This is a genomic window from Parasphingopyxis lamellibrachiae (assembly GCF_003385775.1).
Classification (GTDB): Bacteria; Pseudomonadota; Alphaproteobacteria; order Sphingomonadales; family Sphingomonadaceae; genus Parasphingopyxis; species Parasphingopyxis lamellibrachiae.
This window is the reverse complement of the sequence record NZ_QRDP01000004.1, coordinates 111,844-562,387: the sequence shown is the minus strand read 5'-3', so window position 1 is coordinate 562,387 and position 450,544 is coordinate 111,844. Positions and strand designations below refer to the sequence as shown.

442 protein-coding genes, 6 tRNA genes, 3 other RNA genes and 1 riboswitch (2 of these 452 running past the window's edge) are annotated in these 450,544 nt (G+C 60.4%); of the genes, 204 read left to right on the top strand and 247 right to left on the bottom strand.

Annotation, left to right across the window (positions count from 1 at the left end):
- The 5 genes from metG to mazG form a co-directional block, all read left to right on the top strand.
- Nucleotides 1-803, top strand: the 3' portion of a protein-coding gene (gene metG / locus DFR46_RS02875) for a methionine--tRNA ligase (RefSeq protein ID WP_116237113.1). 763 nt of this gene lie to the left of the window's left edge; only the last 803 of its 1,566 coding nucleotides appear in the window; its start codon lies off the left edge, out of view; its stop codon occupies nt 801-803.
- A 24-nt stretch (nt 804-827) separates the two neighbouring features.
- The gene (locus tag DFR46_RS02870) at nt 828-1,604 is read left to right on the top strand and encodes a TatD family hydrolase (protein ID WP_116235086.1); all 777 of its coding nucleotides are present in this window, start codon (nt 828-830) and stop codon (nt 1,602-1,604) included.
- Complete coding sequence (locus tag DFR46_RS02865; RefSeq protein ID WP_116235085.1) at nt 1,601-2,368, top strand: MBL fold metallo-hydrolase; 768 nt, start codon at nt 1,601-1,603, stop codon at nt 2,366-2,368. The genes DFR46_RS02870 and DFR46_RS02865 overlap by 4 nt, the downstream gene beginning before the upstream one ends.
- Nucleotides 2,365-2,958, top strand: coding sequence for a retropepsin-like aspartic protease family protein (locus DFR46_RS02860; protein ID WP_116235084.1), 594 nt, complete (start codon nt 2,365-2,367; stop codon nt 2,956-2,958). Before DFR46_RS02865 ends, DFR46_RS02860 begins: the two co-directional genes overlap by 4 nt.
- 101 nt (nt 2,959-3,059) lie before the next feature.
- Entirely contained in the window at nt 3,060-3,854 is a 795-nt protein-coding gene (gene mazG, locus DFR46_RS02855) for a nucleoside triphosphate pyrophosphohydrolase (RefSeq protein ID WP_116235083.1), read from the top strand.
- Here the strand turns inward: mazG and hflX are convergent.
- From hflX to dusB, 5 genes are all read right to left on the bottom strand, one after another.
- On the bottom strand, nt 3,851-5,161 hold the full coding sequence (hflX, locus tag DFR46_RS02850; protein WP_116235082.1) for a GTPase HflX: 1,311 nt from the start codon (nt 5,159-5,161) through the stop codon (nt 3,851-3,853). The genes mazG and hflX overlap by 4 nt on opposite strands.
- Entirely contained in the window at nt 5,158-5,643 is a 486-nt protein-coding gene (gene hfq / locus DFR46_RS02845) for an RNA chaperone Hfq (RefSeq protein ID WP_116235081.1), read from the bottom strand. Before hfq ends, hflX begins: the two co-directional genes overlap by 4 nt.
- A gap of 119 nt (nt 5,644-5,762) precedes the next feature.
- The gene (gene ntrX / locus DFR46_RS02840; RefSeq protein WP_116235080.1) at nt 5,763-7,145 is read right to left on the bottom strand and encodes a nitrogen assimilation response regulator NtrX; all 1,383 of its coding nucleotides are present in this window, start codon (nt 7,143-7,145) and stop codon (nt 5,763-5,765) included.
- Nucleotides 7,145-9,412, bottom strand: a complete 2,268-nt coding sequence (locus DFR46_RS02835) for a sensor histidine kinase NtrY-like (protein WP_245953633.1) — start codon at nt 9,410-9,412, stop codon at nt 7,145-7,147. The genes ntrX and DFR46_RS02835 overlap by 1 nt, the downstream gene beginning before the upstream one ends.
- 135 nt (nt 9,413-9,547) lie before the next feature.
- A complete protein-coding gene (dusB, locus tag DFR46_RS02830) occupies nt 9,548-10,546 on the bottom strand; it encodes a tRNA dihydrouridine synthase DusB (protein WP_116235079.1) in 999 nt (332 codons plus the stop codon).
- 102 nt (nt 10,547-10,648) lie between these two features.
- Between dusB and DFR46_RS02825 the strand changes: the two genes are divergently transcribed.
- Genes DFR46_RS02825 through DFR46_RS02815 form a run of 3 tightly spaced genes read left to right on the top strand, consistent with a single transcriptional unit; the run spans nt 10,649 to nt 12,865 of the window.
- Nucleotides 10,649-11,791 carry a bifunctional 2-C-methyl-D-erythritol 4-phosphate cytidylyltransferase/2-C-methyl-D-erythritol 2,4-cyclodiphosphate synthase gene (locus tag DFR46_RS02825; protein ID WP_116235078.1) on the top strand — a complete coding sequence of 381 codons (1,143 nt, stop codon included), beginning with the start codon at nt 10,649-10,651 and terminating at the stop codon, nt 11,789-11,791.
- A 1-nt stretch (nt 11,792) separates the two neighbouring features.
- A complete protein-coding gene (locus DFR46_RS02820) occupies nt 11,793-12,323 on the top strand; it encodes a hypothetical protein (protein WP_116235077.1) in 531 nt (176 codons plus the stop codon).
- Nucleotides 12,324-12,340: 17 nt separating this feature from the next.
- Nucleotides 12,341-12,865: a CinA family protein gene (locus tag DFR46_RS02815; protein WP_425453153.1), complete on the top strand. Its 525-nt coding sequence runs from the start codon at nt 12,341-12,343 to the stop codon at nt 12,863-12,865.
- Here DFR46_RS02815 and DFR46_RS02810 read toward each other — a convergent pair.
- Together DFR46_RS02810 and lipA are read right to left on the bottom strand one after the other, a co-directional pair.
- On the bottom strand, nt 12,802-13,287 hold the full coding sequence (locus tag DFR46_RS02810) for a type II toxin-antitoxin system RatA family toxin (RefSeq protein WP_116235075.1): 486 nt from the start codon (nt 13,285-13,287) through the stop codon (nt 12,802-12,804). The two genes, DFR46_RS02815 and DFR46_RS02810, sit on opposite strands and share 64 nt — an antisense overlap.
- An 11-nt stretch (nt 13,288-13,298) precedes the next feature.
- Entirely contained in the window at nt 13,299-14,219 is a 921-nt protein-coding gene (lipA, locus tag DFR46_RS02805) for a lipoyl synthase (protein WP_116235074.1), read from the bottom strand.
- Between the two features lie 65 nt (nt 14,220-14,284).
- Here lipA and DFR46_RS02800 point away from each other — a divergent pair, with 65 nt between their 5' ends.
- The 4 genes from DFR46_RS02800 (at nt 14,285) to DFR46_RS14750 (ending at nt 18,141) form a co-directional block, all read left to right on the top strand.
- Nucleotides 14,285-14,920 (top strand): carbonic anhydrase, encoded by a 636-nt coding sequence (locus DFR46_RS02800; RefSeq protein ID WP_116235073.1) that lies wholly within the window; start codon nt 14,285-14,287, stop codon nt 14,918-14,920.
- A 79-nt stretch (nt 14,921-14,999) separates the two neighbouring features.
- Nucleotides 15,000-16,490, top strand: a complete 1,491-nt coding sequence (putP, locus tag DFR46_RS02795; RefSeq protein ID WP_116235072.1) for a sodium/proline symporter PutP — start codon at nt 15,000-15,002, stop codon at nt 16,488-16,490.
- A gap of 16 nt (nt 16,491-16,506) precedes the next feature.
- Entirely contained in the window at nt 16,507-17,229 is a 723-nt protein-coding gene (locus tag DFR46_RS02790; RefSeq protein WP_116237111.1) for an NYN domain-containing protein, read from the top strand.
- A gap of 180 nt (nt 17,230-17,409) precedes the next feature.
- Nucleotides 17,410-18,141 (top strand): hypothetical protein, encoded by a 732-nt coding sequence (locus DFR46_RS14750; RefSeq protein ID WP_162843380.1) that lies wholly within the window; start codon nt 17,410-17,412, stop codon nt 18,139-18,141.
- A 6-nt stretch (nt 18,142-18,147) separates the two neighbouring features.
- Here the strand turns inward: DFR46_RS14750 and ettA are convergent, their stop codons facing one another.
- On the bottom strand, nt 18,148-19,821 hold the full coding sequence (gene ettA, locus DFR46_RS02780; protein WP_116235070.1) for an energy-dependent translational throttle protein EttA: 1,674 nt from the start codon (nt 19,819-19,821) through the stop codon (nt 18,148-18,150).
- A 100-nt stretch (nt 19,822-19,921) separates the two neighbouring features.
- Between ettA and DFR46_RS02775 the strand changes: the two genes are divergently transcribed.
- A complete protein-coding gene (locus tag DFR46_RS02775) occupies nt 19,922-21,349 on the top strand; it encodes a M20/M25/M40 family metallo-hydrolase (protein ID WP_116235069.1) in 1,428 nt (475 codons plus the stop codon).
- A gap of 155 nt (nt 21,350-21,504) precedes the next feature.
- Nucleotides 21,505-21,759, top strand: coding sequence for a hypothetical protein (locus tag DFR46_RS02770; protein ID WP_116235068.1), 255 nt, complete (start codon nt 21,505-21,507; stop codon nt 21,757-21,759).
- Nucleotides 21,760-22,043: 284 nt separating this feature from the next.
- Here the strand turns inward: DFR46_RS02770 and DFR46_RS02765 are convergent.
- The 4 genes from DFR46_RS02765 to DFR46_RS02750 form a co-directional block, all read right to left on the bottom strand.
- Nucleotides 22,044-22,120, bottom strand: a tRNA-Pro gene (locus DFR46_RS02765).
- A 50-nt stretch (nt 22,121-22,170) separates the two neighbouring features.
- Nucleotides 22,171-22,245: transfer RNA gene (locus DFR46_RS02760), tRNA-Ile, on the bottom strand.
- 75 nt (nt 22,246-22,320) lie between these two features.
- Entirely contained in the window at nt 22,321-23,367 is a 1,047-nt protein-coding gene (locus DFR46_RS02755; protein ID WP_147297601.1) for a polysaccharide deacetylase family protein, read from the bottom strand.
- A 16-nt stretch (nt 23,368-23,383) separates the two neighbouring features.
- Nucleotides 23,384-25,066, bottom strand: a complete 1,683-nt coding sequence (locus DFR46_RS02750) for a sensor histidine kinase (protein WP_116237110.1) — start codon at nt 25,064-25,066, stop codon at nt 23,384-23,386.
- A gap of 166 nt (nt 25,067-25,232) precedes the next feature.
- On the opposite strand from DFR46_RS02750, the gene DFR46_RS02745 reads away from it, so the two are divergent.
- Entirely contained in the window at nt 25,233-25,718 is a 486-nt protein-coding gene (locus tag DFR46_RS02745) for an Lrp/AsnC family transcriptional regulator (protein WP_116235066.1), read from the top strand.
- 34 nt (nt 25,719-25,752) lie between these two features.
- Here DFR46_RS02745 and DFR46_RS02740 read toward each other — a convergent pair whose 3' ends face one another.
- On the bottom strand, nt 25,753-27,021 hold the full coding sequence (locus DFR46_RS02740) for a tetratricopeptide repeat protein (RefSeq protein WP_116235065.1): 1,269 nt from the start codon (nt 27,019-27,021) through the stop codon (nt 25,753-25,755).
- A 105-nt stretch (nt 27,022-27,126) separates the two neighbouring features.
- Nucleotides 27,127-28,449, bottom strand: a complete 1,323-nt coding sequence (locus DFR46_RS02735; RefSeq protein WP_162843379.1) for a tetratricopeptide repeat protein — start codon at nt 28,447-28,449, stop codon at nt 27,127-27,129.
- 200 nt (nt 28,450-28,649) lie between these two features.
- Between DFR46_RS02735 and yaaA the strand changes: the two genes are divergently transcribed.
- From yaaA to DFR46_RS02715, 4 genes are all read left to right on the top strand, one after another.
- Entirely contained in the window at nt 28,650-29,408 is a 759-nt protein-coding gene (gene yaaA / locus DFR46_RS02730) for a peroxide stress protein YaaA (RefSeq protein WP_116235063.1), read from the top strand.
- Nucleotides 29,409-29,556: 148 nt separating this feature from the next.
- Nucleotides 29,557-32,280, top strand: coding sequence for a DNA gyrase subunit A (gene gyrA, locus DFR46_RS02725; protein WP_116235062.1), 2,724 nt, complete (start codon nt 29,557-29,559; stop codon nt 32,278-32,280).
- Nucleotides 32,270-33,124, top strand: coding sequence for a TauD/TfdA dioxygenase family protein (locus tag DFR46_RS02720; RefSeq protein ID WP_116235061.1), 855 nt, complete (start codon nt 32,270-32,272; stop codon nt 33,122-33,124). The genes gyrA and DFR46_RS02720 overlap by 11 nt, the downstream gene beginning before the upstream one ends.
- A 45-nt stretch (nt 33,125-33,169) precedes the next feature.
- Entirely contained in the window at nt 33,170-33,976 is an 807-nt protein-coding gene (locus DFR46_RS02715; protein WP_116235060.1) for a hypothetical protein, read from the top strand.
- On the opposite strand, the gene DFR46_RS02710 is transcribed toward DFR46_RS02715, so the two are convergent.
- On the bottom strand, nt 33,973-34,647 hold the full coding sequence (locus DFR46_RS02710; protein ID WP_116235059.1) for a lysoplasmalogenase family protein: 675 nt from the start codon (nt 34,645-34,647) through the stop codon (nt 33,973-33,975). The two genes, DFR46_RS02715 and DFR46_RS02710, sit on opposite strands and share 4 nt — an antisense overlap.
- Before the next feature lie 98 nt (nt 34,648-34,745).
- Here DFR46_RS02710 and trmFO point away from each other — a divergent pair, with 98 nt between their 5' ends.
- Complete coding sequence (gene trmFO / locus DFR46_RS02705) at nt 34,746-36,104, top strand: methylenetetrahydrofolate--tRNA-(uracil(54)-C(5))-methyltransferase (FADH(2)-oxidizing) TrmFO (RefSeq protein WP_116235058.1); 1,359 nt, start codon at nt 34,746-34,748, stop codon at nt 36,102-36,104.
- Here the strand turns inward: trmFO and DFR46_RS02700 are convergent.
- The 3 genes from DFR46_RS02700 to DFR46_RS02690 are packed head-to-tail and all read right to left on the bottom strand — an operon-like array spanning nt 36,101 to nt 38,622.
- Nucleotides 36,101-37,405 carry a M20/M25/M40 family metallo-hydrolase gene (locus DFR46_RS02700; protein ID WP_116235057.1) on the bottom strand — a complete coding sequence of 435 codons (1,305 nt, stop codon included), beginning with the start codon at nt 37,403-37,405 and terminating at the stop codon, nt 36,101-36,103. The genes trmFO and DFR46_RS02700 overlap by 4 nt on opposite strands.
- 36 nt (nt 37,406-37,441) lie before the next feature.
- Entirely contained in the window at nt 37,442-37,903 is a 462-nt protein-coding gene (locus DFR46_RS02695; protein ID WP_116235056.1) for an EF-hand domain-containing protein, read from the bottom strand.
- A 56-nt stretch (nt 37,904-37,959) separates the two neighbouring features.
- Complete coding sequence (locus tag DFR46_RS02690; protein WP_116235055.1) at nt 37,960-38,622, bottom strand: squalene/phytoene synthase family protein; 663 nt, start codon at nt 38,620-38,622, stop codon at nt 37,960-37,962.
- Between the two features lie 133 nt (nt 38,623-38,755).
- On the opposite strand from DFR46_RS02690, the gene DFR46_RS02685 reads away from it, so the two are divergent.
- The 3 genes from DFR46_RS02685 to DFR46_RS02675 are packed head-to-tail and all read left to right on the top strand — an operon-like array spanning nt 38,756 to nt 41,570.
- A complete protein-coding gene (locus DFR46_RS02685) occupies nt 38,756-40,303 on the top strand; it encodes a pilus assembly protein (protein WP_116235054.1) in 1,548 nt (515 codons plus the stop codon).
- Complete coding sequence (locus tag DFR46_RS02680) at nt 40,300-40,917, top strand: TadE/TadG family type IV pilus assembly protein (RefSeq protein WP_116235053.1); 618 nt, start codon at nt 40,300-40,302, stop codon at nt 40,915-40,917. The genes DFR46_RS02685 and DFR46_RS02680 overlap by 4 nt, the downstream gene beginning before the upstream one ends.
- A complete protein-coding gene (locus DFR46_RS02675; RefSeq protein ID WP_116235052.1) occupies nt 40,917-41,570 on the top strand; it encodes a TadE/TadG family type IV pilus assembly protein in 654 nt (217 codons plus the stop codon). Before DFR46_RS02680 ends, DFR46_RS02675 begins: the two co-directional genes overlap by 1 nt.
- A gap of 36 nt (nt 41,571-41,606) precedes the next feature.
- Here DFR46_RS02675 and DFR46_RS02670 read toward each other — a convergent pair whose 3' ends face one another.
- The 4 genes from DFR46_RS02670 to eno all read right to left on the bottom strand — a co-directional run bounded on the left by DFR46_RS02670 (nt 41,607) and on the right by eno (nt 45,858).
- Entirely contained in the window at nt 41,607-42,986 is a 1,380-nt protein-coding gene (locus tag DFR46_RS02670) for a pyruvate dehydrogenase complex E1 component subunit beta (RefSeq protein WP_116235051.1), read from the bottom strand.
- Nucleotides 42,986-44,092: a pyruvate dehydrogenase (acetyl-transferring) E1 component subunit alpha gene (pdhA, locus tag DFR46_RS02665; RefSeq protein WP_116235050.1), complete on the bottom strand. Its 1,107-nt coding sequence runs from the start codon at nt 44,090-44,092 to the stop codon at nt 42,986-42,988. Before pdhA ends, DFR46_RS02670 begins: the two co-directional genes overlap by 1 nt.
- Nucleotides 44,093-44,174: 82 nt before the next feature.
- Complete coding sequence (locus DFR46_RS02660; protein WP_116235049.1) at nt 44,175-44,486, bottom strand: FtsB family cell division protein; 312 nt, start codon at nt 44,484-44,486, stop codon at nt 44,175-44,177.
- A gap of 94 nt (nt 44,487-44,580) precedes the next feature.
- A complete protein-coding gene (eno, locus tag DFR46_RS02655) occupies nt 44,581-45,858 on the bottom strand; it encodes a phosphopyruvate hydratase (RefSeq protein ID WP_116235048.1) in 1,278 nt (425 codons plus the stop codon).
- Between the two features lie 153 nt (nt 45,859-46,011).
- Between eno and DFR46_RS02650 the strand changes: the two genes are divergently transcribed.
- From DFR46_RS02650 to DFR46_RS02625, 6 genes are all read left to right on the top strand, one after another.
- A complete protein-coding gene (locus tag DFR46_RS02650) occupies nt 46,012-46,473 on the top strand; it encodes a hypothetical protein (protein WP_116235047.1) in 462 nt (153 codons plus the stop codon).
- Nucleotides 46,470-46,895: a phage holin family protein gene (locus DFR46_RS02645; protein WP_116235046.1), complete on the top strand. Its 426-nt coding sequence runs from the start codon at nt 46,470-46,472 to the stop codon at nt 46,893-46,895. Before DFR46_RS02650 ends, DFR46_RS02645 begins: the two co-directional genes overlap by 4 nt.
- Nucleotides 46,892-47,281: a hypothetical protein gene (locus tag DFR46_RS02640; protein ID WP_116235045.1), complete on the top strand. Its 390-nt coding sequence runs from the start codon at nt 46,892-46,894 to the stop codon at nt 47,279-47,281. The genes DFR46_RS02645 and DFR46_RS02640 overlap by 4 nt, the downstream gene beginning before the upstream one ends.
- A 2-nt stretch (nt 47,282-47,283) precedes the next feature.
- Entirely contained in the window at nt 47,284-47,754 is a 471-nt protein-coding gene (locus DFR46_RS02635) for a hypothetical protein (RefSeq protein ID WP_116235044.1), read from the top strand.
- A 93-nt stretch (nt 47,755-47,847) separates the two neighbouring features.
- Nucleotides 47,848-48,450 (top strand): MlaC/ttg2D family ABC transporter substrate-binding protein, encoded by a 603-nt coding sequence (locus tag DFR46_RS02630; protein WP_116235043.1) that lies wholly within the window; start codon nt 47,848-47,850, stop codon nt 48,448-48,450.
- A gap of 75 nt (nt 48,451-48,525) precedes the next feature.
- The gene (locus DFR46_RS02625) at nt 48,526-48,762 is read left to right on the top strand and encodes a DUF4170 domain-containing protein (RefSeq protein WP_116237109.1); all 237 of its coding nucleotides are present in this window, start codon (nt 48,526-48,528) and stop codon (nt 48,760-48,762) included.
- Between the two features lie 58 nt (nt 48,763-48,820).
- Here DFR46_RS02625 and DFR46_RS02620 read toward each other — a convergent pair whose 3' ends face one another.
- The 5 genes from DFR46_RS02620 to carA all read right to left on the bottom strand — a co-directional run bounded on the left by DFR46_RS02620 (nt 48,821) and on the right by carA (nt 55,064).
- Nucleotides 48,821-49,447 carry a rhomboid family intramembrane serine protease gene (locus DFR46_RS02620; protein ID WP_116235042.1) on the bottom strand — a complete coding sequence of 209 codons (627 nt, stop codon included), beginning with the start codon at nt 49,445-49,447 and terminating at the stop codon, nt 48,821-48,823.
- A 37-nt stretch (nt 49,448-49,484) separates the two neighbouring features.
- The gene (gene greA, locus DFR46_RS02615) at nt 49,485-49,964 is read right to left on the bottom strand and encodes a transcription elongation factor GreA (RefSeq protein ID WP_116235041.1); all 480 of its coding nucleotides are present in this window, start codon (nt 49,962-49,964) and stop codon (nt 49,485-49,487) included.
- Between the two features lie 78 nt (nt 49,965-50,042).
- Entirely contained in the window at nt 50,043-53,393 is a 3,351-nt protein-coding gene (gene carB / locus DFR46_RS02610) for a carbamoyl-phosphate synthase large subunit (protein ID WP_116235040.1), read from the bottom strand.
- 84 nt (nt 53,394-53,477) lie between these two features.
- Nucleotides 53,478-53,744: a hypothetical protein gene (locus DFR46_RS02605; protein WP_116235039.1), complete on the bottom strand. Its 267-nt coding sequence runs from the start codon at nt 53,742-53,744 to the stop codon at nt 53,478-53,480.
- Nucleotides 53,745-53,885: 141 nt separating this feature from the next.
- Complete coding sequence (gene carA / locus DFR46_RS02600) at nt 53,886-55,064, bottom strand: glutamine-hydrolyzing carbamoyl-phosphate synthase small subunit (protein ID WP_116237108.1); 1,179 nt, start codon at nt 55,062-55,064, stop codon at nt 53,886-53,888.
- A 139-nt stretch (nt 55,065-55,203) separates the two neighbouring features.
- On the opposite strand from carA, the gene DFR46_RS02595 reads away from it, so the two are divergent.
- The 7 genes from DFR46_RS02595 to DFR46_RS02565 all read left to right on the top strand — a co-directional run bounded on the left by DFR46_RS02595 (nt 55,204) and on the right by DFR46_RS02565 (nt 63,212).
- Complete coding sequence (locus DFR46_RS02595) at nt 55,204-55,662, top strand: GatB/YqeY domain-containing protein (RefSeq protein ID WP_116235038.1); 459 nt, start codon at nt 55,204-55,206, stop codon at nt 55,660-55,662.
- Nucleotides 55,663-55,751: 89 nt separating this feature from the next.
- Nucleotides 55,752-56,450, top strand: a complete 699-nt coding sequence (locus DFR46_RS02590) for a hypothetical protein (protein ID WP_116235037.1) — start codon at nt 55,752-55,754, stop codon at nt 56,448-56,450.
- Between the two features lie 59 nt (nt 56,451-56,509).
- Nucleotides 56,510-58,333: a DNA primase gene (gene dnaG / locus DFR46_RS02585; protein ID WP_116235036.1), complete on the top strand. Its 1,824-nt coding sequence runs from the start codon at nt 56,510-56,512 to the stop codon at nt 58,331-58,333.
- 23 nt (nt 58,334-58,356) lie between these two features.
- Nucleotides 58,357-60,393, top strand: coding sequence for an RNA polymerase sigma factor RpoD (gene rpoD, locus DFR46_RS02580; RefSeq protein ID WP_116235035.1), 2,037 nt, complete (start codon nt 58,357-58,359; stop codon nt 60,391-60,393).
- Between the two features lie 192 nt (nt 60,394-60,585).
- A complete protein-coding gene (locus DFR46_RS02575) occupies nt 60,586-61,257 on the top strand; it encodes a DUF6975 family protein (RefSeq protein WP_116237107.1) in 672 nt (223 codons plus the stop codon).
- Between the two features lie 146 nt (nt 61,258-61,403).
- Nucleotides 61,404-62,249, top strand: a complete 846-nt coding sequence (locus tag DFR46_RS02570; protein WP_116237106.1) for an AAA family ATPase — start codon at nt 61,404-61,406, stop codon at nt 62,247-62,249.
- Between the two features lie 108 nt (nt 62,250-62,357).
- Nucleotides 62,358-63,212 (top strand): DUF817 domain-containing protein, encoded by an 855-nt coding sequence (locus tag DFR46_RS02565; protein WP_245953631.1) that lies wholly within the window; start codon nt 62,358-62,360, stop codon nt 63,210-63,212.
- Here the strand turns inward: DFR46_RS02565 and DFR46_RS02560 are convergent.
- The gene (locus DFR46_RS02560; protein WP_116235033.1) at nt 63,209-63,928 is read right to left on the bottom strand and encodes an SDR family NAD(P)-dependent oxidoreductase; all 720 of its coding nucleotides are present in this window, start codon (nt 63,926-63,928) and stop codon (nt 63,209-63,211) included. The two genes, DFR46_RS02565 and DFR46_RS02560, sit on opposite strands and share 4 nt — an antisense overlap.
- 101 nt (nt 63,929-64,029) lie before the next feature.
- Here DFR46_RS02560 and DFR46_RS02555 point away from each other — a divergent pair, with 101 nt between their 5' ends.
- Nucleotides 64,030-65,208 (top strand): vWA domain-containing protein, encoded by a 1,179-nt coding sequence (locus tag DFR46_RS02555; RefSeq protein WP_116235032.1) that lies wholly within the window; start codon nt 64,030-64,032, stop codon nt 65,206-65,208.
- A 2-nt stretch (nt 65,209-65,210) separates the two neighbouring features.
- Nucleotides 65,211-65,906 (top strand): VIT1/CCC1 transporter family protein, encoded by a 696-nt coding sequence (locus DFR46_RS02550; protein ID WP_116235031.1) that lies wholly within the window; start codon nt 65,211-65,213, stop codon nt 65,904-65,906.
- A gap of 22 nt (nt 65,907-65,928) precedes the next feature.
- On the opposite strand, the gene DFR46_RS02545 is transcribed toward DFR46_RS02550, so the two are convergent.
- From DFR46_RS02545 to DFR46_RS02535, 3 genes are read right to left on the bottom strand one after another with little or no spacing between them, the layout of a single operon-like run.
- Nucleotides 65,929-66,309, bottom strand: a complete 381-nt coding sequence (locus tag DFR46_RS02545) for a hypothetical protein (RefSeq protein ID WP_147297600.1) — start codon at nt 66,307-66,309, stop codon at nt 65,929-65,931.
- Between the two features lie 56 nt (nt 66,310-66,365).
- Nucleotides 66,366-67,571 (bottom strand): exo-beta-N-acetylmuramidase NamZ family protein, encoded by a 1,206-nt coding sequence (locus DFR46_RS02540; protein ID WP_116235029.1) that lies wholly within the window; start codon nt 67,569-67,571, stop codon nt 66,366-66,368.
- A complete protein-coding gene (locus DFR46_RS02535; RefSeq protein ID WP_245953629.1) occupies nt 67,568-68,098 on the bottom strand; it encodes a DOMON-like domain-containing protein in 531 nt (176 codons plus the stop codon). Before DFR46_RS02535 ends, DFR46_RS02540 begins: the two co-directional genes overlap by 4 nt.
- A gap of 47 nt (nt 68,099-68,145) precedes the next feature.
- On the opposite strand from DFR46_RS02535, the gene tyrS reads away from it, so the two are divergent.
- Nucleotides 68,146-69,372 (top strand): tyrosine--tRNA ligase, encoded by a 1,227-nt coding sequence (gene tyrS / locus DFR46_RS02530; protein WP_116235028.1) that lies wholly within the window; start codon nt 68,146-68,148, stop codon nt 69,370-69,372.
- Here tyrS and DFR46_RS02525 read toward each other — a convergent pair.
- Nucleotides 69,369-70,793, bottom strand: a complete 1,425-nt coding sequence (locus DFR46_RS02525) for an MATE family efflux transporter (protein ID WP_116235027.1) — start codon at nt 70,791-70,793, stop codon at nt 69,369-69,371. The genes tyrS and DFR46_RS02525 overlap by 4 nt on opposite strands.
- 105 nt (nt 70,794-70,898) lie before the next feature.
- Between DFR46_RS02525 and DFR46_RS02520 the strand changes: the two genes are divergently transcribed.
- Nucleotides 70,899-71,243, top strand: a complete 345-nt coding sequence (locus DFR46_RS02520) for a PilZ domain-containing protein (RefSeq protein WP_116235026.1) — start codon at nt 70,899-70,901, stop codon at nt 71,241-71,243.
- 32 nt (nt 71,244-71,275) lie between these two features.
- Here the strand turns inward: DFR46_RS02520 and DFR46_RS02515 are convergent, their stop codons facing one another.
- Nucleotides 71,276-71,752 (bottom strand): YqhG/Tai3 family protein, encoded by a 477-nt coding sequence (locus tag DFR46_RS02515; protein WP_116235025.1) that lies wholly within the window; start codon nt 71,750-71,752, stop codon nt 71,276-71,278.
- 33 nt (nt 71,753-71,785) lie between these two features.
- Complete coding sequence (gene recG, locus DFR46_RS02510) at nt 71,786-73,846, bottom strand: ATP-dependent DNA helicase RecG (protein ID WP_116235024.1); 2,061 nt, start codon at nt 73,844-73,846, stop codon at nt 71,786-71,788.
- A 71-nt stretch (nt 73,847-73,917) separates the two neighbouring features.
- Here recG and DFR46_RS02505 point away from each other — a divergent pair, with 71 nt between their 5' ends.
- On the top strand, nt 73,918-74,184 hold the full coding sequence (locus DFR46_RS02505; RefSeq protein WP_116235023.1) for an FAD assembly factor SdhE: 267 nt from the start codon (nt 73,918-73,920) through the stop codon (nt 74,182-74,184).
- The gene (mfd, locus tag DFR46_RS02500; RefSeq protein ID WP_116235022.1) at nt 74,181-77,639 is read left to right on the top strand and encodes a transcription-repair coupling factor; all 3,459 of its coding nucleotides are present in this window, start codon (nt 74,181-74,183) and stop codon (nt 77,637-77,639) included. Before DFR46_RS02505 ends, mfd begins: the two co-directional genes overlap by 4 nt.
- Here mfd and DFR46_RS02495 read toward each other — a convergent pair.
- Nucleotides 77,636-79,720 (bottom strand): putative bifunctional diguanylate cyclase/phosphodiesterase, encoded by a 2,085-nt coding sequence (locus DFR46_RS02495; protein ID WP_245953627.1) that lies wholly within the window; start codon nt 79,718-79,720, stop codon nt 77,636-77,638. The genes mfd and DFR46_RS02495 overlap by 4 nt on opposite strands.
- Nucleotides 79,721-79,806: 86 nt before the next feature.
- Here DFR46_RS02495 and moaA point away from each other — a divergent pair, with 86 nt between their 5' ends.
- The 3 genes from moaA to DFR46_RS02480 all read left to right on the top strand — a co-directional run bounded on the left by moaA (nt 79,807) and on the right by DFR46_RS02480 (nt 81,765).
- Nucleotides 79,807-80,832, top strand: coding sequence for a GTP 3',8-cyclase MoaA (gene moaA, locus DFR46_RS02490; protein ID WP_116235021.1), 1,026 nt, complete (start codon nt 79,807-79,809; stop codon nt 80,830-80,832).
- Nucleotides 80,829-81,605 (top strand): NAD kinase, encoded by a 777-nt coding sequence (locus DFR46_RS02485; protein WP_116235020.1) that lies wholly within the window; start codon nt 80,829-80,831, stop codon nt 81,603-81,605. Before moaA ends, DFR46_RS02485 begins: the two co-directional genes overlap by 4 nt.
- An 85-nt stretch (nt 81,606-81,690) precedes the next feature.
- Nucleotides 81,691-81,765 (top strand) — tRNA-Asn (locus tag DFR46_RS02480).
- 77 nt (nt 81,766-81,842) lie between these two features.
- Here DFR46_RS02480 and DFR46_RS02475 read toward each other — a convergent pair.
- A complete protein-coding gene (locus DFR46_RS02475) occupies nt 81,843-83,633 on the bottom strand; it encodes an adenylate/guanylate cyclase domain-containing protein (RefSeq protein ID WP_211306363.1) in 1,791 nt (596 codons plus the stop codon).
- A gap of 49 nt (nt 83,634-83,682) precedes the next feature.
- Nucleotides 83,683-86,424: a preprotein translocase subunit SecA gene (gene secA, locus DFR46_RS02470; RefSeq protein WP_116235018.1), complete on the bottom strand. Its 2,742-nt coding sequence runs from the start codon at nt 86,422-86,424 to the stop codon at nt 83,683-83,685.
- 150 nt (nt 86,425-86,574) lie between these two features.
- On the opposite strand from secA, the gene argJ reads away from it, so the two are divergent.
- Nucleotides 86,575-87,804 carry a bifunctional glutamate N-acetyltransferase/amino-acid acetyltransferase ArgJ gene (argJ, locus tag DFR46_RS02465; protein WP_116235017.1) on the top strand — a complete coding sequence of 410 codons (1,230 nt, stop codon included), beginning with the start codon at nt 86,575-86,577 and terminating at the stop codon, nt 87,802-87,804.
- Nucleotides 87,801-88,601 carry an inositol monophosphatase family protein gene (locus DFR46_RS02460; protein ID WP_116235016.1) on the top strand — a complete coding sequence of 267 codons (801 nt, stop codon included), beginning with the start codon at nt 87,801-87,803 and terminating at the stop codon, nt 88,599-88,601. The genes argJ and DFR46_RS02460 overlap by 4 nt, the downstream gene beginning before the upstream one ends.
- Nucleotide 88,602: 1 nt before the next feature.
- On the opposite strand, the gene trxA is transcribed toward DFR46_RS02460, so the two are convergent.
- The 14 genes from trxA to DFR46_RS02390 all read right to left on the bottom strand — a co-directional run bounded on the left by trxA (nt 88,603) and on the right by DFR46_RS02390 (nt 108,028).
- Nucleotides 88,603-88,926, bottom strand: coding sequence for a thioredoxin (gene trxA / locus DFR46_RS02455; RefSeq protein ID WP_116235015.1), 324 nt, complete (start codon nt 88,924-88,926; stop codon nt 88,603-88,605).
- Nucleotides 88,927-88,978: 52 nt separating this feature from the next.
- Nucleotides 88,979-92,449 (bottom strand): double-strand break repair helicase AddA, encoded by a 3,471-nt coding sequence (gene addA, locus DFR46_RS02450; RefSeq protein ID WP_245953625.1) that lies wholly within the window; start codon nt 92,447-92,449, stop codon nt 88,979-88,981.
- Nucleotides 92,442-95,420, bottom strand: coding sequence for a double-strand break repair protein AddB (gene addB, locus DFR46_RS02445; protein WP_116235013.1), 2,979 nt, complete (start codon nt 95,418-95,420; stop codon nt 92,442-92,444). Before addB ends, addA begins: the two co-directional genes overlap by 8 nt.
- Nucleotides 95,413-96,174 (bottom strand): nucleotidyltransferase family protein, encoded by a 762-nt coding sequence (locus tag DFR46_RS02440; protein WP_116235012.1) that lies wholly within the window; start codon nt 96,172-96,174, stop codon nt 95,413-95,415. The genes addB and DFR46_RS02440 overlap by 8 nt, the downstream gene beginning before the upstream one ends.
- On the bottom strand, nt 96,171-97,175 hold the full coding sequence (locus tag DFR46_RS02435; RefSeq protein ID WP_116235011.1) for an aminoglycoside phosphotransferase family protein: 1,005 nt from the start codon (nt 97,173-97,175) through the stop codon (nt 96,171-96,173). Before DFR46_RS02435 ends, DFR46_RS02440 begins: the two co-directional genes overlap by 4 nt.
- Nucleotides 97,160-97,642: a tRNA (adenosine(37)-N6)-threonylcarbamoyltransferase complex ATPase subunit type 1 TsaE gene (gene tsaE, locus DFR46_RS02430; RefSeq protein WP_245953623.1), complete on the bottom strand. Its 483-nt coding sequence runs from the start codon at nt 97,640-97,642 to the stop codon at nt 97,160-97,162. Before tsaE ends, DFR46_RS02435 begins: the two co-directional genes overlap by 16 nt.
- 2 nt (nt 97,643-97,644) lie before the next feature.
- Nucleotides 97,645-99,996 carry a sensor histidine kinase gene (locus tag DFR46_RS02425; RefSeq protein ID WP_116235009.1) on the bottom strand — a complete coding sequence of 784 codons (2,352 nt, stop codon included), beginning with the start codon at nt 99,994-99,996 and terminating at the stop codon, nt 97,645-97,647.
- Nucleotides 99,997-100,110: 114 nt separating this feature from the next.
- Nucleotides 100,111-102,267 carry a TonB-dependent receptor gene (locus DFR46_RS02420; protein WP_116235008.1) on the bottom strand — a complete coding sequence of 719 codons (2,157 nt, stop codon included), beginning with the start codon at nt 102,265-102,267 and terminating at the stop codon, nt 100,111-100,113.
- 187 nt (nt 102,268-102,454) lie between these two features.
- Complete coding sequence (gene ahcY / locus DFR46_RS02415) at nt 102,455-103,846, bottom strand: adenosylhomocysteinase (RefSeq protein WP_116235007.1); 1,392 nt, start codon at nt 103,844-103,846, stop codon at nt 102,455-102,457.
- A 137-nt stretch (nt 103,847-103,983) separates the two neighbouring features.
- On the bottom strand, nt 103,984-105,465 hold the full coding sequence (locus tag DFR46_RS02410; protein WP_162843378.1) for an amidohydrolase family protein: 1,482 nt from the start codon (nt 105,463-105,465) through the stop codon (nt 103,984-103,986).
- A gap of 70 nt (nt 105,466-105,535) precedes the next feature.
- On the bottom strand, nt 105,536-106,156 hold the full coding sequence (locus tag DFR46_RS02405; RefSeq protein ID WP_116235005.1) for a GNAT family N-acetyltransferase: 621 nt from the start codon (nt 106,154-106,156) through the stop codon (nt 105,536-105,538).
- A 54-nt stretch (nt 106,157-106,210) separates the two neighbouring features.
- Nucleotides 106,211-106,771 (bottom strand): YqgE/AlgH family protein, encoded by a 561-nt coding sequence (locus tag DFR46_RS02400; RefSeq protein ID WP_116235004.1) that lies wholly within the window; start codon nt 106,769-106,771, stop codon nt 106,211-106,213.
- 108 nt (nt 106,772-106,879) lie between these two features.
- Entirely contained in the window at nt 106,880-107,629 is a 750-nt protein-coding gene (locus DFR46_RS02395) for a hypothetical protein (RefSeq protein ID WP_116235003.1), read from the bottom strand.
- A gap of 120 nt (nt 107,630-107,749) precedes the next feature.
- A complete protein-coding gene (locus DFR46_RS02390; RefSeq protein ID WP_245953621.1) occupies nt 107,750-108,028 on the bottom strand; it encodes a hypothetical protein in 279 nt (92 codons plus the stop codon).
- 181 nt (nt 108,029-108,209) lie between these two features.
- Here DFR46_RS02390 and DFR46_RS02385 point away from each other — a divergent pair, with 181 nt between their 5' ends.
- The 3 genes from DFR46_RS02385 to DFR46_RS02375 all read left to right on the top strand — a co-directional run bounded on the left by DFR46_RS02385 (nt 108,210) and on the right by DFR46_RS02375 (nt 110,568).
- On the top strand, nt 108,210-108,686 hold the full coding sequence (locus tag DFR46_RS02385) for a peroxiredoxin (RefSeq protein WP_116237103.1): 477 nt from the start codon (nt 108,210-108,212) through the stop codon (nt 108,684-108,686).
- A complete protein-coding gene (locus tag DFR46_RS02380) occupies nt 108,670-110,139 on the top strand; it encodes an AMP nucleosidase (RefSeq protein WP_425453079.1) in 1,470 nt (489 codons plus the stop codon). Before DFR46_RS02385 ends, DFR46_RS02380 begins: the two co-directional genes overlap by 17 nt.
- A gap of 135 nt (nt 110,140-110,274) precedes the next feature.
- Nucleotides 110,275-110,568: a hypothetical protein gene (locus DFR46_RS02375; RefSeq protein ID WP_147297598.1), complete on the top strand. Its 294-nt coding sequence runs from the start codon at nt 110,275-110,277 to the stop codon at nt 110,566-110,568.
- A gap of 77 nt (nt 110,569-110,645) precedes the next feature.
- On the opposite strand, the gene DFR46_RS02370 is transcribed toward DFR46_RS02375, so the two are convergent.
- The 4 genes from DFR46_RS02370 to DFR46_RS02355 all read right to left on the bottom strand — a co-directional run bounded on the left by DFR46_RS02370 (nt 110,646) and on the right by DFR46_RS02355 (nt 114,479).
- The gene (locus tag DFR46_RS02370) at nt 110,646-112,490 is read right to left on the bottom strand and encodes a M2 family metallopeptidase (protein ID WP_116235000.1); all 1,845 of its coding nucleotides are present in this window, start codon (nt 112,488-112,490) and stop codon (nt 110,646-110,648) included.
- Between the two features lie 82 nt (nt 112,491-112,572).
- A complete protein-coding gene (locus DFR46_RS02365; RefSeq protein ID WP_116234999.1) occupies nt 112,573-113,343 on the bottom strand; it encodes an alpha/beta fold hydrolase in 771 nt (256 codons plus the stop codon).
- Between the two features lie 36 nt (nt 113,344-113,379).
- Nucleotides 113,380-113,829 carry a GFA family protein gene (locus DFR46_RS02360; RefSeq protein ID WP_116234998.1) on the bottom strand — a complete coding sequence of 150 codons (450 nt, stop codon included), beginning with the start codon at nt 113,827-113,829 and terminating at the stop codon, nt 113,380-113,382.
- Nucleotides 113,830-113,831: 2 nt separating this feature from the next.
- A complete protein-coding gene (locus DFR46_RS02355) occupies nt 113,832-114,479 on the bottom strand; it encodes a 2-hydroxychromene-2-carboxylate isomerase (protein WP_116234997.1) in 648 nt (215 codons plus the stop codon).
- Between the two features lie 182 nt (nt 114,480-114,661).
- On the opposite strand from DFR46_RS02355, the gene DFR46_RS02350 reads away from it, so the two are divergent.
- Both DFR46_RS02350 and DFR46_RS02345 read left to right on the top strand, forming a co-directional pair.
- Nucleotides 114,662-115,744 carry an HlyD family secretion protein gene (locus tag DFR46_RS02350; protein ID WP_245953620.1) on the top strand — a complete coding sequence of 361 codons (1,083 nt, stop codon included), beginning with the start codon at nt 114,662-114,664 and terminating at the stop codon, nt 115,742-115,744.
- Complete coding sequence (locus tag DFR46_RS02345; protein WP_116234996.1) at nt 115,731-117,305, top strand: DHA2 family efflux MFS transporter permease subunit; 1,575 nt, start codon at nt 115,731-115,733, stop codon at nt 117,303-117,305. The genes DFR46_RS02350 and DFR46_RS02345 overlap by 14 nt, the downstream gene beginning before the upstream one ends.
- Here the strand turns inward: DFR46_RS02345 and DFR46_RS02340 are convergent, their stop codons facing one another.
- The 6 genes from DFR46_RS02340 to ffh form a co-directional block, all read right to left on the bottom strand.
- The gene (locus DFR46_RS02340) at nt 117,306-118,334 is read right to left on the bottom strand and encodes an aspartate-semialdehyde dehydrogenase (RefSeq protein ID WP_116234995.1); all 1,029 of its coding nucleotides are present in this window, start codon (nt 118,332-118,334) and stop codon (nt 117,306-117,308) included. It abuts the gene before it with no gap.
- 91 nt (nt 118,335-118,425) lie between these two features.
- Nucleotides 118,426-118,845, bottom strand: a complete 420-nt coding sequence (gene rplS / locus DFR46_RS02335; protein WP_116234994.1) for a 50S ribosomal protein L19 — start codon at nt 118,843-118,845, stop codon at nt 118,426-118,428.
- A gap of 1 nt (nt 118,846) precedes the next feature.
- Complete coding sequence (trmD, locus tag DFR46_RS02330; RefSeq protein WP_116234993.1) at nt 118,847-119,590, bottom strand: tRNA (guanosine(37)-N1)-methyltransferase TrmD; 744 nt, start codon at nt 119,588-119,590, stop codon at nt 118,847-118,849.
- Complete coding sequence (rimM, locus tag DFR46_RS02325; RefSeq protein WP_116234992.1) at nt 119,590-120,066, bottom strand: ribosome maturation factor RimM; 477 nt, start codon at nt 120,064-120,066, stop codon at nt 119,590-119,592. The genes trmD and rimM overlap by 1 nt, the downstream gene beginning before the upstream one ends.
- A 3-nt stretch (nt 120,067-120,069) precedes the next feature.
- Nucleotides 120,070-120,594, bottom strand: a complete 525-nt coding sequence (rpsP, locus tag DFR46_RS02320; protein ID WP_116234991.1) for a 30S ribosomal protein S16 — start codon at nt 120,592-120,594, stop codon at nt 120,070-120,072.
- Nucleotides 120,595-120,639: 45 nt separating this feature from the next.
- Nucleotides 120,640-122,094, bottom strand: a complete 1,455-nt coding sequence (ffh, locus tag DFR46_RS02315) for a signal recognition particle protein (protein ID WP_116234990.1) — start codon at nt 122,092-122,094, stop codon at nt 120,640-120,642.
- A gap of 229 nt (nt 122,095-122,323) precedes the next feature.
- Here ffh and DFR46_RS02310 point away from each other — a divergent pair, with 229 nt between their 5' ends.
- From DFR46_RS02310 to DFR46_RS02290, 5 genes are all read left to right on the top strand, one after another.
- Nucleotides 122,324-123,970, top strand: coding sequence for a putative bifunctional diguanylate cyclase/phosphodiesterase (locus DFR46_RS02310; protein WP_116234989.1), 1,647 nt, complete (start codon nt 122,324-122,326; stop codon nt 123,968-123,970).
- 71 nt (nt 123,971-124,041) lie between these two features.
- Nucleotides 124,042-124,866, top strand: a complete 825-nt coding sequence (dapF, locus tag DFR46_RS02305; protein ID WP_116234988.1) for a diaminopimelate epimerase — start codon at nt 124,042-124,044, stop codon at nt 124,864-124,866.
- Nucleotides 124,863-126,107, top strand: a complete 1,245-nt coding sequence (mtaB, locus tag DFR46_RS02300) for a tRNA (N(6)-L-threonylcarbamoyladenosine(37)-C(2))-methylthiotransferase MtaB (protein WP_116234987.1) — start codon at nt 124,863-124,865, stop codon at nt 126,105-126,107. The genes dapF and mtaB overlap by 4 nt, the downstream gene beginning before the upstream one ends.
- Nucleotides 126,104-127,045, top strand: a complete 942-nt coding sequence (ftsY, locus tag DFR46_RS02295; protein ID WP_116234986.1) for a signal recognition particle-docking protein FtsY — start codon at nt 126,104-126,106, stop codon at nt 127,043-127,045. Before mtaB ends, ftsY begins: the two co-directional genes overlap by 4 nt.
- A gap of 4 nt (nt 127,046-127,049) precedes the next feature.
- Nucleotides 127,050-127,676 (top strand): septation protein A, encoded by a 627-nt coding sequence (locus DFR46_RS02290; protein WP_116234985.1) that lies wholly within the window; start codon nt 127,050-127,052, stop codon nt 127,674-127,676.
- Nucleotides 127,677-127,703: 27 nt separating this feature from the next.
- Here DFR46_RS02290 and DFR46_RS02285 read toward each other — a convergent pair whose 3' ends face one another.
- The 4 genes from DFR46_RS02285 to pspF form a co-directional block, all read right to left on the bottom strand.
- Nucleotides 127,704-128,324, bottom strand: a complete 621-nt coding sequence (locus tag DFR46_RS02285; protein ID WP_116234984.1) for a superoxide dismutase — start codon at nt 128,322-128,324, stop codon at nt 127,704-127,706.
- Nucleotides 128,325-128,506: 182 nt separating this feature from the next.
- Nucleotides 128,507-129,070 carry a tetratricopeptide repeat protein gene (locus DFR46_RS02280; protein WP_116234983.1) on the bottom strand — a complete coding sequence of 188 codons (564 nt, stop codon included), beginning with the start codon at nt 129,068-129,070 and terminating at the stop codon, nt 128,507-128,509.
- 131 nt (nt 129,071-129,201) lie between these two features.
- On the bottom strand, nt 129,202-129,768 hold the full coding sequence (locus DFR46_RS02275) for a tetratricopeptide repeat protein (RefSeq protein ID WP_116234982.1): 567 nt from the start codon (nt 129,766-129,768) through the stop codon (nt 129,202-129,204).
- A gap of 55 nt (nt 129,769-129,823) precedes the next feature.
- Nucleotides 129,824-130,840 (bottom strand): phage shock protein operon transcriptional activator, encoded by a 1,017-nt coding sequence (pspF, locus tag DFR46_RS02270; protein ID WP_116234981.1) that lies wholly within the window; start codon nt 130,838-130,840, stop codon nt 129,824-129,826.
- 197 nt (nt 130,841-131,037) lie between these two features.
- Between pspF and DFR46_RS14745 the strand changes: the two genes are divergently transcribed.
- The 10 genes from DFR46_RS14745 (at nt 131,038) to DFR46_RS02225 (ending at nt 134,779) form a co-directional block, all read left to right on the top strand.
- The gene (locus DFR46_RS14745; protein ID WP_162843377.1) at nt 131,038-131,211 is read left to right on the top strand and encodes a hypothetical protein; all 174 of its coding nucleotides are present in this window, start codon (nt 131,038-131,040) and stop codon (nt 131,209-131,211) included.
- Between the two features lie 80 nt (nt 131,212-131,291).
- On the top strand, nt 131,292-131,975 hold the full coding sequence (gene pspA, locus DFR46_RS02265; protein ID WP_116234980.1) for a phage shock protein PspA: 684 nt from the start codon (nt 131,292-131,294) through the stop codon (nt 131,973-131,975).
- 3 nt (nt 131,976-131,978) lie between these two features.
- Complete coding sequence (gene pspB, locus DFR46_RS02260) at nt 131,979-132,302, top strand: envelope stress response membrane protein PspB (protein WP_116234979.1); 324 nt, start codon at nt 131,979-131,981, stop codon at nt 132,300-132,302.
- 25 nt (nt 132,303-132,327) lie between these two features.
- A complete protein-coding gene (gene pspC / locus DFR46_RS02255; protein WP_116234978.1) occupies nt 132,328-132,705 on the top strand; it encodes an envelope stress response membrane protein PspC in 378 nt (125 codons plus the stop codon).
- 27 nt (nt 132,706-132,732) lie between these two features.
- Nucleotides 132,733-133,035, top strand: a complete 303-nt coding sequence (locus DFR46_RS02250; protein WP_116234977.1) for a DUF4843 domain-containing protein — start codon at nt 132,733-132,735, stop codon at nt 133,033-133,035.
- An 11-nt stretch (nt 133,036-133,046) separates the two neighbouring features.
- Nucleotides 133,047-133,373: a hypothetical protein gene (locus tag DFR46_RS02245; RefSeq protein WP_245953617.1), complete on the top strand. Its 327-nt coding sequence runs from the start codon at nt 133,047-133,049 to the stop codon at nt 133,371-133,373.
- Nucleotides 133,374-133,384: 11 nt separating this feature from the next.
- Nucleotides 133,385-133,654, top strand: a complete 270-nt coding sequence (locus DFR46_RS02240) for a hypothetical protein (RefSeq protein ID WP_116234976.1) — start codon at nt 133,385-133,387, stop codon at nt 133,652-133,654.
- 28 nt (nt 133,655-133,682) lie between these two features.
- Nucleotides 133,683-133,952 carry a hypothetical protein gene (locus DFR46_RS02235; protein ID WP_116234975.1) on the top strand — a complete coding sequence of 90 codons (270 nt, stop codon included), beginning with the start codon at nt 133,683-133,685 and terminating at the stop codon, nt 133,950-133,952.
- Between the two features lie 31 nt (nt 133,953-133,983).
- Nucleotides 133,984-134,226 carry a hypothetical protein gene (locus tag DFR46_RS02230; RefSeq protein WP_116234974.1) on the top strand — a complete coding sequence of 81 codons (243 nt, stop codon included), beginning with the start codon at nt 133,984-133,986 and terminating at the stop codon, nt 134,224-134,226.
- A 139-nt stretch (nt 134,227-134,365) separates the two neighbouring features.
- The gene (locus DFR46_RS02225) at nt 134,366-134,779 is read left to right on the top strand and encodes a SufE family protein (RefSeq protein WP_116234973.1); all 414 of its coding nucleotides are present in this window, start codon (nt 134,366-134,368) and stop codon (nt 134,777-134,779) included.
- Nucleotides 134,780-134,782: 3 nt separating this feature from the next.
- Here the strand turns inward: DFR46_RS02225 and DFR46_RS02220 are convergent, their stop codons facing one another.
- From DFR46_RS02220 to DFR46_RS02170, 11 genes are all read right to left on the bottom strand, one after another.
- The gene (locus DFR46_RS02220) at nt 134,783-135,319 is read right to left on the bottom strand and encodes a J domain-containing protein (protein WP_116234972.1); all 537 of its coding nucleotides are present in this window, start codon (nt 135,317-135,319) and stop codon (nt 134,783-134,785) included.
- Nucleotides 135,320-135,426: 107 nt separating this feature from the next.
- Nucleotides 135,427-136,032, bottom strand: a complete 606-nt coding sequence (locus tag DFR46_RS02215) for a Yip1 family protein (RefSeq protein ID WP_116234971.1) — start codon at nt 136,030-136,032, stop codon at nt 135,427-135,429.
- Nucleotides 136,033-136,122: 90 nt separating this feature from the next.
- Nucleotides 136,123-136,489: RNase P RNA component class A (gene rnpB, locus DFR46_RS02210), an RNA gene on the bottom strand.
- Nucleotides 136,490-136,495: 6 nt separating this feature from the next.
- Nucleotides 136,496-137,188 carry an N-acetylmuramoyl-L-alanine amidase gene (locus tag DFR46_RS02205; RefSeq protein WP_116234970.1) on the bottom strand — a complete coding sequence of 231 codons (693 nt, stop codon included), beginning with the start codon at nt 137,186-137,188 and terminating at the stop codon, nt 136,496-136,498.
- Nucleotides 137,189-137,292: 104 nt separating this feature from the next.
- The gene (locus DFR46_RS02200; RefSeq protein WP_116234969.1) at nt 137,293-138,135 is read right to left on the bottom strand and encodes a CheR family methyltransferase; all 843 of its coding nucleotides are present in this window, start codon (nt 138,133-138,135) and stop codon (nt 137,293-137,295) included.
- Complete coding sequence (gene cheB, locus DFR46_RS02195) at nt 138,126-139,229, bottom strand: chemotaxis-specific protein-glutamate methyltransferase CheB (protein WP_162843376.1); 1,104 nt, start codon at nt 139,227-139,229, stop codon at nt 138,126-138,128. Before cheB ends, DFR46_RS02200 begins: the two co-directional genes overlap by 10 nt.
- Nucleotides 139,213-139,599, bottom strand: coding sequence for a response regulator (locus DFR46_RS02190; protein ID WP_116234967.1), 387 nt, complete (start codon nt 139,597-139,599; stop codon nt 139,213-139,215). The genes cheB and DFR46_RS02190 overlap by 17 nt, the downstream gene beginning before the upstream one ends.
- A gap of 85 nt (nt 139,600-139,684) precedes the next feature.
- Entirely contained in the window at nt 139,685-140,119 is a 435-nt protein-coding gene (locus DFR46_RS02185; protein WP_116234966.1) for a chemotaxis protein CheW, read from the bottom strand.
- Between the two features lie 5 nt (nt 140,120-140,124).
- Complete coding sequence (locus DFR46_RS02180; protein WP_116237100.1) at nt 140,125-142,479, bottom strand: chemotaxis protein CheA; 2,355 nt, start codon at nt 142,477-142,479, stop codon at nt 140,125-140,127.
- Nucleotides 142,480-142,551: 72 nt separating this feature from the next.
- Nucleotides 142,552-143,181, bottom strand: a complete 630-nt coding sequence (locus DFR46_RS02175; RefSeq protein WP_116234965.1) for a histidine phosphotransferase family protein — start codon at nt 143,179-143,181, stop codon at nt 142,552-142,554.
- Nucleotides 143,182-143,218: 37 nt separating this feature from the next.
- Nucleotides 143,219-143,671, bottom strand: a complete 453-nt coding sequence (locus tag DFR46_RS02170; protein ID WP_211306362.1) for a M67 family metallopeptidase — start codon at nt 143,669-143,671, stop codon at nt 143,219-143,221.
- On the opposite strand from DFR46_RS02170, the gene DFR46_RS02165 reads away from it, so the two are divergent.
- From DFR46_RS02165 to mtgA, 3 genes are all read left to right on the top strand, one after another.
- On the top strand, nt 143,650-144,606 hold the full coding sequence (locus DFR46_RS02165) for an RluA family pseudouridine synthase (protein WP_116234963.1): 957 nt from the start codon (nt 143,650-143,652) through the stop codon (nt 144,604-144,606). The genes DFR46_RS02170 and DFR46_RS02165 overlap by 22 nt on opposite strands.
- Nucleotides 144,607-144,658: 52 nt before the next feature.
- Nucleotides 144,659-145,564, top strand: a complete 906-nt coding sequence (rpoH, locus tag DFR46_RS02160) for an RNA polymerase sigma factor RpoH (RefSeq protein WP_116234962.1) — start codon at nt 144,659-144,661, stop codon at nt 145,562-145,564.
- Nucleotides 145,565-145,647: 83 nt separating this feature from the next.
- Complete coding sequence (gene mtgA, locus DFR46_RS02155; RefSeq protein ID WP_245953615.1) at nt 145,648-146,328, top strand: monofunctional biosynthetic peptidoglycan transglycosylase; 681 nt, start codon at nt 145,648-145,650, stop codon at nt 146,326-146,328.
- Between the two features lie 43 nt (nt 146,329-146,371).
- On the opposite strand, the gene DFR46_RS02150 is transcribed toward mtgA, so the two are convergent.
- The 8 genes from DFR46_RS02150 to DFR46_RS02115 form a co-directional block, all read right to left on the bottom strand.
- Nucleotides 146,372-146,662 carry a hypothetical protein gene (locus tag DFR46_RS02150; protein WP_245953613.1) on the bottom strand — a complete coding sequence of 97 codons (291 nt, stop codon included), beginning with the start codon at nt 146,660-146,662 and terminating at the stop codon, nt 146,372-146,374.
- 85 nt (nt 146,663-146,747) lie between these two features.
- Complete coding sequence (locus DFR46_RS02145) at nt 146,748-147,071, bottom strand: YbaB/EbfC family nucleoid-associated protein (protein WP_116234960.1); 324 nt, start codon at nt 147,069-147,071, stop codon at nt 146,748-146,750.
- 20 nt (nt 147,072-147,091) lie between these two features.
- A complete protein-coding gene (locus DFR46_RS02140; RefSeq protein WP_116234959.1) occupies nt 147,092-148,777 on the bottom strand; it encodes a DNA polymerase III subunit gamma/tau in 1,686 nt (561 codons plus the stop codon).
- Nucleotides 148,778-148,827: 50 nt separating this feature from the next.
- Nucleotides 148,828-148,925, bottom strand: an RNA gene (gene ffs / locus DFR46_RS02135) — signal recognition particle sRNA small type.
- A 34-nt stretch (nt 148,926-148,959) separates the two neighbouring features.
- Nucleotides 148,960-149,853, bottom strand: a complete 894-nt coding sequence (gene bla, locus DFR46_RS02130; RefSeq protein ID WP_116234958.1) for a class A beta-lactamase — start codon at nt 149,851-149,853, stop codon at nt 148,960-148,962.
- Between the two features lies 1 nt (nt 149,854).
- Nucleotides 149,855-150,190: a 2Fe-2S iron-sulfur cluster-binding protein gene (locus tag DFR46_RS02125; protein WP_116234957.1), complete on the bottom strand. Its 336-nt coding sequence runs from the start codon at nt 150,188-150,190 to the stop codon at nt 149,855-149,857.
- Nucleotides 150,187-151,377, bottom strand: a complete 1,191-nt coding sequence (locus DFR46_RS02120) for a cysteine desulfurase family protein (RefSeq protein WP_116234956.1) — start codon at nt 151,375-151,377, stop codon at nt 150,187-150,189. The genes DFR46_RS02125 and DFR46_RS02120 overlap by 4 nt, the downstream gene beginning before the upstream one ends.
- On the bottom strand, nt 151,374-152,405 hold the full coding sequence (locus DFR46_RS02115) for a cysteine desulfurase family protein (RefSeq protein WP_116237098.1): 1,032 nt from the start codon (nt 152,403-152,405) through the stop codon (nt 151,374-151,376). Before DFR46_RS02115 ends, DFR46_RS02120 begins: the two co-directional genes overlap by 4 nt.
- Before the next feature lie 158 nt (nt 152,406-152,563).
- On the opposite strand from DFR46_RS02115, the gene DFR46_RS02110 reads away from it, so the two are divergent.
- On the top strand, nt 152,564-153,220 hold the full coding sequence (locus DFR46_RS02110) for an alpha/beta hydrolase (protein ID WP_116234955.1): 657 nt from the start codon (nt 152,564-152,566) through the stop codon (nt 153,218-153,220).
- On the opposite strand, the gene DFR46_RS02105 is transcribed toward DFR46_RS02110, so the two are convergent.
- Nucleotides 153,213-153,392: a hypothetical protein gene (locus DFR46_RS02105; RefSeq protein WP_116234954.1), complete on the bottom strand. Its 180-nt coding sequence runs from the start codon at nt 153,390-153,392 to the stop codon at nt 153,213-153,215. The genes DFR46_RS02110 and DFR46_RS02105 overlap by 8 nt on opposite strands.
- A 9-nt stretch (nt 153,393-153,401) precedes the next feature.
- The gene (locus DFR46_RS02100) at nt 153,402-154,370 is read right to left on the bottom strand and encodes a threonine ammonia-lyase (RefSeq protein ID WP_116234953.1); all 969 of its coding nucleotides are present in this window, start codon (nt 154,368-154,370) and stop codon (nt 153,402-153,404) included.
- 105 nt (nt 154,371-154,475) lie between these two features.
- On the opposite strand from DFR46_RS02100, the gene DFR46_RS02095 reads away from it, so the two are divergent.
- Complete coding sequence (locus tag DFR46_RS02095; RefSeq protein WP_116234952.1) at nt 154,476-154,907, top strand: MAPEG family protein; 432 nt, start codon at nt 154,476-154,478, stop codon at nt 154,905-154,907.
- A 17-nt stretch (nt 154,908-154,924) separates the two neighbouring features.
- Nucleotides 154,925-155,353: an MAPEG family protein gene (locus DFR46_RS02090; RefSeq protein WP_116234951.1), complete on the top strand. Its 429-nt coding sequence runs from the start codon at nt 154,925-154,927 to the stop codon at nt 155,351-155,353.
- Between the two features lie 6 nt (nt 155,354-155,359).
- Here DFR46_RS02090 and DFR46_RS02085 read toward each other — a convergent pair whose 3' ends face one another.
- The 4 genes from DFR46_RS02085 to DFR46_RS02070 are packed head-to-tail and all read right to left on the bottom strand — an operon-like array spanning nt 155,360 to nt 159,612.
- Nucleotides 155,360-156,760, bottom strand: a complete 1,401-nt coding sequence (locus DFR46_RS02085; protein ID WP_116234950.1) for an NAD(P)H-hydrate dehydratase — start codon at nt 156,758-156,760, stop codon at nt 155,360-155,362.
- A complete protein-coding gene (locus DFR46_RS14920; protein ID WP_245953611.1) occupies nt 156,757-157,155 on the bottom strand; it encodes a hypothetical protein in 399 nt (132 codons plus the stop codon). Before DFR46_RS14920 ends, DFR46_RS02085 begins: the two co-directional genes overlap by 4 nt.
- Nucleotides 157,142-158,863, bottom strand: coding sequence for a dihydroxy-acid dehydratase (ilvD, locus tag DFR46_RS02075; protein WP_116234949.1), 1,722 nt, complete (start codon nt 158,861-158,863; stop codon nt 157,142-157,144). Before ilvD ends, DFR46_RS14920 begins: the two co-directional genes overlap by 14 nt.
- Nucleotides 158,864-158,883: 20 nt before the next feature.
- Nucleotides 158,884-159,612 carry an N-formylglutamate amidohydrolase gene (locus tag DFR46_RS02070; protein ID WP_116234948.1) on the bottom strand — a complete coding sequence of 243 codons (729 nt, stop codon included), beginning with the start codon at nt 159,610-159,612 and terminating at the stop codon, nt 158,884-158,886.
- Nucleotides 159,613-159,673: 61 nt separating this feature from the next.
- On the opposite strand from DFR46_RS02070, the gene DFR46_RS02065 reads away from it, so the two are divergent.
- Nucleotides 159,674-161,524, top strand: coding sequence for a DUF885 domain-containing protein (locus DFR46_RS02065; protein WP_116234947.1), 1,851 nt, complete (start codon nt 159,674-159,676; stop codon nt 161,522-161,524).
- Nucleotides 161,525-161,697: 173 nt separating this feature from the next.
- Here DFR46_RS02065 and DFR46_RS02060 read toward each other — a convergent pair whose 3' ends face one another.
- The 3 genes from DFR46_RS02060 to DFR46_RS02050 all read right to left on the bottom strand — a co-directional run bounded on the left by DFR46_RS02060 (nt 161,698) and on the right by DFR46_RS02050 (nt 165,840).
- Nucleotides 161,698-162,552 carry a 4-(cytidine 5'-diphospho)-2-C-methyl-D-erythritol kinase gene (locus DFR46_RS02060; protein ID WP_116234946.1) on the bottom strand — a complete coding sequence of 285 codons (855 nt, stop codon included), beginning with the start codon at nt 162,550-162,552 and terminating at the stop codon, nt 161,698-161,700.
- On the bottom strand, nt 162,552-164,090 hold the full coding sequence (locus DFR46_RS02055) for a tetratricopeptide repeat protein (protein ID WP_162843375.1): 1,539 nt from the start codon (nt 164,088-164,090) through the stop codon (nt 162,552-162,554). Before DFR46_RS02055 ends, DFR46_RS02060 begins: the two co-directional genes overlap by 1 nt.
- 100 nt (nt 164,091-164,190) lie before the next feature.
- Nucleotides 164,191-165,840: an electron transfer flavoprotein-ubiquinone oxidoreductase gene (locus DFR46_RS02050; protein ID WP_116237096.1), complete on the bottom strand. Its 1,650-nt coding sequence runs from the start codon at nt 165,838-165,840 to the stop codon at nt 164,191-164,193.
- Nucleotides 165,841-166,038: 198 nt separating this feature from the next.
- Between DFR46_RS02050 and DFR46_RS02045 the strand changes: the two genes are divergently transcribed.
- Genes DFR46_RS02045 through moaB form a run of 3 tightly spaced genes read left to right on the top strand, consistent with a single transcriptional unit; the run spans nt 166,039 to nt 168,972 of the window.
- Complete coding sequence (locus DFR46_RS02045; protein ID WP_116234944.1) at nt 166,039-166,698, top strand: uracil-DNA glycosylase family protein; 660 nt, start codon at nt 166,039-166,041, stop codon at nt 166,696-166,698.
- Nucleotides 166,695-168,455: a lytic transglycosylase domain-containing protein gene (locus tag DFR46_RS02040; RefSeq protein ID WP_245953610.1), complete on the top strand. Its 1,761-nt coding sequence runs from the start codon at nt 166,695-166,697 to the stop codon at nt 168,453-168,455. Before DFR46_RS02045 ends, DFR46_RS02040 begins: the two co-directional genes overlap by 4 nt.
- Complete coding sequence (moaB, locus tag DFR46_RS02035) at nt 168,445-168,972, top strand: molybdenum cofactor biosynthesis protein B (protein WP_116234943.1); 528 nt, start codon at nt 168,445-168,447, stop codon at nt 168,970-168,972. The genes DFR46_RS02040 and moaB overlap by 11 nt, the downstream gene beginning before the upstream one ends.
- Here the strand turns inward: moaB and DFR46_RS02030 are convergent.
- Entirely contained in the window at nt 168,959-169,723 is a 765-nt protein-coding gene (locus DFR46_RS02030) for a hypothetical protein (RefSeq protein WP_116234942.1), read from the bottom strand. The two genes, moaB and DFR46_RS02030, sit on opposite strands and share 14 nt — an antisense overlap.
- Before the next feature lie 68 nt (nt 169,724-169,791).
- Here DFR46_RS02030 and DFR46_RS02025 point away from each other — a divergent pair, with 68 nt between their 5' ends.
- Complete coding sequence (locus tag DFR46_RS02025) at nt 169,792-170,865, top strand: PA0069 family radical SAM protein (RefSeq protein WP_116234941.1); 1,074 nt, start codon at nt 169,792-169,794, stop codon at nt 170,863-170,865.
- A gap of 28 nt (nt 170,866-170,893) precedes the next feature.
- On the opposite strand, the gene DFR46_RS02020 is transcribed toward DFR46_RS02025, so the two are convergent.
- The 7 genes from DFR46_RS02020 to proS all read right to left on the bottom strand — a co-directional run bounded on the left by DFR46_RS02020 (nt 170,894) and on the right by proS (nt 180,680).
- On the bottom strand, nt 170,894-171,625 hold the full coding sequence (locus DFR46_RS02020) for a class I SAM-dependent methyltransferase (RefSeq protein ID WP_116234940.1): 732 nt from the start codon (nt 171,623-171,625) through the stop codon (nt 170,894-170,896).
- Between the two features lie 39 nt (nt 171,626-171,664).
- On the bottom strand, nt 171,665-173,263 hold the full coding sequence (locus DFR46_RS02015; RefSeq protein WP_116237094.1) for a long-chain fatty acid--CoA ligase: 1,599 nt from the start codon (nt 173,261-173,263) through the stop codon (nt 171,665-171,667).
- Between the two features lie 87 nt (nt 173,264-173,350).
- On the bottom strand, nt 173,351-176,881 hold the full coding sequence (gene dnaE, locus DFR46_RS02010) for a DNA polymerase III subunit alpha (RefSeq protein WP_116234939.1): 3,531 nt from the start codon (nt 176,879-176,881) through the stop codon (nt 173,351-173,353).
- Between the two features lie 80 nt (nt 176,882-176,961).
- Nucleotides 176,962-177,438 carry a glutathione peroxidase gene (locus DFR46_RS02005; protein WP_116234938.1) on the bottom strand — a complete coding sequence of 159 codons (477 nt, stop codon included), beginning with the start codon at nt 177,436-177,438 and terminating at the stop codon, nt 176,962-176,964.
- A complete protein-coding gene (locus DFR46_RS02000) occupies nt 177,435-178,121 on the bottom strand; it encodes an ABC transporter ATP-binding protein (RefSeq protein WP_116234937.1) in 687 nt (228 codons plus the stop codon). Before DFR46_RS02000 ends, DFR46_RS02005 begins: the two co-directional genes overlap by 4 nt.
- Nucleotides 178,114-179,364: a lipoprotein-releasing ABC transporter permease subunit gene (locus tag DFR46_RS01995; protein WP_116234936.1), complete on the bottom strand. Its 1,251-nt coding sequence runs from the start codon at nt 179,362-179,364 to the stop codon at nt 178,114-178,116. Before DFR46_RS01995 ends, DFR46_RS02000 begins: the two co-directional genes overlap by 8 nt.
- Nucleotides 179,361-180,680: a proline--tRNA ligase gene (gene proS, locus DFR46_RS01990; protein WP_116234935.1), complete on the bottom strand. Its 1,320-nt coding sequence runs from the start codon at nt 180,678-180,680 to the stop codon at nt 179,361-179,363. The genes DFR46_RS01995 and proS overlap by 4 nt, the downstream gene beginning before the upstream one ends.
- A 438-nt stretch (nt 180,681-181,118) precedes the next feature.
- Between proS and DFR46_RS01985 the strand changes: the two genes are divergently transcribed.
- On the top strand, nt 181,119-182,579 hold the full coding sequence (locus tag DFR46_RS01985; protein WP_116234934.1) for an MFS transporter: 1,461 nt from the start codon (nt 181,119-181,121) through the stop codon (nt 182,577-182,579).
- A 74-nt stretch (nt 182,580-182,653) separates the two neighbouring features.
- Nucleotides 182,654-183,658: a glutathione S-transferase C-terminal domain-containing protein gene (locus DFR46_RS01980; RefSeq protein WP_116234933.1), complete on the top strand. Its 1,005-nt coding sequence runs from the start codon at nt 182,654-182,656 to the stop codon at nt 183,656-183,658.
- 12 nt (nt 183,659-183,670) lie between these two features.
- On the opposite strand, the gene DFR46_RS01975 is transcribed toward DFR46_RS01980, so the two are convergent.
- The 5 genes from DFR46_RS01975 to tpiA form a co-directional block, all read right to left on the bottom strand.
- Nucleotides 183,671-184,750, bottom strand: a complete 1,080-nt coding sequence (locus DFR46_RS01975; RefSeq protein ID WP_116234932.1) for a DUF2855 family protein — start codon at nt 184,748-184,750, stop codon at nt 183,671-183,673.
- 27 nt (nt 184,751-184,777) lie between these two features.
- The gene (locus tag DFR46_RS01970; RefSeq protein ID WP_245953609.1) at nt 184,778-185,479 is read right to left on the bottom strand and encodes a Crp/Fnr family transcriptional regulator; all 702 of its coding nucleotides are present in this window, start codon (nt 185,477-185,479) and stop codon (nt 184,778-184,780) included.
- A 54-nt stretch (nt 185,480-185,533) separates the two neighbouring features.
- The gene (locus DFR46_RS01965; RefSeq protein ID WP_116234931.1) at nt 185,534-187,171 is read right to left on the bottom strand and encodes a CTP synthase; all 1,638 of its coding nucleotides are present in this window, start codon (nt 187,169-187,171) and stop codon (nt 185,534-185,536) included.
- A 105-nt stretch (nt 187,172-187,276) separates the two neighbouring features.
- Nucleotides 187,277-187,675: a preprotein translocase subunit SecG gene (gene secG / locus DFR46_RS01960; protein ID WP_116234930.1), complete on the bottom strand. Its 399-nt coding sequence runs from the start codon at nt 187,673-187,675 to the stop codon at nt 187,277-187,279.
- Nucleotides 187,676-187,758: 83 nt separating this feature from the next.
- On the bottom strand, nt 187,759-188,508 hold the full coding sequence (gene tpiA / locus DFR46_RS01955; protein ID WP_116234929.1) for a triose-phosphate isomerase: 750 nt from the start codon (nt 188,506-188,508) through the stop codon (nt 187,759-187,761).
- Between the two features lie 149 nt (nt 188,509-188,657).
- Between tpiA and DFR46_RS01950 the strand changes: the two genes are divergently transcribed.
- The 4 genes from DFR46_RS01950 (at nt 188,658) to DFR46_RS01935 (ending at nt 194,732) form a co-directional block, all read left to right on the top strand.
- Nucleotides 188,658-190,601: a peptidyl-prolyl cis-trans isomerase gene (locus tag DFR46_RS01950; RefSeq protein WP_116234928.1), complete on the top strand. Its 1,944-nt coding sequence runs from the start codon at nt 188,658-188,660 to the stop codon at nt 190,599-190,601.
- On the top strand, nt 190,601-192,106 hold the full coding sequence (gene trpE, locus DFR46_RS01945) for an anthranilate synthase component I (RefSeq protein ID WP_116234927.1): 1,506 nt from the start codon (nt 190,601-190,603) through the stop codon (nt 192,104-192,106). Before DFR46_RS01950 ends, trpE begins: the two co-directional genes overlap by 1 nt.
- A gap of 105 nt (nt 192,107-192,211) precedes the next feature.
- Nucleotides 192,212-193,486, top strand: a complete 1,275-nt coding sequence (locus DFR46_RS01940; protein ID WP_116234926.1) for a S41 family peptidase — start codon at nt 192,212-192,214, stop codon at nt 193,484-193,486.
- 136 nt (nt 193,487-193,622) lie between these two features.
- Nucleotides 193,623-194,732, top strand: a complete 1,110-nt coding sequence (locus DFR46_RS01935; protein WP_116234925.1) for an alpha/beta hydrolase family protein — start codon at nt 193,623-193,625, stop codon at nt 194,730-194,732.
- Between the two features lie 63 nt (nt 194,733-194,795).
- Here DFR46_RS01935 and DFR46_RS01930 read toward each other — a convergent pair whose 3' ends face one another.
- The gene (locus tag DFR46_RS01930) at nt 194,796-196,865 is read right to left on the bottom strand and encodes a M13 family metallopeptidase (RefSeq protein WP_116234924.1); all 2,070 of its coding nucleotides are present in this window, start codon (nt 196,863-196,865) and stop codon (nt 194,796-194,798) included.
- A 160-nt stretch (nt 196,866-197,025) separates the two neighbouring features.
- Between DFR46_RS01930 and DFR46_RS01925 the strand changes: the two genes are divergently transcribed.
- The 6 genes from DFR46_RS01925 (at nt 197,026) to lexA (ending at nt 201,829) form a co-directional block, all read left to right on the top strand.
- Nucleotides 197,026-197,616 carry an anthranilate synthase component II gene (locus tag DFR46_RS01925; protein WP_116234923.1) on the top strand — a complete coding sequence of 197 codons (591 nt, stop codon included), beginning with the start codon at nt 197,026-197,028 and terminating at the stop codon, nt 197,614-197,616.
- A gap of 60 nt (nt 197,617-197,676) precedes the next feature.
- Nucleotides 197,677-198,663: an anthranilate phosphoribosyltransferase gene (gene trpD, locus DFR46_RS01920; RefSeq protein WP_116234922.1), complete on the top strand. Its 987-nt coding sequence runs from the start codon at nt 197,677-197,679 to the stop codon at nt 198,661-198,663.
- Entirely contained in the window at nt 198,660-199,454 is a 795-nt protein-coding gene (gene trpC, locus DFR46_RS01915) for an indole-3-glycerol phosphate synthase TrpC (protein WP_116234921.1), read from the top strand. Before trpD ends, trpC begins: the two co-directional genes overlap by 4 nt.
- Entirely contained in the window at nt 199,447-199,917 is a 471-nt protein-coding gene (moaC, locus tag DFR46_RS01910; protein ID WP_116234920.1) for a cyclic pyranopterin monophosphate synthase MoaC, read from the top strand. The genes trpC and moaC overlap by 8 nt, the downstream gene beginning before the upstream one ends.
- A complete protein-coding gene (locus DFR46_RS01905; protein WP_116234919.1) occupies nt 199,914-201,101 on the top strand; it encodes a molybdopterin molybdotransferase MoeA in 1,188 nt (395 codons plus the stop codon). The genes moaC and DFR46_RS01905 overlap by 4 nt, the downstream gene beginning before the upstream one ends.
- A gap of 71 nt (nt 201,102-201,172) precedes the next feature.
- On the top strand, nt 201,173-201,829 hold the full coding sequence (gene lexA / locus DFR46_RS01900; RefSeq protein ID WP_116234918.1) for a transcriptional repressor LexA: 657 nt from the start codon (nt 201,173-201,175) through the stop codon (nt 201,827-201,829).
- Here the strand turns inward: lexA and DFR46_RS01895 are convergent.
- Nucleotides 201,823-203,958 carry a ComEC/Rec2 family competence protein gene (locus DFR46_RS01895; RefSeq protein ID WP_116234917.1) on the bottom strand — a complete coding sequence of 712 codons (2,136 nt, stop codon included), beginning with the start codon at nt 203,956-203,958 and terminating at the stop codon, nt 201,823-201,825. The genes lexA and DFR46_RS01895 overlap by 7 nt on opposite strands.
- Before the next feature lie 27 nt (nt 203,959-203,985).
- Between DFR46_RS01895 and gltX the strand changes: the two genes are divergently transcribed.
- Complete coding sequence (gene gltX / locus DFR46_RS01890) at nt 203,986-205,419, top strand: glutamate--tRNA ligase (RefSeq protein WP_116234916.1); 1,434 nt, start codon at nt 203,986-203,988, stop codon at nt 205,417-205,419.
- Between the two features lie 13 nt (nt 205,420-205,432).
- Entirely contained in the window at nt 205,433-206,719 is a 1,287-nt protein-coding gene (locus DFR46_RS01885) for a citrate synthase (protein WP_116234915.1), read from the top strand.
- A 3-nt stretch (nt 206,720-206,722) separates the two neighbouring features.
- On the opposite strand, the gene DFR46_RS01880 is transcribed toward DFR46_RS01885, so the two are convergent.
- From DFR46_RS01880 to DFR46_RS01865, 4 genes are all read right to left on the bottom strand, one after another.
- On the bottom strand, nt 206,723-208,096 hold the full coding sequence (locus tag DFR46_RS01880; RefSeq protein WP_116234914.1) for a PAS domain-containing sensor histidine kinase: 1,374 nt from the start codon (nt 208,094-208,096) through the stop codon (nt 206,723-206,725).
- Complete coding sequence (locus DFR46_RS01875; RefSeq protein ID WP_211306361.1) at nt 208,093-209,100, bottom strand: DUF2336 domain-containing protein; 1,008 nt, start codon at nt 209,098-209,100, stop codon at nt 208,093-208,095. The genes DFR46_RS01880 and DFR46_RS01875 overlap by 4 nt, the downstream gene beginning before the upstream one ends.
- 177 nt (nt 209,101-209,277) lie before the next feature.
- Entirely contained in the window at nt 209,278-210,516 is a 1,239-nt protein-coding gene (locus tag DFR46_RS01870; RefSeq protein ID WP_116234912.1) for a hypothetical protein, read from the bottom strand.
- Nucleotides 210,517-210,620: 104 nt separating this feature from the next.
- Entirely contained in the window at nt 210,621-210,953 is a 333-nt protein-coding gene (locus DFR46_RS01865; protein WP_116234911.1) for an Hpt domain-containing protein, read from the bottom strand.
- A 98-nt stretch (nt 210,954-211,051) separates the two neighbouring features.
- On the opposite strand from DFR46_RS01865, the gene DFR46_RS01860 reads away from it, so the two are divergent.
- Nucleotides 211,052-213,343, top strand: a complete 2,292-nt coding sequence (locus DFR46_RS01860) for a coiled-coil domain-containing protein (RefSeq protein ID WP_116234910.1) — start codon at nt 211,052-211,054, stop codon at nt 213,341-213,343.
- Nucleotides 213,344-213,364: 21 nt separating this feature from the next.
- On the opposite strand, the gene DFR46_RS01855 is transcribed toward DFR46_RS01860, so the two are convergent.
- From DFR46_RS01855 to efp, 24 genes are all read right to left on the bottom strand, one after another.
- Complete coding sequence (locus DFR46_RS01855; RefSeq protein WP_116234909.1) at nt 213,365-213,649, bottom strand: DUF1467 family protein; 285 nt, start codon at nt 213,647-213,649, stop codon at nt 213,365-213,367.
- Between the two features lie 2 nt (nt 213,650-213,651).
- Nucleotides 213,652-215,289, bottom strand: a complete 1,638-nt coding sequence (locus DFR46_RS01850) for a ribonuclease J (RefSeq protein WP_116234908.1) — start codon at nt 215,287-215,289, stop codon at nt 213,652-213,654.
- A 6-nt stretch (nt 215,290-215,295) separates the two neighbouring features.
- Complete coding sequence (locus DFR46_RS01845; RefSeq protein WP_116234907.1) at nt 215,296-216,072, bottom strand: type III pantothenate kinase; 777 nt, start codon at nt 216,070-216,072, stop codon at nt 215,296-215,298.
- Nucleotides 216,073-216,082: 10 nt separating this feature from the next.
- Nucleotides 216,083-216,790 (bottom strand): biotin--[acetyl-CoA-carboxylase] ligase, encoded by a 708-nt coding sequence (locus DFR46_RS01840; protein ID WP_116234906.1) that lies wholly within the window; start codon nt 216,788-216,790, stop codon nt 216,083-216,085.
- A 23-nt stretch (nt 216,791-216,813) separates the two neighbouring features.
- Nucleotides 216,814-218,256, bottom strand: a complete 1,443-nt coding sequence (gene nuoN, locus DFR46_RS01835) for an NADH-quinone oxidoreductase subunit NuoN (protein ID WP_211306360.1) — start codon at nt 218,254-218,256, stop codon at nt 216,814-216,816.
- Nucleotides 218,256-219,797: an NADH-quinone oxidoreductase subunit M gene (locus DFR46_RS01830; RefSeq protein WP_245953881.1), complete on the bottom strand. Its 1,542-nt coding sequence runs from the start codon at nt 219,795-219,797 to the stop codon at nt 218,256-218,258. The genes nuoN and DFR46_RS01830 overlap by 1 nt, the downstream gene beginning before the upstream one ends.
- Nucleotides 219,798-219,826: 29 nt before the next feature.
- Complete coding sequence (gene nuoL, locus DFR46_RS01825; RefSeq protein ID WP_116234904.1) at nt 219,827-221,815, bottom strand: NADH-quinone oxidoreductase subunit L; 1,989 nt, start codon at nt 221,813-221,815, stop codon at nt 219,827-219,829.
- 5 nt (nt 221,816-221,820) lie between these two features.
- A complete protein-coding gene (nuoK, locus tag DFR46_RS01820) occupies nt 221,821-222,126 on the bottom strand; it encodes an NADH-quinone oxidoreductase subunit NuoK (protein WP_116234903.1) in 306 nt (101 codons plus the stop codon).
- Nucleotides 222,127-222,139: 13 nt separating this feature from the next.
- Nucleotides 222,140-222,751: an NADH-quinone oxidoreductase subunit J gene (locus tag DFR46_RS01815; RefSeq protein WP_116234902.1), complete on the bottom strand. Its 612-nt coding sequence runs from the start codon at nt 222,749-222,751 to the stop codon at nt 222,140-222,142.
- Between the two features lie 35 nt (nt 222,752-222,786).
- On the bottom strand, nt 222,787-223,272 hold the full coding sequence (nuoI, locus tag DFR46_RS01810; protein ID WP_116234901.1) for an NADH-quinone oxidoreductase subunit NuoI: 486 nt from the start codon (nt 223,270-223,272) through the stop codon (nt 222,787-222,789).
- On the bottom strand, nt 223,269-224,321 hold the full coding sequence (nuoH, locus tag DFR46_RS01805) for an NADH-quinone oxidoreductase subunit NuoH (protein ID WP_116234900.1): 1,053 nt from the start codon (nt 224,319-224,321) through the stop codon (nt 223,269-223,271). Before nuoH ends, nuoI begins: the two co-directional genes overlap by 4 nt.
- Entirely contained in the window at nt 224,318-226,333 is a 2,016-nt protein-coding gene (gene nuoG, locus DFR46_RS01800) for an NADH-quinone oxidoreductase subunit NuoG (RefSeq protein WP_116234899.1), read from the bottom strand. The genes nuoH and nuoG overlap by 4 nt, the downstream gene beginning before the upstream one ends.
- Nucleotides 226,326-226,697 carry a hypothetical protein gene (locus tag DFR46_RS01795; protein ID WP_116234898.1) on the bottom strand — a complete coding sequence of 124 codons (372 nt, stop codon included), beginning with the start codon at nt 226,695-226,697 and terminating at the stop codon, nt 226,326-226,328. The genes nuoG and DFR46_RS01795 overlap by 8 nt, the downstream gene beginning before the upstream one ends.
- Entirely contained in the window at nt 226,694-227,992 is a 1,299-nt protein-coding gene (gene nuoF, locus DFR46_RS01790) for an NADH-quinone oxidoreductase subunit NuoF (RefSeq protein WP_116234897.1), read from the bottom strand. The genes DFR46_RS01795 and nuoF overlap by 4 nt, the downstream gene beginning before the upstream one ends.
- Nucleotides 227,985-228,182, bottom strand: coding sequence for a hypothetical protein (locus tag DFR46_RS14665; protein ID WP_147297597.1), 198 nt, complete (start codon nt 228,180-228,182; stop codon nt 227,985-227,987). Before DFR46_RS14665 ends, nuoF begins: the two co-directional genes overlap by 8 nt.
- On the bottom strand, nt 228,182-228,862 hold the full coding sequence (locus DFR46_RS01785) for a complex I 24 kDa subunit family protein (protein ID WP_116234896.1): 681 nt from the start codon (nt 228,860-228,862) through the stop codon (nt 228,182-228,184). Before DFR46_RS01785 ends, DFR46_RS14665 begins: the two co-directional genes overlap by 1 nt.
- Nucleotides 228,862-229,230, bottom strand: a complete 369-nt coding sequence (locus DFR46_RS01780) for a cupin domain-containing protein (RefSeq protein ID WP_116237091.1) — start codon at nt 229,228-229,230, stop codon at nt 228,862-228,864. The genes DFR46_RS01785 and DFR46_RS01780 overlap by 1 nt, the downstream gene beginning before the upstream one ends.
- A 196-nt stretch (nt 229,231-229,426) precedes the next feature.
- Complete coding sequence (locus DFR46_RS01775) at nt 229,427-230,659, bottom strand: NADH-quinone oxidoreductase subunit D (RefSeq protein ID WP_116234895.1); 1,233 nt, start codon at nt 230,657-230,659, stop codon at nt 229,427-229,429.
- A complete protein-coding gene (locus tag DFR46_RS01770; protein ID WP_116234894.1) occupies nt 230,659-231,399 on the bottom strand; it encodes an NADH-quinone oxidoreductase subunit C in 741 nt (246 codons plus the stop codon). Before DFR46_RS01770 ends, DFR46_RS01775 begins: the two co-directional genes overlap by 1 nt.
- A 4-nt stretch (nt 231,400-231,403) precedes the next feature.
- Entirely contained in the window at nt 231,404-231,943 is a 540-nt protein-coding gene (locus DFR46_RS01765) for a NuoB/complex I 20 kDa subunit family protein (protein ID WP_116234893.1), read from the bottom strand.
- On the bottom strand, nt 231,934-232,323 hold the full coding sequence (gene ndhC / locus DFR46_RS01760; RefSeq protein WP_245953605.1) for an NADH-quinone oxidoreductase subunit A: 390 nt from the start codon (nt 232,321-232,323) through the stop codon (nt 231,934-231,936). Before ndhC ends, DFR46_RS01765 begins: the two co-directional genes overlap by 10 nt.
- Nucleotides 232,324-232,393: 70 nt before the next feature.
- Nucleotides 232,394-233,680, bottom strand: a complete 1,287-nt coding sequence (locus tag DFR46_RS01755) for an SMP-30/gluconolactonase/LRE family protein (RefSeq protein ID WP_116234892.1) — start codon at nt 233,678-233,680, stop codon at nt 232,394-232,396.
- Nucleotides 233,677-234,492: an inositol monophosphatase family protein gene (locus DFR46_RS01750; RefSeq protein ID WP_116234891.1), complete on the bottom strand. Its 816-nt coding sequence runs from the start codon at nt 234,490-234,492 to the stop codon at nt 233,677-233,679. The genes DFR46_RS01755 and DFR46_RS01750 overlap by 4 nt, the downstream gene beginning before the upstream one ends.
- Nucleotides 234,493-234,535: 43 nt before the next feature.
- Complete coding sequence (gene efp, locus DFR46_RS01745; RefSeq protein ID WP_116234890.1) at nt 234,536-235,099, bottom strand: elongation factor P; 564 nt, start codon at nt 235,097-235,099, stop codon at nt 234,536-234,538.
- Between the two features lie 145 nt (nt 235,100-235,244).
- Here efp and DFR46_RS01740 point away from each other — a divergent pair, with 145 nt between their 5' ends.
- Nucleotides 235,245-235,439, top strand: a complete 195-nt coding sequence (locus DFR46_RS01740) for a hypothetical protein (protein ID WP_147297596.1) — start codon at nt 235,245-235,247, stop codon at nt 235,437-235,439.
- On the opposite strand, the gene thiE is transcribed toward DFR46_RS01740, so the two are convergent.
- Entirely contained in the window at nt 235,436-236,059 is a 624-nt protein-coding gene (gene thiE / locus DFR46_RS01735; protein ID WP_116234888.1) for a thiamine phosphate synthase, read from the bottom strand. The two genes, DFR46_RS01740 and thiE, sit on opposite strands and share 4 nt — an antisense overlap.
- A gap of 88 nt (nt 236,060-236,147) precedes the next feature.
- Between thiE and DFR46_RS01730 the strand changes: the two genes are divergently transcribed.
- Nucleotides 236,148-236,525: a hypothetical protein gene (locus tag DFR46_RS01730; protein WP_245953603.1), complete on the top strand. Its 378-nt coding sequence runs from the start codon at nt 236,148-236,150 to the stop codon at nt 236,523-236,525.
- Between the two features lie 14 nt (nt 236,526-236,539).
- Here the strand turns inward: DFR46_RS01730 and DFR46_RS01725 are convergent, their stop codons facing one another.
- A complete protein-coding gene (locus DFR46_RS01725; protein WP_116234887.1) occupies nt 236,540-237,433 on the bottom strand; it encodes a fructose bisphosphate aldolase in 894 nt (297 codons plus the stop codon).
- Between the two features lie 129 nt (nt 237,434-237,562).
- On the opposite strand from DFR46_RS01725, the gene DFR46_RS01720 reads away from it, so the two are divergent.
- Complete coding sequence (locus tag DFR46_RS01720) at nt 237,563-238,318, top strand: flavodoxin family protein (RefSeq protein ID WP_116234886.1); 756 nt, start codon at nt 237,563-237,565, stop codon at nt 238,316-238,318.
- 11 nt (nt 238,319-238,329) lie between these two features.
- Here DFR46_RS01720 and DFR46_RS01715 read toward each other — a convergent pair whose 3' ends face one another.
- From DFR46_RS01715 to tkt, 4 genes are all read right to left on the bottom strand, one after another.
- Nucleotides 238,330-238,782: a PaaI family thioesterase gene (locus DFR46_RS01715; RefSeq protein ID WP_116234885.1), complete on the bottom strand. Its 453-nt coding sequence runs from the start codon at nt 238,780-238,782 to the stop codon at nt 238,330-238,332.
- Nucleotides 238,779-239,963, bottom strand: coding sequence for a phosphoglycerate kinase (locus tag DFR46_RS01710; RefSeq protein WP_116234884.1), 1,185 nt, complete (start codon nt 239,961-239,963; stop codon nt 238,779-238,781). Before DFR46_RS01710 ends, DFR46_RS01715 begins: the two co-directional genes overlap by 4 nt.
- A gap of 137 nt (nt 239,964-240,100) precedes the next feature.
- Entirely contained in the window at nt 240,101-241,108 is a 1,008-nt protein-coding gene (gap, locus tag DFR46_RS01705) for a type I glyceraldehyde-3-phosphate dehydrogenase (protein WP_116234883.1), read from the bottom strand.
- A 13-nt stretch (nt 241,109-241,121) separates the two neighbouring features.
- On the bottom strand, nt 241,122-243,095 hold the full coding sequence (tkt, locus tag DFR46_RS01700; RefSeq protein WP_116234882.1) for a transketolase: 1,974 nt from the start codon (nt 243,093-243,095) through the stop codon (nt 241,122-241,124).
- Nucleotides 243,096-243,252: 157 nt separating this feature from the next.
- On the opposite strand from tkt, the gene DFR46_RS01695 reads away from it, so the two are divergent.
- The 5 genes from DFR46_RS01695 (at nt 243,253) to DFR46_RS01680 (ending at nt 244,949) form a co-directional block, all read left to right on the top strand.
- A complete protein-coding gene (locus tag DFR46_RS01695) occupies nt 243,253-243,663 on the top strand; it encodes a hypothetical protein (protein ID WP_116234881.1) in 411 nt (136 codons plus the stop codon).
- Nucleotides 243,656-243,970 carry a cell division protein ZapA gene (locus DFR46_RS01690; protein ID WP_116234880.1) on the top strand — a complete coding sequence of 105 codons (315 nt, stop codon included), beginning with the start codon at nt 243,656-243,658 and terminating at the stop codon, nt 243,968-243,970. Before DFR46_RS01695 ends, DFR46_RS01690 begins: the two co-directional genes overlap by 8 nt.
- Before the next feature lie 11 nt (nt 243,971-243,981).
- Nucleotides 243,982-244,158: non-coding RNA, 6S RNA (gene ssrS / locus DFR46_RS15030), on the top strand.
- 18 nt (nt 244,159-244,176) lie between these two features.
- Entirely contained in the window at nt 244,177-244,743 is a 567-nt protein-coding gene (locus DFR46_RS01685) for a 5-formyltetrahydrofolate cyclo-ligase (RefSeq protein ID WP_116234879.1), read from the top strand.
- Entirely contained in the window at nt 244,740-244,949 is a 210-nt protein-coding gene (locus DFR46_RS01680) for a DUF2842 domain-containing protein (RefSeq protein ID WP_116234878.1), read from the top strand. The genes DFR46_RS01685 and DFR46_RS01680 overlap by 4 nt, the downstream gene beginning before the upstream one ends.
- Here DFR46_RS01680 and DFR46_RS01675 read toward each other — a convergent pair.
- Nucleotides 244,938-245,014: transfer RNA gene (locus DFR46_RS01675), tRNA-Asp, on the bottom strand. The two genes, DFR46_RS01680 and DFR46_RS01675, sit on opposite strands and share 12 nt — an antisense overlap.
- A 287-nt stretch (nt 245,015-245,301) precedes the next feature.
- Here DFR46_RS01675 and DFR46_RS01670 point away from each other — a divergent pair.
- From DFR46_RS01670 to DFR46_RS01655, 4 genes are all read left to right on the top strand, one after another.
- Nucleotides 245,302-246,303, top strand: a complete 1,002-nt coding sequence (locus DFR46_RS01670; protein WP_116234877.1) for a DUF11 domain-containing protein — start codon at nt 245,302-245,304, stop codon at nt 246,301-246,303.
- Between the two features lie 12 nt (nt 246,304-246,315).
- On the top strand, nt 246,316-246,777 hold the full coding sequence (locus tag DFR46_RS01665) for a DUF11 domain-containing protein (protein ID WP_116234876.1): 462 nt from the start codon (nt 246,316-246,318) through the stop codon (nt 246,775-246,777).
- Between the two features lie 77 nt (nt 246,778-246,854).
- Entirely contained in the window at nt 246,855-247,952 is a 1,098-nt protein-coding gene (locus DFR46_RS01660; RefSeq protein ID WP_116234875.1) for a DUF11 domain-containing protein, read from the top strand.
- A 53-nt stretch (nt 247,953-248,005) separates the two neighbouring features.
- Entirely contained in the window at nt 248,006-253,117 is a 5,112-nt protein-coding gene (locus DFR46_RS01655; protein ID WP_147297595.1) for a DUF11 domain-containing protein, read from the top strand.
- 157 nt (nt 253,118-253,274) lie between these two features.
- Here DFR46_RS01655 and DFR46_RS01650 read toward each other — a convergent pair.
- The 3 genes from DFR46_RS01650 to DFR46_RS01640 all read right to left on the bottom strand — a co-directional run bounded on the left by DFR46_RS01650 (nt 253,275) and on the right by DFR46_RS01640 (nt 255,526).
- Nucleotides 253,275-253,359: transfer RNA gene (locus DFR46_RS01650), tRNA-Leu, on the bottom strand.
- Nucleotides 253,360-253,420: 61 nt separating this feature from the next.
- Nucleotides 253,421-253,924 carry a DUF805 domain-containing protein gene (locus DFR46_RS01645; protein WP_116234873.1) on the bottom strand — a complete coding sequence of 168 codons (504 nt, stop codon included), beginning with the start codon at nt 253,922-253,924 and terminating at the stop codon, nt 253,421-253,423.
- A 93-nt stretch (nt 253,925-254,017) separates the two neighbouring features.
- Nucleotides 254,018-255,526 (bottom strand): YifB family Mg chelatase-like AAA ATPase, encoded by a 1,509-nt coding sequence (locus DFR46_RS01640; protein ID WP_116237088.1) that lies wholly within the window; start codon nt 255,524-255,526, stop codon nt 254,018-254,020.
- A 519-nt stretch (nt 255,527-256,045) separates the two neighbouring features.
- On the opposite strand from DFR46_RS01640, the gene rpmH reads away from it, so the two are divergent.
- From rpmH to DFR46_RS01605, 6 genes are read left to right on the top strand one after another with little or no spacing between them, the layout of a single operon-like run.
- Nucleotides 256,046-256,180 carry a 50S ribosomal protein L34 gene (gene rpmH, locus DFR46_RS01630; RefSeq protein WP_116234872.1) on the top strand — a complete coding sequence of 45 codons (135 nt, stop codon included), beginning with the start codon at nt 256,046-256,048 and terminating at the stop codon, nt 256,178-256,180.
- A 20-nt stretch (nt 256,181-256,200) separates the two neighbouring features.
- The gene (rnpA, locus tag DFR46_RS01625; protein ID WP_116234871.1) at nt 256,201-256,527 is read left to right on the top strand and encodes a ribonuclease P protein component; all 327 of its coding nucleotides are present in this window, start codon (nt 256,201-256,203) and stop codon (nt 256,525-256,527) included.
- Nucleotides 256,524-256,736: a membrane protein insertion efficiency factor YidD gene (gene yidD / locus DFR46_RS01620; RefSeq protein ID WP_116234870.1), complete on the top strand. Its 213-nt coding sequence runs from the start codon at nt 256,524-256,526 to the stop codon at nt 256,734-256,736. The genes rnpA and yidD overlap by 4 nt, the downstream gene beginning before the upstream one ends.
- Before the next feature lie 29 nt (nt 256,737-256,765).
- Nucleotides 256,766-258,487 carry a membrane protein insertase YidC gene (yidC, locus tag DFR46_RS01615; RefSeq protein ID WP_116234869.1) on the top strand — a complete coding sequence of 574 codons (1,722 nt, stop codon included), beginning with the start codon at nt 256,766-256,768 and terminating at the stop codon, nt 258,485-258,487.
- Between the two features lie 10 nt (nt 258,488-258,497).
- Nucleotides 258,498-259,133 carry a ribosome biogenesis GTP-binding protein YihA/YsxC gene (gene yihA, locus DFR46_RS01610; RefSeq protein WP_116234868.1) on the top strand — a complete coding sequence of 212 codons (636 nt, stop codon included), beginning with the start codon at nt 258,498-258,500 and terminating at the stop codon, nt 259,131-259,133.
- Nucleotides 259,134-259,160: 27 nt separating this feature from the next.
- Nucleotides 259,161-259,826 (top strand): glutathione S-transferase family protein, encoded by a 666-nt coding sequence (locus DFR46_RS01605; RefSeq protein WP_116234867.1) that lies wholly within the window; start codon nt 259,161-259,163, stop codon nt 259,824-259,826.
- On the opposite strand, the gene DFR46_RS01600 is transcribed toward DFR46_RS01605, so the two are convergent.
- On the bottom strand, nt 259,823-260,269 hold the full coding sequence (locus DFR46_RS01600) for a cupin domain-containing protein (protein WP_116234866.1): 447 nt from the start codon (nt 260,267-260,269) through the stop codon (nt 259,823-259,825). The genes DFR46_RS01605 and DFR46_RS01600 overlap by 4 nt on opposite strands.
- Nucleotides 260,270-260,288: 19 nt before the next feature.
- Between DFR46_RS01600 and dapE the strand changes: the two genes are divergently transcribed.
- Nucleotides 260,289-261,449 (top strand): succinyl-diaminopimelate desuccinylase, encoded by a 1,161-nt coding sequence (gene dapE / locus DFR46_RS01595; RefSeq protein ID WP_425453077.1) that lies wholly within the window; start codon nt 260,289-260,291, stop codon nt 261,447-261,449.
- 6 nt (nt 261,450-261,455) lie between these two features.
- Nucleotides 261,456-262,325 carry an ATP-grasp domain-containing protein gene (locus DFR46_RS01590; protein WP_116234864.1) on the top strand — a complete coding sequence of 290 codons (870 nt, stop codon included), beginning with the start codon at nt 261,456-261,458 and terminating at the stop codon, nt 262,323-262,325.
- On the opposite strand, the gene DFR46_RS01585 is transcribed toward DFR46_RS01590, so the two are convergent.
- The 4 genes from DFR46_RS01585 to DFR46_RS01570 form a co-directional block, all read right to left on the bottom strand.
- Nucleotides 262,322-262,837, bottom strand: coding sequence for a Smr/MutS family protein (locus tag DFR46_RS01585; protein WP_116234863.1), 516 nt, complete (start codon nt 262,835-262,837; stop codon nt 262,322-262,324). The two genes, DFR46_RS01590 and DFR46_RS01585, sit on opposite strands and share 4 nt — an antisense overlap.
- Nucleotides 262,837-264,084 (bottom strand): murein transglycosylase A, encoded by a 1,248-nt coding sequence (mltA, locus tag DFR46_RS01580; RefSeq protein WP_116234862.1) that lies wholly within the window; start codon nt 264,082-264,084, stop codon nt 262,837-262,839. The genes DFR46_RS01585 and mltA overlap by 1 nt, the downstream gene beginning before the upstream one ends.
- A complete protein-coding gene (locus tag DFR46_RS01575; RefSeq protein ID WP_116237086.1) occupies nt 264,081-264,713 on the bottom strand; it encodes a Tim44/TimA family putative adaptor protein in 633 nt (210 codons plus the stop codon). Before DFR46_RS01575 ends, mltA begins: the two co-directional genes overlap by 4 nt.
- Before the next feature lie 120 nt (nt 264,714-264,833).
- On the bottom strand, nt 264,834-266,267 hold the full coding sequence (locus DFR46_RS01570) for a serine hydrolase domain-containing protein (protein WP_245953598.1): 1,434 nt from the start codon (nt 266,265-266,267) through the stop codon (nt 264,834-264,836).
- A gap of 125 nt (nt 266,268-266,392) precedes the next feature.
- Here DFR46_RS01570 and secB point away from each other — a divergent pair, with 125 nt between their 5' ends.
- The 4 genes from secB (at nt 266,393) to DFR46_RS01550 (ending at nt 270,288) form a co-directional block, all read left to right on the top strand.
- Entirely contained in the window at nt 266,393-266,905 is a 513-nt protein-coding gene (gene secB / locus DFR46_RS01565; RefSeq protein WP_116234860.1) for a protein-export chaperone SecB, read from the top strand.
- 42 nt (nt 266,906-266,947) lie between these two features.
- On the top strand, nt 266,948-268,546 hold the full coding sequence (gene murJ, locus DFR46_RS01560; RefSeq protein WP_116234859.1) for a murein biosynthesis integral membrane protein MurJ: 1,599 nt from the start codon (nt 266,948-266,950) through the stop codon (nt 268,544-268,546).
- The gene (gene trpS, locus DFR46_RS01555; protein WP_116234858.1) at nt 268,546-269,544 is read left to right on the top strand and encodes a tryptophan--tRNA ligase; all 999 of its coding nucleotides are present in this window, start codon (nt 268,546-268,548) and stop codon (nt 269,542-269,544) included. Before murJ ends, trpS begins: the two co-directional genes overlap by 1 nt.
- A 99-nt stretch (nt 269,545-269,643) precedes the next feature.
- A complete protein-coding gene (locus DFR46_RS01550; protein ID WP_116234857.1) occupies nt 269,644-270,288 on the top strand; it encodes a DUF4136 domain-containing protein in 645 nt (214 codons plus the stop codon).
- Nucleotides 270,289-270,337: 49 nt separating this feature from the next.
- Here the strand turns inward: DFR46_RS01550 and dnaA are convergent, their stop codons facing one another.
- From dnaA to mutM, 3 genes are all read right to left on the bottom strand, one after another.
- Nucleotides 270,338-271,753, bottom strand: a complete 1,416-nt coding sequence (gene dnaA, locus DFR46_RS01545) for a chromosomal replication initiator protein DnaA (protein ID WP_116234856.1) — start codon at nt 271,751-271,753, stop codon at nt 270,338-270,340.
- 440 nt (nt 271,754-272,193) lie between these two features.
- Nucleotides 272,194-272,457, bottom strand: coding sequence for a 30S ribosomal protein S20 (gene rpsT / locus DFR46_RS01540; RefSeq protein ID WP_116234855.1), 264 nt, complete (start codon nt 272,455-272,457; stop codon nt 272,194-272,196).
- 107 nt (nt 272,458-272,564) lie between these two features.
- Nucleotides 272,565-273,374, bottom strand: a complete 810-nt coding sequence (mutM, locus tag DFR46_RS01535) for a bifunctional DNA-formamidopyrimidine glycosylase/DNA-(apurinic or apyrimidinic site) lyase (protein WP_116234854.1) — start codon at nt 273,372-273,374, stop codon at nt 272,565-272,567.
- Nucleotides 273,375-273,452: 78 nt separating this feature from the next.
- Between mutM and DFR46_RS01530 the strand changes: the two genes are divergently transcribed.
- Genes DFR46_RS01530 through DFR46_RS01495 form a run of 8 tightly spaced genes read left to right on the top strand, consistent with a single transcriptional unit; the run spans nt 273,453 to nt 279,758 of the window.
- Nucleotides 273,453-274,187 (top strand): class I SAM-dependent methyltransferase, encoded by a 735-nt coding sequence (locus DFR46_RS01530; RefSeq protein WP_116234853.1) that lies wholly within the window; start codon nt 273,453-273,455, stop codon nt 274,185-274,187.
- Nucleotides 274,184-275,716, top strand: a complete 1,533-nt coding sequence (gene ubiB / locus DFR46_RS01525; RefSeq protein ID WP_116234852.1) for a 2-polyprenylphenol 6-hydroxylase — start codon at nt 274,184-274,186, stop codon at nt 275,714-275,716. Before DFR46_RS01530 ends, ubiB begins: the two co-directional genes overlap by 4 nt.
- Complete coding sequence (locus DFR46_RS01520; RefSeq protein ID WP_116234851.1) at nt 275,707-276,555, top strand: class I SAM-dependent methyltransferase; 849 nt, start codon at nt 275,707-275,709, stop codon at nt 276,553-276,555. The genes ubiB and DFR46_RS01520 overlap by 10 nt, the downstream gene beginning before the upstream one ends.
- Nucleotides 276,556-276,592: 37 nt before the next feature.
- Complete coding sequence (coaBC, locus tag DFR46_RS01515) at nt 276,593-277,792, top strand: bifunctional phosphopantothenoylcysteine decarboxylase/phosphopantothenate--cysteine ligase CoaBC (protein ID WP_116234850.1); 1,200 nt, start codon at nt 276,593-276,595, stop codon at nt 277,790-277,792.
- Nucleotides 277,779-278,228 (top strand): dUTP diphosphatase, encoded by a 450-nt coding sequence (gene dut / locus DFR46_RS01510; protein WP_116234849.1) that lies wholly within the window; start codon nt 277,779-277,781, stop codon nt 278,226-278,228. Before coaBC ends, dut begins: the two co-directional genes overlap by 14 nt.
- A gap of 10 nt (nt 278,229-278,238) precedes the next feature.
- Nucleotides 278,239-278,991: a HesA/MoeB/ThiF family protein gene (locus DFR46_RS01505; protein ID WP_116237084.1), complete on the top strand. Its 753-nt coding sequence runs from the start codon at nt 278,239-278,241 to the stop codon at nt 278,989-278,991.
- Nucleotides 278,970-279,341, top strand: a complete 372-nt coding sequence (locus DFR46_RS01500; protein ID WP_245953596.1) for a DsrE family protein — start codon at nt 278,970-278,972, stop codon at nt 279,339-279,341. Before DFR46_RS01505 ends, DFR46_RS01500 begins: the two co-directional genes overlap by 22 nt.
- Before the next feature lie 12 nt (nt 279,342-279,353).
- A complete protein-coding gene (locus DFR46_RS01495) occupies nt 279,354-279,758 on the top strand; it encodes an MAPEG family protein (protein WP_116234848.1) in 405 nt (134 codons plus the stop codon).
- Nucleotides 279,759-279,762: 4 nt separating this feature from the next.
- Here DFR46_RS01495 and topA read toward each other — a convergent pair whose 3' ends face one another.
- From topA to plsY, 3 genes are all read right to left on the bottom strand, one after another.
- Nucleotides 279,763-282,321 (bottom strand): type I DNA topoisomerase, encoded by a 2,559-nt coding sequence (gene topA / locus DFR46_RS01490; protein WP_116234847.1) that lies wholly within the window; start codon nt 282,319-282,321, stop codon nt 279,763-279,765.
- Nucleotides 282,322-282,392: 71 nt separating this feature from the next.
- On the bottom strand, nt 282,393-283,487 hold the full coding sequence (gene dprA / locus DFR46_RS01485; RefSeq protein WP_116234846.1) for a DNA-processing protein DprA: 1,095 nt from the start codon (nt 283,485-283,487) through the stop codon (nt 282,393-282,395).
- Nucleotides 283,480-284,076 (bottom strand): glycerol-3-phosphate 1-O-acyltransferase PlsY, encoded by a 597-nt coding sequence (gene plsY / locus DFR46_RS01480; RefSeq protein WP_116234845.1) that lies wholly within the window; start codon nt 284,074-284,076, stop codon nt 283,480-283,482. The genes dprA and plsY overlap by 8 nt, the downstream gene beginning before the upstream one ends.
- Before the next feature lie 148 nt (nt 284,077-284,224).
- Here plsY and murI point away from each other — a divergent pair, with 148 nt between their 5' ends.
- From murI to DFR46_RS01440, 8 genes are all read left to right on the top strand, one after another.
- The gene (murI, locus tag DFR46_RS01475) at nt 284,225-285,028 is read left to right on the top strand and encodes a glutamate racemase (RefSeq protein ID WP_425453075.1); all 804 of its coding nucleotides are present in this window, start codon (nt 284,225-284,227) and stop codon (nt 285,026-285,028) included.
- A 104-nt stretch (nt 285,029-285,132) separates the two neighbouring features.
- Nucleotides 285,133-286,347 (top strand): 5-aminolevulinate synthase, encoded by a 1,215-nt coding sequence (hemA, locus tag DFR46_RS01470; protein WP_116234843.1) that lies wholly within the window; start codon nt 285,133-285,135, stop codon nt 286,345-286,347.
- Nucleotides 286,348-286,351: 4 nt separating this feature from the next.
- Entirely contained in the window at nt 286,352-286,630 is a 279-nt protein-coding gene (locus tag DFR46_RS01465) for a YdeI/OmpD-associated family protein (RefSeq protein WP_116234842.1), read from the top strand.
- A 26-nt stretch (nt 286,631-286,656) separates the two neighbouring features.
- Nucleotides 286,657-287,334 carry a nitroreductase gene (locus tag DFR46_RS01460; RefSeq protein WP_116234841.1) on the top strand — a complete coding sequence of 226 codons (678 nt, stop codon included), beginning with the start codon at nt 286,657-286,659 and terminating at the stop codon, nt 287,332-287,334.
- A gap of 103 nt (nt 287,335-287,437) precedes the next feature.
- Nucleotides 287,438-287,896, top strand: coding sequence for a ribose 5-phosphate isomerase B (gene rpiB / locus DFR46_RS01455; protein WP_116237083.1), 459 nt, complete (start codon nt 287,438-287,440; stop codon nt 287,894-287,896).
- Nucleotides 287,893-289,206: a serine hydroxymethyltransferase gene (glyA, locus tag DFR46_RS01450; protein ID WP_116234840.1), complete on the top strand. Its 1,314-nt coding sequence runs from the start codon at nt 287,893-287,895 to the stop codon at nt 289,204-289,206. Before rpiB ends, glyA begins: the two co-directional genes overlap by 4 nt.
- The gene (gene nrdR / locus DFR46_RS01445; protein WP_116234839.1) at nt 289,207-289,668 is read left to right on the top strand and encodes a transcriptional regulator NrdR; all 462 of its coding nucleotides are present in this window, start codon (nt 289,207-289,209) and stop codon (nt 289,666-289,668) included. It begins immediately after the preceding gene.
- Nucleotides 289,665-290,387 carry an RNA methyltransferase gene (locus DFR46_RS01440; RefSeq protein WP_116234838.1) on the top strand — a complete coding sequence of 241 codons (723 nt, stop codon included), beginning with the start codon at nt 289,665-289,667 and terminating at the stop codon, nt 290,385-290,387. The genes nrdR and DFR46_RS01440 overlap by 4 nt, the downstream gene beginning before the upstream one ends.
- Here the strand turns inward: DFR46_RS01440 and DFR46_RS01435 are convergent.
- Complete coding sequence (locus DFR46_RS01435; protein WP_116237082.1) at nt 290,384-290,992, bottom strand: TetR/AcrR family transcriptional regulator; 609 nt, start codon at nt 290,990-290,992, stop codon at nt 290,384-290,386. The two genes, DFR46_RS01440 and DFR46_RS01435, sit on opposite strands and share 4 nt — an antisense overlap.
- Before the next feature lie 118 nt (nt 290,993-291,110).
- Between DFR46_RS01435 and DFR46_RS01430 the strand changes: the two genes are divergently transcribed.
- On the top strand, nt 291,111-291,428 hold the full coding sequence (locus DFR46_RS01430; protein ID WP_116234837.1) for a YciI family protein: 318 nt from the start codon (nt 291,111-291,113) through the stop codon (nt 291,426-291,428).
- Between the two features lie 30 nt (nt 291,429-291,458).
- Nucleotides 291,459-292,040 carry a dihydrofolate reductase family protein gene (locus DFR46_RS01425; protein WP_116234836.1) on the top strand — a complete coding sequence of 194 codons (582 nt, stop codon included), beginning with the start codon at nt 291,459-291,461 and terminating at the stop codon, nt 292,038-292,040.
- Between the two features lie 22 nt (nt 292,041-292,062).
- Here DFR46_RS01425 and DFR46_RS01420 read toward each other — a convergent pair whose 3' ends face one another.
- The gene (locus DFR46_RS01420; RefSeq protein ID WP_116234835.1) at nt 292,063-292,389 is read right to left on the bottom strand and encodes a chorismate mutase; all 327 of its coding nucleotides are present in this window, start codon (nt 292,387-292,389) and stop codon (nt 292,063-292,065) included.
- A gap of 191 nt (nt 292,390-292,580) precedes the next feature.
- On the opposite strand from DFR46_RS01420, the gene rpsD reads away from it, so the two are divergent.
- Entirely contained in the window at nt 292,581-293,195 is a 615-nt protein-coding gene (gene rpsD, locus DFR46_RS01415) for a 30S ribosomal protein S4 (RefSeq protein ID WP_116237081.1), read from the top strand.
- Between the two features lie 76 nt (nt 293,196-293,271).
- Here rpsD and DFR46_RS01410 read toward each other — a convergent pair whose 3' ends face one another.
- From DFR46_RS01410 to DFR46_RS01400, 3 genes are read right to left on the bottom strand one after another with little or no spacing between them, the layout of a single operon-like run.
- Nucleotides 293,272-294,030 (bottom strand): methyltransferase, encoded by a 759-nt coding sequence (locus DFR46_RS01410; RefSeq protein WP_162843374.1) that lies wholly within the window; start codon nt 294,028-294,030, stop codon nt 293,272-293,274.
- Nucleotides 294,027-295,166 carry a CgnE/CgnB domain-containing protein gene (locus DFR46_RS01405; protein WP_116234833.1) on the bottom strand — a complete coding sequence of 380 codons (1,140 nt, stop codon included), beginning with the start codon at nt 295,164-295,166 and terminating at the stop codon, nt 294,027-294,029. Before DFR46_RS01405 ends, DFR46_RS01410 begins: the two co-directional genes overlap by 4 nt.
- A gap of 11 nt (nt 295,167-295,177) precedes the next feature.
- Nucleotides 295,178-295,456 (bottom strand): hypothetical protein, encoded by a 279-nt coding sequence (locus DFR46_RS01400; RefSeq protein WP_147297593.1) that lies wholly within the window; start codon nt 295,454-295,456, stop codon nt 295,178-295,180.
- A 365-nt stretch (nt 295,457-295,821) separates the two neighbouring features.
- Between DFR46_RS01400 and DFR46_RS01395 the strand changes: the two genes are divergently transcribed.
- The 4 genes from DFR46_RS01395 (at nt 295,822) to DFR46_RS01380 (ending at nt 300,037) form a co-directional block, all read left to right on the top strand.
- The gene (locus tag DFR46_RS01395) at nt 295,822-296,628 is read left to right on the top strand and encodes an acyl-CoA thioesterase (protein ID WP_162843373.1); all 807 of its coding nucleotides are present in this window, start codon (nt 295,822-295,824) and stop codon (nt 296,626-296,628) included.
- An 81-nt stretch (nt 296,629-296,709) separates the two neighbouring features.
- Nucleotides 296,710-296,955, top strand: coding sequence for a hypothetical protein (locus DFR46_RS01390; protein ID WP_245953594.1), 246 nt, complete (start codon nt 296,710-296,712; stop codon nt 296,953-296,955).
- A complete protein-coding gene (locus DFR46_RS01385) occupies nt 296,943-297,827 on the top strand; it encodes a fatty acid desaturase (protein ID WP_211306357.1) in 885 nt (294 codons plus the stop codon). Before DFR46_RS01390 ends, DFR46_RS01385 begins: the two co-directional genes overlap by 13 nt.
- Before the next feature lie 71 nt (nt 297,828-297,898).
- Nucleotides 297,899-300,037 (top strand): acylase, encoded by a 2,139-nt coding sequence (locus DFR46_RS01380; RefSeq protein WP_116234830.1) that lies wholly within the window; start codon nt 297,899-297,901, stop codon nt 300,035-300,037.
- A gap of 66 nt (nt 300,038-300,103) precedes the next feature.
- On the opposite strand, the gene DFR46_RS01375 is transcribed toward DFR46_RS01380, so the two are convergent.
- From DFR46_RS01375 to DFR46_RS01365, 3 genes are all read right to left on the bottom strand, one after another.
- A complete protein-coding gene (locus DFR46_RS01375; RefSeq protein ID WP_116234829.1) occupies nt 300,104-300,733 on the bottom strand; it encodes a peroxiredoxin in 630 nt (209 codons plus the stop codon).
- A 121-nt stretch (nt 300,734-300,854) separates the two neighbouring features.
- On the bottom strand, nt 300,855-301,322 hold the full coding sequence (locus DFR46_RS01370) for a YaiI/YqxD family protein (protein WP_116234828.1): 468 nt from the start codon (nt 301,320-301,322) through the stop codon (nt 300,855-300,857).
- Nucleotides 301,319-303,295, bottom strand: coding sequence for an alpha/beta hydrolase family protein (locus DFR46_RS01365; protein WP_116234827.1), 1,977 nt, complete (start codon nt 303,293-303,295; stop codon nt 301,319-301,321). The genes DFR46_RS01370 and DFR46_RS01365 overlap by 4 nt, the downstream gene beginning before the upstream one ends.
- 115 nt (nt 303,296-303,410) lie before the next feature.
- Between DFR46_RS01365 and DFR46_RS01360 the strand changes: the two genes are divergently transcribed.
- The 3 genes from DFR46_RS01360 (at nt 303,411) to DFR46_RS01350 (ending at nt 306,526) form a co-directional block, all read left to right on the top strand.
- Complete coding sequence (locus tag DFR46_RS01360) at nt 303,411-303,788, top strand: YbaN family protein (protein ID WP_116234826.1); 378 nt, start codon at nt 303,411-303,413, stop codon at nt 303,786-303,788.
- A 166-nt stretch (nt 303,789-303,954) separates the two neighbouring features.
- A complete protein-coding gene (locus DFR46_RS01355; protein ID WP_116237078.1) occupies nt 303,955-305,583 on the top strand; it encodes a M28 family metallopeptidase in 1,629 nt (542 codons plus the stop codon).
- Between the two features lie 22 nt (nt 305,584-305,605).
- A complete protein-coding gene (locus DFR46_RS01350; RefSeq protein WP_116234825.1) occupies nt 305,606-306,526 on the top strand; it encodes a class I SAM-dependent methyltransferase in 921 nt (306 codons plus the stop codon).
- Nucleotides 306,527-306,542: 16 nt separating this feature from the next.
- Here the strand turns inward: DFR46_RS01350 and DFR46_RS01345 are convergent, their stop codons facing one another.
- Complete coding sequence (locus tag DFR46_RS01345; protein ID WP_116234824.1) at nt 306,543-307,202, bottom strand: uracil-DNA glycosylase; 660 nt, start codon at nt 307,200-307,202, stop codon at nt 306,543-306,545.
- Nucleotides 307,203-307,225: 23 nt separating this feature from the next.
- On the opposite strand from DFR46_RS01345, the gene folK reads away from it, so the two are divergent.
- Together folK and DFR46_RS01335 are read left to right on the top strand one after the other, a co-directional pair.
- Complete coding sequence (gene folK / locus DFR46_RS01340) at nt 307,226-307,729, top strand: 2-amino-4-hydroxy-6-hydroxymethyldihydropteridine diphosphokinase (protein ID WP_116237077.1); 504 nt, start codon at nt 307,226-307,228, stop codon at nt 307,727-307,729.
- Between the two features lie 16 nt (nt 307,730-307,745).
- Nucleotides 307,746-307,821, top strand: a tRNA-Lys gene (locus tag DFR46_RS01335).
- 68 nt (nt 307,822-307,889) lie between these two features.
- On the opposite strand, the gene DFR46_RS01330 is transcribed toward DFR46_RS01335, so the two are convergent.
- The 9 genes from DFR46_RS01330 to DFR46_RS01290 form a co-directional block, all read right to left on the bottom strand.
- On the bottom strand, nt 307,890-308,225 hold the full coding sequence (locus tag DFR46_RS01330) for a PilZ domain-containing protein (RefSeq protein ID WP_162843372.1): 336 nt from the start codon (nt 308,223-308,225) through the stop codon (nt 307,890-307,892).
- A gap of 146 nt (nt 308,226-308,371) precedes the next feature.
- A complete protein-coding gene (locus DFR46_RS01325) occupies nt 308,372-309,022 on the bottom strand; it encodes a DUF938 domain-containing protein (RefSeq protein ID WP_116234822.1) in 651 nt (216 codons plus the stop codon).
- Nucleotides 309,009-309,962: a bile acid:sodium symporter family protein gene (locus DFR46_RS01320; protein ID WP_245953592.1), complete on the bottom strand. Its 954-nt coding sequence runs from the start codon at nt 309,960-309,962 to the stop codon at nt 309,009-309,011. The genes DFR46_RS01325 and DFR46_RS01320 overlap by 14 nt, the downstream gene beginning before the upstream one ends.
- A gap of 38 nt (nt 309,963-310,000) precedes the next feature.
- The gene (gcvPB, locus tag DFR46_RS01315; RefSeq protein ID WP_116234820.1) at nt 310,001-311,563 is read right to left on the bottom strand and encodes an aminomethyl-transferring glycine dehydrogenase subunit GcvPB; all 1,563 of its coding nucleotides are present in this window, start codon (nt 311,561-311,563) and stop codon (nt 310,001-310,003) included.
- Entirely contained in the window at nt 311,560-312,927 is a 1,368-nt protein-coding gene (gcvPA, locus tag DFR46_RS01310; RefSeq protein WP_116234819.1) for an aminomethyl-transferring glycine dehydrogenase subunit GcvPA, read from the bottom strand. Before gcvPA ends, gcvPB begins: the two co-directional genes overlap by 4 nt.
- A 43-nt stretch (nt 312,928-312,970) precedes the next feature.
- Entirely contained in the window at nt 312,971-313,342 is a 372-nt protein-coding gene (gene gcvH, locus DFR46_RS01305) for a glycine cleavage system protein GcvH (protein WP_116234818.1), read from the bottom strand.
- Nucleotides 313,343-313,355: 13 nt separating this feature from the next.
- Entirely contained in the window at nt 313,356-314,531 is a 1,176-nt protein-coding gene (gene gcvT / locus DFR46_RS01300; protein WP_116234817.1) for a glycine cleavage system aminomethyltransferase GcvT, read from the bottom strand.
- 144 nt (nt 314,532-314,675) lie between these two features.
- Nucleotides 314,676-314,765: riboswitch (glycine riboswitch) on the bottom strand.
- A 99-nt stretch (nt 314,766-314,864) separates the two neighbouring features.
- Entirely contained in the window at nt 314,865-315,515 is a 651-nt protein-coding gene (locus DFR46_RS01295) for an MOSC domain-containing protein (protein ID WP_116234816.1), read from the bottom strand.
- A gap of 5 nt (nt 315,516-315,520) precedes the next feature.
- The gene (locus tag DFR46_RS01290; protein ID WP_245953590.1) at nt 315,521-316,174 is read right to left on the bottom strand and encodes a hypothetical protein; all 654 of its coding nucleotides are present in this window, start codon (nt 316,172-316,174) and stop codon (nt 315,521-315,523) included.
- A 111-nt stretch (nt 316,175-316,285) separates the two neighbouring features.
- On the opposite strand from DFR46_RS01290, the gene ispH reads away from it, so the two are divergent.
- The 3 genes from ispH to rnhA are packed head-to-tail and all read left to right on the top strand — an operon-like array spanning nt 316,286 to nt 318,644.
- Entirely contained in the window at nt 316,286-317,236 is a 951-nt protein-coding gene (ispH, locus tag DFR46_RS01285) for a 4-hydroxy-3-methylbut-2-enyl diphosphate reductase (protein ID WP_116234815.1), read from the top strand.
- A gap of 5 nt (nt 317,237-317,241) precedes the next feature.
- Nucleotides 317,242-318,201, top strand: coding sequence for a homoserine kinase (gene thrB, locus DFR46_RS01280; RefSeq protein ID WP_116234814.1), 960 nt, complete (start codon nt 317,242-317,244; stop codon nt 318,199-318,201).
- Entirely contained in the window at nt 318,198-318,644 is a 447-nt protein-coding gene (gene rnhA, locus DFR46_RS01275; protein WP_116234813.1) for a ribonuclease HI, read from the top strand. The genes thrB and rnhA overlap by 4 nt, the downstream gene beginning before the upstream one ends.
- A 32-nt stretch (nt 318,645-318,676) precedes the next feature.
- On the opposite strand, the gene DFR46_RS01270 is transcribed toward rnhA, so the two are convergent.
- From DFR46_RS01270 to DFR46_RS01260, 3 genes are all read right to left on the bottom strand, one after another.
- On the bottom strand, nt 318,677-318,853 hold the full coding sequence (locus tag DFR46_RS01270) for a YegP family protein (RefSeq protein WP_116234812.1): 177 nt from the start codon (nt 318,851-318,853) through the stop codon (nt 318,677-318,679).
- Between the two features lie 89 nt (nt 318,854-318,942).
- Nucleotides 318,943-320,055, bottom strand: coding sequence for an NAD(P)/FAD-dependent oxidoreductase (locus DFR46_RS01265; RefSeq protein ID WP_116234811.1), 1,113 nt, complete (start codon nt 320,053-320,055; stop codon nt 318,943-318,945).
- The gene (locus DFR46_RS01260; RefSeq protein ID WP_116234810.1) at nt 320,052-321,008 is read right to left on the bottom strand and encodes an alpha/beta fold hydrolase; all 957 of its coding nucleotides are present in this window, start codon (nt 321,006-321,008) and stop codon (nt 320,052-320,054) included. The genes DFR46_RS01265 and DFR46_RS01260 overlap by 4 nt, the downstream gene beginning before the upstream one ends.
- Before the next feature lie 48 nt (nt 321,009-321,056).
- On the opposite strand from DFR46_RS01260, the gene DFR46_RS01255 reads away from it, so the two are divergent.
- Genes DFR46_RS01255 through DFR46_RS01225 form a run of 7 tightly spaced genes read left to right on the top strand, consistent with a single transcriptional unit; the run spans nt 321,057 to nt 328,168 of the window.
- Nucleotides 321,057-321,536, top strand: a complete 480-nt coding sequence (locus DFR46_RS01255; protein ID WP_116234809.1) for an A24 family peptidase — start codon at nt 321,057-321,059, stop codon at nt 321,534-321,536.
- Between the two features lie 37 nt (nt 321,537-321,573).
- Nucleotides 321,574-322,623 (top strand): Flp pilus assembly protein CpaB, encoded by a 1,050-nt coding sequence (gene cpaB / locus DFR46_RS01250; RefSeq protein WP_116234808.1) that lies wholly within the window; start codon nt 321,574-321,576, stop codon nt 322,621-322,623.
- 1 nt (nt 322,624) lies between these two features.
- Nucleotides 322,625-324,163, top strand: coding sequence for a type II and III secretion system protein family protein (locus DFR46_RS01245; RefSeq protein WP_116234807.1), 1,539 nt, complete (start codon nt 322,625-322,627; stop codon nt 324,161-324,163).
- Nucleotides 324,164-324,190: 27 nt separating this feature from the next.
- Complete coding sequence (locus DFR46_RS01240) at nt 324,191-324,832, top strand: CpaD family pilus assembly protein (protein ID WP_116234806.1); 642 nt, start codon at nt 324,191-324,193, stop codon at nt 324,830-324,832.
- Nucleotides 324,832-326,121, top strand: a complete 1,290-nt coding sequence (locus DFR46_RS01235; protein WP_116234805.1) for a pilus assembly protein CpaE — start codon at nt 324,832-324,834, stop codon at nt 326,119-326,121. Before DFR46_RS01240 ends, DFR46_RS01235 begins: the two co-directional genes overlap by 1 nt.
- A 53-nt stretch (nt 326,122-326,174) precedes the next feature.
- Nucleotides 326,175-327,152, top strand: coding sequence for a type II secretion system F family protein (locus DFR46_RS01230; RefSeq protein ID WP_116234804.1), 978 nt, complete (start codon nt 326,175-326,177; stop codon nt 327,150-327,152).
- A gap of 20 nt (nt 327,153-327,172) precedes the next feature.
- On the top strand, nt 327,173-328,168 hold the full coding sequence (locus tag DFR46_RS01225) for a type II secretion system F family protein (RefSeq protein ID WP_116234803.1): 996 nt from the start codon (nt 327,173-327,175) through the stop codon (nt 328,166-328,168).
- A gap of 48 nt (nt 328,169-328,216) precedes the next feature.
- On the opposite strand, the gene DFR46_RS01220 is transcribed toward DFR46_RS01225, so the two are convergent.
- Genes DFR46_RS01220 through DFR46_RS01200 form a run of 5 tightly spaced genes read right to left on the bottom strand, consistent with a single transcriptional unit; the run spans nt 328,217 to nt 335,016 of the window.
- Complete coding sequence (locus DFR46_RS01220) at nt 328,217-328,741, bottom strand: DUF1254 domain-containing protein (RefSeq protein WP_116234802.1); 525 nt, start codon at nt 328,739-328,741, stop codon at nt 328,217-328,219.
- Complete coding sequence (locus DFR46_RS01215) at nt 328,735-329,277, bottom strand: DUF1214 domain-containing protein (RefSeq protein ID WP_116234801.1); 543 nt, start codon at nt 329,275-329,277, stop codon at nt 328,735-328,737. Before DFR46_RS01215 ends, DFR46_RS01220 begins: the two co-directional genes overlap by 7 nt.
- Nucleotides 329,274-331,940, bottom strand: a complete 2,667-nt coding sequence (gene ppdK / locus DFR46_RS01210) for a pyruvate, phosphate dikinase (protein ID WP_116234800.1) — start codon at nt 331,938-331,940, stop codon at nt 329,274-329,276. Before ppdK ends, DFR46_RS01215 begins: the two co-directional genes overlap by 4 nt.
- A 2-nt stretch (nt 331,941-331,942) precedes the next feature.
- On the bottom strand, nt 331,943-334,144 hold the full coding sequence (glyS, locus tag DFR46_RS01205) for a glycine--tRNA ligase subunit beta (RefSeq protein ID WP_116237075.1): 2,202 nt from the start codon (nt 334,142-334,144) through the stop codon (nt 331,943-331,945).
- Nucleotides 334,144-335,016, bottom strand: a complete 873-nt coding sequence (locus DFR46_RS01200; RefSeq protein ID WP_116234799.1) for a glycine--tRNA ligase subunit alpha — start codon at nt 335,014-335,016, stop codon at nt 334,144-334,146. The genes glyS and DFR46_RS01200 overlap by 1 nt, the downstream gene beginning before the upstream one ends.
- Before the next feature lie 159 nt (nt 335,017-335,175).
- Here DFR46_RS01200 and DFR46_RS01195 point away from each other — a divergent pair, with 159 nt between their 5' ends.
- The 5 genes from DFR46_RS01195 to DFR46_RS01175 all read left to right on the top strand — a co-directional run bounded on the left by DFR46_RS01195 (nt 335,176) and on the right by DFR46_RS01175 (nt 340,945).
- Nucleotides 335,176-337,206: a pyrroloquinoline quinone-dependent dehydrogenase gene (locus DFR46_RS01195; RefSeq protein ID WP_211306356.1), complete on the top strand. Its 2,031-nt coding sequence runs from the start codon at nt 335,176-335,178 to the stop codon at nt 337,204-337,206.
- A 48-nt stretch (nt 337,207-337,254) separates the two neighbouring features.
- A complete protein-coding gene (locus DFR46_RS01190) occupies nt 337,255-338,181 on the top strand; it encodes a TraB/GumN family protein (RefSeq protein WP_116234798.1) in 927 nt (308 codons plus the stop codon).
- Nucleotides 338,182-338,481: 300 nt separating this feature from the next.
- Nucleotides 338,482-339,174, top strand: a complete 693-nt coding sequence (locus DFR46_RS01185; protein WP_116234797.1) for a 50S ribosomal protein L25/general stress protein Ctc — start codon at nt 338,482-338,484, stop codon at nt 339,172-339,174.
- Between the two features lie 123 nt (nt 339,175-339,297).
- The gene (pth, locus tag DFR46_RS01180) at nt 339,298-339,873 is read left to right on the top strand and encodes an aminoacyl-tRNA hydrolase (RefSeq protein ID WP_116234796.1); all 576 of its coding nucleotides are present in this window, start codon (nt 339,298-339,300) and stop codon (nt 339,871-339,873) included.
- 79 nt (nt 339,874-339,952) lie between these two features.
- Nucleotides 339,953-340,945: an SDR family oxidoreductase gene (locus DFR46_RS01175; protein WP_116234795.1), complete on the top strand. Its 993-nt coding sequence runs from the start codon at nt 339,953-339,955 to the stop codon at nt 340,943-340,945.
- Nucleotides 340,946-340,982: 37 nt separating this feature from the next.
- On the opposite strand, the gene DFR46_RS01170 is transcribed toward DFR46_RS01175, so the two are convergent.
- Nucleotides 340,983-341,885, bottom strand: coding sequence for a LysR substrate-binding domain-containing protein (locus DFR46_RS01170; protein WP_116234794.1), 903 nt, complete (start codon nt 341,883-341,885; stop codon nt 340,983-340,985).
- Between the two features lie 89 nt (nt 341,886-341,974).
- On the opposite strand from DFR46_RS01170, the gene DFR46_RS01165 reads away from it, so the two are divergent.
- Nucleotides 341,975-342,685, top strand: a complete 711-nt coding sequence (locus tag DFR46_RS01165; RefSeq protein ID WP_116237073.1) for an FMN-dependent NADH-azoreductase — start codon at nt 341,975-341,977, stop codon at nt 342,683-342,685.
- On the opposite strand, the gene DFR46_RS01160 is transcribed toward DFR46_RS01165, so the two are convergent.
- Nucleotides 342,682-345,096 carry a zinc-dependent metalloprotease gene (locus DFR46_RS01160; RefSeq protein WP_116234793.1) on the bottom strand — a complete coding sequence of 805 codons (2,415 nt, stop codon included), beginning with the start codon at nt 345,094-345,096 and terminating at the stop codon, nt 342,682-342,684. The genes DFR46_RS01165 and DFR46_RS01160 overlap by 4 nt on opposite strands.
- A gap of 144 nt (nt 345,097-345,240) precedes the next feature.
- Between DFR46_RS01160 and ychF the strand changes: the two genes are divergently transcribed.
- The 3 genes from ychF to DFR46_RS01145 are packed head-to-tail and all read left to right on the top strand — an operon-like array spanning nt 345,241 to nt 348,116.
- The gene (gene ychF, locus DFR46_RS01155) at nt 345,241-346,341 is read left to right on the top strand and encodes a redox-regulated ATPase YchF (RefSeq protein WP_116237072.1); all 1,101 of its coding nucleotides are present in this window, start codon (nt 345,241-345,243) and stop codon (nt 346,339-346,341) included.
- Between the two features lie 52 nt (nt 346,342-346,393).
- The gene (locus tag DFR46_RS01150) at nt 346,394-347,605 is read left to right on the top strand and encodes an alkaline phosphatase family protein (RefSeq protein ID WP_245953588.1); all 1,212 of its coding nucleotides are present in this window, start codon (nt 346,394-346,396) and stop codon (nt 347,603-347,605) included.
- Nucleotides 347,606-347,651: 46 nt separating this feature from the next.
- Nucleotides 347,652-348,116, top strand: a complete 465-nt coding sequence (locus DFR46_RS01145; RefSeq protein ID WP_116234792.1) for a MaoC family dehydratase — start codon at nt 347,652-347,654, stop codon at nt 348,114-348,116.
- Here DFR46_RS01145 and DFR46_RS01140 read toward each other — a convergent pair.
- From DFR46_RS01140 to petA, 4 genes are read right to left on the bottom strand one after another with little or no spacing between them, the layout of a single operon-like run.
- Nucleotides 348,113-348,661 (bottom strand): adenine phosphoribosyltransferase, encoded by a 549-nt coding sequence (locus DFR46_RS01140; protein WP_245953586.1) that lies wholly within the window; start codon nt 348,659-348,661, stop codon nt 348,113-348,115. The genes DFR46_RS01145 and DFR46_RS01140 overlap by 4 nt on opposite strands.
- 3 nt (nt 348,662-348,664) lie before the next feature.
- On the bottom strand, nt 348,665-349,495 hold the full coding sequence (locus DFR46_RS01135) for a cytochrome c1 (RefSeq protein ID WP_116234791.1): 831 nt from the start codon (nt 349,493-349,495) through the stop codon (nt 348,665-348,667).
- Nucleotides 349,496-349,506: 11 nt separating this feature from the next.
- Nucleotides 349,507-350,790 carry a cytochrome b gene (locus DFR46_RS01130; RefSeq protein WP_116234790.1) on the bottom strand — a complete coding sequence of 428 codons (1,284 nt, stop codon included), beginning with the start codon at nt 350,788-350,790 and terminating at the stop codon, nt 349,507-349,509.
- Between the two features lie 11 nt (nt 350,791-350,801).
- A complete protein-coding gene (petA, locus tag DFR46_RS01125; RefSeq protein ID WP_116234789.1) occupies nt 350,802-351,374 on the bottom strand; it encodes a ubiquinol-cytochrome c reductase iron-sulfur subunit in 573 nt (190 codons plus the stop codon).
- Between the two features lie 164 nt (nt 351,375-351,538).
- On the opposite strand from petA, the gene DFR46_RS01120 reads away from it, so the two are divergent.
- Genes DFR46_RS01120 through DFR46_RS01110 form a run of 3 tightly spaced genes read left to right on the top strand, consistent with a single transcriptional unit; the run spans nt 351,539 to nt 353,442 of the window.
- The gene (locus tag DFR46_RS01120; protein WP_116234788.1) at nt 351,539-351,988 is read left to right on the top strand and encodes a tRNA (cytidine(34)-2'-O)-methyltransferase; all 450 of its coding nucleotides are present in this window, start codon (nt 351,539-351,541) and stop codon (nt 351,986-351,988) included.
- On the top strand, nt 351,985-352,839 hold the full coding sequence (gene hemF / locus DFR46_RS01115; protein ID WP_116234787.1) for an oxygen-dependent coproporphyrinogen oxidase: 855 nt from the start codon (nt 351,985-351,987) through the stop codon (nt 352,837-352,839). Before DFR46_RS01120 ends, hemF begins: the two co-directional genes overlap by 4 nt.
- A 15-nt stretch (nt 352,840-352,854) precedes the next feature.
- Nucleotides 352,855-353,442 (top strand): GNAT family N-acetyltransferase, encoded by a 588-nt coding sequence (locus DFR46_RS01110; RefSeq protein WP_116234786.1) that lies wholly within the window; start codon nt 352,855-352,857, stop codon nt 353,440-353,442.
- A 15-nt stretch (nt 353,443-353,457) separates the two neighbouring features.
- On the opposite strand, the gene DFR46_RS01105 is transcribed toward DFR46_RS01110, so the two are convergent.
- Nucleotides 353,458-354,210: a hypothetical protein gene (locus DFR46_RS01105; protein WP_147297592.1), complete on the bottom strand. Its 753-nt coding sequence runs from the start codon at nt 354,208-354,210 to the stop codon at nt 353,458-353,460.
- A gap of 77 nt (nt 354,211-354,287) precedes the next feature.
- Between DFR46_RS01105 and lipB the strand changes: the two genes are divergently transcribed.
- The 4 genes from lipB to DFR46_RS01085 all read left to right on the top strand — a co-directional run bounded on the left by lipB (nt 354,288) and on the right by DFR46_RS01085 (nt 358,261).
- On the top strand, nt 354,288-354,947 hold the full coding sequence (gene lipB, locus DFR46_RS01100; RefSeq protein WP_116234784.1) for a lipoyl(octanoyl) transferase LipB: 660 nt from the start codon (nt 354,288-354,290) through the stop codon (nt 354,945-354,947).
- Nucleotides 354,948-355,022: 75 nt separating this feature from the next.
- Entirely contained in the window at nt 355,023-355,388 is a 366-nt protein-coding gene (locus DFR46_RS01095) for a hypothetical protein (RefSeq protein ID WP_147297591.1), read from the top strand.
- 120 nt (nt 355,389-355,508) lie between these two features.
- The gene (locus DFR46_RS01090) at nt 355,509-356,156 is read left to right on the top strand and encodes a hypothetical protein (protein ID WP_116234782.1); all 648 of its coding nucleotides are present in this window, start codon (nt 355,509-355,511) and stop codon (nt 356,154-356,156) included.
- A gap of 38 nt (nt 356,157-356,194) precedes the next feature.
- The gene (locus DFR46_RS01085) at nt 356,195-358,261 is read left to right on the top strand and encodes a capsular polysaccharide biosynthesis protein (RefSeq protein WP_116234781.1); all 2,067 of its coding nucleotides are present in this window, start codon (nt 356,195-356,197) and stop codon (nt 358,259-358,261) included.
- Between the two features lie 3 nt (nt 358,262-358,264).
- Here the strand turns inward: DFR46_RS01085 and queE are convergent, their stop codons facing one another.
- The 7 genes from queE to DFR46_RS01050 all read right to left on the bottom strand — a co-directional run bounded on the left by queE (nt 358,265) and on the right by DFR46_RS01050 (nt 364,350).
- A complete protein-coding gene (gene queE / locus DFR46_RS01080; RefSeq protein WP_116234780.1) occupies nt 358,265-358,897 on the bottom strand; it encodes a 7-carboxy-7-deazaguanine synthase in 633 nt (210 codons plus the stop codon).
- Complete coding sequence (queC, locus tag DFR46_RS01075) at nt 358,894-359,586, bottom strand: 7-cyano-7-deazaguanine synthase QueC (protein WP_116234779.1); 693 nt, start codon at nt 359,584-359,586, stop codon at nt 358,894-358,896. The genes queE and queC overlap by 4 nt, the downstream gene beginning before the upstream one ends.
- Before the next feature lie 186 nt (nt 359,587-359,772).
- On the bottom strand, nt 359,773-360,177 hold the full coding sequence (locus tag DFR46_RS01070) for a hypothetical protein (protein ID WP_147297590.1): 405 nt from the start codon (nt 360,175-360,177) through the stop codon (nt 359,773-359,775).
- A 93-nt stretch (nt 360,178-360,270) separates the two neighbouring features.
- Nucleotides 360,271-361,167, bottom strand: coding sequence for an Hsp33 family molecular chaperone HslO (hslO, locus tag DFR46_RS01065; protein WP_116234777.1), 897 nt, complete (start codon nt 361,165-361,167; stop codon nt 360,271-360,273).
- Nucleotides 361,164-362,093: an ornithine carbamoyltransferase gene (gene argF, locus DFR46_RS01060; protein ID WP_116234776.1), complete on the bottom strand. Its 930-nt coding sequence runs from the start codon at nt 362,091-362,093 to the stop codon at nt 361,164-361,166. The genes hslO and argF overlap by 4 nt, the downstream gene beginning before the upstream one ends.
- The gene (locus DFR46_RS01055; protein ID WP_116234775.1) at nt 362,090-363,274 is read right to left on the bottom strand and encodes an aspartate aminotransferase family protein; all 1,185 of its coding nucleotides are present in this window, start codon (nt 363,272-363,274) and stop codon (nt 362,090-362,092) included. The genes argF and DFR46_RS01055 overlap by 4 nt, the downstream gene beginning before the upstream one ends.
- A gap of 221 nt (nt 363,275-363,495) precedes the next feature.
- The gene (locus DFR46_RS01050) at nt 363,496-364,350 is read right to left on the bottom strand and encodes an ABC transporter permease (RefSeq protein ID WP_116237069.1); all 855 of its coding nucleotides are present in this window, start codon (nt 364,348-364,350) and stop codon (nt 363,496-363,498) included.
- Between the two features lie 71 nt (nt 364,351-364,421).
- Between DFR46_RS01050 and DFR46_RS01045 the strand changes: the two genes are divergently transcribed.
- From DFR46_RS01045 to parE, 3 genes are read left to right on the top strand one after another with little or no spacing between them, the layout of a single operon-like run.
- Nucleotides 364,422-365,078 carry a GcrA family cell cycle regulator gene (locus DFR46_RS01045; RefSeq protein WP_116234774.1) on the top strand — a complete coding sequence of 219 codons (657 nt, stop codon included), beginning with the start codon at nt 364,422-364,424 and terminating at the stop codon, nt 365,076-365,078.
- Between the two features lie 32 nt (nt 365,079-365,110).
- On the top strand, nt 365,111-366,130 hold the full coding sequence (locus tag DFR46_RS01040) for a phytanoyl-CoA dioxygenase family protein (protein ID WP_116234773.1): 1,020 nt from the start codon (nt 365,111-365,113) through the stop codon (nt 366,128-366,130).
- A 32-nt stretch (nt 366,131-366,162) separates the two neighbouring features.
- On the top strand, nt 366,163-368,145 hold the full coding sequence (gene parE / locus DFR46_RS01035) for a DNA topoisomerase IV subunit B (protein WP_116234772.1): 1,983 nt from the start codon (nt 366,163-366,165) through the stop codon (nt 368,143-368,145).
- Nucleotides 368,146-368,187: 42 nt separating this feature from the next.
- On the opposite strand, the gene DFR46_RS01030 is transcribed toward parE, so the two are convergent.
- From DFR46_RS01030 to DFR46_RS01015, 4 genes are read right to left on the bottom strand one after another with little or no spacing between them, the layout of a single operon-like run.
- Nucleotides 368,188-368,718, bottom strand: coding sequence for a GNAT family N-acetyltransferase (locus tag DFR46_RS01030; protein ID WP_116234771.1), 531 nt, complete (start codon nt 368,716-368,718; stop codon nt 368,188-368,190).
- Nucleotides 368,718-369,473 carry a LysR family transcriptional regulator gene (locus tag DFR46_RS01025; RefSeq protein WP_116234770.1) on the bottom strand — a complete coding sequence of 252 codons (756 nt, stop codon included), beginning with the start codon at nt 369,471-369,473 and terminating at the stop codon, nt 368,718-368,720. The genes DFR46_RS01030 and DFR46_RS01025 overlap by 1 nt, the downstream gene beginning before the upstream one ends.
- Nucleotides 369,470-369,868 carry a Co2+/Mg2+ efflux protein ApaG gene (gene apaG, locus DFR46_RS01020; RefSeq protein WP_116234769.1) on the bottom strand — a complete coding sequence of 133 codons (399 nt, stop codon included), beginning with the start codon at nt 369,866-369,868 and terminating at the stop codon, nt 369,470-369,472. Before apaG ends, DFR46_RS01025 begins: the two co-directional genes overlap by 4 nt.
- Entirely contained in the window at nt 369,865-371,073 is a 1,209-nt protein-coding gene (locus DFR46_RS01015) for a trans-sulfuration enzyme family protein (protein WP_116234768.1), read from the bottom strand. The genes apaG and DFR46_RS01015 overlap by 4 nt, the downstream gene beginning before the upstream one ends.
- A gap of 107 nt (nt 371,074-371,180) precedes the next feature.
- Between DFR46_RS01015 and DFR46_RS01010 the strand changes: the two genes are divergently transcribed.
- Complete coding sequence (locus DFR46_RS01010) at nt 371,181-371,552, top strand: VOC family protein (protein ID WP_116234767.1); 372 nt, start codon at nt 371,181-371,183, stop codon at nt 371,550-371,552.
- A 12-nt stretch (nt 371,553-371,564) separates the two neighbouring features.
- On the opposite strand, the gene leuB is transcribed toward DFR46_RS01010, so the two are convergent.
- The 3 genes from leuB to DFR46_RS00995 are packed head-to-tail and all read right to left on the bottom strand — an operon-like array spanning nt 371,565 to nt 374,899.
- Nucleotides 371,565-372,608, bottom strand: coding sequence for a 3-isopropylmalate dehydrogenase (gene leuB, locus DFR46_RS01005; RefSeq protein WP_116234766.1), 1,044 nt, complete (start codon nt 372,606-372,608; stop codon nt 371,565-371,567).
- A gap of 16 nt (nt 372,609-372,624) precedes the next feature.
- Nucleotides 372,625-373,356 (bottom strand): DNA repair protein RecO, encoded by a 732-nt coding sequence (recO, locus tag DFR46_RS01000; protein ID WP_116234765.1) that lies wholly within the window; start codon nt 373,354-373,356, stop codon nt 372,625-372,627.
- A gap of 43 nt (nt 373,357-373,399) precedes the next feature.
- Nucleotides 373,400-374,899: a replicative DNA helicase gene (locus DFR46_RS00995; protein ID WP_116234764.1), complete on the bottom strand. Its 1,500-nt coding sequence runs from the start codon at nt 374,897-374,899 to the stop codon at nt 373,400-373,402.
- A 151-nt stretch (nt 374,900-375,050) separates the two neighbouring features.
- Here DFR46_RS00995 and DFR46_RS00990 point away from each other — a divergent pair, with 151 nt between their 5' ends.
- The 3 genes from DFR46_RS00990 to dcd are packed head-to-tail and all read left to right on the top strand — an operon-like array spanning nt 375,051 to nt 376,795.
- Nucleotides 375,051-375,533, top strand: coding sequence for a UPF0262 family protein (locus tag DFR46_RS00990; RefSeq protein WP_116234763.1), 483 nt, complete (start codon nt 375,051-375,053; stop codon nt 375,531-375,533).
- Between the two features lie 6 nt (nt 375,534-375,539).
- Nucleotides 375,540-376,229 carry a glycoside hydrolase family 25 protein gene (locus DFR46_RS00985; RefSeq protein ID WP_245953582.1) on the top strand — a complete coding sequence of 230 codons (690 nt, stop codon included), beginning with the start codon at nt 375,540-375,542 and terminating at the stop codon, nt 376,227-376,229.
- Nucleotides 376,230-376,240: 11 nt separating this feature from the next.
- Nucleotides 376,241-376,795, top strand: a complete 555-nt coding sequence (gene dcd, locus DFR46_RS00980; RefSeq protein ID WP_116234762.1) for a dCTP deaminase — start codon at nt 376,241-376,243, stop codon at nt 376,793-376,795.
- Nucleotides 376,796-376,832: 37 nt separating this feature from the next.
- On the opposite strand, the gene DFR46_RS00975 is transcribed toward dcd, so the two are convergent.
- A complete protein-coding gene (locus DFR46_RS00975; RefSeq protein ID WP_116234761.1) occupies nt 376,833-377,201 on the bottom strand; it encodes a tetratricopeptide repeat protein in 369 nt (122 codons plus the stop codon).
- A gap of 202 nt (nt 377,202-377,403) precedes the next feature.
- Here DFR46_RS00975 and DFR46_RS00970 point away from each other — a divergent pair, with 202 nt between their 5' ends.
- Entirely contained in the window at nt 377,404-378,390 is a 987-nt protein-coding gene (locus DFR46_RS00970; protein WP_116234760.1) for an MBL fold metallo-hydrolase, read from the top strand.
- On the opposite strand, the gene rnr is transcribed toward DFR46_RS00970, so the two are convergent.
- The gene (rnr, locus tag DFR46_RS00965) at nt 378,387-380,660 is read right to left on the bottom strand and encodes a ribonuclease R (protein WP_116234759.1); all 2,274 of its coding nucleotides are present in this window, start codon (nt 380,658-380,660) and stop codon (nt 378,387-378,389) included. The two genes, DFR46_RS00970 and rnr, sit on opposite strands and share 4 nt — an antisense overlap.
- A 90-nt stretch (nt 380,661-380,750) precedes the next feature.
- Between rnr and glpD the strand changes: the two genes are divergently transcribed.
- The 3 genes from glpD (at nt 380,751) to DFR46_RS00950 (ending at nt 384,306) form a co-directional block, all read left to right on the top strand.
- Nucleotides 380,751-382,229, top strand: coding sequence for a glycerol-3-phosphate dehydrogenase (gene glpD / locus DFR46_RS00960; protein ID WP_116237067.1), 1,479 nt, complete (start codon nt 380,751-380,753; stop codon nt 382,227-382,229).
- The gene (glpK, locus tag DFR46_RS00955) at nt 382,226-383,689 is read left to right on the top strand and encodes a glycerol kinase GlpK (protein WP_116234758.1); all 1,464 of its coding nucleotides are present in this window, start codon (nt 382,226-382,228) and stop codon (nt 383,687-383,689) included. Before glpD ends, glpK begins: the two co-directional genes overlap by 4 nt.
- Before the next feature lie 83 nt (nt 383,690-383,772).
- Nucleotides 383,773-384,306, top strand: a complete 534-nt coding sequence (locus tag DFR46_RS00950; protein ID WP_116234757.1) for a cytochrome b — start codon at nt 383,773-383,775, stop codon at nt 384,304-384,306.
- On the opposite strand, the gene DFR46_RS00945 is transcribed toward DFR46_RS00950, so the two are convergent.
- Complete coding sequence (locus tag DFR46_RS00945) at nt 384,303-385,352, bottom strand: enoyl-CoA hydratase/isomerase family protein (protein WP_116234756.1); 1,050 nt, start codon at nt 385,350-385,352, stop codon at nt 384,303-384,305. The two genes, DFR46_RS00950 and DFR46_RS00945, sit on opposite strands and share 4 nt — an antisense overlap.
- 128 nt (nt 385,353-385,480) lie before the next feature.
- Between DFR46_RS00945 and pip the strand changes: the two genes are divergently transcribed.
- Together pip and DFR46_RS00935 are read left to right on the top strand one after the other, a co-directional pair.
- Complete coding sequence (pip, locus tag DFR46_RS00940; protein WP_116234755.1) at nt 385,481-386,434, top strand: prolyl aminopeptidase; 954 nt, start codon at nt 385,481-385,483, stop codon at nt 386,432-386,434.
- Between the two features lie 90 nt (nt 386,435-386,524).
- Complete coding sequence (locus tag DFR46_RS00935) at nt 386,525-387,973, top strand: coniferyl aldehyde dehydrogenase (RefSeq protein ID WP_116234754.1); 1,449 nt, start codon at nt 386,525-386,527, stop codon at nt 387,971-387,973.
- A gap of 112 nt (nt 387,974-388,085) precedes the next feature.
- Here DFR46_RS00935 and DFR46_RS00930 read toward each other — a convergent pair whose 3' ends face one another.
- The 7 genes from DFR46_RS00930 to DFR46_RS00900 form a co-directional block, all read right to left on the bottom strand.
- Nucleotides 388,086-390,056: an acetyl-CoA carboxylase biotin carboxylase subunit gene (locus tag DFR46_RS00930; RefSeq protein WP_116234753.1), complete on the bottom strand. Its 1,971-nt coding sequence runs from the start codon at nt 390,054-390,056 to the stop codon at nt 388,086-388,088.
- Nucleotides 390,057-390,060: 4 nt separating this feature from the next.
- Complete coding sequence (locus DFR46_RS00925; RefSeq protein WP_162843371.1) at nt 390,061-390,456, bottom strand: lysozyme inhibitor LprI family protein; 396 nt, start codon at nt 390,454-390,456, stop codon at nt 390,061-390,063.
- 4 nt (nt 390,457-390,460) lie between these two features.
- Nucleotides 390,461-391,465 carry a biotin synthase BioB gene (bioB, locus tag DFR46_RS00920; protein WP_116234752.1) on the bottom strand — a complete coding sequence of 335 codons (1,005 nt, stop codon included), beginning with the start codon at nt 391,463-391,465 and terminating at the stop codon, nt 390,461-390,463.
- Nucleotides 391,462-393,597, bottom strand: a complete 2,136-nt coding sequence (gene scpA / locus DFR46_RS00915) for a methylmalonyl-CoA mutase (RefSeq protein WP_116234751.1) — start codon at nt 393,595-393,597, stop codon at nt 391,462-391,464. Before scpA ends, bioB begins: the two co-directional genes overlap by 4 nt.
- A 4-nt stretch (nt 393,598-393,601) precedes the next feature.
- On the bottom strand, nt 393,602-394,387 hold the full coding sequence (locus DFR46_RS00910; RefSeq protein WP_116234750.1) for an enoyl-CoA hydratase-related protein: 786 nt from the start codon (nt 394,385-394,387) through the stop codon (nt 393,602-393,604).
- 77 nt (nt 394,388-394,464) lie between these two features.
- Nucleotides 394,465-394,899, bottom strand: coding sequence for a methylmalonyl-CoA epimerase (gene mce, locus DFR46_RS00905; protein WP_116234749.1), 435 nt, complete (start codon nt 394,897-394,899; stop codon nt 394,465-394,467).
- Between the two features lie 120 nt (nt 394,900-395,019).
- Entirely contained in the window at nt 395,020-396,558 is a 1,539-nt protein-coding gene (locus tag DFR46_RS00900; RefSeq protein ID WP_116234748.1) for an acyl-CoA carboxylase subunit beta, read from the bottom strand.
- A gap of 114 nt (nt 396,559-396,672) precedes the next feature.
- Between DFR46_RS00900 and DFR46_RS00895 the strand changes: the two genes are divergently transcribed.
- A complete protein-coding gene (locus DFR46_RS00895; RefSeq protein WP_116234747.1) occupies nt 396,673-398,097 on the top strand; it encodes a helix-turn-helix domain-containing protein in 1,425 nt (474 codons plus the stop codon).
- 9 nt (nt 398,098-398,106) lie between these two features.
- Here the strand turns inward: DFR46_RS00895 and mmsB are convergent, their stop codons facing one another.
- From mmsB to DFR46_RS00860, 7 genes are all read right to left on the bottom strand, one after another.
- On the bottom strand, nt 398,107-398,997 hold the full coding sequence (mmsB, locus tag DFR46_RS00890) for a 3-hydroxyisobutyrate dehydrogenase (RefSeq protein WP_116234746.1): 891 nt from the start codon (nt 398,995-398,997) through the stop codon (nt 398,107-398,109).
- Nucleotides 398,998-399,111: 114 nt separating this feature from the next.
- Nucleotides 399,112-399,885, bottom strand: a complete 774-nt coding sequence (locus DFR46_RS00885) for an enoyl-CoA hydratase (protein ID WP_116234745.1) — start codon at nt 399,883-399,885, stop codon at nt 399,112-399,114.
- Between the two features lie 52 nt (nt 399,886-399,937).
- On the bottom strand, nt 399,938-401,080 hold the full coding sequence (locus DFR46_RS00880; RefSeq protein ID WP_116234744.1) for an acyl-CoA dehydrogenase family protein: 1,143 nt from the start codon (nt 401,078-401,080) through the stop codon (nt 399,938-399,940).
- Nucleotides 401,081-401,145: 65 nt separating this feature from the next.
- Nucleotides 401,146-401,541 carry a RidA family protein gene (locus DFR46_RS00875; RefSeq protein ID WP_116234743.1) on the bottom strand — a complete coding sequence of 132 codons (396 nt, stop codon included), beginning with the start codon at nt 401,539-401,541 and terminating at the stop codon, nt 401,146-401,148.
- Nucleotides 401,534-401,899: a cupin domain-containing protein gene (locus DFR46_RS00870; RefSeq protein WP_147297589.1), complete on the bottom strand. Its 366-nt coding sequence runs from the start codon at nt 401,897-401,899 to the stop codon at nt 401,534-401,536. Before DFR46_RS00870 ends, DFR46_RS00875 begins: the two co-directional genes overlap by 8 nt.
- Before the next feature lie 42 nt (nt 401,900-401,941).
- On the bottom strand, nt 401,942-402,505 hold the full coding sequence (locus DFR46_RS00865) for a hypothetical protein (RefSeq protein WP_116234741.1): 564 nt from the start codon (nt 402,503-402,505) through the stop codon (nt 401,942-401,944).
- Nucleotides 402,506-402,509: 4 nt separating this feature from the next.
- Entirely contained in the window at nt 402,510-404,006 is a 1,497-nt protein-coding gene (locus DFR46_RS00860; protein ID WP_116234740.1) for a CoA-acylating methylmalonate-semialdehyde dehydrogenase, read from the bottom strand.
- A gap of 125 nt (nt 404,007-404,131) precedes the next feature.
- Between DFR46_RS00860 and DFR46_RS00855 the strand changes: the two genes are divergently transcribed.
- Entirely contained in the window at nt 404,132-405,715 is a 1,584-nt protein-coding gene (locus DFR46_RS00855) for a long-chain-fatty-acid--CoA ligase (RefSeq protein ID WP_116234739.1), read from the top strand.
- 49 nt (nt 405,716-405,764) lie between these two features.
- On the top strand, nt 405,765-406,565 hold the full coding sequence (gene cysQ, locus DFR46_RS00850) for a 3'(2'),5'-bisphosphate nucleotidase CysQ (RefSeq protein WP_116234738.1): 801 nt from the start codon (nt 405,765-405,767) through the stop codon (nt 406,563-406,565).
- 14 nt (nt 406,566-406,579) lie between these two features.
- Here the strand turns inward: cysQ and DFR46_RS00845 are convergent, their stop codons facing one another.
- The 6 genes from DFR46_RS00845 to DFR46_RS00820 form a co-directional block, all read right to left on the bottom strand.
- Nucleotides 406,580-407,560 (bottom strand): quinone oxidoreductase family protein, encoded by a 981-nt coding sequence (locus DFR46_RS00845; protein ID WP_342769818.1) that lies wholly within the window; start codon nt 407,558-407,560, stop codon nt 406,580-406,582.
- Nucleotides 407,557-408,351, bottom strand: a complete 795-nt coding sequence (locus tag DFR46_RS00840; protein WP_116234737.1) for an SDR family oxidoreductase — start codon at nt 408,349-408,351, stop codon at nt 407,557-407,559. Before DFR46_RS00840 ends, DFR46_RS00845 begins: the two co-directional genes overlap by 4 nt.
- A gap of 140 nt (nt 408,352-408,491) precedes the next feature.
- Nucleotides 408,492-409,388 (bottom strand): crotonase/enoyl-CoA hydratase family protein, encoded by an 897-nt coding sequence (locus DFR46_RS00835; protein WP_116234736.1) that lies wholly within the window; start codon nt 409,386-409,388, stop codon nt 408,492-408,494.
- 47 nt (nt 409,389-409,435) lie between these two features.
- Nucleotides 409,436-411,319 carry an acetyl/propionyl/methylcrotonyl-CoA carboxylase subunit alpha gene (locus tag DFR46_RS00830; RefSeq protein ID WP_116234735.1) on the bottom strand — a complete coding sequence of 628 codons (1,884 nt, stop codon included), beginning with the start codon at nt 411,317-411,319 and terminating at the stop codon, nt 409,436-409,438.
- 4 nt (nt 411,320-411,323) lie between these two features.
- Nucleotides 411,324-411,812, bottom strand: coding sequence for a hypothetical protein (locus DFR46_RS00825; RefSeq protein ID WP_116234734.1), 489 nt, complete (start codon nt 411,810-411,812; stop codon nt 411,324-411,326).
- 17 nt (nt 411,813-411,829) lie between these two features.
- Nucleotides 411,830-413,431, bottom strand: a complete 1,602-nt coding sequence (locus DFR46_RS00820; RefSeq protein WP_116234733.1) for a carboxyl transferase domain-containing protein — start codon at nt 413,429-413,431, stop codon at nt 411,830-411,832.
- A gap of 149 nt (nt 413,432-413,580) precedes the next feature.
- Between DFR46_RS00820 and DFR46_RS00815 the strand changes: the two genes are divergently transcribed.
- On the top strand, nt 413,581-415,656 hold the full coding sequence (locus DFR46_RS00815; RefSeq protein WP_116234732.1) for a M13 family metallopeptidase: 2,076 nt from the start codon (nt 413,581-413,583) through the stop codon (nt 415,654-415,656).
- A 4-nt stretch (nt 415,657-415,660) separates the two neighbouring features.
- Here DFR46_RS00815 and DFR46_RS00810 read toward each other — a convergent pair whose 3' ends face one another.
- The 4 genes from DFR46_RS00810 to DFR46_RS00795 all read right to left on the bottom strand — a co-directional run bounded on the left by DFR46_RS00810 (nt 415,661) and on the right by DFR46_RS00795 (nt 418,641).
- Entirely contained in the window at nt 415,661-415,930 is a 270-nt protein-coding gene (locus DFR46_RS00810; protein WP_116234731.1) for a hypothetical protein, read from the bottom strand.
- A gap of 32 nt (nt 415,931-415,962) precedes the next feature.
- Nucleotides 415,963-417,129, bottom strand: a complete 1,167-nt coding sequence (locus tag DFR46_RS00805) for an isovaleryl-CoA dehydrogenase (RefSeq protein ID WP_116234730.1) — start codon at nt 417,127-417,129, stop codon at nt 415,963-415,965.
- 95 nt (nt 417,130-417,224) lie between these two features.
- Nucleotides 417,225-417,878, bottom strand: coding sequence for a fructose-6-phosphate aldolase (gene fsa, locus DFR46_RS00800; protein WP_116234729.1), 654 nt, complete (start codon nt 417,876-417,878; stop codon nt 417,225-417,227).
- 82 nt (nt 417,879-417,960) lie between these two features.
- Entirely contained in the window at nt 417,961-418,641 is a 681-nt protein-coding gene (locus DFR46_RS00795; RefSeq protein WP_162843370.1) for a DUF4197 domain-containing protein, read from the bottom strand.
- A 107-nt stretch (nt 418,642-418,748) separates the two neighbouring features.
- Between DFR46_RS00795 and DFR46_RS00790 the strand changes: the two genes are divergently transcribed.
- Complete coding sequence (locus tag DFR46_RS00790; RefSeq protein ID WP_116234727.1) at nt 418,749-420,914, top strand: primosomal protein N'; 2,166 nt, start codon at nt 418,749-418,751, stop codon at nt 420,912-420,914.
- A gap of 20 nt (nt 420,915-420,934) precedes the next feature.
- Here the strand turns inward: DFR46_RS00790 and ada are convergent, their stop codons facing one another.
- Complete coding sequence (gene ada / locus DFR46_RS00785; protein WP_116234726.1) at nt 420,935-421,981, bottom strand: bifunctional DNA-binding transcriptional regulator/O6-methylguanine-DNA methyltransferase Ada; 1,047 nt, start codon at nt 421,979-421,981, stop codon at nt 420,935-420,937.
- 121 nt (nt 421,982-422,102) lie between these two features.
- Between ada and DFR46_RS00780 the strand changes: the two genes are divergently transcribed.
- The 8 genes from DFR46_RS00780 (at nt 422,103) to DFR46_RS00745 (ending at nt 430,076) form a co-directional block, all read left to right on the top strand.
- Nucleotides 422,103-423,239, top strand: coding sequence for a S1C family serine protease (locus DFR46_RS00780; RefSeq protein ID WP_162843369.1), 1,137 nt, complete (start codon nt 422,103-422,105; stop codon nt 423,237-423,239).
- 135 nt (nt 423,240-423,374) lie between these two features.
- Complete coding sequence (locus DFR46_RS00775; protein ID WP_116234724.1) at nt 423,375-423,929, top strand: F0F1 ATP synthase subunit delta; 555 nt, start codon at nt 423,375-423,377, stop codon at nt 423,927-423,929.
- A gap of 2 nt (nt 423,930-423,931) precedes the next feature.
- Complete coding sequence (atpA, locus tag DFR46_RS00770) at nt 423,932-425,461, top strand: F0F1 ATP synthase subunit alpha (RefSeq protein WP_116234723.1); 1,530 nt, start codon at nt 423,932-423,934, stop codon at nt 425,459-425,461.
- Between the two features lie 14 nt (nt 425,462-425,475).
- The gene (locus DFR46_RS00765; protein ID WP_116234722.1) at nt 425,476-426,351 is read left to right on the top strand and encodes a F0F1 ATP synthase subunit gamma; all 876 of its coding nucleotides are present in this window, start codon (nt 425,476-425,478) and stop codon (nt 426,349-426,351) included.
- A gap of 27 nt (nt 426,352-426,378) precedes the next feature.
- Nucleotides 426,379-427,824: a F0F1 ATP synthase subunit beta gene (gene atpD, locus DFR46_RS00760; RefSeq protein ID WP_116234721.1), complete on the top strand. Its 1,446-nt coding sequence runs from the start codon at nt 426,379-426,381 to the stop codon at nt 427,822-427,824.
- A gap of 2 nt (nt 427,825-427,826) precedes the next feature.
- Entirely contained in the window at nt 427,827-428,003 is a 177-nt protein-coding gene (locus DFR46_RS00755; protein WP_116234720.1) for a glutathione S-transferase, read from the top strand.
- A 5-nt stretch (nt 428,004-428,008) separates the two neighbouring features.
- Entirely contained in the window at nt 428,009-428,272 is a 264-nt protein-coding gene (locus tag DFR46_RS00750; RefSeq protein ID WP_116234719.1) for an ATP synthase F1 subunit epsilon, read from the top strand.
- A 280-nt stretch (nt 428,273-428,552) separates the two neighbouring features.
- Complete coding sequence (locus tag DFR46_RS00745; protein WP_116234718.1) at nt 428,553-430,076, top strand: TadA family conjugal transfer-associated ATPase; 1,524 nt, start codon at nt 428,553-428,555, stop codon at nt 430,074-430,076.
- A 37-nt stretch (nt 430,077-430,113) separates the two neighbouring features.
- Here the strand turns inward: DFR46_RS00745 and DFR46_RS00740 are convergent, their stop codons facing one another.
- Both DFR46_RS00740 and phaR read right to left on the bottom strand, forming a co-directional pair.
- Nucleotides 430,114-430,299: a hypothetical protein gene (locus DFR46_RS00740; protein ID WP_116234717.1), complete on the bottom strand. Its 186-nt coding sequence runs from the start codon at nt 430,297-430,299 to the stop codon at nt 430,114-430,116.
- A 7-nt stretch (nt 430,300-430,306) separates the two neighbouring features.
- Nucleotides 430,307-430,861, bottom strand: coding sequence for a polyhydroxyalkanoate synthesis repressor PhaR (phaR, locus tag DFR46_RS00735; RefSeq protein WP_116234716.1), 555 nt, complete (start codon nt 430,859-430,861; stop codon nt 430,307-430,309).
- Here phaR and DFR46_RS00730 point away from each other — a divergent pair.
- The 5 genes from DFR46_RS00730 to kynU all read left to right on the top strand — a co-directional run bounded on the left by DFR46_RS00730 (nt 430,860) and on the right by kynU (nt 436,439).
- On the top strand, nt 430,860-431,945 hold the full coding sequence (locus tag DFR46_RS00730) for an alpha/beta fold hydrolase (protein ID WP_116234715.1): 1,086 nt from the start codon (nt 430,860-430,862) through the stop codon (nt 431,943-431,945). The genes phaR and DFR46_RS00730 overlap by 2 nt on opposite strands.
- A 45-nt stretch (nt 431,946-431,990) precedes the next feature.
- Entirely contained in the window at nt 431,991-433,163 is a 1,173-nt protein-coding gene (locus DFR46_RS00725; protein WP_116234714.1) for an acetyl-CoA C-acetyltransferase, read from the top strand.
- 196 nt (nt 433,164-433,359) lie between these two features.
- The gene (locus DFR46_RS00720) at nt 433,360-434,178 is read left to right on the top strand and encodes a hypothetical protein (protein WP_116234713.1); all 819 of its coding nucleotides are present in this window, start codon (nt 433,360-433,362) and stop codon (nt 434,176-434,178) included.
- A 114-nt stretch (nt 434,179-434,292) separates the two neighbouring features.
- The gene (locus tag DFR46_RS00715) at nt 434,293-435,210 is read left to right on the top strand and encodes an alpha/beta hydrolase family protein (RefSeq protein WP_245953580.1); all 918 of its coding nucleotides are present in this window, start codon (nt 434,293-434,295) and stop codon (nt 435,208-435,210) included.
- Nucleotides 435,207-436,439 carry a kynureninase gene (gene kynU, locus DFR46_RS00710; protein ID WP_116234712.1) on the top strand — a complete coding sequence of 411 codons (1,233 nt, stop codon included), beginning with the start codon at nt 435,207-435,209 and terminating at the stop codon, nt 436,437-436,439. The genes DFR46_RS00715 and kynU overlap by 4 nt, the downstream gene beginning before the upstream one ends.
- A 174-nt stretch (nt 436,440-436,613) precedes the next feature.
- Here kynU and DFR46_RS00705 read toward each other — a convergent pair whose 3' ends face one another.
- From DFR46_RS00705 to DFR46_RS00680, 6 genes are all read right to left on the bottom strand, one after another.
- The gene (locus DFR46_RS00705) at nt 436,614-437,153 is read right to left on the bottom strand and encodes a GNAT family N-acetyltransferase (protein ID WP_162843368.1); all 540 of its coding nucleotides are present in this window, start codon (nt 437,151-437,153) and stop codon (nt 436,614-436,616) included.
- Between the two features lie 140 nt (nt 437,154-437,293).
- Nucleotides 437,294-437,848 carry a peroxiredoxin gene (locus tag DFR46_RS00700; RefSeq protein ID WP_116237063.1) on the bottom strand — a complete coding sequence of 185 codons (555 nt, stop codon included), beginning with the start codon at nt 437,846-437,848 and terminating at the stop codon, nt 437,294-437,296.
- A 151-nt stretch (nt 437,849-437,999) separates the two neighbouring features.
- Nucleotides 438,000-438,758 (bottom strand): ABC transporter ATP-binding protein, encoded by a 759-nt coding sequence (locus DFR46_RS00695; RefSeq protein WP_116234710.1) that lies wholly within the window; start codon nt 438,756-438,758, stop codon nt 438,000-438,002.
- A gap of 7 nt (nt 438,759-438,765) precedes the next feature.
- Nucleotides 438,766-439,566: an MlaE family ABC transporter permease gene (locus tag DFR46_RS00690; protein ID WP_116234709.1), complete on the bottom strand. Its 801-nt coding sequence runs from the start codon at nt 439,564-439,566 to the stop codon at nt 438,766-438,768.
- Nucleotides 439,559-440,608 (bottom strand): alanine racemase, encoded by a 1,050-nt coding sequence (gene alr / locus DFR46_RS00685; RefSeq protein ID WP_116234708.1) that lies wholly within the window; start codon nt 440,606-440,608, stop codon nt 439,559-439,561. The genes DFR46_RS00690 and alr overlap by 8 nt, the downstream gene beginning before the upstream one ends.
- Nucleotides 440,601-442,235, bottom strand: coding sequence for an MFS transporter (locus tag DFR46_RS00680; protein ID WP_116234707.1), 1,635 nt, complete (start codon nt 442,233-442,235; stop codon nt 440,601-440,603). Before DFR46_RS00680 ends, alr begins: the two co-directional genes overlap by 8 nt.
- 126 nt (nt 442,236-442,361) lie before the next feature.
- Between DFR46_RS00680 and DFR46_RS00675 the strand changes: the two genes are divergently transcribed.
- Nucleotides 442,362-444,284 carry a S9 family peptidase gene (locus DFR46_RS00675; protein WP_116237062.1) on the top strand — a complete coding sequence of 641 codons (1,923 nt, stop codon included), beginning with the start codon at nt 442,362-442,364 and terminating at the stop codon, nt 444,282-444,284.
- Between the two features lie 54 nt (nt 444,285-444,338).
- On the opposite strand, the gene DFR46_RS00670 is transcribed toward DFR46_RS00675, so the two are convergent.
- Nucleotides 444,339-444,917, bottom strand: a complete 579-nt coding sequence (locus DFR46_RS00670) for a redoxin domain-containing protein (RefSeq protein WP_116234706.1) — start codon at nt 444,915-444,917, stop codon at nt 444,339-444,341.
- Nucleotides 444,918-445,016: 99 nt separating this feature from the next.
- Nucleotides 445,017-445,742, bottom strand: coding sequence for a hypothetical protein (locus DFR46_RS00665; protein ID WP_116234705.1), 726 nt, complete (start codon nt 445,740-445,742; stop codon nt 445,017-445,019).
- A 99-nt stretch (nt 445,743-445,841) separates the two neighbouring features.
- Here DFR46_RS00665 and DFR46_RS00660 point away from each other — a divergent pair, with 99 nt between their 5' ends.
- The gene (locus DFR46_RS00660) at nt 445,842-446,414 is read left to right on the top strand and encodes a MarR family winged helix-turn-helix transcriptional regulator (RefSeq protein WP_116234704.1); all 573 of its coding nucleotides are present in this window, start codon (nt 445,842-445,844) and stop codon (nt 446,412-446,414) included.
- Nucleotides 446,415-446,462: 48 nt separating this feature from the next.
- On the opposite strand, the gene DFR46_RS00655 is transcribed toward DFR46_RS00660, so the two are convergent.
- From DFR46_RS00655 to DFR46_RS00635, 5 genes are all read right to left on the bottom strand, one after another.
- Nucleotides 446,463-446,846 carry a GFA family protein gene (locus tag DFR46_RS00655; RefSeq protein WP_116234703.1) on the bottom strand — a complete coding sequence of 128 codons (384 nt, stop codon included), beginning with the start codon at nt 446,844-446,846 and terminating at the stop codon, nt 446,463-446,465.
- A gap of 5 nt (nt 446,847-446,851) precedes the next feature.
- A complete protein-coding gene (gene cysN / locus DFR46_RS00650; RefSeq protein WP_116234702.1) occupies nt 446,852-448,789 on the bottom strand; it encodes a sulfate adenylyltransferase subunit CysN in 1,938 nt (645 codons plus the stop codon).
- Nucleotides 448,789-449,712, bottom strand: a complete 924-nt coding sequence (gene cysD, locus DFR46_RS00645) for a sulfate adenylyltransferase subunit CysD (protein WP_116237061.1) — start codon at nt 449,710-449,712, stop codon at nt 448,789-448,791. The genes cysN and cysD overlap by 1 nt, the downstream gene beginning before the upstream one ends.
- 121 nt (nt 449,713-449,833) lie before the next feature.
- Nucleotides 449,834-450,160, bottom strand: coding sequence for a DUF423 domain-containing protein (locus DFR46_RS00640; protein WP_211306443.1), 327 nt, complete (start codon nt 450,158-450,160; stop codon nt 449,834-449,836).
- A gap of 31 nt (nt 450,161-450,191) precedes the next feature.
- Nucleotides 450,192-450,544 carry the end of a PLP-dependent cysteine synthase family protein gene (locus tag DFR46_RS00635; RefSeq protein WP_281269996.1) on the bottom strand. It continues 769 nt past the right edge of the window, so 353 of the gene's 1,122 nt are visible here — the last part of the coding sequence; its start codon lies beyond the right edge, outside the window; the stop codon is at nt 450,192-450,194.

Sequence of the window (450,544 nt, the reverse complement as noted above, 5' to 3'; positions counted from 1 at the left end):
ATTGGGGTGAGAATGCAGAGAGCGTCCATATAATCGGCAAGGATATTGTCCGCTTTCACACGGTTTACTGGCCGGCTTTTCTCATGAGTGCAGACCTGCCGCTGCCATCGCGCGTTTTCGGCCATGGTTTTCTGCTCAATCGCGGCCAGAAAGAATCGAAATCCCTGGGCAATGTGACCGATCCTGTGGCGCTGGCAGAAACGTTCGGTGTCGATTCCGTCCGCTATTTCCTGCTGCGCGAGATCAGTTTCGGCAGCGATGGCAGCTATTCGGCGGAAGCCATCGTCAATCGCTGCAATGCCGACCTTGCCAACGATCTCGGCAATCTGGCCCAGCGGACGCTGTCTATGATAGCCAAGAATTTCGACGGGAAAGTTCCCGAACCGGGTGAGCCAACAGAAGCCGATGCGGCGCTGATGGCCGTTTTCGAAGCTATTCCAGAGCAGGCCGATGCCGCCATGGCGGATTTCGCAATCCACCAGGCATTGGAGGCAATCTGGCGGGGCGCGGGCGAGGCGAACCTCTACATTTCCGACGAACAGCCATGGACGGTCCGCAAAACCGACCCGGAACGCGCGGGTACGATCCTGTATCGCTGCGCGGAAGCCGTACGCCAGATGGCAATTCTTGCGCGCTGGGCCATTCCGGCATCGGCGGATGCGCTTTTGGACCAACTCGGCCAGGCCGATGAGGCCCGCGATTTTGCGGCGCTTGCAACGCCGCTGGAGCCCGGATTGGCGCTGCCGGCACCCCAGGGTGCATTTCCGCGGCTGGAATTGCCCGAAGAGCAGGGTGACAGCTAGCATCCGAGCCCTTATCTCGGCGCAATGTTTGTCGATAGTCATTGCCACCTGAACTATGAAGGCCTGGTCGAACGCCAGAGCACGGTAATCGAAGCGGCCCGCGCGCGCGGCGTTTCGACCATGCTCAATATCTCGACCCGCAAAAACGAATGGGATGCCATTATCGCGACAGCGGAAAGCGCGCCCGATATATGGGCGTCGGTCGGCATTCATCCGCATGAAGCAGACGCCCATCCCGATATCGATACGGCGAAGCTGATCGCGAAATCCGGCCATCCCAGGGTCGTCGCGATCGGCGAAACCGGTCTCGACTATTATTATGAACATTCCGACCGCGAGCGGCAGAAAAGTAGCTTTCGCACGCATATTGCCGCCTGCCGGGAAACCGGATTGCCGCTGATTGTCCATACGCGCGATGCCGAAGAAGACACTGCCGAAATCCTGGCCGACGAGATGGGGAAGGGGCCGTACAAAGGCGTGATCCACTGCTTCACCGCCAGTCAGGACTTTGCCGATACCGCGCTGGATCTCGGCTTCTACATCTCGATTTCCGGTATCGTGACGTTCAAAAATGCCAGGGACCTGCAGGCGACGGCCGCGGCCCTGCCGAAAGACCGGCTGTTGATCGAAACTGATTCTCCCTTTCTCGCTCCGGTGCCCAATCGCGGAAAGCCCTGCGAACCGGCTTTCGTCGTCGATACAGCAACCTTTCTGGCCGATCTGCGCGGTGAAACGGTTGAAGAGCTCGGTGCCTATACGACACGCAATTTCCATACCCTGTTTGACAAGACCGCCGCGTGAAGCTGCGTATTCTTGGATGCGGCACGTCGTCGGGCGTTCCGCGCATCGGCAATGACTGGGGCGCCTGCGATCCCGGCAACCCGAAAAACCGGCGCATGCGATCCTCGATCATGATCTCGTCCAATGCCGCGAACATCCTTGTCGACACCGGGCCGGACATCCGCCAGCAATTGCTCGATGCGAATGTGAAGAAAATCGATCATGTGATCTGGACGCATGAACATGCCGATCATTGCCACGGCATCGACGACCTTAGGCAGCTCTATTTTGCGCTGGGCGGCCCGATCCCATGCCTTGCCCGGCCAAGGACGCTCCGCGAATTGCAGCAGCGGTTCGATTTTGCCTTCAAGGGTGTCGGTCCGTATCCGTCCTACGCGCAAGGCATGGCGCTGACCGACAGGGTGATGCTGAGCGGTGTGACGGTGAGTGCAGCCGATATGCCGCACGGGACGATCAGCTCTGCGGCTCTGCGCTTCGAACATGGCGGCAAGAGCATCGCCTATACGACCGATTTCACCGCGCTGCCGGCAATGGCCTTCAAATGCGTGGAAAGGGTGGACGTCTGGGTTGTCGACGCCCTGCGGCGCCGCGAGCATCCAACACATCCGCATCTGGCCCAGACGCTCGAATGGATTGCCAAAGCCCGGCCGAAACGGGCTATACTCACCCATATGGATCACAGCATGGACTATCAGACGCTTTGCGACGAGCTGCCGCCCAATGTGGAGCCGGCCTATGATGGCCTGGAAGTCGATCTGGGATGACCGAAGGCCAGGGCATCGATCTGATCTGGGCGGTTGTCATGCTGGTCGTCGTCGTTAGTGCGCTGCTCAGCCGACGGATTCCGATGGGGCAGGCCGCCAAAATGGCGCTGGCCTGGGTCGCGATCTTCGCCATCGGCCTTACAATCTACGCATTTCGTAATGATATCAAAGCTTTCGGCCAGCGAGTCTGGTATGAAATCAGCCCGCCGGAAACCGTGGCCGAGGGCGAGGCGTTGCACATCCGCAAATCGCCAGACGGGCATTTCTGGGTCGATGTCAGCATCAATGGCAATGAGGAACGGTTCCTGATCGACAGCGGCGCGACGGTAACCGCATTGTCGGTCGGCGCTGCGCTGCGATCGGACGTCGAGCCCGGTTACGGCTATCCAATGATCCTGAACACCGCCAATGGAGCGATTTCAGCGGACCGCGCGGAAGCCCGTACACTTATCGTGGGCACGATCCGGCGTGAGAACATGCCGGTTGTCATCGCCGAAGAGTTTGGCGGTACCAATGTGCTGGGCATGAACTTCCTGTCATCGCTGTCGAGCTGGAGCGTGGAAGGCGATTGGCTGGTCCTTGAGCCGTGAGATCGCGAACCACTGAACAGCAGGCCATGGAATTGACGGGGACTCGAGGCCGCGAAGCCCATATAATTTAACATAATGTATATTATCGGGATAAAGCATCCATGGATCTAAAATGCCCCTCTCGACCCGAGGATGGCCTCGGCGACCGGATTTCACGCCTGGCGGCGATCATGCAGCGGTTGCGCGACCCGGAGACGGGCTGTCCATGGGATGTACAGCAGAATTTTGCGTCGATCGCGCCATACACGATCGAGGAAGCCTATGAGGTCGCCGACGCGATCGAACGCGGCGATATGGATGCGCTCAAGGACGAGCTTGGCGATCTGCAACTCCAGGTCGTCTTTCATGCGCGGATGGCCGAGGAACTGGGACATTTCACGCTGGCCGACATTTTCGACGGCATTTCCGACAAAATGGTCCGCCGCCACCCGCATGTTTTCGGTCCGGATGCCGAGAATGGCGAGGCCGGGCCCGGCTGGGAGGCTATCAAGGCGGCGGAAAGGGCGGAAAAGGGCGGCAACAGCGCCCTGGACGGCGTAGCGACGGCCCTTCCCGCCCTGCTCCGCGCGGAAAAACTGCAGAAACGTGCGTCGCGTACGGGGTTCGACTGGCCCGATTCACAAGGCCCGAAAGGGAAAATCGTAGAGGAAATCGGCGAAGTCGATCTTGCGAAGAACGATTCTGAACGTATTGAAGAGATTGGAGATTTACTGTTCGCGGTCGTTAACTGGGCACGGCACTTGAAAATCGACCCGGAAGCCGCGCTTCGGGCAGCCAATACCAAGTTCGAACGGCGTTTTCGCTTCATGGAAGATCGGGCCGGCGCCGAATTTCCCGCGCTTTCGCTCGACGCCATGGAAGATCTGTGGACTGCGGCCAAGCAGGATGAGACCTAACCGATGCTCAGGCGATCCTGGAAACGATCCCAGTCTATTGCGGACAATTTGACAGAAACCTGCATGACATCGCCATCAACCTCCTGATTCAAAACGCTTCCGTTACGATGCAGCCAAGCCAGATTTTCACCATCGGAGAGCTTCAGCTCTACATCGTGAACGCTGCTCCCGCGATCCAGCTGCTCGGCGATCAGCAAACGAAGCTCTTCGAGCCCCTCGCCCGTCAACGCCGAAACGGCAACCACATCGTCCCGCCTCTCTGCCGCATTACATAATTGCTCACGCGCGGCCTCATCGAGAGCATCGATCTTGTTCCAGGCCTCGATCAGCGGGGCACTCCCCTCCCCGTCGCGCGCACCGATTTCCCTGAGCACTATTTCGACATCGGAGCATTGCGCATCGCTGTCGTCATGGGAAATATCGCGGACATGGACGATCAGATCGGCCGCGTTCACCTCTTCCAGAGTCGCCCGGAATGCCGCCACGAGCTGGGTCGGCAAATCGGATACGAAGCCCACTGTGTCGGACAGGATCGCCTTGTCGAGTCCGGGCAGCGTAATTTCCCGCATGGTCGGGTCGAGCGTGGCAAACAGCAAATCTGCCGCCATGACGTCACCACCGGTCATCTTGTTGAAAAGTGTGGATTTTCCGGCATTCGTATAGCCAACAAGCGCGATAACCGGCCATGGCGCCTTTTGCCGCCGTGCACGATGCAAACTGCGGGTTCGCCGCACCTGCTCGAGTTCCTTGCGCAGTCTTGCCATCCGATCCCGGATCATTCGCCTGTCGGCCTCGATCTGGGTTTCGCCGGGACCGCCAAGGAATCCGAAACCGCCCCGCTGTCGCTCGAGATGGGTCCAGCTGCGCACGAGCCGTCCGGCCTGATAGTCGAGATGGGCAAGCTCCACCTGCAACCGCCCTTCCGCGGTCGCCGCGCGTTCGCCGAAAATCTCCAGGATCAGCCCGGTACGATCAATAACCTTGATCTTGAGTTCATCTTCAAGGTTCTTTTGCTGAATCGGCGTCAAAGCAGCATCGACGATAGCCAGATCGGCCTTTGCAAGCCGCGTCTCGGTTGCCAGCTGCCCGACCTGCCCCTTTCCGAACAGTGTCGCCGGGCGCACCTGACGCATTTTCACGGCGCGTTTTTCGACAACCTCGATCCCTATCGCTTCCGCAAGACCGGCCGCCTCTTCGAGCCGGGCATCGCTATCGCGACTCTCGTCCCGTCCAAAGTCGGGAGACACGATGAGCGCGCGATCGCCGCGCGCAAATCCGTCAGTTTCTTCGCGGTCGAAAACGCTCAAGGCTGGGCGTCAGGATTTGCGCTGCCAAGATCAATGGCGTTGGCCGGCTGGATCGTCGAGATCGCATGCTTGTAGACGAGCTGGGACTGCCCATCCCGATTGAGCATCAGGCAGAACAGATCGAACGCCGCAACTTCTCCCTGCAGCATTACGCCATTGACGAGAAACATCGTCACCGGATCGCGTTCGCGCTTCACGGCATTGAGGAAGATTTCCTGCAGCAGTTTCCCGCGCTTGTCTTCGGCAAATGCAGCTTCAATTTCTTCCATGTCCATGGGGCCGCCGGGCATGATCGTCGAAATCGCGTGTTTATATACTAGCTGTGACTGACCATCGCGGCGCAGCAGGACCGAGAAATTATCGAACCAGGTAATCACGCCCTGCAGCTTCACGCCCTTAACGAGGAACATCGTGACGGGCGTTTTGTCTTTGCGCAGTGTATTGAGAAACAAATCCTGAAGTATATTGACCTTTTCAGCCATCTTGCGGCCTCCGGTTCTTGGCGGGTCGTGGCCCGCTGGGCATCGTTGATCGACGTCTGCTCGACAAGGCGGCGACCCGCCTCTCTTGCAAATGTAGGTTGGAAGCCACTCTACTTCAATCAGTTGTTGTTCTTCTTATTTTCGTTGAGGCCCAATGTCTTGAGCTTGCGATGCAATGCCGAGCGTTCCATGCCGATGAAGGTGGCCGTGCGGGAAATATTTCCCGAAAACCGCCGGATCTGCACACGTAAATATTCGCGCTCGAAGGTTTCGCGCGCCTCACGCAGCGGCGTTCCCATGATCGCCCGGGCGCCCTTGTCCGGCGCGATCTGCATCTGGTCCTCCAGGATCTCCGATGGCAGCATATCGACATCGATGCGCTCGATGCGGTCGCCGGGCGCAAGGATGATTGTGCGCTCGACAATGTTGCGCAACTGGCGAACATTGCCCGGCCATTCATAGGCCTGCATCGCCGCAATCGCCTCGTCTGAAATCCCGGGATTGGCAACACGCCGCTCTGCTGCATAACGCGCCGCAAAATGTTCGACCAGAGGCGGGATATCCTCCCGACGTTCCGCAAGCGGCGGAAGGTGAACCGGCACGACATTGAGCCTGTAAAACAGGTCTTCGCGGAACCGACCTTCGGCGATTTCCGTCTCCAGATCGCGCGCCGTCGCCGAAATTACCCGCACATCCACATTTACAAGCCGCTGGCCGCCGATCCGGTTGAAACGCTGGTCGGTCAGAACGCGCAAGATACGACCCTGCGCCGTAAGCGGCATGTCGCCGATCTCATCGAGAAACAGCGTACCGCCATGTGCCTGTTCGAGAAGGCCGGGGCGTGGGCCGTTTTCATCTTCGGTCCCGAATAATTCTTCTTCGACGCGCTCGGTCGTCATGCGGGCTGCGCTGACCACGACGAAAGGCGCTTTGGCGCGCCCACTCCAGCTGTGGAGCAACCGCGCAGCAACTTCTTTTCCTACCCCTGCCGGGCCCGTGATGAGCACCCGGCTCCCGGTGCCGGCAACACGCTTCAATGTGGCCCGTACACTGTTGATTGCGCTTGAATTGCCGTTGAGCTCGTCTTCTTCCCCTATTCTGGCCTTCAGCGATTCATTTTCGCGGCGCAGCCGGTCCGTCTCCGTCGCCCGTGCCACCAGATGCAGCAATCGTTCAGCCTCGAAAGGTTTTTCAATAAAATCGACAGCGCCCCGGCGGATGGCGGCTACGGCAGTATCGATATTGCCATGGCCTGAAATCATCAGCACGGGAATGCTGGGATCCCGTTGCTTGATTTCGTCCAGAAGCTCCAGTCCATCGAGTTTGGAGCCCTGGAGCCAGACATCAAGCAGGACAAGCGACGGACGTCGCTCCTCAAGCGCGGCAAGCGCGGCATCGCTGCTGCGCGCCGTACGCGCTTCATAGCCTTCATCTTCAAGGACTCCGGCGACAAGATCGCAAATATCTGCTTCGTCATCGACCACCAGAATATCGAGTGACATCAGCGTGTCTCCTCATCGTTACGCGTTAGTTGGAACAAGCGGTCCCCTTCATCGGGAGCGCTCGGCGTCGTATCCTTGAGCGGAGCGAGCGCTTCCATATCAAGCGTGACGCGGACGCGGGTTCCGCCCTCTTTCCTGTCGGAAAATGCAATCGTGCCGAAATGCTCCTCGACAATCTTCTTTACAATGGCGAGGCCCAGGCCCGTGCCGCGCTCACGGGTTGTCATATAGGGTTCGGTCAGCCGCTCCCGTTCCGCAGGCAGACCAACGCCATTATCTTCCACATCGACGATAATCCGGCCGCCATTTCGCGCTATCGAAAGCTTCACGATACCGCCTTCTTCGCCCTCCCCGTGTTTTTGTTCGACCGCTTCGACGGCATTTTTAACAACATTGGTCAGCGCCTGGCCCAGTTGGCGACGGTCACAAACGAGCGGAGGCAGATCGGCCTCGGCCGCCTGAGTGAATGCGATCTCGGGATGCGCAACCTCATGCAGGAAAATTGCCTGGCGGCAGATATCGACGATGGATTCATCCCGGAAAATTGGCTTGGGCATCCGGGCGAAAGACGAAAATTCGTCGACCATGCGCCGCAGATCGCCGACCTGCCGGACAATCGTTTCGGTCAGTTTGGAGAACACACCGCTATCGGGGTCGGCCGCCGCGCCGAAACGCCTCTGCAACCGCTCGGCGGCCAGCTGGATCGGGGTCAGCGGGTTTTTGATTTCATGGGCGATCCGCCTTGCAACGTCCGACCATGCGGCCCGGCGCTGATCCAGCAATTGCTGGGTAATATCGTCGAAGGTCAGCACATGGCCGCCTTGGTCTTCCACCAGGGTCACGGCCAGGGTGCGCGGCTCTCCACCGCTGGTCATCTGGATCTCTCTCGTGCTCGGCCCGTCGTCGATCAGCCGGTCGAGCTCGGGCGCAATGTCGCGCAGGCACTGCCCCATCACCGCCTGCTGATCCGCTTCCATCAGTTCCGCCGCTGAGCGGTTTATCAATCGAACGCGGCGATCGCTATCCACGGAAACGACGCCGGCCGTGACGCTGGACAGGACAGCTTCCGTGAAGGCCCGGCGGCTGTCGAGCTGGTCGTTGGCAAGCACCAGGGCTCCCGTCTGCTCCTCAAGCCGGCTGGTCATGCCATTGAAAGCGCTTGCCAGGGTGCCGATCTCGTCGCGGGCTTCCGGTTCGGCAACCCGTGTCGAAAGATCGCCGTCCGCAATTTTGCGTGCGGCGTCGACCAACGCCCCCACCGGGCGGACAAGCCGGTCCGCAACCGTAAGCGCGATCCAGATCGCGGCAGCGACAATCAGCAACGAAATCAGCAGCAGTGCGGCGTTGAAGCGCAATTGCATGGCTTTGCCGCGATCTATCAACTCGTCATAATCGTTGAGAATCGCCTGGGCGCGTTCCGTCTGGCGCTGCATTTGCGGATCGGATGCCCGGGATGCGTATATGAGATAGGGGGACCCTTCGCCAAAGCGGGCCAGTGCCTCGAACCGATCCCCGGCATCGTTGACAGCCGATTGGCGTTCCACGTCCAGCGTCGCCAACAGCGATGCCGTCAGGCGGGTTTCCATCGAACTGTCGTCCGGATTGACAAGGGCGACGGTGCGCACATCGCCATTCTCGCCGACCGTGAAAATCGCCGCATCGGACAGTTCGCGGGCATAAACCTGGAAAGCGAAATTCTCGACGAATTCCGCCGTTTCGAATGCGGAACCCTCGACCAGCGGCGCGAGATCGGCCGCCATCGTGCGGGTTTCGGCTTCAACCTCTTCCAGGCTTTCCAGATAGAAATCCTGCGCAAGACTGCCGGCATTTTCCAGCGTATCGCGCGCCCGTTCGGAGAACCAGAATTCGACACCATATTGGAACAACAGCGAAGCGAAGATCACAACCAGCAGGGTCGGTACCGCCGCAATGCCGGAAAAAAGCGCCACGAGACGGACATGCAGCTTGCCCTTGCCCCCTATGGGAGAAAGCGCGGCCCGGCGCTGGGCTATCCGGCGAGCGACCAGAACCATCAGGAACATCGCCGGCACCAGAAGGGATACGAGCAAAAGCGCGGTCAGAAACGGGGTGAGGAACAGATCGTCAGAGCCCTGCCGCGTCAGGATGAAATAGCTGAGCGCGACCATGGCGAGGAAGGTGCCGAGCGTAACCAGCTCGATCGACGGCATGAACCAGCTCTTACGGCGCAGGCCGTCCAGACCGCCCTCTTCGTCCATCAGATCGTCTGAAACAGCATTGGTCGCCATAGTTGCACGGCTAACACAGTTGCGTTGCATAGAAAACACAGTTTTCCCATACTATGGCCGCCTAATGGCGCTGCCAGCGGGCGGTCTGTCGCAAATTCGATAATTATCGTACCGGGGACCTTTAGCCGGGGATTCTCAGGCTGCGGCTTGCGATATGGCGGGACCGAAGAAATCGGCCAGCATCTGAAGCACCTGCTCGGGGTCGTTTTCCTGATTGGCCCGGTTGCGGAATTCGGCCGACCCGGGAAGGCCTTTCGTATACCAGCCAATATGCTTGCGCGCGACCTTGACGCCGACATCGGCACCATAAAGATCGAGCATATCCCGGTAATGGCCGGCGATCACGCGATACTGCTCATCGAGCGACGGATCGGCGCTGCGTTCCCCGGTTTTGAACCAATGCATCATCTGGCTGAGAAGCCACGGTTTTCCATAGGCACCGCGCCCCACCATCACACCGTCCGCGCCGGACAGGCGTAACGCCTCTTCCGCGTCTTCGATTGAACATATATCGCCATTGACGATCACCGGCAGCGATACGGCCTGCTTCACCTCGGCAACAAAGGCCCAGTCGGCATGGCCCCGATACATCTGGCACCGGGTGCGTCCATGGACCGTGATCAGCTGCGCCCCCAGATCTTCGGCGATATGGGCGAGCTCAGCCGCATTGCGGCTGGAATCGTCCCAACCCGTCCGCATCTTCACCGTCACCGGGACTTTCACGGCCTTCACGGTGGCTTCGATCAGGGAGGCCGCGAGCGGCAAATCGCGCATCAGTGCCGATCCCGCATCGCCATTGACGACCTTCTTCACCGGGCAACCCATATTGATATCGATAATCGCCGCACCGCGATCTTCGTTCAGACGCGCGGCATCCGCCATCACATCCGGCTCGCACCCGGCAAGCTGCATCGATACCGGTTCCTCGATCGGATCCCAGGAGGCCTTTTGCAGCGACTGGCGGGTTTCGCGGATCATCGCATGGCTGGCGATCATCTCGGTAACGTTCAGGCCGGAACCATAACGACGTACAAGCCGCCGAAACGGCCGGTCGGTCACGCCCGTCATCGGCGCCAGGATGACTGGCGTTTCAATGGTCAGCGGACCAACAGAGATCGGGGCAAGTTGCGTCATTCGGCCTTTGCGTTACGTTTTTCGCTACATTTTTGATATCTGGCGCGCATCTAGGGATAAAGGCGTTGGCGGGCAAGTCGGGGCTCGGCTAAGGCGGTTCCGATGCCCGACCAATCTCGCATAGTCACCCTGATCGTCGCCGCCGGAACAGGCCAGCGCGCGGGCGGTGAGCACCCGAAACAATATCGCCCCCTCCGCGGCAAGGCAGTGCTCGCCCACGCCATCGATGCTTTTGCGAACCATGCCGCAATAAGCAGCATTCGTGTCGTTATCGGCGAAGGACAGGAAGCCACCTATCGGGACGCGATTGGAGAACGTGAACTGGATCCACCGGTAACAGGCGGAGCGACCCGGCAAGAATCCGTGCGCAAAGGCCTGGAAGAAATTGCAGCAACGGACGGCGCCGATATCGTGCTGATCCACGACGCCGCCCGGCCCTTTACGCCAATGGCCGTGATCGATCGCCTGATCGATGCACTCGGATCAGCAAGCGGCGCGGTGCCCGCTCTTCCCGTAGTCGACAGCATCGCCCGGACCGACGGGACCACCGTCGACCGATCTGAGTTTGTGGCGATCCAGACACCGCAGGCCTTTCACTTTGACATCATTCTCTCCGCCCATCGCGCATGGGCAGAGACAGAGCCGGCAACAGACGATGCCGCCATCGCCCGCGCAGTCGGCCACAAGGTCGATCTTGTCGAAGGCGATCCCGCGCTCAAGAAAATCACCTTTGCAGAGGATTTCGCGATGCCCGCCCCTATCATCGCCCGCACCGGCCTTGGTTATGATGTTCATGCTTTTACCGAGGGCGATCATGTCTGGCTGTGCGGTGTGCGGATTCCGCATGACCGCGCCCTTGCCGGGCACTCGGATGCCGATGTCGGGCTGCATGCGCTGACCGATGCGATCCTCGGCGCGCTGAGTGAAGGCGATATTGGCGATCATTTCCCGCCAAGCGATGCACAATGGAAAGGCGCTCCCTCTGATCGTTTTCTGATGCATGCGCGCGATCTGGCCTCCGCACAAAAGGCCGTGATCCACCATGTCGATGTCACCCTTATCTGCGAGGCGCCGAAAATCGGTCCGCATCGCGCCGCCATGCGCACCCGGATTGCCGACATCCTTGCGATTCCGGAAAAATCTGTCAGCGTGAAAGCGACCACGACGGAGAAGCTCGGCTTTGCCGGGCGCGGAGAAGGCATCGCCGCGCAGGCCATAGCCACTCTCGGCACAATGGAGGAATAACATGCGGTTTAAGAAATTTGTTGCGAGCGTAGCGCTGCTGGGGCTGTCGACACAGGCCGCCGCCCAGCAAGCCTGCCTGACCAACGCCGAAGCCGAGACGATGGTACAGGCCATATTGCCGAGCCTCATCACCAATGTCAGTGAACAATGCGGCTCTTTCCTGCCTGCCAATGCAGACCTCATTGCGCGCAGCCAGTTGCTCAGCGAGCGATATACTTCGGCCGCCGATGCTGCCCGTCCACAGGCAGCCGGTATAGCCCTGCGTATATTGGACGATGGAGAGTCAGCTGGCGCGCTTGATAGCGATTCAGGTGGTGAACTCGTGCTGGGCATCTTCGAGATGGGCATTGCCGTCGCGATGGCCGAGGCAATGGACGCCTCAAGCTGCCCCATCGCGAACCGGGTCTTCACAGTGTTGGAGCCCCTGCCCCCGCGTAATTTCTCGAGTCTGCTCGTTTTGCTAATCGAGCTGGGCGGCCCGGACGATGACGAGGGCAGCCCACGGCCATTTTCCATCTGCAGCGCAGCTTAGGGACGACAATGACGGACATGGCAACGCTTCTGCCAGTAGAACTGGCCGAAAAAGCGCGTGCGGTAATCGAAGCCAATCGTGCTGCGGGGCGACGTATCGCCATTGCGGAAAGCTGCACCGGCGGAATCGTGGCGGCAGCCCTGACCGAAATTCCCGGCTCGTCCGACGTTTTCGAAGCGAGTTTCGTGACCTATGCGGACGAGGCCAAAATGAGCCTGTTGGGCGTTCATGAAGGCATCATCGACACGTTCGGCGCCGTTTCGCCCGCCGTCGCCTGGGCGATGGCGCTGGGCGCGCTCAAACACAGCAATGCCGATGTCGTTGTCGCAATTACCGGAATTGCGGGGCCAGGCGGCGGGTCGGAGTTAAAGCCGGTCGGCACCGTGGTATTCGCAAGAGCCGAGCGCGGCGTTGACCCCGATGAGCTCGATGCTGACCAGAAACTTTTCGCCAATCGCGGCCGCGCAGGCATTCGCCTTCAGGCTGCGTTGTGGGCGCTCGAACTGCTGCTGCCGGAAACACCCGCCTCCCCCGCACCGTAAAGGGCATCGGCCCGCGCCTCGAAACTGTCGGTCATTTTCCTAAGCGCCCGGTCGAACACCTGGCCGGCAAGGCTTTCGAACACGCGGCTGCGAAAGGAGAAATCGACAGAAAAGTCGATCTCACAACCGCCTTTCCCGTCATTGCGAAAATGCCATTCATTGTGCAGATATTTGAGCGGCCCATCGAGATAGTCGACCGCGATCCGGCCGGGGCGGTTCTTGTTTACCTTGGACGTAAATGTTTCCCGCAAGGATTTGAATCCGACCACAAGATCGGCCACCATTTCCGCCTCGCTATTCGTGCGGATGCGCGTAGCGACAACCCAGGGCAGAAATTCCGAATAACGCCCTACATCGGCCACCAGATCGAACATCTGTTCGGCTGTGTAGGGAACGTGCCGGGTTTCGTTATGGCGCGGCATGAATGCTCGTCTCAGGCCTTTGCCAGTTGCGCTTCGCGGGCGGCGCGCAGTTTCTCGAAATCGTCGCCGGCATGATAGCTTGACCGGGTGAGCGGGCTAGAGGCCACGAGCAGGAAACCCTTGGCCCGCGCTATTGCGGCATAGGAATCAAAAGCCTGCGGGCTGACGAAATCGATAACTTTGGTATGTTTGGGAGTCGGCTGGAGATACTGGCCCATGGTCAGGAAATCGACGCCGGCAGAGCGCATATCGTCCATCACCTGATGCACTTCCATCCGCTCTTCGCCGAGGCCGAGCATCACGCCCGATTTCGTGAAGATCGAGGGATCGTGGCGTTTGACCTGTTCGAGCAGCCTGAGCGACGCATAATAGCGGGCCCCGGGGCGGATCGTCGGATAAAGCCGCGGCACCGTCTCCAGATTATGGTTGTAGACATCGGGCCGGGCGGCAACGATCGCTTCGACCGCAGCTTCGGATTTGTTGCGAAAATCGGGCGTCAAAATCTCGATTGTCGTTTTCGGTGTGGTCCGGCGCAGCGCCTCTATCACCTTCACGAACTGGCTTGCCCCGCCATCCGGCAGATCGTCTCGATCGACCGAGGTCACAACAATGTGTTCCAGACCCAGCGCCGCCGCCGCATCGGCCGTATGCTGCGGTTCCTGGGCGTCGACCATCGCCGGCATTCCGGTTTTCACATTGCAGAAGGCGCATGCCCGTGTGCAGACGTCGCCGAGAATCATCACCGTGGCATGTTTTTTCGACCAGCATTCGCCGATATTCGGGCAGGCGGCCTCTTCGCACACAGTGTTGAGGTTAAGCTCGCGCATCAGCTTGCGCGTCTCGTTGAATGTCTCGCCCATCGGCGCCTTGACGCGGATCCAGTCCGGCTTGCGGCGGCGTTCGGGCTTGGCGATCGGTAGCGGCTCGGTCATGGGCTCCAGATAGCGATGGACAAGCGGGCTTGCTACCCCTTTCCGGCTCTGCCAATCATGCGGCCATGACCCGATTTGCAGATCTCGTCCGCGGCTACCACCGCTTTCGCAAAAATGGCTGGACCGCGCAGCGCGAACGCTGGGCCGAACTGTCGCACGGCCAGAGCCCCAAAGTGATGATCATTGCCTGTTCGGACAGCCGGGTGGACCCGGCGCAGATTTTCGACGTTTCGCCGGGCGAAATCTTCGTGGTGCGCAATGTAGCCGCTCTCGTCCCGCCCTATGAGACAGGCGGCGGGTATCACGGCGTTTCCGCCGCACTCGAATTTGCCGTTACCCAGCTCGAAGTCGAAGAAGTCGTTGTAATGGGCCATGGCCTGTGCGGTGGCTGCCAGGCAGCACTAAGCGCCAGTTTCGCAGGGACGCAACCCGGCCATGGCGGTTTCATTGCCGACTGGATCGGCCTGCTCGACAAGGCCCGCGAAGCAGTGGTGCACAACCATGGTACCGAAGGCGAAGAGGCGCTTCACGCAATGGAGCATGAGGCGGTGAAGACCAGCCTTTCCAACTTGCGCAGTTTCCCCTTCGTCGCCGAAAGGGAAGCCGACAACCGGCTGGCCTTGCGCGGCTCCTGGTTCGCCATCAGCAGCGGAAAGCTGCACCTGCTCGACGAGACGAACGGCGATTTCCAGCCCGCTTGACGCACCGGGCCACAGGCAAATCCGGTTCGTCCACAGACTGGTGGTTAGCAGCGGCGTAATCAGCTGCTAAACGGTCGCGATGCAAACCGGACAACTGATCTCCCTCGCCCTCTATTTCATCCTCATGCTCGGTATCGGGTTTTACGCGTGGCGGACGACCACGGACGATGTTTCCGGTTATATGCTGGGCGGGCGCAAGCTCAGTCCCGCAGTTGCCTCCCTGTCAGCGGGCGCCTCCGATATGTCCGGCTGGATGCTGCTCGGGCTGCCGGGCGCAATGTATGTCTCCGGCCTCAGCGCGAGCTGGATCGCGATCGGCCTGTTTATCGGTGCATTTCTGAACTGGGTGATCGTTGCGCCGCGCCTCCGTGTTCATACCGAGATCGCCGATGACGCCATCACCATTCCCGATTATTTCGAGAAACGCTTCGAGGATAAAACCCGGCTGCTGCGCATCATCTCCTCCATCGTCATCGTCATTTTCTTCACGCTCTACACGTCAAGCGGCGTCGTTGCGGGCGGGAAGCTGTTCGAAAGCGCCTTCGGGGCGGATTATGCGCTGGGCCTCTGGATCACGGCGGGCGTGGTCGTCGTCTATACGCTGTTCGGCGGGTTCCTCGCGGTCAGCATGACCGATTTTGTCCAAGGCTGCATCATGTTCGTCGCGCTTGTGCTGGTGCCTGTCGTTGCCCTGACCGATGTTGGCGGCATGGAAGGACTCGGAACGACCCTCAACGCGATCGATCCCAACCTCACCGACCTGTTCGGCGGCGTAACGCTTGTCGGCATCATCTCCGCCATGGCGTGGGGCCTTGGCTATTTCGGCCAGCCCCATATCATCGTCCGTTTCATGGCGATCCGCAGCGTCCAGGATGTGCCTCGGGCGCGCAATATCGGCATGACCTGGATGGGCGTCACAATCGTCGGCGCACTCGCCACGGGCCTGATCGGCCTGGCCTATGCCACGCAAAACGGGCTGGCCGTGGACGATCCGGAGACGATCTTCATCATTCTCTCGCAGATCCTGTTCCACCCGCTGATCGCTGGCTTCCTGCTCGCCGCCATCCTCGCCGCGATCATGAGCACCATTTCCTCGCAGCTGCTCGTCTCGTCGAGTTCGCTGACCGAGGATTTCTACGGCATCTTCCTGCGCAAGGAGGCGAGCCAGAAGGAACTGGTACTTATCGGCCGGCTCTCCGTGGTCGCGGTGAGCCTGGTCGCCATCGCGCTCGCCTATAACCCCAACAGCAATGTCCTCGGCCTGGTCAGCAACGCCTGGGCCGGATTCGGCGCGGCGTTCGGCCCGATCATCCTGCTCAGCCTTACCTGGAACCGGATGACGCGCAACGGCGCGCTATTCGGCATGATCGCCGGCGCGGCCACCGTGCTGTTCTGGATCTACACGCCCGTGCTCGCCAATGGTGCTACGTTATCGTCGCTGATCTACGAGATCGTCCCCGGCTTCATCGTCTGTGGCCTCGTGGCGATCCTCGTCAGCCTGTTCGGACGCCAGCCCGCCGACACCATCACGCAAACCTTCGAACGCGCTCGTGCTGCGCGAACCGCCTGACCAAGGATCAAAAACCATGCCCGACGAGCACAGCCGCTACAGTTCCAACATCGCGCTGTTGATCGATGCCGACAACGCCTCGCACCAGGGTATCGATCCGGTGCTGACGGTGCTCGCCGAACTCGGCACGGTCAATATCCGGCGTGCTTATGGCAACTGGCGCAAACAGGCGCTGAAGAACTGGGTCGACAAGCTGCACCGCTACGGCATCGAACCGCAGCAGCAGTTCGACCTCACCAAGGGCAAGAACGCCACCGACATGAAGATGACGATCGACGCGATGGATTTGCTGTATTCGGAACGGGTAGACGGGTTCGGGATCATGTCGTCGGATAGCGATTTCATGCCGATGGCGATGCGCATCCGGCAGGACGGCCTCCCCGTCTACGGCTTCGGCAGCGCCAAGACGCCCGACGCCTTCAAACAGGCCTGTACGCGCTTCATCGACGTCGATGCGCTGATCAAAGCGGAAAACCGCAAGAGCGGCGGCGCAAACGGCGAGAAAGGCGCGGTGGACGAAGAAGTCGTCGCCCTGCTCATCGACGCCTATGATGCGGCCAAGCGGGACGAAAACGGCTATGCCTCGCTAAGCGCAGTCGGCCAGCGGGCCGGCAACCGCTCCAGCTTCGATGTCCGCAATTACGGCTATGCGCGGCTCAGCGACCTGATCGAGACGATCCCGAATTTTCAGACCGAAAAACGCGCAAATGGACAGGTCTGGGTCAAGCGGTTGCGGTGAATGTGCCGACTGTCGCCAACCAAACAGAGGATGGCGACTGGTTTGCCATGGGCGAGTGGCGATCCGGGAGATCATCCTGCCTCTTACAATTTGCGACAATTATTCGGGTCAGAATAAATCCGCGGTTCACCTGCCGCCCCGCACTCCCGCCGCCTCAAACAATGTTGAGGGAGCGTTATCATGTTGAAGAAAATGTCGATTATGGCAGGCGGTGCGTCGTTTGCACTGACCGTCGCCGCATGTTCGAGCGGGCATCCGGAGCACGCGCGGCTCGACCCGGAGCGACTGCCGCAAAGAGCAATGCTATTCGTAAGCCCGGCCGGGAAACCTTTCCGGAACACCCAGGCCGCAACAACGCCGATCGCGCAATGGTTCGGACAGGCTGACGCAGACGGTGACGGCGTGCTTCGGGCTGATGAATTTCGGGCCGATTTCGCAGCCGCTTTCGCGGAATTCGACCGCGACGGCGACGGCGATATCCAAGGCCCCGAAGTGACTCATTACGAACAGGAAGTATTTCCCGAGATTGTCAGCCGCTGGTCAGGGCGCGGAAACCGAACACGCGGCCGACAGGGCGGCAGAGGCGAAGGCGCGGGCGGCGCAGGCCGTTCCGGCCAAGGAGGCAGACGAGGAGGACGCGGCGGCGGCCAGAGAGGAAGCGCCGGCGGGCAGAACGAAACCGGCGGCCCCTCCAGGCCTCAAACGCAAGGCCGGATAGGCGGTGCAGCCCGCTTCGGTTTGCTTCCAATCCATCACCCGATAATGCAGGCTGATCGCAATATCGATCGACGGGTGACCGGCGAAGAATTCCAGATTGCAGCCGATATCCGTTATGGCCTGCTGGACGTAGACGGCGACGGATCGGTTGCCCTCGAGCAACTTGTGGAAATGTTGCCGCAAAGACGGAGGTGAGCCGGACTACCGCGTCAGTTTCTTGTAGCTCATCCGGTGCGGCCTATCCGCCTCGTCGCCGAGCCGCTGGCGCTTGTCCTCCTCATAGGCCTCGAAGTTTCCCTCGAACCATTCGACATGGCTGTCGCCCTCGAAGGCCAGGATATGCGTTGCCAGGCGGTCGAGGAAGAAGCGGTCGTGCGAGATCACCACGGCGCAGCCGGGGAAATTCTCGATCGCCTCTTCCAGCGCACCCAGCGTCTCGACGTCGAGATCGTTGGTCGGTTCGTCGAGCAGCAGCACGTTGCCGCCCTCTTTCAGCATCTTGGCCATGTGGACGCGGTTGCGTTCGCCGCCCGATAGCTTGCCGACATTCTTCTGCTGGTCCTGGCCCTTGAAATTGAACGCGCCGACATAGGCGCGCGTCGAAACATCGTGGCCGTTGACCTTCATGTAATCGAGGCCGTCGGAAATCTCTTCCCAGACATTGTGGGAACCGTCGAGATCGGCGCGGCTCTGGTCGACATAGCCGAGGCGCACGGTATCGCCGATCTCCAGCTTGCCGGAATCAGGCTCTTCCTGGCCGGTGATGATCTTGAACAGCGTGGATTTACCGGCGCCGTTCGGGCCGATCACGCCAACGATGCCGCCAGGCGGCAGCATGAAATCGAGATCCTCGAAGAGCAGCTTGTCGCCATAGGCCTTGGTCAGCCCTTTGGCCTCGATCACCTTGCCGCCGAGGCGCTCGGGCACCTGGATCACGATCTGCGCCTTGCCGGGTTTGCGGTCGAGTTGCTCGTCCTGGAGCTGTTCGAATTTGCGGATGCGAGCCTTCGACTTCGTCTGGCGGGCGGCGGGCGTCTGCCGGATCCATTCGAGCTCGCGGGACAGCGCCTTCTGGCGGCCGCTTTCCTCGCGGTCCTCCTGCGCCATGCGCTTCGCCTTCTTCTCCAGATAGGTCGAATAATTGCCTTCGTACGGATAATAGGAGCCGCGATCGAGCTCGAGGATCCAGCCCACGACATTGTCGAGGAAGTAGCGATCGTGCGTGATCATCAGCACGGCGCCCTCATACTCCTTGAGGTGGTTTTCGAGCCAGGCGACGCTTTCGGCGTCCAGATGGTTGGTCGGTTCATCGAGCAGCAGGATCTTGGGCTTCTCGATCAGCAGGCGCGTGAGCGCGATACGCCGCTTTTCGCCGCCCGAGAGATTTTCCACGCCGGCGTCGCCGGGCGGGCAGCGCAGCGCGTCCATCGCGATCTCCAGCTGGTTGTCGAGCGTCCACCCGTCAACCGCGTCGATCTTGTCCTGCAATTCGGCCATTTCGGTGCTCAGCGCGTCGAAATCGGCGTCTTCCTCGGCCATTTCCATGCCGATCTGGTTGAAGCGCTCCACCATGTCGGCGGTTTTGCGAGCGCCATCCTTGACGTTTTCGAGTACAGTCTTGTCCGGATCGAGTTCCGGCTCCTGCGGCAGATAACCCACGGTGATGTTCTCGCCCGGCCAGGCCTCGCCCGAAAAATCGGTGTCGATACCGGCCATGATCTTCATCAGGGTCGACTTGCCAGCGCCGTTGGGGCCGACGATACCGATCTTGGCCCCCTGATAGAATTGCAGGTTGATGTTGCTCAGCACCGGCTTCGGCGCGCCGGTAAAGGTTTTGGTCATGTCCTTCATGACGAAGGCATATTGCGCGGCCATGGGTCGTTTTCGCTCCGATTATGGGTATTGGGAATCTGCCCGCGATGTAGGGACGCCGACACGAATTGGCAAACGCGGAAGCCCGCGTTAAGCGGTAGCCATGAAAAAGCTGATCCTCCCCGCGCTCTGCGCCCTCGCCTCCCTCCCTTCAACCGCCTTCGCACAATCAAATGCGACGAGCGTGTCGTCTCGGACGAATTCACATGCAACCGGCAATGACGCGATTGCGGCAATGCGCGATGCAGCCATGGAGAGCGACACGCTCGCCTATGCAATCACCGAAGGCCTGACGACGGAAATCGGCCCGCGGCTTGCCGGGACCGAAGCCGAGGCTCGGGCCCGTGCCTGGGGCGTCGCGCGACTGACCGCCCTCGGCTTTTCCAACGTGGCGATCGAAACCTATCAGATGCCGACCTGGATACGCGGCGCAGAAACGGCCGAAATCGTATCGCCCTACCCCCAGGCCATGCATGTAACAGCGCTCGGCCGCAGCGCTTCGACAGGTGATTCCGGAATTCGTGCGGAGATCGTTGCTTTCGAGACCGTCGAACAACTGCGCGCTGCCCCGATGAGCAGCCTTGATGGAAAGATCGTCTATGTCGGCCATCATATGATGCGCACGCAGGACGGGTCCGGCTATGGCTTTGCCGGGCCAGCGCGCTGGTTCGCCGCATCGCTGGCGTCGGAGCGCGGCGCGGCGGCTATCGTGATTCGCTCGGTCGGCACGGACAATCATCGCAATCCGCACACTGGCGGCACGAACTGGGCCGAGGGCGTTTCTCCGATCCCCGCAGGGGCCCTCTCCAATCCGGACGCCGACAATCTCGAACGGATGGTTGCACTGGGCCGCCCGGTCACCATGCACCTTACCCTGACGCCGCAATGGCTCGGCGATCGGGAATCCGGCAATGTCATCGCCGATATACCCGGCAGCGATCCCGATGCTCCAATGATCATCGCGGCCTGCCATCTCGACAGCTGGGATCTTGCCACCGGCGCGTTCGACGATGCCGCAGGGTGCGGAATCATTACCGCCGCCGCACATCGCATCCTTGAAAGCGGCGCGCAGCCCCGGCGGACGATCCGGCTGTTATGGGCCGGCGCCGAGGAAGTCGGGCTGTTCGGTGCCCGTGCCTATGCGGAGCGCCATCCCGCGGCGGAACACGCCGTCGCTTCCGAATCCGATTTCGGGGCAGACCGGGTTTGGCGCGTAGAATTCAATTTGCCGGACAGTGCATCAGGCGATGCAGACCGTATCACCAGCCTTCTGGCTCCGCTTGGCATTCCCCGCAGCCCGATACCCGCCACCGGCGGCGCCGATACCAGTCCGCTGGTCGCCGGCGGTGTATGGGCAATCGATTTGCAACAGGATGGCACACGCTATTTCGATCTGCACCACACGCCAGACGATACGCTCGACAAGATCGACCCTGCCCAGATGCGACAGAATGTCGCTGCATGGACAGTGATGTTATCGGTGATGTCGAATAGTCAGGCCGACCTGGGAATCCCGCAAACAACCGAATAATCGGCAGAAATCCGCTCCGCACCGCAATATCGGCATCGGCTCATTTCGGTACGCATGCACAATTACAAGTTGACGTTCCGTGAATGGGCGCTATGTCGACGCGCTGGGATTGGCGCAGAGCCAGGCCCTGGTTAAATGCTATGGGAGCACATATAATGAAGAAACTTAGCTTTGCGCTTGCGTCTGTCAGCCTTTTCGCGCTGGCCGCATGCGGCGAAACCGCAACTGAAACCGCCGATGAAGGCGCTGAAGCCGTTGAAGCAACGGAAGAAGTAGCTGAAGACGCGATGGCCGCTGGCGAAGAAGCCATGGCTGAAGGCGAAGAAGCAATGGCTGAAGGCGAAGAAGCCATGGAAGCCGGCGAAGAAGCCGTTGCTGAAGGCGAAGAAGCCGCTGAAGACGCAATGTAATTTGGCGGTTGGCCTTCGAGCTGACCAACAAATAAGAAAGGGCGCTACCCCATGGGTGGCGCCCTTTTTTTGTACCGCTTCAGATGCGGTGCTTGGTCGCCGTTCGGCGTTTTTCTCTCCTCGACCGGGAATCAGAAGATTCAGGATCCTGCTATCCGCCCGGATTCACGCTGAATGATGTCTGGTCGATTGCCTGAACGGTCAACGGCCGGACGATCGCTAGCCGTACCCGGTTAACTTCTGCGCGCCCTGATTTCAGCGCGTATTCTGATCATGTTTGAAGTTGGTCGGGGAGACAGGATTCGAACCTGCGACCCTCTGTTCCCAAAACAGATGCGCTACCAGGCTGCGCCACTCCCCGACCGGAAGAGCGCCCTTAGGCCGTGTACGGCATAAGAGCAATCAAAGAATTGGTGGGCCCGGAGGGACTCGAACCCCCAACCAAGCCGTTATGAGCGGCCGGCTCTACCATTGAGCTACAGGCCCCACCGTTTCAGCGGCTTCGCACTGCCAAAGGCAATCGCCCAAGGCAAGCCGCTAATCTTGCACAGATCGAATAGATCAGCTCCCGGATCGCGCCCGATCGGCCGCGGCAACAATCTCGGCGGCGCGAACAGCCGTTACGCCATGGCGCGCAAAGAGTTCAAACACACCGTCCCACCAGGCATAAAAGGCCCTAAGGTCTGCGGCATCGCGGACGTAGGGCGTATGGCCCGGCACCACAGAGGGAGAATGATAGGACAGGCCGATGACCGGCATGCCATCGTCGATCAGCCGTCTGATCGCCTCTAGGGCCAGGTTGAGAGGATAATCCTCCGGCGTCAGCGAAACGCGTTGCAGCAGGCGCGTCCGCGCAAGGAATGTCCGCCACAGGGGAATTGTATCCCCCAGCGAAAACAGCCCCATGCCGAATTTTCGAAGCGGGCCGACAAATGTCGATGTCAGGGGCAGTTCAAGCAGGCTCCGGGACGTCCCCGCCCAAAAAGGCTCAGTGAGGAACTTCGAGAAATCGGGACCGCCCTCGCCCGAATAATCAAAGAGAGCGCGCGCCGAACTGTCCATCCGATACCCGGCTGCTTCGAGCAGCCGCGCACTATGTTGGCCGATGCCATATCGACCGGCGCGGTACAGGGTGGGTCGCTGGCCGACCTGCTCCTCGATTCGCGCGGTCAATCGCTCCAGCTTGGCGCGTTGCAGGTCCAGCGGAAGGTTTCCGGTAAAGCTTGTATAGCCGTCGTCCGGACCTTCCTGGAACGGTGGATTGACCCAGGGATGCAACTGCGTGCCGATCTCGCAACCGTCCTGCTCATGCATTTCGCGGATAATGGCCGCGCTGCGATCGTTATCGACGATCGGATAGTCGACCATATAGGCAGGAAGTGCCCCGGCCTCGCGAAAGAAGCGCTGGGCTTCCGGAAGGCCTTCCATCGCCGTAACGGATACATTGTCCCGGCTTAACGGCTGTTCCCAGTCGAATTCTTCCTCGGTATCGACGAAAATGACGAAATGCTGTCCAAAATCTTCGGGAAATCGGGCATGCGCACGGCTGTCTGCCGGCCGGTCTATACGGCCCACGCGCCGTTCGGCGCCTTCATAGGATGCGTTCACATTACCCCGGTCTTGATTATCTGCCCCGTTCACCCGGCAAGGCGCTAGCATCTTTTGCCGGCAATCGCAGAACAAAATTTTCCGGTTCGATATCGAGAGCTCCCTCAACCTCTTGCGCGATATTGCGAACGAGCCTGAGCGCGAAGCCGAGACCGAGGGCCGGCGCATCGGGCCAATCGCCATCGGGAGAATAACCGGGGTCGAGCAGAGCCGCTTCGGACTGACCGCGCAACAATGCCGGCCGCTCGAATGTGACGATGACCGCCCCTCGCCGCCCATCCGTTTTGCAACCGACCGCGATCGTCTCTCCTGCGACAGCTAGTCCTACCGTAGAAGACAATAGACGCTCCACCATGCGCTCGACGGCGATCGAGTCCGCCGACAGTACCGGCAGGTCTTCCTCGATGCGGATGGCCAGCGTTACGCCCCGCGCCTGGGCCTGTGCGGCATAGACATCGTGCAACCTTTGCAAAATCCCGACAATCTCGACCGTTTCGCTGTCAAAGCTCAAACGATCCGTTTCGGCCCGTGCGGCCGTATCGATATCTTCGATCGACTGCAGCAGGCGGGTGGCTTCTCCGGCAATGGCCGTGGCGCGTTCCCGGTACAGCGTGGAGACCGGCCCGAGCAGCTGGCCCTCGATCATCTCGGAGAAGCCGACAATCGCATTGAGCGGCGTCCGCAGCTCATGAATGAGCTGACGCAGGGAGTCCGGCTCCAGGCTCGAACCGAACAATCCCTCTGGCGGCGCGACACCGGTCTTTGCGTCTTCGTCACGGCGAGGACGGCGGGCCATGCCGCGATAGCCGGCAAAACGGCCATCCTCATCGCCGAAAAACGGCACTGCCGAAATCCGCCAGGCCCCGGATGCCGGCCCCTCGCCCGCAACGATCAACCGGGCGTCGCGAAACGGTGCCCGCTGGCGGAAGGCTCCGGCAGCATGGCCATCGACGCCGAAATCGAGCGCGTCCGCGCTGAAGGCAATCGTCTGACCGATCAACGGCCCGCGCGGCGCGCCCTCAACCCATCTGACTACGCCGTCGGGTCCGGCCTCGAACCGGAATTCGGTAACTGGCGGTGCGTCGACAGCCGGAGCCCTGCCGCTGTCCCGCGCAGTACGAAAAGCCTCAATCCGCTCGACAAGCGTCCTGATCTGCTCGAAGTTCCCGCGCTCGTCATTCTGCCCGGGCAAGTCCGGAATCGCGTCCGCCGTGCCAAGTTCGAGGACATCGGCGGTTCCCGCGCCAGGTTCAGCCGCCCGGTCTTCGAGGATCATATCCGCCGCGCCATACTGGTCCAGTGCTTCGCGCACCTTCGGTTCCAGGTCCGAACGGTGCCTGAGCAGCGCTCTGGAGCTTGGCCGCATTTTCGGCAGAAGGTCGATCCAGTCTTCGGAATCCAGAAACGACCCCATCAGAACGGGACGCGCTATCTCTGGCGTGTCTTCGGCGAAATGCGCACACAGCCATCCCGGGATATGCCGTCCGGCAAGGGAGCGCGCCGCTTCCGCCCGTATGGCTGCCGGAACATCGCGTTGCCATTCATCGAGCAAGGCGAAGGCGTGGATGTGATTCGGATCGAGAGCGACATCCTCGCGCTGGGCGAAAACGTCCACCAGTTGGCGCCAGGCCGATATGCGTGCGTCAACCGTGTCGCGCGGCTGCGCCATCACCGTTGTCAACATATCGTCAAATCGCATCGAAATCCCCATTTCGGGTGACAGCTACCCTCGCGAACACCGGCATCTCAGATAGCTTTTGCAAATGGTTAACGAAAGCTGCCTTTTCGACCCGTGCAATACTGGGACAATTGCTTTTGCGAGACACATAATTATAATAGCGGTCAGTTTTCTGAAGGATTAGTCTATGAAATCCGCGTCGGCCTCGCTTGACGATATTGACCGCTTGATACTGGCAACGCTGCAGGATCAGGGCCGTATCACGAATGTTGAACTGGCCCGTCTTGCCGGGCTTACCGCGCCGCCCTGTCTGCGCAGGGTGCGTGCGCTTGAGGATGATGGCGCGATCGAAAGCTATCATGCCAAACTTGATCCCCGGACACTGGGCTACGGAATTACCGTTTTCGCGATGGTCAGCCTCAAGAGTCAGGCCGAAGATGATTTGCGCGCATTCGAAGATCATGTTGCGACCCTGCCGCTGGTGCGAGAATGCCATATGCTGAACGGCGAGATCGATTTCATTCTAAAAATTGTTGCCCGGGATCTTCAGCATTTTCAGGGCTTTCTGACCTCCGGCCTCACCACAATCCCGAATGTGGAAAGCGTGAAAACGTCGCTCACGATCCGCACTTCCAAATCGCTTCCCGGCGTACCTGTCGACATCGATACCTAGAATCTTCTTCCAGCAGAGGGTTCGCGAACAAATATTACTCGCTGGCAGCGGCCTCCTGAGCCACCGGTGCCGAAGTGGCACGCGGCATATCGACATATATTCGCCACAAACGGGCGATTGACGCGCGCGGACCGACGACCTGATCGAGCGCAGCTCGAGCGCCAGCAGCATCGCCTGTACGGGCTAGCGCCATACCCAGTCTGATGTTGGCCAGTTCGGTATCTATCGAACCTTTCTCGATCGCCGCGCGATAGAGCGGGATCGCGGCGGCATAATCGCCCAGCGAGACATAGTCGTCTGCTGCCGACATGGCATTCGCCCCTGTTGCAGCCGCTGCGGCAGCCTGGGCACGCCCCGGCAGGGCACTACTAAGGCGCTGCGCTGCAGCGGTTGTCCCGCGATCAAGCGTCGCAATTTCGGAATTGCCTCCGTCGAGCATATTGTTGGCGCGGCCCGCCTGCACAATGCGTTCTATTTCGGCGGGCAGCCGGCGACCATTCGCCACCCGTGCATAGTCGCGGTAATCAAACTCGCCGGTCAATGCACCGGCGGCATCCTGCAATCGCCATAAATCGATCGCGGCCTCGGGGTCTGCCGCATAGGCCGTCCGGTGCTGGATAAGCACGTCTCGCCAGTTTCGCTGGGCCGGATGTTCGGCAAGCATGGATTGGCCATAGGCGCTGATCCGACCGACATCATTCAAACCCTGGGCCATCGAGATGGCCCGGCGATACCAGTCGACCGGCGTCGCCAATCCGGCTGTACGGTGAATTTCAAACGCCCGGTCGACCAGAGTCAGAGCACCCGCATGGTCGCCGGCTTCATCCACCAGGCTTGCCATCGCGACATATATCCGGGGGTTGCTGGTTCCTGCATTGATCGCGGCCTGCAGATCAGTACGGGCCGCATCGCTGTTTTGCGCGTGATAGGAAATGCGGGCACGATGATAATAGAGGTTCGCGCGCTGCTCCACGCCGATCAACGGACTGGCAAGCAGCGCGTTGATCGCCGTCACCTGCGCGGCGGTGTTGAACGTCCGGTTCGCTACATCAAGCTGCATGGTTGCCAGAACGTAACGGTCGCCATCTGTTTGGGCGGCAGTGGCGGCCTGGTTGAGAAAATTGGTTGCGGCCGGAAAATTGCTCTGCGCAATTGCCGCCTGCGCCTGCTCGGCCGCCTCACGGACGTCGCGGGAAAGAGAATATTGCAGCGTGGCGTCCTGAGCGAAGATCGGTCCAGCGACGGCGATCGCCGCCGTTGCGATCACACCTGCTATTGCCAACCCCTTGAACTTTTTCAGCATCTCCGTCCTCAATCCTTTTCGATCGTCATACTGCGCATAAAGAAATGGGGACGGCGATACTATCGCGCCGCCCCCAATATTCTTCCGCTTGTCCTGCGCCCCGGTCTATTCGGCGCTTGCTGGCTCGGCAGTGGCAGGAGCGGAACTGGCACCGGCCTGTTCGTCCAGCCATTGCAGCCAGAAAGCGGCATGCGGCGCACGATCGCCCGTCACCGCTTCGAATGCGGCCCGAGCCTGGTCGGTCTGGCCCGCGGCATAATATGTCGCACCTCTGCGCAGGTTCACCACGCCAGCGTCAACGCCGCCCTTGTCCAGAGCAAGCTGATATAGCTCAAGTGCTTTGGCCGTTTCGCCATATGACGCATAGGCATCCGCCGTATTCAGGGCCACGCGGCCATTGGCGGAGCTGCGCGCTGCCGTTTCAGATTCTGCAAGGCCCGATCGATCCCCGGCGATATTCTCGGCTATCTCCGATGCGATTTCCTGGTTTGCCGGAATTGCGCCGCCAGCAACGCTGCCCTCGTAAATAACCTGGGCTTCACGCGGAAACCCGCGCAAAGCTGCCAAGCGCACATATTCATTGATGCTGTTCACATCGAGGCCATTGGTTGCACGCATCAGGCGCAGCAGATCCAGATTGGCTTGATCTTCAAGCCGCCCGGCGGTCTGGAACACACGTAACACCTCATTCCAGTTCTGGGCGGTCGGATGCGAACGCAGGAAGGCCACGCCGAATTCTACGACCCGGGGGACATCATTGGTCTGATAGGCCGCCCGGAACGGCACTGCATGCCAGCTCGACGGGATCTCCACGCCAGCCTCTGTCAGCGACTGGAAAGCCCTTGAGGCTGTCGCATATCCGGTAGCATGATCATTGGCGCCGAACTGTGAGTCGGCAAGCCGGATCAGCGCATCGCCGTTGCTCGGGTCGTAGCGCAGCACATTCTGGAAGGCGGTGGCCGCCCTCGCATCGTCGCCGCTACTGGCTGAGGCATTGGCAATTGCCAGCCAGAAGCTGGCGCGGCTCGCAATCGGTACGCGATTACTGGCCAGCGACAGTTCCAGCGCCTGAAGCTGCACGGCCTGAATGCTCTCGGGCGTACCGCCCTGCTGCTGTATCCTGGCTGCATTCTGCAACATCACCTGGCCAATGATAAAACGGTCATCTTCATTCTGGATCAACGGAATCGCGGCCTCGAGCTGCGCCTGAATAGCCGCCGTATCAGCCGGACCGGCCTCGGCTGCATCGGCTTCAAGCGCAGTCTGCGCGGCTACAACAGCGGCGCGGACGCCATCGGACAATTCTCCGGCATTAAACTCTTCAGCTACCTCTGCTTCCTGCAAGGCGGCTACTGGTGCCACCGCAATTACAGTCGAACCGCCAAATATCAGTGCGGCAGCGAGGCTCGTCGTGGAAACCCGTTTCATGTAAAATCTTCTCCCAAAATATCGCATACAACCTGCGTCATGAACTGTTTGCCCCATGCTACTAACGGATGGGACAGAGAACAAGTTGCGATCTGTCCCGATATATGTGGAGGATCGCCACTGAACCCTTCTTGAACCGCTCGTTTCAAACAGACAAATGGGTTTTTGACGCCGCCAGGGGAAGCCGCTAACCGGTCGCCATGCTCATACTGATTTCCCCCGCAAAATCGCTTGATTTCGACAGCGAAATTGGTTCGGTCGCAGCGACAACGGCCCGTTTCCCGGAAGAAACGCAGCGTCTCGTTTCGGCTGCATCGAATCTCTCGAAGAAAAAGCTGCAACAGATAATGCCTGTTTCAGACAAGCTGATCGCACTCAACCACGGCCGGTATCGTGATTTCTGGGATCAACCCGAGCGCGCGGCGATCTATGCCTTTTCAGGCGATGTCTATACGGGTTTCGAAGCGAAAACGCTCGGTAATGAGGCCATCCGCTTTGCACAAAGCCATCTGCGCATCCTGTCGGGCCTTTACGGGCTCCTGCGCCCGCTGGATGCGATTCGCCCCTACCGGCTGGAAATGGGAACAAGATGGGCGCCGCGATACAAGAAGCTGACCGATTTCTGGGGCGACAAGATTGCCGCTGTCGTGGCTGCGGATCTGGAGGCAAACAGTTCGGACACCATTATCAACCTTGCGAGCCAGGAATATTGGGCTGCCGTGAACGGCGCCGACACCCTTGAGGACAAGCGCGTTATCACCATTGATTTCCGTGAAGAGGGTCCCCAGGGCCTGCGTTTCAACAGTTTCGAAGCCAAGCGGGCGCGAGGCATGATGGCCCGGTATATCTGTGAGCACGCACTTGCCGAGCCCGAGGCGATCAAATCCTTCGACAGCGATGGCTATCATTACGTTGAGGATGGCTCCGACGACGATAACTGGCGCTTCGTCCGCAGTTAGCGGAGGTCGGTCACAAAACCGCATTCTCGGCGTATTTCGCAACGGACGCGACACACGAACATCTGTGGATAAATCCGGCTTTCTGCTCGCTAATTTCCTGCAGTTTTGCTAGGGTTTTCTCGACTATTTCATATTGGAAAGTAACGCTTTGAGCGACGACCAGACCGTGTTGGCCAGTCCATCGGACATCAGCCCCATCAACATCGTTGATGAGATGAAGACAAGTTATCTCGACTACGCGATGAGCGTGATCGTGTCGCGCGCCCTGCCGGACGTTCGCGACGGGCTGAAACCCGTTCACAGACGGATACTCTACGCCTGCCAAGAGGGCGGATTCGTTCCCGGCCGGCCCTACCGCAAATCGGCCAAGATCGTCGGCGATGTGATGGGTAATTATCACCCGCATGGCGACAGCGCGATATACGACGCCCTTGCCCGCATGACGCAGGACTGGTCGCTGCGTGTGCCTCTGATCGATGGTCAGGGCAATTTCGGCTCGATGGACCCCGATCCCGCCGCCTCGATGCGCTATACCGAAGCGCGGCTGAACAAGGTCGCGATGACCCTGCTCAACGATCTCGATAAGGACACTGTCGATTTCACACCCAATTACGATGGATCGACAAGCGAACCGCAGGTCCTGCCCGCCCGCTTCCCCAATATTCTCGTCAATGGCGCGGGCGGCATTGCCGTCGGCATGGCCACCAATATCCCGCCCCATAATCTGGGCGAAGTACTCGATGCCTGCAGGGCCTATATCGCCAATCCTGCGATAACCAATGCCGAACTGATCGAAATCGTCCCTGCCCCGGATTTCCCGACCGCACCGCTTATTCTCGGGCGTGGCGGCGCGCGCTCTGCATACGAAACGGGCCGTGGCTCGGTCATCATGCGCGCACGCCATACGATTGAGGAAAAGGCTGGCGACAAACGTTCCATCGTTTTAACGTCCATCCCTTTCCAGGTCGGCAAATCGGGTCTGGTCGAGAAGATCGCGGAAGCCGCCAAGGATGACCGGATCGAGGGCGTTGCCGATATTCGCGACGAATCGAGCCGCGAAGGCGTTCGCGTCGTAATCGAGCTGAAGCGTGCAGCCACACCCGAAGTGACGTTGAACCAGCTCTGGCGGCATACGCCTGCGCAATCGAGCTTCCCGGCCAATATGCTCGCCATCCGCGGCGGCCGACCTGAAACGCTGATGCTGCGTGATTTTATCCAGGCTTTCGTCCAGTTCCGCGAAGAGGTCATCACCCGGCGCGCCAAGTTCGAGCTGTTCAAGGCGCGTGAGCGTGCGCATCTGTTGCTCGGCCTGGTCGTCGCCGTCACCAATCTCGACGAGGTCGTCCGGATCATCCGGGGTTCGTCAAACCCCGCCGAAGCCCGCGCGGCCCTGCTCGCCCGCGAATGGCCGATCGGGGAAATCCGTCCCTATATCCAGCTGATCGAAGCCGTCGAAACTGCGGTCGAAGGCGATGTCTACAAGCTCTCCGAGGAGCAGGTCCGGGCCATTCTCGAACTGCGCCTGCACCGTCTTACCGCCCTCGGCCGGGACGAGATCGGCGCCGAGCTCAAAGAACTGTCAATCAAGATTGCCGAATTGCTCGATATCCTTGGCGATCGGGCGAAACTCTATGCCGTCATGCTCGAAGAATTTGACGAAATTTCCGAGCAGTTCGCTACGCCGCGCGTTTCGGAAATCACCGCCGGCGATTTCGATATCGAAGATGAGGATCTTATCGCCCGGGAAGAGATGGTCGTTACCGTCACACATTCCGGTTATATCAAACGTACCCCGCTCGACACCTTCCGTGCGCAGCGCCGCGGCGGCAAAGGCCGGTCCGGCATGGCAACCAAGGATGAGGATGTCGTGACCCGGCTCTTCGTCACCTCGACGCACACACCGGTGCTCTTCTTCTCGAACAAGGGCCAGGTATATCGGATGAAGGTCTGGAAGCTGCCCGAAGGCGGACCGCAAACCAAGGGCCGGCCGATGCAGAATCTCCTGCCGCTGGCCGAGGACGAATTCATCCGGACCGTGCTGCCGCTTCCCGAAGATGAAGCGGAATGGGAAAAACTGCATGTGATGTTCGCCACGGCGCAGGGCAGTGTCAGGCGCAACTCGATGGATGCGTTCGAAAACATCCCGTCGAACGGCAAGATCGCCATGCGCTTTGCCGAAGACAGCGACGACAAGCTGATCGGCGTCGCCCTGCTCAATGAAAGCGACGATGTTCTCCTCGCCACGCGCAACGGCAAGGCGATCCGCTTTGCCGCAACCGATGTACGCGCCTTTGCCAGTCGGACTGCAACCGGCGTCCGCGGCGTAACCCTGAAGGATGATGACGAGGTGATCTCGCTTTCGGTTACCGGCGCGACCGGAACGGTGATCGAGGAACGCGATGCCTATCTGAAGGCTGCGCCCTGGAAGGATAATGACAACGCGCCTGAGCTATCCGAGGAGCGGATGACGGAAATGACGGAGGCCGAGCAGTTCATCCTCACGGTTTGCGCCAATGGCTATGGCAAGCGCTCCAGCGCCTATGAGTACCGTGTCACGAAACGCGGCGGCCAGGGCGTGGTCAATATCGACAATATCAAACGCAACGGCAAAGTCGTGGCCAGCTTCCCGGCAGGCGACGGCGATCAGGTCATGCTGATCACCGATCAGGGCAAGCTGATCCGCATGCGCGTCGGCGATGTCCGCGTCATGGGGCGCAGCACGGCGGGTGTGACGTTACTCGATGTCGCCAAGGGCGAAACCGTGGTTGGCGTTGCGCTGATCGACGAAGAGGATGAGCCCGAAGACGCAGCGGAAGAAGCCGTAGCGGCGGAGATAGCCGAGGGCGAACAGACGGAAACCAGTGACGATTAAGGTCACCCCTTCGGGCCAGGCCTGCGGCGCTACCGTCACCGGTATCGATCTTTCGCGGCCACTTTCCGACGCGGCGATTGCCGAGATCCGATCCGCCTGGCTCGAACATCATGTCCTGTCTTTTCCGGATCAGACGCTCACCGACGACGATCTCGAGCGCTATACGCTGTATTTCGGTCCGTTCGGCGAGGATCCGTTTATCGCCCCACTGCCGGAGCGTAAACATATTATCGCCGTGCAGCGCGGTGCGAACGAAACTGCGCCGCTCTTTGCCGAAAACTGGCACACCGACTGGAGCTTTCAGGAACACCCTCCGGCCGGAACCTGTCTCTACGGGATCACGATCCCGCCGATGGGCGGCGATACGCTCTATGCGAACCAGCATGCCGCTCTCGACGCAATGCCCGCCGACTTGCGCACCCGGATCGATGGCCTTCAAGCCATCCATTCGGCACAAAATGCCTATGCGCCCGACGGTACTTATGGCGATGCCGACAAGGCCAAGGGCCGCTCCATGGATATCCGCCCTTCGAGCAAAGCCGAAGCGACACAGCTCCACCCGATCATCCGCGATCATCCGGAAACCGGTCGTAAAGGCCTGTTCAGCTGCATCGGCTATATCGCGGGGATCGAGGGCATGGCGCAGGAAGAGGCCCTGCCCCTGCTCATGGAACTCTACCAGTGGCAGACCCGCGACGAATTCGTCTATCGGCACAATTGGGAACCCAACATGCTCGTCATGTGGGACAACCGCTCAGTGCTCCACCGCGCAACCGGCGGCTATGAAGGCCATGACCGAATCCTCCACAGGACCACGATAGGCGCGTATCGCCAAGCGCGGTAATCGCCCGCTATCCTTACCCGACCAATAACTGAATGGGCGGGCTTCATGCGCAATATGCTGGCAATTCGGAAAGTCATTGATGCCAAAAGCCTTCTCGTCAGCGGTCTTGCCATTGCCTCGACATGGGCCTGTTTGCGCTATGGAGTCACGGCGAATTTCCCCCTTACGCTGATAGCCACGGCCATCGTCTTTCCGATCGTGTTCGCCATCGGTCACGCATTCAAACGCCGCGAAAATGCGCTCGACGATTATGGGATCATAAAGGCCCATGGCCGGGCGATATATTTCGCTGCGCGGGACTGGCTGCCTGAACGCGATGACGCACGGTTGCGCAGGATTGAAGTCATTCTGGGCCATCTTCTCACCGGGTGCCGCGACATGTTCAAAAGTCCGCTGAGCGAAATGCCGGTGCATGAGCGCCAGATCTATGTAGCATTTTCAGAGCTGTCCGACTTTGTAAAACGGATGCGCAATGAAGGCCTGGCATCGGGCGAATGTTCGCGGTGCAACCAGTATATCAGCAAGATGATCGTCTCGTTCGAGCAGATCAAACATATCTACCAGTATCGCACGCCACGCACGCTCAACGCCTTTAGCGACTTTTTCATCGTCGTCCTGCCGGTGCTGTACGGCCCCTATTTTGCGCATGAGGCCGAAGAATATTCCATGGCCCTGGTCTATGTGATGCCGATACTCTTCTCGATCATCCTTGTCGGGCTTTCCAATATCCAGGAGCATCTGGAAGATCCGTTCGACCAGATCGGCGAAGACGATGTTGCGATCAACGCCGAAAAATTCGTTGCCCTGCTCGCCTGTGAGACCGGCGACTGCGCTGAGGAACCGGCGACCTAGGCCTGCGTATCAGTGGCCAGCGTCCGCACCACGCCCATCGCGATCATCGCCTGCCCTGAGAAATAGAGCGGCCAGATCAGCAGGCCGGGAAGCATGGAGCTTGCGAGCGGCCCCATGCGCGCAAAAATGAACAGGTCGGAGATCACAAAGAATATGGCGCCAATCCCGACAGTGAAGCGAGAGAAACGGCTGGTCCATGCGAGCGCTGCCATCAGCGCCAGCGGCGCGGCATATAAAGCGATGCCGGCCGCACTGCTGCGATCCGCTGGCAGGGACCAGGAAAGCCAGATCACGATCGGCACCAGCAGTATCGCGAGCAATTTCTGGCTGAAGCTCGTCTGCAACCTGCGGTTCCGGAAATAGAGAGTAATCGCGATCACGTGCCCGGCCATGAAGGCCATTCCACCCTCGACTGTACCTGTAGTTTCCAGCACCACATCGCCGGTCGCGCCAAGCGCCATCACCAGCGCAAGCAGCGCGCCATCGAACGAGCGCGCCTGCATCGCCGCCCAGACAGCCAGCAGGCCGACCCCCGTTCCCTTCCAGACCGTCAGCAGAGCCGATGGCTCCATCATGCGCGATGCCAGATAATAGCTGATACCGGCAAGCAGCGCCGCAATCAGGACGAGCGACACAAGGCCACCGGCTTTTGTTGATGATTCTTCGGTCATGCTGTCCTACAGGCCCCTGTTGCTTGAACGCCTTGTACCAAGCGGACCGGGCAAGGCAACGCATCCAGGTTTACCGGTTAGTTTTGAGATATTGAATCATGAGCGATCATCAGATCCATATTATCGGTGGCGGCCTGGCCGGATCCGAAGCCGCATGGCAACTTGCCGAACAGGGCGTGAAGGTGCGCCTGTCGGAAATGCGGGGCGGCGGCGATATGACACCCGCGCACCAGACGGACGGATTGGCGGAACTCGTCTGTTCGAACAGTTTCCGGTCCGACGATGCAGAGCGCAATGCGGTTGGCCTGCTGCATCAGGAAATGCGGGACCTGAATTCGATCATCATGCGCTGCGCGGACGAACATAAAGTACCGGCCGGATCGGCGCTGGCCATGGACCGCGATCATTTCTCGGACGCCGTAACCCGAACCCTCTCGGAGCACCCGAATATCGAGATTGTCCGCGAGCGGATCGACAGACTGCCTGAAAGCGGCCTCACCATCGTCGCGACCGGCCCGCTTACGGCGCTTTCGCTCGCTGAAAGCATCGGCGCTGCGACAGGGGCAGACGCCCTCGCCTTTTTCGACGCCATCGCGCCCATCGTCCATAGGGACAGCATCGATATGGATATCTGCTGGAAGGCCGCGCGCTGGGGCAAGGGCGGCGACGATTACATCAACTGCCCGATGGACAAGGAACAATATCTCGCATTCCATCAGGGTTTGCTCGACAGCGAGAAAACCGAGTTCAAGGATTGGGAAAAGGACACGCCTTATTTCGAAGGTTGTATGCCGATCGAGGTTATGGCGGCGCGCGGCATCGATACGCTGCGCTACGGCCCGATGAAACCCGTTGGCCTCGACAATCCGCACGGCGCCACGCCTGAATTTCCAGAGGGCCGCTGGGCCCATGCGGTCGTCCAGCTTCGGCAGGACAATGCGCTCGGGACGCTCTGGAACATGGTCGGTTTCCAGACCAAGATGAAGCATGGTGCACAGGTCGAGCTGTTCCGTACAATCCCGGGTCTCGAAAAGGCTGAATTCGCTCGGCTGGGCGGGCTCCATCGCAACACCTTCATCAATTCGCCCAAGCTTCTCGATAGCGAGATGCGCCTGGAAAGCGCGCCGCATATCCGTTTCGCCGGGCAGATCACGGGATGTGAAGGTTATGTCGAAAGCTCAGCGGTTGGCCTGATGGTGGGGCGCTATGCAGCGGCGGAACTGCGCGGAGAACCATTGCCTACGCCGCCGGCGGAAACTGCACTGGGAGCACTGCTCAGTCATATTACGGGCGGTGCCGACGCCCGGGACTATCAGCCGATGAATATCAATTTCGGGCTGTTCCCGCCCTTTGCGGAAAAGGTTCACAAGAAACAGCGCAAGGAAGCCATGACGGCGCGCGCGCGCAGCGCAATGGCCGCATGGCTCGCCGAGATCGACCGAAAAGCCGCTTCCTAATCCCCGGCGAGCTCGGCTTCGGCGATCAGCAGAGCCAGCCCGCGCATCGTACATGCGGGCACAGTGCCATCATCTTCCCAGTATTCATCGAGCGAATGGGCCCGCGCGCTCGTTCCGCAGCGGCTGATGGTGATCGCCGGGATACCGAGCGAAATCGGAATGTTGGAATCGGTCGAAGAAGCCGTAAGCACCGGAGTGATCCCATCGGCCTCGAGCAATGCCCGGGCCCGCTGGACGAGCGGCAACGCCGGATCGCTTTCGCCGGCCGGGCGGCTTCCTATCGGTTCGATGGTCATGGTCAGGGGGTCGCTATCGCCGCGAACGGCGTTTTCGGCCTCCAGGCCTTCGGCCATTGCTTGCTGGAACACCGCTACAAGCGCCTCAAGCCTGGCCGGATCGCCAGACCGCATATCGACCTCGAACCAGCTCTCGAACGGAATCGAGTTAACCGACGTACCGCCACCGGTACGGCCGATATTGTAGCTGGCGCGCGGTCCGTCCTGCGTGATCGGGCGCGCAGCATTGACGAAGCGCGTTATCGCCCGGGCGGACGCATGGTGCGGGTTGGCATCGCCAAAATCGCCCCAGCTATGGCCGCCTGGCCCGTTAAGGGTTACCCGAAAGCGGGTTGACCCCACGGCTCTGGTTACCAGCCTTGCATCATCGCCTCCGTCGATCGCGATGAAACTATCGGGCCGGTTGGCGGCATCCCGGAAAAGATGGCGGACGCCCCGCAGATCGCCAAGGCCTTCTTCGCCGACATTACCGACAAGAATGATGTCGCCCTGCGTCCGGATGTCCGCCGCCGCAATCGCCGAAGCGATCTGGAGCAGCATGACGGCCCCGCGCGTATTGTCCCCGATCCCGGGTGCTGTGTAGCGATTGCCTTCGACCTGAACCGTTACGTCGGTTTCCGCGGGAAACACCGTATCGAGATGCGCCACCATCATCACACTATGGGTTGCGGCAGCGCCGGGACGATGGGCCACGACATTGCCAGCATCATCTATAGTGACTTCGCCGAACCCGGTTGCGCGCATCATATCCGCAAACACGGCGGCACGAGCCCCTTCACCAAAAGGCGGAGCCGGCACCTCTGTCAGCGTTATCAGATTCTGCAGATGCTCATCATGGCCTGCCGCAATATGAACAAAGGCGGCCGCCATCCGGGCATCTTCGCGAAGATTCGCAATCTGGGACTGATAGGTCGCCATTATCGGAGCCGCCTCGTCCTGAAACGCGGAAAGCGGTGTGAGCGGGAGCGCGAGAAGGCCGGCGCAGGCAATAAAGCATGTTTTCATAGCGCAACTGTTTCGCGCCAGAATGCTCCCGTCAACTCAACAATTGCATCGCGAACGGCTCGTCGGCGATCGTCGTTGCCGTGTCGTTGCAAATTCTTCCGGTGTCAGCGCGCCGGACCCATCCCCATCCGCACCGGCAAATCGGTCGCTGGTTCGCACCGCCCATTCCTCGAACGTCAGATAATTATCGCCATTGGTGTCGAGCTGACGAAAACTGTTCGTACGGCTGCTCATCATCTCGGTCCGGGTAATTGCGCCATCTCTGTCTCGGTCATAACGGCCAAAGCGCCTCTGTTCGCGGGTCAGCTCCGTGGCTTCGGGCGGTGGAGGCCCCGTCCCCTCCGGTTCGCCGGCCGTCATGGGATCCGGCCTTTCTGTTTCCGGCGGCGGTGCGGCGGGTGGCGGCGCCTCGTCCTGCCGGGCCACGGTTTCCCAAATGAACAGGCCTGCAGCGATCAACAGCATCGCAGAGAGCACTCCGGCGAAATAACGGCCCATGACCAGACCTCCTTTCTCGCCGATGTTAGCGCGTAAACCGCGCCGGACAAAATTCCCTAACGTCCGGTCAAACCGTGCCATGCCATGCGCGCAACCCTGACCGGCGATCCCTGCCGGCGCGGGCGGCGGCTAACGGCATCCCGGCGCGCGAGCATGGCAAGTGCGCCCAGCGGCCGCAGCGAACGAGGCCAACGAGTTTTTCCGGCGTCGTCGAACATTTTCCTGGCCATGGCTCGCGCCTCGGATCGGGCATCCGCATCGCTGATCCGACTGGAAAGGTCGGCGAGTGCCCAACCCCGCCCTGCGGCGGTAACAAAGGGTTCAGCACTGCCGGAGAGAATTTCGGCCGAAAGCGTAAACAACCGACCGCCCCGCTCATTTGCAAAGCGATCCAGCTCCTGGGCCTCGAGCGGCTCCTGCAACAGTGCGTGCCAGCCCTCGGCCATCGCTCCCCATTCAGCGGCGTCACTTCGCGTTGCTTCGATCGCCCCGGCCACCTGCTCCAGCAACGGCTCGGCTTTCGCGCCCTCATCCGAGATCGCAATTGCCTCTCTCCACCATAATAACCGCATTTCGCCAATCGTCGTCTCGGTCGTTCCGGCGACAATCGCCCCGAATCTCTCATCCAGCCTCCAAAGTGTCCGCAAATGAGGGCGTATCGGCGCTGCTGCGTAGCTTAATGCAAGTTCGCGCTCGGGGTCGGAGAGAGGTTCGGTCATTGGAAACGTCCTACCTAAGCGGGCCAACATGGCAAACATCCCGTTAACCTTCATGCGAGACCTCTGTTTAAGTTTGTCCGTTCATAACGATCTCAAATGTCCGTGAACTGTGCCGCAACGGTAGGGGTGAATAATGCATATCTGGCCGAAGAAGAAAGCATCAGGGCAAGCCGCCAAACCCGGCACTTTCCTGACGCGCCTGCTGCATGACAGCCGTGGCAACACACTTGCCATGGCTGGTGCCGCGCTTGTCCCGATTGCCGGCATGATCGGTTCGGGGCTCGATATGAGCCGGGCCTATATGGCGCAAGCCAAGCTCCAGAATGCGTGCGACGCCGCCGCTCTCGCCGCCCGCCGGGACATGTCAGGGGAAACCTGGACAACCAGCGCCCGTGCGGAAGGCGAACGCTTCTTCGATTTCAACTTCCCGTCCGGAACGATGAATTCGCAGAATGTGACGCGCACGGTTGCCCAAAGCACAACGGACGGTGCGACCGTCAATGTGACGGCCAGCGCCGACGTGCCGACGACGGTGATGTCGCTCTTCGGCCGCGACACAATCGCGATCAGCGTCGAATGCGACGCCAATCAGGATTACGGCAACAACGACATCATGGTCGTGCTCGACGTCACCGGATCGATGAGCCGATCACCAAGCGGCGGCGGCGCATCGAAAATCAGCCGTTTGCGGACAGGCGCCATGGGCCTGTATCGCGCGCTTGAAGGCGCATCGAACACACGTACGCGCTTTGGTTTTGTGCCCTATTCAATGAACGTGAATGTCGGCAACCTTTTGCGGAATCGCGATATTCTGCGGGATACCTACTATCCGAAACGCAACTATGTCTGTACGCGCTACTGGTCCAACGGATCATGTCGCAGCGGCTCATATCAGTACGAGCTCGAAGCCGTAAATATCCTTGATACGGAATGGGCCAACGGCTCCAACCAAAACCGCAGTATTCGCGACTGGCGTAGGAATGGCAGCGCATGCGTTGAGGAGCGCCCGACGATTGGCAACGACTTCAATGACGGCGATTTCGATATCGACCTCACCGTCACCAGGGATGATATCGATCTCATTGCGCGAAACAACAATGACACCGATCGGCAATGGGGCCGCTGGGACCCGGACGAGAATGACTATGACGATGATGGCGTTTGCCCTTCGCCGGCAACTCGTCTGCGTACCTATGGGAATGAAACTGGCTACCAAAACGCAGTCAACAACGCGACGGCGATTGTAAGCGGCAACACTTATCATGATCTGGGCCTAATGTGGGCTGCTCGGCTGCTTTCCTCGACCGGCATGAATGCATCGCGCAACCCGGAAGAGTTTAACGGCGTTCCCGTCGCCAAGCATATCGTGTTTCTGACCGATGGCGATCTGGTTCCTACAAGCAGCAACTATTCAAGCTATGGCAACTATAATTTTGATCGTCGATTGACGGGAAGCGGCAGCCAGGAAAATCGCCATATCGCGCATTTCCTTTCTTCCTGTAACGCTGCGAAATCCATGGGCATGACGATCTGGGTCATCGCGCTGGATATTAGCGACACCGACGAAATCGAGCCATGCGCAACCAGTAGCGGACATTTTTTCGTTAGCGACGGCTCCGATCTCGAAGAGGTATTCGAACGTATCGGTGCCGGTATCGGTCGGTTGAGGCTGACTCAATGAGAAGGCCTGCTTTCACTATTCGCGGGCTTGCCCGCGACGATCGTGGTATCGCAGCCGTCGAGTTCGGTATCATCGTGGTGCCGCTGATGATCGTCCTGCTCGGTGCGCTCGATCTCGGCTATCAGAGCTATGTCCGTGCCCAGCTTCAGGGCGTGTTGAACGATGTTGCCAGGACGGCGACCGTCGAAAACCCCAATTTCAGCGGTTATACCGGAGCTTCGATTGAGGATCGGATCGAGAATGCAATCAAGGAGCGGGTGAACAACATCGCCCGCCGTGCGACCTATACGGTCGAGCAATCCAGTTTCTATGAGTTTTCAGGCGTCGGCAACGCTGAAAAGCTGCTGACCGACTATAACGGCAATGGCGCCTATGACACTGGAGATTGCTTCGAAGACATAAACAATAACGGCGCTTTCGATACCGATGCGGGCGATGCCGGACGGGGCGGCGCCGACGATGTCGTCTATTATGAAGTGACAATCACCATGCCGCGCCTTGTGCCGGTGGCGACGTTGATAGGCGTACCTCAAAACTACACGATCACCGCACGAACCGCGGTCCGTAACCAGCCTTTCGCCGACCAGGCCATTCCTCCAACGGTGTGTGCATAATGACGAGCAGAAAACATCTCAGGCGATTTGCAGCTTTCCGCAGGTTGAAAAAGGACAGCGAGGGCGTTGCCCTGATCGAGTTCGCATTCTCGCTGCCTATCCTGCTTGCCCTGATTTTCGGCGGGCTGGAAACTGCGAACTTTGCACTCGCGCATCTCCGCGTCAGCCAGATCGCCATGACCGTCGCCGATAATGCAGGCCGCGTCGACACGACCATCGACGAAGCCAATATCCGGGAAGTTTTCGCCGGCGCAGACCTTGTCGGCGAGGCCATCGATTTCGAAGCAAATGGCCGTGTCGTGCTATCTTCGCTGCAACCCAACAACCGTTCGGGATCGCAGGAAGGGCAGATGATCAACTGGCAGCGCTGCATGGGTCAGTTGACCAGCGTTGACCCCGCCTATGGCGAGGAAGATGACGGCCGCTACAATGATTCACTGGAAGACGGGATGGGCCCGGCGGGCAACAAGATCGTTTCAGCCGAAGGCACCGCCGTGATGTTTGTCGAGGTAACCTATGACTATCAGCCCTTGATACCAACCATGGGCATCCTAGGCACCCGTCAGATCCGTTACGAAAGCGCCTTCAACGTCCGCGACCGGACGAACCAGGACATCACGAACACGCAGGGTCTCACTGTCGCCAGCTGTTAGCAAAGGCCGGACCAAGACAGCTCTGGCGGACAGAGATCAGCGGTAGGACACGGCCTTCGCGGCAGCGACCACCTTGTCGGCATCGACAAGCGCCAGCGTTTCGAGATTGGCCGCATAAGGCATGGGCACGTCCTCATTGGTTACGCGCATCACGGGCGCGTCGAGATCGTCAAACCCCTCTTCCATGCAAATAGCCGCAATTTCGGAAGCTATCGAACAGGCCGGCCAACCTTCCTCGACCACGACCATCCGGTTGGTCCGCGAGAGGCTTTCCAGCACGGCAGCCTTGTCGAGCGGCCTGAGAGTCCTGAGATCGACGATATCGGCTTCGATGCCTTCCTCAGCGAGTTTCTGAGCCGCTTCGAGCGCAATACCGACGCCAATCGAATAGGAGACGATCGACACGTCGTTGCCAGACCGCACGGTGCGCGCCTTGCCGATGGGAAGCGCATAGTCATCGAGATCGGGCACTTCGAAGCTCTGGCCATAGAGGAGCTCATTTTCAAGGAAGACAACCGGGTCTGTTGTGCGGATCGCCGATTTGAGCAGCCCCTTGGCGTCCGCCGCTGAATAAGGCGCAATCACGATCAGGCCGGGAACCGCGGCATACCAGGGGCCGTAATTCTGACTGTGCTGTGCACCGACACGGCTCGCCGCGCCATTGGGGCCGCGAAACACGATCGGGCAGCGCATCTGGCCGCCGGACATGTAATTGGTCTTGCCCGCGGAATTGATGATGTGATCGATCGCCTGCATCGCGAAGTTGAAGGTCATGAATTCGACGATAGGCCGCAGTCCGCCCATCGCCGCGCCCGTTCCGATACCGGCAAAACCATATTCGGTAATCGGCGTATCAATAACCCGCTTGTCGCCGAATTCGTCGAGCAGGCCCTGGGTGACCTTGTACGCGCCCTGATATTGGGCGACTTCTTCGCCCATCACAAAGACCCGCTCGTCGGCGCGCATTTCTTCCGCCATCGCATCGCGCAATGCTTCGCGCAGAGTCAGCGTGACCATCGCCGTGCCTTCGGGAATATCGGGATCTGCAGCCCGGGCGACCGTTTCGGGTTTCGTCAGTGGCGGGTCATCCGCCTCCGGTTCGGCAGTTTCCGCCGAAGCGGGTTGAGGTGCGGGTTCGCTTGCAGGTGCCGCTTCGACGCTATCGGCATCTTCGCCTTCTTCAGCGAGTATTGCGATTACAGCACCAACAGCCACTTCATCCGTGCCTTCGGGCACGACGATCCTGGCCAGCACACCTTCATCCACGGCTTCGAATTCCATCGTCGCCTTGTCGGTTTCGATCTCGGCCATGATGTCGCCGGCACTGATCTCATCGCCTTCCTTGACCAGCCATTTGGCCAGTGTGCCCTCTTCCATGGTGGGAGACAGGGCTGGCATTTTCAATTCGATAGCCATCAATACTGCTCCACCAGAACGTCCGTGTAGAGCTCGTCCGGATGCGGCTCAGGCGAACTTTCGGCAAAATCCGCGGCCTCGGCCACGATTGCCTTAATCTCCTTGTCGGTCGCTTTCATGTCTTCTGCGCTTACGCCAGCGGCCTCCAGTTCTTTCTTGATCGCTTCGATGGGATCGGATTTTTCGCGCACCGACTGCACCTCTTCGCGCGACCGGTATTTCGCGGGGTCGGACATGGAATGGCCGCGATAGCGATACGTCTTGAGTTCCAGCAGGATCGGCCCCTTGCCGCTCCGTACCCAGTCCAGCGCAACTTCTGCTGCGCCGCGCACTTCCAGAACATCCATGCCGTTGATCTGCAGGCCGGGAATGCGGAAGCTCTCGCCGCGGCGGTACAGCTGATCTTCGGCGGAGGAGCGGTTGACGCTCGTCCCCATTGCATATTGGTTGTTCTCGATCACGAAGATGATCGGTAGCTTCCACAGCTCCGCCATGTTGAAGGCTTCATACACCTGGCCCTGGTTCGCGGCGCCGTCGCCGAAATAGGCCAGGCATACACCGCCATCGCCCCGATATTTATGCGCGAAGGCGAGGCCCGAGCCCAGCGGCACCTGCGCGCCGACAATGCCGTGCCCGCCATAGAAACGTTTCTCGACGGAGAACATGTGCATCGAACCGCCCTTGCCCTGCGCAATGCCGGCGGCACGCCCGGTCAGTTCAGCCATGATGACCTTCGGATCGAGCCCATAGGCCAGCATATGGCCATGATCGCGATAACCGGTAATCACACTGTCCTTGTCATTGTCGAGCGCAGACTGCAGGCCGACAGCGACCGCTTCCTGGCCGATATAAAGATGGCAGAAGCCGCCGATCAGGCCGAGCCCGTAGAGCTGGCCAGCCTTTTCTTCAAAGCGCCGAATAAGCAGCATCTGACGATAATATTCGAGAAGCTCATCTTTCGACGCCGTGTAGCGGTCAGGTTCAGCGGGGCGCTCCCTATTGGGAGCCGCCGGTGCCGCGGATTTGCGTGCCGCCGATTTGGCGGGCGGCTTTTTCGCGGGGGATTTGCGCGGAGCGCGTTTCGGTGACGCCGGTGCCTTGGCCAAGAGTACGGCCTTTCCTGTTGCTGATTGTGATTTTGGATATGGCCGAGCGTTACCGATTCCGCAACGTCACCGGAAGGGAAAGTCAGTCAATAACGACAATATGCTCATCTTCGCGAACCTGCCCCGTATTCCGGCGCACGAGTTCATCGGCAAAATCCGGATCGACGCTGTTCGGGTTGAGCAGCTCTACGCGATTGGCAAGCCGATCACGTTCCTCGTTGAGCTGGGTGAGTTCAACCTCCCGTTGATCGTGCAACCGCGCATAATCGCCCCAGGCAAACAGCCCGTTCGGCCCAAGCAGCGCATAACCGGCAAAATTCGCGATCACGAGAATCCCCAATGCCGGCGCTGCGGCGGAGCGCAGAATGTTAGCGAGGGATCGTGTGCGGGTCATGCCTATCTTGAATCACAAGCGACTCGTGGATTCAAGGGGCATTCGTTCATTGTTGCGTTTTTGCGACGAATGGAATCTGGCGAGCGATGGGTGGTTAGCCGCGCAAAATCTCCCGCCCTGCATAATGAGCGACGCTGCCCAGCTCTTCCTCGATGCGGATCAGCTGGTTGTATTTGGCAAGACGGTCAGATCTCGCAAGGCTGCCGGTTTTGATCTGGCCGCAATTGGTGGCAACGGCGAGGTCGGCGATGGTGGCGTCTTCGGTTTCGCCCGAGCGGTGCGACATTACGGTCGTGTAGTTTGCCCGGTGCGCCATATCGACCGCTTCAAGCGTTTCCGTCAACGTGCCGATCTGGTTGACTTTGACGAGCAGCGAATTGGCCAGGCCTTTCTCGATGCCCATCGCCAACCTTTCGGGATTTGTGACGAACAGATCATCGCCGACCAGCTGGACTTTGTCGCCGACCGCATCCGTCAGCGCTTTCCAGCCCTCGAAATCGTCTTCGGCCATGCCATCTTCGACCGAAAGGATCGGATATTTGCGGCACAGATCGCCAAGATAGGCGGCCATCTCTACCGGCGAGAGGGTAACCCCCTCACCGGACATCACATAATTGCCGTCCCTGAAAAACTCGGTCGCCGCACAATCGAGCGCCAGCATCACATTCTCGCCGGGTTTGTAACCGGCCTTTTCGATTGAGCTCAGGATGAAATCGAGCGCATCGGTTGTCGATCCGATATTGGGCGCGAAACCGCCTTCGTCTCCCACTGCCGTATTGTGCCCGGCATCATGCAGCTCTTTCTTGAGCGTGTGAAAGATCTCTGCGCCCCAGCGCACCGCCTCGGCCAGGGTTTCCGCACCGACTGGCATAACCATGAATTCCTGGAAATCGATCGGATTGTCGGCATGCTCGCCGCCATTGATGATATTCATCATCGGCACCGGCAGTGTGGCTGCCGATGTACCGCCAACATAGCGATAAAGCGGCAGCCCCCGCGCCTCCGCCGCAGCTTTGGAGACGGCGAGACTGACTCCCAGAATCGCATTCGCACCCAGCCGCGCCTTGTTCGGCGTGCCGTCGAGATCGATCATCGCATGGTCGATCGCGAGCTGCTCTTCGGCATCCGCATCGCGCAGCATATCGGCGATTTCGCCATTTACCGCCTCAACCGCTTTCAAAACACCCTTCCCGAGATAGCGATCCTTGTCGCCATCGCGCATTTCATTGGCTTCATAGGCACCGGTTGATGCGCCGGATGGAACGGCGGCGCGACCAAAGCTGCCATCTTCGAGCGCCACATCAACTTCAACGGTAGGGTTTCCGCGACTATCAAGAATTTCACGGGCACGGATGTCGGCAATAGCGGTCATTGGATAAGCCTTTTCAGAAATGTCGGATTCATCTTTGGGGTGTATCTATGCTGCGCCCGCGAAGCAAATAGAGTAGAGTGTAAAAAATCCGGAACCGGATTGCGTTTTATGCGCTTAATACACACATAGAATATTCGCTACGGAGAAAGAAAAATGGCAGCCAAGAAAAAGGACGCTTCTGAAGCCGTCGGAGCGGCGGTCGAAACCCTCGCGGAAGAAGCCGAATTGAGCACAGTCGCCAAGGCCAAGGAACGGATCAGGGACGAAGCGACCAACCTCAGAACACAGGCAACCGAACATGCGCGCGACTATGCGACGCAGGGCAAGGACAAGGCCACGGGCGCGATCAAGGATGTTTCGGCGGCAATGGACGACGCCGCCAAATCGGTAGATGAACGCCTCGGCGAGAATTACGGCGAATATGCGCGAAAGGCCGCCGGTGCGGTCGCAAGCCTGGCCGACAAGATCGAAGGCAAGGAAGTCGACGATATGCTTCGCGACGCGGAAGCCTTTGTCCGGCGCAGCCCGGTGATTGCAATCGGTATCGCGGCGGTGGCGGGATTCGCCATCGCCCGCCTCGTCAAATCTGGACTGGGCGAACGGGACGACGCATGAGCGACCCGCGCGACAATGATGCGTCCTATCGGCAGATAGTTGCCGGACTTCTGGAGGATGGCGAGCAATTCGCGAAATCCCGGATAAAACTGTACCGGGCCATCGTCTTCTATCGCGTCTCGCAGGCGCGAAAGGCCGCTCTGCTTATCGTTACCGCGATTCTGATCACCGCTGCAGCGCTGGTTGCGCTGTTGATGGCGCTGGTCTTTGCGCTGTCGCAAAGTGTCGGCCCATTGTGGGCGGGCATCATCGTTTCCGGTGTCGGGCTCATCATTGCAGGCCTTCTTGCCTATTGGGGCATCAAGACATTCCCCGATCTCGACGAAAAGCTGTTCGAAGACGATGAATTCGACGTCGCGCCGATGCAGGCGGACTACGAAGAACATGCCATGCGCGAGACAGATCAAGGATCCAGCTTGTGAAGAGTGCTGCGGACAGGCTTCATGAGGCAAGGCGCGCCGAACGCGAGGCGCGGGCCCGGTGGCTGGGAACTCTCAGCACCGCGCAGGCGCGGTTTGCGCCGGACGCCATCGCAAAAGATGCCATGGAACAGGTCAGGGAAAGTGCCGGCGAAGCGGCAGACAAACTATCCGGTGCGGTACGCAAACGGCCAGGCACGATCGCAGCGGTTGGTGCAGCCATCGGGCTGTTCCTATTCCGCAAGCCCATCGCCGCAGCAGTTCGGACCCGGATCGACCGGCGGAAAAAGGCGAAGGCCGGTATCCGGTCGCTCACGAAGGAAAGACAATCGGGCCAGGGGCCTATTGCAGATCCGACACCAAAATCAGCACTGACCGAGGAGGTTTGACCATGACGATCAAAGACAGCGCCAGCAAAGCCGGGGATACGGTCCGCGAATCCTATCGCGCCACCCGCGCACGCGCGGGAGACGCATATGAAACAGCAGCTGCGCGAAGTGGCGCACTTTACGCCAGCGCCCGCGAACAGGCGGCGATTGCAGGCCGTCGCACGGCGGATACCGTGCAGGGCAATCCGCTCGCCGCCGTCGTCGGAGGACTCGGAATCGGCATGCTGATCGGCGCCTTGTTACCGCGAACGCGCCGCGAAACCGAACTGCTGGGCTCCTATGGAAGCGAAATCACGGGACGCGCCCGCGATGCCGCCGATGCTGTGCGGGCAGTGGGCCAAGAAAAACTGGACGAGCTCGGTTTCGTCAAGGAGACTGCCCGCGAAACGGCACAAAAGGTCATGGACGGGGCAAAAGCGGCGGCCAGCGAAGCAAGCGCCGCAGCGGCCAGCAAGGTACGCGGCGAGGACTAACTGTCTGCCTCACGACAGATCAGTTCAATTCCGGTTCAGCCGGGATAGAGTAAACCTCGTAATCAGCTGAAATAACAAGGTTTTGGACCGATTATGACACGTTTCACAAAGCTTCTTCTGGCCAGCGCCTTTTCGACGGCGGTTTTTGCGACCCCCGCCGCCATAGCGCCTGCGCAAGCAGCGGTCAGTCAAGCCAGCCCTTCGGCTTTTGTCGAATCCCTGGCGGCAGATGGACTGGGCGTGCTCCGTACCGGCAGTGCCTCTGAACGGCGCTCCCGTTTCCGGTCGCTCCTCGGCCAGCATTTCGCGATCAACCGGATTGGCGACCGGCTGATCCAGCGCTGGCGCAACGATATCAGCGCGAACCAGTACAGCGCCTATCAAAGGGCGCTTCCCGGCTTCATCCTCGGCACCTATGCCGACCGGCTTTCGGCTTATGCCCGGGCTGACGTCGAAGTAACCAACGCAACCCAGCGCGGAAGCACCTATCTTGTCCAGACGCGAATCACCAATCCGGGTTCGCGGCCGGTTACCGCAGTCTGGTATCTGACGCGCTCCGGTGGCAGCTATAAAGTCTATAATATGCGGGTTGCCGGCATTAATCTTACCCTCAACCAGGCACAGGATTTCGACAGCTATGTCCAGCGCAACGGGTTCGACCGGCTGGTCCGGTTCATGGCGAGCCGCGGCGCCTAAACCGTCCCCGGAATTTTTCGGACAATGAAAGGCGGCGGTAGCAATATCGCCGCCTTTCGATTATGGGGCGCGGCCATGAGCGAAAACAAACTCCATCTCGTCTTTGGCGGCAAGGTATCCGATCCGCGCACGCTGGATTTCAACGATTTCGATTCCCTCGATCTGGTGGGCATTTTCCCCAGTTACGAGGAAGCCGAAGAGGCCTGGCGCGCCAATGCCCAGCGCACGGTCGACGATGCGGAAATGAAATATGTTGTCGTCCATCTGCACCGGCTGTTCGAACCGGAAATCATCGTACCCGACAAGAATTAGGGTTCAGACGGCCTTGGTCGGCCCGACCATTTCGGGACGGTGTAAATCCGGCACCTGACTAAGCGTCACGGTAGCGCCAGAGCAACAGCGGCCGGGCCAGCGCCAGTCCCGCTGCAAAACCGAAAATATGCGCCATGATGGCAACCGGGGATGCCGACCCGTAGGTGCTCAGGCCGATCAGCAACTGGATCACGATCCAGGCGCCGGCCAGCGCGGCAACGTGTCGCCACCCGCCGACGCCGTTTCGAGGTTTTGAATACAGCAGCGCATAGGCCCCGATAATTGCCGAAACCGCGCCGCTGGCGCCGATCATCGGGCCCGCGCTCCCGGCATTGAACAGATAGTGGCCGAGCGCGGCGGCATAAGCGCCGATTATATAGAGCGCTATCAGTCCGCGTCCGCCCAGCGCCGCCTCCACACCCCTTCCGCATATGAAGAGAAGGAGCATATTGAAAATGATATGCATCGCATCGGCATGCAGAAACGTCGCCGAAAGCGGTGTCAAAATCGCCGGTACGGCACCGGGAATCGTAAATCCCTCGTCGAAGCGGAGCGGGATGAAGCCGCCAAAGCCATAAGCCCAGCGCTCCAGCCCCAGCGCTGCAACCAGCCCCCAGCAAATGCCGGTGACCATGATGATCCGGGCTGTCAGAGACGAACGGACGAGGCGGGCCTGCCAATCCATGAAACCACTACCTCGCTCTATCGCCGGGTGCCCGGCCTCAAATGAATTCGATCTTCTCGATCAGGTAATATTTGTCGCCGGCCGGGACGGTGAATTCGACCTCATCCCCCTTGTTGCGGCCGATCAGCGCGCGGGCCAAGGGCGAATTGTAGGAAATGCGACCAGAATTTGCATCCGCCTCGATCTCGCCGACGATCTGGTATTTCGACGGCTTGTCGTCCTCGTCGAGCAGATGAACCGTCGCGCCAAAGACGACCTTGTCGCCCGACAGATCCTTGGGGTCGATAACCTGGGCCCGGGTCAACCGGTCCTCATAGTCCCCGATCGTCGCCTCAATCTGGCCCTGTCGTTCTTTTGCAGCATGATATTCGGCATTTTCCGAGAGATCGCCATGTGCACGCGCTTCCTCGATCGCATCGATAACTTCGATACGATCAATCTCTTTCAGACGCTTCACTTCCGCGTTCAGCCGGTCATAGCCTTCAACCAACATCGGCATCTTTTCAATCGTCGCCATTGCCTTACCTTTCGTCAAAACCTTGCCGTTCAGCGGCCCTTCCGGGTCCGCCTGCTTTTTCCGCGCAAATTGTCGGGATCAGCGATCGGCGACCGAATAATAAGACTGTAATGGTCTTACTTCAAGCTCTGTCGTGCGCAGCGCACCGATTGCCCTTACGGCAGCGACGCTTGCAGGCGTGGTCGTAAAATAGGGAATCTGGCTGGAAACCGCCGATTTCCTGATCGATGCGCTGTCTTTGAGCGACTGCCAGCCTTCAGTGGTGTTGAAGATCAGGTCGATGTCGCCATCGACAATGGCATCCACAATATGCGGCCTGCCCTGCGCAACCTTGTTGATCCGCTGCGCTTCCACGCCATTGTCCTGCAGGAATTTCGCCGTCCCGGCCGTCGCGATGATCGCAAATCCGTAATTGCTGATATCCTTTATCGCCTGCAGGATATGCGGCTTGTCGCTCTCTTTGACCGATACGAACACCGTTCCCGCCTGCGGCAGCGTGGTCCCCCCGGCGAGTTGCGATTTGGCGAAGGCTATCGCGAAATCGCTGTCGATCCCCATGACTTCGCCGGTCGATTTCATCTCGGGCGACAGAACGGGATCAGTACCCTGAAAGCGCGCAAAGGGGAAAACAGCTTCTTTCACGGCAATATGCGCGATCGCCCGGTCGATCTTCGGCAGGTCCGCCAGTTTTTCTCCGGCCATCACGCGTGCAGCAATCTTCGCAACCGGATGGCCGATCGCCTTGGCCACGAACGGCACGGTGCGGCTGGCCCGCGGATTGACCTCGATCAGATAGACTTCGCCATTCTTGACCGCGAACTGGATATTCATCAGGCCGCGCACCTTGAGCGCCACGGCCAGAGCCCCGGTCTGCCGCTCAATCTCGGCGATGATATCCCCGGGCAGGCTGTAGGGCGGCAATGTGCAGGCGCTGTCGCCCGAATGGACGCCGGCTTCCTCGATATGCTGAAGTACGCCGGCGACGACCACGTCATCGCCATCGGCAATGGCGTCGACATCCACTTCGATGGCATCGCGCAAATACTGGTCGATCAGGACCGGGCTATCGCCCGACACCTGCACAGCCGTCTGGATATAGTCTTCAAGCTGCGCGTCGCTGTCGACGATTTCCATGGCGCGGCCTCCGAGCACATAGCTCGGCCGCATAAGCACCGGATATCCAATCCGCCGAGCCACCGTAAGCGCCTCTTCGCCGCTGCGCGCGATGCCGTTTTCCGGCTGTTTCAAATCGAGCTGCGAAACGAGGTCGGCAAAGCGTTCGCGATCCTCCGCGAGATCGATTGCGTCGGGCGACGTTCCGAGAATTGGAATACCCGCATCTTCAAGTGCCTTTGCGAGGTTAAGCGGTGTTTGCCCGCCAAACTGCACGATGACACCGGCAAGTTCGCCCTTCTGCTGTTCGACATGCAGGATTTCCAGCACATCTTCGGCAGTCAGCGGTTCAAAATAGAGCCGGTCGGACGTGTCATAATCGGTCGACACCGTTTCCGGGTTGCAGTTGATCATGATGGTTTCGTAGCCCTGCTCCTCAAGGGCGAAACAGGCATGGCAGCAGCAATAGTCGAACTCGATCCCCTGCCCGATCCGGTTCGGTCCGCCGCCCAGGATAACGACCTTTTTGCGGTCGGAAGGCATCGCCTCGCATTCCGGTTCGCCAAAGCTCGGCGCCTCATAGGTCGAATACATATAGGGTGTCTTCGCCTCGAACTCGGCCGCGCAAGTGTCGATCCGCTTGAAGACCGGTCGCACGCCCAGCTTGTGGCGCAGCTCGCGCACTTGGCTCTCGGTTACGGCACCCGCCATCGCCTGTAGCGCCTCGCCGATCAGACCGGGGCTATACGCAGCTTTTTCCATGCCCTCGCGGATATGGACGGAAACCAGTGCCAGCCGGGCCAGCCGATTGTCGGAAAAACCCATCGCTTTCAGCTTGCGCAGTCCTTCGGCATCGTTGGGCAAACCGTTTTCGATTATGCCTTTCTCGGCCTCAACTATCTCGGATAGTCGCTCCAGGAACCATGGATCATATTTGGTGATCGCATGCACATCTTCGACGCTCAGCCCTTCGCGCAGCGCCTGCGCCGTCACCAGCAACCGACCGGGCGAAACATCGGAAAGCGCCGCCTCTATCCGGGCCTTGGGCGCACCGACCAGATCGTCGACCCAGTTCAGCCCGACCAGCCCGGTTTCCAGCCCGCGCAGGGCTTTTTGCAGGCTTTCATGGAAACTGCGGCCGATGGCCATCACTTCGCCGACCGACTTCATCGCCGTACCCAGCACGGATTCCGCACCCTTGAATTTCTCGAAGGCAAAGCGCGGGATCTTGGTCACGATATAGTCGATTGTCGGCTCAAAACTCGCAGGCGTAACGCCGGTAATATCATTGTCGATTTCGTCGAGCGTATAGCCAACCGCCAGTTTCGCGGCGACTTTCGCTATCGGAAAACCGGTGGCTTTCGATGCCAACGCAGAGCTGCGCGATACACGAGGGTTCATCTCGATCACGACCAGCCGGCCGTCCGCCGGGTTTACCGCAAACTGAACGTTCGAGCCGCCCGTCTCCACGCCGATTTCGCGCAGACAGGCGATCGACGCGTTGCGCATGATCTGATATTCTTTGTCCGTCAGCGTCAGCGCAGGTGCAATGGTGATGCTGTCGCCCGTATGCACGCCCATCGGATCGACATTCTCGATGGAACAGATGATGATGCAATTGTCGTTCCTGTCGCGAACGACTTCCATCTCATATTCTTTCCAGCCGAGTACGGATTCCTCGATCAGCACTTCGGTGGTCGGGCTGGCGGAAAGGCCGCCGCGGACGATTTCCTCGAATTCCTCGCGATTATAGGCGATACCGCCGCCCGTTCCGCCCATGGTAAAGCTCGGCCGGATGATTGTCGGCAAGCCCACAAACTCCAGCCCCTTCAGCGCTTCGTCCATATTGTGTGCGATGAGAGAGCGCGGACTTTCAAGACCGATCTTCGACATCGCATCGCGGAAACGGAGGCGGTCCTCGGCCTTGTCGATGGCATCGGCGTCCGCACCGATCATCTCGACGCCATATTTCTCAAGCGTGCCGTCTTCATGCAGCGCCAGCGCCGTATTGAGCGCTGTCTGCCCGCCCATGGTCGGCAGCAGGGCCAGCACATCGTCCGGTCGCTCAGCGCGCTCCTTGGCGATAATCTTGGCTACAATGTCCGGCGTGATCGGCTCGACATAGGTCGCGTCAGCCAGCTCCGGATCGGTCATGATCGTCGCCGGATTCGAGTTGACGAGGATGATCCGATAGCCCTCTTCCCTGAGCGCTTTGACCGCCTGTGTCCCCGAATAATCGAACTCGCAGGCCTGGCCGATGATGATCGGACCAGCGCCAATAATCAGGATGGAAGATATGTCGGTGCGTTTAGGCACGAGGCCGTGTTCCTTGCCAATCAGAGTTGTTCGTCAAAAACAGGCCGGCGCGTGCCCAATTGCACGCGCCGGCCCGGTAGAGGTTTAGCTGGCCGTTGCGCTCTGCAGAGCTTCGGCAACGCATTGCTGCGTGCGGCCGGTGATCGCGTCATTGGCGTCGGCGACCGAGCTGCTGTCGTCGATATCCGCCAGAATGCAGGTGCAGAATTCGGCCGGATCGACGCCCGCTGCTGTCAGCTGCGCACCCATGGCCTCGGTCTGCTGCGCGCACTGCGCCTCGGCCTGCTCGCGAACCGAACCGCCACAACCGGCCAGCGCGACCGTAGCCGCCAGAACAACAAGATATTTCATAAAACTACCCCTTCAAATTGAGTGACGCGGACTATTCCCCGTCGATTTAGCGCACCCGTAATCACGTTCGCATGATTCTTGCCCAATCGCCAGATTTGCGCGGAAAAATCATGCACACAGCGAAAGCGTACAGTTCGCCGATCATTTGCCAGCGCTCAACTGGCCGACGAACTTCGCGAACAGATAGGCGCTGTCCTGCGGACCCGGGCTGGCTTCCGGATGATACTGCACGCTGAACGCGGGCCTGTCCGACAGTTCGAGCCCGCACAGGCTGCCGTCGAACAGGCTCACATGGGTCGCAGCCACCCCTTCGGGCAGGCTGTCGATATCGACCGCAAAACCATGGTTCATGCTGGTGATCTCGACCCGGCCATCGCCCAGCCGCTTGACGGGATGGTTGGCGCCGCGATGGCCCTGATGCATCTTGATCGTCTTTGCACCGGCCGCGATGCCGAGCATCTGATGGCCGAGACAGATGCCGAATATGGGCTTTCCGGTTTCGAGCAGTTGCCGAATCACGGGCACCGCATATTCGCCTGTAGCCGCCGGGTCGCCGGGGCCGTTGGCGAGGAACACGCCATCGGGTTCATGGCGCATCACGTCTTCGAAGCTTGCCTCGCCCGGCACCACCGTCACCCGCGCACCGGCGTTGACGAGATGGCGCAGGATATTGCGTTTCGCGCCATAATCGATGGCGATAACATGAGGCCGGTCGACTCCCTCGCCTTCGGGTGATTTCCCGAAGCCTTGGCCGAGCTTCCACACGCCTTCGTCCCAATTATATTGCTGGGTCGTGCTGACTGTCCTGGCGAGGTCCATGCCTTTCAGTCCCGGCCACTCCGCCGCCTTGGCTTTCAGCGCGTCGATATCGAAATTGCCGTCTGCACTGTGCGCGATCACCCCATTGGGCGCGCCCTGCATGCGGATAAGCCGAGTCAACGCGCGGGTATCGATGCCAGACAGGCCGATCCGTCCATTGACCTTCAGCCACTGATCGTAATGCTGGCTCGACCGGAAATTGCTGGGGTCGGTTACATCCTCGCGAACAATACAGCCCAGCGCATGCGGGTTGATGCTTTCCATATCCTCTGCATTCGCGCCGACATTGCCGATATGGGGGAATGTGAAGGTGATGATCTGCCCGGCATAGCTTGGGTCGGTCATACTTTCCTGATAGCCGGTCATTGCCGTGTTAAAGCAGACTTCGCCGACCGCATCGCCTTCCGCCCCGAAGCCGCGGCCCCAGACGCAGGCGCCATCCGCCAGAACCAATACGCCCGTTGCTGTTGCGGGCGTGCTGGATGTTTTGGCGTCAGCCATGATGATCAGTCCCAATGTATAAAGTTTGCCGGGCGCGCAAACGGCTGTCAGCTAGGGGGCAGCGCCCCCTGGGTCAATGCCTGTTCAATCGCTTTATCCCCAGCTAGACCGATGCGCAAATTTGCAAAGGAAAAGCCCCATGATCCGCGACGATATCAAGGCCGCCCAGGTCACCGCCATGAAGGCCGGAGACAAGCCTCGCACAGCTGCCGTCCGCCTAATTCTCTCCAAGATCAAAGATCGCGATATCGAGCTGCGCACGGATGGCGGCGCGAAGGACGATGATGCGATGGTGGTCGAGGTGCTGCAAAAAATGGTCAAGCAGCGCCGCGAATCGATTACCATGTATGAGAATGGCGGTCGGCAGGAACTGGCTGACGCGGAAAAGGCCGAAGTTGCTGTTATCGAGGAATTTCTGCCCGCCATGATGAGCGACGAGGAAACTGGCGCGATTATCGATGCCCTGATCACCGAAACCGGAGCGCAAGGCCCTCAGGACATGGGCAAAGTCATGGGGCAGCTCAAGGCGCGTCATGCCGGCGAGATCGACATGGGCAAGGCCAGCGGACTGGTTAAGGCGCGCTTGATCGGCCGTTAGGATTACGTTTGCGGGTTGACGTCAGGGAATCGGGTGCCGACATATTGCACTCGTTTCCCGACATGACATGCCCAAATTCAGGATATTTGATGCGCCCCGCTTCTTTTCTGCTTTTTCCCCTCATGCTCGCGGCCTGTTCGGGCGGCCCGGTCGAAGAGGCTGTCGATCCTGTGGAAGATGCGACCCTTGCCGAGCCAAGTCACATCATAACGCCGACCGATTTCGCGTCGCTGACGTTCGGCGGAACAGTTCAGGGTCCGCTGGGCCCGGAAGTGGAAGCTTCGCTGATTGTCGATGAAACGGCGCTTGGCGATATCGCAAGCCGCGTCCAATGCCCCGATGGCGTCGATCCATGCGACCCGGAAACCGCCGAAGAAGGCACGATCTACACCTATATCCACGAAGTGCGGCCCGGCTTTGACGGGCCCAACGATCCGCCCTTCCCGATGCCCGAACAGGTGCAGCCTGTGGAAAGCGCATCAAGCTTCGGCCTCTCCTTCCCTGCACATGGATTTACCGGGGTTGCTGGCTATTCGGTTTATGATGCCGAGGATGTGCTTGCCGACGGTTTCAACGCGTCGATTAGCTGCGCGGATGGACGGATCACATGGAGCTTCCCTGAGGAATCCGGCTGGAGCACGGGCGAAACCATCACGTTTTTCTGGCAATCCACACAGCCGCCAACCGGTCCCGAAGGTGAATATCGCTTCGTCGCAGACGGGCTGGAAGCAACCGGCCCCGGCCCCATGCCCAGCGAAGGCGGAGAGATCGCGGCTGTGTGTGAATAATCGCCGGCACGGCGATTGAGTTTTCGGCGCATATAGGTTAGGCCGATTATAATAGGGTCATGTCTCTATCGCCTGCCTTTCTTGATGAGCTACGCATGCGTACGACGCTGTCCAGCGTCATCGGTAAACACACCAAACTCCAGAAGGCCGGCCGGGAATGGAAAGCCTGTTGCCCCTTCCACAAGGAAAAGACCCCCTCCTTCACTGTTAACGACGAAAAGGGTTTCTACCACTGTTTCGGCTGCGGCGCGCATGGCGATGCCATTCGCTTTCTCACCGAAACCCGTGGCCTGCCCTTTATCGATGCGGTAAAAGAACTGGCCGATGGCGCAGGCATGCAGGTTCCCGCGCCCGACCCCCGGATGCGCGAACGGCAGGAAAAGTCGGCTTCGCTGCGCGACGTGATGGAAGCGGCGGCCACCTGGTATATCGATCAGCTGAAAAGCCCGGCCGGAGCGGAAACGCGTGCCTATCTTGAACAGCGTGGTATCAGCGCAGAAACCCAACAAGCTTTTGGCCTGGGTTATGCACCGGATGCCCGTGGGAAACTCGAAGATGCGCTTAAGGAATTCGGCCGCGACAAGCTGGTCGAGGCTGGGCTTATTGCTGTGCCGGAAGAAACCGGACGCTCCCCCTATGACCGGTTTCGCAGCCGGCTGATGTTTCCGATCCGCGATCAGCGCGGGCGTGTGATTGCCTTTAGCGGGCGGATCATCGGTGACGGCAAACCCAAATATCTGAACTCGCCCGATACGCCGTTGTTCGACAAGGGCCGGACGATCTACAATTTCGATCGCGCTTCACCCGCCGCCCGTGATACCAAGCGGATCATCGTTGTCGAAGGCCAGATGGATGTCATCGCGCTCGATCAGGCTGGCTTCAAGGAAGCCGTCGCGCCCCTCGGTACGGCGCTGACCGAGCATCAGCTCGCGATGCTCTGGCGGATCGACGAAGCGCCGATCCTGTGTTTCGACGGAGATTCCGCCGGGCAGAAAGCGGCGATGCGGGCGGTCGAAAGGGCAATGCCTGCTGTTCAGCCCGAACGCTCTCTCGCTTTCGTCCACTTGCCCCCCGGGCAGGATCCGGACGATATCATCCGTTCCGGCGGCACAGGGGATTTACGCAAGCAGTTCGCCGACCCGCTCAGCCTCGACACCTTTATGTGGCACTACGAATCCGGCCAGATCGATGCCAGAAGCCCGACGGCCCGTGCCAAGCTCAAGCGACGCCTGAACGAACTTGCCGGCGCAATCGGTGATCCCGCGATGCGTGAAGAATTTGGCCGTGAATTCCGCGACCGTTTCTGGGATACGTTTGGCTGGAAGAAAAAAGAGGTCGATTTTGTCCGCGATGCGCTGGCCGCGACCGGCGCGCGCAATGCGCTTCAAGGTCTCGATCTCTATATCCGCGCCATTCTACTCGGCCTGTCGCGCTATCCGGCAGTGGTGCAATCGCGCGCCGATCAGATCCAGTCCCTCCATATCGGCGAAGGCTTGCTCTCTCGCTGGCGCGATCTGTTGGTCACCGCGGCTTTTGAGCGCCCAGACCTTGATGAAGACATGATCGAGACCATATTGGCGGATGCGGAGTTGGAATCGGCGGAAAAGAGACATTCTTGGCGCGATCTTGGCTTTTCATTCTTCTATCGCAAGACCGACCCGGATATCGCGGTACGAGATTTGGAAGCCGCCATCGATACTATCGCCCGCAGTCAGGAACTTGACGAAAATCTGGAACATGTCCGAGCCAATCTGGAACAGGCAGCGGACTCCGAAGATTTCGAAGGAGTCTGGAACAGGGAATCCGAACGGCGCAAGCGGCTGATGGAAGAAAAGCAACGCTTGCACGATGAGTTGGAATTGTTAGGGGAAGCCGCTGCATAGCGGCAAAGAACGCAAGGGTTTACATGGCTAAAGCAAAAACGGTGACCAAGGACGATAGCGACGCACCGGTTATCGATCTCAACCAGGCTTCGATCAAAAAGCTGATCACCAAAGCGAAGAAGCGCGGATATCTGACCTATGACGAGCTGAATGAGGCTCTTCCGCAGGACAAGATGGCCTCCGAGCAGATCGAAGACGTGATGTCCGCACTGTCCGAAATGGGCGTCAATATCGTCGAAAATGAAGATGTCGGCGAAGAAGAGGCGGCGGAAGCCAAAGCCGCGCCCAAAGCCGTTGACGGCGACGAGAAGAAAACGCTCGAAACGCCTGTCAAAGCCAAGACCACCGGCGATCGTACCGACGATCCCGTGCGCATGTATCTGCGCGAGATGGGCGCCGTGGAACTGCTCAGCCGCGAAGGCGAAATCGCCATCGCCAAGCGGATCGAAGCTGGACGCGACATGATGATCATGGGCCTGTGCGAAAGCCCGATCACTTTCAACGCGATCATCGAATGGTCGGACGCATTGAATAACGAAGAAATGCAGCTGCGCGAGATCCTCGACCTTGAGGCGATGCTGACCAAAGGTCCGTCGCTCGAAGACGTCGAAAATGACGACGACTCCGGCGAAATTTCGGAAAAGACGGCCGGCGTTTCGATCAAGGAAGATGACGACGAAGATTTCGACGACGACGATAGCGGCGACGGCGATGAAGACGATGCCGCAACCGACGGCACCGAAGATGCCGCTGCCAAGCGCCGCCGCGAGGCCGAGGAAGAAGAAGACGACAACCAGCTTTCGCTCGCCCAGATGGAAGAAGCGCTCAAGCCTGACGCGCTCGAACGCTTTGCCAAGATCACGAAACTCTATCGCACCTTTTCGAAGCTGCAGGAACGCCGGCTCGACGCATTGGGCGGCGGCGAAGAGTTCGCCAAGGCGCAGGAGACCCGGTACCAGAATTTGCGCGAGGAGCTGACGGCGGAAGTTGAAAGCGTACAGTTCCACGCTACGAAGATCGAATATCTGGTCGACCAGCTTTACAGCTATAATCGCCGTCTCACCGCTCTTGGTGGGCAAATGCTGCGTCTCGCCGAACGGCACAAAGTGCCGCGCCGGTCGTTCCTCGAAGAATATATCGGCCGCGAGCTTGAAGATGGCTGGCTCAAAAAAGTCTCCAAGATCGACGCGAAATGGAAGAAGTTCGCGGACAATGAAGCCGAAGCCGTCGATCGTATCCGCACCGAAATTTCCGATATCAGCCAGGCAACAGGCACCTCGCTCACCGAGTTCCGGCGCATCGTCAACATGGTGCAGAAGGCTGAGCGCGAAGCGCGGATCGCCAAGAAGGAAATGGTAGAAGCGAATCTGCGCCTCGTCATCTCCATCGCCAAGAAATATACGAACCGCGGGCTGCAATTCCTGGACCTCATCCAGGAGGGCAATATCGGCCTGATGAAGGCCGTCGACAAATTCGAATATCGCCGCGGGTACAAATTCAGCACCTATGCGACTTGGTGGATCCGCCAGGCGATCACCCGCTCGATCGCCGATCAGGCGCGCACCATCCGCATTCCGGTCCACATGATCGAGACGATCAACAAGCTGGTCCGCACGAGCCGCCAGTTCCTGCACGAGCAAGGCCGCGAAGCAACGCCGGAAGAGATGGCCGAACGCCTCTCCATGCCGCTCGAAAAAGTGCGCAAGGTGATGAAGATCGCCAAGGAACCGATCTCCCTTGAAACGCCGATCGGCGACGAGGAAGATTCGCATCTCGGCGATTTCATCGAGGACAAGAATGCGATCATCCCGGTCGACGCCGCGATCCAGTCAAACCTCAAGGAAACCGTGACGCGGGTACTTGCCAGCCTCACCCCGCGTGAAGAACGCGTGCTTCGCATGCGCTTCGGCATCGGCATGAACACCGATCACACGCTCGAGGAAGTCGGCCAGCAGTTCAGCGTGACCCGCGAACGTATCCGGCAGATCGAAGCAAAAGCGCTTCGCAAGCTCAAGCATCCGAGCCGCAGCCGGAAAATGCGCAGCTTCCTGGATCAATAGGAAGAGTCTGAGAATAACCGGGCGGTGTATTGCTGCCCGGTTTCCCGCTTAGGGACACAGCGATGTCTGCGTCTTAACCTCCGTCAATTCTACCCTAACGCCATTTAAACCCGGTCTTTACGCGCACTGCCTATGACAGGGGCCTGCATAGAGCGGCAACTCTGTTTGTCGCGGGTCAAAGGGAAGAATGAAATGATGCACGGCGTGGCGAAAACCGCTGGACACAACAGCCTCGTTGAGAGCCTGCCCGCGCTGATCGAACGCGATGGGTCGGCCGGCCACCGCTATGTATCGAGCGCTCAGCTCAACAGCGATGTCGACGCCGCACGCAATCTTGCCGATGCAGTCCATTATCTCGGCATATTGCATGGTCATAATCCGGGTGTTGTCGAACTGGCCTCGCTAAAGACCGCGCTGCCGGAAGCCCGCACCTGGCTGGAGCAGGCCGAGCAGGGCTTTGGCCGCGAGCGCCTATTCCTTTCCCAACTCACCGTCGCAGCAGGCCCGCTTCCGAGCACGCCTGGCCACGACAAAAGCGAGGCCGCCGTGCTCAGCCAGCGCCACGCCATCGAAACGCTAGCCCGATCGGAAAGGACCGGATGCGCGCTTGGTGCCGCCATGGCGCTGGTCCTCGACTGGCAGGAAATCCGCGCTGTCCTCCTTGCTGCTGCCGAAAAGCTCGATATCGAAGCCCCGCGCTCCGCCCTGCCCGTCGCCAGCGACACGCTGGCACTGGCCGACACGTTCGGCGAAAATCCGGCAATCCAGCGCGCCGTCGCGTTTGGCGCGGAACAGATCCTTGCCCAGCATCGCGGGTTGTGGAATCTGCTTGAAGCCCGCGTTGCCGCCCGAGACATGTGGTAGGCCAACTCCAAAACCTGCGCAAAATTCGAGATGCGGCACAGGCTAAGGTTGCAACGCACAATCCATCCGCTTATCGGTAACAACTTGACGTTTACGGAAAGGCCCCTTGTCGGGCCTTTTATGCAAACATGAAGGAAGGACCGCACGTGCGTTTTGACGGAACCAAGGATTATGTTGCCACCGACGATTTGAAGGTGGCCGTCAACGCGGCTGTCACGCTGCGCCGCCCGCTGCTCGTCAAGGGCGAACCCGGAACCGGCAAAACGGTCTTGGCCCATGAAATCGCCAAGGCGATCGAGGCTCCGCTGATCGAATGGAACGTCAAATCGACCACCAAGGCGCAGCAGGGCCTGTACGAATATGATGCGGTTGCGCGGCTGCGCGATGGCCAGCTTGGCGACGAGCGGGTCCATGATATCTCCAACTATATCCGCAAGGGTAAGCTTTGGGAGGCCTTCACCAGCGAACAGCTTCCCGTGCTGTTGATCGACGAGATCGACAAGGCGGACATCGAATTCCCGAACGATCTTCTCCAGGAACTCGATCGCATGGAGTTCTTTGTTTATGAGACGAAGGAACAGATCGTCGCCAGAGAGCGCCCGATCGTCGTCATCACATCCAACAACGAGAAAGAGCTGCCGGACGCATTCCTGCGCCGCTGCTTCTTCCATTATATCAAATTCCCCGATCGCGAGACGATGCAGGAAATCATCGATGTGCACTTCCCGGATATCCAGAAGATGCTCGTCTCCAAGGCGATGGATATCTTCTACGAAGTTCGCGACGTGCCGGGCCTCAAGAAGAAGCCGAGCACGAGCGAACTGCTCGACTGGCTCAAGCTGCTCCTGCACGAGGATATGCCGCTCGACGTGCTGACTTCGCGCGATCCCAAGAAACTCATCCCGCCGCTCCACGGTGCGCTGCTCAAGAACGAGCAGGATGTGATGCTCTTTGAACGCCTCGCCTTTATGAGCCGGCGCGAGGGAGCCTAGGCCCTTCGCCATGCCCGCGAAGGCGGGAGTCCCGGACGGTCGGCGGCACCAAATCTGACTCTGGATTCCCGCCTTCGCGCGAATGGCCGATTGGTGTAGGCGATTCCGGTGCCACGCTTCCAAACCGACCGCACCCGCTTCGCGCGCATCAGGGCCCGGCTCGAAACGGTCGACTTCGCCCGGCCATGGCAGCGCTGGATCTACGAATTCCTGTTGTTCGGGCTGAAACAGGCCTGGGCCTGCCTGTTCGGCGGACTGATGCTGGCGCTGCTCGTTGGCACCTATCTTTTCTATCCGCTGGACGCCGCCCTCGCCCGCTATGATTTTCTGACGCTGGCGGCCTTGGCGATCCAGATCGCAATGCTCGCCTTTCGACTGGAAACCCTGGGCGAGGCCAAGGTCATTCTCGCTTTCCATGTCGTGGGAACGATCATGGAACTGTTCAAGACGGCCAATGGCTCCTGGATATATCCTGAAAGCAGCCTGCTCAGGATAGGCGATGTCCCTCTCTTTTCCGGCTTCATGTATGCCGCCGTCGGTAGCTATATCGCCCGTATCTGGCGGATATTCGATTTCCGTTTCAGCCACTACCCGTCACATTGGGCAAGCTACGGACTGGCCACAGCGATTTACGTGAATTTCTTCGCCCATCATTGGTTGGCCGACATTCGCTGGCTGTTGTTCGGCATAACGGCCATGCTCTTCTGGCGTTGCCGGGTGTTTTTCAGACCCTGGAAAGTCAGGCGGCGCATGCCCCTCCTTTTCGGCTGGCTGCTGGTCGCGCTCTTCATCTGGTTCGCTGAAAATCTCGGCACCTTCGCGCGGGCATGGACCTATCCGGGGCAACAGGATGGCTGGGAAATGGTCAGCTTTGCCAAGTTAGGCAGTTGGTATCTGTTGATGATTATTTCTTTTGTGCTGGTTGCGCTGGTCAATCGCGCCGAGAAACCGGAGCAATCCTAGTGCAGCACCAGCCCGCCATCGACGATCAGCGACTGGCCCGTCACATAGCTGGCCGCGTCTGACGCCAAGAACAGGATCACGGAGGCGATTTCGGACGGCTCGGCGAAGCGGCGCATCGGAACCGTGCGCAGAAGCTTACCCTTGAGACTTTCATTCTGCTCAACACCGGCAGTCAGCCGCGTACTGACAAATCCCGGCGCGACCATGTTGGAGCGCACGCCCTGCGCAGCCCAGGCATCGCCCTGCGCGCGCGTAAGGCCCAGAAGCCCTGCCTTGCTGGCGGTATAGGCGGGGGCCTTGGGATAGCTGAGGAATGACGCGCAGGAGCCGATATTGACCACCGCACCGCCCTGCCCCGCGCTCAGCAGCGGCAGCAAGCGTTCGGACAGGTCATGCACGGCAATCATGTTGATCTCGACCGTCCTCATGAATGTCGACAGTTCGAATTCATCTGGCCCACCGGACTGGCCGGCATTGTTGACGAGCACATCAAGCGCCCTGATACCATCGCATAACGCCGCTCGCTGGGCCGGTTCGCTCATCTGGCACTGGATATAGGCGAAGGCGGACAGGTCATCATCATAGTCGGACGGGGATTCGCGGGTGCCGGTTATCGTCACGATTGCTCCGGCTTCAACGAAGGCATGAGCCGTCGCCAGCCCGATTCCCTGGCTTCCACCCGTCACCAGCACATGCTTTTCCGCAAAATCGGTCATCCTGCCGCTCTCCTGTCCAAATGTCCTGTTTCATCGAAGCCAACAATCTGCCATGATTGCCGTTAACGTAAAGCATAATCGTACGGAGCACCGATAGCCCCATGTTTTTCTCCTTTGTCGACGAACTCCGTTCCGCCGGTATCCAGGCCAGCCTGAAAGAGCATCTCACGCTGCTCGACGCGCTCGACAAGGACGTAATCCGGAAGACGCCCGAGGAATTCTATTTCCTCGCCCGCGCGACCTTTGTGAAAGACGAAGGCCTGCTCGACCGGTTCGACCAGGTGTTCGCCAAGGTCTTCAAAGGCATTGAAACAACCTATGGAGACGAAGCCGTCGAGCTTCCCGAAGACTGGCTGCGCGCGGTTGCCGAAAAATATCTCTCCGAGGAAGAGATGGCGGCCATCGAGAAAATGGGTTCCTGGGAAGAGATTATGGAGACGTTGAAGGAACGGCTTGAGGAGCAGAAGGAACGCCATGAGGGCGGCAACAAATGGATCGGCACTGGCGGAACCTCTCCCTATGGCCATAGCGGTTATAACCCCGAAGGCGTACGGATCGGCGGCAAGGGCAAACATGGTAAGGCTGTCAAAGTCTGGGAAAAACGTGAATTCCAGAATCTGGATCACACGAAGGAACTGGGGACGCGAAACATCAAGGTCGCACTCCGGCGCCTGCGCAAATTCGCGCGGGACGGCGCGCAGGATGAGCTCGATATCCGCTCGACCATCGACGGCACGGCGCGCAAGGGCTGGCTCGACATTCATATGCGCGCCGAGCGCCGCAACGCGATCAAAGTGCTGCTGTTCCTCGATGTCGGCGGGTCAATGGATCCTCATATCAAGCTGTGCGAAGAACTGTTCAGCGCGGCGACCAGCGAGTTCAAGAATCTCGAATTCTTCTATTTCCATAACTGCCCGTACGAAGGTCTCTGGAAGGACAACCGCCGGAGATTCTCTGAACGCACACCGACCTGGGACGTGCTTCACAAGTTCGGGCATGACTATAAACTGATCTTTATCGGCGATGCATCAATGAGCCCCTATGAGATCACCCATCCGGGCGGTTCGGTCGAGCATTTCAACGAGGAAGCGGGTGCGGTCTGGATGCACCGGCTGACCAATACCTATCCCGCCGCGGCCTGGCTCAACCCCGTACCGGAAGCGCAATGGGGCTATTCCCAGAGTACCAAGGTGATCCGCGAACTGATGAACGACCGGATGTACGGCCTGACGCTGGACGGGCTGGATGACGCAATGCGCGAACTGACGCGGAAAGCGTAAACATGACCCGTCTCCATTTCGAACGTCATGTGGTCGCACGGATCGGCTGGCTGCGCGCCGCCGTACTGGGAGCCAATGACGGCATCGTCTCGACGGCAAGTCTGGTTATCGGCGTCGCGGCGGCCTCTGCCGGACGCGAAGAGATTTTGGTTGCCGGGCTGGCTGGGCTGGTTGCCGGTGCTATGTCGATGGCGGCAGGCGAATATGTTTCCGTCAGTTCGCAATCCGATGCCGAGCGCGCAGATCTTGCGCGCGAGAAATGGGAACTCGAAACCGCTCCGCTTGCCGAACATGCCGAGCTCGCCGCGATCTACCGACAACGTGGTCTCGACAAGGCCACGGCAGACATCGTTGCGACCCAGCTGATGGAAAAGGATGCTCTCGGTGCGCATGCGAGAGACGAACTCGGTATCTCGGAAATCACGCAGGCGCGGCCGATCCAGGCGGCGCTGACCTCTGCGGCGGCATTCACGGCAGGCGCTGCCGTCCCCGTTATCACAGCCCTTCTCGCGCCGATATCCTCGATGATCTGGCTGGTCGCACTCGCCTCGCTCATTGCACTGGCCATGCTCGGCGCAACGGGAGCACGGGCGGGAGGCGCGGCGCTCTGGCCGGCTACGGTCCGTGTTCTGTTCTGGGGAGCGCTCGCAATGGCGGCGACGGCTGGAATTGGGTCGTTAGTGGGCGCAGTAGTCTAACGATGATCCCGTTTCAGCGGACCTAGAAATGGTAGCCGCGTCGATAACGGTAGCGACGCTGCAGATTGTCTTCGAAATGGCCAAAGCCAAGTGAAAGGAAACCTTCTTTTCCGATCGGAATTAGGGTCGATGCGCTCAGTTCGCGATAACCGTTCGTGCCGATTCCAAAACCGATTACACTCTGGATACGGCCAGTCGACTCAGCGTCCGAATCGTTCTCCAGCAATGCCTCCGCATCGATGCGCGGTTCTGCGCTCGACGCAGTGATCTCCGCCATTTCTTCCGGAGACAGGCGGTGAACGGCCCCGGCGTCTTCACTCTCCCGAGTATCGGCAAATGCAGTATTCGGCGCGACTGCCAGGATGAGGGCCGATACGATGATGGCGGGCTTTGCGTTTACCATCGGCCCAGCCTGCACGGACCGCAATTGCTCGAACCTGAACCGGCAGGCATTCGTCATTAGCACAAGCAGGAGATACGCTGCTCCACCCATGCGGCTTCGTCAGGCATGGTCAGCGCATCGAGATCGCCCGGCTCGGCCACTCGATCGTCAACCCATTCGCGCAGCAGCGGGCTGCCGTTGATCACGTCTATGGCGAGCACATCCTCGGTATATTCATAGGCGAAATCCTTGCCCCGCCACAGTTCATAATCCGGATAAAGCTGCCGGATTGCCTTGAAACCCAGCGCCTGGAGCCGCCAGGGCCTGAACGCCTCATGATCGTAAAAACGGCCTTCGGGATGGATATGAACGCCGTGACAGAGCGTACCTGCATGCTTGTGAAAGGTCGGTTCGAACCAGATTTCGCGCAATGCGCAGCCGCTCAGCCAATCGGGCGCGAGGCGCTCCATCTCGGTCAGCACGGCGCGTGCATCGATATCGGGCGCGCCGAAAATTTCCAGCGGTCGTGTCGTCCCCCTGCCTTCGCTCAGGGTTGTGCCCTCCAGCATCACCGTTCCCGCGTAGGAGCGCGCCATGGAAAGGTTCGGGGCATTGGGGCTGGGGTTAACCCAGAGACGTTCGTTCAGCGGCCAGCCAAAGCCGGGTCCGGTACCCGGCTGCCAGCCCTCCATCTCGATGACCCGGTAGTCGACATCGAGCTTGAGCGTGTCGACAAACCAATGCCCCATCTCGCCCAGCGTTAGCCCGTGCCGCATCGGCATCGGCCCCGCCCCGACAAAACTCTCCCAGCGTTCACGCAGGGTCAGTCCCTCAACCGGGCGGCCCGCCGGATTGGGCCGGTCCAGCACCCACACCGCTTTGCCATGCTCCGCCGCTGCTTCGAGCATGTAGCGCAGCGTCGTGATGAAGGTGTAGATGCGACAGCCCAGGTCCTGCAGATCGATCAGCACCGTGTCGAAAGTCCCCATCGACTGGCCGGTCGGTCGGCGGACTTCGCCGTACAGGCTGAACACCGGAATGCCGTGCGCTGGATCGGTATAGTCCGGCGATTCGATCATATTGTCCTGCTTGTCGCCGCGCAGCCCGTGCTGCGGTCCAAAGGCGGCGGTCACATCGATACCGTCAGCAACGACGAGCGCATCCAGCGAATGGGTAAGGTCTTCGGTGACGGAGGCCGGATGCGCGAGCAACGCTACGCGCTTCCCTTCCAGCGGTGCACGAAGGCATTTGTCTTTTATGAGGCGATCGATTCCGAATTTCATGACAGCTCAGCTGCCGGGAGTTGGAGCGCAAAGCAATCCTTATGGTGAAAATCGGGTTTTCCGGGCGGATGACCAAGCGCCCAAAAGGATTTTGTGCCGTCATTTTCTTCGATTACGGCGGACGCGCCCAGTCGCAGGTTGGAAGCCGGAAGTTCGGGCAATGCCTCTATGGACAGGAAAAAATGTTTGTCCGCCGACGAAATCCATATCTCGGGATCGCGAAACGGCAGCGCGCGCATACCTTCCCGATATCGATCGAACCGATAGGCGGCCCATTCAAAAGAGGGCGAGAAATTCAACTCCCAATACTGCTCCGCTCCTTCCGGCTGAACGAACAGTTCGAAACAGGTCGTTTGCCACAAACCGCCCGCCCGGACCGGAGCTTTCTCCTCGGGCAACAGCAACGCTCCACTGGACCGAACATGAAACTCCAGCCAGAGCTCGCGTGGGCCTCCCCGTGCCAGCTGCACACCAACGCTCTCGACAGCCTTTGCCGGCGTATCGGGATGCGCAACCAGCGCATGCATGTCTAATGCTCTCCCCAAGACCGTTTCTCCATGCTAACGGCCCCGCCATGACCGAATATCAATCCGACCTGCTGCGCCTGCTTGAAGCGCGCGACTATATCCACCAGCTCACCGATGCGGAAGGGCTGGACTCGCTTGCGGCCAAGCACGTCGTGCCCGGCTATATCGGGTTCGATGCGACGGCGGATTCACTGCATGTCGGCAGCCTCGTCCAGATCATGATGCTGCGCCGCCTGCAACAGGCCGGGCACAAGCCGATCGTGCTCATGGGCGGCGGGACGAGCAAGATTGGCGACCCGAGTTTCAAGGACGAGGCCCGCAAGCTGATTTCTGCGGATACCATCGCCGACAATATCTCCTCGATCAAACGGGTGTTTGACCGGTTCCTGACATTTGGCGACGGCCCTACCGATGCGATCATGGTAGACAATGCCAACTGGCTGGATGCGCTCGAATATATTCCGTTCCTGCGAGAGATCGGACAGCATTTCTCCGTCAACCGGATGCTGAGCTTCGATTCGGTTAGGCTGCGGCTGGATCGCGAACAATCGCTGAGCTTTCTCGAATTCAATTATATGATCCTCCAGGCGTATGATTTCCTGGAACTGTCGCGGCGTGCGGATTGCCTGTTACAGCTCGGCGGCTCCGATCAATGGGGTAATATCGTCAACGGGATTGAACTGGCCCGGCGGATTGACGGCAAGCAGCTGTACGGCATCACCACTCCGCTGATCACTACGGCCGATGGTGGAAAAATGGGCAAGACCACGAGCGGTGCGGTCTGGCTCAATGCAGACCGACTCAGCCCCTATGACTATTGGCAATTCTGGCGCAACACACAGGACGCCGATGTCGGCAAATTCCTGCGCCTGTTTACCGATATCGACCTTGGTGAAATCAGCCGGCTCGCGGCGCTGGACGGCGCGGAAATCAACGATGCGAAAAAAGTTCTCGCCGATGCGGCCACGGCAATGGCCCACGGGGAAGAGGCCGCGCGCGACGCCGCCGAAACGGCTCAGAAAACCTTTGAACAAGGTGCGACCGGAGACGATCTTCCGACACTCGCCGTGACTGGCGATATCGGCCTTGTCGAAGCGCTGGTCGGCCTGGAGCTGGTTGCATCGAAGGGAGAGGCAAAGCGCCTCGTTAAAGGCGGCGGGGCCAGGATCGACGGCGAACAGGTCAGCGATCTCGGAACGGTAATCTCGGTCGGAACCGCCCCGGTGCGCATTTCGGCAGGCAAGAAAAAGCATGGCGTGCTGTCAAACGGCTAGCCAAGCTGTCGCTCGCGTTCGATCATCCCGTTCAGCCAGCGCAAGCTGAGCCACAGGATCACCAGACCGGCCAACAGATTGGCAATCGCGATGCCCGCATAAACGCCCGTCGTGTCAAAAAACTGCGTCGCGACAAGAGTGATCGGAATGTAGAACAGCAGCGAGCGCACCAGATACAGGCCCAGGCCGAGCATCGGCCTCCCGAGGGCGTTGAACGCGCCGGCGGCGACGATGGTCACGCCATAACCTGCAAAGGTTATCGGGACGATCCAGAGATACCAGGATACCTCCTCCACCACGATCGGCGAATCGCTGAACTGTCCGGCCAGCCAGCCGGCACCCACCCAGAATCCGATTGCAACAATGGCGCTCCAGGCGAAACAGGCCAGAAAACTGAAGCGGATCGCCGAACGGATACGTTCATACTTCTTAGCGCCCCAATTCTGACCGGCGAGTGGCCCTATGGACCCGGACAGCGCCAGCATCGGGACAACCGCGAAGCTCTCCAGACGGCCGGCAACGCCGAAGCCTGCCACAACCTGATCGCCGTAAACGGCGACGATTGCGGTAGCGACGCCGATAGCCGCAGGATTGACGGCATTGCCCAGCGCCGCCGCGATCCCGATCCGGCCAATTTCCCGCCAACTGCTCAGCACCTCATCCCAACTCGTGCGTTTGAGATTGATCAGGCGGTCACGAAACAGGAGAACCGGTATGATCACGAGCGGCATAACGGTCCGCGCACAGAAATTGGCCCATGCCGCGCCTTCCATGCCCATGGCTTCGATGCCGAACCCGCCAAAGATCAATATCGGGTCTAGAGCGATCCCCACGACTGCCGTCGCTACCATCAGCGCGCTGGGGACGAGGGAATCGCCATTGGCGCGCAGGATACTTGCCCCGACCTGCGACAGGACAAGCAGCGGCAATGCACAATACCAGATGCGCATATAGGCGACGATATCGTCCAGCACGCCGCCTTCCGCGCCGATCAAAAGGAAAAGGGGCCGTATCGTCATGGTTCCGATACAGGCGACAACCACACCCGTGATCGCCGCCAGTACTAGGCTATGCGTGGTCAGGCTGACGATCCGGCTGCGATCCCCCTTGCCGATTGCCCGCGACAATAGCGAGCCCGTTCCGGCGGCCAGGCCGATGGCGAGGCTCATGATCGCAAATGCCACCGGAAAGGCGTAGCTGATCGCCGCCAGCGGCTGGGTGCCCAGCTGCCCCAGAAAATAGGCGTCGACCAGGGTCGCCGAAAACATGGCAATGATGCCGATCGATAGCGGGCTCGCAAGCCGGACGAGCTGGATGCACACCGAGCCCCGGGTAAGATCGCGCCTGTCCGCCATCGGCTTGGCTTCGCGCAGCCCCGTGCCGGAGACAAGTGCTGTTCGTCGAAGCTCCAGGCTTCCCATCAAAAAACTGATGGTAAACCGCCCGTTATCCGCGTTGCTTTGGTCGCAATTAAAGAGTTTCTGCGAGTAAGATCGGGTAATTCCGGCGGATTAGGAGAAACCAGGATGAACGCGCAACCTCTCGCTCAGCATATTTTCGATGTCGAAAAACGTCGTGCTGCGCGCGATGCTGTGTCTATTCGCGCCGAACTGCATGAACCCGGCGAAGACGGTCACGAAATCCTGGTGGGGAATCTCTCACCCTTCGGTTTCATGGCGATTTCCCCGAAAGCTTATCGGGAAGGGACGCTGGTTAGGCTGAACCTGCCGCTTATCGGCGAAGTGAACGCCCGTATCGTATGGTCGCTGAGCGATCGTATCGGTGCCGAATTCATCCGCCCGTTCGACGCGAGCGGCTATCGCCAGAAACTCGATTCCACCCCAAAAAAGGCGCATAACGACGACGGCTGAGAGTCGGCCGTACGCCCGGTACAATTCCGGCTTTAGGAGCCGTCCCGCAGCGCGTCGGCAAGACTGGGCATATCCGGATAGCCGATATCGGCCACACGCCACTCGCCATCGGTCCGGGAGAGCCGCAAGGCGACGGTCTGGCCACTTCCGAAATTGCTGAAGCTCACCTCCGCGATAACATCGTCATCCACCGCTTCCATACGCTCTATCGCATAGCTGAAATCACCAAAGTCCTGGCACGCGCAAAGCGGGTCCGCACCATATTCATCGCCCATCAACGCCAGAAGTTCCGGGGCAATGACGGCGGAGAAGGCTTCGATGCCATTGCCGTCGATATAGCTCTGGTAAACAGATTCGACGAAAGTGCGGGCCGATTCTAGATCGGCATCGGGCGTTGTTTCCGATGCAGCGAATTCGGGTTCGGCAGGATTGCTGTTTGAAGCTTCGGCAAAACAGCCCGATAGCAGAAAGGCAGCAAGAACGACTGATGCTTGACGTGCAATAGGCATTTCTTTCCCCTGTTGCGATGGCCGCGAATGGCCTTAGCCGCTGCGCAGCAACGGAACCGCAGTATCGCGCTTGAACAGGTAAAGTGCAATCCGGGCAGCCTCCCCGCGTGCGCTGTCCAGGCCGCCCTCATTCTCGATCAGCAGGCGCGCATCGTCATTGGCGATCGGCGCAAGTTCGGCAACCAGTTCAGGCGGTGCAATCCGGAAACCAACATCGCCAGACTGGCGCGTGCCCAGCAGTTCTCCCGCGCCACGCAATCGCAAATCCTCTTCCGCTATACGAAAGCCGTCATTGGTTTCGCGCAAAAGTTTAAGCCGCGCCCGCGCCGTTTCACTCAGCGTATCGCCGCGCAGAAGCAGGCACATCGACTGGGCATCACCGCGCCCGACCCGGCCACGCAGCTGATGGAGCTGGGCCAGCCCGAACCGGTCAGCGCCCTCCACAATCATCAGCGTCGCATTGGGCACATCAACGCCCACCTCGATCACCGTCGTCGCGACAAGCACAGCGAGATCGCCGCGCTGGAAACGGTCCATCACCGCATCTTTTTCCGGCCCCTTCATCCGGCCATGGACTAGACCCACCCGTTCCTCGCCAAAACGCGCCTTGAGCAATTGCGCCCGGTCTTCCGCGGCAGCCTGATCGGAAAGTGCGCTTTCCTCGACCAGCGGACAGACCCAATATGATTGCCCGCCGCCCGCAACATGGCGGCCCAGACCTTCAATGATCTCGTCGAGGCGGCCCGCATTCAGCACCCGGGTTTCGATGGGCTGGCGCCCCGGCGGCATTTCATCGAGCCGGGAAACATCCATCTCGCCGTAATGGGTCAGCGTGAGCGTGCGCGGGATGGGCGTCGCGGTCATCACCAGCAGATGCGGCGGCTTCTCCGCCTTTTGCGACAGCATCATGCGCTGCGCCACGCCAAAGCGGTGTTGCTCGTCCACGACCGCAAGGCCGAGCTTCTTGTAGCGCACCGCCTCCTGAAAAATCGCGTGGGTACCGATCAGGATATCCACTGAGCCATCGGCAAGCCCCATCAGCGTGGATTCCCGCACCTTGCCCTTGTCCCGCCCGGTCAGCACCGCAACATTGATCGGCAGGCCCGCAAGCATGGCCGAAATCGTATCGAAATGCTGGCGCGCGAGAATTTCCGTCGGCGCGAGAAGCGAGCCCTGCGCACCCGATTCCACCGCCATCAGCAAGGCCATCACCGCGACGAGAGTTTTCCCCGAACCGACATCGCCCTGCAGCAAACGCAGCATCGGCTTGTCCTGCTGCACATCGGCTTCGATTTCGGCAATGCTCCGCGTCTGCGCACCCGTCGCCTCATAGGGAAGATTCAGCATGTCGCGCAGCCTGCCATCTGGGTTTAACCGCTCCCCGCGGCGGCTGCGGGCCGATTGCCGGACAAGGGCGAGCGCCAGCTGGTTGGCGAAAATCTCGTCATAGGCGAGCCGCCGCCGCGCCTTATCGTTGGTCGGGTCCGCATGGATAGCACCGATAGCTTTGCGCCAGGCTGGCCATTCCTCACGTGCCTTCAGCCCCGGTTCGATCCATTCGGGAAGCTCGGGCGCGCGCTCCAGCGCCTGGGCCGCAAGCTGGCTAAGCCGCTTGTTGGTCAGCCCTTCGGATAGTGCATAGACGGATTCGCGCTGGGGAATTTCTTCAATCTCATCGGGTTTGACGACCATGTCGGGATGCACGATCTGCAATTCCTGACCATACATCTCCATACGGCCCGAAATCGCGCGCAGCTCGCCCAGCGGAAGCAGCTTTCTCGCCCATCCCGGGTTGTTGAAATAGACAAGGCTGACAATATTCCCCTCCCCGTCCACCGCCTGAATACGCAAAGGGCTGCGCGGGCCGCCAGCCTTATAGTCGATGGGTGTCACAATCACCGTCACTATCCGGCCCGCGTCAGCCATATCGAGCGTTTCCACACGTTTCCGGTCGATACAGCCTGTCGGCAGATGGAAGAGCACATCGACAATCTGTTCGAGCTTCAGCCGCCCCAGCGGCTTGGCGAGACCCTTGCCGACACCCTTCAGGGCTACGATTTCGGCAAACAGCGGATTGAGTATCTCGGGGCGCATGATTAGAGACTTCTATACCGAAGCCGACAAGCCATACCAGCGCCTGTCGGCCTTTTGCTGTTGGAGTTCACATGGATCACGCCGATCACCTGAAACGCCTGAAGTTTCGCGCATGGCACCGCGGAACCAAAGAGGCTGACCTGCTGATTGGCGGCTTTTTCGATCGCTATTCGGCAGAATGGTCAGCGGAAGAAGCGGACTGGTTTGAAAACCTGCTCGCAATCGACGATGTCACGATCATGGCCTGGGCCATCGGAACCCAAGAGCCACCTGCCGAAATCGATGGCCCCATGATGCGCCGCATGCAGGTTCTGGATTACATCCCCATCGCCAAATGACCGAGATTCAGAAAATTCTCGAAGCCAGCACGCCGCTGACGCTTGCCAGTGCGCCGACGGGCTTCCTGCCCTCCCTGATGGCGGACCTTGCGCGTGCGGCGGCGTTCAAGGGGCTGCCTGCCGTCTATATCGCGCCCGATGACGCGGCGATGCGCGGGCTGGCTGAAGCCGCCGCCTATTTCGCGCCCGAGATCGAGATTGTCAGCTTTCCGGCATGGGACTGCCTACCCTATGACCGCGCCAGTCCGAGCCTGCGGATTGCGGCCGAACGCCTTGCCGCACTCAACGCGCTCCAGCGCGAGCAGAAAAAGCCCCGCCTAATCGCAACGACGACCAACGCCGTGACTCAGCGGACATTGACGCCGTTTCGCATCCGCCAGCTTGTCGCGCATTTGGCGCCCGGCGAGCGCATCGACCGGGACGTTCTGACCGCGCGGCTACAGGCCAATGGCTATATCCGCGTCGAGAGCGTGGCCGATGCCGGGGAATATGCGGTGCGCGGCGGGTTGCTGGATCTGTTTCCATCAGGCGAGAAGGAAGCGCTTCGGCTGGATTTCTTCGGTGATGAGATTGAGAGCATCCGGCGCTTCGATCCCGCCGACCAACGCACAACCGGTCGCGCCGAGAGCTTCACCCTCCTCCCCGCGTCGGAAGCGCTGCTCGACGAGGATAACGTAAAACGCTTCCGTAGCGGATATCGCGAACTGTTTGGCGCAACGGCAACCGGCGATCCGCTATACCAGGCGATCAGTGAAGGCCGCCGCCTTGCCGGAATGGAGCATTGGCTGCCGCTGTTCGAAGAAAAACTCGCGACGTTTTTCGACTATCTGGACGAAGGCACTGTATTCGTTCGCGATGGCGGCACGGCGGCGGCATCAGAAGCCCGGTTCGAGGCGATCGCCGACTACTACAAAAACCGCGAAGAGGTCCGCTCTTCCGATCCGGGCAGCTACCGCCCTCTTGCCCCTGATACGCTCTATCTGACGAACCCCCAATGGGATGCCGTGGTTGCAGAGACGCCGCTGCACCTGACCAGCGCCTTTCGCGAACCCGAAGGCCCGGCGATTGTCGATCTCGATGTCGCCAGCGCCCGAAATTTTGCGCCAGAGCGCAAGGCGAACGCGAATGTCTATGAAGCGGTTGTCGCGCACATCATCGCGCTACGGGCTGAGGACAAAAAGGTCGTGCTTGCCAGCTATAGTATCGGTGCGCGGGAAAGGCTTGGCGGCCTGCTGGAAGAGCATGGGCTTGCCAATACCGCTCTTGCTGACGATTGGCAGTCGGCGCTTGGCGGCACAATCTCGTTGGCCGTTATCCCGCTCGATCATGGCTTCACATCCCCCGATGTCGCGCTGCTTTCCGAACAGGACATGCTGGGAGACAGGCTGCGCCGCAAAACCCGGCGCAAGAAGGATGCCGACGCATTTTTCAATGAGCTGGCAACGCTCACGCCCGGCGATCTCGTCGTACATAGCGAGCATGGCATTGGCCGCTATGAGGGGCTGACGTCGATCCCGGTCGGCAATGCCCCCCATGATTGCGTGGCGCTTGAATATGCGGGCGGCGACAAGCTTTATGTTCCGGTCGAGAATCTCGATGTGCTCTCGCGCTATGGCTCGCAGGGTGACGGCGTAGCGCTGGACAAGCTGGGCGGCGAAGGCTGGCAGCGCCGTAAAGCGAAAATGAAAGACCGGATCCAGGCGATAGCCGGGGATCTGATCGCGACGGCAGCCGCCCGCGCGCTGCGCACCGCCGATATTGCCGAGCCGGATTCCAGCTATGCGAGCTTTGTCGATCGCTTCCCCTATGCCGAAACCGAAGATCAGGACCGCGCTATCCAGCAGGTGATCGCCGATCTGGGCAAAGGCACACCGATGGACCGGCTGGTGTGCGGCGATGTGGGCTTCGGAAAAACCGAAGTTGCCCTGCGCGCCGCCTATGTCGCGGCGATGGCGGGCATGCAGGTCGCGCTAATCTGTCCGACGACCCTGCTCGCACGGCAGCATTACACCAATTTCAGTGAGCGCTTCGCCGGTTTCCCGATGAAGATCGGACGGCTGTCGCGCCTCGTGCCGACCGCCGAAGCCAAGGCGACGCGCGAAGGCCTTGCCGATGGCTCGGTCGATATCGTGATCGGCACCCATGCGCTGCTCGCCAAATCCATCGACTTCAAACGGATTGGCCTGGTGATTGTCGATGAGGAGCAGCATTTCGGCGTGGTCCACAAGGAGCGGCTCAAATCGCTGAAAGCCGATGTCCATGTGCTGACGCTGACCGCGACCCCGATCCCGCGCACGCTCCAAATGGCGATGTCGGGCTTGCGCGAGCTTTCGGTCATCCAGACCCCGCCGATCGACCGCCTTGCCGTGCGCACCTATGTCATGCCCTGGGATCCGGTCGTGCTACGCGAAGCCCTGCTGCGCGAACATTATCGCGGCGGGCAGAGCTTTTTCGTCGCGCCGCGTATTTCCGACCTTCCCGATATAGAGCAGTTCCTGCGCGAGGAGGTGCCCGAAATCAGCTTCGTTACCGCCCATGGCCAGATGTCGCCAACCGTGGTTGAGGAACGCATGTCGGCCTTTTACGACAAGCGCTATGATGTGCTGCTATCGACAACGATCATTGAAAGCGGACTGGATATTGCCTCGGCGAACACGCTGATCATTCACCGCGCTAACCAGTTTGGCCTGTCCCAGCTCTATCAGCTGCGCGGGCGCGTCGGCCGTTCGAAAGAGCGCGCTTATGCCTATCTGACGACCCCGGCAAACCGGATCGTGACGGAAGCGGCCGAGAAACGCCTCGGCGTCCTCTCCGATCTCGAAACGCTTGGCGCTGGTTTCCAGCTTGCCAGTCATGATCTCGATCAGCGCGGCGCGGGCAATCTGCTTGGCGACGAACAGTCCGGCCACATCAAGGAGGTCGGCTTCGAACTCTACCAGTCGATGCTTGAGGACGCGATTATCGCGGCCAAGGCTGGCAGTGCCGGGCTGGAAGCGCCGACAGAAGATTTCTCACCGCAGATCACCGTCGACGCGCCGATCATGATTCCCGATCATTATGTGCCTGATCTCGATCTGCGTATGGGGCTCTATCGGAGAATGAACGATCTGGAAAACCGGCAAGAGGTGGAAGCCTTCGCGGCCGAGCTTATCGACCGGTTTGGCGATATTCCGTCCCCCACCGCCAATCTGCTCAAGGTGATTGAAACCAAGCTCAACGCCAAAAAGGCGCATGTCTCGAAAATCGATGTCGGACCGCGCGGCGCCCTTGTCAGCTTCTTTCAGGACAGCTTCCCCAATCCCGCCGGGCTTATCGACTATGTCGAGCGGCTTAAGGGAACTGCAAAACTGCGCCCTGATCACAAGCTGGTTATCACCCGCAACTGGGGCGATCCGCAGGCGCGGCTCAACGGCGCGCTGCAGCTTTCCAAGGGACTGGCAAAAGCGGCGTCTTAGTTGTGCCCGGCCACCAGTGCTTCGAGCGCTGGGATATCGACAGGCGGCGCGCAGAGATAACCCTGATAGAGTTCGCAACCCTGCTCGGCGAGCAGTGACAGCTGTTCTTCAGTCTCGACCCCTTCGGCGATGACCGACAGGCCCAGCGACCGCGCCATCTCAATCACCCCGGTGACGACGATCCGGTCCCGCGCGCTCCCTGTAATGTCCTGGCTCAGTCGCTGATCGATTTTGAGGTAATCGAGCGGCAGGGTCTTGAGATAGGCCAGACTTGAATACCCCGTCCCGAAATCGTCAATCGCCACGCGGAATTTACTGGCACGCAACTCAGCAAGACATTCGGCGGCAATCCCGAGATCTTCGATCAAACCACTCTCGGTGACTTCGACGGTGAGTGTCGCATGATCGAAACCCGCATCATCCACCATCTCGGAAAAGCGATCGACAAAATCTTCCTCTGCCATGTCAGCAGCCGTAACATTCACGGAAAGCCGCAGTCCGGCCAGTGCAGAGGGCCAGCCCATTGCGGTTTCGACGGCCTTTTTTTGCACATGCTGCGACAATTCGATCAGATAGTCCGAACGCTCGGCCGCCGCGAACAGGGCGATTGCACCCAGTTCCCCGAATACCGGATGTTGCCAGCGCGCCAGCGCTTCAACCCCAACAATCTTTCCGGACGTAATCGACACCTGCGGCTGGTACAGTATTTCGATCTCGTCCCGGTCCAATGCGTGCCGCAGATCTATCTCCAACTGGCTGTCGCGCTCGGCCTGCCCTTCTTCATCCTTCCCGAACACCCGGATGGGATGTGTCTCTCCGTCTCGCGCTTCTGCCAGGGCGACGCTCGCTCGCCGCATTACCGCCGCCGCGTTTTCGTCTCCATCCTCGCTCGTTACAATACCGCATCGTGTTTTCAGCCGGATGACCTGATCGTCGGTAATGAAGGGCTTCTCAAGCACACCGACAAGCTGCCTCGCGGCAAATTCCGCCTCTTCGAGCGATACGGACGGCGCCAGACCAATGGCGAACTCGGCACCAGCCAGCCTGGCGACAAGTTTAGCCCGCATCGGCATGGCGAATATCAGGCGCTCGATCCGGCGTGCCATGCCCTGCAGCACCGCATCGCCAGTAGCGCTGCCATAAGCCTGATTGATACGTTCGAACCGGTGCAGGGAAATCAGCAGCAGCGCCAGTTTCGGCCCATCCCCGCGCTCTGCGCCGAGTTGCGTATCGATCCATTGATGAGCGCTGTGCACATCGCCGACACCAGTCAGATAATCGCTTTCCGATATATTCCGATGGTCCGTTTCTTCGTCGGGAAGTTCCACCCAGGCTCGAACAGTTTTCCCGTCTTCATCCAGGGTGAGATGATGGACCATGCGTTCGTGCGATGCGCCTGGCAGGTCGTGCGCAAAGGCGGTGGGCTGGCCGTTTCCAGTTAGTTTGTCGAGGGCGCGCCCTGCTTCCTCTCCGGCCTTCTCTCCCAACAGCTGCAAAAAATCGGGCCAGAGAATAGAACCTTCCTCTACCAAGGACACATCCAGCAAAGCGGTGAGCGAAGGATTGAGCGCCACCTGCCCCGCCCCGCGGTCCAGTTTCCATGTCTGCCTGACCGTTTCCGGAGCGACTCGTGCTGCGGCATGCTGATACCGGCCGCCGACCCTCACGGTATAGCGGTCGACGAAGCGCAGCGTCTGGATCAGCTCCTGATCGCCAAATGGGCTCGCGAGATAGTGGGTCGCGCCCGCCGCCAGCACTTGATCGATCCGCGCCACATCTGTCTTGGAAACCAGAACCAGCAAGGCCGCAGCATTCGCTTCCACCGGGTCGGCCAGTATCCTGATTGCCGCCAGCCCATCGTCAAACGCCCCCCTGCTGTCGACCACGGCTATTCTCGCGCCGGACAGGATGAAACGTCGTTCCGCCTTGTCCATGCGGCGTGCGGCGATCGGAGCCCAGCCCGCGCGCTCGACAACGGTCGCCAGCTCATTGCGTTGCCGGAACGACAGCAGAAAGAGCGGATTACCGGTTGAAGATGCGAAAGTGGATATGACTATTGGTCCCAGAAACGAACGATGCACCGCGATCTTGGGATACTCTAGAGCGCATCGGCCGCTGTGCAATGTTCCGATCCACACTTGCTCCCGCCACGGGCCCGTTTTAGGGCATGTCCATGGCCCCTACCCCCACCGCGCCGGCACGGCCCCTGACCGACGGATATGGCCGCCGGATAAGCTATTTGCGGATTTCTGTTACGGATCGCTGCGATCTCAGATGCCGCTACTGCATGTCCGAGAAGATGCAGTTCCTGCCGCGGCGAGACATACTCTCGTTCGAAGAGATCGACATGATCGCCAGCGCCTTTGTCGCGCGCGGAGTCCGCAGGATCCGGCTCTCGGGCGGCGAACCCCTTGTCCGCAAGGGCGTTGTCGACCTGGCGCACAGGCTTGGCCGACACCTGGAGAGCGGCGATCTCGACGAATTGACCATGACGAGCAATGCGACGCGGCTCGCCAGGCATGCGGAGGCACTTGTCGACGCCGGCATCGGCCGGATCAATGTTAGCCTCGACACGCGCGACCCGGAAACATTTCGCTATATCACCCGTTGGGGGGAATTGGAGAAGACACTGGAGGGCATCGCCGCGGCCAAGGCCGCCGGGCTGGAGGTCAAGATCAACATGGTGGCCCTCAAGGGGCTGAACGACGACCAGATAGTGCCGATGATGCGCTGGTGCGCGAGCGAGGGCCATGGCCTGACCCTGATCGAGACCATGCCGCTCGGCCGGATCGATGACGACCGGCACGATCGCTATCTGCCGCTCGACGCCGTGCAGCGCGATCTGGAGGAACAATTCCAGCTCGTGCCGCTTGCCGAGCGTACCGGAGGCCCGGCGCGCTACTGGAAGGTCGAAGAGCTCGGCCTCAAGCTTGGCCTGATAACGCCGCTCACCAACAATTTCTGCGATGGCTGCAATCGAGTGCGAATCACGGTGTCGGGGCAAATCTACATGTGCCTTGGCCATGACGATCATCTGGATCTGAAGACCGCCCTGCGAAAAGGCGGAACCGAAGCGCTGGACCGGGTGCTCGACCGCGCGATGACCCTCAAACCGAAACAGCATGACTTCTCGATTTCCGGCGATTCCGACACACCTTCCGTCGCCCGGCACATGAGCGTTACGGGCGGATGAATATTGACGGCAAATACGCAATCGTCGCCTCACCGACGGATGAAGCGCAGGCAGCGGCAGAGGTACTGCGCGAGCAGCATGATTTCGTCGATTTGAAAGAGGCGGAAGCCGTGATCGTGCTCGGGGGCGACGGCTTCATGCTGCAAATGTTGCACCAGATGCTGGCCGATCGCCAGATAAAACCGGTTTTCGGCATGAATCTGGGCACCGTCGGTTTTCTGATGAATGAATGGCGCGTCGAAGGTCTCGGCCAGAGGTTGGGCAAGGCGAAGACATTCACGGTCGCGCCCCTGCGGATGGATGCGGTGACGGTCGATGGCGACCGGATCTCCAGCCCGGCGATCAACGAAGTCTCCCTGCTCCGCGAGACGCGCCAAACAGCCAAGCTGGAAGTCCACGCAGGCGGCAATATCGTGATCGAGGAGCTGGTGTGCGACGGCGTGATCGTCGCAACGCCTGCCGGCTCGACCGCCTACAATCTTTCCGCACGCGGCCCGATCCTGCCCATGGGATCGAAAATGCTGGCCCTCACGCCGATCAGCCCGTTCCGGCCGCGGCGTTGGCGGGGCGCAATTCTGCCCGACAGCACTGAGATTGCCTTCCGGGTCCTGGAGCCCAAGAAACGGCCGGTCAGCGCGGTTGCGGACCAGCGCGAGGTCCGCGATGTCGCGACCGTCAACGTCTGTCTGGACACCAGCCAGACGCTCTCCCTTATGTTCGATCCCGAGCATGCACTGGACGAACGCATCTACCGTGAACAATTCATCGTCTGAGACGCTTGCATCGCCCCACCAAGCGTTGCTATAGGCGCGCGGCTGCTGATCGATACTTGTACCGTTCGGCAGACCTCAAGGGCATTCCCCGGTAGCTCAGTGGTAGAGCAATCGGCTGTTAACCGATCGGTCGTCTGTTCGAATCAGACCCGGGGAGCCACTTGCCAACCACCATTTTCTTCAGGGGCTCGCCGCCGACGTAATAGCGCGGGATTGCCGAGCGCCATTTGCCGCGATTCAGGCCGCCTCTTCCTCATCATGCGGCGTGCGCGGGCTGAGCTTGTACATGGCAAGCTCACCGTAATTTTTCGCCAGCTGCACACGGCCGACATAGTGCGTCCAGAAGCGCTGCTCCGGCTCCAGCGCGAGGACGGCTGCAAAGGCTTCCGTCGCATACACCTCGCCGGTCGGGGTGACGGGTTCGATCCGGGCGGTGCGCGTTACCTCGGTCCCGAAAAAGGTCGTGCGCATCATGACGGCGTCATAGCCGCGATAGATCGGGCCGTGATGCAGGCCTATCCGCATCCCGCAATGGGCTCCGGCGGCTTCGCTCAAGATATCCGGTACATCGTTAAGCTGCCGCTGGAGCTGCGTTACGATCTCCGCCGCATCCGTCGGCGTCGAGATCACGGCATAGATCGCATCGCCCCAGCTGTTGCGGTACAGAATCTTGTCGCCGAACTGATCCAGAACTGCGCCGGCCTTGCCCAATATCTCGGTCGCGAAAACCGGCAGCGCCTCTTCCGTCAGTTTCGAAAACCCCGCAAAATCACCGAAAATCATCGAATGGGCCACCCGGGTCACGTCTTCGGGCATGGCTATTTGAGGCGGCCGATCAAGGTCGCGATCAATGTCGCCGGGATCGATAATATGGCTGTGATGGCCGAGCTTCTGCCAGATCGCGACATCGCTGTTGGTTCCGGCAACATTCACCCCGCTTTGAGTCTTGGCAACGGCGAGCTGGACGGCGCTGGTCCGCAAATGGCGTGCCCGCATCCGCGCAAGGCCCATGGCGACCGCCGATCCGTAATTGAACATGTTCGGATCGCCAATATAGCCCATATCGGTCGCAAAACTGACGCTGGTTGCCCGGTCGAGGCAATGTTCGAACCGCGCGATCCAAGCCTCTCCACCCGGACGGACGGATTGCTCGATGAAGTCTCCGCGCTCAAACGGCAGCACGACATGCAGTTCGAGCCCGCGCCGCAGGATGGCCTCGGCGATCAGGATATCCGATCCGCATGCCAGCGCGCCATAGGCCGTATCGGGCGTGAGATCGTCGAGAGCGGTCTCTATCCGCGCTGACAGAACATCCTCTACCTTGGCGTCCGCCACGAACATATGCCCGGTATAGACAAGGACGGGCGACGGGCGGAGCAGCTCCAGGAGAGGCGCGATCGCCTCGGCCATGTCCGGCACGACCTTGGCGATCAGCATCATCTGGCGGAATGTGGAGGCTTTCGAGCCGACACTGGCGTCCGACCAGCTTATCGCGGCCGAAATCGCTGCAAAGGCGTCACTCGAACGACCCAGCAGCACATTGGCTTCGGCGGCCGTGGCGGTGGCGTAAAACCCCTTGGGTTTCGCGACTTCCGGGTCTTCCAGTATTTTCCGGGCAAGCTCTTCGGCTGCCTCGCGATCCCCCGCGAGCAGCGCCGTCGTCGCTGCATTGATCCCGGTATAATAGCTGGGCCGGTTCTCATAGACTTCGCGGTAGGCCTTGCTGGCCTCAGCAAATAGTGCCGCGCGCTCTGCCGGCTTCGCCTTTTCCGCCAAGTCCTTTTTCAACCGGCCCCAGAGCGCCAATATGTCGTCATCGTCGATCGCACCCAGCCCGGCCTTTTCATAGTGATCGAGCGCCATCCCGGTATCGCCCATGCGGGCGAGCGCCAGCGTCGCGATATAGGCAAGACGGGGAGTTTCTATCCCCTCTTCTCTCGCCGACATGGCAATATCATAGGCTTCGAGATTGTCGCCCCGCGAGAGAGCGTCGTCGGCCAAAACGACAGGATCGGGTGTTGCGATCACCGGGGCCGCCAGCGAGCCAGCGGTATAGACAACAGGGCGGTTGCGGCGCTTATTTCAGCGCCCCGTGACAATGTTTGTACTTCCGGCCCGATCCGCACGGGCAAGGCGCGTTGCGGCTGACATTGCCCTCCCAGTCTTTCGGGTCTCCGGCGAGCAACTCGTCAAGACGCGGTGCGCCCGTCTGACGCGGCGGAAGTTTCGCGGATACCAGGCCAAGATCGCCCGCATCGATATCCGCACTGTCGTCTTCGCCGGTCAGCGGATCAATATGCGTGGTGATGAAATCCGGAAGGTCCGGCAGAGGCGGAGGCGCAGCGCGCGTGAACGTTGCAAACGCCAGTGTCTTGGTAACTTCCTCACGAATATTCACGAGCATCTGCTGGAACATGGAAAAGGCTTCGCGCTTATATTCGTCGATCGGCTTCTTCTGCGCATAGGACCGCAGATTGACGACCTGACGGAGCGCATCGAGCGTGGAGAGATGTTCCTTCCACTGCACATCGAGATTCTGGAGCAGGATGCTCTTTTCAACGCCCACCCAGTCCTCGGCCGGAATATCCTTGGATTTTTCCGCAACCTGCCGATCGGCAAGTTCAAGCAGCCGGCCCTCTATCAGATCGGGCGCGACTTCGTCTTCCTTCATCCAGTCGTCAATCGGTGGCTGGAGACCGAACAGCGCGTCCACTTCGCGCTTGAGCCCGTCGATATCCCATTGCTCGGGATAGGTTCCGTGCGGACAATGATCGGCGACAACACCATTGACGGTTTCCTGCCGCATGTCGACGACGATATCGTCGACCTGTTCGGCGTCCATGATGTCGCCGCGCTGCTCGTAAATGACCTTGCGCTGGTCATTCATCACATCGTCATATTCGACGACCTGTTTGCGGATATCGTAATTGCGCGCCTCGACCTTTTTCTGCGCCGTTTCGATAGCCTTGGCCACCCAGGGGCTAACGATAGCTTCGCCCTCTTCCAGGTTGCTGCGGACCATTTTGGCGAACATGGTCTGTGGTCCGAATATGCGCAGCAGATCGTCGTCGAGCGAGAGATAGAAGCGGCTAAGGCCCGGATCGCCCTGGCGACCGGAACGGCCGCGCAGCTGGTTGTCGATCCGGCGGCTTTCATGGCGTTCGGTAGCGAGAACGAACAGGCCGCCCGCAGCCTTCACCTTTTCCTTTTCTTCCGCAACTTCGGCCGTGATCCGCGCAATTTCCTTATCGCGCTCGGGGCCTTCTTCCAAACCCCCAAGTTCGGATTCGATCCGGGATTCCAGATTGCCGCCAAGCTGGATATCGGTACCGCGACCCGCCATGTTGGTGGCGATCGTCACCGCGCCCAATCGGCCGGCTTGCGCCACGATATGCGCTTCGCGCTCATGATGGCGCGCATTGAGTACCGCATGCTCGACCTTTTCCTTGTTCAGGAATTCGGAGAGAAGTTCGGATTTTTCGATCGAAACGGTGCCGACAAGCACGGGTTGCCCTCGTTCGCTGGCTTCGCGGATAGCCTTGGCGATAGCCGCGAACTTGTCCATTTCGTCTTTATAAAACTCATCGACCTCGTCGATCCGCTGGATCGGCTTGTTGGTCGTAATTGTCGTTACGTTCATCTTGTAGATGTCGTAAAATTCGGGCGCTTCGGTCAGCGCCGTTCCCGTCATGCCTGCAAGTTTCGGATACATGCGGAAATAATTCTGGAAGGTGATCGATGCGAGGGTCTGGTTTTCCGGCTTGATCGGAACTCCTTCCTTCGCCTCGACGGCCTGATGTAACCCGTCCGACCATCGGCGGCCGTCCATCATGCGCCCGGTAAATTCGTCGATGATCACCACTTCGTCATTCTTGACGAGATATTCCTTGTCACGGCGCTGCAGTGTATTCGCGCGCAATGCCTGTTGGAGGTGGTGTACGACCTGGGTATTTTCATAGTCGTAAAGGTTGGCGCCCTCGAGCAGTCCGGCTTCTTCCAGCAGGCGCTCCGCCCGTTCGGTGCCATCCTCCGTTAGCGTGACGGAGCGCTGCTTCTCGTCAAGCTCGTAATCCTCTTCGGTCAGCTGCTTCACGACCGCATCAACGCCTATGTAGAGTTCCGATTTGTCTTCGGTCGGACCGGAAATAATAAGCGGGGTCCTGGCTTCGTCGATCAGGATCGAATCCACCTCGTCGACTATCGCGAAATTGAACGGCCGGTGGACCATTTGCGCCCGCGAATATTTCATATTGTCGCGAAGATAATCGAAACCGAACTCATTGTTCGTGCCGTAGGTTATGTCTGCGGCATAAGCGGCGCGGCGCTGGTCTTCGGGCAGGTTCGGTACGATGACGCCGACTTCCATCCCGAGGAAGCGATAGACCTGGCCCATCCATTCGGCATCGCGGCTGGCCAGATAGTCATTGACCGTCACGACATGGACGCCTTTGCCCTCCAGCGCGTTCAGATAAACCGGCAGGGTCGCGACAAGCGTCTTGCCCTCACCCGTTGCCATTTCGGCAATTTCGCCGCGGTGAAGCACAATTCCGCCGAGCATCTGCACATCATAATGACGCTGACCCAGCGTTCGCATCGCCGCTTCGCGCACTGTTGCAAAAGCCTCAGGCAGAATATCGTCCAGCGTCTCGCTACCGCTCAGCCGTTCCCGTAACTTGGGTGTCTGCGCCTTGAGTTGATCGTCGCTCAGCGCCTGAATTTCAGGCTCCAGCGCGCTGATCTGCTGAACAATCTTGTCGAGCTTTTTGAGATAACGATCGTTGCTTGATCCGAATATCGATTTGGCAATGCCGCCAAACATGGGCGTTCCTGACGTTTATTGTGTTGGGAAGGCCATCGAAAATGGCCCAAAACCCCTGAAATTCCTAGGCGCGCGATGTAGGGATGAGGAGGTGGATAGTCAATTGGAGGATGAGCCGTTAAGGCGGGCGAGAATTATGGATTATTGACAATGACCATCGAAAAATCTCCGCTTGCACCTAGCGAATTTGCCTCCTTGAAGACCATTGGCGGAGCACAGCCAAGAGTTTCGCGCGCCCAATACAAGCAATGGGACCGCTGCGACCTGACTTTTGTCGAACTTGGCGAAGGAACGACTGTCGCCGGTGTTACGACACGTTCGCAATGCCCCTCTCCTGAAGTCGAATGGTGCCGCGATGCATTGACGCATGGCAAGGCCCGGGCACTTATCGTCAATGCTGGCAATGCCAACGCTTTTACGGGCAATCGGGGGCGCGCCGCTGTGGAGGCCATTGCGACCAAGGTTTCCGGGCATCTGAGCTGCGAACAGTCCGAAATTTTCATCTGCTCGACTGGTGTCATCGGGGAACCGCTGCCGATCGACAAGGCGGAGGCCGGGCTGGAAGCCGCTTTCTCGGCACCCGAAGCGCGCTGGGAAGAGGCAGCCCATGCCATCGGCACGACGGACACGTTTCCAAAAGGCGCATCGGCGCGCGCGATGATTGGCGATACGGCCGTGCAGATCAGCGGGATCGTTAAAGGATCGGGCATGATCGCGCCGGATATGGCGACCATGCTTGGCTTTGTCTTTACCGATGGCGCGATCGACGCGAAATTCCTCCAAGACCTGCTGAACCGGGCCACCGCCAAAAGCTTCAATTGCATCACCGTGGATAGTGACACGTCGACGTCAGACACCGTGCTGGTGTTCGCAACGGGGAAAGCGGGCAACGCGCCGCTCGCTTCCTTCGACGATGCCGGCGCCAATGCGTTCGCAGCGGCGCTGGAGCAGGTCTGTCTGGACTTGGCGCATCTTGTCGTCCGCGATGGCGAGGGCGCGTCCAAATTTATCGAAATCGCCGTCGAGGGCGCGGAAGACGACGAGAGCGCAAGGCGCGTGGGCCTTTCGATCGCCAATTCCCCACTCGTTAAAACCGCCATTGCAGGTGAAGATGCAAATTGGGGCCGGATCGTAATGGCGGTCGGCAAGGCCGGGGAACCGGCGGATCGCGACCGGCTGTCCATCCGGTTCGGTGCGACCCAGGTCGCCCGGAATGGCGTGGCGGTTGAAGACTATGACGAAGCGCCCGTTGCGGCTCATCTCAAGGGCGATGCCATCGAAATCGGTATCGATCTCGGCATTGGTGACGGCCGGGCCACGGTTTGGACCTGCGATCTCACCCATGGCTATATCTCGATCAACGCCGATTATCGCTCATGACATTTCATCCGCTGTCCAATGCGGTTGAGACGCTGATGCGCAGCGTCGCTGCCGATATCATCATGCCGCGCTTCCAGTCTCTCGCGACGCACGAAATAAAGGAAAAATCCCCCGGTGAAATCGTCACGATTGCTGACCAGGAGAGCGAAGACCGGCTCAGCGAAGGTCTCGCCGCGCTGCTACCCGAAGCCCGGATCGTGGGTGAAGAGGCCTCCGAAACCGATCCCGCCCTTCTCGATGCCGTCAATAACGGAAACGTCTGGCTGATCGACCCGGTCGACGGGACGACCAATTTTTCCGAAGGGAAAACGCCCTTTGCCGTCATGATCGCTCTGCTGGGAGATGGCGACCCGCTAGCGAGCTGGTTGCTGGATCCTGTGAACGGCCGACTCTGCCATGCCCATCGCGGCCATGGTGCTTATATCGATGGTGAGAAGGTAATGGCGAAACCGAGCGGCGCAGAGCTGCCGGTTGCTGCATTCGGCATGCATTTCATGACGCCGGAGAAGCGCGAACGCATCGAAGTCCGGTCAAATGGCCAGTTTAGCGTCGTGCCCATTCCACGCTGTGCGGGCGAACAATATCCCCGTCTGGTAACCGGCGTGAACGATATATCGCTTTTCGAACGCACATTGCCCTGGGACCATGCGCCCGGGTCTCTGTTGCTTGCTGAAGCTGGCGGCAGGACGGCCCGCCCCGACGGCGAACCCTATCGACCGGGTGATCGGCGGCCGGGATTGCTCTCGGCCGCCACACCGCAGCTATGGGATCAAGCTGCGAAAACTCTGTTCGGATAGTTTACGCAACGGCGCTTTCGATCCACTGCTTCAATTGCATTTTAGGCGCCGCGCCAATCTTCTCGGCATGTTTCTGGCCGCCCTTGAAGATCAGCATTGTGGGAATGCTGCGTACGCCATATTTAGCGGCCGCTTCCGGGTTTTCGTCTATGTTGACCTTGGCGATGGTCACCTGCCCCGCCATTTCGTCGGACAGTTCTTCAAGAGCCGGGCCAATCATCTTGCACGGGCCGCACCACTCTGCCCAGAAATCGACGAGGACGGGGCCTTCCGCCGAGAGCACATCTTGTTCAAAGCTTCCATCGGTAACTGGCTTGGTTGCCATGATATTATCTCCTTATCGGTTAGAGCTCATGTAGAGAGCCCCCCGTCCCGGCTCAAGCTTCTGACAACAAACTTTGCTCTGCATCTGACAAGCCGGGCTTGTTTGCCGCGAGCTGATCGTCCGACAGGCTTATGAGATTCGGCCCGGCGGTGTAGAGCAGAGAGGCTTCGATCCTCCGGCCCGGGAAGATCGCGGTCAGCGCCGCGGCATAGGCGGCCATTTGCCTGACATGCGCTTCCGGCACGGTTTCCGGACCATCCGGAGCCCTGAGACCTGTTTTGAAATCGATAACGCGAACCAGTTCTTCGTCGACCAGCAGGCGATCGACGGTTCCGGACACAACGACGGTATCGACAACAGCGGCGATCGGCGCTTCAGCAAGCGCATCCGGCCCGAAGATTTCGGCAAAGGCTGCATTCCCGATAATAGCCAGCGCATCGTCGGCCAATGCGGCGCGCCGTGCGGCGTCATCGATTCCTGCCGATCTCCCGAGCCATGACACGGCAGCAGCCCGCCGCTTCTCCGGCGGCACACCTGGCAAGCGTTCGAACAGGCTGTGCAGCAGCAGACCGCGTTCTGCCGCCGCTTGCATCGAGGAATCCGGCGGCGGGTCGGCAACCATATCCGCACCAAGCGACGACGGGGCGAGCGGGCGCGGCGGCCTTTCTTCCCTGGGCGCGCTTCGATCCAGCCATGCGGGCTTTTCAAGTATGGGAGCCGGAGTCTTGGCTTTGGCGGCAGTCCGCTGCTTTGCCTTTACCGGCTCGCGGCCCTCGAAACTCCATCTGGCCGACCAGAGGTCGTCATCGCGCCAGTCCCCACCGAATGCTTCGGCCGCCCTTTCAACGGCGCTGTACCAGCTTTTCTGGGGTGCTCCATCCTTGTTGCGCGGGCCCAGGGAACCGCCGACGACCAGATGCTCCTCGGCGCGCGTCAGCGCCACATAGAGCAGCCGCCAATGCTCCTCCCGATCCGCGCGTTTCTGTCGTTCCACAGCGTCCCCGAGCGCATCGACCTGCTCATTCTTGCGTGGATAGGGCAGCGGAATATCCGGCCTCGCCACATCGATGCTGAAATCGATACTCTTGCTGCGCGCAAGATCGGGGTCGAAGGTCGCATCGGCGAGAATGACCAGCGGTGCTTGCAAACCTTTCGCGCCATGGACCGTCATCACGCGCACGGCATCCAGCGGAGCGGCAGGATCGCGCTTGATTTCGGCATCGCCGCGATCGAACCAGTCCAGAAAATGCTGGAGAGACGGCGGATTTTCGGTTTCGAAAAGCAGTGCTGCGTTGAGCAGTTCCTCAATCGGATCGCGGGCCTCTTCGCCAAGCCGGGCGAGCAGCTTCCTGCGGCCCTGGAGCGCCCCGGAAAGGATGGATTCCAGAAGCTGGAACGGCGTAACGAAATCGGCCTGATCGAGAATCGCCTTCAGACCCGCAATGGCGTCGGCCGAATCCCCGCCCCCTGTCTTAGCTTCGTCTTGCAATACACTCCAAAGACTGGATTTTCGTCCCCGCGCAAGGGCGTATAACCGATCCTGCGACCAATCGAACAGCGGCGAAACCAGCAGGTTGGCGAAATTGAGATCGTCATCGGGCTGGAGTGCGAAACGCAGGGCGGCAAGCAGGTCCTGTATCGCCAGCGGATCGGTGAGCATCAGCCGGTCGACACCGGCCACGGGAACCCCCTCTTCATGCAGGCGGGCGACGAGCAGCGACGCCAGTTCTCCGCGGCTCCGCACGAGGATGAGCACATCTTCGGGGCGCAGCGCCCTGCCCTTGCTCGCGACCCACAGCTGATCCGGCCCGTCGGCGATCCATGTCTTGACCTGTTTCGCTAACTTGCGCGCCAGGGCGAGCTTCGCGTCGGCAAGCCAGGCCTCTTCGCCAAGATCGGTTTTCTCGCCCCGTTCCCCGCGCACCGGCTTCAGCAGGGTTACACAGCCCGGACGCCCGTCATACGCGCTGCTGTGCCGCCGCAGTCCGGCCGGCAGGCCTATTGCCTCTCCGCCGATTCCTTCCATCACGGCATCGACCAGCTCCAATATCGGCGGCGAAGATCGGTAGCTCTGATCGAGGCTAAGATCGCGCAATTCGCGCTCTCGCGCGGCAATATGCCGGGAGAAAGCCTGTTTCGCGTCCTCAAAAGCCTGCGGATTGGTTCCCTGAAATCCAAAAATCGCCTGTTTGAAATCTCCCACGGCGAAAATCGTCCGATGGACGGCGTCGGCGCTGTCGGGATCCGTTTCGAAAAACTCTCCGCTCAACGCTTCGATGATCGACCATTGCGCGACATTGGTATCCTGCGCCTCATCGACCAATATGTGATCGATCGACTGATCCAACTTGTAGCGAACCCAATCGCCAATACCCTCTTGCTCCAGAAGAGCGCGCGTGAGGCGGATCATGTCGTTGAAATCCAGCGCACCGACGCGGCGCTTGGCAATCGCATAGTCCTCGGCGAAATGCCGACCGGCGCGCAAAGCGGCGGCGGAAAATTCGGCGAAATCCGCCTTTATCCGAAGCGCTAGCAGCCGCGCGACATAGATATCCAACTCAGCGCAAATTTCCGCATAACTGGGCTCTGCATCAAGCAATTTTGCGCTGAACTTGCGCAAATCGCCCGCTTTTGTTGCCCAGACGCCTTGCAGATCGGCCAATCGCTCGGCCCGACTCCCGGGGTCGGCGGCTGTCCATTCCGCGATCAGATCCGCATGCGCGAGCCCGGTCTTCGCCGCCCAGGCGATATTGGCTTGGGCAACCCGGCGCAGCCCGGCCATATCGAATGCCTCATCGCTGCAAGCCTCGACAATCGCCGCGTCGACATCGCCCAACGGCACATCGAGAGCGCGTTTGAGCGCGTCTCCGAACAGCTCGGGCGGCCCGAGCCCGACCATCGCCTCCAGGCTATGTGCACAGCGCTGGAGAAAGCCCTCTGCGCCTTCCTCGCCCAATCTCCGGCTCAGCTGCTGGACATCCGCGATCATCGCATTGTCATGGCGATCTTCGGCAGCGACCAGCATCGCCGCCAGTGTTTCGCGCAGAAGCAGAGACTGTTCCCGCCCCTCAATGGGCCGAAAACCGGGAACGATGCGCGCTTCAGCGGGAAAGGCCGCGAGCAGGCTTTGGGCGAAAGCGTGGATGGTCTGGATACGAAGGCCGCCGCCCGTGGCGTCGAGAACACGCGCGAACAGCTTGCGCGCCTCGGCCAGCGCAGCAGGATCATGCGCTTCGCCAAGCGCCATAAGCTCCGCGGCCAACAATGGACCCTTCAGCCGCACCCAATAGGCGAGCCGTGCATGAATACGGTCCGCCATCTCCGCAGCGCCGGCCTTGGTGAAGGTAAGGCATAGAATCGACGCCGGATCGACACCCGAGAGCAGCAACCGCATCACCCGTGCCGTCAGCACCTGTGTTTTGCCGGTTCCGGCTGATGCCGACAGCCAGGCAAGCGCGCCCGGATCGGAGGCTTCCCGCTGTTCGCCGGTAAGGGCGTAAAGGGGATTGAGCCGCTTACCCATCGCCGCGCCCATACCATTCCTGGAGCCGCATCAGCTGGTCATATTCGCCATAAGGTGCATATTCGGGGTGGAGTTTCGCTGTGAATGGTTCGTCTCCGATCAGCCATTGTTCGGCAGCAGTGGCAAATACTGAAGCGGCGTGGGCGACAAAATTCTCCGCGTCGATTTCTACATCGCCGCGTTTGCGGAACGGCTCTTTGACAAAGCCGAATCCGTCGCCATCCTTGGCAAGCGACCAATATTCGAACGCCGCCGCGTCACCCTCCACGCCCTTAAAGGCCCCGCGATCCGCAAGCAGACCAAGCAGCCCCAACTGCATGGCGAACCCCGCTTCGACGGCCGCCGGGCTCGGCGGCTGGCCGGTCTTGTAATCGACAATAGCAAGGCGACCATCGGCCAGCCGATCGATACGATCCACCTTGCCGGTGAGCGTGACGCCCGAAATATCCGTCTGTCCGTCCACCTCGGCAGCGATCGGACTGCGGCCCTGCGCCAGCTGCGCGCGTACCCGTTCCGCTATCCACTGGATCGGCTCTATCAGTCGCGGCTTCCACAATGCTCGCATCAGCGGATGGGCGTCGCTGGCGTCGAGCAGTTTTTCCGCCCGCGCGACAAGCTTATCCGGATCGCACTCATCTTCGCGGAACCAGTCTTCGAGAATTTCGTGCACAGCCGAACCACGAAAGGCCGGGCTGGGTTCGGCATCCACTGGATCGAGCCGGGAAAGCCCGAGCATGGCCTGGGCGTAAAAGGCGAAGGGATCGGCCTTGAGCCTGTCCACCTTGGTGACCGATATCTGCCTGGGGCGATCGGCAAGCGGCGGCCTTGGCTCCGGGCGTTCCGCGGGCAAAGCCCTGTCCCGGCTACGGTCTATCGATTGCGCCCACGCCTTGAGCCGCGGCGCACGTGTCAGCCCACCGGTCATGGCTTCGAGACGGAGCCAGAAGCGGCTGGCAATCGCAGGGGCGCTCGCATCGCGCCGCGCGCGCGTTACAAGCACCTGGCGCCCGCCAAGCGCACTGGCGAAATCGTGAGCCGCAAGGCCGATCCTGCGTTCCAGCCCCGGCAGCCCCAGTTCGGTGCGAAGACGCGGCGCGAGCCACGGATCGGGCTTCGGCAGATTCGGCCAGACGCCTTCATTGAGCCCGCCCAGGATCATCACATCGGCCTGCTGGAGTCGGGCCTCAAGCACGCCCCATATGAAAAGCCTGGGATGGCCGCCCTGTGGGGGCCGGATAGCGATATCGGTCATCAAGTGACTTAACAGGGGCGCGAGATCGGCGATTTGCGCGTCGGCCGGCCCCAGCGCCGCCTGAGCCTCGCAATCGGCAATGAAGCGCGCCGCTTCGCGTCCGGACGGCCCGGACCAGACAGCATCGCCCGCAAGCCGGGTCGCGGTTTCACGAACGGCTGTAACAAGGCCCGGCAAATCCCGGGTCGCGCGCGCCACCTGTTCAAGCGGAGCAAGCAGGGCGGCCGTTTCCTCCCACCATGCCAGGCTGGCGGCTATGCCCGGCTTCCTGCGCTCTGGAGCGTCAGCCATTGCAGCGCGCAGATGCGCGGTTACCGCATCGAGGCCCGGCCTTGGGCGCGGCCCCCGCATCAGAATATCGAAACGGCGCACCTCAGACAGCCATGTACCGCGCGCCCCACCGAAACGGACGAGCGGATGCTTGAGCAACGCCAGGAGCGGAACGGGTGAAAATCCCTCCGCGGCGGTTTCGGCCAGCGCGATGAGCAAAGTCCCCGATGGTTCTTCGGCAAGCGGGCGGCCTGCAGAATCGTCGGCATTGATTCCCCAGCGTTTCAGGTGTGCAGATACCCGGCGGGCAAGCGCGCGGTCCGGCGTGACAAGAGCGGCCGTGCGTCCCGGTTCCTCGATCGCCTCGCGCATGGCGATGGCGATGACCTGCGCCTCTTCCGCGGGTGTGGCCAGCTCGAGCCCCCGCACACCGGACAAGCGCCTTTCACGCGGAGGAAGGTCGTTCCACTTGCCGGTAAAGTTGGCCGGCGCCATCGCATTGCCGATCGCCCGTGTCCGCACTGCGGGAGAATCGCGCCCTCCACCCCAGCGCCAGCGGTCCACTTCGCCGTGCGCAACGCCCATCCGGTCGAGCAGCAGTTTCAGCGCGAATTGCGGATGGGTTTCGATCGACCGTTGGCGAAAGCCAGTTTGCGGATCGGGTTCATGCGGACCGAGCGCCTCCCATTCCTCATCGGGCATGGTGATATCAAGCGCCGGTAGCACAACCATGCCGTTCGCCATCCGCGAAACCGTGCGCAGTACTCCGGCAACGGCGGGCGATGTCGAGGCGATACCGGCAGCGACCACAAAGCCCGGGGGCGGGGTTTCACGCCAGCGCAGGGAGATCCGGTCGAGCAAAAGATTGCGGCGCTCGGCCATGTCGATCTTGCCGAGGCGTTCCAGCTCTTTCGGCCACAGGTCGAGGATCACCGCAAGTTGATCGAGGGAAACCTGCCAGTGATGGGAAAGATCCGCCTCGACGCTATCGGCCAGTTGTTTCGGATCGGCCTTTTCGATCAGCAATTGATCAAGCGTCGCTCCAAGATCGCGGGCAAGCCGGACCGCTTCGCCAGCATCGACGGGATCGCCCATCCGCTCGCGCACCTGCTGCACGAGGGTCGCCAGGCGCATCGTGCGTTCGAGCGGCGCAATAGCCGGGGGGGCAGTCTCGCCGTCGCCCATCGGATCTAGTGCGCTTCCCAAAGTTTCAGCAATTTCAGGATCGCCAATCGGAACCAGGCGGGGCAGCAGCAAGCCAGGTTCGGCACGGCGAACAAAAGCATCCTGGATCGCCCGCGCGGTCCGGTTCGTCGGAACAAGGATAATCCCGCGGGCAAGGCCAAGACCATCTTTTCCATGCATTTTGAGGAGCCCGGCGGCGAGCGCGTCGGCAAAAGCCCGGTGTGGCGGGATGGTATAGACGCTGGGGTGGACGGCTTCAGCCATCCAGCAGCATGGCCTCTGCTTTCTTGATCGCAGGCGGCGTACCGATATCAAACCATTGCCCCTGATGCGCTACGCCGAAAGCGCGGCCCTGCTCGATCGCGCGGTCCCAGAGGATGTTGGTTGAGAAAGGTCCGGATGGTGCATCCGCAAAAAGGCGTTTCGAAACGAGTTGAATGCCCGAATAGACGAAGGGCGCAATTTTGCCGCGCCCGCGCCGTTTCAAACTGCCCAGGCTGTCCATATGGAAATCGCCGCCGCCCCCGTGGCAATGCGCGCGGGCCTGGGGAACCAGAAGTAAGAGGACATCCATCTTTTCCGGGACCCAACTCGCCGCCATCAGCTGCAAGGTATCGCTCGGTCCGTCAATCCACATCACATCCGAGTTGAGTACGAAAAACGGATCGGCATCGATCAGCGGCAAGGCCTTTGTGACGCCGCCGCCGGTTTCCAGCAGTTCGGAGCGTTCATCCGACACGGTAATGTTCACATCACCTGCGCGCCGCGCAACATGCGCCTCAAGCGCATCAGCCAGATAGTGAACATTGACAACAGCCTTGGTGACGCCCGCATCGCGCAGCCGGTCCAGCACATGATCAAGCAACGCTTTACCCTGCACCTGAATGAGTGGCTTTGGCGTCGTTGCCGTCAATGGTCGCATACGCTTACCAAGTCCGGCAGCCATGATCATCGCGGTATCGACCGACGGGCCTTCGGCAGATGGTCGGATCGCGAGCGGAGCTGTAAATTTGCTCATCGCGGAGAGCCTCCCTGCCAAGCTTCAGCGCGTTTGCCGTTGGCAACATTGGCCGAGAACCATGCCGCGACCGGTGCCAGTGCCGGATGGCGGAGGTCCCGCTCCAGATAACGCCAGACCCGCGCCTGATAGGACAGGTAGCGCGATTTGCCGTCGCGCTTCCACAACCGGGTGAATATGCCGAGGATTTTCACGTTTCGCTGCGCCCCCAGTATCGCATAGGCGGCGTCGAATTCCGGACCGCATACCACGGGGTTGGTAACCCGGTAATGGGTCAGCATATTTTCTTCCAGCTCGCGCGGCACATCGCGGCGGGCATCCTGAAGCAGCGAGACAAGATCATAAGCCGGGTGACCGGCGAGCGCATCCTGGAAATCGAGAAGACCGAGCGATCCGATACCGTGTCGCCCCTCCAGCAGCATCAGGTTTTCCGCGTGATAATCGCGCAGCACGGTCACCGGTTCGTCGAGGTCCACGAGCGGTTCAAGTACTTTCTCCCAGGCCGCATCGAAACCGGTTTCATCGACATTGAGATTGAGAGCGGGCGCATACCATTCAGTGAACAGTCTCGCCTCGCGCATATATTCGGACATCGTATAAGCCGGAAGATCGCCCGCTCCGGACCGGTGCAGCACGCCGAGCAGGGTTACCGCGTCGCGATAGATCCGCGCTTCACTTTCCGGCGCTGCATCGACGACTTCGCGCATTCGCGCATCGCCGAAATCCTCCAGCAGGATCAGGCCCTCTTCCATATCGCTGGCCATGATCTTGGGCGCCGCAAAACCAAGCCGGTTCAGATGACCCGCTACATCGATAAAGGGCTGGCTGTCCTCCTTGTCCGCCGGTGCGTGCATCAGAACGGCCGTCCGTCCGGGCGCGACGACGCGAAAATAGCGGCGGAAGGAAGCGTCGCCGGCAAGCGGCAGCAGCGCGCCATCTCCCCAACCATTGGCGTTGAGAAATTCGGGCGCGGATTCGGGGTTTTTCATGCTGGTGGCCATCGTTCCTCCCAAGCTTGCGGGACGGTTGCTGTCAAGCGGCGTGCGGCGGATTGCCCCACAGTATCCCCAACAGGCTGGGGCAAGACGGTCAGACGGAGCTTCAGCGCATCCGGCCACAACCCTGGCCCGAGCCGCTCCGGCCATTCGATCAGCATCGCCGTATCGCGCCGCGCCTCGTCCAGCCCCAGCTCGTCCGCCTCGGCCGGATCCTCGAGCCGGTAGAGATCGATATGCCAGACCGGAATGCGCGTCTCGGGCGGCTCATAGGGCTGGACAATGGCAAAGGTCGGGCTCGGTGCTTCTTCTTCCAGCCCGAGTGCCTGCAGGATACCGCGCGCCAATGTCGTCTTGCCCGCGCCGAGATCGCCATAGAGCGCGACACAGTCGCCGGGGCGGAGGATGGATGCGATACGGGTGCCGAGAGCGAGAGTCTCATCTTCGTTCGCAAGAACATAATCACTCGGCACAACTATTCCGTCCCGCCCCTTGGCAACAGCACCGTTACAAACGTCCCCTCGCCCAGCTCGCTTTCCAGCGTCAGGCTTCCGCCATGGCCTTCCACAAACTGCTTGGTCAGCGGCAGGCCAAGGCCCAGCGCGCGGGATTGCTGTTCGCCGGCGCCGCGGTGGAAGCGATCGAACACGCGCGCTTTTTCGTCTTCGCCGATCCCAACGCCATTGTCGGAAATGACGATGCGCGCTTCGCCGGTAGTGCCTTCGGCACGGAGGAGGATGCGGCCGCCTTCGGGGGTGTAGCGGATCGCGTTGCGCAGCAGGTGATCGAGCGACTGGCGCAGGCGGCGGGCATCGCCGGTGACGCTGCCGACTGACCAGTCGATCTCGGCGACAAATTCATGGCCCCGCGCCCCAGCCCGTTCACGGGCATCCGCGGCGGCTTCCTCGCAGAGCAGTTGCAGGTCCACCTCTTCGCGCTCCATCGGCAGGTCTTCCGCCTCGCCCTGCGCCAAATCGAGGACCTCGTCGATCTGAACGCGCAAAGTGGCGACAGAATCTAGGATCGCCTTCACATAGTCGCCCGCCTGACCCGGCAGCTCGCCCGCATATCCGCCGTCGAGCATTTCCGCGAACCCGGCGATAGAGGTGAGCGGCGTGCGCAGTTCGTAACTCATATTGGAGACAAAGGCGGTTTTCAGGCGATCGGCGGCCTCCAATGCCTCGTTGCGCTCGAGCAGGGCGGCCTCGATCTTCTTGCTGTCCGTTATATCGAGCAGCGTGAAAAGCGCATTGCCATCGGGCAGCGGGACGGCGGCGAAATCGAAATAGCGGCCATCGCGCAGTGCAAGCCGCCCGCTCTGCTGCTGGCGTTCCCCGGTAGCGACGCGGATTGCGGACTGGATCGCCTCTCCGCTTGCCGGGCTCAGGAACTGGCCGGCGAGCGCCTCCGTCAGGGCGTCGACACGGGGATGCCCGGAAAGGGCCGTTTCATCCAGCGCCCAGATTTCGCTGAAACGACGGTTCCACAGGTGCAGACGGCCATCCGCGGCGAATACGCCGATCGCCTCGGAAAGGTTGTCGAAGGTGGCTGTGCGAACCCGCAACAGGATGTCGCGCGCGCTGGCAAGTTGCGCCTGCTCTGTGCGATCCTCGAAGATCAGCAGCAATCCGCCATCGGGCATCGGTTGGGCGACGACGCGCAGATGCGTGCCGTCCGTAAGCAGCCAATTTTCCTCGACGGGCTCGTCGCCCGAGCGAAACCATTCACGACGCTCAGCCTTCCACTCCGGAAAATCGCGCGCTTCGGGCACCCTGTCCGCTTCGCGCATCCGGTCGAGAACCCGATCGAATTCAGGACGGTCCGTCAGCCATTCATTCTTCATCGCAAAAATGCGCTGGAACGGCTGGTTGGAAAAAATAAGCGCGCGATCCGGACCGAATTGCGCAACGCCCGCGGAAAGAAGATCGAGCATGTCGCGCTGCGCCCGGACGAACCGGCCAAGCTCGCTGCGGGCCTGCTCCAGCTGCTCGACATCAACCGCATAGCCGGCAATACCCGCCTCACCGAGAGGCACGTCGACGATCTGCATCATCCGGCGCTCGCCGCCCAGAGTCGCCGGAACCGTGCGGATATGGGCTTCGTCGTCCTCGCGCACGCGCCCGGCCACGGCCTGTGGGCTATCCGGGCCGGACATCTCGACAAGCTCGAGCCCCCGCGCAATCGCCTCCGCGGCATTTTCCGCCTCCACGGCACGAACATAGGCCTGGTTGACGAGGGTCAGCCGTAAATCGGGGCCACGATGCCACATTGGGAAAGGGGCTGCCTCAATCAAGCCCGATAGCGCATTCAGCGCCTCGCTGGCTCGATCTGCGCGGCTGGTCAGCGCGGCGATGTCACTGCGAATCTGGGTTGCATCGAAGATCCAGATCATCGCGGACTGGTTGCCGCCCAATTCGTCGGGCGCCGGGCCGCCCTGGGCGAACAGGATACGCTCGGATTCCTTGATGCGCAGCTCCATGCCGAAAGGCTTGGCCGTGCGCCGCGCGGTTTTCACCGTTTCCGAAAAAGCCGCGAAGCGTTCCTCGGTCATGACATCCTTGAGATCGTTCATCCGCTTGGGCGGATTGGAATATCCCAACCACTCGGCCAGTCCCGGGCCGGCATCGATCCGGCCCTTGCCGTCAACAACCATGAAAACGGTCGGTGCGCTCTGGAGCAGAAGGCCACCGCGCCGCGCGGCTGCCGCCGCCTGTTCGCCGGCCGCTTTCCGTCGCATACCGGTCAACGTCGCCCAAACGGCAACGCCCATCCACGCGGCCAGCATCATACCGATAATGACGGCAGCGAAAGTGGAAATCGTGATCATCGCGCGATGCAGCCCCGTGTCATGCTGCGCTTCTAGACGCTGTCAGGGGCGTTCGGGAAGATGCGATCTCGTTTCTGTTGGGAGCGATCGCACGATTTTCAGGTCACAACCCTCCTAAAAGCTGAATCGTGCGCCTACGCGGAAATCGCGGCCCGACAAGGGCACGAAATCCTTGGTGAAGGACGCATGGCGCCGTACATTCACATCGAAGATGTTGTTGGCAGAAGCGAACAGCGTACTGCCGTTGCTCCGACCCCAGGGCCGCCAGGCAATCGAAGCGTTGACGAGTGTGAAACTCTCGGTCCGCGTTTCAAAGCTGGCGGTGCGATCCTGATCGGCCACCCATTCCACCTCGGCGCGCGCATCGAAAACATCGGATTGCGCTTCCAGCCCACCAAGCAGACGAAGCGGCGGAATGCGCGGAAGTGGCCCACCGCCGTCACTGATCGTCGCGCGAACATAGTCGCCGACGAAATCAGTGTTGATGCGAAAGGCGCCGACTTCCGCGATCCGTGCGGAAATTTCTGCCTCAAATCCGATATAACGTGCATCGCGCTGGAAATACTGGAACACCGGCAAGCCGTCTTCTTCCAGGCCTGTGTCGGCATCATAGATGAAATTGCTGAACCAGCTTGCATAGCCTGTCAGTGCGAAATTCACGTTCCCGACACCGCCACGCAAATAAGCTTCCAGACCCAGGCTGGTTTCCGTATCGAAATTGGGATTACCGATCTCGAATGCCTGTGTCGCGATGTGCGGGCCATTGGAAAACAGCTCTTCGGCAGACGGCGCCCGCTCAGCACGCGAGGCGTTGCCGCCGATCTTGACGCCCGGCGCAATTTCGAAATTGGCTCCGATCGCGCCCGAAAACGCATCGAAGCTCCGATCTACGCCAATCGGGCCGGAACTGACGCTCGTATGCTCATAGCGCGCCGCAACTTCAACATGGGCGGCCCCAAGATCGAATTCCTGCAGGGTGAAAAGCCCGACCTGCTCGGTGTTGTTTCTCGGCACGAACGCTTCGGCGCCGATAGCGTCGAAATCGCGGACATAGAGCTGCCCGCCGATTACGCCGCGCCAGCTTCCTTGCGCGCGCTGGACGAGCTCCAGACGGCCCTCGAGTCCCTCGACAAGGAACACCGTGCCAACTTCATCGCCCTCGAACTCGGTATGCGTATAATCGGAATAGCCGAGGCGAATGCGGATATTCTCGAAAAAGCCCGAGCCGATGTCGACTTCGCCGCGCAGATCGGCGCGGATCTGTTCCAGATCGATGGTGACGGGGGCTTCTCCATGCTCTTCTTCGTGATCCTCCTCGTGATCTTCGTCTCCATCCTCTTCATGCGCATGTTCGGCGCCCGGACGTGAGGGAATGCCATAATTGCTGTCGAAATAGCTGACCGAGAAACCGATATTGCCCCATTCCTCGATAAGGGCGATGCCCGCCCCGGCTGTCAGCGTCTCCGTTGCTGAATTGGGAACTGTGCCGCGCAGATTGGCATTCTCAAGCGCCTCTGCGGCTTCTTCGAGATGGCCTTCCTCCGCCTCTTCCGCCGCAATGGCGAGCTGTTCCGCGCGCAGTGCCGGGGCCAGGGTGAAGCCGGCAATGTCAAGATCGTCGCTCTCGCGGTAACTGCCATCGACATGGACGACGAGATTGCCGGTCAGCGGAACGTCGATCCCGCCCGCGATACTGCGCTCATCGGCGGCTGTTCCATAGGAAGCGACGGCATCGACATGCACGATCTCGGCCGGCACTTCGCGTGGAATACGCCGGTCGAACACATTCACGGCCCCGCCGATCGCCTGACTGCCGAACAAAAGGGCGGCCGGCCCGCGCAGCACCTCTATGCGATAGGCCGTGATCGGATCGATAGTAACGGCATGGTCTGCGGAAGTATTGGAGGCATCGATGGCCCCGATCCCGTCGGTCAGCACGCGTACGCGCTCCCCCTGGAAACCGCGTAGCACCGGGCGCGATGCGCCGGGCGTGAAAGACGTCGCCGAAACGCCCGGCAGCGCTGTTAACACATCGCCGATCTGCGCGCGAATGCTCTGGTCGAGTTCGGTTCCGGACAGCGTCGACGTTCCGGCGAGCAGATCAAGCTCGTCGATAAAAGATGCCGTAACGACGATTTCGGCGCTCGCATCCCCGTGAAAATCATCACCGGAGCGTTGTTCGGAGGAATCCTGCGCATAGGCTGGTACGGAAACGATTGCCACGCCAGCTGCGAGCAATGTCTTAAGGGTCGGGGTGAATGCGTTTTTCATGCCGCTCACCTAAACGTGATGTGACAACATATCAATTATACTTTAATGCAGTTCATCGAACGAGGCAGGCAGCTCGTCGCGCGAACGGCTCCTCCCCTCGAATTTCTAGCCTTCCCCACCGACTTCCAAAAGAACGGGCGCCCATCCTTTCGAATGAGCGCCCCGCAAATTCTCGTAGTGATTTGCTCTAGTAGCGATATTGATCGCTCTTAAACGGGCCGGACTGCGGCACACCGATATATTTGGCCTGCTCATCTGAGAGCTCGCTCAGCTCCACATTGAGCTTGGCAAGATGCAGCATGGCAACCTTCTCGTCGAGATGCTTGGGCAGGACATAGACGTCATTGTCATATTTGGATGTGTTCGTCCAAAGCTCCATCTGCGCAAGCACCTGGTTGGTGAAGCTGGCCGACATCACGAAGCTGGGATGGCCGGTTGCGTTGCCGAGGTTCAGCAGACGCCCCTGCGAGAGGAGAAGCATCCTCTTGCCATCCGGGAAGGTGTACATGTCGACTTGCGGCTTGACCTCGACATGTTCGAGATTGGCCAGCGAGCCGACCTGAATTTCATTATCGAAATGGCCGATATTGCCGACGATCGCCATATCCTTCATCGCCCGCATATGATCGATGGTGATGACGTCCTTGTTGCCGGTCGTCGTCACGAAGATGTCGGCGACCGGTGCCGCCTTTTCCATCGTCATGACCGCGAAGCCGTCCATCGCCGCCTGAAGCGCGCAGATGGGATCAATCTCCGTAACGATGACGCGCGCACCGGCACCGCGCAGCGACGCCGCCGAACCCTTGCCGACATCGCCATAGCCGGCGACGACAGCGAGCTTGCCGGCCATCATGACGTCGGTACCGCGGCGAATGCCGTCGACCAGCGACTCTTTACAGCCGTACTTGTTGTCGAATTTCGACTTGGTGACACTGTCGTTCACATTGATCGCCGGGAAAGGCAGCTTGCCCTCCTTGGCGAGCTCATAGAGGCGGTGAACGCCGGTGGTCGTTTCTTCCGACACACCTTTGATCGCGTCGCGTGTCTTGGTGAAGAACCCCGGGCTTGCGGCAAGGCGCTTCTTGAGCACCTTCTGCATTTCCTCTTCTTCCTCGTTGGAAGGAGCCGGCATTTCTTCGCCGGCCTCAACGCGAGCGCCCCAGATGATGTACATCGTGGCATCGCCGCCATCGTCGAGGATCAGATTGCAGGGATCGTCGCCCCACTGGAAGATATGATCGACATATTCCCAGTATTCGGCAAGCGTTTCACCTTTCTTGGCGAACACCGGCACACCCGAAGCGGCGATCACGGCTGCGGCATGGTCCTGCGTCGAATAGATGTTGCACGAAGCCCAGCGGACTTCGGCACCCAGCGCAGTCAGCGTCTCGATGAGCGCAGCCGTCTGGATCGTCATGTGCAGGCAGCCTGCGATACGCGCGCCCTTGAGCGGTTGGGAAGCGCCGAACTCCTCGCGCGTCGACATCAGGCCGGGCATTTCGGTTTCAGCAATGTCGAGTTCGCGCCGCCCATAATCGGCAAGCGAAATGTCGGCTACAATATAATCCTGGTCGGCCATTAAGGGCTCCTGTTGGGGCTTGGACAATAAAGAAAGGCCGCGCGTAAAAGCGTGCGGCCATTATGCGCCCCATTTACCGGGGGGAGGCCATGATTGCAAGTCGGATATAAAGGTTTCTTTATATGTAAGTTTCAAACCTATTGCCCGGGCAGCGGCGTTCCCTGCGCAGCCAGCGCTTCCAGCACATTCGCCGCTGATCTGTCATAGGGGGTCTGCACCGCGGTTTCGATCAGCACCGTCCGCTCTTGCGCGTCGATAAACCGGCCATTGGCGACAATCGCAGTCGGCTCTCGCAGTACGGCGATATCGGCCAGCGGATCGTCCTCGACGAGGATCAGATCGGCGCGGTAACCCGGGGCGATACGCCCTACCCTGTCCGCTTCACCAAGCGCCGCGGCTGCATTGACCGTGGCGGTCTGCAACGCCTGATAGGGTGTCAGCCCGGCTTCGACCAACAGCGCCAGCTCATCATGCAGGGAAATACCGGCAATGTTGGTGAAGATACCGGAGTCCGAACCGGCGACGATCTGTACGCCCTCTTCATGGAAAATGCGGGTAACCGTCTGGTAGAAACCAAGCTGACGGGCGGCCCGTTCCGCATCTTCGGCGGACCAGCGTGCATATTGGGGTGCCTCCATTTCGGAAATGAACGGATTCAACCGATCGGTGCCGAGGCGGGAAAGATAGGCACCTTCGCTTGCCGCCACCCGGTAGAGATTTGCAAACGCAACCAGCGTAGCGTCGACCGGAACAGAGGCCGCGGCGATCCGCTGCGCCAATGCTCGCGCTTCGGTTTCGTCGTGCCGATCGCGCAGGCCATGCCAGACGATGGATTCGACATGCTCGATCGTCTCGAAACCATCATCAAGCAGTTCATCGAAAACGATATTGAAGGGCCGTTCCCGGGGCATACCGGGTTCTCGCACACCTTCTGGCGTATGACCTGTAATCCGCATGCCGAGTGCGGCGGCCTCATCGCGGACGGCCTCGTAGCTGGCGCGCGACAAGTTCGAATACACTTTTATCCGGCGATAACCCGTTTCAAAATGCGCCCGTACGGCCGCCCTCGCAGCTTCCGGCGTATCAACGATCTGGTGGTTGGGTTGCGCATTGGGACCAGAGCCATTGAGGATCGGCCCCGATGTCAGGATACGCGGCCCGGCGAGCTCGCCCGCCTCGACCCGATCCCGCATCGGCAGCAGGAAGGGCATGCCGGAAAGGTTGCGCACCGTCGTCACGCCATGGGCGAGATAGGAACCAAGCTCGTCCTCATCCCAGATATGGACGTGCATGTCGTAAAGGCCGGGGATCATCGTTCGGCCTTTGCCTTCCACGATGCGTGCACCGGCGGGAGCTTCCGCCTCTGCAACAGGCCCTGTCGCTACAATGATCCCGTCGCGGACCAGCACGGAAACATGGTCGGCGGCTTCAGGCTCGGCTCCCGTGAAATCGACAGTGCGGACATCGCGGATAAGCAGCGCCTCTGCGCGCGCTTCTCCAGTCTGCGCCTCTAGCGGTGCGAGGATGAGGAAACAGAAGAAGGCGAAGGCAAGGCTGGCCAACCGCAACGACAGCCGCGAAAACAGACCGAATATTCCGAATTCCATCCTGAGTTCCATCGCTGCCCCCTTATGGAAATGCGGTTTAAACGGCCCGTCCGGGCAGGACAACAGGGCTTCGGGGCGGCGGTTAGGCCGAGCCGAAGGCTGCAAAAACATCCGCAAGACCGCGTGGTTCGGTCATGGCTTGCAGACGCGACAGGGTCTCCCCCACATCAAGGCTGTAGGTCATGGCAATTCCAGCGGCAGAATAGGTACTAGCACCAAGGGATTTCACCAGCACGATAGCCGGCTTGTTGCGATGCAGAATATCGAATTTCAGCTGCGTAAAACCGGCAGTCCGGCAATCCAGGATCAGCGCTGCGAGCAGCAACCGTGCAATACCGCGGTCATGATACTGGTCGAGCACGGCAATAGCGAGGTCAGCCACATTGGAATTGTCGCCGTCGCGAATTGCATGGGCCGCGGCACTTGGCGGGCTGCCCTCTTCCCCGGTCATCACCGCGCCCCAGGCGATATGATCGAACCCGTCCACGGCGGACAAACGCTCGATAACGGAGGGCGGCGCACTTTTGAAAGACGAGAAGAACCGAAGATAGCGGGAATGATCGGAAAGCTCCCGAATGCCGCGCTCTATTGCCTGCTCGTCCGACGGGCGGATGGGGCGGAAGCAAATGGTCGTGCCGTCATCCAGCCGGGTTTCTATGGAGCGCGGCCGTTTCTGGAAATCGACATGGGCCGGCATGCGCATTCCTTTCCTTGCTCGGGCCTTTCTCTACTCTGGAGCGCGAATAGCATATCGGGCTTAGGCATGTCCCGCGTCATGTGCCAGCAGTGCCGGGTCTACCCCCGCCTTGCGATAGCTTTCGGCCCAGCGGTCCTCAGCCTCGGTTTCGAACAATATTGCATTGTCGCCCTCGGCCGTGAACCAGCCATGCCGGGTCATTTCCTCGTCGAGCTGTCCGGCTGACCAGCCGGCATAGCCCAGTGCTGAAAGCCACTGTTCCGGTCCCTTGCCGGCCGCTATCGCGCGCAGGATATCGAGCGTCCCGGTCAGGGCCCATTTGTCGCCAACCTGAACACTGTCGTCGCCGCCCCAGTCCAGACTGTGAAGGATGAAGCCGCGCTGCGGCTCCACGGGCCCGCCAAGATGGACAGGGGCATCAGGCGCTTCGCCAGGTTCGATATCGAGCTGCTGCAGCAGCGTGTGAAAGCCGACATTGGCAATCGTGGTGCCGATACCAATACCGAGCGCGCCCTGCTCGTCATGGGCACACATGGCGATCACGGCGCGATCAAAACGCGGATCCCCCATGCCCGGAAGCGCAAGCAGGAACTGACCGGAATAGAATGGTGGTGATTCCATCCGCCAACCTTAGCGGGGGAATGGCGACGGTCCAGCCCGAGAATGGGCAAAGGGGGAAATCGATCGGGCTTGCGCCAATATCGGCTGCAGTCCTGAACGGACCGGCGGTTAGGGCCGGATCGCTCGCTGATACAAGGCACCGACCCCTTCCTTGTTCGGATCGGTCGATACGAAATCCCGAATTTCCAGATGCTTTTTTCCAACCTCGGTGCCAGCCCTTGCATATACTATTTCTGCCGACGCGAAATCGTCGCTCCGCAGGACACCGAGCATCAGCGACATGCACCTGTTCTGCGCTTTACCTTTCTCGGATGCGATACCGCCGATATAGATGGCCGAACATTCGGGTCGGAGGGTGAGATGTTTCCGGTCCGGATTGGGCGCCATGAACGTCCCATCGAGAAGCGCAGCGACACCATCGCTCGAAAGCGGATAAACAATGAAGTAGCCAGCTCGCAATTCCTTTCGGGCGTTCGCGATGCGGGCCGAACAATAAACGAGAAATACGGTTCTGATATCAAGCTCGATCAGGCGCCGGATGGCGTCGACATTCGAGGTTTCCGGGCCAATCCTTCTCGTAGAAAGATCGTCGATATATTTTGCGTCGGCTGCGCTGGCCTTGCGACAGTCATACACCCAGTGGCCGAAAAGGCGTTCTTTCACATATTCCGCGATTTGACCGAAATACGAAAACAGTATCAGCCCAAGGCCGCCGAAAAAGGAAATAACTCCGATCGCAACAACCAGAAGCCTATAGGGACTAGCCGCAGGAACCGCTGCAATGACATCGCCCCAGAAAGCAGACATTCCGGCCACGGCGAGTGCCACAACGATCAAGAGCCGTCCCGAATTTCGCATCTATTGTCCCCGATATTCGCCCTGGAGACAAACACTCAGCCCGAACCCGGCAATCAAAGTCAAGTTTCAGGAAATGGGAAACGGTTCGGCGAAACCAAATATCGTCGCCATCAGGCAGCCTCAGCGCTCTTCGTCGTCAGAGCCGTAGGGCGAACCATATACCTCATCGCAATAGGCCCGATCATAATCGTCGAGGCATTCCCGATATTCGCGGCCACGCCGTTCCTCTTCCCTGCGCAACTCACGACCCCTGTTCCGATCGGCCTCATCCTGGCTGGTGGTAGCCCAGTCCGCGGCCTGACCGACCACCTTGAAGGGCGCGGTCACAACGCTGGCTGCGGTTCTCGCGATGCATCCGCTCAACAGCAGCGCCATCAGGGTTACGATCAAGATACGCATAAACACACTCCGGTTCGGGTCCGTTGGCTTGCAGTTCGCTCCGTCTGCCCTACGTCATAGCGAGCATAGCAGGTCGCTTGCAACGATGGGCTTTTTCCGGAGAATAGCGCTGGACGTCCGCATGGTTTCATGGTTGATCGGCAACAGCTATACCAATCAGAAGAACCGACAGGAGCATATCATGACAATCAGCGAAGGCGACACCCTCCCGAAGACCAGTTTCGTGACGATGACGGATAACGGTCCGGAACCTGTCGACCACGACGCCTTTTTCGGCGGTCGCAAGATTGCGCTCTTTTCTGTCCCGGGCGCCTTTACGCCGACCTGCTCGGCCAAGCATCTGCCAAGCTATGTCGAAAAAGCCGACGAGCTGAAAGCCAAGGGCGTAGACGAAATCGCAACGACAGCCGTGAACGATGCTTTTGTTATGGGCGAATGGACCAAGGATGCGGCGCAAGTCACGCCGCTTGCCGATGGCAATGGCGAATTTGTCGAGACCGTCGGCCTGACGATGGATGGCACCGGTTTTGGCATGGGCAAGCGCGGCCAGCGCTTCTCGATGATCGTCAATGACGGCGTGGTGGAAAAGCTCAACGTCGAGGCGCCCGGCGAATACAAGGTCAGCTCCGCCGAATATATGCTTGGCCAGCTTGGTTAAATCGGCCACCGACCCAAACGCTGCGGCCGTCGTCGAGACGCTGTGCCAGCAGTATCGCGCCAGCACCGACCGGCTGCGCGAAGCGTTACGCGCCTATATCGATACCGGAACGCCACCCGATCCCGAACTCAGGGCTTCGGGTGGCTTCGCCTATCCCGAAATACGGCTGACCTATGGCGGAGAAGGCCCGGCCGAAGACAGGCGGCCGCGCTCCTATGGGCGACTTGGTGAGGCCGGCGACTACGCGATTACCGTCACCCGGCCGGAATTGTACCACGACTATCTGACCGAACAGCTCGGGATCCTGATTTCCGACTACGGCGTCGACGTGGAAGTCGGATCCAGCCATCAGGAAATCCCCTTCCCCTATGTATTGGACGGCAGCGGAATAGAATTGGGCGAATTGCGCGCCGAGGAGCTGGCCCGTTATTTCCCCGCTACCGAGCTGGCACGGATCGGCGATGAACTTGCCGACGGTCTGTGGGACGATAGCCGCGCCGAATATCGGCCGCTCGCCCTCTTCGATGCGCTGCGCACCGATTTCAGCCTCGCCCGCCTGCGTCACTATACGGGCACCCCGCCCGAACATGTTCAGCGCTACATCCTGTTCACCAATTATCAGCGCTATGTCGACGAGTTTATCCGCTGGGGCTGCGAACAGCTGAAAAGCGGCGACCGGTATCAATCGCTCTCCGGCGCAGGCGGTATCGAGCTTACCTGCGACAATGCCGACCCGGTCGCGCTGGAAGCAGCCACAGCTGCGCGCAAACACCAGATGCCGGCCTATCACCTGACGGCGGAGGGACGGGCGGGAATCACGATCGTCAATATCGGTGTCGGCCCCTCCAACGCGAAAACCATCACCGACCATCTTGCCGTACTGCGGCCCGAGGCCTGGCTGATGATTGGTCATTGTGGCGGCCTCAGGCCCAGCCAGCGGATCGGCGACTATGTACTCGCCCATGCCTATCTGCGCGACGATAATGTCCTCAATGCCGTCCTCCCGCCGGAAATTCCGATCCCGCCGATCGCCGAAGTACAGCAGGCTCTCGAAACCGCGGCGCGGGAAGTAACCGGCGAAGAAGCCGATGCGCTCAAACAGCGGATGCGGACCGGCACGCTCGTCACGACCGACGATCGCAACTGGGAACTCAGATACAGCCAGTCGGCCCTTCGCTTCTCGCTCTCGCGCGCTGTCGCCATCGATATGGAATCGGCGACCATCGCCGCTCAGGGCTATCGCTACCGTGTGCCGTACGGGACTTTGCTCTGCGTCTCGGACAAGCCTCTGCATGGGGAACTCAAACTGCCCGGGCAGGCCAATCTTTTTTACGACCGCGCTGTGCGCGAGCATATCGAGATCGGCATCGCCGCCGTTGCCGAGCTTCGCGCTTTCGGTCCCCGGCTTCACAGCCGAAAATTACGCGCATTCGACGAGCCGCCCTTTCGCTAGGTCCGGCGTTGCGACGGTCTGTTCAGGGTCGTTACAGGTATCACGCCCTATTCAATATCTGTGCCGATGGAACGGAATCCCGTTTCGCGAATTGGTTATGGTATAGTCGAACTTCAGCAAGAGGAGCCCTGTGACATGGCAAGCAAACCGCCCAAATCCACCACGAAACCCACAATCGGTGAAAAAATGAGCGAAACAGCGCGATCCGTATCAAGCAAGGCGAGCGAAACGGCCAAAAACGCCGCCGACGCTGTTGGCACTGGCGCGAAAAAGGCCAGCGAAACCGTAAAGGCTCATCCGATCAAAACAGCGGCCGCCGTGGGCGGTGTCGCCGCCGCGGCAGCCGGAGCGGTCGTCGGCAAGAAAATGTACGACAAGCGCAAGTCGAACACGCCCACGACGCCGAAGGTCAAGCCTTCAGCCGATTAGTCCGTCGATACACAGCAATAAAGGGGACGGTCGCCAGATGGCGACCGCCCCCTTTTATGTTTGGAGCCGGCTACCGCCTATTCGACGGACCAGCCGCATTCCCGGCCTTCATTCTGCTCTTCGAGCCAGGTCTGGAGAGGCCGGAAATAGGCAAGCATCGGCTCGGCCGACATTTCACGGGTGCCCGTAAAGGCTTCCAGTGCTTCGGGCCAGGGCCGCGAAGATCCCATTTCAAGCATCGCATTCAGGCGCGCGCCGACCTCCTCATTGCCGTAGAACGAGCATCGATGGAGCGGACCTTCCCAGCCAGCCTGCTCGCACGCGGCCTGGTAGAACTGGAACTGCAGAATCCGCGCGAGGAAGTAGCGTGTGTAGGACACATTGTTCGGCACATGATATTTCGTGCCTGGGTCGAAATCCGCCTCGGTCCGCTCTACCGGCGGGGTGATGCCCTGATAGTTGAGGCGCATCTCGTTCCAGGCGGCGTTGTAATTGTCCGGCGTAATTGAGCCGTCATAGACACCCCAGCGCCACCGGTCGATCAGCAAGCCGAACGGAAGGAAGGCGACCTTGTCCATAGCCTGACGCAACAGGAGCCCGGTGTCACGATCCGCACCCGGCACATTGGCTTCGTCGAGCAAGCCGAGCTGCACCAGATATTCAGGGGTGATGGAAAGTGCGATCATATCGCCGATCGCTTCGTGGAACCCGTCATTGGCACTGTTCTGATAGATCAGCGGCTGCTGATTATAGGCGCGTTGATAATAGTTATGGCCCAGCTCGTGATGGACGGTGGTGAAATCGTCCGCATTCACCCGCGTACACATCTTGATCCGCAGGTCATCGACACTGTCGACGTTCCAGGCGCTGGCATGGCACACGACATTGCGGTCGCGCGGCTCGGTAATCTGCGAACGGGTCCAGAAGGTCTCGGGCAGCGCGTCGAAGCCCAGCGAGCTGAAGAAAGCCTCACCCGTGCGCACGATACGCTCCGGCGTATATTCGGCGTTGACCAGCAGCTCGGTAAGATCATAGCCGACATCGCCAGCGCCTTCGGGCGCGACGATATCGTAGATATTGCCCCATTCCTGTGCCCACATATTGCCGAGAAGATCGGCGCGGATCGGGCCGGTTTCAGGCTGAACTTCGCTACCATATTCCTCGTTGAGCTCGGCCCGCACATAACAATGAAGCTGCTCGTAAAGCGGGCGCGTCTCAGTCCAGAGTCGTTCCGTCATCGCGGCAAACTCGTCCGGCGTCATATCATAGCCGGAACGCCACAGATCACCGACATTGTCGTAGCCGAGCTCGGTCGCGCCTTCATTGGCAATGGTGACAATGCGCGAATAATTGTCGCGCATGGCGGCCCCGTTTGAATGCCACGTCGTCCACATTTCGGCGAGCAGCGCCGGATCGCGCACGGTTCCCATACGTGCCTCGGCTTCATTGCCGTTGATCGTTTCGCCGTTCATCGTCGCCGTACCGGTTGAATAGGCAGTGCTGAGCGCGGTCGCTATCGCGTTCAATTCGGCCGCCGCGCCATCGCGGGTGGGCGCCGGCAGGCCGATGCCCGAACGCAGCTGATCGAGCTGCCGGTTGGTGTCATAGTCGAGACCTTCGACATCAGCATATTGCGCGGACTCATTGGCGAGGCGAACCAGCATCTGCGTAACCAGCGTACCGAAATATGTGTTTAGCGCGTCGGTATCCTGATTGAGATAAGTGGAGTTGACCCAGGCTGCGCGCGATGAAATGGTGAAAAGATCGCGCATCTCTGCCATCGACTCATCGAGAAAAGAGCGCGCCGCTTCCGGTGTGCGTTCCGCTTCGGCGGTTTCGTGATGATCGGCAAGCGCCGGAGCGGCGGCAAGGACGGTTCCGAGCGCCAGCGCCGATGCGCCGAATTTTGCAAAGATTTTCATGTGATATGTCCCCAACATTCAGTTACGTTGGAGATGTTTGACCAATTGGATCATCAATGGTCAAGGGCCGTTCATCGAAAGCTCAGGCGGGTTTGCCCAGCCAATCCGCAATCGCCTCGCCGAACTCGGGCTTGACGATACAACTCATATGGCCGCCCGGTACTTCGATGTGATCGGCGTTCGGGATTATCGCCGCCAGATCGGCATGACTGCCATTGTCCTCATCCTCGTCGCCAGCAAGGATGAGAGCTGGCACCGTAATGGCGCCGAGCGCGTCTTCGGGCGTGTTGGTGAAAACGTTGAGGATCAGCAACAGCGCTTCGGGATCCCCCCCGGTGGTTTTGAGGAAAGCCTCGGCCATCCATGCGGGTGAGTGTTTGGGATGGTTGCCGAGATTGGTCAGGATATGCCGGAAATGATCGGCCCGCGATGCCAGGCTGGTGAGCCCGGACAGGCCCATCCCGGCAATGATCAGCCGTTGCGGCCTCGCACCCAGCACATGCATTCGAACGACGGTGCGCGCGCCGAGCGAATAACCACCCAGATCATAATCGGTGAGCCCGAGATGATCGATCAGCGCCAACCCGTCGCGCGCAAGGATATCTTCGGGATAGGCGTCTGGATCGTGCGGTTTCGCGCTATCCCCATGGGCGCGAAGATCCGGCATGATGACACGATAGCCGAGCGCGGCGATTTTCGCCGCATGACCGAATTTGATCCAGTTGGTGACGGCATTCGAGATGAAGCCGTGGAGCAGGACAATGGGCCTGCCCTCGCCCATCTCCCGCCAGGCAAGCTGTTCGCCATCCGCGCCGTCAAACATGTGGATCGCTAGATCATTCAGAGAATTCATCGATTTTGCCTGTCATTTAATCTGCAAAGGAAGCGCTCATCCTGCCTGAAGTCGGTTTGCCGTATCCAAAATCTCGAACCAGTCTGCCTCGCTCGGCATTTCCTCAAACATCCGGGAGTCCTGTGGCAGCACCACCCATTCCTGTTTCGACCGTACCCAGATATGGGCGACGGGCGACAGGCGATCGCTGTCATCAAGCGTGCCCGCCCTTACTGTGAACAGCCCGGGCCGGTTGCTGACTGCGGCGTACAGCCTGACAAGACATTTTGCGCAGGCATGAATGGTGCTGGTTTGCCCGCTCGGCAGGTCGCTGTCCGCTTTCAGCACCTCCCCCTCGATCGAAAATTTCGATGCGAAGACGGGCATCTGCAAGGCAAAGGCGCTGCCGCTATGCGTCTGACAATCGGTGCAATGGCATGCGTAGCAGGGCGGCGCATCTTCTTCGATGCGATAGCGCACCGCACCGCACAGACATCCGCCTTCCATGCTCACCGTTCTTCCAGCCCCTTCTGCTTCATCCGCCACAGCGCAACATCGATCCGATCCTGCCCGAAGAAAGGCTCACCTTCGAACACCAGGGTGGGAACGCCCCAATGCCCTGCCGCTTCCAGGGCATCCTGATTTGCCGCGAGCTCGGCATCCAGCGCTTCGGCATCGCGCACGGCTTCCGCATCCAGTTCGGCAAGATCCAGCCCTGCTCGCTCGGCCGCCTGCGCCAGATGGTCGCCCTCGTCCCATCCCTCGGTGCCGCCCCAGATAAGCTGGGAGACCTCATCGGCAAAGGCGAAGCCCCTGCCGCACCGGGCCGCCGCCTGACCGCAGCGCAGCAGGCGGTACACATAGGGCTGGTCGTCTGAGATTTTGCGTGTCGCGATATCCTGGACGATCGGATCGGGCTTTGGCGGCTTCATCGGAATGTCGAGATATTCGCTCAGCCGCATGATATCCCGAAAGGTATAGCCCAGCCAGTTGGGATGATTGCGTTCGAAGAAATCGGGCTCCCGGATCGCCAGCGGATAAACCGGCTTCAGCGCGATCTCGAGATCGTAACGCTCGGTCATCTTCCGATACCTGCTTGTCGCGAGATAGCTGTAGGGGCTGCGAAAAGACCAATAGAGATCGGCATGCAGGGTCATATCGGCATTTCTCCAAAACAGGCCCCGAACGAGCGCCGGGCATTAACCAGCTGATAATCCGAAAACCATAACAGAACCACTGTGACTCAAAAGACTCACTTTTCCCGTCTTTTTTCAAAACTGGCTCGCCAAGACGATTCCACTGTGCGAATCTGGTTTCGCTTGAGGGGAGTTGCTGTTCATTGGCTGATCAAGGGCACACCGTAGTTTCCGAGTCCGCAACCGGGACGGAAACCGAAGAGCCGGCACGCAAACGCTCCGCCATGCGCGCGGTGTTGATGCTGGTCGTCCCGCTGATCGTGATCGGTTTCGGCGTCTATTGGTACGTCACATCGGGTCGCTATGTGTCGACCGACAATGCCTATGTGCAGCAGGATATTATCGAGATCAGCCCGGAAGTGAGCGGCCGTATCGTCGCCGTGATGGTCGAGCAAAACCAGCAAGTCGAGGCTGGAGACATTTTGTTTCGCATCGACCCCGAACCCTATCGCATTGCCGTCCAGCAGGCCGAAGCCGATATCAGCGATGCCCAACTGGCGCTCGACCGCGCGGAAACAGCCGTCTCGACCAGCGGCGTCGATATTTCCACGGCCCAGGCCAATGTCGAATATGCCCGGCGCAACCTGGCGCGCGAACGCGAATTGATGGAGCGCGGCTTCAACACCCGCGCGCGGGTCGAATCTTTCGAAAACCAGCTGTCCGAAGCCCGGGCACGGCTGAACGCGGCCCGCGCCGCGCAGCAGGACGCCCGCGCCGCCGTGGGCGGTGCCAGCAGCCGCCGCGCGCGTTCCGAGTATCCGGCGATCGCCGCCGCCCGTGCACGGCGAGAGGAAGCGCAACTGAACCTCGAGCGTACCGTTGTCCGGGCGCCCGTCAGCGGCACAATCAGCGAAGTCGACCGATTGCAGATTGGCCAGATGGCGAGTGCGGGGGGGACGGTGGTGACTATCGTCGCCCGCAACGAAACCTGGATCGAGGCCAATTTCAAGGAAACCGACCTGGACCGAATGCGGGTCGGCCAGCCCGCGCGCATTACCTTTGATGCCTATCCCGACCTCATCGTTCAGGGGCGCGTCGGCAGCATCGGTGCGGGAACCGGCGCCGAATTCTCGATCCTCCCGCCGCAGAACGCGACCGGAAACTGGGTCAAGGTAACGCAGAGGGTTCCGGTGCGCATCGAAATCGAAGGCACACCATCGCGGCAGATGATTACCGGCCTGAGCGCCGATGTGCGCGTCGATATCCGCAACGATGGCGAGCGCTAGTCCCGCTACGCCAGACGGCGATGCACTTCTCCCGGTTCGCTACAAAGGGCTGCTGACCTTCGCCATCATGATGGCGATGATGATGCAGATCCTCGACACAACGATCGCCAATGTCGCCCTCCCGCATATGCAGGCCAGCCTGGGGGCGACGATCGACACAATCGCCTGGGTTCTGACTAGCTATATCGTCGCTACCGCCGTTGCGATCCCGATTACCGGCTGGCTTGCCGACCGTGTTGGATCACGCAACCTGTTCCTCTGGTCGGTCGCCTTCTTCATCGTCACATCGATGCTGTGCGGCGCTGCAACCAGCCTTGAGCAAATGGTCACCTTTCGCATCATGCAGGGTATCGCAGCGGCGTTTATCGGGCCGATTTCGCAAACCGCGATGCTCGACATCAACCCAACCCACAAACATGGGCAAGCGATGGCAATCTGGAGCCTGGGCGCGGTGATGGGGCCGATCCTCGGTCCGCTGATCGGTGGCTATATCACCGAATATTATAACTGGCGCTGGGTATTCTACGTCAACCTGCCGCTCGGTTTTCTTATTCTCGCTATGCTCTGGTTCCTGCTGCCGAGCCGCCCCATAGACAAGCGGGGCTTTGACCTGTTCGGATTCTCCATGTTCGCACTGGGGCTTGCATCGCTGCAGCTAGTCCTCGACCGGGGTCAACAGCTCGACTGGCTCGACAGCACGTCGATATGGATCGGCATCGGCTGCATCATCATCGGCTTCTGGGTTTTCATCGTGCATATGCTGACCGGCAAGAACACGCTGCTCACACCCGCCATTTTCACCGACCGCAATCTTGTCGGCTCGATAATTTTCGTTGCCTTTGTCGGCGTCGTCGTCTTCGCGATCATCGCACTGATCGCACCGTTGCTACAGGGCGTACTCGGTTATCCGGTGATCACTGCCGGCTATCTGCTCGCACCGCGCGGGCTTGGTGTAATTGTCGCCATGGGGATCGCCGCGCGCCTGATGAACATGATGGATGCGCGGATCATTCTGGCCGTCGGATGGGCCATCACAGCCTGGTCCTGCTACATGATGACCCACTGGATGATCGGCATGGATTCCGGCCCGATCATAACCGTGGGCATAATTCAGGGCCTCGGCATCGGCTTCATCTTCGTGCCGCTCAACGTCATCGCCTTTGCCACACTGCCCGTCAGCCTGCGGCCGGAGGGAGCTGCGCTGATGAACCTGCTGCGCAATGTCGGCGCATCGATCGGCATTTCGATCACCGCCAGCAATGTCGCGCGCAACCTGCAGATCAGCCATGCCGATCTTGGCGAACATATCACGCCCTCGACCGTGCCCTCGCTCGGGCTGGAACGGTTGAACCTGCCAGCCGATCAGGTCGCTGCGCTGCTCGACAATGAAATCAGCCGGCAGGCACTGATGATCGGTTACATCAACAATTTCTGGCTGATCATGTGGGGCTGCATCATTGCCGTTCCGGCTTCGATGCTGCTCAAAAAACTGCCTGTAACGGGCACGGCCAGCGTCGAGGGCGAAACGCCGCCGAACGCCAAACCGCATTCCGCCGAATAGCTATGCAGCCTTTTTCAGATGCCGGCGGCCCAGCAGCTCTGCAATCTGCACGGCATTGAGGGCGGCGCCCTTGCGAAGATTGTCGGATACGCACCAAAGCACGATGCCGTTATCGACGGTCGGATCTTCGCGAACGCGGCTGATAAAAGTCGCGCCATCGCCGACGCATTCAACCGGCGTCACATAGCCGCCATCCTCGCGCTTATCGACGAGCATAATACCCGGCGCCTCGCGCAGTATATTCTGTGCTTCTTCCGCGGAAATCTCATTCTCGAACTCGATATTGATCGCTTCGGAATGACCGACGAAAACAGGAACCCGAACGCAGGTCGCCGTCAGTTTGATCTTGGGATCGAGGATCTTCTTCGTCTCGACGACCATTTTCCATTCTTCCTTGGTCGAGCCGTCGTCGAGGAACACATCGATATGCGGAATCACGTTGAACGCGATCTGCTTAGTGAATTTCTTGGCATCTGCCTGATCGCCCACGAAAATGTCGCGCGACTGGGTGAACAGTTCGTCCATACCCTCTTTGCCCGCACCGGATACCGACTGATAGGTCGAAACAACGACGCGCTTGATCGTAGCAGCATCGTGGAGCGGCTTCAGTGCGACGACCATCTGGGCGGTCGAGCAGTTCGGGTTGGCGATGATATTCTTCGCCAGATAGCCGTCGATCGCTTCCGGGTTAACCTCGGGAACGATGAGCGGCACATCGGGATCCATGCGATACAGTGAGCTGTTGTCGATTACTGTGCAGCCCGCTGCGGCGGCTTTGGGCGCATATTCCTTGGCCGGTCCGGAACCGGCGGCAAAAAGGGCCATGTCCCAGCCTGCAAAATCGAAATGTTCGATGTTCTGGCATTTGAGCATCCGACCCGTTTCGCCGAATTCCACTTCCATGCCCTGTGAACGCGAGGATGCAACCGCTGCAACCTCATCGGCAGGAAATTCCCGTTCAGCAAGGCAGGCGAGCATTTCACGCCCGACATTCCCTGTCGCTCCAACAACCGCAACCCGATACCCCATATTGCCACACCTTCTTCATTATAAGAAAACGGCCGGTAACCCGTGGGTTCCGGCCGCCTTCGCTTTGTTGGAATTTGCTCTATCGCAAAACTCAGCTCTCGGCAGCCTCTGCGGCTTCCTGTTTTTCTGCCTTAATCGTGTTTTTCTCGCGATCGTCGCGCTTCTCGGCAATACGCGCGCGCTTGCCGGTGAGGCCGCGCAGATAGTAGAGCTTGGCACGACGGACGATACCGCGCTTGAGCACGGTCACGCTGTCGACATTCGGGCTGTACAGAGGAAATACGCGCTCAACGCCTTCGCCGAACGAGATTTTACGAACCGTGAAGCTCGATCCCATGCCGCGGTTGGTGCGCGCGATGCACACGCCTTCGTAATTCTGAATACGGGTGCGATCACCCTCGACAACCTTCACGCCGACGCGCAGCGTATCGCCCGCCTTGAAATCGGGGAGTTTCTTGTCGCTCGTAATACTCTCAATGGCTTCCGCCTCGAGTGTTTCGATGAGATTCATCTCATTCGTCCTTTAGCTTTTCGCGTTGCGCGCCAGAGGGCGACTGATCCGGAGCGCCAGTATAGCGTTCCCAAAGATCCGGCCGCCGTGACCGTGTAATGATCTCGGCCTGGGCTTTTCGCCACGCCGCGATCTTCGCATGATCCCCCGATCGCAACACTTCAGGGATCGTGCGCCCTTCCCATTCTTTAGGCCGGGTATAGTGCGGATATTCGAGAAGCCCCTGCTCGAAGCTTTCCTCATCGCCGCTTGAAGCCGCGCCCATTACCCCGGGAAGCAGTCTGATGCAAGCGTCTAACAGGGCCAAAGCGCCGATTTCGCCGCCGGACAGAATATAATCGCCAATCGAGACTTCTTCGACCGGCCGGGTTTCGAAAATCCGCTCGTCGAAACCCTCGAACCGGCCGCAGAGGATGGTGACGCCCGGCCCGTCGGACAATTGCCGCACGCGTGCCTGGGTCAGCGGTTTTCCGCGCGGAGACATGGCAAGCACAGGCGCATCCGGCTGGCGCCTGAGCGCCTCGTCAACCGCAGCGCCCAGCACATCGGCCTTCATCACCATGCCTGCGCCGCCACCCGCTGGCGTATCGTCCACCGTATGATGCTTGTCGGTCGCAAAATCGCGGATTTGCAGGGTTTCGAGCGCCCATTTCCCTTCATCCCCAGCCCGCCCCGCGATAGAATGCCCGAGCGGCCCAGGAAACATCTCTGGGTAGAGAGTGAGGATGGTGGCGGCGAAGGTCATTAGAGAAAGTCGCTATCCAGCGTAATTTCGGTTTCCGATGTCGTAGCGGCTTTCATCGGTACCATGAAATCCGAACCGCCCGGTTTGCGGATTTCCAGAATATCGCCCGCACCGAAATTCTCGACAGCGATGACTTCGCCGACCGGGTCGCCATTTTCGGTGACGCAAGGCAAGCCGATCAGGTCGATATGGTAATATTCGCCCTCTTCCAGCGGCGGCAGGGCATCGCGCGGGATCGTCAGTTTGGCGCCGCGCCACGCCTCCGCTCCATTGCGATCGGTGATTTCAGCGAAGCGGGCGACCGGCATCTTGCTGGTCTGGCGCACGGATTTGAGCGTGAGCGTCTTTCCGCCCACCTCGAATGTCTTGTGCCGTTTCAAACTGCCCAGGCTTTCGGCGAACAGTTTGAGGCGCACCTCGCCGCCAATGCCTTGTGCTCCGGCAATGACGGCGAGGGTAATGCGCTTGTCGGCCAAGATTTAGCTCTTGGCTTCTTCTTCTGCGGGAGCGTCTTCTGCAGCAGCTTCCTCAGGAGCAGCTTCTTCGACCGGAGCCTCTTCAGCTTTGGCTTCCTCAGCGGGAGCTTCTTCAGCAGGTGCTTCAGTTTCTTCTGCGGGGGCTTCCTCAGCCGGAGCGGCTGCAGCAGCTGCAGCGGCTTCCTTGGCAGCTACGTCCTTAGCAGCTTTCTCTTCGATGCGCTCCTTGGCCTTGTCGCCCGGCTCCGCTTTCTGCGGGTTGTTGCGCGGCTGACGCTCCATGATGCCAGCGGCATCGAGGAAACGCATCACGCGGTCAGACGGCTGCGCACCGACCGAAAGCCAATGCTTCGCACGATCTTCGTCGAGCTTCACGCGATCGGGATTGTCCTTGGCGAGCAGCGGGTTGTAGCTGCCGATACGCTCGATGAACTTGCCGTCCCGCGCCTTGCGGGAATCGGTTACGACGATCTTGTAGTAAGGCCGCTTTTTTGCGCCACCGCGTGACAGCCTAATTGCTACTGGCATTGATATTTCCTTCTTTCAAAAAATCCAAATATAATTCAAAAAATTCTAACGTTTCAGTAATTTGTCCAAGTCGGGAGGGATCCCCTGCCCCGGCATGCCGGGAAGTCCGGGCATGCCGCCGGACGGCATTTCACCGCCGCCGGGAAGGCCTTCCGGGCCGCCTCCGCCGCCAAACATCTTCATCAGCCCCTTGATGCCGCCCATCTTCTTGATGCGCTTCATCGCGGTCGACATTTCCTTGTGCATCTTGAGGAGCTTGTTTACGTCCTGTACCGTCTGGCCCGAACCCATCGCCACGCGCCGCTTGCGCTTGGCGTTGAGCAAAGCAGGTTTTGCCCGCTCTTTCTTCGTCATCGAGCCTATAATCGCGTCCATATGGACGAGCACCTTGTCGTCCATCCCGCTGTTCGCCATCGCGGCCTGCGCCTTTTTCATACCCGGGAGCATACCGGCCAGCGCGCCGAGCCCGCCCATGCGCTGCATCTGCGCCAATTGCGTCCGCAGGTCGTTCATGTCGAACTGGCCCTTGGCCATCTTCTTGGCAAAGGCCTCGGCTTCGTCCTTCTCGACCGTTTCGGCAGCGCGTTCGACAAGGCTAACGACATCGCCCATGCCAAGAATTCGGCCGGCGACCCGTTCCGGGTGGAATTCCTCGAGCGCATCAAGCTTCTCACCGACACCCACAAATTTGATCGGCGTCCCGGTCACCGCGCGCATGGAAAGCGCCGCACCACCACGCGCATCGCCATCCATCCGCGTCAGTACGGTACCGGTCAATGGCACCTGCTCGGTAAAGCTCTTCGCGACATTCACCGCGTCCTGGCCAGTCAGAGCATCGACAACGAGAAGAATTTCCTCCGGGATCGTCGCATCGGAAACTGCCTTCATCTCGTCCATAAGCTGTTGATCGACATGGAGCCGGCCTGCGGTGTCCAGCATCACGACATCGAAGCCCTGCAGCTTGGCGGCCTGAAGGGCACGTTTAGCAATATCGGTAGGTTGCTGGCCCTGAACGATGGGCAGGGTCGCGACATCGGTTTGCGTTCCGAGCACTGCCAGCTGCTCCTGTGCAGCCGGACGATTGACGTCGAGCGACGCCATCAGCACCTTTTTGCGGCCCTTTTCAGTAAGTCGTTTGGCAATTTTTGCGGTCGTCGTGGTTTTACCGGAACCCTGCAGGCCGACCATCATCACGACATTGGGCGGTGTCCCGTCAACATGCAGCTCGGAGGCATTCGCACCAAGCATTGCAACAAGCGCGTCATTGACGATCTTGACAACCTGCTGGCCGGGAGTAACCGATTTGAGAACCTGCTGGCCAACCGCCTGTTCGGTGACGCCGTCGACAAATTCCCGGGCGACCGGCAGCGCAACATCGGCTTCGAGCAGCGCAATACGCACTTCACGCATCGCCGCCCGGACATCGCTTTCGTTAAGCGAACCACGGCCTTTAAGGCGGTCAAAGACACCGCCAAGCCGATCGCTAAGACTGTCGAACATCGCTCAAATCCTTCCCGATCCCCAAAAAACGCAAAAAACGCCGGCGGGCGAAAACTCGCCGGCCAGCGTACGCCTTATCGGCGCGTCGGTCTGCATCCCTTGCGGAACTGTTATGGAGCAAATACCGCCCAAAGCGAGCATTTACAAGTGGGGAAGAAGAATCCGGTAAATTAACGCGGTCTTCACTCCATTTGTGCAAAAAAGCGCTTCCCGAACCGAGGTTGATACTATGCGCGAGCGCAAGGACGTTCCTTCAATTGCCGAGTCCGCCGACACCGAGAAGCTCGAGCATCCTCGTGCCTTCGTGTCTGCAACCATAGCCCTGTTATCAATTCTTATGTTCGCCGGTATCGGCGGCGAAGTCATCGCCAGCATTATTGCAGGCACCGCATCGGACCGCGATCCAGTACTTGCCGTTGCGCTGATCCTGAACATCGCGCTCATCCTTATCGGGTGGCGCCATCACAACGAAGTCACGGTCCAGATCCAGAATCACAAGGAAGCAACGAAGCAGGCTCGCTCGCTCGCACTGCGAGATCCGCTGACCGGATTTCTCAACCGCCGTTCGCTGACCGGCGAAGTAGATGCGATGATCAAGACGGCCGCCACGCGCAATCGCGTCGTCGCCATGTTTGTCATTGACCTCGACAGCTTCAAATATGTCAACGATCTCAACGGGCACCATGTCGGCGACGTGTTGCTTAGGGAAGTGGGCAAGCGGATTATGAGCGCCCTGCCCGGTTCGGCCCTCGGCGCGCGCCTCGGCGGCGACGAATTTGCCGCTGCTTTTCAGTTCGACCCCAGCAACCCCGCTGCGGTCGATGCCGTGGCCGATGAACTCGTCGAACGTATCTCGCTGCCCTTCGATATCGAGAAGCAATCGGTTCAGACAAGCGCCTCGGTAGGCATAACGCGCTCCGACCATGATTGTAACGGCGTCGAGACTTTGCTGCGCCGCGCGGATATCGCGATGTACGCGGCCAAGCATCAGGGCAAGAACCGCGCTGTCTGGTTCGATGGCAGCATGGAACGCATGCTCGAAGAACGGAACCGCGTCGAACAAGGCATGCGCAGGGGCATCCCCGCCGGCGAGTTCGCGCCCTATTATGAGCAGCAGATCGATCTGCTGACCGGCAAGTTACACGGCTTCGAGGTTCTGGCACGCTGGGAACATCCGACCCGCGGCCTCATCATGCCCGAAGATTTCATTCCTGTAGCCGAAGAGTGCGGACTGATATCCGAGTTATCGGAATATGTGATGCGTAAGGCCTTTACCGAAGCACGCGACTGGGATCAGGGTCTCACCCTGTCCGTCAATATTTCGCCGGCACAGCTTAAAGATCCCTGGCTGGCCCAAAAAATCATCAAATTGCTGACCGAGACGAATTTCCCGGCCAGTCGGCTCGAAATCGAAATCACCGAAACCGCCTTGTTCGACAATCTCGGCATAGCCCAATCGATCATTTCCAGTCTCAAAAATCAGGGTATCCGCATTGCGCTCGATGATTTTGGCACGGGTTATTCCAGCCTCGCCCATCTTCGCGCGCTGCCGTTCGACCGGATCAAGATCGACCGGAGTTTCGTCACATCGATCAACGATGACAACGAAAGCGCTGCGATCGTCGACGCGATCACGCGCCTCGGATCGAGCCTGGGCCTGCCTGTGACCGCGGAAGGCATAGAGACAGCGCAGATTGCGACAAGCCTGAAGGATCTCGGCTCAATGGCCGGTCAGGGATGGCATTACGGAAAGCCAATGGCGATAGGCCAGACGAGGCGTCTTCTTGCGGATAAGGACATGCTGACATCGGGTCCGAAAAAAGGCGTCGAGAAAGAGACGCTGGACGATATGCCTAGCTTGCGCCGCTCGGGCTGAGGTTAGCCGCGTCCCAAACAAATGGGCCGCATAAGTGGACAGCGCCCCTTCCCAACCCTAAATCGCGCGCCATGCGCCCGTCTTCTAGCAAATTGACTTTTCATAAGATGCACGGCCTCGGCAATGATTTCGTCATTGTCGATGCCCGCCAGCATGCCGTCACCATGACAGACGAGCTGGTGCGCGCACTTGCGAACCGGCGGACAGGTATTGGTTGCGATCAACTGATCCAGCTCGAGCCCTCACAAGAAGCCGATTTCGCAATGCGGATTTTCAATGCCGATGGCAGTGAGGTCGAAGCCTGCGGGAATGCGGCCCGTTGCGTGACCCAACTGGTTGGCCATGAAGCGCAGATCGCAACCACGGGCGGAACAATATCCGGTACGCCAGACGATACGGGAGCGACGCTCGATATGGGCGAACCCCGCTTCGATTGGGACACCATTCCGCTCGCCTATGCGATGGATACGACCAACATGCCAGTTCGCTGGGAAGAACTGACAAACCCGATTGCCGTCAATATCGGCAATCCTCATGTAATTTTCTTCGTCGAGGACACGGCCAGTGTCGATCTCGCGCGGCTCGGGCCGATTGTCGAAAATGACCCGCTGTTTCCCGAACGGATTAACGTAAACGTCGCAACCGTCGAAAGTGACGGCAGCATTACCTTGCGCGTCTGGGAGCGCGGCACCGGCCTTACCCGCGCCTGCGGCACCGGAGCCTGTGCGACCACCGTCGCAGCGGTCCGGCGCAAGCTCGTCAGCGGCCGTGAAACGACTGTTCACTTGCCTGGCGGCGATCTCGCCATCTCCTGGGAACCGGGCCAGGAAGTACGGATGACCGGACCGGCAGCGCATGTCTTCACCGGCGAGATAGAGTTGGACGATTTTCTGTGAGCGGCGCCGAACTCATCACCCTCGGATGCCGGCTGAATTTCGCCGAAAGCGAAGCAATGCGGGCAATAACTGCTGATCGCGACGATCTGGTGATCGTCAACAGCTGTGCGGTCACTGCCGAGGCAGTGCGCAAGACCCGCCAGCAAATCCGCAAGGCAAAGCGTGCGCGCCCGGATGCCGAAATCGTCGTCACTGGCTGCGCTGTACAAACACAGCCCGAAACCTTCGCTGCCATGCCGGAAGTCAGCCAGTTGCTCGGCAATCGGGAGAAGATGCTGCCCGAGAGCTTTGCCTCTGATCGCTCACTCGTATCCGACATCATGGCCGTCCGGGAAACCGCGCCGCATCTCGTGACAGGTTTTTCGGACCGCGCCCGCGCCTTTGTCGAAGTACAGAATGGGTGCGATCATCGCTGCACCTTCTGTGTCATCCCCTATGGTCGTGGAAACAGCCGCTCGGTCCCTGCCGGGCTGGTCGTCGAACGGATCAAGGCGCTGGTCGACGAAGGCTTTCAGGAAATCGTCCTGACGGGTGTCGATGTCACCAGCTATGGACCTGACCTTCCCGGCAACCCCAGTCTCGGCCTGCTTGTCGAGCGGATTCTCAAGGGCGTTCCCGCCCTGCCCCGGCTGCGCCTCTCTTCGCTGGACTCGATCGAGATCGATGAAAGGCTGTTCGAGATCATCACTGGCGAGCCCCGCTTCATGCCGCATCTGCACCTCTCACTCCAGGCGGGCGACGACATGATCCTAAAGCGCATGAAACGCCGTCACAGCCGCACCCAATCGGTCGAGATGGTCGCAAAACTGAAGGACAAGCGCCCGGAGATCGCCATTGGTGCCGACATCATTGCGGGATTTCCGACCGAAACCGACGAGATGGCCGCCAACACCCTGGCCCTTGTCGAGGACTGTCAGATCGTGTTCGGCCATATTTTCCCCTATTCCGCGCGGCGCGGGACACCGGCAGCCAAGATGCCGCAGGTTCCGGTTCCCGATCGCAAAGCCCGCGCGCAGCGTCTGCGCGAGGCCGCAGCGCGGCAGAAATCGAACTGGCTGCGCGGTCTCGTTGGCACCAGGCAACGCGTCCTTGTCGAACGCGATGACGGGGTCGGTCATGCGGAGAATTTCGCCGAAGTGAGAATCCGGCATCGGGACGGATCGGCAGCACGGCCCGTTCAGCTGGTCGACGCCCGGTTGTCCGCCATTGAACAGGGCATATTGATCGGGGAAGTTTCGTGAGCGAGCAGAAAAGCTGGGGTGATAAGCTGCGTTTCGGGTTCAAGCGAACATCGGAAGCACTTGGCGGCAACCTCACCGGGCTAATCACCAAGGAAAAGCTCGACGACGAAACACTGGACGAAATCGAGGAAGCGCTCATCGCCTCGGATCTGGGACCGGCCGTCGCCGCACGGGTGCGCGACCGACTGGCCAGCGGCCGGTATGATCGCCATCTTTCCGAACTGGATATCCGTGAAATCGTGGCAGAGGAGCTTGAGGACATCCTCCGCCCTGTGGCCGTCCCGCTGGAAATAGATGCATTCCCCCGCCCTCAGGTGATGCTGGTCATCGGCGTCAACGGCTCCGGAAAAACGACAACGATTGCCAAGCTTGGCCACCTGTTTCTCGAAGACGACTACAATGTCATGCTGGTCGCGGGAGACACATTCCGCGCGGCCGCCATCGGGCAGCTGAAAGTCTGGGCGGAACGGCTGGGCGTACCGATTATCTCCGGAGAGGAAGGCGGCGACGCCGCCAGCCTTGTCTTTGAGGGCGTCAAGCGCGGCACCGACGATGGCACGGACGTACTGATCGTCGACACGGCGGGGCGGCTCCAGAACAAGAGCCACCTGATGGACGAGCTTTCGAAAATCCGGCGGGTCTTGGGAAGACTCAACGAGGAAGCGCCACACAATGTGATCCTCGTCCTCGATGCGACGACCGGTCAGAATGCGCTCTCGCAGATTGAAGTATTCAAGGAAGTCGCGAACGTCACAGGCCTTGTCATGACCAAGCTTGACGGCACGGCCCGCGGGGGCGTGCTAGTTGCGGCGGCGGAAAAATTCGGCCTGCCGATCCATGCGATCGGCGTCGGCGAAACATTGGAAGATTTACGGCCCTTCGATCCCCGGGCCGTTGCCCGCGCGATCACCGGCGCAGACGAGTTTGACGGAGAGTAGACATATGAGCGACGTGCAATCCGATGCGAAGAAAGACCTGTCTCCCGGTATGCGCATGGCGCTCGATTTCGGACCGGTCCTGGTGTTCTTCGTCGTCAATTTTTTGGCACCACCTCCACTTGGAATATTCTACGCCACCGGCGCCTTCATGGCCGCAATGATGATTGCGCTCGTCATTTCCTGGGTGAAAGCCGGAAAAATATCGCCGATGTTGCTCTTTTCCGGCGTGATGGTGCTTGTTTTCGGCGGGGTTACGCTTTTCCTGCGCGACGAGACGTTCATCAAGGTCAAACCGACGATTTACTACGTCTTCATCGCGCTGCTGCTCATCGGCGGCCTTATTACGAAACGGCCAACCCTGGCGGCCCTTCTCGGGAGCGCCTATCCCGGGCTCAGCGACCGCGGATGGGATATTCTGTCGCGCAACTGGGCGATCTTTTTTCTCGCCATGGCGGTGCTGAACGAAGCCGTATGGCGCAACAGCAGCACGGACTTCTGGGTTGGCTTCAAACTATGGGGCGCGATTCCGCTGACGCTGATTTTCGCCTTCGCAAATGTCCCTATGCTGTTGAAACACGGCCTCAATCTGGAAAAAGCGGACGAACCGCCCATGCCGGACGCGCACGAGTAAGCCCTCGGGACTTACGACCGCCACTGCCTAGCCCTGGTCGGCGCGCGACACCCCGTCACCGTCCAGATTCTTGGCGACGAATTCCCAGTTGACCGCATTGTTCAGGATGGCGTCGACATAATCGCCGCGGCCATTCTGATAATCGAGATAATAGGCATGTTCCCACACATCGATCGTCAGTAGCGGCTTCATACCCTCATGGGCGACCGGTGTATCCGCGTCATGCAGCGACGTGATTTCGAGTGCGTCTCCGTTCAGGATAAGCCAGGCCCAGCCGCTGGCGAAATGGCCGGTCGCTTCGGCCTTGAGCGCCTCGAGAAGCGCAGACTTCGATCCAAAACTGTCTTCGATGTGCGCCGCGAGCGCGCCAGACGGATTCTGCTTTTCGGAGCTCAGGCACTTCCAGTAGAAACTGTGGTTCCAGACCTGCGCGGCATTGTTGAACAAGCCCTGGTCTCCGCTGTTTTTCGCAGCAAGGATAACTTCCGACAACCTGGCATTTTCCAGCTCGCCGCCTTCGATCGCGGCGTTTGTTTTGTCCACATAGGCCTGATGATGCTTGCCATGGTGGTACTCGAATGTTTTCGCCGAAATCAGATCGCCAAAAGCGTCTTTGGAATAAGGAAGTGCGGGGAGTTCGAACGCCATGGACAAGTCTCCTTTGTGTTGGGCCATACATGACCGTTACGCACAAGGTCTTCAAGAGTTTCCGTCCCGCGAAAAGACGAAAAATTGCCATCGCCAATCCCCCGGAATCGAAAAGGACCGCCCGCCCTGACGGGGTGGCCGGTCCATTCTCGTGTAAGGACCAAGAACTGGTCCGTGGAACGTTAACTGTTCGGTTCGACTATGAAATTCGACAGGTCGTTGCGCGGCGCCTCCCATTCCGGCGCCAGCTCGGAGGCCGTGAGAATATCCATATAGGCGGATGTCAGGTCGCCGGTCAGCTGGTGCGCCAGACCGCGGCCATAATGCGCGACCGCCGGCTGGTCTGTGCCGAGATCCAACGCACGGGTGAACAGCGGCAAGGCCTGGTCGCCTCGTTCGTCGCGCCGCATCAACGTGATCGCCTTGTTGAGCATTGCTTCGGGATTTTCCGCATCCAGCCCCAGAGCGCGATCGAAATCGACCAGGGCGCGATCATAATTGCCGCGATGGAAATGGATGATTCCACGGTTTACGAATGTCGCTACGCGATCGTAGGAATTGAGCATCTCGACATCGAGCGCAAAATTGCATGGCCTGAGATCGCTCCGCGAGTCCGAGCGCTGCGCCGCCGCCGTGTAACAAGCTTGTGCCGAACTGTTACCAGCAACCTGGATCGCGCTATTTGCAGCGCTGGCCGCTGTCGTGAGCACGAATGCGCCAGCAGCAAGTTTGAGCATGGTTTTCATAGCATCCTCCTCCTGTAGGAGACGCCAATATGCACAGAATTGATGATATTGCCTAATAAGCGGGCTGCGCCCACCATGTTATTCGCCCAACGACGCGCCTCATGCGACAAACAGCAGGCCCGCGACCGGATTTAATCGCCCTCTTCGCCTGAAACTCGAAACCGACCCAGATCGCGGGCCGGCAGATCCCATTCGGGTGCGATGTCGGCGGCACGCCGGATATCGTAATAGGCGGCCGATACATCGCCATTCATCTCATGCGCGACCCCGCGGCCATAATAGGCCAGCGCAGGCTCTCTCGTGCCATTCTCGATCGCTGTCGTGAGAAGTTCGACAATCTCGGCCATGCTCTCGCGCCGGTGCAGCATCGCCAGCGCTTTGTTGAGATAGGCTTCCGGCTCGCTGCGATCGAGCGTAATCGCCTCGTCATAGTCGGCGATAGCCAAAGCAAAATTCCCATTGCGAACATGGAGAATACCGCGATTGACATAGCTGGCAACGCGGTCGCGCCCGCTGAGACGATAATCGTCGATCGCTTCCGTACAGGTGCGGATATCGCTGGGGCCGGAACGCTCATAAAGCGCGGATTCATAGCAGGACCGCGCCGTGCTGTTTCCGAAAACGCTAACGGCCGCATGGACGCCGCTCGCTGCGAAACCGGCGATGGCGAGGGCTGCGGCAATGGATGAACTACGCATGGTACTTCTCCCGTGATGCAGCCTCAATATACCCGATTTCTGGGATTTTGGCGAATCAGCCGATCATGTCGTGTCGCTTCAGGGCATGGCGGAGCTGATCATAGCTTAGTCCCAATGCCTTGGCGGTCTGCCGCTGGTTGTACCGGGCTCTTTCCAGGGCGTTTTCCAGTATCTCTTTCTCATAGACCTCAACCGCTGCCTTGAAATCGGTCACGACCGGCTTGGCAGTCTGCGGAACCGTCTGTACGGCCGCCTGGGCGGGCTGCTCGTCACTGGCGGCGGTTGACGGCGGCATCTGCCATGGAGAGTCGAACGGATCGAGCTGGATAGTATCGACAGGATCGGATGGACGATCCCAGCGATAAACGGCGCGCTCCACAGCGTTGCGCAGTTCGCGAACGTTGCCGGGCCAGTCATGCGCCATGAGAATCTTGGTCGAATTGTCTCCGAAACCCGGCCATTCAGCCCAATCGAGCTCGGCAGCCATGCGCCGCCCGAAATAATCGGCAAGTATGAGAATATCGCTTTCGCGCACCCTGAGCGGCGGCAACGTAACGACCTCGAAAGACAGGCGATCGAGCAAATCCGCCCGAAACCGGTTCCGGTCGACAAGGCTTGGCAGGTTTTCGTTGGTCGCAGCCACGATCCGGACGTCGACCCGCAAGGGCTTGTTGGATCCGATCCTGCTGACTTCGCCATATTCGACCGCCCGCAAAAGTCTTTCCTGCGCCGCAGCCGACAATGTGGCCAGTTCGTCGAGAAACAGCGTACCGCCATCGGCCTCCTCGAAAGCGCCGGCGCGGGCGCGGGTCGCGCCGGTAAAGGCTCCGGCTTCATGGCCGAACAGCTCTGCCTCGATCAGCGTTTCGGGAAGCGCGGCGCAATTGAGCGTGATCAATGGCCCTTCCCAACGCTGGCTGAGCCGGTGTAGACGCTCGGCTATAAGTTCCTTGCCTGTGCCCCGCTCGCCGATCACAAGGACCGGGCGATCAAGCGCCGCCGCCCGACTGGCCATCTCGACAGCATCGAGAAAAGCGCCCGATTCCCCCACAAATTGCGCACCGCGTTCCATGCCAATCTTTTAGCATTATTTCCCAAATAATAGCAATATGCGCCGCTCTACAATGTCGTGAATTCTACCTAATGCATTGTTATTATTGATTTTTAAAAAACTGGCACGGTCTCTGCAGTGAATGGGGCGTTAACAGTCACAAAGACAGTAACCCAATTTCAGGCTCCCGTTTCGGGCCAAGGTTCAGGAGACCAAACATGACCAACATTACCAGCATTCGCCAAAACATCCTTTCCGCCTTGGCCGCTCTTGCAGTGACCGGCGTCTGTGTCTTCGGGACAGTTGGCCCGATCGACGGCGGCACCGCGCAGCCAGTGCAGCTTCAGGCCGATCAAGATGGCGCAATCATCGTTACGGGCCGCATCGCTTAGGCCAAGCAGACAGGCCGGGGAGGCGGCAGCCCCTTCCCCTCCCCGGCCATTCTAGTTCAAGGGGTTTAGGAGTAGTCATCATGGGAATTTTCTCCCGAACCCGCGATATCATCGCAGCCAATGTCACCGACATTCTCGACAAGGCTGAAGATCCGGCCAAAATGGTTCGCATGATCATCCTCGAGATGGAAGAAACGCTGGTGGAAGTTCGCGCTACCGCTGCTCGCACCATTGCCGACCAGAAGGAAATGCGCCGGTCGATCACCAAGCTCGAAAATCTCCAGGAAAGCTGGAAGGACAAGGCCGAGCTCGCCCTTTCGAAAGATCGTGAAGACCTGGCCAAGCAGGCGCTTGTCGAGAAACAGAAAGCCGCCGACATGGCCGACCGCCTGAACGGCGAGATCGCCATTCTTGATGAATCGCTTCACGCCTATGAGCAGGACATTTCCAAGCTCCAGGGCAAGCTTCGCGAAGCCCGCAGCCGCCAGAGCAACATCTCGGTCCGCCTCGAAAGCGCCGAAAACCAGATCAAGCTGCGCGACCTATACAATGGCGACCGGGTTCAGGACGCCTTTGCACGCTTTGAAATGCTAGAGCGGCATGTCGACATGGCCGAAGGCCGCGCCGATGCGCTTGCCCTGGGCAGCCAGCCGAAAACGCTTGAGGACGAGATCAACGAGCTCGAAACGAGCGATCGGGTCGAGGCCGAACTCGCCGCCATGAAAAAGGCCAGCAAAAAAAGCTCTGACTCGAAGGAGGCGTAAACAATGGAAGATATCCTCGTACCCATCGGCGTCGTCGGGATGCTCTTCATCGGGCTTCCCTGGTTGATCCTCCACTATTCCACGCAATGGAAACGCGCCGGTTCGATGACCCGGGAAGACGAGGATTTGCTGGATGAACTTTATGACACGGCGCGCAGACTGGATGACCGGATGAACACGATCGAACGAATCATGGCCGCCGATAACCCTGAATGGGCCCGCGAACGCGCACTGCGCCACGAGGCACCCCGGGAAGAACGGATCGAAGAGCGGTTCGAGGACCGGATAGCCGAACAGGATGTAAGCCGCGCCGAACGCCGACGGTAACGAACAAAAGAACAGGAGACCGAAAATGCATGATCGCCGCACAAAATTCTATCTCGACAAGCAGAACGGCAAATTTCTGGGCGTCTGTTCGGGTGTCGCGGACTATACGGGCATCGATACACTTTGGACCCGGATCGGGTTCATGTGCACCGCGATGTTCTTTTTTCCGCCGCTCTTCCTTGTGTATTTCATCGTCGCATGGCTGGCACCGAAAAAGCCGCTCGATCTTTACGAGAATGAGGAAGAGGCGAAATTCTGGCAGGGCACACGCGCCAACCCGCGCCGCTCGGTCAACGCAATCCGCTCACAATTCCGCGATGTCGATCGCCGGCTTGCCGATATGGAACTGATGGTGACCAGCAAGAATACGCGGCTCGCCCAGGAAATCGACGCGCTGCGTTAAGTTTACAGGTTCAGGGAGAAAATCATCATGAATTGGGGAAGCCCGACCTTTGTTTTGGCCATCATAGGAATGAGTTTCCTGGCATGGATCATCACCACGGCCATCCGCGCCAAACACGGCTATCCGCTGGAAGATGAATGGGGCGGCACAACGCTGCCCAAAAACCCGGAAACAGACCGGAAGATCGAATTGATGTCGAATGAGAATGGCGAACTGAAGGACAAGATCGTCCGGCTCGAAGAACGGATTTCGGTGCTCGAACGGATCGCAACGGATGGCAGTACAAGGCTCGCGAACGAGATCGAAAATCTCCGCGACGCGGCAGAATAGGGAGAATTTGAATGGACCCCGAAAAAGCACGTTTGTTGGCAGATCTGGCCCCGGCAATCGCGGTAGTGGTTATCGTCGTCATGGCCGCCTGGGTGACCACGACATGGTTGCGGATAAAGAATGGCTACCCACTCGACGACGGAATGGGTGGAGCGCACCATCCACAGGTTGATCGCAAAGCAAACGAAGAGATCAAGTTGCTCAACCAGGAAAACAGCCAGCTGCGCGACGAACTTGCCGGCCTGAAAAACCGACTCGCCAATGTCGAAACCATCGTTACCGACAGTGGCTACGGGCTGGATCAGGAAATCGAACGCCTGCGTGACAGGGCCGAATAGGGAGAAAGCTCGTGGATTTGGAACTGATGGGTATCCTGTTGATGACGGTGGTTTTTCCGATCTGTGCGGTCACCTTCTGGATCTTCGGCGGAAAATGGTTCGAACTTCGCAAGGCGGAAGCCGATGCCAATGTCAGGATGACGGCAGAAAGCGCTGCCCAATATGCAGCGAAATCCGAACGGCTCGAGCAGCGCGTAGCGACCCTGGAGCGGATCCTTACAGATCGCTCGACGGGTCTAAGCGAAGAAATCGAGAATCTGCGGGATAAGCCACTCAACTAAAAGAGAACACGGTTCAGGGAGATACTAGATGTTTGACAATCCTTTTTCGATGGTGGTCGCCATCGTCCTGATCACCGCAATCGCCGGTGTTCTGAGAGCAAAATACAAGGCCGAACAAGGGATCGTCGAAGACGGGAATGGCGAACCTCGCCGCCTGGTCGACCCCGATGCCGGTCGGATGCGGGAAGAGATCAAACAGTTGAAAGATCGCATCGCCGTCCTTGAGCGGATTGCCACCGACAAGAGCAACCGGCTCGAGGATGAAATCGAAGCTCTGCGCGATAAGACGCACAGCTAAGAACAAAGGTTCAGGAAAGAAAGGAATAGTCATGCAGGATCAGATCCCGACACTGGCCACAACGGCAGCCGGATTGATTGGCTTGATGATCGCCAGCCTTGTCGTCCTTAAAGGCTGGCGCGGATGGCTCGAATTGAAGCGGATGGAGCTGCAGCAGACGGCGGCCCTGTCTGGCGATGTCCCCGCACCCAGCACGGGGTCGCGGATTGAAGTCGCCGATCTCAAGGAACGTGTCCGCAAGCTCGAAGCCATCGCTGCGGGTATCGAGCTGTAACAAACTGAAATTCGTCATTCCGCCTGCCCTGCGGAATCTTTTCGGCCTGGCCCAATACTCCCTTCCGAAAAGGCCCCGGCTTCCCGCCGGGGCGACGTACCGGGGTGACGGCCACCCGGTCAGCCCCTAAACGACCGGCATGACCAATCTCCCAACACTCAACGATGTCCGCGAGGAATATGATTTTCTCGACAGCGACGACCGTTACAGGCTCCTGATCGATCTCGGGCAAACGCTGGACGATATGCCCGAAGCCCTGAAAACCGATGCGACCCTAGTGCGTGGCTGTTCGGCCTCCGTCTGGGTTTACCCGACACAACTGGACGATAGCCGGCTGCATTTTCTCGCGGATAGCAACGCGGCGATTACCAAGGGGATCATCGCGCTGGTGCTGCTTGCCGTGCAGGATCGCGCGCCGGCAGATATCCTCGCAACCGATATTTCCGATGAACTCAAGACGTTCGATCTCAAAAACCAGCTGAGCTCAAACCGGACGCAAGGCATTCCGAACATGATCGCGCTGATCCGCGAAACCGCCGAACGCCTGGCCTGACACCTAAGCGCCCTTCCAGCTGCGGCGCTCCTCGGCAGTGCGCAGAACATCCCATGCCGCTTGCGCTGCCTGAAAGCGTTTCGCAGCATCTGCATCGTCCGGATTAACGTCCGGATGGTTTTCCTTCGCCAGCTTGCGCCACGCCTTTTTCACAGTGGCGATATCCGCATCGCTCTCAAGTTCGAGAATTTCGAGCGCAAGCATCTCATCCGAACTCCGCGTGCCGTCTCCCGGGCCGCCCCAGCCATAGTGCGATGCCTGGCCAAACCCGCCGGCATCGCGCTGTTCGTCATGTTCGCGCTGTTTTCGCTGTTCCTTGGTCAGACCTTCGAAATAGTTATAGTTGCGATTATATTCCGCCGCGTGTTTCTCGCAGAAATACCAGCGCTCAGGGCTGTTCGGCGATTTGGGCGCGGGACGGTCGCCAGGCTCTTCGCACAGATGCCGGTCGCAGATGCGCACCTCAACCGTATCCCGCGAGGATTCATATCCCCTCCAGCGGGGAAAGCCCCAGTCACTGCTTCGTCGTCCGCCTGCCATATCCGCTTAGTCTAACTCCCAATAAAGGAACGGGCCACCGCCGGTTTGGCTATGACCCGTTCCCCGATATTTTTGCCTGCACCGGGCGAAATCGCCCGGTGCAGCAATCAACGATAAGCCGCCGCTCCGACGAGCCCAGCGGTACCGATGATCGACGAGATAAGGATGCTCATGATCACCGCCATCACGACAAAGGATGCTATGATCCAGATGATGATGGTAACGGCAGTATAGCCGACCGCCTTGTTTTCCGGCACTTTCATTACAGCCTGGCTGCCCAGATAGAGCAGATATGCCGAATAGCCGAACGCCGCCAGTGAGAGCAGGATATTCAGGCCCGGGATGAAACCGAAAAACCCTGCAATCCAGCCGGGCGTAGCGGAATAAACCACCATTTTCATCGCCGAGAGGTCATTCTTTGCGCCATCAAAACTGGGGGCCAGCGCATTGGCGATGATACCCATCAAATAGAGAATCCCGAGCCCGATGACATAGCCGGCGACCGCCGTGACCAGGAAATAGTTCATCCCGAAATACCGATAAGGGCCGAACGAAAGCGCAAAGCCCACTAGCGTCCCGATAGCCGGCAGCGCCGCCAAAATCATCGCGTATCCGGTAAAAAGTCCCATGATTGAGCCTTGTTCGGCATCGATCTTCGCCCATTCGGTTTTCGGTGAAAATAGGATGTTTTTTGCGCGATCAATCAAGCTCATTGCTGTTCCCCTCTTTGAGTGTGTGAATATGTGGACCAAATTGCTCGATTCGTAAAGCAGGTGCGGTTTTGCGCGGCTGTGCCGCAGATCACTGCCAGAGGGCCTGTAAGCCGGGTTTTGTCCAGCGGATCACTCCGCCTGTGCGACCATTCCTCTAGGAACGGGATTGCTCCCGTCCTCAAGCGACCAACCCGGACGACAGGCCGGACCCAGGCCTATATGCCATCCCTATTCGGTCTTGCTCCCGGTGGGGTTTGCCGTGCCGCGGCCATTGCTGGCGCGCGCGGTGCGCTCTTACCGCACCCTTTCACTATCGCCGGGCCGAAGCCGTGGGCAACCTGCTTTCTGTGGCACTTTCCCTGGGGTCGCCCCCGCCGGACATTATCCGGCACCGTGGGTCCATGGAGCCCGGACTTTCCTCGCGGCATAAATGCCCCGCGGCCGCCCGGCCCTCTGGCCTTGCCTATCTAGCGTCGCCTTGCTCGCGATCCAAGAGCAGGCGGAAAAGAATAGCACGGGACTGGCCGTCGATCATTCCGTCAATAAGCTCCGGCCGGAAACGGCGCTGAAACGCAACCACCGCGGCCAGCTTGTCTTCGATATCATAGCCGAAGCGCTCAAGGGCAATCAGGAATGCGCTGTCGGTCCATTGCGGGTCGTTGGTTGCATCATCTGGCCGCGTCAGAGCGAGATTCAGGCGCGCCAGCTTGTCCCATGGAAAAAGTTCGCCGGGATCCTGTTTGCGCGCCGGTGCGACATCCGAATGGCCGACGACATTGGCGCGCGGGATATCGTGTCGTTTGTGAATTTCATGCGATAGCCGCAGCACCGCAGCGATCTGATCGTCCGGAAAAGGATGATAGCCGAATTCATGCCCGGGATTGACGATCTCGATCCCGATACTGGCCGAATTCACATCGGTGATGCCGCGCCAGTATGACGCGCCCGCATGCCATGCGCGCTTGCCTTCATCGACAAGTTGCAGGATCGTACCGTCCTCGTTTACGACATAATGCGCAGAAACACCGGCATCCGGACTGGTCAGTCGCCGGATAGCCGAAGCGCCGTCGACCATGCCCGTATAATGCATGACCAGCATCGACACGGGCAATCTGCGATCATTGAAATTCGGAGATGGCGTATCAACAATCGTCATTGGAACGGCTTTCCGCCAAACTGGCAACAACCTGTCTGAAGATGCGTATCATACAACATCGCGGCGATACGGCCCAATATCTTCGGCAAGGTCAAGAGCGGAGCCTAGGCTGCGCTTGATATCTGCCGCAATTCGCCGGACACAAGCCGGTAAAGGGATCGCGCGCCAGGCAAGATTTCGAAACGATCCGTATAGCCGAGAACAGTCTCCCCGGCACCAAGTATCAAGCCGCCATCGGGCGCCAATACGGTGGAGATATTCCGGAGCGCGGCGCTACGATTGACGTCGGGGAAGTACAGCAGAACATTTCGGCACAGCACAAAATCCCACGGCCCCGGCGGCGGAGCCTCCAACACGTTATGGCATCTGAAGCGCACCGTCTGGCGGACCATTTCCTTCACCTGCCAGCGCGTCCCGCATTGATCGAAGCAGCGCAGCATAAGCCGGGTTGGCAATCCGCGTTGAATCTCGAACTGGCTGAAATCGCCTAAACGCGCCCGGTTGACCGCGGTGTGCGAAATATCCGTGCCCAGTAGCTCGATCGACCAGTCTCGCCAGCGCTCTGCATTCTCGCGAAACATCATCGCCAGCGAGAATATTTCCTGACCGGTGGAGCAGCCTGCGCTCCAGATTCTGATTTTTTTGGTATCCTGCCGGCGTTCCGCAGTGTTTTCGATACGCCGAAACAGATCCGCAAAGGCATCGCTGTCACGGAAGAAGTAGGTTTCATTGTTGAGCAGCGCATCAATGGTTTCGTTGCACAAAGGGCCGCTGCCAGGCGCAGCCAGCTGCGCGATCAGCTCGTCACAGCTGGCGATATCATGCGCTTTCAGTATCGGTTTGAGCACCATTTCGACCCGCCAGTGCCGCCCTTCCGACAGCCGTTGTCCCGTCCGCGCCTCAAGCAGGGACGAGAGCACAGACAGGGATGCCGGATTCACTTGCATCCGAATGCCTTTGCGCGGCGGCTGACTTGATTTGCCAGATCAAAGGGAGGAGCGATCATATTGGCGATACCCAACCGGGCAACTGCCCCGGGCATGCCCCAGACGACGGAACTTTTCTGATCCTGGACTAGAATTTCTCCGCCCGCTTTGGCTAGCATCTGCGCGCCCATGGCTCCGTCGCGGCCCATACCGGTCAGCACGACCCCGACAGAATCGCTACCGTAAACCTCGGCAACGCTGGACAACATCGGATCTACCGACGGACAGAATCCATCCTGCGTGCGATTATAATCAAAGCAGACTCGAACATGCCCGTCGCACTTCCTGACGGTCAGATGGGCGTCACCTGCCGCGACGAGCACCTCTCCCGCCTCAACCCGTTGGCCGTCACGGGCTGGTATCGCCTTGCGGCCCGAAACCACCTGCAGCTGCCTGGCGAAATAGACGATAAAATCGGCGGGCAAATGCTGTGTCACCAATATTGGCATTGTGAAATCGCGTGGCAATTCCGCAAAGAACGCCGAAAGTGCGTGAATTCCGCCAGTCGATGCACCGATTGCCAGACACCTTACCGGTCGTCGGACAGGGACACCGCTTGCCAAATAATCGGTCTCTTCGCTTTTCGGCAGAGTGGCAGGCACCTTCTGGGTGGTCGGTACCGTCAGCCGGGTCATTTTCTCAAGGAGCGCAGTTGCAAACTGATCGTTTGACGTCGGGCTATTGGGCTTCAAGATGAGGTCGCTCGCGCCCATCGCCATAGCGCGAACCGAGGCTTTGGCATCCGCGCGGCAGTGCGATGATACTATCAGTATCGGGGCATTGCGGCCGAAACGAAGGATATGCGGGATAGCCGCTATTCCGTTCATGCCCGGCATTTCGATATCGAGAATCACAAGATCGACGGCCAGGGTCCTGAGTTTTTCAAGCGCCTCTTCTGCGCTTGCGGCATGGCCAACAATCTCGAAATCGTCCGTATCGTTGACAACCCGCTGAACGATAAGCCGCGCCACGGCGGAATCGTCGACAACCAGAACGTTGCGGCGATGCGAACGCTCCCGGGCATTCGAGACCGGGAAATTAGGCCTGCTGGCCACAATGATCGCCGTTTTGAACCAATTCGACTTTGCTCTGCAGCGTCTCGCGGTCGAACGGTTTCATGATATATTCGTCGGCACCGGCATCCATCGCGCGCCGAATTTGATCGGCGTCATTCTCGGTCGTGCAGAAGATTACCTTGGGGAGATTCTCCAGCGCCAGAGCCTTCAGCGCGTGCAGGAATTCCATGCCGTCCATAACGGGCATATTCCAGTCCAGAAGCACAACATCCGGCACCTCCTGCTTCAGGATCTCAATCGCCTCGCTCCCGTCACCGGCTTCCTCCACCGAAAAATCCAGCGTTTCGAGCATGTGACAGGCAACTTTTCGAATGACTTTTGAATCATCCACAACAAGACATTTCTTCACGTGCCCTCTCCCCTCGAATTCCCCCGGTGGACTGCGTAGGGGCCTGCGGTAATTTTGACGTTAACGGTGCTTGACATAATCACGGCTACGCTGCCTTGCTTTCAGGCAAGACGACTAATGCTGCGGGGTTGATGACAACTACCGACCGCCCCTCCATTTCAATCACCCCGGTAGAAATCCGGTGCCATCCAGGTTCGAACGCGCCTTCCAGTTTTTCGGGAAGTTCGGGGCATTCGCAAACGTCATGAACCTCATCGACGGCAAGTCCATAGAGAAACCCGTCGACATTCACGACGATGAGCGATTGGCCCTCCGAAACCGAGGCCGGCCGGCCATCAATGGCCGCCATGGTATCGATGACGGTAACCACATTGCTGCGCAATGCGGCCACGCCCGCCACCATGAAAGCGGCTCTGGGAACGGGAACAACATCGGACGCCGGCACGACCGATCCGATCGCACCGGCGGGCATGGCAAATCGCGCACCGCCCGCTTCGGCTACAAGATAGAGTTGCTCCATAGAATCTAGCCTTTCGCTTTCAGGCGTGCATGCAGCGCATTCACAATCCCCGTCCGGTCATAACGGTAGAGCCTGTCCTCGCCCGGAGACGGATCGGCGGAAAGGCGCAGGACGTCTCCCGACTGTACATCCTCGACATAGTCGGAATCGCTGGCGTCGATCACGAGATCATAATCGTCCGTCTCGTCGAACGTGGTTTCGTATCCGGCCAGCTCGATCAGCGGGGCAAGCAGCTCATGCCGCCAAAGACTGTCGCCGCCGACAACGAGACAGCGCGATTTTCCCGAGAGCGAACCGTGGGATGCCCCACTTTGACCGGCGGAGAATTCGGAAAAGAGGTAATGTGCATCCAAGAGCTCGATCGGTTCGCCATCTACAACCGCAACCCCGGCGATGCGGCCAGGCTCGACCGCCGGTTCGAACTGTTCGGGCAAGGATCCCAGATCGGCCGTGCCGCGTTCGATGGCGTAGGCCAACATATTGTCGCCATCGCTGAGGCGCAGAAGCCGGACAGTGCCGGTTTCCGGGAGCGGAGCACAGGTCGCAACGGGTAGCGTTTCATCGTCTCGTACAAGCCTTAGCCTGCCGGCCCGCTCCGCAATCTGCCCAACATCCGCATCGATGATGCGCTCGACGAGCGCCATTCGTATCGCCCTGCGCCGGCCATCCCTGTCTAGGAAAATCAACGAGTCGGGCGCCGCCGGTTCCTGCTCTTCGCCCTGCTTCTCGTTCCGGGAGCGGCTGAGCGACAGTCGCAACCCCGCCGCAGCGGCGAGGCCGGCTATGTCCAGCAACAACAGGGGCAGTCCATTGTCCGGCAATGCCGTTCCGGCATAGATACCCGCACCCATGATGGCCGGAGCGGCGGGTTTCACGACCAGCTCTTCATGGTTGAATACCGCCGACACCATGATCGCATAGCGTTCACGGCGATTGGAGCGGACGATGACGAGATGGCGATCATCCCGGTTTTCCGACACTTCGTCATCCTGTCCCCGGCCCTCGAGCAGTCGCCCGAGCCGGATAACGGGAATGCGGTTTTCGCGGACAATAGCAAATTCCGTGCCGCCGATATTCTCGATACGAGCCCTGCCTTTGCTGAGGGATACAATCTCTTCGATATTGGAGCGCGGAATGGCGTAACGACTATCGCGCGCGCCGAAGATCAGCGCCGGTATGATCGTTAGCGTCAGGGGAACGAACAGTACCAGTTTGGTGCCTTCGCCAACCACGCTCTCAATCTCGATCGTACCGCCGATCCGTTCGACATTGGACCTGACGACATCCATGCCGACACCCCGGCCCGACACGGTGCTGACTGCATCGGCAGTGGACAGGCCAGGCTGGAATACAAGATCGAGCAACGTCTTGTCGTCCATATCCCGGACGGCATCGGCCGAAAGGGTTCCATTCTCTACAGCCCGTGCGCCAAGCTTATGCTGGTCGATTCCACGCCCGTCATCGGCGATGACGATCTGGATTTTATTGCCAGACTGATGCGCGCTGATCCGCAAGACCCCGTCGCGGGACTTGCCCTTCTTCTGGCGTTCCTCGGAATCCTCGATACCGTGATCAAGGGCGTTGCGGACGATATGGGTCAGGGGATCGCGCAGCATCTCGATCATCTCGCGATCAAGCTCCACATCGGCACCATCTATTTCCAGCATCACCGATTTGCCGAGCTCAGCCGAAAGGTCGCGCACCAGCCGGGGCAATGCCGCGAACAGGCTTTCGATCCGCTGCATCCTTGCCCAGGTGATAGCGTCGCGCATTTCAGCAATGCATGAGGACATCCTGTCGAAAGCCGTCTCGACCTGGTCATCGCTGCTCGTGCGGCGAAGCTGGCGGGAGAGCTCATTGCGCGAGAGCACGAGATCGGACACGCCGCCCATCAACCGATCGAGCAGTTCCAGCGGTACACGGATGCTGCGCGCGGGGCTTCGGCGCTCGGAAGCAGGCTGGGTGGCGGCGGGAAAAATTTCGGGATCGTCTTCCCCGGCGTTGAGCGCGGCAAGCAACGGTTCGTCAATCGACTCGTCAATCTCTTCGCCCAGTTCAAGGGCATCGACAATCTCGCCGATGCGGTCGATGACAGCGAGTATCGCGCTAACCAGACCGGTTGTTGGTTCGCGCTTTCCGTCGCGCAGGTCCGAAAGTGCGTTTTCAGCTTCATGGCTGACTCGCTGGAGATGGGTCAGGTCGAGAAAACCGCAGCTGCCCTTGACCGTGTGGACGAAGCGAAAAACGTCATTAAGTCGCCGACTATCCTTCGGATTGGCTTCCCATGCAACAATTTCACCCGAGATCGTGCCCAGCGTTTCGCGTGTTTCGGCAATGAATTCAGCGAGTAGGTCGTCCATCAAGCCCATCCAGAAAAGTCACCAGACTGTTCTGATGGGCTCTGATGGTTAAGATGTCGTTTACCCGTCCGTTCAGCTGGCGAAAGATACACCGAAAAGCAGGACGTTATCCTCCGGCTCCGATACCATCACTTCGCCGCTGCCTTCTTTAACCAGCACATGGACAAGCCAGGCCGCCGCTGCGCGCGGTGTCAGCGCTTCGGCATCGGTTTTGCCAAGGAGCGCCGTCTTCAGTTCGGGATCGAGAACGATGCGGGTTCCTTCTGCGCGGACGACGATTTCTCCCCCTTCGGCCCCGACCAGCAGCGTACCTCCGCGAACAAGCGCATCTGCCGCGATGAGCGCCAGATTGAGCAAAATCTTGATCTTGGCCTTGGACATGGATGGCTGTTCGACCATCCACTCAAGATCAACCCGGCCAGTATTGCCAACCAGGCCTTCGATAGCGGTTTTCGCCTCGCGGCTGTCGATCTCATCGTCAAACCCGCCTGCGGCGCCAAACGCCAGACGGAAAAATTTCAGTTTTGTCGCCGATGTCCGGGCGCTCTCCGCAAGCAGTTCCATACACCGCTCACGCATTTCGGGATCATGCTCATCGGCCAGCAGTTCGATGCCATTGTTAAGCGCGCCTATCGGGCTCAACAGGTCATGACACAGGCGTGATGCCAAAAGGCTCGCAAATTCAACGCTCTTGCTGTCCATCGTTCGACGATTCCTGTCCATTGCTGTGCGCCAACCTCTATTGTCGGTTGGACGGGGGGCTTGCAAGGGCTAGCTCCACAGGTTCCAGCTGGCCCGGCGCCCCTGCGCGCCAGAGGCTCATCTCGCCAGCGGTGACGATGAGCCATAGACGCCCTGTATCAAGGGCCATTTCGGTATCGCGCACAGATGGGCGGGCCGGACCCTCTGGATGGGAATGGTAGTGGCCCACAATCCGCTCACCGCCACCGCGTTGGTTCCGTATGGCAGCGAACAGCGCCGCCGGGTCGATTTCAAAACTGTTTGCCGGATTGTCTGCGATATTGATCGTGGGCAGAACGCTGACAATGCGCGATTCTCCGCCGAAAAGCAGTCCGCAAACCTCTTCATTGGGCGACTGTGCGGCTTCAGCCAGAATTCGCTTCCGTGCGGCTCTTGATATTGTGACAGACACCCCCAAATTAATAGGTAATGACGGGGGATTTGTCGACATTGGAAGCGCGCATTTCGGCGGAAAATGATGGCTGGCGGCTCGATCGGGCGCTCGCTGCCACCTTACCGCAATTTTCGCGTGAACGGCTGAAAAAACTGATTTCGTCGGGCCATGTGCGCAGAGCCGGCGGTGAAGAAGCGCGCGATCCCAAAAGTGCGGTTAAAAAAGATCAGAGTTTTACGGTTTCCGTACCGCTGCCTGAACCCGCGGAAGCCGTCGCGCAGGATATTCCCCTCACGATAACATTCGAGGACGAACATCTGATCGTTGTCGACAAGCCTGCCGGACTGGTCGTCCATCCGGCGGCCGGAAATGCGGATGGCACATTGGTTAACGCCCTGCTCCACCATTGTGCCGGCAGACTTTCGGGTATTGGCGGCGTTGCCCGCCCCGGTATCGTACACCGAATCGACAAGGGTACGTCGGGGCTGATTGTCGCAGCCAAGACGGACAAGGCCCATGCCGGGCTTGCCAAACAGTTTGCAGCCCATAGCATTGATCGCGTTTACAATGCTGTAGTGAACAAGATTGTTATGGATTCTGAAGGAAAAATCGAAGGAAACCTGGCGCGATCTTCACGTAATCGCCAGAAAATGGAGGTTGTGGAAGCCGGTCGCGGGAAGCATGCGACAACGCATTTTCGCCGGTTGGAGGCGCTCAACGATGCGACATTGCTCGAATGTCGACTGGAAACCGGGCGCACCCATCAGGTCCGCGTACACATGGCGCATGCCGGTCATGCCCTGCTCGGCGATCCCTTTTATGGCCGCCCAAACAAAGCACATCGGCCCATTCTCGAAAATTTGGATTTCCGCCGTCAGGCATTACATGCTAAAAGACTGGGATTCACCCATCCCGTGACAAGTGAAGCTTTAGCATTTGAAAGCGAACTCCCTGTCGACATACAGGAACTGTTAAGGGCATTATACGTATAGATACTACAAGGTTTTGCGGGGATTATCCGCGCAAATAAGGTTCAAGGAGCAAATGAGCGATATGGCTAAAGCCGTTGCTACAATTCCGGCGATTGGGGGCGAACTCGGCCTCAATCGTTACATGACAGAAATCAAGAAATTCCCGATCCTGTCTCAGGAAGAGGAATATATGCTCGCCAAGCGGTTCGAAGAACATGACGACCGCGAAGCGGCGCAAAAACTTGTAACGTCACATCTGCGTCTCGTCGCGAAAATCGCGATGGGCTATCGCGGCTATGGGCTGCCCGTGACGGAGCTTATCTCCGAAGGCAATATCGGCCTGATGCAAGGCGTGAAAAAGTTTGAGGCTGATCGCGGCTTTAGGCTCGCAACCTACGCCATGTGGTGGATTCGCGCATCGATCCAGGAATATATCCTGCGGTCGTGGAGCCTTGTCAAAATGGGCACGACAGCGGCGCAGAAAAAACTGTTCTTCAATCTTCGCAAGATGAAATCCCGCCTTAACGCGTTTGAGGATGGCGATCTGCGGCCCGAAGATGTTGAAACGATCGCGACCGACCTCGGCGTGACCGAAGATGAGGTCGTCAGCATGAACCGCCGCATGGCAATGGGTGGCGATACATCGCTCAACGTGCCGATGCGGGAAGACGGCGAAGGACAGTGGCAGGACTGGCTCGTCGACGATGAACCGCTGCATGACCAGACGATCGCCAACGAACAGGAAGCCGATGTCCGGCGCGGCATGCTGATGGAAGCGATGGGCGAGCTCAACGAGCGCGAGCAGCACATCCTCACCGAGCGCAAGCTGACCGACGATCCGCAGACGCTGGAAGAGCTGAGCCAGGTTTACGGCGTATCGCGCGAACGCATTCGCCAGATCGAGGTTCGGGCTTTCGAGAAGTTGCAAAAGGCAATGATACGGATTGCCGAAGACAATAAGCTGCTTCCGGCCCAGTAAACCGCCAAAACCGATCACCAGAAACGCCATCCCCGGCACAGATCGGGGATGGCGTTTTGCTTTGAGCAGGATAAACCGTCTTCATGGCTATCCGCTCCCGATCCCTGCCTGCCCGAATGCTGATATTTCTTTTCAAGACGATTCTCTGGTTTCTTCTGGTCACCAGCCTCTGGGTATTGCTGTATCGTTTCGTACCTCCGCCCATCACAGCTACAATGCTGATGGACGAACAAGGCGCAACGCGCGACTGGACGAGCATGGGTAATATCGACCGATCGATGGCCGTAGCCGCGATCGCCGCCGAAGACGGCAATTTCTGCCTACATAACGGCTTCGATTTCGCCGCGATCGAACAGGCCTGGGAGGAGCGCCAATCGGGCCAAAGGCAGCGTGGCGGCTCCTCGATCAGCCAGCAGACCGCGAAAAACGTATTCCTCTGGCAGGACGGCGGCTGGGTTCGCAAGGGCCTGGAAACCTATTTCACCGTCCTCATAGAGCTGCTTTGGGGCAAAAACCGCATCATGGAAGTCTATCTGAACGTGGCGGAAACGGGGATCGGCACCTATGGCGTGGAAGCCGGGGCCCAGCGATATTTCGGCCATGGCGCAAATCGGCTTTCGGACACTGAAGCCGCGCAGATAATTGCCGTGTTTCCCTCGCCTCGGACGCGCAGCCCGAGCGGCGGCTGGACTGCCCGCTATGCCGGCCGGATTGTTGGCCGCATGCAGCAGGTCAGAGCCAGCACTCTCGACGACTGTATCTGAAGCCGATCAGAACCGGCCTCGCCCACAGCATCTGACGACAAGCCTAGTCGTTGCCGCTCACGGCATCCGCCGCATCCTGCGCAGCGTCACCGACCTGTTGAGCTGCTTCCCCTACATTTCCGGCAGCATCGGTAATCGCCTCGGTTTCGAGCGCGTCGCGGGCGCTACTCTGGCTCAGAAAATAGGCGCCGACGGCAACCCCGACGACCAGAACGAAGGCAATCGCCCAGCCTGCACCGCCGCCTTTGCGTTCGATAATAACGGTTTTATCGCGAGAGCCGCCGCTATCGCCAGCTGCGCTGTCGTCATGCTCGGAGTGCTTTTCATCGGTCATAGTAAATCCTCCCTATTGTGAGGATCAAACGATCCTCATTCAGGGAAGTTCCAACAGAGCACACCCGGGCAATATTGGAATAGGCCTAAAAGGGCAGTTTGAAACCCGGCGGCAAGGGCAAACCACTCGTCATCTTGCCCATTTCTTCCTGGCTCTTCGCGTCCGCCTTGACCCGCGCATCGTTCAACGCCGCGGCGATCAGGTCCTCAAGAACCTGCTTCTCATCCGGCGTCATCAGAGAATCGTCGATCTGGACGCCCTTGATAATGCCTTTGGCACTCGCGCGGACCTTGACGAGCCCGCCACCCGAAACGCCTTCCACCTCAATATTTTCTAGGCTGGCCTGCGCCTTCTGCAATTCTTCCTGCACATTCTGCGCAGCTTTCATGATGTCTTCGAAATTTTCCACGGAATTCAGCTCCTATTGGGTCAGGCCGCGCCACCGCTGGCCAGCTTGTAATCGATCAGCTCGGCGTCCGGAAAGGCTCCGAACGCAGCCTTGACCATCGGCGATTGCAATATGGATTCCCGTTCGGCGTTCAATGCCGCCTGTTCCTGCTCAAGCAGGCTGGGTTCGCCCCGCTCGTCGCTCGTCTCAACAGTCCAGGCCTGGCCCGTTTCCTCGCGCAGCAATCGTCCGAGATCGCGAAAAAACTCTTCATCGCGCGGCTTGGTCGGGTGAATGACGAGATGGGGCGGCTCATAACGAACCAGCCGGACATCGCGTTCGAGAAACTGTGCGGTGCGCCAGCTTTCGTCGTCGATCATGCTGTCGGCCACCATCTTGACCATAGCGGCATAAGTCGGCGGAAAGGCACCTTGCGGTCCGCCGCCCTTTTCCGAACCCGTCTGAGCGGGAGCGGCTGCGGTAGTCATTTCTCCGCTTTCAAATTTTCGGGCCAGTTCGCCGGGATCCGGCAATCCAGCCGCATGAACGATCCTGAGCAATGCCATTTCAGCAGCTTCCAGCGGCATCGGCGCGGTCTCCACCTCGTGAAGGCCCTTGAGCAGTAGCTGCCAGATACGGTGCAGCGGCGCAAAGCCGAGCCGGCTCGCCCAGTCGGCAAAGGCTGCGCGTTCTTCGGCAGACAAGGCCGGATCGTCGGCCCCTCCCACTTTGGCGCGAACTATTCCATGGGCGGTTTCGAGCAGTCCGCGAAACAGCGATGCAGGATCGGTGCCAAGGTCATGCTGCTCCTGAATGGTTGCGAGTACAGCCTGCGCCTCGCCAGCGAGCAGCTGACCGAACAATGCCCGCACTGCGCCGCGATCTGAAAGACCGATCATCTCGCGCACCTGCGCAGCGGTCACGCCATCCGTACCATGGGCAATCGCCTGATCGAGAATCGAGAGTCCGTCCCGTGCCGAACCTTCTGCAGCCCGCGCAATCAAAGCCAGCGCTTCATCTTCGGCCTCCGCGCCTTCCTGTTCGAGGATAGAGCGGAAAAGCGCGGCAAGCTTGTCAGCAGGAATGCGGCGGAGATCGAAACGCTGACAACGCGAGAGCACCGTCACCGGCACCTTGTTGACCTCGGTCGTCGCGAACAGGAATTTTACATGCGGCGGCGGCTCCTCAAGCGTCTTCAGAAGCGCGTTGAAGGCGTTCTTCGACAGCATGTGAACTTCGTCGATGATATAGATTTTGAAACGCGCGGACACGGCGGAATAGCGCACGGCTTCGATAATCTCGCGGACATCGTCGACCCCGGTGTGCGAGGCAGCGTCCATCTCAACGACATCGATATGACGACCTTCGGCAATCGCTACACAGGGCTCACACGTGCCGCACGGATCGATGGTAGGCCCGCCTTCGCCGTCCGGCCCCACGCAGTTCAGCGCCTTGGCAATCAACCGCGCCGTGGTCGTCTTGCCAACCCCACGCACGCCGGTAAGCAGGAAGGCATGCGCCAGCCTGTCCCGCTTGATCGCGTTACCCAGGGTCTGGACCATCGCGTCCTGCCCGATCAGGCCTGCAAAGCTTTGCGGGCGATATTTGCGGGCGAGCACACGGTAAGGCTGCGCGCTTTCCGGCGCTGCCGGCTGCGGTGGTTCGCCTAAACCAAGACCCGGGCCGGAATCGGCAGCAGGTTCCAATATATCGGGGGAATCGGACATCGGCGGAGACTAGCCCGTGACGGACGTCATGTCGAAGCTGTTATGAAGAGAATGGTGGAAGCCGGAACGACCCGCGACGAAATCGTTACGGCTGCTTCCTTCCGGACCTGACCGGGTTGGCGAATGCCACGTCCGCCCGACTTCCGAGGGGCATATGGCGATGTCCGGACAGAAATGCAACGTCAGTTGATATTGCGTTCGGTCATATAGAATGCGGCAAGGGCTGCAATCTCGGCAATGGCTGCATCGACCTCGGCCCCTTCGGCGGCCGGCCGGTCGACATAGACGGTCAGGACGAAGGCGCGCCCGCTGGGCGGCCAAACGATGCCGATATCATTATAGGCTGTTCCGCAGCTGCCCGTCTTGTCGCCGACCGTCCAGCCTTCAGGCATGCCCGCACGAATGCGGTCGTCGCCCGTCTGGTTGGCAACTGCCCAGGCCGCGAGCTGTTCGCGCCCGGCTTCCCCGAGCGCGTCTTCGAACATTAATCGCGTAACCAGACCCGCCATCGCTGAAGGGCTCGTCGTATCGCGTTCATCGCCCGGCACATTTTCATTGAGTTCCGGTTCCCGCCTGTCGAGACGTGACACGGTATCGCCATGACGGCGGAAAAACTCGGTCATCGCTTCCGGGCCGCCGATGGCATCCAGCAGCAGATTGGCCGCCACATTGTCACTGAGTGTGCTGATCGCTTCCGCCATCTGCCCAACCGACATCTCGCCATCCGCAAGATGCATCCGCGCGACCGGCGCATAATCGAGAAGATCGTCTTCGCCGAAACTGACCATATCGTCGAGCGACATGTCGCCACCATCTACCCTTTCAAGCACCGCCGCACTCAGCGCGAGCTTGAAGGTGGAGCACATGGCGAATCGCTCATCGCCGCGATAGGAACGCAACTGGGTGCCAGTATCGTCGACAAGGGCGACACCCATCCGTCCGCCGATTCTCCGCTCGATGCCTTCCAGAACGGGATCGCCAAAAATGGCCTCGATACGCTCCGGATATTCCGGTCCGGACGTGCATCCGGCCCAAAGCAATGTCGCGGCACAAAGCCCCAATATCCGCCGTAACATCCTATCGCCCCTGCATATTGTGTACGCTGCCCGGTATTTTGACGGTCAGACTTTCCAGATCCTCGCTCAGCCATATCTGGCAGGCAAGCCGGCTGTACCGGTTCACGTCTGCAGCGAGATCGAGCATATCGTCTTCCATCTCCTGCGCAGGCGGCAACTTGGCAAAATCGTCCGGATCGACATGCACATGACAGGTCGAACATGCCATCTGGCCTTCGCACGTTCCTTCAAGCGGCTGGCCATCGGCCTGGGCGATATCAAGAAGCCGTTCGCCGGGGCTTCCTTCCGCTTCGCTGACACTCCGGCCATCGGCGGAAACAAAGCGAACCTTTGTCATTCGCCCCCGTCTTCCAGCAATTGGACGTCGTCTTCGGGGTACGACTCATCCCCTTCGACCGGTTGATTGGGCAATTGTTGGTGCGCGCTTTCGAGGATCAGGTCGATCGCCTTTTCGAGATCCTCCTCACTTGTATAGCGTCCGAAACCGAGCCTGATACTGGCGTTGGCCGCCGCCTTGGAGAGACCCAGCGCCGAGAGGACGCGGCTGGGCCGACCCGATCCGCTGGCGCAGGCTGAACCGGCCGAGAAAGCCACGCCGCGCGTGTCGGAGATCAGCCGGGATGCGTCGAGGCCATCCAGCCGGATGTTCAGATTGCCCGGATAACGGGCGCAATCCGATCCGTTGATCGTCCAACGATCGCCGAACCGGTGAATTGCGATGGCCCATAGTTTCTCGACGAGTGCATAATCCTCGTCATGCCGTTCCGCCATCAGGGCTGCTGCAGCGCCGAAGCCCGCACACAGAGCCGGCGCCAATGTACCTGAGCGCAAGTCGCCTTCCTGTCCGCCGCCATGGAGCAGCGGGGCCGGCTTCACGCCATCAGCGAGCCAAAGTGCACCAATGCCCTTGGGGCCGTGAATCTTGTGCGAGGACATCGCGATCATGTCGCATTGCCGCCAGGGAATTGCGACCCGGCCGAGCGCCTGGACAGCATCGCAGAACATAAGCGCACCGCATTTCTCGGCGAGCGGTCCGATCTCTGCGATCCGCTGGGTCACGCCGATCTCGTTGTTGACCAGCATCAGCGCAACAAGCGCGACATCGTCATCCAGCGCCGCTTCGACGGCCATCGGATCGACAAGTCCCTCGTCGGAAACATCAAGCACCGTCAGCTCACAGCCCCAGCTTTCAAGGAACGCGCAGGTATCGAGCACACAAGCATGTTCGGTCGCGGCGGTCACGATGCGCCTGCGGCTTTCCGGCATATTGGCAAGCGCTCCCTTGATCGCCCAGTTCGCCGCCTCGGTCGCCCCGCTGGTGAAGTAGAGATTGCCGCTATCCGCACCGATACAGCCCATCACCTGCTCGCGAGCCACTTCCACCGCCGCAGCGGCCTCGCGACCCATTTTATGGGGCGAATGGGGGTTGCCGAATTTGTCTTCGAGAAAGGGTAGCATGGCCTCTCGCGCTTCGGACGCCAGCGGTGTTGTCGCCTGATAATCGAGATAGATGGGCGCGCTCATGCCACTGCACCCCTACCCTCTGCCGCCAGCCGTTTCCAGACATCCATGAAGCGATAGATGTCGGCCCGGCTGGTCTGGGGGCCAAAGCTGACGCGAACCACCTCGCCAGCTTCCTCTGCGCTCCAGCCCATGGCTGTCAGCACATGGCTGGACTTGAGACTGCCCGAGGAACAGGCGCTGCCGGCAGATACGGCGATCCCCGCCATATCGAACTGGATCAACTGCGCATTCGCTGCGACGCCGGGCATCCGGTATGACGCGATAGTCGGCATCCGGTCGGCAATGCCGGCAACAACCGTACCGCCTTCCTGCTCTATTGCCTTGTCGAGATGCTCGCGCAGTTCCGCTGCGCGCCCGAGCCAACCCGTCGGCGCTTCGAGGGCGGCGGCAAAACCCAGGGCTGCGGGAAGATTCTCCGTGCCCGGTCTGTATCCACGCTCCTGCCCGCCAAGCGCGTGGAGGGACGTGAAATCCTTGACCAACAGGGCACCGATCCCCGGCGGACCGCCCAGCTTGTGCGCGGAAATCGCGATCAGGTCGGCATCGGGCAAGGGCAGTTTTCCGGCGGACTGGCTGCAATCGGAAAAGAGAATGTTGCCGCCGACATGGATACGCTCACGCAGGTCGTCGAGATCCTGTTTGACACCCGTCTCGCTGTTGACGGCCTGAATCGCGACCAGCGCCTGCTGCTCTGCCCCGGAAAGCACCCAGTTGAGCTTCCCGCCATCGACACGGCCCTGCTCGTCGACGGGAATGCGTTCCACATCGCCAGCCGCGCGAAGCACTGCATCATGCTCGACAGCGCTGACGATCAACCGTTCGGCTTTGACACAGGACAGGGCGAGCGCGATGGCTTCACTCGCACCGCTTGTGAAAATCACTTCGCCAGACCAGTCCAGAGCGGCGGCAATTCGCCGTCGCGCCTCTTCAAGATCCGACCGCGCGCCGCGCCCTTCGCCATGCGGCGATGAGGGATTTGCCCAGCTTGCAAATGCCGCCGTCATGGCTTCCTGCGCTTCAGGCAGCATCGGCGTGGTAGCCGCATGATCCAGATAAAGGCGTTCTTTCAAATACTTACTCGGTTTTTGTTGCTAAAAGACGCGTTCTTATCCTATAGCTTCCTCTTTGCTTATGTCCGCATAAGCGCGATTCCCGCCCGTTTCCAGCCAAGGGTAACCCAAACACCATGCCTGAAGTCGTATTCACCGGCCCCGACGGCCGCCTTGAAGGTCGTTTTTCTCCTCCACCGCGTCCACGCGCGCCAGTGGCCATGATACTCCATCCGCACCCGCAAGGCGGCGGCACGATGAACAATGCCATCGTTCAGGCGCTCTACAAGACGTTCGTGCGGCGCGGTTTTGCGACCCTGCGCTTCAACTTCCGGGGCGTCGGCAAGAGCCAGGGCGAATTCGACAATGGCGTGGGCGAACTTTCCGATGCCGCCGCTGCGCTCGACTGGATCCAGACCTTTCATCCCGAAGCGGAAACGACATGGGTCGCAGGCTTTTCATTCGGTTCGCTGATCGGCATGCAGCTTCTGATGCGACGCCCCGAAATTCGTGGCTTCATCACCATCGCGCCGCCCGCGAACATGTATGATTTCAGCTTCCTTGCGCCCTGCCCTGCTTCAGGTGTGATTATCCAGGGCGATCAGGACGAGGTTGCGACACCGTCGGGTACGCAAAAGCTGGTCGACAAGCTGCGGACACAAAAGCACATTACGATCCAGCATGACGTGATCCCCGGCGCCAACCATTTCTTCGAACGCGAAATGAATCCGCTGATGAAATCGGTCGACGATTATCTGGACATGCGGCTCGATCCGGACTGCCCGATTAAGTAGGGTTTGGCACTGTCCAGATCAGGACATTGACGAGAATGACGAAGGCGGCCGCGAGCATCAGCAGCCCCCGCTGCCTTTCGCCACGCTTCGCCCATAGATATATGCCGCCTGAGCCCAGCGCGAAAACGGCGAACATAGCAATCGTCAGCGCAATATTGGCGGCAATAAGCATCGGACTGTCCTATCCCAGGATAATCTCGGCGAAAATCGCCGGATCAACATTGCCACCCGAAAGTGTGACCATCGTCCGGCCCTTGGGCTTCACTTTACCCGAAAGAACTGCGGCCAGCGCGACCGCGCCGCCCGGTTCGACGACCAGCTGCAGCCGGGAATAGGCGACCCGCATCGCATGGGCAACTTCCGCTTCGCTCACAGCGACGCCGGTAGCACCATGGGCTTTGAGAATATCGAAGGTAATCGGCGCAACCCGCATCGTCTGCAGCGCGTCGCAGCGCGTGTCAGGCGGATTGGAGCCAACGGGTTCGATTTTACCGGTCGCAAGTGAGCGCGCCATATCGTCCCAACCTTCCGGCTCGACGATCGTGATCTGCGCATCGGGCAAGACAAGGGCCGTACCCGCGGACAAACCGCCACCGCCGCAACAGGTAACTGCACTGTCAGGCGGACCGCCGGCCAAAGCCGTCATCTGATCGACCGCTTCTAGCGCTGCCGTGCCCTGCCCTTCGACCACCCACGGGTCGTCAAAGCTGGGAACCACAACCGCGCCGCGCTCTTCTCCCAGACGGGCTGCCAGTTCCTCACGCCCTTCGGTCATACGGTCGTAGGTGACGATCTCAGCGCCCAGCGCCCTGGTCGCATCAAGTTTTGCCCGGGGCGCATCGGCCGGCATCACGATCAATGCAGGCATGCCGAGGCGTTTTGCCGCCCAGGCAACGCCCTGCGCATGATTGCCCGATGAAAAGGCTACAACCCCGGTTTTTCGTTGTTCTTCGCTCAACGCAGCCAGACGGTGATAGCCGCCGCGTAGCTTGAATGCTCCAATCGGCTGGAGGTTTTCGCATTTCAGCCAGACTTGGCCATGTTCGGTTTCAAACGGGACCAGCGGCGTCGGTGGCACGATCTCGCGGATGCGCTCTGCGGCATCCTTGACCCCCGCCAAAGTCGGTGTGCGTGATTTTCTGTTTTGCATGATTTCCGGCTAGCGCGGCTATCGGTCCACTGCAACCAGGTCGGTTGCATTTGACAACTTTTTGGCACTGCGCCAGTCTTCGCGCATCAGAAACGGGGAAGTAAAATGAACAGTCAAATTCTCGCACCAGCCGCCGTTCTTGTCGTTTGGACGCTTTTTATCCTTTTCTGGATGGCGGCGACCCGCTTTCCGGCCATAGCCAAAGCCGGAATTGACATGGGTGCAAGGCCGGGCGGACGCGGCCAGGATCTCGAGGGAGCCATACCCGACAAGGTCAACTGGAAATCGCATAACTATACCCATCTCGTCGAACAACCCACGCTCTTCTATGCAACCGTCTTCATAGTCGCACTGACCGGCTCCGGCGATGCCTGGATCAATGTCTGGCTGGCCTGGGCCTATGTTGGCCTGCGCATCGTCCACAGTCTGATCCAGGTTTTGTGGAACAAGGTCATCGTGCGGTTTGCCGTCTTCGTCCTGTCGACGCTGTGTTTGCTGGCCCTTGCCATCCATGCACTGCTCGCCGCCTGCTATTGAACGAAAAGGAATAAGCCATGGAACACAGTCCAATTCTCCAGCCCGTTGTCGCGCTCGTCCTCTGGACAATGATCATATGGCTCTGGATGTATGCCACGCGTATTCCCGCGATGGGCAAAGCCAATATCGACACAGCCAATCTGGTGGGCGGCAAGGGAGCAGATCTCGATGCGCTTCTGCCGGCCAACGTGCAATGGAAAGCCCATAACTATAATCATCTGCTCACCGAGCCGACGCTTTTTTACGCGGTGTCCCTGACCCTCGCGATGATCGGTGCAGGCGCGGGGCTGAACGCTACATTGGCCTGGGTCTATGTCGGCATCCGCGTTCTGCACAGTCTGGTGCAGGTGACGATCAACCGGGTGATGATCCGCTTCATGCTGTTCGCACTTTCGAGCATCGTGCTGATCTGGCTCACGATCAATGCGGCGCTGATCGTTTTCTAAAGGGCGCTATTGAAGACAGGCGGCAAGCGTGCCGGGTAGTGCGCCGACAAGATCGTCGGCAATCAGGAATGGCCCGGCCCGCCTCGCCGCTTCGCCATGCAGCCACACGGCTTCACAAGCTGCGGTGAAGGCATCTCCGCTTGTCGCATAACGCGCGGCAACGATTCCGGTGAGGACATCGCCGGTTCCCGCGCTCGCCAGCCAGGTTGGTGCCGGCGGCGCAATCGCGGCACGGCCATCGGGGGCGGCAATCACGGTATCGCTGCCCTTATAGACCACCACGGAGCCTGAACGGCTGGCGGCATCGCGTGCTCGTTCGACCTTATTCCCGGCACCTCCGCCGAAAAGCCTGACAAATTCGCCATGATGGGGCGTCAGGATCGGCGGAGTTTCAAGCGCGTTCAGACACTCCGCGCCGCGCCTTACCATAAGTGTCAGCGCATCGGCGTCCAGAACCAGCCGGCGTCCAGATGTCAATATTTCGTCGAGGCGCGCATCGGCTTCTTCGTTCAGCCCAAGTCCGGGACCGATAGCCGCGACATTGACCCGCTCGTCAGCCAGCAAATCGGCAAGCGCGCGCGGATCGCTAGCCGGGCGGTGGACAAGCGCCAGCGGCCCTGCGCCATGATCCGGCCCAGCCAGCATCACATAACCCGCCCCTGCCCGCATCGCCGCACCTGCGCACAGGCAGGCGGCGCCGGCCATTGCCCCTTTGGCTACCAGTACGAAACCCCGGGAATATTTGTGATCGCCCGGTGTTGGCGCTGTAATCCCGGGGCGCCCAAGCTCCACCAGGCTGCTGGAGGCCTCAACGCCGATTTCACCCAATATGACCCGGCCCAGATAGCGCGCGGAAGGCTGGAGGAGATGAGCCGGTTTGAGCGCGCCAAGTCCAACCGTCACATCGAAATGAGGCACGGCCGACAGCAACGCGCCGCTATCGGTTTCGATCCCGCTCGGCAGATCAACGGCAATGCTGTAGCGCGCCTTTCCGACATGTTCGGCCAATGTCTTGGCGAGAGTATCGCCGAGTGGACGCATCAAACCCGTACCGAACAGCGCATCGATCAGCAGAGGTGCGCTTTTTGCATCGGCAACGGGTTCGACAGGCCCGCCCCAACGTTCGCAGGCGGCTTTGGCGACATCGGTCCTGGGCTCGGCCAGAGCCGCCACCCGCACTTTACAGCCGCGATCGGCCAGCAGACGCGCAACGACATAGCCGTCGCCGCCGTTATTGCCCGGGCCGCACAGGATGAGCGCTTCGCTCTTGCCCGCGATGCGCCAGGCAATATCGGCCACCGCCCTGCCCGCCCGTTCCATCAGTTCTTCAACCGAAACGCCGTCCGCCATCGCAGCGCCTTCTGCTGCGACCATCTCTTCGGCGGTCAGGATCGGTCGGAAGGTCACCGGACAGTCGCCGGAAGGCGATATCGGTCGAAAGCAATGGCGACCTCGATTTCTCGCTCGGACACCGGGGTAACAATCGCCGGTTCAGCGCCGTCAGCAACGATCAGACCGCGCCCGTCGCTGGTCACAAGCAATCGCCGAAAGCCGCCACTGGGATGCCGCATCGTCAGGATCACGCCCTCATCGCCTTGCGTTCGTTCGATCTGGCAGTCCGGTCGGAATCCTGATGCACCATCCACGGCGCAGTAGATCATCCCGCTTTCCGCAAGCTCGGCCCGCGCCTGCGCTTCCGCTTCGAGCAAAGGGTCGGAATCGGATGGCGACGCGCGATCCGTTTCCCCGCCGCCGCATGCAGAGAGCAGGGCCAGCACTGTAATGCCGCTAAATATCCGCATAAACATGGGTTTCCGCTTTCGCGCCGGGATGGGTCAGCGCACCGGTTCGGGCCGGGCCGACATTCTGGGCATAGCGCCACAGCGTTCCCGCCTGATAGTCATTCTGGCGCGGCTTCCAGGCCGCACGACGCTGCTCGAGAACTGCGGCATCGACATCGAGATCGATTGTCCCGGCTTCGGCATCGATGCTGATCTGGTCGCCATCTTCGACCAGCGCAATCGGCCCGCAATCGGCCGCTTCCGGGCCGACATGACCAATGCAGAAGCCCCGCGTCGCACCGGAGAAACGACCGTCGGTGATGAGCGCAACCTTCTCTCCCATGCCCTGCCCATAGAGCGCCGCCGTCGTCGACAGCATCTCGCGCATGCCGGGTCCGCCCTTAGGGCCTTCATAGCGGATGACGATGACGGAGCCTTCGGCAATGTCGCGCTGCTCGACCGCGTGGAAGCAATCTTCTTCGCTGTCGAAGCAGCGGGCGGCACCGGTAAACTGCAGCCGTTCCATTCCGGCGACCTTTACGATCGCACCGTCAGGCGCAAGCGAGCCTTTCAGGCCCACAACCCCGCCTGTCGGCGTGATCGGCGTATCGACCGCATAGATGACCTTCTGGTCCGGGTTCCACGTAACCTCGTCGATATTCTCGCCAAGGGTTTTACCGGTGACCGTCAGGCAATCACCATCGAGCAAACCATCCGCTAGCAACGTTTTCATCAGCATATACACGCCACCCGCCTCATACATGTCCTTGGCGACATATTTCCCGCCAGGTTTCAGGTCGGCAAGATAGGGCGTAGATTTGAAGGTTTCGGCGACATCGAAAAGATCGAAATCGATCCCCGCCTCATTCGCCATCGCAGGGAGGTGCAGCGCAGCGTTGGTCGATCCCCCTGTTGCAGCGACGACCCGCGCCGCATTCTGGAATGCAGCTTTGGTGCAAAGATCGCGGGGCCGGATATTGCGCGCAAGCAAATCCATCACCCGCTCCCCGGCCGATCGCGCGATATCGTCATTCGATTGATAGGGCGCGGGAACCATATTGCTGTTGGGCAGCGACAGGCCGATGGCTTCGCCGACACAGGCCATGGTGTTGGCGGTAAACTGGCCGCCGCACGCGCCATGACCGGGACAGGCAACCTTTTCCAGCTCGATCAGTTCCTGCAGCGGACAGGTATCGGCCTCGTATTGGCCCACCTTCTCGAACACGTCGACAACGGTCACGTCCCGATCGTGGAACCGCCCTGGCAGGATAGACCCGCCATAGACGAAGATCGACGGCACATTGAGCCGCAGCATCGCCATCATCATTCCGGGCAGCGATTTGTCGCAACCGGCAAAACCCACCAGCGCGTCATAGCAATGGCCGCGCACGGACAGCTCGACAGAATCCGCAATCACCTCCCGGCTGACAAGCGAGCTTTTCATCCCCTGATGGCCCATGGCGATGCCGTCGGTCACAGTGATCGTGTTAAACCGGCGCGGCAGTCCGCCGCCTTCGATCACCCCGTCGCGACAGATATCGGCCTGGTGGTCGAGCCGCGTGTTGCAGGGGGCGCTGTCATTGCCCGCACTGGCAACGGCGACGAATGGCCGCCCGATTTCCTCCTCGCTCATGCCCATCGCATAATAATAGCTGCGATGCGGCGCGCGGGAGGGACCGAGAGACACATGACGGCTCGGCAATTGCAATTTATCGAAACGATTGGACATCAAGATTCCTCAAAAACTCTCTAACTCAGCGCATCCCGGGTTTCAGCGATCACTGGAACGAGCCATTCGGCCCATTTCCTTGCGCCTTCTTCGTCCGCGATCAAGTCATTACGCACCTCTATCGCCAGATAAGGCAGGCCTCGCGCCTCAGCGTGCAGGTTCATAGTCGCGTTCAGCTCGCGCCCCGAATAAGGTTCATTGTCGCCGACGTGTAGGCCCAGCGCCTTCAGCTTGGGGAGCGCGATGCGCGGCGCGCGGTCATCCTGATTGTAGAGAATTCCCGCATGCCAGGGGCGCGCTTCGTCGTTGCGAGTTTCGAGCTGGGGTGTAAAACTGTGCAGGGTGAACAGCATCTGCGGGGCAAACATATCAATCATTGTCGATGCCCGGCCATGATAGGGATGCCAGAATCGATCCATACGGGCCGCACGGGTAACCTCATCAAGCGCGGCGTTGGCCGGCACATGGTGCCCGTCGCTATGAACGGGCGTTGCCGCCGGATTGTCATGCTCCCGGTGCAGATCGACAACGAGGCGGGAGATATTGGCGATAATCGCCGGACAGCCTAGTGCCTCTGTCACCAATTCCGAAAGCCGGTCGACACCGATATCCACCGCAACATGCTTGTCGAGGATGGAGGGGTGCACGCCCAGATCGATATCCTCCGGCACGCGGTTTGACGCATGGTCGGCAATCAACATCAGGCCGGAGGCGCTGTCGCCGGCAATTTCACGGTAAACATCCTGCATCGCGCCTAGTTGCCGTCCCGCGTTCGCTATGTCACCACCAAAGACAATCAGGAGGTCGCAAATGGGTTTTGAACTGACACGCAGGGAAATGATCGCGGGGCTTGCCGCGGGAACGATGCTGGGGCCGAGCGGCTGCGCATCGCTTGCCGGGTCAAGTGCGCACAGCTGTAATGCCGGACCGGCCCTGGCGAACGAAGCCAATCACCTGCTGGCGCTGCTGCCCGAAGTGGCCACTTACAACGGTGCCGACGCGTCGCTGGATGGCGGAGCGCTCGCGCGTAGCCTGAACGATTATTCTCCGGCTGGCGAGGGCGCTTTGCGCGATGGCACTGCCTCCAGCCGCGCGCGCATCGCCTCGCTCGATTGCCCTGCGAACAGCCGCGAAGCCCTGCATGCAAGAGTTTCGGAGGCTGTTCTCGCCAATGCGACGCGCTCGGCCTCGATACCCTATGGGCACATCAACCCGTTCAGTTATGTCAATCATCTGCCCTATCTGGTCTCCCAGATCAGCGGACCGCATATCGATTCCCAAGCCGTGATGACGACGCAACAATCGTTGCGGACACCGGCCGCCATCGACGCCTGGCTGGAAAAACTCGAGACATTCGATGCCGCTTTTGCCGGTATTTCGGAGAAGATTCGCAGCGACGAGGCAGCGGGATGCCGCCCCCCTCAGGCACTGCTTGCAAAAACGCTGCCGGTGCTTGACGCGTTTTTAGAAGGGCCAGCCGAATCCCATCCGCTGATCGAAGCGCTCCGCACCCGCATGGCGGATGCGGTCATCGATCAGAGCATGCGGGACGCGGCAATGCAGCGCGCCATAGCGGCGCTCGAAACCCGGGCACGCCCGGCCTATGCGCAGCTCCGTGCGCAAATCGCGGACATGTTGCCGCGAGGCCAGCAAATGTCCGGCATCTGGGCACAGCCCGATGGCGAAGAGCTCTATGCCGCCAATGTCCGTGCACTGGGAGACACCGAGCAAACGCCTGACGAAATCCACGATATCGGACTGGACGAAGTGCGCCGGATTACCGCCGAGATGGAACTGCTTCTGACCGCCCAGGGAGAGACCGGCGGAAGCGTTGGCGAGAGGATGCTCCGGCTTGCCGGCGATGAGCGCTTCCTGTTTGCAGACAGCGATACAGGCCGGGAGGAGCTGCTCGACTATGTTCGCCGGACCGTACGCACGGCGGAAGTTCATTATGGCGACATGCTGCCCGCCGATATCATTCCGCAACAGCAACTTGTCGTCCGCCGGGTTCCGATAGCCACGGAAGATGGTGCGCCGGGAGGCTATTATGACGCTCCTTCGCTCGATGGCACGCGGCCTGGAACCTATTGGATCAATCTGCGCGATATGCGTGCCGTGCCCCGTTTTCGATTGCCGACGCTCAGCTATCATGAAGGTGTGCCCGGCCATCACACCCAAACAGCCATTGCCAGCGGTTTGGGTGCAGCACCGCTGATTATCCGGATAGCCAGCTTCAACGCTTATCAGGAAGGCTGGGCGCTCTATTCTGAGCGCATCGCCGCGGAGCTTGGCTTTTACGAAGAAGACCCCTTTGGCGATCTTGGGCGGCTGCAGGACGAATTGTTCCGTGCGGTTCGGCTCGTCGTCGATACCGGCCTGCACCATAAACGCTGGCCCAGGGAACAGGCGATCACCTTCATGCAAAGCGCCACCGGGATCGCCGAAAGCCGCATAACGGCAGAAATCGAGCGTTACATGGCCTGGCCGGGCCAGGCACTGGGCTACAAGTTGGGCCAGTTGCGCCTGATTGCCTTGCGAGAACAGATGCGTTCCGCACAGGGCTCTGCCTTCGATGTCCGCAATTTCAATGCGTTGGTGCTCAACCAGGGGGCGATGCCGCTCGGTTTGGTCGCCGAACGCGTTGCAGCAGCAAGCGCCTGAAACGAAACGGGCAGCTGCACCGAAGCGCCGCTGCCCGTTTCAATGACGTACGACTCTGGAGGGAGTGTAGATCATTGGCGGACGATGCCGCGAAGGCCTGATCCGTTCATGCCCCAATAATACGCAAAAAACTTACCAAAGGGCTGAAAAACAGGGTTAACGCACAAAAACCTTCATCGCAGCAGCGACCGCATCGTCCACCAGTCAGCATGTTCTGCGATCAGGGTTTCGGCCGCAGTGTCGCACTCTCCGACGGTATCGAACAAGGCAAAACAGGTTGCCCCGGACCCCGACATGCGGGTGAAAACCGCACCTGGACACGCTTCCAGCGCGGCCAGAACATCGCCAATCGCGGGCGCAACGGTTTTCGCCGGGTCCATCAGGTCATTGCGCCATGCGGGATCCCACTTCAGCGGTTCGGAAAGTGCCAGACTTCCCCGGTCGGCCCCATCCCAACCCGCAAAAACCGGGCCGGTAGGAACGGCAAAGCCCGGATTCACGAGCAAGACCGGGCATTCTCGTAGATTGTCGGACGATAGCGGGGCCAATCGGTCGCCCTTCCCGTCTCCGCGACATGTCTCGGACAGAAAACAGGCCGGGACATCCGCGCCGAGGCTGGACGCAATCTCGCCGATCACGGGACTGTCGCGAGGGATATTCCAGAGCCGGGCGAGCAACCGCAGTGCCGCCGCCGCATCTGCCGACCCGCCGCCTATCCCTGAGGCGACAGGGAGCGCCTTGGTCAACCGCATCGCCGCGCCGGACGCCAATGAACTGGCAGCCTGCAATTGTGTGGCCGCCTGTATTACGAGATTGTCCTCACCAGCCGAAAGTCCGTCCGCAAAGGCCCCATCTATCGTGAGACTGATATCGTCTGCGGGCGCAGCTTCCAGCGTATCGCCATCCTTGCAAAAGGCGAAGAGCGTTTCGATCCGGTGATAGCCATCGGGCAGGCGTTCGCGGACATGAAGCGCGAGATTGATCTTGGCGAAAGCGGTTTCGCGCAATGCCCCAGGCCCGCCCTTCATCAGGGCGATGCGGTCTCGGCGGTCAAACCGAGATCGAGCTTCGCACGGATGCGGGCCGCAACCTCATCTTCCGCCGAAACCAGCGCTGCATGCCATGCATGCCGGGCTTCACGTCGCCGCCCGGCAACCCAATAGGCGTCGCCCAGATGCTCATTGATCGTCGGTTCCGCAGGCTGACCAATCGACGCCCGTTCCAGCATCGGGATAGCGCGTTCGAGATCTCCCTGTACAAAATGAACCCAGCCGAGAGAATCGGTGATCGACGCACTGTTGGGATTGAGCTGACTGGCGCGGGTTATCAGCTCTTGCGCATAGTCAAGATCCTGTCGTCGTTCGAGCAGCGCATACCCGAGGTAATTCAGCACAACGGCCTGATCCGGCGCCAGTTCGACCGCCCGCTCCAGAACCGGGCGGGCTTCCTCCCAGCGTCCGGCGTCAAGCAGCGCGCCGCCGTAGAGGAGCAGCGCGGTCCAGGGCGCATTCTCGCCCCCTGCCAGGGAAACCGCCCGGCCATAGGCTTCCGCCGCCTCGTCATAGCTTTCCATCGCGGCGTAGCGCTCGCCATAGCGTTGCCAGTCAGCAACCGTTGCGTTGCGGGAATCGGCGCGGGACCGGGCCAGTTCCAGAGCCGCCTCCGGTTCGCCCGTTTCCGCCAGCAGCTGAACCCGCATATCCTGGACATCGGCATGAAAAGGATCGCGGGATCCGACTCCGTCTAGCGCGGCGAGCGCCGCCTGGTTCTGGTCCGACTGGGTGAGGATACTGCTCGTGACAAACCAGCCAACCGAATTGTCGGGCGCAACGAAAGTAGCGAAACGGCTGATAGTCAGGGCAAGCTGCGATGCGTTTTGCCGGTTTATCTCACCGGCAAGCCGCACGAACATTTCGCCGATGCCGTCCGACGCACTGTCGATTGCGCCGGGCAGAGAACGGCGACGCTCTATCACAGCCCGGGCGGCGGTTTCCGCGCGGCTCTCTCCGGGCAGCAAGGCCAGCGCTTCGTCACGCTGCCGCCCCTGTGCAAGGCGCGCGGCAGCCGCCAGTCTGAGACGCAGAAAGCGCGGCGGGCCAAGCTCGCTCAGCGCGAGCGTCGCGGCAACCCCTTCCTCATACCGTCGCATGGCGAGCAGCAGGAGAGCGCGATGTTCGCGGACATAGGCGGCAGCTATGCCGCCATCGGTACCTGCAGCAAGAGCAACCAGTGGATCTTCATCGCCCGCGCCAAAGGCAATCCAGGCGCGCATGACCGGCACAAGAGAAGCAAAAAGCGCCTCTTCCTCAATACGGTCCACAATGCGGCGGGCTTCGGCCCAATCGCCGTCATCCAGCGCCTCAATCAGGAACAGGAAGGCGCCATCCGGCGGAAGCGCGCCGGCGTCTTGCAGTGTCTGCGCCGCACGGAGCGCAAGCACGCGATCCCCGGCGGCAACAGCCCGGCGATAGGCGCGAGCCGCCAGCGTTTCGTCAAACGGGGCTTCGGTTAGCGCTGCGGCATAACCGCGCGCTGCAACGCCTATCTGGCCGGAGGCGTCGGCCACCCGCGCCCGTGCATATTCGGTATACGGATTACTGGCATGCACGACGCCCGGGCAAAGCAGCGCGGATATCAGGACGGCAGCCGTCCGGCCCGCGAAACGCTTACATATTGGGATAGTTGGGTCCTCCGCCGCCTTCCGGAACCACCCAGTTGATGTTCTGGGTCGGGTCCTTGATGTCGCAGGTCTTACAATGAACGCAGTTTTGCGCATTGATCTGGAACCTTGGGCTACCGTCCTCTTCCACCACCTCATACACGCCCGCCGGACAGTAACGCTGCGCCGGTTCGGCATAGAGCGGCAGATTGTGCTCGATCGGTATATCCGGATCCTTGAGCGTCAGATGAACGGGCTGGTCTTCTTCGTGGTTGGTGTTGGAAAGGAACACTGAAGACAGGCGGTCGAAGCTGATGACACCATCGGGTTTGGGATAGTCGATCTTCTTGACCTGATCCGCGCGCCACAGGCTCTCATTGTCCCGGTGGTGCTTCATCGTGAACGGCATCCGGATACCGATATGTTCGGCCCACATCGTCATGCCCGCCAGAAGCGTCCCTGTGAAATTGCCGAATTTCTCGACCAGAGGCAGCGTGTTGCGGACTTTCCGGAGCTCTTTGTAGACCCAGCTATCCTCATAAGCCTGTTCGTAGCTGGTTAGCTCGTCATGAGCGCGTTCGGCCTGCACCGCCTCGAACGCGGCTTCAGCGGCCATCATACCGGTTTTCATCGCCGTGTGGCTGCCCTTGATCCGGGGAACGTTCACGAAACCGGCAGAGCAGCCGATCAGCGCGCCACCGGGAAAAGCCAGCTTCGGAACCGACTGCCAGCCGCCATCGTTGATCGCACGCGCACCGTAGGAAACGCGCTTTCCACCCTCCAGTGTCTCGCGGATTGCCGGATGCTGTTTCCAGCGCTGCATTTCCTCGAATGGCGAGAGCCAGGGGTTGGAATAGTTGAGCCAGGTAACGAAACCGAGCGCGACCTGCCCATTCTCCTGATGATAGAGAAAACCGCCGCCATTGGCGTCGTCAAGCGGCCAGCCTTGCGTATGGATCACGCGGCCAGGGACATGCTTGCCGGGATCGATATCCCACAGCTCTTTTATACCAAGACCATAGACTTGTGGCTGGGAGTTCGCATCGAGTTCGAACTGTCGGATTAGCTGTTTGGAAAGATGTCCGCGTACGCCTTCGGCGAAGAAGGTATATTTGGCGTGCAGCTCCATACCGGGCATGTAATCGGGCTTTTTCTCGCCATCCCGGCCAATACCCATATCGCCGGTCGCAACGCCTTTCACCGAGCCATCTTGGTTGTAGAGAATCTCGGCGGCTGCAAAACCGGGAAAAATCTCGATTCCCATGGCTTCGGCGCGGCCGGCAAGCCACCGGCAAAAATTTCCAAGGCTAACCGTATAGGTGCCCTTGTTATTCATGAAGGACGGCATGGCGATGTGCGGGAATTCCCACTTTTTCGTCTTGCTGAGCACCCAGTGGTGATTTTCGGTAACCGGAGTTGTCAGCGGATTGTCGTCAAAGTCCCGCCAATCCGGGAAAAGCTCGTCCAGCGCCCGTGGATCGACCACCGCTCCGGACAGAATATGCGCGCCGACTTCACTGCCCTTTTCGAGAATACAGACCGAGATTTCCTTGCCCGTTTCGTCGGCAAGTTGTTTGAGCCGGATCGCTGCGGACAGTCCTGCAGGACCTCCGCCGACAATAACGACGTCATAAGGCATGGATTCCCGTTCGGACATTTTCGCATTTTCTCCTTCGAAGGACCGCTCTTCGCTCATATCGTCGCGGCCAGCAACCAATCTGTCAGATAGTCACTGCCCGGCGATTGACCACGCCGTCAACCTTGGACCTTATGGATAGTCAAGCGAAGCAGGATACAGGCGATTAACAGCGAGATCGAAAACACAGTTGGCTGGTGGCGCGATGCCGGCGTCGACGTGATCGTTGGCGACGAACCGCGTAGCTGGCTCGAAGAGCCCAAGTCGCGTGCCAGGCGAGCTGCGCCAAAGAGCACCGGGACGCCCGATGCGCCGACCTTGCCCGCGAAATTGCCCACCGATCTGGATGGCCTTCGCAGCTGGCTGCTTTCCACCGACTCAATCGGCGTTCCGGAGATCGGACGCCAGGACACGATCGGCGATCCGGCAAGCGGGCTGATGATCCTTGTCGACATGCCGGACAGGGCCGACACGGAAGCGGGGACGCTCCTTTCCAGCGACACCGGGTTGTTGTTTGACAGGATGCTGGCCGCGATCGGGCGAGATCGTGCTTCCACCTATATAGCTGCGCTCTCTCCGGCACGGATTACCGGCGGCGCAATCGATGCAAACAGCTTGGAAATGCTTGGCCGGATAGCAAAGCATCATGTGGCGCTGGCGCAGCCTGAACGGCTCCTCGTGATGGGAGACGCGCCGAGCCGTGTCTTTTGCGGGTCCAGCCTTAATGAAAGTCGCGGATCGAAACACAATTTTAACCATGATGGCGGCACTGTGTCGGTGACCGCAACTTTCCATCCGCGGTTCCTGCTCCAGCAACCGCGCCTGAAGGCGCAAAGCTGGAAGGATCTGCAGATGATGACCGAAGGAATGACCGCGTGAAACTGAAATTTCTTGCCGCGACTGCTCTGATTTCCGTTGCCGCCAGCCCGGCCCTTTCCGACAGTGCCAGTATCCCCGCGCTTGGGACTAGCGCCGCACAGACAGACATGGATGCCGTTCTAAGCCGCAGTGAACGCGAAGCCTATCGCGAAATTTTCAGCGATATCCATAACCGCCGCTGGGAGAGTGCCGCGCAACGGTTGGAACGGGCGCCCCGCAGCGTGCTTCATCCCGTTGCACGCGCCGAACTCTATCTCGCGGCCGGCTCACCTCGTGTCGAACTGGCGCCGCTTCGCGCCCTGATAAACGATTTTCCCGACCTGCCAGATGCCCAGCGCATTCTGACTCTCGCCCAGGGCCGCGGCCTTGAACGCGCTCCTGCGCTTCCTCAAGGCCATGCTCTACGCCGCATGCCCGGCCCGTCACGCCGGGGAACGGCACGTCCCGTTAGAAGCGACAGCGCCGCGCGGGCGCTTGTCAGCCGCGTTCGCCCCCTGATCGTGGACGACAGCCCACGCGAAGCAGAAAATCTGCTCAACCAATATGGCGGTAATCTCAGCCCCGAAGGATTAACCGAAGTACGCCAGCGCATTGCCTGGTCCTATTATCTGACAGGCGATGATCGCAACGCGCAGCGGCTCGCCCGGCAGGCGCGTACCGGCGCAGGTGAATGGGCCGTATTCGGAGATTGGGTCGATGGCCTCGCATCGTGGCGCGCTGGCGATTACGACGCCGCTGCCGATGCCTTTGCGTCGGTCGGCCGACGCGCACCTGACAGCGAAAAAAGAACCGCCGGCCTCTATTGGGCAGCCCGGGCCGAAATGGCGCGCGGTCGGCCTGAAAACGTCCAGAACCTGCTGCGCACCGCCGCGCGGATGAACGAGACGTTTTACGGTCTGCTTGCCGCCCAGGCGCTTGGCACAGCCGATGCAGACGCCCCGGGTGCGATATTGCCTCCCGGCTGGGATTCGGTTGCAACCTATTCCAATGCCCGCCGCGCAATCGCGCTGGTCGAGATCGGCGAACGCGATCTTGCCGGCGCCTATGTGCGCCACGGCGCAACGATCGGCAACCCGCATCATCATGACGCCTGGCTCGATCTCGCCAACCAGCTGCAACTTCCGAACACGGAGCTCTGGCTCGCCCGCAATGCGCCGATATCGCACCATCCTTCGGCCCGCGATCGCTTCCCTGCCCCGGACTATCAGCCGGTTGGCGGATGGCGCGTCGATCGGTCGCTCGTCTATGCGCATGCCCTGCAGGAATCGAATTTCAGGCCGGACGTTGTAAGCCCGGCCGGCGCACGCGGCCTGCTTCAGCTCATGCCCGGAACGGCGCGAGACATTGCCCGGCAACGCGGCGAAACTGTCAACGCCTCGAGGCTGAACGTACCGGAGGTCAATATCGCATATGGCCAGCATTATATGGAGCAGATGCGCGATTTCCCGGGAATGCAGGGCCTGCTTCCAAAGGTTATCGCTTCCTACAATGCCGGGCCCGGCGCAGTAGCGAACTGGGAGGGCCGCCTGCGCGATCGCGGCGATCCGCTGCTCTATATCGAGAGCATTCCATTTTATGAGACCCGCGGCTATGTGCCCATCATCCTGCGCAATTACTGGATGTATCAGCGCAATGCCGGTGAAGAGGCGACGAGCCTGAGCGCCCTCGCCCAGGGCATGTGGCCGCGCTTCCCGGGCACGCCGGGCGCCGTTGCCGTGCGGCTGTCGGGCCAGGGAGGCTCCCGCATTGCCGATTGACGAATCCAAGACGTTTCGGCCGGTCAGGATTGCGCTCCTCACGGTATCGGACACCCGCAATCTGGAGCAGGATAGCTCTGGCGATATCCTTGAACAGCGACTGACCGATGCCGGGCATACCCTTGGCGCCCGCCAGATTGTCCGCGATGAAATGTCGAAAATTGTTTCCCGGCTTCATGCCTGGATCGATGACCCGGAAATCGACTGTATCATCACAACCGGCGGAACCGGGCTTACGGGCCGCGACATCACTCCCGAAGCGCTGGAACGCGTCCAGGACAAGCCGATACCGGGTTTTGGCGAACTGTTCCGCCAACTCAGTTATGAAAAGATAGGCACGTCCACCATACAATCGCGTGCTTGCGGCTGCGTTGCGCGCGGCACCTATATTTTCGCCCTGCCCGGCTCAAACGGCGCGGTGAAAGATGGCTGGGACGACATTCTCGCTACCCAGCTCGACAGTCGATTCAGCCCCTGCAATTTTGTCGAGTTGATGCCGCGCCTTAACGAGGTGTAGAAATCCAGATTTCCCAGAGCTCGGCGTCGGGCTGAGCGACCATGGTTTCGAAATAGCCATCGCCCTCAACGCCCGTATAGTCGCCGCCATGGGGACCAGGAGCCCTTAACCCCTCGCCTTCAATCGCGTCGCCAATCACCGATTCCGCACGGAAACTATAGGCGTCCGGCGCATCTGCGAATGACACATATTCGCGCCCTTCATTGTCATAGCTGAACCCGAAGCGGGCTGCTCCATAGGCCGCCACCGCATCCGTGATACTGGTCCCCGGGCCGACGCCTTCAGCGGTGCGGCACTGATCGGCATATACGCCCATCGCCACGACTTCGATATCGCCTTCATATTCCTCGACATCATAGCTTTCGAAAATCACGCAGATTGCATCCTCCCCGCCGGAAAGGGCGCACAACGCTCCGAAATCGACCATATAAACGGGTTCAAAGCGTAGCGCTGCAGTTTCGGGAAAAGACTCCACGAAATCGTGCAGCGTTGCTGGGTTTTCCACACCCGCAATGCCGGTTTCCGTAATCACGCATTCCGGGTCGAAAGAGACAGCCGATCCGTTCGACGAGATCAAAGCGGTACCCGCTTCGGCGTCGGTATCCAGCATAAGAGGATCACCTACAGTCGCCTCTGCCGGCGCGCTCGTCTCGGCATCGCCTTCGGCGGCATGCTCTGGCTCGCTATTCGTCGAGCAGGCTGCAAGTAGGGCAATGGGTGCCAATATGGCCGGAACAAGACTGATCTTCATCGAAACTCTCCGCTCTTTGGGTTTTCTACATTGCGCGATGGCCCTGCCTATGGCAAGTTGTTCCTCTTATGTTCTCTTTGAAAACCAAAGGGCGAGGCGCGACAGCCAATGCGCCGTCAGACCGGTTCAACCTAGCTGGACGGGAACATGATGGAGACTGGCTTGACGCGCGCGAAGAGATTGACGGCCCTGCTCCACCGCCGCGCACCCATGTCACCATCGAACGACCCAAGACGATCCTTTCGCGCAATCGTTCGCCCGACATTCCGTTCGATCGCTCCATCAATGCCTATCGTGGGTGCGAGCATGGCTGCATCTATTGTTTTGCTCGTCCGACTCATGCCTTTCACGATCTCTCGCCTGGTCTCGATTTCGAGACGAAGCTGTTCGCCAAGCCGGATGCGCCGAGGTTGCTGCACGCGGCGCTGAGCAAGAACGGCTACCGCGCCGCGCCGATTGCCATGGGCACCAATACCGATCCCTATCAGCCGATCGAAAGCCGTTTCCGGATCACACGCGACTGTATCGCGATCCTCGCCGAAACCCGCCACCCGCTGACGATCACGACCAAATCAAACCGGGTCTTACGCGATATCGATCTGCTCGCGGACATGGCGAAAGACAATCTTGTCGCCGTTGCAATTTCCGTCACTTCGCTCGATCCCGCAGTCCATCGCACGCTCGAACCCAGAGCACCCACGGCGCGCAAGCGACTGGATGCGATTACCGCGCTCAGCGAAGCCGGTATTCCGGCTTATGTTTCCATGTCGCCGATCATCCCGGCGATAACGGACCATGAAGTGGAGCACCTGATCGAAGCTGCTGCCGAAGCGGGGGCGAAGGCTGCATTCTTCATTCCGCTGCGCCTTCCGCACGAAGTTGCGCCGCTGTTTTGCGCCTGGCTCGACGAATATTATCCCGATCGTGCGAAGAAGGTGATGAACATCGTCCGGTCCATCCGGCAGGGCCTGGATAATGACCCGCGCTTCTTCACACGGATGCGCGGCGCTGGCCCATGGGCGGATCTGATACGGACCCGCTTTGCTAAGGCGTGCCGGAAGCATGGCCTCAATCGGGAAAGGATCGCATTGCGTTCCGACCTGTTCTGCCCCCCTGTCGGCCCGCAAGGCGAACTGTTTTAAGTCCAGGAGAAGTGGAGGCCGGCGATATTCAGCGCGCTATGACAAGCCGATATCCGGCGTCGATTGAATCTTGTTGGAGCAGATTGGAATAGCGTTGCTCCCATTCGCCCGATTCCAGATCGCGTTGCAACTTTTCCAACCCCTTCTCGACGTTTTCGATTGCCCAGAAAGAGGACATTCCGGTCCTGATTCTCGGATCGAGATAGGCACCCGGGCGCCGCCAATAGGCATAGAGGAATCCGTCAGTGCAATCATGCGGTATGAAAACCGGCACGATCTCGATAGCGCCAAGCCAGTCCGCATAGTCGGCCATGCTCGGCATCTGCCCTTCGTCCAGTGCAACAAGTTCGGGAATATAGTCGGTCAGCCAGCATCCGCGATGCGCGGGATCGAAGGTAAGCAGGATAACCGGGCCCTTCGTCACCCGTCGCATCTCGCAAAGCCCCTTCGACTTGTCTGCCCAATGGTGGATCGTAAGAACGGCCATGGACGCATCGAAACTGTCGTCGCCGAAAGGCAAGTCTTCCGCATAGCCCTGAACAGCAACAGCCAGGGACGGGCTGCGTTGGCGGATCATCTCCATCGAAGGTTCGACGGCCGTTACCCTGCGCCCGACGGGTTCGTACGAACCTGCTCCGGCACCCACGTTGAGCACATTTTCCGCCGACCCGAGCGCATCATCCATCGCCTGGGCGATGCGCGGGTCGGGTTTGCGCAGGTCGGCATAGTTAACCCCGATAGTGTCGTACCATGCCGCCATGTCATTCGGTTCCGCCCGTCTCTAAAGACCGCATTGCGATCAGGCCGTCGCCAGCTTGTAGTCCTTATACTCGTCCCGGATCTGACGTTTCAGGATTTTGCCCGTCGCGGTGTGCGGCAGCTCGTCGACGAACTTTACCTCGTCCGGCATCCACCATTTGGCGATCTTGCCGTCGAGATAGGCGAGCACGTCTTCATCGCTGAAATCCGCGCCCTCTTTCTTGACGATCAGCAGCAGCGGCCGTTCGTCCCATTTGGGATGATAGACGCCAACCGCCGCAGCTTCCGCCACGCCGGGGCAGCCGACGGCGGCATTCTCAAGTTCGATCGAGCTTATCCATTCGCCGCCGGACTTGATGACATCCTTGGCGCGATCGGTGATCTGCATCGTACCATCGGGATGGATGACGGAAACATCGCCGGTATCGAACCAGTTGTCGTCGCCCACGCATTTACCGCTTTCATCCTGGAAATACTGGTCGAGAATCCACGGACCGCGGACCTGGAGGCTTCCGGAACTCTCGCCATCGCGCGGCTGTTCGTTACCTTCATCATCAACGACACGAATTTCGACGCCGAAGGGCGTGCGGCCCTGCTTGCAGATGATATCGACTTTCTCATCGAAGCTCAGCTCGCCCCAGTTAGGGGGACGCATTCCGATCGTTCCGATCGGTGAGGTTTCGGTCATACCCCAGGCATGGAGCACATATACGCCGGCATGCATGAACCGTTCGATCATGGCTCGCGGGCAGGCAGAACCGCCAATCACAACCATTTCGAGCTTGCCATAATCGACCTTTGTCGCATCCATATGGGCGAACATGGCAAGCCAGACCGTCGGCACGCCAGCCGAATGGGTAACGCCTTCGTCGACAACCAGTCCGCACAATGTCTCGCCGTCATTCACCGCCGAAAACACCATTTTCGATCCCGTTACAGCGCAGGCGAAAGGCAAGCCCCAGGCATTGGCATGAAACATTGGAACGATCGGCAACATCACTGAACTTTGCGAGAGGTTCATCGCATCCGGCTGGCCCTCGGTAATCGCATGGATCACATTCGAACGGTGCTCATAGAGCACCCCTTTCGGATTGCCCGTCGTGCCGCTGGTATAACAAAGCCCGCAAGGTTCGCGCTCATCACCTTCGACCCATTCATAATCGCCATTCTCGGCATCGACGAGTTCGCGGAAGGTCGGGTAGTCCCCTTCCCCGTCGAACAGGATATAACGCTCGACTGTTTTCAGCTGGTCTTTGAGACCCGCGACAAGTGGTTCGAACACTTTGTCGAACAGCAGGACCCGGTCTTCGGCATGGTTGATGATATAGACGAGTTGTTCGGTAAAAAGCCGCGGGTTTACGGTGTGAACCACGCCGCCCATACCGCTGATCCCGTACCACGCGGAAAGATGGTGGCCGTGATTCATCGCGAGTGTTGCGATCCGGTCCCCTTTATTCATGCCCAGTTTTTCAAGAGCCTGCGAAAATTTTCGCGCGTCGGCGGCAATACCCGCCCAGTTCGAACGTGTCGTACTGCCGTCCGCCCAGCGCGTGACAACCTCGCGCGTGCCGTGCTCGCGTTCGGCATGATCGATAATCCGGCTGATGCGCAGCTGCGCGTCCTGCATTCCTCCAAGCATGGTCATCCTCTCAATTGTTCTTTTTTGTTCACATTAGCCCGGGCACGCCAATCGTCCAGTGCCTAGAGACGCCAAATGCGCGGATAATCAGGAAACCAGAGCGAGTTTTGGCGGTTGCCGGTCGGCAGACCCGTTATCGGCGGCAAGCCGGGCCGCAATAACGCCCGGCGTCTGCCGAATCGCTTCGCTCAATTCTGCGTCGAGAATGAAATGCCGGCCGAGAACGACCCGGGCCGAGCCCCCATCCGGCAATGCCGCGTCAAGCAGCACTGTGCCCTGCCCTTCGCCATTCGGGCCCAGCAATTCCGTGAGCTGTTCGAGAATGGCGGGTTCGGCGAGCGAAACCGTCAACATCATCCGCTTGCTGCTGGCGAGCGCCTCGAACGGCTGGAACTGACGCACGGTGACGCGCGGCGTATCTTCACCCGGCTGCCAATCGAGCTCGACATGCAACAGGCCGCAACTGCCGGTCTTGGCCGCTTCTTCGAGTTCGAGCCGCGGCCCCTCGTCGAACGCGCTGGCGAAAAACTGTCCCGAACTGTCGGACAAGGTCGCCGTCACAAAGGGGTTGCCCTTGCGCGATGTGCGCTTGCGGACATTTTCCGCCATTCCGGCCATCACGGCCGTCACCCGCCCGCCCGCCGCCGGAGCTGGCATCGCGCACAGATCGCCATAGCCTTGCGCACCGAAAGCGTCCGCCAGATGCCGGAAATTGTCGACCGGATGGCCGGAGAAATAGAAACCGAAGGCCTCTTTTTCCTGCGCCATGCGTTCCGCCAGGGGCCAGTGAACTCCTTCGGAAAGCCGGATATGGGCAATGTCGGTTTCGTCGCCACCGGCGAACAGGCCGCCCTGCCCCGTCTCGCGGGCATCGGCGGCGCTCGATGCGATGGCAAGGATCGTTTCCGCCGCCGCATAGACCGCGGGACGATTGCTTTCGAGCGCATCGAACGCGCCCGCTCCGCCGAGGCTCTCAAGCTGACGCTTGTTCAGGAGATGCGGATCGACGCGGGCCGCGAAATCGTCGAGGCTCGCAAATTCGCCCTCCGCCTCACGCTCGACAGCCAGCTGCTCCATCGCCTTCTGGCCAACGCCCTTGAGCGCGGCAAGCGCATAGCGAACGGCATGCCCCTCGCCATGCTGCTCGACCGTGAAGAGCGCTTCGCTGCCATTGACGCAAGGTGCAAGGCATTCGATCTTGCCGCCCGAAATCTTGTCCCTGGTCCGGCGGATATCCTCGACAAATATACCCAGCTTGTCGGTATTGCCCATGTCGTAACACATGGATGCAGCAAAGAATTCGTGCGGATAATGGGTTTTGAGCCAGGCCGTCTGATAGGCGATCAGGGCATAAGCGGCGGCATGGCTCTTGTTGAACCCGTAGCCGGCGAACTTGGCGATCAAATCGAACAGTTCGTTCGCCTTGCCCGATGCGATATTCTTCCGCGCGCAACCCGAAACAAAGCGATCGCGCTGGGCATCCATCTCGGCCTGGATTTTCTTGCCCATGGCGCGGCGGAGCAGGTCGGCATCGCCAAGCGAATAGCCGGCAAGCACCCGCGCCGCCTCCATAACCTGTTCCTGATAGACGAAGATGCCGTATGTTTCCCTGAGGATCGGCTCAAGATCGGGATGCGGATATTCGATTTCTTCCTGCCCGTTTTTGCGGGCGCCGAACATCGGGATATTGTCCATCGGACCGGGCCGATAGAGCGAGACGAGCGCGATAATATCCTCGAAACAAGTGGGTTTCACGGCGGCCAGAGTCCGTCGCATGCCTTCCGATTCCAGCTGGAACACACCGACCGTGTCGCCGCTCTGAAGCAGCGCATACACTTCCTCATCGTCCCAGCCGAGCCGGTCCAGATCGACCGTGATCCCGCGCAGCGCGAGGAGCTGGACCGCCTTTTTTAGGACGGATAGGGTTTTCAGACCGAGAAAATCGAATTTTACCAGCCCTGCCTTTTCAACATTCTTCATGTCGAACTGGGTGACGGGAATGTCGGACCGGGGATCGCGATAGAGCGGCACGAGCTTGTCGAGGCGCCGGTCGCCGATCACCACGCCGGCGGCATGGGTGGAGCTGTGGCGCGGCAAACCTTCGAGCTTCATCGCAAGATCGATCAGCTTCTTTACGTCCGCGTCGGTCTTATACTCATTCTCGAACTCGGCGACGCCGTTGAGCGTGCGTTCCAGCGTCCAGGGGTCGGTCGGGTGGTTGGGCACCATCTTGGTCAGCCGGTCGACCTGGCCATAGGGCATCTGCAGAACCCGGCCGACATCGCGGAGCACAGCGCGCGATTTCATCGTTCCGAAGGTGATGATCTGGGCAACCTGATCGCGGCCGTATTTCTGCTGCACGTAGCGGATCACTTCGCCGCGCCGCGTTTCGCAGAAATCGATGTCGAAATCGGGCATCGACACACGTTCCGGGTTGAGAAAGCGTTCGAACAGCAGACCGAGCTGGAGCGGATCGAGATCCGTGATGGTGAGCGCCCAGGCAACGACCGAACCGGCTCCCGAACCACGGCCGGGCCCGACAGGTATCCCCTGGCTTTTCGACCATTTGATGAAATCGGCAACGATCAGGAAATAGCCGGGAAAGCCCATTTCGATGATGATATCGAGCTCATATTCCAACCGTTCGACATAGGGTTTGCGGATTTCGTCGGTAAGCTTGTCTCCATGGATCGCCGCGAGCCGCGCTTCGAGACCCGTCCGCGAATCTTCCCGCAGCTGTGCAGATTCGCCCTCGAGATCGCCTGCGACACTGGGCAGGATCGGGTCGCGCGCGGGCGCGGCGAAGGCGCAGCGTTCGGCGACGACCAGCGTGTTGGCCAATGCTTCGGGAAGATCGCGAAACCGCTCTTCCATGGCCTCATGCGGAACCAGCCAGCCCTCTTCCTGGCTGTGGCGCCGATCATCGCTTTCGACATAGTTGGAGTCTGCGATACACAGCATTGCATCATGGGCCGCGTGAAAATCCTGCCGCTGGAAATAGGCCGGATTGGTGGCGACCAGGGGCCAGTCCCGCGCATAAGCGAGGTCGAGCAGCGCCTCTTCGCTCGCCTCTTCTATCGGATCGCCGCGGCGGCTGATCTCGACATAGAGGCGGCCGGGGAAAAGCGCGGCCAGCGCGTCGGCATAGGCCAGCGCCGCATCGGTCTGCTCAGCCTCGAACAGCCGGGCTAGCGCTCCCTCCCCGCCGCCGGTCAGGGCAATCAACCCCGCGGTGCGTCCGTCGAGCGCCTCGAACGCCACATGCGGAGCTTCTTCGAGGGGTCGGTCCAGATGCGCTTCGGAAACGAGCGCGCACAGATTTTCATAACCCGCCTCGTCCTGGGCCAGCAGCGGCAACCAGTCGATGACCGGATCGTCGCCATCCGTACGGCCGGGCCGGGCGACGGCAAGCAATGTTCCGATGATCGGCTGTACGCCCTTGCCGAAAGCGGCGGCGCAGAAAGGCATCGCCGCGTAAAGGCCGTTGCGATCGACGAGCGCTGCGGCCGGGAATCCAAGTTCCCGGGCCCGGGCGGCGATATCCTTGGGCTGGATGGCCCCTTCCAGCATCGTATAGGCCGAGAATATTCGCAAAGGGACAAAGGGCGCAGATCGCATGACCCGACTATGGGGAGGTGATCCGATTCGTCAAAGCACAATATCGGAAAGGCGTGTGGATAGCGCGCCGACGCCGGGCTCTAACCGAGCAGGGCGGCGATATCTTTTTCGATCTGATATGGCTTGGTGGTCGGGGCGTAGCGCTTCACGACTTCGCCATTCGCATTCACCAGAAATTTCGTGAAATTCCATTTGATGCTGTCGCCGACAAGACCGCGTTTCTGCGCGCGCAGATGCTGGTAGAGCGGATCGGCATTCGGGCCGTTCACGTCGATCTTCGCAAAGAGCGGAAAGCTTACATCGTAGGTCAGCGTACAGAAGTTGGCGATCTCGTCGGCGTCGCCCGGTTCCTGTCCGCCAAACTGGTTGCAGGGAAAGGCGAGTATCTCGAAGCCGCGATCCTTGTATTTGCGATACAGTTCCTCAAGCCCCGCATATTGCGGGGTGAAACCGCATTTCGATGCGACATTTACAATCAGGACGGTCTTGCCGGCATAGTCGGCCAGCTTCTGCTCGGCGCCGTCGGGCAGGCTGACGGAATAGACGTGGACACTCATGTTTTGTTTCCTTCGAGCAGGCCTTCATGGAGGCGGAACAGGCGGTCGGTCTTTTTCGCCAGCCGCTCGTTATGCGTTGCGATCAGCGCTGCACTGCCCTCTTCGCGAACCAGAGTCAGAAACTCGGCCAGCACAAGATCCGCCGTCGCCTCGTCGAGATTGCCGGTCGGCTCGTCCGCGAGCACAAGCGACGGCTGGTTGGCCAGCGCGCGGGCAACGGCGACACGCTGCTGCTCGCCGCCCGACAATTGCGACGGACGGTGATCGAGCCGGTGGCCGAGGCCGAGCCGGGCGAGCAGTTCGGCCGCGCGCTTGTCCGCCGCCGCCGGCGTCGCCCCTTTGATCAGCTGCGGGATGACGACATTCTCCTTGGCGGAAAAATCGGGCAGCAGGTGATGGAATTGATACACAAATCCTAGATGGTCGCGCCGGATACGGGTGCGCGCGTCATTTTCGAGGCTCGCAACCTCTTCGCCGTCGATGCTGATCGATCCCGAAAAGCCGCCTTCGAGCAGGCCCACGGCCTGGAGCATGGTCGACTTGCCCGATCCGGACGGACCGAGCAGCGAGACGATCTCGCCCTTGCCGATGCGGATATCGACGCCGCGCAGCACCTCGATCTTAACGCCGCCCTGTTCGAAACTGCGCGCGAGATTGCGGACTTCGAGGACGGCCTCACTCATAGCGCAGCACCTGTACCGGGTCGGTGCTCGCCGCCTTGAAGGCGGGGTAAAGCGTGAAGAGAAAGGCCGAACCCATGGCCAGCGCAACGATGCCGAGCACTTCGAACGGATCGGTGCGGGCCGGCAGTTCGGTGATGAAACGGATCGACGGATCCCACAGATTCTGCCCGGTCACCGTCTGGACAACATTCACGACGCCCTGGCGATAGCGAAGCAGGACAAAGCCGAGGACAAGGCCCGCCAGCGTGCCCAGACCGCTCGTCGTCAAGCCGATCGTCAGGAAGATCTTCATCATCGATCGCCGCGATGCCCCCATTGTTCGCAGGATCGCGATGTCGCGCGTCTTGGCGCGCACCAGCATGATCAGCGAGGAGAGGATGTTGAACACGGCCACCAGGATAATCAGCGACAGCACCCAGAACATCACCACCCGCTCCACCGCCAGTGCATCGAAAAGCTGGGTGTTCATCTCGCGCCAGTCAGTGAGCACGCCTTGCCCCGCATAGTTGCGGGCCAACGGTTCCAGTATCTCGCCGACATTTTCGGGATCGACCGTATCGAACTCGATCATGCCAACGGCATCGTCGAGCATCAGCAGGGTTTGCGCATCTTCCATAGGCATCAGCACGAAAGCCTTGTCGAAATCATAGATGCCGATCTCGAAAATCGCCGCCACATCGTATGACACGATGCGTGGTACGGTTCCGAACGGCGTTGTCCGGCCCTGCGGAGAGATCAGGCTGATCTGGCCGCCGGTCACGGCACCCAGCGCCGTCGCCAGGCGCGAACCGATCGCCACATTGTTGCTGCCCGGCGTCAGCTGCGCCATGTCTCCGGCAACGATATTCGAATTGATAAGCTCATTGGACCGGATATCCTCGACCCGCATCCCGCGCGCCAATACGCCTTCAACGCGGCCGCTATAGCTTGCCATCAGAGGTTGTTCGATCAGCGGCGTCGCGGAGACGACGCCATCCAGCTCCTGCGATTCTTCCAGTATCTCGCGCCAGTCTGGCAGGCGGCCGCTATAGCCCTGCATCACTGCATGGCCGTTAAGCCCGACAATCTTGTCGAACAGATCGGCACGAAACCCGTTCATCACGCTCATCACCACGACCAGCGCCATGACGCCCAGCATCACGGCAACGAAGCTGATCGCAGCAACGACGAAGATGAAGCGCTCGCCCTTGCCGGGCAGCAGATAGCGTTTCGCTATCATCCGCTCATGGCGGGACAGGATCACGCCAGTTTCTCCAGCGCCGCCTCTGCGCTCAATTCTTCACGCTCTCCGCTCGCCCGGTTTTTCAACTCGACAACGCCGTTTTTCAGACCCCGCGGCCCGACGATCAACTGCCAGGGCAGACCGATAACATCCATCGTCGCAAACTTGGCGCCGCCGCGCTCGTCACGGTCGTCATACAGCACTTCTACGCCCGCCGCCTCCAGCCGGGCGTAGAGATCGTCCGCCGCTGCGACACAGGCTTCGTCGTCGGCGCGCATATTGATGAGGCCGACCTTGTAAGGGGCAACGGCTTCCGGCCAGACAATGCCGTCATCGTCATGGCTCGCTTCGATGATCGCACCGGCAAGCCGCGAAACGCCGACGCCGTAACTGCCCATGACAGGGGTGATCATAGACCCGTCATTGCCCGACACCCTGAGCCCCATGGCCTTGGAATATTTGTCGCCGAAGAAAAAGATATGGCCGACCTCGACTCCGCGGGACCTGAGCAGATCATCGCCCATTTCGGCTTCCCGAGCTTCGTCGCGCTTTTCGTCGGTCGCCGCATATTCTGCGGTCATGCTGTCGACGAACGTCTGCAAGGCTTCGGTGTCGTCGGTTGCAACATTGTAGTCCTCCACCGAACGCGCCTCTTCCCAGTTCTTGTGGAAGAAGACCTCGCTCTCGCCCGACGGCGCGAGGATGATGAATTCATGGCTGAGATCGCCCCCGATCGGTCCGGTATCGGCCTGCATCGGAATGGCGCGCAGGCCCATCCGCGCAAAGGTCCGCAAATAGGCAACGAACTGCTTGTTGTAACTGATGCGGCCCGCAGCCTCGTCGAGATCGAAGCTGTATGCATCCTTCATCAGGAACTCGCGGCCCCGCATCACACCGAAACGCGGCCGGGTTTCATCACGGAACTTCCACTGGATGTGGTAAAGCATACGCGGCAGATCCCGATAGCTTTTCGCACCGTCCCTGAAGAGCGCAGTGATCATTTCCTCATTGGTCGGGCCGTACAGCAGATCGCGACCCTGCCTGTCTTCTATCCGCAGCATTTCCGGGCCGTAGGCATCGTAGCGCCCGCTCTCGCGCCACAGATCGGCGGACTGCAGCGTCGGCATCAGCAGCTCGACCGCGCCCGCCCTGTCCTGCTCCTCGCGAACGATCTGTTCGATCTTCTTCAAGACGCGAAGCCCGAGCGGCAACCAAGCATAAATACCGGCCGCTGTCTGGCGGACAAGCCCGGCGCGGAGCATCAGCTTGTGGCTGATGACTTCGGCATCGGCAGGGGTTTCTTTGGTGACGGGGAGGAAATAGCGGGAAAGACGCATGGTTATCGGGTCCGGAAAGGGGCCAATGTTAAGCCGCGTCTCTAGGCGGGCCGGGTGCGGGCCGCAAGCATCTAAGCTGTTGCCGGATCGTCACAGGCGTAAACTTATTGTTACCCAAAACCCACTATCCCAATGACAAGGCCCGTTTGAATAGCTTAGCACCCTTCCCTACGGAACCCGCGCCTTACGGCCGTGGTTCAGGGAGGCTCCCCGCTGCACACCTTGAGGGGAAGGATTGTGCGCGATCAGGGAGCTAAAATTGGGGGCGAACCTAAGTTCGTCACGTCTGTGCCCGGGCCTCACGGCCCGGGCACTTTCGTTTCCGGAACAGACCCCCATTTGCCGGAGCATCGGGGGTCTGCGCCAACGGGGCCATAGTTTGCCAGCCGCCATTCTTGCCTGCATAAGAAACAAAAAGCTGGCGAGAGGCTGATCTGTATGAGTGGAACGTCTGCGGCCCCGCCCCGCGAGAGAATCCCCTTCTGGACGAAACTGGCCTATGGCTTTGGCTCCGTCGCCTATGGTGTGAAGGACGGCGGGCTCAAATATTTCCTCCTGCTTTTCTACGCCCAGGTAATCGGCGTCGACGCCCGACTAGTCAGCCTGGCCATCCTGATCGCCCTTGTCGCCGACGCCTTTAGCGATCCCATTGTCGGCTATTGGTCGGACAATCTCCGCTCGAAATGGGGCCGGCGCCATCCCTTCATGTATGCGGCCGCCATCCCGATCTCGCTCAGCTACTACTTCATCTGGAACCCGCCGCTCGGCTGGAGCGAACAGGCGCTGTTCTGGTATATTGTCGTTCTGGCGATCGTCATTCGCACCTTCATCACCTTTTACGAGACGCCGAGCTCCGCCCTCGCCCCGGAATTGACCGAGGATTATGACGAACGCAGCTCGCTGCTCAGCTTCCGCTACTATTTCGGCTGGACCGGCGGCAACGCGATGACCGTCATGAATTTTTTCATACTGTTTCCCCTGTTTGCGACGGCAACCATCGCAAACGGTCAGTTCAACCGGGAGGCCTATGCAACCTATGGCATCATTGCCTCGCTCCTCATTTTCACGGCGATCATGGTGTCGTCGATCGGCACGCATTCGCGCATTCCCCATCTCAAAGGGCCGCCGGCAAAGCGCAGCATGACGCTGGGCAAGATATTCAGGGAGATATTCGAAACCCTTTCCAGCCGGTCGTTTCTGGCACTGTTCATTGCTGCCCTGCTGGCCTTCACCGCAAGCGGGCTCGCCGCCGGTCTCGCTTTCTATTTCGGCACCTATTTCTGGAATTTCAGCCCGGTACAGCTCGGCATGATCACCGCTGGAGTATTCGTCTCGGCCATTATCGGCGCGGCCCTGGCCCCGGTCGCCACACGCAAATTCGGCAAAAAACGCGGAGCAATCACCATCGGCCTGATCGCCTTTCTGGGCGCGCCATTGCCGATCTTCCTGCGCCTGCTCGATCTTCTCCCGAGCAATGAATCGCCCTTTATCTTCTGGTTCTATCTCGTAACCAACACGCTGGATGTCGGCCTGATCATCTGTTTCCAGATCCTCGCCGCATCGATGGTCGCCGATCTTGTCGAACAATCGGAGCTGAAAACCGGACGGCGCAGCGAAGGGCTGTTCTTCGCCGCTTCAACCTTCATGCGCAAATTCGGCGAAGGCTTCGGCATCGCCGTCGCCGGCTTCGTGCTGGCCACGGCGGGGCTGGCGACCGGCGCGGCGCAGGGAGAGGTGTCCGACGAGGCGCTGTGGAATCTCGGCGCCATCTATGTTCCGACCATTCTGTTCCTCTGGATGTCGATGATTGGCTGCATTTCCTTCTACAAGATCAACCGCGAAGGCCATGAAGACAATTTGCGGCAGCTTGCCGAACGGCGGGCTGCCAAAGCGACGTAGCCGCCTCCAGCCGAACCAGAATCGAAAAGGATATCCCCATCGCCGATCCGCATATCTCATCCCGCATCGAACTTATGGGCGCGCCGGGTTCTCCCTATACCCGCAAGATGATCGCCTATCTCCGATATCGCCGGATATCCTATACGCTTCATTGGGGCGGAATACGCGGCGCGCCGGAAGGCTATCCCGAACCCAAGGTGCGATTGCTCCCCACTTTCTATTTTCACCGGCCCGATGGTGAGATTGAAGCGATGGTCGATTCGACGCCCATCATCCGCCGACTCGAAACCGAATATGAAGAACGCGCTACACTTCCAGCCGATCCCGTGCTCCGCTTCCTCAACCACCTGATCGAGGATTATGCCGATGAATGGGTGACCAAGGCGATGTTCCACTATCGCTGGGCGCATGAAGCCGATGCCGAACATGCCGCCCCCCTGCTCGTCTACTGGTCGATGCCGACGATGGCGCGAAGCGATGCCGAGGCGATGGCGGACATGTTTTCGAAACGGCAGATCGAGCGGCTCTATGTGGTCGGTTCGAACGCCGTCACCGCCGAAACCATCGAGGCCAGCTATATCCGACTATTGGGTATTCTGGACGGGCTGATTGCACGGCAGGGCTATGTCCTGGGCGCCCGCCCTTCCTCTGCGGACTTTGCCCTATATGGCCAGCTGACCCAGCTGACGACCGTTGAGCCCAGCTCTGCCGCCCTTGCCAGCGAGCGCTATCAGCGCGTCCGGGCATGGGTCGACCGGGTCGAAGACTTGTCAGGCGTCAGGCCGGAACGAGGCGACTGGCTTGCCGTCGACGCCGCCGGAGAAACCCTGAAACCGTTGCTCGACGAAATCGGCCGGGTCTATGCGCCATTTCTGCTGGCCAATGCCCGGGCGGCCATGGCGGGCGAGGATCGGTTCGAGACCGAGATTGACGGCCGCCCCTGGTCGCAGCCTACCTTTCCCTATCAGGCCAAATGCCTGCACTGGATTCGGGAGAGTTTTGCGTCGCTCTCGGCTGACGATCGGGCGCGCATCCATGCCCTGCTGGATGGCACGGGCTGCGAACCGCTGCTGGCCTGACCTGTCTTCGCGTTAAAGCGAGAGAATGAAACCGTCGCGGGGGCTGGCTTTGCCGCCCAGCACCGTCGCATAGGTTTCGCCGGCGGCATCGCCGCCTTCACGGCGCAACACATCGACCCAGCCCCTGGCCTCGCCGATGAAGCTGCCCCACGCCTTCCCCACTTCAATCCCGAAGCCTTCCGGGCCAAGTTCATCCGTCATCGCGACGACATGATCGGGCGCGAAGAAGAGAATGGGCGTAGGGCCGGCGATATCGTCGGCAAGTCCGCGCGCTTCCCAATGGGTCGCGCCGACGAGGCAGCTATATTTGAGATTGTCCGCAAAATGATTGTGAATCGCCGACAATGTTTTGCCGTTGCCGGCGAAATCGACGACGACTGCGGGCGCGGCGGCATCGAGATCGCCAATCGCGTCATAGGAGACCACCCGGTCATACAGGCCAAGGCCCTCGACAAATCCGACATTGCCCGCGCTGGTCAGCCCGACGCGCTCGATCCCGGGGCTGCGCGCCTTGGCGACCTGCGCCAGCGCCATGCCGGTTTTCGATGAGGCGCTCGTCATGAGCAGCGATTTTGCGCCGAAATAGTCCTGGTGGCGCATGAACGCCTCGATCAGGAAGGATGTCATGAACAGCGGCTCGAACAGCGCCCGATAGTCTTCGAGATCCGGATTATGGGCCGGATCGACGGCCAGGCGGCGGTAATTGTTGTACACCCGGTTCATCGGCTGGCGGTGCGGAGCCATATCGAGAAAGGCGCCGTCGCTGACCTTGCCCGGTTCTACGACCAGATGGGACGACATCGGCAGATAGCCATAGACGCGCTCGCCGACCGCAATTTCCGGGTGCCGGGATTCGGCAACCGTTGCGAAACCCCAAACGGGCACCCTTCCCCAGCCCTGTTCGGCGGGAAAGAAATTCCAATAGGCCATCTGCTCGCCGACAACGGCATAGGTGATGTTGTTCGCCGTCAGCGCGAATTTTTCGATCCGCAGGAGAATCTGGCCCTCGGCCAGTGCGCCAAGTTCGGTTTCTGTAAGCCGCGTCTGCGCAATATCTGCCTTGCTGACGAGAAAGTCGGTCGAAACAGTCATCGAAATTCCTTTGCTAAAAAGCCGGCATCAATCGCCGATCGCCGCGATTTCCCACAGAGCGTTGCAATCGATGATCCGGATCTTGCCCTGATCCAGTTCGATCAGCCCGGAATCGGCCCAGGCGGAAAGCTGGCGATTGATATTTTCCCGGCTGATGCCGACGAAATGGCCGAGTTCGCTCTGACTGACATCTATCTTCAGTTTCTGGCTTACCGCTTCTTCGTCGGTGAGCCGCTGCAGGTATCGCGCAAGCCGGGGGCCGGCGGAAAAAGCGCGATCGCTTTCGACCGTCAGGTTCATCTGGCGCAGCCGCCGGGCCATTTCCTGCAACATGCTCAGCGCAACGCCCGGATTGCTGGTGATGAAATCTTCGCACTGCGTGCGCGTCAGTCTCATCACACTCCCATCCTCGACCATGGTAACCGTTGCCGTGCGCTCGCCTCCGTCGAGCAGAGCGATCTCGCCGATCACCGTACCGGGAGCGAGATAATCGAGCACGATTTCGCGACCATTGGCCGAGACCATGTTCACCCGAGCCTGGCCGGTAACAAGGATCACAGCGGAATCCCCGGGATCGCCCTGATGCATGAGCACTTCGCGTTTCGCGGCGAATTCGACCTTGGTGCGGCTGAGCAAGTCCTCAAGCTGACCTGGTTCACAGGCCGCAAGCAGGGATTCTGCCGGCAGGATTTGCAGGAGATCCTTTGCGTTCATACGATCAACGGCCATTCACGCCTCCTCGCGAAAAACAAATGGACGGCCAGTATGCCGTATTGGCGCGCCTCAGACCAGACGCGACTGTTTCAATGCCGCTTCGATAAAGCTTGCAAACAGGGGGTGCGGATCGAACGGCCGGGATTTCAGCTCCGGGTGGAACTGTACGCCGACAAACCATTCGAGATCGGGGCGTTCGACAATTTCAGGCAACTCCCCGTCGGGCGACATGCCGGAAAAAACCAGCCCGCCTTTCTCCAGCGGGTCGATATAATTTGTGTTGACCTCATAGCGATGCCGATGGCGTTCGCTGATCATGTTCGCACCGTCGTAAATCGCCGCCACATGGCTGTTGCCGTCCAGCTTCGCATCATAGGCGCCAAGCCGCATGGTTCCGCCAAGATCGCCGCCCACTTCGCGCTTCTGCAATCCTTCTTCGGACATCCATTCCGAAATCAGGCCGACCACGGGTTCGTCGGTCGCGCCGAATTCCGTCGACGACGCATGCGCGATGCCGCCAATGTTCCGCGCGCCCTCGATGCAAGCCATCTGCATGCCGAAACAGATGCCGAAATAAGGGACATTGCGTTCGCGCGCGAAACGAACGGCGGCAATCTTTCCTTCCGCTCCGCGCTCACCGAACGCACCAGGTACAAGGATCGCATGCAGCGGTTCAAGCTGAGCGGCGATGTCGCTCTCTTCTTCCTCGAACAGTTCGGCATCGATCCATCGGATATTGACCTTCACCCGGTTGGCGATCCCGCCATGGACCAGCGCTTCGTTGAGCGACTTATAGGCGTCCTGCAGACCGACATATTTGCCGACCACGCCGATCGTGACTTCGCCTTCGGGATTTTCCAGCCGGTCGTTGATATCGACCCATTTGGAGAGCTCGGGTTCTGACGCGTCTTCGATGCCGAAGGCGTGCAGCACTTCGTCGTCGAGGCCAACCGCATGATAAGTCAGCGGTACGGCATAGATGCTGGGCGCATCGAGCGCCGGGATAACCGCGCTTTTCCGAACATTGCAGAAAGCCGCGATCTTGGCCCGTTCGCTGTCGGGCAACGGATGCTCGCACCGGCAGACAAGCACTTCAGGCTGGATACCGAGCGAAGTCAGCTCGCGCACACTGTGCTGGGTCGGCTTGGTTTTCAGCTCGCCAGCCGCCGCGATATAGGGAACCAGCGTGGTATGGATGGAAACTGACTGACCGCGGCCGAGCTCGTTCCTGAGTTGCCGGATCGCCTCCATGAAGGGCAGGCTCTCAATATCGCCCACCGTGCCGCCAACCTCACAAATCACGAAGTCGAGATCGCCAAGATCGGCCTTGGCAAAATCCTTGATCGCATCGGTAACATGCGGAATCACCTGCACCGTCGCGCCAAGATAATCGCCGCGCCGCTCCTTGGTGATGATCGTCTGGTAGATGCGGCCCGATGTCACATTGTCGGACTGCCGCGCAGAAACGCCGGTAAAGCGCTCATAATGGCCGAGATCGAGGTCCGTCTCGGCGCCATCGTCCGTTACGTAAACTTCGCCGTGTTGATAGGGCGACATGGTTCCCGGATCGACATTCAGATAGGGATCGAACTTGCGAATGCGAACCTTGTAACCGCGTGCCTGAAGCAACGCGGCAAGGCTTGCCGCCATAAGACCCTTGCCGAGCGAGGAGACCACGCCGCCGGTGACAAAAATAAACCGCGCCATGGGAGAAAAGGGTTACGCAGGATTGACGGGTAAGTGCAAGATCACGACTCCGTCTTTCGCGATTTTTTGTGAGTAAAGCCGATGGAAATCCCGATCGAGCGGCGATTATTCGGCAGGAGCCGCTTCCTCATCCGCGCTGCTGCTCTCGGCCTGACCGGCAATCGTACTCAGAATATCGCTGTCGACAGAATCCGTGACCGGCGCTTCGCCACCAGCAGGGGCGATCGGAGCCGTCGATTCAGCGGTCGGGAGAAGGCTGTCGTCAATGCCCGTGTCGGACTGGCGCTGCGTCGCAATGCCGGCAAGCAGGATGCTGAGTCCGACAAAAGCGAATGCGGTGAACGTCGTCGCCCGGGTCAGGAAATCTGCCTGTCCGCGCGCCGTCATCAATCCCGATGAAGAACCGCCCACGCCAAGCCCCCCGCCCTCGGAACGCTGCATCAGGACAAGAGTGACAAGCAGGGCGGCAACAACGGCCTGAACGACGAGCAGGAAGGTGAACATGAAGGATCTCTATATTGTTGAGCCGGCCGATATGCGGCGCAGCTTTGCGTTGCAGGGCGAAATAGGCGCTTCCGGCGCAAGGTTCAAGCGAGCGTGGCCCCTGCCTCTACAATCGGTACGAATTTGTCGGCGCTGAGACTTGCTCCGCCCACCAGCCCACCGTCGACATTGGGAACCGCAAGGAGATCGGCGGCATTGTCGCCATTCATCGAACCGCCGTACAGAATGCGCACGCCTTGCGCCTCCTCACCAATTGTTTCGGCGAGCTTGGAGCGAATCGCCGCATGCATCGCCGACACGTCATCCAGGGTCGGAACCCGCCCGGTACCGATCGCCCAGACCGGCTCATAGGCCACGACCAGCCAGTCCGCGCTGGCATCCCGGGGCACCGACCCCGCGATCTGTCCAGTGACGACGGCTTCCGCCCTGCTCTCATCGCGCTCCTCTTCGGTCTCGCCGACACAGACAATAGCCATCAGGCCGTGCCGATGCGCGGCCTCAGCCTTGCCGCAAACATCTTCATCGGTTTCGCCCTGGTCGGCGCGGCGCTCACTATGGCCGACAATAACATATTGCGCGCCAGCTTCGCGAAGCATCGGCGCGGCCAGGCACCCCGTATGCGCGCCCTTGTCCGCACTGTGGCAATCCTGCGCGCCCATGGCGAGACCGGGAACCCGGGCGACCGCCGCGGCGATCAGCGTCGCGGGCGGGCAGATAGCGACGTCGACCTGGGGGTGGGCCCTTGCCGCTTTTTCGATTCCGTGCAGTTCGCGCAGATGATCGAGATGGCCGTTCATTTTCCAGTTTCCGGCAATAAGCTTGCGTCGCGCCATGGCCCTGTTCTTTCCTGTGGTGAATGTTTGCGCCGCCTGATAGCGGCGCTGTCCTCATCTGCCAATCGCGCGACAACGCTTGAAGCGGCGCGGCCACATCCGTAAAGCACCAACAAACCGGACCCTCTTTACGCAAAGATGCCAATCCCATGATCACCTTTTTCCGCAGGCTGTTTTCGTCGAAACTGGGCGTGGTACTCGCCATGCTGTTTGTCGTGCTGATCGGCGCGGCCTTTGCCCTGGCCGATGTCAGCGCCCCGAGCGGAAGTTTCCTAGGCGGCGGCGACACGGTTGTATCGGTCGACGGTAGGAACGTAACCGACGAAGAGATTGCGCAGATCATGGCACGTGCGTTGCAGAACGCCCGCGAGGAGCAGCCCGGCATCGACATGGCGACGGTGATCGCCAATGGCGGGCTTGACCAGGCCATCGACCAATTCGTGCAAAGCGAAGCACTTGCCGCTTTTGCCGGCGACAACGGCCTTTTGATCAGCAAGCGCCTCATTGATCGTGCGATCGCACAGATTCCTGCCTTTCAGGGCCTAACGGGCAATTTTGATGAGGCATCCTTCCGGCAGGTGCTAATCCAACAGGGCCTGACGGAAGACGAAGTCCGTTCAGATCTTATGCGCCAGACGCTGGTCGGCCTGATGCTGGGACCGATTACCGCTGGTGCACAGGTGCCGGCCGCGGTCGCCCGGCCCTATACCAGCCTGTTGCTGGAAGAACGCAGCGGTCAGGTTGCGGCGATTCCCTCCAGCGCAATGCTGCAGGGTACTCCTCCGACCGATGACGAGCTGCAGAGCTTCTATCGCGACAATATCAGCGACTACACGCTGCCAGAGCGGCGAGCCGTGCGCTACGCAGCTTTCTCTCTTGCGGATATTACCGTGCCCGCACCCACGGAAGAGCAAATCCGCGAATATCACGAAGCCAATAGCGACACCTATGGCGGCAGCGAGACCCGCACCTTCCAGCAGATCATCCTCGCCGACCAGGCCGACGCCCAGGCCTTTTACGCCGCCGTCAATGGCGGCGCAGACTTTGGCGCGGAAGCTGTGGAGCGCGGCTTTTCCCTTCCCGCCATCCAAATCAGCGGGGCGACCGAGGAGAGCTTTGAGCGGACCACCTCGGCAACCATCGCCGCGGCCGCTTTCACAGCAGATGAGGGCACGTTGCTGGAGCCGATGCGGTCGGGCCTTGGCTGGCACATCATTCGCGTTGCCGACATCGTCAACCGGAATGCGACCCCGCTCGGCAATGTGCGCCCGGAAATTGTCCAGGCGCTCAGCGAGCAGGCAGGCAATCAGGCGCTCGCCCAATTCTATATCGATATCGAAACCGCCATTGACGATGGCGCGTCCTTCGAGGAAGTTGTCGACGACAAGGGGCTGACCATCGTGTCCACCCCGCTTGTTTCCGCTGGCGGCGTATCCCGGCAACAGCCCGATTTCCGACCCAATGCCGACCTTATGCCGATCCTGGAGATGGCGTTTACGCTCGATGACGACGAAGATGCTGTCCTCGCGCCGATCATCGTCGATCAGCGCTACGCCCTGGTCGATGTAACGGAGATAGCCCGGTCAGCCCCGCAGCCACTTGCATCGATCCGCCAGCAGGTCAGCCAGGATTTCATGCGCGACCGGGCATCCGGCCGCGCGCGTACCATCGCCACCGAGGTTGCGGCAAAGGTGAATGGCGGGATGTCCCTGTCCCAGGCCCTTGCCGAAGCCGGCGTAACTCTTCCCGCCCCGCAACCCGCCCGGGCGACGCGCCGCGCCATCTCGCAGGCCGGCCAGAATGTGCCTGCACCGCTCCGGCTGTTGTTCCGGATGGCGGCAAACACTGCCAAACTGGTACGCCTGCCCCAAAATCAGGGCTGGTTCGTTGTCGTGCTGGACACGATCGAAAGCGATCCCGACGCCGTGACGCCGGAGCTTATCGAGGCAACGCGCGGCCAGTTCGCATCCGTTACCGCCAATGAATATGCCGAGCAATTTCTCAACGCCGTCATGGCCGACTATCCGGTAACGCGTGACGAGGATGCCATTCAGGCCCTGCGCGAACGGCTGACGACCGGCCGCCGCAACTAATGGAAACCCGCGCCGATGCAGTCGCGGCGCTGGAGGCCGGTCGCCCCGCGCTTATCTGGCGCCAGCAGCTGGCCGATCTCGACACGCCGATCGGCGCGGCGCTCAAGCTGATCGAGCCCGGGCGCGGCGATTTCATTCTCGAGTCCGTGGAAGGCGGAAGTGTCCGGGGTCGCTACACCTATATCGGCCTCGCGCCGGATCTCGTTTTCCGGGCGCAGGGCGATCGGGCTGCCATCAACCGCACCTGGCTCACCGATCGCGAGGCGTTCGAAGACGAACCCGCCGATGCTCAGGCCGCCCTGCGCGCCCTTGTCGCCGAGTGCCGGATGGAGCTGCCCGCAGGCCTGCCCCAGTCGCTCGCCTGTCTGGTCGGCTATTTCGGCTATGAGACTATCGGGCTGATCGAAGAGCTTCCGCGCCCACCCGAAAACCCGCTCGCGCTTCCCGACATGCTGTTCGTCCGGCCGACGCTCATTCTCATATTCGACCGGCTCGAAGACCGGCTCCACCTTGTGGCGCCTGTCTGGGATACTAGGGACAGCACTGCGGGCAAGGCTGTGGATAAAGCTGTGGAGAGAATTGAAACAGCCGCCGCCCGGCTTGCCGCACCCTATTTGCCGCGGCACCGGAAAGTCAGCGATTTACCGGAAATCGCCCCGCAATCCGTGCTCGACGCGGCGGATTATGCCCGCATGGTCAACAAGGCGAAGGACTATATCGCCGCCGGTGACATCTTTCAGGTCGTCCTCGCCCAGCGCTTCACCCAGCCCTTTCCGCTGCCGCCGGTCGATCTCTACCGGGCGCTCAGGCGCATCAATCCCTCGCCCTTCCTCTATTATCTCGACCTACCGGGCTTTGCGCTGATCGGCTCGAGCCCGGAAATCCTGGTCCGGGCACGCGACGGCGAAGTCACGATCCGGCCGATTGCCGGTACGCGCCCGCGCGGCAAGACGGCGAGCGAAGACTCCGCCAACCGCGAAAGCCTGCTTGCCGATCCCAAGGAGCGCGCCGAGCATCTGATGCTGCTCGATCTGGGGCGCAACGATGTCGGCCGCGTCGCCAAAGCGGGAACAGTGACCGTGACCGACAGCTATGGTGTCGAATTTTACAGCCATGTCATGCATATCGTTTCAAACGTCACGGGCGAACTCGCGGACGATCATGACGCAATCGACGCCCTGTTCGCCGGTTTTCCGGCGGGCACCGTTTCGGGCGCGCCCAAGGTCCGCGCCTGCGAAATCATCGCCGAACTCGAACCCGAAACGCGCGGCGCCTATGCGGGCGGCGTCGGCTATTTCTCCCCCGATGGCGGGATGGACAGCTGCATCGTGCTCCGCACGGCAGTCGTCAAAGACGGCGTCATGCATATCCAGGCGGGGGCCGGCATCGTCGCCGACAGCAATCCCGATTATGAGCAGCGCGAGTGCGAGGCGAAAGCGGGCGCGCTGTTCGCGGCGGCAAAGGAAGCGGTGGGACGGGCGGACGAGCCGGGTTTCGGGCAGTAGTCGGCCCGGTTCCTGACATTTGTCGTAATAGAAAGCCCCTTCATCGGATTGTCGTGGGCGCAACCAGGCGGCTGTTCTACACGCTGCGACAAGGGAGGCCCGGCCATGCGTTTCATTCTTTTTTGTATTGCGGCATTTGTGCTGCCATTCTCGTCCAGCCCGGCGCAGCCGCTTGCGCCGCGCACAGTTGCCGAAAATGTCGCCAGCCTGATCGAAGACAATTTCTTCGACGAAACGCGCGCCGGAACGATTGCGGCGGAAATCCGGTCTGCCAGCGCCAGCGGCAGCTGGGACGGCATTTCCGAACCGCTCTTGCTCGCGTCGGCGCTTACGGAGGTTATCGCCCCGCATGACGGCCATTTCCGGGTCACCTGGTCGCGCCCGGAAGGCGATACCGGCGGCGGGGCCGCGGGACGCCGGCTCTATGGCTTTGACGACCGCATCGTCCGGTCCGGCTATGGCTTCCGGCAGACCGGCATCCTGCCGGGCAATATCGGCTATATCGATATGGTTTTCTTCGCCCATTTCGATTTCGACAACCCCGATGGCCCGGCCTGGGCCAGCGCCAACGCCGCGCTCGCGCTCGTTTCGGCGACAGACGCCGTCATCATCGACCTGCGCGACAATGGCGGAGGATCTCCGGCGATGGTCGGCTATCTGATCAGCGCCTTCACGCCGCCCGACGCGCCGATCTACAATATCTTCCATTCGCGATCGGGAACCGAGAGCGAAGCCCCGGGCGTTTTTCACCCTGCCCCGCGCCTCGATGTGCCGCTCTATATCCTGACTAGTGCGCGCACGGCATCGGCCGCCGAGGCCCTCGCCTACACCTTGCAGGCGGCCGGGCGGGCAACGGTTGTTGGCGAAGCGTCTGCCGGCGGCGCCAATCCGGGCACGACATTCGACGCCGGCAACGGATTCGAAGTGTTCATCTCGACCGGATCGCCGATCAACGCCATTACCGGCACGAACTGGGAAGGAAGCGGCGTCGTTCCCGATATTGCCGTGCCATCGGAAGAAGCTCTGCGACGCGGCCAGCTGGCGGCTCTCAACGCAATTGCAGAAAATGGTGACCCCGCCTTCCGGCTCGATCGGGAATGGGCGCGTTCAGCGCTCGAACCCGTACCCGATATCGATCAGGACCTGTCCACCTTTGTCGGCGACTATGGCCGGGCCGCAATCACCCTGGACGAAACCGGCCTCCTGCTCCGGCAAGGCCGGAGACCGGTGCGCAGACTGGTGCCGGTTGCACCCGGCCTATTCCGCCGCGCCGCCGATCCTTTGCAGCGCTATCGTATTCTCAGCGACGAAACAGGCATGGTCACGGCGCTCGAAATCCTGCGCTCGGACGGCGCTGTTTCGCGGCTGCGACGGGACTAGAAACCACCCCTCGGACAACCCCAGCCGCAACGATTCCCGGAACCGCTCCGTACCGGCTGGAGGGGTGTATTAGTCAGGCTTTACACTTACCCACTTCTTTGTGTATTGCTCATCTAATACAGTTGCGGGAACCGTCATGATCAAAACCATTCTCCTGGGCGCATCGATTATCCTCGTGATGATCATCGCGCTGGGGTCGGTTGCCTTTTTCACGCCCGGCGCCCCGCAGCTGCGCGAACCGATCACGACGATCCCGGAACCGATCGACGAGCGCAGCGGTCTTTACGCAGGCGCAGACGACAGCCGCTGGCTGGTCGCGCCCGCGCTGGACAACGGCTTTTACCGGTTCAACCTCGACAACCGGGAGGATATGGAACGCATTGCGGCCAGCGCCGTTGCCACCCGGCCCTTCGTCCGGTCGCCGGAGCAACCCTATACGCTAAGAAACGTTGCGCTGGAGACGCCGGACGCGCTCGAAGCCTGGATATTCGAACCGGCGGAACGATCGGGAGTCGGCATCGTGATCCTGCACGGGTCCGGTGATTCCGACCGTTCGAACAGCTGGTATGTGATGCTCGCCGACAGCCTCGCCCGCGCCGGCCATGTCGTGATCCTGCCCGACAAGCGCGGATCCGGGCGATCGGACGGAGACTGGCGCGAAACCCCGCTGACAATATTGGCCGGGGACGGCGCCGCATGGCTGACCCTGCTCCGAAGCGACCAGCCGGAGCTCAGCGCCTATGGCTTTGTCGGCGTAAGCCAGGGCGGCACGATCACGCCCGAAGCGGCCCGCATCGCCGGTGCGGATTTCGGCGTCGCGCTCAGCACATCGATGACCGACCTTGGCGAGCAATTGCGCCGCGAAGTCGGCAATGACGTCCGTGCTGGCGGTGCACCCGGCTTTCTGCACGGCGTGCTGACATCCGCCTTCGTTACACGGGCGAAACAGCGCCAGCCCAATTTCTGGCTGGCCAACGCCGGTTACAACCCGCTTGCGCATTGGCGGGAATGGCGCGGACCGTTTCTCATCGCCTTCGGCGCGACTGACGAAGACGACAATGTTCCGGTACTCGAAAGCATCGCCAGGCTGGATGCCATGCCCGAAAGCTCGCGGCCGGAATGGCGGGTCTATCCCGGCGTTGGGCATTCCCTGATGCAGGAAGACAGCGTGTTTCTGCCCGCATTCGAAGCAGATCTGCTCGCCTGGCTCGCGCGTTTCGGCGAGAGGCCCGGCTCCGGCGACTGAAGAAAAACCCCGGTACCGTTTCCGGCCCGGGGTTCTTCGGTCAGATTGGTACGCGCGATGCGCTTACCAAATGCGCACGCGATCTTCCGGCGGAATATACATCGCGCTGTCAGGGCCGACATTGAAGGCTTCGTACCAAGCATCGATATTCCGGACCGGGCCGTTGGCGCGATATTGCTGCGGGCTGTGCGGATCGGTGAGGATTCGCTCGCGCAGGGCATTCTCGCGAATAAGCCCGCGCCAAACCTGCGCCCATGAGAGGAAGAAACGCTGATCGCCAGTCAGCCCGTCGATCACTGGCGGCTCACCGTGTTCGGCGACATAGCGGCGATAGGCGGAGTAAGCCATTTCGAGGCCGCCCAGATCGCCGATATTCTCGCCCATGGTCAGTTCACCATTCACATGGAGATCCGGGATCGGTTCGAAGGCATCATATTGCGCGCCGAGACGGGTCGTGCGTGCCTCGAACTCGGCTGCAGTTTCCTCTGTCCACCAGTCACGGATACGGCCCGAGCCATCGAACTGGCGCCCCTGATCGTCGAAACCATGGCCGATTTCATGGCCGATCACACCGCCAATCGCCCCGTAATTGACCGCGGGATCGGCATTTGGATCGAAAAATGGCGGCTGCAGGATCGCCGCCGGAAAGGTGATCTGGTTGAGCAGCGGATTGTAATAGGCGTTCACCGTTTGCGGGTTCATCGCCCAGAGCGACCGATCGACCGGATGCGGCAGCCGGGCCAGATCGAGGTCGAACGCAAATTGCCGGGCGCGCATGACATTGCCGAGCAGGTCGCCGCGATCCACTTCGAGATTCGAATAGTCGATCCAGTTTTCGGGATAGCCGATACGCGGTTCGAAAGCGGTAAGCTTGGCGATAGCTTCGGTACGCGTGGCTTCGTCCATCCAGTCGCTATTCTCGATGCGCTCCCGCAGAGCGGCGCGCAAATTGGCGATCAACTCGGTCATCTGGCGCTGACTTTCATCCGGATAGTGCCGGTCGACATAGACCTGCCCAATCGCTTCACCGATATTGTTATTGACCAGCGCCACACCGCGTTTCCAGCGATCGCGCTGCTCGGGCACGTCGTTCAGCGTGCGGCTGAAGAAATTGAACCGCGCTTCGTCGAACGCCGCCGGGAGATAGGATGCATTCTCGCTAATGAAATGGAAGGTCAGATATTCCTTCCAGGTATCAAGCGGAACGCTGTCGAGCAGCGCGCCGGCAGCCGCGATCGCCGTGGTTTCGGCGGCAACCACGGTATCAACACTGCCAAGGCCCGCACCTTCCAACCAGTTTGCCCAGTCAAATTGCGGAGCAAGCTCGGCAAGTTGTTCTCGGTTCATCGGGTTGTAGATCTGCTGGATATCGCGCTGGCGCGCCGGCTCCCACTGGCTTTCGGCCAATTGCGTTTCGAGCGCGATGATACGATCAGCCCGGGCAGCGCCGTCCGCTATACCGGCGAGTTCGTGCAGTTGAACGATATAATCACGATAAGCGGTGCGGAATGCGGCGAATTCCTCGCTATCTTCGAGATAATAATCGCGATTGGGCATGCCGAGGCCATCCTGGCTGGCAAAGGCAATATAGCGGGTCGGATCAGCGGGGTCTTCCAGCGTGCCGACGCCAACCGGTGAGGCATAGCCAACCGATCCAAAAACTTCGAGCAAACCAGCGCGGCCCTCAATCGCATCAATGCGCGCGAGATAAGGAGCCAGCGGCGCAATGCCGCGTGCTTCAATGGCATCGACGTCCATCCAGGCACCGTAAAAATCGCCAACCATCTGGCCCATCGGGCCAGCCGCTGCAGGATCTGCGGCGAGATCGTTCAAAATTGCATGAACCTGATTTTCAGCGCGGTCTCGCAGCATATCGAACGAACCATAACGCGGGCGATCCCCCGGAATTTCTGTATTCGCGATCCATGTGCCGTTGGCATAGGCGTTGAAATCATCGCCCGGGCTCACCGAAAGATCGCGCGCATCGAGGTCGACACCCCAACTGCCGATTTCGGCACTGGGCGAAGAGGCCGTAGCTTCCGCCGCTTCTTCATGATGATCGGCAAGGGCCGGGGAAGTTGCGGCGATCGCGAGCAGCGATGCAGCCGCAAGGGCGAATTGGCGTGTAGTCATGGCAAACTCCTGGAAGTTCAATTGGGTTTCGCGCTCAGAAAAGCTGCGCGGTTCATAGGTGCCTTATCTATCTACGACAGCAATGTTCTGCAAGGTGATTGCGCCCGTCGGCAAATGACAGGTCTTGGCGGCACGCAACGAACCGGATAGGCAGCGATCCATGATCCTCGTCATCGACAATTATGACAGCTTTACCTGGAACCTCGTCCACTATCTGCGTGAGCTGGGCGCTGACGTGGAGGTTGTCCGCAATGACGCGATGACAGCCAGTGAAGCCATGGCTTCGGGCGCGTCGGCCTTCCTGGTTTCACCCGGCCCCTGCACCCCCGATCAGGCAGGAATCAGTCTCGACCTGGTCGCCGCCTGCGCCGAAGCCAAAACGCCGCTGCTCGGCGTGTGTCTGGGCCATCAGGCCATCGGCCAGCATTTCGGCGGACAGGTAGTCCGGGGCGGACTGATGCACGGCAAAACATCGCCGGTGGAGCATGACGGAACGGGAGTTTTTCACGATATCCCCTCCCCCTTCTCCGCAACCCGATACCATTCGCTGATCGTCCCGGAAGAAGGCCTGCCCGAAAACCTCGTCATCAACGCACGCGGCCCGGACGGAACGGTGATGGGTTTCCGCCATGAAAACCTCCCGATCCACGGCGTCCAGTTTCACCCGGAAAGCATCGCCACTGAGCACGGCCATGCCCTGCTCGCGAATTTTATGAGGCTGGCCGGTTTGAAAGTGCGGGAATTGGCCTGAGCGGCGATCCAAGCAATTCTTTCTGGCATTTCCCGCCCCTCCATGCTTTGAGCCCTCGCCATGACCAGCCTGCCCGATCCCTCAACGCCGCTCGACGAAGCGACCGCTTACCAGGCCTTTGCCGACATGCTCGACGGGAAGCCGAGCGAAGAGGCTATCGAGCATTTCCTCACCGCGCTGACCGAGCGCGAGGAAACCTCGATCGAGATTGCAGCGGCGGCTTCTGCTATGCGGGAACGGCTGATTGCCATAGACGCGCCAGCCAGGGCCATCGATGTCTGCGGCACGGGCGGCGACGGACAGCACACGCTAAACGTTTCGACCGCCGTTTCGATTGTCGTCGCCTCGCTGGGCGTGCCGGTCGCCAAACACGGCAATCGCGCAGCCTCCAGCAAGGCCGGCGCGTCCGATACACTTGAGGCGCTGGGAATCGATCTCGATCATGCCGGCGAGATAGCCGAGCGCAGCCTTGCCGATCTCGGTATCTGTTTCCTCCATGCCGCCAACCACCATCCGGCGATGAAACGGATCACGCCGATCCGCAAACGCATCGGCAAGCGGACGATCTTCAACCTGATGGGGCCGATCTCCAACCCGGCCCGCGTCACGCGCCAGCTGATAGGCATTGCCCGGCCGGACTATGTGCCCGTCTATACCGAAGCCTTGCGGCAGCTGGGTGCCGAGGGAGCAATGGTGGTTTCGGGCGAGGAAGGGCTGGATGAGCTTAGCATCTCCGGATCGAGCCGGATCGGCAGTTTTGGCAGTGTCGATGTCGGCGAGCGCGTTACGCCGGACGATGCCGGTCTCGACAGCTTCCCGATAGAAGACATTCGCGGCGGCGATCCGGCGTTCAATGCGGCCGCGCTGACCCGCCTCTTCGATGGCGAGGAAGGCGGATATCGCAACGCCGTGCTGCTCAATGCGGCCGGCGCGCTGATCGTTGCAGGCCGCGCCGGCGGCTGGGAACATGGGGTCGTGCAGGCGGCAAACGCCATCGACGACGGCGCCGCTAAAGACCTTCTTGCCCGATGGGTCGCTTATCGATGAGCGACAAGCTGGCCGAGATTTGCGCGGCGAAGCGCGACGAGGTTGCCCGGCGCAAGGCCGCGATCCCTTTCGCGGATATTGAGGCTCGTGCCGAAGCGCAAAACCCGCCCCGCGGCTTTCTGGACGCCCTGCGCACCAGTGCCGAAACCGGCTATGCCCTCATCGCCGAGATCAAGAAGGCCAGCCCGTCCAAGGGACTGATCCGCGAAGATTTCGATCCACCAGCTCATGCCAGCGCCTATGAAGCCGGCGGTGCAACCTGCCTCTCCGTGCTGACAGACACACCCTATTTCCAGGGTGCAGACGACTATCTGGTGGCGGCACGCGCCGCCTGCACGCTGCCCGTCCTGCGCAAGGATTTCATGGTCGATCACTGGCAGGTCACCGAATCCCGCGCGCTGGGTGCCGATGCGATCCTCATTATCGTCGCCGCACTTGATGACGATACGATGGTGGATATCGAGGCTGCAGCGTTAAGTTATGGCATGGATGTGCTCGTCGAAGTCCATGACGAGGCCGAACTGGAGCGCGCCCAAGCGCTCAAATCGCCCCTGATCGGCATCAACAATCGCGATCTCAAAACCTTCACGACGGATCTCGGCGTGACCGAACGCCTTGCCCGCCATGTCGTCCCGGGCGCGCTGCTCGTCTCGGAAAGCGGAATCGACAGCCACGTCGATTGCAACCGGCTGGCGGAGAGCGGCGTGCGCGCCTTTCTGGTCGGCGAATCGCTGATGCGGCAAACGGATGTCGAAAGCGCCACGCGCATGCTATTGACCGGCCATGGCTGATCTTACCCATATCGATGAAAGCGGCGCGGCGCGCATGGTCGACGTTTCCGGCAAAGCGGACACTCCCCGTGAAGCGACCGCCACGGGCCGGATCGCCATGTCCGCCGAAGCTGCGACTGCCATCCGCGCCGGCAATGTGAAAAAGGGCGATGTGCTCGGCGCGGCGCGGATTGCCGGGATCATGGCGGCAAAAAAGACCAGCGACCTGATCCCCTTGTGCCATCCGCTGCCGCTGACCGGTGTGACGCTGGAGCTGGACGCGGACGACAGCGGCGTGACAGCAACCGCCACGGTGCGCACAACCCACAAAACCGGGGTCGAGATGGAGGCGCTTACAGCCGTCTCCATCGCCCTGCTGACCGTATACGACATGGCCAAGGCACTCGATCGTACGATGGTGATCGGCGATGTTAGCCTGCGCGCCAAATCCGGCGGCCGTGCGGGGGACTGGGCGGCGGAATGAGTGGATTGCTCCCCGTCGATGAAGCCCTGTCGCGGGTGCTGGCGCTGGCGGAACCGGTAGATACCGAAACCCTGCCAATTGCCAATGTCGCCGGGCGCTGGCTGTCGGCAGATGTTGCCGCGCGGCGCATCCAGCCCGCCGTCAATCTGTCTGCAATGGATGGCTATGCCATCCGCTTTGCTGAATGCCCGGGCCCCTGGACCGTCGTGGGAGAAAGTGCCGCCGGGTCTGCGTTCGATCAAAATCTGGCGCCGGGTGAAGCCGCCCGCATTTTCACCGGTGCCCCTGTGCCGAACGGCGCGGACACCGTCGTCATGCAGGAAGAAACGGCGCGCAACGGCGATGCGCTGACACTGGAAGGCGAAGGCCCGCGCGAAACGGGCGCGCATATCCGGCGCAAGGGGCGCGACTTTTCGGAAGGCGATGTCTTGCTGCATGCGGGCGCAAGGATTTCGCCTGCTGCGCTGGCGCTGGCGATCAGCGGAGGGCACGGAACCCTGCCCGTGCGGCGGACCATCCGCGTCGCCCTGATTTCCACCGGCGACGAACTTGTTCCCGCCGGACAGGAAACCGGATTCGCCCAGCTGCCGGCGTCGAACGGCCCCATGCTGGCCGCGCAACTCGCACCGCTGCCCGTCGAAATCAGGGATATGGGCATTGTGCCCGATACCCTTGAAGCGCTTGCCAATGCACTGGATGCGTCGCAGGATGTCGATATCATCGTCACGATCGGCGGCGCCTCGGTTGGCGATTATGATCTGGTCCAACCGGCGCTGAAAGCGGCAGGTGCCACCATGGATTTCTGGCGGATCGCCATGAAACCCGGCAAACCGCTTATGGCGGGAAAGCTCGGCAAGGCAACCGTCATCGGCCTGCCCGGCAACCCCGCCTCGGCTTTCGTAACGGCCAAGCTGTTTCTCGAACCGCTGATCGCCCATCTCTGTGGAGCCCACGATCCCACGCCACGGTTCCGGCCCGCCCGGCTCGCGGCGGCGCTGCCGGCGACCGGCAAGCGCACCGAATATCTTCGCGGGCGTTGGCAGGCCGGAACAGTCGAACCTCTCCTCCAGCAAAGCAGTGCGGCGCTTGGCGCGCTGGCCGAAGCAGAGCTGCTGATCCACCGCCCGGCGGGCAGTGCGCCAGCGCAGACCGGCGACGAAATCGAGATACTGCCCATCGCTTGACACCGAATCTTTTGTTTCCTACACGTTCTCCGTTCGTTCCATAGCGGAACAGCCATAAGGAGGCGAAAGCAATGCTGACCAAGAAACAGCATGAGCTGCTGATGTTCATTCACGACCGGCTGGCCGATACCGGCATCTCCCCTTCGTTCGAGGAAATGAAGGAAGCGCTGGATCTCAAATCGAAATCGGGTGTGCATCGGCTGATTTCGGCGTTGGAAGAACGCCAGTTCATTCGCCGGCTTCCCAACCGCGCCCGGGCCCTGGAAGTGGTCCGCATGCCGGAACTGGCGGGCGGCAAATCCTCTCCGGTAACCACAGCGCCCAAGCTTATGCCGGTTGCCGCCAACGATATTCTCGAACTTCCTCTGCACGGCCGGATCGCCGCTGGCCAGCCGATCGAGGCGATCGAGGGACAGGAAAGCCTGAGCGTTCCCGCAGCCTTTCTGGGTAGCGGCGAACATTATGCGCTGGAAGTGGCCGGCGATTCGATGGTCGAAGAAGGCATTCTCGATGGCGATTATGCGCTGATCCGGAAAGTTGAAAGCGCGCGGGAGGGCGAAATAGTCGTCGCGCTGATCGACCAGAACGAGGCCACCCTCAAAACCTTCCGGCGGGAAGGCTCGATGGTTCGTCTCGATCCCGCCAATCGCAATTATGAGCCGCAGCGTTATGCGCCGGAACAAGTTGCGATCCAGGGTACGCTGGCCGGTTTGCTTCGCCGCTACTGACCCGAACGGCGCCAGGGATGGTCGTCACCCGGCTCCAATACGGTTCGAACGGAAGGCGATGACAGGGTGATAGCCAGTCCCCCGGTTTCGCGTAGCGTTGTGCGATCCGCCAGCAGCCAGCGCGGCGCGCATCCTTCGGGCATACGCCGGTCGCTGACGACGATGTCGGCGGCGGTACATTCCTCGATCAGCGCCGGATAGGGCAGATAATAGCTGCTGCGCGTCGCAAATATTCGCCATTGCCGCCCGCCGCGCCACAGGGTCACCCGGCAACTGTCATGGCTGCACCATGCCGATCCGAGATCGTCCAGCGCGCCAGCCTCATCCTCGACGCCCGAAGTCTCGTTGAACATATCGCGGACATAATCGCCCGCCCGCGGGCGGAGCAGCGCCAGCGTGCCATCGCCGCCGCGCACCGCCATATGCTGGCCATCGCCGGTAACCAGGATGTCGGCAGCCGGTGTCACGAGCGCCCACAAAGCGCCCGCCAGGATCGGCGCGAAGCCGAAAAACCGCCACTGCGCCTTCCAAAGGCAAAACCATAATCCGCCGCCGATCATCAGCGCATAGGCCGCCATGGGCATGGCGGGCAGCAACGCCACCGCTCCGGGCGTTCCCGAAACGCCATGCGCCAGGCTGAGCAGCAATCCCAGGGTCTTGCCGACCAGCCACCAGACAGGGGCACCCAATCCGAAAATATCGAGAAACAGCGCCAGCGCCTCAAGCGGGATGATGACGAACGTGGTCAGCGGAATCGCAACGATATTGGCCAGCGCGCCGTAAAGCCCGGCCTTGTTGAAGTGGAACAGCGCGATCGGCATCAGCGCAATTTCCACAACCAGTCCCGTCAGCAACAGACCGAGTGCGAAACGGCCGACCTTCTTTGCCCAGGGTTCGTCGCGGCGGGAGAGCAGCTTTTTCGTGCGCGGATGTTCGTGCAAAGCGATAATCGCTGTGACTGCAGCGAAACTAAGCTGGAAGCTGGGCCCGACCAGCGTTTCCGGCCAGAATATAAGCACAACAAGCGCGCCGGTCGCCACCAGGCGCAGCGTGATCGCGTCGCGCCCCATGGCAACCCCCACAAGAACGAGCATGGCCGCCACACAGGCGCGAACCGTGGGCACTTCCGACCCGGTAAACAGCGTATAGCCGAGCCCGGCAACCGCCCCTCCTCCCGCTGCGATCAGGATCAACGGGGCATGGAGAGCTAGCCTCGGGCTGAGCGCCAGAAGTTTCAGCATCAGCAACATCGCAACGCCGATCACCGCCGTAACGTGCAATCCGCTAATGGCGAGGAGATGAGCAAGGCCGCTGCGCCGCATGGCCTCGGCATCCTCCTCGGCGATACGGCCACGATCGCCAGTTGCCAGGGTCGCGGCGATAGCGCCCTCACCGGCGCCAACCCGGTCGGCAACGTGCGCCGCAAGCCGTGCCCGCCGCGTCTCCAGCCATCCACGCCAGCTTCCTCCCGGCGCCGGTCGGACTATCTCAACATCGCCCCAGGCCCGGCCCGTTGCGCCGATCCCCTCGAACCAGGCGCGCTGGGAAAAGTCATAGGCGCCGGGCACGGCGGCCCTGGGCGGCGGCATCAACCGCGCATTGAGCGATACCCATGCGCCGGCCTGCACACCATCCGGAGCGGCTTCCTCATCGATATTGACGCGAAACCGGTGTGGCAGGTCGGGATCGCTTGGCGAGCGCACGAGCAGGCGCACCGTTTCCCGCGCCGGCAGATGTTCCACGGAAACGACCTGTGCGACGAACCGGCTGGCAACCGGCCGCTGCAGCGTTTCGGTATCCATCCATTCCGCCCGCACCCAGATCAACGAAGCGCCGATAACGGCGACAAGCGCAAAAAAGCCAAGGCTTCGAAACAGCCGCGTTGCCCGGCCGAATGCGAGGGAGGCCAGCGCAAGCGCCGATCCCGCGAGCAGGAAGGCGCTCCAGCTGTTGCGGCTTGCGAGCATGAACCAGCTGGCGACGCCCAGTCCAAGAGCAACCGGCAACCAGAGCGGCAGCTGATCGCGTTCCCTCTCCAGTCGTGCCTCGATTGTACCGAGCACGAGCAATAGTCCCGATTGTCGCCCGCCGGGTGCTATGCTAGTCCGCGCTTCCGATATTCCCCGCATCAGCTTGCAGTCTTGGAGAAAGCGCGCATGGGCGCAACAGAAAAAGCCGATGGTGACAAGCGCGTCGTTACGCGTTTCGCACCGTCTCCCACCGGTTTCCTCCACATAGGCGGTGCGCGCACTGCCTTATTCAATTGGCTTTATGCCCGCCATCATGGCGGCGAATTCAAACTGCGTATCGAGGATACCGACAAGGCGCGCTCCACCGACGAGGCGATCGAGAAGATCCTCGACGGCATGCGCTGGCTGGGACTCGGCTGGGATGGCGAGGAAATCTACCAGTCGGCGCGCGCCGAGCGGCATGCCGAGGTGGCGAACCTGCTTCTCGAACAGGGCAAGGCCTATCGCTGCTATGCAACGCCCGAAGAACTCGCCCAAATGCGCGAGCAGCAGCGCGCCGCAAAACAGCCTATCCGCTATGATGGCCGCTGGCGGGATCGCGATCCAGCGGAAGCGCCCGAAGGCGCGCCGTTCGTCGTCCGCCTGAAAACTGCACAGGATGGCGAAACCGTTATCGAAGACGCGGTGCAGGGCCGGGTCGTCGTCCAGAATGCCGAGATCGACGATTTTGTGATGCTGCGCGGCGACGGTACGCCCACCTATATGCTCGCCGTGGCTGTCGACGATCACGATATGGGCGTGACCCACTGTATCCGCGGAGACGACCACCTCAACAATGCATTCCGCCAGCGCGCTCTGATCGATGCAATGGGCTGGGACCGGATGACCTACGCCCATGTTCCGCTGATCCACGGACAGGATGGAGCGAAACTCTCCAAACGCCACGGCGCGCTTGGCGTCGAAGCCTATCGCGACGAGATGGGCATGCTTCCCGAGGCGGTGATCAACTATCTGCTGAGGCTCGGCTGGGGCCATGGCGACGATGAAATCATCAGCCGCGAACAGGCGATCGAATGGTTCGATCTTGACGGAGTCGGCAAGTCTGCGGCGCGCTTCGACTTCAAAAAGCTCGAAAATCTGAATGGCAGCTACATTCGCGAGGCGGACAATGCGCGCCTTGCCGCCCTCGCTGCACCGCTGATCGCCGGGGAACTGGGCCACGATCTCAACGAAAACGAGCGGGATTTGCTGCAACGCAGCATGGAAAGCATCAAGCCTCGTGCCAAGTCTATCGGCGAATTGGCAGAAGGCGCAGGATTTTTATTTCGCACTCGCCCCCTAAATCTGGACGAGAAGGCCGAAATGCTGTTACAAGGCGAAACACCAGCGTTGCTTGCTGGCCTTGTACCGTACCTTGAAGGGTTGCCGGACTGGTCGGAAGAAGCGCTCGACACCGCTGTCAGGGAATTTGCCGAGACTCAGCAACTCAAGCTGGGCAAAGTCGCACAACCCCTACGCGCAGCACTTACAGGTCGAGCGACGTCGCCGGGAATATTCGATGTGCTAACACTCCTCGGTCGAGAGGAGTCACTGGCGCGGATTGCCGATCAGGCAGGATAGCAGGAGCAAATATATGGGTGACAACAGCGCCAAACTCTCGGTCAACGGTAACGATTATGATTATGCGGTGGCGTCCGGCTCCTGCGGCCCCGACGTTGTCGACATTCGCAAACTCTATTCCGAGACGGGGCTGTTCACGTTTGATCCGGGCTTCAAGTCGACCGCGAGCTGCGAGTCCGGCCTGACCTATATCGACGGCGGTGAAGGCATATTGCTGCATCGCGGCTATTCGATCGAAGAGCTTTCCGAACGCTCTTCGTTCATGGAAACATCGTATCTGCTGCTCAATGGCGAGCTTCCGACCAAGGAAGAACTCGACAATTTCACCTATACGATCACCCGTCACACGATGGTCAACGAACAGCTGAACCAGCTGTACAAGGGTTTCCGCCGCGATGCGCACCCGATGGCGATCATGTGCGGCGTGGTGGGCGCGCTATCCGCTTTTTATCATGATTCGACCGACATTGCGGATCCCGATCAGCGCAAGATCGCCTCGCATCGCCTGATCGCGAAAATGCCGACGATTGCGGCCATGGCGTACAAATATTCGATCGGTCAGCCCTTCGTCTATCCTGACAATTCCCTTTCCTACACCGGCAATTTCCTACGGATGACCTTTGGCGTTCCGGCTGAAGAATATGTGGTCGATCCCGTTGTCGAACAGGCGCTGGACCGGATCTTCATCCTGCATGCCGATCACGAACAAAATGCCTCGACCTCGACCGTGCGTCTCGCCGGGTCGTCGGGTGCAAATCCGTTCGCCTGCATTGCGGCGGGTATCGCGTGTCTCTGGGGCCCGGCCCATGGCGGCGCCAACGAGGCGGCCCTCAACATGCTGCACGAGATCGGTCGTCCGGAACGCATTCCCGAATATATCGAGCGGGCGAAAGACAAGAATGATCCGTTCCGGCTGATGGGCTTCGGCCACCGCGTCTACAAGAATTACGACCCGCGGGCGACGGTCATGCGTAAAACGGTTCGGGAAGTGCTGAGCGCGCTCAATGTACAGGACCCGGTATTCGATGTTGCTCTTCAGCTTGAGGAAATGGCTCTCAGCGACGACTATTTCGTCGAGAAGAAGCTGTTCCCGAATGTCGACTTCTATTCGGGCATCATCCTTTCGGCAATCGGTTTCCCGACCACCATGTTCACCGCGTTGTTCGCTCTCGCCCGCACCGTGGGCTGGGTTTCGCAATGGAATGAAATGATCTCCGACCCGGCACAGACAATCGGCCGCCCGCGCCAGCTTTATACAGGCCCGGCGGCACGTCCCTTTGTGGAAATCGGCGACCGCTAAGGTTTAAGCGCCGGTCGGCAGGGTAAGCACGAAACGAGCCCCCTGCCCCGGCGCACTGTCGACATCGATGTCGCCGCCCATCGCCCGCGCAAGGCGGCGCGCGATATAGAGGCCGAGACCGGTTCCGGGCTCGCTGGCGGACAGCCGTTCGAATTTCTCGAAAATCCGGGGCTGGTCGTCGGCGGCAATGCCGCGTCCCTGATCGGCCACGATCACCGCCGCCAGGTCTCCCTCCGCTTCGCAGCGGATCCAGACATGGCTGTCTTCCGGCGCAAACCGCACGGCGTTTCCGACCAGATTCACCAGTATTTGCAGCACACGCTTATAGTCGGCCCGGGCCGAAAGCGTTTCGTCATCGGCAGGGCGGTCGATCCGGATATTCTTTTCGCTGGCGCGTACGGACAACAGGCCCGCCGCATCGCGCGCGATACCGGCCAGGTCGACCTCCTGAGCGTCCGGCACGAAATCATCGCGCTCGACGGCCTGAAGATCGACAAGATCGTCGATCAAACCCAGCAGGTGGCGGCCTGCCCGCGCGATATCGCCTGCATATTCGGCATAATCCCCGCGGATCGGGCCATCTATCTGCGCTTCGATACTGTGTGCACTGGCAACGATCCGGTCGAGCGGTGCCCTGAGCGCCCGGTTGATCTGGAGACCGAAAGCATCGGGAACATCGGCCTCGCCCGCAACTGGGCCCGACGTCTCCACCCTGCTCTCGACTGCGACCGCGGTGCCGTGAAATCCAGCAAAACGGCCATTGCCATCGACCAGCGGTACCGCCGTCAGCTCGACATGCTGCTCGCCATCGGGGCGAAGAACCGCCCCCTGCCGCTCGAAACGGCGATGTTCGGCAAGGGCGTTCAGAATGGGCAGCCCGCCGCCTTCATCTTCCACAAAACGGAAAAGCCCGGTCAGCGGCTGCCCGATATAGGGCGCGGTTCCACCCAGCATCTGTTCGGCATCGGGAGAAAGGGCCGTCAATCGCAAAGTGTGGTCCGTCTCCCACAGCCAGTCAGCATCGGCGCGCAGGAAATCATGCTCGCGCATTGCCGCATCGCTTGAGGCGCTTTCCGCCGGATCGCGCATCACCCAGCCCGAAACCACCAGCTTTACCCCATCGCGGTCCGGCTCCGCCTGCACATGAAGTTCGACATCATGGGCGTCATCGGCCGCAATGACCGATCGCGAGACCGTGATCCCCAACCGTTCCGCGAGTTTGGCAAGCGCGGCGACCTGCGGAATGGCCAGCCGCCCTCCCGGAGCGCCGCCCGCCCTTTCATGCAGGTCTTCAAGCGCCGGATCGGCCCCGACAAGGCAGCCCTTCTCGTCCAACCAACCGAAAACCGGATCCGTCATGCCATGAGAGCGGCTCATTGCGCAGCACCATCGGCGTTCACGGCAAACCGGGTGATGGCGGATCGATAGATATGTCCAAGTCGCCACGGCCGCATGGCTGCGGCAACCGCATTCGGCGACACGACATCGTAGGCTTCCATCCACCTCGCCGCGACTTCGTCCGCCTCCCGTTCATCCAGCAATATTGCCCGCGCCATCGCTACCAACAGATGCGATGCCGCAGTACGCTCCATGGAGATCGATTTCAGCAAGACCATATGGCTTGGGGCATCGGGCATCGCCGCCATTTCCCAGGCGGTATCGAAATCCGTACCGGAGCGGACCGCAAGTATCGCAACATAGAGCGTCAGACGAGCGCTGTTCAGCGCCTCGACAAGCAGGGCATCGTCGAGCAATCCGGCCCGGTCAAGCCGGGCTGCGAGCGCCATCGCGATACCATCCGCGGGCGCGCTATCGTCCTGCTCGGCCAACATCGCGGTCGCGACGCCTATTATCGATTCATCCAGACTCCAGCCATCCAGGCCATGCTGTTGCCGGCCATAATCCCTCAGGGCAGCGGCTACAGTCCAGACCAACCTGTGATCGGCGGCTTCGGAAAGATCTCCGCGGCCAAGCCTCGGATCGTCGAACCGGTCGTTAAACCGGCTTTCGGCAATCAGGAGCCTCATTGCATCGCGGGCGATATCGCGATCGCCATGGTCGGTCAGCACCTCGAGCCGGCTATTCTCCGCCATCACGACATTCTGCCTCAGGTTCCGCATGACGCCATAGGACTGGGCCCGGTGCACAAGGATATCGGCCAGTTCAGGATCTTCGGGAAAACCCGTCCGCACAAAGGCAGGCCATGCGATCGCCACATGGGCAGCACCCAGCGACGCGCGAAATTCCGGCACATCGGGCAAATCCGCCCGGGCCAGCAATCGAGCCCGCAGCTCGCTTTCGATGTTCTCGACAAGATTTTGGTACAGGCGGCGAATAGCGATGCGTTCAATCTCGTTCAGCCGGATTTTCTGCGGTTGCATCAATGCCGGCAGCGACATCCCGGATCCCGGATATCGTTCATGCGATGCACGCGCAGCGTCAGCGAGCAAAGCAGCAGCGCGCTCGTCAACAGTTTCCGGGCGAGGATTGGCCGGATCAGACATGGTCGGGACATAGCGGAAACGTCGTTAAGACCGTGCTAATCCTGTTTGCCGGAATCAATCGCGCTGCCGCATCACTTCCTTTTGGATATTCTGCAATAAAAACAGTGAGATATAAGCATATATGGCAGTCGCCAGAGGCCAATAGAACCAAAAGCCGGTCGCGGCAAAAGGAATAATCAGCCAAATTGCGGCATTCCCGTCGGCCAGCCACGGCCGATACCTCACTTCTGACGCCGGAAATTTTCGAAGATTTTGCGCTGCACGATACGTCAGGAAAAGCAGAGCTAAAGTCGTTGCGGCTAAAATCAGAAATGCAACTTCGCCGGTTTCATTCATGGCGAGCCTGCCCATGGCAAGGATCGCCAGCGCATGAGAGACCGCCCTGATCAGCCGGATTTCCCATCCACCCTCATGATCGCGCAGCTGGGCCAGATCGATCCGTCCGGCGATCGCGTCGAGCGGCCCGGCCAGCAATGCCAATATGAGACCTGTCCAGAGCCAGCCCCACCAGAATGCCCCGGCCGCGGTGAGTGTGAACATGATCGCGGCAATCCGCAGCCACAGTGCCTCCACGCCCCGATCGAGCAGCGCCGGAGCAACACGCATAGCAATGACGGCATAGACAAAGCGCTCCGGCCAGCTGCCCGCCTGCAGGCTGTTGCGCCTCAACATGGAACGCCCTGCACCGCGGCTTTTATCGCTATGCTCGGCCATCAGTACCGCTTCGCCGGCATCGACCACCACGCCCGCCTCTCCGTCCACCGGCAGGAAATCTGCGCCGCCCTGCACAATGCGCCGCATCAGCGTCGACTGGAGATCCCAGTCGCCCAGCATCGCAGCGGTCGCCGCGAGAGCTTCGACATTGGTCAGCGCGAGGCCAGCCCAGCGATGCTCGGCATCGACGCGTTCGAAATCCTCATTCTCGGGCGTGTCGGCCACAACAAGCAGCGTCGGCGATACGCGCGCGGCCATTGCTTCGAAACAATCGGGGGCCGCAACCAGCCCGTCTGCAACCAGCAATACACCTTCTTCCGGGTGAAAATGGTCTGCGGCATCCATCGGATCGCGGGCCAGTTTAACCGCTATGCCATCACGCTTCAGCCGATCGAGCGCAGCGCTCATGGCAGCCGGAACGCGCTCGACAAGGATGACAGCATGGCTGGCCCCCGCGGAAATCGCGCGACGGACCTGGTTTTCCAGCAAGCTTCGGCCGGCCATCGGAAGCATGGCGCGCAGGCCGGCTTCGCCGTCCTCCGCCTCCTGATAGGCGGCAATCAGCGCGGCGAAAGCCACTGGGTTCGTTCCAAAGCCATGGGTTCGAACCGATACGCGCAGAATGGGTCGGTTGCAAAGCCACTCAGCCCGGAAAAGCGGGGATGTCTCGTATTTTGATCAGGCTATTGCGGGGTGTCGTCCGGCGCGAAGTCGAAACTGCCCGAAAACCCGGCCAGCGACTTGTCGATACGCTGGAGCAGCGCCTTGTCGAACGGAACGCCCTCTCCGGCCCGGTTGGCGAGATCCATGAGATCGACGACGCCAAAGCTCGCGGCAAGCCCTTTGAGGCGCCAGGCCGCAACCTGCCACTGCTGATCGTTGACTGCGTTGTGAAGCGCAGAAACCTGCCGTTGCGCGCTCTCGAAAAACGCCGAACGCAGCTCTGCAACAAGCGACGGATCGTCCCCCGCAGCGGCTGCAAGTGTCTTGTCCAAAGCTCCGGGGTCATAAGCCATAGTGTGGCTGTAACGCATCGCCGTTAACGCTCCGTTGCCGAGCAAGGCTTTCGAACCCTTAAAAACATGGTAAACACGCAAAATATAGGGGAATTGCGATGGCCGAACCAGCGAACGACATTGTCGAGCTCGAAACCACGACGGACACTGCGGGAGAGCAAGCCGCCGCACCCGCCGGCCATGCCGAATGGATCGACGAGGACAGGCGGGACTTCGAGCTGGAAAGCCCCGGCATCGCTGAACGCCTGCCCGCCGCCGCGATCATCCTGTCAGCCATTGCATGGTCGGTTTTTGTCGGCTGGGCCGCTTATTCCAGCATCGCCGTTGAAACGCCCAGCATGACGCAGGTCGCGAACTGGATCGCGATCGCCTGTGTTCCGCTTGCCCTTCTGGGTATTGCCTGGATAGCGATACAGCGCACGAGCAGGCGCGAAGCGATCCGCTTCGGACGAACCTCGGAAGCGATGCGCGCCGAAGCCAGACGGCTCGACAACGCGATGGCCCTTGCCGCGAGTCAGTTGGCCGAAATCCGCGAAGGCGTCTCGGTCGAAGCCGACAGGCTTCTGGCGCTCGGCGACGAAGCGGCCGGACGGCTGAATGTCATTGGCGATACCATGCGGGACGCCAGCACCGCTATTGAAGAGAAATCCGGACTGCTCGACCGCGCGACCAAATCCGCGCGCGAGGATGTCGATATCCTGATGGCAGATCTGCCACGTGCGGAGCAACAGGCGCGCGCCGTGAGCACCGGATTGCGCGAAGCCGGAATAAACGCGCATGAGCAGGCAGCATCGCTCGATACGCAGCTATTGACGCTCAAGTCGCGCGGCGAACAGGCCAAGGAAATCGCGAACGGGGCGGCGCAATCGCTGGCCGCCAACCTGGCACGGATCGAAGGCGTGGCCGAAGTGTCGGCAAACCGGCTCAACGCAACAAGCGACGAGATCAATACGGCAGTGGATGCCGTGCTAGAACGGTCCAGCGCCGCGGTCGAGGATACCCGCCGGATTGTCGATGAAATCGGTTCCGCGCTGACGGCCATGATAGAGAATGCGCGAACCAGTTTCAGCCAGGAAGGCGAGGAAGCCGCCGCCACGCTCGATCAGCGCATCACCGCCACCACCGAAGCGTTGACGGCGTTCGACGCGCAATTGTCGGCGCAGCGCGCCGCGACGGTTACCGTATTGGGCGATCTCGACAGCGGCCTTGGCGATATCGAAGGGCGGCTGGAAAACCTCTCGCAGGACGGAGCCGAGCACGCCCGCAAACTGGGCGAAGAGCTGACCACGCTGAGCAGCGGCATGGCCGCGCTTGGCGAGAATATCGGTGGCAATGACGAGGCCACCGAACGCCTGATCTCCCGCGCCGCCGAAGTAAAGGCCGCGCTGGACCTCAGCGCCGACGCTCTCAAGGACGCCCTGCCCCAGGCTTTTACGCATACCGAAACCCGGGCCGATCAGTTGAAAGCCGCGATAACCGGCATAACGCCCGATCTCGAAACGCTGCAACAGCTGGCGGAAGATACGCGAAGCTATATTGGCGTGAGCGGCGAAAGCCTGGAAGAACAGCGCCTCGCCATCACGGCATTTGTCGACCAAGTCGGCGAACGGATTACGGCGATGCGCACCGATATCGGTAGCATCGAAAGCGGGCTGACCCAATCTGCACAACAGGCCGAGAGCATCGCCGATGGAGCTGCGCCGCGACTGATCGAAACCCTGATGCAGGTGCGCGAAACCGCAGATCAGGCCGCCGAAAAGGCGCGCGCCGCCTTTGGGGAGATCATCCCGCAAAGTGCCGCGGCGCTGAGCGAGGCTACGCAACTCGCAATGACCGAAGCGCTGGGCGAAAATGTCGAGAGCCGGATCGCCGATCTGACCGCAGCCTCGGAGAAGGCGGCGACTGCGGCGCAGGAAGCGATGGCAGATCTCGACACGAAAATTGCGGAGATCGAAAACCGCAGCACGGCGCTTCAAAGCCAGCTCAAGGAGAGCGAAAACGAGGCCGAAGAAGCCAGTCTGGACAGTTTTGCGCGGCGCGTAACCCTGCTGATCGAATCGCTAAACTCAACGGCTATCGATGTCAGCAAAATCCTGTCCAACGAAGTAACCGACACGGCATGGGCGGCCTATCTCAAAGGCGATCGCGGGATATTTTCACGGCGTGCCGTCAGGCTTCTCGATACCGGCGAAGCCCGGGAGATTGTCGCGCAATACGAGAACAACAGCGAATTTCGCGATCATGTGAACCGCTATGTACATGATTTCGAGGCAATGCTGCGCCGCGTTCTCACAACGCGGGACGGATCGCCGCTGGCTGTGACATTACTCTCATCCGACAATGGCAAACTCTATGTCGCACTGGCCCAGGCGATAGAACGCCTGCGCTGACCACAGCAGGATGGGCGGGCATCAGCCCGTGTTGCGGATCGATTCCGGCTTGAGGAAATCAAGAAAATCGATGCCGACCCAACCATAGACGTAATTGGCGTAAAACAGCCCGAAACAGAAGGTCGCCAGGATTGTCGTGCGCAGGATGATACGTATCGCGCGGAACTGATGCGGCGCGCTTTCGGCATGGCCAGGCTCGGGCTCCACGCCCATTTCCCGATCGGTCTTGATGCCAAAGGGCAGGACGACGAAGAGGCAGAGAAACCAGAATAGAAAATAGACGGCGATCATCGACACCGGCTGCATGGCTAGACCTCCATCAACGACACATTGACCACGGGTTTCTTGCCCGTCCAATGGGTTGCCGTCCGGCGCACGGCAAGACGAACAGCCTCGCGCAATTTTTCCGGATCCCGGGCTCCCTTGCGCACGGCACCAGCCGCGGCCTCAACACACTCATCGATAAACTCTTCGCGCTCGGCCTCGATAGGAATGCCCGCCATGGAGAAGGATGGCGTGCCGGCAAGCTTGCCCTTGCCGTCCAGCGCCACGGCAATCGCGATGATGCCGCGCTGGGCAATGCGGCGGCGTTCGTTCATGGCCTCGCCATCGGCCGCGATAATCGTATCGCCGTCGAGCACGAGCCGGCCCGTGCGCTCATTGCCGATGATCGACGGGCCGTCAGGCGCCAGACGCACGACATCGCCATTTTGCTGGACAATAACCTTCGCGATGCCCTGCGCGCTCGCAAAACGCGCCTGTTCCGCCATGTGGCGCAACTCGCCATGAACCGGAACAAGCATTTCGGGCCGGATCCAGTCGTACATTTTGGCCAGCTCCGGTTTGCCGGGATGCCCCGACACATGAACCTCGGCCTGGCGGTCGGTGATGATCGGTATCTTCCGTGCGGCCAGCGCATTCTGTACGCGGCCGATAGCCAGTTCGTTGCCCGGAATCTGCTTGGAGCTGAACACCACCAGATCGCCGCTATCGAGTTTCAGCGGGTGATTGTCTTCGGCGATCCGCGCCAGGGCGGCGCGCGCTTCGCCCTGCCCACCCGTCGCGATGATCAGCAATTCGCGGGGCGGCATGCGCATGGCCTCGTCGAAATCCACCGTTTCCGGGAAGTCCTTGAGATAGCCGGTCGCGCGTGCTTCGGTGAGAATCCGGTTGAGCGACCGCCCCGCAACGCAAACCTTGCGCCCGGTTTCCTGCGCGATCCGGCCCAGCGTCTGAAGGCGCGCGGCGTTGGAGGCAAAGGTCGTCACCAGAACGCGTCCCGTGCCGGCCGAGATAACTTCCGACAGACCCGCTTTCACCGCGCCTTCGCTACCGGACACCTTGTCGTTGAACACATTGGTCGAATCGCAGACCATCGCCAGGATACCGTCATCGCCGATCGCGCTCAGCTGCTCGGCGGAGGCAGGCACGCCGGTTTGCGGATCCGCATCCAGCTTCCAGTCCCCAGTATGGAAGATACGGCCATGCGGCGTATCGATGACCAGCGCATTGCCTTCGAGGATCGAATGCGCCACCGGCACGTAGCGGAAACCGAACGGTCCAAGATCGAACGCCCCCTCATTTTCGATGACGTTGAGTTTGATCTCGTCGAGCAGCCCCGCCTCTTCCAGCTTCCGGCGGATCAAACCCGCCGTAAATGGCGTCGCATAGAGCGGGACGCCGAGATCGCCCGCCAGATAAGGCAGCGCACCGATATGGTCTTCATGGCCATGGGTCAGCACGATACCGAGAAGGTCCTCCGCACGATCCTCGATAAATTCGAGATCGGGCAGGACCAGCTCGATCCCCGGATAATAGGGATCGCCAAAGGTCATGCCGCAATCGACCATGACCCATTTGCCCTGGGTTCCGTAGAGATTGACATTCATGCCGATCTCGCCCGACCCGCCAAGTGCGAGGAAAAGCAGTTCGTTTTTGGGGTTCATGCTGGCCTATCTAGACCTTTGGTAGAGCATAGCCAGCCCCTGAATAGTGAGATCGGGTTCGATAACATCGAAAATCTCGGTATGCTCGTCAAACAGCGTAGCCAGACCGCCGGTGGAGATGACCTTGGTCGGTCGGCCGATTTCCGCCTTTACCCGCGAAATCAGCCCCTCGATCATCGCGACATAGCCCCAGAATACGCCGATATGCATCTGCTCTTCCGTTGTTGTGCCGATCACGGTTTTGGTTTCGGTCGGTGCCTCGATGGCGATCCGCGGCAGCATGGCCGCCGCGCTCACAAGCGCATCAAGGGACAGGTTGATACCCGGTGCGATTATGCCGCCCTTATAGCTGCCGTCATAATCGACAATATCGAAGGTGGTCGCCGTCCCGAAGTCGATCACAATCAGGTCTTCGGGATGTAGGCTGTGCGCGGCAATCGCGTTAATCACCCGGTCCGCGCCCACCGTATGCGGTTCGGGCACATCGAGCCGGATACCCCATTCGGCAGGAGCCTGCCCGGCAATGAGCACCTCTGCATCGAAATATTTGGTGGCAAGCACTTCCAGATTATGGAGTGCGCGGGGTACGACCGTGGCGATCATGACGGCCTCGATGGTCTTCGGATCGAATTCTTCCAGCGCCATCAGGTTATGCAGCCAGACCGCATATTCATCGCCCGTACGTTTGGGGTCAGTTGCGATCCGCCAACGGGCGACGATCTCACCATCTTTGACGAGCGCAAAGACGACATTGGTGTTTCCGGCATCGATAGCAAGCAGCATCAGCAGGTCCTCAGATCAGGAAAACATCGCCAGCATGCATGACATGGACGGCCCCATCCGCCAAGCGCAGACGCAGCGCGCCGTCTGCGTCCATCCCGTCGAACACGCCGTCGATTTTCCGGCCGGAAGGATCATGCACCGTCAGCGCAGCGCCCCTGGGATGTGCACGGGCGAGCCATTGCTCGCGGATTGCTCCAAGCCCCGGCTCCCGCCATTTGGCCACCCATTTGGCGAAGCTGTCGGCCAGTTCCCGTAGAAAAATATCGGGCATTGGCGCCATTCCATAAGCGGCAAGGCTGGTCGCCGGACGATCAAGATTATCGGGGTGCCCGACAAGATTGACTCCGATACCGATAACAACTGCCTCATTTTCACGCTCGAGGAGGATGCCTGACAGTTTGGCGCCATCAAGGAGCAGGTCGTTCGGCCATTTGAGCGTCAGCGCGCTGTGCATCTCCTCGCCCAGGAAAGCTGCGACCGCATCGTACAGGGCAAGTGAGGCGACAAGCGCCAGGCTAGCGGAAGGCGGATCGCCCTCACCCGTCCGCACCAATGTACTGGCAAACAGATTGCCGGAGGGAGAAACCCAGTTCCGCCCTTGCCGCCCCCGGCCAGCAAGTTGGCGATCCGCACGCAACCAGAAACCTTCGGCCTCGCCCGCGCGGGCCAGCGCCATCACATCGTCATTGGTGGAGCCGGTCTCGGCAACCGTCTGGATGCGAGCGGTCAGAACAACCGTCCCTAGAAAAGGGCCTGGGCAGCATTGCCCGCCGTTAGCGCCAGAAACGGCACGAGCAGATAGCCGAGCGGTGAAACCGTTGCGGCCGTCACTGCGATCAGACCATTTTCAACAACCGAATTCGCCGGCGCATAGGGTGCGGCCGCATCGTCGAAGTAAATTGTCTTGATGATGCGGAGATAATAATAGGCGCCGATCACCGAGAGAGCGATACCGATCACCGCCAGCGGGAAAAGCCCCGCCGCCACAGCGGCATCGAACACCAGGAACTTGCCCCAGAAGCCAAGAAGCGGCGGAATGCCTGCCAGGCTGAACATGAATATCGCAAAAGCCGCAGCGAGCGCCGGCTGCGATTTAGAGAGGCCTGCAAGACTGGCAATATCCTCGACCGGCCTGCCTTGCGCATCGCGCATCTGCAACACGCAGAGGAAGCTGCCCAGGGTCATCACGACATAAATCGCCATGTAGGACAAGGTCGCGGCAACGCCCGCCTGTGTTCCGGCGGCAATGCCGATCAGCGCGAATCCGATATTGTTGATCGAGCTATAGGCGAGCAGGCGTTTAACGTTGGATTGGCCGATAGCCGCAACCGCGCCCAGCGCAATCGACGCCAGAGCTACGAATATAACAATCTGCTGCCAGGCATCGGTCGCCGGAGCGAGCGCATCGAACATCACGCGAATGGCAAGCGCCACGGCGGCGATCTTGGGCGCAGTGGCGAAGAAAGCCGTAACCGGGGTCGGCGCGCCTTCGTAAACATCTGGTGTCCACATATGGAACGGCACGGCGCTTATCTTGAAGGCAAGACCGGCAAGCACGAACACAAGACCGAACAGCTCACCCATCGACAGACCGGAGGCCATGGCGGCGCCGATCCCTTGATAGCTGGTCGTACCGGTGAAGCCGTAAATCAGCGACACGCCGTAGAGCAGGATGCCGCTGGCAAGCGCACCGAGCACGAAATATTTGAGGCCGGCTTCGGCGGAACGCGTATCCTGCCGCATGAAGCTCGCCAGCACATAGGCGGCAAGGCTCTGCATCTCGAGGCCGATATAGAGCATCATCAGGTCGCCGGACGAAACCATGAAGCCCATGCCGAGCGCGGAGAGCAGGATCAGGATTGGATATTCAGGCCGCATTTCGCCGCGCCGGTCAAAGAAGCGGGGCGCCATGAGAATGGCAATCGCGGCCGAAGCGTAAATCAGCACCTTGGAGAAGGTGGAAAAGGCATCGGCATAATACAGGCCGCCGAATACTGCGCCGCCGTTGCCCGCTGGCCCCAGCAGAGCCAAACCGCAAGCGATGAGCATCAGCACCGCATAGATGCTGACCCGGCGACCAAGATCGGGCTTGTTGCTGAAGGCGGCAACCAGCAGCAGATCGGTCGCGCCGAGCGTCAGGATCAGCTCGGGCAGGACAACGAGAAGGCTTTCAAGCATGGTCATCAGTGCGCGCCCTCCGCTTCATGGCTTTCGCTTCCGCCATGCTCGGCTTCGGCGGGCAGGCCTTCGCCCATGATAAGCTGTGCATCGCCCGGCGGGTTGGCGCGTTCGATACGCTCGAGCAGTACGCCGACATCATCGCGGATCGGAGCGAGGAAGCTTTCGGGATAGACGCCCATCCACAGGACAACGGCTGCAATCGGTGCCAGCGTCGCCATCTCGCGCATCGAGAGATCGGGCATCGCTTTCACATCTTCCTTTTCAAGCGTGCCGTAGCAAATCCGCCAGTAGAGATAGAGCATATAGGCCGCGCCAAGGATGATACCCGTGGTCGCGACAAAGGCGACCCAGCTGTTCGCTTCATAGGCGCCGACCAGGGCCAGGAACTCACCGACAAAGCCGCTCGTGCCCGGTAGGCCGACCGAAGCCATGGTGAACAGCATGAAGAGGATGGCATATTTCGGCATATTGTCCGAAAGCCCGCCATAACGATCAATCTCGCGCGTATGGAGGCGATCATAGATCACGCCGACACACAGGAAGAGCGCGGCCGAGACGAGGCCATGGCTGAGCATGACGATCATCGCGCCTTCGATACCCTGCCGGTTAAAGGCGAACAGGCCGATCGTGACAAAGGCCATATGGGCGACCGACGAATAGGCGATCAGCTTCTTCATGTCCTGCTGCACCAGCGCAACGAGCGAAGTGTAGACCACCGCAACCATCGACAGGCCGAACACGATCCAGACCAGATCGGCAGACGCTTCCGGGAACATCGGCAGCGAGAAGCGGATAAAGCCGTATCCGCCCATTTTCAGGAGCACACCGGCAAGAATGACCGAGCCCGCTGTCGGTGCCTGCACATGGGCGTCAGGCAGCCAGGTATGCACCGGCCACATCGGCATTTTCACGGCGAAGCTGGCGAAGAAGGCCAGCCAGAGCCAGGTTTGCGCATTGGCCGGGAAGTCATAGGCCATCAGGGTCGGAATGTCCGAAGTCCCCGCCTGCTGCACCATCCACAGCATCGCGATCAGCATCAGCACTGACCCCAAAAGCGTGTAGAGGAAGAATTTATAGCTGGCGTAGATCCGCTCGGCACCGCCCCAGATACCGATGATCAGGTACATCGGGATCAGGCCGGCCTCGAAGAAGATGTAGAAGAGGAACAGATCCTGCGCAGTGAACACGCCGATCATCAGCGATTCCATCAGCAGAAACGCCGCCATATATTCCGGCACGCGCGTCTGGATGGATTTCCAGCTGGCCAAAATGCAAATCGGCATCAGGAACACCGAGAGCATGATCAGCATCAGCGAGATGCCGTCTATGCCCAACGCCCAGGCAAAGCGCCCGAAAACTGGATAGCTCTCGACAAACTGCCATTGGGGTCCGCCAATCTCGTAAGTCAGCCACAGGCCGATGCCGAGCAGGAAGGTCAGCAGCGTCGTGCCAAGCGCGAGCACCCGCGCCTTCTGCGCTTTCGCTTCGCTCTGACCCGGCCATATCAGGCAGAGCAATGCGCCCGCCAGTGGCAGGCCGATCATCAGCGACAAGATGGGAAAATCGAGCTGGTTCACCGCGTAATCGCCCAGGTTGCGCCCGCCGCCAATCCGATCAGCATGACAAGCGCATAGGTGTAGAGATAACCGGACTGGAAGCGCCGCGTGACGGTGCTGCCGCTCGCGACAAGCGCCGAGACGCCATCAGGCCCAAACCGGTCGATAAAGCCCTTGTCGCCGCGCTTCCAGAAGAAGCGACCGATCGCGAAGGCCGGCTTGACGAACAGAACGTTGTAGAGCTCGTCGATATACCATTTGTTGAGCAGGAAGGCGTGGAGGACGCGGAACTGCGCGACAAATCTCGCTGGCCAGTCAGTGTAGCGAATATAGGCGAGCCAGGCGATGACGAGGCCAATCAGCATGGCCACCGTAGACGCCAGTTTTACCCACATCGGCACGCCATGAAGTTCGTGAATCAAATGCTCGTTGAAGGCGACGCTACCAGCCCAGAACGCTTCGCTGTCGACAAATTCATGGGTGAAGACATACCCTGCGAATACGGCGCCAACAGACAGCGACAGCAGCGGAACCAGCATCGCCCAACCGCTTTCATGGGGGTGATAGCCGCCCGTGCCGTCGCCTGTATCCTTGCCGCCATGATCATGAACCGCATGCTGGACATGTTCGGACGTTCCCCAGCGGGCCTTGCCGAAAAAGGTCATGAAGATCAGGCGCCAACTATAGAAGCTGGTGAGCAGGGCCGCGAAAACCAGCGTGAAGAAGGCGATGCCGCCAAGGCTGCTTTCGCTCGCAAAAGCCGCTTCGATAATCGCGTCTTTCGAATGGAAGCCGGCAAAGCCTGCATGAAGCCAGACGACGCCCACCCCGGTAATCGCCAGCGTACCGATCATCATCGTCCAGAAGGTGATCGGAATTTCTTTACGCAGCGCGCCATAGTGCCGCATGTCCTGCTCATGATGCATGGAGTGGATCACCGAACCCGCGCCGAGGAACAGTAGCGCCTTGAAGAAAGCGTGGGTGAAGAGGTGGAACATGGCGATGCCATATGCCCCAACGCCGACGGCCACGAACATATAGCCCAGCTGCGAACAAGTTGAGTAGGCGATCACCCGCTTGATATCGGTTTGCGTGGTGCCGACCGTTGCAGCAAAGAAAGCGGTAAGCAGCCCGAAAAAGGTCACCACCAACAATGCGGTTTCGCTCGTTTCGAACATCGGCGACAGGCGACACACCATGAACACGCCGGCCGTGACCATCGTCGCGGCATGGATCAGCGCTGAAACGGGCGTCGGGCCCTCCATCGCGTCGGGCAGCCAGGTATGCAGGCCGAACTGTGCAGATTTGCCCATCGCGCCCACGAAGAGCAGCAAGCAGAGCAGCGTCATCGTGTCGAGACGATAGCCGAGGAAACCAATGGTCGATCCGGCCATGGCCGGTGCCGCTTCGAGGATTTCGGGAATCGAGACGGTGCCGAAAACCATGAAGGTTCCGAAAATGCCGAGCGAGAAACCAAAGTCCCCCACCCTGTTCACCACGAATGCCTTGATCGCGGCGGCATTGGCACTGGGCTTGTGATACCAGAAACCGATGAGGAGGTAAGAGGCAAGGCCCACCCCTTCCCAACCGAAGAACATCTGCACCAGATTGTTCGACGTCACCAGCATCAGCATGGCGAAGGTAAAGAGCGAGAGATAGGCGAAGAAGCGGGGCTGATCCGGATCTTCGTCCATATAGCCCCAGCTGTAGAGGTGAACGAGCGAGGAAACGCTGGTCACGACGACGAGCATTACGGCGGTCAGCGTATCGACGCGCAGGCTCCATGCGACATCAAGATCGCCAGAACGTATCCAGTCGAATATTGGCGCGACATAGGCCGTCTGCCCGCCAACCAGAAAATCGAGAAAGATCGGCCAGCTAAGAGCGCATGCAACGAACAGCGCGCCCGTTGTCAGGATTTTCGCGGCAAAATTGCCGATCATCCGGTTGCCAAGGCCCGCGATGATGGCCGCGAGCAGCGGCAGGAAGACGATGAGCTGGATCATAAGGGTCAGCCCTTCATCCGGTTGACATCGTCAACGGCGATGGTGCCGCGACCACGGAAATAGATGACGAGAATGGCAAGACCGATAGCCGCTTCACCCGCCGCAACGGTCAGCACGAACATCGCGAATACCTGCCCGACAATATCACCGAGAAAGGCGCTGAATGCGACAAGGTTGATGTTCACGGCGAGCAGGATCAGCTCGATCGCCATCAGGATGATGATAATATTCTTCCGGTTCAGGAAAATGCCGAGAACGCCCATCACAAACAGGATAGCGCCGACTACCAGATAGTGGCCCAAGCCGATCATTGGGAAGCTCCGATCACAGTTCGACCCCCTTGCCCACTTCAGGCTGTGTGTTGCGTGTAGCGTCTTCGGGACGGCGTTTGATCTGCTTGCTGATATTTTGCGGGCGGACCCCGCCGCGTTCGCGGTGGGTCAGGACGATTGCCCCGACCATCGCAACAAGGAGAACAATGCCCGCCCCTTCGAACACCAGCAGGTAGCGGTCATACAACGCCCGACCGATAGCTTCGATATTGGGCATATCGGGATCGATCGTGCCCATCCGCGTGTCCGGGCCGATATCGGCGAAATTCCAGACGCCGACCGCGAAAATCATCTCGCACAGCAGCACCACCGCAATCAGCAGCCCAAAGGGCAGATAGCGGGTGAACCCAGCGCGCAGCTCCGCAAAATCGATGTCGAGCATCATCACAACAAACAGGAACAGCACCGCGACGGCGCCGACATAGACGATGACAAGCAGCATCGCGATAAACTCCGCGCCGATCAGCAGCATCAGCCCCGCCGCGTTGAAAAAGGCAAGGATAAGCCAGAGCACCGAATGCACAGGATTACGTGACACGATGGTCAGCGCGCCCGAGGCAATCACGATGGTTGCGAAAAGATAGAAGGCGAAGGCCTGAATCACGTTATCTTGGGACCCCTGTAAGAATCGGCTGCGGCTTAACGGTAGGGCGCATCGGCGGCAAGGCTCGCGGCGATTGCGCGCTCCCATTTGTCGCCATTGGCCAGCAATTTATCCTTGTCGTAGAGCAACTCCTCCCGCGTTTCGGTTGCATATTCGAAATTCGGACCCTCGACGATGGCATCGACGGGGCAGGCCTCCTGGCACAATCCGCAATAGATGCATTTCGTCATGTCGATATCATAACGCGTCGTCCGGCGGCTGCCATCTTCGCGCGGTTCGGCCTCGATGGTGATCGCCTGGGCCGGGCAAACCGCCTCGCACAATTTGCAGGCGATGCAGCGTTCCTCGCCGTTCGGATAGCGGCGCAGCGCATGTTCGCCCCGGAACCGCGGCGAGATCGGGTTCTTCTCATAGGGATAGTTGATCGTCGCCTTTGGCTTGAAGAAATATTTGAGCGTCAGGACATGCGCCTTGACGATTTCCCACAGCGTGAAGCTTTTTATGAGATGCGCGAGGCTCACAGCACGCCTCCATATCTTGTCAGCATGAGATAACCGGACACCAGCACAACCCAAAAGAGCGACAGCGGCAGGAAGACTTTCCAGCCAAGACGCATAAGCTGATCATAGCGGTAACGCGGCACGGTCGCCTTCACCCAGCTGAAGATGAAGAAGAAGATCAGTATTTTCAGGAACAGCCAGAAAATGCCCGGGACCACATAGAGCGGCGCCCAGTCTACCGGCGGGAGCCATCCACCCCAGAAGAGCACGGCATTGAGCGCGCACATCAGAATGACATTGGCATATTCGCCGAGCCAGTAGAGCGCGAAGCTCATCGAGCTATATTCGGTCTGATAGCCGGCAACGAGTTCGCTCTCTGCTTCGGTCAGATCGAACGGAGCGCGCGCGGTTTCCGCCAGCGCGGAGATAAAGAAAACCACAGCCATCGGGAACAGCAGCGGGTTAAAGGCGAAACCGTTGATGAAGCCGAAGACATGGCCCTGCTGCGCGGTGATGATCGTCTGCATGTTGAACGAACCGGCAAACATCACGACGGACAGCAACACAAAGCCGATAGAGACCTCATAGCTCACCATCTGCGCAGCGCCGCGAAGCGCCGAATAGAATGGATATTTGGAGTTGGAGGCCCAGCCCGCAATCACGATCCCGTATACACCCAGCGAACTCGCCGCGAGCACGTAGAGCAGGCCGACATTGATATTGGCGAGCACCATGTCCTCGCCGAACGGGATCACCGCCCAGGCGATCAAGGCCACGGTAAAGGTTATAATCGGCGCGATCAGAAAAAGGCCACGATTCGCGGCGCTCGGAATGATGGTTTCCTGCAGGAACACCTTCAGGCCGTCCGCAAAGCTCTGGAGCAATCCAAACGGCCCAACGACATTGGGCCCCTTGCGCAGCGCAATCGCCGCCCAGATCTTGCGATCGGCATAGATGATCATAGCAACGGCCAGCATAAGCGGCAGGGCGATGAGAAGGATGCCCGCGATGGTCGCAACGCCCCATGCCCATTCAAAGCTCATGCCGAGCGACTGGAAGAATTCAGTCATTCCGCAGCCTCCGCGAATTCTTCGCCATGGATGAGTTCGGCCGAGCAGCGCTGCATCGTCTCGCTGGCGCGGCAGATGGCGTTGGTCAGGTAGAAATCCTTGATCGGCAAGGCGATCGGTCCGCTCGGGGCACCGTCGGAAAGCTTGGGCGGCGCCCATTCATATTCAGCCAGGCCTTCATCGGCGAGCGCCGGGAATTCCGCCGCAATCGCATCTCGCAGCTGGTCGAGCGTATCGAAGGGCAGCGTGTTGCCGAGCGCATCGGAAAGCGCGCGGAAAATCGTCCAGTCCTCGCGCGCATCGCCGGGCGGGAACACCGCGCGGTTGCCGCGCTGGACCCGGCCTTCCAGATTGACCCAGGTACCGCTCTTCTCGGCATAGGAGGCACCAGGTAGGACAACATCCGCCTGCGCCGCGCCCTGCTCGCCATGATGGCCGACATAAACTTTGAATGCGCCAGAAAATGCTTCGAAATCAACGCCATCCGCACCGAGCAGGAAAAGCAACTCCGGATCGGCCGCGGCCAGATCGGCCGTGCCACCCGGCTGCGCCCAACCAAGCATCAGGCTGCCCATCCGCGCGGCGGAGAAGTGCAACACATTATAGCCATTCCAGCCATCCCGGATGAGATTGTAGGTATCGGCCAGCGCCAGCGAGGCAGCTTGCAGGCCCGGAACCATGATACCGCCCCCGCCGATGATCAGCGCTGGACGTTCGGCTGCCTTCAGCGCGTCGGCTGCATCTTCCGGCAAGTCCGCCGCCAGCGCGGCATCGTCGCCCAGCCATGTCACCGGATAGGTCAGGTCAATCTCAGGCCCGATCACGAAAACTTTCGCTCCAGCCTTCGCGGCTCTGCGGATGCGCGTGTTGACGAGCGGGGCTTCCCAGCGCGGATTGGTACCGATCAGCAGGATGGCATCGGCCTCTTCAATCCCAGCTATCGTCGTGTTGAAATTCACCGCCGCGAGATTGCTCGCGTCGTAATCCATGCCGTTCTGACGGCCTTCAATCTGCTTCGAACCAAGCCCCTCAAGCAGTTTCTGCGCAGCATACAGCGCTTCGACTTCCACCATGTCGCCGCCGATGGCAGCAACCTTGCTGCCCGCTTTCTTCGCAGCACCAGCAATCGCGGCAAAAGCATCCGCCCAGCTTGCGGTTTCAAGCTTGCCATTCTTGCGAACATAGGCCTTGTCGAGGCGGTTGCGATAAAGGCCGTCCACAGCATGGCGCGTCTTGTTGCTCGCCCATTCTTCGTTGACGTCCTCGTTGATCCGCGGGAGCGCGCGCAGCACTTCCCTGCCCCGGCTGTCGAGCCGGATGTTCGTTCCGACCGCGTCCATCACGTCGATCGACGGCGTCTTGCGCAGCTCCCATGGCCGCGCCTCGAAGGCATAGGGCCGTGCGGTCAGCGCGCCTACCGGGCAGAGATCGACGACATTCCCCGAAAGCTCGCTGGTCGCCGCATGCTCGAGATAGGTCGTGATTTCCATATTCTCGCCGCGCCCGACCGCGCCGATCTCCTCGACTCCGGCCACTTCCTGCGCAAAGCGGACGCAGCGCGTGCAGTGGATGCAGCGCGTCATCTCGGTCTTGACCACAGGTCCCATATATTTTTCGGTGACCGCGCGCTTGTTCATCTCATAGCGCGTATGGCCCTTGCCATAGGCCATGGCCTGATCCTGCAAATCGCATTCGCCGCCCTGATCGCAAATCGGACAATCGAGCGGGTGGTTGATGAGGAGAAACTCCATCACACCTTCACGCGCTTTTTTGACCATTTCGGTCGTCGTGAAAATCTCTTGACCCTCGGCAGCAGGCAGCGCGCAGCTTGCCTGCGGCTTGGGCGGCCCCGGCTTCACTTCGACAAGGCACATCCGGCAGTTACCAGCGATGCTCAGGCGTTCATGGTAACAGAAACGCGGGATTTCCTTGCCGGCAATCTCGCATGCCTGAAGCACGGTCGCGCCGTCGGGAACTTCGGTTGCGATACCGTCTACGGTGACTTTAGGCATTGCCTGCCCCCATATATTTCCAGGCGGGAACGACCGCGATCAGATACAGTATGAACAACGCCAGATAGCCCCAATCAAACCCGATAGAGGGACCGATCGACCCCTGCATATAGGGCGTGAGCGCGACCGCGAGGGTCGCCGCCAGATAAAGCCAGACCGCCCATTTCTTCCGGAAATACGTCAGGACCGCGCCGACCAGCGCAGCTGTGCCGGCAAATAGCGCCCAGACGGTCGCCGTATCACCGGACCAGCCGGTGGATGAACTGACAGCCAGATAGAGCGCGATCATGACCGCAGCCCAAGCGAGCGCGATGATGGCAACGATGGTTTTCATGATCCGGACAGGTTTTGCTGTGTCTTTCATTCCGCCGCCTCCAAAACTTCGCCCGCACCCGCATATTCGCGGATGCGCCGTTCCAGCTCCGGCCGGAAATGGCGGATCAGGCCCTGGATCGGCCAGGCAGCAGCATCGCCAAGCGCGCAGATGGTATGGCCTTCGACCTGTTTGGTGACTTCGTGGAGCATATCGATATCACTGATATCGGCCTTGCCTTCGCGCAGTCGCTCCATCATTCGCCACATCCAGCCGGTGCCTTCGCGGCACGGTGTGCACTGGCCGCAGCTTTCATGCTTGTAGAAATAAGAAATACGGCTGATCGCCCGGACGATATCGGTCGATTTGTCCATCACGATCACCGCCGCCGTGCCGAGGCCCGAGCCAAGTTCTTTTAGCCCGTCGAAATCCATCGGCGCGTCCATGATCTCGGCAGCGGGCACCAGCGGCACTGAGGAGCCGCCGGGGATCACCGCGAGCAGATTGTCCCAACCGCCCGTGATTCCGCCCGCATGTTTCTCGATCAGCTCGCGGAACGGGATGCTCATCGCCTCTTCGACGACGCAGGGACGCTCAACATGACCGGAAATCTGGAACAGCTTTGTGCCCTGATTGCCTTCACGCCCAATACCGGCAAACCAGCTCGGCCCGCGCCGGAGGATCGTCGGCACAACCGCGATCGACTCGACATTGTTGACTGTGGTCGGGCAGCCATACAGGCCCGCACCCGCCGGGAATGGCGGTTTTAGGCGCGGCTGGCCTTTTTTGCCTTCGAGGCTCTCCAGCAAGGCCGTTTCCTCGCCGCAGATATAGGCACCCGCGCCGCGATGGACGAAAACGTCGAAATCATAGCCGGACCCGCAGGCATTCTTGCCTATAAAGCCCTTGTCATAGGCTTGCTGTACCGCAGCGAAGAGAGTTTCAGCCTCGCGGATAAATTCGCCGCGAATATAGATATAGGCGGCACGTGCGCGCATCGCATATCCGGCGATCAGCGCCCCTTCGATGAGCTTTTGCGGGTCATGCCGCATGATCTCGCGATCCTTGCAGCTGCCCGGTTCGGACTCGTCGGCGTTGATGACGAGGAAGCTGGGACGACCGTCTTTGGATTCCTTCGGCATGAAGGACCATTTGAGGCCTGTCGGGAAGCCCGCACCACCGCGCCCGCGCAGCCCGCTCGCCTTAATTTCCTCGACGATATTGTCCTGGCCCTTGGCGATCAGGTCTTTCGTGCCATCCCAGTCGCCGCGTTTTATAGCCGCGTCGATGCCCCATGGCTGGAAGCCATAGACATTGGTGAAGATGCGATCCTTGTCGTCAAGCATTGCGCGACCTCATCCAGCGAATGAAAAAATACCAGAGCGGAGCCGCGAGCAACGAGACCACGATATGCTGCGCCAATGTGATATCACGGTTCATCACCACGTCGATAAGCACGTTCACGGCGAAAAAGGCTACGATAAAGGTTATCGTCGCCTGCATCAGCGTCATCGAGGAGAAGGGTCCGCTCGCCACTACGCATTTTCCCCTTGAGCCATCTCTTTCAGGGTGGTCGGGCCGCCTTCAGGGCAGCTAGTCTGGCGGTCGATCTGCGGACCCGGCGTTACCGGTTCGTCATTGCTCAGCTTTTCGAGAATATCGGTCATGCTGTCATAATCGAGATCTTCGAAATTATCGTCGTTGATCTGCACCATCGGCGCATTGGCGCAAGCGCCCAGGCATTCCACCTCGGTTAGCGTGAACAGGCCGTCCGGCGTCGTCTTTCCTTTGACAAGGCCCTTATTCTTGCAGGCCGCCATGACATCGTCGGAGCCGCGCAGCATACAGGGCGTCGTACCGCAGAGCTGCACATGGAAACGGCCAACCGGCACGATGTTGTACATCGTATAGAAGGTCGCGACCTCATAGGCGCGCATATAGGGCATGCCGAGCTGGGCGGCGACGAACTCGATCACCGGCATCGGCAGCCAGCCCTGCGTTTTCGTCTCCTCGCCAACCTGACGCTGGGCGAGATCAAGCAGCGGCATCACGGCAGAGGCCTGACGCCCCTCGGGATAGCGCGCGACAATTTCCTTCGCCTTGGCCGCATTCTCTTCGGTCCAGGCGAAAGCACCCCAGCGTTCCCGGATCGCGTCATTCTCAAGCGCGGTATCCGTCGAGGATTGGGAGAGCTTATCGTCGGGAAGGATCGTCATCAGATCGCCTCCAATGTGTCGCGGGTGCGGTCGGACGGATTGACGCCCGTGTTGGGCTCGCCTTCGCGATCCATGAACATCACATGGCATTCCTCTTCGCAGAAGGGCCGATGCTCGACGCCTTTGGGAACGACGATCATCTCACCTTTCCCCAGATGCTGCACGCCATCGCGAAATTCGATATCCAGTGCGCCGTCTAGAACGAGGAACAGCTCGTCGGTCTCGGCATGGCTATGCCAGTCGAAATCGCCCTTGAGCTTGGCGAGACGGACCTCACTATCGTTATACTTGGCTGCAATCCGCGGATTCCAGTGATCCGAAAATTGGGAGAGCTTGTCAGCAAAGTTGATGGTTTTGGCAGCAGTCATAGACTTGCCTTCCATACCTTACGAGCGGCTCGAATGTAGCTGCCGATCGCAAAACCAATCAAACCAACCAAGTAAAACAACGGCGGCCCCAACTGCAGGGATCGGCCAGTCACGATGGGATATACTATTGTATACACGCCGCAAAAAGCGACCAGCAGAAGAACAGGCATTGCTGTCTCTATGATGATCTGACGCCTCACCGGTCACACTCCCCGAACACCACATCGATAGCGCCCAGAATGACAGTCGCATCGGCGAGCATATGGCCCTTGCACATGAAATCCATGGCCTGGAGGTGCGAAAATGCAGTCGGGCGGATCTTGCAGCGATAGGGTTTGTTCGTCCCGTCACTCACCAGATAGACGCCGAATTCGCCCTTGGGGCTTTCGGTCGCGACATAGACTTCGCCAGCGGGCACATGAAAGCCCTCGGTATAGAGTTTGAAGTGATGGATCAGCGCTTCCATCGACTGCTTCATCTCGCCGCGTTTGGGCGGGACGATCTTGCGGTCGAGGCTCGCGACCGGGCCTTCCGGCATCTCGTTTATGCACTGGCGCATGATCCGCGCGGACTGGCGAACTTCCTCGACGCGGACCATGAAACGGTCATAGCAATCGCCGTTCGTGCCGACGGGGACGTCGAACTCCATCCGGTCGTAAACATCGTAAGGCTGCGCCTTGCGCAGATCCCAGGGAATGCCCGAGCCGCGCAGCATCGGCCCCGAAAAACCCCATTTCACGGCATCGTCCTTGGAGACGACGGCGATATCGACATTGCGCTGCTTGAAGATACGGTTGTCGACGACAAGGCTCATCGCATCTTCGTAGAGTTTCGGGAACGTATCGAGCCAGTCCGCCATATCGGCGAGCAGCTTGGGCGGCAGATCCTGATGCACACCGCCGGGCCGGAAATAGGCCGCATGCATGCGGGCACCTGAGGCGCGCTCGTAAAAGGCCATGGCCTGCTCGCGAATTTCGAACAGCCAGATATTGGGTGTCATCGCGCCGACGTCCATCACATGGCTGCCAAGGTTCAGACAGTGGTTGAGGATGCGGGTCAGCTCGGCAAAGAGGACGCGAATATATTGCGCGCGCAGCGGCACTTCGAGATCGAGCATTTTCTCGATCGCCAGCACATAGCTGTGCTCCATGCACATCGGCGACACATAATCGAGCCGGTCGAAATAGGGCAGCGCCTGCAGGTAGGTCTTGTGCTCGATCAGCTTCTCGGTGCCGCGATGGAGCAGGCCGACATGTGGATCGACACGCTCGACAATTTCGCCGTCCAGTTCCATCACCAGGCGCAGCACACCGTGCGCGGCCGGATGCTGCGGGCCGAAATTGATCGTATAGTTGGAAATCTGGGTGTCGCCGACCGTGGGATCGGCCTCGTCCGTCTGGCCCCGAATCTCTTCGAGATAGTCAGCCATTACGCATCCCCTCCCGCTTTGCCGGGTTCGTCGGATTTTTCAGCCGCCTTCGCGTCGGCTTTGGCACCAGCGCCCGTGTCTTTCGGACTTTCCGTGACTTTCGGCGTATCGACATCCGGCTCGCCTTCGGCCTTTTCATCGCCCGGCAGGATATATTCCGCGCCTTCCCAGGGACTCATGAAATCGAAGGTGCGGAAATCCTGGGCCAGCTCGACCGGCTCATAGATCACCCGCTTATGCTCTTCGGAATAGCGCATCTCGACATAGCCGGAGAGCGGAAAATCCTTGCGGAACGGATGGCCGCGAAAACCGTAGTCGGTAAGGATGCGGCGCAGATCGGAATTGCCCTCGAACAGCACACCGTACAAATCGAACACCTCGCGTTCGAGCCAGCCCGCGACGGGCCAGATATCAGTAATCGACGGCACCGGCATTTCCTCGTCCGTCGCAACCTTCACGCGGATCCGGTGATTGCGGGTCAGTGAAAGCAGATGATAGCAGACCTCGAATCGCTCCGGGCGTTCGGGATAGTCAACGCCGGCGATTTCCATCAGTTGCTGATAGCGCAAGCCTTTGCCGTCCCGCAGCGCGATCATCGCGTCGTGCAGCGCATCGCGCGCGACGGTGATCGAAATCTCTCCCATCGCTTCGACGGCATCGAGCAATGCATTGCCCAGCGCGGCTTTCACCGCATCGATCACGCCATCATTGGAGGCGATTACAGGAGCCGGAGACGCCATAACCCTATCGCTCTATCGTACCGACGCGGCGGATTTTCCGCTGCAATTGCATGACGCCGTATAGCAGCGCTTCCGCGGTTGGCGGACATCCGGGAATATAGATGTCGACCGGCACGATCCGGTCGCAGCCGCGCACCACGCTATAGCTGTAATGATAATAGCCGCCGCCATTGGCGCAGCTGCCCATCGAAATGACATATTTCGGCTCGGACATCTGATCGTATACGCGGCGCAAGGCCGGCGCCATCTTGTTGCATAGCGTGCCGGCGACGATCATCACGTCCGACTGCCGCGGGCTGGCCCGCGGTGCAGCGCCGAACCGCTCCATATCGTAGCGCGGCATATTGACCTGAATCATTTCGACCGCGCAGCAGGCAAGCCCGAAGGTCATCCACCACAGCGAGCCCGTGCGCGCCCAGGTGAAAAGATCCTCGGTCGACGTGACGAGGAAGCCTTTGTCCGCAACTTCCGAATTGATGTCCTTCAGGAAATCGGGGTCGGGCAGCGTACCGGCGGGCGGCGGGGCGTTGACTTCTATTCCCATTCCAGCGCTCCCACCTTCCAGGCATAGGCAAGGCCGATGGCAAGTTCCGCAAGGAACACCATCATCGCACCCCAGGCAACCCATCCCATATCGAACACGGTGACGGCCCAGGGAAACAAAAAGGCGACCTCAAGGTCAAAGATAATGAAGAGGATGGCCACCAGATAGAAGCGCACATCGAACTGGCCGCGAGAATCCTCGAACGCCGGAAAGCCGCACTCATACTCGGTCAGCTTGTTGGCATAGGGCTTGGACGCACCGGTAAATCTGGCGACAATCATCGGCAGGATGACAAAGGCTGTCGACAATAAAAGCGCGATTCCGAGAAACAGCAAGATCGGCAGATATTCAGCTAAATCAACGGCTATCGTTTCGGGCAAGGTTCAGGACTCGTGGTCGGAGTTGAATTGACGGCGCTTTTAGGCGTTGCCTCGCAGCAAGACAAGGGCGTTAGCGGCGGAAATCCGGCTGATTTTCGAACGGCGAGAGGTCGATTGCACGAATTGCCGTCGTCCGCGCCTCGGCGCCTTCGTTAAGCGCGCCGCCAGCGCCGAAATCGCCCCATCTCGCATCGGCGATATAGCGAAAGGAACTGCCCGATATCGTCCCGAGAGTGGGTTCTCCCCAATCGGGATTTTCCCTTTCGACAATTTCCACGGCCGTTACCCTGTCACCGGAATCGCTGATCGACAGGCGAAGGATCGCATGGGGACGAACGCCATTGCGAATGGCAAATATGGCATTGCCGTGCGGAACGAGCCCATCGATGCCGTCGAGCATATGGGGCCCGTCATAGGTTATCCGGTCCAGCGCGCCGGTTTCGAAATCGAAACGGGCCAGGCCATAGCTATAGTCGGCGACGATGAGCGCCGATCCGTCGGGAGACACCACCATGCCCTGGGCGCTGCGCAGCCTGCCCGGTTCGACAAGGCGCTCCAGCGCAACGGCGCCAACACGCCGCACATAGACTGCGCCCGTCGCTCCATCGCTGAGATAGGCGCTGCCATCAGGCCCAAGGGCGACATCGCCGGGCTGTTCGCCCGGGCCGACCGGCAGCCAGAGAATCTCCTGCCGGTCCGGCGAAATCCCCACCATCCCGACAAAAGCCGTATCCGGTTCGGTCGTCTGGTCGACGGCCGAGGACGATACCCACAACCAGCCGCGCTCGGCATCGAACGCCATGCCCATCGGGCTACCCATCTGGGGAGACCGGGGATCCGGTTCGCCGCCGACACCCGAAAATGGTGCCCATCCCTCGGCAGATGGTTCATAGACGGTGCGTGCGGTGACACTCGACACGAGATTGGCGTTGATCGTCGACACATGCACAATCCCTTCGACCAGTCCGAGATTTGCTGGCACGCTGGCGGCTGGAACGCTCGCGGTACGCGGCGCTGCGTTATAGGTCATGCGCGCAACAAAAAGCGGCCAGCGCTCATCGCTGAAAGCTGCCATGAAGACCGCCTGACCCGCTTCCGTCAGCGTGCCGCCCATCGCGATATAGCGCCACAAAGCAGCCTCCGCATGGGCCATCCGGTCTGCGTCTATGGCGTCCTGCGCCAGCCGCAACTGCATCAGCCCGCTATGCGGAAATTCCGAGGCCATACGCTGGAGATCGGCGGTCGTCGCATTTTCCGCTTCGGTTATTGCCGGCCAGTTTCCACCGGCCGTGTCGGCACTGGCCGCCCCAGACCATAGGGCGCATAAAGCCAGCACAGAAACGATGCGTTTCGTCACCGGATAGCGCCTGCCACAATCTTGTGCAGTTTGGAATGGATCGCATCGTTCGCCGCGAGGATTTCGCTGCGGTCGAAAAGCTGGGCGCCCCCGCGGAAATCGGTCACAAAGCCGCGCGCTTCCCGGACGAGAAGCACACCGGCGGCCACATCCCAGGGTTGCAGGCCGGCTTCCCAAAACCCGTCATAGCGCCCAGCGGCAAGCCAGGCGAGATCAAGAGATGCCGCACCGAACCGGCGGATACCCGCCACCTGAGGCGCCACGGCGTTGAAGACGGAGTTGAACTGATCCAGATCGCCATGGCCCTTGAACGGAATTCCCGTGGCGATAAGGGCTTCGTTGAGATTGCGGCGCCCGGACACCTGCAGCCTGCGATCATGAAGAAACGCGCCCTTGGTTTTTTCCGCCCAGAACAGATCGTCGGTCAGCGGCTGATAGACCATCGCCGCGCTGACCTCTCCCCAGCTGCCATCGGGCCTGCGTTCCTGGACAGCGATCGATATCGCGAAATGCGGGATACCGTGGAGAAAGTTACTGGTGCCGTCGAGAGGATCAATAATCCAGCGGGGCTTGTCTGGCTCACCTTCGATGATCCCGGCCTCTTCCAGCATGAAACCCCAGCCGGGGCGAACCGCCAGCAGCTCATCATAAAGGATGCGCTCGGCGCGCATATCGGCCTTGGACACGAAATCGGCCGGCCCCTTCATCGAAACCTGCAGATGCTCGACTTCGGAAAAGTCGCGCGCCAGGCTGCGACCGGCCTTGCGGGCGGCGCGGTCCATAACGGTGATGATAGCGGAACGGGCTGGCATAGTTTCTTTCCTGCGCTCGGAATTGCGCGCTTTACGGGTAAGGCTAGTCGGCCTTCTTCACATATTCCTGGGCATAGACATCGACAATGATGCGCGTGCCGGCGCTGATATGCGGCGGCACCATGACGCGAACACCATTGTCGAGGATCGCCGGCTTGTATGAAGAAGACGCTGTCTGGCCTTTCACGACCGCATCGGCTTCGACGATCTCGGCCTCTACGTGATCGGGCAGCTGCACGGAGATCGGCTTTTCCTCATAAAGTTCCAGCATGACATCCATGCCGTCCTGCAGGAAAGCCGCAGCATCGCCGAGCATATCCTTGGACAGGGATATCTGCTCGTAATTTTCCTTGTCCATGAAGGTCAGCATTTCATCGTCGGCGAAGAGGAACTGATAGTCTCGCGTATCGAGGCGCACTTTCTCGACAGTTTCTGCGGAACGGAAGCGCACATTGTTCTTGCGCCCGTCGATCAGATTCTTGAGCTCGACCTGCATATAGGCGCCGCCCTTGCCGGGCTGCGTATGCTGAATCTTGACGGCCTTCCACAGCCCGCCCTCATATTCGATGATGTTGCCGGGACGGATGTCCACGCCGCTGATCTTCATGAATGTCTCACTTGTTTCGAAAGAGCCGGCGCGGCCTCTACCAGCCGCAGGGCCATGCCACAAGCGAAGAGCCGTTGTCGCTTCCGTCCAATACGGAGCTGCCCGCCTCCCTTACACAATCGCGCATCAGGCAGAGGTTATGCAGATGATGTACCGTAATAGCCCTTTTCCGCGTGCCGCCGGGCTTTTTGGCCGGATCGCCGGCTTGCCGCGCCGAATTCGGCGAAATCCGGATATCCGGGCCGGTATCTCCGACCCGGATCGCTATCGCGCAGAGCTTCTGCGCAAGGCCGTGGCTTTCACGGTCGGCAAACCTGACAGCGCCGATTCCGAAATCTAGTCGCCGAGTAGCGCCGCAAAGGCACCGACACCCGCAGCCTCGCCATCGGGATGGTCCCAGACGGCACTGCTGACAGCGAGGAAATCTGCCCCTGCCTCGATAAGCGGCGCGGCATTGTCGGCGGTAATCCCGCCGATCGCAACGCAGGGCAGTACGAACATGGCCGACCACCAGGTCAGAATCTCCGGTTCGGGTCGATGGGCTGTTTCCTTGGTTCGCGTCTCGTAAAAGGCGCCGAATGCGACATAGTCGGCACCGGCCTCGCCAGCTTCCATCGCAAAATGGCGGCTGTCATGACATGTCGCGCCAATCTGCGCATCCTTGCCGAGCAGCGCCCTCGCCTCCTTGATGCTGCCATCGGACCGGCCGAGATGGACGCCGTCCGCCCCCAGCTGCGCGGCGAGATCGGCGCGATCGTTGAGGATGAAGGCGCAATCCCGCTCGGCGCAGACCGGCATGAGCTGCTCCGCCATTGCGGCAATCGCCGCATCGTCGACCTCTTTCATGCGGAGCTGGAACGCGGCGACCGGCCCGGCATCGAGCGCCCTGGTCAGGTGATCGGCAAAATCCGGGCCGGGATCGGAAGGAGAGATCAGGTAAAGTTGGCAATCGGTTGTCATGCGCTCCCCCTAGCCTCTCTGCGGTGCAAAACGGAAGCGCCTTCTCCCGTTCATTGCGCATGCAGGCCAATCCGCGCAGGATATCCCGATGAAACAGCTATTTTCCCTTGCCCTGCTCGCGGTGCTGGCGGGCTGCACCACGATTTCGCAGGCCGCGCCCCGACAGGACGGGATCGCCGGGCTCGGCGAATCAACCCATGTCGACGGTCCGCTGGTCACGCCGCTTCGGCTGATCGAGGATAGCCGCTGCCCCATCAATGCGCGGTGCGTCTGGGCGGGCCGGGTGGTTCTGCGCGTCCGGGTAGCCGGGAACCGGACAATGGAGCTGACGCTCGGCGAACCTCAAGAGGTGGCCGATGGGGCGCTGACGCTGGTTGCCGTCGCGCCGGACCGGATTGCCGGCGAAGGGCAGGATATCGCCCCCGCCGACTATCGGTTCACCTTCGCATTCGACGGCGGATACTGAACCGGCCCTTGCGATCAGACCTTGACGGTCGACGCCCGATGGATCTGGTCGATAGCCGAGCCCAGAGCGGCATCGAATTCGGTATCGTCCATGCCATGCCGCAGATCCTGCAACAGTGCTCGGGAGAAGCTGGCGATCATGCCGTGATTCCTGGCCAGCTCCGCACATGCATCATCGCGCGAATAGCCGCCTGAAAGCGCGACAAGCCGGGCAACGCGCGGGTGCCCGACGATATCGTCATACAGTCCCGCTTTGGCCGGAATCGAAAGCTTCAGCATTACCTGCCGGTCTTCGGGCAGCGCATCGAGCGCCTTGATGAGTTCCTCCTTGAGGATCGCATCGGCCTCGGCGCGTTCCGGGCTGGTCAGCGATACTTCCGGCTCGACGATCGGCATCAGGCCATGATCGATGATCTGGTTCGCAACCTTGAACTGCTGCGTGACATTGGCGGCGATTCCGGTCGGCGACGCCTTGGCGATGACCGAGCGCATCTTGGTGCCGAAAATGCCCTTGGCAACCGCGCGTTCCAGCAGCGCATCGAGCCCCGGCATCGGTTTCATCATCTGGACGCCATCGGCCTCATCCTCCAGCCCCTTGTCCACTTTGAGAAACGGTACGACGCCACGTTCCCAAAGAGCAGTGGGGACCGGCTTGCCATCGGCCTCGCCGTCCATGGTTTTTTCAAACAGGATTGCACCGATCACCTTGCCGGTCGCGAAGGACGGCGCGGTGATGACCCGCTGGCGCATCTGGTGGATCAGCGCGAACATCTCGTCTTCATTTGCATAGGCGTCTTCGCCGATGCCGAATCCCTTGAGCGCCTTGGGCGTCGATCCGCCGCTCTGGTCGAGCGCGGCGATAAAGCCTTCGCCTTGGGTGATCGTCTGCATCATTTCTGGATCTGACATCGGATTGGGTTGTCCTCTTGGTTCGCGCGAATCTCGGGCGTCTGATAGTAAAGGGCGCGGCCTTGGGCAACGGTGCGCCAGTAACCGCCGTGCATAGCATTGCGAACCCGGGCCAAGGGAGGACATTTCATGTTGAACGATATCCAGAAACAGCTTTGCAGCGACAACCGAACCGATTTCAGCGATCTCAAGGCGCTCATTCTCAACTGCACGCTCAAGAAATCGCCCGAACCCTCCCACACCGATTCCCTGCTCGAAATGGTCGAGACTATTTTTGGCAAAAATGGCGTCCAGTGCGAAAATATCCGGCCTGCCGACTATGATATCGCCTTTGGCGTCTATCCCGATATGACAGAGCATGGCTGGGACACGGACCAATGGCCGGAAATCTGGCCGAAAGTCGCCGCCGCCGACATTCTTATCATCGGCACACCGATCTGGCTGGGCGAGAAATCTTCCGTCGCCACGCAAGTCATCGAACGACTCTATGCCCATTCGGGCGAGACCAACGACAAGGGCCAGTATTTCTATTACGGCAAGGTCGGCGGCGCGATCATCACGGGGAATGAGGACGGCATCAAGCATTGCGCGATGAGCATTCTCTATGCGCTCCAGCATATCGGCTACACGATCCCGCCCCAGGCCGATGCCGGCTGGATCGGCGAAGCGGGGCCCGGCGCCTCTTATGGCGACAAGCAGGAAGACGGGACGCGCGCGGGCATCGACAATGATTTCACCCGCCGCAACACGACCTTCGCGACATGGAACCTGATGCACTATGCGCGAATGCTAAAAGATGCGGGTGGAGTTCCCGCGCATGGCAATCAGCGCACCGCATGGGATGCGGGCTGCCGTTTCGATGCCCCCAATCCGGAGCATCGATAACCGGCCGCGCGTCAGCGACGGATCTTGCGAATTATTCCGTTGAAGCGAAGCACAGGCTTGCCATCAGCGGTGACGATCCCCTGGGTAAAGATCGTTTTGCCGCCGACCCGCACGACCTCTCCGCGCGCTTCTACCAACTGCCCGACCTGCGCCGGTTCGAGAAAATCGCCTGTCAGGTTGAGCGTAACGCCATGGCCCCCGTCCAGCGCTTCGCGCGAGATCGAAAAGAGCGCGCTGTCGACAAAGGTCATCAGACAGCCGCCATGCATGAAACCCGCCCCGTTCATATGGCGCTGCTCGGCTCGAAAGGCGGAGACGGCGTTTCCGTCTTCATCGACCTTTTCGTAAAACGGGCCAGCGCGCTGTTCGAACGCATCGCTTTGCCAGCTCGACCAGCCAGCCCATTCGCCTTCGGTGACAAGGACGAGCCCGCCCTCGGACCCTACGGCTTCGTTTTCGCTCATTTGGTCAGTGCCTTCACGCCCGGCAATTCCTTGCCTTCCATCCATTCGAGAAAGGCGCCGCCCGCGGTCGAAACGAAAGTGAAATCATCGGCAGCGCCCGCATGGTTGAGCGCGGCAACGGTGTCCCCGCCCCCTGCCACCGATACCAGCGAGCTTTCGCGGGTCAGCGCGGCGGCGGTTTGCGCAAGTGCCACGGTTGCAGCGTCGAAAGGCAGCGTTTCAAAGGCGCCCAGCGGGCCGTTCCAGACGAGGGTCCTGCACGTCTTGAGAACGTCGGCAAGTGCCTCGACGGCCGCCGGACCGATATCGAGGATCATCTCGTCGGCTGCCACTTCATGGACATTCACCGTGCGCGTTGGCGGATTGGCGGCAAATTCCTTCGCGACCACCACGTCATAGGGCAGATGGACCGTGCAATCCGCCGCGTCCGCTGCCTCGAGAATCGCGATGACCGTGTCAGTCAAATCATGTTCGCACAGGGATTTGCCGACATCGACGCCGCGCGCCGCGAGGAAAGTGTTGGCCATCCCGCCGCCGATAATCAGATGGTCGACCTTGGTCACGAGATGCTCAAGCACGTCGAGCTTGGTCGACACCTTGGCCCCGCCGACCACGGCGGCAACTGGATGTTCGGGATTGCCGAGCGCGGCTTCGAGCGCGTCGAGTTCGGCCTGCATCGCCCGCCCGGCATAGGCAGGAAGGTGATGCGTCAGCCCTTCGGTCGACATGTGGGCGCGGTGCGACACGGAAAAGGCGTCGTTGACGTAAAAATCGCCGAACGAGGCGATCATCTTTGCCATCTGCGGGTCGTTCTTCTCTTCGCCCGCTGCAAACCGGGTATTCTCGATCACGGCAATCGCACCGTTCGGCAGATCGGCAATCGCCTGCCCGCTCGGGCGTTCCATGAAGATTACGTCCCGTCCCAATATATCGGACAGCGCAGGCACAACCTGCTGCAGCGAGAATTCAGGCCGATACTCACCCTTGGGCCGGCCGAAATGCGCCAGCAGCAGCACCTTGGCTCCGGCGTCGGATAATTCGGTGATCGTCGGGACATGCGCACGCAGCCTCGTATCGTCCGTCACCGCGCCATCCGCCATCGGCACATTCAGGTCGACCCGCACCAGAGCGCGCTGCCCGGCAATGTCGCCAAGATCGTCGAGAGTCTTAAAAGCCGTCATGACGTCACCTCTGTACTACGCAGAATATCGTCACCCCGGACTTGATCCGGGGTCCAGGGCCATGGGCGAAATCGGCTGCTGCCCTGGATGCCGGATCGGGTCCGGCATGATGCATCTTCAATCGGTTCTCGCGCGCCCTACAGCAGCCCTGCCATCACGCTGGCGGTATCAATCATGCGGTTCGAAAAGCCCCATTCATTGTCATACCAGCTGACCACGCGGGCCAGTTTGCCCTCCATGACCGAAGTTTCGAGGCTGTCGACGGTCGAGCTTGCCGGATAATGATTGAAGTCCGACGAAACCAGCGGCTGATCGGTATAATAAAGAACGCCTTTCATGGCGCCGTCAGCGGCGGCTTTCAAAGCTGAATTCAATTCCTCGGCCGAAGTATCGCGGCCCGGCGTGAAGACCAGATCGACCAGCGAGACATTCGGCGTCGGCACGCGGACCGAACTGCCATCGAGCTTGCCATTGAGTTCCGGAAGAACAAGGCCGACCGCACGGGCCGCGCCGGTTGTCGTCGGGATCATGTTCTGCGCCCCACCGCGCGCCCGGCGCATGTCCGAATGCATCTGATCCAGCATGCGCTGGTCATTGGTGTAGCTGTGGATCGTCGTCATGAATCCGCGCTCGATGCCGACCGTATCGTTGAGCACCTTGGCCACCGGGGCCAGGCAGTTGGTGGTGCAGCTGGCGTTGGAGACGATCAGATCTTCTGCGGTCAGGCTACCGTGATTCACGCCGAAAACGATCGTTTTCGTTACATTTTTTGCAGGAGCGGAAATCAGGACACGCTTGGCGCCGGCAGTCAGATGCGGTTCGGCAGCTTCATGCGACTGGAAGAAGCCCGTGCATTCCAGGACGAGATCGACGCCCATTTCTCCATGCGGTAAATTGCCGGGGTCGCGCTCAGACGTCACGGCAACGGTCTTGCCGTTGATGGTGATGCTGTTTTCGCTTGCCGTCACTTCACCCGGGAAGCGGCCATGGGTCGAATCATACTGGAACAGCAGCGCATTGGCCTTCGCGTCCGCGAGATCGTTGATCGCAACGAGCTCCATGTCGTGATCGGTTCGTTCGAAGATCGCCCGCGCCACAAGGCGCCCAATGCGTCCGAATCCGTTGATTGCAACTTTGACTGCCATGGGAAATGTCTCCTTAGTTCTTGAGTGCCGACAGGATTTGCGGTGTGATCGCCGCTTCAGTCAGCCCGAAATATTCAAACAGTTTGTCGGCAGGGGCCGAACCGCCGAAGCGATCGATCCCGAAATTCATTCCATCGCTGCCGGTATAGCGTTCCCAGCCAAATGTCGCCCCCGCCTCGATGGAAACGCGCAGGACATTTTCTTGGCTGCCGAGAATATCGGCTTTGTAGGCCGCATCCTGGGCTTCGAACAGCTCCCAGCACGGCATGGACACCACATCCGCGCCTATGCCCTTGGCTTCCAGCGCCTTGGCAATGTCGGCCGCGAGATGCACCTCCGATCCGCTGGCCAGCAGCACGACCTTGCGGGCGTTTTCCGCACTGCGCAGGCGATAGGCGCCCTTGGCCGAGAGATTCTCACTGACATCGCTGCGCATGGGCGGCAGCCCCTGACGCGTCAGCGCGTGCAGCGAGGGCCCGTCCTTGCGCTTCAGCGACAAAGCCCAGCATTCCGCTGTTTCTATGGCATCGCAGGGACGATAGACATCAAGTCCTGGCATCGCACGCAAACTGGCCAGATGCTCAATCGGCTGATGAGTTGGCCCATCTTCGCCCAGACCGATGGAATCGTGCGTCATGACAAAGATGGAACGCACCCGCTGAAGCGCCGCAAGCCGGATTGCCGGCCGGCAATAATCAGCGAAGACCAGGAATGTCCCACCATAGGGAATGACACCGCCATGCAGCGCCATACCGTTCATCGCGGCGGCCATGCCAAATTCGCGGATGCCGTAATAGATATAGCGGCCGCCATAATCGTCTTTGGTCAGCGGCTCGGTAGCGGGCGTCTTGGTGTTGTTGGATCCGGTCAGATCGGCCGATCCGCCCAGCGTATCGGGCAGAGCCTTGTTGATCGCCGTCAGCGCCATTTCCGAGGCTTTGCGCGTTGCCACTTTGGGCGGCTCGGCAGCCAGTGTTTCAAGATAGGCCTGCATCGCATGGCCTTCTGGAAGGTCGCCCGCGATCCGTCGCTCCAGCTCGGCCTTTTCGGGATGGTTTGCCAGGCGTTCCAGCCATTCGCCGTGCACCTCCGCCGAACGCGCGCCCGCTGCCTGCCAGGCTTCGCCGATCTCCGGCGGAATCACGAAAGGCGCCGCATCCCAGCCCAGTTCCTTGCGGGCAGCGGCGATTTCCTCATCGCCCAGCGGCGCGCCATGGGTAGCGGAAGTCCCCTGTTTATTGGGTGCGCCATAGCCGATCACCGTCTTGCAGGCGATCAGCGAGGGGCGCGGATCAGCCAGCGCCTCTTCGATGGCAAAGCGGATCGCATCGGGATCGTGTCCGTCGCATTTCGTGACGTGCCAGCCCGCAGCCTCGTACCGCGCCGGAACGTTCTCGCTCGTCGAAAGATCGGTGCCGCCATCAATGGTGATATCATTGTCGTCCCAGAAGGTTATCAACCGGCCAAGTTGCAAATGCCCGGCCAGACCGATCGTCTCATGATTGATGCCTTCCATCAGGCAACCGTCGCCTGCGATCACCCATGTCCGGTGATCGATCACATCGTCGCCGAACTGCGCATTGAGGTGTCGTTCCGCGATCGCCATGCCGACGGCCATCGCCAGGCCCTGGCCCAGCGGTCCGGTCGTCGCCTCGACGCCCGGCAACAGGAAGTTTTCCGGATGGCCGGCACAGGGGCTTCCCAGCTGCCGGAAATGCTTGATCTCGTCCATTGTCGGCCGCGCATAGCCGGTCAGGTGCAGCAGCGAATATATCAGCATGGACCCATGGCCAGCCGAGAGAACGAACCGATCTCTATCAAACCATTCAGAGGCTTGTGGGTTATATTTGAGATATTTTGTAAAGAGGACCGTGGCGACATCGGCCATCCCCATCGGCATTCCGGGATGGCCGGAATTGGCTTCCTGCACCGCGTCCATGGAAAGGGCGCGAATTGCATTGGCGAGCTGGGTTTGGCTGACGGTCATTCGGTATCCCCTGTTCGGACTCCCATGGCCCCCACAAGGGCCGAAAGACGGCCCAGCGAGTCGCGGGCACGCGCGACCAATTGGAATGTCACGGGGTTATCGTCAACCGCGACGCCCACAGACTTGCCGGGAAGCGCTTTCCTGCTATGCAAAGCGCATGGAAGACGAACGCCTTGCCCGCGCAATTGCAAGGATCGAGCAGGCTGTTGCCAAGCTTGCCGAGATCGGCCCGCTCGCCGCGCCTCCCGGCACACCGGCCGATGACACGGCGCGCAAGGCGGAATTCGAATCGCTGGAAAAGGCGCATCAGGACGCGCTCGACGATCGGGAGCGCACGATTGCGAAGCTGCGCGCCGATATTGCCGATATCAGCGCGCTCAAGGATCAGGAGATCGCGCGGCTGCAGAAGGAATTGCAAGCAGCCCCCAACACCGGCGTCCTGACCGTTCCGGAAGCAGAGCACCATGCCCTACAACAAAAATACGACCAGCTTCGTTCAACGGCTGAATCGACGCTAAACGGCTTGGACGGGATTATCGGCAAGGTCGAAAGGGCAAAAAATGGCTGAAGTCACGCTCAACATTGCTGGCCACAGCTACACTGTCGCTTGCCGCGACGGCGAAGAGGAACGGCTCGAAAAGCTGGGCCAGATGGTCGATGCAAAGACCGTGGATGCCCAAAATGCGGTTGGCGGAAATCTAGGAGAAGCGAGAATCCTGCTTTTCGCCTCTCTGCTGCTTGCCGATGAAGCCGACGAACTGCGTTCGAATCGCGCGCAGGCGCCGTCAAACGCTGCCGTCGACGATCTGGAGAAACTCGCCGATCAGCTCACCGCTATCGGCGATAAGCTTGCTTCGGACCACCAGCTCTCCTAAATTGGTTGCGGCGGGCGCTGCCCGGTACGAGCCTACACGAATATCCCTGAGGCGATACAACATCCAAGGGAGCTGTCCCTGCCCGGGTTGCGGGATTTGAAATAGAATCCGGATCCGGTGCATATGGCGCCCACCTGACGTTACTGGCGTCAGAGGATTTTCGGGCAAACGACCATGGCGGCCCCGCCACCCGCACGAGCGAGATCATGACCAAAAACGAACTCAGAACTTGTTTTAATAAAGCAAGACAAGATTTTGTTTTATCGTTGAATTTTTCTCAAATTACTGTTGCGATACAGAATGTGCAAAGCCGGCTTGTCGACGCCCGGCTTCTGTCCGGTACGATCGGCGGCTATGCCGCCATGACGTCAGAACTGGACCCGGCTCCCATGTTCGGCATCTTCCGGGACAATGGCCATAGCATCGCCCTTCCATGGTTCACCGATCGCTCGGCCGACATGACCTTCAAAATGCTGGACGGACCGCTCGAACGCGGGCCTTTCGGGATCAGCCAGCCGAGCCCGGAAAACGATATGGCCGAGCCCGATACAATATTGATCCCGCTGGTTGCGGCGGACGGTTACGGCAATCGTATCGGACAGGGACAGGGCCATTTCGACCGCTATCTTGCCAAATCGCGGAAAAAGCGGCCGATTGTTGCGATCGGCCTTGCCTGGGAGTGCCAGATCGCGGACCAGCTGCCGGCAGACCCCTGGGACCAACCGCTCGATTTTATTGCGACTCCGGATCGATTCATAAAGGTGACGTCATGACCCCAAGCTGGCGCAAGCCATTCGGAATGTTGCTCATTGTTACGATTATCGTGGTCTGGTGCGTCATCATCGCCAGCGCATCGGCGTCGATCGGCACCCTTCCCGCCCTACTCCAAGCGCCCATATATCTCGCGGCAGGGATCGTCTGGATCCTGCCGCTAAAGCCACTTTTACGGTGGATGGAAACTGGAAAATGGCGCGAGTGACGGGACTTGAACCCGCGGCCTCCGGCGTGACAGGCCGGCGCTCTAACCAACTGAGCTACACCCGCATAGGCGTTGAAGAGGCGCGAACTAGGCGAGGCGCTCAGCCCTGTCAAGCAAAGTAGCACAGCCCTTTTTCAGCTTTCGCTGCGCCGGCTGGAATATTTACTCTTTATTTACCATAACGAAATAAAAGTTATTAACTTCGACCCCAGTCAACGAACTAAAACTCGATTAGTTCCACAAAAAATAGCGTTTTTACGAATTTTCCGGCCAAATTTTACGCCTTATTAGCGTTAATGGGCCATCTACCCTCCCGTAACTGATCGTTTCGTTCCTCTGGGGGGTATGAATAATGTCGCTTCGTCGACGCACACATCTTCATTCTGTCGCGCTGCGCGCGCCGCTATTGCTGGCCGCGCTTTCACCGGCCTCCCTCGCGTCTCAGGCTCAGGCAGCCGGGACGCTAGCCGGTACGCCCATCGAAAATACGGCCACCGCCTCTTATGACGATGGCGGCACAACGATTACGGTCGATTCCAACACGGTATCGCTGATTGTCGATGAGATTCTCGATATCGCCGTAACTTCCGCCGATCCTGGCGACGTTCCGGTCCGGCCCGGCGAACTCGATTCGGTGCTGAAATTTACCGTTACCAATGGTGGCAACGGACCCGAGCCCGTATTGCTGACCATCGATCCGAATATCGCTAGCGATGACTTCGACCCGGCGGCCGTCACCATATTCATCGATACCGACGATAACGGCGTCTACGATGTCGGAACCGACACGCTATATACGTTGGCCACGCCGCCGACGCTCGACCCGGATGCCAGCATCACGGTATTCCTGCTTGGCGATATCCCTGCGACCACTGCCGATGGCGAACGCAGCGAAGTCGAACTCACCGGAACCGCAGCAACCGGCAGCGGCACGCCTGGTACCGTCTTTGCAGGTCAGGGCGAAGGCGGCGGCGATGCGGTTGTCGGGTCCACCGGGGCAACCGCGAACGACAGCGGTTTTTATGCGGTCGTCGACGCGACGCTCGATCTGACGAAATCGGCAACCGTCCTGGATCCGTTCGGCGGCGCTACGCAGGTTCCCGGTTCAGTCATCACCTATCGCCTGACTGCCGAAACGACCGGCAGCGGCTCGATAGACAATGTCGTGATCACTGACGCCATTCCAGGCGCCACGACCTATGTCGATGAAAGCATCACGCTGGACAGCACCGGCCTTACTGACACCGCCGACGCCGACGCCGGTACGTTCGACGGCTCCGGCATCGCTGTGACGCTGGGAACCGTGGCCGGCGGCACCACCAACATCATCGAATTTCAAGTCGTGATCGACTGACGGAGACTGAGCATGAAATTTCTTATCGCATTTCTGGCCCTTATCGCGCCGGCGAGTGCCGTTCTGGGCAACCAGGTCGCGCTCGACAGCCAAGTGTTTGTGGAACGCAGCGCGGAACAGGCCGATGGCAGCGTCACGGTTACCCTGGAGGAACCGACACGCGTCGTTCCCGGAGACAATCTGCTCTTCGTGCTCACCTATCAGAACACCGGAGCGGAAGCGGCGGAAAATTTCGTCGTCACCAATCCGATGCCGGAAGCCGTTGTCTTCGGCGAAGCGATCGATAGCGGCGCGGTATATTCGGTCGATGGAGGTACCGTTTTCGGGCCGCTCGCCGAGCTTCGAATCGCTGAGGAAAGCGGCGTGGAACGCCCTGCCCACGCCGCGGACGTAACGCATATTCGCTGGACGCTGACCGAGCCGATCCCGGCTGGCGAATCCGGCCAACTCAAATTTCGCGGCATCGTGAGATAGCCGCACTGTAACCGCCAAATTGTGCCAGCGGACCGGGGGGTGAAGGGCACTGGAATGACAGATTTAAGGCAAAGAAAATGAAAAGGACGACGAAATATCTCGTCTCTGTCAGCAGTGTAGCGTTTGTGGCTTTGGCCGCTAACCCTGCAATCGCAGCAGGGACCGATGCCGGATCAAGCATCACCAACACTGTTACGGTCGACTATCAGGTCGGCGGCGTGGACCAGAGCGATATCACGGCGGCGGATACCTTCACGGTTGACCGTGCGGTCAACGTGATCGTCGCGGAGTTGGGGAATGCCACAACCACAGTGTCGCCCGGCCAGGACGATGCTGTGACGACATTCGACGTGACCAATGAAACCAATGGATATGTGGATATCGCCCTTGCTGTATCGCAGCTTGTCGGCGGTACAGCGGCCCATGGCGGCACCGACAGCTTCAATGCCAGCAATGTTCGCATCTACGAGGATGACGGCGATGGCAGTTTCGATGCCGGTGATACGCTGGTCACCTTTCTCGACGAAATGGACAATGGAGAAACCCGCCGTGTTTTCGTTGTTGCCGACATTGCGCTCGGCCTGGCGACCGGCAGTGTGGCGGATGTCGAACTGACCGGTACGGCCCGTGAAGGCAATGCCGGCACGACCGGGGGCGCGGTAGGCGCCGCGATCACGGCAACGACCGGCGGCGACACAGCCGGTGTGGATACCGTTTTCGCCGATACCGACGGCGTTTTCGACGGCATCGCCTTCGACGACGACGATTTCACTGTGCAGGCGGCTGCCCTGAGCGCACTCAAGGGCAGCACTCTGCTTGCCGTCAACTATCCGATCTCGGGAGCCACGGAATTCTACAATATTCCGGGAGCCACGGTCGAATATTGTATCGCCGTAACCAATGCTTCTGGCGGTGCCGATGCCACAGGTGTGGCGATTTCCGATACGATTCCGGCCACGACGACCTTCGTCGCATCCTCAATCGTAATCGGCGGCACCGCGACAATCGACGACAATGGAACGCCGGGCAACACGGCCGACGATGTGCTGACCGGCTGTGACAACAGCGCCGGTTCATCGGGCGGTTCGTTCGCTGCCGGCACCGTTTCCGCAACAATCGGCACCGTGGCCGCGGGTACGACTGAGATCGTAACTTTCCGCGCAACGATCAACTAAGCGGAATGGGCATGGCCGCCGGGCGGATATCCGGCGGCCATCGCTCGGCTACCATGCGTCATACGATCCTTTCGATATGTGCAATGTTTCTTGCACTGTTCGCCGCGCTTTTGTCGTCGGCGGGTACGGTCGCGCATGCCCAAACGATCAGCAATATCGCTTATGCCGAATGGGATGAGCTGGGCGAGCGCGTGCGTGAACCCTCCAACGCCGTGGAAATTGTCGTCGATACGAGCGGTTTGCCGCCGGAAATCAGCCTGTACCATTTCGGCTCTGGAAATGGGGGCGGAACATATGCAGTTCTGCCTGCGACAAGCTGCGTCGCCGTAGCCCCCTATACCGCGCCGCGTCTGGGCGGAGCCTATGCGGATATGCCGCTCGATCCGGCTGAAATCAGTGGCGCAACGGAGATACGGGCCGGCGAGCCGTTGATCTTCATGGTCGAGCATGCAGCGAGCAATCGCGATCCCGCCGTACTGGAAACCTATGAAATCATTATAGAAACACGTGAAGGCGACGCCGAGGAAATGATCCTTACCGAAACCGGACCGGACACCGGAATATTCGGCGGCCTCATTCTGACCGCAGCCATTCCGCCCGCACCCATCCAGTATAATTGCATCCTGTCGGTCGTGCCGGGCTCCGCTCTCACCATCTCCACATCCGACCCCAGCCGTTCGCGGTCTTTCCGCGAACTGGCCGTCGATGTGCTCGACGATTTCGGTTCGACCGTCTTCGACAGCGAAACCGGCGCCCCGGTAGATGGCGCACGGGTTACGCTGGTCGATGCGACGACGGGCCAGCCTGCCGAGGTCTTTGGCGGTGACGGCGTTTCGAGTTTTCCGGCGACGGTAACCACTGGACAGAGGATTACCGATGGCAGCGGTTTCGCCTATACGCCGGCAACCGGAGACTTTTTCTTTCCGGCCGTACCGCCGGGCCGATACCGGCTGATCGTCGAACCGCCCGCCCCCTATACCGGCATCTCCCAGGCCAGTCCTCAGGAATTGGCGGGTTTCGTCGATTCCCGCGGCGATTCCTATGACATCGTAACCGGGTCTTTCGGAGAATCCTTCACGCTGGGCGATGTGGGGTCGATCCGCATCGATATTCCTCTCGATCGCCCTACGGCCATGCTACAGATCGAAAAAGCGGCATCGCGGCAGATGGCCGTGCCGGGCGACCCGATCTTGTTCAGCATTCGCGTTGGCAGCACGGATCCGAGCCGACCAACACGTCCGCTCGTGATTACGGACACGCTTCCGTCCCAGCTGCGACTGCGGCTGGACTCGCTGCGCCTGGATGGCGAACCCATTGCCAATGGTGTGACGCTTGCGCCTGACGGCCGCAGTTTCGCGGTTGCAATTCCAAGCCTGAGCGCCGGAACGTCAGCCGTTCTCACCTATATCACCGAAGTGCTTCCACAAGCTTCGGCCGGGAACGCCACCAACAGCGCCCGGGTCCGCGACGATCACGGCCATATCAGCGCCATCGCGGACGCGACGATCCGCATTCAGCGCGACACCATCGCCAGCCGGATGACCATCATCGGCCGGATCACCGAAGGCGGCTGCGGCGTCGATCCGCGCACTGCCGCTGGCGTGGCCGGTGTTCGCGTCATAATGGAAGATGGCAGCTATGCGGTCACAGATGACGAGGGCCGCTATCATTTCGAAGCCGTCGTGCCGGGCCTGCATGTCGTCCAGATGGACGAATCGACACTCCCGCTGGATCGGGCGGCTGTCGATTGCGCGCGCAACACGCGATCGGCCGGCCGCGCCTTTTCCCGCTTCGTTGAGGGCCAGGGCGGCGGGCTATACCGCGCCGATTTCGTGGTTCGTGCGGTCGAGCCTCGCGAGGCGCCGGAAACAGCGGCCATTGCCGAACGCCCGGCGCCTTTGTCGGACGCCGATGCAGCGGGAACCGAGCGCGACTGGTTTGCCGGTCAGCAGCCCGGTATCGCATGGCTCTTCCCGGAACCTGAACATAATCCGCGCGCCCGTGTGATCCGCGTCGCGATCAAGCATCTGCCCGGCCAGACTGTGCGCCTGTCTCTGAATGGCGCGCCGACAGCACCCATCGCGTTCGAAGGCGTGCGCACCAATGCTGCGAACAGCATTGCGATCAGCCAGTGGCGCGGCATCGGGATCGAGCCGCGCGAAAACCGGCTCGTCGCGGAAGTCCTGGATACCAATGGCGCGGTCGTCGAGACACTCACGCGCAGCGTACATTTCGGTCATGCGCCGATCCGCGCCGAATTCCTGCCGAACCGTTCGCGACTGGTTGCCGACGGTGTATCGCGCCCGATCATTGCGGTCCGGCTCACAGACCGGGACGGCCAGCCCGTCCATCATGGTCTGACGGGCGACTTTTCGGTCCCCTCCCCCTATTTCCCGGCGGTAGAGGCCGATGCGATGCAGGCGAGACAACTTTCGGGCCTGGAGCACGCGGCACCGGCATGGCGCGTGGAGGGCGATGACGGCATTGCCTATATCGAGCTCGAACCAACGACGGTTAGCGGTACGCTGGCGATCACCTTCCCTTTCCGCGACGGGGAAGTCTCCCGCCAACACAGCGTAGAAACCTGGCTGGAACCGGGCGACCGACCCTGGACCATCGTCGGTTTCGCCGCTGGCACGGTCGGTTTCAATCATCTCGACCGCAATCTCGAAGAGATCGGTGCCAATGAGGAGAGCTGGTATACCGACGCCCGGATCGCTCTCTATGCGCGCGGCCGGGTTACCGGGCGCTGGCTGATGACCCTGGCCTATGACAGCGATTCCGAGCGCGACGAAACGCGCTTCCAGGGTGTGATCGACCCGAACCAATATTACACCATCTATGCGGATCGCTCCGAGCGCCGCTTCGGTGCAGCCAGCGTCCGCCGTCTCTATCTCAGGCTCGAACGCCCGCAATTCTATGCGATGTTCGGCGATTATGAGACCAATTTCGGCGAAACCCAGCTTGCGCGCTACAATCGCAGTTTCAATGGTCTGCGTGCCGAGTTTCGCAATGCGCGGGTATCGGCCACGGCCTTTGTGGCGGATACGCCGCACCGCTTCCGTCGCGTCGAGATTCAGGGCAACGGCCTGACCGGCCCCTATGCCATCGGCAGCACACAACTGCTTGCCAACAGCGAGCGGATCACCCTTGAGGTTCGCGACAAGCTGCGCTCCAATATTATCGTGTCGAGCCAGACTCTGGTTCGCCATATCGATTACGATATCGATTATTTCAGCGGCACCGTCCGCTTCCGGGAGCCGATCCTCAGCCGCGATTCCAGCCTCAACCCGCAATTCATCGTGGTCGAGTATGAAGTCGACGGTGTGGCCGCACGCCGCGTCAATGCAGGCGCCCGCATCACTTGGAGCAGCGCCGACCAAAGGCTGCGAATCGGCGCCACGGCGATCCGGGATGACGACAATCAGCGCGAGACCAATATGGCCGCGGTGGACATTCGCTGGAGGCCCAGCGATTCGACCGAAGTGCGGGCAGAATTCGCGGCAAGCGACAGCGATCCGGGCGCCAGTGCCACTGCAACCGAGGACAATCCCGGCACGGCGACCGCCTGGCTGGTCGAAGCCGAGCATCACAGTTCGGATTTCGATATCCTCGCCTATGCGCGCGAACAGGAAGAGAATTTCGGCGTCGGACAACTCAGCGGAGCCGAACGGGGTACGCGCAAGTTTGGTTTCGACGGCAGAGTTCGCCTCGGCGGCTCCCTTTCGCTCGCCGCCAGCGGCTGGCACGAGGACTTCCTGTCGACCGGTGCACGCAGGATCGCCGGACAGGCGCTGCTCGAATATCATGGCGACAACACAGATAGCCGCGTCGGCATTATTTACAGTAACGACCAGCTCAGCGACGGCTCCACTCTCGAATCGACACTTCTCCAGCTTGGGGCGACGCAGCGGCTGTTCAGCGACAAACTCACCCTGGACGCCCAGACCGAATTCGCTCTGGACGACGCGGAAAGCGTCGACTTCCCCGCCCGGCACCAGTTTACCGCCAGATACGCTGCAACCAGCTGGCTGACGTTGGTCGGCGGCTATGAGATTGCCGATGGCGATACGGTGGATGCGCGCACAGCGCGAGTTGGCTTCGACCTCCAGCCCTGGTCGGGCGCGCGGATCTCGCTTGCCGGCAACCAGCAGGACATCAGCGAATATGGCCCGCGAACTTTTGCCGCCTATGGTTTCGCGCAGTCGCTCGTGCTCAGTGAACACTGGTCGCTGGATTTCTCGCTCGACGGCAACAAGACGCTGGGTGGCGGTATCGATCCCGACACCGTGCTCAATCCCGCCCAGCCCGTTGCCAGCGGCGGCTTTGTCGGCAATGGCACCAGTCCGGTCCTGACCGAAGACTTCACCGCGGTCACCGCCGGTGCGACCTATCGCGGAGACCGGTGGAGCTGGGCCGGGCGCGCCGAATACCGTGATGGCGAACGCGAAGACCGTTACGGCCTTACCACCTCGTTGCTCCGGCAGATCGGCGAAGGCAGCGCGGTTGGTGGCGCTTTCTCCTGGCTGCGCGCGGAACAGGATGGCGGCGCAACCAGTGAAATAACATCGCTCGAAATCTCGCTCGCCCATCGCCCGGCGGACAGCGACTGGTCCTTTCTCAACAAGCTGGAGCTGCGCAGCGATGCTATCACCAACGCGGTCGCCGGACAGCCCGGCCCAGTCGGCAGCGCGCCGCTGATCGTCACCGGCGATCTGCGATCGCGCCGTATCGTCAACAGCTTCTCGCTCAACTATTCGCCAACCGGATCGAGCCTCGGCATGTTCGGCGGCGAAGACTGGTTGAGCCGCAGCGAGTTCACCTTCTTCTGGGGCACACGCTATGTGTCTGACCGCTTCGGTACGGCCGATGTCGAAGGCTGGAGCAACCTTGTCGGCGCGGACGCCCGGTTCGATCTGTCGGAAACCGTCGATATCGGTGCCGCCGCCAGCGTGCGCGAGGGCAATGGCGGCCGCGCATGGACCTGGTCCGCCGGTCCGAATATCGGCATCAGCCCGGTCGAAAACACATGGATTTCCGTCGGTTACAACATAACCGGTTTCGAAGACCGCGATTTCGAGGCCGCCCGCTACACGCGCAGCGGCCCCTATGTCACCTTCCGCCTGCGCTTCGACCAGCAGACGTTCCGCGATCTCGGGTTTTAGAGTTCCTTTTAAGAATTTCGCTAGCGCGATATCGCCGTACCGGCCCGCTCCCCCACCCGACCACCCACGAGTGTGCCCTGATTGGGAGGTCCGGTGGGAGAGCGGGCCGGTGCGGCGCTCAAGCGTCAGCTTGAGTCTGACAATAAAAACGGGCCTGTGGTACCTCTGGCCGGAGTCGAACCGGCACTCCCGAAGGAACTCGATTTTGAGTCGAGCGCGTCTACCAATTCCGCCACAGAGGCCCGTGGGTAGGGGGAGCCGATTAGCGAAGCGCTTCGCACTCCGCAAGCGGCTCCCTGTCAATCAGGCAAATGTATCGGCCGTTCCGCGACCCTTGGGATCCTCGCCATAGCGATTGGGCCCCGGCGTGCCGCCAAGGAAGTAGAAGACGAGCAACACGATAGAGCCCGCTATCAGGATCAGGCCGAGAATCCCGGTCAGTGCGTCGGATTCGACCGAGGTCGTGACCAGCGAAAGCAGGTACGGCCCCCAGAAAATCCACAACCACCATCCGCTGCGATTGCTGTCATGCAGCCGCCGCACGGAGACCGCGAGTGCGGGAATGAGGAGAGCCAGCGAGACCAGGATATAGAGTATTGCCAGCCCGACCACTGCACCGCCCGCAGCGAGTGCGCTGGTCGGGTCGGAACTGGACAGGGCCAAAAGCCCGCCACCGAGAAGAATGAACAGCGCCACAAAGACCAGACTGATCAGAAACTGCAGAACGGCGAACATCCAGAATTCCATCCGGCGCGAACGGCCGCTGAATTCCGCATAGCGCCGCAGCGGCATGAACATATATTCCATTAGAACATCCTCCCCAGAATTCGTCTGCGCCCCGGTCCGCCTTTACCGATTCAATCGCAAAGTCGGACAAAATCGCCCGGGAAGCAAGGCCGGTCAGCTGCGAGGCGGTTGCCTGCGATAGCTGAGCGCTTCGGCGATATGCACGCGGCCAACCCCCGCGCTGCCCGCCAGATCGGCAATCGTGCGCGCCACCCGCAACACGCGGGAATAGCCCCGCGCCGTAAGTCGCATCGCTTCGGCCGCCTGCCCCAGCAGCTTGCGACCCGCATCGTGCGGCGTGGCCACCGCATCCAGCAGTTCGCCATCGGCTTCGCTATTCGTGCGTACGGTTTCGCCCGCATAGCGTTCCGATTGAGTCGCACGCGCGGCGGCGACCCTTTCGGCGATATCGGCGGAGCCTTCGGCCGGTGGCGGCAGGGAAAGGTCGGCAGCGGACACCGCCTGGACATCGACATGCAGGTCGATCCGGTCGAGCAGCGGCCCGGAAATCTTCGCCTGATAATCGGCCGCGCATTTGGGCGCACGGGAACAGGCGAGCGCCGCGTCGCCCAGATGACCGCAGCGGCACGGGTTCATCGCCGCAATCAGCTGAACCCGCGCCGGAAAGGTGACATGGGCATTGGCCCGGGCAATCGACACCGTGCCCGTTTCGAGCGGCTGACGCAGCGAATCGAGCACCGGGCGCTGGAACTCGGGCAGCTCGTCGAGAAACAGCACACCGAGATGGGCAAGGCTCACCTCGCCGGGCCGCACCTTGAAGCCACCGCCAACCAGCGCCGCCATGGAGGCCGAATGATGCGGCGCGCGATAGGGGCGATTGCGGGCGAGCTTGCCGCCCTCCAGCGTGCCCGCGACACTCGCCACCATCGACACTTCCAGCGCTTCGGCTGCTGTCAGTTCAGGCAAGATGCCCGCAAGGCAGGCCGCCATCAGTGATTTTCCCGATCCGGGCGGCCCGGACATCAGCAGGTTATGACCGCCCGCCGCCGCAATCTCCAGCGCGCGTTTGGCCGTCTCCTGCCCTTTCACCTGTTTGAGGTCGGGTCCAGCGACCGGCTCTTCCACTTCGCCCGGCAATGGCGGTGCAAGCTGGCTTGTGCCCTTGAAATGGTTGAGCAGGGAGAGGAGATCGGGCGCGCCTATCACTTCCACATCCCCCGCCCATGCCGCTTCCGGCCCCTGTGCGGCGGGACAGATCAGCCCCAGATCCCGCGCTGACGCATTGAGCGCGGCAAGGAGGACGCCGGGTGAAGACGCGACCCGTCCATCAAGCCCGAGTTCTCCGACAACAACATAGCCCGCCAGGGTTTCCGCATCGATCACCCCCATCGCGCCGAGCAGGCCGAGCGCGATGGGCAGATCGTAATGCGAGCCTTCTTTCGGCAGATCGGCGGGAGAGAGATTGATGGTGATTCGCTTGGGCGGCAATGCCAGTCCGATGGCGGATATGGCCGCGCGAACCCGTTCCCGGCTCTCTGCCACCGCCTTGTCCGGCAAGCCGACCAGGTTGAAGGCCGGCACGCCGGGTGCGATCTGCACCTGCGCCTCGACGGCGCGCGCCTCCAGCCCCAGATAGGCGGTCGTTGCGACATGGGCGACCATATATGCGCTCCCCATATTCCCTGTTTGTTCTCATTTGCAGGAATCCTCTCCCGGAGTCGAGAGGGTGACGTCATTCTGTCAAAACTCTTGTCCAATAGGACTCGCGCCCCCAATTTGGAGACAGAAAGGTGAGACCATTCCAAAACAGCCCGATAAACGCGGCGGCGTCCGCCTTGTCCTAACGATTGTCGGTGGCCTGCTGGTCATTGCCGCCCCGATTGTAGGCCTGCTTCCGGGGCCTGGCGGCATCTTCGTATTTGCGGTCGGTTTCGCCCTGATGCTCAAAAATTCGGCACTGGTCCGCAAATTCTATGCGCGGCTCAAATCACGGCATCCGAAGAAGGGGGAATGGGTCGATTGGGCCATGCGCCGCAAAAGCGCGCTCCGCCGCAGCCGGCGCAAGCGCGAAGAGCAAGGGACTGATTGACTTTGACCGAGGCTTGGACTAGCTACGCGACCAGATTTGAGGCCGCCCGCAAGGCGCGGCCCTTTTTGTTCCAGTTTTTAAGGAAATGAGCGATGAAGCGCACCTTTCAGCCGAGCAATCTCGTGCGCAAACGGCGACATGGTTTTCGGGCCCGCAAGGCAACCGTAGGCGGCCGCAATGTATTGCGCGCACGCCGTTCCAAGGGCCGCAAGAAGCTGTCCGCCTAACCGCGGCGCTTCCGCCCGGTTTGGAAACACTCCGTAAACGGCGCGACTTTCTCGCTGCCAACAGCAGCAAGCGCGCGGCCATGCCCGGCTTTGTCCTGCTGGTTCGCGATCGCAAAGACGGCGACGAGACGAAGCGTCTTGGCATAACGGTTACCAAGAAAATCGGCGGCGCTGTCGTCCGCAACCGGATGAAAAGACGGTTCCGGGCGCTGGGCCGCGAGATTCTTCCCAGCGAAGGCGTAGCCGGAGCCGATCATGTGCTGATAGGCCGCAAAGGCGGTGTGGAGCGTAATTTCGACTCGTTGCGGTCGGAATTTTCGAAAGCGCTCGATCGTATCAGATCATGATTGCGAAGCTGCTCATCGGCCTTGCGCGACTGTGGCAGATCGGCCCGTCTATGATATTGCCGCCGACTTGTCGCTATCAACCGTCATGTTCGGCCTATGCGATCACTGCATTGTCGCGCTATGGGGCATTCAAAGGCAGCTGGCTTGCGCTTCGGCGTATCCTGCGCTGTCATCCTTGGGGCGGATCAGGCCATGATCCGGTTCCGTGATATGAGATTAGAGAGAATGGGGAATTGCGGTGGATAGTTCGCGCAACATGATCCTGGCGATCGTGCTTTCGGCGCTGGTGCTGATAGGCTGGAGTTTCCTGTCGGAGCAGATCGCGCCCACCCCGCCCGAGCCCGAGGTCGCACTTTCCGACGGTGACGATGTCACCCTGCCCGGCTCCGAAACCGTTCCGGTAACCGAGGCCCCTGTCGAAGCGCTCGAAGTCGCCTCCGTGCTGGGTGACTCGCAGGCCAATCGCATCGCTATCGAAACCCCACGCGTTCGGGGGTCGGTTAACCTGCGCGGCGCGCGGATCGATGATCTGGTGCTGCTCGACTATAATGAAACCAACGACGAAGATTCTCCTCCGGTCAGAATGTTGAGCCCGGAAGGCACCGAAACCTCCAACTATGCGCATTTCGGCTGGGCGAGCCAGGGTATCGAAGCCCCGGACGGCGACACGATATGGCAGGCCGACGGCGAAAGGCTGACTCCGGAAAGCCCGCTAACGCTGAGCTGGCGCAACGGCACCGGCCAGTTGTTCGAGATCACCATCGAAGTCGATGCCGATTTCCTCTTCACGGTCGGCCAGCGGATCTCAAATGTCGGTAGTGATGTCATCAGCGCGCGCGGCTATGCGCTCGTCACGCGGACCGGCGAATCTCCCGATCCCGATACTTGGCTGATCCATACCGGCCCGGCGGGTTTCTGGAATGATGAGCTCAACCCCATAGATTTCGACGATGTCAGGGAAGCCGGCGCGACCGGCGAACGGTTCAGCATCGCCAATGGCTGGCTGGGCTTCAACGACAAATATTGGCTTACCGCGCTGGTGCCGACATCAGGAACCAGCGTCGATGCCGCGTTCATTCCACTCAGCGGGGATCGCTATCAGGCAGTCTTCACCAATACAGAAACGGTCATTCCCGCCGGCCGCGCTGTTTCGACGACAACCCATTTCTTCGCCGGCGCGAAAGAGACGCTGCTGCTTGAGCGCTATGAAGCCGAACAGGGCCTCAATCAAATCGATCTCGCGATAGACTGGGGCTGGTTCTACTGGTTCGAGCTGCCGATTTTCTACCTGTTGCACTGGCTTTTCCAGACCGTCGGCAATTTTGGCGTCGCGATCATTCTGATGACCTTCGTTGTGCGCGGGCTGATGTTCCCGATTGCCCAGAAGCAATTCTCGTCCATGGCCGGAATGCGTGCAGTCCAGCCAAAGATGAAGGAAATCCAAGAGCGTTACAAAGACGACAAGCCGAAGATGCAGGAACAGGTTCTCGCGCTCTACAAGCGTGAAAAAGTGAATCCGCTTGCGGGCTGCCTTCCCATTTTCCTGCAGATCCCGATTTTCTACGCGCTCTACAAGGTGCTGATGCTTTCGGTTGAAATGCGGCACGAGCCGTTTGCGCTGTGGTTGCAGGATCTGTCCGCTCCCGACCCGCTGACCCCGGTCAACCTGTTCGGGCTGCTTGCCTTCACGCCGCCGCAATATCTGGCGATCGGCATTCTGCCGATCCTGCTCGGCATCACCATGTGGCTGCAGTTTAAGCTGAACCCGGCCCAGATGGATCCGATGCAGCAGAAAATTTTCGGCATCATGCCCTGGGTCTTCATGTTCATCATGGCGCCCTTCGCGGCAGGGCTTCAGCTTTACTGGGTGACCTCGAACATCCTGACCATCGCCCAGCAGAAATGGCTCTACAGCCGCGATCCACGCCTGAAAGAACAGGCGAAGATGGCCAAGGAATGAAGGGCGGCGGATGACGGATCAAACCGCTCTTGAGGACATGGCTCGGAAAACCTTTTCGGGGCCAATCGATTTCCTGAAATCGGCACCGACTCTAGAGTTTCTGCCCGACGCTGATCTGCCAGAAGTGGCCTTTGCCGGCCGCTCCAATGTCGGCAAGTCGACGCTGCTCAACGCGCTGACCAACCGCAAGGGGCTGGCGCGCGCATCGAACACGCCGGGCCGCACGCAGGAGCTGAACTTCTTCGAGGTCGGCAATCCGCCGCAGTTCCGGCTCGTGGACATGCCTGGCTATGGCTTTGCCAAGGCCCCGCCCCAGGTCGCCAAGCGCTGGCGCTTCCTGATCAACGATTTTCTGCGCGGCCGCCCTACCCTCAAGCGTACGCTCCTGCTGGTGGATGCACGGCGCGGGCTGAAAGATATCGACCGCGAACTGATGGCGATGCTGGACGAGGCGGCCGTCAGCTACCGGATCGTCCTCACCAAGTCCGACAAGCTGAAAGACAAACCGCTCGCGGACGTCACGGCAACACTGGCCGAGCAGGCCAAGACCCATGCCGCGGCCCATCCCGAAATCCTTACGACCTCGGCCGAATCCGGACTGGGTATAGACGAACTGCGCAAAGCCGTTATCCAAGCCATCGGCTGACGCGTCCCAAAACAAGAAGGACCACGCATGAAACTGATCATCGGCAACAAGGCTTATTCGTCCTGGTCGATGCGCGGCTGGCTTGCTCTCAAGCAATCCGGGATTTCCTTCGAAGAAGTCACCGTTCCGATGTTTGGCGAGGAATGGGAAAAACGACGCGATGGCAATGAATTCGCCGCATCGTCCGGCAAGGTTCCAGTGCTGTGGGATGGCGACACCGTGGTCTGGGACAGCCTCGCCATCATCGACTGGCTCGCCGACAAGGTAGGCTGCGACCGGTTCTGGCCGAAAGAAGAAAGCGCGCGCGGCATGGCGCGCTCCATGGCCGCCGAAATGCATTCCAGCTTTCCCAATATCCGCCGCGACCTCCCCATGAATGTCCGCAAGACTTTCCCGCCCCAGCCGATCAGCGCGGACGTCAGCGGCGAACTTGGCCGGATACTCGAAACCTGGGCGCAGGCCCGGGCGCGCTATGGCGGCGAAGATCCCTTCCTGTTCGGCAGTTTCTGCGCCGCCGACATCATGTTCGCTCCGGTCTGCACGCGTCTCGTTACCTATTCGATCAAGCTGCCGCCCTTCGCACAGGCCTATGTCGAGGCGATCCTCGCCCACAGCTGGGTTCGCGAATGGATCGAGGCCGCCCAGGAAGAGCCTTGGGTGATCGAGAAATATGAGGAAGCGCCGGGCGCCTAAAAACCGCTCCCGTCCTTGCGGCGGAATCCGCGCCCTTCTTCCAGGTGCATATCGATGTCGGAATAGTGGCAGTCGCTGGCCGCAGGCTTGCCGACGGCGATAAAGACACAGCTCTCTTCGCTCTCGTTCACCAGCACATGGCCGTTTCCATCGCCCTTGGGAAAGGCGGCGCAGTCGCCGGGCCGCAGCGCGGTGCGCCCCGAATCGTCCACCAACACCGCTTCGCCTTCAACCAGCACGACAAATTCATCCTCGCCCTCATGCCAGTGCCGCTGGGAGGACCATGCACCCGGTTTCAGTTCGACATGACTCACGCCAAAATCCTTGAGGCCGGCAGCCGGGGCAAGCGCCCGATACCAGCGTTCTTGCACCTTGTCGGCGAATTCGGGTGGATAACCGGTCGCATTGGTTTGCGGGATCGAATCGAGATCGAGCTTGGGCATGGTTTTCTCCGGCTAGGCAATGTCTCGCACCCCGGTTACACCGGGCTTCATGACCGAAGCAATCGACCCCGTAGAACTGCTCAAGGCGCTTGTCGCCTGCCCAAGCGTGACCCCGGAGGAAGGCGGCGCGCAGCGCCTGCTGGGTGAGACGCTGAGAGGGCTTGGCTTCGAAGTCGAACAGCTTGTGTCGGGCGAAGAGCCGCACGGGCCGGTGCACAACCTGCTGGCGACGCGCGGGTCCGGCGGTCCGCATTTCGCCTATGCCGGGCACACCGATGTCGTCCCCCCGGGCAAGGGATGGGCTTCGGATCCCTTCGTCGCGGAGGTACAGGGCGATCTGCTCTACGGCCGCGGCGCCGTCGACATGAAGGGCTCGATCGCGGCCTTTGTCGCGGCTGTAGCGCGCCTACCGGAACTGGGCGGCACGCTCAGCTTCATCATCACCGGCGACGAGGAAGGTCCGGCCGTACATGGCACCCGGGCGCTGATGACGCGTATGGAAGAGCGCAGCCTTCACCCCGACATGATCCTTGTCGGCGAACCCACATCGCAAAACCGGCTTGGCGACACCATAAAGATCGGCCGGCGCGGATCGGTGAATATGTGGATCGATATTATCGGCAAACAGGCGCATGTCGCCTATCCGCACGAAGGCGACAATCCGATCACGCGCCTGTTCCGCATCGGCACCCGGCTGCACGAACTCGATCTCGACGATGGCGACGAATGGTTCCAGCCGTCCAATCTGGAGGTGGTAACGGTCGATGTCGGCAATCCGGCGTCGAACGTCATTCCCGGCGAAGCGCATCTCAGGCTCAATGTCCGATTCAACGTGCATCACACGGGCGACGAACTGGTCGAGAAAGTCCGAGCGATCGTCCATGAGGAAGCTCCCGGTGCCCAGTTCAAGGCGATGGTCTCGGGCGAGGCGTTCCTTACCGAACCCGGACCTCTGTCCGATCTTGTCAGCGCATCCATCCAGCAGGTGACCGGCCTGACGCCGGAGCTGTCCACCGGCGGCGGCACATCCGATGCGCGTTTCCTGCACATCCTCTGCCCGATCGTCGAATTCGGCTTACTCAATGCGACGATGCACAAGCTGGACGAAGCCGTTGCGCTTTCTGATGTGCGGGCGCTTACGGATATCTATGAAGGCGTGTTGCGTCGGGCACTGGGCTAGACCGGGATGCGCGTCGCCTATCTTGCCAGTCGCCTGACGCTTCCCGCATCGCCGGATCGCCGATTCGATGCGTTCGAGCACGACCTGATGATCGATTGCCTGGCGCCGGTTTTTGCCGCCAATGGCGGATCGCTCACCGCGCTTGCCTGGGACGATGCGAATGTCGACTGGTCCGCTTTCGATGCGGCGTTGATCGGATCGACCTGGGATTATCAGGACAATCTGAAAACCTTTATGGCCCGGCTCGAAAACATCGAGGCGCACACCGCGCTGTTCAACTCCTGCGCGACCGTCCGCTGGAACAGCCGAAAAACCTATTTGCGGGAGCTGGAATCAAAAGGCGTTCAGACTGTACCTACTCTGTGGCTAGATACGCCGCGAGAAAAGGATGTCCAGCAAGCCTTTGACAGGCTGGACAATGACGATCTGGTCTTCAAGCGGCAGATCGGCGCCAATGCCGAGGGCCAGTGTCGCCTACATCGCGGCGATCCCGTGCCGCCCATGCCCGAACCGATGATGGCCCAGCCTTTCCTACCGTCGATTCAGAGCGAAGGAGAGATGAGCCTGATCATCATCGATGGTGCATTTTCCCACGCCCTGATCAAATCGGCGGCGGCGGGCGAATATCGGATCCAATCCTCCTATGGTGGCAGCGAACGCGGCCATGACGCGGATCAAAAGGACCGGGCAGCGGCGGCAGCAATCGTCGAAGCCCTGGACGAAACCCCTCTCTATGCCCGCGTCGACATGGCCCGCGGTGACGATGGCCACATGCTGCTAATGGAATTGGAGCTTATCGAACCTTTCCTCTATCCGCTTCAGGGGCCTGAACTGGGCGCGAGACTGTATGCCGGGCTGGAGAACAGGCTGGGCTAGGCCTGCCGCCGCCGCAGAACAATGTACAGCGCACCCCTGCCTCCATGCCGGGGATGGGCGCCGCGCACGGCGGCGATATGCGGGGCGTGACGCGAGGCAGCCAGCCAGTCGCCGACCGCCGCGCGAATCTTACCGCGGGTAACCGGCCCCTCACTCTTTGGCGCATGACCGGTAATCAGCAGGACGATCCGTGCATGCGACGCGATTGCCTGGCCAAGCGCCCGGTCCAGCCTGTCATAGGCCGAGCTCAGCGTATGGCCGTGCAGATCGATAGTGAAGTCGGGTTCGGCGCGTCCGCGCATGAGCTTACGGTCCCAGCTCCCGTCCAGTGTCGTACCGGGCCCGGGCGCTGCTTTTCTCTCGGCCAGTTTGGGAACCGCAAAGCTGGCAAGGTCCGCCCCGCGCTGCGGTGGCGAGCGGGTCTGGCCGGGCCGGCGGTCCAGAGGCTCGACGCTCTCGATAACCTTGGCCCAAAGGGCTTTCTCGTCCGCGCTCAGGGGACGCTTGCTCACTAGTTGGAAAAGAGACGCGCGGCGGCGGCATTCGGAATCAGGATATAAGCCTGTCCCCGGCTCGCCATGCCGCCCGCGATCCGGTGTGCCTCTTCACCCGCACCCCAGAATGTGTCGAACCGGTTGGCACCCTGAATCGCACCGCCGGTATCCTGCGCAACCCAGATACCGTCAGCGATATCGTGAGCAACGTCGAGATAGACAGGTGCACCAAGCGGGACATAGGCTGGATCAGCCGCTACCGTCGTGCGCGCTGTGACATAGCGACCGAGTGAGCCGGTCGCTGCGGGGCGATCAACCTCAACATAGAAAATGTACCGCCGGTTTTCCTGCATGATCCTACGGGCTTCTTCGGGATTTTCGCGCAGCCATTGCTGGATACCCTGCGAAGTCGTTTGTCCCGGTTGGAGCAATCCGCGTTCCCGCATCAGGCCTCCGATGCTCGTATAGTTGAAGCCGTTATTCTGGGCATAGGCGAGACGCATAATCGACCCATCAGGCAGGCGTAAAAGGCCGCCGCCCTGAACATGGAAGAAGAAGAGAGCCACCGGATCGCTGGCCCAGGCAATCTCCAGACCGCGCCCTTCCAGTGCTCCGTTTTCTATCGCCGCGCGATCGAAATAGGGAAGTTCCCGGCCATCGACCGTCCGGAAAACAGGCAGCGATCCGGTGGCGTTACGCACTTCCGGCGGCGTCTCGAGATCATCTGGCACCGCATAAATCGGATATTGATACGCTCCGCGCCTTTCTCTCGATGCCGCTATTTCGGGTTCGTAATAGCCAGTCGCAAAGGCCTGCCCCCCTCCCACTTCAACGACAGTGAAATGCTCGGCGAAAAATGCGCGGGCATTGTCTCTGTTCCAGCTCGCCACAGCGCGGCACGCTTCGACCCAATCATGAGGGGCGGTCAATCCGCTCCTGTCCTCGCGATTGATGACTGCGGGGCAACTGATGTGGAAAGCATGCATGGCACGAGAAGCCGCCGATACCGGAATGTTCAGCGATTCTACGTCCGGGCCGGACCGCACACCCGATCCGCGCGCATTGTCGCCGCTGGCAACCGGCTCCTGCAGGTTCCAGTTAGGGTTCCTGTCATATTCATAATCCTGCGGCGGCGCAGGTGGCAGTGTCGTTTCTTCGGACGAGGAAGCAGTCGACGCGCGCTCCGGCGCTGCCGGGATGATCCCGGCACAGGCGGTCACCGAAAGAGCGAACAGGAGCGCTATTGCGCCCCGATTTTTCGTCACGAAGCCTCGTCTGTTTCAACCAGCAGCCAGTTGGGATCGGCATCGCGAACATTGCGGGCGAACGTCCACACATCATGGGTCTGCACCGCATCGGACAGGGAACCGGCAATCAGATTGCCATCCTTGTCATGCGTCACCGCAGCGATGTCGGCATCGAAGCGAAGCGTGATCCGGGCCATGCCGGAACGGAATTCCGCATTCTCTACCTGCGTCCGCTCGATCAGGACCAGCCGGTTGTCGAGCACATGGCCTTCTTGCTCCCGCGCGTCGATAGCGGCGAAAAAGGAATCGCGCACATCGTCGTCGACCAGATGGGCAAGATCGTCCCGGTCGCCCTTCCAGAAGGCTTCGAGGATCATGCGATAGGCTGACTGAGCCCCGTTCAGGAATCCATTGATCTCGAACGACGAGTCGGCAGAGGCAATTTTTCTGAGGCCGGCAGCGGCGGCCGGGGCGACAAGTCCGTCAATCTCGGCTTCGCTGGAGGGCGCGCTATCGGGGACGGTCTGCGGAACAGGGGTCAGTTTCGGCGGAGACTCGACGGGCCGCGGCATGCGCGGTTCCTGCTCGTGGCCGGAGCGCTGCCCAAGCACGCTAAACAGGCGCAAGCCCACAAACACGGCGACCATCGCCAAAAGGATAATATCTATGGACACAGGGCCTCCGCTTACAACGCTATAGACTCCTACATAGGCGTAGGCGGGGCTTGTTTCAAATGGGGAAATCGCAACCGACGCAGCCGCCGGCAATTATTCAGCGATAGCGGCCAGAACGTTCCGGCTGAACCGGGCGATATCAAACCGCTCCCCATCGCCCACCGCATCGAATCCGCGCCGCACGATCACAATATCGCGTTCCGGCATGATCACTACATATTGGCCGCGATTGCCCATCGCCGCATATGTGCCGGCGGGCAGCCCCTGTTCGGGACCGAACAACCAGAATTGCGCACCATAGCCTACCCCTCCCCGCCCGGTGGGCTGTGCGGGCGCAGGCGTTGCAACATAGGCGGACCAACCTTCCGGCAATATCCGCTCTCCCTGCCACATGCCGTCATTCAGATAGAGCAGGCCAAGTCGGCCAAGATCGCGCGCGGTTGTCCAGACCTGGCTCGAAAATATGAAATTGCCCTGCCAGTCGGTCTCGGGAGTCGTCCGGGTCATGCCGATCCGCCAGAGCATGTCGGTAAAGGGGAAGGCGAGGGCGCGATCGCCATCGCCAAGGACCGAGCGCAGCGCGCGCATCGCAATCAGCGTATCATTGTTTGCATAGCGCCATCGCGCGCCCGGAGCTGTTTCAAGCGGGAGGCCGGGTATCGAATCGGTAACCGCCTGCCCGCCAAAATATATGGCATCGGTGCGGTTGCCCGCAAACGGGCTCCACAGGCCGCTGCTCATATGCAGCAAATTATGCCAGTTGATGGCCGCGCGCGGATCGCCGGGCACCTGCCAGGCGGGAACCGGTGCCGGCTCATCGAGATCGACCAGATCTTGCTCGACGGCCGCGCCAAGAACGGTCGCGGCAATGCTCTTGGCGACCGACCATGTGCGCTGCGGCCGGTGCAGATCGTAACCGCTGCGATAGCGCTCGCCAACGATATGCCCGTCGCGGATCACGAGCACCGCAGTCGTTTCCGTACCCGCGCCATAGGTTGCACGATTGAGAGCCGCGCCGATAACCGTTTGCAGTGCCGCACGGCTCGACCCCGCCAACGTCCGCATGGCATTCGCATCGCCCTGTGGCCAGACCAGCGCGTCCGTAGCAGCAAGGTTCGGCGCTTCGATATCGTCGCCAAGGTACGGCAAGCCCGTTTCGCCCTCCGGATCGGCACCCGTCGGCAGCTGCACGCATCCAAGATGGGGACGCCATTGCGCCACGCGAGGTGGCATCGCATCGTCGAAACGCACCAGCACGCGCCGCCTCCCGCGATCGACTTCCACTGGAAGATCGTCGATCAGCGGGCGATAGCCCGGATAAATTCGGGTCAGGTCGTCGGCAGTCGCTTCCGCCTCGGTCTGCCCGGCATTGAATATCCCGCTACACAGAAAAGCGGCCTTATAGCCGGCGGCAAGACCCCGTTCATGGGGCGAATGTTCGCTTTGCTGAGCCTCGCCGGCACTGGCAGTTGCGAAAATGGCGATCAGGAGAAGAAGAGCTCGATAGGTCATCCCGGTACAGTGCATTGCCGCCTTTCCCCTGACAAGGCAGGGCCAAACATTGCCCTGTTCGCGCGCTGCTGCTAGCGGGCATCCCGAAACCGCGCAATTTGGCGCGCATTCTTCCTATCTGGTAATTGAGGTTTAAGACTATGGCAGACGAACAGGGTGTTGCTCCCGATCAATCCGCAGCCGGTGAGCCCCCGCGCGCGAACATTATCGCACAATATGTGAAGGATCTGTCGTTCGAAAACCCGAATTCGCCGGGTGTGTATCAGGCCAATGAAACGCCGAAAATCGACGTTCAGTTCAATATCGGCAGCGATGCCGCGGGCGAAGGGGTGTGGGAAGTCATCCTGAAAATGGATGTCAGTGCGAAGCTCGAAAAAGGCACGGCCTTCCACGTTGAACTGACCTATGCCGGTCTTTTCGCACTTTCGAATGTTCCCGATGAGCAGCGCGAGGCCTTCCTGCTTGTCGAAGCCCCGCGCCTGCTCTTTCCCTTTGCCCGGCGTGTCCTGGCCGATGCCGTGCGCGACGGCAATTTCCCGCCGCTGATGCTGGAACCGATCGATTTTGCCGCGCTCTACATGCAGCAGAAAGCGCAGATGGCGCAGGGCGGCCCCGACAATGTCGACATCGATTCCCAGATCGGTCAGGCCTAAGCCCGGGATGACGGGGCCAGTGGCAGGAACCGGCCGGGCGCCATGAACCTCTACCGGGCAACCGGCACGATAGGCGGGCTGACCATGGTCAGCCGCATAGCCGGGTTTGCGCGCGACATGTTGCTTGCGCGCATCCTGGGCCCCGGCATGGCGGCTGACAGCTTTTTCGTCGCATTCCAGCTGCCCAACATCTTCCGACGCCTGTTTGCGGAAGGCGCGTTCGCCGCCGCCTTCGTGCCCCTGTTCAGTCGGAAGCTGGGCAAGGACGGCGACATGGCGGCGGCCGAGCGCTTTTCCAGCGAAGTCGTTTCGGTGTTCGTTCCCGTGCTTATCCTGTTCGTCGCCCTGTTCGAAGTCGCCATGCCGGCGATCATATGGCTGATGGCCAGCGGCTTTCAGGAAGTGCCGGGCAAATTCGAACTGACCGTTGCGCTGGCGCGGATAACCTTCCCGTATCTCTTCCTGATCAGCATGGTCGCGCTTCTCGCCGCTATCCTGAATTCCCTGTCGCGCTTTGCGGCTGGCGCGAGTTTCCCGATCCTGCTCAATCTAGTGCTGATCGGCGCGCTGTTGCTTGGCAACCAGATGGCCCCTGAGTTCGCCATGTCTATCGGCGACCCGGAAGGCGAAACAATCGTCATCGCCTATTTCCTTGCCGGTGGTGTGGCGCTGGGCGGAGTTGCCCAGCTGCTCTGGCTTTGGTTCTGGACGAAGCGAAGCGGTTTCCGCCTCCGCTTCCATCGCCCCCGGTTTACAAAAGATGTCAGGGAATTGGGCATTATCATCCTGCCCGCAACATTTGGCGCCGGCGTCTATCAGATCAGCCAGCTCGTCCAGCTCTTCTTCGCTACCCAGCTGCCCGGCGGCTCGGTCAGCCATCTCAACTTTGCAGACCGGCTCAACCAGCTGCCACTTGGCGTGATCGGTATCGCACTGGGAACGGCCATCCTCCCTGCCCTTTCGCGTCATATCGGAGCGGACGACAAGGAACAGGCCGACAGGGTCCAGTCCGACGCCATCGAACTGGCCATGCTGCTGACATTCCCGGCGGCGGCCGCGCTCATGATCTGCGCGCCGGCTTTTGTCAGCGCCTTTTTCCAAGGCGGGGCGTTCGACGCGGAAGATGCGCGGATCACCAGTAACGTCCTGGCAGCTCTGGTCGCCGGGCTTCCCGCTTATGTCCTGATCAAGGTTCTCACTCCGGCCTTTTTCTCCCGCAAGGATACGAAGACCCCGGTCTATGCAGCGGCCGTCGTCCTCCTTTTCTTCATCACGTTCAACGCGCTCATGATTGATCGTCTCGGCATTGTTGGCATTGCTACCGCAACAGCGATCGGCGCCTGGTTCAATGTCATTATTCTTTACACGATTCTGCAGAAACGCGGCCATTACCGGGTCAATGCGGGCCTTGTACGGCGCCTGTCAGGTCAACTGGTCGCGACCGCTGCGATGGCTGCCCTGCTCTACTATATGCTCCCCTTTCTCAGTTCCTGGTTCAGCGGCAGCGTGATCGAGCGCGTCCTTTCCATTGCCGCACTGGTCAGCGCGGGAATGCTCGTCTATTTCTCCGCCGCGGCGCTTACCGGCGCTATTGATCGTTCCAAGATCACCCTGCTCCTCCGAAGAAAGGCCTCCTCCTGATGCGCGTCGTTTCCGGCATTCAGCCCACCGGCAATCTCCATCTCGGCAATTATCTCGGCGCAATCGTCAACTGGGTGAAGATGCAGGAAGAAAGCGAGTGCCTGTTCTTTCTCGCCGACCTTCATGCGATTTCGATGCCGATTGCCGCCGAAGATCTTAGCCGCGCGACCCGGGAAATGGCCGCAGCGCTGATTGCATCGGGAGTCGACCCCGAGCGCGCAACGCTGTTCAATCAGGCCCGCGTCCCCGCCCATCCTGAACTCGCCTGGTTGCTAAACGGCACCGCGCGTATGGGATGGCTCAACCGGATGACGCAGTTCAAGGACAAGTCCGGCAAGAATCGCGAAGGCGCATCCGCCGCACTCTTCGCCTATCCGGTGTTGCAGGCTGCCGATGTTCTTCTGTATCGCGCAACGCACGTCCCTGTCGGCGACGACCAGAAGCAGCATCTCGAACTGGCTCGCGATATCGCTGAAAAATTCAACAATGATACCGGCACGGAAACCTTCGTCCTGCCCGAACCCTATATCGGGGAAACGGCCGCGCGAATCATGTCGCTACGGGACGGTACGAAAAAAATGTCGAAATCCGACCCGTCGGACATGAGCCGGATAAACTTGTCGGATGATACCGATTTGATCGCCAAGAAAATTCGCAAAGCCAAAACCGACGCGGAACCACTCCCCGACACGGTCGAGGAACTGGCGGGTCGTCCCGAAGCACGCAATCTTGTCACCATCTACGCGGCATTGGCCGGGACCGAACAATCTGCCGTCCTCGCCGACTATGCCGGCAAGGGATTTGGCGATTTCAAGCCTGCGCTGGCCGATCTCACAGTATCGGTTCTTGGGCCCATTTCCGACCGGTTCAATGCGTTGAAAAGCGAAAATGCCACACTGGATACCATCCTTGACGCCGGTGCAGAAAAAGCCACCGCGGCGGCAGCACCCGTACTTTCTGATGCATATCGCGCGCTCGGATTGCTGAGCGGCCGGTGACGGCTGTCTGTTCACCAGACGTTCAAATCCTGTTCAGACATATTGGGCTAGGGTAATAAGCCCCTATATATAAAGCTGTAATTGCTTTTGGAGGTCATAATGTCACGCAGATTTCTCGCACTCATTGCGCCCTTGGCGTTGCTCGCTGCGGCTGCTTGCACGACCCCGTTCCGGGCCGATGTCGCCCGTTTCCAGCAGATGCCTGCACCGCAGGGCCAGAGCTTTTACATCCAGCCGGCCGATGACGAAAAATCCGGCGGCCTGGAATTTGCCACCTACGCCAATCTGGTCGCCGCCGAGCTCAACCAATACGGGTACCGTGCTTCCGGTTCGGCCGAGGAAGCGACCCTGGTCGTGACGATGGAATATAGCGTCGATAACGGCCGGGAGCGCGTCGTGACTTCGCCAGGTTATCGTCGCGGCTATTGGGGTCATCGTTCGCTCTTCTACAGCCCCTATTATGACCGGTTCGGGTGGCGCTCCTCCTATTATCGCGGCTGGCACGATCCGTTCTTCGATTATCCGCAGGTCCGCAGCTATACCTTGTATACCAGTGAACTCGATCTCAGGATCGCCCGGACAGCGGATGGCGAACCGGTCTTCGAAGGAAGGGCGCGGGCGCGATCACGCAACGATGCGCTGACCGAGCTTGTTCCCAATCTTATAGAAGCAATGTTTACCGGCTTTCCGGGGAATTCGGGTGAAGAAATCCGAATAACCGTTCTGCCGCGCGAAGACGGCTAGAGCATAGTCGGCGCACCCGAAACCGGGAGCGCAGGACTGGCCGCCGTCCCTAATTTTCGAGTTTGCGGAGAAGCGAACGAACATCGGAATCGAGCTCGCTGTCTGCGGCGCGCAGTTCCTTGATCCGCTTGATCGCATGGATCACCGTCGTGTGATCGCGGCCGCCGAAGCGTCGCCCGATCTCCGGCAGCGAGCGCGGCGTGAGCCGTTTTGCCAGATACATTGCGACTTGACGCGGGCGCGCAACTTCGCGGGCCCGGCGTGCAGAGGTCATTTCCGCATGGCGAATGCCATAATGCTCGCACACGCTGCGCTGGATTTCGTCGATTGTGATCCGGCGCTGCGAATGCCGCAACAGATCGGCCAGCGTTTCCTGCGCAAATGCCAAGTCGATCGGGCGCTTGGAAAGCAGCGAATAAGCGACCACGCGGGTCAGCGCCCCTTCGAGCTCCCGGATACTTGCCGAGAAGCGCTGGGCCAGAAAATCCGCAACATCCTGAGGCATGCCGGCCTGAGGCATCTGCCCCAGCTTGTGCGTCACGATGCGGCGACGATGATCGAGATCGGGCTGGCGCAGATCGGTGACAAGGCCTCCGGCGAGCCGCGATGCAATCCGCTTGTCGACAGCGCCCAGCTCGTGCGGCGGACGATCCGCGCTTATCACCAGGCGGTGTCCGGTTGCGATTATCTCATTGATTGTATGGAAAAATTCTTCCTGCGTCGCTTCCTTGCCCGCGATGAACTGTACATCGTCAACGAGCAACAGGTCGGCAGAGCGCAGCCTTTGCTTGAAACCGATCGTATCCCGGTCGCGCATCGCCGACACAAATTCGTACATGAATTTTTCGGCCGACATATAGAGCACGTTGGAGCGTGGCTTCTGGCGCAGAAACTCATGCCCGATGGCGTGCAAAAGGTGCGTTTTACCAAGGCCGGTTCCAGCATGGATATAGAGCGAGCTGAACATCGGCACGCCCGCATCGGCCATCATCCGGGCTGCGTTGAAGGCAACCTCATTGGCCGTACCCGTGACGAAATTCGAAAAGACATAGCGATTCTCAAGCGGCGTCCCGATACTGTCGCCGCTTGTTCCGGAGAGCTGTTCCGTCGGCGGCAACGCATCTTCTTCGCCGACGATGAAAAGAGCCGGGCGCGATGCACCGTCGGCAGCAACGATGTCGATTTCGCCGACGCTGGGCACAGTAGCGCGCCACGCGTAGCGCAGGCGATCCGAATAATGTTCGCGGACCCAGTCAGCCATGAAATGCGAAGGAAGCTCAAGCCGGATCTGTCCGGCCTCTTCTTCAAAGCCGATCAGTTTCATCGGCTTCAACCAATGATCGAAGGTACGGGCACCGAGATCGCGGCGAAGGCCGTTCCTGATTGCTTCCCATGCAGCCTTGAATGGCTCGTGCGCTTCTACTTTGTCGGGGTCCGCTTCTTCGAGATCCGATTCATGCTGCACTCAACAACCCTCCCCTATGCATGTCTTCCCCACCAGACCCGATCCGCAGCATCTTGAGCGCCTGAACCGTCCAGACCGCCAGACAATATAAAGCCCTGTGCGAAATCACTGGATTCCGCATCGCACTTTCCACTGGCGACTGTACCGGTCGGGAAGAATCGCTACCGACCGGGAGACTGTTTGATGAATTGTTAACGCGCCCAAAGCAAGGGGGCTGGCCGTCAAAAAAATGAAATAAATGGGGTTGACACGCAGAGTAGCCAATCCTGCCTAAATGACTGTTAAATCATTGATTTTTAACGGTAAATATTTAGGTTTGCCTGTGGGCAACTTGGGGGCGCATCATGCGACTCGTTGAATTTCCAGTGTAACTAATCTGAAAAATATTTCCGAGTTCGAGCGGATGACCGCAGGGCCGCTTCGTGTACCGAAGCGACCTCTTATTTCAGCGCGGCGACGCGCTTGGACAGACGCGAAAGCTTCCGCGATGCTGTATTCTTGTGGAAAATTCCCTTGGAAACACCGCGGGCCAGTTCAGGTTGCATGGCCTGAAGCGCATCGGTCGCTTCCTTCTTGTCGCCAGCTTCGACAGCTGTTTCGACCTTCTTGATGAAGCTGCGAATCCGGCTCACCCGATTCGTGTTCACAACTGCGCGCCGGTCATTGCGGCGAATACGTTTTTTGGCCTGTGGCGTGTTGGCCATAATAAACCTCGATCATGTCAAAATAAAAAAGGCGCAGCACCCGCCGCACCGAAAGCGGATGCCAACTAGCTATCGCAGCGGCTCAGGTCAAGGGCGCAGCGCAGATTTCACCTCTGGCATTGGGGGCAATAAAAGGTGGATCTGCCGCCATCGACACGGCGGCGGATTCTCCCGCCGCATCCGCAGAGCTCGCCCTCCCGGCCATAGGCTCGCCAGCTTTTGAAGAAATAGCCAAGCTCTCCATCGGGCTGCGCATAATCGCGCAGGCTTGATCCGCCCGCTTCAATCGCCGCGGCGATGATTTCACGGACGGACGCAACCAGTCGGCCCAGTCTGACGCCGCCAATACGGTTCCCCTTCGTCCCTGGTGCAATCCGCGCCTGGTGCAGAGCTTCGCAAACATAGATATTGCCGAGACCCGCCACGATCCGCTGATCGAGCAGCAACGCCTTCACAGGGCCGGATCGCCCCTCAAAAACCCGGGCCAGATAGTCGGCGGTGAACTCGGGGCCCAGCGGTTCCGGGCCCAGAGCCGCGAAAACCGGATAGTCGGGCAGCAATGAAGTCTCGACCAAATCGACAGACCCGAACCGCCTTGGATCGTTCAGCGCGACGGTTCGACTCGGCGTTTGCAGGATGAGATGGTCATGCTTGTCGAACCCATCCGGATCGAGACGCCAGCGGCCCGACATGCCGAGATGAAAAATCATCGTGTCGCCGCGATCGGTGTCGATAAGTCCATATTTTGCACGCCGCCCAAGCCCGGTAATGACGGCACCCGTCATACGCTGCCGGAGATCCGGCGGCATGGGGCGCCGTAGATCGGGCCGCTTCGGCTCCACGGATACCAGCCTCTGGCCAAGCAGGGCGGGCTCCAGACCGCGCACGGTCGTCTCGACTTCTGGAAGTTCCGGCATGACATTGGTGCTAAGATGCGTTTGCGGGCACGGCAAGGCTTGGCTAGAGCAGCAACCCTTCCCATCTGGCGGACAGGCATGAACGAAGAAAACGTCTCTTTTGGCTATGAGGACATAGCTCCCGAGGAAAAGACCTCCCGCGTCGGCGGCGTCTTTTCCAATGTGGCATCCAGCTACGACCTGATGAACGATGCAATGTCGGGCGGGATGCACCGGCTATGGAAAGACCGATTCGTCCGGCGGGTGAAGCCGCGCGCGAGCGAGGCGATATTGGATATGGCTGGAGGAACCGGCGACATCGCCTTTCGCCTGGCGAAATCCGGCGCCGCGATCACGGTCGCCGATATCAATGCTGAAATGCTGCAGGTTGGCATGGAGCGCGCGGAAAAACGCAAGATTGCCGGACTGGTCTGGGCACAGGAGAATGCTGAGGAGCTGGGCTTCGCAGACAATAGCTTTGATGCCTATACGATCGCGTTCGGTATCCGCAACGTGACGCACATCCAGAAGGCGCTCGAAGAAGCGCACCGCGTTCTGAAACGCGGCGGCCGCTTTTTCTGCCTCGAATTTTCAACGACCCTGTGGCCCGGCTTTGCCGAAGCCTATGACCTCTATTCGCACAAGCTGGTGCCGAAGATCGGCCAGGCGCTGGCCAAGGATGAAGACAGCTATCGCTACCTTATCGAATCGATTCGGCGCTTCCCCGATATGCCCACCTTCAAAGCGATGATCGAAGACGCCGGTTTCGTGCAATGCAAGGTGGAGCCGATGCTGGGCGGTCTCGTCGCAATCCATAGCGGCTACCGGATTTGACCCGCCCCAGAACGCATATCTGGCGGCTCTTGAAATGGGGCCGAACGCTGGCGCGGCATGGAGCGCTCAGCGGCATCGAGCGCGATCCTCTCACGCCGCCGCAGGTTCGGCGTATGATACGGCTGGCGCGTTTTGGCGCCCGGGTCCCCAAACAACCGGCCTATGCAGACGCTTTCCAGGCGATCGGCCCCGCCGCTATCAAACTTGGCCAGACGCTGGCAACGCGCCCCGATCTCGTCGGTGACGAGGCGACGCATGATCTGATGCGCTTGCAGGATCGGTTGCCGCCGATTCCCTTTTCGCGGATCGAAGAGGCCATTGCACAGTCTTTCGACCGACCGACGGACGAGCTGTTTTCGAGCATCGATCCGAAGCCCGTCGGCGCGGCATCGATCGCGCAGGTCCACAGGGCCGTGACCAGCGAAGGAAAAACCGTGGCGATCAAGGTGCTGCGCCCGGGCATCGAAAAAGAATTTTCGCGCGATATCGAAACCTATGAATGGGCGGCTGCCCAGGTCGAGGCGATGGGCGGCGAGCTGGCACGCCTGCGTCCACGGCTGACGATCGAGACGTTCAAACGATGGACGGCCCGCGAACTCGATCTCAGGCGCGAGGCGGCATCGGCTTCGGAACTTGCCGAGGGCATGCAGGCCGAGCCCGATTTCGTCGTTCCCGAGATCGACTGGCAGCGCACCGGTGGGCGCGTGATGACCCTTGAATGGTTTGACGGGATCAGAATTTCCGATCGCGAAGCGCTGGATGCAGCCGGCCATGATCGCAAGACGCTTGCGACCACACTCGTCCGCGCCTTTCTTCGCCAGGCGATTTCGGAAGGGTTTTTCCATGCTGACTTGCATCAGGGAAATCTATTCGTCCTGCCCGATGGCAAGATCGGCGCAATCGATTTCGGCATCATGGGGCGGGTTAATCGCCAGGCCCGGTTGTGGCTGGCCGAAATTCTCTACGGGCTTATCACCGGCAATTACCGCCGCGTCGCGGAGATCCATTTCGAGGCCGGCTATGTGCCCCCGCATCATGATGTCGCCGAATTTGCCACCGCGCTGCGCGCGGTCGGCGAACCGATCCGCGGACTGCCCGTGAAAGACATCTCTATCGGCCAGATGCTGGATGGGCTCTTCGGCATCACGCGAGATTTCGACATGCAGACCCAGCCCCATTTGCTTCTCCTCCAGAAGACCATGGTGATGGTCGAAGGCGTGGCGACAAGCCTCGATCCCGACATCAACATGTGGGAAACCGCCAAGCCCTTTGTCGGTGAATGGCTTCGAAGCGAACTGGGTCCGGAAGCCGCGATGGCGGACAAGCTCAGGGAAGATGTCCGCACATTGCTGCGGCTGCCCGAACTCGTCAGACGGCTCGAAGCAGAGATTCCCAACCGGGGTGCCGCTCCGCCCGCCCCGCCTTTGTCGGATGTCGAATTGATAACATTCGGAAATGGCTGGAAATATTGGCTGGTCGCACTATTGGGCACTGGCCTTGGAGCAATTGGGAGTTGGTATTGGCTATAGTCGCTAAACTGCGAGAACATTTTCGCAAAAAACCGAATCGACCGCAACGCCCCGACGCCGACGGCGTAACCTATCGCCCCCTTCGGCCTCTGGACGAACGGATCGAGGGCTGGCGCGTCGTCATCGAGGATGGTCGCCAGCGCGCTATGTATGATCGGGTCGCCGCATCAATCGATCGCTCCGCCTATGCGGCGCTGCAGGAGAAATACCGTTCGGAGATCGAGGCAGCCGACGAACTGGCGGTCACCAAATATCTCGATCTTGCGCCCTGGTTCATGATCCATTCCCGGCTCGCCCGGATACTGAATATCGATACCCGGCCCAAATGTTCGATCCTCGATATCGGGGCCGGCGGCGGACAGTTTCTCACCATCGCCAAAACCTATGGACATGACGTGCTCGCTTTCGACAGGCCCGATCCCGCGGTCTATGGCGACCTGCTCGCGCTCAGCGGTATTCCCCGGATCGAAGGCGGTGTGATGCTCGGCGAGCCGCTGCCCGACTCCATCGGCCGCTTCGATCTGATCATGATCAACGGCCAGGTTTTCGACGTTTTCCCCAAGAGTGGCGGCAAACGCTGGACGGTCGCCGAATGGGCGTCTTTCCTCGAATATCTGACCGCAACGCACATGGAATATCCGGCGACCCTGTTCGTCGGGCTCAACAAATCGGCTGGCCCGACCGGCGTTGAGGATTTTCTCTGGCCGCTTGTCGATCTGGCCGAGCAACATGGCGCAACCGTCGAGCGCAAACGGGCGACGATGCACTACGACCTCGCCGAGCCGCTGGAGTTCGAAGAGGTCTCAAAACAGCCCTGGCTCACTCTCGGCAAAGCATGACTCGACAAAACGCTCACCGAACCGCACATTTCCGGCCATGAACGGGAAGCGCATCTTGCTCGTGATCGGCGGCGGAATTGCCGCTTATAAGGCCAGCGAGCTGATCCGACTGATCCGCAAGGCGGGCGGCGACGTAACATGCGTACTCACCGAGGGCGGTGCGCAGTTCGTGACGCCCATGACGCTCGCCGCGCTCTCCGAAGCGCAGGTTTATACGAGCCTGTGGGACCTCAAGAACGAAACCGAGATGGGGCATATCCAGCTTTCACGCGAGGCCGACCTGATCGTCATTTGCCCGGCCACTGCCGACCTCATCGCGAAAATGGCCGCCGGCATCGCCGATGATCTGGCGACCACGATGCTGCTGGCGACAGACACGCAGGTGATGGCCGTTCCCGCCATGAATGTGCGCATGTGGGAGCATGAGGCGACGAAACGCAATGTGGCGCAAATTCGCAAAAACGGCGTCGTCGTGCTCAACCCGGACGAAGGCGCGATGGCCTGCGGAGAATATGGCGAAGGCCGCCTGCCCGAACCCGATGCCGTTTTCGCCGAGATCGAGGACCGGCTGAGCAGCGCTGCACCGAAACGCAGCCAGTCGCTGGCGGGCAAACGGATCGTCATCACGGCTGGCCCGACCCATGAGCCGATCGATCCGGTTCGCTATATCGCCAACCGCTCTTCGGGACGTCAGGGTTATGCGATTGCCGGAGCGCTGGCTAGGCTGGGCGCCGATGTGGAGCTGATTTCCGGCCCCGTCTCGCTGGAAACGCCGCGCGGCGTCAAACGGATCGATGTCGAAACCGCACTCGAAATGGAAGCTGCAGTAAACCGGACGCTGCCGGCCGATGTAGCGATTCTGGTTGCCGCAGTGGCCGACTGGCGCGCTGAAGCCTCACCGCGCAAGATCAAAAAAGGCGAAACTGGCGGGCCTCCCGAACTTAATCTCACCGAGAACCCGGACATTCTCGCCGGGCTTGCCACCCATGACCAGCGCCCTGCCCTGTTGATCGGTTTTGCTGCCGAAACCGACAAGGTTGTCGGCCACGCCAAAGCCAAGCTGGACCGCAAGGGCTGCGACTGGATCGTTGCCAACGATGTGTCGGGTGACGTTATGGGCGGCACCGAAAACAGTATCCACCTCATCACCGCCAACGGAGTCGAAAGCTGGGAACAGATGCCCAAGCGCGAAGTCGCCCGCAGGCTCGCAGAAAGAATCGTCGATGCAATTGTCTGAAATCACCATCCGCATGAAACGCCTGCCGCATGGAGATGGCCTGCCAATGCCGGCCTATGCCAGCGCCGGGGCGGCTGGAATGGATATCGTGGCGGCGGAAGATTTCACACTGGAACCCGGCGAACGCATGGCCGTGCCCAGCGGCTTCGCCATTGCAATTCCCGAGGGCTATGAAGTGCAGGTCCGGCCGCGATCCGGCCTCGCTTTCAAACATGGCGTCACCTGTCTCAACACGCCCGGGACCATCGACAGCGACTATCGCGGCGAAGTGAAGGTCATCCTCGCCAATCTCGGTAGCGTTCCCTTCTCCGCCCTGCGCGGCGAGCGCATCGCCCAGCTCGTTCCCGCAGCCGTTCAGCGCGCCGCGATGACCGAGGTGGAAGAGCTGGACGACACCGCACGGGGCTCCGGCGGGTTTGGTTCCACCGGGCGCTGATGTCGGGCCCGTGACCCTCACCGACGGCCAGCTTGAGCGCTATGCGCGCCATATCGTCCTCAAGGAGATTGGCGGAAGCGGACAGAAGAAGCTGCTCGATGCGACGGTCGCCATTGTCGGTGCAGGCGGCATCGGTTCGCCGCTAATCCAGTATCTGGCGGCAGCGGGCGTGGGGCGTTTACGGATTGTCGATGATGACGAAGTCGCGCTTTCCAACCTTCAGCGCCAGACACTGTTCGGCACGGCGGATATCGCCCAATCCAAGGTCGAACGCGCTGCAAGGGCCGTTGCGCGCCAGAATCCGGATGTGATTGTCGAGACGCTGGACCAGCGCCTGGGTGCGACCAATATCGATGGTTTTCTGGAAAACGTCGATGTGGTGGTCGATGGATCGGATAACTTCGCCACGCGGCTGCTCGTAGCGGACGAGGCCTGTCACGGGCATGTTCCGCTTGTCTCCGCCGCTATCGGACAGTTTGAGGGGCAACTCGCCCTGTTCAGGGGCTGGGAAGACGGCAAACCCTGTTATCGATGTTTCGTGGGCGCGGATCCCGACCAGCCCGACACGAGCTGCGCCGACCAGGGCGTATTGGGCGCGCTTGCCGGGATCATGGGCAGCATGGCCGCGATGGAAACCATTCGCCAGATCACCGGCTTCGGCGAGGACAGCGCCGGCAAGCTCCTGCTGTTCGACGCACTCAGCCTCAGAAGCCGGACGCTGACGCTCCCCAAGGACCCTGGATGCCCGACATGCGCGGCCTGACCGTCATCCTTACCGGCACCGATCCGGAACGCTTCCATGCGGCTCTCTCGGTCGCTGCAGCCCATGCCGCGACGGGCGCGAGCACGCAGATATTCCTTGAAGGTCGGGCTGTTGTCTTGCTTGCCGAGCGCTCCCCGGCACCCGGCGATGGAGACCGCCATGCCAATGGCCTGCCCACACTCGCCGAAATGCGGGAGGAAGCTACCCACCTCGGCGTCCGGCTGATTGCTTGTCAGGGCGGCATGGCGCTGGCAGGATTGGTGATCGACGCGCTCGGCCCGAATGTGGAAGCGGGCGGCCTTGTCGGACTGATGACGCGCCTTGGCGATGACAGGCTCGTCACGCTTTAGGGGAGATATGCCATGACATTACCCGTTACCGCCGCACTGGCCGCCGCGATGGGCGCGCTCCTTCTGCTGCTCGCAATCGATACGGTAAGGCAGCGTTTCCGGACCAGCACTGCACATGGTCTTAGCGAGGATCAAAGGCTGACGAGCGCTTCCCGCTCGCACGGCAATCTCGCCGAACACGCGCCGATCGTCATCATCCTGGTAGGCCTGCTGGAACTGAGCCAGGCCAATCATATGGGGCTCATGATCGTTTCGGGCGTGTTTATCCTGGGCCGCATGCTGCACATCCATGGGCTCTACAATCCCAAGGAAGGCGGACCACCCCTAACCCGTGCGCTGGGTGTGATCCTCACATGGATTGTCCTCGCCGCGCTCATCGGCTGGACGCTCTGGTTGTTAAAGGGCCATCTCGGCTAGCAGCCTAGGATTCTTCATTCGCGGCTGGCCTTTTCTTGGCTGCGGGCTTCTTCTTCGCCGGTGCTTTTTTCTTCTTGGCCGGAGCCTTGCGCTTTTTCTTCGCCGGGCCCTTGGCCGCGCGTTCGTCGATCAGCTGGGCCGCTTCCTCCAGTGTGAGGTCGTCCTTGTCGACCGTTTTGGGGATCGTCGCATTGGTCGTCCCATCAGTGACATAGGGGCCGTAGCGGCCATCCATAAGCTTGATTTCTTCCTCGGTGCGCGGATGCTTGCCGAGGATCTTGAGCGGCTCGCGCGCACCGCGACCACGCCCGCCCTTGGTTTTCGCTTCGGCGATTTTAACCACCGCGGCATTCATACCGATTTCGAACACTTCCTCGGTCGTATCGAGCTTCGCATATTTGCCGTCATGACGCAGATAGGGGCCATAGCGCCCGATCGCGGCCTCGATTTCCTTGCCCGTTTCGGGATGTTCGCCAACAATGCGCGGCAGGGATAACAGTTTGATCGCCATTTCTAGGTCGACATCGGCGCGGGCCACATCCTTGGGGATCGATGCACGCTTGGGCTTTTCGCCCTCGCCTTGACCCATTTCGACATAGGGGCCGAAACGGCCCGTCTTGAATTCGATATCCTGATCAGTTTCTGGATACTTGCCCAGAACCTCGTCCTCGCCCTGATCGGGCTGATCACCGCCCCGCTGCCCGAACTGGCGCGTATATTTGCATTCCGGATAGTTGGCGCAGGCAATGAACGCGCCAAAGCGCCCGCCGCGCAGTGCAAGCTGGCCTTCTTCGCAGCGCGGGCAGAGGCGCGGATCGGTGCCATCTTCCTTTTCGGGGAAGAGCAAGGGTTCGAGAAACTTGTCGAGCTCGGCCGTGATGTCTGACGGCTTCTGCTCCATCACCTCATCGGTCTTGGGTTTGAAATCCTGCCAGAAGGCCTTGAGAATTTCCTGCCACTGCGCGCGGCCACCGGAAATGTCATCGAGCTCTTCTTCGAGCCCCGCCGTGAAGTCATAGCTTACATAGCGTTCGAAAAACCGTTCCAGAAACGATGTGACAAGACGGCCGCTTTCCTCTGGAAAGAAACGATTTTTGTCGACACGCACATATTCCCGGGTCTTCAGCGTCTGCAGGATGGACGCATAGGTGGAAGGACGGCCAATGCCCAATTCCTCCATTTTCTTGACCAGACTGGCTTCAGAATAGCGCGGCGGCGGCTGGGTGAAATGCTGCTCCGCATCGACGCTCTTTTTCGCCGGGGCGTCGCCCTGGCTCATCATCGGCAGCAGCTTGGATTCGTCATCGCCATCGTCGTCACGACCTTCGGTATAGAGCGCCATGAAGCCGGGGAATTTTACGACCTGACCGGTTGCCCTCAGCGCGGTCTGGCCGGTGCCCTCTTCCATTTCCACGGTTGTGCGCTCAAGCCTCGCGGAAGCCATCTGGCTTGCGAGCGCGCGCTTGAAGACGAGCTCATACAGCCGCGCATGATCGCCGCCGCCCACCTTGTCGCGCGAAAAATCGGTCGGCCGGATCGCCTCATGCGCTTCCTGCGCATTTTTCGCCTTGGTTTTGTACATGCGCGGCTGATCCGGGACATAGCTGGCATCGTAACGGTTCGCGATAGCACCGCGTGCCGCCGAAATCGCAGAGCCATCCATCTGCACACCGTCAGTACGCATATAGGTAATCGCGCCGTCCTCGTAGAGCTGCTGCGCGATCCGCATCGTGTGGCTCGCCGCAAAACCGAGCTTGCGCGCTGCCTCCTGTTGCATTGTCGACGTCGTGAACGGCGGCGGCGGATTGCGGGTAAGCGGTTTCGTTTCGACCGACACGATTTTGAACAGCCCGGTCTCGACTTCGGTCTTGGCCGACATCGCATCGCCTTCGCTGCCGATCGTCAGCCGCTCGATCTTGTCCCCGCGCCAGCGCACGAGTCGGGCCGTGAACTCCGTGCCGTCCTGCTCCATCTGGGCAGCGATCGACCAATATTCCTGGGGCTTGAACGCTTCGATCTCACGCTCTCGCTCGACAACCAGCTTGAGCGCGACAGACTGCACCCGACCAGCGGATTTCGCGCCGGGAAGCTTGCGCCAAAGCACCGGGGAAAGTGTGAAACCGACGAGATAATCGAGCGCACGGCGCGCGCGATAGGCGTCGACCAGATCGTGATCGAGGTCGCGCGGATGGGCGATGGCGTCCAACACGGCTGCCTTGGTGATCGCATTGAACGCGACCCGTTCGACCCTGGCCGGGAGCGCCTTGCGCTTCTGGAGAACCTCCTGAACATGCCAGCTGATCGCTTCGCCCTCACGGTCAGGGTCAGTCGCGAGGATCAATTCATCGGCTTCCTTCGCCGCGTCCGTGATCGCCTTGAGCTGTTTGGTCTTGTCGCCATAGTTCTGCCACTTCATCGCGAAACCGTCTTCAGGATCGACCGACCCGTCCTTGGGCGGCAGATCGCGAACATGGCCATAGGATGCAAGGACGCGGTAATCGCCGCCAAGATATTTTTCGATGGTCTTCGCCTTGGCTGGCGACTCAACAACTACAAGTTTCATAAGGCTGGCGATTATCTCCGTTCAGGCGGGGCTCTCATACGCGCACGAGGATGCGATGCAAATCGCGTTCGTCAAGCGGGATCTGAAAGACTCACCTTTCCGCCGGCATGCCGTTCCAGCCTTCCGGCCAGTTCCAGCTCCAACAAAATCGTCTGTACAGTGGCGGATGCGACAGCCGATTCCCGGATCAGCTCATCCACGGGAACCGGAACCGGCCCGAGCAGTTCCGTAACCGTTTCGCGCTGCTTTGCCTCCACATCGGACGATATGGGCTCCTGCCTGAAGGGTGTTTCGGGCTCTTGGGTCCTGGAAATATCGAACGGCTGCAATGCGCCCAGCACATCCTCGGCATTCTGGATCAGCGTTGCCCCGTCCCGGATCAGCTGATTGCAGCCCTGCGCCCGCGGATCGAGCGGGGATCCGGGGACAGCCATAACTTCCCGGCCGAACTCATTGGCTTGCCGGGCCGTAATCAGCGATCCGGATTTCGGCGCGGCCTCGACCACGATCGTTCCCATGCCGAGCCCGGCAATGATACGGTTCCGATAGGGGAAATGCCGCGCCTTGGGTTCGCTGCCGGGCGGCTGTTCCGCGATCAGCAGGCCGCGTTCGGCGATATCCTGTTGCAAGGCTTCGTTCTCGGGCGGGTAATGGACATCGATACCGCCGGCGATCACAGCAATCGTTCCGCTGTCGATCGCACCCTTATGCGCCGCCGTGTCTATACCGCGCGCCAGACCGGACACCACCACATAGCCTTCCGCGCCCAGCTTATGGGCCAGCTCGCGAGCAAAGCGGCGCGCGGCCGCAGAGGCGTTACGGGCGCCCACCATCGCAACCAGCGGCTTGCCCAGCAGGCTCAAATCCCCTCTCACTATCAATGCAGGGGGTGCGGTCTGTATCTGGGCCAGAGCGGGCGGATAGGGCCGCTCATGCAGGAAGATATAGCTGCCCCCCAACCGCTCGACCGCCGCCATCTCGGCCTCTATCGTCCGGGGGTCGGCCAGCTTCGGCGCCCTGCCCCCGCCACGCCGCGCGAGGTCGGGGATGGCATCCAGCGCCGCCTCCGCCGTGCCGAACCGCGCAAGCAGCTGAGCATAGGTGACCGGACCTATGTTACGCGACCGGGCCAGCCGAAGCCTGGCCAGATGGCGCGCTTCAGCCATTTTTCGAACCACCCACTTTGGGTTCTTCGCCGCGGACCAGCCGCCCGATATTGCTGCGATGCTTCCAGGTCACGAGCAGGGCGACGGCCGCGAACAGGAACATCAGCACGACTTCGCCGCGCCAGAAAGCCGCAACCGGCAAGGCCAGCGCCGCGCTCAGCCCGCCAAGCGACGAGTAGCGAAACAGCGCAACCATGCCGAGCCACACCAGCGCGAAGACCAGCAGATATGTCCAGCCAAACGCAAGCGCGATGCCCAGCAGTGTCGCGACGCCCTTGCCGCCCCGGAATGCCAGCCAGACGGGATAGCAATGGCCGACAAAAGCCCCGAGCGCCGCCAGCCGCATCATCTGTTCCGGATCGCCGCCCAATCGGGGCGCGAGTGTCACCGCGAGAAACCCCTTGGCCACATCCAGCAACAAGGTGGCGGCCGCCAGGCTCTTGCGGCCCGTTCTCAGCACATTGGTTGCGCCGATATTACCGGAACCGATAGCGCGCAGATCCCCGGCTCCCGCCGCGCGGGTCAACAGCAGCCCGAACGGCACCGAGCCGAACAGATAGCCGAGCAACAGCGCTAGGGCCGGAGCCAACCAGAGCGGGATTTCGAAAATGGCGAACCTCTCCTGTTTCCTGTCTCACGGTAATAGCGTCCCTGCCCGGCGCTGCAATCGTATCGGGACAATCGCTCGTACAGCATCGGCGGTCCATTGCGAGGGCGCGCCGCAGGCCATAAGGGACATGCCCATGCATGACGCGCGCCCCCTGCTGCTTCTCGACACCGGAGTCGGCGGACTTTCGATTCTCGGCCCGATCCGGAAATTGCTGCCGAACGCGCCCATTGCCTATGCTCTCGATCAGGCCGGGTTTCCGTATGGCAAGAAGTCGGAAACCGAGCTGGCGGCCCGTGTGCCTGCGCTGCTGGGGCGGCTGGCCGAGCATGTCGATGCCCGCCTTGCAGTTATTGCGTGCAACACCGCATCGGTAATCGCGCTCGATCCCGTACGCGCTGCGCTCGCCATCCCGATTGTCGGAACCGTACCGGCGATCAAACCCGCCGCAGCGATTTCGAAATCCCGTGTGATCGGCGTGCTGGGAACAGCAGGAACGGTGCGGCAGCCCTATGTCGACAATCTGTCGCGCGATTTCGCCGGCGACTGCACCGTCATTCGTTTCGGCACCCATGACCTGGTCGAGCTGGCGGAGAAAAAACTGCGGGGTCAATCGTCTCCGGCCGAAGCCTATCAAGCGATCCTCGATGGATTGTTCAGCCAGCCGCGCGGAACCGAGATCGACACCATCGTTCTGGCCTGCACGCATTTTCCGCTGGTCGAGGAGGAACTTGCCGAAGCGGCCAACCGGCCGATAACCTTCGTGCATGGCGGAGATGGCATAGCCCGCCGGGTCGCCCATCTGACGACAGGGCAAACCTGGCCGGAAGACCCCGTCCCCGGCAGGGCGATTTTCATCACGGATGGCAGCGATCCGGAGCGACTGCGCCCGGGCCTTGAGCAATATGGACTGGAGACATTTGAGACACTCTAGGCTTATTGCGAGTCGTTCGCGCTGGAAATGGCCAATTCCACCAACTACATGGACCTCAATCCAAATACCGGGCCGAATGCCGGACCAAATATCGGGGAAGATTCTTGGACTATCAGCGCGTATTTTCGAAAGCCATCGAACGGCTCCACGAAGAGGGCCGCTACCGCGTCTTCATCGATATTCTCCGCAACAAGGGCGCTTTCCCCAATGCCCGCTGCTTTGCCGGTCATAACGGCCCGAAACCGATTACCGTCTGGTGTTCGAACGACTATCTGTCGATGGGCCAGCACCCCAAGGTTATCGAAGCGATGGAAGAGGCGCTGCACGATGTCGGCGCCGGCTCCGGCGGCACCCGCAACATCGGCGGCAACACCCATTATCATATTGCGCTCGAGAACGAGCTTGCCGACCTGCATGGCAAGGAAGGCGCGTTGCTCTTCACGTCCGGCTATATTTCCAACGAAGCGACGCTGACGACGCTCGGCAAGGTGCTGCCGGGCTGTGTGGTTTTCTCCGACGAGCTCAACCATGCCTCGATGATTGCGGGCATCCGCAATGCTGGCTGCGAAAAGCATGTCTGGCGGCACAATGATCTGGCCCATCTGGAAGAGTTGCTGGAGGCGACCGACCCGGAAACGCCGAAACTGATTGCCTTTGAAAGCGTGTATTCGATGGATGGCGATGTCGCGCCAATCGCCGAAATTTGCGACCTTGCCGACAAGTATAACGCCCTCACCTATTGCGACGAAGTTCATGCGGTTGGCATGTACGGCGAGCATGGGGGCGGCATCACCGAGCGCGACGAAGTGGCCGAGCGCGTGACGATCATCGAAGGCACGCTGGCCAAGGCAATCGGCGTGATGGGCGGCTATATCGCAGCCGACAAGATGATCGTCGATGTGATTCGCAGCTATGCGCCGGGGTTCATCTTCACGACCAGCCTCTCGCCCGTCCTCGTTGCAGGGGCGCTGGCCAGCGTCCGGCATCTCAAAGGATCAAGCGAAGAGCGCCACGGCCAACAGGCGTCTGCTGCGCGGCTCAAGGCGATGTTCGCGGAATCGGGTCTGCCGGTCATGGATTCGACGACCCATATCGTGCCGCTGATGGTCGGCGATCCCGTAAAGGCCAAGAGGATCAGCGATATCCTGCTCGCGGAATATGGCGTTTATGTGCAGCCCATCAACTATCCGACCGTGCCGCGCGGAACGGAGCGGCTGCGCTTCACACCGGGCCCTACCCATACGCCGGAAATGATGCGCGAGCTGACCACCGCCCTGGTCGAGATCTGGGATCGGATGGAATTGCGGCTGGCTGCCTAGCGCCGTGGTGAGCCCCGCATCCAAAGATTTCAGGCACAAGACGCCGACCGATCTTCGGGCGATTCTCGATAGCGACAGCGCATTGCGCGATAAGTGGGAAAGCCTGACAGCGCTCGCCCGTAACGAGTGGATCTGCTGGATGACTTCTGGAAAGAAGGCAGAAACACGCGACAAGCGCCTTACCCGCCTCCAACAGGATATCGGCGCCGGCGAGCGCCGACCATGCTGCTGGCCGGGATGCCCCCATCGCAGGGAGTCAGCGCGAAAATGGATCAAACCCTAAACAGTCGCCAGCAAGAGAAGAACCGCATGACCTACGACGCCGTTGTCCGTGAACGAAAAAGTACCCGGGGTTTTCTCGACAAGCCCGTTCCGCGCGAGCTGGTCACGGAAATCATCGAACTCGCCTGCCGTGCGCCCTCCAGCTTCAACAACCAGTGCTGGAATTTTTCCGTTGTAACCGGCGAGCCGCTCAATGCGATCCGCACAGGCAACACCGAAGGCATCCTTGCGGGCAAACCGGACAGCCGGGAATTCCGGACCTTTACCACGGTCCCGGACGAGCATCGCGGCCGACAGATCGAGATTGCCAAACAGCTATTCGGAGCGATGGGCATCGAACGCGATGACAAGGAAGCCCGGCAGGATTGGGTGCTGCGCGGCTTTCGTCAGTTCGATGCGCCCGTTTCCATCGTTGTTACCTATGACAAGGTGCTTCTGGGATCGGATATAGCCCCGTTCGATTGCGGCGCGGTCACAAATGCACTGGTCAATGCCGCCTGGTCGCGCGGCCTGGGCTGCGTGATCAACAGCCAGGGTATCATGCAATCGCCGGTTGTACGCGAACATGCGAATATTCCCGACGATCAGGTCATCATGATCTGCGTGGCGATGGGCTGGCCCGACCCGGATTTCCCGGCCAATGCCGTCTATTCCCACCGCAAGCCGCTCGACGAAACGGTCCGGTTTGTCGGCTTCGAGGACTAGAAGAAAAACAGACGGCCGGGAAATGTGGAAAAAACCACAATGGGTGGTGGCGGAAACATACCATCCCGCCTAAATAAGCCTCGCACCGCCCATGGAGGCCATCATGCCCTATAGCATCGCCATCGCATCGGATCATGCCGCACTGGACCTGAAGGCCGCTCTCTTCGCCTGGCTCGAAGAGCAGGGCCATGCGATCAAGGATCTTGGGCCTTACTCCTCTGATTCCGTCGACTATCCCGATTATGGCTATGCGCTGGCCGAAGCGGTTGCCTCCGATCATATCGATTTTGGCGTGGCGCTTTGCGGATCAGGAATCGGCATTTCCATAGCGGTGAATCGCAACCCGGCCTGCCGCTGCGCCCTTGTTTCGGACAATCTGTCCGCCCGGCTTTCGCGCGAGCATAACGACGCAAATGTTATCGCGATGGGCGCGCGCCTGATCGGTATCGAAACCGCCAAGGATTGCCTTGCCGCTTTTCTCTCCACAGATTTCGGCGGCGACCGCCACCAGCGCCGCGTCGACAAACTCTCGAATCCAGCTCCCGCAAAGGAACCCGCATGAGCACCAACCCTGCCAATCTCAACGATGTTCAGCCAGACGGCTTTTTTTCCGACCGGGTCGCCGCGACCGACCCCGATGTCGCCGATGCGCTGAAGGCAGAGCTCACCCGCCAACAGAAACAGATCGAACTGATAGCCTCTGAAAATATCGTCTCGAAAGCTGTGCTTGAGGCGCAGGGCTCGGTGCTGACCAACAAATATGCGGAAGGCTATCCGGGCCGCCGCTACTATCAGGGCTGCGCACCTTCCGATTCCGTCGAAACGCTGGCAATCGAACGGGCAAAACAGCTTTTCGGATGCGGCTTTGCCAATGTTCAGCCCCATTCGGGAGCACAGGCCAATGGTGCCGTGATGCTCGCCCTGCTTACCCCCGGCGATACCATTCTCGGCATGTCGCTCGATGCCGGCGGCCATCTGACGCATGGCGCGAGGCCCGCGCAATCGGGCAAATGGTTCAACGCAATTCAATATGGCGTGAAGGAAGACACCCACCTGATCGACTATGACCAGGTTGAGGCGCTAGCCAAGGAACACCAGCCCAAACTCATCATCGCGGGCGGCTCTGCCTATCCGCGGATTATCGATTTCGCCCGCTTCCGCGAGATCGCGGACATGGTCGGTGCCTATCTGATGGTCGATATGGCGCATTTCGCCGGTTTGGTCGCAGCGGGCGTCCACCCGACGCCGTTCGGTCACGCGCATGTCGTGACCACGACAACGCACAAAACGCTGCGCGGACCGCGTGGCGGCATGGTGCTGACCGATGACGAAGGGATTGCCAAAAAGATCAACTCGGCCGTCTTCCCTGGCCTGCAAGGTGGCCCGCTGATGCATGTGATCGCGGCCAAGGCCGTGGCTTTCGGCGAAGCGCTTCGCCCCGAATTCAAAACCTATGCCGCCGCGATTGTCGAAAACGCCAAGATACTGGCGAGCACGCTCAAGGAGCGCGGCGCCGACTTGGTTGCCGGCGGCACCGACACCCATGTGGCTCTGATCGACCTGCGCCCGCTGGAGGTTACCGGCCGGGACGCTGATGAAGCGCTCGAACGCGCCGGCATTACCTGCAACAAGAACGGCATTCCCTTCGATCCCCTGCCCCCGGCGAAGACCAGCGGCATCCGGGTTGGATCGCCGGCCGGCACAACGCGCGGCTTCGGCCCAGCCGAATTCCGCGAGATCGGCGATATGGTCGCCGATGTGCTCGAAGGTCTGCGCGACAAGGGCGAAAGCGGCGATCCGGCCGTCGAAGCTGCGGTCAAGCAACGTGTCGAAGCGCTGTGCGCGCGCTTCCCAATCTACCCGGAACTTTAGATGCGCTGTCCTTTCTGTGCGCATGACAGCAGCCAGGTAAAGGACAGCCGGCCGACCGAAGACGGCGCGACGATCCGGCGGAGGCGCCAGTGCGAAAGCTGCGCCGCTCGCTTCACGACGTTCGAACGGATTCAGCTCCGCGAGTTAACGGTGGTTAAGAGCGAGGACCGGCGTGAGCCCTTTTCCCGCGACAAGCTCCACACATCGGTAACGCTCGCCTGCCGAAAACGGGGCGTCGGTACCGAACAGATCGACCAGCTTGTTTCGGGAATCCAGCGCCAGCTCGAAACCAGCGGCGAAACCGAAATTGCGTCCAAAACCATAGGCCGGATGGTGATGGAGGGCCTACAGCAACTCGACAGCGTCGCTTATATCCGTTTCGCCAGCGTCTATAAGGATTTTCGCGAAGCCAAGGATTTCGAGGATTTCGCCGGGACCGTAAAGGACTTGTTCGAGGAGTGAGCGACACTAGCGCCCTGCCCCCGAAAATCGTTCTGGTCCGCCCGCAGCTTGGAGAGAATATCGGCAAGGCGGCACGCGCTATGCTCAATTTCGGGTTGACCGAAATGCGGATCGTCGCCCCGCGCGATGGTTGGCCGAATGAGAGCTCGATCCCCGCCGCATCGGGCGCCGACAGCGTTATCGAAAATGCGCAACTGTTCGATACCGTCGCCGGGGCGGTTTCGGATTGCAGCCATGTCTACGCGACTACGGTGCGTAAACGCGGCGTCACCAAGCCGGTAATGACGCCCGCCGAGGCTAGCGAGACAATCCATGCACTTGATGCCCCTTCGGCCATCCTCTTCGGACCCGAACGTTCCGGTCTCGATGCGGACGATGTCGCGCTGGCGGGCACTATCGTCACCGTGCCCGTCAATGCAGCCTTCAGCTCGCTCAACCTTGCCCAAGCGGTCATCCTGATGGCCTATGAATGGTCCAAAGGCGTGGAACTGGCGGTGCCAACGGAAACAGACATCCTGCCGCCAGCTTCCCAGCTCGAACTGGAGGGCCTCATCGCTCATCTCGAAACCGCGCTCGAACCGACCGGCTATTTCTTCCCGCCGGACCGCGAGCCGACAACCCGGCGCAATTTACGGACAGTCATCACCAAGGCCGGCTGGACGGGACCCGACATTTCAGCGATGCGCGGCGTAGTCTCCGCACTCCAAAAGAAGCGCTAGCCCCCGACATCTTCATCTGCGCGACCGGCCATCGCCATCGCGGTTTTATAGGCCGACAAGCGAACCTCTTCGGCAAGGTCGGAATCGGGCAATGTCCGCGCCAGTACCATGCCGCCGATGCACAATGCCGCAAGCGATAATGCCGCTTCCCGCGCCTTGCCTGAAGACGGCCGCACACCGCCTTCGAAGAGCCCAACCATCGCGGTCAGCAATTCCTGATATGAGGTGCGGACCTGGGGGTTGGCCCGCGCGATATCGGATGGCAGCGCGATCATCGGGCACTGCCCGTCGAGATCGCCCAGATGGTCGGCGGAGAGATAACCGGCGATCATCCGCCTCGCCATATCCGGCCCAGGTTTGGTTGGATCGACCCCCGCATCCCCGCGCCACTGTGCACCGCGCCCCATAAGAAAGCTCGATACAGCCGCGGCGTACAATGCCTCCTTGCTGTCGAAATGATTGTAGAAACCGCCACGCGTAAGCCCGGCGGCACGCATGACCATGTCAATCGTCACATCCTCGAAGCCGTGCCGATTGAACAGGATACGTGCCGCCTCGACGATCTTCGCCCGCGTTTCGCGTTTATGCTCTGGACTATAGGGCATGATGCTCATCCTTCGAACGCAACAATAGCAGGTGTGAAAATATGTTCTTTAACATATTTAGATTGTCGCCATACGCCCCCTCAACGGTGATTCATACATTCGCAACGGAGAAACCATCATGTCGAAATTTGTATTGGCCTATCATACCGGTCCGGACTTCAACCCGCCGGCAGACGGCCCCAAGCATATGGAAGAATGGAAAGCCTGGATGGCGGGACTCGGCGACAAGGCCGTCGACCCCGGTATCGCCGTTGGACCGTCGAAAACGGTCGCGCCCGACGGAGTGACCGATGGCGGCGGCCCGAACCCGCTTGCCGGCTATACCGTCGTCGAGGCGGACTCCATGGAAGCAGCCGTCGAAATCGCCAAGGCTTGCCCGCATATCGACCTCGGCGGCACTATCGAAGTCGCGCCGGACATGGAATTGCCGATGTAGGCCAATATTCCGGGTGAGCAGGAGGCACTTATGCGCAAACTGGCAATACTCACCTTCGTGACTCTGGACGGCGTGATGCAAGCGCCGTCCAGCTCGGACGAAGATCGCTCCGGCGGGTTCACTCAGGGCGGCTGGGCGCAGAGTCATTGGGACGAAGTCATGGCGCAGGTCGCCGTGGAAGCCATGCACGATCCCTATGAGCTGCTTCTGGGACGCAAGACGTACGAGCTTTTTGCGCCCCACTGGTCGACCGCGCCGCAAGATCAAGAACCCGGCGCGATGCTGAACGAAGCGGTCAAACATGTCGTCACGTCACACGCCCATGAGCTGCGCTGGAACAATTCCCGCCCCCTGACAGGCGATGTCGGCGAAGCGGTATCTCGTCTGAAATCGGAGAACGGCCCACTGATACAGGTTCATGGAAGCTGGCAGCTGATCCAGACGCTGCTCGCGCATGATCTGATCGACGAATTCCGGCTTTGGGTTTTTCCGATCGTTCTGGGTTCAGGAAAACGCCTATTCGAAAACAGCGCTCAACTGCAAAAACTGAAGCTCGTCAAAATGAGTGGGACGCCGAATGGCGTTGTCATGCAAATCTATCGGCGTGTCTGACTTGTTCTCGGCCGACGGATAGCTAGCCGCGAGTCTCATCATACCGGATCAGTTCATAGGCAATCGAGTTCTCGACCAGCATCTCCCAAAGCGCAGCCGCCAACGGCACGGGAACGCCGAGTTCGGATGCCCGGGCCTTCACATTGGCGATCACCTGGGCCTTACGGTCTTCGTCGCGCACCGTTTCGCGACCCGGCTTGATCCGCGCCGCTGCGTCCATATAGCCGAAACGCCGCGCCATCAGCGCAACCAGTGCCCGGTCGATCGTGTCGACGCCATCGCGCACCTCGGCCATGGTTTGGCAATTGGCCGGATCGACGGTGTCGTCAACTGTCTTGATATCACTCATGCCAGCGTCTCTAACCCGTGCGCAGCGAATGTCGAGATGCCAACCAATTTCCTTGACTTTCCGTCTCTCACCCGCCAGATGCCCGCTTCGCAATTGGCCCCGCACCCCGGTGAAGTGGTGGCCGCATCATGCAGACCGGCATGGTGGTGCGTTCCGGGAATCGTAAAACAAGCGAATTGGAGACACGCATCATGTCAAAGCGTAAAAGTGCAAAATACAAACTCGACCGCCGGATGGGCGAGAACATCTGGGGTCGTCCAAAAAGCCCGGTAAACCGCCGCGAATATGGCCCCGGCCAGCATGGCCAGCGCCGCAAGGGCAAACTTTCCGACTTCGGTATCCAGTTGCGCGCCAAGCAGAAGCTCAAGGGCTATTATGGCGACATCACCGAAAAGCAGTTCCGTCGCGCCTATAAAGAAGCAAGCGCGATGAAGGGGGATACCTCGCAGAACCTTATTGGCATTCTCGAGCAGCGCCTCGACATGATCGTCTACCGCGCGAAATTCGCACCGACGATTTTCGCTGCGCGCCAGCTCGTCAACCATGGCCATGTCCGGGTGAATGGCGAGAAGTGCAATATCCCCTCGCGCAAGATCATGGTCGGCGAGGAAATCACGCTGCGGGCCAAGGCACAGGAAATGGCCCTGGTTCTCGAAGCCCAGAGCCTCAACGAGCGCGACATTCCGGAATATGTCGTGCCGGACGGCACCTCGAAGGTTGTCTTCACGCGCATCCCGACACTCGACGAAGTTCCCTATCCGGTAACAATGGAACCGAACCTCGTTGTCGAATTCTATTCGCGTTAGAAAACGATTCGATATCTTTACAAAAAGGGCGGCCAGATGGTCGCCCTTTTTCGTTCCGGCTGCCGCTCCCGGACCTTCAGTCGATCTTGCGCGCAATCAGATGATAGCAGCGGGCGACCTGGCGATAGGGATCGCGCGCGCCCGCCAGCCATTCGGCTTCGACGACATGCCCGGGCTCTTCCGCTTCGACCGGCCCCTCGAGATGATCGGTGAAAATGCCGATACCGCGCCAGCCGAGCAAGCTCAGGCCGTGCCGTTCGAACAGTGCGGTTACCGTCTCGCGCGAGTGATCGACACTCGCGGCATAGCGGGCGGATGATTTTTCACCGCACGCCAATGTCTCTACTGCTTCTGCCCAGCGGCCCTGCAAACCCGGCCGCATCGCCAGTGCGGCAGGATTGACCCCGATGACCGAAACGGCCCCACCGGGCCGTGCCAGCGCCGCCAGGGCCGCGATCAGGGATGCCGGTTCCGCCTCATACATGATAACACTGTGACAGCAGACGAGATTGTAACCGACGCCATGGGCAGCAGCCTCTTCTCCCGTACCGGCGATCAGGTCGACACGTGCCGAAATTTCGGAAGGCAGCGCCTCCAAAGCTCGTCGTGCCGCCGCAATCATGGCAGGATCGGTATCGACCAGCTTCACCCGGTGACCCAGTCGCGCCAGGGCAATCGCCATGCGCCCGTCCCCGCCACCAACATCGATTGTCCGCGCGTCTGCATCGGGCAGATATTCTGTCAGCGCCTTTAGAGCGAGGGTCGCGGTGAGGGTCCCGCCCGAAGCGATAAAGGCAGCCGCCAGCGCTCTGGATTGCTGCTGCCAGTAGTTCACCCGGTCGATTGCTGTTCGGCTTCCGCGGCGCAGGCGAGCATACCGCAGCAATCCTCCTCGGAAATGTCCAGCGCATCGGGGGAAAAAACATCTTCGTCGCGCGTCTGAGTGGGATGCGGTGCCATGGACGGGACGACATTCTCCAAGTCGATCGGCACCGGATCGTCATCGACATAGACGAGCCCGCCCGAGGCGATCAGATCGAAATGGATCGGGCATTGATAGCCAACGGCCCCCGGCCCCTGATTATGCTGTCCCAGCCCGAGATGGACGCCGGGACGCCGCTCGTTGATGTGGGAGTTCATCGCTATCGGCCGGTCGATGCACCAGTTGGTTCCAAATCCGAGTTCGCCGACATTGGATGCGCATTGCCGAACAAGACAGTCTTCGACAAAAGCCCGCATGTCGGGATCCTCACAGGAAAAATCGTTAACACGGCCCTCCTCGATGGACAGACGCACCGGCGCCCGGTCAAGGCGCGCATCCCGGGACGTGATCATGTTGATATTGAATGCAAAGTCGGCAACGTGCACGCCTGAAATCGCGGCTGGGAAAGTCGCCACCTCGCCGGCGGGCAGGATTGTGACGCCGCCCGGCCGAGCCCGCCCGCGGTTGCTTATCCAGCGATAACGCTCTGAATCAATCGCGATCTCGAGATCGCTGCCGCCGCGCGTTTTCACCCGCAAATGGCTGGCACCGACGAACCGCTCGAGCAAACTTGCATTGCGCTGCGACAGTTGATCGGGCGACGCGTTCAGCGCCTGGGCGAACAGCGCTTCGCTCGCGCTGATCGACCGGAACATCAGCAGGCGGTTCGGGTCATATCGGGCCAACGCTTCCGTCAGCGCCACTGTATGGGAAAATGTATCGCGTTCAAAGGTCAACAGGATCAGGCGGCCCGCCAGGCTATCGGGAGAAGGCAAAACGGCTTCCAGCCGGTCCCGGAAACCCGGATCGTTGAGCGGCGCCATCCAGAGCCGGTCGAAGCGGACATCGCGCATCTCGAGCGCGGCGGAAACCAGTGCGGCGCTGCGGTGGCTGTCGCTCGTATAGAGCAGAAGGACGCGATCCGCTGCCCGCAACCCGACATAATCGTCGAGCAGCGCCTCAACGCCCTTCCAGATCCGGTCATCCATATCGCGTCCCGCTACTTCTTCTCGGCTTCAAGGCTGCGGACGGCAGCATCGGCAGTGCTGTATGAGATGCTCCAGGCCGAGGCCGGATTCGCCAAACCGGGGCGGGCCGCGATTTTCGCGTCGGTAGTGCTATAGCTGATCGACCATGCTTCCTGCGGGGAGTCGGTCATCTCCTTGAGCGAGGCGGCAAGATCGCCGACGGAGAAGCCATTTTCCCCAGTCTTCATTTCGCTCATCACTTCCGCCGAGACGCGGTCGACAATTTCCCGCATTTCCTTTGCACTAGCCATGATATTTCTCCTCTCAATGTGCAGTATCGATGTTGCGCCGTCATTTGCTGATCGTGGCTGGCAACAGGCGAACCGAGCGCGAAGATTAACATCGTCCAGCAGGCCGCCGAACCACAACCTGATCGAATTCGGTGCAATTGAGGTCCATCCGGGGTGCATTTCGAGAAGTAGTCTTCTGTCCTGATGAAGGAGGATCGCCTGCCCTGCGCTGGATAGCAGGAAAGGAAATGTCCGATACTGTCTGCGACGTGGTGGCCCCGGCAGGCGCAGGCACGCCGCGAGAAGGAAATATTTGCTGCGCCAAAGGCACAGCCATTTGTGTTCGAAAATTTGCGTTCCTACAGCAGGGCATGATGGAGACGCGAATGCACCATATACTGGACGAAGAAACGACACTTACGGCGCGGGGTAACGGCGTCTATTCCCGACCGGTCTCCACGGTTTTCTGGAATATGCAAAGCGCCTTTGGCGGCTGGGCGCTGGCCCTGGCGATGGAAGCTGTAAAAGCCCATGCCCATCCGGAATCGGAGCTTTCGAGCGTCAACGCCATATTCCTCGAGGCGATCGGCGCGGGCGAGATATTCGTCGAGGTGCACACGCTGAGCCAGCGGAAGCGAACCGGGTTCTTTCGTGTCGAGATGCATAAAGGCGGACTCGAAGGCGACCTGCTTTTCAGCGCCGACTTCGTCCTGTCGCAGCGACCGGAAACAAGGCTTGCCTATACCGCGACGATGCCCGACATCGCCGCACCCGACAAAGCCGCGGCATTGGCCTTTCCGCCTGGAACGGGGCCACGCTGGTTCGGCCACTATGATCAGCGGATCGCCGTCGGCAAACCCTTTACCGTCCAGGAAAACCCTGCAAGCGCGGTCTGGATGCGAGAAGGGGACGGGCGGCCGCTCGATAGTAAGGGGCTGGTCGCGATGTCGGATGTACCGATGCCCCGATCCTTCTTTCTCCATGACACTCTCGTCTTCAGCTCGACGGTATCTTACTCGCTCTATAATTTCGCAACCGAAAGCGAATTGCAGGCTATCGGCAACGCGCATGTGCTGGTGGAAAGCGACAGCGAATATGTCCGCAAGGGCACCGCCGACCAGCGGGCGCGGATATGGTCGCAGACCGGCAGCCTGTTGGCCGTGACCAGCCAAATCGCGTTTTTCCGCGAGTAAACGCCCCAAAAACAAACATCCGAAACGGATAATTGTCTTGTTAGGCAGTTATTTAGCAATATCGTCTATTAGTGATCTTTATTGGATACCAGCCAGACGGATGATCGCAACGAGACCATGCTTATCGCAAGTATCAGATGGTGTTTTTACTTCGGCCCGATTTTGTTCGGCCTGTTGTTCATTCCGCCCGTAACGGCACAGATCCTGACGATTTTGGGATGGACTCCGCCGATGGGACTGACACCGCTAGCGGCGGGTTTCATCCTTGGCGGCAGCTGGGGCCTTTATGCCCAATGGCGAGGGAGTTGGCTGACATGGCGTCTCTAGTCGAAGCACCACCCCAGACGGCAGTCCGGACGAAGTCGCTCATGCAGCGTGAACAGGACATTGCCCATCGCTATATGGGAGGAACGCCCTGGGCGATGATAGTGTGGGGCCTTGGCAATCTGGCCGTTTGGCTGGCGCTCTGGCCGGCTGTTTTTCTTGGCTATTTGCCGCTTTGGGCGGGATTTCTGATTGCAACGGCCAACATCATCCTGTGCTATTTGCCATCGCATGAGGCCCAACACGACATCATCGCACGGCCCGGCACGACGCTTCGCTGGCTGAACGAACTCGTCGGACATCTTTCGACGATCCCGTTGGTGCTGCCCTATCGCGTGGCGCGTTTGACCCATCTCGAGCATCACAGACATACCAACGAGCCGGACCGTGATCCCGATTATTCCATGCGCGCCAACGGGCCGCTGCACATGGTCTGGGTCAGTCTTGTGAACCGGCAGCCGCGATCCAAGCGCGGCCTGCGCGGGTACAGCGAAGTGCTGCACAGGATCGGGCGTAACGATGTAGCTGTGGATGGAGCGCTTTTCCAGATCGCCTTTTACAGCGTGCTTTGCGGCTGCGCATGGGCGGGTTTCGGCATCGAGGCGCTGTTGCTCTGGTGGCTGCCCCGTCATATCGCCACCGCCTATATCCAGTTCTTTCTAAGCTGGGCGCCGCATCACCCTGCCCAGGCCACCGGCCGCTATCGCAGCACCCGCGCATGGCGCAGCAAACTGGGTAATATCGGATCGATGGGGATGCAGTTTCATATCGTCCATCATCTTCATCCCACAATCCCTCTGACGCGCACCCCCGCGGCCTTTCGCGAGATGCGGCCGATACTGGAAGCGCGCGGCTGCCGGATCGACGGGCTGTAGGAAGCCGCGCTTGATCTCTGTCCTCCCACCGCCGATGACTGTCACTGTCATCTGGGGGACGGACGAAAAGCATGAAGACACTGGCGAAGATCCTGGGCGTCATAGCAATCGCCCTTCTGCTTGCAGCGGGCGTCAACGCCCTTCTCAACAGCCGGTGGTACGCATCCAAGCAGAACATATCGGCACCCGAGACGCGTTATGACGCCATCGTCCGGAGGGACAGTCGCGGTGTGCCGCATATATTGGGGCAAACCGATGCCGATGCCGCCTTCGGCCTCGCCTATGCACATTCCGAAGACGATTTCTTCACCATCCAGGAATTGATCGCGACATCACGCGGTCGGATGGGCGAACTGACCGGTCAGGAAGGCGCGGCCCAGGATTATGTCTGGCACCTGTTCAATGTTCGCGCCGATGTCGATGCCGGCTATGCGACGGAAATATCGCCCGAGGCGCGAGCGGTTATCGAAGCCTATGCCGACGGGCTCAACCTCTATGCCTCCGAACATCCGGACGAGGTAAGGCTGCGCGGCCTGTTTCCAGTCACTGGCCATGATATTGCCACCGGCTTTGCCTTCACCTCCCCCTTCTTTTACGGCATCGACCGGACGCTCGGCGCGCTGGCCGCAGGCGAAGACCCACCCCGCGCCGGCGAACGGGCAAATGAACGGGGTTCTAACGCATTTGCCGTCGCCCCTTCGCGAGATCCCGACGGCGCGACCAAACTGATCGTCAACTCGCATCAGCCATGGACCGGACCGGTCGCCTGGTATGAGGCGCATGTCACCAGCGCCGAGGGGCTGGACATGATCGGCGGGTTGTTTCCCGGCGCGCCTGTCCCGCTGGTCGGCCACAATCGCACACTGGGTTGGGCGAACACCGTCAATCGCCCTGATCTGGTGGATGTTTATGAACTCACGCTCGATGAGGCTGGAGACCGTTATCGCTACGACGGAGAATGGCGCGATCTGGAAAGCCGCCGGATATGGCTGCATGTTCGCATGGGACCATTTGTCATTCCCGTCCCGCGCACCGTTCATCGCTCGGTCCATGGGCCGGTCATGATCAACGACAATGGCGCTTTTGCGATCCGCTATGCCGGGATTGGCGAGATCCGGCAGGTCGAGCAATATTACCGTCTGACCCGCGCCGAAACCTTTGAAGAATGGCAGCAAGTCATGCGCATGCAGGCCATCCCTGCGACCAATTTCATCTATGCCGATGCCCAGGGCCATATCGCACGTTTCTATAACGCGCGCTTCCCGGATCGGGCAGAGGGGTACGACTGGCGCGGCGTTCTGCCCGGTGACACGAGCCAGAACGTCTGGACCGCCAATGCGCCTTTCGAAGCCATCCCGTTCCTGATCGACCCGCCCTCGGGCTTTGTTTTCGACTCCAACAACACGCCCTGGGTCGCAACGGCGCCGGCCGACAATCTCGATCCCGCAGACTATTCCGCCTTGCTGGGCATCGAAACCAACGAAACAAACCGGATGCTGCGGATCGTGGAGCTGATCGCCGATCTCGACGCGATCGGCTGGCCGGAGCTGCGGCGGATCAAATATGACACCGGCTATTCCCGCCAATCCGCAGCCGGCGAGTATCTGCGACGTATTGCCGCACTGAACTTGGAAGCAGGAATCCTTTCGGACGCACAGCAGCTCCTCGCCCGGTGGGACTGGACTCTGGATGACGAGGGCAGTGCCGACGCCCTGGCGGCTGCGGTGCTGCGCTCGGTCATGATGAACGCCTATCGCGGAGACCCCCTGCCCGATCCCCGGGAAACTCTTACGGCCGCTGTCGCCTTCCTACAGGATCATCACGGCCGGATCGACCCGCCGCTCAGTGCAGTGCTGCGCCTGAGACGCGGCGATGTGGACCTGGCCGTGACCGGCGGTCCCGATGCCTTGCGCGCCATTTACTGGGGAGAGCCGGAAGACGGCGTGTTCGTCGGCAATGCGGGGGACAGTTTCATCATGGAAATCACTTGGGACAATGACGGGCAGGTAAGTTCCCGCACCGTGCACCAGTTCGGCGCCGCAACGACCAGGCCGGGCTCGCGCCACTATGCCGACCAGGCGCCGATGTTTGTAGCGATGGAAATGAAGCCGAGCTGGTTCCACGCCGAGGAGCTCGAACCCAATATCGTCTGCCGCTATCGCCCCGGAGAAGGCACACCGACTGAGCCGGACGCTCCTTGCTCACGATAGTACCAGGCAGCGCGCTGGAGTAATCGGACAGCGCGCTGGCGGCCTTTCTGCCTCTTGGAGTTTTCCTCAGTTCACATCGGTCAGGCGGAGGTAGGACCGCAGTTCGTCCCATCCCTGCGGAAACAGCTTCTCCGCTTCCTCATTCGTGATCGACGGCGGGATGATCACCCTGTCGCCTGGGCGCCAGTCAGCCGGCGTGGCGATACGCTTTTCGTCGCCAAGCTGGAGTGCGTCGATCACCCGCAGAATCTCGTCGAAATTGCGCCCAACGCTCATCGGATAGGTCATCGTCAGACGGATTTTCTTCTGCGGATCGATGATGAATACGGAGCGCACTGCCGCCGTATCGCTCTCGCTCGGATGAATCATGTCGTAGAGCTTTGCGATCGTGCAATCTGGATCGGCGACGATCGGAAATTGAAGGTCGGTATTCTGGGTGTCGTTCACATCGGAAATCCAGGAACGATGCTCCTCGGCGGTATCGGTGGATAGCCCGAGCGGCTTGGTGTTGCGGGCAGCAAAATCCCCGGAAAGCTGGGATGTCCTGCCCATTTCCGTGGTGCAAACCGGCGTAAAATCGGCCGGGTGGCTGAAGAAAAACACCCAGCTATCGCCAGCCCATTCATGGAAGCTGATTTCACCGATAGTGCTGTCAACGGTAAAGTCGGGTGCGGTGTCGCCAATATGCAGGGACATGATCGTTGCTCCTCAAATGCAAGGCCCGTCGGGCCGGAAATCGTGATTGATCGTCTGATAGGCCTAATGCGCCAATCGATCACTCCGTATTCTTACATATGGCACAGTTCCATGTTCCTGTTCAGCGTTTCGCGTTCCGCCCCAGCTTCACCAGAATCTGGTCGAGCGCGGACAGGAAGCGCGACCGGTCTGCCTTGGTAAAAGGCGGTGGGCCGCCAATCGCGTCCCCACCTGCCCGCAGATCCGCCATGATCGCCCGGGTTGCGACGGCAGCCCCTATGGAATTGGCGGTAAAGGGCTTGCCGTTCGGGGCGATCACAGCTGCCCCTGCCTTGATGCAGCGATCGGCCAACAGGATATCCGCCGTTATCACGACAGAGCCCGGATTGGCGCGTTCGGCGATCCAGTCATCCGCAGCATCGAACCCGTCGCCGACCACCTCGCGCGTGATCAGAGGATGATCCGGCACCCGCAAATGACTGTTGCTGACGATCGTGACCGGCACCTCCATCCGATATGCAACCCGGTAGATTTCCTCTTTGACCGGGCAGGCATCGGCGTCGACAAGAATATGGGGCGCGTCCGTCAAAGCCCGAGAGCTTCGCGCAAAAACGCGTCGCTGCGTTCCAGCATCTGGGCGCGCACCGCGGAGTCGCGAAGGCCATGATCGAGGCCTTCGTAGACGATCAGCTCGCTGCTGTTTCCCGCATCGCCCAGTCGGTCATGCATCCGGCGCGACTGACCGATATCGACATTGATGTCCTGATCACCGTGGAAGAGCAGCACCGGGGCGGCCACCCGATCGGCATGGCGCGCCGGCGATCCGGCGACCAGATGCGGACCAGAACCAAGATATTCGGAGACATTGCGCCCGTTCGAAAAAGCCATGGAATCCTGACGCAAGGCGGGCAGATCGGTCACCGGGGCGATAGCAACAATCGCTTTGAACAGCCCGGGCTCATGTACGCCCGATTGTAGTGCCGCATATCCGCCATAGGACCAGCCGACGGCGGCCAGCCGGTCGGCATTGGCGATGCCCTCTGACACAAGCCAGCGCGCGCCATCATTGACATCGCCGACCGCTGTTTCCCAGCTCTGGAAGCCATTGGTGACGAGCCAGCCGTCACCATAGCCATAGGAGCCGCGGAAGTTGGGTTGCAGAACCGCATAGCCCTGATGTGCATAGAATTGCGCAAGCCAGTCGAACCGCAATACGCTCCGGGACTCAGGGCCGCCATGTGGCATCACGATAGCAGGAAGCCCCGTTTCGCCGCCGCCTGGCGGCAGTGTGAGATAGCCGGGGATCATCGTTCCATCGGCTGCCGGGTAGCGTATCGGCCGAACCGTGGCGAGTTGCACGCCTTCCAGTTGGGGACGCGCCAGCAAAATCTCGTTCAACGCGCCAGCCGCCTTGTCGAATACATAGAAGCGGCCCGGCTCTGTATCGCTGCTTGCCTGGACCAACAGCCGCGATTCATCGTCGCTGGCGCCCAGGAAGGTGATGTTCGGATTGCCCGGCAACGCGCTGCTCAGCGCGCTGTGCAGGGCCTGATATTCAGGGTCGAAATATTCGACGACGCTTTCATCTTCGGAATAGCCGACACCGATTACCCGCTGGCGTCGGCCAAGCCGCGCTAGCCTGCCTACATCCACCCTAGGATGTGCAAAGACCAGTTCGCGATCCAGCGTTTCGTTCAAAGTGATGCGATACAAGGCATCGCGGCCGTCGAGTCGTTCGAAACCATAAACGGCGTTCAAATCGCGATCGACGGCGATGGGATAGAAGCCGGTGTTTTCAAGGCCGTCATAGCTGCCGAAATCATGCCACTCGTCGCTACCCTGTAGCCGATAATAATAGTTTGTCGTCGACCCGGCCATACCGGTCGCGCCGCGGATGGAACCGGTCGCCCTCATCCGCACCGTGCCATGCCCGTCGGTCAGATAGCGGACATTGAGCCGTTCCGGGGGTTCTACGCTGTCGATGCTGCCGGTCCGGGTATTGATGCGGACAGCCGCAAGACCCTCCCGCCGGTCAACGATCCGCGTGGCACCGCGATAGGCCTCCGGCACATAAACCCGGCTCATCATCACCGTCTCATCGTCTTCGGGAAGCCAGTCGATGATTTCGCCGTCGAATTGCCGGTTGTTGCGAAAGGCATTGTCGCGCTGCCCCAGCGTCCGCGCGTCCGAAGCATCGTCGTTGACTGCAAAAAGCCGCGTTATCGGGTAGATCTGCCGGGGATCCTGAACCATCGCGTAAATTGAACAGACCAAGCGCTCTTCGTTGACGAAACGGCACCAGTTGAACTCCATCGGATCACCATCGGTCATGGTCACCAGGCTTGGCGAGGTGCTACCGACATCCGCCACATAGGCGTAAGTTTCTTCACCCGATCCGGCGCTCAGATACACGACCCGGTTGCCGCTGGGCGACAGGGCAATGGAAGTCACAGCCGGGCGCTGGCCAAAGGCCTCGGCGGGGTTTTCCAGTGCCTGCGCTCCTGCCGGAGCGGCGGCGAGAAGAAGTCCGGCGCAGGCTATGCCTGAGAGTGTTTTGATCATGATTTGCCCCGCTAAGTATCTGTAATGGTTTGCCGTCTTTTCGCTATATCCAGCTCGCCCCCCAAAAAAAAGTCACAGGCGAAAAAACCGGTTCATCCCGTGATATGACACACCAATGGACAAGCGCCTTGGCATCCGACTCTTCTGGCTTGTTATCGGCGTTGTCTCCCTGGGTTTGGGGGCCGCAGGCGCAATCCTTCCTCTTCTGCCGACGACACCATTTCTGCTGGTCGCAGCCTTTGCTTTTGCGCGGTCATCGCCAAGGCTGGCGGCCTGGCTCGACGCCCATCGGCAGTTTGGGCCGCTGATCAGGAACTGGCGCGACCATGGCGCGATCAGCCGCCGCGCCAAAATCGCTGCGATGAGTGTTATATTGCTCACTCCAGTCTTGAGCCTGGTGCTAGGGTTTGCCGGATGGATCATCGCCGTCCAGATCGTCGTCCTTTCGATTGTTGCGACATTCATCCTGACCCGTCCAGACGGATCCGCGTAAAGCCGCGATCATAGCAGCCCGAGCTTTTCGGTTGCCGAACCGGCAGTTCGGTGGGTAGTTAACCGTAACAATCGCCCAAGGGTAATGGCGATCATGAACCGGAGAGAATATTGTGAAATTCCGTAAGACCCTACCGCTCACCCTGCTCCTGCTGAGCGCCACCTCCATGCCAACGGGTGCCGCAGCGTTCAGCGAAACCTCCGAACCGGCTGCAGCTGCACCCGCCATCTCGCTCGACACGCTGCGCGGCTTGACCGAAACTCTCTCTTCCGACGAATTCGAAGGCCGGGCGCCGGGAACCCGCGGCGAAGAACTGACCGTCAACCTGCTCGCCGAGCGGTTCGCGGCGGCGGGACTCCAGCCCGGCAACAGCGGTAGCTGGTTCCAGGATGTACCGCTCGTCGAGGTCACGGCCGATCCGGCCACTACCGCCCTGTCCTATACGGCCAATGGAGAAACGACCGCCCTCTCCTATGGCAGCGAGATGGTCATCGGTACCCGGCGCGTCGTGCCGACAATCGATGTCGAGAATGCCGAACTCGTTTTCGTCGGCTATGGAATAAACGCGCCCGAGCGCGGATGGAACGATTATGACGGCCTCGACATGACGGGGAGGATCGCGGTCATTCTCGTCAACGATCCCGACTATCAGACAATGACAAATGAGGGCCTCTTCGAAGGCCGGGCCATGACCTATTATGGCCGCTGGACATATAAATATGAAGAAGCCGCGCGCCAGGGCGCCGCCGGTGCGATCATCGTCCATGAAACGGAGCCGGCCGCCTATGGCTGGAATGTCGTGGAAAGCAGCTGGTCTGGCCCCCAGCTCAACATGGATGCCGCCGACAACCATATGGACCGTTCCGCAATCGAAGGTTGGGTAACCAATGACGCGGCACGGGCGATGCTCGCCGCCGCCGGGCAGGACCTTGATACGCTATCGGATGCCGCGCGCCAGCCCGGCTTTGCGGCCGTCCCGCTGGGAATCACCGCCAGCGCCCATCTCGACAACAGTATCCGGCGCGAAGCCTCTCGCAATGTCGTCGCGATCCTGCCGGGCAGCGAACGGCCGGATGAATATGTCATCCATACCGCGCATTGGGATCATCTGGGCCGCTGCACCCCTGCGCCGGACGGCGACGATATCTGCAATGGTGCGCTGGACAACGCGACCGGCACAGCCGGTCTGGTGGCCCTTGCCGAAGCGCATGCCGCCGCCGGAGCGCCCGCCCGCTCACTGGTCTTCCTTGCAGTCACCGCCGAGGAGTCGGGCCTTCTTGGATCGGCTTATTATGGCAACAATCCGGTCGTCCCGGCTGCACAAACCGTCGGCGGGATCAATATGGATGGGCTGAATATCGTAGGTCCGGCCAACAATGTCGTTGTCGTCGGTTACGGCAAGTCGGAGCTCGAAGCCTATCTGGAACGGGCCGCTGCCGCCCAGGGACGGCGCGTCGAACCCGAAACCTCGCCCGAACGTGGATCCTTCTTCCGTTCCGATCATTTCTCCCTCGCCCGGGTCGGCATCCCGATGCTCTATGCCTCGAGCGGCGAAGATCTGGTCGATGGAGGCGCAGAGGCCGGCAGCGCTGCAGTAATGGACTATATCGTCAATCACTATCACGGCCCATCCGATGAATATGATCCCAATTGGGACTGGACCGGTGCCGTCCAGGATCTGCAACTCTATTTCGCCATCGGCCGCGAACTGGCCGAAACAACCGAATGGCCAAACTGGAATCCGAGCGCCGAATTCCGAGCGGCGCGCGATGCCTCGCGCCCTTCGTCCGACTAGCCCCAACCGATAGGAACCTCTCATGAAACATGCCGTCGCAATGCTGATCGCAACCGCCGCCATCTCCACGCCTGCCGCCGCTTTTCAGGAAACGCAGGAGCAGCCCACGGTCCTCGACCGGATACTCGATCGTGTTCTCGGGCCCGTGGAACAAGCGGAAGCTGAAGAACCGGCGACCGCTCCGGAAGCCACAAGCGCGATCGAAATCGTCCTGGCTGAAAGCTTCCGCGATCAGGATCGCGTACGGGATCGCTATCGCCGCCCGGAGGCAACGCTCGATTTCTTCCGGGTAGAGCCGACCATGACCGTCGCCGAATTTGCTCCAGGCGGCGGCTGGTACAGCCGTGTGCTCGCCCCGCTGATCGCCGGCCAGGGCCGATATCTGGCGGTCAATACCGACACGTCCGGGCGCCAACTGGACACCGCGCAGCGTGCCCGCGCCGAAAGCTGGCCGCAGCGTTTTGCCGCAAGCGTCGAAGGTTGGACCGGCGTACCGGCAGCGTCCGTCACGGCATTCGAAAGCGATGAAATACCCGATGGTCTGGCGGGGACGGTAGACCGTATCCTGATTTTCCGGTCCATCCACGGCCTGCGCAACGGCAATATCGCCGACAGCGAATTGCGAAACCTGCGCGACCTGCTTGCCGATAACGGCCTGGTCGGCGTCGTCCAGCACCGGGCTCCGGCGAGCGAAACCTGGACGCGCTCGAACGGCACGCGTGGCTATATGAAGCAAGCCGATGTGATCGCTCTCTTCCGTCTCAACGGATTCGAACTGGTTGAAAGTTCCGAGATCAATGCAAATCCCAATGATCCGGCGCACTGGGAGGACGGCGTCTGGACGCTTCCGCCAACCCTTCGCAATGGCCAGCAAAACCGGGATCGCTATGTCGCGATTGGGGAAAGCGACCGGATGACCCTGCTGTTCCGCAAGGTACAGTAAGGGCTTCAGCCTTCCATCAGACTTGTTCGCAGTGCTGGCTCACGGCCTGCTCAAATATAGCGGCGAACATCGCATCGGTTAGCCGGCCCGTATTCTGGTTATAGCGCGAGCAGTGATAGCTATCGATGAGGAGCGGGCCATCGGGCATCCGGTGCTGCGCGCCATGGACGAACTTGTAATGCGCCGGCTTTTCGCCATAGGCGCGCACGATCGACCCATGGGCCACCGTGCCCAAGGCAATAATCGTCTTCAACCTTGGCAACCGGTTCAGCGCTGCAACCAGAAATTGACGGCAGTTGTGGATTTCCCCGGTCGTCGGTTTATTCTGCGGCGGCAGGCAGCGTACTGCATTGATGATGATCGCACCCTGCAGCGAAAGCCCATCATCGGCCCGCCCGTCATACTCTCCCCGCGCCAGTCCGACCTTGCCTAGGGTTTTAAACAGCAGTCCGCCGGCATGATCGCCGGTAAAGGGACGTCCGGTACGGTTGGCGCCCGTAAGCCCCGGTGCCAGCCCTATAACGGCCAGCCAGGCAGCGGGATCGCCAAATGACGGAACCGGCGCGTTAAACCAGCCGGGATGGGCGCGCTGTTGTTCCTCCCGAAATCCGGCAAGCCGGGGGCACAGGATACAATCGGAAGGCGGTTCGGCATTATCGGTGCTGGCATCGGTCATGCCGCTGGGATAGGCGGATGGCCATGGCGGAGACAAGCTATCTGATCGGACTCGGCTCAAACCGCTATCGCGGCGGGCCGCCGCGCCGGATTGTTGCTGCGGCAATCGATACGCTGGTCGCCCATGATCTTTCCATCATCGCCAGTTCTTCCATCGTGGAGACGCCGCCGCTTGGTCCGGGTCACCGCAACTATGCCAATGCCGCCATTCTCGTCGAAACCCGACTTGCGCCCGGTGAGTTGCTCGCATTGTGCAAGACCGTCGAAGCGCAGTTCGGCCGGCGCGGGGGGAAGCGGTGGGGCGATCGCAGCCTCGATCTCGATCTGCTGCTCTGGTCCGGGGGGTGCTGGGCCGGACCGGCTCTCACCCTGCCCCATCCGGCACTCGCGAAACGCAAATTCGTGCTCGGTCCGCTCGCGGAAATCGCGCCAGACTGGCGCCACCCGATCACCGGATTGACCATCCGCCAGCATTATCATCATGTGCAGCGCAACATGCCGGTTGACCGCAGCCCGAACCATCCCTAATTCCGCCGCGGTGGTTGGGCCCTTAGCTCAGTTGGTAGAGCAACTGACTTTTAATCAGTAGGTCGCTGGTTCGAACCCAGCAGGGCTCACCACCTTTTTCTTTTCTGCGGCGAATCAAACGGCGCCACTCTGCGAGTTGATCGCGGGCATCGGGCCTGGCTTAGCGCCGATGGGTAAAGCCGGGGCGTTTATAGTCGGTCACGGGCTGGAACCGGGATGCAACCGAGAAACGTTCCGGCGCATGCGTTATGGGTGCATTGGTCATTTCCAGCCGGTCGAGATCGATAGCCTTGTCGAACTCCATACCGAATTTCTTGCCGTCCACCCAGGCGATACGACCGCGAACCGGGCCGATACCGTTGAGGATGATGACGAGGTTTTGCCCCGGCTTTATCGCGATATCGGTGACGCCGCCCAGTCCCCGGGCGGACAGATTGCGAACACGCGCATCTCCCCGACCGCCGCTCTCATTGTGCAGCGGCGTTTTGGTGAGCAATGACTTTCGTTTTGCCCGGTCGCATGTCCCCCCCTGAGAATCGCAACTCATGTCAAATCCTTGCGGTGACAGTTACAGTGATTTCAGGTTGGGTATCGTATAGCTCAAGAAGGTAAAAATATCGGAAAGCCGGGAAAATGCAGCGTCTAGCCCGTTTTCCGGAATATCACTGAAATATTGTTGGCCGGCATGTCGATCGTCTCGGTCCGGGCAAGCCCATGTGAATGCGCCTCGTTTTCAACCTCTTCAAGGTGACGAAGGCCCCATTGCGGGTTTCTGGATCGCAGCGACCGGTCGAACGCCTCATTGCTTGGCGCTGTTGTTCGACCGGCCATGCGAAACGGTCCGTACAGGTAGAGTGGCTCTCCGGGGGCAAGCAGCCGCCCTGCCCCGGCCAGCAAACCCATAGTGGCGGCCCAGGGGCTGATATGGATCATGTTGATGCACAATATCGCCGCGATATCCTCAACCGGCCACTGGCTCGTGGATGCATCCAGATCGATAGGGTCGGCAACATTGTGCAGTACATTCTCTTTCAACCACGCGGTGATCGATACGCGGCAGGCCGGATCGGGATCGCTCGGCTGCCAGTCGAGTTCCGGCAGCATCCTGGCGAAATGCAGGATATGCTCACCCGAGCCGCTGGCGATTTCGAGAACCGTTCCGCTGTGCGGCAGTTCGCGAGCCAGGACGGCCGCGATTGCATCCCGGTTGCGCGCGGTCGCGGGCGCATGTTTTTTCGCTTGCGACCCCCATTCGCCGCTTACCCATGGCTTGGAGTTTTTATTCCGGGCCATCACTGTCACCGGTTTCGATGGGCTGCCGACGCCAGACTGCCGCAAGGAAGCTGCCGATCACGACATGATAGACGGCGGAAATCGCGCTTGGCACCGGCGCGAGCGCCGCCTGCATCGGCGCCGAGAACTGGGCGGCGAAAGCGGGCGTCGAGGCCAGGCTGGAGCCCAGGCCGCTGTTCTGCATGCCCACTTCGATGCTGATCGTCCGGCGTTCGGTAACGCCGAAGCCCAGGGCGCGCGTGATCCCGTAACCGAGCCCGAACCCGAAGACATGGAGGAAAAGCACGGCAAGGAGCAGGACACCGAAATGCATCTCGATCAGTGGCTTGGACGCAGCGATGATACCGCCGACGATAAGCACGACGACAAGAACGGACGCCAGCGGCGATACGACTGCGATCCTGGCCGTCGCTCGCGAGAAATAGCGGTTCAGCAGCACGCCCGCGACGACCGGAACGAGAACGATGGAAACCATGTTCACAAACAGGTTCCACTGATCGATCTCGACATATTTGCCGGCCAGCCAGCCGGTCAGCAGCGGGGTTGCTACAACAGCCACCAGGGTCGACGCCATCGTCATGGTGACCGAGAGCGCAAGATTGGCGCGCGCCAGATAGGCGACGACGTTGGAGGCTGTGCCGCCGGGGCAGCAGGCAACGAGGATCAGGCCCACGGCAAGCCCCGTTTCCAGGCCAAAACCGATGGCGATCGCGATGCCGGCCAGCGGCATGACCGTAAACTGGAGCGCAACGCCCGCCGCAATGCATTTGGGGATGCGCGCGATCCTGCGGAAATCGTCGAACGAAAGAGTGAGCCCCATGCCGAGCATGATGACGCCCAAAAGCACGCTCACGAGCGGCTGTCCGACAGGCCGGAACCGACCGTCCACCACCCAGAGGAAATGATCGGGGACGAACCAGGCCCAGGCGGTGCCCAGCACCGTCCAGAGCGCGAAGAGATTGGTGAGCCGCTGTATGATTATTCGGCGGCCTCTGCCTGTTCCGGTTCCTTCCAGACCAGCACCGGCTTGCGCGCCGCCGCGGTTTCGTCAAGCCTTCGGCGCGGTGCATGGAAAGGCGCCTGATGCATCGATGGATCCCCGGCCTTGGCCCGCGCGACAATGGATCGGAGCGCGCCGATAAACTGGTCGAGCGTTTCCTTGCTCTCGGTCTCGGTCGGCTCGATCAGCATCGCGCCATGGACGACAAGCGGGAAATACATCGTCATCGGGTGATAGCCCTCGTCGATCAGCGCCTTGGCCAGATCGAGCGTGGTGAACCCTTCGGCGAAACCCTTGTCGGAGAACAGCGCCTCATGCATGCAGGGGCCGCCTTTCCCGAACGGCGCCTCCAGAACATCGTCAAGGCTGCGCAGGATATAATTGGCATTCAGCACCGCATCTTCGGCCACCTGTTTCAGGCCGTCGGCGCCATGGCTCATCATGTAAGCAAGCGCCCTGGTGAACATGCCCATCTGTCCATGGAAAGCGACCATCCGGCCGAAGCTGGAGGCATGATGGTCCTCAGCGGTTTCTTCCTCGATCAATATATAGTGATCGCCCTGCTTTTCGACGAAGGGCAGCGGCGCAAAGGGTGCCAGCGCCTCGGAGAATACCACGGGCCCGGACCCCGGACCGCCGCCGCCATGCGGCGTGGAGAAAGTCTTGTGCAGATTGATGTGCATGGCATCGATGCCAAGATCGCCGGGTCGCACGCGGCCGACAATGGCGTTGAAATTGGCGCCGTCGCAATAGACGAGTCCGCCCGCCGCATGCACGGCGTCCGAAATCCGTTTCATGTCCGGTTCGAACAGGCCGCAGGTATTGGGATTGGTGATCATCACCCCGGCAACATCGGGCCCCAGCCGTGCTTCCAGGGCTGCAAGATCGACGCGCCCTTCCGGTGTCGCCGGAATGTCTTCCACCTTGTAGCCCGCGAACGCCGCAGTCGCGGGGTTGGTGCCATGTGCGCTTTCCGGAACGAGAATCACTTCGCGGGCATCGCCGCGCGCTTCGAGCGCCGAACGGATGGCGAGAACGCCGCACAGCTCGCCATGCGCGCCGGCCTTGGGGCTCATCGCCACTGCGGGCATGCCGGTGAGCTTACACAACCACTCGCCGAGCGTATGGATCAGCTCGAAAGCGCCGCCCACCGTATCGACCGGCTGCAACGGATGGATATCGGCAAAGCCCGGCATCCGGGCCACTTTTTCGTTCAATCGCGGATTATGCTTCATCGTGCACGAGCCGAGCGGAAAGAGTCCCAGATCGATCGCATAATTCTGGCGACTGAGCCGCGTATAGTGGCGCACAGCCTGAGGTTCGGAGAGGCCGGCCAGCCCGATTTCCCTGTTCCGGTCCAGTCCGCCAAGACGGCTGCGTACCGCGGGCGGCGTTTCTACATCGACACCCGTCGAGGCCGTCGTGCCGATTTCGAAGATCAGCGCCTCTTCCAGCATCAACGCCTTGTTGCCGGTCCAGCTTTCGGCAACGGCATCTGCGGGTTCCGGCCGGGTCGGGCGGCCTTCGCTGTTCATGTTCATGCCAGCACCTCCTCGAGCGCCGCCGCAAAGGCCGCGATATCCTCGTCGCTATTGGTTTCGGTGACGGCGACGACGAGGCCGCGATCCAGCCCCTCGCCGTCGGGATAAAGACGGCCCAGCGAAACACCGGCCAAAATCATGCGGTCCGCCAGTGCGCGGGCGACTTGCCGGGCATCTTGCGGCAACCGCAGGACGAATTCGTTGAAGAAACTGCCATTGACCAGATCAATGCCGTCGATCTGCGCCAGCCGCTCGGCCGCCTGCACCGCGCGCGCGTGGTTGAGCGCGGCAAGGTTACGCAGCCCTTTCTCACCCAGCAAGGTCATATGAACCGAGAAAGCCAGCGCACAGAGCCCTGAATTGGTGCAGATATTCGACGTCGCCTTTTCGCGGCGGATATGTTGTTCGCGGGTCGATAGCGTCAGCACAAAGCCGCGCTGACCCGCTGCATCAACGGTTTCCCCGGCCAGCCGGCCCGGCATCTGGCGGACATGCTTCTCGCGGCAGGCGAACAGCCCGACATAGGGCCCGCCAAAATTCAGACCGACGCCCAGCGACTGACCTTCGCCGACAACGATGTCGGCCCCCATCTCTCCGGGGCTGCGGATTGCGCCCAGCGCAACCGGCTCGGTTACAACCGCGATCAACAGCGCCTTTTTCGCATGGCAGCGCTCAGCAAGCTCCGAAAGATCGTCGATATGGCCTAGGACATTGGGATACTGCACGACCACCGCGCTCGTCTCGCCATCAATTCCGGCCAGCAATCGCGCCATATCGTCGCCCGGCGCACCGTCGGTCAGTTCGGGCAGCGCGACATCGAGAGCATCCTTGGTGAAACGCGCCATGGTCTGACACACGGCAACATAATGCGGATGAACGCCCGCAGAGATAATGGCCTTGCTGCGCCGCGTGATGCGTCGCGCCATGACAATTGCCTCCCAACAGGCGGTGGAACCGTCATACATGGAGGCATTGGCAACGTCGCAGCCATAGAGCCGGGCCACCTGGGTCTGGAATTCGAAAAGAGCCTGCAGCGTCCCTTGCGCGATCTCTGGCTGGTACGGCGTATAGCTGGTCAGAAACTCGCCGCGCTGGATTAGATGGTCGACCGATGCCGGAATATGATGGCGATAGGCCCCGCAACCCAGGAAGAAGGGCACATCGGCGGCAGAAACATTCTTCCGCGCCATCGCCCCCAAATCTCTTTCGACAGCGAGTTCGGTCGCATGATCGGGAAGGCCGTGGACCGGACCGTCGAGTCGGGCTTCTTCCGGCACATCGGCAAAAAGTGCGTCGACATCGCGCGCGCCGATCTTTGCGAGCATCGCCGCGCGATCGGCAGGTTCAAGGGGCAGGTAACGCATTGCTATTCTCCCCCCTCCCGTTTTCAAGGGAGAGGCCGTTCAGTTACAGACTGTCGACGAACGCCTTGTAAGCCTTGGCATCCATCAGACCTTCAAGCTCGCTCGAATCCGAAAGGGACATCCGGAAGAACCAGCCATCCTCTTCAGGTGATGTGTTCACGAGAGCCGGCTCGTCAGCGAGCGCATCATTGCCTTCGAGAATCTCTCCCGAAACCGGCGCATAGACGTCGCTCGCCGCCTTGACCGATTCGACAACAGCAGCGTCCGCGCCTTTTTCGAGTACGCTTCCGCTTTCAGGCACTTCGACGAACACGATATCGCCCAGTTGTTCCTGCGCATAATCGGTGATCCCGATCGTCGCATGATCGCCTTCGATATCGATCCATTCATGGTCTTCGGTAAAATAACGGGCCATCGCAGGCTTCCCCCTATTGCTTTGGTTGACGGTGATAATTGTGCGGTAAGAAAGGCATGGCAGTCACGATACCGGCAAAAGCCTTGCCGCGCTGCTCGATTGTGATCGTGTTTCCGGGCTCAACAAGGTCGGCGGGAACATAGGCCATGGCAATGGGCTGCCCGAGGCTCGGCGAAAAGCCGCCGCTGGTAATCTTGCCCACTTCCTTGCCATCAGCGTCCACAACACGCGCGCCTTCGCGCACCGGCTGCCTGCCTTCGATTGCCAGCCCGACGCGCTTGCGTTCGGCGCCCTGTTCGCGTTGCGCCAATATCATCGATGCCGCTGGAAAATCGGCGGCTTCGCGGCGGCGCTTGGACAATGCGAAACCGAGATCGGCCTCAATCGGGGTCGTTTCTTGGTCGATATCGTGGCCGTAGAGAGGCAATCCCGCTTCCAGGCGGAGCGAATCGCGCGCGCCGAGCCCGACCGGTTTTATCGCAGCATCGCCGCCCAGCGCTTCGGCCAAAGCCTCAACATGCTCGGCTGCCACCGATATCTCGAATCCGTCTTCACCGGTATATCCCGACCGGCTTGCCCAAAGGCCGATATCGCCTTCGGGGCTTTTCCAAGTGAAGCCGCCCGCCTGCATGAAATACAGCGCAGCGACCTCGGGCACGAGCCGGGCAAAAGCCTCACCGGCTTTCGGCCCCTGCAATGCGACAAGCGCGCGGTCTTCCATATGATGGACATGAACGGCGTCGGGCAGAATTTCGCGCAGATAGGCAAGATCGCCGTGCTTTGTCGCGCCATTGACGACCAGATAGAAATATTCCTGATCGTCGGGAACCGTCTCGCCTTCCGCCAGACCGCAAAGCTCGGGATCGGCATAGCCCAGCCGCGTCACCATCAGATCGTCGACAATTCCACCATCGGGCGCAAGCAGGAGTGAATAGCGCATCCGCTCGACGCCGAGTTTCCGGATTTCGCCGGGAAGAACCAGCTCCAAAGCAGCGGCTGCGCCCGGCCCGCTCACAATTATCTGTCCCATATGGCTGACATCAAACAGGCCCGCCGATTCGCGCGTCCACAGATGCTCGGCCATGATGCCTTCATACTGAATCGGCATCTCATAGCCGGCAAAACCGACCATCCGCGCACCCTGGGCCCGGTGCCAGCTGTCCAAAGGGAGTTTTGCATTCTCGCTCATATCTTCTCCGTGACCAGAACCGACCGGATTTCGCCCGGTCTGCCCCCTCTGTCACGGAAGCCTGAGAGCTTTCACCGCGCGGATTTCGCACGGCTTACCCCTTCGGCGGGACATGGAACTCCATATCCACTTTCCAGAGCACCGATTGGCCGCGCGGTCCTTTTGCCTGAGAGATTCCGGGGCGGTTGCTCCTTCGGCGGTGTGGCAAAGCACATCCTCTCCCGCGCAGTCATTCTGCCGGTTGCCCGGCAGCGGTATGACAATCGATTGGCGTCTGCCGCTGGGAGAGTCAATCACGCAGCAAACAGAAAATTTGAATCGAGGGGACGCCGGCTATCTCCCAAGCAGCGCCGCCGCCTTGGCCCGCCATACGCCCGACAGGGGCTCCAGCCCAGCAAGCTGTTCGAGGGCCTCCGGCTCGCTTTTGCCTTCTCCCTTGATAAGCAGGGAAAAAACCCGGGCGACGGTCCATTGCGGAAAAGGATTGGAGATCCGGGTGATGATGTCGCCAGAAGATGCGGTGCCGGCTTTCGTGACCCGATAATACCAGCCGCAGCGTGCCGATTTGACAATCAACGCCACCATTTCGGGCCATTGCATGACATGACCCTGTTTCCAGCAGGGCTGGCGGGCCTGGCTGATCTCGACAATCGCACTGCCAAGGGCAAAGCGATCGCCGATACAGACACCGTCCTCAACCAGCCTGGCAACGGAGATATTCTCGCCGAACGCTCCTGCAGAGGAAAGCATCGGATGGTCCGGTTTCAGCGTCCGCCAAAACGCATAATGATCCCGCGGATAATGGTGCAGCGCCATATCCGGCCCGCCATGAACCCGGCGATCGGCCTGTTCGTCCCCGGCCAGCCCCAGAGGACCGATCTCGGTCGCCCCGACAACAGGAACCTTTCCGATCGCGCTTTTTTCTTCACCCCTGATTGGAACGGCCCGGCCCGAAAGCAGGGCTTCAACCGTGAGAGCGTCCATCGGCGCTAGCGCGTGGCGTTATATTCGAGCTGATCGGGTTCGAGCTGGAAACCGATCAACAGTTCGAAGGTGATGGCGTCGACCGCCGCCCGGACCGCCGGGTCAGCCAGCGGGTCGAGCGCTGCATCCACATCGCCGGGACGGCGACGGCGGGTGATCCGCTCTTCCATATCCGGCGCCAAAGTCAGCGCTGCGCGAGAAATCTGCGTCGTTGCCTGCCCCGTCGTACTGGTCCGCAACTGGCCATCGGCAAAGTTCAGGCCCACCCGGCCAATCTCCTTGGAGACAATCTGGCCATTGCCGCGCAACACGGTCGCGAAATAGGGCAACACGATCTGCCGTGCACCGCTGGGATTCGTGCGGCGCGCCTGGACCTCGAAAGTGGCCACGGTCTGAACCGCGCCGGCAACATCGGAGCAGCTGTTGCGGATATTGGTGATAACCGCCGTTGCATCAATCGCGCTGGCTTCCCGGCTCGAACGCGGGCTGAAAAGGGTGATCTCGTTGGTATGAACCGGCGTCGCGACAGCCGGACATGCCGTCCGGTTTACCAGCAGACCGATTCCGGATTCCGATGCCGAGATAACATCGCGCCGCCCGCAAGAAGCGAGTGCCAGCCCGATAGCGGCGACCAAAATGATATTTCCATATTTCCGCACAAACGAAATCCTTACTCTATTTTTTGGCATCTCAAGAACGATGCCCGAATACGCTGCCCCCTCATAGGAAGCGGCTTCCGTCGCTGCAAGCAATCGCGTAAGAGCCCGGTTATGAACGACACCAAAACCGCCCTGACACTATTGATCACCGCTCCGCGCGGATTTTGCGCGGGCGTCGACCGCGCTATCCGTATCGTCGAGCTGGCGATCGAAAAATACGGCGCGCCGGTCTATGTCAGGCATGAGATTGTTCACAACCGCTATGTCGTTGATACGCTGAAGGAAAAAGGTGCGGTTTTTGTGGAAGAGCTTGACGAGGTGCCGGATGATGTCCCGGTCGTTTTTTCCGCTCATGGCGTCCCCAAGGCAGTTCCGGCAAAGGCAGAGGAGCGCGGCCTGGATTACCTCGACGCCACCTGCCCCCTTGTTTCGAAGGTCCATCGTCAGGCGGAACGCCTGGTCGGACGAGGCCAGCACATCCTGTTCATCGGCCATCGCGACCATCCCGAAGTGGTCGGCACATTCGGCCAGGTCCCTCCTGGCGCGATGACGCTCATCGAAACGCGCAGCGATGCTGAGACCGTCGAACCGCCCGATACAGGCAATCTGGGTTTCCTTACCCAGACCACACTCTCGGTCGACGACACGCGCGACATCATTGAAGTGCTGAACCAGCGCTTTCCCGAGATCATCGCGCCGCGTAGCGAGGATATCTGCTACGCGACATCGAACCGGCAGGAAGCGGTCAAGGCCATCGCCTCGCAATGCGATTTCATGCTGGTGATAGGCGCGCCGAACAGCTCCAATTCCCTTCGCCTGGTGGAAGTTGCTGAACGGCAGGGTACGGCGGCCAGGCTGATCCAGCGCGCAACGGACATAGATTTTGGCTGGCTTGTGGGCATCGAAACACTGGGAATCACGGCTGGCGCTTCGGCGCCGGAAATTCTCGTTCGAGAGGTTGTCGAGATGTTGACGAAGCACTTCGACGTCACCGAACGCGAAGTGGAAACGACGCGCGAGAAGATGCTGTTCAAACTGCCTCGCGGCCTCGAAGCGGCCTAACTTCCATGGCTGTTTATACCCAGGTCTCGGCTGAACGCATCGCCGAATTGCTGTCTCGTTACGATGTCGGGACGCTGGTTTCCGCCAAAGGCATCGCCGAGGGTGTGGAGAACAGCAATTACGTGCTTGAGACGGACCGAAGCCGTTTCATTCTCACGCTCTATGAAAAACGCGTCGATGCGGATGACCTGCCTTTTTTCTTGAAGCTTCTCGATCACCTCGCCGCCCGAGGACAGCCTGTGCCGCCAGCAATTGCCGATAAGGCAGGAAGGCAGATCCAGTCCGTCAACGGCAAACCAGCGTGCCTTATTGTCTTTCTTCCTGGCCTTTCTCCAGGCGAACCCAATGTTGCGCAGAGTCGCTCTGCCGGCGCCGCGCTCGGCAAACTGCATCAGTCGCTGATTGATTTTGCAGATTTGCGCCCGAACACGCTCTCATTGCCCGGCTGGCACGAACTCGCACGGCGCTGCGGCGATGCGCTTGAGGAAATCGCACCCGACCTTGGCAAAATCGTGGCCGAGGAACTGGCTTTTCTGGATGCCAACTGGCCATCGGAATTGCCCCGCTCGGCCATTCATGCCGATCTTTTTCCAGACAATGTGCTGATGCTTGACGACAAGGTCACCGGAATCATCGACTTCTATTTCGCCTGTACCGACATTCGCGCATATGATCTCGCGGTAACCCATGCGGCATGGTGCTTCGACGATGAAGGCCGGAGTTTCGATGCCGAACGCTCCGCCGCCCTGATCGCAGGCTATGCGGAACAACTGCCATTGAGCGATGACGAACGCGAAGCACTACCTATACTGGCGCGCGGCGCATCGCTGCGCTTTCTGCTGACCCGGGCCTGGGACTGGCTCAACACGCCGGACGACGCGCTGGTCACACGCAAGGATCCCGCCGCCTTTCTTCGCCGCCTCGAATTTTACCGGGCAGCCGGTAGCGAACTGTTCGCCCGATGAGCCTGGTCGAGATTTTCACCGACGGATCCTGCAAGGGTAACCCCGGTCCCGGCGGCTGGGGCGCGATCATCCGCTATGGCGGCCATGAGAAAGAGATTTCGGGCGCAGACCCCAAAACGACCAACAACCGGATGGAATTGCTCGCCGCGATCCGCGCGCTACAGGCTCTGAAACGGCCAAGCAGGGTGCGCCTGACGACGGACAGCAATTATGTGAAGGACGGCATCACCAAATGGATCCATGGCTGGATCCGCAACAATTGGCGCACCGCCGCCAAAAAGCCGGTCAAAAATGCAGAGCTCTGGCGAGAATTGCTGGCCGCTACGGATGTGCACGACATCGAATGGGCCTGGGTGAAGGGCCATGCCGGGCATCCGGATAATGAACGCGCGGACCGGCTCGCCAGCGATGCTGCCGACGCACTTGTCGCTGCGGGACGCTGACCGCTTTAAGGCGGGTCTTCGAGAATCAGGCGCTAGCTATTGTCTTCGATGGGAGCGTCAGGGCCTTTGGTCTGGATCGACTTGATCGCATTTTTGGCGCTCGCTTTGCTGGAATAACCTTCAGTCCAGAACATCACTTCCGAATTATATTTGAAGCGAACGCGGAACTCGCCCTTTTTGTCTTTCCAGATTTCGAACTTATGCGCCATCGGATGCTCCCATAGGTTGGTCAATCATCAGGAATAGGGGAAAAGGACAAGGAGGCAAAGGGCACGCGCTGTACAAGCCCGACAACGGATCAGGCAAACCGGCCCGGTGAATAGCGGTCGGCCTCGACACCGGCTAACAGAGCAGGCTTGGCATCCCCAATCAGGAGAGACCGGCACAACATAGCTCCGGCAGGTGCCGTCTGGATTCCAAAACCGCCCTGCCCCGCGCACCAGAAGAAACCGGGCGCTTCCGGGTCGAACCCGTAGACCGGAAGCCGGTCGCCCGCGAAGCTTCGGAGCCCCGCCCATTTCTTTTCGACCGCCAGCACTTTCCAGTCGACGGCTTTTTCGAACCGGTCGATGGCATAAGCGATATCGATCTCTTCCGGCGCAGCGTCGCCCGGTTTGGCCGGTGTTTCGTCATGCGGACTGAGCCAGATTCGCCCCGCCCCCTCGCTCTTGAAATAGAATTTTCCCGCAGCATCGATAACGAGTGGCAAGTTTTCCGGTGCCGCGGGGTCTGTCCTGAGCTGGATCACCGTACGCCGGTAGGGAGCGACACCCATCTTCCTGGCACCTGCCATCGCCGCAACGCGGTCCGCCCAGGCGCCTGCCGCATTGATAATGACAGCCGCTTCGACCCATTCCTTGCCTGCAAATACCCGCCAGCAGCCCTTACGCGGCTCGATGGCGGTGGCAGGCGCCGAACAGCGCAACTGCGCGCCATGTGCTTGCGCCGCACGCAAATAGGCCTGATGCAGCCCGCCGACATCGATATCGGCACAGCTCGGTTCCCAGATCGCGCGATCCCAGCCACTGCGAAGCCCAGGACACAGCGCAACCAGCGCCGCAGGCGAGGCATGTTCCAGGGTCACATCGCTCGCGGCGAATTCGGCTGCAAGGCGGTCCAGCCGCGCATATCCCGATTGATCGGCTATATGCAGCGCCCCGCTCGGATCCAGAAAAGGCCGCTTTGAAAACGCGGCGGGCGGCTCTGCAAGAAATCCATGCGAAGCGCTGGTCAACGGCTGAACGGATGGACCGCCATAGGTTTCCGACCAGAAAGCCGCGGACCGGCCCGTGGCATGATAGCCGGGAAAGTCTTCCGCCTCGAGAATCAGTACGGTTCCGGCAGGCGCCAGCTCCGCAGCAAGGCTCGCACCGGCCATACCGGCGCCGACAATGGCGAAATCATAGATCATCGGGCGTGCGCTACGCGCGCCTCCAGAAACTCGGCGATTCTGGCCATAAACGCCGCACGCATATCATCCCGCTCGCGCAACACTTCGTGCGCGGCATGGTCGTGCATGTACAATTCCGCTTTCGGCAGGCGCTCTGCCGCTTCGTATATCGCCCTGGCCTTGACGAGCTTGTCCTGCACAGCGGCGACAATCAGAACAGGTGTCGCCACGGCCTCGAACGTGCCCGGAGCGAACATGGCGGCGGACGAGGCATAGGCGGATACAAGCCATTTCCAACTCGGCGGGCCGATTTTAAGCTCCGGTTTCTGGCCTAGCCACCACGCTTCATCGGAATAGCGGTCAAAATCATGGGTCAGCAGCTTTTGCCGGGAGCTGCCGGGCAAGGACGGCCGTTCATTCTCCTGCCAGGCATGCTGGTCGCCAAAACCGAAGCGGACAAATTGACGGGCCACGAACCTGGCCAGTCGCTCCGGCATCGGTTTGCTGACGACTTTCAGCATGGGCGCGCTGAAGATGGCACCATCCAGATCGGGGCAATGGTCGACCAGATAGCGCATGGCGATGTGCCCGCCCATCGAATGCGCGACGAGCACATGCGGCCCCGGCATTTCGTCTCGCCATTGGGTCACAAATTCATCAAGCTCGGCAACCCAGGGATCAAAGCTTTCGGTATGGCCGACCGTAGGGTCGGTCAAAAATCTCCCCGATCCTGATTGTCCGCGCCAGTCAAAGCCCGTGAGATTCCAGCCGGCATCGTGCCATTCGGCCAGGCTTTCGAGATATTTTTCAAAAATGTCACCACGGCCCGTCTGAAAAACCATGCTGCCCCGAACCGGTCGATCATCGGGCGCAGGCCAGGCCCAGCGCCGGTTATCCCAGCCATCGCGGGTGCTCCAGCGGTCCAGGATCATCCCATCGGGATAGGCGCGGCGGTTAACTTGGTATTTTTTCATAGTTGCTGGTTACGGTTTAGAAAGCAGTAAGCCTTAGGGCCATCCCCTATGACAGGGGTAACACCATTTTATTCGATCGCGTTGCTCGTCCCGGCGCTGCTGTATGCAGCCTATGGCGACTGGCTGCGCCGCGACATTCCAAACAAGCTGAACGCTGCCATCGCGCTGACCGCACCGCTATACTGGTGGGCCGCCGGTTTTTCTCTCTGGCCGGAAATCACGATCATCGTCGGGCTGGCTCTCGCCTTGTTCCTTCTCTTCACATTCGCCTTTGCAATCGGTGCAATGGGCGGCGGCGACGTCAAGATGATCGGCGCGCTCGCCCTTTGGATGACGCCATTGCAGCTTCCCGTCATGCTGACCGTGATGGCGCTGTCCGGTGGCGCGCTGACAATCGCGATGATGATTCACCATCGCCGCACCGGGAAAACGGAAAAGCCTGAAATTCCATACGGGATCGCGATCGCGATTGGCGGTCTCTGGGTGGTGATGAACGAGATTTTAACCATTGGGGCCGTAACAAACTAACTGGCCAAGAAAAGCCTGACAGGAGGCAAAGACCGTCATGGACGCACGTAAAGTCATTTTGCTCGTAGGCGCACTGCTTATCGCAGTCGTTACCGCCTTTATGGCACGCAGCATGTTTGTGGGCAGCAGCACACCGACTGCCGTCGCAGCCGAGGCTCCGCAAGGACCGATGGTGCTCGTCGCAACGCGCGCCCTTCCCGTCGGCACAATCATCAATCAGGATAGTTTTCGCTATCAGCCATGGCCGGCAGAGCTGATCGAGGGCACCTATTTCATTCGCGATGAATCGGATATCGACGATCTGCTCGGTACGGTTGTTCGCAACGACATCACCGCTGGTCAGCCCATCACACAGGGTTCGCTGGTTCGTCCGGGTGATCGCGGCTTCCTCGCCGCAGCGCTTGGCCCGGGCATGCGCGCCGTCACTGTGCCGGTTTCGGTACAAAGCGGCGTGGCCGGCTTCGTATTCCCGGGTGACCGGGTCGATCTGGTCCTGACACAGGAAGTCGAAGGCGGCGGCGATGGCCCTCCATTGCACGCCTCGGAAACCATTATCCGCAACCTTCGTATCCTGGCTGCCGATCAACGCACGACAACCGAAACCGATGAGAATGGCGACAGCCGGGTTCAGGTTTCGAACACTGTAACTGTTGAAACGACGCCGCGTATTGCAGAGAAAATCGCAGTCGCGCAAACGATCGGCCAGCTTTCGCTCTCGCTCCGTTCGATCGCCGACAATACGGCAGAGCTCGAGCGCGCGATTGCCGCAGGCGAAGTCGATATGCCGGACAGCGATGATCCGGAAGCCGAACGCCGCATGCTGATCGAAGTCGCTCAGCGTCCGATCGATACGGATACTACCTATGTCACAGGCGGAGACGTCTCGCGCTTCCAGCGTCGCACGGTTCCCGCACAGGGCACCGACAATAGCGGCCCTGGCGACACTGCGGCCCAGATGGCCGCTGCGATGATCTCGGCCGCCACTGGCAATCCAATGCCTGTCGCACCTGCCGGACGCCCGGCCGGACCGTCGGTTCGCGTCGCCCGTGGCAACTCTGTCACCCATGTAGAGGTTGGGGGTAATTAAGATGACCATCACACGCAAAACGCGCTTCCATGCACTTGCTGCCGTTGCAGCGACTGCCCTCGTCGCCAGCCTTAGCGCGCCGATTGCGGCACCGGCCCAGGCGCAGACGGTTGCCCGTCCCCAGCCGACAGATAATCTGACCCTGTCCGTTGGACGCGGCCAGCTGGTCGATCTGCCGCGCGCGATGAGCGATCTGTTCGTCGCCAACGACGCAATCGCAGATGTCCAGGTTCGGTCTTCGAGGGCGCTGTACGTGTTCGGCAAAGCGGCAGGCGAGACGACAGTCTATGCGACCGACAGCGCCGGCAATGTGGTTTATTCCGCAACCGTACGCGTCGGAACAAACCTGAACAGCGTTTCGTCGATGCTCGATCTGGCCATGCCGGAAGCGCAGATTGCGGTTACGCCGATGAACGGCCTGGTACTGCTCACCGGTACGGTCGCATCGCCCAGCGATGTGCAGGAAGCTCAGTCGCTTGTGCAGGCCTTTGTAGGTGAAGAAACACAGGTGGTCAGCCGCCTGCGCACCGCAACGCCGCTGCAGGTCAACCTGCAGGTCCGCATCGCTGAGGTCAGCCGTTCGGTTGTCCGCGATATCGGTGTGAACCTGCTTACCCGCGATACGACCGGCGGGTTCCAGTTCGGCGTCGCCCAGGGGCGCGCCGGTGCGATCACCACGGACGAAACGACTGGTGCCATCACTGGTTTCCAGGGTCTTGCAAACGCAACCACATTTGGCGCGGCGGGTAATTTGCTCGGTCTCGACATCGGTAGCGCGCTCGACCTTGCGGAGACAGAGGGCCTGGTCACCACGCTTGCAGAACCGAACCTCACCGCGCTTTCCGGCGAAACGGCAAGTTTCCTTGCCGGCGGCGAGTTCCCGATCCCCCTTTCACAGGGTCTCGGCTCGGTTTCGATCGAATATAAGCAATTCGGCGTGAGCCTGGCCTTTACGCCAATCGTGCTGGCAAACGGCCGCATTTCAATGCGCGTTCGCCCGGAAGTTTCGGAGCTTTCCGACAATGGCGCGATCACGCTCAACGGCTTTACCGTGCCAGCGCTTACGACCCGTCGTGCGGAAACGACCGTCGAGCTTGGTTCAGGCCAGAGCTTCATGATCGCCGGACTGTTGCAGAACAGCCATAACACGACCGTCAACCGCACGCCCGGCCTCGGTGACGTGCCGATCCTCGGCGCGCTGTTCCGCTCGAACCGCTGGCGCCGTGCCGAAACGGAATTGGTGATCGTTGTAACGCCGTATCTGGTCCAGCCGGTATCGGCCAACCAGATCGCGCTGCCGACCGACGGGTACCAGTCGCCGAACGCCGCCGAACGGTTACTGCTCGGCCGGACCTACCGGGGTGAAACCGGTGCAACGCGCCCCGGCCCGACAATGGCTCCGCCGACAACAGTACAGCCGGGAATCGACGCCGGCGCTGCCAATCAGGCGCTCCCGTCACCGGCTGGGTCGCCGCAGCAAAATGCCGTGGCAGAGCCTGCCGGCAGCAGCGCCGCACCCGGCTTTTCGTTCAACGATTAGTTTCAGCGTTTCTTGGAGAAGATAATCATGCGTATTATTGCAACTTCCGCCCTTCTCGCCGTCGCCAGCACGCTGGCCGCCTGTGCAGGCGGGCCAAGCAATCCTGGCCTGACATCGCTGAATCAGCCTGTTGTGAGCCGGACGGATTATGTGTTCGACGTGGCCGCCAATGGCGACACGCTTTCCTATAGCGAACAGGCCCGGGTGGCCGACTGGTTCGAAGCTCTGGAGCTCGGATATGGCGATCGCATCTCGATCGACGATCCCAGCCCGTACGGCACCGCCGGACGCCGGGATTCGGTGGCCGAGATCGCGGGGCGCTACGGCTTGCTGCTTGCCAGCCAGGCGCCCGTCACAGCCGGCCAAGTTGCTCCCGGCCACATGCGTATCGTTGTCAGCCGGACGCAGGCAGAAGTGCCGAACTGCCCCAACTGGGATCGCGGATCGACCTTCAACTATTCCGGATCTGCGACATCCAATTATGGGTGTTCGACCAATAGCAACGTTGCCGCAATGGTCGCTAACCCGGAAGATCTGATCCGTGGTCAATCCGGCGACAGCTCAGGCGATCCGCGCACGACTTCGCGCGCCATCGGCACATACAGAGAAGCAACGCCGACCGGTACGGAAGGTTTGCAGAATGAAGCCACTTCTGGAGGAGGCAACTAATGAACGCACCTTTTAACTCCGGTTCGGCTGGCTTGCGGGAACCATTCCAAGCATATGTTTGCGACGAGGAAACGGCAGAAATGCTGAAGCCCGTCGTTACCGAGCTTGGCTGGGCGCAAGAGAAGGTCAACAAAGGCGGCCTGCAAAATGCAGTCCAGTCGCTCTCGGTTTCGGCCAGCCCGAACATCCTGTTTGTCGATCTGTCGGAAAGCAGCGACCCGCTCAACGACATCAACAACCTTGCCGAAGTCTGCGAGCCGGGAACGGTCGTTATCGCATCTGGCCAGGTCAACGATGTTCGCCTGTATCGCGATCTGCTGACCAGCGGCATTCAGGATTATCTGCTCAAGCCTTTCAGCGCCGATCAGCTGCGCGACACATTGACCCAGGCTCAGATGGTTCTTGCCGGTCCGCGCAACGCAGATGGCGACGAACAGGATCGCCCGCATGTCATGACCGCCTTTATCGGCACACGCGGCGGCGTTGGCGCGTCGACCCTTGCAAGTTCGGTTGCCTGGCAATTGAGCGCTCAGCAGGGACGTCTCACCGCTCTTCTGGATCTCGACATCCATTTCGGAACGGACGCTCTTGCGCTCGATCTGGAACCGGGACGTGGTCTTATCGACGCGATCGAAAACCCGAGCCGTATCGATGGGCTCTTTATCGAACGCGCGATGGTCAAGGCGAACGAAAAACTTGCCGTTCTCTCGGCCGAAGCACCTATCAACCAGCCCATGCTGACGGATGGCTCTGCTTATTATCAGCTGGAAGAAGAACTGCGAAGCGCCTTCGAACTGTCGGTAATCGATATTCCGCGGCAGACGCTGATCCAGTATCCCCATCTGCTCAACGAAGTGAACCGCGCAGTGGTCGTGACCGAACTGACGCTCGCTGCGACGCGCGATACGATTCGCCTGCTTTCCTGGTTCAAGTCGAACGCACCGCAATGTCAGGTTATCCTCGTTGCAAACCGCGTACCGGCTGGCGGCGCCCTCGAGATTTCGAAAAAGGATTTCGAAACCTCGGTCGAACGCAAGATCGACATGGTCATCCCGTTCGATCAGAAAACCGCCGTCCAGGCAGCGAAACTCGGCAAAACGCTAGCCGAAGCCAGCGGTTCCGGAAAAACCGGATCTCTGCTGAAGCAGCTCGCCGAACAGGTCTCCAGCCTCGATGGCGAAGATCGGGACGCGGAAACGGTCGCCGGTGGATCGCTCATGGACAAGCTCGGCAGCTTCAAATCCCTGATTTCCAAAAATCCGGGAAAAAAGAAAACCGTGGACGCCTAACTCGGCCCAAGCTGCGCAAGCGGCCGAGCCAGTAGCGATTGGAAAGAATATATATGTCTATCCTACCCCTGATTATCTTCTTCCTCGGGATGCTTGGTTTCCTGGCACTGGTCTATTTGGCCTTTGCGGGTCCCAATGTGCAAAAGGCGCAGGCCAAAAGGCTCGGCGCTTTGCGGCGGCGTCATTCGGCGTCAACAAGCCAGATTGCTGCCGAAACGCAGCTGAACCGCATTCTGGCCAAGCGCAATACGAAGATGGACAATCTGGCGGGCCGCTTCCTTCCGCGACCGGAAATGCTGCGCACCCGGCTGGAGCAAACCGGCATGAGCTGGACGCTCAGCCAGTATATGATGGTCAGTGTCGCAATCTCGATCTTGATCGGGGTATTCCTGTTCTTCAAGGGTATGCCGATCCTGCTCGGCCTGCTGGTCGGCAGTTTTGTCGGCCTCGCGGTCCCGCACATGATCGTCGGCTTTCTGATCAAGCGGCGCGTAAACAAGTTTACCGTCAAATTTCCCGATGCCATTGAGCTGCTCGTGCGCGGGTTGCGTTCGGGTCTGCCGATTTCGGAAACGTTATCGGTTGTCGCGACCGAAGTCCCCGATCCCGTGGGCGCGGAATTTACCGGCGTGGTCGACAAGATGAAAATCGGCAAGACCATGGATGAAGCGCTGGAAGGCACGGCGAAACGCCTGGGTACGCCGGAATTCAACTTTTTTTGCATCACTCTTGCCATCCAGCGTGAAACTGGCGGCAACCTTGCCGAAACGCTGTCGAATCTTGCCAATGTCCTGCGCCAGCGCAGTCAGATGAAACTCAAGATCAAGGCAATGTCGGCTGAATCCAAAGCCTCTGCCTATATTGTGGGTTCGTTGCCGTTCATCGTGTTCGCGATGATCATGACGATCAATCCCGGCTATATGGGCGGTTTCTTCGTCGACGAACGACTGATGATCACCGGACTGGGCGGCCTGGTCTGGATGGGTATCGGCGTGTTCATCATGGCCAAAATGGTCAACTTCGAAATTTAGCGGACGGGAGCGAGAATATTATGACCGAAGCTGCCGGACCAACAATCCTCGGTGTCGACGTTTTTCTGGTTGCGACCCTGCTCGCAGCCGTGGCGACCTTCGCCATGCTTGTGGCGCTTTATGCGGCAACGACCGTGCGAGATCCCATGGCGAAACGCGTCAAGGCGCTCAACGATCGCCGTGAACAGCTGAAGGCGGGTATCACCGCCTCGGCCCGCCGCGAACGCAAATCGCTGACGCAAAAGAACGAGACGACGGACCGGATGCGGTCCCTCCTCAAATCGCTCAACACGCTTCAGGACGATCAGCTTCAACAGGCCCAGCAGCGGCTCGCCCAGGCAGGCATCCGCTCGAAGGATCTCGCCGTTGCGGTTATTTTCGGCCGCCTCGTCCTGCCGATCGTTATCGGTGGCGGGCTGGCGATAGCGGTGTTCGGCTTCGGCTATCTTGCCGACTATACTCCGTTCAAGAAATTCATGATCGTCGGTGGCACGTTCCTGCTCAGCTACAAGGCGCCCGATCTGTACGTTTCGAACAAGGTCGCCAAACGATCGAACGAGATTCGCAAAGGCTTGCCCGATGCGCTCGATCTGCTTGTGATCTGTGCCGAGGCGGGTCTAACCGTCGATGCGGCCTTTACCCGCGTCGCCCGCGAACTGGGCGCTGCCTATCCGGAACTGGGTGATGAATTCGCGCTGACGGCAATCGAACTCGGCTTCCTTACCGAACGGCGCCAGGCCTTTGAGAACCTTGCCTATCGCGTCGACCTGGAGGCCGTCCGCGGTGTCGTCACAACTATGATCCAGACCGAGAAATACGGCACACCGCTGGCCAGCGCCCTGCGCGTGCTGTCGGCCGAATTCCGCAACGAACGCATGATGCGCGCCGAGGAAAAGGCGGCGCGTCTGCCGGCGATCATGACGATCCCGCTGATTTTGTTCATTCTGCCGGTGCTTTTCGTCGTGATCCTCGGGCCGGCGGCCTGTTCGATCTCCGACAATTTCGTCGGCGGATAATATCAGGCGGGGCCGGGCTTCTCTCACCCGGCCCCGTTTGTTTTCCTTTTAGTTCAGCGGTGCACAGCGCGCGTTGCGGCGGTCGATGTCGATCGCATCGAACGATCCCCGCTCCGGCACCAATATTCTGAGCACCGCGAGACCGCGATTGCTCGACACCCTGACAGTTTCTATCGCGTCCGGAACGGACTGCCCTTCCCCCACCAATGCGATACGCACAGGCTGACCATTCGCCTCACGGTCGTTGCGGACAAAGGCGACATTGGTGGCGGCATCGAAAACCGATAGCGACCAGTAGGGCGAACCGATGGGTTCAATGACAATTTCGAGCGGAGCGTCCGTTAGGTCGAACAGACAGGTTGAATAGGCCAGATCCGGGCTGGGCCTTACGATCACGCGGCGTTCGGCCGTGCTGAGCGGGGCATGCCCCATGGCGTTGACCGGCGCATTCTGCTCCAACCGGCCCATCACCAGATGCATCAGCGCACGCGGCGTCATCGCCACCGTTCCCCAATAGACCAGCATCGCAATAGCAGCGACCAGCGCGATCCAGCCAAACCTGTGCTTCAGCATGACAGCCGCTCAATCTCGGGCAAGGGCCCCTCCACCAGTCCATCGCCGGGGCCATAGGCCCTGATGGTCAGTTCGAAAGCTTCGCCGGCGCGCGTTACAACGTCCGCCGCGCTCGCCTCGGGACCGACCATGGCCAGAATCGGTTCCGCTCCGTCACCACCCGCCGAATAGGCGTGGGTCGCGTTGGGGATCAGGTGCGAGTCGGTGCCATAGGCGGTGACGCTCCACCAACGGGCAGGCAAGGGCGGTCCGCTGATCCGGTAGCGGCAACCGCCATCCAATGCTCTCCCCTCGCTGTCGATGGCGGCGTTCAGGTAAATGGCTTCGCTGGCGGTCAGCGCCATCAGGCCGCGCACGGCCACGATCGCCCGCTCCCGGTCGCTGGCTTCTGCGGATCCGAAATTCTGAGACGTGACCCAGGGGCCGCTGCGGATGTCGAAAGCGTCGATGCCCGCGCGCAGCGACCACCAGACCGCTCCCAGGCCAATGGCAATCCCAAGGATCAGCGCGCACACTATCCTCAGGGCCAGCCTCATAGCGCCTTCCCGAGGGCTGCCTGCGCCGCGGCAAGCCGCGCGATTGGCACGCGATAGGGCGAGGCGCTGACATAATCGAGCGCCACCTGCTCGCAAAAGGCGATCGATGCCGGATCGCCGCCATGCTCGCCGCAAATGCCAAGCTTGACGTTCGGCTTGGTCGCCCTGCCCCGCTCCGCAGCAAGCGCAATCAGCTCCCCGACGCCTTCGACATCCAGCGTAACAAATGGATCGCGCGGATAAATGCCCTGGTCGACATATGTGCCGAGGAACCGCCCGGCATCGTCGCGCGACACACCCAATGCGGTTTGCGTGAGATCATTGGTGCCAAAGCTGAAAAACTCGGCCTGTTCGGCGATTTCACCCGCCCGCAATGCAGCGCGCGGCAGCTCGATCATTGTGCCGACCAGAAAGTCGACACGCGCGCCTTTCTCTTCGAATACAGCGTCGGCTGTCCGGTCGATGACCGCCTTCATCAGCTCCAGCTCACGCCGCGTTGCGACCAAAGGCACCATGATTTCAGGGATCGGTGCCTCGCCGCTTTTTTCGGCCACATCGAGCGCCGCTTCGAAGATCGCGCGCGCCTGCATCTCGTAAATCTCGGGATAGGTGACGCCGAGGCGGCACCCGCGATGGCCGAGCATCGGATTGAACTCATGCAGTTCGCTGACCCGGCGGCGCAGCGTATCGATCGACACATCCACAGCATCCGCAACTTCCTGCAGCTCATCCTCGCCATGCGGGAGAAACTCATGCAGCGGCGGATCAAGGAGACGGATCGTCACCGGAAGACCGGCCATGATCGTGAATATCTCGGTAAAATCCTGACGCTGTTCGGGGAGCAGTTTGCCCAGCGCCGTGCGCCGACCCGCTTCATTCTCAGCCAGGATCATCTGCCGCACAGCCGTAATCCGCGCGGCGTCGAAGAACATATGCTCGGTACGGCAAAGCCCAATGCCTTCAGCGCCGAATTCCCGCGCCGTCCGGCAATCCGCCGGCGTTTCCGCATTGGTGCGCACCCGCATCCGGCGGGATTTGTCGGCCCAGACCATCAGCTGCCCGAAATCGCCGGCCAGCTCGGGCTGGATCGTGGCAACCTCGCCGACCATCACTTCGCCGGTCGCGCCGTCGATCGTGATCATGTCGCCTTCGCCGATTTCGCGGTCCATTGCCGTGAACATTTTCGCCTTGGCGTCGATGGCGACGCTGCCGGTGCCCGAAACGCAGGGCCGGCCCATGCCGCGCGCGACGACCGCCGCGTGGCTCGTCATCCCGCCGCGCGCCGTAAGAATACCCTTGGCGGCATGCATGCCGTGAATATCCTCCGGGCTGGTCTCGACCCGGACCAGTATCACATCGTCGCCCATCGCCGCGCGATGCTCGGCTGTGTCGGCGTCGAAGACGACGACACCGGACGCAGCACCCGGCGATGCGGGAAGGCCGCGCGCGATAACATCGCGTTCCGCTTCGGGATCGAGCGTCGGATGCAGCAACTGGTCGAGCGCACCGGGATCGACGCGCAGCACCGCTTCCTCTTCGGTGATGAGCCCCTCACCCGCCATATCGACGGCGATCTTGAGCGCGGCCTTGGCCGCGCGCTTGCCCGAGCGCGTCTGCAGCATCCAGAGTTTGCCGCGCTCAACCGTGAATTCGATATCCTGCATGTCGCGATAATGGTTTTCGAGGAGATCGAAGACCTTGGCCAGCTCGACAAATGTTTCGGGCATCGCCTCTTCCATCGCGGCGGGCTTTGCCCCTGCCCGCTGACGCGCGGCAGTCGTCAGATATTGTGGCGTGCGGATTCCGGCGACGACATCTTCGCCCTGCGCATTGATCAGCCATTCGCCATAATAGGCGCGTTCGCCGGTGGCCGGATCGCGGGTGAAGGCGACGCCGGTCGCGCTGGTTTCGCCCATATTGCCGAACACCATGGCCTGCACGTTTACGGCCGTGCCCCAGTCGCCAGGAATATCGTTGATCCGGCGATAAACCTTGGCGCGTTCCGCCTGCCAGGAGCCGAACACGGCGCCGACCGCGCCCCAGAGCTGGTCCTGCGGGTCCTGCGGGAAAGGATGGCCGAGTTCCGCCTCGGCGAGGCGCATATATTCGCCGACCAGCTTCTGCCAGTCCTCGGATTCCATCTCCGTATCGAGATATATGCCCTTGTCTTCCTTTGCAATTTCCAGCGCCTCTTCAAAGGCATCATGATCGAGACCGAGCACGACATCGCAATACATCTGGATGAAACGGCGATAGCTGTCCCAGGCGAAACGCGGATCGCCCGACGTATCCGCCAGCCCCTTCACCGTCTCATCATTTAGCCCAAGGTTGAGCACCGTATCCATCATGCCCGGCATCGAAACGCGCGCGCCGGAACGCACGGACACCAACAGCGGATCAGCCGCATCGCCAAAGCCTTTGCCGGTTATCTGTTCGACATGGGCGATCCCCGCTGCAACCTGTTCGCGCAGCTCATCGGGAAAGGCCTGCCCTTCCTCATAATAGCGTGTGCACATTTCCGTGCTGATCGTGAAACCGGGAGGGACCGGCAGGCCGATGGACGACATTTCGGCAAGATTGGCCCCCTTGCCGCCCAGCAGATTCTTGTCTCCTGATCCGCCTTCGGAAACACCGCCCCCGAAACGATACACATATTGGGTCATGTTCAGCCTTCAATCTTGGAAAAATCGGCAACGCTGTGAACGGCGTCGCGAAAACGCGCCAGCATATCGAGCCGCGATGCGCGTTTGACCAGGTCGTCATCGTTGACGGTGACTTTCTCGAAAAACGCGTCGATCGGTTTGCGCAACGTGGCCAGCGCCGCCATCGCCTTTTCGAAATCCTCGGCCGCAATGGCAGTCGCAGCCTTGGGTTCGGCGCTGTTAAGGGCTTCGAGGAGGAGCGCCTCTTCGGGTTCGGGGTTGTAGTCGCCCTCGACCGGCTCCCACTCTTCCTTCTTCAGGATATTCGCCGCGCGCTTGTACCCGGCGAGCAGGTTCGCGCCGTCGGCCGTCTTGAGGAAGGCCTGCAACGCTTTGACGCGCGCGAGCAGCCGGACGAGATCGTCCTCGCCGCCGAGCGCGAACACCGCATCGATCAGATCGTGGCGGACACCGGCTTCGCGCTGCTGGACCTTGAGGCGGTCGGCGAAGAATTTGCGCAGACTCACTATAGTTTGCTGTTCGTCAACAGGAGTCTGTGGTGACCATTTCACACCTTCTTTGTGAGCCTCAGGCTGCTTTTCCTGCTCCTCCAGGCTCAGTTCTTTGTAGCCCCAAATCCAGCGATTGCCGCTTTCGTCCTCAGGAGCTAGCAAATCCAATATCTTGAGAACTGCATCGGTGAGGGAGAACCTTAGCCCTGATTTTTCTGTCAAGGCTTGTGCACCGATCATCGCTCTCCGCAGAGCGAACGGATCTTTCGATCCCGTGGGGGGCATTTCTGACGCAAAAAAACCCACCAATGCATCCAGCTTATCCGCCAAACTCACCGCCACCGTTACCGGCGCGGTGGGGACGTCATCGCCCTGCCCGACCGGCTTGTAATGATCGCGGATCGCGGCGGAGACTTCGGGGTCGAGACCTTCATTGGCCGCATAATAGCCGCCCATCACGCCCTGTAGATCGGCAAACTCGCCGACCATGCCGGTTACAAGATCGGCCTTTGCCAAGGACGCCGCATTGAAAACATCGTTAGCCAGTTTCACCTTTGCTTGGGGCCTATCCTCAAGCGGTTTGACGATGTCCGCTTCGACGAGCCAGCCCGCTAATTTTGCGACCCGGTCAACCTTGTCGGCGACCGTGCCTAACTTCTCGTGGAAAACGATCTGGTCGAGCTTTTTCGCATGCTCGGAAAGGCTGACCTTCTGATCCTGTTCCCAGAAGAATTTGGCGTCGGACAGCCGCGCAGCGAGCACTTTTTCATTGCCGGCCACGACATGCGCGCCCTCATCGGCCGCCTCGATATTCGCCACGCAGATGAAGTGCGGAGAGAGGCTGCCATCCGGTTTCTCGCAGGCGAAATATTTCTGGTGGCTGCGCATCGCCAAGGTGATCGCTTCGGGCGCCACTTCGAGGAAGCTTTCATCGAAGCTGCCCAGCAGCGGCACCGGCCATTCGGTCAGCCCGGCATTTTCCTCGACCAGCCCCGGATCCTGCTTGCGGACAAGGCCCGCCTCTTCGGCCAGCGCATTGGCGCGCGTACGGATAATCCCCTCGCGCTCCTTGTGATCGACGATGACATGGCAGGCGCGCAGCTTTTCCACGTAATCGTCCGCCCCGCCGATCGTTATGGGTCCGTCATGATGGAAACGGTGGCCTACCGTCTCATAGCCAGAGGCAATTCCGTCAATCTCACACGCCACCAACTGCTCGCCAAGGATCGCGACGATCCCCTGTAGTGGACGGACCCAGCGCTGGCTTTCCGAACTGACCGAGGCCGCGCCCCAGCGCATGGATTTGGGCCAGGGGAAAGCACGGATGATCGTCGGGATCGCTTCGCCAAGAACATCGGCGGTCGCACGGCCCGGCTTGTCGATCACGGCGAAATAGGTCGGCTTGCCTTTCACATCGCGGGTTTCGAGATCATCGCGCATCAGGCCCGTCGAACGCAGGAAACCGTCGACCGCCTGATCGGGCGCGTCGGCCTTGGGGCCCTTCCGTTCCTCGCGAACAGCCTCAGTTTCCATCGGCAGCTCGCGTGCAATCAGCGTCAGCCGCCGCGGCGTGGACCATGTTTCGATGCTTTCGGCCTTGAGGCCCGCCGCATCGAGCTCGGCCGTGAACAGCCGCTCCAGGTCAGCGCGCGCCTTGCCCTGCATCCGCGCCGGAATTTCTTCGGAAAGCAGTTCGAACAGGAAATCAGCCATCAGGCGCTCCACCCATTCTTGGCCATATAGGCTTCGCACGACCCGACAGCGAGTTCGCGCACCCGGCCGATATAGGCCTGACGCTCGGCGACCGAAATCACGCCGCGTGCTTGCAAAAGGTTGAAGATGTGGCTCGCCTTGATCGCCTGGTCATAGGCGGGCAGCGGAAGTTCCGCTGCGATGCACGCCTTGCACTCGGCCGAGGCATCTTTGAACCACTGGAACAGTGTTCCGGTGTTCGCCTGCTCAAAATTATAGGCGCTGAACTGTTTCTCATTTTCGAGAAACACATCACCATAGGTCACGCCCTCATCGTTGAAGGCAAGGTCGTACACGCTGTCGACGCCCTGAATATACATGGCGAGTCGCTCCAGCCCGTAGGTGAGTTCACCGGATACCGGCTTGCAATCGAACCCGCCAATCTGCTGGAAATAGGTGAACTGGGTGACTTCCATCCCGTCGCACCAGACTTCCCAGCCCAGGCCCCAGGCGCCGAGCGTCGGGCTTTCCCAGTCATCCTCCACGAAGCGGATATCGTGTTTGAGTGGATCGATGCCGATCGCGACCAGGCTGTCGAGATAGAGCTGCTGGATATCGGTCGGGCTCGGTTTGAGGACCACCTGATACTGATAATAATGCTGGAGCCGGTTCGGGTTTTCGCCATAGCGGCCATCGGTCGGGCGGCGCGAGGGCTGCACATAGGCCGCTTTCCACGGGTCCGGACCAAGCGCACGCAAGGTGGTCGCCGGGTGGAAGGTCCCTGCCCCCATTTCTAGGTCATAGGGCTGCAGGATCACGCATCCCTGCGCGCTCCAATAATCATGGAGCGTGAGGATCAGGCGCTGAAAACTGAGGGGGTTCTTCTCACCCAACGGGTCGGCCCTTCGACTGTGCGCAGGACATGCCTTCGCAGTTGCAATAAATGGTGCGCGCGGATTGGCGCAACAGGCCGCGCGGGTCAAGCAATCTGGCCTCAAAACTGGCGAAATCGCCCAACTTGTGTCGCACCGTGTTATCCCTATAGTGCACCTATGCGTTTCACGCCCATCCGCATCGGCCTGCTGCTTCTCGGTGCAATTCTGACGATCAGCCTGCTGGGCGGGTCGGTCATCTGGTCCATGCTGGGGTTGACCGACGATCTGGGCATCGATGGCCGAGCCGAGATCGTCCGATCCGGGGCTGCGGACATTGGCGAAGGCTGGCCCGCTTATGGCGGAGACCGGGGCGGCAACCGCTATTCGGCGGCCGGGCAGATCACAACCGAGAATGTCGCCAACCTTGCCATCGCCTGGACGCATCGATCCGGGGCACTGGATGGGCGCGACGATGTGATCGGCAGAACCGCCCTTGAGACTACACCGATCCTTGTTGAAGGCTCACTGATATTCTGCACCCAGTTCAATCAGGTGATCGCGCTCGACCCCGGCACGGGGGAGGAGAAATGGCGGCATGACCCGGAAATTGCAGGCGACCAGCGCCCGGCGAATCAGTTCACCTGCCGCGGCGTTTCCTATTGGCAGGATAGCGAAGCGGAAGCGGGCGCGCCCTGCGCCTCCCGCATTTTCACCGGCACGTCCGATGCGCGGCTGATTGCGCTGGACACCCGCACCGGAGCGCTGTGCGAGGGTTTTGGCGGCGCTGGCGAAGTCCGCCTTGAACCCAGCATCACCCTGCGCTGGCCCGGCGAATTTCAGATCACCTCCGCACCGGCGGTCATCGGCGATGTGATAGTCACCGGGTCCGCCATCAGCGACAATCTGCGCACGGAGGCACCGCAGGGCACGGTTCATGGTTTCGACGCGCGCACCGGAGAAATCCTCTGGCGCTTCAATCCCGTACCTCGCGACCCCGATGATCCGACACGGTCCAGCTGGGCCGGAAACTCTGCCGATACTGTCGGTCACGCCAATGTCTGGTCCACAATGTCGGTCGACGAAGAGCGCGGCCTGATGTTCCTGCCGACATCGAGCCCCAGCCCCGATTATTATGGCGGTGCCCGGGCCGGGGACAATCATTACGCCAATTCGGTCGTCGCGCTGAATGGTGAGACCGGCGAGGTCGTCTGGCATTTCCAGACCGTCCACCACGACGTCTGGGATTACGACCTTCCCGCCCAACCCAGTCTGGTCACCGTCTGGCGCGACGGCGAAGCCCATGATGTGGTCGTCCAGGTTGCCAAGACGGGCCTCGTGTTCGTGCTCGACCGCGAGACCGGCGAGTCCTTTCTGCCGATAGAGGAACGCCCGGTACCGCAAGGCGGCGTCGAGGGAGAAATATTGTCCCCTACCCAGCCTTTCCCGGTCAACACGCCGCCCGTCGTCCCCAACCGCCTCAGGCCGTTTGCGGATGCGTTCGGGATCACATTGTGGGATCGGCTTGCCTGCGCTTCGCGCATTCGCAATCTGCGCGGCGAGGGTCTGTTCACGCCGCCCGGCCTCGATGGCCTGCTCGCCTATCCCTTTTCCGGCGGTGGGGCCAATTGGGGCGGCGCTGCCTATGATCCCAATCGAAACTTGCTCGTCATCAATATGAGCAACCTCGCCCAGGCCATTCACCTGGTGCCCGGCGCCGAGGAAGAAAGCGACATTACCGATCTTGCCGACGACGCGGAATTCGCGCCAATGGAAGGCGTGCCATACGCAATGACCCGCGAAACACTGCTCTCACCGCTGGGCCTGCCGTGCAATGCACCGCCCTGGGGCGTTCTTGCCGGGATCGATCTGGCAAGCGGCGAAATCGTCTGGCGCCAGACGATCGGAACGACCGAGGACCTTGCGCCCGGTGGGCTGGCCCTGCCGATCGGCACGCCCAATTTCGGCGGGCCCATCGTCACGGGCGGAAATTTGGTCTTTATCGGGGCGACGCTAGACGATTATCTCCGCGCCTTCGATGTCGAGACCGGCGAAGAGCTCTGGAAGGGCCGGTTGCCGGCTGGCGGCCAGGCGACGCCGATGACCTATGAATGGGAAGGCCGCCAATATGTCGTTATCGCCGCAGGCGGCCATGGCAGTTCGGGAACCCGGCCCGGCGACTTTATGGTCGCCTTCGCCCTGCCCGGTTAGGGATTGCGGACTTTTCTTTGCGCATCAAATCGCGGATAGGCGGTTGCCATGATAGCCAAAACCTTCACCTCCGCCCTTTCTGCCATGCTGCTTTCGGCCTGTGCGCCCGCCCAGACACCGCAGGCTGTTGCTCCGGCTCCTGTTGTCGCGACAGATTCAACCCCACAGGGTGATGCGCCCGCGCTGTGGCGGGTTTCCGATGAAGACACGACCATCTGGCTGTTCGGCACAATCCATGTCCTGCCTGACGGTTTTTCATGGCGGAACACGACGATCGATGCCGCCATCCAGGGCGCAGATACCCTGATCCTCGAAACAACCAGCCCCGCTGGCGAGAGCGATGCGGCGCTCCTGCTCATGCAGCTCGGCGTATCGTCAGACCTGCCGCCGATCGGCGAACGGGTCGACGCCGAGCTGTTGCCGCAACTTGCCTCGATGATAGCGCGTGGGCCGTTCCCCGAATCCTTCCTCAACGGACTGGAAACCTGGGCGGCGTCACTGATGCTGGTCGGGGTCACGCTCAACGACCTGGGGCTCGATTCCAACAATGGCGTCGAGGATCAGCTCGAGCTGATCTTCCAGCTTGCGAACAAACCTATTTCCGGACTCGAAACGCCCGCCCAGCAACTGGGTTTTTTCGACAGCCTGCCCGAAGAGGCGCAGCGCTATTTCCTCAGCTCCGTCATCGACACGCCCGAAGATATCCGCGCCGAATTCGATGCCATGCTGGAAGCGTGGCGATCCGGCGATGAAGAGGAAATCGCCCGGACCTTCGACGATGAACTGGTTCTTTCAGAGCCCTTGCGGCAGACGCTTCTCACCCGGCGGAACGCCAGCTGGGCAAACTGGATCCGCGAACGCCTCGATGAGCCGGGCGCTGTGTTCATGGCCGTCGGAGCCGGGCATCTGGCTGGCGATGAATCCGTGCAGGATTTCCTGCAAACTGCAGGAATCGAAGTCGTACGGGTTCAGTAGGTTTGTCAGAACCTTGCTCGCGCAAGGGCGCCGCATCCGGATTCATTTGTCAGACTCAACCTATAGGTTGAGCGCCGCACCAGCCCGCTCCCCCACGAGTGTACCCTGAATGGGAGGTCGGGTGGGGGAGCGGGCTGGTGCGGAGACGTTGCGATAGCGACGTTCTGACAAACTGAGGCACTCACAAACAGTTGCCAAAGCCCCTGCTCCCCCGTATACGCCCCGCTTTCCCGCTATGTGCCCCCTGGAGGCGTGGCGGGTTTTGAAACACTAACCACCCAGCGATTTGGAGATATTCAGATGAGCGATCAGCTGACATTGTCGGCCGAAGCGCGCGAGCGAGCAGGCAAGGGAGCCTCTCGCGCAATGCGTCGCGAAGGCCGAGTCCCCGCCGTAATTTACGGCGACAAGAAAGACCCGGAACCCATCCACCTTGAAGAGCGAGAGCTCGTGAAATTGCTGCAGACCGGCCATTTCATGAACAGCCTCGTGTCCCTTGAACTCGGCAGCAGCAAGACAAACGCGCTTCCGAAGGACATCCAGTTCCACCCGGTCACTGATCGCCCGATGCATGTCGATTTCCTGCGCATCGGCAAAGGCGCCAGCGTCACGCTGGAAATTCCGGTCAGCTTCGTCAACGAAGAGGAATCGCCCGGCCTGAAGCGCGGCGGCGTACTCAACGTTGTTCGCCATGAACTCGAGCTCACCTGCCCAGCCGACGACATTCCCAGCGAAATCGTTGTTCCGCTGGACGGCCTGGAAGTCGGCGACTCGATCCATATTTCGCAGATCGAACTGCCCGAGGGCGTTGTCTCGGCCATCGACGATCGCGACTTCACCATTGCAGGCGTTGTCGCGCCGTCCGCGCTCAAGCGTGACGATGCATCCGCCGAAGGTGAAGAAGGCGAAGACGGCGAAGAAGAAGTCGGTGCAGACGAAGTACCGACCACCGCACAGGGCGATGGCGGCAGCGAGGAAGAGTCGGACAGCTAAGTCCCTCTCCCTCTGCCATAAGCTATGGATAGGAAGACCGGCTTGTTCTATCGAACAGGCCGGTTTTCTTTTGCCCGCAGCAAAGAGCAGGACAGCTAGTCGCAGAAAGGCGCTAAACGCATCATGCAATTATGGGTTGGTCTTGGGAATCCCGGTGCGGAACACAGCATGCAGCGGCACAATGTCGGCTTCATGGTCGCCGATGCCATTGCCGAGGTGCATGGATTCGACGCTACGCGTTCTCGTTTCCAGAGCTGGGCGCAGATGGGCAGGATCGGGGGGGAGAAAATCCTCCTGCTCAAGCCCGCAACCTATATGAACAAATCGGGCCAGGCGATTGGCGAGGCCATGCGCTTCTACAAGCTTGGGCCGGAAGATGTGACGGTGTTTTACGATGAACTCGATCTGGAGCCATTCAAGATCAAGGTAAGGCGCGGCGGGGGGACGGCCGGACATAACGGCATAAGATCCACCGATGCGCATATCGGCAATGAATTTCGCCGGATTCGCATCGGAATCGGCCATCCGGGCAACAAGACCCGCGTTACCCGCCACGTGCTGGGCAATTACGCCAAGGCCGAAATCGAACCGCTGACGGATCTGCTCGGCGCAATTGCTGCCGAGGCCGACTGGCTCGCCAAAGGCGACGATGCGCGGTTCCTGAACGAGGTGGCGCTGCGTTTGCAAGCAACAGATTAGTTCTTCTCAACCCGTCATTCCCACCTTCGCGGGGATGACGGAATCATGCTATGTTGGCGACAATAGCAGGAGAAGGCCGATGCCAACCATGAACCGCCGCCATTTGCTCGCCGGAACCGCCGCGGTCGCCGCGCTTTCCGCCACTCCTGCAACAATGCCGGTTTTCGCCCAAACGGCACCGACCGACCTGTCGGGCAAGTCGATCCTGATTACCGGTTGTTCCTCGGGTTTTGGCCGTCTCGGCGCGCTCCATTTCGCACGCGCGGGGGCCAGGGTCATCGCAACTATGCGCAACCTGCCACGCCCCGAAGCGGACAGTCTGGCCGCCGAAGCTGAGGCCGAAGATCTCGATCTCCGGATTGTCGAAATCGATGTGCTCTCCGATGAACAGGTGAGCGCGGGCGTGGCCGAGGCAGAACGGATTGCCGGCGGTGCCATCGATATACTCGTCAACAATGCCGGCATCGGGATCACCGGGCCGATCGAGTTGCAGGACATGGAAGCGACGCAGCTGATGTTCGATACCAATGTGCTCGGATATCAGCGCATGGCGCGCGCCGTGTTGCCGGGCATGCGCGCAGCGGGCTCCGGCCAGATTTTCGCCATATCCTCGCAACTGGGCCGGGTCATCGTGCCCGGCGCGGGGCAATATTCGCCGACCAAATTCGCCGTCGAGGCGATGTTCGAACAGCTCGCCTATGAACTCGTCCCCCACAATATCGACGTGACGATTATCCAGCCCGGCGGCTATCCGACCCGGATATGGGTCAATCGCAACCGGTATACCGCCGCGCTGCGAGAGCGGACGCCCGAGGAGCGCCGCGCCGCTTATCCCGCACTTGTGGAACGGATGGGCACCGAGGATGGTTCGGGCAGAACCGCCGATCCCGCCGATGTTCCCCGCGCCATTGCCGAGATCATCGCCATGCCCGCCGGCACGCGCCCCCTGCGCCGCGCCGTCCATCCCGGGCCCAAGCCGCAGGAAGCGATCAACAGGGTTTCAGCGGAAACGCAGGTCGCATGGCTGGGCGATTCCGGCTTTGGGCCCTGGATCCGGGCTGTGCACCATTGATCCCGATGGCTAGCCGAGAAGAATGGCGTATGCCGCCTCAACGCGAGCGTGCGGGGCTTTCCGTATAGAGCGCCATTTCGCCGACGATCCAGCTCTTGAATGTCTCCGCCGCCAAACCAGCTCCTGCCAGTGTGATCAGCGAATAGTCGGCGCCCGCTATCTCTCCGTCAAAAGGACGGACAAGCAATCCCAGTTCGATATCCTGCGCGACAAGCAGGGCGCTGGCCAACGCGATTCCCTGGCCCGCAAGCGCCGCGGAAATGGCCGAAAGCTCATCCGACAGGATAAGGTCCTGCAAGCCGTTCGCCGCGCTTTCCAGGGCCGGTGAAAGGGCATCCCAACTGGGCGCGGGCCGATCTTTGCGATACCATTCGGCGTGGATCAGGCGCATCGGCGCACCGCCAGCCTGCAGTTGCTGCCAATAGGACGGCGTGCAAACTGGAATATATTTGTCCGAAACCAGCGGTGTTGCGGTCTGGCCTCTTTTGACGGCGTCACCGCCATAACGGATGGCGATATCGACCTCGCCGGCGTCGACATCGGCGAGTTTCTCACTGGCCAGTATCGACATGGACCAACCCGGTGCGGCATCCGCGAAGCGAGACGCCCTGGGTATCAGCCATTTCGACGCAAAGGCATTCGTCGCTCCAACAACGACGATTTTCCGCGATCGTCTGCGATCAATCGCTTCGACCGAACGCTGGAGTATCGCAAAGGCCGATTCTGTCGCATCGGCCAGACGCGCGCCATCTTCGGTAAGGCTCACCTGCCGGACACGGCGTTCGAACAGCTTGGTATCCAGCTGGTCTTCCAAACGCGCAACCTGATGGCTGACCGCCGTTGGCGTAACCGAAAGCTCCCTGGCGGCTTCCTTGAAACTCATACGCCGCGCCGCAGCGTCGAAAGTTCGCAGCGCTTGCAATCCGGGGACGTTATACATGACTCAAATTCACCTTATGATCGACTAATCGCCATTTGTACGCCAGTTTTTCATACATTACGCATTGGGCAATGAAAATGGAGGACGAAATGACCAATATATTAATCATCCATGCAAGCCCCCGTCGCGCGCACTCTATCAGCAGCAACCTGGCCCTTCATTTCCGCCAGACACTGGCCAAAACAGGGTTTTCAGGGAAGGTTGTCGAACGTGCTTTGACAGACAATCCGCCGGCATTCGTAACACAGGAGTGGATCGCGGCGGCATTCACGCCAGAGGACCAACGGAGCCAGGCAGACCAGGCCGCTCTCGCGCAATCCGATATTTTTATCGACGAAGTCGCGGCTGCCGATCACATCGTTGTCACGACACCTATGTATAACTACGGTATGCCGGCGATACTCAAAGCTTGGATAGACCAGGTTGTTCGGATCAATCGCACTTTCAGTTTCGATCTGGCGCGCGGCGATTGGCCGCTCGAACCGACGCTTTCCGGCAAATCCATGCTTGTTCTGTCGTCACGCGGTGAATTCGGCTTTCATGAGGGCGTTCGATCCCAGTCGAACCATCTCGACCCGCATCTTGCAACGTGCGCCGGGTATCTTGGCGTGGCGAAAGACGCCATTGAGACCATCGCGGTCGAATATCAGGAGTTCAAGGATGCCCGTCACCAGGCATCACTGGAACAGGCGATGATCGCCACCGAACGCGCGGCGCACGAAATCGCCGGCACGGCAGTAACCGAGCCGGGTTTCCAATCTTCCGGTCATGCGGAACCGGCATATAGCCAGGCGCGCTAACCGATCGGCATGCCCGGCGGCACGCGCGGCAGCCTGTCTTCATCGGCAATCGCGGCATTCAGCGCCTCACGGTCCCGAAGCAGGTTCCCAAGCCCCCTGCGCCACTGCGCATGGACATCCGAGCCGCGCCCATCGAGCGCATCTGCAAGAGAATCCAGCCGGTCCGACAATGCGAGCGCAATGGTCGGCGACAGACCGGCATCACGCTGGACCCGGGCCAATGCCAATGCTGTCGTTGTGGCGATCCGCCGTCTGACACCTGCGTCGCTCTCGCGCCCGGTAAAGCCGAAAGTCCGGCCGATCACCGCATCGATCACTTCATGGGCGCCGGGTATATCCGCCGACTGACTCTGGATTTCGAGACGGTTGAGCCGGTCGGGCGCCAACAGGCCGGCAAGGCTCACCACCGCGCCCAGTTCGGTGGCCTTGAGCGGGTCGAAAACCGGACCGCCGGCCGTCGGAAAGATCTCGATGCTCGTCTGGCGATCATTGTTGCCGGAATAGGCGTTCGACAGATAGGGCAGCACGGTATCAGGCACGCCAAGCGCCTGAGGGTCGAGCGTACGGAGCAGCGCATCGAGCGCAGCCCGCTGAGATTCCGCTGCGACCGGTGTCGCCCGCTCCAGCCCGTCTCCGTTCAGCGCATAGTTGAAATCGACACCGCCCAGCACCTTGCTCGCCGCCTCGACCTGATAGCGATGCAGCAGCCAGATCGGCACAAAGGCGCGGCGCAGCTGGGAGAGCGGCTGCCCTGCCCCGATAGCCGCCGGCCCAAAGCGACTGACGGCAACGCGGCGGACTTCCATGATCCGGTCGAGCTCGGCGACGGGATCGGCATAATCATCCCACAGGCTGCCGACCGGATGGGCGTCGCCCACCGAGCGGGATTCGCCATCCCCCACATAGCGCAAGCCCTCCGCCAGTCCGGCAGCCATGATCGGGGCGGCCTCGGCATCGGTCTGCGCGCCATAGAGCCAGTTTACGGCGAAACGATCCCACCGTCCGACGCCGACACCGTAAGCATCGGAAATATCCGGCAGGCCATCGACAAGGCGGACGCGCGGCGCCGGATAGTCCATCACCGAATAGCGACCCTGGGCGCTGCCGGCGAAATTGTGCGCAAGGCCGATGGCATGGCCCACCTCATGCGCGCCAAGCTGGCGGATGCGGGCGAGCGCGGCGCTAATCGGATCGTTGGGATCGCCTGTGCCGGTCAGCCCGGCCCCGACCAGTGCCTCGAAGATCATGATATCCTGGCGCACCCTGAGCGAGCCGAGCAGCACCTGCCCCTTGATGATCTCCCCGGTGCGCGGATCCTCGATCACCTGGCCGTAAGACCAGCCCCGCGTCGCGCGGTTCACCCAGTTGACGACATTGTAGCGGATATCGAGCGGATCGGCGTTTTCGGGCAGCATCTCGACACGAAAAGCATCGATAAAGCCGGCCGCGTCGAACGCGTCGCGCCACCAGGAAACGCCCTCGCGGAGCGCCGTGCGGATCGGCTCAGGCGCGCCGCGGTCGATATAGAAAGTGATCGGATTGCTGACCGGAGAACGCTCCGCCGCAGGATCTGTCCGGTCGAGCCGGAAGCGGTTTGCGAGCTCGTAGACGACGGGTTGGCCGAGCGGCGCGGAATAGTCCACGACCTGCATCGCGAAAGAGCCGGCCCGCGGATCGAAACGGCGCGGCTGATAACCAGGTTCCGGCAGCGCGATCAGCGAATGGCGGACGACAAAGCTCAGATTGCCGCTGACGGGCGTAATGTTGCCGATCTCGTCGCCCGGATTCGCAGCGGTAAAGGTAAGGCGCGCGCGCATTTCGATATTGCGCGGAAACACCCGGATGAAATTGGTGTCAGCGACAGAAAGGTCAGACTGGAAGGAAAATGACCGATCTCCCTCCGAAAGGGCTCCGGCAAGCTGGAGATCGTCGCGGGCGAGAAAGGGCGCAACATTGACGAGGAACCCACCATCGGCCGTTTCGGCCGCCACTTCGCCCCGCCAGATGGTGGAATAGGCAAAGGATTCACGCACCGCCCGCTGCTCTTCCGGTGTGCCGGTCGCCGCACGGAAACGTTCATTCTCGACCTCCGCCAGAACCCGGTTTCCAACCCGGCGGAACACAAGCATCCGCGCGCCCTGGCTGACCGCTCGGTCAAGGCCCAGCGGCGCCGAACCGAGGCCCGTCTCAAGCCCGCTCACATAGATGAAGCGCCCGGCCAGGCCATTCGCATCGGGAGGCGGCAGCCTCAGGAAGACCTCGCCCTCGCGCCGGTCGACATGGACGGGCAGCAGGCCATCCTGCCGCTCGGTTCCAGCCAGCACTTCCTGGGCTGTGGCGGCAGCCAGAACCGGCGACGACGCCCCGGCCAGAGCGAGAACCAACAATAAGGTTCGACCATATCGACGCATTGCATCCCCCTTTTTCAGGGGTGAAGATTAGGTTGCGAGTCAGATGCTGTCGAGCGGTTTCGGCTGGCAATATCCGGCGCAAACGCCTATCGAGCGGCCTTGTTTACCGGGCTGTTCCGGCCTTCCATTTTCGACGGGATTATCATGGGCTTCAAATGCGGGATTGTCGGCCTGCCGAATGTCGGCAAATCGACACTGTTCAACGCGCTGACCGAAACGCAGGCGGCACAGGCAGCCAATTATCCTTTCTGCACGATCGAGCCCAATGTCGGCAAAGTCGCTGTGCCCGATCCGCGAATCACCCAGATCGCGGCCATTGCCGGCTCGGCCAACACCATCGAAACCCAGCTCGAATTCGTCGATATCGCCGGGCTCGTGCGCGGCGCATCCAAGGGCGAAGGGCTGGGCAACCAGTTCCTCGCCAATATCCGCGAAGTCGATGCCATCGTCCATGTGCTCCGCTGCTTCGAGGATGACGACATCCAGCATGTCGAAAACACGATCGACCCGATCGCCGATGCCGAAACGGTGGAAACCGAATTGCTGCTTGCCGACATGGAATCGGTCGAGCGCCGGGTGGAGAACGCCAAGCGCCGGGCGACCGGCGGCGACAAGGAAGCCAAAGCCGTTGCCTCGGTGCTCGGTCAGGCGCTGAATCTCCTCAAAGAGGGCAAGCCCGCCCGGCTGACCGAGCCGAAAGACGAAGAGGAAGCACGCCTGTTCCGCGAGGCGCAACTGCTCACCGCGAAGCCCGTTCTCTATGTCTGCAACGTCGATGAGGGTTCGGCCGCGACCGGCAATGCCTTCAGCGCCCGAGTGATGGAAAAGGCGGCGGCGGAAGGCGCCGAAGCCGTTATCATCTCGGCCGCGATCGAAGCCGAAATCATCACTATGGCCCCCGAAGACCGGCCCGAATTTCTTGCCGATCTGGGCCTGGAGGAAACCGGTCTGGCGCGCGTCATCCGCGCCGGATACCAGCTCCTCCATCTGATCACCTTCTTCACCGCCGGACCCAAGGAAACCCGTGCATGGACGGTCACCAGGGGATCGCATGCGCCGCAGGCCGCCGGGGTCATCCATAGCGATTTCGAACGCGGCTTCATCCGCGCCGAGACAATCGGATTCGACGATTTCATTGCCCATAACGGCGAAACCGGCGCCCGGGATGCCGGCAAGCTTCGCCAGGAAGGCAAGGATTATGTCGTCGCCGACGGCGACGTGATGCTGTTCAAGTTCAATGTATAGTGCCGCGTTCGGCAACCGGCCCGGCATATTATCGGTGTAATGAAGGAGTGATATGGCGATGCATATGATCCGGTCGTTTTTCGTTCTCATTGCGCTGTTCGGGGCGGTTGCGACCCAGGCGCAAACACCGGTGCCCGTCACCATCCTCATCTCGATCGACGGATTTCGGCCGGACTATCTCGACCGCGGCATAACGCCGCGGCTGTCGGCATTGCGGGAGACGGGGATTTTCGCCTCGATGCGGCCTTCCTTCCCGACCAAGACATTCCCCAATCACTATACGATCGTCACCGGCCTCAGGCCCGATCACCACGGCATAACCGGCAATTCGATGATCGATCCGGCACGCCCGGGACAGATGTTCAGCCTCGGCAATCCGGCCCAGTCGCTCGATCCCTTTTGGTGGGATCAGGCCGAACCTATCTGGGTCACCGCGGAAAATGCGGGAATCCGCACTGGCACGATGTTCTGGCCCGGATCCGAAGTGGCGATCCGCGGCGTACGGCCGCAAGACTGGCAGCGCTTCGACCAGAATGTCTCGAACATCCAGCGCGTGAACGCGGTGCTCGACTGGCAAAGACGGCCCGAAACCATTCGCCCGCGTTTCGTGACCTTGTATTTCGATACAGTCGACATGGCCGGACATATCCATGGGATAAGTGCGTCGGAAACCGATGCGGCGATAGCCGAAGTCGATACGCGGATCGGAGAGCTTGTAGACGGGCTGGCGGCGATGGACCGGCTGGCCAATATCGTCATCATTTCGGATCATGGCATGCGGACCATTGATGCCGCGCGTGTGATCCAGCTGGATGAACTCATCGATCCCAGTTTCTACACGCTGGTTGAAAGCGGCCCCTATGCAGCCATTGAACCGGCTGCGGGAACCGATGACCATGTCTTCGAAACCTTCATCCAGCCGCATGACAATATGACCTGCACGCGGCGGGAAGAGGTGCCCGCCCATCTCGAATTCGGCGCCAACCCAAGGGCAACCGCCATATTGTGCAGGGCCGATGCCGGATGGGTCATCATATCGGGTGAACCGCGTTATCCAATTGCCGGGGCAACCCATGGCTGGGACAATTTCGATCCGGAAATGCGCGCGACCTTCCTTGCAAACGGCCCCGCCTTTGTGCGCGAAGCTGGCCCCGGGATTGTCGACAATGTCGATGTCTACACGCTTCTCAGCCGGCTGATCGGTATAGAACCGCTCCCCAATGACGGCGATCCGGCGGTCGCGGACGCATTGCTGAACGATTGATCACAGTTACGCTTGCGTAAACGTAAGGCCATGATATCCTGCCGCCATGCTCTATTTCGAAGATATCCAGCCCGGTACGAAATCCGCTTTCGGCTGCTATGAAGTCTCGCGCAAAGAGGTTATCGAATTCGCCTCGAAATACGATCCCCAGCCCTTTCATCTGGATGACGACGCCGCGGCGAAGACTTATTTCGGAAAAGTCTCCGCAAGCGGCTGGCACACTGGCGCAATGGTGATGCGGATGGTGGTTGAGAATATGAAGACCAACAAACAGGCGGGCCTTGGGTCACCGGGCATTGACGAACTGCGCTGGCTGAAGCCGGTATATCCGGGCGATGTGCTGCGCTGCGAATCCGAAATCGTTGACAAAACGCCCTCGCGCAGCCGCCCGGACATGGGTTCGTTTCGCAGCAAGATTACCGTCTTCAATCAGGATGACGAGCCAGTCATGACGATGAAATCCATTGGCCTGATCCGGAAACGCCCGACAGAGGCCGGGCAACGAGCCTAGTCACCCTCAAACTCGACCAGCGCCTCTACCGATACGCCGGCCTCGCGCAATCTGGCCGCCCCGCCCAGGTCGGGCAGATCGATCACGAACAGCGACTGACCGACACTGGCCCCTGCCCCGCGCAGCAGCCGAACCGCGGCATGCGCTGTGCCGCCCGTGGCCAGAAGATCGTCGATCAGCAGGATCCGCGCACCCTGCGGAATGGCATCGTGATGCATTTCCAGACTGTCGCTGCCATATTCAAGGGCATAGTCTTCGGTCAGCGTCTTGCCGGGCAGCTTGCCGCGCTTGCGGACCAGCACCAGCCCTGAACCCAGCTCGCGCGCCAGCGCCGCCCCAAAAATGAAGCCGCGCGCTTCCACACCGGCAATCGCGTCTATCGGGCCATCCACCATGGCGGCCATACGCTCGACCACGGTGGCAAAACCGCCCGGATCGAGCAGCAGTGTCGTAATGTCGCGAAACTGGATCCCCGGCTTGGGAAAGTCGGGGATCGTCCGGATCAGCGCCTTCAGATCGGCGTTGCGTTCAGCCCCGCCGCTCACGGTCTAGTGCTTCTGGTCGCGCCAGATATTCTTGTATGCGAGGAAGGCGAGCGTCGTCAGGAAGACCAGGAAGATCAACACGGCCCAGCCGGTCGACTTGCGTTCCTCCATCGTCGGCTCTGCGGTCCAGATCAGGAAGGCGGCAACGTCTTCGGACATCTGGTCAACCGTTGCCTCGGTACCGTCAGCATAGCTCACCTGGCCATCGGAAAGAGGCGGCGGCATCGCAATGTTGAGGTTCGCGAAATACGGGTTGAAATACAGCCCGGTTCCCGGCTGGAATTCCTCCGGCAGGTCCGCAGGCGGATCTTCATAACCGGAAAGCAGCGAATAGAGGTAAGCAGCACCTTCTTCGCGGGCTTTGGTCATCAGCGACAGATCCGGCGGATAGGCATTGTTGTTCGCAGCGCGCCCGGCCACTTCATTGGCATAGACATGCGGGAAGTGATCCGAAGCGATGGCATTGCGGGTCGTCTCTTCGCCGGTCTCTTCGTTAACGGTTGGAACCTGGATCGGCCACTGATCGGCGATCGCATCGACTTCGGCTTCGGTGAAACCCAGATCGGTCAGGTTGCGGAACGCGACATATTCGAGGCTATGGCAGGCCGCACACACTTCGCGATACACCTGGAACCCGCGCTGCAGCTGCTGCCGGTCGAACCGGCCCAGAGGACCATCGCTGGCAAAGCTGATTTCCCGGGCGTGATGATGATAGTCATAGGCCGTCGGGCCCGGCTCTTCTTCGGTGGTGTAGGCGATCGCGCCGACAATCAGCGAATAGCCAAGCACGCCAACAAAGCCGAGGCCGACGAGAAATCCAATAATCCGAACCATGTCGAAACCCCTTATTCGGCCGCTGCGGGCTGCGCCGCATCGTGATCTTTGCCAAGCACCGCTTCAGTGATCGAATTCGGGAGCGGCAAAGGCCGTTCCGTCCTCGAGATCAGCGGCAGGATGATCAGGAAATGCGCAAAATAATACATCGAGGCGAGCTGGCTGATCATCACATAGGGCTCCTCAGCAGGAGCGCCTCCGCAATAGCCAAGCACCGCGACATCGGCGACCAGCACCCAGAACCAGATCTTGAACTGCGGCCGGAACTTGCCCGAGCGCACAGGAGACTTGTCGAGCCAGGGCAGGAAGAACAGCAGCAGGATCGAGGCGAACATCGCCAGCACACCCAGCAGCTTTGCCGGCATGAAGAGAATGTCCACGGTGAAAGCGCGCAGGATCGCGTAGAAGGGCCAGAAATACCATTCCGGAACGATATGCGCAGGCGTCGAAAGCGGATTGGCTTCGATATAATTGTCCGCATGACCGAGGAAATTCGGCGCGAAGAACACCATGATCGCCAGCAGGATAAGGAAAACGCCGGCGCCGAAACCGTCCTTCGCCGTGTAATAGGGATGGAACGGGATCGTATCCTGCGGACCCTTCACATCGATGCCCGTCGGATTGCTCGAACCGGGAAGGTGCAGCGCCCAGATGTGCAGGATGATGACTCCTGCAATCACGAACGGCAGCAGATAGTGAAGCGAGAAGAAGCGGTTGAGCGCCGCATTGTCAGGCGCGAAGCCGCCGAGCAGCCATTGCTGGATCGTTTCGCCGACAACCGGAATTGCAGCAAACAGGCCGGTGATAACCTGCGCGCCCCAGAAGCTCATCTGACCCCAGGGCAGGACATAGCCCATGAACCCGGTGGCCATCATCAGGAGGAAGATTACGAGGCCGAGCAGCCATACCATCTCGCGCGGAGCTTTGTAGGAGCCGTAATAGAGGCCGCGGAAGATGTGGATATAGACGACGATGAAGAAGAAACTGGCGCCATTGGCGTGCAGATAACGCATCAGCCAGCCCGAATTCACATCGCGCATGATATGCTCGACAGACGCGAAGGCGATCTCGCTGTTCGCGGCATAATGCATCGCGAGAACGATACCGGTCACGATCTGGATGACCAGCGCAAGACCGGAAAGCACACCGAAGTTCCAGAAATAGTTAAGGTTCCGCGGAACCGGATAACCGGCCCCCACGGAATTGAAGACGAGGCGCGGCAAAGGCAGCCGATCGTCCATCCATTTCATGAATGGGTTTGTGGGGGTGTATTGTGCAGCCCAGGGAAAGCTCATGTCAGTCTACCTTACCCGATCGTGACGGTTGTGTCGGAGGTGAATTCATATTCGGGCACCACAAGGTTGGTCGGTGCCGGACCTTTGCGGATGCGCGCGGCCGTATCATAGTGCGAACCATGGCACGGGCAGAAATAGCCGCCATATTCGCCCTTGTTCTCGCCCTGGCCCGCGCCCAGCGGAACACAGCCGAGATGGGTGCAGACCGCCAGCGTGATCAGCCAGTTTTCATGGCCATCCGCCGTACGTTCGGCCAGCGTTTGCGGATCCCGCAGCCCCGACACGTCGACGGCATTGGCTTCCGTAATTTCATCCGCTGTCAAATTGCGGATGAACAGGGGCTGCTTGCGCCAGATTGTCTTGACCGCCTGGCCCGGCTCGATGTTCGCGAGATCGACCTCGATCGACGAGAGCGCGAGAACGTCCGCCGACGGATTCATCTGGTTCACCAGCGGGAGAATCGCGATGACCCCGCCAACGCCGGCAAAGCTCACAGCAGCAATGTTTAGGAAATCGCGGCGGCGTACACCCTCTTGTTCGGGTTGTTCGCCTGCCGGCTGTTCTACATGGTCTTCCGTCGCCATTCCTCGGGCCTTCATGTTTCTCTTCGGACATCGGGACAAGTGGATGGTTCGCAGCCCTGCCCCAGCGGCTTCTTGGCGCGCCTGATAGCCGCCCTAAGGACCATTTGCCAACAGCGTTTTTGACCATCTTGTGACATCTTCGCCCCAAGAGGTATGTGACGACTATGCGTATCGCCCTTTTCCAGCCCGATATCGCCGGAAATGTCGGCACAATATTGCGGACTTCCGCGTGTTTTGGCGTTGGGCTCGATATTATCGAGCCCTGCGGCTTTCCCTATTCCGACCGCAAACTGAAGCGGGCGGGCATGGACTATGCGGCAGAGGCCGATGTGAGTCGGCACGCCGATTGGGCAGCGTTTCGCGAATCGCGCCCGGCGCGGATCGCCCTGCTGACCGTCGACGGAGACACCGCGCTACCCGATGCCCGGTTCGAACCGGGCGATATCCTGATGGCGGGTTCGGAAAGCGCCGGTGCGCCGCCTTACGTCCATGATGCCGCCGCGATGCGGATTCATATTCCCATGCGCCCGCGCTTTCGCTCCTTGAATGTCGCGATAGCAACGGGCATCGCACTCGGCGAAGCTTTGAGACAAACGGGAAACTGGCCTGAATGATCGACATGGATGCCCAGCAAAAGGCGGCACGCACCACCTTTGAGAAATTGCGCGACCGGATTTGCGCCGAATTCGAAACCATCGAAACCGAAGCGGGCAGCGACGCCCGGTTCGTCTACACGCCTTGGGAACGTCCCGACGAAACGGGCATGCCGGGCGGCGGCGGTGTGCAGGGTCTGATCAAAGGCGCTGTGTTTGAAAAGGCCGGCGTTAACGTCTCGACCGTGTCCGGCCAGTTTAGCGAAGATTTTGCAAAGACGATCAACGGGGCTGAAACAGATCCGCGCTTTTTCGCGACGGGAATCAGTCTTGTTGCCCATATGGCAAACCCTCACGTGCCCGCAGTTCATATGAACCTGCGTTTTCTCAATACGACCAAGCGCTGGTTCGGCGGCGGCGCGGATCTCAATCCGCCGATTCCCTATAAGGAAGATACGGATTTCTTTCACGCCGAGCTGTTCAAGGCCTGCGATGCCCATGAGCCCGGCGATTACGAGAAATTCTCGAAATGGGCGGATGAGTATTTCTGGATTCCGCATCGGAACGTTGCCCGCGGTGTGGGCGGGGTATTTTTCGACCATCTCGAAATCGAGGACGACGCAGATTTCAACGCGCATCTCGCCTTTGCCGACCATGTCGGTAACGCGTTTCTCAAGACATTCCCAGCGCTTGTGCGTAAGCGGATGACACAGGAATTCACCGACGAAGAGAAGGCGACGCAGCTCGAATGGCGCGGCCGCTATGCCGAATTCAACCTCGTCTACGATCGCGGCACGCTGTTCGGCCTGAAAACCGGCGGCAATATCGATGCGATATTGATGAGCCTGCCGCCGCTCGCCACCTGGTCGTGACCGCAGGACGGTAAAATGGGCCTGGAGACGCTAAAAGCCGGTGAACTGGGCGCAATCGTCACCTATCTAGACATGCGCGAGCGGCCAAGGCTTGCGCCGCCGCCCCCTTCCCCGCTTCGGTTGAAACGATGGGAGATCGTCGATCCTGGTAAATATCGCACGCTCTTCACCCGTGTCGGCGGACCCTGGCTCTGGTTTTCGCGGCTCGCAATCGACGAACGCGAATTGCTATCGATCATTCGCGACCCGCAGATCGAGATATTCGCGGTGGAAGACCGGCACGGGATCGAGGTTGGCATGCTCGAACTGGATTTCCGCGAATCAGGCGATTGCGAGCTTTCCTACCTCGGCCTTGTCCCGGAGCTGGCGGGTGCCGGCCATGGGAAATGGCTGATGGCGGAGGCGTTGAACCGGGCATGGCGCAAAGATATTTCCCGCGTTCATGTGCACACCTGCACGCTCGACCATCCCGGCGCCCTGCGCTTCTATCGCAATTCCGGGTTTACGGCACGGGGCCAGTCCGTCGAGACTTTTCCCGATCCCAGGCTATTGAATTTGCTCCCGCGGGATTTCGCGCCGCATGTCCCCTTGCGCGAAGCCTAAGGAAATGCGCGAAGCTTAGGAAAACACCTGCGATGCCTGTGCATCGGTAAGCTGCCGGTAGATCGCCACCGGCATCAGCGTGAAGACTGTCGTTCCCGCGGCAGATACGAGCCCCGAAACCACCGCCAGCAACGCCGCCCCAATTCCGCCAACGGCCATATCGAGGCCCAGCAGTGCGAAGATCGACCCGAAGACGATCGAACAGACCATCGAAATCAGCAGAAAAACGATGCCGACGATCAGCAGGAATGCGAAAATCGGAAACGCATTGCCCGTGGTGACCGTAAAACTCCGCCGAATCGCGACGAGCGGATTGCGAATATTTTCCGATATGGCGATCACGCCGATAGGCGCCAAACGCGTGGCAAGATAAATACCGGGCAGGATGAACAGCAACAGGCCCAGCCCGATGATGACATTGCCTGTAAGGTTGATGAGAAAATAAAAGGGCAGGAAGAGCAGTGCGGCCTTGATCGCCTCGCCAACCGTCAGCCGGCCGGTCGCCATCACGAGGGACCAGATCGCCAACTGGCCGGCCATCTGGATGAGGCTGATCAGGAAGATCAGCGGCAGGTAAGGCCTCAACACTGCGGCCACCGCGCTCAAACTGCTGATATCCTCTATCGGCGGCAGCCTGAAAGACAAAATCAGACCCGGGAGCAGAAAAAAGACGCCCGCAATCGCAACCAGCAGCGCCATATCGCGGCCCAGCAACTGCCGGACTTCGTCCCAACCCGCGCTCGGCGAAAATCGTTTTGTATCGGTCATGCCAGCCATCATGCGGTGTGATGATCAAGGGCACAAGGCCTTGATCCCCGCCCTCTTCCCACACATCTATCCTAGCGATGGAAACGAACGATATCGAATGGCGCACATGGCCCGGCCTGACGGACTACCCCGGGACACTGGCCAATATGGAGGAGCGCGCCGCCGCGATTCATCGTGGCGAAGCGCGTGAATGTGTCTGGCTACTCGAACATCCCCCGCTCTACACCGCCGGGACGAGCGCCGCGCCCGAAGAACTGATCAGCGCCGAGCGGTTTCCCGTTTATACGGCCGGACGCGGCGGCCGATACACTTATCACGGGCCCGGCCAGCGTGTCGTTTATGTCATGCTGGACCTCTCGAAACGCGGCCGCGACGTCCGTCATTTCGTGCATTCGCTAGAAGCCTGGGTAATTGCGAGCCTTGCCGAACTCGGCGTCGAGGCCCGCCGCGCGGAAGGCCGGATCGGGATATGGGCGGATGACGGCGATAGCGAGGCGAAAATCGGCGCGATCGGCGTCCGCATTCGCCGCTGGGTGAGCTTTCACGGATTTGCCCTCAATGTCGCACCCGATCTTGCGCATTTCGACGGAATAATCCCATGCGGGATCGCCGAATATCCGGTGACAAGCCTTGCAAAGCTGGGCCTGGAAACGTCCATGGAAGCCGTCGACGCGGCTATCCATGTGCAGTTCCCGGCCTTTCTGGAATTGTTGGAAACGCCTGAAACAAAGGATTGAATCTAACAACGCGACGGATAAACTTGTGGCGGGAAAACGGCAGCGCTATCGCATTTGCGAACGAGGGAGACGGTGATGCGCATTTCGAAGACAGTATTGAACGGATCAGCAGCAATCATGGCAACGCTGGCCCTGGCCGCCTGTGGCGGCGGCACGGAAACGGCGACGACAGATGAAGACACCGCCGTAACCGATGTCGATCCCGGTGAAGGCGACGGGACGATCAACGATACGACGCTGATCGACGGCACGATAGGGGCAGAGGAAGCCATGGGTATGGAAAGCAGGATGCCCGCAGACAGCAATACCGCGCCTTCGCCGGACACCGAACCGGAGCCAGCCAGCGCACCGCCGGAGCAACCCGCCGCTGCCGAACCGACAACCGATGATAGCGAAGAGGAAGCGCCAGGCACCGAGAATGATGAGGAAGCGGCCGAGTAAAATGACGGCCAACCGGCGCGGCGCAAGCCAGAACGAGTCGGACGGGCGGCGAACCGAGCGGCACCGCCTTACCCGGTTCGCAATTCCCGGTAAAAAGATGGAGAACGAGGGAGAGTGAAGATGCGTAAAATCGGGACGGTAATTGCCGGACTGGCGGCGATGGTTGGCAGTGCGATATCGGCCCCGGCCTCGGCGCAGATATTCTTCTTTCCTCCCGAACATGAGGGTCAGCCGGTAACCGGTGCCGAACCGGGCTTGTTCACCCCCGCCCTGGTTGGCGGCCAACCGGCCGATATCCGGGCCAATCTCATATGGAACCTGCGGTCGAGTCTCAACGTCGCGGCACTCAATTGCCAGTTCTGGCCGTCGATCATGTCGGTCGACAATTACAATGCCATTCTAACGCATCATGCCGATGAGCTGAACGCGGCATACGAAGGTCTGAAAACCTATTTCCGCCGGACGGCCGGGCGGCGTTGGCAGTCCGCAATGGATGAATATACGACCAGCATGTATCAAAGCTATATCCGTGTCGGTTCCCAGCGCAGCTTTTGTACCGCCGCAGCAGAAACCGCCCGCGATGCCCTCGCCCGTCCAAAGGGACAGCTTCACCTGACGGCACAGACCCGGATGCGTCAGATGCGCAACAGCCTGGTATCCTACGCCGACGCGACCATGCCCTATCACCAGGCCGTACCGCTGCCACCAATGCTCTGGCTCGACAGCCGCTGCTGGCGGAACAGCAATTATAATCGCCGTCGCTGCTAGCCTTGCCAAAATCGCAGGGGGCTTCCATTTCGTCCCCGATGGCCGACACCTCTTCCTATCACCTTGCCGCGCAGCACCTGCTTGTTCCCGGGCATGGCGTTGCGGGTATTCCCCACTTGGATGCCTTCCTGCCGGAAGTTCCGCAGATCGAACGCCGCCGCTGGCCGTCCGCCAACACCGACGCGGTCGCCGGATGGGGTCATAAGCCGACCGCGCGGCGCGCCCGCGCAATCGCCGCGCGTAAGGGCCTGCCCTATATCGCGCTTGAAGATGGTTTCCTGCGGTCCATCGGGCTGGGTGAAGCCGGCGTGCCTCCGCTGAGCATGGTCGTCGACGATATCGGCATTTATTACGATGCCCGGTCGCCTTCGCGGATCGAAACGCTTCTGGAGGATGGCCGCTGGAAAACGCCTGAACTGCTGGCGCGCGCCGAAAAGGCGATGCAGAATATCGCCGAATATGGCCTGAGCAAGACAAATGCCGCCCCGCGCCTGGATCACCACGCTTTGCAAGCGGCAAAAAAACGGCGCGTTCTGGTCGTCGATCAAACCCATGGCGATGAATCGATTACCGGCGGGCTGGCCGACACCGAACGCTTCGCCAAGATGCTCGAAGTTGCAAGGCGCGACGAACCGGACGCGGAGATCATCGTGCGTCGCCATCCGGCCGTTGCCGCCGGGTTGAAGAAAGGCTGCATCCCCGAAGAAGCGCTGAGCGGCGTAACCCTGCTCGATAGCGAGGCGCGCGCCACGGATATTTTGGCGCAGGTCGATGCCGTCTATTGCGTTACCAGCCTGATGGGGTTTGAGGCACTGATGCTGGGTAAACCGGTGCGGTGCTTCGGAATGCCCTTCTATGCGGGCTGGGGAGCGACGCGGGACGAAGTGCGATGCAAACGGCGCACAGCGAAACGCTCAATCCAGGAGATATTCGCCGCCGCCTATATCCTCTATTCGCGTTATGTCGATCCGATCAGTGGCGCGCCGACAACCCTGGAAGCGACGATAGAAAGGCTGCATGACTGGCGCCGCGTGGCGGACAGCAACACAGGGCATTTCGCCGCCATCGGCTTTACACCCTGGAAACGCGCGGCCGTCCGCAACATGCTGGCCGGGCCGCGCAGCAGCGTGCGTTTCCACCGTTCCGTCAGGAGTGCGGAGAAAGACGCACGGGCGTGCGATATGGGCAAGATCCTCATCTGGTCGGGCAAGGAGGACGCCGAGAAGCGCGCCCAGCTCGGTCGCAGTTCGGTTCCGGTATGGCGGATGGAAGACGGATTCTTGCGGTCTCGCGGTCTTGGTTCGGATTTTCACCTCCCGGCCTCTGTCGTCATCGACGATCGCGGCATGTATTTTGATCGGCACAGCAGTTCCCGGCTGGAAATGATCCTCGAAAGCCTGTCGATACCGCCGGAGCTGACCGAACGGGCGGCCAGGCTCCGCGCCGAGCTGGTTGCGGCAGGGGTGAGCAAATATAATGTGGGCGGGGCGGCCAATATCGATGCGCCCGATGGGAAGCGGGTGATCGTCGTTGTCGGGCAGGTCGAGGATGACCGCTCGATTGAACGCGGTACGGCGGATATCAACACCAATCTCGGGCTGCTCAAGGCCGTCCGCGCCGATTATCCGGATGCCCATATCGTCTACAAACCCCATCCCGATGTCGAAACGGGCAACCGGGCCGGAAAAATCCCGGTCGCCGAGTGCAGCGCGATTGCGGACAAGATCGTCGACGGCGCCAATATCGATGCCTGTATCGCGGCCTGCGACAGCCTTGCCACGATGACTTCGCTTGCCGGGTTCGAGGCGCTGATGCGCGGAAAGACCGTGCTGACTTATGGCGGGCCCTTCTATGCCGGCTGGGGACTGACCGAAGACCGACTGACCTTCGATCGCCGGAGCCGGAAACTCACTCTCGATGCGCTCGTCGCCGGTACGCTGATCGTCTATCCGCGCTATATCCACCCGCCGACGCGCCTGCCCTGTACGCCGGAAGAAATCGCCGCGTGGCTGAGCGTCGACGCCCCCGCGCCCGGACACAAGCGGCTGCGCTGGCTAAGGGCGCTATGGGCCAGTATCAGCGGGGCCCGGCCGGTTCGCTACTAGGGCTCAGGGAATTCCGAGCATTTTGTGATTTTGCAGCGTCAGCCGCCACCGCGGATGCGCGCGAACATAAGCCATCGCCGCCTGCAGCGCGGCTTCCCCGTCTTCGCAATCCATCGGCTGGATCAGGAAGTTGGGGAAATCCCACCCGACAAGCTCGTCCGGGTCAATGTCCGTCTGCGGCCATACCAGTTTCAGCTCGTCGCCGGACCGCTGAATGATTTCGCTGCCCGCCTTGGGGCTCACGCACAGCCAGTCGATGCCGTCGGGCGCGGCGATCGTGCCGTTGCTCTCAACCGCAATTTCGAACCCCGCATCATGGAGTGCATCGATCAGCGCCCCATCAAGCTGCAGCAGCGGTTCGCCGCCGGTGCAAACGATATAGGCATGCTCGCGATCCGCGCCCCACAATGCGCCCGCCTTAGCCGCGACCGCTTCTGCATCGGCATAGCGCGCGCCATTTTCACCGTCCGTACCGACAAAATCCGTGTCGCAGAATTGGCAGACGGCCTTCGCGCGATCGGCTTCCCGCCCGGTCCACAGATTGCATCCGGCGAACCGCAGAAAGACTGCGCGACGCCCGGCCTGCACGCCTTCCCCCTGTAGGGTCAGGAACATCTCCTTGACGGCATAGCTCATGGCGCAGTGGCGTAAATGGTGGGATCGGTCAGACCAGCCTCGGCAAATCCCTTGGACCGCAAGCGACAACTGTCGCACAATCCGCAATGTTTGTGATCGGGCGTCGGATCATAACAGGACCAGCTTATCCCGGCATCAAGGCCTAGCCGCACGGCCTCGGCCGCAATATCGGCCTTGCTCATGTCAAGCAGCGGCGTGTGTACCGTAAAGCCGTCGCCTTCCACACCGGCCTTTGTTGCGAGATTCGCCATGGCTTCGAAACTCGCGATGAAATCGGGGCGACAATCGGGGTACCCCGAATAATCGAGGGCATTCACGCCAATGAAGATATCCCGCGCATCGGCGGCTTCCGCCCAGCCAAGGCAAAGCGACAAGAAGATTGTGTTGCGCGCAGGAACATAGGTTACGGGAATATCATCGCCCACACCGGTTTTCGGAACATCGATATCGGCCGTCAGCGCCGATCCTCCGAACTTCGACAGGTCGAGCGGCATGACGATGTGACGCTCGACCTCGAGTGCGGCCGCGACATTCGCCGCTGCTTCCAACTCGATGCGGTGGCGCTGGTTATAATCTATGGTCAGCGCAAACAGCCGGTAACCGGCTTCACGCGCCAGGCCGCCCGTTACCATCGAGTCGAGGCCGCCGGAAAGCAGCAGCACCGCAAATTTGGAAGTGTCATGAGCCATCGGCGATGCAGCTATGCCCGCAAGCGGGCCGGTGCAAGCTTTGCCGGAAATAAAAGACCGCCCCGAAGGACGGCCAGGTCAGGGCCATAAGGCCCGCTAGGGAGGAAGTTATGTCCAACGAAAGACACGGCCATACTGATAACCAAAGATGGTAAACAGCCGATTAACGGCCGAAAAGACAGTTTCTCAGCAGTCGCCCGTGCGGCGGGCTTCATAAACATTGTGAAATGGCCTGCCGCTCTCGATTCCCTGGGTATCTATCCGAGCGAGACGCGGCGTTTCAACACTAAGTGTCGTCTGTCCCCAACCCGCGCCCGGACATTCGTACCGTATGCTTACGGACCGCTGACTATCGCTCAACACACGGCGCTGACAGGCGATGCCGGCATGGTGGATCTGCAACAGGCGCGTCGTATTACGCACACAGATATGTTCGGGGGATCGCGGAGAGCGTCCGACATGGCGCAATTCCCAGATACCGGTTTGCAAGCCGGTAAGCGCAGCGGGTGCCTGTGCCGCACCGGGCGCGGCGAGCAAGACTATGGCCGACGCTCCCATCATCATTGGCTTTATCCGGGCAAATTTGCGCATGACTACTCCTAATAGCTGGCAATATTGGCCGGCTATCTTGGCTATTATATGGCCCGAACAAGGTGAACCAGTGCTGAAACGTTCGGTTTTCTTTTAAAGTTCAGAGACTTCCATAGAAAAACTCTTGGTGCAAAACTCGCAATTCACGCGAATAATACCATCAGCATCAGCCATTTCGGCATGTTCGTCGGCGCTGAACTGGCCGATAACCTGTCGGATATGGGCCGGGTCGCACCGGCATCCCTTGGTCAACGGCGTCCCCGGAACAACGCGAACTTCACCCTCGTCATGAAATAGTCGCCAAATTACCGCCTCAAGGTTCAGCGCCCGATTGGTCAGCTCTTCACCCGTCACCGTTTCGCCCAGCGTTCGTACATGCTCCCATTCGGGATGGTCGAGCCGCACATGCAGCCGCTCCCGGCCCTCTTCGCCTTCCGCCAGATGCTGAAGAAGCATTCCACCGGCGATCCAGTTGCCGGCCGGATCCTTGTTGACGGCTATACGGAGCAAGCTTGGAATCTGCTCGGACTGAACGAAATAATGTTCGGCCGCCTCCGCAAGCGAAGCGCCTTCAAGTGGTACGATGCCTTGATAGCGTTCGCCGGTCAGCGCCTGATCGAAGGTGATCGCCAGATAGCCCTGCCCGAACAGAGCAAACAGAGATGGATCGGCCGGGGCTTCGGCGAAGCGATCTGCATCGTAACGCAGATAGCCGCGTAGCTCGCCACCCCGGTAATCCACGACAAGCAGTTCAACGACACCATTTTGCGTCTGCGCCTGGATCGTCAACTGCCCTCCCGCTTCCTTCAGCGTCGAGCCGAACAAGGCGGACAGAATGAGCGCTTCACCCAGCAGTTTCGCTAGCGAATCGGGATAGGCATGCGCCTCCAGAATCTCATTCAGCACAGGGCCAACGCGCACGATGCGGCCACGCGCGTTGCGGCCCGGGATCGAAAAACCGAGCGAACTGTCCATAGAAGTTTCGGTCATCCGATCTGGCCGAAGCACCAGCGCAGGATGGCCTTTTGAGCATGAAGGCGATTCTCGGCTTCGTCCCAGATTGCGGACTGCGGGCCGTCGATCACCGCACTGGTCACTTCCTCGCCGCGATGGGCGGGCAAGCAATGCAGGAATACCGCGTCGTCCTTTGCGCGCGCCATCAGCTGCTCGGTCACCTGAAATGGTTCGAGCGCGGCAAGTTTCGCATCGCCGCCCTGTTGTCCCATCGATATCCATGTGTCCGTAACGACCACGTCGGCATGTTCGACGGCGGTTGCAGGATCCAGCGTAATATCCACCGTACCGCCGCGCTCGCGCGCCGCGGTAACGATATCGGACGGGGGCAGCAGGCTTTCCGGGCAGGCTATCGCGACATCGAATTTGAGCAGGCTTCCCGCTTCGATGATCGATGTGAGCACATTGTTCCCATCTCCGAGCCAGGCCCATTTCGTGCCTGCCAACCGGTTAAGCCGCTCCAGCACAGTCAGCATGTCGGCCATGATCTGGCATGGATGCGAGCGGTCGGTCAGCCCGTTGATCACCGGGACACTGGCATATTCCGCCATCTCAACCAGTTTTGCATGATCGTCGGTTCGGATCATGATCGCGTCGACATAGCGCGAAAGCACCCTTGCCGTATCGGCAACGGTCTCGCCTCGACCAAGCTGCATCGTTCCCGACTCAAGTACCATCGAGGACCCGCCGAGCTGGCGGATCGCCATGTCGAACGATGTGCGGGTGCGCGTCGAATTCTTCTCAAAGATCATCGCCAGCGTATGACCGGACAGAGACGGATGAGCATCTGCAGCGCCTTTGGGCTTGCCCGTACGCGCTTCCTTTGCGGTCAACGCATCGTCGAGGATCGTGGCCAGCGTGTCTCCATCAAGATCGGCGAGATCGAGAAAATGCCGCGTCATGCTTCCGGAACCTCATAATCCCGGGCAGCCGAGGAAAGCAGTTCGATGAATTCCTTGATATGGCTTTCTTCGATGTTGAGCGGCGGCAGTACGCGCACGACATTGTCGGCCGCGGCAACCATCAACAGGCCCTTGCTGCGCAAATAGGGGACGAAAGGCTTGCTATCGACCTTCATCTTGATGCCAAGCATCAGGCCCCGCCCGCGCACGCCTTCAAACAGGTGATCGTGATTGGGCAACATCTGCTCCAGCGCTTGGCGGAGCCGGTCTCCCATGGCTTTGACGTGATCGAAAAAGCCGTCCTCAAGGATCACGTCCAAAACAGCTTCGCCCGCAGCCATGGCCAGCGGCCCGCCGCCATAGGTCGAGCCATGCGTGCCAATCACCATACCCGATGCGGCCTCTTCCGTCGCCAGACAGGCACCAAGCGGGAACCCCCCGCCTATGCCTTTGGCCGAAGCCAGAATGTCGGGCTCGATGCCATATTGCTCATAGGCGAAATAGCTGCCCGTACGGCCATAACCGCACTGCACTTCGTCGAGCACCAGCATCAGCCCATTGGCGTCGCACAGTTCGCGCAGGCCTTGCATGAATTCCTGGCTTGCGGGGCGGATACCGCCTTCGCCCTGCACGGGCTCGACAAGAAAACCGGCCGTTGCATTGTCGATCGCGGCTTCCGCTGCGTCCAGATTGTCAAACTCGACTGTCTCGAAGCCCGGCAAAACCGGCTCGAATCCGTCTGTCATCTTCTCGGATCCGGCAGCGCTGATCGTCGCCATGGTCCGGCCATGAAAGGCGGAGGAAAAAGTGATCAGCTTTTTGCGATCCGGCGCACCTTTCGCGTGGTGGTAGCGGCGCGCCGTCTTGATCGCGCATTCCACCGCTTCGGCTCCTGAATTGGTGAAGAAAACGGTGTCCGCAAAACTGTTGTCGATGATGCGCTGGGCGAGATGTTCACCCTGCGGCGATCCGTACATGTTCGAGACATGCATCAGCGTAGCCGCCTGATCCTGAATAGCCTTGGTCAAGTGCGGATGGTTATGCCCAAGCAGATTGACCGCAATGCCACTCGCGAAATCGAGGTAACGCTCGCCCTCTTCGCCATACAGATAGGCGCCGTCGCCGCGTACAGGCCGAACCGGGCTGCGAGGATAAACGGGCATTAGCGGCGTTATTGTCATCAGGGGCTCCAGTCGACGCTCTCAAAAGCAAAAGGCGGCCCCATTGGCCGCCACACAACGCCCTGTATACCGGGCCGCACCGGAGCGCGTCAAATGCCTTTCGCGACGGCTTTCCTCGCCTCAATGCGCCGCATCTTCCGAAAAGGAATGGTGCGCGCAATGCCTTGAAAACCCCTACGGCTTTGCCCTGCCAATGCAGCGGTGCAATGGGAGCCGAGCAATCAGCTCTTGATCTTCCAGCCGTGTACAAGCAGCCGGTAGCACAGGGCGCAGAGGAACGCGTTAATCCCCAACACGACGAGCACGCCGGTTAGCAGATTGGAATCCGTGGCCCCGATAAAGCCATAGCGGAACCCCGAAATGATGTAGAAAAACGGATTGAATGCGCTGATCGCCTGAAAGATCGGATCCAGTCGTTCGATCGTGTAAAAAGTCCCGGAAAGCAGCGCCAGAGGTGCCACAACGAAGTTGGTCACCGCAGCAGCGTGATCGAATTTCTCAGCCCAGATTGATGTCAGCACGCCGAACAGGCCCAGCATGGCCGCTCCCATCAGTCCGAAATAGGCAATCGGCCAGAAATGATCAGGCGACACATCTATGCCCCACAGCCACATTGCCCCCCAAACCGCCGTGCCGACACATACAGCCCGGGTCATCGCTCCGCCCACCAGCGCGACCAGAACTTCCAGACTTGAAAGCGGCGGCATCAGATAATCGACGATCGTGCCCTGAATCTTGCCGACAAGAAGCGAGAAGCTGGCATTGGCGAAAGCGTTCTGGATCATGCCCATGGCAATCAGGCCGGGCGCAAGGAAATCGTTGAACGGGACGCCGAGAACCTCCCTGCCACCTCGCCCCAGCGCCACGGTGAAGATCACCAGAAACAGCAATGTCGTAATCGCCGGAGCCCATATGGTTTGCAGTTGCACCTTGAAGAAACGGCGAACCTCCTTAATGTAGAGTGTTCGCAATCCAACCCAGTTGACGAAGGGTATAGCGGGTACGCCCATTTCGGGCAGTGTTCGGGTTTCCTGCGCGTTGACTTTTGGCGTGTGCGAATTTGGCTGGTCTGACATCGCCAAGGCGACTATCGGCTGCAGCGCAACCTCGCAAGCCAAATGGGGTTTAGAATGAAGAAGGAAATATAATGGCCTGGACCGACGAACGCATCGACGACCTGAAGGCGATGTGGGAAAAAGGCATGACCGCCAGCCAGATCGCGGAAAGCCTTGGCGGCGTGAGCCGCAACGCGGTAATCGGCAAGGCCCACCGCCTCGGGCTGAAATCGCGTCCGTCCCCGGTGAAAGCCAAGGACGGCAAGGCCAAGAAGAAACCGGCAGCCAAAGCGAAAGCCGCGCCCAAGGCGAAGGCAGCGCCCAAGCCGCGCGTGGCTCCGGCGCCCGCCGCCCCACCTGCCCCTCCCAAGGCAGCTGACCCGGCAGCTGCCAAACAGCCCGCGCCGCCGTCCGGCCCGCAATATCGTTCGATCGGTCCCGGCGGGTTTACCCGCCAATCCCCGGCTGACCAGCAGCCCCTTCCACCAGCCCCACCGCGCCGTCTGGTCCCGGAAAAGCTCGATCCGGAATATGAAGACAAGACCGGCCTGCTCGATCTAACCGAGCGGGTTTGCAAATGGCCGATGGGGCATCCCGGCGAATCGGATTTCCATTTTTGCGGCGAAGCCGTGAATCCCGGTTTTCCCTATTGCGTTGAACATTGCGGCCGCGCCTATCAGGCACAGCTCCCGCGCAAGGATCGCCGCCCGCCCCCGCCCCTGCCCTTTGGTGGCCCGCGGGTTCGCTAACACTCTCGGAAATTTCAGGCTAAGAAGCCGGCATGAACCCGGCACGCTTACTCCTGTCTCCGCTATGGCTTGCGCAACTCGCCACGGGCGCGAAGAATTTCAGCAAGAATCCCATCATCGGTTCGCACCGGCTGAACACGCGCGGACTGCACGCAGCGCGGGTAAAGCGGGCGCATGCCCTGGCGTGGAAGCGGCGCGAACGATTGGCCAGGCTGATCGACCCAGCCGATCGCGAAGCCTTCGACCGCGACGGCTTTGTGGCCAAGCGCGATTTTCTGCCCGCCGATCAGTTTGCCCGTCTGCGCGACGCCGTTCTCGCCCATCGGGGACCTGCGCGCGATATGGTACAGGGCGACACGATCACCCGGCGGTTTGCCATCGGGCCAGAGCTTCTAAGGGAGATTCCGGAAGCCCGGGCCCTGCTCCAAAACCCCGACTGGCGCGGCCTGATCCGCTACGCCGGGAGCTTCGATCAGGAACCGCTCACCTATATCCAGTCGATCCTGTCTCATGTGCGCACTGCCGCCCCGGATCCGCAAACCCATCTTCATGCCGACACATTCCACCCGACGGTCAAGGCATGGCTGTTCCTGACCGATGTCGCCGAGGATGAAGGGCCTTTCTGCTATGTCCCCGGCTCGCACAGGCTGACTCCCGAAAGGCTCGCTTGGGAGAGGGAGATGAGTATCAAGGCGCCGGAGGGCGTCGACCGACTGTCTTCGCGAGGCTCGTTCCGCGTTTCGCGCGACGAACTGCCCGGGCTCGGCCTGCCGGAGCCACGCGCCTTCGCCGTTCCTGCAAACACGCTGGTCGTTGGCGACACATTCGGCTTTCACGCACGCGGCCCGTCCGTCCGGCCGTCCACCCGCGTCGAGATATGGGCCTATGGTAGACGCAACCCCTATCTTCCCTGGACCGGGCTCGATCCCCTCAGCCTGCCCGGCATCGCCGAACGCCGTGTCGGCTATCTGTGGGGCTTTCGCGATCGCTGGAAACGCTTTGTCGGCCAGCCATGGCGCGATGTTGGGGATAAGTCGCCAACCGAACGCTAGCGCAGCGACTCCGCGATTCTTATATCAATCCCATGACCGATCTCTTCGCAGGCAATTCGGGCGGCGGCTCATCCGATGGCTATGACGCTTCTTCTATCGAGGTGCTCGAGGGGCTTGAGCCTGTCCGGCGTCGGCCGGGCATGTATATCGGCGGCACCGACGAACGCGCACTCCACCATCTGGCCGCCGAGGTGCTCGACAATGCAATGGACGAGGCCGTGGCCGGCTTTGCAAGCCGCATCGAAGTTGCACTGGAACCCGGAAACCGGCTGACGATCAGCGATAACGGCCGGGGCATCCCGATCGACCCGCATCCCAAATTTCCGGGCAAATCGGCCCTAGAAGTCATCATGACAACGCTCCATTCGGGCGGGAAGTTCTCCGACAAGGCCTATGCAACCTCCGGCGGGCTACACGGCGTCGGCGTAAGCGTCGTCAATGCGCTGTCCTCGGAAACGACCGTCGAAGTCGCCCGCAACAAGGAAGTCTTCCGTCAGGGATTCTCGAAAGGTCACGCAACCTCCAAGCTCGACAAGGTCGGCGATACGCCCAATCGTCGCGGTACGACGATCAGCTTCATCCCGGACACCGAGATTTTCGGCGAGAAGGCCCGGTTCAAGCCCGCCCGGCTGTATCAGCTTGCACGCTCCAAGGCCTATCTGTTCGCTGGCGTCGAAATCCGCTGGAAATGCGATGAAAGTCTGATCAAGGACGACACTCCGGCAGAGGCGGTGTTTCAGTTCCCCGGCGGCCTCGCCGATCATCTCGCGGAAGAAGTCGGCGAACGCCCATGCGCAACAACCGATTTTTTCTCCGGCAAGCAGGATTTCCCGGACGGGCAGGGATCGGTGGAATGGGCGGTTGCCTGGCCGCTCTATTCGGACGGCGCCTACAGCTATTATTGCAACACAATCCCGACACGCGACGGCGGCACCCATGAAGCGGGTCTGCGCGGCGCACTCGTAAAAGGAATACGGGCTTTTGGCGAACTGGTCGGCAACAAGAAGGCCTCGGGTATTACTGCCGAGGATGTGATGGCGGGGAGCGAGCTGATGCTTTCCGTCTTCCTCAAGGATCCGCAATTCCAGAGCCAGACCAAAGATCGCCTGACGAGCCCCGAAGCGGCCAAGCTGGTCGAAAATGCCGTGCGCGACCATTTCGACCATTTCTGCACCGCCAATATGGACCGCGGCAAGGCGCTGCTGACCTATACCATGGAGCGGATGGACGAACGGCTGGCGCGCAAGGCTGAGAAAGAGGTCAAGCGCAAGACGGCGACCAGTGCGCGCAAACTGCGCCTCCCCGGAAAATTGACGGATTGCTCGGAGGCCGGGCCCGAAAGTACAGAGTTGTTTATCGTGGAAGGAGACAGTGCCGGAGGATCAGCCAAACAGGCCCGCAACCGGAAAAAACAGGCAATCCTGCCGATCCGCGGCAAGATCCTCAATGTGGCGTCGGCAACTGCCGCTAAGATACTCGCCAACCAGGAGATTGCCGATATCAGCCTGGCCTTGGGATGCGGTATCCGCGAAAATTGCGACCCCGAGCAACTGCGCTACGAACGCATCATCATCATGACCGATGCCGATGTCGACGGTGCCCATATCGCCACGCTTCTCATGACGTTCTTCTTCCAGGAGATGGGGCCGATCGTGAAGAACGGCAATGTCTTCCTTGCCCGCCCGCCTCTTTACCGCCTGACCGCCGGCGGCACGAGCCATTACGCGCAGGACGACGCCGAACGCGCCGAAATCGAAGCGACTGTTTTCAAGGGCAAGAAAGTCGAAGTGGCGCGGTTCAAGGGGCTTGGCGAGATGAATCCAAAGCAATTGCGCGAGACCACGATGGACCCGGAAACCCGCTCCCTTCTGCGCGTGACGCTACCACGCGAATATGAGCAGCAAGCCGGTGTGAAAGACCTTGTCGACCGACTTATGGGTAAGCACCCCGAGCATCGCTTTGCCTTCATCCAGGAAAATGCTTCGGCGCTGGATGAAGAGGCCATCGACGCATAGGCCTCCCGTCATTCCGCGCAGGCGGGAGAATGACACTGCCCGTCATGACGGCTTCCATTCGCGTTTGAGCAAACCCCAGATTATGCTGTCGCGCAGGCCCAAATGCGTCGTCCATTCCTCACGCAAATAGCCTTCCCGCTGGAATCCGAGTTTCTCCAACAACGCGTTCGACCCCATATTGTCGGGATCGGTATCGGCCGTGAGCCGGTGCAGGCCCCTCTCGCCGAAGCAATGGTCGATTACGCGTGAGACCGCCTCCCCGACATAGCCCTTGCGCCAGTGGGTTCGACGTAAATTGTAGCCGATCTCGGCCACGCCTTCGCGCCCTGGAATCAGGCAGACCCAGCCCAGCGCGTCACCGCAATTCTCCGTAATCACCCATGTCAGATATTTGGTATCGGTGGCATTCACGCGCACATAAGCGCGCGTTTCTTCCAGCGTTTCATGCGGACCGCTCGACCACCAGGTCATCGCTTTCTCGTCGGAAAAGAAGTGGTGCATTGCTTCTGCATCTTCGATCCTCAGGGGCCGCAAGACGAGACGCTCTGTTTTCAGTACCGGCAATTCAGCCATCAAGCGGTAAGCGCGGCCACCAGATCACGCACCTTTTTCTGTCGCCATTGAGGAAGCGGCGCCATCAACCAATAAGTCCGCTGCGCCTCTTCGCTCGTGCCGATTTCAGCACCCGCGGCCTCCGCCAGCAATCGCGGGACACGCGCCTTGCCAATCCCCGACATTGCAGCTTCAAGCGCCAGCCCGGCATCGGCCACGATCAACCGGATCTCGTCCGCCCTCCCGCCTTCCCAGCAGATGGTTTCGCCTTCACCGACCCACACCGCCTCCGACTCGCCAAGTTTGACGCCCATATGGTCGGCCGGTCCATCCGCCAGCCGGATCGCCAGGTCGAGATTGGCCTCGGTAAAATCGAGCGGTTCGTCACTGGCGATCAGCTGAAAGCGCAGATCGGGATCGGTCTTGCCATACTCAGCCAGTCGGGGAAGCAACCAGTAGCGGCTGAAATCGCGCGGTGCCGATATGGTCAACCGGTTCGAAGACTGGCCCTGCCGCATTGCACGGACGCTATCTTCGAACTGCAGGAATCCCGCACGCAGCGCATCAAGCCCGCGCTCCCCTTCCGGCGTGAGTTCAAGCCCCTTGGGCGTACGGCGGAACAAGACGACGCCCAGCGTATCCTCAAGCGCGCGGATCTGCTGGCCGACAGCCGCCGGCGTCACGGCCAACTCATCGGCTGCGCGCGTGAAGGACAAATGGCGCGCAGCAGCGTCGAAGACCCGCAGGCCATTTAAGGGAAGAAGTGTTCTTTTCATTCTGTGACAGCCGGTCCTACCAGTGGGAAACAGGGGATAGCGACTTCGAAATGCGAGCCATCTGCCCGCATCATGGTATAGCTGCCCTCCATTTCCCCGGTCGGCGTGGTCAGTGGACAGCCCGATACATAGTCGAAGGACGCGCCGGGAACGATCATAGGCTGCTCTCCAATCACGCCCTCGCCCGCAACCTCCTGGCGATCCCCATGGCCATCGGTAATGAACCAGTGACGACTCAAAAGCTGGACCGGTGCGTCGCCGCAATTCTCCACGCGAATATGGTAGGCCCAGAACCAGCGCCCCTTGGCCAGCTCGGATTGTTCCGGAAGGAAGCTGACCGAAACGCGAACAATCACATCTTCGGTGTGCGCAGCATGGGGAAAGAACGCGTTCACAGCCCGACCGCCTGTAACGCCTGATCGATATCGTCGATCAGATCCTGCGGGTCTTCCAGACCGACATTGATTCTGAGCATATCCTCCTCGATCCCCATTTCGGCCCGTACGCTTTCGTCGAGCCCGCTATGCGTGGTGGATGCAGGATGCGTCATCAGGCTGCGCGAATCGCCGATATTGTTCGAAATATCGATAAGCTCAAGCGCGTCCAGCAGGCCATGGGCCTGGGTGCGCCCGCCATCGACATAGAAGGAGAAGATTGGCCCGCAGGCATCCATCTGACTCATCGCCAGATTGTGTTGAGGGTGGCTGACAAGGCCAGGATGAAGAACCCGCGAGACGCGCGATTCGAGAAACCTACCGACAGCCATCGCATGATCGCTCTGTCGGCGTATCCGCAGATCGAGCGTCTCCAGCCCCTTGAGCACGACCCAGGCGTTGAACGCCGAAAGCGTCGGCCCGGTGTTTCGTGTGAACGGCAAAAGGGTTTCGAGAATGAATTCTTCGGTTCCGCAGATCGCACCGGCAAGAACCCTGCCCTGCCCGTCCATCATTTTGGTCGCGCTATAGGCGACCACATCCGCGCCGAACTCCATCGGCCTCTGGAGCGCCGGACTGGCGAAAGCATTGTCGACGACCGAGACGATGTCATGCTCCCGAGCAATCCCGCAAACCGCTTTCAGATCAACGATATCCATCGTGGGATTCGCAGGCGTTTCGAAGAAGAAAGCCTTGGTATTCGGCTTGATTGCCGCTTCCCACAGCTCAGGATCACGTGCATCGACAATGGTCGTCTCGATACCAAATTTGGGGAGCAGCGTGTCGGTCAGCCAGCGGCATGATCCGAAGGCCGCCCGACCCGCAACGATATGGTCGCCCGCCTCGAGCTGGCACAACAAGGCGGCGGTCATCGCCGCCATCCCGCTCGCCGTGCACCGGGCCGCTTCGGCGCCTTCCATCAGTGCGATGCGCTGTTCCAGCATTTCGACCGTCGGGTTTTGCAGGCGGCTATAGGTCATGCCGGATTGATCACCCGAGAAACGGTCTGCCGCATCCGCCGCGCAATCATAAGCATAGCCCGAAGTGAGGAAGAGCGCCTCGGACGTTTCCCCCCATTCCGAACGCGCCGTGCCGCCGCGCACGGCTCGCGTCGCGGGGCGCCACCTGGCGGTGGCAGAAGGGTCCTGGCCGGTACTGCGTTTCATGCACCCTGCTTTGCCAAGCGATGGTGCACCGCGTCAATGCGATTAAGCGGCTTTGCTAAAGATGATCGCAACGAATATGTTGTCGGCGATGAAGGAGAAATGGCATCATGACGGTACTCGGCATCCGTTTTTGCACGGTGAGACCTGAAAAAGAGGCGCGCGATCTCGCGGCATTCCTTGGCTCTGATGGCTGGAATTTTACCGAACGCGATATAAGCGTTGACGCCGGTCACGAATTTCAGGGCGCAGTGTTTCCCGCAGGCAAGGCGAGCTGGACCGAGATTTGGGCGGCGAGCGAGCATATGCCGGAATCGACTATGCTGCACATTATTGTCGATAATGCCGACAGCTATGCCGAGCGCGCCAGAAACAACGGCATAACGGTAAGCGGACCGATGGATATGCATGGCGAGCGCGTTTATTTCAGCGAGGCACCGGGCGGGCTTGAGATTGCAGTGATGTCGACGCTGGCCAGTTAGTCGAACCGGACATTAAAGCATAGCAATGACAGCATCGCCCGCTTTGCGCGTCGTTGCGCCGCCACCGATATCGGCAGTCCGCAAACCTCCGGCCAGGGCCTTGCCGACAGCACGCTCGATCCGGTCGGCCGCTTCGTTCCTGCCCAGCGAGTAGCGGAGCATCATCGCAGAAGAGAGGATGGTTGCCAGCGGGTTGGCCCTGCCCTGCCCCGCAATATCGGGCGCGGAACCGTGAATTGGCTCGTAGAGCCCCTTGCCGTCCTTATCGAGAGACGCCGAGGGCAGCATGCCGATCGACCCGGCACACATGCTCGCAAGGTCCGACAGAATATCCCCGAACAGATTGCCGGTAACGATGGTATCAAACTGCCCCGGGTCGCGCACCAGCTGCATCGCAGCATTGTCGACGTAGAGATGGCTGAGCTCGATATCCGGATAGTCCGCGCTCACCTCTATCACGACATCGCGCCAAAGCTGCGACGTTTCGAGGACGTTCGCCTTGTCGACGGAGCACAGCTTGCCCCGCCGCGCCCGGGCCGTTTCAAAGCCTGCCCGGGCTATCCGCGCGATCTCCCCTTCGTCATAGGCCATGATGTCATAGCCCTGCCGCAAACCCGCCTCCGTCGTCCGCATACCTTTCTCGCCGAAATAGACGTCGCCAGTCAGCTCGCGGACGATCATCACATCGATATTCCGCGCGATTTCAGGCCGCAGCGCCGAAGCGTTGGCCAGTTCGGGAAACAGATTTGCCGGGCGAAGATTGGCAAACAGGCCTAGCTCCTTGCGCAGACCGAGGATCGCCTGTTCGGGCCGCAAATGGCGTTCGAGCGCGTCGCAATCGGGGTCACCGACCGCTCCGAACAGGATCGCGTCCGCCCGCCGCGCCAGCGCCAGGGTCGTATCCGGCAGCGGATGCCCCTGTTCCTTGTAGGCCGCGCCACCAACCGGCGCTTCTTCGAAGATCAGCCCATCGATTGCCAACGCATCGAGCACACGCACGGCTTCGACGATAACCTCGGGACCTATGCCGTCTCCGGGCAGCAACGCGACCAGCATGTCTTTTCCTTTTCGCTCAGGCGGCACGCCCAAGGCGCTCCACCAGTCTTTCGCGTGCTGCCATTACATCATTGCGACGCTCATCCAACAGGTTGCGTGCAAGAAAATGTCCGGTCAGGCGAAATCCGTCGAAAATATCGTCCCAATCTTCAGCTTCACCGCCCCCGACAAGGAAGGCCGGAAGCGCAAGAAGCCTGTCGCGATACTCCTCTCCTGCCGAGGCGCTGACCGCTGCGCCGCTTTTCGGGCTGACCCATTGGAGGTCTGCCTCGCTTCCCGTGACCGCGCATTGCGTAAGATCGAGTCCAAAGCCCAGTTCGGTCAGCAATAGCAATTCATACCGCACGAGCGCGGATGCCCAGCGGCGCGCGCTCGGGGCGGCCTCAATCGCCGCAAGCACACCATCGAGCGCGGCGTATAGCTGCGGATAGCTATGGCTTTCCGGCAGAACCGCAGCGGTGAGGGCACAACTCCATTCTATCGCGGAAGCAGCGAGCGGCTCGGCATAGAGCCCGCTCCGGCTGGTCACGAGTTCGACGGTCAGCCCGGCCAGTTGCTCTTCCGTCCGGGCTCTGAATTCCGCCTCAACGATGTTGCCGGCCAGCAGCACCGGCCGGATCCGCCGTGATCGCCCGCCGAGAACATAGCCAGCGACGAGCCCATTTTCGGGCGTCATCAGCCGGGCAATAGCACCATGCTCGCCATGCGGGCGGATGGCGCAAACAAGGGCGCGGGTGCGTAGCTGCATGCAGCATCTCTAGTCCAAGCGGCGCAGCTGCAAAAGCCGGATCCTAATGGCCAGACGGGCGATCCTCATAGGCGATGTCGTAGAAACGCGTATATTCCCGGTCGAAGCGCAGGGTTACCGTACCCGTTGCACCGTGCCGCTGCTTGGCGATGATAACCTGGGCCTGACCGGCGACTTCGGCATTTTTCAACTCCCATGCCGACCGTTTCTCGCGATCCTCCGGCGAGCTGGTTTCGGTGATCATCGGCGGCTCGGCAAAGCCGTGATAATAATCTTCGCGATAAATGAAGAGCACGATATCGGCGTCCTGCTCGATCGATCCCGATTCGCGCAGATCGGAAAGTTGCGGTTTCTTGTCTTCGCGCTGCTCGACCGCACGGCTGAGCTGCGAGAGTGCGATCACCGGAACTTCGAGCTCCTTGGCCAGCGTCTTGAGCCCCCGGCTGATTTCAGAAATCTCGTTGACGCGATTGTCATTGGCCTTGCCCGAGCCCTGCAACAGCTGGAGATAATCGACAACGATCATCGAAATCCCCCGCTGGCGCTTGAGGCGCCGGGCACGCGTTCGCAGGGCGGCGATGGTGAGGCCCGGAGTATCGTCGATATAGAATGGCAGGCTTTCCAGCTCCGCCGCCGCGCGCGCCAGGTTGCGGAACTCGTCCTGGCTGATCGCGCCCTTGCGGAGTTTCTCCGAGCTGATGCGGGACTGTTCCGACAGGATACGTGTCGCCAACTGATCGGCTGACATTTCCAGGCTGAAAAAGGCGACCGGCGCGCCGATCGAATGCTCGACCCCGTCTTCCTGATCGCGATTATAGCGGAGCGCCGTCTGGAACGCGATATTCGTCGCCAGCGCGGTCTTGCCCATACCGGGCCGCGCGGCGAGAATGATGAGATCGGATTTGTGCAGGCCGCCGAAATGGTGGTTCAGGCTGGAAAAACCCGTTGTGTAACCCGATACGTTGCCGCCCGAATTGAGCGCCCGCTGGGCCATGGTAACCGCGTCGGCGGCGGCCATGGCAAAGGTCTTGGTCGACCCGCTTTCGCCGCCGGCTTCGGCAACTTTGTACAGCTCCACCTCGGCTTCTTCGATCTGCACCTTGGGATCGACCGATTCGCTGGTGTCGACAGCTTTCTCAACCATTTCGCGCCCGACGCCGATCAGGGCGCGCAGCAGAGCCAGTTCATAAATCTGAGTCGCAAAATCGCGAGCCCCGATGAGTGCCACACCGCTTTCGGTAATCTTCACCAGATAGCCGACACCACCCAACTGTTTGAGCTCTTCATCCGCCTCGAACATGGGTTTGAGCGTCACCGGATTGGCAACCATATTCTTGTCGACTACCATCCGGATGATCGCCTGATAGATCCGGCCATGAACCGGATCGAAGAAATGGTCTTCGCGCAGGATTCGCTGGACATCGTCAACCAGACGATTGTCGATCAGCAGCGCCCCCAGAACCGCCGCTTCGGCTTCCAGATTGTGTGGAAGGGAGAGCGGGTTGTTTTCATTGTCGCTGACGAGTTGGACGGGTTCTGCCATGGCCCCTTCTCGCGCGGATCGGCTCCGGCCTCAAGTCAGTAAGCCTGTGGATATTGTGTGGGGCGATTGGCTGACGCATGAAGGCAACGGTTGGCTGCACAAAAAGCAGCACTCTATTCCCAATCTTGGCCAACGCCACTAAGCCTCCCCCATGGCCGATCAACGGATCATAGACGTCAAGCTGGACGAGCACACAATCATCTGGCGCAACGCCGATATCGAGCAGGAGCGGCGCATTGCCATTTTCGATCTGCTCGAAGGCAATGAATTCGAACCGGCCAGAGAATATCCGGGCGGTTATGCTGGGCCCTACAAACTTACGTTGCGGGTAGAGGAAGGCAGGCTCGCCCTTGATATCGCAGCCGAAAACGATACGCTGCTTGAAACGATCATCATCGGATTGACCCGCTTTCGCCGTCCGATCCGCGAATATTTCGCGATCTGCGACAGCTATTTTCAGGCCATCCGCCAGGCGACACCGCAACAGATCGAAACGATCGATATGGCGCGCCGTGCGATTCACAATGATGCGGCAGAGCTTCTGAAGGATCGGCTCGAAGGCAAGGTGACCGTCGATTTCGACACCGCGCGCCGCCTGTTCACACTGATTTGTGTCCTGCACATCAAGGGGTAGCGAGGAATGATGGGGGCGATCAAATGGGGTGCCATCTGGCTGCTGCTTGCCGCTCTGGCGGCTATCGCACTTTGGCAGGTTGCGATACACTGGCATCCGGTAACCAGCCAGTATCCGGTTCAGGGCGTTACCATAGGTGCGGATCAGGGTGATGTGCATTGGCCGACATTGCGGGCGGCCGGCGCCGATTTCGCCTATATCCACGCGACCGACGGCGATATCGATCGCGACCCGAATTTCGCGCACCACTGGCAAGGCGCCCATGACGCAGGATTGCGACACGGGGCTATCCATATCTGGGAATTGTGCCGCCTTGCCGTCGATCAGGCGACGAATTTCGTTGCCACCGTGCCGCCCGACGGCGATGCGCTGCCTCCTGCGATCATCCTCGACTTCGAAAATAACTGCGCCGACCGTCCGGATGTCTCCGTGTTCATCTCCGAACTCGCGACTTTCCTCCAGATGATCGAAGCCCATGCCGAGAGCCCCGCGCTGCTTTATGTAACGCGCGAATTCGATGCGACCTATCAGGTGACAAGCCGGGTCGAGCGGAGCTTCTGGTTGCCGCGCCGGCTGTTCAAACCCGATTTCGGCGCCGTGCCCTGGGTCATGTGGGAGGCCAGCGATATCCGGCGGGTCGAAGGTGTGGAAAACCCGGTACGCTGGAATGTGGTGCGTCCGGAGCAGTCAGGCTAAGGACCCTCTCTATGAGCATCATGGCTGACAAATGGATTCGCGAACGCGCACTTGAAGACGGGATGATCGAGCCGTTCGAAGACGGCCAGCGGCGGGACGGCACGATCAGTTACGGCCTGTCTTCCTATGGCTATGACGCGCGCGCCGCCGACGAGTTCAAGATCTTCACGAATGTCGACAACGCAATCGTCGATCCGAAGGATTTTTCGGACAACAGTTTCGTCGATCGCCAGACCGACTGCTGTATCATCCCGCCAAACAGCTTCGCACTAGCCCGCACCGTAGAATATTTTCGTGTGCCCAAGGATGTGCTGGTCATCTGCCTCGGCAAATCAACCTATGCGCGGTGCGGGATTATCGTAAACGTCACACCGCTCGAACCCGGCTGGGAAGGCCATGTGACCCTCGAATTTTCGAATACCACGCCGCTGCCGGCAAAAGTCTATGCCAATGAGGGGGCGTGCCAGTTCCTGTTCCTGCAGGGCAATGAGCCGTGCGAGACGAGCTATGCCGACCGGGCCGGCAAATATATGGGTCAGAAAGGCGTGACGCTGCCGAAGCTCTAGCTCCGACAGCGTCGATATTGGCAGATTTCGGCTCGGGTTAGCGCGAACCCATCGTTACCCGGCCGCGCAGACCCGCAATGGCCGCGTCGTGCGACCAGACCGGCTCTCCGTCGACATCGCCGAGCTGCATATTCTCTTCCTCAAGCACCTGTTCAAGCAGGAATGAAGCGCGTGCGACTCTGTCGGTCTCCGTCATCACGGCGGCAAGATTGAGCAGAGCGGGAACATCGCCCGTATCAGCAGCGAGTCGCCGCGTAAGGCGATCTTCGGCCATCGCATAGTCAGCGCGCTCGATCGCCTCGACAGCATAGGGGTCATACCCCGTTGGGCTGGCCTCCGGATAAGGGGCGGCCTGAACGGCAATCGGAAGTGTGCAAACCGCCATCATCACCAGCAATTTTGTCATCCATCCTCTCCAAGTTACGTTTGAATGACATATTTATTACATTTTTATGACTCTTTTGTAAATCGTCAGTGGCATGGATGTGCGCGCAACCGAGTCCTTCCATCGCAACTATCCCCAAGGATTTGCCGCTATCGTCAGTTCAAAATTGCGCTTTTCGCAAGAGAGCATATAGTTGCTACCGGAAATCCCGGAGACCCCAGAGATGCGCGCCGCGCCGTTCACGATCGGACTTATCGCCATTGCACTGGCATTTGCTGGTTGCGATGGCCGTGGCAGCGATGCTGGCGACGAACCGGAAGCGAACGCCGTCGCGGAGCTCGAAATCCACCGCCCCCATCGCCCGGGCCCTGGCACGGTCAACAGCTATTGGCTTGAAGGCCCGGACGAAATCCTCGTCTTCGATACGCAGCAGGAAATCGGCCTTGCCGAACGCGTCGTCGCGGCCATTCAGACCACCGGTAAACCGGTTACCGCGATTATTGTCAGCCATTATGATCCCGGCCATTTTGGCGGGATTCAGGCATTCACCGACGCCTTTCCCGATGCCGAAATCCTGATGACGGAAGGCGTTGCAGAGCAGATCAGCCGCGATCTTTCCGGCTATATCGAGCGGCTGCGCGAAGCCCAGGGGGACGATTATCGCGCTCCCCCAGAACCCACCCGCCTGATCACGAACCGGGAGGAACTGATGGTTTCCGGCGTTCCCGTCGTCATTCATATCGTGGCGGGAACCGAAGCGGACACAATGGCGATGCTGGCCATTCCAAGCGAGCGCGCCCTGCTTGCGTCAGACCTGGTCGCCAACCGGATGCATCCCGACTTCGCCGATGCCGATATCGACAGCTGGCCACGCGCGCTCGACCGCATAGCCCGGGAATTTACCGGCTATACCCTCTATCCCGGTCATGGCGACCCCGGCCCGGCCAGCCTGCTCGCGGCCAACCAGATTGCCTATATCTCGTTCGTCCGGAGCCAGGTCGAACGAGATATTTTGTCTGACGATCTCGCCAGCGAAGCGGAGATCAACGCCGCTATCGAGGCGATCCGCTCCAACTATCCCGACTGGGAAAGCGCCACCGGACGGCCTGCCCAGTTGCGCCGCAATCTCGAAGCGATCGTTGCCCAACTAGGCGGCGAGCTTGAATCGGAACAGGCCGAAAGCGCAGACGAAGCCCCTACCGACGGTTAGTTTTCGCGTTTTTTGCGACGTTTTGTGCGTCTACCGTCGCGCTGCCCACGATGACCGCGTGTCCGCTTCGCGGTGCCGGATGTTCCTCCGCCCTTTCCTTCAGGAAGCTCGAAGCGCAAGCCTCCGCTAACTGGATTCGCTTCAACCAGGCGCAGTTCCAGACGATCGCCCAGTGCGTACCGCGTCCCGGTCTCTTCTCCGATCAGCGCATGAACCCGCTCGTCATATCGATAATATTCACGCCCCAGGTCGCGCACCGGCAATATCCCGTCCCCACCAAAGCCCTCGACCGTCGCGAAGAAGCCGAAATTCTGCACGCCCGTGATCCGAACGGGCATGATTTGCCCGACCCGCTCGGCCAGATAGGCCGCGACATAGCGATCCACGGTATCGCGCTCGGCCTCCATAGCCCGCCGCTCCAGCTTGCTGATCGTTTCGCCCGTCGCTTCTAGCCGTCCGGCATCCATTTTGGTCAGCCTGGTCTCGGCCACGTCCGGCCCGAGCCCATAGGCGCCAACCAACGAGCGATGGACGATCAGGTCCGAGTAGCGCCGGATTGGCGAGGTGAAATGGGCATAGCTGCCGAGCGCCAGTCCGAAATGGCCCATATTGCGCGGCGTGTAATAGGCTTGGGTCTGGCTACGCAGGATCTGCTCCATCACCTGCGGCCTGATGTCGGCTTCGCCGATCCGATCAAGGATATGATTGAACGTCTCTGGCGTGATTACCTGACCCAGGGTGAAAGGCACTTCGAGGCTGGCCAGATATTCCTTGAGCGCGACCAGCTTCTCACGGCTCGGCGTTTCATGAACGCGGTACATGACAGGCGCGGTCTTCGCCTCCAGCGCCTTGGCCGCCGCAACATTGGCGGCGATCATATATTCCTCGACGAGCTTGTGCGCATCGAGCCGCTCACGCGGTGCAACCGAGAGGATACGGCCGGTCTCATCCAGTTCGATCCGGCGTTCAGGCAGATCGAGATCAAGCGGCGCGCGCTTCTCCCGCGCCTTGGAAAGCGCCCGCCAGCAATCCCAGAGAGGTTTGAGGGTCTTTTCTACCAATTCAGGCGAGAGATCGGGACCGGCCAGATCGGCAGGATCGAGGGAACAGGGCGAAGAGGAGAGTTCAACACACTCCTCGTTCTGCGCATCCATCGCCGCCTGTGCATCTTCATAGGCGATATTGGCAGCAATCCGCAGCTTGACCCGGGCGAACCGCCAGCTTTTCACCTGCCCTGCCTTGTCGATGGCCAAATGGCAGGCAAGTGCCGCACGATCCTCCCCTGCCCTGAGCGAGCAGATATCGGCCGACAAGGTCTCCGGCAGCATCGGCACGACGCGGTCCGGGAAATAGACGCTGTTGCCACGTTTGCGCGCGTCCCTGTCCAGCGATGAGCCTGGGCGTACGTAATAGCTGACGTCGGCAATCGCGACGATGACCTTCCAGCCGCCCTCGCCATCAGGCTCAGCCCAGAAGGCATCGTCATGATCGCGCGCATCGGCCGGATCGATGGCGACGATGGGGAGATGAGTCAGATCTTCGCGCTCACCCAGCGGAAGCGTGACGACGCGATCGGCCTCGGCCAGCGTTTCCGCGGCAAATTCAACCGGGATCTCGTGCTTGTGGATCGCAATGAGCGAAAAGCTGCGCGGCTCGAACGGATCGCCAAGAATTTCAGTGACCCGCGCCGATATCCGTGGCGGGCGACCCGATTTCTCTGCCATAACGAGATCGCCTGCCTTGGCGCGATTGGCATCTACCACCAGGAAATCGCGCCGGCTGCTTTTCTCCAGTCCCTTGAGCCAGAGCTTGCCGCCCTCCTCATGAATAACGCCCGTAAGCTGATCCGCGGAAGGCGCAATTTTCTTCATCGGATGGGCGATCCATCCCTTGCCCGCCTCCTCTGTCCGCGCCAGCACCCGATCGCCAATGCCGAGCGGGTGGCGCTTGCCCTGTTCCTTAACCCGAACTCGGGGCACAGGCGCGTCGCTACCCCAACGCTCTGGCTCGGCCCAGATATCGCCGTCATCGTCGACACTCACGATACGCAGCACGGTAACGCGCGGCAGGCCATCCGCCTTGTGCACGCTCTTCCCCGCACCTCTGTCGATCAGGCCCTTGTCCGCCATCCGTTTGAGCGTTGCTTTGAGCCGGATTTTGTCCTGCCCCTTCAGGCCGAATGCGCGCGCGATTTCGCGTTTGCCCGCTGGCCGGTCGGAACTCTGGATGAAATCGAGTATCTGCTGATCTGTCGGATAATTGCCATGCATAGGATGGCCATAGGTGTTTCGCGGGCAATCGTCATGCTGAACTTGCCGCCGCAGGGTGACGCCCCCGAAATTTCCGCTAAGCTGCCCAGCATGACATATGACCTCCTGATTGTCGGCGGCGGCATCAATGGCGTGGCAACAGCCCGCGATGCAGCGGGGCGCGGCTGGAAGACGCTTCTTGTCGAACGAGACGATCTCGCCAGCCACACCAGCTCCGCCTCGTCCAAGCTTATCCATGGGGGAATCCGCTATCTCGAATTTTACGAATTCGGGCTGGTGCGCAAGGCGCTCAAGGAGCGGGAGGTCATGCTGAGGTCGGCGCCGCATATCATCTGGCCGATGCGGTTCGTGTTCCCGCACAACGATCAAATCCGGCCCTATTGGATGATCCGCGCGGGACTGTTTCTGTACGATCTGATCGGCGGCCGCCGGACCCTCAAAGGCACACGGGCTCTTGCCAAGGCCAATCCGCAATATCGATCCCCCTTCTCCAATCCGCGAACCAGAGGCTTTGTCTATTCGGATTGCTGGGTGGACGACGCCCGCCTTGTTGTTCTGAACGCGCGCGACGCAGCAGATAAAGGCGCCGAGATCGAAACCGGTGTCGCGCTCGTCTCCGCAAAACGGGAAGGACCGCTCTGGACGGCCACTTTGAGTGATGGTCGCACGATCCAGGCACGGGCCCTTGTCAATGCAGCCGGCCCATGGGTTTCGGATGTGTTGGAAGACAAGATCGGCATGACTGGAAAAGCGGGTGTCCGGCTTGTTCGCGGCAGCCATATCGTCGTCCGGCGACTTTTTGCCGGAGATCAGGCCTATATCCTGCAACTTCCCGATAAACGGGTCGTTTTCGCCATTCCCTATCTCGATCGCTACACGCTGATAGGCACGACCGATATCGCAGTCGACGATCCGGCTGCGGCGGTCATGGATACGCACGAGGTCGACTATCTGTGCCGCGCGGTGAATCTGTATTTCGCTATTCAGATTTCGCCCGACGATGTGGTTTCGCTCTATTCCGGCGTGCGCTCGCTTTATGACGATGGTGCAGAGGACTCCAAGGATGTGACGCGCGATTATGTGCTGGAGATGGATGGCGGCGGTGAGAATGGAGAAGCGCCGCTACTCTCCATATTCGGCGGCAAGATAACCACCGCGCGCGCCCTCGCCGAAGACGCCGCCGACAGGCTTTGCCAGATCTCGACCCTTGGCGGCGCCCCCTGGACGCGCGATGCAAAACTGCCCGGCGGCGAACTCGGCGTCGGATTCGATGATTTTCTCGAGCAGGTGGAAGCGCGCTATCATTTCCTCGAATGGGAGCATGCCAAGCGACTGGCCCGGGCGTACGGTTCGCTACTGCCCACCATATTGGGCGATGCCAACAGCATGGCGGATCTCGGCGAACATTTCGGCGCCGGGTTGACCGAGCGCGAGGTCCTGTATCTCATCGAGAAGGAATGGGCGAAGACACCCGACGATATTCTGTGGCGGCGGAGCAAATTGGGACTGGTGATGACCGAAGACGAGCAGGCGAGGTTCAGGGAATATTTTGAAGGGCTTGCGCTGTGACCCGCCACATCCTCGCCATCGACCAGGGGACAACCTCCAGTCGGGCGATCCTGTTCAACGAGACCGGCAAACCGCTCACACATTCTGCACGCGAATTTCCCCAGCATTATCCACATGACGGCTGGGTCGAGCATGATCCGGAGGATATCTGGCGCGATACCGTGGCCGCCGTCAAAGCAGTCGTCACGGACGAGACGATGGCCATCGGCATTACCAATCAGCGCGAAACCATCGTGCTGTGGAACCGGGAAACCGGGAAACCGCTATACAATGCGATCGTCTGGCAGGACCGGCGCACGGCGGACATCTGCCGCAGGCTGAAGGCCGAGGGCCATGAAGCGATGATTCGTGCAAAAACAGGGCTGCTGCTCGACCCATATTTCAGCGCGACCAAGCTCGCCTGGCTGCTCGATCATGTGGAGGGCGCGCGCGAGGCTGCCGCAGGCGGAAAACTGGCCGCAGGCACCATCGACAGCTTCCTGTTGTGGAGGCTGACCGGCGGCAGGGTGCATGCGACGGACATCACCAATGCGGGGCGCACAATGCTTTGCAACATCCATAAGGGCACATGGGATGAGGAGCTGCTCGCGCTGTTCGATATTCATCCGAGCCTTCTTCCCGAGATCGTTGGAAATTCTGAGATTTATGGCGAAACAGACCCGGGGGTGTTCGGTCGGGCCATTCCCATTGCCGGCATGGCCGGCGATCAACAGGCAGCTTTGATCGGCCAGGCCTGTTTCCTTCCCGGAATGGTCAAGTCGACCTACGGTACCGGCTGTTTCCTGCTTCTCAATACAGGAACAGAGGCCGTTACCTCGCACAATCGCCTGCTGACGACGCCCGCCTATAAAATCGGCACAGACATCACCTATGCGCTGGAAGGGTCGATCTTTGTCGCCGGCGCGGCGATCCAGTGGCTGCGCGACAAGATGGGCCTTATTGAAGAGGCAGGCGAAACCGCCGCGATCGCCAAGGCCGCTCCGGACAATCACGGCGTTTATCTGGTCCCGGCTTTTGTCGGGCTGGGCGCGCCGCACTGGGAGCCAGATGCGCGCGGACTGATCAGTGGAATGACCCTCGACACGACCGCCGAGCATATCGTTCGCGCGACTCTGGAGTCCATTGCCTATCAGACCCGGGACCTGGTCGACGCCATGCGCGCCGACGGGGCTGACGGCCCACAGACGCTGCGAATCGATGGCGGGATGGCGCAAAATGACTGGTTTGCGCAATTTCTGAGCGACATTCTGGAGTCGCCGGTCGAACGGCCCGCCAGCCACGAAACGACGGCACTGGGCGCGGCCTATCTGGCGGGATTGGCGACCGGTCTGTGGAGCGGGCTGGACGATCTTTCAGACCAGTGGGAAGCTGCGGGACGATTTGAGCCTGCAATGGAGAATGAGCAGCGCGATATACTGTTAAAGGGCTGGCGGAGCGCACTGAATCGCGCCCTGCCCTGATATTGTGATACCGCATCATGAAACGGTAGAAGCAGCATTCGGCTATGCCGCTTGAGCGACGGGATTGGGAATGGAGAACAAGTATGGATCGCTACACTAGAGTTGCAATCGCACTGCACTGGATCATCGCGCTGCTGGTTATCGCGAATATCGGTCTTGCGGGACTTACCGAGGATTTCTCGCGCGAAGCCCGGGTCCCCTATATGGATCTCCACAAGGCGATCGGCATTTCGGTGCTGGTTCTCACGCTAGCCCGGATCGCCTGGCGGATCGGCCACAAGCCGCCGCCGCTGCCGCTCTCAATGCGACCATGGGAACGCAGCCTGGCGCGAATTACCCATTTTGCCTTTTATCTGCTGCTCATCGGCTTGCCGCTGAGCGGCTGGCTCTGGATGTCGACCTATCCTGCACCGTTTGCCTATTTCGGCCTGTTTGACGTGCCGCTCTGGCCGGTCGCCGGACAGGAAGCACTGGGCGAAACTCTACACGAAGGCCATGAGATATTGGGCAAGGCAATGCTGGCACTGGTCGTGCTGCATATCCTCGGCGCATTGAAACATCTGGTTATCGACAAGGATGGCAGCTTCCAGCGCATGCTACCCCGCGGGCGCGACTAAAAGGTAAGCGGTGTCCATTCCTCGTTGGCGTTGAGCGGCGCGAATATCTGGTCGATCAGGTGGTCGGACACATCTTCGGGCGTTGCCGGATTCCATTGCGGCGCATTGTCCTTGTCGACAATTACCGCGCGGACGCCTTCGAGGAAATCGTGGCGCTGCACGACATGCGCACCCACGCGATATTCGACTGCCATCTCGTCGGCAAAGTCCGTCTGCCGGGCGCCCTGTGCCAGCAAATAGAGCGAAACCTTGCAGGTTTGCGGGGATTTTGTGCGCAGCGTCATCAGTTCTTTCTCAGCCCATTTCGAGCCATCGGCTTCCAGCGCGGCCAGAATATCCTCATAGCGATCCGAGGCAAAAAGCCGGTTGATGGTGCCAAGATTGCCCGTGATCCGCGCGTCGGGCGGTTCGACGGACGCGTCATCCAGGATCGCGGCAATGGCCTTCGGGTCAGCCGCGATCTTCGCCTTAACGTCCTCCAGCGCATCGGACGGGACAAAATGCGTCGCCAGTCCCAGCGCGAGGCACTCCGCGCCGTCGATCCGCGCGCCGGTCAGAGCGAGAAACTGTCCGGTGCGGCCCGGCAGGCGGGACAAATACCAGCCGCCGCCCACATCGGGGAACAGGCCGATCCCGGTCTCAGGCATGGCAAAGCGCGTATGCTCGGTCGCCACGCGATATTTGCATGGCAGCGACAGACCGACACCGCCGCCCATCGTAATCCCGTCCATGAAAGCTACGGTCGGCTTGGCATAGGTGAAGAGCAGATGGTTGAGCCGGTATTCCGTGTGGAAGAACTCACGCGCCTTCATCCCATCCGTCGCGCCGCTTTCGGCCAGCATCCGGATATCGCCGCCAGCGCAGAAACCGCGCCCTTCCGCATGGTCGATCAACACGGCCTCGACGGCACGATTCTCGCGCCATTCGAGCAGCGCTTCAATCGCGCTTTCGCACATGGCGGTGTTCAGCGCATGGAGCGCCTTTGGGCGGTTCAGCCGCAATCGTGCGGCCTTGCCTTCGATAGTGGTAAGAAGTTCATCGGTCATGCCGTCCGTGATAGCTTGGCGGCCACCGCGCGTCACCCCGGAGTTGACGGCACCGGCAGGGCCGCAATGCTTGAAGCGGACGTCGATAACGCGCAGCAGGTGCAGGAACGATAAGGAACAGATACGCGATGACGGAATTCCGAACTTTATATCCGGTGATAGAACCTTATGAGACGGGCATGCTCGATGTCGGGGATGGCCATACCATCTATTATGAGCGCGTCGGCAAGAAAGGCGGGAAGCCGGCTGTCATCGTTCATGGCGGCCCCGGTGGCGGATGCCCGGATGAATACAGGCGCCTTTTCGCCCCGGATATCTACGATGTCCTTCTCTTCGATCAGCGCGGGTGCGGACGCTCCACACCGCATGCTGAACTGGAAGCCAACACGACTTGGCACCTGGTTGCCGATATGGAGCGGCTTCGTGAGCTGGTCGGCGTGGAAGAGTGGCTTGTGTTCGGCGGGTCCTGGGGCTCGACCTTGTCGCTCGCCTACGCCGAAACCCATCCCGAACGAGTCAGCGCCCTGATCGTGCGCGGCATCTACACGCTCACCAAGGCGGAAATGGACTGGTATTATCAGCACGGCGTGCCGGAGATATTCCCCGACAAATATGAGCGACTTCAGGCGCCGATAGCCGAGGCGGATCGCAGCGACATGCTTGGCGCCTATTACCGCATCCTGACGGGCGACGACGAAGCCGCCAAACTGGAAGCCGCGAAAGCCTGGTCGATATGGGAAGGCGAAACGATCACTCTCCTTCCGGACGAATATACCGCGTCCCGATTTCTGGATGGTCATTTCGCTATCGCCTTTGCGCGTATCGAGACGCATTATTTCGTTCACGGCGGCTGGCTGGAAGAGGGTCAGCTATTGCGCGACGCGCATAAGCTGCACGGAATACCCGGCGTAATCGTACATGGCCGCTACGATATGCCCTGCCCCGCACGGACAGCATATGATCTGCACAAGGCATGGCCGGAATCGGAACTTCACATCGTTGAAGGTGCAGGCCATGCTTATTCGGAACCCGGCATTCTCGACCGGCTGATCCGTGCCACCGATGGCTTTGCCGTCACCTGAGCCGGGTGCATCGCTGAGCCACAAACGGGGATTCGCCAAAATCGGCGATTGGCGCTAATTGGGTTTCAAAATGCAACAGAGGATGAACCCATGGCCGATGCAGACCCGCAGATCGTGAACAAGGATGCAATGCTCGCCGCGCTCGCAAAACAGCGAGCGGCCTTTACCGCCGAGCTGCCGGTGAGCGCGGCAACGCGCAAGGACCGGCTGACCCGGGTCGGCCAGTTGCTCGTCGAGAATGCCGATGCGCTGTGCGACGCGATGAGCGAGGATTTCGGCCATCGATCCCGGGAGCAATCAATGATGACCGACATCGTTTCGGCGCTGGGCGAGGTCAAATATGCCCGCAAGCATGTCGAGAAATGGATGCGACCCGAAAAGCGCAGCGCGCGCTTCCCGCTAGGTCTGTTCGGCGCCAAGGCGCGGATCGAGTATCAGCCGATGGGCGTGGTCGGAATTATCGCGCCCTGGAATTTCCCGGTCCAGCTGACCTTCAGCCCGCTCGCCGACGCACTCGCCGCGGGCAATCGCGTGATGATCAAAATGAGCGAATTCACACCCGTCACCAGCGAACTGGTCGAGAAGCTGATCGGCAGCGCGCTTTCACCAGAAGAAATCGCCGTGTTCAATGGCGGCCCGGAAGTCGGCCAGGCTTTCTCATCCCTGCCCTTCGACCACCTGCTGTTCACTGGCGCGACAAGCATCGGCAAGCATATCCTGCACGCCGCAGCCGACAGCCTGACGCCGGTTACGCTCGAACTGGGCGGTAAATCGCCGACCATCTTCGGCGAGAGCGCGGATATCGGGCGCGGCACGAGCCGGGTCGCCATGGGCAAGATGATGAATGCCGGACAGATATGCCTTGCGCCCGACTATATGATGGTGCCTGAAGGCAAGGAAGGCGAGGTCATCCAGGGCCTGAGTGCTGCGGTAACCGAACAGTATCCGACGCTCGACGCCAATGACGACTATACATCCATCATCAACGACCGCCATTATGAACGGCTGCAGGGCTATCTGAAGGATGCCGTGGAAAAGGGCGCGGAGCTGGTAGAGGTGAATCCCGGCAATGAGGATTTCAGCGCGTCCAACAAGCGCAAGATGCCGCTCACCATCGTCCGCAATCCGACCGAGGACATGAAGGTGATGCAGGAGGAGATTTTCGGGCCGGTGCTGCCGATCAAGACGTACAAGTCTGTGGACGAAGCGATCGACTATGTGAACGCGCATGACCGCCCGCTGGGCCTCTATTACTTCGGCAGCGACAGGGCCGAGGAGCAGAAGGTGCTGTCGAAAACGATTTCGGGCGGCGCGACAGTCAACGACGTGATCTTCCATATCGCGATGGACGAGCTGCCCTTCGGCGGCGTCGGGCCATCGGGCATGGGCGCCTATACCGGCCATGAGGGCTTCAAGACGTTCAGCCATGCGAAGAGCGTTTACAGCCAGCCTAAGATGGACGTGGCTAAGCTTGGGGGATTCAAGCCACCTTATGGCAAGACCAGCAAAGCGACGATCAAGCGCGAGTTGAAGCTTTAACTGCACAGAGCCCCAACGCCCGTTAGGCTGAGCCTGTCGAAGCCCTGCTCTTCTTTTCCAACTTCTAAAGTGAGGTACAGCCCTTCGACAGGCTCAGGGCATACGGTTGTGCCTATTCGAACTCTAAAATCACATCGTCGGCAGCGAGGCTGTCGCCCTCCGCGGCTTCGACTTTGCTCACGATCCCGGCCTTTTCGGCGCGGAGAATATTCTCCATCTTCATGGCCTCGACCACGGCAAGCGGCTGACCGGCCTCGACCTTATCGCCCTCGCCGACATGGAGCGCTGTGATCAGGCCCGGCATCGGGCACAGAAGATATTTCGAAAGATCGGGCGGCTCCTTCTCGATCATGTGCTGGGCGAGATGAGCAATGCGTTTCGGGAGCACGCGAACCACATGGCTCGCGCCGCGCGCCGTCAGCATGAAGCCATAGCGGCCCGCTTTGATCTTCACGGTAAGCGGTGCGCCGTCAAACTCCGCCTCGACGATCCGGTCGCCCGGTGCATAGGCCATGGAAAGGCCGGTCGCCTCTTCGTCCACCGAAACATCCTCAAGATCGACATGAACTTCGTGCGCAGCGCCATCAATCTCCACGACCCAGTCTGCGGGCGGGCGCAGCGGCCCATCCAGCTGGCCGGAAACACGGCGCGCGCGATCCGAATGCGCGGTCGCGGCAAAGGCTGCCACCGCGGAAAGGCGTTTCAACAATTCAGCGTCGGCAGGCGCGCCTTCGAACCCGTCCGGATATTCCTCGGCAATGAAATTGGTCGTGATCTCGCCGGAGCGGAAGCGCGGATGCTGCATCAGCGCCGAGAGAAAGTCGAGATTGTGGCCAAGCCCCTCAAGCTCGAACCTGTCCAGCGCATCGATCTGCAAATCGATCGCCGCCTCGCGGGTTTCGGCATAGGTGATCAGCTTGGCGATCATCGGATCGTAGAACATCGAAACCTCGCCCCCTTCCATCACGCCATCATCGACGCGGACGCCCGCGCCTTCCTCGGGCGGACTGTAGCGCACGAGCCGACCTATTGAGGGCAGGAAGCCGCGATACGGGTCTTCGGCATAGACCCGATTTTCAACGGACCAGCCATTGAGCGCGATATCCTTCTGCGTGAAAGGCAGCTTCTCGCCCGCCGCAACGCGGATCATCTGCTCGACCAGATCGACGCCCGTAATATTCTCGGTCACCGGATGCTCGACCTGGAGCCTTGTATTCATTTCAAGGAAATAGAAGCTCTTGTCCGCCCCGACGATCAGCTCGACCGTACCGGCGCTGTGATAATCGACGGCAGCGGCCAGCGCGACGGCCTGCTCGCCCATCGCCTTGCGCATCTCTTCGTCAACAAATGGCGACGGCGCTTCCTCGACGACCTTCTGATGGCGGCGTTGGATCGAGCATTCGCGCTCGCCCAGATAAACGATATTGCCGTGTTGATCGCCGAGTATCTGGATCTCGATATGGCGCGGCTGCTCGATAAACTTCTCGATAAAGACGCGGTCATCGCCGAAACTGGCCAGCCCTTCGCGCTTCGTCGCCTCGAATCCCTCGCGCACATCTTTCTCGTTCCAGGCGAGCCGCATCCCCTTGCCGCCGCCGCCAGCCGACGCCTTCATCATCACCGGATAACCGATCTCGCCGGAAATCTTCACCGCATGCTCGGTATCGTCAATCTCCCCGACATGGCCGGGAACGACGCTGACGCCCGCTTTCTTGGCGAGCTTTTTCGATTCGATCTTGTCGCCCATCGCCGCGATGGCGTTTGGCGGCGGGCCGATAAAGGCGATGCCTTCTTCAGCCAGCACCTTGGCGAAGCTTTCGCGTTCGGAAAGGAAACCATAGCCCGGATGCACGGCCTCTGCGCCGGTATCCTTGCACGCCTGAATGATCTTGTCGGCAAGCAGATAGGATTCTGCAGCAGGCGGCGGGCCGATATGCACGGCCTCATCCGCCATCTCGACATGGGGCGAACGCGCATCGGCATCCGAATAGACCGCAACGGTTGCGATCCCCATTTTCTGGGCGCTGCGAATAACCCGGCAAGCAATTTCGCCGCGATTGGCGATCAGGATTTTTTTGAACATGGGGCTATTGATCCTCGATCATCAGATTGCGCAGCTCGGTCGTTCGCTGGCGGGTCATCGTCGTTCGGCATCCGTGGTAGAGTAACGGCTCAGCACTGCCACCACGCATATGATAAGAGTAAGTCGCGCAGTGCTCATCGCGCAGAATGCGCCAGGCGCGCTGGGCGGCAAGCAACCGATCCGCGCCGCTCGCCCGGCCATCGTTCAAATCATCAAAACTCAGATAGTTGCGCGCATAGCCTAACGCCTGCTCCCAGACGCCCTGCAGCTCGGCATCCGCCAGCTCATATTGCCAATGGGCGCAAGCGTTCATGTGCTGCTGCGGCAGATTGCCGTAATCGGCGCAGGTTTCCGCATTGGCCGAGAACTGCAACAGCGCGAAAAGAGTCACTCCCAGCATAGGCCTATTCCGCCGCTTCCATTTCGGTCTGCATCGGTTCTTCCCCTTCCAGCGGCACGAGCCCAAGCTTCTCAAACAGTGCCGCATCGGCATCGTCGCCGCGATTGCCGGTCGTCAGCAGCTTGTCGCCGGTGAAAATGCTGTTCGCGCCCGCCATAAAGCAAAGCGCCTGTACGGCCTCGCTCATGCTCTCGCGGCCAGCCGACAGGCGGACCATCGAGCGCGGCATGGTGATCCGCGCGACGGCCACCGTGCGAACAAATTCAAGATCGTCGATCTTCGCATCGGGAACGTCATGCAGGATATCACCAAGCACCGTGCCTTTGACGGGAACCAGTGCATTGACCGGAACGCTTTCCGGATGACGCTCCAGCGTTGCCAGCGCATGGATAAAGCCAACTCGGTCTTCGCGCGTTTCACCCATGCCGACGATACCGCCCGAACAGACATTGATCCCGGCATTGCGTACATTGTCGAGCGTCTCGATCCGCTCCTCAAAGGTGCGTGTCGAGATTACTTCCTCGTACCGCTCCGGCGAGGTATCGATATTGTGGTTATAATAATCGAGGCCGGCCTCGTTGAGCATATCCGCCTGTTTCGGCGTCAGCATGCCGAGCGTCATGCAGGTTTCGAGCCCCATCTGGCGCACGCCTTTCACGATCTCGACAATCGCGGGCATGTCCCGGTCCTTGGGGTTGCGCCATGCCGCGCCCATGCAGAAACGCTGCGAGCCCGCATCCTTGGCCTGCGCCGCCGATTGCAGCACCTGGCGCACATCCATGAGCTTCGTCGCCTCCACGCCGCTATCGGCATGAACGGATTGCGAACAATAGCCGCAATCCTCCGGGCACCCGCCGGTTTTGATGGAAAGGAGCGTGCAAAGCTGCACCTCGCCCGCCGGGTGGTTTTCGCGGTGAACGGTCTGAGCCTGCCACATCAGTTCGTGAAACGGCAGGTCGAAAAGCGTGGCGACTTCTTCGCGGGTCCAGTCGGTGCGGATATCGGTCATTCAGCAGCCTCATCCAATGGTGGCAAGTTATGGCCGAGCAGCTTGAGTACTTCGCCCGCTGCGTCGACCAGATTGGTGCCGGGTCCGAAGATTGCCTTCACGCCCGCCTCGCGCAGGAAATCATAATCCTGCGCAGGGATAACGCCGCCAGCGATTACCTGTATGTCGGGCCGCCCGGCATCGCCAAGCTTCTGGATCAGTTCGGGGATCAGCGTCTTATGCCCTGCGGCGAGGCTCGACGCGCCAACCACATCGACATCTTTTTCAACCGCCCACTCGGCCGCTTCGCCCGGTGTCTGAAACAGTGGCCCGCTGACAATCTCGAAGCCGAGATCGGCAAAGGCGCTGGCGACGAGATTGGCGCCGCGATCATGGCCGTCCTGACCCATTTTCGCGACCATCATCCGGGGCTTGCGGCCCAGTCGCCGCTCAACGGCCTCGACACCCTCGCCCGCCTGAATCCAGCGCGGATCGCCATCATAGGCACCGCCATAGATACCGCTGACCGGCGTCGGTACCGTATCATAACGCCCGAAAACATCTTCCATCGCCGCCGACATCTCGCCAAGCGTGCAGCGCGCACGGGCGGCATCGACACACAGCGCGAGGAGATTGCCATCGGCTTTCGCGCCTTCGCGGATTGCGACCAGTGCCGCCTCCGCTGCATCGCCGTCCCGTTCGCTGCGGGTCTGTTCGAGCCTCGCAATCTGGTCGCGGCGCACACGGGCATTGTCGATGTCGAGAATGTCCATCTCGTCTTCTTCGGCAAGCCGGTATTTGTTGACGCCAACGATCACCTGCTCGCCGCGATCGACAGCTGCCGCCTTGGCCGCTGCCGCTTCCTCTATATTCTTCTTGGGCAGGCCAGCCGCAACGGCTTTCGTCATGCCGCCCGCTTCCTCGACTTCCTCGATCAGCGCCCAGGCCTTGTCGGCCAGTTGCTGGGTGAGCTGTTCGACATAATAGGACCCGCCCAGTGGATCGGCGACATGGGTGATGCCGCTCTCTTCCTGCAGGATGAGCTGGGTGTTGCGGGCAATGCGGGCGGAACGGTCCGTGGGGAGCGCCACCGCCTCGTCAAAGGCATTGGTGTGGAGACTTTGCGTGCCGCCCAAGGTCGCCGCCATCGCCTCGATCGTGGTGCGCACGACATTATTGTACGGGTCCTGCTCGGTCAGAGAGACGCCGGACGTCTGGCAATGGGTTCGCAGCATTTTGGACTTGGGATTTTCCGCGCCGAAATCCGTCATGATCTTGTGCCAGAGCTGACGCGCGGCGCGCATCTTGGCGATCTCCATGAAAAAGTTCATGCCGATGCCCCAGAAGAAGCTGAGGCGGGGCGCGAAGCTGTCCACGTCCAAACCATTTTTCATCGCCGCGCGGACATATTCCATACCGTCAGCCAGCGTATAGGCCATCTCCTGCACCGCCGTCGCGCCGGCTTCATGCATGTGATAGCCCGAAATCGAAATCGAGTTGAAGCGCGGCATATGCTCGGCGGTATAGGCGATGATGTCGGCAACGATCCGCATCGAGGGCTCCGGCGGATAGATATAGGTGTTGCGCACCATGAACTCTTTGAGAATATCGTTCTGGATCGTGCCCGAAAGCTGATCCTGCGAGACGCCCTGCTCTTCCGCCGCGACGATGTAGAAAGCGAGCACCGGCAGCACCGCGCCGTTCATCGTCATAGATACCGACATCTGGTCGAGCGGGATCTGGTCGAACAGGATCTTCATATCGGCCAGCGTATCGATCGCGACACCCGCCTTGCCGACATCGCCGACGACGCGCGGATGATCGCTGTCATAACCCCGGTGTGTGGCGAGATCGAAAGCGACCGAAAGCCCCTTCTGCCCGGCCGCCAGGTTGCGGCGGTAAAAGGCGTTGGATTCCTCAGCCGTCGAAAAACCCGCATATTGCCGGATCGTCCAGGGGCGGCCGGTATACATGGACGCATAGGGGCCGCGCGTGAACGGCTCGAATCCGGGCAGGCCGGGGTCGAGCGCGTCGGACGCATCATAGGCTGGCTGGACAGCAACCCCCTCCGGCGTGTGCCAGGTGAGGTCGCGGCCTTTCACTTCCTTCGAAGCACATTTCTGCCAGTCTGATTTTGTAGGCTTTTCGGTCATGCTGCTATTTGCCCGTAAACTGGGCTTTCTCCTTTTTGAGAAAGGCGATGGCACCGATTTTAGCATCGTCGCTGTCGCCGGCCCGTCGCTGGCCTTCGGCCTCGCGCACCAGCGCGCTCGCATAGTCGCCGTCCAGCGCCTCGGCCAGGTTCTTCCGCATCACGCCCAGCGCAACAGTCGGCATCCCCGCCAGTCGCGTAGCCAGCGCATTCGCCTCGTCCATCAGCGCATCGTCCTCGACGCATTTGTAGATAAGGCCCCAGTCCGCAGCCTGCTCGCCATATATCTTCTCGCCCAGCATCATCATCTGGGTCGCCCGCGCCTTGCCGACGAGCCGCGCCAGCATCCAGCTCGCGCCGCCGTCCGGCACCAGACCGATATTGACGAACGCCTGAAGGAAATAGCCGGATTTACCGGCGATCGCGAAGTCGCTGGCCAGCGCGATGGAGCAGCCAACGCCCGCCGCTGGGCCGTTCACCGCAGTCACAACGGGAAAGTCGAGCTTTGCAAGCTTCAGCATCAGTGGATTATAGTGGCCCTGCAGAGCGCGGTATGAGCGCGCGCCCCCGGTGATCGACGATTGGGCGCTGGCCTGGAGATCCGCGCCCGCACAGAATGCGCGGCCCTCACCTGTGATCAGCACCGCGCGCGCGCCGTCAAGATGGTCGAGCGCGTCGATAATCTCGTCTGCCATATCGAGCGAACAGGCGTTCAGCCGCTCGGGCTTGTCGAGGGTGATGGTGGCAACAGCGTCGGCAATCTCGAGGCGGATATTTTCATAGTCGGCCATAACGGTCTCCTGGGTCGGTTGTTTACGTTAACGTCAACTCTGCCCAATGCCGGGTCGACGCACAAGGGCCAATTGCGTCAGGCCGTTTTCGACGTCTCCATGATTTCGGTCAGTATGCCGCCCATATCTTTGGGGTGGACGAAAAAGATCAGCGTGCCATGCGCGCCGATCCGCGGTTCGCCCAGCACGCGCTTGCCCTGCGCCTCGAACTCGGCCCTGGCTGCATGAATATCCGGCACCTCGAAACAGAGATGATGCTGGCCGCCAAGCGGGTTCTTCTCAAGCCATTTGCCAACGGCGGAATCGGCCTCTGTTGGCTGGAGAAGTTCGACCTGCGTACCGGCAGTCCCCGCCTCGCCCGGAGTGTTGACGAAACATACGCGTACCTTCTGGCTTTCGAGCACGAAGGGTTCGGTAATATCGGTTGCGCCCATCACATCCCGGTAGAAAGCGATCGAGGCGTCGAGATCCGGCGTGGCCACGCCGACATGGTTCATACGGCCCAGTTTCATGATGTTACTTCCAATTGTGCGTCATGCTGAACTTGTTTCAGCATCCACTGCTTCTCCCGCACGGATATCGCAGATCGATGAGTGGACCCTGAAACAAGTTCAGGGTGACGGCAGAGTGGCTCACAGCGGAATATTGTCATGCTTCTTCCACGGATTTTCGAGCTGCTTGTTGCGGAGCTTGCGCAGCCCCAGCGCGATCCGTTTCCGCGTCGAATGCGGCATGATCACCTCGTCGATAAAGCCCTTGCTCGCCGCCACGAACGGGTTCGCGAAACGGTCTTCATATTCCTTGGTCTTGGCGGCGATCTTGTCCGGATCGCCAGCATCCTTGCGGAAGATGATCTCGACGGCCCCTTTAGCGCCCATCACCGCGATCTCGGCAGTCGGCCAGGCATAGTTGAGATCCCCGCGCAGATGCTTGGACGCCATCACGTCATAAGCGCCGCCATAGGCCTTGCGCGTAATCACCGTGATCTTGGGCACCGTCGCCTCGGCATAGGCGAAGAGCAGTTTCGCGCCATGCTTGATGATACCGTTATGCTCCTGTCCGACACCGGGAAGGAAGCCAGGCACGTCGACAAAGGTGACGATCGGAATTTCGAAAGCGTCGCAGAAACGCACGAACCGCCCGCCTTTCTTCGACGCAGCGATATCAAGGCAGCCTGCCAGCACCGTGGGCTGATTGGCCACGATACCGACCGTGCGGCCCTCGATCCGCCCAAAGCCGATGATGATGTTGCCCGCATGCGCCGGCTGAATCTCGAAAAAATCGCCTTCATCCACCGTCTTGCGGATCAGCTCATGCATATCATAGGGCATGGCCGCGCTTGCCGGGATCAGCGTGTCGAGGCTTGGCTCCTCGCGGTCCCAGGCATCGGCCGTAGGGCGTTCCGGTGGATCCTCCCGGTTGGACGCGGGCAGATAATCGATGAAATCGCGCGCCGCCATCAGCGCCTCGAGATCGTTCTCGAACGCCACATCGGCAACGCCGGATTTGGTAGTGTGCGTTACCGCGCCGCCCAGCTCTTCCTGTGTCACGACCTCGTTGGTCACTGTCTTCACGACATCGGGGCCGGTGACGAACATGTAAGAGCTATCCTTCACCATGAAGATGAAGTCGGTCATGGCGGGCGAATACACCGCGCCGCCCGCGCACGGACCCATGATCAGCGAAAGCTGCGGCACGACACCGCTGGCCAGCACATTGCGCTGGAACACCTCGGCATAGCCGCCAAGACTCGCCACGCCTTCCTGGATTCGCGCGCCGCCGCTGTCATTCAGGCCGATAACCGGCGCGCCGACTTTCATGGCCGTGTCCATCACCTTGCAGATTTTCTCCGCATGCCGCTCCGACAGGGAGCCACCGAAAACAGTGAAATCCTGGCTGTAAGCATAGACGAGTCGGCCGTTGATCGTCCCCGATCCGGTAACCACGCCGTCACCCGGTACGATCTGTTCCTGCATATCGAAATCGACGCAATTATGCTCGACGAACATATCGAGTTCCTCGAACGAATCCTCGTCGAACAGCACTTGCAGCCGCTCGCGCGCGGTAAGCTTGCCCTTGGCATGCTGGCCATCAATCCGTTTCTGGCCGCCGCCCATACGCGCCTGTTCACGTTTATTTTCCAGCAGGTCGAGCGCTTCGATATTCGACATTCCTGTTCCCTTTCGGCGAGACTCTCCGCCTCTCTTCGGGCTTGACGCGCATAATGCAAATGTGATTTTGTAAAATTGCGAAATCTATTTTGCAAAATAGCGAAGAGAGCGGAGATGAAAGCGAGATTATATGCCGGATCGCGGCTGCGCACCATCCGCCAGCGCCGCGAGCTTGATCAGGCTGGATTTGCCAGGACCCTCGGCATATCCGTCAGCTATCTCTCGCAGATCGAGAATGACGCGCGCCCGATCACCGCATCGGTGACCGAAGCGCTGGAACGCCATTTCCCGTCGGAATGGAACGAACCGCCACGCGATGAATATGAGCGCCGCCTTGCTGCGATCCGCGAGGCGATTTCCGATCCGCTGTTCAGCGAAACGCCCCTGCCCGCGCCTGCTCTGTCCCGCTTCGTCGAACAATATCCGCAGCTTGCCGACCGCATGGTCGCGCTGCACAGCGCCTATCGGCTGGCGGAAGAGCGTCGGCATGCGCTTGGCGATGTGATCGACAGTACCGATGCCGAAAGCCGGGGAGACGGCCGCCAATTTCCCTGGGAAGAAACGCGGGACTGGTTCCATGCAGTCGGCAATTATGTCGATACAGTCGATGTCGCCGCCGAACGCATCGCGGCGAAATGCAGCCAGGATAACCGCGTGACCGAAGAGGCGCTGATTGAACGGCTCGGCTCAAAGCACGGCCTCTCGGTGCGCTTCGTATCGGACGATACCGCTGCCACAGCTCTGCGCGAATATGACCGGGCCAATCGCTGCGTTTCGATCAGCGCCATCCTGCCGCGCCCCAGCCGGACCTTCCAGCTCGCACACCAGCTTGCCCTGATCGAACTGATCGAGCCGATCACGGCAATCGTCCGCGGCGCCAACCTCCAGTCCGAAGCGAGCGAGAAGCTGCTGACCGTGGGGCTGGGCAATTATGCGGCCGGGGCGATCGTCATGCCCTATGCGCGGTTCCGCGATGCGGCCCGCGCCCTGCGCCACGATGTCGACCGGCTCGCCAACCGATTCGGGGTGAGCTTCGAACAGGCCTGCCACCGCCTCTCGACTCTGCAGCGGCCCGGCATGCGCGGCGTGCCGATGTTCTTCTTCCGCATCGACATGGCCGGCAACATCACCAAGCGCCATTCGGCCACCAAGATGCAGTTCGCCCGGTTCGGAGGCGCTTGCCCTTTATGGATAGCGCATGAGGCGGCCGCCTCGCCGGACAAGATCCATGTCCAGCTCGCCGAAACGCCGGACGGCATCCGCTATGTCACCATGGCGATGGGGTTGGTCAAGCCGTCGGGCAGTTTCCAGCGGCCGAGCCGCCGCTTCGCCGTCGCGCTGGGCTGCGAGGCCGAACAGGCCGCCGATTTCGTCTATGCCGATGCGCTGGACCTGGAAAACCCGGCGGCTGCGACCCCGATCGGCACCTCGTGCCGGCTGTGCCCGCGCCGCAACTGCGACCAGCGCGCCTTTCCGCCCGCCGGCCACACGCTGCTCACGGAAATCGATCGGCGCGAGGTCATCCCCTACCGGCTTTAGGTCCCGACCCTAGTCGGTCGAGCTGGATTCCAGATATTTGATGATGCCGGAGAAATCCTTTTTCTGGCCGCCATGTTTCACATATTGTTCGTATAGCGCGCGGGCCTTGGCGCCCATCGGAGTGCGCATCCCGGCTTCGTCGGCCGCCTCCATCGCAAGCTTGAGATCCTTGAGCATCAGCGGCGCAGCGAAACCGCCTTCATATTCATGATCGGCAGGCGTTTCCGGACCGACCCCAGGAACCGGACAATAGCTTGTCATAGACCAGCTCTGCCCCGAAGCCTTGCTCGAAATATCGAAAAAGGTCTGCGGATCGAGCCCCAGCGACTGAGCGAGATTAAAAGTTTCGCAGGTCGCGATCATCGTCGCACCGAGCAGCATATTGTTGCAGATTTTGGCGGCCTGCCCGGCCCCGGCATCGCCGGCGTGAATCACGGCTTGCCCCATTTCTTCCAGGATCGGCCGGGCGCGCTCGAACGCCCGCTCCGTGCCGCCGACCATGAAGGTCAGCGTGCCGCCCGCCGCCGCCGCGATCCCGCCGGAAACCGGCGCATCGACCATCAGCATGCCCTTGGCCACGGCCTCTTCCGCAACGGCCCGCGCCGTGCCGACATCGATCGTCGAACAGTCGAGCAGCAACGTGCCGGGCTCGGCATTGTCGAACACATCGTCGACATAGACGGCGCGAACATGCTTGCCCGCAGGCAGCATGGTCACCACGGCCTCGGCGCCTTTCACGGCGTCCGCACCCGATTCCGCAATCCGACAGCCATTGGCTTTCGCCGCCTCCAGCGCGTCTTCCGAAATATCGAAAGCGGCGACGTCATGGCCGGCCTTGGCAAGGTTCGCGGCCATCCCGCCGCCCATATTGCCCAGACCAATGAATGCGATTGTTGTCATGTCTCTTCTCCAAAACCCGTTCGGGCTGAGCCTGTCGAAGCCCTGCCCTTACTTCTTCACCGGCCCAAAAGATGAAGGGCAGCCCTTCGACAGGCTCAGGGCAAACGGTATAGTTCACTTCCCCGTCCAGTTCGCCTCGCGCTTCTCGACAAAGGCGGCCATGCCTTCCTTCTGGTCCTCCGAGCCGAACAGGCCATGGAACAGGCGGCGCTCAAAGGCGATGCCCTGGGCCAGCGTGGTCTCGAACGCGGCATTGACCATTTCCTTGGTCGCCATGGCGGCCAGCGGCCCCATCGCGGCAATCGCACTCGCCGATTTCACGGCTTCCTCAACCAGATCGTCAGCCGGCACGACCTTCGCGACAAGCCCCAACCCCTCGGCTTCCTCGACATCCATCATCCGCCCGGTCAGGCACATTTCCATCGTTTTGGCCTTGCCGATCGCCCGCGCCATGCGCTGCGAGCCGCCCATGCCCGGCGTCACGCCAAGCTTGATCTCGGGCTGGCCGAATTTGGCGCTGTCCGCCGCAATGATGAAGTCCGCCATCATCGCGACCTCGCAGCCGCCGCCCAGCGCATAACCGCCAACCGCCGCGATCCATGGCTTGCGGGTAGCCGTCACCCGCTCCCAGCCGCCGAAATGATTATTGCCATACATATCGGCAAAGCTCTGGTCGGACATTTCCTTGATGTCCGCGCCCGCCGCAAAGGCCTTCTCACTACCGGTAAGCACCGCGCAACGCTGGCTGTCGTCCGCATCGAAGACCGCAAAAGCGTCGATCGCCTCTTCGAGCACCTGATTGTTGAGCGCGTTCAACGCCTTGGGCCGGTTCAGCGTGATCAGCGTAACCGCGCCGCGCTGTTCGACAAGGATGGTTTCGTAGGTCATTGGTTCGATTCCTTCTTTCGTCGCGCCGAAACATGTTCAGGGTGGCGATTGATTACTGCCGCAACAAATCGCGTGAAACGATCATCCGCATCACCTGGTTCGTGCCTTCCAGAATCGAATGCACGCGCAGATCGCGCCAGAACCGCTCGATCGGATATTCCCGGAGATAGCCATAGCCGCCGAATAGCTGCAGCGCGTTGTTGACGATATTGCTGCCGCTATCGGTCGCGAGCCTTTTCGCCATCGCCGAAAAGCGCGTCTTGTCGGGCGCGTTCGCCGTTACCTTGGCGGCGGCGAGATAGAGCAGCGCACGCGCCGCTTCGAGATCGGTGGCCATATCGGCGAGCATGAACTGCGTGTTCTGGAAATCGGCGATGGGCTGTCCGAATTGCTGGCGCTCCCTGGTATAGGCGACCGCCTCGTCGAGGCAGCGCTGCGCGCCGCCGAGGCTACAGGCGCCGATATTCAGTCGCCCGCCATCAAGCCCCGCCATCGCGAAATTGAACCCCTCGCCTTCCTGGCCTACCCGATTTTCGACCGGCACGCGGCAATCCTCGAAGATCAGCTGCGCCGTTGGCGAGGCGTTCCAGCCTAGCTTCTTCTCGGGCTTGCCGAAGCTCAGCCCCGGCGTGTCCTTTTCTATGACGAGGCACGAGATGCCCTTGCTCTTATGCTCGCCGGTGCGGACCATCACGACATAGATATCGTTAAAGCCCGCGCCCGAGATAAACTGCTTTGTGCCGTTGAGGACATAATGATCGCCGTCTAATTTGGCCGTCGTCTTAAGCCCCGCAGCATCCGAGCCCGATCCCGGTTCGGTCAGCGCATAGCTAGCGATGTGCTCCATCGTAACCAGCTTGGGCAGGAACTTGGCCTTCACCTCGTCGCCGCCAAAGCGGTCGATCATCCAGCTCGCCATATTGTGGATCGAAACATAGGCGCTGGTCGCCGGGCAGCCATAGGCCATCGCCTCCATGATCAGCGCCGCCTCTAGCCGCCCCAGCGCAATGCCGCCCGATTTCTCGGAAACATAGATCGCGCCAAAGCCGAGCTCGCCGGTCTTCTGGACGACATCGCGCGGGAAGAAGTATTTTTCGTCCCACTCGGCCGCATGCGGGGTGATCTCGTCGGCGGTGAATTTCTGCGCCATCTCCTGGATCTGGCGCTGTTCGTCGGTCAAATCGAATTGTGTCATGGGCGTCCTATAGCCATGTTTTCGCGCTACCGTAATCCAGAAATCGTCTTTCGGTTAACGCCGCGTCAGCCGGCCAGCTCCGCCTCCGCCTCAATTTCGACCCGCCATTCGGGGCGGAGCAGTGCGGCCACAACGACCATGGTTGCGGCCGGGCGAACATCGCCGAAAATCTCGCCATGGACCGCGCCGATGGCATCGCCATCCGCTGCGTCAGTCACAAACATCCGCGTGCGGACGACATCATTTGCGCTGCCACCCAGCTCTTCGATCGCCGCTACGATAATCGCAAAACAGCGCCGCGCCTGCACTGCCGCATCGCCGAGCGTGGAACTGCCGTCCGGCTCGATCGGACCGGTGCCTGACACCAGGATGCGGTTGCCTGTGCGGACCGCGCGGGAGAAACCAAAGGCTGCCTCGAACGGGGAAGCGGAAGCCGTCCGCTGAACAGTATCGTCAGCCACGTGGATCCTCCTCCATCGAATGTTCGCTACTACCCGGCGTCAGATAGAGCTCCTTGGTGCGCTTCAGCAGCCTCTGACGATGCCAGCAGCGGCGCGGAATGACGATGAACTCGCCTTCGGAGACGACCGTCTTCTCGCCCGGACCGCCGTCTTCGGGCAGGATTTCAACCTCGATTTCGCCCTCGAGAACCTGCAGCATCTCCTCGCAAGCAGGATGCATTTCCCAAGGCGACGGCCCACCCGCCTCAGACCAGAACACGCCCACGCCGCCCTCGTTGAACGAGGCAAGCTCGCGAAATTCCATTTCGGCGAGGCCCGCAGCCGCAGCTATCGGATCAACCCTTCTACGCTCTGTCATATCAGCCGATGCCAATCAGGCTCCGACCAGAACCAGCCGAAATTATTCATCGACATTTCCGCTGGCGTTTCTCCGTTCGCCGACACCGTCACCGAAAAGCGCCTCCCAACCATAGACAAAAATCCGGTCGCAGTTGGCCGGCTGATCATCAACAAAGCTAATCTTCCCGAAAATTTGACGCGCGATCCTTGGTCGCCTGACCTGTTCGTCATCAATCCAAATACGCGGACTGAACTCATTTAGGTCGACGTTCCATGAACTGTACAGAAATCGGGCTCGGGTACCATTACCATGCTGAGTCAATAATGCCCGATGTGTTTGCGACACCATTTGAGCTGAATCAGCGGGATCAGCGAAATTGTCGCTGATGTTCAGCTCATAACTGCGTCGTGGATCCGCAACAATGACCGATGCATTGTGGATACCAAGATATTGAACATAGGCGGTTTCTTCCGATTCCAGATCGACAGCCATATCTCCTACGCACAATCGTGCCGGACCTTCGATCGTGAAATCGGCGAGATTTCCCAATTCTACACTATTGATCGTCCTTGGCGCTTCAACTGCCTGAAACGAAAAAGCTAGAAATGTGACGATCGGGAGCATCGCCTTACCCCATCGTCGGGATCACAAAGGCATTGCCGCCATCGGGCGAACCGTCTGGCCAGCGCTGGGTGATGGTCTTGATCTTCGTCCAGAATTTGACGCCTTCCATGCCGTGCTGGTTGGTGTCGCCGAACGCCGAATTCTTCCAGCCACCAAAGGTATGATAGGCAACCGGCACCGGGATCGGCACATTGATGCCGACCATGCCGACATTGACCCGGCTGGCGAATTCGCGGGCCGCATGACCGTTACGCGTGAAGATCGCGACGCCGTTGCCATATTGATGGTCGCTGGCGAGGCCGAGGGCTTCCTCGAAATCGCCGGCGCGCAAAATTTGCAGCACAGGCCCGAAAATCTCTTCCTTGTAGCTTTCCATGCCCGGCTTCACATGATCGAACAGTGAAGGGCCGATAAAGAAGCCTTCTTCATGGCCTTGCAGACTGAAACCGCGTCCATCGACAACCAGTTCCGCGCCTTCGTCAACGCCCGTCTGTATCCAGTTTTCAACGCGTTGCTTATGTTCGGCGGTCACCACCGGGCCGTAATGTGCATCCACATCGGTCGAAACGCCGACACGAAGCGCGTCGATCGCCGGGAGCAGCTTTTCACGCAGCCTGTCGGCCGTATCGTTACCCACCGGCACCACAACCGGCAGCGCCATGCAGCGTTCGCCAGCCGATCCGAAGGCTGCACCCGCCAGATCGTTGACGACCTGATCGAGATCGGCGTCGGGCATCACGATACCGTGATTCTTCGCGCCGCCCATCGCCTGGACGCGCTTTCCGTTCTCTGTCCCGCGCTGATAGACATAATGGGCGATATCGGTGGAGCCGACAAAGCTCACCGCCTTGATATCGTCATGGTCGAGGATCGCATCGACCATCTGCTTGTCGCCGTGCACAACCTGCAGGATGCCATCGGGAAGCCCCGCTTCCTTCATCAGCTCGGCAAGTCGCACCGGAACGGATGGATCGCGTTCCGAAGGTTTCAGGATGAACGCATTGCCGCAGGCGATCGCCACACCGAACATCCACATCGGGATCATCGCGGGGAAGTTGAACGGGGTAATGCCCGCCACAATGCCGAGCGGCTGGCGCATCGAATAGACATCGATGCCGGGCCCGGCACCCTGCGTATATTCGCCCTTCAGCGCATGCGGGATGCCGCAGGCGAATTCGATCACGTCCAGCCCGCGCTGCACATCGCCCTGCGCGTCGGCAATCACCTTGCCATGTTCGGAAGAGAGCAGCTCGGCCAGCTCGTCCATATGCGCCTCGACCAGCGCCTTGAACGCAAACATCACGCGCGCGCGTTTTTGCGGATTGGTTGCGGCCCAGGCGGGCTGTGCATTGTTTGCGGCATCGACCGCTTTTTGCAGCTCCTCACCCGTACCCAGCGATACTTTCGCCTGGACTTCGCCCGAGTTGGGATCCCAAATTTCATGCTGGCGTGTTCCGCCACTTGCCGCATTGCCACCAATGAAATGCTCCACCGCGCGCATTGCTATTCTCCAAATTCCAAATAAAAGTCTTGAAACGCCTTAAACCGCAAAAGCGGGCAAGGCCATGCCATCTGTTTGATGGACAGATGGATTATTCCGGCCGGGTCGCGGAAATCGGGGTAGGAATGCACGAACCACATGGTGCGAAAACGCTGAATGAATTGGCCGACTATTGGGCGGATACAAAGCCCGATCATATCGGCTATCGATTCGAAGGCCGCGAAACGAGCTTTTCGGATTTCCGGAACACAACCGTTCGCCTTTCCCGCGCCCTGAGAGCGGCTGGCATCCGGAAAGGCGATCGCATTGCCTGGATCGGCAAGAATAGCGACCGATATTTCACTTTGCTGTTCGCCGCCGCCCGCGCATCTGCCGTCACCGTGCCTATTGGTTGGCGTCTGTCGCCCAAGGAAATGGCCTTCATTCTGGAGGATGCCGGAGCCGTCGCGGTTGTCGCCTCTCCCGAATTTGTCGAGCTTGCCCGGGAATTGGCGGCCGGAATTCCGGCCATCCGGTGGGTGCTGGCAAGCGAACAGGGGTGCGGCATCGCAAGCCCGGAAGAATTCATGGCCGAAAATATAAACGCGCCCGAGCTCGATACCCTGCCCCAACCCGACGATGCCCTGGTGCAGCTTTATACGTCCGGAACGACGGGCAATCCCAAGGGCGTCGTGCTGACACATGACAACTTCCTCAAAAATGCCGGAGAAGAACTGCCGGACACGCCTTCCTGGGATATCTGGGAAGAGCATGAAGCCGGACTGCAGGTGATGCCGATCGCGCATATCGCGGGAACGGGTTACGGAATCATGCCGATGAACCGGGGAGTATCCTGCAACATCGTGGCCGAATTCAATCCCGGCGAGATTCTCGATCTCATCCACAGCAAGCAACTGACCCGTTTTTTTCTCGTCCCGGCCGCACTGCAAATGCTGATCAACGATCCCAAAACCGAACAGACGGACACGAGCGGCGTCGTCCAGATCAATTATGGCGCATCCCCCATGCCCTTGCAGCTGCTCCGCGATTGCATGAAAGCCTTTCCCAACGCCGGTTTCTGCCAGTTTTACGGCATGACGGAAACGACCGGCACGATCATCGTTCTCGAACCGGACGATCATGATCCGGACGGCAATGAAAAGATGCGCTCAGCGGGCCGCCCGCTCCCCGGCATTGAGGTGAAAATTGTCGATGAAACCGGCAATGAAGTCGGCGTCCGCGAGGTCGGAGAGATATGCACAAGATCCAACGCGAACATGGCCCATTACTGGAAACAGCCGGAGAAGACGGCGGAGACTGTCGACAAAGACGGCTGGCTACGCACCGGCGACGCCGCCTATCGCGATACCGAGGGCTATATCTATATCCATGACCGGATGAAGGACATGATCATCACGGGCGGAGAAAATGTTTATCCGGCTGAGGTCGAAAATGCGCTGTACGAGCATCCCTCCGTGTCGGAGGCGGCGGTAATCGGCATTCCGGATGAAAAATGGGGCGAAGCGGTCAAGGCGATTGTCGTGCCCAAGCCAAACCAGGAAATCGACGAAGAGCATGTCATCGGCTTTGTCCGGGAACGGATTGCCGGGTTCAAGGCGCCCAAATCCGTCGACGTCATTGAAATCATGCCGCGCAATGCGAGCGGCAAGATCCTGCGAAAGGATTTGCGCGCGCCGTATTGGGCGGGCAAGGACCGCCAGGTGAACTGAAGCGAACAAAGCTTCAGTCACTTCCCCCACCGCTAACCTCCGGCAGACTATGCAACGCGAAACCCACCTCGACCTGATGATCACCTTCGCGCTGAAAGCGGGCGCGGCAATCGACGCGATTTACCAAACCGATTTCGATGCGGATGCGAAGGGAGACGGTTCTCCCGTTACCGCCGCGGACAGAGAAGCCGAAGCGATCATCGAAGCCGGGCTCATGGCTGCGCAACCGGAAATCCCTATCCTGGCTGAAGAAGCCGCATCCGAAGGGCGTATCCCCGAGCTAGGCGATCGCTTCTTTCTCGTCGACCCCCTTGACGGAACCCGTGAATTTGTCTCGCGCAACGGCGAGTTCACGGTCAACATCGCCTTGATCGACCATGGCCGCCCGATCTCCGGCGTCATTTATGCTCCGGCCATCCACAAGCTGTATTACGGTGCTGCGGGTGAAGGCGCCTTCTACCAGGAAATTGCGCCGGGGCAGGATCGCGCAACCGCTGAACATCCGCACGAGATTGAAGCGCGCTCAGGCATGCACAAAAACCTGATCGCCGTCGCCAGCCGCAGCCACCGTACTCCCGAAACGGATGCGCTGATGAAGAAGATCGGTGTCAAGGATTTCACGCCCGCGGGATCCAGCCTGAAGCTCTGCCTGCTCGCGCAGGGTTCTGCAGATGTCTATCCGCGCCTGGGCCGCACTATGGAATGGGACATCGGAGCAGGCCAGGCGATCCTCGAAGCTGCCGGAGGCCGCGTCATGGCTCTGGAAGGCGAGAGCGAAGTGGGGCCGCTTACCTATAACAAGCGCGAGCGCGGCTTCGACAATCCGCACTTCATTGCCTGGGGGCGCTAAACCCCCAAAGCCTGTCAGGGAATGAGGATCGACGCGCCGATCGTCGTGCGCCCCTCAAGATCGCGATGGGCCTGCGCCGCAGCCTCCAGCGGATAGCGCTGGCCGATCTCGACCGTAACCGCGTCCGACGCCAGCATCTCGAACAACCGGCCAAGCCCGGCGGCGGCCTCCCCGGGATCCGCGTAATAATTGAACAGGGTGGGCCGGGTGACGAACAGCGATCCATGTTGCGCAAGAGCACCGAGCGCAACATCGGTTACCGGAGCGCTGGCATTGCCGAAACTGATCACGAGTCCGCGTTTGGCAGTGCTTTTCAGTGACGATTCCCAAGTTGCCATGCCCACTCCGTCGAACACGACTCTCGCGCCTTCACTGCCCGTATAGTCGCGCACCTTTTCGGCGACATCTTCATGGTCATAGCGGACAATCAAATCAGCCCCTGCCCGTTCGGCGATTACGGCTTTTTGCGCACTGCTCACCGTGCCGATTACCATTGCACCGATATGCTTGAGCCACTGGACAAGCATCTGCCCTGTTGCACCAGCGGCCGCGTGGACAAGCACCGTCCAACCGGGTTGCACGCGCCCGCAGCGCTCGACGAGAAATTCTGTGGTGCAACCCTTGAGTAAGGAGGCTGCCGCGATCTCGCAGGACACTCTCTCGGGCAGAGGTACGGCCGCGCTCGCAGGGATGATCCGCGCATCGGCATAGGCACCCGGACCTGCGCTCATCGTCGCCACGCGCATCCCCGGCGAGAAACCGGATACGCCCGCGCCAATTGCCGCAACAATGCCTGCAGCCTCCAGACCGAGACCCGATGGCAGCTCTATCGGATAGACCCCGCCGCGATGATAAGTATCGATAAAATTGACGCCGACTGCCTCATGCCGGACGAGGATCTGGCCTTCGCCTGGATCGCCCAGCTCTACATCGCACCACTGGATGACTTCCGGCCCGCCTGTTTCATCGAAAAAGGCCTGCCGGGCCTGCATCATCCATGCCCCATATTCGTGCTCATCATCCCCCCAGCCGTCCAGCCGCCGTCCACCGGCAGCACTGTGCCCGAAACATAGCGCGCGGCATCGGAGGCAAGGAACATGCACACATCGGCGATATCGTCGACCGTTCCCATCCGGCCCAACGGCACGGCCTTTGCTGACTGCTCCTTGGCCTCCGGCGTCGGCGCGAGGCGCTCCATGCCTTCGGTTCCCTCAATCGGCCCAGGGGAGACGGAGTTCACGCGCACTCCCTCATGGCCCCATTCCATGGCCAGGGTCCGTGTCACCTGATCGACACCGGCCTTCGCCGCGCAGACATGCACCTGCATCGGCATCGCGATCCAGGCTTGCGGCGCTGTTATGTTGATAATCGAGGCGCCGGGCTTGGTCAGCGCGCCATGGGCAGCGCGCATGACGTGGAAGGTACCGCGCAGGTCGATATCGACGACCGATTTGAAACCGTTAGGGCTGAGCGCCGCCGCAACCGCCGGGAAATTGCCCGCAGCGCCCGATACCAGCACATCGATCGTACCGCGCTCAGCCTTGAACGCTTCGACCGCCTCCGCCACCGCTTCGAATTCGCGGACATCGAGCGAGAAACCGAGCGCGGGGCCGGCATCGTTGCCAAGCTGGGCGACGGCCGCATCCACCTTGTCCTGCGACCGACTGGCGACGCCCAGCCGCGCACCATGGCGCGCAAAGGCGTTGGCAATGCCGAGATTGATCCCGCTGGTGCCGCCGAACACCATCACATTCTTGCCGGTGAAATCGAATTGGGGTGTCGTCATGATGCCATATCCTCAAAAAAAGCCGTTTGGGCTGAACCTGTCTAAGCCATGCCCTTCTTCTTCAACGGCGGACAAAGAAAGTACAGCCCTTCGAAAGGCTCAGGGCGAACGGAATTCCAGCCCATCAAAATTCCGGCCCATCAGAACTCGGGATCGTCGAACCACTCGTGAAGGTCAGGCATGTCCGTGCTGACCGCGTTGGGATAGTTTGCCGGACGTTTTTCCAGAAAGGAGAGTATCCCTTCCTGCGCGTCTTCCTGCCGTCCGCGATACCAGATAGCCCGGCTGTCCATCCGGTGCGCTTCGATGGGATGGTCTGCGCCCATCATCCGCCAGAGCATTTGCCGCGTCATCGCCACCGACACCGGTGCGCTTTCCGCTGTGAGCTCGGTCGCCAGTGCGCGGGCCGCAGCGAGCAGATCGCCGGCCGGATAAATGTCCTGCACCAGCCCGCCGGCCCTGGCTTCTTCTGCTCTGAACACATCACCCTTGTAACACCATTTGAGCGCCTGGCTGATGCCCACCAAGCGCGGCAGGAACCAGCTTGAGGCGGCTTCGGGCACGATCCCGCGCCGCGCAAAGACGAAGCCGAACCGGGCATGATCGGCGGCCAGCCGGAAATCCATCGGCAGGGTCATGGTCGCGCCGATGCCGACGGCGGCGCCGTTGATTGCGCCGATCACCGGTTTCCTGCAGTTGAAAATGCGCAAGGTGAGCTGCCCGCCGCCGTCGCGCGCGCCGCGATGTTTCCAGTCGACGCTGCCGTCTTCGCGCTGCGGGGAATCCCGGTCCAGGCGCTTGTCATAGTCGAAGGTTTCGGCCCCGCTTGCCAGATCCGCCCCGGCGCAAAAGGCGCGGTCGCCATGGCCGGTAACGATCACCGCGCGCACCGCATCGTCCGCATCCGCCTCGTCGAAGGCGGCGATCATCTCGTGCATCATCCTCTCGGTAAACGCGTTCATCCGATCGGGTCGGTGCATCGTGATCGTGAAAATTCCGTCCGAAAGATCGGTGAGGATGGTTTGATAGTCGGCCATGGGCTTCTCCTGTCGTCAGGCCAACTTCCGCCAGCTTGACGTAAAGGTCAACCGTCGGCGGCTTCGATCTGCACCAGCAACGTGCCTTCGGACACCTGCCCGCCCTCTTCCGCGTTGAGTTCAGTCACCGTCCCGTCGAACGGCGCGACAAGGCTGTGCTCCATCTTCATGGCTTCGAGCGTGACGAGCTTGTCGCCCTTGGTGACGGTATCACCAGCGGAGACGCTGACCGCGATGATCTTGCCCGGCATGGGAGAGAGGATGGTGCCGTCGGATGTGGCTCCTGCGCCTACCCCATCTCCAGCTCTAGGCAGCCTGAAGGCGAAGCTATGCCCCATAAACGGATGGACCGCCCAATCACCGTCCACATGTGTAAGATAGGGATCGTAACCGAGCTCGAATTCAAACTCGAAAATGCGGCCAGATTCTTCTTCGAGCCGAAAATTGGCTTTGGGAATACCATTCAGTCGAAAACCGGATTGCGAGGCCCATACATCTTGGCCCGCAGCCGGCAAGAGCGCTTCAAGAGCGCTGTTGAGAACGGCTTCATTCGGCGGTTCCTGGCCAATCAATTCGTCCAGATGCTCGCCAATATAACCCGTCTCGACCCGTCCCGACAAAAAGACTTCATCGCGCAGTAAGGTGATGAGAAACGCAGCGTTTGTTTTCACCGGCCACACCGCAAGGTTGAGAAGATCGCCGACGATATGTTCGGCAGCATCGTCGCGATCGTCCGAATGACTGATGACCTTGGCGATCATCGGATCGTAAAACGGCGTGATTTCATCGCCTTCGACAACCCCGTGATCAACGCGGCAAAACGACGAATGAGGGTCAAGCGTAAAAACCCGCAAACTGCCCGTTGAGGGCAAAAAACCGGTGGCCGGGTTTTCAGCATAGAGCCGTACTTCGATAGAATGACCGTCGATGCTCAGCTCATCCTGCTTGCACGGCAGCTCTTCCCCGCTTGCCACACGCAACTGCCATTCGACCAAGTCCTGCCCGGTAATCTCTTCCGTAACCGGGTGCTCGACCTGCAGCCGCGTGTTCATTTCCATGAACCAGATGCGGTCTGCGCGCAGACCTTCGGAGCCGTCGGCGATAAATTCGATCGTTCCTGCGCCTTCATAGTCGACAGCTTTGGCGGCGCGGATGGCTGCACCGCACACAGCTTCGCGGGTCTCTTCGTCCATGCCCGGCGCGGGTGCTTCCTCGATCACCTTCTGGTGTCGCCGCTGGAGCGAGCAATCGCGCTCGAACAGGTGGACGACATTGCCGTGAGAGTCGCCGAAAACCTGCACCTCGATATGGCGCGGATTAGTGATCCATTTTTCCAGCAGCACGATATCGTTGCCGAAACTCGCCGTCGCTTCCCGGCGGCAGGAGGCGAGCGCATCGGCGAAATCACCTGCCGCATCCACCTTGCGCATCCCCTTGCCGCCGCCGCCCGCGACCGCCTTGATCAGCACCGGATAGCCGATCTTCTCCGCCTGCTCGGCGAGGAAATCGGCATCCTGATTGTCACCCAGATAACCGGGCGTGGTCGGCACACCCGCCTCGTTCATCAGCGTCTTCGCCGCATCCTTGAGGCCCATGGCGCGGATGCTCTCCGGCTTCGGCCCAATCCAGATCAGGCCTGCGTCAATCACCGCCTGCGCGAAATCGGCATTTTCGGAAAGAAAGCCATAGCCCGGATGGATCGCCTCGGCGGCGCTATCTTTAGCAGCCGCAATAATCTTCTCGCCGACCAGATAGCTCTCGGCGGCCGACGAAGGCCCGATATGCACCGCCTCATCCGCCTCGCGCACATGCAACGCCTTCGCATCGGCATCGGAATAGACGGCGACGGTCCGCACGCCGAGCTTCCGCGCGGTGCGGATGATCCGGCAAGCGATCTCGCCGCGATTGGCGATGAGGAGGCTGGTAATCATGGGATCAATCTCCGCAATCCGTTAGGCGCCGCGAAAAGGCGAGATTGGCGATCTTCCAGGCACCTTCGTCGCGCACGAGACTAAAATGATCCGCGCCGCAATGGCTGAAAGCGCCGTCCCGGTGGAAGGTGTAGAATCCCCAGACCATGGCGATATCGCCGTCCACATCCACGACCGGGTTCGGCATCCGCTCTTCCAGCTGCGCGGTTTCTGCGGCCAGTCCCGCGAGAAGATCGGCAAATACAACACGGCTTACGGTCGGGGGTCCGTCACCCGTTGAATCGGCGATGGTCACGGTTGCGCCATCGACGACATAGGGCGTGACCAGCCCGGCATCGCGCGCGGCAATGCTCGCAAACAGCGCGCGGACCGGCACCAGCACGGCATCGACATTTGCGTCAGGTGCCGGGAGAACCGCGGGCGGCAGGTCGGTGTCCTGCGCGAAGGCTGGGACAGCGAGCGCCAGCAACGGCAGGAATATCAGGTTACGCATGGTGGTGTTTCCTATCGTCACATCCTGAACACGCCGAACGCGGGGCGCTCGGGTATTTCTGCTTCGAGTGTCGCGGCAAAAGCCAGCCCCAGCACATCGCGGGTTTGCGCCGGATCGATGATGCCGTCGTCCCAGAGGCGGGCGGTGGCATGCCAGGGGTTGCCTTCGTCCTCGTACGTCTGGCGGATCGGGGCCTTGAAGGCTTCGGCCTCCTCATCGGTCCATTTATCCGCATCGCGGTGGACGGTGGCCAGAACGCTGGCGGCTTGTTCGCCGCCCATCACGGAGATGCGGCTGTTGGGCCAGCTGAACAGGAAACGGGGCGAATAGGCCCGCCCCGCCATGCCATAATTGCCCGCACCGAAGCTGCCGCCGATCAAGAGCGTGATCTTGGGCACCGTCGCCGTCGCCACCGCCGTCACCAGCTTGGCACCATGCTTGGCGATCCCTTCGGCCTCATATTTCCCGCCAACCATGAAGCCGGAGATGTTCTGAAGGAACAGCAGCGGGATACGGCGCTGGGCGCAGAGCTCGATAAAATGCGCGCCCTTTTGCGCGCTCTCGCTGAACAGCACGCCATTGTTCGCGATAATCCCGACCGGCATTCCCCAGATATGCGCAAAGCCGCAAACCAGTGTGGAACCATAGAGCGCCTTGAACTCATGAAACTCGCTGCCATCGACGATCCGCGCGATCACCTCATGCACATCATAGGGCGCGCGGACATCGTCGGGGATGATGCCGTACAGTTCCTCGGCGTCAAATTTGGGCGCGCGCGGTTCGACCAGCTTGATGCCGGGGTCATGCGGATGATTGAAGGTCGAAACGATATCGCGAACGATGGTCAGCGCATGTTCGTCATTCTCGGCGACATGATCGACAACGCCGGACTTGCGGCCATGCAGATCGCCGCCGCCAAGATCCTCGGAACTGATTTCTTCGCCCGTCGCGGCCTTCACCAAGGGTGGCCCGGCCAGGAAAATCGTGCCCTGCTCGCGCACGATCACCGTCTCGTCGGACATAGCGGGCACATAAGCCCCGCCCGCCGTGCAGCTGCCCATCACACAGGCAATTTGCGGGATGCCGAGCGCGGACATATTGGCCTGGTTGAAGAAGATGCGCCCGAAATGATCGCGGTCGGGAAACACCTCAGCCTGATGCGGCAGATTCGCGCCGCCGCTGTCGACAAGATAGATGCAGGGCAGCCGGTTCTGCTCGGCAATCTCCTGCGCGCGCAGATGCTTTTTCACCGTCATCGGATAATAGGTGCCGCCCTTCACCGTCGCATCGTTGCAGACGATCATGCACTGGCGGCCCGAAACCCGGCCGATACCGGCGATCATTCCTGCGCCCGGCACCTGCCCTTCATACATGTCGCAGGCCGCAAGCTGGCCGATCTCGAGAAACGGGCTGCCCGGATCGAGCAGGCGCTCAACACGGTCACGTGGCAGCAACTTGCCGCGCGACACATGACGCTCCCGGTGCTTCTCCGTCCCGCCAAGCGCCGCTTCCGCCACATCCGCGCGCAGCGTCTCGGCAAGCCCGCGATTGTGCGCAGCATTGGCGCGAAACGCTTCCCCGCCAACATCCAACTTCGTATCCAGCACCGGTGCGCTCATCGTTATTATCGTCCCCTGATCCTGCACGCTGACTAGCCGGATGGACGCCACAAGGAAAGAACTGCCAGTCTTTTCGACGAACGGCTTTGATCGGACCAAACCGCCCTCTTATAACGCCCGCATAAAAATTCTTTCGAGAGGCTGTTCCGATGAAAACCCGTTTCCTCCCTGCACTGCTGCTTGGCGCCGCCCTAGTCGCCGGTCCCATCGCCTGCACGAGCGATACCGAAACCGAAATCGGCATGGGTACCGAGATCGGCATCAACACGGCTGCAATGGATACCAGCCTCGTCCCGGGCGATGATTTCTACGGCTATGCGAACGGAACCTGGCAGCGCGACACCGAAATCCCGGCCGACCGCTCCAGCATCGGCGCCTTCCTTGTCGCCTTCAACCAGACTGAGCGGCAGGTGACTGAAATGATCGGTGAAATCGTCGCATCCGACCCGGAACCTGGAACCGACGAGGCGCGGATTGCCGATTTCTATAACGCTTTCATGGATGTCGATGCGATCAATGCGGCGGACATGGAACCCGTCCAGGCAGATATCGAGCGGTTCGAGGCGATTGAAAACCCTACACAACTTTCCCGCGTGCTGGGTGAGCAGTTGCGCGCCGATGTCGATCCGCTCAACTATACCGATTACCAGACCGAGAACCTGCTGGGCTTGTTCGTAACCCAGGGGCTCGCAACGCCGGGTGAGGTACTGCCCTATCTGCTGCAGGGCGGCCTCGGCATGCCCGAGCGCGAATATTATCTCTCGGCCGACCCGTCTCTGGCTGCGATCCGTACCGAGTATCGCGCCTATATCGAAGAACTGCTGGCTGCGGCGGGCATCGACAATGCGCCGCAACGCGCCCAGCGAATTTTCGATCTCGAGATGCAGATTGCCGAGGCGCATAATACCCGCGAGCAGACGGAAGACTTCGCGCAGTCCGCCACCGTGTGGAACCGCGACGAGCTCGACAGCCGTGCACCGGGCATGGACTGGGACGCGTTCCTCACCGCCGCTCAGCTCAACGATCAGGAGAAATTCGCGGCCTATCAGGCAGACGGCATTGCCGGCCTTTCTGGGCTGGTCGCATCGCAGCCCATCGAATCCTGGCAGGACTGGCTGATCTTTCACCAGATCAACAGCCATGCCGCCGTGCTCCCCTCTGCTATCGACGAAGCCCATTTCGCTTTTTACGGCACGACGCTTTCAGGCACGCCCGAGCAGCGCAGCCGGGACAAGCGCGCCCTTTCCTCGGTAAACCAGTATCTCGGCGATGCCGTTGGCCGGCTGTACGCCGAACGCTATTTCCCGGCCTCGGCACGGGACGAAGTCCAGGCGATGGTCGACAATATCACAGACGCTTTTGCCGAGCGTGTGCGGAACATCGAATGGATGGCCGATGAAACCCGCGCCGAAGCCCTGCGCAAGGTCGAAACGATCATCGTCGGTGTCGGCTATTCGGACAATTGGCGCGACTATTCGGATTATGCGGTGTCCGCCGACAACGCCTATGCCGCCATGATCGACGGCGAACGGGCCGAATATGCGCATCAGCGCGCCAAGCTTGGCCAGCCTATGGACCGGGGTGAATGGTGGATGACGCCGCAAACCGTGAATGCGGTGAACCTGCCTGTGCAGAATGCCCTCAACTTCCCGGCCGCTATCCTACAGCCGCCATTCTTCAACGCGGCGGCGGATCCGGCCTTCAACTATGGTGCAATCGGCGCGGTGATCGGCCATGAGATCAGCCATAGCTTTGACAATAATGGCGCGGCCTTCGATTCCACGGGCGCACTCAGAAACTGGTGGACCGAAGAAGATCTCGCCAGTTTCAACCAGCAGGGCGATGCGCTGGCCGCGCAGTATGACGCCTATGCCCCCTTCCCCGACCTGAACGTCAACGGGCGACTAACCCTGGGCGAAAACATCGCCGATGTCGCGGGCCTGCAGGCTGCCTATGATGCCTATCGCGCTTCGCTGAATGGCGAGGAAGCCCCTGTCATCGACGGTTTCACAGGCGATCAGCGCTTCTTCATCGCCTATGCCCAGACATGGGCCACGAAAATGCGCGACGAAGCCCTGCGCCAACGCGTCCAGACGGACGGCCATGCGCCTGGCATGTATCGCGCACTCACCGTGCGTAACCTTGATGCCTGGTATGATGCATTCGATGTGCAGCCGGATGCGGAACTCTATCTGGCGCCCGAAGACCGGGTCCGCGTCTGGTAAGCGACTAGCTTTCCGGCTGCGGTGGTTTCCCCGCGATCAGATAGCGGTAGACGCCGACAAGGTTGATCCCGAGCAGCCCGATATTCTGCCAGCCAATCCCCGCGCCCTCGTCATTGAGAAAGCCCCAGGCAATCAGCGCGACCGAGCTCGTGACAAAGACCACGAACGCCCAGCCGGTGCATCTGGTACCAAGATTGAGCGAGACGACGAACGCGGCGAGTAAAGCTGCACCTGCGCCATAATATTGCAGGATATTGAGGGTGGTTTCGCTCATGGTAGCTCTTCTCCTGCAGGGGAGGGGCGTATTCAGCCCCCGCCGATCAGCTCCCGCCCGATCAGGAAGCGGCGGATTTCGTTGGTGCCGGCGCCGATATCGTAGAGCTTGGCGTCCCTCAGGAAACGTTCGACCGGCCATTCCTTGGTATAGCCCGCGCCGCCCAGTGCCTGAATCGCCTCAAGCGAGGTCTTCACCGCGTTTTCGCTGGCGAGCAGAATCGCGCCCGCCGCATCGAAGCGCGTCGTCTGCCCGGCATCGCAAGCCCGCGCCACGGCATAGACATAAGCGCGTGCCGAATTGAGCGCGACATACATGTCGGCGATCTTGCCCTGCATCAGCTGGAAACTGCCAATCGGCTTGCCGAACTGTTTACGGTCGCGGACGTACGGGATCACCACATCGAGACAGGCCTGCATGATGCCGATCGGCCCGGCGGCGAGCACCGCGCGCTCATAATCAAGGCCCGACATCAGCACGCCGACCCCGCCATTGACCGGCCCCATCACATTTTCAGCAGGGACTTCGCAATCCTCGAACACCAGCTCGGCCGTATCGCTGCCGCGCATGCCCATCTTGTCGAGCTTTTTGGAAACGGAGAAACCGGCCATGCCTTTCTCGATGAGGAATGCCGTGATCCCGCCAGAGCCCTCGCCCGGCGCTGTTTTCGCATAAACGACAAGCACATCGGCCTCGGGGGCGTTGGTGATCCAGAATTTCGTGCCGTTGAGGACGTAGCGGTCATTGCCCTGCGGCTCGGCCTTCAGCTTCATCGACACAACGTCTGAACCGGACCCCGCTTCGGACATGGCAAGCGAACCCACGGATTCGCCGCTGATCAGGCCGGGCAGATATTTCGCCTTCTGCTCGTCATTCGCCCAGCGGCGGATCTGGTTTACGCAGAGGTTAGAGTGCGCGCCATAGCTGAGGCCAATCGAGGCGCTGGCCCGGCTGACTTCTTCCATGGCAACGCAATGTTCGAGATAGCCGAGCCCAAGCCCGCCCCATTCTTCTTCGACCGTGATACCATGCAAACCCAGCGCGCCCATTTCGGGCCAGAGCTCTCGGCGGAATGTATTCTCTTCGTCGATCTCCGCAGCGTGGGGCGCGATCCGGTCATCGGCGAACCGGCCGGTTGTCTCGCGGATCATATCGGCGGTTTCGCCAAGCGCAAAGTCGAGATTAGGGGCAACGGACATAGAACAACACTCTCCTGTTAGGAGTGCGCTTTAGCAAGGCCCGGCCCGGCCCGGAAGTGCCGCCCGTCAAAACGCGATATCGAAATGGTCCGCGATCAGCCGATCGTCTGGCCGGTCTTTTCCCAATCGGAGAGAAAGGCTTCCAGCCCGCTGGCCGTAAGCGGATGGTTGAACAGCTTGAGAATCACATCCGGCGGCATGGTCGCGACATCGGCGCCCAACTTGGCGCTTTCCAAAATATGGATCGGATGACGAACGGAAGCGACAAGAATTTCCGTTCGAAAATCATAATTATCATAGATCAATCTGATATCCGAGATAAGGTTCATCCCATCATAGCCGATATCGTCATGTCGCCCCACAAACGGCGAAATGAATGACGCGCCGGCCTTACCCGCGAGCAACGCCTGATTGGCCGTAAAGCAGAGCGTGACATTCACCATCGTGCCGTCATCGGTCAGTTTCTTGCACGTCTTGAGACCATCGACCGTGAGCGGCACCTTGATCGCGATATTGTCGGCGATCTTCCGAAGAACTTCGGCCTCTTTCATCATCGTCTCATGATCGGTCGCGACCACTTCGGCAGACACCGGTCCGTCCACGATCCCGCAGATTTCCTTGGTAACTTCCAGAATGTCCCGACCGGATTTCTGGATGAGCGACGGGTTGGTCGTGACCCCGTCCACCAGCCCGGTGGCGGCAAGCTCGCGGATGGCGTCCGTGTCGGCTGTGTCAGCGAAAAATTTCATGCGGTGTTGGTCCCGTATCAGAGAGTGAGTCGTGTGGCTGCTATAGCCTAATCGTTACCGCGAAAGGATCGGCTATCCACAATCAGCGCAACAGCCCGAACGCGCCGATAATGATCGGATCTCCGGTCGCCTGTGGGTTCGCACGAATGGCTGCTTCCTCCCGGCCCATCGCAGCGTAAATTCCGTCGGCTGCCTTGCGGGATACGTCCGCACCCAGCCCCGCGAGATCTATGCCGGTCGCCACCTGAAGCACCTGCCCGACCAGCGGGTCGCTCGCCACCCTGAGCGCCGTGCCGACTTCCGGGAGCATTGCCGTCACCAGTGCATCGCCCATCTGCCCGCGCAGCGCCTGGGTCGCCGCGTCCCCGTTGGCCGCGCGAATGATCGACAGCGCATCGGCGACGGAGAAGGATCGAATCGCATCCGTGACCAATGGCGCGGCGCGCTCTGCCCCATCAGCCGCAGCTTCGTTGAGAACGCGTAACAACCGATTGCGCACCGCCGATGTAGAGAGCAACGCCCGAACGATGGCGCTCGACCGGGCACCGCCGATTTGATCTGGGAGGGTCACGCGGGCCAGTTGATCGTCATAAAAGCCGTCCTCGGCAAGTAGTCCGGCAAAGGCGCGCTGAGATGAAAGCATCAGCATCCGCCGGATCGCCTCGGTCAGATCGAACCCGCCCATACCTGTGCAGCCGGGAAGAGCGAGCAGCGGAAGCGCGAGACCGCCAATGAGCAGATTTCTTCTATCCATATGGGCCATTTCACACATCCTCTCGTCGTTCCCGCGAAGGCGGAAATCCAGTCCATAACCGCATTACTGGAATCCCGCCTTCGCGGGAATGACGAATTGTTCTATGCGCGATGCCCATGAACCGCGTTCGCGTCCTCCTATTAAATGCCGCCCTTGGTCCGCTCGATTACCGCGTGCCGGACGGCATGGCCGCGCCCCCGGGCAGTATCGTGAAAGTGCCACTGGGGCCGCGCCAGGTTACGGGCGTCGTTTGGGATGAAGGGCGGCTGGAAGGCGAACCCGTGGCCGCGCACAAGCTCCGCCCGATCCTCGGCGTATATGATTCGCCGCCGCTGCCCGAAACACTGCGCCGCCTGATCGAGTGGACGTCCGAATACTATCTCGCGCCCCTCGCCTCGGTGCTGCGCATGAGTCTGGCTTCTACCAGCGGCTATTCGGGCGAGAAGACGATCACCGAATATCGGGCAAGCGGCGGAATGCCGGAACGGATGACCGCGAAGCGCGAACAGGCTCTCGAACTGATCGGCGATAGTCAGGGCCTGATCCGTGAACTGTCAGAGATTGGCGAAGTATCGGACGCGGTGATCCGGGGGCTGGTGAAAGCCGGGGCACTGGAACCGGTCAATGTTTCGCTCGACGCCCCCTTTCCCCTGCCCGACTCCGATTTCGGACCGCCTGATCTCGAGGAGGGGCAGAAGCAGGCAAGCGACCAGCTCAGCAAAGCTGTAAGGGACCGGGAGTTTGCGCCGATCATGCTCAACGGAGTTACCGGTTCCGGCAAGACCGAGGTGTATTTCGAAGCGATTGCGGAAGCACTGCGCATGGGGCGGCAAACGCTGGTCCTGCTGCCCGAAATCGCCCTCACCGAACCGTTCCTCACGCGCTTCACCGCCCGCTTCGGCTGTGAGCCTGTTTCCTGGCATTCCGGTCTGCGCCAGTCGGAGCGCCGCCGCGCGTGGCGGGCGATTTCCAAAGGTGAAGCGATGGTGACTGTGGGCGCACGATCCTCGCTCTTCCTGCCCTATCCGAAGCTCGGCCTGATCATCGTCGACGAAGCGCATGAAAGCGCCTTCAAGCAGGAAGAAGGCGTCAAATATCACGCACGCGATGTTGCCGTAATGCGCGGCAATATTGAAAAATTCCCGATTATCCTCGCGTCCGCAACACCGGCAATCGAAACAAGGCAGATGGTGGAGATCGGGCGTTATGAGGAAATCACCCTGCCCCGCCGCTTTGGCGGTGCCGAGCTGCCCGATCTCGCCGCCATCGATTTACTGCAGGATCCACCGCCGCGCGGTTCCTGGCTCGCGCCGACCCTGGTGCGCGCGGTTCAGGAAACACTAGACCGCAAGGAACAGTCGCTGCTGTTCCTCAATCGGCGCGGCTATGCCCCGCTCACCCTGTGCAGAACCTGCGGACACCGCTTCCAGTGCCCCAACTGCACGGCCTGGATGGTCGAACACCGCCTGCTCGCGCGTCTCGCCTGCCACCATTGCGGCCATGTCATGCCGCCGCCCGCCGAATGCCCGGAATGCGGCGCGGAAGACAGCCTCGTCGCCTGCGGCCCCGGGGTCGAGAGGATCGCCGATGAAGTGACAGCCCTGTTCCCCAACGCCAAGATCGCGATCGTCACATCCGACACGCTCTGGTCGCCGGCCAAAGCCGCCGAATTCGTGCACCGGATGGAGGCGAACGATATCGATATCGTTGTCGGCACCCAGCTCGTCACCAAGGGGTATCACTTTCCGAACCTCACTCTGGTCGGCGTGGTCGACGCCGATCTCGGGCTGCAGGGCGGCGATCTGCGCGCGGCCGAGCGCACTTTCCAGCAGATCATGCAGGTTTCGGGCCGCGCCGGGCGCGGCGACAAGCCGGGCCGCGTGTTCATCCAGACGCACGAACCCGACCATCCCGTGATCGAAGCGCTTGTCTCCGGCGACGCGGAGAGTTTCTACGAAGCCGAGACCGAAGCGCGGCGCTTTGCCGGCGCGCCGCCCTTCGGCCGCTATGCGGGAATCGTCATCTCGTCGGAGGACGAGAAGCAGGCTTTCGAGACCGCGCGGACGATCGGCCAGACCGCGCCCAAGGTGGAGGGTATGATGGTTCTCGGCCCCGCGCCCGCGCCGCTCGCCATGCTGCGCGGCCGCCACCGCCAGCGCCTGCTCGTCCATGCGCGCCGCGCGCTGGACGTGCAGAGCGTGATCCGCGACTGGCTCGGCGAGCGCGACTGGCCGAAAGGCGTGCGGGTGTCGGTCGATGTCGATCCGTACAGTTTCCTGTGACGGATGCGGGAGTTGGGCGTCTAGTCTCGCGCCGCCCTTTCCCGTTCCAGCAAGGCCTCTTTCCGTTTCAATCCATAGGCATAGCCGCCAAGGCTGCCATCCGTCCGAATGACGCGGTGACACGGAATGAGAATGGCGACATTGTTCGCGCCGTTCGCCGATCCCGCCGCGCGCACCGCACGGGGCTTGCCGACAGCCGCAGCAATCTGCGCATAGCTGCGCGTTTCCCCGGGGGGTATGCGCGTGAGTTGACGCCAGACCGCTTCCTGGAACGCGGTACCCTGCACATCGAGTGGCAGACCATGGGGCCTGGCGGGATTGTCGACAGCGGCAACCGCGCGGCCGACCAGATCGGCCATCTCGCCATCGGCGGGTACGATATCGGCATTGGGGAAACGCGTGCGCAGGGCCTTCTCGCCTTCGTCGAAGCTGAGTCGGCATATACCGCGATCAGTCGCCGCGACGAGCATATCGCCCAGGCTGGTCTGGGCGACCGCCCAGTGAATTGTTACGCCGGCACCGCCTTTTCGCCAGGCGGACGGCGTCATGCCAAGGCGTTTGTTCGTTTCGGCATAGAAGCGCCCGGGTCCCGAATAGCCAGCCTCATATATGGCATCGGTTACACGATCCTCGATACCGAGCGCGTGTTCGGCGCGGTCAGCCCGCAGCCGCCGTGCATAGGCCGCAGGGGTCACCCCCATCGCACGGCGAAAGACGCGGAGAAAATGGGTGGGTGAATAACCGACCTGCTGCGCAATCCGATCGAGTTTCATGGCTTCTTCCGCCGCTCCGATGAGCGCCACGGCTTTCGCAACTGCCGCTTCATCGCGCGATACCGTATCTGGCATACAGCGTTTGCACGCCCTCAGGCCGGCCTCGCGCGCTTCCTTGCCGCCGGCGAAAAAGCGTACATTGCCTCGCTTGGGATGGCGGGCCGCGCAAGATGGGCGGCAATATATACCCGTGGTTAGCACCCCGGTGACGAAGCGACCGTCAAAACTACGGTCGCGGGCCTGCACCGCCTGCCAAGCGATATCCGGGTCGAGGAGTGAGTCTTGCGGTGTCATGCCGTCACAATATCGCAACCTAGCACAGTTGCGTTCCGAAAATTGCGTTCAAAGGGCCACTCCCTCTTTTCATTGCTTCCATGGCCCGGTTACAAGGCTCGCCAAATGGAGAGAAACCACCATGGCGCGTTGGATTACAGTTTTACTGGCCCTGTTTGCTCTTTTGCCGATCGCTGCATCGGCGCAAAAGGGCGAAGAAGCGGCAAGCACACAGAATGACGTGGTCGTCGCCGCGCGCAGCGTCGTGCGCGTTGCGCTGATAGCCAACGACCCCAAACAGGGCGAATATCTGCTCGGCCATGGCAGCGGCGTTGCGATCGCCCCCGGCCTGATTGTGACCAATGCCCATGTCGTCGCACCACTGCGCGAATCGCCCAACATCTCTATCAGTATCGTCCCATCCTCCGGCGATGAGCGCTATCCGGGGCGCTTGCTCTCATCCGACACGCGAGCGGACCTTGCCCTGATTCGCATGGAAGAGGACATTGTCGAACCGCTCTCGGTCTTTACCGGAAGCCCTCCAGATACCGGGCGCGTCGCTGCCATTGGCTATCCCGGCTCGGTCGACCTGGCCGAGAATCTTTCCGCCAGCGAACGCGTCCGGCCGATTCCGGCGGTGCGCACCTTCGGCCAGCTTTCGGGCGGGCGCAGCCGCCGCGATGTCGACACGTTGCTGCATACCGCCGCCATGGCGCGCGGCAATAGCGGCGGCCCTCTGGTCGACGAATGCGGCCGGGTGATCGGTATCAACAGTTTTGGCTCGCTTGCCGAACAGAATGACGCCGAATTCGGATTTGCCATTTCAGCCCGCGAAATCATTCCTTTTCTCCAGCGCGCCGACGTGCGGGCGGAAATTACCACCGAATCCTGCATCCCTTCCCCGGAACGGGCGCGCCAAAGCGCCGCAGAGGAACAGCGGGCCGCTGATCGGGCGCGCGAACAGCGCCGCCAACAACTCTATGAAATGCGCGAATTCGGGCTGGCAATCGCCGTCGCCCTGCTTGTGATCGGCGCCGTGATGTTTCTCGGCGGAATTATCGCGATGTTCTTCCGCGGCCGGTGGCGCCCGGGGACATTGGTTGGCGGCCTCGGAATCGTTGTCGGGTTTATCCTGATGGCGGGATCCGTCTATGTGTTCTTTAACCGGCCTAGCCTGGCCTCACTCTATGCCGACACTGAAGCGGAAGAGGCCGCTACGCCGGAAGAAACAGCGACGGATGGCATCGAAGATGAGGCGAATGGGGAAGCTGCCGAATAGATTCGGGGAAAAGTTCGCTCCTCCTATCTTGCATCGCAGCATGACCCTTGCTAGGTGGCCCGCAGCCGTAGCGGGGTCGCTTTGCCGCACCCTTTTCTATGGACCAGTCATCCTCCTTTAGGGGCATATTTACGCGTGGATATTTCCGGCGGAATCAAGGCCAGCCTCGCAGGCCGCTACGCAGCGGCACTGTTTGAACTGGCGGAAGAGAAAAAGCAGCTCGACGCGGTCGAGGGCAGCTTGGCGAAGCTCAAATCGGCATTGGCCGATTCGGGTGAATTTGCCGCGCTGACCACAAGTCCGCTGGTCGGGCGTAACGAGGCAGTGGCGGCAACCCAGGCAGTTGCCACTACGCTGGGCCTCGATCCCCTCACCGCGAACTTCCTAGGCGCACTCGCCGAGAATCGCCGCCTTGCGCAGCTCGCCGCCGCTATCCGCGACTTTTCGGTCATCGCTGCCCAGTATCGCGGCGAAGCCAATGCCGAAGTCGCATCGGCGCATCCCCTTTCCGACGACCAGGTCGTAGCGCTCAAGGCGAAGCTGAAAAGCCTTGCCGGCCGGGACGTCAATATCGACATGAGCGTCGACCCCTCGTTGCTTGGGGGACTGGTTGTCCGCATGGGCAGCCGAATGATCGACGGCTCGCTCCGTACAAAACTGAATGCACTCGCAAGCGCCATGAAAGGCTAATGATGGACATCAACGCTGCAGAAATTTCCAAGGTCATCAAAGACCAGATCGCCAGTTTCGGCACCGAGGCACAGGTCTCGGAAATCGGAACCGTGCTGTCCGTCGGTGATGGTATCGCCCGCGTACACGGCCTCGACAATGTCCAGGCCGGTGAAATGGTCGCCTTCGACAATGGCGTTCAGGGCATGGCCCTCAACCTCGAAGCGGACAATGTCGGCATCGTGATTTTCGGCTCGGATGCCGAGATCAAGGAAGGCGACACCGTCAAGCGCACCGAGACCATCGTTGACGTTCCCGTCGGCAAGGGCCTTCTCGGCCGCGTGGTCGACGGCCTCGGCAATCCAATCGACGGCAAGGGCCCGCTGACGGACGTAACCCGCGAACGCGTCGAGGTGAAAGCCCCGGGCATTATCCCGCGCAAATCGGTGCATGAACCTGTACAGACCGGCCTCAAGGCGCTCGACGCCCTGGTTCCCGTCGGTCGCGGCCAGCGCGAACTGATCATCGGCGATCGCCAGACCGGCAAGACTGCCGTCGCCATCGACACCTTCATCAACCAGAAAACGAACAATGCTGGCGATGACGAGTCGAAGAAGCTGTATTGTATCTATGTTGCCATCGGCCAGAAGCGCTCGACGGTTGCCCAGATCGTTCGCCAGCTCGAAGAAAATGGCGCGATGGAATATTCCATCGTTGTTGCTGCTACGGCTTCCGAGCCGGCGCCGCTTCAGTATCTTGCGCCATACACCGGCTGCACGATGGGTGAATATTTCCGCGATAATGGCATGCATGCCTGCATCGTATACGACGATCTTTCGAAGCAAGCTGTTGCCTATCGCCAGATGTCGCTCCTCCTTCGTCGCCCTCCGGGCCGTGAAGCCTATCCGGGCGACGTGTTCTATCTTCACTCTCGCCTGCTCGAACGCGCAGCCAAGATGAACGAAGACAATGGTTCCGGTTCGATGACGGCCCTGCCGATCATTGAAACCCAGGCCGGTGACGTTTCGGCCTATATTCCGACCAACGTTATCTCGATCACGGACGGCCAGATATTCCTCGAGACCGAACTTTTCTACCAGGGCATCCGCCCGGCCATTAACGTGGGCCTCTCGGTGTCCCGTGTTGGCTCGGCCGCACAGACCAAGGCGATGAAAAAGGTTTCGGGTTCGATCAAGCTCGAGCTGGCCCAGTATCGCGAGATGGCGGCTTTCGCGCAGTTCGGCTCCGATCTCGACGCATCGACGCAGCAGCTGCTCAATCGCGGTGCTCGCCTCACCGAACTCCTCAAGCAGAAGCAGTTTGCGCCGATGCCGATGGAAGAGCAGGTCGTCTCGATCTTCGCCGGTGTGAATGGCTATCTCGATGGCATCGCCACCGATCAGGTCACCCATTTCGAAGAAAGCTTTATGAGCCATATGCGTGCCGATCACGCCGATGTGCTCGCAACCATCCGGGATACCGAAAAGCTGGAAGACGATACGTCCGACAAGCTCAAGACTATCTTGGACGCTTTCGTAAAGACCTTCGCCTAAGGGGCTGAAACACCGTGGCTAGTCTCAAGGAACTCAAGGATCGCATCTCCTCGGTCAAATCGACCCAGAAGATCACCAAGGCCAAGCAGATGGTTGCCGCTGCCAAGCTCCGTAAGGCGCAGGCGGCCGCCGAAGCCGCGCGTCCTTATGCAGAGCGTCTCGAAACCGTGATGTCGAGCCTCGCCTCGGGCGTTTCGATCAGCAAGGACACGCCCAAGCTGCTCGCCGGAACGGGCAAGAACCAGAAGCATCTGATGGTCGTTGCAACGTCCGATCGCGGGCTGTGCGGCGCGTTTAACGCGAACATCGTCAAGGAAGCCCGGATCAAGGCCGATGCCCTGAAAGCCGAAGGCAAGGATGTGGAATTCTATCTGGTGGGCAAAAAGGGCAAGCCCGTCATCAACCGCGTCTATCCGGGCAGCATCAGGCATCATTTCGATACCAGCGATATCAAGAATCCGCATTATGACGATGCGAAGGAAATCGCCGAAGATCTGGTCGCACGCATGGAAAAAGGCGATTTCGATATTGCCTGGCTCTTCTATTCGAAGTTCAAATCGGCACTGGTGCAGGAACCGCAGACCCAGCAGATCATCCCCGTCCCTGTTGACGAGAATGCAGATACGGGCAGCACGGTAGCCGTGGAATATGAGCCCGACGAAGAGGAAATCCTCTCCGAACTCCTACCGCGCAACCTGTCGATCCAGCTTTTCCGCGCCTTGCTTGAAAACGGTGCATCCGAACAAGGCGCTTCGATGACGGCGATGGACAATGCCACGCGCAACGCCGGCGATTTGATCGAAAAACTGACCATCGTTTATAATCGCAGCCGCCAAGCCGCGATCACCACCGAACTCGTTGAAATCATCTCGGGCGCAGAAGCGCTCTAAGTATTTAGAAGGCAAGAGGTAATAATCATGGCCACCACCAATAATGTCGGTACAGTCTCACAGGTTATCGGCGCCGTCGTCGATGTGAGCTTCCCGAACGAGCTGCCGAACATCCTGAGCGCGCTCGTCACCGACAATAACGGCAACCGCCTCGTACTCGAGGTCGCCCAGCATCTCGGCGAAAATATGGTCCGTACCATCGCCATGGACGCGACCGAGGGCCTGGTCCGCGGCCAGGAAGTGACCGACACCGGCGCACAGATCAACATGCCGGTTGGCCCGCAGACGCTTGGCCGCATCATGAACGTCGTCGGCGAACCGATCGACGAACTCGGCCCGATCAACGCGACCGCAACGGCACCAATTCATGCTGAAGCCCCTGCCTTTATTGACCAGTCCACCGACGCAGAAATCCTCGTCACGGGCATCAAGGTCGTCGATCTGCTCGCACCTTATGCCAAGGGCGGCAAGATCGGCCTGTTCGGCGGTGCCGGCGTGGGCAAGACGGTTCTCATTCAGGAACTGATCAACAACATCGCCAAGGGCCATGGCGGCACCTCTGTGTTCGCCGGTGTTGGCGAGCGGACCCGTGAAGGTAACGATCTCTATCACGAATTTCTCGATGCCGGCGTTATCGCCAAGGATGACGACGGCAATGCAACGCCGGAAGGCTCCAAGGTTGCGCTGGTTTATGGCCAGATGAACGAACCTCCGGGCGCCCGCGCGCGCGTTGCCCTGTCGGGCCTGACCATCGCTGAATATTTCCGCGACGAAGAAGGCCAGGACGTTCTGTTCTTCGTCGACAACATCTTCCGCTTCACACAGGCCGGTTCGGAAGTGTCCGCACTGCTTGGCCGCATTCCTTCGGCCGTGGGCTATCAGCCGACGCTGTCGACGGACATGGGCAACCTGCAGGAGCGGATTACGTCGACCAACAAGGGCTCGATCACCTCGGTGCAGGCCATCTACGTGCCGGCCGATGACCTTACCGACCCTGCGCCTGCAACCTCCTTCGCTCACTTGGACGCCACAACCGTTCTTAACCGCGCGATTTCGGAGCTGGGCATCTACCCGGCTGTGGATCCTCTCGATTCTACAAGCCGCGTTCTCGAACCCCGCGTTGTTGGCCAGGAACATTATGAAACGGCCCGCGCCGTTCAGGAAACGCTGCAGCGCTACAAGTCGCTGCAGGACATTATCGCCATTCTCGGTATGGATGAGCTTTCGGAAGAAGATAAGCTGATCGTTGCCCGCGCCCGTAAAATCCAGCGCTTCCTGTCCCAGCCTTTCCACGTTGCTGAGGTCTTCACCGGCCTTTCCGGCAAGTTCGTTGATCTGGAAGACACGATCCGCTCGTTCAAGGAAGTTGTCGAAGGCAAGCATGATGACCTGCCCGAAGCCGCTTTCTACATGGTCGGCGGTATCGACGAAGCGATTGCCAAGGCTCAGCAACTGGCTGCAGACGCGGCATAGCGATGGCAGATCTGCGCCTTGAGGATTGCGTCAATGACATCTGCCCGTGGTCCGGCGATCCGGTCGTGGAAGATTCGCTGACACTCTACAAAGGCGCAGTGGTCGGCTTCTGTAATACCGGATGCCGGGACAAATTTGAAAAGGCCGCCTCGATGTTCGACGCGGTACTACAGGACTGATTGCAATGGCTCTCAATTTCGAACTCGTCACACCGGAAAAGCTTCTCCGCTCGGAGGAAGTGCATATGGTCGTCGTACCCGGAACCGAGGGCGATTTCGGTGTGCTGGAGCGCCATGCGCCCGTTATGTCGACGATCCGCGACGGTGCGATTCAGATTTTCGCTACACCCGGCGCAACGCCGGAGACGATCAGGGTCGAGGGCGGTTTTGCCGAAGTAAACGACAAAGGCCTTACGATCCTCGCCGAAAAGATCGTCGACGAAGGCTAGGCTTTCCGAGCACAATGCCGGTTGCAGGGCTTCAGCGGCCCTGCGTCTCCTCCTCCGGGCCTCATGGACCGGTGACGTCACAAAACCCAGCCTGAACTGACGCCTGGCAAGCCGGGCGACGGAGCACAGCCCCCATTTCCGGCGTCTTTCCCGCCATTTGCGCCGATTTCCCGAATAATCGCACCCGTTTCGCGGCCATTAGCTAATTGTCAAAGTTTTCAATCTATTCACCATGTCGACACAGCTCGTTTTGTGCGGGCATTTGGCATTGAGGAACGGCATGAGCGCATTTGGACGAAAAAGCGGTGGCCAGAAACCTTCCTTCGGCGTTGCACGCCCGATGCAGGGCGGTGGCAAGGCTGCGCCTGCCCCATCTGATTCTGAAAGCGTAAAGGGCGGAGAGCAGTTCCCGCCCATAGAATCGCTGGACCTTCCCGGCGTGGAGGATGACGGGTCGACCGCCCTTCCCGAAGAAAACGCGATGTCGAAGCTTAATGATCGCGCCAATGCGGTTGCCGAGACCGTAGAAGAGGTCCAGGGATTCGAAGCCTCTGTGCACAAGATCAAAGAACAGGTCCTGCCGCGCCTTCTCGAGCGCGTCGACCCCGAGGCTGCGGCCACTCTTACCAAGACCGAGCTTGCCGAGGAATTCCGGCCGATCATTTCCGAAGTGCTGGCCGAGCTGAAAATCACGCTCAACCGCCGTGAGCAGTTCGCACTCGAAAAAGTGCTGGTCGATGAGCTGCTGGGCCTTGGTCCGCTCGAAGAGCTGCTCTCCGACCCCGATATCAACGATATCATGGTGAACGGACCCGAGCAGACCTATATCGAACGCAAAGGTAAGCTGGAACTCGCCAAGATCCAGTTCCGCGACGAAGAACATCTGCTGCAAATCGCCCAGCGCATCTGCAACTCGGTTGGTCGCCGCGTCGACCAGACCACGCCGCTGGCCGATGCCCGTCTCGCCGATGGGTCTCGTGTGAACGTTATCGTGCCGCCGCTCTCGCTGCGCGGTACTGCGATCTCAATTCGCAAATTCTCCGACAAGCCGATCACCATCGATATGATGCAAGGCTTCGGTTCGATGTCGAAAGACATGGCGACCTTCCTCAAGGTCGCGGGCGCCAGCCGGTTCAACGTCGTTATCTCCGGCGGTACGGGTTCAGGTAAAACGACGATGCTTAACGCCATGTCGAAAATGATCGATCCAGGCGAACGCGTACTGACTATCGAGGATGCCGCCGAGCTTCGCCTGCAGCAGCCGCACTGGCTGCCTCTGGAAACTCGCCCTGCCAACCTTGAAGGCAAGGGCGAGATTTCGATCGGCGACCTTGTGAAGAATGCCTTGCGTATGCGTCCTGACCGCATCATCCTCGGCGAGATTCGCGGCGCGGAATGTTTCGATCTGCTTGCCGCCATGAACACGGGCCATGATGGCTCCATGTGTACGCTTCACTCCAACAGTCCGCGCGAATGCCTGGGCCGTATGGAGAATATGGTTCTGATGGGCGACATCAAGATCCCGAAAGAAGCGATCTCCAAACAGATTGCCGACTCGGTCGATCTCATCATCCAGGTAAAACGCCTGCGCGACGGGTCTCGCCGGACAACCAACATCACCGAAGTTATCGGCATGGAAGGCGATGTCATCGTCACCCAGGAACTGTTCAAGTTTGAATATACGGGTGAGGACGACAACGGAAAAATCGAGGGCGAATATCGTTCGATGGGCCTGCGCCCTTACACGCTCGACAAGGCGAAAGCCTATGGTTTCGAACAGCCCTGTCTCGAGGCCTGCCTCTAGCGCCCCGAGAGCTCCGGCCGCGGATCTGCTCCCGCCGTTACAATTTTGCGCCTGCTATCGCCAGCATTGTCGCGCCGATCAGGGCGAGGATCATGATCAGCGGCCAATTGGCCCAACCAACCTCGTCGAGATGATCGCGATTGTTGCGTCGGCGATCCATCAATCCCGCAAACACCGCTATTGCGATCAGCGCAATCGCCGCGACGACAAACTTCTCATCCAAGGCTGGGCTATTTACTGAGTTTTTCGATCTGGTCCTGAAGCTGGGCGAGCTGTTCTTTCAGCGCGTCCACTTCGGCGTTGCTCGGGCTGTCCGTCTCACGCGGCGTATCGGCCTTGCCGGTTTGCTTGAAAGCCCCGGCTGCCGCTTCGAACATTTCCATATTGCGGCGCGCAATCTCGCCGAAAGGCCCCGAACCGAGAGCTCCTTCCATGGCATCGCGAAACTTGGCCTGGTTACGCTGGAATGCTTCCATAGAGGCTTCCAGATATTGCGGCACCATCGCCGACATCGAATTGCCGTACATGCCGATCAGATCGCGAAGAAAGCTGACGGGCAACATCGTCTGGCCATGGCTTTCCTCTTCCATGATAATCTGCGTCAGGACGCTGCGGGTGATGTCTTCGCCGCTCTTGGCATCAATCACCTGAAAATCGCGTTTTTCACGGATCATCGTACCAAGATTGTCCAATGTAATGTAACTGGAACTTTCGGTGTTATAGAGGCGCCGATTGGCGTATTTCTTGATAATGACCGTGTCGGAGTCGGAACCGGATTTAGCCATGAATATCTCTCCAAATGTTGGAGACGGCTTAGCACCGAGAGATACTGCGCTGCAACACAAACCCCGCCCTCTCCCACTTTTCCTCGATTTGCTGCGCAGCGAAACTGCAGCATCGCCGGAGCGGACGGTTGCCGCGCTTGCCGGTCTGAAGGCCTATCAAGAAGCCGAACGGGGCCCGGCGAGGCGTCCCGCGCCCATTGCAGCGGAGGTCGGCAGGGCGAAACTCCTCGATTATGGCGGCGACGGCCCGGCGGTGATTTTCGTTCCTTCGCTGATCAATCCGCCGACGATTCTGGATCTGGCGGAGAATAATTCGCTGCTCTGCTGGCTCAGCGCACAGGGCGTCCACCCCTATCTCGTCGATTGGGGCGCGCCGACGGCCGATGAAGCAAAGATGACCATTGGCGATCATGTTGAAGGGCTTCTACTGCCGCTGATCGATGCTCTGGGCGAGCCTGCGCATCTCGTTGGCTATTGTCTCGGCGGAACGATGGCGGCTGCGGCAGCGATGCTGCGCCCCCCCCTTTCGCTGGTCACGATTGCGGCCCCCTGGCACTTCGACGGATTTCCGGACGATGCCCGTGGCGGCCTGAAACAGCTTTGGGAGAGTTCCGAACCCGCGGCGCGTGATCTGGGCGCCTTGCCGATGGAGGTTCTGCAAACCGGTTTCTGGAAGCTCGACCCTGCTCGCACTGTAAGCAAGTTCGAAATGTTCGGGCGGCTGGACCCGAAAAGCGACAAGGCCCGGGCCTTCGTTGCACTGGAAGACTGGGCAAATGACGGACCGCCGCTGAGCTACGGCGCGGGCAGGGAACTTGTCGAGGATCTGTTCTGCGGCAATGCAACAGGTTGCGGACAATGGACAGTCGGCGGGCGAATCATCGATCCAGCCCTCCTACCCTGTCCCGTGCTGGACATCATTTCATCCACCGATCGTATCGTTCCGGAAGCCACCGCAGCACGGGCCGGCAAGGTCATCACCCTTTCCCAGGGCCATGTCGGAATGGTTGTGGGCAGACGCGGAAGAACAGCTCTGTGGGAGCCCCTCGCCCAATGGCTTTCGCAGGTGCAACATAGGAGCTAAGCTCCCGCCCGAATCCTCTGTTTGTCATGTGAAAAGGCCATCGCCATGTCCGATATCGTCATAACCGCCGCCAAACGCACGCCCGTTGGCAGTTTTCTGGGAGCTTTCGCCACCACGCCCGCGCATGAGCTGGGCCGGGTCGCGATCGAGGCAGCACTTGCACAATGCGGCGTTGCACCAGGCGATGTGTCGGAAGTCGTGATGGGCCAGGTGCTGACCGCAGGCGAAGGCCAGAACCCGGCGCGGCAGGCGGCGATGGCCGCGGGCGTACCGAAGGAAATTCCGGCCTGGGGCGTCAATCAGGTCTGCGGATCCGGCCTGCGCGCCGTGGCCATTGCCAGCCAGCAGGTGGCGTGCGGCGATGCAGCCATCGTCGTCGCGGGCGGGCAGGAGAATATGTCGATGAGCCGCCATTGCCAGAATTTGCGGGCCGGACAGAAGATGGGCGATCTCGCGCTGGTCGACACAATGATCAAGGATGGCCTCACCGATGTGTTCAACGATTATCACATGGGCATCACGGCCGAAAACCTTGCCGAGCGCTACCAGATATCGCGTGAGGCGCAGGACGCCTTTGCCACCCTTTCCCAGAACAATGCCGAGAGAGCGCGCGCGGACGGCCGTTTCCGCGACGAGATCGCACCCGTTGCCGTTGCGCACCGCAAAGGCGATATCCTCGTCGAGGACGACGAATATATCCGCGCCGGCGTAACGGCGGAGAGTCTTGCCGGGCTGCGCCCCGCTTTCAAGAAGGACGGCACCGTGACGGCCGCCAACGCAAGCGGGATCAATGACGGCGCGGCCGCCCTGATCGTTATGACGGCGGAAGAAGCTGAGCGCCGCGGCGCCCCAGTCCTTGCGCGGATCGCAAGCTGGGCTTCGGCCGGCGTCGACCCGTCGATCATGGGCATTGGCCCCGTCCCCGCCACCAAAAGAGCGCTTGAAAAGGCCGGTTGGTCGATCGGCGACCTCGACCTGATTGAAGCGAACGAAGCCTTTGCCGCACAGGCCCTATCGGTTGGCCAGGATCTCGGCTGGGATCCGGACAAGGTGAATGTGAATGGCGGTGCCATCGCAATCGGCCATCCGATCGGGGCCTCCGGCGCGCGGGTACTGACGACCCTGCTCTATGAAATGGACAAGCGCGACGTGCATAAGGGCCTGGCGACTTTATGCATCGGTGGCGGAATGGGTATCGCAATGTGTGTCGAGCGCTAGGCGCATCGCCACCGCCGCACCTACACATTAGCGTATTTCACCATTTTGTTGGGTGATCGACTGAAAAGGCCGTCGCTGAGATTACCCAATCCCCTGTAATTCCAGCATTTTCGGAAACTGGCACGACTTCTGCTTTGTTAGGAGCATAACCGGCATGCGTCGGGGCACATACAAACGCAAAGTTTGAGGTTCAGGAATGTTTGACAAACTCGCTTATATTGGCGCCGCAGGCTTGCTCGCGCTTGGTGGTTACGCAACCGACGTTCTGGGAAACGGCGAAACCGAGGCGGTCGAAGGCCGCATCTATCATTATGTGCGCAGCAACCGGGACGGATCCAGCCCGGAAAATGTTTATGTATATCGCGAAGCGGCCAATCACATCGAAGTGTACAAGGCGGTCGAGCGCTGCACGGGCGCTGCCTTTGTATCGGCCTGGATCGATACCGAGACGGGTAGCGCAAGCACGATCCAGGGCGGCCGGCTGATGCCCGAAGCTCGGCATGAGAATTTCGCGACCGTCTCCTACGATCCGGCTGCGACGATGCTGCGCGCGGAAGCCGCCCTGCCCGACCAGATGATCCGCCAGCAGGTGCGTGTTGAAGAACCCATCTATCATCTCTACGACTTCGATCTGGCAACATTGTCCGTCCAGACCATGGCGCTTGAAGATCCGCGCGCCGGCTTTTCGTTCGGCCTGCCGTTGATCTGGACCGAGCCCGAAGACGGCCGGTTCGTCCGTCACCTTGGCCGTGCAGATGCCGTCTATGTCAGGGAGGAGGACTATCACGGCACAGCAGCATTGCGCTTCGAGGTTGGTGGAACGGCCTTCGGTGAAAATGGCGGCCCGCTGTGGATTGATGCACAATCGGGCCATGTACTGGGCGCCGAATGGGGCATTCCCAACCATGCGGGCATGGAAGATTTCGCGATCCGCCTCATGGATGTCGAGGATGGCGGAGAAGCGGGCTGGAACGCCTTGCTCACCAGCCATTTCGAAGGATGCCCGACCGTTTAGGCTGACCATAACCTGCTTTGCAGGAAATTGCCGCGCCAGCCCGCAGGTTGCGTCTGACAAATGAGATTCTCTCCCTAGATTGCAGCACCCTGCGCTTCAGCCTAGCATGGATGCATGACCTATCTAATTCGCACGGCGCTTGCCGCCTGCCTGATCGGATTGACTGCTTGCGCCATGCCCGAGGAAATCACCAACGCCGCTGTTCCGCCCTCCGCGGAAATCATGAGTTGGAACGACCTGTTTTCGCGTGAGCAACCCCAAACCGATATTCGCATCGCCTATGGCGAAGGCGACCTACAGTTTTCCGAACTCTGGCTGCCTGAAGGCGAAGGCCCACACCCCACAGTGCTTATGATCCATGGCGGCTGCTGGCAGACCGATATTGCCGAACGCGATATCATGAACTGGATCGCCGAAGACCTGCGCCAGCGCGGCATCGCGGTCTGGAATATCGAATATCGCGGCGTCGACCGCGAAGGCGGTGGCTATCCGGGAACCTATGAGGATGTGCTCGCCGCCGGTGACTCGCTGATGGCCAACTGGGATCGGTACAATCTCAACGTCGAACCGATTGTCGCCATCGGCCATTCGGCGGGCGGACACCTCGCACTGTGGCTTGCGGCGCGTCAATCGGCCTTTACCGGCCAGCCGCTCACGGGCAGGCATCGGCTACCGATTGCTGCGGCAATCAGTCAGGGCGGGCTGCCCGACCTGGAAGCCGGAACACGGCGCGAGGGGCATGCTTGCGGAACAGACGCCCCACGTTTGATGATGGGCAACCATCCCGAACTCACATCTCCGCAACGAATGCCCGCTGCAATGGCCCCGCAGATCCTCGTCAATGCGGAACGCGACCGGATCGCTCCGCCCGAATATGCAGAGGCCTATCGCAATGCCAATCTTGCCCGTGATGCAACCAATATCGGGCTCGTCACTGTACCGGGTGAAGGCCATGTCGAACTGGTGACTCCCGGCACGGCGAGCTGGGAACGGCAGGTCGAACTGATCGAGGAGGCACTTGGATTGTCATGAGCAGCCTGGACGACGCCCGCGCGCTAGATGCCGCCGATCCGCTTGCCGGGATGCGTGAACGCTTCCTGTTGCCAGAGGGCATTATCTATCTCGATGGGAATTCGTTGGGAGCTTTGCCCAAAGCAACCATCGCTGCCCAGAAAGATGTGGTCGAGCGCCAATGGGGTACCGACCTCATCCGCAGCTGGAACGACAATGGCTGGATCGGTGCACCGCAACGGATCGGCGCGAAAATTGCGACACTGATCGGGGCAGAGCCCCATGAAGTGATCGTGACGGATTCTGTTTCGGTCAACCTGTTCAAACTGATAATCGCCGCGACCCGGCTGAACGCCGATCGTTCTCAGATACTGACCGAGCCGGGCAATTTCCCGACCGATCTCTACACAGCAGATGGCGCGGCTGGCCTGCTGGCCAATCACATTGTCCATACCGAGCAGGCCGGCGATCTTGTCGATGCGCTCGGCCCCGATACGGCGCTGATGCTGCTGACCCATGTCCATTACAAGTCGGGGGCCCGCCACGACATGCAGCTGCTGACCGAAGAAGCGCATGAGGCAGGCGCACTGGCGCTCTGGGACCTGAGTCACAGCGTCGGTGCGATCCCCATCGACTTGGGCGGCTGCGAGGTCGATCTCGCGGTCGGCTGCGGCTATAAATATCTGAATGGCGGGCCTGGCGCTCCGGCCTTTCTCTACGTTCGCGAAGATTTGCAGGATCAGCTGCGCTCGCCCTTGTCCGGCTGGATGGGGCATGAGGCCCCGTTCGAGTTTCGTGACGATTATGTGCCCGCGCCGGGCATCAGCCGGTTCCTCTGCGGAACGCCTCCGATACTGAATATGCTGGCCCTTGAGAGCGGTGTCGACCTGTTTGCCGATATCGATATGGATGCTGTGGTCGCGAAATCCGCGGCCCTGTTCGATCTGTTCGAAACACGTATCGAAGAGCGTTGCGGCGATCACGGCTTGGAGCTTATCACCCCTCGCGACGCTGCCCATCGTGGCAGCCATATCTCGTATCGCCATCCGAATGGCTGGCCAATCATGCAGGCGCTGATTGAGCGCCGTGTCATTGGCGATTTCCGCGCGCCCGATATTTTGCGCTTCGGCCTGACGCCGCTCTACACAAGCTTTGCGGACATCTGGCAGGCTGTGGAAATTTTGGGTGAAATTTTGGACAGCGGCATCTGGCGCGATACGCGTTTTGCTGAGAAAACTGCCGTTACCTAGCGAAGCTCAGCTTCTCCCATCGGGAGAAGGATAGGGAGGCTTGCGAGACTTTCTCGCTAGCCGAACTTGGATGAGGGGTTCGCCCCTATCGATGGATGAGCCCCCTCACCCAGCTTCGATTATGTGCGCTTCGCTCACCTAGTCTACACAACTCTCTCCCCATGGGAGAAAGAGCTACCGCGACGGCCGCTCCAACACCACTGTCTCATCGCCTTTAAACGATGCCCGGCGGACCTCTTCAAATCCGAACTTTTGGGCAAGCGCCAGCGACGGTGCATTTTCGGGATCGATGATGCAGCAATAGCCCCGGTTCGGAAGATGGGCATCGGCCCAGCCCAGAGCAGCAGCCAGTGCCTCGCTCGCATAGCCTTTGCCATGGGACCATGTGTCGAAAACCCAGGCTCCTTCCGGTGTATCGGGAAGCGGTGGATCAATCGGCCGCTCGAACGCGCCAAAACCGAGATTGCCTGCGATCCTGCCACTCGCCTTCTCCTCGACGATCCACAAGCCATAACCGAGCAAAAACCAGAAGCCAGCATTACGCGCAAACTTATCCCAAGCTAAACTGCGATCGGCCATTGCCCCGCCCATATGCTGCGTAACTTCGGGATCGGTAATCATGGCACAAAAGCTATCGAAATCCTCGCGGCGAAACTCGCGCAGGACCAGCCGCTCTGTCTCGATGCGCGGCGCATTGGCAACCCTGTCCGTCATGCTCAACCTCCCCGACTGCATAGTGTAGACAGCACGATCCATTCGTCCATAAAAAAACCCGCCCCGGCCGAGGGGATGGCCGGTGCGGGTCCAGGGTAAATCGCGACTATGGGGGACATCGCGATTCAGGGAGTGTCGGGTCAGGCCGCAGCGCGCCCTTCGCCGCGATTTTCACGCAGCCAGTTCAGGGCGTTCTCCGGCGTCGATTCGACATAGGGGTCTTCGTCGGTGCCATCGTCGTTGATCCCCGGCTCTTCGAACCAGGCGACGATCTCGCCGTCTTCGACGACCATGGCGTAACGCCATGAACGGTCGCCAAAGCCCAGATGATCCTTGTTGATCAGCATGCCCATCCGGCGGGTGAAGTCGCCCGAACCGTCCGGCAGCATCTTGACCTTTTCAAGGCCGAGATTTTTGGACCATTGATACATCACAAAGGCGTCGTTGACCGAGATGCAGTAGACCTCGTCCACGCCGAGCTCTTTGAAATCGTCATAATAGCGTTCGAAGGCGGGGCACTGCTCGTTCGAGCAGGTTGGCGTGAAAGCGCCGGGCAGCGAAAAGACGACGCTGCGTTTGCCGGCAAACAGTTCGCCGGTATTCACATCCTGCCAGCGAAAGGGGTTGTCCCCTCCCAGGCTTTCGTCGCGAACTCGGGTTTTCAGGGTTACGTCGGGAACATTGCGTCCAAGCATTCGGGTGTCTCCATTGATTGTCTGTTGATTGATTTGCTGAACAGACAATGGTTGAAACCGCTCGCCGGTTCCAACGGATTTCCCGATAGACAGTTAGTGACGAATTAAATCAATATTCCTCTTGTAATCGATTCAACAACTTTCTCGGGAATCAGGAGATCGGCCCCTCCGCCCTGCCCTGGACGAACTGGTCGACATGCACATCGCCCGAATGCCGCAGCTCAGAAACTGGCCCCGACCATATGATCCGGCCTTCGAAGAGCATCGCCACGCGGTCCGAAATCTTCTCGACCGATCCCATATCATGAGTGATCGTAAGCGCCGTTATGCCGAGATCTTTGACGAGCTCGACGATCAGCTTGTTGATGACATCGGTGCGGATGGGATCGAGGCCGGTCGTGGGTTCGTCGAAAAAGATGATTTCAGGCCGGGGCGCGATGGCACGGGCGAGTGCCACACGCTTCTGCATCCCGCCCGAAAGCTCGCTGGGTCGGAGGTCGAGCACTTCTTTGCCGAGGCCAACCCGTTCAAGATTTTCCAGCGCAGTAGCTCGCATATCCGATGATCGTTTGTGCCGACCCTGGGTCAACGCAAAGGTGATGTTGCGCCAGATCGGTAACGAATCGAACAACGCGCCGCCCTGAAACAGCATTCCGAACTTGGCGCGCACGCGGTCATGATCGGCGGCTTTCATCCCGGTAATCTCTTCGCCGTCGACAAAAATCTTCCCGGCATCGACGTCCATCAGACCCAATATGCATTTCAGCATCACCGATTTGCCGCAGCCCGATCCTCCGATGATGGTCATCGATTCCCCGGGCTCGACTGAAAAGCTTACATCGCGCAGCACATGGTTGCTGCCGAAGCTTTTCGATACGCCTTGTAGCTCGATTTTTGGGTGATCGCTCATCAGCCGCCTAACCGAATGCCGTGAGCGTGATGACGAGGTTCGACAGCAATATCAGGACGAACGCCCCAACCACCGCATTGGTCGTCGCCCGGCCCACGCCCGCCGCGCCGCCCTTTGTCTGTAGCCCAGCATAGCAGCCGGACAGCGCGATGAAGAAGCCGAATACCGCCGCCTTGACCAGCGACATCATGATATCGTCACCTTCAAGGATAGAGTTCGTCATCTCGAGATAGCTGGAAGGGTTGAAGCCGAGCTTGTGGATCGACAGCAAATAGCCGCCAAATATCCCGATCACATTGGCAATGCAGACCAGAATTGGCAGGGCAATCACGCTTGCGAACAGGCGCGGTGCGATCAGATAGCGATAGGGATCGGTCCTGAGCGTCACCATCGCATCAATCTGTTCGGTGACACGCATCGTGCCGATCTCTGCCGCCATCGCTGAAGACACGCGCCCCGCAACCATCAGGCCGACCAGTACAGGCCCCAATTCCCGGACCATCGCGATCACGACAATCGCTGGAACCGTCGATTGCGCATTGAAGCGCGAGCCGCCGGTATAGATTTGCTGGGCCAGAGCCGCGCCGGTGAAAACAGCCGTCAGCGCGACAACGGGCAGCGAGTTCCAGCCGATCTGAAAAAGCTGTTCCAGCAGGCGAAGCGGATACCAGGGCGGTGTCAGCGCCCGCTGGATTGTCTGCAACGCGAACAGCGTCACGCGGCCGACAGACGCGAAGCCCCCGACAACCGGCTTCCCGATTGCCGCGAATATCGCCACTAGCGAGCCCAATATGCCGGTTTCACTCATTCCAGTTGCGCTGATAGCGGCGGCCCAGGGTGGTAAGCAACTCATATTGCGAGAGACCTGACTGGGCGGAGGCCTTGGGAAGATCATAATCGATGGCAAGCCAGTCACCTTCCCGCACTTCAGGCGCGGCGTCCACGGACACGGCAATCAGATCCATCGAAACCCGGCCAATCACCGGGCAGCCGGCACCGCCGAAATTGGTACCGCCTCTCCCCGAAAAACTGCGCAGATAGCCGTCGGCATAGCCCAGATGGAGGATCGCCACCTGGGTATCCTGCTCGGCCGTGAACGTGCTGCCATAGCCGACCGTCTCGCCGGAACCAACCAGGCGGCGCTGGATAACCTGCGCCTCGGGAAAGGCGACCTGCCGAATATGTGGTGCTAAAGCGCTAACCTGCGCCCCGCCGTAGAGCGAAATGCCGGGCCGGGTCAGATCCATGTGATATTTCTTGCCAAGCGCAATGCCGGCTGAATTGCACAGGCTCATCCGCACCGCGCCAGTCTGGCCGGCGAGCGAGGCCAAGGCCGCATGCTGCGCGTCATTCAGCACATTATCCGGCTCATCGGCGCAGGCAAGATGACTCATAAGCGTATCGATCCTGAGCCCGTCGAGAAGCCCCTCCCCAACCTGTTCCACCGAAAGGCCCAGCCGGTTCATGCCGGTATCCACCATCACATCGCACGCACCGCCAGCCGCCTCGCGCCAGCGCTTCACTTGCTCCGCCGAGTTAAGGCAGGGCCGCGCAACGCCTGCGGTTGCGATAGCCATATCCTCCCGCCGCACACCGTGAAAAACGCTGAGCGAGCGACCTTCGCACAGATCGGCGATTTCGGTCGCCTCCGCCCAGGTCGCGACAAAGAAATCGCGGCATCCCGCCCTTATGAGCCGTTGGGTTACGTCGCGCGCGCCCAGCCCATAGCCATTGGCCTTGACCGCAGCGCCGCACGCCGCCGAACCGCTCATCCGGTCAAGGGCATGCCAGTTGTCGGCAAGGGCCGCGCCGTCGAAGCGCAGGCGGAGGGGCGATACGGGCTCAGCCATTATCTTCGAAATCGCGCGGCGGACCCGATGGCAGGCCCCACCAGGCAACGACCACGCCAAAGGCGACAATCGCCCATGTGTACCAGAGCCCGGCATAGATATCGCCGGTGCGCGCGACGATAATCCCGGCGATCAGCGGCAGGAAACCGCCGAGATAACCCGCTCCGATATGATAGGGAATGGACATCGAACTGTACCGGATTTTCGGCGGGAACATCTCGGCGAGCAATGCGGCGACCGACCCATAGGTCAGGGCCGACAGCATGGCCGATACAAGGAGAAGTGCGAGGAGCCCAATGATGTTGATCGCAGGCGGCGACTGGCGCGTGAAATCGAAGCCGCGTTGACCGAGAGCGGCCTGTACGCCGTCGCGTCGCGCAGATCCGTCGGCCAGCCATTCTTCCGCAATCGGCACCGCCTCTCCGCCAACGCTGAGCGACAGCCTATCCGCCGGCTCCAAAGTATAGCGCACACCGCTAGACGTCAGCGTTTCAAGGATACGCCCACACTCTGTCTGTTCGTTCCCAAACAGTTCGGCAAAGGGATCGGTTGTGCATTCTGGGCCGCTGACGACGACCGGATTTTCTGCGGCGGCGCGGGCAAGGCCGGGGTTGGCCAGACTGCCCATGCCCCAGAAAATCGGGAACAGCAGGACAAGTGCCGCCAGTGCACCGACCATAATGGGCTTTTTTCGCCCAACCCGATCAGACCAGCGCCCAACAATCACGTAAAAGACCATCGAGATAAGCCCGGCGGTGAACAGAATAAGCTCAACCGTAAGCGGTTCGACGCGCATCGGGCCGCGCAGGAAGGAAAGCCCGGAGAAGAAGGCGGTATACCAGATTGTCGTCAGCACGCCTGTAACGCCGAACAGTGCGACAAAAATCCGTTTCTTGTTGCCAGGATAGCTGAAGCTTTCGGTAAAAGGATTGGCGGCCGTTTCGCCCGCTTCCTTCATCGCTTTGAACACCGGGCTTTCGGAGAGTTTGAACCGCATCCAGAGCGAGATGACGAGCAGAACGATCGACAGCAGGAACGGCAGCCGCCAGCCCCATGCGGCGAACTGATCATCGGGAATGAGAAAGCGGCAGGCCAAGACGACGGCGATGCTCAGGACAAATCCCCCAACCACGCTCGCCTGGATGAAAGATGTATAGAAACCGCGCTTCTCGGGCGGCGCGTGCTCGGCGACGTAAATCGCCGCCCCGCCATATTCGCCGCCCAGCGCCAGTCCCTGAAGAATGCGCAGGAAAATAACGATGATCGGGGCCGCGATACCAATGGTGGCTGCCGAGGGGATCAGACCCACTCCAGCCGTCGCGATTCCCATCAGCGTGACGGTTACCAGAAAGGTATATTTGCGGCCCAGTTTGTCACCGAGATAGCCGAACAATATTGCGCCAAGCGGCCGAAAACCGAAGCCCACGGCGAAGCCCGCCCATACCAGCAACAATTGAAGTGTTTCATTATCCGCCGGGAAAAAAGCTTGCCCGATCAGTGCGGCGAGCGTGCCATAGATAAAAAAGTCATACCATTCGAATACCGTTCCCGCCGACGATGCGGCAATGACGAGACGAATCTCTTTTTTGGTCGGCTCACTCGAAACCGCCGGTGCTGCGCTGGCCATACGGCCTCCCCTCATATGTTTTGCCAGCCTTTTAGGGAGGAAACGGGCAGCGCGGCAAGCGGGCTTTTCACGCCTTTCAAACCGGGCCATAACCCGCCTTCCGATCAATCAATGCCGGGGTTCGCCATGCGCTCAATTGCCTTTCTCTTCGCCGCAGTCGCCATCGCGGCCACACCGCTGGCTGCACAGCAGGTTTCCGAGCGCACCATAGGCACGGCGACGCTCCAGAATGTCCCCGAGATTCCGGCCGAAGTGGATGCCTCGGTCCAGCGCTTCCAGAATTATCGCGGCGCGGAATTGGAAGACTGGCTCGCCGACGGATCCATTCTGATCACGACGCGCTTCGGTGGCACCGATCAGGTCCACCGCGTCACCGAGCCGATGGGCACGCGAAGCCAGCTCAGTTTCTTCGCCGAACCCGTACAGTCCATTACGGCCATTCCGGGCCAGAATCGCTTTATCGCAACCCGCGACAATGGCGGCGACGAATGGTTTCAGCTTTACGCCATGGGCCTGTCGGGGGAGTCGGTTCAGCTTACCGAGCCGGAAACCCGAAACCTGTCCCCGATATTCTCCAGTGACGGCTCAACATTGGTCTGGGTCAGCGCAGGGCGCGGTACAACCTATACGGTTTATGCAGCCGATCCTGCGGTCGCCGACAGCCGCCGTGTCGTTGCGACATTCGAAACACCGATGTTTCCGGCAGATATCTCGGCAGACGGTAGCGCGGTGCTGCTGCAGAATTACGTGTCGAACCGCGATGCGAGCATCTTTCTTCTCGACATGGCCAGCGGCGAAGCGACCGAATTCGCGGCCAGCGCAGGCACGGTCGACGAATCTCCGCATTTCGCCAGGAACGACAGTGCGATCCTCGCGATCACCAATCGCGGCGGTAATTTCCGCCGGCTCGTCGAATTTGACAGGGATGCCGAGCGGATGACGGCTGTCTCGCCGGACCTCAATTGGGATGTGGAGACATTCGCCCTGTCCGATGACGGCCGGATCCTCGCCTACGCGGTCAACGAGGACGGCTATTCCCGCCTCGTCGTGCAGGATTTCGTCACGCGACGCGCCCTGCCCCAGCCGGACCTGCCCAACGGCGTGCTGACCGGGCTCGCTTTCGCGCCCGACGGAGCCAGCCTGGCGATCGGCATGGAAACGGCAACCTCGGCCGGCGATGTCTGGGTCTGGGGCGTCACGTCCGGCGAGCTTGTCCGCTGGACGCAATCCGAACTCGGGCCGGTCGACACCGCAGCGCTGATCGAGCCCGAGCTTGTCCGCTTCACCAGCTTTGACGGCCGTTCGATCCCGGCCTTTGTCTATCGTCCGCATGGCGCGACCGGCCCGACGCCGGTGATCATGGATATCCATGGCGGCCCCGAAAGCCAGACCCGGCCCGGCTGGAACTCACGCGCCCAATATTTCGCGAATACGCTGGGCGCGACGGTGATCCTCCCCAATGTGCGCGGATCGGATGGGTACGGCACCGAATATCGCGATCTCGACAATGGCCCCCGGCGCGAAGACAGTGTCCGCGATATCGGCGCGCTGCTCGACTGGATCGCCGAACAGCCCGATCTCGATGCCGACCGCGTCGCGGTCTATGGCCAATCCTATGGCGGCTATATGTCGCTCGCGACGATGATCCATTATTCGGATCGGCTCGTCGGCGGGGTCGAGCGCTACGGGATCAGCGATTTCCGCACATTCCTGCAGAACACCCAGGATTACCGCCGCGACATGCGGCGCGGCGAATATGGCGACGAGCGCACGCCCGAAATGGCAGCAGTCTTCGAACGCATCGCGCCGATGAACAACCTGAACCGGATCACGAAGCCGATGCTGGTCATGGCCGGCGCGAACGACCCCCGCGTGCCGCTGTCAGAGAGCGATCAGGTCGTGCAAGGCCTGCGCGAGAACGGCGTGCCGACCTGGTATGTCGTCTTTTCCGACGAAGGGCACGGGTTCCGCAAGAAGCCGAACAATGACTTACGGCACGCGGTAGAAACGGTGTTCTTGCGGGAGTTGTTCGCCACTGCGCCCGAATGATAAATCGCCTCTTGCCGAGGGCGACCCTCTACCGGATGGTCCGGCTCATACACGCTAAGTCCGGACTGTTTTATCGACGCTAACCCTCTTGCGATGGCAGGGCGCAGCCACCGTCGCCGCATCCTTTTCTCCGGCTTCAATTCGGTCCGAAGCCTGGGGCTGGGTATCTTCTTTCATCAGCGCCATGATTTCCGCGCCCAGCACCAGATCGTCGACCTGGCCAAAACTGTGTTTCCGCACAAAGCCCTGTCGATCGATCAGCAGGGTCGTCGGGGTACCGCGCATACCATAGGCAGCCATGGTGATCGGCGGACCGCCGTCTTCCGGCTGCGCGTCGATGGCGACAGGAAAGCTGATCCGGTATTCGTGCAGAAATGCTTTCAAAGCCGTTTCGGCCCCCTGCGCGGCGTGGTGCTCGAACACCGAATGCAGACCAATCACCATGACGTCAGTCTCGCGGAATGATTTGCGCACACGCATTGCCTGAGGAAGGGCGTGGGACACACATCCGGGGCACAACATCTGAAAGGCCTCGATCAGCACAACCCTGCCATGCAGCTGTTCAAGCGAGATCGGACTGTTCGTGTTGAGCCAGTGCGAGACGGTGAGCGGCTTTGCCTTGTCGAAACCCATGAGCTTTTTCCTTTACGCTATCGCCAATATCCATCGGTCGGATAGTCATTAGCAGCGGCTCCTCTTTCAAAGACGAATGCCGAATAGGGTGCCGGCTGTTCAATCCTCCATCACCCTACCGGGAAGCGATAGATCGCCGGACGCGACGTCATGGACGCCCGTAACGCAGAGCAGCGGGGCCCCGCCATTTTCATTGACCTGGAGCTCCGCCGTGACCGCGTCGAAGGCAATGTCCGCGGCATTCTCGACGGGAACCGTGATCCGAGCCCTGCTGCCGTCGAGAACAGGGCTCATTCCCGGACTGTCCAGCGCGATGGGGAGATAGGGCGCGGTAGCGGGGAGCAGGTCCTGGCCCGGAGAAACATCGCGGACCTTCAGTCCCGCGCCGCAGGATTCGTCCTCGACCAGAACGACCCAGTGCGAATGCCAGTCCGCGCCGTCATTTGCCGGGTCACCGTCCCGATTTTCGTCGTAGAGCGGCGTATCGTCGAAATCGGGATGCGCGGTAATCGCAAGCGCCAGAATACCCGAATTGGCGTCGAAGCCCACGATGCTAGGGTCCATACTGGTCGGCCAGACATAGGACTGGACCCGCGCTCCGGTGAGCCGGCCGATCGGAACCGGTTTTACGCTGCCAGCCACGCCGGCGACATCCATGGCGAAAGTCAGCAGACGGCCATCGGTCGTTGCTTCGGCATTGGTAATGTCAAATGCGGGCGGCGTGTCCGCATCGACCGGACTCGCAATCGGATGTGCAAAGAGATGTCCTGAGATTGGGGCCAAAATGCCGAGTACCAGCAGGACCGCTAGGGTGTCATGTTTCATAGCCAATTCCTTCGATTTAGTTTCGACTCGATACTTTAATGTGATTAGCCCTGCATGCTCCGGGTTGCAAGAATAAAGTATTTAGTCGATACTAAATCGATGGTCACGCCAATCTCAACGCTGGTGGAGCGTCTTGCCCGCCTCGTGCAAAACGACTCCCATACGGGCGGTCTCCTGCCTTCGCAGTGGGAAGCGTTGCGCTATGTCGAACGCGCAAACCGGTTCTCGAGCAGTCCGGGCGCACTTGCGGTGTATCTCGGCTTGACGAAGGGCACAGTGTCACAGACGATCAAGGTGCTGGCTGGAAAAGGGCTTGTCAGAAAGGCCCCCACGCTTGCCGATAGGAGAGCCGTTAAGCTGGAATTGACCGCCAAAGGGCGGGAGACGCTGAAAAACGACCCGATCCAGGAAATGCAGGACTGCATAGACGCCCTGCCTGCGGGCGATCGGAACTCCATGGAAACCGCGCTGGAAAACCTCCTGCGCGACATGCTGAAAAACCGGCTTGGGCGCCCCTTTGGCATCTGCCGGTCGTGTCGATATTTTCGCCGCGACCATGAGACCGGCGCGCCGCATCTGTGCAGCCTGCTGGATGAGCCCCTGTCCAACGATGACAGCAATCTAATCTGTATCGAACAGACCGAGGAGGCGGAGCATCCTGACAGTTCCTGATTTCAGGACGCTATTGGCCAGCCGCGCTCCAACCGGCGCGCACCCGCCCTAAAGCCCCGCCTTCGCCTGCTCCCAGTTCCGTCCGTCAAATTTCCGAACCGTCACCTCCAGCCCGTGCCCGTCGTCGAGCGCGCGGTAGTTGACGCTCCAGGCTTCGGGGTGGCTGCGCGGCTGGTAGAAGCTCTTGATCCCGCAATGCCGGCAGAAGAGATGATCGGCTTGCTTCGTGCCGAAGCGGTATGACGTTAGCGCCTCCTCTCCCGATACCAGCGTGAAATCGCCGTGCGGGACGATCAGGTGGAGAAAGCCGGTCTTGCTGCACATCGAGCAGTTGCAGTCGAGCAGTTCGGGGCGCGGCTCGCGGATCAGCGCCTCGAAACGCACCGCGCCGCAATGACAGCCACCCCGAACAATCGTGGAGTCCGCTTCCATGCGCCTCAGCTTCCGTTGAACAATTGCTCGACGATATATTCGGCCGCCTCTTCGGCCGTCATCTCGACCGTGTTGACGCGGATCTCGGCGTTCTCCGGTTCCTCATAGGGGCTGTCGATGCCGGTGAAGTTCTTGAGCTCGCCGGCCCGCGCCTTCCTGTAGAGGCCTTTGACGTCGCGCTGCTCGGCCACCTCGAGCGGCGTATCGACGAACACTTCGACAAATTCGCTTTCGGGCAGCATGGCCCGCACCATCTGCCGCTCGGCGCGGAAGGGCGAGATAAAGGCGGTGAGCACGATCAGCCCGGCATCGGTCATCAGCTTGGCGACCTCGCCGACCCGCCGGATATTCTCCACCCGGTCGACATCGGTAAAACCGAGATCGCGGTTGAGGCCGTGGCGCACATTGTCGCCGTCCAGCAGGAAGCTGTGCTTGCCCATCGCGTGCAGCTTCTTCTCGACGAGATTGGCGATCGTCGATTTGCCGGAGCCCGACAGGCCGGTGAACCAGAGCAGCTTGGCCTTCTGCCCCTTCTGCTCGGCATGGGCTTCGCGGGTGATATCGACGGCTTGCCAATGGATATTCTGCGAGCGGCGCAGCGCAAAATGGATCATCCCCGCACCGACCGTTGCATTGGTTATTCGGTCGATCAGGATGAAGCCACCAAGATCGGGATTATCGTCATAAGGCGTAAATGGAACGGGCCTGTCTGTGGAGATATTGCAGACAGCAATACCGTTCAGTTCCAATGATTTGGACGCCATCTTTTCCATCGTGTTGACATTCACCTGATATTTCTCGTCGGTGATGGTCGCACGCAGATTGTTGGTGCCGATCTTAATCGCATAGGGCCGGCCGGGCAGCATCGGTTCGTCCGCCATCCAGACGATGGTCGCCTCGAACTGGTCGGCAACTTCGGGCGGCGCATCGGCCGCCGCGATAACGTCGCCGCGCGAACAGTCGATCTCGTCGGCCAGGGTTATGGTCACGGACTGGCCGGCAATGGCATGGCCGAGATCGCCGTCTCCGTCGCCCCCGCCCAGGGCGGGCATGGTCACGATGCGCTCTACCGTCGATGTCTTTCCCGAAGGCAGGACGCGGACCGGGTCTCCCGGTGCGATCCGGCCGCTGGCGATCATCCCGGAAAAGCCCCGGAAATCGAGATTGGGCCGGTTCACCCATTGGACCGCCATGCGAAACGGCTGTTTGCGGCGGCGATCGAAATCGAGGCCTACCGTTTCGAGGTGATCGAGCAGCGCGGGCCCATCATACCAGGGCGTTGCGCTACTTTTCGCAATGATATTGTCGCCCTTCAGGCCGGACACCGGCACGGCAAGGAAATCCTCGATCCCGATCCCTGCGGCAAAATCGCGATAGTCGGATACGATATCGTCGAACGCGGCCTGGTCATAGTCGACCAGATCCATCTTGTTCACGGCCAGCACGATGTTGCGGATACCGAGCAGGTGGCTGAGATAGCTGTGGCGGCGGGTTTGAGTGAGCACGCCTTTGCGCGCATCCACGAGGATCACAGCGAGATCGGCGGTCGACGCGCCAGTCACCATGTTGCGGGTGTACTGTTCATGGCCCGGCGTGTCGGCGACGATGAACTTGCGTTTCTCGGTCGCGAAGAAACGGTAGGCAACATCGATGGTGATGCCCTGTTCGCGTTCGGCCGCGAGCCCATCGACCAGCAGCGCAAAATCGATGCCCTGTCCCTGCGTGCCGACCTGCTTGCTATCGGCTTCCAGCGAGGCAAGCTGGTCCTCGAAAATCATCTTGGAATCGTAGAGCAGCCGGCCGATCAGCGTCGATTTTCCGTCATCGACCGAGCCACAGGTGATAAAGCGCAGCAGGGATTTGTGCTGATGCTGCTCCAGATAGGCGTCGATATCCTCCGCGATCAGCGCCTCGGTTTCGTAAATGACTTCGCCATCGGCCATCAGAAATAGCCCTCCCGCTTCTTCTTCTCCATCGAAGCGGCCTGATCGTGATCTATCGCCCGCCCTTCCCGCTCCGAAGTCGTGGTGAGCAGCATTTCCTGAATGATCTCGGGCAGCGTCGTCGCCTCGCTCTCGACCGCGCCGGTCAGCGGATAACAGCCCAGTGTGCGGAAACGGATCGAGCGTTCGACCGCCTCTTCCCCATCTTCGAAGCGGAAGCGATCGTCATCGACCATCAGGATCATTCCGTCCCGCTCGACCGTGGGGCGCCGCGCGGAGAAATAGAGCGGGACGATCTCGATGCCGTTGAGATGGATATATTGCCAGATATCGAGCTCGGTCCAGTTGGACAGCGGGAAGACGCGCACGCTTTCGCCCTTATTCTTCCGTGCATTGTAGAGCGACCAGAGCTCCGGCCGCTGGTTTTTCGGATCCCAGCCGTGATTGGCCGATCGGAAGGAGAAAACGCGCTCCTTGGCCCGCGCCTTTTCCTCGTCGCGCCGCGCCCCGCCAAAGGCCGCATCGAAGCCATGGGCCGTCAGCGCCTGTTTCAGCCCTTCGGTTTTCCACAGATCGGTGTGGAGGGAGCCATGGTCGAAGGGGTTTATGCCCTTTTCCTCGGCCTCGGGATTGCGATGCACGATCAATTCCATCCCGGCATCCTTCGCCGCCTTTTCGCGCAGCGCATACATCGCCTGGAACTTCCAGGTCGTGTCGACATGCAGGAGCGGAAATGGCGGCGGGCTCGGATAGAAGGCCTTTTTGGCCAGGTGCAGCATGACCGCGGAGTCCTTGCCGACCGAATACATCATGACCGGATTCTCGGCCTCGGCGACCACTTCGCGCATGATATGGATCGCCTCGGCCTCGAGACGCTCAAGATGCGTCAGCCTTTCCGGCGCCGGAGCTGCATCTGCAGTCATTATATCCCATCCCATTCGTCAGCCAATTTCGGCCCGTTTAGGAAAGCCGAAGCGCAATTGCGAGCATGGCTTGGTTGTGACGGTGAAAGCATGGCTTTGCCAAACGCTGCGCCCCGCCGCGTCAATTCCCCATGCGCGCCGCCGTCCAGGCAAGCCATAGCCAGCCACCGATCAGCAGGGCCCCGCCAATCGGCGTAACAGCGCCCAGCCAGCGCGGCATGCCCAGCGCCATCAGATAGAGCGTACCGGCAAAGATCGCGGCGCCGATTACAAACAACCAGGCCGAACCGCGCGCCTGCATCTGCAGGGCGACAAGGGCGGCAACGGCATGAACGAGCTGATATTGTCCGCCCGTTTTCAGCCATTCGGCCGCCTCGCCATGGGCGCCATGCGCGCCGAATGCCCCCGCTCCGACAGCCATCGCTCCCGACAATGCCGCAAGCCCCATAAGCACATTCACAATGATTCTCCCGCCATCGTCAGATTCCGCTGAGCCCCGTCAGAATTTCGGCATAGGGCGCCGGGTTCAGCCCCTGCTCGCCAACCCATTCAGGGTTGTAACAGGTTTCCAGATAACGCTCTCCGCTGTCGCATATCATGGTAACGAGGCTTCCCGCTTTGCTTGCATCGCGCATCTCGGTCATCAGCGCGAGTGCCGCAAAAACATTGGTGCCGGTCGATCCGCCGCATTTGCGCCCCAGCACCCGCTCCAGCCAGTAGATGGTCGCAATCGACGCGGAGTCCGGAACTTTCATCATCCGGTCGATCACAGAGGGCTGGAAGGAGGCTTCGACCCGCGGACGGCCGATCCCCTCGATCCGGGATTGGCCAT

Excerpts from the sequence above, each read along its gene's own strand:
- DFR46_RS02870 (WP_116235086.1), top strand. The coding sequence starts at position 828 with ATGTTTGTCGATAGTCATTGCCACCTGAACTATGAAGGCCTGGTCGAA.
- DFR46_RS02860 (WP_116235084.1), top strand. The coding sequence starts at position 2,365 with ATGACCGAAGGCCAGGGCATCGATCTGATCTGGGCGGTTGTCATGCTG.
- mazG (WP_116235083.1), top strand. The coding sequence starts at position 3,060 with ATGGATCTAAAATGCCCCTCTCGACCCGAGGATGGCCTCGGCGACCGG.
- hfq (WP_116235081.1), bottom strand. The coding sequence starts at position 5,643 with ATGGCTGAAAAGGTCAATATACTTCAGGATTTGTTTCTCAATACACTG.
- ntrX (WP_116235080.1), bottom strand. The coding sequence starts at position 7,145 with ATGTCACTCGATATTCTGGTGGTCGATGACGAAGCAGATATTTGCGAT.
- DFR46_RS02835 (WP_245953633.1), bottom strand. The coding sequence starts at position 9,412 with ATGGCGACCAATGCTGTTTCAGACGATCTGATGGACGAAGAGGGCGGT.
- dusB (WP_116235079.1), bottom strand. The coding sequence starts at position 10,546 with ATGACGCAACTTGCCCCGATCTCTGTTGGTCCGCTGACCATTGAAACG.
- DFR46_RS02825 (WP_116235078.1), top strand. The coding sequence starts at position 10,649 with ATGCCCGACCAATCTCGCATAGTCACCCTGATCGTCGCCGCCGGAACA.
- DFR46_RS02820 (WP_116235077.1), top strand. The coding sequence starts at position 11,793 with ATGCGGTTTAAGAAATTTGTTGCGAGCGTAGCGCTGCTGGGGCTGTCG.
- DFR46_RS02815 (WP_425453153.1), top strand. The coding sequence starts at position 12,341 with ATGGCAACGCTTCTGCCAGTAGAACTGGCCGAAAAAGCGCGTGCGGTA.
- DFR46_RS02810 (WP_116235075.1), bottom strand. The coding sequence starts at position 13,287 with ATGCCGCGCCATAACGAAACCCGGCACGTTCCCTACACAGCCGAACAG.
- lipA (WP_116235074.1), bottom strand. The coding sequence starts at position 14,219 with ATGACCGAGCCGCTACCGATCGCCAAGCCCGAACGCCGCCGCAAGCCG.
- DFR46_RS02800 (WP_116235073.1), top strand. The coding sequence starts at position 14,285 with ATGACCCGATTTGCAGATCTCGTCCGCGGCTACCACCGCTTTCGCAAA.
- putP (WP_116235072.1), top strand. The coding sequence starts at position 15,000 with ATGCAAACCGGACAACTGATCTCCCTCGCCCTCTATTTCATCCTCATG.
- DFR46_RS02790 (WP_116237111.1), top strand. The coding sequence starts at position 16,507 with ATGCCCGACGAGCACAGCCGCTACAGTTCCAACATCGCGCTGTTGATC.
- DFR46_RS14750 (WP_162843380.1), top strand. The coding sequence starts at position 17,410 with ATGTTGAAGAAAATGTCGATTATGGCAGGCGGTGCGTCGTTTGCACTG.
- ettA (WP_116235070.1), bottom strand. The coding sequence starts at position 19,821 with ATGGCCGCGCAATATGCCTTCGTCATGAAGGACATGACCAAAACCTTT.
- DFR46_RS02775 (WP_116235069.1), top strand. The coding sequence starts at position 19,922 with ATGAAAAAGCTGATCCTCCCCGCGCTCTGCGCCCTCGCCTCCCTCCCT.
- DFR46_RS02770 (WP_116235068.1), top strand. The coding sequence starts at position 21,505 with ATGAAGAAACTTAGCTTTGCGCTTGCGTCTGTCAGCCTTTTCGCGCTG.
- DFR46_RS02750 (WP_116237110.1), bottom strand. The coding sequence starts at position 25,066 with ATGCGATTTGACGATATGTTGACAACGGTGATGGCGCAGCCGCGCGAC.
- DFR46_RS02745 (WP_116235066.1), top strand. The coding sequence starts at position 25,233 with ATGAAATCCGCGTCGGCCTCGCTTGACGATATTGACCGCTTGATACTG.
- DFR46_RS02740 (WP_116235065.1), bottom strand. The coding sequence starts at position 27,021 with ATGCTGAAAAAGTTCAAGGGGTTGGCAATAGCAGGTGTGATCGCAACG.
- DFR46_RS02735 (WP_162843379.1), bottom strand. The coding sequence starts at position 28,449 with ATGAAACGGGTTTCCACGACGAGCCTCGCTGCCGCACTGATATTTGGC.
- yaaA (WP_116235063.1), top strand. The coding sequence starts at position 28,650 with ATGCTCATACTGATTTCCCCCGCAAAATCGCTTGATTTCGACAGCGAA.
- DFR46_RS02715 (WP_116235060.1), top strand. The coding sequence starts at position 33,170 with ATGCGCAATATGCTGGCAATTCGGAAAGTCATTGATGCCAAAAGCCTT.
- DFR46_RS02710 (WP_116235059.1), bottom strand. The coding sequence starts at position 34,647 with ATGACCGAAGAATCATCAACAAAAGCCGGTGGCCTTGTGTCGCTCGTC.
- trmFO (WP_116235058.1), top strand. The coding sequence starts at position 34,746 with ATGAGCGATCATCAGATCCATATTATCGGTGGCGGCCTGGCCGGATCC.
- DFR46_RS02700 (WP_116235057.1), bottom strand. The coding sequence starts at position 37,405 with ATGAAAACATGCTTTATTGCCTGCGCCGGCCTTCTCGCGCTCCCGCTC.
- DFR46_RS02695 (WP_116235056.1), bottom strand. The coding sequence starts at position 37,903 with ATGGGCCGTTATTTCGCCGGAGTGCTCTCTGCGATGCTGTTGATCGCT.
- DFR46_RS02690 (WP_116235055.1), bottom strand. The coding sequence starts at position 38,622 with ATGACCGAACCTCTCTCCGACCCCGAGCGCGAACTTGCATTAAGCTAC.
- DFR46_RS02685 (WP_116235054.1), top strand. The coding sequence starts at position 38,756 with ATGCATATCTGGCCGAAGAAGAAAGCATCAGGGCAAGCCGCCAAACCC.
- DFR46_RS02680 (WP_116235053.1), top strand. The coding sequence starts at position 40,300 with ATGAGAAGGCCTGCTTTCACTATTCGCGGGCTTGCCCGCGACGATCGT.
- DFR46_RS02675 (WP_116235052.1), top strand. The coding sequence starts at position 40,917 with ATGACGAGCAGAAAACATCTCAGGCGATTTGCAGCTTTCCGCAGGTTG.
- DFR46_RS02670 (WP_116235051.1), bottom strand. The coding sequence starts at position 42,986 with ATGGCTATCGAATTGAAAATGCCAGCCCTGTCTCCCACCATGGAAGAG.
- DFR46_RS02660 (WP_116235049.1), bottom strand. The coding sequence starts at position 44,486 with ATGACCCGCACACGATCCCTCGCTAACATTCTGCGCTCCGCCGCAGCG.
- eno (WP_116235048.1), bottom strand. The coding sequence starts at position 45,858 with ATGACCGCTATTGCCGACATCCGTGCCCGTGAAATTCTTGATAGTCGC.
- DFR46_RS02650 (WP_116235047.1), top strand. The coding sequence starts at position 46,012 with ATGGCAGCCAAGAAAAAGGACGCTTCTGAAGCCGTCGGAGCGGCGGTC.
- DFR46_RS02645 (WP_116235046.1), top strand. The coding sequence starts at position 46,470 with ATGAGCGACCCGCGCGACAATGATGCGTCCTATCGGCAGATAGTTGCC.
- DFR46_RS02635 (WP_116235044.1), top strand. The coding sequence starts at position 47,284 with ATGACGATCAAAGACAGCGCCAGCAAAGCCGGGGATACGGTCCGCGAA.
- DFR46_RS02630 (WP_116235043.1), top strand. The coding sequence starts at position 47,848 with ATGACACGTTTCACAAAGCTTCTTCTGGCCAGCGCCTTTTCGACGGCG.
- DFR46_RS02625 (WP_116237109.1), top strand. The coding sequence starts at position 48,526 with ATGAGCGAAAACAAACTCCATCTCGTCTTTGGCGGCAAGGTATCCGAT.
- DFR46_RS02620 (WP_116235042.1), bottom strand. The coding sequence starts at position 49,447 with ATGGATTGGCAGGCCCGCCTCGTCCGTTCGTCTCTGACAGCCCGGATC.
- greA (WP_116235041.1), bottom strand. The coding sequence starts at position 49,964 with ATGGCGACGATTGAAAAGATGCCGATGTTGGTTGAAGGCTATGACCGG.
- DFR46_RS02605 (WP_116235039.1), bottom strand. The coding sequence starts at position 53,744 with ATGAAATATCTTGTTGTTCTGGCGGCTACGGTCGCGCTGGCCGGTTGT.
- carA (WP_116237108.1), bottom strand. The coding sequence starts at position 55,064 with ATGGCTGACGCCAAAACATCCAGCACGCCCGCAACAGCAACGGGCGTA.
- DFR46_RS02595 (WP_116235038.1), top strand. The coding sequence starts at position 55,204 with ATGATCCGCGACGATATCAAGGCCGCCCAGGTCACCGCCATGAAGGCC.
- DFR46_RS02590 (WP_116235037.1), top strand. The coding sequence starts at position 55,752 with ATGCGCCCCGCTTCTTTTCTGCTTTTTCCCCTCATGCTCGCGGCCTGT.
- dnaG (WP_116235036.1), top strand. The coding sequence starts at position 56,510 with ATGTCTCTATCGCCTGCCTTTCTTGATGAGCTACGCATGCGTACGACG.
- rpoD (WP_116235035.1), top strand. The coding sequence starts at position 58,357 with ATGGCTAAAGCAAAAACGGTGACCAAGGACGATAGCGACGCACCGGTT.
- DFR46_RS02575 (WP_116237107.1), top strand. The coding sequence starts at position 60,586 with ATGATGCACGGCGTGGCGAAAACCGCTGGACACAACAGCCTCGTTGAG.
- DFR46_RS02560 (WP_116235033.1), bottom strand. The coding sequence starts at position 63,928 with ATGACCGATTTTGCGGAAAAGCATGTGCTGGTGACGGGTGGAAGCCAG.
- DFR46_RS02555 (WP_116235032.1), top strand. The coding sequence starts at position 64,030 with ATGTTTTTCTCCTTTGTCGACGAACTCCGTTCCGCCGGTATCCAGGCC.
- DFR46_RS02550 (WP_116235031.1), top strand. The coding sequence starts at position 65,211 with ATGACCCGTCTCCATTTCGAACGTCATGTGGTCGCACGGATCGGCTGG.
- DFR46_RS02545 (WP_147297600.1), bottom strand. The coding sequence starts at position 66,309 with ATGGTAAACGCAAAGCCCGCCATCATCGTATCGGCCCTCATCCTGGCA.
- DFR46_RS02540 (WP_116235029.1), bottom strand. The coding sequence starts at position 67,571 with ATGAAATTCGGAATCGATCGCCTCATAAAAGACAAATGCCTTCGTGCA.
- DFR46_RS02535 (WP_245953629.1), bottom strand. The coding sequence starts at position 68,098 with ATGCATGCGCTGGTTGCGCATCCCGATACGCCGGCAAAGGCTGTCGAG.
- tyrS (WP_116235028.1), top strand. The coding sequence starts at position 68,146 with ATGACCGAATATCAATCCGACCTGCTGCGCCTGCTTGAAGCGCGCGAC.
- DFR46_RS02525 (WP_116235027.1), bottom strand. The coding sequence starts at position 70,793 with ATGGGAAGCCTGGAGCTTCGACGAACAGCACTTGTCTCCGGCACGGGG.
- DFR46_RS02520 (WP_116235026.1), top strand. The coding sequence starts at position 70,899 with ATGAACGCGCAACCTCTCGCTCAGCATATTTTCGATGTCGAAAAACGT.
- DFR46_RS02515 (WP_116235025.1), bottom strand. The coding sequence starts at position 71,752 with ATGCCTATTGCACGTCAAGCATCAGTCGTTCTTGCTGCCTTTCTGCTA.
- recG (WP_116235024.1), bottom strand. The coding sequence starts at position 73,846 with ATGCGCCCCGAGATACTCAATCCGCTGTTTGCCGAAATCGTAGCCCTG.
- DFR46_RS02505 (WP_116235023.1), top strand. The coding sequence starts at position 73,918 with ATGGATCACGCCGATCACCTGAAACGCCTGAAGTTTCGCGCATGGCAC.
- mfd (WP_116235022.1), top strand. The coding sequence starts at position 74,181 with ATGACCGAGATTCAGAAAATTCTCGAAGCCAGCACGCCGCTGACGCTT.
- moaA (WP_116235021.1), top strand. The coding sequence starts at position 79,807 with ATGTCCATGGCCCCTACCCCCACCGCGCCGGCACGGCCCCTGACCGAC.
- DFR46_RS02485 (WP_116235020.1), top strand. The coding sequence starts at position 80,829 with ATGAATATTGACGGCAAATACGCAATCGTCGCCTCACCGACGGATGAA.
- secA (WP_116235018.1), bottom strand. The coding sequence starts at position 86,424 with ATGTTTGGCGGCATTGCCAAATCGATATTCGGATCAAGCAACGATCGT.
- argJ (WP_116235017.1), top strand. The coding sequence starts at position 86,575 with ATGACCATCGAAAAATCTCCGCTTGCACCTAGCGAATTTGCCTCCTTG.
- DFR46_RS02460 (WP_116235016.1), top strand. The coding sequence starts at position 87,801 with ATGACATTTCATCCGCTGTCCAATGCGGTTGAGACGCTGATGCGCAGC.
- trxA (WP_116235015.1), bottom strand. The coding sequence starts at position 88,926 with ATGGCAACCAAGCCAGTTACCGATGGAAGCTTTGAACAAGATGTGCTC.
- addA (WP_245953625.1), bottom strand. The coding sequence starts at position 92,449 with ATGGGTAAGCGGCTCAATCCCCTTTACGCCCTTACCGGCGAACAGCGG.
- addB (WP_116235013.1), bottom strand. The coding sequence starts at position 95,420 with ATGGCTGAAGCCGTCCACCCCAGCGTCTATACCATCCCGCCACACCGG.
- DFR46_RS02440 (WP_116235012.1), bottom strand. The coding sequence starts at position 96,174 with ATGAGCAAATTTACAGCTCCGCTCGCGATCCGACCATCTGCCGAAGGC.
- DFR46_RS02435 (WP_116235011.1), bottom strand. The coding sequence starts at position 97,175 with ATGGCCACCAGCATGAAAAACCCCGAATCCGCGCCCGAATTTCTCAAC.
- DFR46_RS02425 (WP_116235009.1), bottom strand. The coding sequence starts at position 99,996 with ATGATCACGATTTCCACTTTCGCTGCCGTCATTATCGGTATGATGCTG.
- DFR46_RS02420 (WP_116235008.1), bottom strand. The coding sequence starts at position 102,267 with ATGAAAAACGCATTCACCCCGACCCTTAAGACATTGCTCGCAGCTGGC.
- ahcY (WP_116235007.1), bottom strand. The coding sequence starts at position 103,846 with ATGGCCGACCAGGATTATATTGTAGCCGACATTTCGCTTGCCGATTAT.
- DFR46_RS02410 (WP_162843378.1), bottom strand. The coding sequence starts at position 105,465 with ATGGAACTCAGGATGGAATTCGGAATATTCGGTCTGTTTTCGCGGCTG.
- DFR46_RS02405 (WP_116235005.1), bottom strand. The coding sequence starts at position 106,156 with ATGCGCATGCCGGCCCATGTCGATTTCCAGAAACGGCCGCGCTCCATA.
- DFR46_RS02400 (WP_116235004.1), bottom strand. The coding sequence starts at position 106,771 with ATGGAATCACCACCATTCTATTCCGGTCAGTTCCTGCTTGCGCTTCCG.
- DFR46_RS02395 (WP_116235003.1), bottom strand. The coding sequence starts at position 107,629 with ATGCGAAATTCGGGACGGCTCTTGATCGTTGTGGCACTCGCCGTGGCC.
- DFR46_RS02390 (WP_245953621.1), bottom strand. The coding sequence starts at position 108,028 with ATGCGTATCTTGATCGTAACCCTGATGGCGCTGCTGTTGAGCGGATGC.
- DFR46_RS02385 (WP_116237103.1), top strand. The coding sequence starts at position 108,210 with ATGACAATCAGCGAAGGCGACACCCTCCCGAAGACCAGTTTCGTGACG.
- DFR46_RS02375 (WP_147297598.1), top strand. The coding sequence starts at position 110,275 with ATGGCAAGCAAACCGCCCAAATCCACCACGAAACCCACAATCGGTGAA.
- DFR46_RS02370 (WP_116235000.1), bottom strand. The coding sequence starts at position 112,490 with ATGAAAATCTTTGCAAAATTCGGCGCATCGGCGCTGGCGCTCGGAACC.
- DFR46_RS02365 (WP_116234999.1), bottom strand. The coding sequence starts at position 113,343 with ATGAATTCTCTGAATGATCTAGCGATCCACATGTTTGACGGCGCGGAT.
- DFR46_RS02360 (WP_116234998.1), bottom strand. The coding sequence starts at position 113,829 with ATGGAAGGCGGATGTCTGTGCGGTGCGGTGCGCTATCGCATCGAAGAA.
- DFR46_RS02355 (WP_116234997.1), bottom strand. The coding sequence starts at position 114,479 with ATGACCCTGCATGCCGATCTCTATTGGTCTTTTCGCAGCCCCTACAGC.
- DFR46_RS02345 (WP_116234996.1), top strand. The coding sequence starts at position 115,731 with ATGGCGAGCGCTAGTCCCGCTACGCCAGACGGCGATGCACTTCTCCCG.
- DFR46_RS02340 (WP_116234995.1), bottom strand. The coding sequence starts at position 118,334 with ATGGGGTATCGGGTTGCGGTTGTTGGAGCGACAGGGAATGTCGGGCGT.
- rplS (WP_116234994.1), bottom strand. The coding sequence starts at position 118,845 with ATGAATCTCATCGAAACACTCGAGGCGGAAGCCATTGAGAGTATTACG.
- trmD (WP_116234993.1), bottom strand. The coding sequence starts at position 119,590 with ATGACCTTCGCCGCCACCATCCTCACTCTCTACCCAGAGATGTTTCCT.
- rpsP (WP_116234991.1), bottom strand. The coding sequence starts at position 120,594 with ATGCCAGTAGCAATTAGGCTGTCACGCGGTGGCGCAAAAAAGCGGCCT.
- ffh (WP_116234990.1), bottom strand. The coding sequence starts at position 122,094 with ATGTTCGACAGTCTTAGCGATCGGCTTGGCGGTGTCTTTGACCGCCTT.
- DFR46_RS02310 (WP_116234989.1), top strand. The coding sequence starts at position 122,324 with ATGCGCGAGCGCAAGGACGTTCCTTCAATTGCCGAGTCCGCCGACACC.
- dapF (WP_116234988.1), top strand. The coding sequence starts at position 124,042 with ATGCGCCCGTCTTCTAGCAAATTGACTTTTCATAAGATGCACGGCCTC.
- DFR46_RS02290 (WP_116234985.1), top strand. The coding sequence starts at position 127,050 with ATGAGCGACGTGCAATCCGATGCGAAGAAAGACCTGTCTCCCGGTATG.
- DFR46_RS02285 (WP_116234984.1), bottom strand. The coding sequence starts at position 128,324 with ATGGCGTTCGAACTCCCCGCACTTCCTTATTCCAAAGACGCTTTTGGC.
- DFR46_RS02280 (WP_116234983.1), bottom strand. The coding sequence starts at position 129,070 with ATGAAAACCATGCTCAAACTTGCTGCTGGCGCATTCGTGCTCACGACA.
- DFR46_RS02275 (WP_116234982.1), bottom strand. The coding sequence starts at position 129,768 with ATGCGTAGTTCATCCATTGCCGCAGCCCTCGCCATCGCCGGTTTCGCA.
- pspF (WP_116234981.1), bottom strand. The coding sequence starts at position 130,840 with ATGGAACGCGGTGCGCAATTTGTGGGGGAATCGGGCGCTTTTCTCGAT.
- DFR46_RS14745 (WP_162843377.1), top strand. The coding sequence starts at position 131,038 with ATGACCAACATTACCAGCATTCGCCAAAACATCCTTTCCGCCTTGGCC.
- pspA (WP_116234980.1), top strand. The coding sequence starts at position 131,292 with ATGGGAATTTTCTCCCGAACCCGCGATATCATCGCAGCCAATGTCACC.
- pspB (WP_116234979.1), top strand. The coding sequence starts at position 131,979 with ATGGAAGATATCCTCGTACCCATCGGCGTCGTCGGGATGCTCTTCATC.
- pspC (WP_116234978.1), top strand. The coding sequence starts at position 132,328 with ATGCATGATCGCCGCACAAAATTCTATCTCGACAAGCAGAACGGCAAA.
- DFR46_RS02250 (WP_116234977.1), top strand. The coding sequence starts at position 132,733 with ATGAATTGGGGAAGCCCGACCTTTGTTTTGGCCATCATAGGAATGAGT.
- DFR46_RS02245 (WP_245953617.1), top strand. The coding sequence starts at position 133,047 with ATGGACCCCGAAAAAGCACGTTTGTTGGCAGATCTGGCCCCGGCAATC.
- DFR46_RS02235 (WP_116234975.1), top strand. The coding sequence starts at position 133,683 with ATGTTTGACAATCCTTTTTCGATGGTGGTCGCCATCGTCCTGATCACC.
- DFR46_RS02230 (WP_116234974.1), top strand. The coding sequence starts at position 133,984 with ATGCAGGATCAGATCCCGACACTGGCCACAACGGCAGCCGGATTGATT.
- DFR46_RS02225 (WP_116234973.1), top strand. The coding sequence starts at position 134,366 with ATGACCAATCTCCCAACACTCAACGATGTCCGCGAGGAATATGATTTT.
- DFR46_RS02220 (WP_116234972.1), bottom strand. The coding sequence starts at position 135,319 with ATGGCAGGCGGACGACGAAGCAGTGACTGGGGCTTTCCCCGCTGGAGG.
- DFR46_RS02215 (WP_116234971.1), bottom strand. The coding sequence starts at position 136,032 with ATGAGCTTGATTGATCGCGCAAAAAACATCCTATTTTCACCGAAAACC.
- DFR46_RS02205 (WP_116234970.1), bottom strand. The coding sequence starts at position 137,188 with ATGACGATTGTTGATACGCCATCTCCGAATTTCAATGATCGCAGATTG.
- DFR46_RS02200 (WP_116234969.1), bottom strand. The coding sequence starts at position 138,135 with ATGCAAGTGAATCCGGCATCCCTGTCTGTGCTCTCGTCCCTGCTTGAG.
- DFR46_RS02185 (WP_116234966.1), bottom strand. The coding sequence starts at position 140,119 with ATGGAGCAACTCTATCTTGTAGCCGAAGCGGGCGGTGCGCGATTTGCC.
- DFR46_RS02180 (WP_116237100.1), bottom strand. The coding sequence starts at position 142,479 with ATGGACGACCTACTCGCTGAATTCATTGCCGAAACACGCGAAACGCTG.
- DFR46_RS02175 (WP_116234965.1), bottom strand. The coding sequence starts at position 143,181 with ATGGACAGCAAGAGCGTTGAATTTGCGAGCCTTTTGGCATCACGCCTG.
- DFR46_RS02165 (WP_116234963.1), top strand. The coding sequence starts at position 143,650 with ATGACGGGGGATTTGTCGACATTGGAAGCGCGCATTTCGGCGGAAAAT.
- DFR46_RS02170 (WP_211306362.1), bottom strand. The coding sequence starts at position 143,671 with ATGTCGACAAATCCCCCGTCATTACCTATTAATTTGGGGGTGTCTGTC.
- rpoH (WP_116234962.1), top strand. The coding sequence starts at position 144,659 with ATGAGCGATATGGCTAAAGCCGTTGCTACAATTCCGGCGATTGGGGGC.
- mtgA (WP_245953615.1), top strand. The coding sequence starts at position 145,648 with ATGGCTATCCGCTCCCGATCCCTGCCTGCCCGAATGCTGATATTTCTT.
- DFR46_RS02150 (WP_245953613.1), bottom strand. The coding sequence starts at position 146,662 with ATGACCGATGAAAAGCACTCCGAGCATGACGACAGCGCAGCTGGCGAT.
- DFR46_RS02140 (WP_116234959.1), bottom strand. The coding sequence starts at position 148,777 with ATGTCCGATTCCCCCGATATATTGGAACCTGCTGCCGATTCCGGCCCG.
- bla (WP_116234958.1), bottom strand. The coding sequence starts at position 149,853 with ATGTTACGGCGGATATTGGGGCTTTGTGCCGCGACATTGCTTTGGGCC.
- DFR46_RS02125 (WP_116234957.1), bottom strand. The coding sequence starts at position 150,190 with ATGACAAAGGTTCGCTTTGTTTCCGCCGATGGCCGGAGTGTCAGCGAA.
- DFR46_RS02120 (WP_116234956.1), bottom strand. The coding sequence starts at position 151,377 with ATGAGCGCGCCCATCTATCTCGATTATCAGGCGACAACACCGCTGGCG.
- DFR46_RS02115 (WP_116237098.1), bottom strand. The coding sequence starts at position 152,405 with ATGCTGCCTGAAGCGCAGGAAGCCATGACGGCGGCATTTGCAAGCTGG.
- DFR46_RS02110 (WP_116234955.1), top strand. The coding sequence starts at position 152,564 with ATGCCTGAAGTCGTATTCACCGGCCCCGACGGCCGCCTTGAAGGTCGT.
- DFR46_RS02105 (WP_116234954.1), bottom strand. The coding sequence starts at position 153,392 with ATGCTTATTGCCGCCAATATTGCGCTGACGATTGCTATGTTCGCCGTT.
- DFR46_RS02100 (WP_116234953.1), bottom strand. The coding sequence starts at position 154,370 with ATGCAAAACAGAAAATCACGCACACCGACTTTGGCGGGGGTCAAGGAT.
- DFR46_RS02095 (WP_116234952.1), top strand. The coding sequence starts at position 154,476 with ATGAACAGTCAAATTCTCGCACCAGCCGCCGTTCTTGTCGTTTGGACG.
- DFR46_RS02090 (WP_116234951.1), top strand. The coding sequence starts at position 154,925 with ATGGAACACAGTCCAATTCTCCAGCCCGTTGTCGCGCTCGTCCTCTGG.
- DFR46_RS14920 (WP_245953611.1), bottom strand. The coding sequence starts at position 157,155 with ATGCGGATATTTAGCGGCATTACAGTGCTGGCCCTGCTCTCTGCATGC.
- ilvD (WP_116234949.1), bottom strand. The coding sequence starts at position 158,863 with ATGTCCAATCGTTTCGATAAATTGCAATTGCCGAGCCGTCATGTGTCT.
- DFR46_RS02070 (WP_116234948.1), bottom strand. The coding sequence starts at position 159,612 with ATGCAGGATGTTTACCGTGAAATTGCCGGCGACAGCGCCTCCGGCCTG.
- DFR46_RS02065 (WP_116234947.1), top strand. The coding sequence starts at position 159,674 with ATGGGTTTTGAACTGACACGCAGGGAAATGATCGCGGGGCTTGCCGCG.
- DFR46_RS02060 (WP_116234946.1), bottom strand. The coding sequence starts at position 162,552 with ATGAAGGGCGGGCCTGGGGCATTGCGCGAAACCGCTTTCGCCAAGATC.
- DFR46_RS02050 (WP_116237096.1), bottom strand. The coding sequence starts at position 165,840 with ATGTCCGAACGGGAATCCATGCCTTATGACGTCGTTATTGTCGGCGGA.
- DFR46_RS02030 (WP_116234942.1), bottom strand. The coding sequence starts at position 169,723 with ATGAAGATCAGTCTTGTTCCGGCCATATTGGCACCCATTGCCCTACTT.
- DFR46_RS02025 (WP_116234941.1), top strand. The coding sequence starts at position 169,792 with ATGTTCTCTTTGAAAACCAAAGGGCGAGGCGCGACAGCCAATGCGCCG.
- DFR46_RS02020 (WP_116234940.1), bottom strand. The coding sequence starts at position 171,625 with ATGGCGGCATGGTACGACACTATCGGGGTTAACTATGCCGACCTGCGC.
- DFR46_RS02015 (WP_116237094.1), bottom strand. The coding sequence starts at position 173,263 with ATGCTTGGAGGAATGCAGGACGCGCAGCTGCGCATCAGCCGGATTATC.
- dnaE (WP_116234939.1), bottom strand. The coding sequence starts at position 176,881 with ATGCGATCTGCGCCCTTTGTCCCTTTGCGAATATTCTCGGCCTATACG.
- DFR46_RS02005 (WP_116234938.1), bottom strand. The coding sequence starts at position 177,438 with ATGAGTGTCCACGTCTATTCCGTCAGCCTGCCCGACGGCGCCGAGCAG.
- DFR46_RS02000 (WP_116234937.1), bottom strand. The coding sequence starts at position 178,121 with ATGAGTGAGGCCGTCCTCGAAGTCCGCAATCTCGCGCGCAGTTTCGAA.
- proS (WP_116234935.1), bottom strand. The coding sequence starts at position 180,680 with ATGCGTCTTTCCCGCTATTTCCTCCCCGTCACCAAAGAAACCCCTGCC.
- DFR46_RS01985 (WP_116234934.1), top strand. The coding sequence starts at position 181,119 with ATGAGTGGAACGTCTGCGGCCCCGCCCCGCGAGAGAATCCCCTTCTGG.
- DFR46_RS01980 (WP_116234933.1), top strand. The coding sequence starts at position 182,654 with ATGGGCGCGCCGGGTTCTCCCTATACCCGCAAGATGATCGCCTATCTC.
- DFR46_RS01975 (WP_116234932.1), bottom strand. The coding sequence starts at position 184,750 with ATGACTGTTTCGACCGACTTTCTCGTCAGCAAGGCAGATATTGCGCAG.
- DFR46_RS01970 (WP_245953609.1), bottom strand. The coding sequence starts at position 185,479 with ATGGCCGTTGATCGTATGAACGCAAAGGATCTCCTGCAAATCCTGCCG.
- DFR46_RS01965 (WP_116234931.1), bottom strand. The coding sequence starts at position 187,171 with ATGGCGCGGTTTATTTTTGTCACCGGCGGCGTGGTCTCCTCGCTCGGC.
- secG (WP_116234930.1), bottom strand. The coding sequence starts at position 187,675 with ATGTTCACCTTCCTGCTCGTCGTTCAGGCCGTTGTTGCCGCCCTGCTT.
- tpiA (WP_116234929.1), bottom strand. The coding sequence starts at position 188,508 with ATGGCGCGACGCAAGCTTATTGCCGGAAACTGGAAAATGAACGGCCAT.
- DFR46_RS01950 (WP_116234928.1), top strand. The coding sequence starts at position 188,658 with ATGATCACCTTTTTCCGCAGGCTGTTTTCGTCGAAACTGGGCGTGGTA.
- trpE (WP_116234927.1), top strand. The coding sequence starts at position 190,601 with ATGGAAACCCGCGCCGATGCAGTCGCGGCGCTGGAGGCCGGTCGCCCC.
- DFR46_RS01940 (WP_116234926.1), top strand. The coding sequence starts at position 192,212 with ATGCGTTTCATTCTTTTTTGTATTGCGGCATTTGTGCTGCCATTCTCG.
- DFR46_RS01935 (WP_116234925.1), top strand. The coding sequence starts at position 193,623 with ATGATCAAAACCATTCTCCTGGGCGCATCGATTATCCTCGTGATGATC.
- DFR46_RS01930 (WP_116234924.1), bottom strand. The coding sequence starts at position 196,865 with ATGACTACACGCCAATTCGCCCTTGCGGCTGCATCGCTGCTCGCGATC.
- DFR46_RS01925 (WP_116234923.1), top strand. The coding sequence starts at position 197,026 with ATGATCCTCGTCATCGACAATTATGACAGCTTTACCTGGAACCTCGTC.
- trpD (WP_116234922.1), top strand. The coding sequence starts at position 197,677 with ATGACCAGCCTGCCCGATCCCTCAACGCCGCTCGACGAAGCGACCGCT.
- trpC (WP_116234921.1), top strand. The coding sequence starts at position 198,660 with ATGAGCGACAAGCTGGCCGAGATTTGCGCGGCGAAGCGCGACGAGGTT.
- moaC (WP_116234920.1), top strand. The coding sequence starts at position 199,447 with ATGGCTGATCTTACCCATATCGATGAAAGCGGCGCGGCGCGCATGGTC.
- DFR46_RS01905 (WP_116234919.1), top strand. The coding sequence starts at position 199,914 with ATGAGTGGATTGCTCCCCGTCGATGAAGCCCTGTCGCGGGTGCTGGCG.
- lexA (WP_116234918.1), top strand. The coding sequence starts at position 201,173 with ATGCTGACCAAGAAACAGCATGAGCTGCTGATGTTCATTCACGACCGG.
- DFR46_RS01895 (WP_116234917.1), bottom strand. The coding sequence starts at position 203,958 with ATGCGGGGAATATCGGAAGCGCGGACTAGCATAGCACCCGGCGGGCGA.
- gltX (WP_116234916.1), top strand. The coding sequence starts at position 203,986 with ATGGGCGCAACAGAAAAAGCCGATGGTGACAAGCGCGTCGTTACGCGT.
- DFR46_RS01885 (WP_116234915.1), top strand. The coding sequence starts at position 205,433 with ATGGGTGACAACAGCGCCAAACTCTCGGTCAACGGTAACGATTATGAT.
- DFR46_RS01880 (WP_116234914.1), bottom strand. The coding sequence starts at position 208,096 with ATGAGCCGCTCTCATGGCATGACGGATCCGGTTTTCGGTTGGTTGGAC.
- DFR46_RS01875 (WP_211306361.1), bottom strand. The coding sequence starts at position 209,100 with ATGCAACCGCAGAAAATCCGGCTGAACGAGATTGAACGCATCGCTATT.
- DFR46_RS01865 (WP_116234911.1), bottom strand. The coding sequence starts at position 210,953 with ATGGCTTATGACCCCGGAGCTTTGGACAAGACACTTGCAGCCGCTGCG.
- DFR46_RS01860 (WP_116234910.1), top strand. The coding sequence starts at position 211,052 with ATGGCCGAACCAGCGAACGACATTGTCGAGCTCGAAACCACGACGGAC.
- DFR46_RS01855 (WP_116234909.1), bottom strand. The coding sequence starts at position 213,649 with ATGCAGCCGGTGTCGATGATCGCCGTCTATTTTCTATTCTGGTTTCTC.
- DFR46_RS01850 (WP_116234908.1), bottom strand. The coding sequence starts at position 215,289 with ATGAACCCCAAAAACGAACTGCTTTTCCTCGCACTTGGCGGGTCGGGC.
- DFR46_RS01845 (WP_116234907.1), bottom strand. The coding sequence starts at position 216,072 with ATGCTGCTTGCTATCGATGCCGGAAACACCAATGTCGTCTTTGCGCTC.
- nuoN (WP_211306360.1), bottom strand. The coding sequence starts at position 218,256 with ATGACCATGCTTGAAAGCCTTCTCGTTGTCCTGCCCGAGCTGATCCTG.
- DFR46_RS01830 (WP_245953881.1), bottom strand. The coding sequence starts at position 219,797 with ATGATCGGCCTGCCACTGGCGGGCGCATTGCTCTGCCTGATATGGCCG.
- nuoL (WP_116234904.1), bottom strand. The coding sequence starts at position 221,815 with ATGATCCAGCTCATCGTCTTCCTGCCGCTGCTCGCGGCCATCATCGCG.
- nuoK (WP_116234903.1), bottom strand. The coding sequence starts at position 222,126 with ATGATCGGCTTGGGCCACTATCTGGTAGTCGGCGCTATCCTGTTTGTG.
- nuoH (WP_116234900.1), bottom strand. The coding sequence starts at position 224,321 with ATGACTGAATTCTTCCAGTCGCTCGGCATGAGCTTTGAATGGGCATGG.
- nuoG (WP_116234899.1), bottom strand. The coding sequence starts at position 226,333 with ATGCCTAAAGTCACCGTAGACGGTATCGCAACCGAAGTTCCCGACGGC.
- DFR46_RS01795 (WP_116234898.1), bottom strand. The coding sequence starts at position 226,697 with ATGAAAGACACAGCAAAACCTGTCCGGATCATGAAAACCATCGTTGCC.
- nuoF (WP_116234897.1), bottom strand. The coding sequence starts at position 227,992 with ATGCTTGACGACAAGGATCGCATCTTCACCAATGTCTATGGCTTCCAG.
- DFR46_RS01785 (WP_116234896.1), bottom strand. The coding sequence starts at position 228,862 with ATGACGATCCTTCCCGACGATAAGCTCTCCCAATCCTCGACGGATACC.
- DFR46_RS01780 (WP_116237091.1), bottom strand. The coding sequence starts at position 229,230 with ATGACTGCTGCCAAAACCATCAACTTTGCTGACAAGCTCTCCCAATTT.
- DFR46_RS01775 (WP_116234895.1), bottom strand. The coding sequence starts at position 230,659 with ATGGCTGACTATCTCGAAGAGATTCGGGGCCAGACGGACGAGGCCGAT.
- DFR46_RS01770 (WP_116234894.1), bottom strand. The coding sequence starts at position 231,399 with ATGGCGTCTCCGGCTCCTGTAATCGCCTCCAATGATGGCGTGATCGAT.
- DFR46_RS01765 (WP_116234893.1), bottom strand. The coding sequence starts at position 231,943 with ATGGGAATAGAAGTCAACGCCCCGCCGCCCGCCGGTACGCTGCCCGAC.
- DFR46_RS01750 (WP_116234891.1), bottom strand. The coding sequence starts at position 234,492 with ATGCCAGCCCGTTCCGCTATCATCACCGTTATGGACCGCGCCGCCCGC.
- efp (WP_116234890.1), bottom strand. The coding sequence starts at position 235,099 with ATGAAGATCAGCGGCGTGGACATCCGTCCCGGCAACATCATCGAATAT.
- DFR46_RS01740 (WP_147297596.1), top strand. The coding sequence starts at position 235,245 with ATGATGTACCGTAATAGCCCTTTTCCGCGTGCCGCCGGGCTTTTTGGC.
- thiE (WP_116234888.1), bottom strand. The coding sequence starts at position 236,059 with ATGACAACCGATTGCCAACTTTACCTGATCTCTCCTTCCGATCCCGGC.
- DFR46_RS01730 (WP_245953603.1), top strand. The coding sequence starts at position 236,148 with ATGAAACAGCTATTTTCCCTTGCCCTGCTCGCGGTGCTGGCGGGCTGC.
- DFR46_RS01725 (WP_116234887.1), bottom strand. The coding sequence starts at position 237,433 with ATGTCAGATCCAGAAATGATGCAGACGATCACCCAAGGCGAAGGCTTT.
- DFR46_RS01720 (WP_116234886.1), top strand. The coding sequence starts at position 237,563 with ATGTTGAACGATATCCAGAAACAGCTTTGCAGCGACAACCGAACCGAT.
- DFR46_RS01715 (WP_116234885.1), bottom strand. The coding sequence starts at position 238,782 with ATGAGCGAAAACGAAGCCGTAGGGTCCGAGGGCGGGCTCGTCCTTGTC.
- DFR46_RS01710 (WP_116234884.1), bottom strand. The coding sequence starts at position 239,963 with ATGACGGCTTTTAAGACTCTCGACGATCTTGGCGACATTGCCGGGCAG.
- gap (WP_116234883.1), bottom strand. The coding sequence starts at position 241,108 with ATGGCAGTCAAAGTTGCAATCAACGGATTCGGACGCATTGGGCGCCTT.
- tkt (WP_116234882.1), bottom strand. The coding sequence starts at position 243,095 with ATGACCGTCAGCCAAACCCAGCTCGCCAATGCAATTCGCGCCCTTTCC.
- DFR46_RS01695 (WP_116234881.1), top strand. The coding sequence starts at position 243,253 with ATGGAAGACGAACGCCTTGCCCGCGCAATTGCAAGGATCGAGCAGGCT.
- DFR46_RS01690 (WP_116234880.1), top strand. The coding sequence starts at position 243,656 with ATGGCTGAAGTCACGCTCAACATTGCTGGCCACAGCTACACTGTCGCT.
- DFR46_RS01685 (WP_116234879.1), top strand. The coding sequence starts at position 244,177 with ATGACCAAAAACGAACTCAGAACTTGTTTTAATAAAGCAAGACAAGAT.
- DFR46_RS01680 (WP_116234878.1), top strand. The coding sequence starts at position 244,740 with ATGACCCCAAGCTGGCGCAAGCCATTCGGAATGTTGCTCATTGTTACG.
- DFR46_RS01670 (WP_116234877.1), top strand. The coding sequence starts at position 245,302 with ATGTCGCTTCGTCGACGCACACATCTTCATTCTGTCGCGCTGCGCGCG.
- DFR46_RS01665 (WP_116234876.1), top strand. The coding sequence starts at position 246,316 with ATGAAATTTCTTATCGCATTTCTGGCCCTTATCGCGCCGGCGAGTGCC.
- DFR46_RS01660 (WP_116234875.1), top strand. The coding sequence starts at position 246,855 with ATGAAAAGGACGACGAAATATCTCGTCTCTGTCAGCAGTGTAGCGTTT.
- DFR46_RS01655 (WP_147297595.1), top strand. The coding sequence starts at position 248,006 with ATGCGTCATACGATCCTTTCGATATGTGCAATGTTTCTTGCACTGTTC.
- DFR46_RS01645 (WP_116234873.1), bottom strand. The coding sequence starts at position 253,924 with ATGGAATATATGTTCATGCCGCTGCGGCGCTATGCGGAATTCAGCGGC.
- DFR46_RS01640 (WP_116237088.1), bottom strand. The coding sequence starts at position 255,526 with ATGGTCGCCCATGTCGCAACGACCGCCTATCTGGGGCTGGAGGCGCGC.
- rpmH (WP_116234872.1), top strand. The coding sequence starts at position 256,046 with ATGAAGCGCACCTTTCAGCCGAGCAATCTCGTGCGCAAACGGCGACAT.
- yidD (WP_116234870.1), top strand. The coding sequence starts at position 256,524 with ATGATTGCGAAGCTGCTCATCGGCCTTGCGCGACTGTGGCAGATCGGC.
- yihA (WP_116234868.1), top strand. The coding sequence starts at position 258,498 with ATGACGGATCAAACCGCTCTTGAGGACATGGCTCGGAAAACCTTTTCG.
- DFR46_RS01605 (WP_116234867.1), top strand. The coding sequence starts at position 259,161 with ATGAAACTGATCATCGGCAACAAGGCTTATTCGTCCTGGTCGATGCGC.
- DFR46_RS01600 (WP_116234866.1), bottom strand. The coding sequence starts at position 260,269 with ATGCCCAAGCTCGATCTCGATTCGATCCCGCAAACCAATGCGACCGGT.
- dapE (WP_425453077.1), top strand. The coding sequence starts at position 260,289 with ATGTCTCGCACCCCGGTTACACCGGGCTTCATGACCGAAGCAATCGAC.
- DFR46_RS01590 (WP_116234864.1), top strand. The coding sequence starts at position 261,456 with ATGCGCGTCGCCTATCTTGCCAGTCGCCTGACGCTTCCCGCATCGCCG.
- DFR46_RS01575 (WP_116237086.1), bottom strand. The coding sequence starts at position 264,713 with ATGGTCGCCGTGTTTGTGGGCTTGCGCCTGTTTAGCGTGCTTGGGCAG.
- DFR46_RS01570 (WP_245953598.1), bottom strand. The coding sequence starts at position 266,267 with ATGCACTGTACCGGGATGACCTATCGAGCTCTTCTTCTCCTGATCGCC.
- secB (WP_116234860.1), top strand. The coding sequence starts at position 266,393 with ATGGCAGACGAACAGGGTGTTGCTCCCGATCAATCCGCAGCCGGTGAG.
- murJ (WP_116234859.1), top strand. The coding sequence starts at position 266,948 with ATGAACCTCTACCGGGCAACCGGCACGATAGGCGGGCTGACCATGGTC.
- trpS (WP_116234858.1), top strand. The coding sequence starts at position 268,546 with ATGCGCGTCGTTTCCGGCATTCAGCCCACCGGCAATCTCCATCTCGGC.
- DFR46_RS01550 (WP_116234857.1), top strand. The coding sequence starts at position 269,644 with ATGTCACGCAGATTTCTCGCACTCATTGCGCCCTTGGCGTTGCTCGCT.
- rpsT (WP_116234855.1), bottom strand. The coding sequence starts at position 272,457 with ATGGCCAACACGCCACAGGCCAAAAAACGTATTCGCCGCAATGACCGG.
- mutM (WP_116234854.1), bottom strand. The coding sequence starts at position 273,374 with ATGCCGGAACTTCCAGAAGTCGAGACGACCGTGCGCGGTCTGGAGCCC.
- DFR46_RS01530 (WP_116234853.1), top strand. The coding sequence starts at position 273,453 with ATGAACGAAGAAAACGTCTCTTTTGGCTATGAGGACATAGCTCCCGAG.
- coaBC (WP_116234850.1), top strand. The coding sequence starts at position 276,593 with ATGAACGGGAAGCGCATCTTGCTCGTGATCGGCGGCGGAATTGCCGCT.
- dut (WP_116234849.1), top strand. The coding sequence starts at position 277,779 with ATGCAATTGTCTGAAATCACCATCCGCATGAAACGCCTGCCGCATGGA.
- DFR46_RS01500 (WP_245953596.1), top strand. The coding sequence starts at position 278,970 with ATGCCCGACATGCGCGGCCTGACCGTCATCCTTACCGGCACCGATCCG.
- DFR46_RS01495 (WP_116234848.1), top strand. The coding sequence starts at position 279,354 with ATGACATTACCCGTTACCGCCGCACTGGCCGCCGCGATGGGCGCGCTC.
- topA (WP_116234847.1), bottom strand. The coding sequence starts at position 282,321 with ATGAAACTTGTAGTTGTTGAGTCGCCAGCCAAGGCGAAGACCATCGAA.
- dprA (WP_116234846.1), bottom strand. The coding sequence starts at position 283,487 with ATGGCTGAAGCGCGCCATCTGGCCAGGCTTCGGCTGGCCCGGTCGCGT.
- murI (WP_425453075.1), top strand. The coding sequence starts at position 284,225 with ATGCCCATGCATGACGCGCGCCCCCTGCTGCTTCTCGACACCGGAGTC.
- DFR46_RS01460 (WP_116234841.1), top strand. The coding sequence starts at position 286,657 with ATGACCTACGACGCCGTTGTCCGTGAACGAAAAAGTACCCGGGGTTTT.
- rpiB (WP_116237083.1), top strand. The coding sequence starts at position 287,438 with ATGCCCTATAGCATCGCCATCGCATCGGATCATGCCGCACTGGACCTG.
- glyA (WP_116234840.1), top strand. The coding sequence starts at position 287,893 with ATGAGCACCAACCCTGCCAATCTCAACGATGTTCAGCCAGACGGCTTT.
- nrdR (WP_116234839.1), top strand. The coding sequence starts at position 289,207 with ATGCGCTGTCCTTTCTGTGCGCATGACAGCAGCCAGGTAAAGGACAGC.
- DFR46_RS01435 (WP_116237082.1), bottom strand. The coding sequence starts at position 290,992 with ATGCCCTATAGTCCAGAGCATAAACGCGAAACGCGGGCGAAGATCGTC.
- DFR46_RS01430 (WP_116234837.1), top strand. The coding sequence starts at position 291,111 with ATGTCGAAATTTGTATTGGCCTATCATACCGGTCCGGACTTCAACCCG.
- DFR46_RS01425 (WP_116234836.1), top strand. The coding sequence starts at position 291,459 with ATGCGCAAACTGGCAATACTCACCTTCGTGACTCTGGACGGCGTGATG.
- DFR46_RS01420 (WP_116234835.1), bottom strand. The coding sequence starts at position 292,389 with ATGAGTGATATCAAGACAGTTGACGACACCGTCGATCCGGCCAATTGC.
- rpsD (WP_116237081.1), top strand. The coding sequence starts at position 292,581 with ATGTCAAAGCGTAAAAGTGCAAAATACAAACTCGACCGCCGGATGGGC.
- DFR46_RS01405 (WP_116234833.1), bottom strand. The coding sequence starts at position 295,166 with ATGGATGACCGGATCTGGAAGGGCGTTGAGGCGCTGCTCGACGATTAT.
- DFR46_RS01400 (WP_147297593.1), bottom strand. The coding sequence starts at position 295,456 with ATGGCTAGTGCAAAGGAAATGCGGGAAATTGTCGACCGCGTCTCGGCG.
- DFR46_RS01395 (WP_162843373.1), top strand. The coding sequence starts at position 295,822 with ATGCACCATATACTGGACGAAGAAACGACACTTACGGCGCGGGGTAAC.
- DFR46_RS01385 (WP_211306357.1), top strand. The coding sequence starts at position 296,943 with ATGGCGTCTCTAGTCGAAGCACCACCCCAGACGGCAGTCCGGACGAAG.
- DFR46_RS01380 (WP_116234830.1), top strand. The coding sequence starts at position 297,899 with ATGAAGACACTGGCGAAGATCCTGGGCGTCATAGCAATCGCCCTTCTG.
- DFR46_RS01375 (WP_116234829.1), bottom strand. The coding sequence starts at position 300,733 with ATGTCCCTGCATATTGGCGACACCGCACCCGACTTTACCGTTGACAGC.
- DFR46_RS01365 (WP_116234827.1), bottom strand. The coding sequence starts at position 303,295 with ATGATCAAAACACTCTCAGGCATAGCCTGCGCCGGACTTCTTCTCGCC.
- DFR46_RS01360 (WP_116234826.1), top strand. The coding sequence starts at position 303,411 with ATGGACAAGCGCCTTGGCATCCGACTCTTCTGGCTTGTTATCGGCGTT.
- DFR46_RS01355 (WP_116237078.1), top strand. The coding sequence starts at position 303,955 with ATGCCAACGGGTGCCGCAGCGTTCAGCGAAACCTCCGAACCGGCTGCA.
- DFR46_RS01350 (WP_116234825.1), top strand. The coding sequence starts at position 305,606 with ATGAAACATGCCGTCGCAATGCTGATCGCAACCGCCGCCATCTCCACG.
- DFR46_RS01345 (WP_116234824.1), bottom strand. The coding sequence starts at position 307,202 with ATGACCGATGCCAGCACCGATAATGCCGAACCGCCTTCCGATTGTATC.
- folK (WP_116237077.1), top strand. The coding sequence starts at position 307,226 with ATGGCGGAGACAAGCTATCTGATCGGACTCGGCTCAAACCGCTATCGC.
- DFR46_RS01325 (WP_116234822.1), bottom strand. The coding sequence starts at position 309,022 with ATGGCCCGGAATAAAAACTCCAAGCCATGGGTAAGCGGCGAATGGGGG.
- gcvPB (WP_116234820.1), bottom strand. The coding sequence starts at position 311,563 with ATGAACATGAACAGCGAAGGCCGCCCGACCCGGCCGGAACCCGCAGAT.
- gcvPA (WP_116234819.1), bottom strand. The coding sequence starts at position 312,927 with ATGCGTTACCTGCCCCTTGAACCTGCCGATCGCGCGGCGATGCTCGCA.
- gcvH (WP_116234818.1), bottom strand. The coding sequence starts at position 313,342 with ATGGCCCGTTATTTTACCGAAGACCATGAATGGATCGATATCGAAGGC.
- gcvT (WP_116234817.1), bottom strand. The coding sequence starts at position 314,531 with ATGAGCGAGAATGCAAAACTCCCTTTGGACAGCTGGCACCGGGCCCAG.
- DFR46_RS01295 (WP_116234816.1), bottom strand. The coding sequence starts at position 315,515 with ATGGACGCTCTCACGGTTGAAGCCCTGCTTTCGGGCCGGGCCGTTCCA.
- ispH (WP_116234815.1), top strand. The coding sequence starts at position 316,286 with ATGAACGACACCAAAACCGCCCTGACACTATTGATCACCGCTCCGCGC.
- thrB (WP_116234814.1), top strand. The coding sequence starts at position 317,242 with ATGGCTGTTTATACCCAGGTCTCGGCTGAACGCATCGCCGAATTGCTG.
- rnhA (WP_116234813.1), top strand. The coding sequence starts at position 318,198 with ATGAGCCTGGTCGAGATTTTCACCGACGGATCCTGCAAGGGTAACCCC.
- DFR46_RS01270 (WP_116234812.1), bottom strand. The coding sequence starts at position 318,853 with ATGGCGCATAAGTTCGAAATCTGGAAAGACAAAAAGGGCGAGTTCCGC.
- DFR46_RS01265 (WP_116234811.1), bottom strand. The coding sequence starts at position 320,055 with ATGATCTATGATTTCGCCATTGTCGGCGCCGGTATGGCCGGTGCGAGC.
- DFR46_RS01260 (WP_116234810.1), bottom strand. The coding sequence starts at position 321,008 with ATGAAAAAATACCAAGTTAACCGCCGCGCCTATCCCGATGGGATGATC.
- DFR46_RS01255 (WP_116234809.1), top strand. The coding sequence starts at position 321,057 with ATGACAGGGGTAACACCATTTTATTCGATCGCGTTGCTCGTCCCGGCG.
- cpaB (WP_116234808.1), top strand. The coding sequence starts at position 321,574 with ATGGACGCACGTAAAGTCATTTTGCTCGTAGGCGCACTGCTTATCGCA.
- DFR46_RS01245 (WP_116234807.1), top strand. The coding sequence starts at position 322,625 with ATGACCATCACACGCAAAACGCGCTTCCATGCACTTGCTGCCGTTGCA.
- DFR46_RS01240 (WP_116234806.1), top strand. The coding sequence starts at position 324,191 with ATGCGTATTATTGCAACTTCCGCCCTTCTCGCCGTCGCCAGCACGCTG.
- DFR46_RS01235 (WP_116234805.1), top strand. The coding sequence starts at position 324,832 with ATGAACGCACCTTTTAACTCCGGTTCGGCTGGCTTGCGGGAACCATTC.
- DFR46_RS01230 (WP_116234804.1), top strand. The coding sequence starts at position 326,175 with ATGTCTATCCTACCCCTGATTATCTTCTTCCTCGGGATGCTTGGTTTC.
- DFR46_RS01225 (WP_116234803.1), top strand. The coding sequence starts at position 327,173 with ATGACCGAAGCTGCCGGACCAACAATCCTCGGTGTCGACGTTTTTCTG.
- DFR46_RS01220 (WP_116234802.1), bottom strand. The coding sequence starts at position 328,741 with ATGCTGAAGCACAGGTTTGGCTGGATCGCGCTGGTCGCTGCTATTGCG.
- DFR46_RS01215 (WP_116234801.1), bottom strand. The coding sequence starts at position 329,277 with ATGAGGCTGGCCCTGAGGATAGTGTGCGCGCTGATCCTTGGGATTGCC.
- ppdK (WP_116234800.1), bottom strand. The coding sequence starts at position 331,940 with ATGACCCAATATGTGTATCGTTTCGGGGGCGGTGTTTCCGAAGGCGGA.
- glyS (WP_116237075.1), bottom strand. The coding sequence starts at position 334,144 with ATGGCTGATTTCCTGTTCGAACTGCTTTCCGAAGAAATTCCGGCGCGG.
- DFR46_RS01195 (WP_211306356.1), top strand. The coding sequence starts at position 335,176 with ATGCGTTTCACGCCCATCCGCATCGGCCTGCTGCTTCTCGGTGCAATT.
- DFR46_RS01190 (WP_116234798.1), top strand. The coding sequence starts at position 337,255 with ATGATAGCCAAAACCTTCACCTCCGCCCTTTCTGCCATGCTGCTTTCG.
- DFR46_RS01185 (WP_116234797.1), top strand. The coding sequence starts at position 338,482 with ATGAGCGATCAGCTGACATTGTCGGCCGAAGCGCGCGAGCGAGCAGGC.
- pth (WP_116234796.1), top strand. The coding sequence starts at position 339,298 with ATGCAATTATGGGTTGGTCTTGGGAATCCCGGTGCGGAACACAGCATG.
- DFR46_RS01175 (WP_116234795.1), top strand. The coding sequence starts at position 339,953 with ATGCCAACCATGAACCGCCGCCATTTGCTCGCCGGAACCGCCGCGGTC.
- DFR46_RS01170 (WP_116234794.1), bottom strand. The coding sequence starts at position 341,885 with ATGTATAACGTCCCCGGATTGCAAGCGCTGCGAACTTTCGACGCTGCG.
- DFR46_RS01165 (WP_116237073.1), top strand. The coding sequence starts at position 341,975 with ATGACCAATATATTAATCATCCATGCAAGCCCCCGTCGCGCGCACTCT.
- DFR46_RS01160 (WP_116234793.1), bottom strand. The coding sequence starts at position 345,096 with ATGCGTCGATATGGTCGAACCTTATTGTTGGTTCTCGCTCTGGCCGGG.
- ychF (WP_116237072.1), top strand. The coding sequence starts at position 345,241 with ATGGGCTTCAAATGCGGGATTGTCGGCCTGCCGAATGTCGGCAAATCG.
- DFR46_RS01150 (WP_245953588.1), top strand. The coding sequence starts at position 346,394 with ATGGCGATGCATATGATCCGGTCGTTTTTCGTTCTCATTGCGCTGTTC.
- DFR46_RS01145 (WP_116234792.1), top strand. The coding sequence starts at position 347,652 with ATGCTCTATTTCGAAGATATCCAGCCCGGTACGAAATCCGCTTTCGGC.
- DFR46_RS01135 (WP_116234791.1), bottom strand. The coding sequence starts at position 349,495 with ATGGTTCGGATTATTGGATTTCTCGTCGGCCTCGGCTTTGTTGGCGTG.
- DFR46_RS01130 (WP_116234790.1), bottom strand. The coding sequence starts at position 350,790 with ATGAGCTTTCCCTGGGCTGCACAATACACCCCCACAAACCCATTCATG.
- petA (WP_116234789.1), bottom strand. The coding sequence starts at position 351,374 with ATGGCGACGGAAGACCATGTAGAACAGCCGGCAGGCGAACAACCCGAA.
- DFR46_RS01120 (WP_116234788.1), top strand. The coding sequence starts at position 351,539 with ATGCGTATCGCCCTTTTCCAGCCCGATATCGCCGGAAATGTCGGCACA.
- hemF (WP_116234787.1), top strand. The coding sequence starts at position 351,985 with ATGATCGACATGGATGCCCAGCAAAAGGCGGCACGCACCACCTTTGAG.
- DFR46_RS01110 (WP_116234786.1), top strand. The coding sequence starts at position 352,855 with ATGGGCCTGGAGACGCTAAAAGCCGGTGAACTGGGCGCAATCGTCACC.
- DFR46_RS01105 (WP_147297592.1), bottom strand. The coding sequence starts at position 354,210 with ATGACCGATACAAAACGATTTTCGCCGAGCGCGGGTTGGGACGAAGTC.
- lipB (WP_116234784.1), top strand. The coding sequence starts at position 354,288 with ATGGAAACGAACGATATCGAATGGCGCACATGGCCCGGCCTGACGGAC.
- DFR46_RS01095 (WP_147297591.1), top strand. The coding sequence starts at position 355,023 with ATGCGCATTTCGAAGACAGTATTGAACGGATCAGCAGCAATCATGGCA.
- DFR46_RS01090 (WP_116234782.1), top strand. The coding sequence starts at position 355,509 with ATGCGTAAAATCGGGACGGTAATTGCCGGACTGGCGGCGATGGTTGGC.
- DFR46_RS01085 (WP_116234781.1), top strand. The coding sequence starts at position 356,195 with ATGGCCGACACCTCTTCCTATCACCTTGCCGCGCAGCACCTGCTTGTT.
- queE (WP_116234780.1), bottom strand. The coding sequence starts at position 358,897 with ATGAGCTATGCCGTCAAGGAGATGTTCCTGACCCTACAGGGGGAAGGC.
- queC (WP_116234779.1), bottom strand. The coding sequence starts at position 359,586 with ATGGCTCATGACACTTCCAAATTTGCGGTGCTGCTGCTTTCCGGCGGC.
- DFR46_RS01070 (WP_147297590.1), bottom strand. The coding sequence starts at position 360,177 with ATGCGCAAATTTGCCCGGATAAAGCCAATGATGATGGGAGCGTCGGCC.
- hslO (WP_116234777.1), bottom strand. The coding sequence starts at position 361,167 with ATGACCGAAACTTCTATGGACAGTTCGCTCGGTTTTTCGATCCCGGGC.
- argF (WP_116234776.1), bottom strand. The coding sequence starts at position 362,093 with ATGACGCGGCATTTTCTCGATCTCGCCGATCTTGATGGAGACACGCTG.
- DFR46_RS01055 (WP_116234775.1), bottom strand. The coding sequence starts at position 363,274 with ATGACAATAACGCCGCTAATGCCCGTTTATCCTCGCAGCCCGGTTCGG.
- DFR46_RS01050 (WP_116237069.1), bottom strand. The coding sequence starts at position 364,350 with ATGTCAGACCAGCCAAATTCGCACACGCCAAAAGTCAACGCGCAGGAA.
- DFR46_RS01045 (WP_116234774.1), top strand. The coding sequence starts at position 364,422 with ATGGCCTGGACCGACGAACGCATCGACGACCTGAAGGCGATGTGGGAA.
- DFR46_RS01040 (WP_116234773.1), top strand. The coding sequence starts at position 365,111 with ATGAACCCGGCACGCTTACTCCTGTCTCCGCTATGGCTTGCGCAACTC.
- parE (WP_116234772.1), top strand. The coding sequence starts at position 366,163 with ATGACCGATCTCTTCGCAGGCAATTCGGGCGGCGGCTCATCCGATGGC.
- DFR46_RS01030 (WP_116234771.1), bottom strand. The coding sequence starts at position 368,718 with ATGGCTGAATTGCCGGTACTGAAAACAGAGCGTCTCGTCTTGCGGCCC.
- DFR46_RS01025 (WP_116234770.1), bottom strand. The coding sequence starts at position 369,473 with ATGAAAAGAACACTTCTTCCCTTAAATGGCCTGCGGGTCTTCGACGCT.
- DFR46_RS01015 (WP_116234768.1), bottom strand. The coding sequence starts at position 371,073 with ATGAAACGCAGTACCGGCCAGGACCCTTCTGCCACCGCCAGGTGGCGC.
- DFR46_RS01010 (WP_116234767.1), top strand. The coding sequence starts at position 371,181 with ATGACGGTACTCGGCATCCGTTTTTGCACGGTGAGACCTGAAAAAGAG.
- leuB (WP_116234766.1), bottom strand. The coding sequence starts at position 372,608 with ATGCTGGTCGCGTTGCTGCCCGGAGACGGCATAGGTCCCGAGGTTATC.
- recO (WP_116234765.1), bottom strand. The coding sequence starts at position 373,356 with ATGCAGCTACGCACCCGCGCCCTTGTTTGCGCCATCCGCCCGCATGGC.
- DFR46_RS00995 (WP_116234764.1), bottom strand. The coding sequence starts at position 374,899 with ATGGCAGAACCCGTCCAACTCGTCAGCGACAATGAAAACAACCCGCTC.
- DFR46_RS00990 (WP_116234763.1), top strand. The coding sequence starts at position 375,051 with ATGGCCGATCAACGGATCATAGACGTCAAGCTGGACGAGCACACAATC.
- DFR46_RS00985 (WP_245953582.1), top strand. The coding sequence starts at position 375,540 with ATGATGGGGGCGATCAAATGGGGTGCCATCTGGCTGCTGCTTGCCGCT.
- dcd (WP_116234762.1), top strand. The coding sequence starts at position 376,241 with ATGAGCATCATGGCTGACAAATGGATTCGCGAACGCGCACTTGAAGAC.
- DFR46_RS00975 (WP_116234761.1), bottom strand. The coding sequence starts at position 377,201 with ATGACAAAATTGCTGGTGATGATGGCGGTTTGCACACTTCCGATTGCC.
- DFR46_RS00970 (WP_116234760.1), top strand. The coding sequence starts at position 377,404 with ATGCGCGCCGCGCCGTTCACGATCGGACTTATCGCCATTGCACTGGCA.
- rnr (WP_116234759.1), bottom strand. The coding sequence starts at position 380,660 with ATGCATGGCAATTATCCGACAGATCAGCAGATACTCGATTTCATCCAG.
- glpD (WP_116237067.1), top strand. The coding sequence starts at position 380,751 with ATGACATATGACCTCCTGATTGTCGGCGGCGGCATCAATGGCGTGGCA.
- DFR46_RS00950 (WP_116234757.1), top strand. The coding sequence starts at position 383,773 with ATGGATCGCTACACTAGAGTTGCAATCGCACTGCACTGGATCATCGCG.
- DFR46_RS00945 (WP_116234756.1), bottom strand. The coding sequence starts at position 385,352 with ATGACCGATGAACTTCTTACCACTATCGAAGGCAAGGCCGCACGATTG.
- pip (WP_116234755.1), top strand. The coding sequence starts at position 385,481 with ATGACGGAATTCCGAACTTTATATCCGGTGATAGAACCTTATGAGACG.
- DFR46_RS00935 (WP_116234754.1), top strand. The coding sequence starts at position 386,525 with ATGGCCGATGCAGACCCGCAGATCGTGAACAAGGATGCAATGCTCGCC.
- DFR46_RS00930 (WP_116234753.1), bottom strand. The coding sequence starts at position 390,056 with ATGTTCAAAAAAATCCTGATCGCCAATCGCGGCGAAATTGCTTGCCGG.
- DFR46_RS00925 (WP_162843371.1), bottom strand. The coding sequence starts at position 390,456 with ATGCTGGGAGTGACTCTTTTCGCGCTGTTGCAGTTCTCGGCCAATGCG.
- bioB (WP_116234752.1), bottom strand. The coding sequence starts at position 391,465 with ATGACCGATATCCGCACCGACTGGACCCGCGAAGAAGTCGCCACGCTT.
- scpA (WP_116234751.1), bottom strand. The coding sequence starts at position 393,597 with ATGACCGAAAAGCCTACAAAATCAGACTGGCAGAAATGTGCTTCGAAG.
- DFR46_RS00910 (WP_116234750.1), bottom strand. The coding sequence starts at position 394,387 with ATGGCCGACTATGAAAATATCCGCCTCGAGATTGCCGACGCTGTTGCC.
- mce (WP_116234749.1), bottom strand. The coding sequence starts at position 394,899 with ATGAAACTGGGCCGTATGAACCATGTCGGCGTGGCCACGCCGGATCTC.
- DFR46_RS00900 (WP_116234748.1), bottom strand. The coding sequence starts at position 396,558 with ATGTCGAATATCGAAGCGCTCGACCTGCTGGAAAATAAACGTGAACAG.
- DFR46_RS00895 (WP_116234747.1), top strand. The coding sequence starts at position 396,673 with ATGAAAGCGAGATTATATGCCGGATCGCGGCTGCGCACCATCCGCCAG.
- mmsB (WP_116234746.1), bottom strand. The coding sequence starts at position 398,997 with ATGACAACAATCGCATTCATTGGTCTGGGCAATATGGGCGGCGGGATG.
- DFR46_RS00885 (WP_116234745.1), bottom strand. The coding sequence starts at position 399,885 with ATGACCTACGAAACCATCCTTGTCGAACAGCGCGGCGCGGTTACGCTG.
- DFR46_RS00880 (WP_116234744.1), bottom strand. The coding sequence starts at position 401,080 with ATGACACAATTCGATTTGACCGACGAACAGCGCCAGATCCAGGAGATG.
- DFR46_RS00870 (WP_147297589.1), bottom strand. The coding sequence starts at position 401,899 with ATGACAGAGCGTAGAAGGGTTGATCCGATAGCTGCGGCTGCGGGCCTC.
- DFR46_RS00865 (WP_116234741.1), bottom strand. The coding sequence starts at position 402,505 with ATGCTCCCGATCGTCACATTTCTAGCTTTTTCGTTTCAGGCAGTTGAA.
- DFR46_RS00860 (WP_116234740.1), bottom strand. The coding sequence starts at position 404,006 with ATGCGCGCGGTGGAGCATTTCATTGGTGGCAATGCGGCAAGTGGCGGA.
- DFR46_RS00855 (WP_116234739.1), top strand. The coding sequence starts at position 404,132 with ATGCACGAACCACATGGTGCGAAAACGCTGAATGAATTGGCCGACTAT.
- cysQ (WP_116234738.1), top strand. The coding sequence starts at position 405,765 with ATGCAACGCGAAACCCACCTCGACCTGATGATCACCTTCGCGCTGAAA.
- DFR46_RS00845 (WP_342769818.1), bottom strand. The coding sequence starts at position 407,560 with ATGATGCAGGCCCGGCAGGCCTTTTTCGATGAAACAGGCGGGCCGGAA.
- DFR46_RS00840 (WP_116234737.1), bottom strand. The coding sequence starts at position 408,351 with ATGACGACACCCCAATTCGATTTCACCGGCAAGAATGTGATGGTGTTC.
- DFR46_RS00835 (WP_116234736.1), bottom strand. The coding sequence starts at position 409,388 with ATGGCCGACTATCAAACCATCCTCACCGATCTTTCGGACGGAATTTTC.
- DFR46_RS00830 (WP_116234735.1), bottom strand. The coding sequence starts at position 411,319 with ATGATTACCAGCCTCCTCATCGCCAATCGCGGCGAGATCGCTTGCCGG.
- DFR46_RS00825 (WP_116234734.1), bottom strand. The coding sequence starts at position 411,812 with ATGCGTAACCTGATATTCCTGCCGTTGCTGGCGCTCGCTGTCCCAGCC.
- DFR46_RS00820 (WP_116234733.1), bottom strand. The coding sequence starts at position 413,431 with ATGAGCGCACCGGTGCTGGATACGAAGTTGGATGTTGGCGGGGAAGCG.
- DFR46_RS00815 (WP_116234732.1), top strand. The coding sequence starts at position 413,581 with ATGAAAACCCGTTTCCTCCCTGCACTGCTGCTTGGCGCCGCCCTAGTC.
- DFR46_RS00810 (WP_116234731.1), bottom strand. The coding sequence starts at position 415,930 with ATGAGCGAAACCACCCTCAATATCCTGCAATATTATGGCGCAGGTGCA.
- DFR46_RS00805 (WP_116234730.1), bottom strand. The coding sequence starts at position 417,129 with ATGTCCGTTGCCCCTAATCTCGACTTTGCGCTTGGCGAAACCGCCGAT.
- fsa (WP_116234729.1), bottom strand. The coding sequence starts at position 417,878 with ATGAAATTTTTCGCTGACACAGCCGACACGGACGCCATCCGCGAGCTT.
- DFR46_RS00795 (WP_162843370.1), bottom strand. The coding sequence starts at position 418,641 with ATGGCCCATATGGATAGAAGAAATCTGCTCATTGGCGGTCTCGCGCTT.
- DFR46_RS00790 (WP_116234727.1), top strand. The coding sequence starts at position 418,749 with ATGAACCGCGTTCGCGTCCTCCTATTAAATGCCGCCCTTGGTCCGCTC.
- ada (WP_116234726.1), bottom strand. The coding sequence starts at position 421,981 with ATGACACCGCAAGACTCACTCCTCGACCCGGATATCGCTTGGCAGGCG.
- DFR46_RS00780 (WP_162843369.1), top strand. The coding sequence starts at position 422,103 with ATGGCGCGTTGGATTACAGTTTTACTGGCCCTGTTTGCTCTTTTGCCG.
- atpA (WP_116234723.1), top strand. The coding sequence starts at position 423,932 with ATGGACATCAACGCTGCAGAAATTTCCAAGGTCATCAAAGACCAGATC.
- atpD (WP_116234721.1), top strand. The coding sequence starts at position 426,379 with ATGGCCACCACCAATAATGTCGGTACAGTCTCACAGGTTATCGGCGCC.
- DFR46_RS00755 (WP_116234720.1), top strand. The coding sequence starts at position 427,827 with ATGGCAGATCTGCGCCTTGAGGATTGCGTCAATGACATCTGCCCGTGG.
- DFR46_RS00750 (WP_116234719.1), top strand. The coding sequence starts at position 428,009 with ATGGCTCTCAATTTCGAACTCGTCACACCGGAAAAGCTTCTCCGCTCG.
- DFR46_RS00745 (WP_116234718.1), top strand. The coding sequence starts at position 428,553 with ATGAGCGCATTTGGACGAAAAAGCGGTGGCCAGAAACCTTCCTTCGGC.
- DFR46_RS00730 (WP_116234715.1), top strand. The coding sequence starts at position 430,860 with ATGAATATCTCTCCAAATGTTGGAGACGGCTTAGCACCGAGAGATACT.
- phaR (WP_116234716.1), bottom strand. The coding sequence starts at position 430,861 with ATGGCTAAATCCGGTTCCGACTCCGACACGGTCATTATCAAGAAATAC.
- DFR46_RS00725 (WP_116234714.1), top strand. The coding sequence starts at position 431,991 with ATGTCCGATATCGTCATAACCGCCGCCAAACGCACGCCCGTTGGCAGT.
- DFR46_RS00720 (WP_116234713.1), top strand. The coding sequence starts at position 433,360 with ATGTTTGACAAACTCGCTTATATTGGCGCCGCAGGCTTGCTCGCGCTT.
- DFR46_RS00715 (WP_245953580.1), top strand. The coding sequence starts at position 434,293 with ATGACCTATCTAATTCGCACGGCGCTTGCCGCCTGCCTGATCGGATTG.
- kynU (WP_116234712.1), top strand. The coding sequence starts at position 435,207 with ATGAGCAGCCTGGACGACGCCCGCGCGCTAGATGCCGCCGATCCGCTT.
- DFR46_RS00705 (WP_162843368.1), bottom strand. The coding sequence starts at position 437,153 with ATGACGGACAGGGTTGCCAATGCGCCGCGCATCGAGACAGAGCGGCTG.
- DFR46_RS00700 (WP_116237063.1), bottom strand. The coding sequence starts at position 437,848 with ATGCTTGGACGCAATGTTCCCGACGTAACCCTGAAAACCCGAGTTCGC.
- DFR46_RS00695 (WP_116234710.1), bottom strand. The coding sequence starts at position 438,758 with ATGAGCGATCACCCAAAAATCGAGCTACAAGGCGTATCGAAAAGCTTC.
- DFR46_RS00690 (WP_116234709.1), bottom strand. The coding sequence starts at position 439,566 with ATGAGTGAAACCGGCATATTGGGCTCGCTAGTGGCGATATTCGCGGCA.
- alr (WP_116234708.1), bottom strand. The coding sequence starts at position 440,608 with ATGGCTGAGCCCGTATCGCCCCTCCGCCTGCGCTTCGACGGCGCGGCC.
- DFR46_RS00680 (WP_116234707.1), bottom strand. The coding sequence starts at position 442,235 with ATGGCCAGCGCAGCACCGGCGGTTTCGAGTGAGCCGACCAAAAAAGAG.
- DFR46_RS00675 (WP_116237062.1), top strand. The coding sequence starts at position 442,362 with ATGCGCTCAATTGCCTTTCTCTTCGCCGCAGTCGCCATCGCGGCCACA.
- DFR46_RS00670 (WP_116234706.1), bottom strand. The coding sequence starts at position 444,917 with ATGGGTTTCGACAAGGCAAAGCCGCTCACCGTCTCGCACTGGCTCAAC.
- DFR46_RS00665 (WP_116234705.1), bottom strand. The coding sequence starts at position 445,742 with ATGAAACATGACACCCTAGCGGTCCTGCTGGTACTCGGCATTTTGGCC.
- DFR46_RS00660 (WP_116234704.1), top strand. The coding sequence starts at position 445,842 with ATGGTCACGCCAATCTCAACGCTGGTGGAGCGTCTTGCCCGCCTCGTG.
- DFR46_RS00655 (WP_116234703.1), bottom strand. The coding sequence starts at position 446,846 with ATGGAAGCGGACTCCACGATTGTTCGGGGTGGCTGTCATTGCGGCGCG.
- cysN (WP_116234702.1), bottom strand. The coding sequence starts at position 448,789 with ATGGCCGATGGCGAAGTCATTTACGAAACCGAGGCGCTGATCGCGGAG.
- cysD (WP_116237061.1), bottom strand. The coding sequence starts at position 449,712 with ATGACTGCAGATGCAGCTCCGGCGCCGGAAAGGCTGACGCATCTTGAG.
- DFR46_RS00640 (WP_211306443.1), bottom strand. The coding sequence starts at position 450,160 with ATGGGGCTTGCGGCATTGTCGGGAGCGATGGCTGTCGGAGCGGGGGCA.